438 protein-coding genes, 1 tRNA gene, 1 other RNA gene, 23 pseudogenes, 2 riboswitches and 1 other annotated feature (1 of these 466 only partly in view) are annotated in these 461,373 nt (G+C 43.5%); of the genes and pseudogenes, 343 read left to right on the top strand and 120 right to left on the bottom strand.

The annotated features are described in order from the left end of the window. The 8 genes from MHH82_RS34765 to MHH82_RS34730 all read left to right on the top strand — a co-directional run. Positions 1-350, top strand: partial view of a UDP-N-acetylglucosamine 1-carboxyvinyltransferase gene (locus MHH82_RS34765; protein ID WP_003227628.1) — the final stretch only. 940 nt of this gene lie to the left of the window's left edge; 350 of the gene's 1,290 nt are visible here — the last part of the coding sequence; the start codon falls outside the window, past its left edge; it ends in the stop codon at positions 348-350. Positions 351-380: 30 nt separating this feature from the next. Continuing rightward, positions 381-1,346 carry a class II fructose-bisphosphatase gene (glpX, locus tag MHH82_RS34760; protein ID WP_014481197.1) on the top strand — a complete coding sequence of 322 codons (966 nt, stop codon included), beginning with the start codon at positions 381-383 and terminating at the stop codon, positions 1,344-1,346. A 214-nt stretch (positions 1,347-1,560) separates the two neighbouring features. Beyond that, entirely contained in the window at positions 1,561-1,722 is a 162-nt protein-coding gene (locus MHH82_RS34755; RefSeq protein WP_003227632.1) for a hypothetical protein, read from the top strand. Positions 1,723-1,752: 30 nt separating this feature from the next. Next, a complete protein-coding gene (gene rho / locus MHH82_RS34750; RefSeq protein ID WP_003221939.1) occupies positions 1,753-3,036 on the top strand; it encodes a transcription termination factor Rho in 1,284 nt (427 codons plus the stop codon). Between the two features lie 118 nt (positions 3,037-3,154). After that, a complete protein-coding gene (gene rpmE, locus MHH82_RS34745) occupies positions 3,155-3,355 on the top strand; it encodes a 50S ribosomal protein L31 (protein ID WP_003151132.1) in 201 nt (66 codons plus the stop codon). An 88-nt stretch (positions 3,356-3,443) separates the two neighbouring features. Further along, complete coding sequence (locus tag MHH82_RS34740) at positions 3,444-4,031, top strand: thymidine kinase (protein WP_014478269.1); 588 nt, start codon at positions 3,444-3,446, stop codon at positions 4,029-4,031. A gap of 289 nt (positions 4,032-4,320) precedes the next feature. After that, positions 4,321-6,018, top strand: a complete 1,698-nt coding sequence (malS, locus tag MHH82_RS34735) for an oxaloacetate-decarboxylating malate dehydrogenase (protein ID WP_003244309.1) — start codon at positions 4,321-4,323, stop codon at positions 6,016-6,018. 81 nt (positions 6,019-6,099) lie between these two features. Continuing rightward, positions 6,100-7,059, top strand: coding sequence for an AEC family transporter (locus MHH82_RS34730; protein WP_003242497.1), 960 nt, complete (start codon positions 6,100-6,102; stop codon positions 7,057-7,059). A 34-nt stretch (positions 7,060-7,093) separates the two neighbouring features. On the opposite strand, the gene racA is transcribed toward MHH82_RS34730, so the two are convergent. Beyond that, entirely contained in the window at positions 7,094-7,648 is a 555-nt protein-coding gene (racA, locus tag MHH82_RS34725) for a chromosome-anchoring protein RacA (RefSeq protein WP_049140957.1), read from the bottom strand. Positions 7,649-7,769: 121 nt separating this feature from the next. After that, positions 7,770-8,156, bottom strand: a complete 387-nt coding sequence (gene gloA2 / locus MHH82_RS34720) for an SMU1112c/YaeR family gloxylase I-like metalloprotein (RefSeq protein ID WP_021480816.1) — start codon at positions 8,154-8,156, stop codon at positions 7,770-7,772. 125 nt (positions 8,157-8,281) lie between these two features. On the opposite strand from gloA2, the gene prfA reads away from it, so the two are divergent. From prfA to MHH82_RS34705, 3 genes are read left to right on the top strand one after another with little or no spacing between them, the layout of a single operon-like run. Beyond that, positions 8,282-9,352: a peptide chain release factor 1 gene (gene prfA / locus MHH82_RS34715; RefSeq protein WP_003227645.1), complete on the top strand. Its 1,071-nt coding sequence runs from the start codon at positions 8,282-8,284 to the stop codon at positions 9,350-9,352. 1 nt (position 9,353) lies between these two features. Further along, entirely contained in the window at positions 9,354-10,220 is an 867-nt protein-coding gene (gene prmC / locus MHH82_RS34710) for a peptide chain release factor N(5)-glutamine methyltransferase (protein ID WP_041850424.1), read from the top strand. Positions 10,221-10,279: 59 nt separating this feature from the next. Further along, positions 10,280-10,567: a DUF5316 family protein gene (locus MHH82_RS34705; RefSeq protein WP_003244050.1), complete on the top strand. Its 288-nt coding sequence runs from the start codon at positions 10,280-10,282 to the stop codon at positions 10,565-10,567. 16 nt (positions 10,568-10,583) lie between these two features. Here the strand turns inward: MHH82_RS34705 and MHH82_RS34700 are convergent, their stop codons facing one another. Continuing rightward, on the bottom strand, positions 10,584-10,946 hold the full coding sequence (locus MHH82_RS34700; RefSeq protein ID WP_014665730.1) for a UPF0715 family protein: 363 nt from the start codon (positions 10,944-10,946) through the stop codon (positions 10,584-10,586). 140 nt (positions 10,947-11,086) lie between these two features. Between MHH82_RS34700 and spoIIR the strand changes: the two genes are divergently transcribed. From spoIIR to MHH82_RS34610, 18 genes are all read left to right on the top strand, one after another. Further along, entirely contained in the window at positions 11,087-11,761 is a 675-nt protein-coding gene (gene spoIIR / locus MHH82_RS34695) for a stage II sporulation protein R (protein WP_015714872.1), read from the top strand. Between the two features lie 66 nt (positions 11,762-11,827). After that, a complete protein-coding gene (locus tag MHH82_RS34690) occupies positions 11,828-12,271 on the top strand; it encodes a GNAT family N-acetyltransferase (protein ID WP_003244265.1) in 444 nt (147 codons plus the stop codon). A gap of 156 nt (positions 12,272-12,427) precedes the next feature. After that, positions 12,428-13,468, top strand: coding sequence for an L-threonylcarbamoyladenylate synthase (locus MHH82_RS34685; RefSeq protein WP_038829829.1), 1,041 nt, complete (start codon positions 12,428-12,430; stop codon positions 13,466-13,468). A 78-nt stretch (positions 13,469-13,546) separates the two neighbouring features. Continuing rightward, positions 13,547-14,104 carry a manganese efflux pump MntP gene (locus MHH82_RS34680; RefSeq protein WP_003227661.1) on the top strand — a complete coding sequence of 186 codons (558 nt, stop codon included), beginning with the start codon at positions 13,547-13,549 and terminating at the stop codon, positions 14,102-14,104. Between the two features lie 75 nt (positions 14,105-14,179). Then, positions 14,180-14,632 (top strand): protein arginine phosphatase PrpB, encoded by a 453-nt coding sequence (gene prpB / locus MHH82_RS34675; protein ID WP_015384897.1) that lies wholly within the window; start codon positions 14,180-14,182, stop codon positions 14,630-14,632. Between the two features lie 159 nt (positions 14,633-14,791). Next, on the top strand, positions 14,792-15,241 hold the full coding sequence (gene rpiB / locus MHH82_RS34670; RefSeq protein ID WP_003221910.1) for a ribose 5-phosphate isomerase B: 450 nt from the start codon (positions 14,792-14,794) through the stop codon (positions 15,239-15,241). A gap of 12 nt (positions 15,242-15,253) precedes the next feature. Further along, entirely contained in the window at positions 15,254-15,796 is a 543-nt protein-coding gene (locus MHH82_RS34665) for a TIGR01440 family protein (RefSeq protein ID WP_003227667.1), read from the top strand. A 206-nt stretch (positions 15,797-16,002) separates the two neighbouring features. Beyond that, positions 16,003-17,250 carry a serine hydroxymethyltransferase gene (gene glyA / locus MHH82_RS34660; protein WP_041850425.1) on the top strand — a complete coding sequence of 416 codons (1,248 nt, stop codon included), beginning with the start codon at positions 16,003-16,005 and terminating at the stop codon, positions 17,248-17,250. 134 nt (positions 17,251-17,384) lie between these two features. Next, a complete protein-coding gene (gene upp / locus MHH82_RS34655) occupies positions 17,385-18,014 on the top strand; it encodes a uracil phosphoribosyltransferase (protein WP_003227670.1) in 630 nt (209 codons plus the stop codon). A 422-nt stretch (positions 18,015-18,436) separates the two neighbouring features. Beyond that, positions 18,437-18,820, top strand: a complete 384-nt coding sequence (atpI, locus tag MHH82_RS34650) for an ATP synthase subunit I (RefSeq protein WP_003243159.1) — start codon at positions 18,437-18,439, stop codon at positions 18,818-18,820. 7 nt (positions 18,821-18,827) lie between these two features. Continuing rightward, on the top strand, positions 18,828-19,562 hold the full coding sequence (atpB, locus tag MHH82_RS34645) for a F0F1 ATP synthase subunit A (RefSeq protein ID WP_003242621.1): 735 nt from the start codon (positions 18,828-18,830) through the stop codon (positions 19,560-19,562). Between the two features lie 45 nt (positions 19,563-19,607). Continuing rightward, positions 19,608-19,820, top strand: a complete 213-nt coding sequence (atpE, locus tag MHH82_RS34640) for a F0F1 ATP synthase subunit C (protein ID WP_340797441.1) — start codon at positions 19,608-19,610, stop codon at positions 19,818-19,820. Between the two features lie 162 nt (positions 19,821-19,982). Then, positions 19,983-20,495, top strand: a complete 513-nt coding sequence (atpF, locus tag MHH82_RS34635; RefSeq protein WP_003244051.1) for a F0F1 ATP synthase subunit B — start codon at positions 19,983-19,985, stop codon at positions 20,493-20,495. Further along, the gene (locus MHH82_RS34630) at positions 20,492-21,037 is read left to right on the top strand and encodes a F0F1 ATP synthase subunit delta (RefSeq protein ID WP_072175618.1); all 546 of its coding nucleotides are present in this window, start codon (positions 20,492-20,494) and stop codon (positions 21,035-21,037) included. Before atpF ends, MHH82_RS34630 begins: the two co-directional genes overlap by 4 nt. A 16-nt stretch (positions 21,038-21,053) precedes the next feature. Beyond that, positions 21,054-22,562 carry a F0F1 ATP synthase subunit alpha gene (gene atpA / locus MHH82_RS34625; protein WP_014481186.1) on the top strand — a complete coding sequence of 503 codons (1,509 nt, stop codon included), beginning with the start codon at positions 21,054-21,056 and terminating at the stop codon, positions 22,560-22,562. A 76-nt stretch (positions 22,563-22,638) separates the two neighbouring features. Beyond that, a complete protein-coding gene (gene atpG, locus MHH82_RS34620) occupies positions 22,639-23,502 on the top strand; it encodes an ATP synthase F1 subunit gamma (RefSeq protein ID WP_003244388.1) in 864 nt (287 codons plus the stop codon). A 25-nt stretch (positions 23,503-23,527) separates the two neighbouring features. Further along, on the top strand, positions 23,528-24,949 hold the full coding sequence (atpD, locus tag MHH82_RS34615; protein WP_003227686.1) for a F0F1 ATP synthase subunit beta: 1,422 nt from the start codon (positions 23,528-23,530) through the stop codon (positions 24,947-24,949). 23 nt (positions 24,950-24,972) lie between these two features. Next, positions 24,973-25,371 carry a F0F1 ATP synthase subunit epsilon gene (locus tag MHH82_RS34610; RefSeq protein ID WP_014478254.1) on the top strand — a complete coding sequence of 133 codons (399 nt, stop codon included), beginning with the start codon at positions 24,973-24,975 and terminating at the stop codon, positions 25,369-25,371. A gap of 33 nt (positions 25,372-25,404) precedes the next feature. On the opposite strand, the gene MHH82_RS34605 is transcribed toward MHH82_RS34610, so the two are convergent. Beyond that, on the bottom strand, positions 25,405-25,878 hold the full coding sequence (locus MHH82_RS34605; protein WP_003243900.1) for a hypothetical protein: 474 nt from the start codon (positions 25,876-25,878) through the stop codon (positions 25,405-25,407). Positions 25,879-26,047: 169 nt separating this feature from the next. On the opposite strand from MHH82_RS34605, the gene MHH82_RS34600 reads away from it, so the two are divergent. The 20 genes and pseudogenes from MHH82_RS34600 to MHH82_RS34505 all read left to right on the top strand — a co-directional run bounded on the left by MHH82_RS34600 (position 26,048) and on the right by MHH82_RS34505 (position 40,986). Then, positions 26,048-26,278 carry a DUF1146 family protein gene (locus MHH82_RS34600; protein ID WP_003227691.1) on the top strand — a complete coding sequence of 77 codons (231 nt, stop codon included), beginning with the start codon at positions 26,048-26,050 and terminating at the stop codon, positions 26,276-26,278. Between the two features lie 134 nt (positions 26,279-26,412). Further along, entirely contained in the window at positions 26,413-27,153 is a 741-nt protein-coding gene (locus MHH82_RS34595) for a YwmB family TATA-box binding protein (RefSeq protein ID WP_032727046.1), read from the top strand. Positions 27,154-27,186: 33 nt separating this feature from the next. Next, positions 27,187-28,497, top strand: coding sequence for a UDP-N-acetylglucosamine 1-carboxyvinyltransferase (gene murA, locus MHH82_RS34590; RefSeq protein WP_003227695.1), 1,311 nt, complete (start codon positions 27,187-27,189; stop codon positions 28,495-28,497). Between the two features lie 195 nt (positions 28,498-28,692). Then, complete coding sequence (gene spoIID, locus MHH82_RS34585; protein WP_029318715.1) at positions 28,693-29,724, top strand: stage II sporulation protein D; 1,032 nt, start codon at positions 28,693-28,695, stop codon at positions 29,722-29,724. Between the two features lie 385 nt (positions 29,725-30,109). Continuing rightward, complete coding sequence (locus tag MHH82_RS34580) at positions 30,110-30,793, top strand: vWA domain-containing protein (protein ID WP_003227700.1); 684 nt, start codon at positions 30,110-30,112, stop codon at positions 30,791-30,793. A 130-nt stretch (positions 30,794-30,923) separates the two neighbouring features. Next, a complete protein-coding gene (locus MHH82_RS34575; RefSeq protein ID WP_014478246.1) occupies positions 30,924-31,064 on the top strand; it encodes a hypothetical protein in 141 nt (46 codons plus the stop codon). A 52-nt stretch (positions 31,065-31,116) separates the two neighbouring features. Then, positions 31,117-31,795, top strand: a pseudogene (locus tag MHH82_RS34570) (vWA domain-containing protein). 94 nt (positions 31,796-31,889) lie between these two features. Further along, the gene (locus MHH82_RS34565; RefSeq protein WP_003227706.1) at positions 31,890-32,051 is read left to right on the top strand and encodes a hypothetical protein; all 162 of its coding nucleotides are present in this window, start codon (positions 31,890-31,892) and stop codon (positions 32,049-32,051) included. A gap of 232 nt (positions 32,052-32,283) precedes the next feature. Next, entirely contained in the window at positions 32,284-33,072 is a 789-nt protein-coding gene (gene fdhD / locus MHH82_RS34560) for a formate dehydrogenase accessory sulfurtransferase FdhD (protein WP_003227709.1), read from the top strand. 15 nt (positions 33,073-33,087) lie between these two features. Continuing rightward, entirely contained in the window at positions 33,088-34,113 is a 1,026-nt protein-coding gene (gene moaA, locus MHH82_RS34555; RefSeq protein ID WP_003243488.1) for a GTP 3',8-cyclase MoaA, read from the top strand. A gap of 191 nt (positions 34,114-34,304) precedes the next feature. Further along, the gene (rapB, locus tag MHH82_RS34550; protein WP_014478242.1) at positions 34,305-35,438 is read left to right on the top strand and encodes a response regulator aspartate phosphatase RapB; all 1,134 of its coding nucleotides are present in this window, start codon (positions 34,305-34,307) and stop codon (positions 35,436-35,438) included. Positions 35,439-35,593: 155 nt separating this feature from the next. Next, positions 35,594-36,073 carry a hypothetical protein gene (locus MHH82_RS34545; protein WP_003244390.1) on the top strand — a complete coding sequence of 160 codons (480 nt, stop codon included), beginning with the start codon at positions 35,594-35,596 and terminating at the stop codon, positions 36,071-36,073. 72 nt (positions 36,074-36,145) lie between these two features. Then, positions 36,146-36,334 (top strand): stress response protein CsbD, encoded by a 189-nt coding sequence (gene csbD, locus MHH82_RS34540; RefSeq protein ID WP_003227718.1) that lies wholly within the window; start codon positions 36,146-36,148, stop codon positions 36,332-36,334. Between the two features lie 212 nt (positions 36,335-36,546). Continuing rightward, positions 36,547-36,716, top strand: a pseudogene (locus MHH82_RS34535) (urea ABC transporter substrate-binding protein); the annotation flags it as partial. 278 nt (positions 36,717-36,994) lie between these two features. Continuing rightward, positions 36,995-37,155: pseudogene (locus MHH82_RS34530) on the top strand (hypothetical protein). Positions 37,156-37,346: 191 nt separating this feature from the next. Continuing rightward, the gene (ureA, locus tag MHH82_RS34525; protein ID WP_003227724.1) at positions 37,347-37,664 is read left to right on the top strand and encodes an urease subunit gamma; all 318 of its coding nucleotides are present in this window, start codon (positions 37,347-37,349) and stop codon (positions 37,662-37,664) included. Next, positions 37,661-38,035, top strand: coding sequence for an urease subunit beta (ureB, locus tag MHH82_RS34520; protein ID WP_003227726.1), 375 nt, complete (start codon positions 37,661-37,663; stop codon positions 38,033-38,035). The genes ureA and ureB overlap by 4 nt, the downstream gene beginning before the upstream one ends. Then, on the top strand, positions 38,032-39,741 hold the full coding sequence (gene ureC / locus MHH82_RS34515; RefSeq protein WP_021480801.1) for an urease subunit alpha: 1,710 nt from the start codon (positions 38,032-38,034) through the stop codon (positions 39,739-39,741). The genes ureB and ureC overlap by 4 nt, the downstream gene beginning before the upstream one ends. A gap of 134 nt (positions 39,742-39,875) precedes the next feature. After that, positions 39,876-40,277 (top strand): Rrf2 family transcriptional regulator, encoded by a 402-nt coding sequence (locus tag MHH82_RS34510; RefSeq protein WP_003227734.1) that lies wholly within the window; start codon positions 39,876-39,878, stop codon positions 40,275-40,277. A gap of 67 nt (positions 40,278-40,344) precedes the next feature. Next, the gene (locus tag MHH82_RS34505; RefSeq protein WP_032727040.1) at positions 40,345-40,986 is read left to right on the top strand and encodes an NAD(P)-dependent oxidoreductase; all 642 of its coding nucleotides are present in this window, start codon (positions 40,345-40,347) and stop codon (positions 40,984-40,986) included. Between the two features lie 34 nt (positions 40,987-41,020). Here the strand turns inward: MHH82_RS34505 and MHH82_RS34500 are convergent, their stop codons facing one another. Then, positions 41,021-41,404, bottom strand: coding sequence for a DUF5362 family protein (locus MHH82_RS34500; protein ID WP_003227738.1), 384 nt, complete (start codon positions 41,402-41,404; stop codon positions 41,021-41,023). A gap of 144 nt (positions 41,405-41,548) precedes the next feature. Here MHH82_RS34500 and mta point away from each other — a divergent pair, with 144 nt between their 5' ends. Then, positions 41,549-42,322, top strand: a complete 774-nt coding sequence (mta, locus tag MHH82_RS34495) for a transcriptional activator Mta (RefSeq protein ID WP_041850428.1) — start codon at positions 41,549-41,551, stop codon at positions 42,320-42,322. A gap of 23 nt (positions 42,323-42,345) precedes the next feature. On the opposite strand, the gene cls is transcribed toward mta, so the two are convergent. Further along, positions 42,346-43,794 carry a cardiolipin synthase gene (gene cls / locus MHH82_RS34490; protein WP_003243311.1) on the bottom strand — a complete coding sequence of 483 codons (1,449 nt, stop codon included), beginning with the start codon at positions 43,792-43,794 and terminating at the stop codon, positions 42,346-42,348. Positions 43,795-44,036: 242 nt separating this feature from the next. On the opposite strand from cls, the gene MHH82_RS34485 reads away from it, so the two are divergent. Beyond that, positions 44,037-44,471 carry a DUF5392 family protein gene (locus tag MHH82_RS34485; protein ID WP_003244359.1) on the top strand — a complete coding sequence of 145 codons (435 nt, stop codon included), beginning with the start codon at positions 44,037-44,039 and terminating at the stop codon, positions 44,469-44,471. Here MHH82_RS34485 and MHH82_RS34480 read toward each other — a convergent pair. The 3 genes from MHH82_RS34480 to MHH82_RS34470 all read right to left on the bottom strand — a co-directional run bounded on the left by MHH82_RS34480 (position 44,468) and on the right by MHH82_RS34470 (position 45,764). Continuing rightward, positions 44,468-44,599 carry a hypothetical protein gene (locus MHH82_RS34480; protein ID WP_017696029.1) on the bottom strand — a complete coding sequence of 44 codons (132 nt, stop codon included), beginning with the start codon at positions 44,597-44,599 and terminating at the stop codon, positions 44,468-44,470. The two genes, MHH82_RS34485 and MHH82_RS34480, sit on opposite strands and share 4 nt — an antisense overlap. A gap of 158 nt (positions 44,600-44,757) precedes the next feature. Beyond that, entirely contained in the window at positions 44,758-45,276 is a 519-nt protein-coding gene (locus tag MHH82_RS34475; RefSeq protein WP_015714857.1) for a DUF5362 family protein, read from the bottom strand. Then, positions 45,273-45,764 carry a GNAT family N-acetyltransferase gene (locus tag MHH82_RS34470; protein ID WP_072173812.1) on the bottom strand — a complete coding sequence of 164 codons (492 nt, stop codon included), beginning with the start codon at positions 45,762-45,764 and terminating at the stop codon, positions 45,273-45,275. The genes MHH82_RS34475 and MHH82_RS34470 overlap by 4 nt, the downstream gene beginning before the upstream one ends. A 140-nt stretch (positions 45,765-45,904) precedes the next feature. Between MHH82_RS34470 and spoIIQ the strand changes: the two genes are divergently transcribed. Continuing rightward, positions 45,905-46,777 carry a stage II sporulation protein spoIIQ gene (gene spoIIQ / locus MHH82_RS34465; protein WP_072175616.1) on the top strand — a complete coding sequence of 291 codons (873 nt, stop codon included), beginning with the start codon at positions 45,905-45,907 and terminating at the stop codon, positions 46,775-46,777. Positions 46,778-46,887: 110 nt separating this feature from the next. Then, a complete protein-coding gene (locus MHH82_RS34460; protein ID WP_003227753.1) occupies positions 46,888-47,310 on the top strand; it encodes a VanZ family protein in 423 nt (140 codons plus the stop codon). Between the two features lie 40 nt (positions 47,311-47,350). On the opposite strand, the gene bcrC is transcribed toward MHH82_RS34460, so the two are convergent. The 3 genes from bcrC to amtB all read right to left on the bottom strand — a co-directional run bounded on the left by bcrC (position 47,351) and on the right by amtB (position 49,689). Further along, entirely contained in the window at positions 47,351-47,932 is a 582-nt protein-coding gene (gene bcrC, locus MHH82_RS34455) for an undecaprenyl-diphosphate phosphatase BcrC (protein WP_015714854.1), read from the bottom strand. Between the two features lie 180 nt (positions 47,933-48,112). Beyond that, positions 48,113-48,463, bottom strand: coding sequence for a P-II family nitrogen regulator (locus MHH82_RS34450; RefSeq protein ID WP_003221829.1), 351 nt, complete (start codon positions 48,461-48,463; stop codon positions 48,113-48,115). Positions 48,464-48,474: 11 nt separating this feature from the next. Beyond that, positions 48,475-49,689, bottom strand: a complete 1,215-nt coding sequence (amtB, locus tag MHH82_RS34445) for an ammonium transporter AmtB (protein ID WP_015251031.1) — start codon at positions 49,687-49,689, stop codon at positions 48,475-48,477. A gap of 281 nt (positions 49,690-49,970) precedes the next feature. Here amtB and MHH82_RS34440 point away from each other — a divergent pair, with 281 nt between their 5' ends. From MHH82_RS34440 to MHH82_RS34420, 5 genes are all read left to right on the top strand, one after another. After that, positions 49,971-50,432, top strand: a complete 462-nt coding sequence (locus MHH82_RS34440; protein ID WP_072175615.1) for a hypothetical protein — start codon at positions 49,971-49,973, stop codon at positions 50,430-50,432. 186 nt (positions 50,433-50,618) lie between these two features. Beyond that, on the top strand, positions 50,619-51,188 hold the full coding sequence (locus MHH82_RS34435; protein ID WP_003227761.1) for a hydrolase: 570 nt from the start codon (positions 50,619-50,621) through the stop codon (positions 51,186-51,188). Continuing rightward, positions 51,188-52,546 (top strand): MFS transporter, encoded by a 1,359-nt coding sequence (locus MHH82_RS34430; protein WP_032727108.1) that lies wholly within the window; start codon positions 51,188-51,190, stop codon positions 52,544-52,546. Before MHH82_RS34435 ends, MHH82_RS34430 begins: the two co-directional genes overlap by 1 nt. A gap of 180 nt (positions 52,547-52,726) precedes the next feature. After that, positions 52,727-54,199: an allantoin permease gene (pucI, locus tag MHH82_RS34425; protein WP_014481153.1), complete on the top strand. Its 1,473-nt coding sequence runs from the start codon at positions 52,727-52,729 to the stop codon at positions 54,197-54,199. Positions 54,200-54,303: 104 nt separating this feature from the next. Continuing rightward, positions 54,304-55,710, top strand: coding sequence for a right-handed parallel beta-helix repeat-containing protein (locus MHH82_RS34420; protein ID WP_041850431.1), 1,407 nt, complete (start codon positions 54,304-54,306; stop codon positions 55,708-55,710). A gap of 81 nt (positions 55,711-55,791) precedes the next feature. Here MHH82_RS34420 and MHH82_RS34415 read toward each other — a convergent pair whose 3' ends face one another. Further along, on the bottom strand, positions 55,792-56,982 hold the full coding sequence (locus MHH82_RS34415) for an MFS transporter (RefSeq protein WP_072175614.1): 1,191 nt from the start codon (positions 56,980-56,982) through the stop codon (positions 55,792-55,794). A 21-nt stretch (positions 56,983-57,003) separates the two neighbouring features. Further along, positions 57,004-57,417 (bottom strand): MarR family winged helix-turn-helix transcriptional regulator, encoded by a 414-nt coding sequence (locus MHH82_RS34410; protein WP_003227771.1) that lies wholly within the window; start codon positions 57,415-57,417, stop codon positions 57,004-57,006. Positions 57,418-57,641: 224 nt separating this feature from the next. Here MHH82_RS34410 and MHH82_RS34405 point away from each other — a divergent pair, with 224 nt between their 5' ends. From MHH82_RS34405 to flhP, 5 genes are all read left to right on the top strand, one after another. Beyond that, positions 57,642-57,752, top strand: coding sequence for a protein usd (locus tag MHH82_RS34405; RefSeq protein ID WP_010886628.1), 111 nt, complete (start codon positions 57,642-57,644; stop codon positions 57,750-57,752). Positions 57,753-57,766: 14 nt separating this feature from the next. Next, on the top strand, positions 57,767-58,048 hold the full coding sequence (spoIIID, locus tag MHH82_RS34400) for a sporulation transcriptional regulator SpoIIID (protein ID WP_003221804.1): 282 nt from the start codon (positions 57,767-57,769) through the stop codon (positions 58,046-58,048). Positions 58,049-58,213: 165 nt separating this feature from the next. Continuing rightward, complete coding sequence (mbl, locus tag MHH82_RS34395; RefSeq protein WP_003227776.1) at positions 58,214-59,215, top strand: cell shape-determining protein Mbl; 1,002 nt, start codon at positions 58,214-58,216, stop codon at positions 59,213-59,215. 162 nt (positions 59,216-59,377) lie between these two features. After that, positions 59,378-60,190: a flagellar hook-basal body complex protein FlhO gene (gene flhO, locus MHH82_RS34390; protein ID WP_032727034.1), complete on the top strand. Its 813-nt coding sequence runs from the start codon at positions 59,378-59,380 to the stop codon at positions 60,188-60,190. 32 nt (positions 60,191-60,222) lie between these two features. Beyond that, positions 60,223-61,032: a flagellar hook-basal body complex protein FlhP gene (flhP, locus tag MHH82_RS34385; RefSeq protein WP_014478212.1), complete on the top strand. Its 810-nt coding sequence runs from the start codon at positions 60,223-60,225 to the stop codon at positions 61,030-61,032. Between the two features lie 22 nt (positions 61,033-61,054). Here the strand turns inward: flhP and rapD are convergent, their stop codons facing one another. Next, complete coding sequence (gene rapD, locus MHH82_RS34380; protein ID WP_021480787.1) at positions 61,055-62,119, bottom strand: aspartate phosphatase RapD; 1,065 nt, start codon at positions 62,117-62,119, stop codon at positions 61,055-61,057. A gap of 191 nt (positions 62,120-62,310) precedes the next feature. Here rapD and fabZ point away from each other — a divergent pair, with 191 nt between their 5' ends. Both fabZ and mscL read left to right on the top strand, forming a co-directional pair. After that, complete coding sequence (gene fabZ / locus MHH82_RS34375) at positions 62,311-62,736, top strand: 3-hydroxyacyl-ACP dehydratase FabZ (RefSeq protein ID WP_003221796.1); 426 nt, start codon at positions 62,311-62,313, stop codon at positions 62,734-62,736. 72 nt (positions 62,737-62,808) lie between these two features. After that, the gene (gene mscL, locus MHH82_RS34370; RefSeq protein ID WP_021445844.1) at positions 62,809-63,204 is read left to right on the top strand and encodes a large conductance mechanosensitive channel protein MscL; all 396 of its coding nucleotides are present in this window, start codon (positions 62,809-62,811) and stop codon (positions 63,202-63,204) included. A 46-nt stretch (positions 63,205-63,250) separates the two neighbouring features. On the opposite strand, the gene MHH82_RS34365 is transcribed toward mscL, so the two are convergent. Together MHH82_RS34365 and MHH82_RS34360 are read right to left on the bottom strand one after the other, a co-directional pair. After that, entirely contained in the window at positions 63,251-64,222 is a 972-nt protein-coding gene (locus tag MHH82_RS34365) for a histidine kinase (RefSeq protein ID WP_250540609.1), read from the bottom strand. 177 nt (positions 64,223-64,399) lie between these two features. Further along, positions 64,400-65,713, bottom strand: a pseudogene (locus MHH82_RS34360) (sensor histidine kinase); the annotation flags it as partial. Positions 65,714-66,519: 806 nt separating this feature from the next. Here MHH82_RS34360 and MHH82_RS34355 point away from each other — a divergent pair. The 3 genes from MHH82_RS34355 to MHH82_RS34345 all read left to right on the top strand — a co-directional run bounded on the left by MHH82_RS34355 (position 66,520) and on the right by MHH82_RS34345 (position 74,619). Further along, complete coding sequence (locus tag MHH82_RS34355; protein ID WP_015384861.1) at positions 66,520-67,596, top strand: response regulator; 1,077 nt, start codon at positions 66,520-66,522, stop codon at positions 67,594-67,596. Positions 67,597-67,913: 317 nt separating this feature from the next. Next, positions 67,914-73,877, top strand: coding sequence for a SpaA isopeptide-forming pilin-related protein (locus MHH82_RS34350; protein ID WP_072175612.1), 5,964 nt, complete (start codon positions 67,914-67,916; stop codon positions 73,875-73,877). A gap of 103 nt (positions 73,878-73,980) precedes the next feature. Continuing rightward, a complete protein-coding gene (locus tag MHH82_RS34345; RefSeq protein WP_032727025.1) occupies positions 73,981-74,619 on the top strand; it encodes a class A sortase in 639 nt (212 codons plus the stop codon). A 124-nt stretch (positions 74,620-74,743) separates the two neighbouring features. On the opposite strand, the gene MHH82_RS34340 is transcribed toward MHH82_RS34345, so the two are convergent. Beyond that, positions 74,744-75,154, bottom strand: a complete 411-nt coding sequence (locus tag MHH82_RS34340) for a YwpF-like family protein (RefSeq protein ID WP_003227794.1) — start codon at positions 75,152-75,154, stop codon at positions 74,744-74,746. A 174-nt stretch (positions 75,155-75,328) separates the two neighbouring features. On the opposite strand from MHH82_RS34340, the gene ywpG reads away from it, so the two are divergent. The 4 genes from ywpG (at position 75,329) to ywpJ (ending at position 77,994) form a co-directional block, all read left to right on the top strand. Then, positions 75,329-75,712 carry a DynA interaction protein YwpG gene (gene ywpG / locus MHH82_RS34335; protein WP_003227796.1) on the top strand — a complete coding sequence of 128 codons (384 nt, stop codon included), beginning with the start codon at positions 75,329-75,331 and terminating at the stop codon, positions 75,710-75,712. Positions 75,713-75,788: 76 nt separating this feature from the next. Then, a complete protein-coding gene (gene ssbB / locus MHH82_RS34330; protein WP_014478203.1) occupies positions 75,789-76,130 on the top strand; it encodes a single-stranded DNA-binding protein SsbB in 342 nt (113 codons plus the stop codon). 224 nt (positions 76,131-76,354) lie between these two features. Then, the gene (gene glcR / locus MHH82_RS34325) at positions 76,355-77,131 is read left to right on the top strand and encodes a transcriptional regulator GlcR (RefSeq protein ID WP_021480781.1); all 777 of its coding nucleotides are present in this window, start codon (positions 76,355-76,357) and stop codon (positions 77,129-77,131) included. A gap of 5 nt (positions 77,132-77,136) precedes the next feature. After that, positions 77,137-77,994 carry a phosphatase YwpJ gene (gene ywpJ, locus MHH82_RS34320; protein WP_041850436.1) on the top strand — a complete coding sequence of 286 codons (858 nt, stop codon included), beginning with the start codon at positions 77,137-77,139 and terminating at the stop codon, positions 77,992-77,994. A 125-nt stretch (positions 77,995-78,119) separates the two neighbouring features. Here ywpJ and MHH82_RS34315 read toward each other — a convergent pair whose 3' ends face one another. Together MHH82_RS34315 and MHH82_RS34310 are read right to left on the bottom strand one after the other, a co-directional pair. After that, positions 78,120-80,888, bottom strand: a complete 2,769-nt coding sequence (locus MHH82_RS34315; protein ID WP_064671494.1) for a DEAD/DEAH box helicase — start codon at positions 80,886-80,888, stop codon at positions 78,120-78,122. Continuing rightward, positions 80,875-82,485 carry an SWIM zinc finger family protein gene (locus MHH82_RS34310; RefSeq protein WP_340797438.1) on the bottom strand — a complete coding sequence of 537 codons (1,611 nt, stop codon included), beginning with the start codon at positions 82,483-82,485 and terminating at the stop codon, positions 80,875-80,877. Before MHH82_RS34310 ends, MHH82_RS34315 begins: the two co-directional genes overlap by 14 nt. Positions 82,486-82,688: 203 nt before the next feature. Between MHH82_RS34310 and MHH82_RS34305 the strand changes: the two genes are divergently transcribed. From MHH82_RS34305 to MHH82_RS34235, 15 genes and pseudogenes are all read left to right on the top strand, one after another. Next, positions 82,689-82,832: a hypothetical protein gene (locus tag MHH82_RS34305; protein WP_003242876.1), complete on the top strand. Its 144-nt coding sequence runs from the start codon at positions 82,689-82,691 to the stop codon at positions 82,830-82,832. Positions 82,833-83,065: 233 nt separating this feature from the next. Continuing rightward, positions 83,066-83,812, top strand: coding sequence for a protein-tyrosine kinase activator TkmA (tkmA, locus tag MHH82_RS34300; protein WP_003227811.1), 747 nt, complete (start codon positions 83,066-83,068; stop codon positions 83,810-83,812). Further along, on the top strand, positions 83,802-84,518 hold the full coding sequence (ptkA, locus tag MHH82_RS34295; RefSeq protein ID WP_015714839.1) for a tyrosine-protein kinase PtkA: 717 nt from the start codon (positions 83,802-83,804) through the stop codon (positions 84,516-84,518). The genes tkmA and ptkA overlap by 11 nt, the downstream gene beginning before the upstream one ends. 48 nt (positions 84,519-84,566) lie before the next feature. After that, complete coding sequence (locus tag MHH82_RS34290; protein WP_021480777.1) at positions 84,567-85,331, top strand: tyrosine-protein phosphatase; 765 nt, start codon at positions 84,567-84,569, stop codon at positions 85,329-85,331. Positions 85,332-85,525: 194 nt separating this feature from the next. Next, the gene (gene uglF / locus MHH82_RS34285) at positions 85,526-86,848 is read left to right on the top strand and encodes a UDP-glucose 6-dehydrogenase UglF (protein WP_072173792.1); all 1,323 of its coding nucleotides are present in this window, start codon (positions 85,526-85,528) and stop codon (positions 86,846-86,848) included. 200 nt (positions 86,849-87,048) lie between these two features. After that, the gene (locus MHH82_RS34280; RefSeq protein ID WP_072175609.1) at positions 87,049-87,834 is read left to right on the top strand and encodes a YwqG family protein; all 786 of its coding nucleotides are present in this window, start codon (positions 87,049-87,051) and stop codon (positions 87,832-87,834) included. Between the two features lie 50 nt (positions 87,835-87,884). Then, positions 87,885-88,010 carry a hypothetical protein gene (locus MHH82_RS34275; protein WP_128441894.1) on the top strand — a complete coding sequence of 42 codons (126 nt, stop codon included), beginning with the start codon at positions 87,885-87,887 and terminating at the stop codon, positions 88,008-88,010. A 216-nt stretch (positions 88,011-88,226) separates the two neighbouring features. Further along, positions 88,227-88,649: a YwqH-like family protein gene (locus MHH82_RS34270; protein WP_003242741.1), complete on the top strand. Its 423-nt coding sequence runs from the start codon at positions 88,227-88,229 to the stop codon at positions 88,647-88,649. Positions 88,650-88,658: 9 nt separating this feature from the next. Next, the gene (locus MHH82_RS34265) at positions 88,659-88,919 is read left to right on the top strand and encodes a YwqI/YxiC family protein (protein ID WP_003221757.1); all 261 of its coding nucleotides are present in this window, start codon (positions 88,659-88,661) and stop codon (positions 88,917-88,919) included. 18 nt (positions 88,920-88,937) lie between these two features. Further along, positions 88,938-90,914 carry a T7SS effector LXG polymorphic toxin gene (locus MHH82_RS34260; RefSeq protein WP_072175608.1) on the top strand — a complete coding sequence of 659 codons (1,977 nt, stop codon included), beginning with the start codon at positions 88,938-88,940 and terminating at the stop codon, positions 90,912-90,914. Beyond that, complete coding sequence (locus MHH82_RS34255) at positions 90,911-91,417, top strand: hypothetical protein (RefSeq protein WP_024572841.1); 507 nt, start codon at positions 90,911-90,913, stop codon at positions 91,415-91,417. Before MHH82_RS34260 ends, MHH82_RS34255 begins: the two co-directional genes overlap by 4 nt. A 108-nt stretch (positions 91,418-91,525) precedes the next feature. Then, positions 91,526-91,897, top strand: coding sequence for a hypothetical protein (locus tag MHH82_RS34250; protein ID WP_072175607.1), 372 nt, complete (start codon positions 91,526-91,528; stop codon positions 91,895-91,897). Positions 91,898-91,932: 35 nt separating this feature from the next. After that, positions 91,933-92,481 (top strand): annotated as a pseudogene (locus MHH82_RS34245) (hypothetical protein). A 76-nt stretch (positions 92,482-92,557) separates the two neighbouring features. Further along, positions 92,558-93,207: pseudogene (locus MHH82_RS34240) on the top strand (hypothetical protein). A gap of 109 nt (positions 93,208-93,316) precedes the next feature. After that, positions 93,317-94,033, top strand: a complete 717-nt coding sequence (locus MHH82_RS34235; protein ID WP_038829863.1) for an endonuclease V — start codon at positions 93,317-93,319, stop codon at positions 94,031-94,033. A gap of 86 nt (positions 94,034-94,119) precedes the next feature. Here MHH82_RS34235 and MHH82_RS34230 read toward each other — a convergent pair whose 3' ends face one another. Continuing rightward, positions 94,120-95,001 carry a LysR family transcriptional regulator gene (locus MHH82_RS34230; RefSeq protein WP_014481127.1) on the bottom strand — a complete coding sequence of 294 codons (882 nt, stop codon included), beginning with the start codon at positions 94,999-95,001 and terminating at the stop codon, positions 94,120-94,122. 122 nt (positions 95,002-95,123) lie between these two features. Here MHH82_RS34230 and MHH82_RS34225 point away from each other — a divergent pair, with 122 nt between their 5' ends. Continuing rightward, on the top strand, positions 95,124-95,669 hold the full coding sequence (locus MHH82_RS34225) for a flavodoxin family protein (RefSeq protein ID WP_064911633.1): 546 nt from the start codon (positions 95,124-95,126) through the stop codon (positions 95,667-95,669). Then, on the top strand, positions 95,666-95,887 hold the full coding sequence (locus tag MHH82_RS34220; protein ID WP_032722655.1) for a hypothetical protein: 222 nt from the start codon (positions 95,666-95,668) through the stop codon (positions 95,885-95,887). The genes MHH82_RS34225 and MHH82_RS34220 overlap by 4 nt, the downstream gene beginning before the upstream one ends. A gap of 26 nt (positions 95,888-95,913) precedes the next feature. On the opposite strand, the gene chrA is transcribed toward MHH82_RS34220, so the two are convergent. Genes chrA through chrS form a run of 3 tightly spaced genes read right to left on the bottom strand, consistent with a single transcriptional unit; the run spans position 95,914 to position 97,530 of the window. Further along, the gene (gene chrA / locus MHH82_RS34215) at positions 95,914-96,450 is read right to left on the bottom strand and encodes a chromate resistance efflux protein ChrA (protein ID WP_029726023.1); all 537 of its coding nucleotides are present in this window, start codon (positions 96,448-96,450) and stop codon (positions 95,914-95,916) included. Then, positions 96,447-97,040 carry a chromate efflux transporter subunit ChrB gene (gene chrB / locus MHH82_RS34210; RefSeq protein ID WP_072175606.1) on the bottom strand — a complete coding sequence of 198 codons (594 nt, stop codon included), beginning with the start codon at positions 97,038-97,040 and terminating at the stop codon, positions 96,447-96,449. Before chrB ends, chrA begins: the two co-directional genes overlap by 4 nt. Before the next feature lie 13 nt (positions 97,041-97,053). Further along, positions 97,054-97,530, bottom strand: coding sequence for a chromate efflux transcriptional regulator ChrS (chrS, locus tag MHH82_RS34205; protein ID WP_014478181.1), 477 nt, complete (start codon positions 97,528-97,530; stop codon positions 97,054-97,056). A 213-nt stretch (positions 97,531-97,743) separates the two neighbouring features. On the opposite strand from chrS, the gene ggt reads away from it, so the two are divergent. Next, on the top strand, positions 97,744-99,321 hold the full coding sequence (ggt, locus tag MHH82_RS34200; RefSeq protein WP_072175605.1) for a gamma-glutamyltransferase: 1,578 nt from the start codon (positions 97,744-97,746) through the stop codon (positions 99,319-99,321). 4 nt (positions 99,322-99,325) lie between these two features. Here ggt and MHH82_RS34195 read toward each other — a convergent pair whose 3' ends face one another. From MHH82_RS34195 to cotG, 3 genes are all read right to left on the bottom strand, one after another. Further along, positions 99,326-99,661 (bottom strand): DUF4181 domain-containing protein, encoded by a 336-nt coding sequence (locus tag MHH82_RS34195; protein ID WP_038829868.1) that lies wholly within the window; start codon positions 99,659-99,661, stop codon positions 99,326-99,328. 175 nt (positions 99,662-99,836) lie between these two features. Beyond that, on the bottom strand, positions 99,837-100,454 hold the full coding sequence (locus tag MHH82_RS34190) for a flavin reductase family protein (RefSeq protein WP_072175604.1): 618 nt from the start codon (positions 100,452-100,454) through the stop codon (positions 99,837-99,839). Between the two features lie 173 nt (positions 100,455-100,627). Beyond that, the gene (cotG, locus tag MHH82_RS34185; protein ID WP_080009846.1) at positions 100,628-101,215 is read right to left on the bottom strand and encodes a spore coat protein CotG; all 588 of its coding nucleotides are present in this window, start codon (positions 101,213-101,215) and stop codon (positions 100,628-100,630) included. Positions 101,216-101,356: 141 nt separating this feature from the next. On the opposite strand from cotG, the gene cotH reads away from it, so the two are divergent. The 3 genes from cotH (at position 101,357) to MHH82_RS34170 (ending at position 104,648) form a co-directional block, all read left to right on the top strand. Next, positions 101,357-102,445 (top strand): spore coat protein CotH, encoded by a 1,089-nt coding sequence (cotH, locus tag MHH82_RS34180; RefSeq protein WP_014478176.1) that lies wholly within the window; start codon positions 101,357-101,359, stop codon positions 102,443-102,445. A gap of 128 nt (positions 102,446-102,573) precedes the next feature. Continuing rightward, the gene (locus MHH82_RS34175) at positions 102,574-103,911 is read left to right on the top strand and encodes a spore coat protein CotH (RefSeq protein WP_340970427.1); all 1,338 of its coding nucleotides are present in this window, start codon (positions 102,574-102,576) and stop codon (positions 103,909-103,911) included. Positions 103,912-103,970: 59 nt separating this feature from the next. Continuing rightward, complete coding sequence (locus tag MHH82_RS34170) at positions 103,971-104,648, top strand: DUF2642 domain-containing protein (protein WP_064671505.1); 678 nt, start codon at positions 103,971-103,973, stop codon at positions 104,646-104,648. 56 nt (positions 104,649-104,704) lie between these two features. Here the strand turns inward: MHH82_RS34170 and MHH82_RS34165 are convergent, their stop codons facing one another. Together MHH82_RS34165 and alsR are read right to left on the bottom strand one after the other, a co-directional pair. Beyond that, positions 104,705-106,033, bottom strand: a complete 1,329-nt coding sequence (locus MHH82_RS34165; RefSeq protein WP_015251069.1) for an arsenic transporter — start codon at positions 106,031-106,033, stop codon at positions 104,705-104,707. Positions 106,034-106,243: 210 nt separating this feature from the next. After that, on the bottom strand, positions 106,244-107,152 hold the full coding sequence (gene alsR, locus MHH82_RS34160; RefSeq protein WP_003227859.1) for an acetoin biosynthesis transcriptional regulator AlsR: 909 nt from the start codon (positions 107,150-107,152) through the stop codon (positions 106,244-106,246). Positions 107,153-107,309: 157 nt separating this feature from the next. On the opposite strand from alsR, the gene alsS reads away from it, so the two are divergent. From alsS to MHH82_RS34145, 3 genes are all read left to right on the top strand, one after another. Beyond that, entirely contained in the window at positions 107,310-109,022 is a 1,713-nt protein-coding gene (alsS, locus tag MHH82_RS34155; RefSeq protein WP_014478171.1) for an acetolactate synthase AlsS, read from the top strand. Positions 109,023-109,083: 61 nt separating this feature from the next. Then, the gene (budA, locus tag MHH82_RS34150; protein WP_024572687.1) at positions 109,084-109,851 is read left to right on the top strand and encodes an acetolactate decarboxylase; all 768 of its coding nucleotides are present in this window, start codon (positions 109,084-109,086) and stop codon (positions 109,849-109,851) included. Between the two features lie 98 nt (positions 109,852-109,949). Beyond that, on the top strand, positions 109,950-110,477 hold the full coding sequence (locus tag MHH82_RS34145; RefSeq protein WP_015714827.1) for an NAD(P)H-dependent oxidoreductase: 528 nt from the start codon (positions 109,950-109,952) through the stop codon (positions 110,475-110,477). Positions 110,478-110,516: 39 nt separating this feature from the next. Here MHH82_RS34145 and MHH82_RS34140 read toward each other — a convergent pair whose 3' ends face one another. The 8 genes from MHH82_RS34140 to MHH82_RS34105 form a co-directional block, all read right to left on the bottom strand. Continuing rightward, positions 110,517-110,813, bottom strand: a complete 297-nt coding sequence (locus MHH82_RS34140; protein WP_003227867.1) for a DUF3892 domain-containing protein — start codon at positions 110,811-110,813, stop codon at positions 110,517-110,519. Positions 110,814-110,968: 155 nt separating this feature from the next. Then, positions 110,969-111,505, bottom strand: a complete 537-nt coding sequence (locus MHH82_RS34135; RefSeq protein WP_021480756.1) for an SH3 domain-containing protein — start codon at positions 111,503-111,505, stop codon at positions 110,969-110,971. Between the two features lie 81 nt (positions 111,506-111,586). Beyond that, positions 111,587-112,504, bottom strand: coding sequence for a ribose ABC transporter substrate-binding protein RbsB (gene rbsB, locus MHH82_RS34130; RefSeq protein WP_015251072.1), 918 nt, complete (start codon positions 112,502-112,504; stop codon positions 111,587-111,589). A gap of 12 nt (positions 112,505-112,516) precedes the next feature. Beyond that, entirely contained in the window at positions 112,517-113,485 is a 969-nt protein-coding gene (gene rbsC / locus MHH82_RS34125; RefSeq protein ID WP_003227873.1) for a ribose ABC transporter permease RbsC, read from the bottom strand. A gap of 1 nt (position 113,486) precedes the next feature. Continuing rightward, positions 113,487-114,968, bottom strand: a complete 1,482-nt coding sequence (gene rbsA / locus MHH82_RS34120) for a ribose ABC transporter ATP-binding protein RbsA (protein ID WP_072175935.1) — start codon at positions 114,966-114,968, stop codon at positions 113,487-113,489. Between the two features lie 15 nt (positions 114,969-114,983). Beyond that, a complete protein-coding gene (gene rbsD, locus MHH82_RS34115) occupies positions 114,984-115,379 on the bottom strand; it encodes a D-ribose pyranase (protein ID WP_029318753.1) in 396 nt (131 codons plus the stop codon). Then, complete coding sequence (gene rbsK / locus MHH82_RS34110; RefSeq protein ID WP_043940209.1) at positions 115,376-116,257, bottom strand: ribokinase; 882 nt, start codon at positions 116,255-116,257, stop codon at positions 115,376-115,378. The genes rbsD and rbsK overlap by 4 nt, the downstream gene beginning before the upstream one ends. Position 116,258: 1 nt before the next feature. After that, entirely contained in the window at positions 116,259-117,239 is a 981-nt protein-coding gene (locus MHH82_RS34105) for a LacI family DNA-binding transcriptional regulator (protein ID WP_015714821.1), read from the bottom strand. A 783-nt stretch (positions 117,240-118,022) separates the two neighbouring features. Here MHH82_RS34105 and pgsB point away from each other — a divergent pair. The 5 genes from pgsB (at position 118,023) to pgdS (ending at position 122,393) form a co-directional block, all read left to right on the top strand. Then, positions 118,023-119,204 carry a poly-gamma-glutamate synthase PgsB gene (gene pgsB / locus MHH82_RS34100; RefSeq protein WP_003227883.1) on the top strand — a complete coding sequence of 394 codons (1,182 nt, stop codon included), beginning with the start codon at positions 118,023-118,025 and terminating at the stop codon, positions 119,202-119,204. Positions 119,205-119,218: 14 nt separating this feature from the next. Continuing rightward, complete coding sequence (pgsC, locus tag MHH82_RS34095; RefSeq protein ID WP_003227889.1) at positions 119,219-119,668, top strand: poly-gamma-glutamate biosynthesis protein PgsC; 450 nt, start codon at positions 119,219-119,221, stop codon at positions 119,666-119,668. A gap of 18 nt (positions 119,669-119,686) precedes the next feature. Then, a complete protein-coding gene (pgsA, locus tag MHH82_RS34090; protein ID WP_003227891.1) occupies positions 119,687-120,829 on the top strand; it encodes a capsular polyglutamate synthetase PgsA in 1,143 nt (380 codons plus the stop codon). Positions 120,830-120,843: 14 nt separating this feature from the next. Next, positions 120,844-121,011 carry an extrachromosomal elements maintenance protein EdmS gene (gene edmS, locus MHH82_RS34085; protein ID WP_003227896.1) on the top strand — a complete coding sequence of 56 codons (168 nt, stop codon included), beginning with the start codon at positions 120,844-120,846 and terminating at the stop codon, positions 121,009-121,011. 140 nt (positions 121,012-121,151) lie between these two features. Next, positions 121,152-122,393 (top strand): gamma-DL-glutamyl hydrolase, encoded by a 1,242-nt coding sequence (gene pgdS / locus MHH82_RS34080; protein WP_003242751.1) that lies wholly within the window; start codon positions 121,152-121,154, stop codon positions 122,391-122,393. Between the two features lie 33 nt (positions 122,394-122,426). Here pgdS and ywtE read toward each other — a convergent pair whose 3' ends face one another. Further along, positions 122,427-123,287, bottom strand: coding sequence for a 5-amino-6-(5-phospho-D-ribitylamino)uracil phosphatase YwtE (gene ywtE / locus MHH82_RS34075; RefSeq protein ID WP_003227900.1), 861 nt, complete (start codon positions 123,285-123,287; stop codon positions 122,427-122,429). Positions 123,288-123,442: 155 nt separating this feature from the next. Further along, entirely contained in the window at positions 123,443-124,411 is a 969-nt protein-coding gene (gene tagT / locus MHH82_RS34070; RefSeq protein WP_015714819.1) for a polyisoprenyl-teichoic acid--peptidoglycan teichoic acid transferase TagT, read from the bottom strand. Between the two features lie 332 nt (positions 124,412-124,743). Here tagT and MHH82_RS34065 point away from each other — a divergent pair, with 332 nt between their 5' ends. Beyond that, positions 124,744-126,117 carry a sugar porter family MFS transporter gene (locus tag MHH82_RS34065; RefSeq protein ID WP_340797435.1) on the top strand — a complete coding sequence of 458 codons (1,374 nt, stop codon included), beginning with the start codon at positions 124,744-124,746 and terminating at the stop codon, positions 126,115-126,117. A gap of 36 nt (positions 126,118-126,153) precedes the next feature. Here MHH82_RS34065 and gerBC read toward each other — a convergent pair whose 3' ends face one another. Genes gerBC through gerBA form a run of 3 tightly spaced genes read right to left on the bottom strand, consistent with a single transcriptional unit; the run spans position 126,154 to position 129,838 of the window. Continuing rightward, positions 126,154-127,278, bottom strand: a complete 1,125-nt coding sequence (gerBC, locus tag MHH82_RS34060) for a spore germination protein GerBC (protein ID WP_041850454.1) — start codon at positions 127,276-127,278, stop codon at positions 126,154-126,156. Further along, positions 127,275-128,381 (bottom strand): spore germination protein GerBB, encoded by a 1,107-nt coding sequence (gene gerBB, locus MHH82_RS34055; RefSeq protein WP_072175936.1) that lies wholly within the window; start codon positions 128,379-128,381, stop codon positions 127,275-127,277. The genes gerBC and gerBB overlap by 4 nt, the downstream gene beginning before the upstream one ends. Before the next feature lie 5 nt (positions 128,382-128,386). Next, positions 128,387-129,838, bottom strand: a complete 1,452-nt coding sequence (gerBA, locus tag MHH82_RS34050; RefSeq protein WP_038829878.1) for a spore germination protein GerBA — start codon at positions 129,836-129,838, stop codon at positions 128,387-128,389. Between the two features lie 265 nt (positions 129,839-130,103). On the opposite strand from gerBA, the gene manA reads away from it, so the two are divergent. Together manA and lytD are read left to right on the top strand one after the other, a co-directional pair. Beyond that, positions 130,104-131,054 carry a mannose-6-phosphate isomerase, class I gene (manA, locus tag MHH82_RS34045; protein ID WP_041850456.1) on the top strand — a complete coding sequence of 317 codons (951 nt, stop codon included), beginning with the start codon at positions 130,104-130,106 and terminating at the stop codon, positions 131,052-131,054. A 129-nt stretch (positions 131,055-131,183) separates the two neighbouring features. Further along, entirely contained in the window at positions 131,184-133,826 is a 2,643-nt protein-coding gene (lytD, locus tag MHH82_RS34040) for a beta-N-acetylglucosaminidase LytD (protein ID WP_041850457.1), read from the top strand. Between the two features lie 38 nt (positions 133,827-133,864). Here lytD and MHH82_RS34035 read toward each other — a convergent pair whose 3' ends face one another. From MHH82_RS34035 to MHH82_RS34010, 6 genes are all read right to left on the bottom strand, one after another. Continuing rightward, a complete protein-coding gene (locus MHH82_RS34035) occupies positions 133,865-135,724 on the bottom strand; it encodes a CDP-glycerol glycerophosphotransferase family protein (protein ID WP_015384814.1) in 1,860 nt (619 codons plus the stop codon). Between the two features lie 18 nt (positions 135,725-135,742). After that, a complete protein-coding gene (locus MHH82_RS34030; protein ID WP_041850459.1) occupies positions 135,743-136,912 on the bottom strand; it encodes a CDP-glycerol glycerophosphotransferase family protein in 1,170 nt (389 codons plus the stop codon). A gap of 3 nt (positions 136,913-136,915) precedes the next feature. Continuing rightward, positions 136,916-137,941: a ribitol-5-phosphate dehydrogenase gene (locus MHH82_RS34025; protein ID WP_003235523.1), complete on the bottom strand. Its 1,026-nt coding sequence runs from the start codon at positions 137,939-137,941 to the stop codon at positions 136,916-136,918. Beyond that, positions 137,938-138,651, bottom strand: coding sequence for an IspD/TarI family cytidylyltransferase (locus MHH82_RS34020; RefSeq protein WP_003235520.1), 714 nt, complete (start codon positions 138,649-138,651; stop codon positions 137,938-137,940). The genes MHH82_RS34025 and MHH82_RS34020 overlap by 4 nt, the downstream gene beginning before the upstream one ends. A gap of 88 nt (positions 138,652-138,739) precedes the next feature. Continuing rightward, positions 138,740-139,891 carry a CDP-glycerol glycerophosphotransferase family protein gene (locus MHH82_RS34015; protein ID WP_072175937.1) on the bottom strand — a complete coding sequence of 384 codons (1,152 nt, stop codon included), beginning with the start codon at positions 139,889-139,891 and terminating at the stop codon, positions 138,740-138,742. Positions 139,892-139,986: 95 nt separating this feature from the next. Further along, positions 139,987-140,760 carry a WecB/TagA/CpsF family glycosyltransferase gene (locus MHH82_RS34010; protein ID WP_072175938.1) on the bottom strand — a complete coding sequence of 258 codons (774 nt, stop codon included), beginning with the start codon at positions 140,758-140,760 and terminating at the stop codon, positions 139,987-139,989. 507 nt (positions 140,761-141,267) lie between these two features. On the opposite strand from MHH82_RS34010, the gene tagD reads away from it, so the two are divergent. From tagD to tagH, 7 genes and pseudogenes are all read left to right on the top strand, one after another. Next, a complete protein-coding gene (gene tagD / locus MHH82_RS34005; RefSeq protein ID WP_029318766.1) occupies positions 141,268-141,657 on the top strand; it encodes a glycerol-3-phosphate cytidylyltransferase in 390 nt (129 codons plus the stop codon). 93 nt (positions 141,658-141,750) lie between these two features. Next, positions 141,751-142,008 carry a CDP-glycerol glycerophosphotransferase family protein gene (locus MHH82_RS34000; RefSeq protein ID WP_340970413.1) on the top strand — a complete coding sequence of 86 codons (258 nt, stop codon included), beginning with the start codon at positions 141,751-141,753 and terminating at the stop codon, positions 142,006-142,008. A 29-nt stretch (positions 142,009-142,037) separates the two neighbouring features. Further along, complete coding sequence (locus MHH82_RS33995; RefSeq protein ID WP_340970411.1) at positions 142,038-142,934, top strand: CDP-glycerol glycerophosphotransferase family protein; 897 nt, start codon at positions 142,038-142,040, stop codon at positions 142,932-142,934. Positions 142,935-142,957: 23 nt separating this feature from the next. Beyond that, a pseudogene (locus MHH82_RS33990) lies at positions 142,958-144,296 on the top strand (glycosyltransferase family 2 protein). 125 nt (positions 144,297-144,421) lie between these two features. Further along, positions 144,422-147,123 (top strand): annotated as a pseudogene (locus tag MHH82_RS33985) (bifunctional glycosyltransferase/CDP-glycerol:glycerophosphate glycerophosphotransferase). A 171-nt stretch (positions 147,124-147,294) separates the two neighbouring features. Beyond that, a pseudogene (gene tagG, locus MHH82_RS33980) lies at positions 147,295-148,122 on the top strand (teichoic acids export ABC transporter permease subunit TagG). 19 nt (positions 148,123-148,141) lie between these two features. Next, a pseudogene (tagH, locus tag MHH82_RS33975) lies at positions 148,142-149,723 on the top strand (teichoic acids export ABC transporter ATP-binding subunit TagH). Positions 149,724-149,761: 38 nt separating this feature from the next. Here the strand turns inward: tagH and galU are convergent. Next, the gene (galU, locus tag MHH82_RS33970) at positions 149,762-150,640 is read right to left on the bottom strand and encodes a UTP--glucose-1-phosphate uridylyltransferase GalU (protein WP_003227944.1); all 879 of its coding nucleotides are present in this window, start codon (positions 150,638-150,640) and stop codon (positions 149,762-149,764) included. A 340-nt stretch (positions 150,641-150,980) separates the two neighbouring features. Between galU and MHH82_RS33965 the strand changes: the two genes are divergently transcribed. The 4 genes from MHH82_RS33965 to wecB all read left to right on the top strand — a co-directional run bounded on the left by MHH82_RS33965 (position 150,981) and on the right by wecB (position 157,054). Continuing rightward, a complete protein-coding gene (locus MHH82_RS33965; RefSeq protein ID WP_069703631.1) occupies positions 150,981-152,348 on the top strand; it encodes an alpha-glucosyltransferase N-terminal domain-containing protein in 1,368 nt (455 codons plus the stop codon). 34 nt (positions 152,349-152,382) lie between these two features. Further along, complete coding sequence (locus MHH82_RS33960; protein ID WP_069703632.1) at positions 152,383-153,903, top strand: glycosyltransferase; 1,521 nt, start codon at positions 152,383-152,385, stop codon at positions 153,901-153,903. A 75-nt stretch (positions 153,904-153,978) separates the two neighbouring features. Next, a complete protein-coding gene (locus MHH82_RS33955; RefSeq protein ID WP_069703633.1) occupies positions 153,979-155,889 on the top strand; it encodes a glycosyltransferase in 1,911 nt (636 codons plus the stop codon). Between the two features lie 22 nt (positions 155,890-155,911). Next, on the top strand, positions 155,912-157,054 hold the full coding sequence (gene wecB / locus MHH82_RS33950) for a non-hydrolyzing UDP-N-acetylglucosamine 2-epimerase (protein WP_015483775.1): 1,143 nt from the start codon (positions 155,912-155,914) through the stop codon (positions 157,052-157,054). Between the two features lie 40 nt (positions 157,055-157,094). On the opposite strand, the gene tagU is transcribed toward wecB, so the two are convergent. Then, positions 157,095-158,015 (bottom strand): polyisoprenyl-teichoic acid--peptidoglycan teichoic acid transferase TagU, encoded by a 921-nt coding sequence (tagU, locus tag MHH82_RS33945; RefSeq protein WP_015251104.1) that lies wholly within the window; start codon positions 158,013-158,015, stop codon positions 157,095-157,097. A gap of 212 nt (positions 158,016-158,227) precedes the next feature. On the opposite strand from tagU, the gene MHH82_RS33940 reads away from it, so the two are divergent. From MHH82_RS33940 to MHH82_RS33880, 13 genes are all read left to right on the top strand, one after another. Continuing rightward, positions 158,228-158,551, top strand: a complete 324-nt coding sequence (locus tag MHH82_RS33940) for a hypothetical protein (protein WP_038829887.1) — start codon at positions 158,228-158,230, stop codon at positions 158,549-158,551. A 27-nt stretch (positions 158,552-158,578) separates the two neighbouring features. Next, positions 158,579-160,732, top strand: coding sequence for a SpoIID/LytB domain-containing protein (locus tag MHH82_RS33935; RefSeq protein ID WP_038829888.1), 2,154 nt, complete (start codon positions 158,579-158,581; stop codon positions 160,730-160,732). Between the two features lie 87 nt (positions 160,733-160,819). Next, positions 160,820-162,307 (top strand): N-acetylmuramoyl-L-alanine amidase, encoded by a 1,488-nt coding sequence (locus MHH82_RS33930; RefSeq protein ID WP_031315357.1) that lies wholly within the window; start codon positions 160,820-160,822, stop codon positions 162,305-162,307. Between the two features lie 219 nt (positions 162,308-162,526). Further along, positions 162,527-164,431, top strand: a complete 1,905-nt coding sequence (tarQ, locus tag MHH82_RS33925; RefSeq protein WP_038829889.1) for a (poly)ribitol-phosphate teichoic acid beta-D-glucosyltransferase TarQ — start codon at positions 162,527-162,529, stop codon at positions 164,429-164,431. 234 nt (positions 164,432-164,665) lie between these two features. Continuing rightward, a complete protein-coding gene (locus tag MHH82_RS33920) occupies positions 164,666-165,325 on the top strand; it encodes a sugar transferase (RefSeq protein WP_003242561.1) in 660 nt (219 codons plus the stop codon). 55 nt (positions 165,326-165,380) lie between these two features. After that, positions 165,381-166,832: a teichuronic acid biosynthesis protein TuaB gene (gene tuaB / locus MHH82_RS33915; RefSeq protein ID WP_072175123.1), complete on the top strand. Its 1,452-nt coding sequence runs from the start codon at positions 165,381-165,383 to the stop codon at positions 166,830-166,832. Next, positions 166,829-167,998: a teichuronic acid biosynthesis protein TuaC gene (gene tuaC, locus MHH82_RS33910; RefSeq protein WP_072175114.1), complete on the top strand. Its 1,170-nt coding sequence runs from the start codon at positions 166,829-166,831 to the stop codon at positions 167,996-167,998. The genes tuaB and tuaC overlap by 4 nt, the downstream gene beginning before the upstream one ends. A gap of 61 nt (positions 167,999-168,059) precedes the next feature. Then, entirely contained in the window at positions 168,060-169,445 is a 1,386-nt protein-coding gene (gene tuaD / locus MHH82_RS33905; RefSeq protein ID WP_072175122.1) for a UDP-glucose 6-dehydrogenase TuaD, read from the top strand. Positions 169,446-169,529: 84 nt separating this feature from the next. Next, the gene (gene tuaE / locus MHH82_RS33900; protein WP_032726971.1) at positions 169,530-170,996 is read left to right on the top strand and encodes a teichuronic acid biosynthesis protein TuaE; all 1,467 of its coding nucleotides are present in this window, start codon (positions 169,530-169,532) and stop codon (positions 170,994-170,996) included. A 28-nt stretch (positions 170,997-171,024) separates the two neighbouring features. After that, positions 171,025-171,705, top strand: a complete 681-nt coding sequence (gene tuaF / locus MHH82_RS33895) for a teichuronic acid biosynthesis protein TuaF (RefSeq protein ID WP_024573113.1) — start codon at positions 171,025-171,027, stop codon at positions 171,703-171,705. Between the two features lie 23 nt (positions 171,706-171,728). Then, complete coding sequence (tuaG, locus tag MHH82_RS33890; RefSeq protein ID WP_038829893.1) at positions 171,729-172,487, top strand: teichuronic acid biosynthesis protein TuaG; 759 nt, start codon at positions 171,729-171,731, stop codon at positions 172,485-172,487. Between the two features lie 28 nt (positions 172,488-172,515). Next, positions 172,516-173,709 (top strand): teichuronic acid biosynthesis protein TuaH, encoded by a 1,194-nt coding sequence (gene tuaH, locus MHH82_RS33885; protein ID WP_072175121.1) that lies wholly within the window; start codon positions 172,516-172,518, stop codon positions 173,707-173,709. Between the two features lie 144 nt (positions 173,710-173,853). Continuing rightward, positions 173,854-174,930, top strand: a complete 1,077-nt coding sequence (locus tag MHH82_RS33880) for an MraY family glycosyltransferase (RefSeq protein WP_003227975.1) — start codon at positions 173,854-173,856, stop codon at positions 174,928-174,930. Between the two features lie 72 nt (positions 174,931-175,002). Here MHH82_RS33880 and tagV read toward each other — a convergent pair whose 3' ends face one another. Next, the gene (tagV, locus tag MHH82_RS33875; protein ID WP_015714802.1) at positions 175,003-176,178 is read right to left on the bottom strand and encodes a polyisoprenyl-teichoic acid--peptidoglycan teichoic acid transferase TagV; all 1,176 of its coding nucleotides are present in this window, start codon (positions 176,176-176,178) and stop codon (positions 175,003-175,005) included. Next, positions 176,178-176,831 carry a YigZ family protein gene (locus MHH82_RS33870; RefSeq protein WP_003227979.1) on the bottom strand — a complete coding sequence of 218 codons (654 nt, stop codon included), beginning with the start codon at positions 176,829-176,831 and terminating at the stop codon, positions 176,178-176,180. The genes tagV and MHH82_RS33870 overlap by 1 nt, the downstream gene beginning before the upstream one ends. Positions 176,832-177,047: 216 nt before the next feature. On the opposite strand from MHH82_RS33870, the gene degS reads away from it, so the two are divergent. The 30 genes from degS (at position 177,048) to minJ (ending at position 203,176) form a co-directional block, all read left to right on the top strand. Then, positions 177,048-178,205, top strand: a complete 1,158-nt coding sequence (gene degS, locus MHH82_RS33865) for a two-component sensor histidine kinase DegS (RefSeq protein WP_003227983.1) — start codon at positions 177,048-177,050, stop codon at positions 178,203-178,205. Between the two features lie 82 nt (positions 178,206-178,287). Next, a complete protein-coding gene (degU, locus tag MHH82_RS33860; RefSeq protein ID WP_003219701.1) occupies positions 178,288-178,977 on the top strand; it encodes a two-component system response regulator DegU in 690 nt (229 codons plus the stop codon). A 97-nt stretch (positions 178,978-179,074) separates the two neighbouring features. Next, positions 179,075-179,920, top strand: a complete 846-nt coding sequence (locus tag MHH82_RS33855) for a DegV family protein (protein ID WP_003244125.1) — start codon at positions 179,075-179,077, stop codon at positions 179,918-179,920. 105 nt (positions 179,921-180,025) lie between these two features. Further along, on the top strand, positions 180,026-181,417 hold the full coding sequence (comFA, locus tag MHH82_RS33850; protein WP_014481052.1) for an ATP-dependent helicase ComFA: 1,392 nt from the start codon (positions 180,026-180,028) through the stop codon (positions 181,415-181,417). Positions 181,418-181,476: 59 nt separating this feature from the next. Beyond that, a complete protein-coding gene (gene comFB / locus MHH82_RS33845; protein ID WP_014478130.1) occupies positions 181,477-181,773 on the top strand; it encodes a late competence protein ComFB in 297 nt (98 codons plus the stop codon). Beyond that, positions 181,737-182,459: a comF operon protein ComFC gene (comFC, locus tag MHH82_RS33840; protein ID WP_033884179.1), complete on the top strand. Its 723-nt coding sequence runs from the start codon at positions 181,737-181,739 to the stop codon at positions 182,457-182,459. The genes comFB and comFC overlap by 37 nt, the downstream gene beginning before the upstream one ends. Positions 182,460-182,531: 72 nt before the next feature. Continuing rightward, entirely contained in the window at positions 182,532-182,951 is a 420-nt protein-coding gene (locus tag MHH82_RS33835; RefSeq protein ID WP_003227995.1) for a TIGR03826 family flagellar region protein, read from the top strand. A gap of 80 nt (positions 182,952-183,031) precedes the next feature. Beyond that, a complete protein-coding gene (gene flgM / locus MHH82_RS33830; RefSeq protein ID WP_072175113.1) occupies positions 183,032-183,298 on the top strand; it encodes a flagellar biosynthesis anti-sigma factor FlgM in 267 nt (88 codons plus the stop codon). Positions 183,299-183,313: 15 nt separating this feature from the next. After that, positions 183,314-183,796 (top strand): flagellar protein FlgN, encoded by a 483-nt coding sequence (gene flgN / locus MHH82_RS33825; RefSeq protein WP_014481048.1) that lies wholly within the window; start codon positions 183,314-183,316, stop codon positions 183,794-183,796. 18 nt (positions 183,797-183,814) lie between these two features. Next, positions 183,815-185,338: a flagellar hook-associated protein FlgK gene (gene flgK / locus MHH82_RS33820; protein ID WP_049140511.1), complete on the top strand. Its 1,524-nt coding sequence runs from the start codon at positions 183,815-183,817 to the stop codon at positions 185,336-185,338. 10 nt (positions 185,339-185,348) lie between these two features. Further along, positions 185,349-186,245, top strand: coding sequence for a flagellar hook-associated protein FlgL (gene flgL / locus MHH82_RS33815; protein WP_014481046.1), 897 nt, complete (start codon positions 185,349-185,351; stop codon positions 186,243-186,245). A 46-nt stretch (positions 186,246-186,291) separates the two neighbouring features. Then, the gene (locus tag MHH82_RS33810) at positions 186,292-186,867 is read left to right on the top strand and encodes a DUF6470 family protein (RefSeq protein ID WP_014481045.1); all 576 of its coding nucleotides are present in this window, start codon (positions 186,292-186,294) and stop codon (positions 186,865-186,867) included. A 20-nt stretch (positions 186,868-186,887) separates the two neighbouring features. Beyond that, complete coding sequence (fliW, locus tag MHH82_RS33805) at positions 186,888-187,319, top strand: flagellar assembly protein FliW (RefSeq protein ID WP_003228007.1); 432 nt, start codon at positions 186,888-186,890, stop codon at positions 187,317-187,319. After that, positions 187,313-187,537 (top strand): carbon storage regulator CsrA, encoded by a 225-nt coding sequence (gene csrA / locus MHH82_RS33800; protein ID WP_003219727.1) that lies wholly within the window; start codon positions 187,313-187,315, stop codon positions 187,535-187,537. Before fliW ends, csrA begins: the two co-directional genes overlap by 7 nt. Before the next feature lie 144 nt (positions 187,538-187,681). Beyond that, positions 187,682-188,536 carry a flagellin Hag gene (hag, locus tag MHH82_RS33795; RefSeq protein ID WP_015714795.1) on the top strand — a complete coding sequence of 285 codons (855 nt, stop codon included), beginning with the start codon at positions 187,682-187,684 and terminating at the stop codon, positions 188,534-188,536. Between the two features lie 232 nt (positions 188,537-188,768). Beyond that, a complete protein-coding gene (flaG, locus tag MHH82_RS33790; RefSeq protein ID WP_015714794.1) occupies positions 188,769-189,098 on the top strand; it encodes a flagellar protein FlaG in 330 nt (109 codons plus the stop codon). A 17-nt stretch (positions 189,099-189,115) separates the two neighbouring features. Further along, positions 189,116-190,612, top strand: a complete 1,497-nt coding sequence (locus tag MHH82_RS33785; protein WP_014481042.1) for a flagellar hook-associated protein 2 — start codon at positions 189,116-189,118, stop codon at positions 190,610-190,612. Positions 190,613-190,633: 21 nt separating this feature from the next. Next, positions 190,634-191,035 carry a flagellar export chaperone FliS gene (gene fliS, locus MHH82_RS33780; RefSeq protein ID WP_003243747.1) on the top strand — a complete coding sequence of 134 codons (402 nt, stop codon included), beginning with the start codon at positions 190,634-190,636 and terminating at the stop codon, positions 191,033-191,035. After that, the gene (gene fliT / locus MHH82_RS33775) at positions 191,032-191,373 is read left to right on the top strand and encodes a flagella biosynthesis regulatory protein FliT (RefSeq protein ID WP_003242603.1); all 342 of its coding nucleotides are present in this window, start codon (positions 191,032-191,034) and stop codon (positions 191,371-191,373) included. Before fliS ends, fliT begins: the two co-directional genes overlap by 4 nt. Positions 191,374-191,382: 9 nt before the next feature. Continuing rightward, entirely contained in the window at positions 191,383-191,760 is a 378-nt protein-coding gene (locus tag MHH82_RS33770) for a hypothetical protein (RefSeq protein ID WP_032726950.1), read from the top strand. A 190-nt stretch (positions 191,761-191,950) separates the two neighbouring features. Continuing rightward, entirely contained in the window at positions 191,951-192,520 is a 570-nt protein-coding gene (gene hpf / locus MHH82_RS33765) for a ribosome hibernation promotion factor (RefSeq protein ID WP_003228031.1), read from the top strand. A gap of 167 nt (positions 192,521-192,687) precedes the next feature. Beyond that, positions 192,688-195,213 (top strand): preprotein translocase subunit SecA, encoded by a 2,526-nt coding sequence (gene secA, locus MHH82_RS33760; RefSeq protein WP_003228033.1) that lies wholly within the window; start codon positions 192,688-192,690, stop codon positions 195,211-195,213. 69 nt (positions 195,214-195,282) lie between these two features. Continuing rightward, a protein-coding gene (gene prfB, locus MHH82_RS33755) for a peptide chain release factor 2 (protein WP_010886623.1) occupies positions 195,283-196,384 on the top strand; the annotation gives its coding sequence in 2 pieces (ribosomal slippage) (positions 195,283-195,354 and positions 195,356-196,384; 1,101 coding nt in all). 165 nt (positions 196,385-196,549) lie between these two features. Further along, positions 196,550-197,395 (top strand): YitT family protein, encoded by an 846-nt coding sequence (locus tag MHH82_RS33750; protein ID WP_049140380.1) that lies wholly within the window; start codon positions 196,550-196,552, stop codon positions 197,393-197,395. Positions 197,396-197,443: 48 nt separating this feature from the next. Continuing rightward, positions 197,444-197,782 carry a cytochrome c551 gene (gene cccB, locus MHH82_RS33745; protein WP_021480707.1) on the top strand — a complete coding sequence of 113 codons (339 nt, stop codon included), beginning with the start codon at positions 197,444-197,446 and terminating at the stop codon, positions 197,780-197,782. A 233-nt stretch (positions 197,783-198,015) separates the two neighbouring features. Continuing rightward, positions 198,016-198,702, top strand: coding sequence for a cell division ATP-binding protein FtsE (ftsE, locus tag MHH82_RS33740; RefSeq protein ID WP_003228039.1), 687 nt, complete (start codon positions 198,016-198,018; stop codon positions 198,700-198,702). After that, positions 198,695-199,585, top strand: a complete 891-nt coding sequence (ftsX, locus tag MHH82_RS33735) for a permease-like cell division protein FtsX (RefSeq protein ID WP_009968247.1) — start codon at positions 198,695-198,697, stop codon at positions 199,583-199,585. Before ftsE ends, ftsX begins: the two co-directional genes overlap by 8 nt. A gap of 139 nt (positions 199,586-199,724) precedes the next feature. Continuing rightward, entirely contained in the window at positions 199,725-201,167 is a 1,443-nt protein-coding gene (ctpB, locus tag MHH82_RS33730) for a carboxy-terminal processing protease CtpB (protein WP_014481034.1), read from the top strand. A 383-nt stretch (positions 201,168-201,550) separates the two neighbouring features. Next, positions 201,551-201,904, top strand: coding sequence for a swarming motility protein SwrAA (gene swrA / locus MHH82_RS33725; RefSeq protein ID WP_015251121.1), 354 nt, complete (start codon positions 201,551-201,553; stop codon positions 201,902-201,904). 78 nt (positions 201,905-201,982) lie between these two features. Beyond that, positions 201,983-203,176, top strand: a complete 1,194-nt coding sequence (minJ, locus tag MHH82_RS33720) for a cell division topological determinant MinJ (protein WP_046160900.1) — start codon at positions 201,983-201,985, stop codon at positions 203,174-203,176. Between the two features lie 47 nt (positions 203,177-203,223). Here minJ and MHH82_RS33715 read toward each other — a convergent pair whose 3' ends face one another. From MHH82_RS33715 to MHH82_RS33705, 3 genes are all read right to left on the bottom strand, one after another. Continuing rightward, positions 203,224-204,558 carry an MFS transporter gene (locus tag MHH82_RS33715; RefSeq protein WP_032726943.1) on the bottom strand — a complete coding sequence of 445 codons (1,335 nt, stop codon included), beginning with the start codon at positions 204,556-204,558 and terminating at the stop codon, positions 203,224-203,226. Between the two features lie 30 nt (positions 204,559-204,588). Beyond that, complete coding sequence (locus MHH82_RS33710) at positions 204,589-205,158, bottom strand: TetR/AcrR family transcriptional regulator (protein WP_072175112.1); 570 nt, start codon at positions 205,156-205,158, stop codon at positions 204,589-204,591. A gap of 75 nt (positions 205,159-205,233) precedes the next feature. Next, on the bottom strand, positions 205,234-207,729 hold the full coding sequence (locus MHH82_RS33705) for a PEP/pyruvate-binding domain-containing protein (RefSeq protein WP_072175111.1): 2,496 nt from the start codon (positions 207,727-207,729) through the stop codon (positions 205,234-205,236). 445 nt (positions 207,730-208,174) lie between these two features. Between MHH82_RS33705 and MHH82_RS33700 the strand changes: the two genes are divergently transcribed. From MHH82_RS33700 to MHH82_RS33685, 4 genes and pseudogenes are all read left to right on the top strand, one after another. After that, complete coding sequence (locus MHH82_RS33700; RefSeq protein WP_003228053.1) at positions 208,175-208,405, top strand: CsbA family protein; 231 nt, start codon at positions 208,175-208,177, stop codon at positions 208,403-208,405. 185 nt (positions 208,406-208,590) lie between these two features. Then, the gene (gene uvrB, locus MHH82_RS33695; RefSeq protein ID WP_003228054.1) at positions 208,591-210,576 is read left to right on the top strand and encodes an excinuclease ABC subunit UvrB; all 1,986 of its coding nucleotides are present in this window, start codon (positions 208,591-208,593) and stop codon (positions 210,574-210,576) included. A 7-nt stretch (positions 210,577-210,583) separates the two neighbouring features. Next, positions 210,584-213,457 (top strand): excinuclease ABC subunit UvrA, encoded by a 2,874-nt coding sequence (uvrA, locus tag MHH82_RS33690; protein ID WP_003228057.1) that lies wholly within the window; start codon positions 210,584-210,586, stop codon positions 213,455-213,457. Positions 213,458-213,549: 92 nt separating this feature from the next. Then, positions 213,550-214,101 (top strand): annotated as a pseudogene (locus tag MHH82_RS33685) (flagellin); the annotation flags it as partial. 198 nt (positions 214,102-214,299) lie between these two features. Here MHH82_RS33685 and MHH82_RS33680 read toward each other — a convergent pair. Then, positions 214,300-214,530: a hypothetical protein gene (locus tag MHH82_RS33680; protein ID WP_003235419.1), complete on the bottom strand. Its 231-nt coding sequence runs from the start codon at positions 214,528-214,530 to the stop codon at positions 214,300-214,302. 217 nt (positions 214,531-214,747) lie between these two features. Here MHH82_RS33680 and yvlA point away from each other — a divergent pair, with 217 nt between their 5' ends. The 4 genes from yvlA to MHH82_RS33660 are packed head-to-tail and all read left to right on the top strand — an operon-like array spanning position 214,748 to position 216,759. After that, a complete protein-coding gene (gene yvlA, locus MHH82_RS33675) occupies positions 214,748-215,074 on the top strand; it encodes a protein YvlA (protein ID WP_032726939.1) in 327 nt (108 codons plus the stop codon). A 24-nt stretch (positions 215,075-215,098) separates the two neighbouring features. After that, positions 215,099-216,196 (top strand): DUF4097 family beta strand repeat-containing protein, encoded by a 1,098-nt coding sequence (locus MHH82_RS33670; RefSeq protein WP_014478112.1) that lies wholly within the window; start codon positions 215,099-215,101, stop codon positions 216,194-216,196. A 4-nt stretch (positions 216,197-216,200) separates the two neighbouring features. After that, on the top strand, positions 216,201-216,398 hold the full coding sequence (locus MHH82_RS33665; protein ID WP_003228065.1) for a PspC domain-containing protein: 198 nt from the start codon (positions 216,201-216,203) through the stop codon (positions 216,396-216,398). A gap of 1 nt (position 216,399) precedes the next feature. After that, complete coding sequence (locus MHH82_RS33660) at positions 216,400-216,759, top strand: phage holin family protein (protein ID WP_003228066.1); 360 nt, start codon at positions 216,400-216,402, stop codon at positions 216,757-216,759. A 27-nt stretch (positions 216,760-216,786) separates the two neighbouring features. Here the strand turns inward: MHH82_RS33660 and MHH82_RS33655 are convergent, their stop codons facing one another. Both MHH82_RS33655 and pchR read right to left on the bottom strand, forming a co-directional pair. Next, positions 216,787-217,998 (bottom strand): MFS transporter, encoded by a 1,212-nt coding sequence (locus MHH82_RS33655; protein WP_003228068.1) that lies wholly within the window; start codon positions 217,996-217,998, stop codon positions 216,787-216,789. 20 nt (positions 217,999-218,018) lie between these two features. Further along, positions 218,019-218,528, bottom strand: a complete 510-nt coding sequence (gene pchR, locus MHH82_RS33650) for a pulcherriminic acid biosynthesis transcriptional regulator PchR (RefSeq protein ID WP_041850480.1) — start codon at positions 218,526-218,528, stop codon at positions 218,019-218,021. A gap of 425 nt (positions 218,529-218,953) precedes the next feature. Here pchR and pchC point away from each other — a divergent pair, with 425 nt between their 5' ends. Together pchC and cypX are read left to right on the top strand one after the other, a co-directional pair. Beyond that, positions 218,954-219,700: a cyclo(L-leucyl-L-leucyl) synthase gene (gene pchC / locus MHH82_RS33645; RefSeq protein WP_021480699.1), complete on the top strand. Its 747-nt coding sequence runs from the start codon at positions 218,954-218,956 to the stop codon at positions 219,698-219,700. A gap of 15 nt (positions 219,701-219,715) precedes the next feature. After that, entirely contained in the window at positions 219,716-220,933 is a 1,218-nt protein-coding gene (gene cypX / locus MHH82_RS33640; protein ID WP_021480698.1) for a pulcherriminic acid synthase, read from the top strand. Positions 220,934-220,971: 38 nt separating this feature from the next. Here the strand turns inward: cypX and MHH82_RS33635 are convergent, their stop codons facing one another. Beyond that, positions 220,972-221,433 (bottom strand): MarR family transcriptional regulator, encoded by a 462-nt coding sequence (locus MHH82_RS33635; RefSeq protein ID WP_072175110.1) that lies wholly within the window; start codon positions 221,431-221,433, stop codon positions 220,972-220,974. 164 nt (positions 221,434-221,597) lie between these two features. On the opposite strand from MHH82_RS33635, the gene MHH82_RS33630 reads away from it, so the two are divergent. Next, positions 221,598-225,467, top strand: coding sequence for a metallophosphoesterase (locus MHH82_RS33630; protein ID WP_072175109.1), 3,870 nt, complete (start codon positions 221,598-221,600; stop codon positions 225,465-225,467). Positions 225,468-225,486: 19 nt separating this feature from the next. On the opposite strand, the gene nagR is transcribed toward MHH82_RS33630, so the two are convergent. The 3 genes from nagR to nagA are packed head-to-tail and all read right to left on the bottom strand — an operon-like array spanning position 225,487 to position 228,151. Then, the gene (nagR, locus tag MHH82_RS33625; RefSeq protein WP_072175108.1) at positions 225,487-226,218 is read right to left on the bottom strand and encodes an N-acetylglucosamine utilization transcriptional regulator NagR; all 732 of its coding nucleotides are present in this window, start codon (positions 226,216-226,218) and stop codon (positions 225,487-225,489) included. A gap of 17 nt (positions 226,219-226,235) precedes the next feature. After that, positions 226,236-226,964 carry a glucosamine-6-phosphate deaminase gene (nagB, locus tag MHH82_RS33620; RefSeq protein ID WP_064671535.1) on the bottom strand — a complete coding sequence of 243 codons (729 nt, stop codon included), beginning with the start codon at positions 226,962-226,964 and terminating at the stop codon, positions 226,236-226,238. Further along, positions 226,961-228,151, bottom strand: a complete 1,191-nt coding sequence (gene nagA / locus MHH82_RS33615; RefSeq protein WP_072175107.1) for an N-acetylglucosamine-6-phosphate deacetylase — start codon at positions 228,149-228,151, stop codon at positions 226,961-226,963. Before nagA ends, nagB begins: the two co-directional genes overlap by 4 nt. Before the next feature lie 181 nt (positions 228,152-228,332). On the opposite strand from nagA, the gene hprK reads away from it, so the two are divergent. The 5 genes from hprK to hprF are packed head-to-tail and all read left to right on the top strand — an operon-like array spanning position 228,333 to position 232,219. Further along, positions 228,333-229,265: an HPr(Ser) kinase/phosphatase gene (hprK, locus tag MHH82_RS33610; protein ID WP_003228097.1), complete on the top strand. Its 933-nt coding sequence runs from the start codon at positions 228,333-228,335 to the stop codon at positions 229,263-229,265. Between the two features lie 13 nt (positions 229,266-229,278). Continuing rightward, positions 229,279-230,088 carry a prolipoprotein diacylglyceryl transferase gene (gene lgt / locus MHH82_RS33605; protein WP_003242661.1) on the top strand — a complete coding sequence of 270 codons (810 nt, stop codon included), beginning with the start codon at positions 229,279-229,281 and terminating at the stop codon, positions 230,086-230,088. Positions 230,089-230,111: 23 nt separating this feature from the next. Beyond that, on the top strand, positions 230,112-231,050 hold the full coding sequence (locus MHH82_RS33600; RefSeq protein WP_071577323.1) for a nucleoside recognition domain-containing protein: 939 nt from the start codon (positions 230,112-230,114) through the stop codon (positions 231,048-231,050). Continuing rightward, entirely contained in the window at positions 231,047-231,697 is a 651-nt protein-coding gene (gene ppaX / locus MHH82_RS33595) for a pyrophosphatase PpaX (protein ID WP_014481021.1), read from the top strand. Before MHH82_RS33600 ends, ppaX begins: the two co-directional genes overlap by 4 nt. 3 nt (positions 231,698-231,700) lie before the next feature. Beyond that, positions 231,701-232,219, top strand: coding sequence for a heptaprenylglyceryl phosphate O-acetyltransferase (gene hprF / locus MHH82_RS33590; RefSeq protein ID WP_003244270.1), 519 nt, complete (start codon positions 231,701-231,703; stop codon positions 232,217-232,219). Between the two features lie 19 nt (positions 232,220-232,238). On the opposite strand, the gene pelC is transcribed toward hprF, so the two are convergent. Beyond that, the gene (gene pelC / locus MHH82_RS33585) at positions 232,239-232,904 is read right to left on the bottom strand and encodes a pectate/pectin lyase PelC (RefSeq protein ID WP_003242578.1); all 666 of its coding nucleotides are present in this window, start codon (positions 232,902-232,904) and stop codon (positions 232,239-232,241) included. A 239-nt stretch (positions 232,905-233,143) separates the two neighbouring features. After that, positions 233,144-233,896, bottom strand: coding sequence for a C39 family peptidase (locus MHH82_RS33580; protein WP_015483750.1), 753 nt, complete (start codon positions 233,894-233,896; stop codon positions 233,144-233,146). Between the two features lie 250 nt (positions 233,897-234,146). On the opposite strand from MHH82_RS33580, the gene MHH82_RS33575 reads away from it, so the two are divergent. From MHH82_RS33575 to MHH82_RS33475, 21 genes are all read left to right on the top strand, one after another. Beyond that, positions 234,147-235,322 carry an ATP phosphoribosyltransferase regulatory subunit gene (locus MHH82_RS33575; RefSeq protein ID WP_014481016.1) on the top strand — a complete coding sequence of 392 codons (1,176 nt, stop codon included), beginning with the start codon at positions 234,147-234,149 and terminating at the stop codon, positions 235,320-235,322. Next, entirely contained in the window at positions 235,315-235,956 is a 642-nt protein-coding gene (gene hisG / locus MHH82_RS33570; RefSeq protein WP_015251138.1) for an ATP phosphoribosyltransferase, read from the top strand. The genes MHH82_RS33575 and hisG overlap by 8 nt, the downstream gene beginning before the upstream one ends. Further along, complete coding sequence (gene hisD / locus MHH82_RS33565; protein WP_340797428.1) at positions 235,953-237,236, top strand: histidinol dehydrogenase; 1,284 nt, start codon at positions 235,953-235,955, stop codon at positions 237,234-237,236. Before hisG ends, hisD begins: the two co-directional genes overlap by 4 nt. Beyond that, positions 237,233-237,817: an imidazoleglycerol-phosphate dehydratase HisB gene (gene hisB, locus MHH82_RS33560; RefSeq protein WP_003243389.1), complete on the top strand. Its 585-nt coding sequence runs from the start codon at positions 237,233-237,235 to the stop codon at positions 237,815-237,817. The genes hisD and hisB overlap by 4 nt, the downstream gene beginning before the upstream one ends. Next, entirely contained in the window at positions 237,818-238,456 is a 639-nt protein-coding gene (gene hisH, locus MHH82_RS33555) for an imidazole glycerol phosphate synthase subunit HisH (RefSeq protein WP_042975255.1), read from the top strand. Beyond that, positions 238,453-239,190 carry a 1-(5-phosphoribosyl)-5-[(5-phosphoribosylamino)methylideneamino]imidazole-4-carboxamide isomerase gene (gene hisA, locus MHH82_RS33550; protein WP_041850488.1) on the top strand — a complete coding sequence of 246 codons (738 nt, stop codon included), beginning with the start codon at positions 238,453-238,455 and terminating at the stop codon, positions 239,188-239,190. Before hisH ends, hisA begins: the two co-directional genes overlap by 4 nt. Then, positions 239,187-239,945 carry an imidazole glycerol phosphate synthase subunit HisF gene (gene hisF / locus MHH82_RS33545; protein WP_015714777.1) on the top strand — a complete coding sequence of 253 codons (759 nt, stop codon included), beginning with the start codon at positions 239,187-239,189 and terminating at the stop codon, positions 239,943-239,945. Before hisA ends, hisF begins: the two co-directional genes overlap by 4 nt. Further along, positions 239,942-240,571, top strand: a complete 630-nt coding sequence (gene hisIE / locus MHH82_RS33540) for a bifunctional phosphoribosyl-AMP cyclohydrolase/phosphoribosyl-ATP diphosphatase HisIE (RefSeq protein ID WP_003228125.1) — start codon at positions 239,942-239,944, stop codon at positions 240,569-240,571. Before hisF ends, hisIE begins: the two co-directional genes overlap by 4 nt. A 245-nt stretch (positions 240,572-240,816) precedes the next feature. Continuing rightward, on the top strand, positions 240,817-241,539 hold the full coding sequence (locus tag MHH82_RS33535; protein ID WP_032726929.1) for a hypothetical protein: 723 nt from the start codon (positions 240,817-240,819) through the stop codon (positions 241,537-241,539). 5 nt (positions 241,540-241,544) lie between these two features. Continuing rightward, on the top strand, positions 241,545-243,452 hold the full coding sequence (locus MHH82_RS33530) for a DUF6792 domain-containing protein (protein WP_032726928.1): 1,908 nt from the start codon (positions 241,545-241,547) through the stop codon (positions 243,450-243,452). A 14-nt stretch (positions 243,453-243,466) separates the two neighbouring features. Next, positions 243,467-243,826, top strand: coding sequence for a hypothetical protein (locus MHH82_RS33525; RefSeq protein ID WP_032726927.1), 360 nt, complete (start codon positions 243,467-243,469; stop codon positions 243,824-243,826). A 166-nt stretch (positions 243,827-243,992) separates the two neighbouring features. Continuing rightward, positions 243,993-245,762, top strand: a complete 1,770-nt coding sequence (gene bmrA / locus MHH82_RS33520; protein ID WP_032726926.1) for a multidrug resistance ABC transporter ATP-binding protein/permease BmrA — start codon at positions 243,993-243,995, stop codon at positions 245,760-245,762. Between the two features lie 125 nt (positions 245,763-245,887). Continuing rightward, positions 245,888-247,342, top strand: a complete 1,455-nt coding sequence (locus MHH82_RS33515; RefSeq protein ID WP_041850490.1) for a tetratricopeptide repeat protein — start codon at positions 245,888-245,890, stop codon at positions 247,340-247,342. Between the two features lie 380 nt (positions 247,343-247,722). Next, complete coding sequence (cwlO, locus tag MHH82_RS33510; protein WP_072175104.1) at positions 247,723-249,132, top strand: peptidoglycan DL-endopeptidase CwlO; 1,410 nt, start codon at positions 247,723-247,725, stop codon at positions 249,130-249,132. Between the two features lie 205 nt (positions 249,133-249,337). After that, a complete protein-coding gene (trxB, locus tag MHH82_RS33505; RefSeq protein WP_003228139.1) occupies positions 249,338-250,288 on the top strand; it encodes a thioredoxin-disulfide reductase in 951 nt (316 codons plus the stop codon). 318 nt (positions 250,289-250,606) lie between these two features. Further along, a complete protein-coding gene (locus tag MHH82_RS33500) occupies positions 250,607-251,083 on the top strand; it encodes an 8-oxo-dGTP diphosphatase (RefSeq protein ID WP_010886622.1) in 477 nt (158 codons plus the stop codon). A 24-nt stretch (positions 251,084-251,107) separates the two neighbouring features. Then, positions 251,108-251,995: an RNase adapter RapZ gene (gene rapZ, locus MHH82_RS33495; protein WP_003228143.1), complete on the top strand. Its 888-nt coding sequence runs from the start codon at positions 251,108-251,110 to the stop codon at positions 251,993-251,995. 1 nt (position 251,996) lies between these two features. Then, on the top strand, positions 251,997-252,950 hold the full coding sequence (gene mgfK / locus MHH82_RS33490; protein ID WP_003244450.1) for a gluconeogenesis morphogenetic factor: 954 nt from the start codon (positions 251,997-251,999) through the stop codon (positions 252,948-252,950). Between the two features lie 22 nt (positions 252,951-252,972). Continuing rightward, the gene (gene whiA / locus MHH82_RS33485; protein WP_003243775.1) at positions 252,973-253,923 is read left to right on the top strand and encodes a DNA-binding protein WhiA; all 951 of its coding nucleotides are present in this window, start codon (positions 252,973-252,975) and stop codon (positions 253,921-253,923) included. A gap of 23 nt (positions 253,924-253,946) precedes the next feature. After that, complete coding sequence (locus MHH82_RS33480) at positions 253,947-254,204, top strand: HPr family phosphocarrier protein (protein ID WP_003219835.1); 258 nt, start codon at positions 253,947-253,949, stop codon at positions 254,202-254,204. Continuing rightward, positions 254,205-254,969: an arylamine N-acetyltransferase family protein gene (locus tag MHH82_RS33475; protein WP_072175103.1), complete on the top strand. Its 765-nt coding sequence runs from the start codon at positions 254,205-254,207 to the stop codon at positions 254,967-254,969. A 35-nt stretch (positions 254,970-255,004) separates the two neighbouring features. On the opposite strand, the gene MHH82_RS33470 is transcribed toward MHH82_RS33475, so the two are convergent. Further along, on the bottom strand, positions 255,005-255,214 hold the full coding sequence (locus MHH82_RS33470; protein ID WP_021480676.1) for a hypothetical protein: 210 nt from the start codon (positions 255,212-255,214) through the stop codon (positions 255,005-255,007). A 146-nt stretch (positions 255,215-255,360) separates the two neighbouring features. On the opposite strand from MHH82_RS33470, the gene psdR reads away from it, so the two are divergent. From psdR to psdB, 4 genes are all read left to right on the top strand, one after another. After that, positions 255,361-256,074, top strand: coding sequence for a two-component system response regulator PsdR (psdR, locus tag MHH82_RS33465; protein ID WP_021480675.1), 714 nt, complete (start codon positions 255,361-255,363; stop codon positions 256,072-256,074). Further along, entirely contained in the window at positions 256,068-257,138 is a 1,071-nt protein-coding gene (gene psdS, locus MHH82_RS33460) for a two-component sensor histidine kinase PsdS (protein ID WP_072175102.1), read from the top strand. Before psdR ends, psdS begins: the two co-directional genes overlap by 7 nt. 82 nt (positions 257,139-257,220) lie before the next feature. Further along, on the top strand, positions 257,221-258,000 hold the full coding sequence (gene psdA, locus MHH82_RS33455) for a lantibiotic ABC transporter ATP-binding protein PsdA (RefSeq protein WP_003228167.1): 780 nt from the start codon (positions 257,221-257,223) through the stop codon (positions 257,998-258,000). Next, on the top strand, positions 257,975-259,915 hold the full coding sequence (gene psdB / locus MHH82_RS33450) for a lantibiotic ABC transporter permease PsdB (protein WP_024571588.1): 1,941 nt from the start codon (positions 257,975-257,977) through the stop codon (positions 259,913-259,915). Before psdA ends, psdB begins: the two co-directional genes overlap by 26 nt. A gap of 37 nt (positions 259,916-259,952) precedes the next feature. Here psdB and MHH82_RS33445 read toward each other — a convergent pair whose 3' ends face one another. Then, positions 259,953-260,930 (bottom strand): 2-hydroxyacid dehydrogenase, encoded by a 978-nt coding sequence (locus tag MHH82_RS33445; RefSeq protein ID WP_072175101.1) that lies wholly within the window; start codon positions 260,928-260,930, stop codon positions 259,953-259,955. Between the two features lie 383 nt (positions 260,931-261,313). On the opposite strand from MHH82_RS33445, the gene MHH82_RS33440 reads away from it, so the two are divergent. Both MHH82_RS33440 and MHH82_RS33435 read left to right on the top strand, forming a co-directional pair. Continuing rightward, positions 261,314-261,907 (top strand): beta-class carbonic anhydrase, encoded by a 594-nt coding sequence (locus MHH82_RS33440; RefSeq protein WP_003228173.1) that lies wholly within the window; start codon positions 261,314-261,316, stop codon positions 261,905-261,907. Between the two features lie 18 nt (positions 261,908-261,925). Further along, complete coding sequence (locus tag MHH82_RS33435; protein WP_003228175.1) at positions 261,926-263,518, top strand: SulP family inorganic anion transporter; 1,593 nt, start codon at positions 261,926-261,928, stop codon at positions 263,516-263,518. Positions 263,519-263,544: 26 nt separating this feature from the next. Here MHH82_RS33435 and MHH82_RS33430 read toward each other — a convergent pair whose 3' ends face one another. Then, complete coding sequence (locus MHH82_RS33430; RefSeq protein ID WP_072175100.1) at positions 263,545-263,865, bottom strand: MazG nucleotide pyrophosphohydrolase domain-containing protein; 321 nt, start codon at positions 263,863-263,865, stop codon at positions 263,545-263,547. A 116-nt stretch (positions 263,866-263,981) separates the two neighbouring features. Between MHH82_RS33430 and MHH82_RS33425 the strand changes: the two genes are divergently transcribed. The 10 genes from MHH82_RS33425 to pgmB all read left to right on the top strand — a co-directional run bounded on the left by MHH82_RS33425 (position 263,982) and on the right by pgmB (position 276,617). Beyond that, positions 263,982-264,557, top strand: coding sequence for an LOG family protein (locus MHH82_RS33425; protein WP_014665480.1), 576 nt, complete (start codon positions 263,982-263,984; stop codon positions 264,555-264,557). A 204-nt stretch (positions 264,558-264,761) separates the two neighbouring features. Continuing rightward, positions 264,762-265,712, top strand: a complete 951-nt coding sequence (locus MHH82_RS33420; RefSeq protein WP_032726916.1) for a LacI family DNA-binding transcriptional regulator — start codon at positions 264,762-264,764, stop codon at positions 265,710-265,712. 112 nt (positions 265,713-265,824) lie between these two features. After that, a complete protein-coding gene (mdxD, locus tag MHH82_RS33415; protein ID WP_072175099.1) occupies positions 265,825-267,594 on the top strand; it encodes a maltogenic alpha-amylase in 1,770 nt (589 codons plus the stop codon). A 95-nt stretch (positions 267,595-267,689) separates the two neighbouring features. Next, the gene (mdxE, locus tag MHH82_RS33410) at positions 267,690-268,943 is read left to right on the top strand and encodes a maltodextrin ABC transporter substrate-binding protein MdxE (protein WP_072173472.1); all 1,254 of its coding nucleotides are present in this window, start codon (positions 267,690-267,692) and stop codon (positions 268,941-268,943) included. Positions 268,944-268,982: 39 nt separating this feature from the next. Continuing rightward, the gene (gene mdxF, locus MHH82_RS33405; protein WP_163117134.1) at positions 268,983-270,290 is read left to right on the top strand and encodes a maltodextrin ABC transporter permease MdxF; all 1,308 of its coding nucleotides are present in this window, start codon (positions 268,983-268,985) and stop codon (positions 270,288-270,290) included. Continuing rightward, entirely contained in the window at positions 270,291-271,127 is an 837-nt protein-coding gene (gene mdxG, locus MHH82_RS33400) for a maltodextrin ABC transporter permease MdxG (RefSeq protein WP_021480666.1), read from the top strand. Between the two features lie 5 nt (positions 271,128-271,132). After that, positions 271,133-272,017 (top strand): DUF1189 domain-containing protein, encoded by an 885-nt coding sequence (locus MHH82_RS33395; protein WP_125121125.1) that lies wholly within the window; start codon positions 271,133-271,135, stop codon positions 272,015-272,017. Next, positions 271,995-274,268 carry a maltose phosphorylase gene (gene mdxK / locus MHH82_RS33390; protein ID WP_125121126.1) on the top strand — a complete coding sequence of 758 codons (2,274 nt, stop codon included), beginning with the start codon at positions 271,995-271,997 and terminating at the stop codon, positions 274,266-274,268. Before MHH82_RS33395 ends, mdxK begins: the two co-directional genes overlap by 23 nt. Then, a complete protein-coding gene (gene malL, locus MHH82_RS33385; protein WP_072175094.1) occupies positions 274,261-275,946 on the top strand; it encodes an oligo-1,6-glucosidase in 1,686 nt (561 codons plus the stop codon). Before mdxK ends, malL begins: the two co-directional genes overlap by 8 nt. Further along, positions 275,943-276,617, top strand: a complete 675-nt coding sequence (gene pgmB, locus MHH82_RS33380) for a beta-phosphoglucomutase (RefSeq protein WP_072175093.1) — start codon at positions 275,943-275,945, stop codon at positions 276,615-276,617. Before malL ends, pgmB begins: the two co-directional genes overlap by 4 nt. 44 nt (positions 276,618-276,661) lie before the next feature. Here the strand turns inward: pgmB and clpP are convergent, their stop codons facing one another. Then, positions 276,662-277,255 (bottom strand): ATP-dependent Clp endopeptidase proteolytic subunit ClpP, encoded by a 594-nt coding sequence (gene clpP, locus MHH82_RS33375; protein ID WP_003228214.1) that lies wholly within the window; start codon positions 277,253-277,255, stop codon positions 276,662-276,664. Between the two features lie 270 nt (positions 277,256-277,525). Here clpP and MHH82_RS33370 point away from each other — a divergent pair. Further along, a tRNA-Arg gene (locus tag MHH82_RS33370) sits at positions 277,526-277,601 on the top strand. A gap of 155 nt (positions 277,602-277,756) precedes the next feature. Then, complete coding sequence (locus MHH82_RS33365) at positions 277,757-278,269, top strand: DUF3231 family protein (RefSeq protein WP_072175092.1); 513 nt, start codon at positions 277,757-277,759, stop codon at positions 278,267-278,269. A gap of 35 nt (positions 278,270-278,304) precedes the next feature. On the opposite strand, the gene MHH82_RS33360 is transcribed toward MHH82_RS33365, so the two are convergent. The 6 genes from MHH82_RS33360 to sacB all read right to left on the bottom strand — a co-directional run bounded on the left by MHH82_RS33360 (position 278,305) and on the right by sacB (position 284,436). Next, positions 278,305-278,625 (bottom strand): QacE family quaternary ammonium compound efflux SMR transporter, encoded by a 321-nt coding sequence (locus MHH82_RS33360; RefSeq protein ID WP_021480661.1) that lies wholly within the window; start codon positions 278,623-278,625, stop codon positions 278,305-278,307. Next, entirely contained in the window at positions 278,625-278,960 is a 336-nt protein-coding gene (locus MHH82_RS33355) for an SMR family transporter (RefSeq protein WP_014480966.1), read from the bottom strand. The genes MHH82_RS33360 and MHH82_RS33355 overlap by 1 nt, the downstream gene beginning before the upstream one ends. A gap of 82 nt (positions 278,961-279,042) precedes the next feature. Next, complete coding sequence (locus MHH82_RS33350) at positions 279,043-279,627, bottom strand: TetR family transcriptional regulator (RefSeq protein ID WP_072175091.1); 585 nt, start codon at positions 279,625-279,627, stop codon at positions 279,043-279,045. Between the two features lie 94 nt (positions 279,628-279,721). Beyond that, positions 279,722-281,284, bottom strand: a complete 1,563-nt coding sequence (gene aspP, locus MHH82_RS33345) for an aspartate/proton symporter AspP (protein ID WP_072175090.1) — start codon at positions 281,282-281,284, stop codon at positions 279,722-279,724. Between the two features lie 106 nt (positions 281,285-281,390). Continuing rightward, positions 281,391-282,941 (bottom strand): 2,6-beta-fructan 6-levanbiohydrolase, encoded by a 1,551-nt coding sequence (levB, locus tag MHH82_RS33340; RefSeq protein WP_049140396.1) that lies wholly within the window; start codon positions 282,939-282,941, stop codon positions 281,391-281,393. Between the two features lie 73 nt (positions 282,942-283,014). Then, entirely contained in the window at positions 283,015-284,436 is a 1,422-nt protein-coding gene (gene sacB, locus MHH82_RS33335) for a levansucrase (protein WP_072175089.1), read from the bottom strand. A 678-nt stretch (positions 284,437-285,114) separates the two neighbouring features. Between sacB and MHH82_RS33330 the strand changes: the two genes are divergently transcribed. From MHH82_RS33330 to padC, 5 genes are all read left to right on the top strand, one after another. After that, entirely contained in the window at positions 285,115-285,666 is a 552-nt protein-coding gene (locus tag MHH82_RS33330) for a C1q-like domain-containing protein (RefSeq protein WP_029946010.1), read from the top strand. Positions 285,667-285,814: 148 nt separating this feature from the next. Continuing rightward, complete coding sequence (locus MHH82_RS33325; RefSeq protein WP_125121128.1) at positions 285,815-287,170, top strand: serine hydrolase; 1,356 nt, start codon at positions 285,815-285,817, stop codon at positions 287,168-287,170. Between the two features lie 15 nt (positions 287,171-287,185). Then, on the top strand, positions 287,186-287,869 hold the full coding sequence (gene racX, locus MHH82_RS33320; RefSeq protein WP_072175087.1) for a broad specificity amino-acid racemase RacX: 684 nt from the start codon (positions 287,186-287,188) through the stop codon (positions 287,867-287,869). 131 nt (positions 287,870-288,000) lie between these two features. Beyond that, positions 288,001-288,456, top strand: a complete 456-nt coding sequence (locus tag MHH82_RS33315; protein WP_072175086.1) for a DUF3237 domain-containing protein — start codon at positions 288,001-288,003, stop codon at positions 288,454-288,456. Between the two features lie 22 nt (positions 288,457-288,478). Then, positions 288,479-288,964 (top strand): phenolic acid decarboxylase, encoded by a 486-nt coding sequence (padC, locus tag MHH82_RS33310; RefSeq protein WP_003243190.1) that lies wholly within the window; start codon positions 288,479-288,481, stop codon positions 288,962-288,964. A 26-nt stretch (positions 288,965-288,990) separates the two neighbouring features. On the opposite strand, the gene MHH82_RS33305 is transcribed toward padC, so the two are convergent. The 3 genes from MHH82_RS33305 to slrR all read right to left on the bottom strand — a co-directional run bounded on the left by MHH82_RS33305 (position 288,991) and on the right by slrR (position 291,188). Further along, positions 288,991-289,182: a hypothetical protein gene (locus MHH82_RS33305; RefSeq protein WP_003228241.1), complete on the bottom strand. Its 192-nt coding sequence runs from the start codon at positions 289,180-289,182 to the stop codon at positions 288,991-288,993. A gap of 2 nt (positions 289,183-289,184) precedes the next feature. Continuing rightward, entirely contained in the window at positions 289,185-290,654 is a 1,470-nt protein-coding gene (pnbA, locus tag MHH82_RS33300) for a para-nitrobenzyl esterase (protein WP_032726903.1), read from the bottom strand. Between the two features lie 75 nt (positions 290,655-290,729). Then, positions 290,730-291,188, bottom strand: coding sequence for an HTH-type transcriptional regulator SlrR (slrR, locus tag MHH82_RS33295; protein ID WP_003228245.1), 459 nt, complete (start codon positions 291,186-291,188; stop codon positions 290,730-290,732). A gap of 245 nt (positions 291,189-291,433) precedes the next feature. On the opposite strand from slrR, the gene MHH82_RS33290 reads away from it, so the two are divergent. The 15 genes from MHH82_RS33290 (at position 291,434) to MHH82_RS33220 (ending at position 307,171) form a co-directional block, all read left to right on the top strand. Further along, positions 291,434-292,138, top strand: a complete 705-nt coding sequence (locus MHH82_RS33290) for a YveK family protein (protein ID WP_021480654.1) — start codon at positions 291,434-291,436, stop codon at positions 292,136-292,138. 5 nt (positions 292,139-292,143) lie between these two features. Next, a complete protein-coding gene (gene epsB / locus MHH82_RS33285) occupies positions 292,144-292,824 on the top strand; it encodes a protein tyrosine kinase EpsB (RefSeq protein ID WP_125121130.1) in 681 nt (226 codons plus the stop codon). Between the two features lie 234 nt (positions 292,825-293,058). After that, the gene (locus MHH82_RS33280) at positions 293,059-294,879 is read left to right on the top strand and encodes a polysaccharide biosynthesis protein (RefSeq protein ID WP_172861509.1); all 1,821 of its coding nucleotides are present in this window, start codon (positions 293,059-293,061) and stop codon (positions 294,877-294,879) included. Positions 294,880-294,890: 11 nt separating this feature from the next. Beyond that, on the top strand, positions 294,891-296,036 hold the full coding sequence (locus MHH82_RS33275) for a glycosyltransferase family 4 protein (protein ID WP_032677035.1): 1,146 nt from the start codon (positions 294,891-294,893) through the stop codon (positions 296,034-296,036). Further along, positions 296,033-296,869, top strand: coding sequence for a glycosyltransferase EpsE (gene epsE, locus MHH82_RS33270; protein ID WP_003228255.1), 837 nt, complete (start codon positions 296,033-296,035; stop codon positions 296,867-296,869). The genes MHH82_RS33275 and epsE overlap by 4 nt, the downstream gene beginning before the upstream one ends. Beyond that, positions 296,862-298,016: a glycosyltransferase family 1 protein gene (locus MHH82_RS33265; RefSeq protein WP_021480649.1), complete on the top strand. Its 1,155-nt coding sequence runs from the start codon at positions 296,862-296,864 to the stop codon at positions 298,014-298,016. Before epsE ends, MHH82_RS33265 begins: the two co-directional genes overlap by 8 nt. Beyond that, on the top strand, positions 298,013-299,116 hold the full coding sequence (gene epsG, locus MHH82_RS33260) for a biofilm exopolysaccharide biosynthesis protein EpsG (RefSeq protein ID WP_072175080.1): 1,104 nt from the start codon (positions 298,013-298,015) through the stop codon (positions 299,114-299,116). The genes MHH82_RS33265 and epsG overlap by 4 nt, the downstream gene beginning before the upstream one ends. A 24-nt stretch (positions 299,117-299,140) precedes the next feature. Then, a complete protein-coding gene (locus tag MHH82_RS33255) occupies positions 299,141-300,175 on the top strand; it encodes a glycosyltransferase family 2 protein (RefSeq protein ID WP_072175079.1) in 1,035 nt (344 codons plus the stop codon). Positions 300,176-300,179: 4 nt separating this feature from the next. Next, positions 300,180-301,256, top strand: a complete 1,077-nt coding sequence (locus tag MHH82_RS33250) for a polysaccharide pyruvyl transferase family protein (RefSeq protein WP_014478038.1) — start codon at positions 300,180-300,182, stop codon at positions 301,254-301,256. Continuing rightward, positions 301,253-302,287, top strand: coding sequence for a glycosyltransferase (locus MHH82_RS33245; protein ID WP_072175078.1), 1,035 nt, complete (start codon positions 301,253-301,255; stop codon positions 302,285-302,287). The genes MHH82_RS33250 and MHH82_RS33245 overlap by 4 nt, the downstream gene beginning before the upstream one ends. Then, entirely contained in the window at positions 302,284-303,801 is a 1,518-nt protein-coding gene (locus tag MHH82_RS33240) for an MATE family efflux transporter (protein ID WP_072175077.1), read from the top strand. Before MHH82_RS33245 ends, MHH82_RS33240 begins: the two co-directional genes overlap by 4 nt. Beyond that, on the top strand, positions 303,798-304,406 hold the full coding sequence (locus MHH82_RS33235; protein ID WP_015251185.1) for a sugar transferase: 609 nt from the start codon (positions 303,798-303,800) through the stop codon (positions 304,404-304,406). Before MHH82_RS33240 ends, MHH82_RS33235 begins: the two co-directional genes overlap by 4 nt. After that, positions 304,403-305,053 carry an acetyltransferase gene (locus tag MHH82_RS33230; RefSeq protein WP_070547799.1) on the top strand — a complete coding sequence of 217 codons (651 nt, stop codon included), beginning with the start codon at positions 304,403-304,405 and terminating at the stop codon, positions 305,051-305,053. Before MHH82_RS33235 ends, MHH82_RS33230 begins: the two co-directional genes overlap by 4 nt. Before the next feature lie 4 nt (positions 305,054-305,057). Then, positions 305,058-306,224 carry a DegT/DnrJ/EryC1/StrS family aminotransferase gene (locus MHH82_RS33225; RefSeq protein WP_038829416.1) on the top strand — a complete coding sequence of 389 codons (1,167 nt, stop codon included), beginning with the start codon at positions 305,058-305,060 and terminating at the stop codon, positions 306,222-306,224. Continuing rightward, positions 306,203-307,171: a polysaccharide pyruvyl transferase family protein gene (locus MHH82_RS33220; RefSeq protein ID WP_072175076.1), complete on the top strand. Its 969-nt coding sequence runs from the start codon at positions 306,203-306,205 to the stop codon at positions 307,169-307,171. The genes MHH82_RS33225 and MHH82_RS33220 overlap by 22 nt, the downstream gene beginning before the upstream one ends. Before the next feature lie 9 nt (positions 307,172-307,180). On the opposite strand, the gene yvfG is transcribed toward MHH82_RS33220, so the two are convergent. Beyond that, positions 307,181-307,399 carry a protein YvfG gene (gene yvfG, locus MHH82_RS33215; RefSeq protein WP_003219905.1) on the bottom strand — a complete coding sequence of 73 codons (219 nt, stop codon included), beginning with the start codon at positions 307,397-307,399 and terminating at the stop codon, positions 307,181-307,183. A gap of 78 nt (positions 307,400-307,477) precedes the next feature. Between yvfG and rpoN the strand changes: the two genes are divergently transcribed. Further along, entirely contained in the window at positions 307,478-308,788 is a 1,311-nt protein-coding gene (rpoN, locus tag MHH82_RS33210) for an RNA polymerase factor sigma-54 (RefSeq protein ID WP_072175118.1), read from the top strand. A 26-nt stretch (positions 308,789-308,814) separates the two neighbouring features. On the opposite strand, the gene lutP is transcribed toward rpoN, so the two are convergent. Further along, the gene (lutP, locus tag MHH82_RS33205) at positions 308,815-310,506 is read right to left on the bottom strand and encodes an L-lactate permease LutP (protein WP_072175075.1); all 1,692 of its coding nucleotides are present in this window, start codon (positions 310,504-310,506) and stop codon (positions 308,815-308,817) included. Positions 310,507-310,733: 227 nt separating this feature from the next. Here lutP and lutR point away from each other — a divergent pair, with 227 nt between their 5' ends. The 7 genes from lutR (at position 310,734) to ganB (ending at position 319,637) form a co-directional block, all read left to right on the top strand. After that, the gene (gene lutR, locus MHH82_RS33200; protein ID WP_029318374.1) at positions 310,734-311,456 is read left to right on the top strand and encodes an L-lactate utilization/bacilysin biosynthesis transcriptional regulator LutR; all 723 of its coding nucleotides are present in this window, start codon (positions 310,734-310,736) and stop codon (positions 311,454-311,456) included. A 179-nt stretch (positions 311,457-311,635) separates the two neighbouring features. Then, positions 311,636-312,634 carry a galactan degradation operon transcriptional regulator GanR gene (gene ganR, locus MHH82_RS33195; RefSeq protein ID WP_014480938.1) on the top strand — a complete coding sequence of 333 codons (999 nt, stop codon included), beginning with the start codon at positions 311,636-311,638 and terminating at the stop codon, positions 312,632-312,634. 135 nt (positions 312,635-312,769) lie between these two features. After that, positions 312,770-314,035, top strand: coding sequence for an arabinogalactan oligomer ABC transporter substrate-binding protein GanS (ganS, locus tag MHH82_RS33190; RefSeq protein ID WP_041850515.1), 1,266 nt, complete (start codon positions 312,770-312,772; stop codon positions 314,033-314,035). Between the two features lie 39 nt (positions 314,036-314,074). Then, on the top strand, positions 314,075-315,331 hold the full coding sequence (ganP, locus tag MHH82_RS33185) for an arabinogalactan oligomer ABC transporter permease GanP (RefSeq protein ID WP_029946017.1): 1,257 nt from the start codon (positions 314,075-314,077) through the stop codon (positions 315,329-315,331). Between the two features lie 3 nt (positions 315,332-315,334). Continuing rightward, complete coding sequence (gene ganQ / locus MHH82_RS33180; protein ID WP_014478026.1) at positions 315,335-316,186, top strand: arabinogalactan oligomer ABC transporter permease GanQ; 852 nt, start codon at positions 315,335-315,337, stop codon at positions 316,184-316,186. An 18-nt stretch (positions 316,187-316,204) separates the two neighbouring features. Then, positions 316,205-318,268, top strand: a complete 2,064-nt coding sequence (gene ganA, locus MHH82_RS33175; RefSeq protein WP_072175074.1) for a beta-galactosidase GanA — start codon at positions 316,205-316,207, stop codon at positions 318,266-318,268. A gap of 79 nt (positions 318,269-318,347) precedes the next feature. Further along, positions 318,348-319,637 carry an arabinogalactan endo-beta-1,4-galactanase gene (ganB, locus tag MHH82_RS33170; protein ID WP_021480636.1) on the top strand — a complete coding sequence of 430 codons (1,290 nt, stop codon included), beginning with the start codon at positions 318,348-318,350 and terminating at the stop codon, positions 319,635-319,637. A 53-nt stretch (positions 319,638-319,690) separates the two neighbouring features. Here ganB and rsbP read toward each other — a convergent pair whose 3' ends face one another. Then, positions 319,691-320,902: a phosphoserine phosphatase RsbP gene (gene rsbP, locus MHH82_RS33165; RefSeq protein ID WP_041850517.1), complete on the bottom strand. Its 1,212-nt coding sequence runs from the start codon at positions 320,900-320,902 to the stop codon at positions 319,691-319,693. 35 nt (positions 320,903-320,937) lie between these two features. Then, positions 320,938-321,747 carry a sigma factor SigB/phosphatase RsbP regulator RsbQ gene (gene rsbQ / locus MHH82_RS33160; protein WP_038829406.1) on the bottom strand — a complete coding sequence of 270 codons (810 nt, stop codon included), beginning with the start codon at positions 321,745-321,747 and terminating at the stop codon, positions 320,938-320,940. 133 nt (positions 321,748-321,880) lie between these two features. On the opposite strand from rsbQ, the gene MHH82_RS33155 reads away from it, so the two are divergent. From MHH82_RS33155 to MHH82_RS33110, 10 genes are all read left to right on the top strand, one after another. Then, entirely contained in the window at positions 321,881-322,012 is a 132-nt protein-coding gene (locus MHH82_RS33155; protein WP_269450162.1) for a hypothetical protein, read from the top strand. 19 nt (positions 322,013-322,031) lie between these two features. Then, positions 322,032-322,937 carry an ABC transporter ATP-binding protein gene (locus MHH82_RS33150; protein ID WP_072175073.1) on the top strand — a complete coding sequence of 302 codons (906 nt, stop codon included), beginning with the start codon at positions 322,032-322,034 and terminating at the stop codon, positions 322,935-322,937. Further along, the gene (locus tag MHH82_RS33145; RefSeq protein WP_038829404.1) at positions 322,938-323,675 is read left to right on the top strand and encodes an ABC transporter permease; all 738 of its coding nucleotides are present in this window, start codon (positions 322,938-322,940) and stop codon (positions 323,673-323,675) included. It abuts the gene before it with no gap. A gap of 3 nt (positions 323,676-323,678) precedes the next feature. After that, positions 323,679-324,794, top strand: a complete 1,116-nt coding sequence (gene yvfT / locus MHH82_RS33140) for a two-component system sensor histidine kinase YvfT (RefSeq protein ID WP_139026564.1) — start codon at positions 323,679-323,681, stop codon at positions 324,792-324,794. Between the two features lie 16 nt (positions 324,795-324,810). Continuing rightward, on the top strand, positions 324,811-325,413 hold the full coding sequence (yvfU, locus tag MHH82_RS33135; RefSeq protein WP_049140436.1) for a two-component system response regulator YvfU: 603 nt from the start codon (positions 324,811-324,813) through the stop codon (positions 325,411-325,413). 174 nt (positions 325,414-325,587) lie between these two features. Further along, positions 325,588-326,304, top strand: coding sequence for a lactate utilization iron-sulfur protein LutA (gene lutA / locus MHH82_RS33130; RefSeq protein WP_024573483.1), 717 nt, complete (start codon positions 325,588-325,590; stop codon positions 326,302-326,304). A gap of 26 nt (positions 326,305-326,330) precedes the next feature. Beyond that, complete coding sequence (gene lutB, locus MHH82_RS33125) at positions 326,331-327,770, top strand: lactate utilization iron-sulfur protein LutB (RefSeq protein WP_041850520.1); 1,440 nt, start codon at positions 326,331-326,333, stop codon at positions 327,768-327,770. Beyond that, positions 327,770-328,492, top strand: coding sequence for a lactate utilization protein LutC (gene lutC, locus MHH82_RS33120; protein ID WP_021480629.1), 723 nt, complete (start codon positions 327,770-327,772; stop codon positions 328,490-328,492). Before lutB ends, lutC begins: the two co-directional genes overlap by 1 nt. Positions 328,493-328,599: 107 nt before the next feature. After that, positions 328,600-329,634 (top strand): glycosyl hydrolase family 18 protein, encoded by a 1,035-nt coding sequence (locus tag MHH82_RS33115; RefSeq protein WP_038829398.1) that lies wholly within the window; start codon positions 328,600-328,602, stop codon positions 329,632-329,634. A gap of 97 nt (positions 329,635-329,731) precedes the next feature. Then, positions 329,732-329,967 (top strand) — a binding site (T-box leader). Between the two features lie 68 nt (positions 329,968-330,035). After that, positions 330,036-331,379, top strand: coding sequence for an amino acid permease (locus MHH82_RS33110; protein ID WP_003228313.1), 1,344 nt, complete (start codon positions 330,036-330,038; stop codon positions 331,377-331,379). A 41-nt stretch (positions 331,380-331,420) separates the two neighbouring features. On the opposite strand, the gene MHH82_RS33105 is transcribed toward MHH82_RS33110, so the two are convergent. Beyond that, positions 331,421-332,338, bottom strand: a complete 918-nt coding sequence (locus tag MHH82_RS33105; protein ID WP_072175072.1) for a DMT family transporter — start codon at positions 332,336-332,338, stop codon at positions 331,421-331,423. Between the two features lie 99 nt (positions 332,339-332,437). On the opposite strand from MHH82_RS33105, the gene MHH82_RS33100 reads away from it, so the two are divergent. Beyond that, positions 332,438-333,316 carry a LysR family transcriptional regulator gene (locus MHH82_RS33100; protein ID WP_049140435.1) on the top strand — a complete coding sequence of 293 codons (879 nt, stop codon included), beginning with the start codon at positions 332,438-332,440 and terminating at the stop codon, positions 333,314-333,316. A 156-nt stretch (positions 333,317-333,472) separates the two neighbouring features. Then, positions 333,473-334,483 (top strand): LLM class flavin-dependent oxidoreductase, encoded by a 1,011-nt coding sequence (locus MHH82_RS33095; RefSeq protein WP_064671577.1) that lies wholly within the window; start codon positions 333,473-333,475, stop codon positions 334,481-334,483. A 49-nt stretch (positions 334,484-334,532) separates the two neighbouring features. Here the strand turns inward: MHH82_RS33095 and araR are convergent, their stop codons facing one another. Further along, positions 334,533-335,621 (bottom strand): arabinose utilization transcriptional regulator AraR, encoded by a 1,089-nt coding sequence (gene araR / locus MHH82_RS33090; RefSeq protein ID WP_003243070.1) that lies wholly within the window; start codon positions 335,619-335,621, stop codon positions 334,533-334,535. A gap of 203 nt (positions 335,622-335,824) precedes the next feature. Between araR and araE the strand changes: the two genes are divergently transcribed. From araE to eno, 7 genes are all read left to right on the top strand, one after another. Beyond that, positions 335,825-337,219, top strand: a complete 1,395-nt coding sequence (araE, locus tag MHH82_RS33085; protein ID WP_003243899.1) for an arabinose-proton symporter AraE — start codon at positions 335,825-335,827, stop codon at positions 337,217-337,219. 297 nt (positions 337,220-337,516) lie between these two features. Then, positions 337,517-338,539, top strand: coding sequence for a gapA transcriptional regulator CggR (gene cggR / locus MHH82_RS33080; RefSeq protein ID WP_009968188.1), 1,023 nt, complete (start codon positions 337,517-337,519; stop codon positions 338,537-338,539). Between the two features lie 46 nt (positions 338,540-338,585). After that, a complete protein-coding gene (gene gap, locus MHH82_RS33075) occupies positions 338,586-339,593 on the top strand; it encodes a type I glyceraldehyde-3-phosphate dehydrogenase (protein WP_003219957.1) in 1,008 nt (335 codons plus the stop codon). A gap of 316 nt (positions 339,594-339,909) precedes the next feature. Further along, entirely contained in the window at positions 339,910-341,094 is a 1,185-nt protein-coding gene (locus tag MHH82_RS33070; RefSeq protein ID WP_003243051.1) for a phosphoglycerate kinase, read from the top strand. Positions 341,095-341,124: 30 nt separating this feature from the next. Beyond that, the gene (tpiA, locus tag MHH82_RS33065) at positions 341,125-341,886 is read left to right on the top strand and encodes a triose-phosphate isomerase (protein ID WP_003243394.1); all 762 of its coding nucleotides are present in this window, start codon (positions 341,125-341,127) and stop codon (positions 341,884-341,886) included. After that, entirely contained in the window at positions 341,879-343,414 is a 1,536-nt protein-coding gene (gpmI, locus tag MHH82_RS33060; protein ID WP_003228330.1) for a 2,3-bisphosphoglycerate-independent phosphoglycerate mutase, read from the top strand. The genes tpiA and gpmI overlap by 8 nt, the downstream gene beginning before the upstream one ends. A 29-nt stretch (positions 343,415-343,443) precedes the next feature. Further along, a complete protein-coding gene (eno, locus tag MHH82_RS33055) occupies positions 343,444-344,736 on the top strand; it encodes a phosphopyruvate hydratase (protein ID WP_003228333.1) in 1,293 nt (430 codons plus the stop codon). 42 nt (positions 344,737-344,778) lie between these two features. Here the strand turns inward: eno and MHH82_RS33050 are convergent, their stop codons facing one another. Next, positions 344,779-345,240 (bottom strand): GNAT family N-acetyltransferase, encoded by a 462-nt coding sequence (locus tag MHH82_RS33050; protein WP_032726872.1) that lies wholly within the window; start codon positions 345,238-345,240, stop codon positions 344,779-344,781. Between the two features lie 125 nt (positions 345,241-345,365). On the opposite strand from MHH82_RS33050, the gene MHH82_RS33045 reads away from it, so the two are divergent. After that, positions 345,366-347,183, top strand: a complete 1,818-nt coding sequence (locus tag MHH82_RS33045; RefSeq protein WP_072175071.1) for a zinc ribbon domain-containing protein — start codon at positions 345,366-345,368, stop codon at positions 347,181-347,183. A 35-nt stretch (positions 347,184-347,218) separates the two neighbouring features. On the opposite strand, the gene MHH82_RS33040 is transcribed toward MHH82_RS33045, so the two are convergent. Beyond that, a complete protein-coding gene (locus tag MHH82_RS33040; RefSeq protein ID WP_014478007.1) occupies positions 347,219-347,917 on the bottom strand; it encodes a zinc ribbon domain-containing protein in 699 nt (232 codons plus the stop codon). A 131-nt stretch (positions 347,918-348,048) separates the two neighbouring features. Beyond that, positions 348,049-348,663, bottom strand: coding sequence for a PH domain-containing protein (locus MHH82_RS33035; RefSeq protein WP_003228342.1), 615 nt, complete (start codon positions 348,661-348,663; stop codon positions 348,049-348,051). Positions 348,664-348,812: 149 nt separating this feature from the next. Between MHH82_RS33035 and MHH82_RS33030 the strand changes: the two genes are divergently transcribed. After that, positions 348,813-349,448: an NAAT family transporter gene (locus MHH82_RS33030; RefSeq protein WP_010886614.1), complete on the top strand. Its 636-nt coding sequence runs from the start codon at positions 348,813-348,815 to the stop codon at positions 349,446-349,448. Positions 349,449-349,465: 17 nt separating this feature from the next. Here the strand turns inward: MHH82_RS33030 and opcR are convergent, their stop codons facing one another. Further along, positions 349,466-350,023, bottom strand: coding sequence for an opuC operon transcriptional regulator OpcR (gene opcR, locus MHH82_RS33025; RefSeq protein WP_003228345.1), 558 nt, complete (start codon positions 350,021-350,023; stop codon positions 349,466-349,468). Positions 350,024-350,286: 263 nt separating this feature from the next. On the opposite strand from opcR, the gene opuCA reads away from it, so the two are divergent. Genes opuCA through opuCD form a run of 4 tightly spaced genes read left to right on the top strand, consistent with a single transcriptional unit; the run spans position 350,287 to position 353,728 of the window. Continuing rightward, a complete protein-coding gene (gene opuCA / locus MHH82_RS33020) occupies positions 350,287-351,429 on the top strand; it encodes an osmoprotectant ABC transporter ATP-binding protein OpuCA (RefSeq protein WP_003243370.1) in 1,143 nt (380 codons plus the stop codon). A 22-nt stretch (positions 351,430-351,451) separates the two neighbouring features. Then, on the top strand, positions 351,452-352,105 hold the full coding sequence (opuCB, locus tag MHH82_RS33015; RefSeq protein ID WP_003228349.1) for a glycine betaine/carnitine/choline/choline sulfate ABC transporter permease OpuCB: 654 nt from the start codon (positions 351,452-351,454) through the stop codon (positions 352,103-352,105). Between the two features lie 19 nt (positions 352,106-352,124). Further along, complete coding sequence (gene opuCC, locus MHH82_RS33010) at positions 352,125-353,036, top strand: osmoprotectant ABC transporter substrate-binding lipoprotein OpuCC (RefSeq protein WP_072175116.1); 912 nt, start codon at positions 352,125-352,127, stop codon at positions 353,034-353,036. A gap of 17 nt (positions 353,037-353,053) precedes the next feature. Next, a complete protein-coding gene (gene opuCD / locus MHH82_RS33005) occupies positions 353,054-353,728 on the top strand; it encodes a glycine betaine/carnitine/choline/choline sulfate ABC transporter permease OpuCD (protein ID WP_015714713.1) in 675 nt (224 codons plus the stop codon). A gap of 31 nt (positions 353,729-353,759) precedes the next feature. On the opposite strand, the gene MHH82_RS33000 is transcribed toward opuCD, so the two are convergent. Further along, positions 353,760-354,293: a GbsR/MarR family transcriptional regulator gene (locus tag MHH82_RS33000; protein ID WP_014478002.1), complete on the bottom strand. Its 534-nt coding sequence runs from the start codon at positions 354,291-354,293 to the stop codon at positions 353,760-353,762. Between the two features lie 283 nt (positions 354,294-354,576). On the opposite strand from MHH82_RS33000, the gene opuBA reads away from it, so the two are divergent. The 14 genes from opuBA (at position 354,577) to MHH82_RS32930 (ending at position 370,011) form a co-directional block, all read left to right on the top strand. Beyond that, on the top strand, positions 354,577-355,722 hold the full coding sequence (opuBA, locus tag MHH82_RS32995; RefSeq protein ID WP_072175070.1) for a choline ABC transporter ATP-binding protein OpuBA: 1,146 nt from the start codon (positions 354,577-354,579) through the stop codon (positions 355,720-355,722). 16 nt (positions 355,723-355,738) lie between these two features. Further along, positions 355,739-356,392, top strand: coding sequence for a choline ABC transporter permease OpuBB (gene opuBB / locus MHH82_RS32990; RefSeq protein WP_003228370.1), 654 nt, complete (start codon positions 355,739-355,741; stop codon positions 356,390-356,392). A gap of 11 nt (positions 356,393-356,403) precedes the next feature. After that, the gene (gene opuBC / locus MHH82_RS32985; protein ID WP_072175069.1) at positions 356,404-357,324 is read left to right on the top strand and encodes a choline ABC transporter substrate-binding lipoprotein OpuBC; all 921 of its coding nucleotides are present in this window, start codon (positions 356,404-356,406) and stop codon (positions 357,322-357,324) included. Positions 357,325-357,340: 16 nt separating this feature from the next. Continuing rightward, positions 357,341-358,018 carry a choline ABC transporter permease OpuBD gene (gene opuBD / locus MHH82_RS32980; RefSeq protein WP_041850528.1) on the top strand — a complete coding sequence of 226 codons (678 nt, stop codon included), beginning with the start codon at positions 357,341-357,343 and terminating at the stop codon, positions 358,016-358,018. A gap of 213 nt (positions 358,019-358,231) precedes the next feature. Further along, the gene (locus tag MHH82_RS32975; RefSeq protein WP_072175068.1) at positions 358,232-361,324 is read left to right on the top strand and encodes a lantibiotic dehydratase; all 3,093 of its coding nucleotides are present in this window, start codon (positions 358,232-358,234) and stop codon (positions 361,322-361,324) included. After that, entirely contained in the window at positions 361,315-363,159 is a 1,845-nt protein-coding gene (locus MHH82_RS32970; RefSeq protein ID WP_038829374.1) for an ABC transporter ATP-binding protein, read from the top strand. The genes MHH82_RS32975 and MHH82_RS32970 overlap by 10 nt, the downstream gene beginning before the upstream one ends. Further along, positions 363,132-364,457, top strand: coding sequence for a lanthionine synthetase C family protein (locus MHH82_RS32965; RefSeq protein ID WP_051129459.1), 1,326 nt, complete (start codon positions 363,132-363,134; stop codon positions 364,455-364,457). The genes MHH82_RS32970 and MHH82_RS32965 overlap by 28 nt, the downstream gene beginning before the upstream one ends. A 73-nt stretch (positions 364,458-364,530) precedes the next feature. Beyond that, positions 364,531-364,701: a gallidermin/nisin family lantibiotic gene (locus tag MHH82_RS32960; RefSeq protein WP_032726862.1), complete on the top strand. Its 171-nt coding sequence runs from the start codon at positions 364,531-364,533 to the stop codon at positions 364,699-364,701. 517 nt (positions 364,702-365,218) lie between these two features. Continuing rightward, entirely contained in the window at positions 365,219-365,710 is a 492-nt protein-coding gene (locus tag MHH82_RS32955; RefSeq protein WP_032727099.1) for a NisI/SpaI family lantibiotic immunity lipoprotein, read from the top strand. A gap of 13 nt (positions 365,711-365,723) precedes the next feature. Continuing rightward, positions 365,724-366,440: a lantibiotic protection ABC transporter ATP-binding protein gene (locus MHH82_RS32950; RefSeq protein ID WP_038829373.1), complete on the top strand. Its 717-nt coding sequence runs from the start codon at positions 365,724-365,726 to the stop codon at positions 366,438-366,440. Next, positions 366,437-367,192 (top strand): lantibiotic immunity ABC transporter MutE/EpiE family permease subunit, encoded by a 756-nt coding sequence (locus MHH82_RS32945; RefSeq protein ID WP_032726860.1) that lies wholly within the window; start codon positions 366,437-366,439, stop codon positions 367,190-367,192. The genes MHH82_RS32950 and MHH82_RS32945 overlap by 4 nt, the downstream gene beginning before the upstream one ends. Before the next feature lies 1 nt (position 367,193). Further along, positions 367,194-367,958 (top strand): lantibiotic immunity ABC transporter MutG family permease subunit, encoded by a 765-nt coding sequence (locus tag MHH82_RS32940; RefSeq protein ID WP_041850532.1) that lies wholly within the window; start codon positions 367,194-367,196, stop codon positions 367,956-367,958. A 17-nt stretch (positions 367,959-367,975) separates the two neighbouring features. Continuing rightward, positions 367,976-368,638 carry a response regulator transcription factor gene (locus tag MHH82_RS32935; RefSeq protein ID WP_032726858.1) on the top strand — a complete coding sequence of 221 codons (663 nt, stop codon included), beginning with the start codon at positions 367,976-367,978 and terminating at the stop codon, positions 368,636-368,638. Continuing rightward, positions 368,629-370,011, top strand: a complete 1,383-nt coding sequence (locus tag MHH82_RS32930) for a HAMP domain-containing histidine kinase (protein ID WP_032726857.1) — start codon at positions 368,629-368,631, stop codon at positions 370,009-370,011. Before MHH82_RS32935 ends, MHH82_RS32930 begins: the two co-directional genes overlap by 10 nt. A 30-nt stretch (positions 370,012-370,041) precedes the next feature. Here MHH82_RS32930 and MHH82_RS32925 read toward each other — a convergent pair whose 3' ends face one another. From MHH82_RS32925 to rghR, 4 genes are all read right to left on the bottom strand, one after another. Next, positions 370,042-371,742 carry a methyl-accepting chemotaxis protein gene (locus MHH82_RS32925; protein ID WP_072173501.1) on the bottom strand — a complete coding sequence of 567 codons (1,701 nt, stop codon included), beginning with the start codon at positions 371,740-371,742 and terminating at the stop codon, positions 370,042-370,044. Positions 371,743-371,870: 128 nt separating this feature from the next. Further along, the gene (catR, locus tag MHH82_RS32920; RefSeq protein ID WP_003242888.1) at positions 371,871-372,197 is read right to left on the bottom strand and encodes a catDE operon transcriptional regulator CatR; all 327 of its coding nucleotides are present in this window, start codon (positions 372,195-372,197) and stop codon (positions 371,871-371,873) included. A 91-nt stretch (positions 372,198-372,288) separates the two neighbouring features. Further along, positions 372,289-372,708 carry a helix-turn-helix domain-containing protein gene (locus MHH82_RS32915; RefSeq protein WP_014480905.1) on the bottom strand — a complete coding sequence of 140 codons (420 nt, stop codon included), beginning with the start codon at positions 372,706-372,708 and terminating at the stop codon, positions 372,289-372,291. 29 nt (positions 372,709-372,737) lie between these two features. Next, positions 372,738-373,145, bottom strand: coding sequence for a transcriptional repressor RghR (gene rghR / locus MHH82_RS32910; RefSeq protein ID WP_014665397.1), 408 nt, complete (start codon positions 373,143-373,145; stop codon positions 372,738-372,740). Positions 373,146-373,296: 151 nt separating this feature from the next. Between rghR and MHH82_RS32905 the strand changes: the two genes are divergently transcribed. Beyond that, positions 373,297-373,530: a helix-turn-helix domain-containing protein gene (locus MHH82_RS32905; protein ID WP_003220031.1), complete on the top strand. Its 234-nt coding sequence runs from the start codon at positions 373,297-373,299 to the stop codon at positions 373,528-373,530. A 38-nt stretch (positions 373,531-373,568) separates the two neighbouring features. Here MHH82_RS32905 and MHH82_RS32900 read toward each other — a convergent pair whose 3' ends face one another. Further along, positions 373,569-374,339, bottom strand: coding sequence for an alpha/beta fold hydrolase (locus tag MHH82_RS32900; protein ID WP_041850535.1), 771 nt, complete (start codon positions 374,337-374,339; stop codon positions 373,569-373,571). 148 nt (positions 374,340-374,487) lie between these two features. On the opposite strand from MHH82_RS32900, the gene secG reads away from it, so the two are divergent. From secG to MHH82_RS32865, 7 genes and pseudogenes are all read left to right on the top strand, one after another. Further along, positions 374,488-374,718 carry a preprotein translocase subunit SecG gene (secG, locus tag MHH82_RS32895; RefSeq protein WP_003220028.1) on the top strand — a complete coding sequence of 77 codons (231 nt, stop codon included), beginning with the start codon at positions 374,488-374,490 and terminating at the stop codon, positions 374,716-374,718. 131 nt (positions 374,719-374,849) lie between these two features. Next, positions 374,850-375,590: an alpha/beta hydrolase gene (locus MHH82_RS32890; protein ID WP_003242610.1), complete on the top strand. Its 741-nt coding sequence runs from the start codon at positions 374,850-374,852 to the stop codon at positions 375,588-375,590. 18 nt (positions 375,591-375,608) lie between these two features. Beyond that, positions 375,609-377,947, top strand: a pseudogene (gene rnr / locus MHH82_RS32885) (ribonuclease R). A gap of 144 nt (positions 377,948-378,091) precedes the next feature. Next, positions 378,092-378,562, top strand: a complete 471-nt coding sequence (smpB, locus tag MHH82_RS32880) for an SsrA-binding protein (RefSeq protein WP_003220025.1) — start codon at positions 378,092-378,094, stop codon at positions 378,560-378,562. A gap of 176 nt (positions 378,563-378,738) precedes the next feature. Further along, positions 378,739-379,101, top strand: a transfer-messenger RNA (tmRNA) gene (gene ssrA, locus MHH82_RS32875). 181 nt (positions 379,102-379,282) lie between these two features. Beyond that, entirely contained in the window at positions 379,283-379,396 is a 114-nt protein-coding gene (locus MHH82_RS32870; RefSeq protein ID WP_340970710.1) for a helix-turn-helix domain-containing protein, read from the top strand. A 220-nt stretch (positions 379,397-379,616) separates the two neighbouring features. Continuing rightward, a complete protein-coding gene (locus MHH82_RS32865) occupies positions 379,617-380,201 on the top strand; it encodes a hypothetical protein (RefSeq protein ID WP_041850536.1) in 585 nt (194 codons plus the stop codon). A 33-nt stretch (positions 380,202-380,234) separates the two neighbouring features. Here the strand turns inward: MHH82_RS32865 and MHH82_RS32860 are convergent, their stop codons facing one another. After that, entirely contained in the window at positions 380,235-380,465 is a 231-nt protein-coding gene (locus tag MHH82_RS32860; protein WP_021480611.1) for a hypothetical protein, read from the bottom strand. A 1,083-nt stretch (positions 380,466-381,548) separates the two neighbouring features. Here MHH82_RS32860 and MHH82_RS32855 point away from each other — a divergent pair. The 6 genes and pseudogenes from MHH82_RS32855 (at position 381,549) to azoRB (ending at position 386,633) form a co-directional block, all read left to right on the top strand. Next, positions 381,549-382,342 (top strand): annotated as a pseudogene (locus tag MHH82_RS32855) (SDR family NAD(P)-dependent oxidoreductase). Positions 382,343-382,451: 109 nt separating this feature from the next. Continuing rightward, positions 382,452-383,024 (top strand): annotated as a pseudogene (locus MHH82_RS32850) (TetR/AcrR family transcriptional regulator). Then, positions 383,021-383,380, top strand: coding sequence for a DMT family transporter (locus tag MHH82_RS32845; RefSeq protein WP_041850537.1), 360 nt, complete (start codon positions 383,021-383,023; stop codon positions 383,378-383,380). The pseudogene MHH82_RS32850 and the gene MHH82_RS32845 overlap by 4 nt, the downstream one beginning before the upstream one ends. Further along, entirely contained in the window at positions 383,377-383,778 is a 402-nt protein-coding gene (locus MHH82_RS32840) for a YvaD family protein (protein ID WP_021480606.1), read from the top strand. Before MHH82_RS32845 ends, MHH82_RS32840 begins: the two co-directional genes overlap by 4 nt. A 165-nt stretch (positions 383,779-383,943) precedes the next feature. Further along, complete coding sequence (locus MHH82_RS32835; protein ID WP_072175067.1) at positions 383,944-385,839, top strand: FUSC family protein; 1,896 nt, start codon at positions 383,944-383,946, stop codon at positions 385,837-385,839. Positions 385,840-385,997: 158 nt separating this feature from the next. Then, the gene (gene azoRB, locus MHH82_RS32830) at positions 385,998-386,633 is read left to right on the top strand and encodes an FMN-dependent NADH-azoreductase AzoRB (RefSeq protein WP_003243587.1); all 636 of its coding nucleotides are present in this window, start codon (positions 385,998-386,000) and stop codon (positions 386,631-386,633) included. 36 nt (positions 386,634-386,669) lie between these two features. Here azoRB and iolW read toward each other — a convergent pair whose 3' ends face one another. Continuing rightward, complete coding sequence (iolW, locus tag MHH82_RS32825) at positions 386,670-387,746, bottom strand: scyllo-inositol 2-dehydrogenase (protein WP_014480865.1); 1,077 nt, start codon at positions 387,744-387,746, stop codon at positions 386,670-386,672. Positions 387,747-387,873: 127 nt separating this feature from the next. Here iolW and csoR point away from each other — a divergent pair, with 127 nt between their 5' ends. The 7 genes from csoR to MHH82_RS32790 all read left to right on the top strand — a co-directional run bounded on the left by csoR (position 387,874) and on the right by MHH82_RS32790 (position 395,235). After that, complete coding sequence (gene csoR / locus MHH82_RS32820) at positions 387,874-388,179, top strand: copper-sensing transcriptional repressor CsoR (protein WP_003228404.1); 306 nt, start codon at positions 387,874-387,876, stop codon at positions 388,177-388,179. Positions 388,180-388,254: 75 nt separating this feature from the next. After that, positions 388,255-388,464, top strand: a complete 210-nt coding sequence (gene copZ, locus MHH82_RS32815; protein WP_003228406.1) for a copper chaperone CopZ — start codon at positions 388,255-388,257, stop codon at positions 388,462-388,464. Between the two features lie 83 nt (positions 388,465-388,547). Beyond that, entirely contained in the window at positions 388,548-390,959 is a 2,412-nt protein-coding gene (copA, locus tag MHH82_RS32810; RefSeq protein WP_041850539.1) for a copper-exporting P-type ATPase CopA, read from the top strand. Between the two features lie 160 nt (positions 390,960-391,119). Further along, positions 391,120-393,228, top strand: a complete 2,109-nt coding sequence (locus MHH82_RS32805) for a heavy metal translocating P-type ATPase (RefSeq protein ID WP_125121138.1) — start codon at positions 391,120-391,122, stop codon at positions 393,226-393,228. A gap of 119 nt (positions 393,229-393,347) precedes the next feature. Beyond that, the gene (gene bdbD, locus MHH82_RS32800; RefSeq protein WP_003228414.1) at positions 393,348-394,016 is read left to right on the top strand and encodes a disulfide bond formation protein BdbD; all 669 of its coding nucleotides are present in this window, start codon (positions 393,348-393,350) and stop codon (positions 394,014-394,016) included. A 4-nt stretch (positions 394,017-394,020) separates the two neighbouring features. Further along, positions 394,021-394,437 carry a disulfide oxidoreductase gene (locus tag MHH82_RS32795; RefSeq protein ID WP_003228417.1) on the top strand — a complete coding sequence of 139 codons (417 nt, stop codon included), beginning with the start codon at positions 394,021-394,023 and terminating at the stop codon, positions 394,435-394,437. Positions 394,438-394,623: 186 nt separating this feature from the next. Then, a complete protein-coding gene (locus tag MHH82_RS32790) occupies positions 394,624-395,235 on the top strand; it encodes a trimeric intracellular cation channel family protein (protein WP_003228419.1) in 612 nt (203 codons plus the stop codon). A gap of 108 nt (positions 395,236-395,343) precedes the next feature. Here MHH82_RS32790 and MHH82_RS32785 read toward each other — a convergent pair whose 3' ends face one another. Next, complete coding sequence (locus MHH82_RS32785) at positions 395,344-395,778, bottom strand: hypothetical protein (protein WP_014477979.1); 435 nt, start codon at positions 395,776-395,778, stop codon at positions 395,344-395,346. Positions 395,779-396,355: 577 nt separating this feature from the next. On the opposite strand from MHH82_RS32785, the gene helD reads away from it, so the two are divergent. The 4 genes and pseudogenes from helD (at position 396,356) to MHH82_RS32765 (ending at position 404,671) form a co-directional block, all read left to right on the top strand. Then, positions 396,356-398,680 carry a DNA helicase IV gene (gene helD / locus MHH82_RS32780; RefSeq protein ID WP_041850540.1) on the top strand — a complete coding sequence of 775 codons (2,325 nt, stop codon included), beginning with the start codon at positions 396,356-396,358 and terminating at the stop codon, positions 398,678-398,680. 170 nt (positions 398,681-398,850) lie between these two features. Beyond that, positions 398,851-400,667, top strand: a pseudogene (locus MHH82_RS32775) (assimilatory sulfite reductase (NADPH) flavoprotein subunit). 25 nt (positions 400,668-400,692) lie between these two features. Beyond that, positions 400,693-402,402, top strand: a pseudogene (gene cysI, locus MHH82_RS32770) (assimilatory sulfite reductase (NADPH) hemoprotein subunit). Positions 402,403-402,657: 255 nt separating this feature from the next. After that, positions 402,658-404,671: pseudogene (locus MHH82_RS32765) on the top strand (Na+/H+ antiporter). Between the two features lie 43 nt (positions 404,672-404,714). On the opposite strand, the pseudogene yvgO reads toward MHH82_RS32765, so the two are convergent. Beyond that, positions 404,715-405,199 (bottom strand): annotated as a pseudogene (yvgO, locus tag MHH82_RS32760) (stress response protein YvgO). 222 nt (positions 405,200-405,421) lie between these two features. Here yvgO and pgoN point away from each other — a divergent pair. After that, positions 405,422-406,252 (top strand): annotated as a pseudogene (gene pgoN / locus MHH82_RS32755) (glyoxal/methylglyoxal reductase). A 30-nt stretch (positions 406,253-406,282) separates the two neighbouring features. Here the strand turns inward: pgoN and modB are convergent. Both modB and modA read right to left on the bottom strand, forming a co-directional pair. Then, on the bottom strand, positions 406,283-406,975 hold the full coding sequence (gene modB, locus MHH82_RS32750; RefSeq protein ID WP_340970343.1) for a molybdate ABC transporter permease subunit: 693 nt from the start codon (positions 406,973-406,975) through the stop codon (positions 406,283-406,285). Beyond that, positions 406,947-407,730, bottom strand: a pseudogene (gene modA / locus MHH82_RS32745) (molybdate ABC transporter substrate-binding protein). Before modA ends, modB begins: the two are co-directional and overlap by 29 nt. A gap of 110 nt (positions 407,731-407,840) precedes the next feature. Here modA and MHH82_RS32740 point away from each other — a divergent pair. Further along, positions 407,841-408,768: pseudogene (locus MHH82_RS32740) on the top strand (substrate-binding domain-containing protein). Between the two features lie 27 nt (positions 408,769-408,795). Here MHH82_RS32740 and MHH82_RS32735 read toward each other — a convergent pair. Both MHH82_RS32735 and MHH82_RS32730 read right to left on the bottom strand, forming a co-directional pair. Beyond that, positions 408,796-410,647 (bottom strand): annotated as a pseudogene (locus MHH82_RS32735) (LTA synthase family protein). Positions 410,648-410,746: 99 nt separating this feature from the next. Further along, complete coding sequence (locus MHH82_RS32730) at positions 410,747-411,229, bottom strand: metal-dependent hydrolase (protein ID WP_003228444.1); 483 nt, start codon at positions 411,227-411,229, stop codon at positions 410,747-410,749. A gap of 166 nt (positions 411,230-411,395) precedes the next feature. Between MHH82_RS32730 and sspJ the strand changes: the two genes are divergently transcribed. Together sspJ and MHH82_RS32720 are read left to right on the top strand one after the other, a co-directional pair. After that, positions 411,396-411,536, top strand: coding sequence for a small acid-soluble spore protein SspJ (gene sspJ / locus MHH82_RS32725; RefSeq protein WP_003221612.1), 141 nt, complete (start codon positions 411,396-411,398; stop codon positions 411,534-411,536). A 116-nt stretch (positions 411,537-411,652) separates the two neighbouring features. Beyond that, positions 411,653-411,832: riboswitch (Lysine riboswitch) on the top strand. 103 nt (positions 411,833-411,935) lie between these two features. Then, positions 411,936-413,345 (top strand): amino acid permease, encoded by a 1,410-nt coding sequence (locus tag MHH82_RS32720; protein WP_029318410.1) that lies wholly within the window; start codon positions 411,936-411,938, stop codon positions 413,343-413,345. A 203-nt stretch (positions 413,346-413,548) separates the two neighbouring features. Here MHH82_RS32720 and MHH82_RS32715 read toward each other — a convergent pair whose 3' ends face one another. Further along, the gene (locus tag MHH82_RS32715) at positions 413,549-414,496 is read right to left on the bottom strand and encodes an iron-hydroxamate ABC transporter substrate-binding protein (protein WP_038429613.1); all 948 of its coding nucleotides are present in this window, start codon (positions 414,494-414,496) and stop codon (positions 413,549-413,551) included. Between the two features lie 205 nt (positions 414,497-414,701). Here MHH82_RS32715 and MHH82_RS32710 point away from each other — a divergent pair, with 205 nt between their 5' ends. The 6 genes from MHH82_RS32710 to MHH82_RS32685 all read left to right on the top strand — a co-directional run bounded on the left by MHH82_RS32710 (position 414,702) and on the right by MHH82_RS32685 (position 420,842). Continuing rightward, positions 414,702-415,748, top strand: a complete 1,047-nt coding sequence (locus tag MHH82_RS32710) for a FecCD family ABC transporter permease (protein WP_175291445.1) — start codon at positions 414,702-414,704, stop codon at positions 415,746-415,748. After that, entirely contained in the window at positions 415,748-416,758 is a 1,011-nt protein-coding gene (locus tag MHH82_RS32705; RefSeq protein ID WP_038829336.1) for a FecCD family ABC transporter permease, read from the top strand. The genes MHH82_RS32710 and MHH82_RS32705 overlap by 1 nt, the downstream gene beginning before the upstream one ends. 15 nt (positions 416,759-416,773) lie before the next feature. Then, on the top strand, positions 416,774-417,583 hold the full coding sequence (locus tag MHH82_RS32700; RefSeq protein ID WP_003243882.1) for an ABC transporter ATP-binding protein: 810 nt from the start codon (positions 416,774-416,776) through the stop codon (positions 417,581-417,583). Positions 417,584-417,753: 170 nt separating this feature from the next. Next, complete coding sequence (locus MHH82_RS32695) at positions 417,754-418,947, top strand: efflux RND transporter periplasmic adaptor subunit (RefSeq protein ID WP_021480587.1); 1,194 nt, start codon at positions 417,754-417,756, stop codon at positions 418,945-418,947. Further along, on the top strand, positions 418,931-419,620 hold the full coding sequence (locus tag MHH82_RS32690; protein ID WP_003228456.1) for an ABC transporter ATP-binding protein: 690 nt from the start codon (positions 418,931-418,933) through the stop codon (positions 419,618-419,620). Before MHH82_RS32695 ends, MHH82_RS32690 begins: the two co-directional genes overlap by 17 nt. Beyond that, the gene (locus tag MHH82_RS32685; RefSeq protein WP_003244568.1) at positions 419,613-420,842 is read left to right on the top strand and encodes an ABC transporter permease; all 1,230 of its coding nucleotides are present in this window, start codon (positions 419,613-419,615) and stop codon (positions 420,840-420,842) included. Before MHH82_RS32690 ends, MHH82_RS32685 begins: the two co-directional genes overlap by 8 nt. Positions 420,843-420,875: 33 nt before the next feature. On the opposite strand, the gene rsiO is transcribed toward MHH82_RS32685, so the two are convergent. The 3 genes from rsiO to MHH82_RS32670 form a co-directional block, all read right to left on the bottom strand. Further along, a complete protein-coding gene (rsiO, locus tag MHH82_RS32680) occupies positions 420,876-421,286 on the bottom strand; it encodes an acid stress-sensitive anti sigma factor RsiO (protein WP_003243579.1) in 411 nt (136 codons plus the stop codon). Positions 421,287-421,346: 60 nt separating this feature from the next. Continuing rightward, a complete protein-coding gene (oxdC, locus tag MHH82_RS32675) occupies positions 421,347-422,504 on the bottom strand; it encodes an oxalate decarboxylase (protein WP_038829335.1) in 1,158 nt (385 codons plus the stop codon). A gap of 120 nt (positions 422,505-422,624) precedes the next feature. Then, entirely contained in the window at positions 422,625-422,777 is a 153-nt protein-coding gene (locus MHH82_RS32670) for a YvrJ family protein (protein ID WP_003244090.1), read from the bottom strand. Between the two features lie 201 nt (positions 422,778-422,978). Between MHH82_RS32670 and sigO the strand changes: the two genes are divergently transcribed. The 5 genes from sigO (at position 422,979) to MHH82_RS32645 (ending at position 427,307) form a co-directional block, all read left to right on the top strand. After that, on the top strand, positions 422,979-423,509 hold the full coding sequence (gene sigO / locus MHH82_RS32665) for an RNA polymerase sigma factor SigO (RefSeq protein WP_003228469.1): 531 nt from the start codon (positions 422,979-422,981) through the stop codon (positions 423,507-423,509). 3 nt (positions 423,510-423,512) lie between these two features. Beyond that, positions 423,513-423,752, top strand: coding sequence for a sigma-O factor regulator RsoA (gene rsoA / locus MHH82_RS32660; RefSeq protein ID WP_032726841.1), 240 nt, complete (start codon positions 423,513-423,515; stop codon positions 423,750-423,752). Between the two features lie 152 nt (positions 423,753-423,904). Further along, positions 423,905-424,618: a two-component system response regulator YvrH gene (yvrH, locus tag MHH82_RS32655; protein ID WP_003243545.1), complete on the top strand. Its 714-nt coding sequence runs from the start codon at positions 423,905-423,907 to the stop codon at positions 424,616-424,618. Then, positions 424,615-426,357 carry a two-component system sensor histidine kinase YvrG gene (gene yvrG, locus MHH82_RS32650; protein ID WP_003228489.1) on the top strand — a complete coding sequence of 581 codons (1,743 nt, stop codon included), beginning with the start codon at positions 424,615-424,617 and terminating at the stop codon, positions 426,355-426,357. The genes yvrH and yvrG overlap by 4 nt, the downstream gene beginning before the upstream one ends. A gap of 71 nt (positions 426,358-426,428) precedes the next feature. Then, positions 426,429-427,307: an SMP-30/gluconolactonase/LRE family protein gene (locus tag MHH82_RS32645; protein ID WP_003228493.1), complete on the top strand. Its 879-nt coding sequence runs from the start codon at positions 426,429-426,431 to the stop codon at positions 427,305-427,307. A 38-nt stretch (positions 427,308-427,345) separates the two neighbouring features. Here the strand turns inward: MHH82_RS32645 and MHH82_RS32640 are convergent, their stop codons facing one another. Then, the gene (locus tag MHH82_RS32640; protein WP_072175784.1) at positions 427,346-428,137 is read right to left on the bottom strand and encodes an SDR family NAD(P)-dependent oxidoreductase; all 792 of its coding nucleotides are present in this window, start codon (positions 428,135-428,137) and stop codon (positions 427,346-427,348) included. 153 nt (positions 428,138-428,290) lie between these two features. Further along, a riboswitch (cobalamin riboswitch) is annotated at positions 428,291-428,429 on the top strand. 105 nt (positions 428,430-428,534) lie between these two features. Here MHH82_RS32640 and MHH82_RS32635 point away from each other — a divergent pair. From MHH82_RS32635 to liaR, 11 genes are all read left to right on the top strand, one after another. Next, positions 428,535-429,479, top strand: a complete 945-nt coding sequence (locus MHH82_RS32635) for an ABC transporter substrate-binding protein (RefSeq protein WP_072175785.1) — start codon at positions 428,535-428,537, stop codon at positions 429,477-429,479. Continuing rightward, positions 429,442-430,503, top strand: a complete 1,062-nt coding sequence (locus tag MHH82_RS32630) for a FecCD family ABC transporter permease (protein ID WP_019712959.1) — start codon at positions 429,442-429,444, stop codon at positions 430,501-430,503. The genes MHH82_RS32635 and MHH82_RS32630 overlap by 38 nt, the downstream gene beginning before the upstream one ends. After that, positions 430,503-431,831: an ABC transporter ATP-binding protein gene (locus MHH82_RS32625; RefSeq protein ID WP_072175794.1), complete on the top strand. Its 1,329-nt coding sequence runs from the start codon at positions 430,503-430,505 to the stop codon at positions 431,829-431,831. Before MHH82_RS32630 ends, MHH82_RS32625 begins: the two co-directional genes overlap by 1 nt. 22 nt (positions 431,832-431,853) lie before the next feature. Beyond that, positions 431,854-432,435, top strand: coding sequence for a cob(I)yrinic acid a,c-diamide adenosyltransferase (locus tag MHH82_RS32620; RefSeq protein ID WP_038829330.1), 582 nt, complete (start codon positions 431,854-431,856; stop codon positions 432,433-432,435). A gap of 175 nt (positions 432,436-432,610) precedes the next feature. After that, the gene (locus MHH82_RS32615) at positions 432,611-433,879 is read left to right on the top strand and encodes an MFS transporter (RefSeq protein ID WP_003228502.1); all 1,269 of its coding nucleotides are present in this window, start codon (positions 432,611-432,613) and stop codon (positions 433,877-433,879) included. Positions 433,880-434,040: 161 nt separating this feature from the next. Further along, positions 434,041-434,421 (top strand): cell envelope stress-induced membrane anchor protein LiaI, encoded by a 381-nt coding sequence (liaI, locus tag MHH82_RS32610; RefSeq protein WP_038829327.1) that lies wholly within the window; start codon positions 434,041-434,043, stop codon positions 434,419-434,421. Positions 434,422-434,447: 26 nt separating this feature from the next. Then, positions 434,448-435,125 carry a stress responsive protein LiaH gene (gene liaH, locus MHH82_RS32605; RefSeq protein ID WP_015714684.1) on the top strand — a complete coding sequence of 226 codons (678 nt, stop codon included), beginning with the start codon at positions 434,448-434,450 and terminating at the stop codon, positions 435,123-435,125. Positions 435,126-435,225: 100 nt separating this feature from the next. After that, the gene (liaG, locus tag MHH82_RS32600; protein ID WP_038829326.1) at positions 435,226-436,098 is read left to right on the top strand and encodes a LiaG family protein; all 873 of its coding nucleotides are present in this window, start codon (positions 435,226-435,228) and stop codon (positions 436,096-436,098) included. Positions 436,099-436,131: 33 nt separating this feature from the next. Then, the gene (gene liaF / locus MHH82_RS32595) at positions 436,132-436,857 is read left to right on the top strand and encodes a LiaRS two-component regulatory system accessory protein LiaF (RefSeq protein ID WP_003228510.1); all 726 of its coding nucleotides are present in this window, start codon (positions 436,132-436,134) and stop codon (positions 436,855-436,857) included. Further along, positions 436,854-437,936, top strand: a complete 1,083-nt coding sequence (liaS, locus tag MHH82_RS32590; RefSeq protein ID WP_038829325.1) for a two-component system sensor histidine kinase LiaS — start codon at positions 436,854-436,856, stop codon at positions 437,934-437,936. The genes liaF and liaS overlap by 4 nt, the downstream gene beginning before the upstream one ends. Further along, positions 437,914-438,549 carry a two-component system response regulator LiaR gene (gene liaR, locus MHH82_RS32585; protein ID WP_021480575.1) on the top strand — a complete coding sequence of 212 codons (636 nt, stop codon included), beginning with the start codon at positions 437,914-437,916 and terminating at the stop codon, positions 438,547-438,549. The genes liaS and liaR overlap by 23 nt, the downstream gene beginning before the upstream one ends. A gap of 7 nt (positions 438,550-438,556) precedes the next feature. Here liaR and gerAC read toward each other — a convergent pair whose 3' ends face one another. The 3 genes from gerAC to gerAA are packed head-to-tail and all read right to left on the bottom strand — an operon-like array spanning position 438,557 to position 442,189. Next, positions 438,557-439,678 (bottom strand): spore germination receptor protein GerAC, encoded by a 1,122-nt coding sequence (gene gerAC / locus MHH82_RS32580; protein WP_072175787.1) that lies wholly within the window; start codon positions 439,676-439,678, stop codon positions 438,557-438,559. After that, complete coding sequence (gerAB, locus tag MHH82_RS32575; protein WP_032677048.1) at positions 439,675-440,772, bottom strand: spore germination receptor protein GerAB; 1,098 nt, start codon at positions 440,770-440,772, stop codon at positions 439,675-439,677. Before gerAB ends, gerAC begins: the two co-directional genes overlap by 4 nt. Beyond that, entirely contained in the window at positions 440,741-442,189 is a 1,449-nt protein-coding gene (gerAA, locus tag MHH82_RS32570; RefSeq protein WP_032677049.1) for a spore germination receptor protein GerAA, read from the bottom strand. The genes gerAB and gerAA overlap by 32 nt, the downstream gene beginning before the upstream one ends. A 117-nt stretch (positions 442,190-442,306) precedes the next feature. Here gerAA and MHH82_RS32565 point away from each other — a divergent pair, with 117 nt between their 5' ends. Beyond that, positions 442,307-442,492 carry a YvzF family protein gene (locus tag MHH82_RS32565; protein WP_003221676.1) on the top strand — a complete coding sequence of 62 codons (186 nt, stop codon included), beginning with the start codon at positions 442,307-442,309 and terminating at the stop codon, positions 442,490-442,492. Positions 442,493-442,558: 66 nt separating this feature from the next. Further along, entirely contained in the window at positions 442,559-443,947 is a 1,389-nt protein-coding gene (fumC, locus tag MHH82_RS32560; protein WP_019712953.1) for a class II fumarate hydratase, read from the top strand. Positions 443,948-443,986: 39 nt separating this feature from the next. Here the strand turns inward: fumC and MHH82_RS32555 are convergent, their stop codons facing one another. Continuing rightward, entirely contained in the window at positions 443,987-444,862 is an 876-nt protein-coding gene (locus MHH82_RS32555; RefSeq protein WP_003243192.1) for a TetR/AcrR family transcriptional regulator, read from the bottom strand. Between the two features lie 167 nt (positions 444,863-445,029). Here MHH82_RS32555 and spxO point away from each other — a divergent pair, with 167 nt between their 5' ends. Beyond that, positions 445,030-445,194 carry an anti-adapter protein SpxO gene (spxO, locus tag MHH82_RS32550; protein ID WP_003221681.1) on the top strand — a complete coding sequence of 55 codons (165 nt, stop codon included), beginning with the start codon at positions 445,030-445,032 and terminating at the stop codon, positions 445,192-445,194. A gap of 27 nt (positions 445,195-445,221) precedes the next feature. On the opposite strand, the gene cssS is transcribed toward spxO, so the two are convergent. After that, positions 445,222-446,577: a secretion stress-responsive two-component system sensor histidine kinase CssS gene (cssS, locus tag MHH82_RS32545; protein ID WP_003228527.1), complete on the bottom strand. Its 1,356-nt coding sequence runs from the start codon at positions 446,575-446,577 to the stop codon at positions 445,222-445,224. Next, positions 446,574-447,251 (bottom strand): secretion stress-responsive two-component system response regulator CssR, encoded by a 678-nt coding sequence (cssR, locus tag MHH82_RS32540; RefSeq protein WP_003228529.1) that lies wholly within the window; start codon positions 447,249-447,251, stop codon positions 446,574-446,576. Before cssR ends, cssS begins: the two co-directional genes overlap by 4 nt. Before the next feature lie 277 nt (positions 447,252-447,528). Here cssR and htrB point away from each other — a divergent pair, with 277 nt between their 5' ends. Beyond that, positions 447,529-448,905: a serine protease Do-like protein HtrB gene (gene htrB, locus MHH82_RS32535; protein ID WP_032726833.1), complete on the top strand. Its 1,377-nt coding sequence runs from the start codon at positions 447,529-447,531 to the stop codon at positions 448,903-448,905. 42 nt (positions 448,906-448,947) lie between these two features. Here htrB and mrgA read toward each other — a convergent pair whose 3' ends face one another. Both mrgA and MHH82_RS32525 read right to left on the bottom strand, forming a co-directional pair. Further along, a complete protein-coding gene (gene mrgA, locus MHH82_RS32530) occupies positions 448,948-449,409 on the bottom strand; it encodes a metalloregulation DNA-binding stress protein MgrA (protein WP_014477938.1) in 462 nt (153 codons plus the stop codon). Positions 449,410-449,498: 89 nt separating this feature from the next. Next, complete coding sequence (locus tag MHH82_RS32525) at positions 449,499-450,341, bottom strand: oxidoreductase (protein WP_072173519.1); 843 nt, start codon at positions 450,339-450,341, stop codon at positions 449,499-449,501. A gap of 134 nt (positions 450,342-450,475) precedes the next feature. Here MHH82_RS32525 and MHH82_RS32520 point away from each other — a divergent pair, with 134 nt between their 5' ends. The 4 genes and pseudogenes from MHH82_RS32520 (at position 450,476) to MHH82_RS32505 (ending at position 454,178) form a co-directional block, all read left to right on the top strand. After that, complete coding sequence (locus tag MHH82_RS32520; RefSeq protein ID WP_072175788.1) at positions 450,476-452,272, top strand: M3 family oligoendopeptidase; 1,797 nt, start codon at positions 450,476-450,478, stop codon at positions 452,270-452,272. A 110-nt stretch (positions 452,273-452,382) separates the two neighbouring features. Continuing rightward, positions 452,383-452,820, top strand: a complete 438-nt coding sequence (locus tag MHH82_RS32515; protein ID WP_014477935.1) for a YusW family protein — start codon at positions 452,383-452,385, stop codon at positions 452,818-452,820. 217 nt (positions 452,821-453,037) lie between these two features. Further along, positions 453,038-453,865, top strand: a complete 828-nt coding sequence (locus tag MHH82_RS32510; protein WP_010886609.1) for an ABC transporter ATP-binding protein — start codon at positions 453,038-453,040, stop codon at positions 453,863-453,865. A gap of 24 nt (positions 453,866-453,889) precedes the next feature. Further along, positions 453,890-454,178: pseudogene (locus tag MHH82_RS32505) on the top strand (YusU family protein). 19 nt (positions 454,179-454,197) lie between these two features. On the opposite strand, the gene MHH82_RS32500 reads toward MHH82_RS32505, so the two are convergent. Beyond that, complete coding sequence (locus tag MHH82_RS32500; RefSeq protein ID WP_015714676.1) at positions 454,198-455,085, bottom strand: LysR family transcriptional regulator; 888 nt, start codon at positions 455,083-455,085, stop codon at positions 454,198-454,200. A gap of 133 nt (positions 455,086-455,218) precedes the next feature. Here MHH82_RS32500 and MHH82_RS32495 point away from each other — a divergent pair, with 133 nt between their 5' ends. Further along, positions 455,219-455,959, top strand: a complete 741-nt coding sequence (locus MHH82_RS32495) for an SDR family NAD(P)-dependent oxidoreductase (protein WP_072175789.1) — start codon at positions 455,219-455,221, stop codon at positions 455,957-455,959. 18 nt (positions 455,960-455,977) lie between these two features. Next, positions 455,978-456,361, top strand: coding sequence for a tautomerase family protein (locus tag MHH82_RS32490; protein ID WP_033882098.1), 384 nt, complete (start codon positions 455,978-455,980; stop codon positions 456,359-456,361). A gap of 35 nt (positions 456,362-456,396) precedes the next feature. Here MHH82_RS32490 and mdtP read toward each other — a convergent pair whose 3' ends face one another. From mdtP to MHH82_RS32470, 4 genes are all read right to left on the bottom strand, one after another. After that, a complete protein-coding gene (gene mdtP / locus MHH82_RS32485; RefSeq protein WP_072175790.1) occupies positions 456,397-458,022 on the bottom strand; it encodes a multidrug efflux MFS transporter MdtP in 1,626 nt (541 codons plus the stop codon). Next, positions 458,019-458,486, bottom strand: coding sequence for a MarR family transcriptional regulator MdtR (mdtR, locus tag MHH82_RS32480; protein WP_014480800.1), 468 nt, complete (start codon positions 458,484-458,486; stop codon positions 458,019-458,021). Before mdtR ends, mdtP begins: the two co-directional genes overlap by 4 nt. A 158-nt stretch (positions 458,487-458,644) precedes the next feature. Then, positions 458,645-458,977 (bottom strand): spore coat protein, encoded by a 333-nt coding sequence (locus tag MHH82_RS32475; protein ID WP_003222766.1) that lies wholly within the window; start codon positions 458,975-458,977, stop codon positions 458,645-458,647. A 12-nt stretch (positions 458,978-458,989) separates the two neighbouring features. Beyond that, the gene (locus MHH82_RS32470; protein WP_003228567.1) at positions 458,990-459,235 is read right to left on the bottom strand and encodes a hypothetical protein; all 246 of its coding nucleotides are present in this window, start codon (positions 459,233-459,235) and stop codon (positions 458,990-458,992) included. A gap of 93 nt (positions 459,236-459,328) precedes the next feature. Between MHH82_RS32470 and MHH82_RS32465 the strand changes: the two genes are divergently transcribed. Beyond that, positions 459,329-460,237 carry a proline dehydrogenase family protein gene (locus MHH82_RS32465; protein ID WP_041333072.1) on the top strand — a complete coding sequence of 303 codons (909 nt, stop codon included), beginning with the start codon at positions 459,329-459,331 and terminating at the stop codon, positions 460,235-460,237. A gap of 24 nt (positions 460,238-460,261) precedes the next feature. Here the strand turns inward: MHH82_RS32465 and MHH82_RS32460 are convergent, their stop codons facing one another. Continuing rightward, on the bottom strand, positions 460,262-460,408 hold the full coding sequence (locus MHH82_RS32460) for a YuzL family protein (RefSeq protein WP_003240817.1): 147 nt from the start codon (positions 460,406-460,408) through the stop codon (positions 460,262-460,264). A 174-nt stretch (positions 460,409-460,582) separates the two neighbouring features. Here MHH82_RS32460 and MHH82_RS32455 point away from each other — a divergent pair. Beyond that, the coding region (locus MHH82_RS32455; protein WP_340970324.1) for a 3-hydroxyacyl-CoA dehydrogenase family protein at positions 460,583-461,373 on the top strand (791 nt) is incomplete at its 3' end.

The raw sequence follows: 461,373 nt of genomic DNA, 5'->3' as shown, positions 1-461,373 counted from the left end.
TGACAAGGGCGAAAGGGACGAGTGTCGTCACAGACACCATCTACTCGGCAAGATTCAAGCACATTGATGAGCTGAGACGAATGGGTGCCAATATGAAAGTAGAAGGCAGATCTGCCATCATCACAGGTCCTGTCGAGCTTCAAGGCGCAAAAGTGAAGGCGAGTGATCTGCGTGCCGGAGCCTGCTTGGTGGTAGCCGGACTAATGGCTGATGGCGTCACGGAAATTACGGGACTGGAGCATATTGACCGCGGATACAGCAGCCTTGAGAAGAAGCTTGAGGGGCTTGGAGCGACAATTTGGCGTGAAAGAATGACTGACGAAGAAATAGAACAGCTTCAAAATTCATAATGGTTTCTTGTGAGAGGAGATCGTGTTGAAATGGAAAGAAGTTTATCAATGGAATTGGTACGTGTAACCGAGGCTGCGGCATTGGCATCAGCAAGATGGATGGGCCGGGGAAAAAAAGATGAGGCTGATGAAGCGGCAACAAGTGCAATGAGAGACGTTTTTGATACAGTGCCGATGAAAGGGACCGTTGTAATCGGTGAAGGGGAAATGGACGAAGCGCCGATGCTGTATATCGGGGAAAAACTCGGAAACGGGTACGGCCCTCGCGTTGATGTCGCAGTTGACCCTCTTGAAGGCACAAACATCTTAGCAAGCGGCGGCTGGAACGCGCTGACGGTTATCGCGGTGGCAGACCATGGCACGCTTCTGAATGCTCCTGACATGTATATGCAAAAAATCGCAGTCGGTCCGGAAGCGGTGGGCTGCATTGACATCGAAGCACCTGTCATTGACAACCTTAAAGCGGTGGCAAAAGCGAAAAACAAGGATGTTGAGGACGTCGTTGCCACAATTTTAAACCGTGAAAGACACGAAAAAATCATTTCCGAGCTTCGTGAGGCCGGCGCCAGAATCAAATTGATCAATGACGGCGATGTCGCAGGCGCCATCAACACGGCTTTCGACCACACGGGCGTTGATATCCTGTTCGGATCAGGCGGCGCTCCTGAGGGTGTGCTTTCCGCTGTTGCGTTAAAAGCACTCGGCGGAGAAATCATTGGTAAACTTCTTCCGCAAAGCGAAGAAGAAATCACTCGCTGTCACAAAATGGGCCTTGATTTAAGCAAAGTCCTTCGCATGGAAGACCTTGTGAAGGGTGATGACGCGATTTTTGCAGCTACAGGGGTTACTGACGGCGAGCTGTTAAAAGGAGTTCAATTCAAAGGCTCTGTCGGTACAACTGAAAGCTTAGTTATCCGTGCAAAATCAGGCACTGTTCGTTTCGTTGACGGCAGACACAGCTTGAAAAAGAAACCAAATCTTGTAATCCGTCCATAACAAACAGAAAAAGCGGGTGTGAGCCCGCTTTAACTTTTGCAGAAAAGCGTCAACTCTATCAATTCCGTGTCAAAACCTTATTTCAGTTGAATAATTTTTTGAAATAAGGTAAAAATAAAGAGTGCTGCGAATTTTTCTGCGTAATACCTTCTTTTAAGCACTAGGAAAGTTTCAATTTCTACCGCATACAGACGATATAAGTATTGATCTTCTCATGTTTTTGTCCTCGCTTCCTTCAAAACTCATTAAGACAATCCTTTTAACAAAAGCGCCGATCATGGGTGGAAGTGTTACCGATAGAAGTTCCTTTATGTTAAAAAAAGAATGTGCTTTGGCGGATGTTGTGCAAAAGCAGCAGATGACATGTTCAGAGTAAGATATTGACTATGAAAAGCGTGGTGTTTTTATGAAAGACGTATCTATTTCCTCTTTGGAAAATATGAAATTGAAAGAGCTTTATGAACTTGCAAGACATTATAAAATCTCCTATTACAGTAAACTGACAAAAAAAGAACTCATTTTCGCCATTCTGAAAGCGAATGCAGAACAGGAAGATCTGCTGTTTATGGAAGGCGTTCTTGAGATCATCCAGTCTGAAGGTTTCGGCTTCCTGAGACCGATCAACTACTCTCCAAGCTCAGAAGACATTTACATCTCAGCTTCACAAATCCGCCGTTTCGATTTGCGGAACGGAGACAAAGTATCTGGCAAGGTTCGCCCGCCAAAAGAAAATGAGCGTTACTATGGACTTTTGCACGTTGAAGCAGTAAATGGGGATGATCCCGAATCTGCAAAAGAGCGTGTGCATTTCCCGGCTCTTACGCCACTTTATCCGGATCGTCAAATGGTGCTTGAAACAAAGCCGAACTTCTTGTCTACAAGAATTATGGACATGATGGCGCCGGTTGGATTTGGGCAGCGCGGATTGATTGTTGCGCCGCCGAAAGCCGGAAAAACGATGCTGCTGAAGGAAATTGCCAACAGCATTACAGCGAACCAGCCTGAAGCAGAGCTGATCGTGCTTTTAATTGACGAAAGACCTGAGGAAGTAACCGATATCGAGCGCTCTGTAGCTGGGGATGTCGTCAGCTCAACGTTTGATGAAGTGCCGGAAAACCATATCAAAGTGGCCGAGCTTGTGCTTGAACGTGCGATGCGTCTCGTGGAACACAAAAAAGACGTCATTATCCTGATGGACAGCATCACACGGCTTGCCCGCGCCTACAACTTAGTGATTCCGCCAAGTGGAAGAACGCTTTCCGGGGGGATTGACCCAGCGGCGTTCCACCGTCCGAAACGCTTCTTTGGGGCTGCGAGAAATATCGAAGAGGGCGGCAGCTTAACCATCCTTGCTACGGCTCTGGTTGATACAGGTTCACGTATGGATGATGTCATTTATGAAGAATTCAAGGGAACAGGCAACATGGAACTCCATCTTGACCGCTCTCTTGCCGAGCGCCGCATCTTCCCTGCCATCGATATCCGCCGTTCAGGAACGCGCAAAGAAGAACTGCTTGTGCCTAAAGAGCATCTTGATCGTTTATGGTCTATCCGCAAAACGATGTCTGATTCACCTGATTTCGCAGAAAAGTTCATGAGAAAAATGAAAAAAACCAAAACAAACCAGGAATTTTTCGATATTCTCAATCAAGAATGGAAACAGGCAAATCTATCATCCGCAAGAAGGTAAATTGTATTTGCAAAAGAAGTAAATCACTGATATAATTTTCTCATATGCGTTTCGGACAATGCTCCGAAATAATAACTCTGTTTCCACACGGGATTCAGGGCGGAAGGAGATGGATACAATGAAAGCAGGAATTCATCCTAATTTCAAAAAAGCAACAGTTAAATGCGCTTGCGGAAATGAATTTGAAACAGGCTCAGTAAAAGAAGAGGTACGCGTTGAGATTTGCTCTGAATGCCACCCATTCTACACTGGCCGTCAAAAATTCGCTTCTGCTGATGGTCGTGTTGATCGCTTTAACAAAAAATACGGTCTTAAGTAATAATAGATTTCTCAACAGGCAAGCAGCAGTCTTGCCTGTTTTTTATATTGTCTAAAACACAGCTGGCAGAGAGAGGGGAGCGAAGCCTATGTACATAATGAAACAAAGCGGGTGGCTTGAGCTGATTTGCGGCAGCATGTTCTCGGGGAAATCTGAAGAGCTAATCAGAAGAGTGAAGAGAGCAACTTATGCCAAGCAGGAAGTCAGGGTATTTAAGCCTGTAATTGATAACCGATACAGCGAAGCTGCTGTTGTCTCCCATAATGGAACATCGATGACGAGCTATGCCATTTCGTCTGCTGCGGACATTTGGGATCACATCAGTGAAAGTACAGATGTGATTGCGGTTGATGAAGTGCAGTTTTTTGATCAGGAAATTGTTGAGGTTTTATCATCTCTTGCCGATAAAGGCTACCGTGTGATAGCAGCAGGCCTTGATATGGATTTTAGGGGAGAGCCGTTCGGTGTCGTCCCGAATATCATGGCGATTGCGGAAAGTGTGACAAAGCTGCAAGCCGTCTGTTCTGTTTGCGGATCACCGGCGAGCAGAACACAGCGCCTCATTGACGGCAAACCTGCTTCTTACGATGATCCGGTCATTTTGGTTGGTGCATCTGAATCATATGAAGCAAGATGCAGACATCATCACGAAGTCCCAGGTAAATCTAAAAAATAGTCCAAAACATGGGTATAAAGATAGAATGCACCGGCTAAAAACACCGGTGTTTTTTTTATATTCTGATAATATGCAATTAAAAAATTTAAATAAGTATATTAAAAAATTAAGTAATTTTCTTCCCTTGAATTTTGATTTTGACAGGCATACAATAGCTTACGTAATGTAAATAGTTTTGAGACATTGTTCGAATAATTGTCACAAAGTCGCATAAAGATCATGATCGGTCATATTTTAGATGGGTTATTACTTAACTTGGTTAACTATTTCAAGAAAGAAGGAGATTTGCTTGAATAACATAAAAAAAACGAAAGAAGGCCACTTAGAAACAACTCTTAGAGGAAAAGAAGTTTTATCTATTCCTACTTTAAATAAAGGCGTTGCTTTTTCACTAGAAGAAAGACAAGAACTCGGCTTAGAAGGGCTTCTGCCGCCAACTGTACTTTCTCTTGATCAACAAGCACAACGCGCGTACGAGCAATTCCAAGCGCAGCCTGACCGCCTTCGTCAAAATGTTTACTTAAGTGATCTTGCAAACCGTAACGAAGTTCTTTTCTATAAATTGCTGAAAAACCATCTTCGCGAAATGCTTCCTGTTGTGTACACGCCAACAGTTGGTGAAGCGATTCAGGAATACAGCCATGAATATAGAAGACCTCAAGGAATCTACTTGTCAATCGATAACATTGACGGTATTGAAAAAGCGTTTGAAAACCTTCATGCTACAGCAGGCGATATTGATCTTATCGTTGCTACTGACTCCGAAAGCATTCTCGGTATCGGTGACTGGGGTGTAGGCGGTATTAATATCGCAATCGGTAAATTGGCTGTTTACACTGCTGCAGCTGGTATTGACCCTAGCCGTGTTATCCCGGTTGTGCTTGATGTCGGTACGAACAACGAAAAACTTCTAAACGATCCTTTATATATTGGTAACAAGCATGAACGTGTTCAAGGTGAACGCTACGAAGCTTTCATTGACGCTTATGTAAAAGCTGCATTGAAATTCTTCCCTAAAGCGCTTCTTCACTGGGAAGACCTTGGCAACAAAAATGCACGCAACATCATGAAAAAATACAATCATGAAATCCTGACATTTAATGATGATATTCAAGGTACTGGCGCGATTACACTTGCAGGTGTGCTTGCCGCTATGAAGAAAACCGGCGCTTCTATTAAAGATCAGCGTGTTGTTATCTTCGGTGCTGGTTCTGCTGGTATCGGTATTGCTGACCAAATCCGTGACACAATGGTGCTAGCCGGATTATCTGAAGAAGAAGCTAACAAACGTTTCTACACACTTGATTACAGAGGCTTGCTGACTGAAGACATCGAAGGCATCCTTGATTTCCAAAAACCTTACCTTCGCAATGCGGATGAAGTGAAAGACTGGAAGCGCGATGAAAAAGGTCAAATTCCATTCGATGAAGTTGTTCGTCAAGCGAAACCAACGATCTTGATTGGTACTTCAGGGGTTTCAGGTGCATTCACAGAGGAAATTGTAAAAGAAATGGCATCTCACGTAGACCGTCCGGTTATCATGCCGATGTCTAACCCGACTCACCTTGCTGAAGCTGTTCCTGAAGATCTGTTCAAATGGACTGACGGAAAAGTGCTTATTGCAACAGGAAGCCCATTTGATAATGTAGAATACAACGGTGTTTCTTATGAAATCGGACAATCTAACAACGCATTCGCGTTCCCTGGCCTTGGACTTGGTTCAATTGTAGCTGAAGCGCGTATCATTACACCTGCTATGTTTGCTGCAACTGCTGATGCGATTGCTGAAATGGTTGATCTTGAAACACCTGGAGCAGGATTGCTTCCAAGCATTGATAAGCTTCAAGAGGTTTCTATCCAAGTTGCGATTGCCGTTGCTGAAGCAGCAATTAAAGATGGCGTGGCAAATCGTCAGCCTGAAGATGTGAAACAAGCGGTACTTGATGCAATGTGGACACCTGAATACAAAAAAGTCATCGCGAAATAATTAGCGAGTAAATTTTTCTGTCCGAGGGAAAGCTTTTTGTAAAGCTAAAGTATACGGACATAGGATTTGGAGGAGAATATTTTGAGCATCTTAGATATCTTAATCCTCCTGGCGCCGATCTTCTTTGTTATCGTGCTGGGTTGGTTTGCAGGACATTTTGGAAGTTATGATGCCAAGTCGGCAAAAGGGGTAAGTACGTTAGTAACGAAATACGCACTTCCAGCTCACTTTATCGCTGGTATTTTGACAACTTCCAGAAGTGAATTTTTATCACAAGTACCTTTAATGATTTCTTTAATTATTGGGATTGTTGGTTTCTATATCATCATTCTTTTGGTTTGCAGATTTATTTTCAAGTATGATTTAACGAACTCATCTGTATTTTCTTTGAACTCTGCACAGCCGACATTCGCATTTATGGGTATCCCGGTATTGGGAAGCTTATTCGGAGCGAATGAAGTTGCGATTCCGATCGCGGTCACAGGTATCGTGGTTAACGCGATTCTTGATCCGCTCGCGATCATTATCGCTACTGTTGGTGAGTCTTCTAAGAAAAACGAAGAGAGTGGCGACAGCTTCTGGAAGATGACAGGAAAATCAATCCTGCATGGTCTTTGTGAGCCGCTTGCAGCTGCTCCGTTAATCAGTATGATCTTAGTGCTGGTTTTCAATTTCACTCTTCCTGAGCTGGGTGTTAAAATGCTTGATCAGCTTGGAAGCACAACATCTGGTGTTGCTCTCTTTGCTGTCGGTGTTACCGTTGGTATTCGTAAAATTAAACTCAGTATGCCGGCTATCGGTATTGCGTTACTAAAAGTTGCGGTTCAGCCTGCATTAATGTTCTTGATTGCTCTTGCTATCGGACTTCCGGCTGACCAAACAACAAAAGCAATCCTTCTTGTTGCATTCCCTGGTTCTGCCGTTGCAGCCATGATTGCGACTCGTTTCGAGAAACAAGAAGAAGAAACTGCAACTGCGTTTGTGGTCAGTGCGATTCTGTCATTGATTTCACTTCCAATCATTATCGCGCTTACTGCGTAACAAAAAAAGCTCCCTTTACGGGGAGCTTTTTGCTTTAGGTTTGAAATTTGAACAGTGACAGCAGCGGTTTTTTTCTTGTTTTGTTTTTTTCAGAAGCAGCAGCGGTCTCGGGGATCGGCTGAGCGGTGAATTCTTTCATTTGTGAGGTCAGTGATTGCAGATCTGCAAGAATATCGTCGATTTCTCTGCGGTGCTGAAGCAGCTGGTAAGATACACCTTCATCGGCTTTTTGTTTCAGCTGGCGTTCCAGTTCCGACAACCTTGCCATCAATTCGCTTTCGTCCTGCCTTTGCTGTAAAAGGGTGTCCAGCTTTTGTTCAAGCTGCTCGATTCTTCGTTCTGTGTCGCTATTTGTTTTTTGGACAAGGAAGCCTGTGCGCTTTTTAGCGCTTTTCGGCAGATGAATATCCTGAATCGCCGTGCCTTCAGAGATTTGTTTTTGAACGGATTTTAGAACCTTCACGTCTTCTGCCGTGAACGAATAGTGTCCGAGCTCATTGCGTTCGGCCGGAAGATTCAGCTGCTTCACCCACCGCTGCACCGTTTTTGCGGAGACGCCGAGTTCACTTGCTACCATATTTGTATTCATGATCCCATACCTCCTTTTAAGCTAGGTATTCGACCATAGAATGAGGTTCCCTTCCCGTTAGACAAAACAAGAAAAGATTCGGCAAAGAAAGTGGGTATCTCCTTTTTTTCTTCAAAAACTGTTATTGTTCATACAGTTCTAATGGAAGCTGGTCAGGATCAAAAAAGAAGGTGAAACGTTTGCCGGTCAGCGGGTCTGTTCTGATTGGCTCTGTTTCGATTCCTTTTTCATGAAGCTCCTGAACCGCCTTATCCAAGCTGCTGACTGTAAAGGCGAGGTGGCGCAGGCCTGCGGCTTCAGGCCGGGTTTGTCGTTCGGGCGGATCGGGAAACGAGAACAGCTCAATGACATACGAGCCGTTAAGCGACAAATCAAGCTTATAGGAGCCGCGCTCTTCGCGGTACGTTTCTTGAATCACCTGAAAACCAAGCTTATGTACGTAGAAAGCTTTCGACTTTTCGTAATCTGAACATATGATTGCAATATGATGTATGGATTTCAGCAACATCATCCCTCCTCGAATTCCAGTATAGCAGAGGGGGCTTTTCCAGCTGGGATTGAAATGCTTTTGACTGGGGTTAATCACTATACTATAATGAGAATGTTACGCACAGGAAAACAGAGGTGAAGACCGTGTTAGACCGTTTAAAATCAATTGAAGAACGATACGAGAAATTAAATGAGCTTTTGAGCGATCCAGAAGTAGTCAACGATCCGAAAAAGCTGAGAGAATATTCAAAAGAGCAATCTGATATACAAGAAACAGTTGACGTATATAGACAATACAGAGATGCGTCAGAACAGCTGGCTGATGCAAAAGCGATGCTTGAAGAGAAGCTGGACGCTGAGATGCGCGACATGGTGAAGGAAGAGATTTCTGAACTTCAGAAGGAAACGGAAACACTGTCAGAACGGCTGAAAGTGCTCTTGATCCCGAAAGATCCTAATGATGACAAAAACGTTATTATGGAGATCCGCGGAGCCGCGGGAGGCGAGGAAGCCGCTTTATTCGCGGGCAACCTGTACAGAATGTATTCCCGTTATGCCGAGCTTCAGGGCTGGAAAACAGAGGTCATGGAAGCGAATGTAACCGGAACAGGCGGCTACAAAGAGATCATCTTTATGATTACGGGAAGCGGCGCGTATTCTAAACTCAAATATGAAAACGGCGCCCACCGCGTACAGCGTGTTCCGGAAACAGAATCAGGCGGACGCATCCATACATCCACTGCAACAGTAGCATGTCTTCCTGAGGCAGAAGAGGTAGAGGTTGACATCCATGAGAAGGATATCCGTGTCGATACGTTTGCTTCAAGCGGACCGGGCGGACAAAGCGTTAACACAACAATGTCTGCGGTTCGTCTGACTCACTTGCCGACAGGTGTAGTTGTATCATGCCAGGATGAAAAATCTCAAATTAAGAACAAAGAAAAAGCAATGAAGGTTCTCCGTGCCAGAATCTATGATAAATTTCAGCAGGAAGCCCAGGCTGAATATGATCAAACACGGAAATCAGCAGTCGGATCTGGTGACCGCTCTGAACGTATCCGCACATACAACTTCCCGCAAAACCGTGTGACGGATCACAGAATCGGTTTGACGATTCAAAAGCTTGATCAGATTCTTGAAGGAAAACTTGACGAAGTGGTTGAAGCGCTGATTGTTGAAGATCAGGCAAGCAAGCTTCAGCAGTCGGAAGGTTAAGATGAAGACGATATTCGAAGCCCTGAAATGGGCTTCTTCTTATTTAACCGAAGCGGGAAGAGAAGAAAATGCTGCCGAGCTCCTATTGCTTTATGATACCGGAATGGAGAGAAGCAAACTGCTCGCAAGCTTACAGGAACCGATTGGTGAAGACGAGCTGTATCGCTTTAAGCGTCACGTTGAGATGCATAAAGAGGGCGTGCCGGTTCAATACATTATAGGAAAAGAGTTTTTTTATGGACGGGAATTTATGGTGAATGATGATGTGCTGATCCCGCGGCCGGAAACTGAAGAAGTTGTCTTTCATTTGCTTGAAAAATATCGGAGTGTCTTTTCTGAAGACGGCAAGCTCGAAGTTGTTGACGTTGGTACAGGGAGCGGCGCAATAGCCGTCACGCTTGCGCTTGAAAACCAAAACTTTTCTGTGTCGGCGGTCGATATTTCGAAAGAGGCGCTGCAAGTCGCCTCTGCCAATGCAGAAAAACTCGGAGCAAATGTGCGCTTTTATCAGGGCGATCTGCTTGAGCCTTTTATTAAGGCGGGAAAAAAAGCGGATATCATTGTCTCAAACCCGCCATATATATCAGAGGAAGAAATGGCTGATCTATCGGAAATTGTCCGTTTTCATGAGCCGCTGCACGCGCTCACCGATGGCGGAGACGGGCTGAAATTTTATAAGCGGTTTATGGAAGACATTCCGCTTGTCATGAAGGATAAAGTATTTGTTGTTTTTGAAATCGGGTGGAAACAGGGAGCGGCGGTCAAAGACCTGATCCTCAAGGCGTTTAAGGGAGCGGAAGTGGAAGTGCTGAAAGATATTAATGGAAAAGACAGAACCATATGCGCTCTGATTCATAAAAATAAATAAGCAGCTTGCTGGCGAGTGAATGGATCAAGCTGTTTAACACCAGCAAAGGGGATGTAAACATGAAAAAGGCCCTGACAGCAGGAATCCTGCTCATTGCGATTGAGAGCATGATTGGCACCATTTTTCCGCAGGCTCTTTCATATGAAGCGATTTTTGGCGTTGCGTCTCTCGTTTTAGTGGGGCTCGCGATCATTACATCGGGTTTGGCTGTAAGCGGAAGCGATCAGCGGGCAAACTACCATTCAGAAACCAAAGAAGGCCGTACATCTCGCATGAAAATGGCGGCCGCTTTCTTTGTTGCGGCGATACCTTCCATTCTATGTTATTTGCTGACGATTTTGTTTTAATAAAAAAGGAAGCCTCTTAGGCTTCCTTTTTTTGCAGTAAAACAGAGTCCCATATCCAATAGATAAGAGCTGTTAATACAGCGAAAAGATAGAAGGCTGTATTTTGAAACAAAGATTGTCCCGAAGGCTGAAGCACGCCGAAAATGATCGCGTTGGCAATAAAAGCAGCGACAAGGTAATACAGCAGATACAAAGGGCTGAACCGTTTCGGCTTTTTATTCATCATGATTTGAAGCGGCAGTGCGAAGATCAAATAAGGAAACAGAAAATAAAATGCCATTGTGATGAGAGCGGCAATGATAAATGAATGAATATAAATTACTGAATAAAGAACGGACATCGTGAATGCTGATAACAGCACTGTATAATTGTATTTCATCTTAAACCTCCTAAAACACTATCGTACCATAAATAAGATTAACAGCTTGCTAGATTTTTTTCACCCTGCACGTTTACCCCCGGCTCTCCTTGTCCATAATAGGGCTAGAAACAAAGCACGGAGAGGAACGGTGGGGACCGATGAAAAAAACAGTAATCATTTGTATATATATCTTTCTTTTATTATCTGGAGCGCTCGTAGGGCTGGCAAAAGAAGAGACGGCACAAAAATCGGAAAATCAGCCGGTGGTCATACCGGATCAGGCGATTCGTTTGAGAATATTGGCAAACAGCGATAGTGATCAAGACCAGCAATTAAAACGTCATATAAGAGACGCGGTGAATAAAGAAATCACAACTTGGGTAAAGGATATTACTTCTATTGAAGAAGCGCGTCGCGTGATTCGTTCAAAGCTGCCTGAAATCAAAGCAATTGCAAAGGAAACAATGGAGAAAGAAGGAGCGAATCAGTCGATATCCGTTGATTTTGACAAAATCTCGTTTCCGACAAAGCTTTACGGCAACATGGTATATCCCGCTGGTGAGTATGAAGCGATTTTGATTACGCTTGGAAAAGGAGACGGCGCCAACTGGTGGTGTGTGCTGTTCCCGCCCCTCTGCTTTCTCGATTTTTCTAACGGGGAAGCCGTCAAAGAACAAGAAGATAAAGAAGCCTCAAAAAAGCAGACTGAAAAAGTGCTTGAGGACGTAACCGCTAAAGCGGAAAAAGCCAAAAAAGAAGAGAACGAAGAAAAAGAAGACGGCACAGAAGTGAAATTCTTTTTAGTCGAATGGATTTCCGACCTTTTTTCCTAATCATCTGGTCTAAAAATAGATTTGCCTCATAGATTGGAAGAAAGAACGCAAAAACGGGGTGAACGGATGTTTTATCAACTGCGGGTGGCAAGGGAAAAAGACGGAGATGTGCTCGAGGCATTTTTAAAACAGGCAAAAACCAGCTATGAAGGCGTGAAAGAAGGCTTCACTCAATTTCTTATGCTGGAGGACAGTGAGAAAAACATTGCCGGATGCCTCGGTATTGAAAAAATAAGCTGTGACCAGGGGCTGCTGCGATCACTTGTCATATCGGACAAGCTTCACCAAGGCCACATTGTCACGCTTTTTCAAAGCATGGAGGTGCTGTGCGAAAAGCATCAGATCAAAACCGTGTACCTAGTAGCAAATCAGCATTCCTCTGCGGACTTTCTGACGGCCATGGGTTTTGAAAGAGCTGAGAGTGTACCGGAGGAGCTGTTTTCTTCTGATCACTTCTGTGAATCGCGGCAAACAGAAGGAGCCGTTTTGATGAAAAAAGCGTCTGGATAAGTGCAGTTTATACACATACTTATCCACTTCTTTATTAGCGTTGTCCACAATTTGTGGATAACGCTTGTTTTATTACAGGACATCTTTTATACTTTCAAAAGGATTACACGCGTAAAACAATCGTTTTATTGTTGTGAATAAGGAGTTTGGTCAGAAATGAAAACGAAAAGATGGTTTGTGGATGTAACAGACGAGTTATCCACAAATGATCCACAAATTGCACAAGCAGCCGCTTTGCTCCGAGAAAATGAGGTCGTTGCCTTTCCGACAGAAACAGTATATGGCCTAGGCGCAAACGCAAAAAATACGGATGCCGTCAAAAAAATATATGAGGCGAAAGGGCGGCCGAGCGATAATCCCCTGATTGTCCACATTGCGGATATCAGCCAGCTTGAGGATTTAACGGGCCCAGCGCCGGAAAAGGCGAAAACATTGATGAAACGGTTTTGGCCGGGAGCACTTACGCTCATTCTGCCTTGCAAACCTGATGCGCTTTCACCTCGTGTAACGGCAGGTCTTGAAACGGTTGCCATTAGAATGCCGGATCATCCGCTTGCCCTTGCATTGATTCGCGAATCGGGACTGCCGATTGCAGCACCGAGCGCCAATCTATCAGGCAAGCCAAGTCCCACAAAAGCAGAGCATGTGGCTCACGACTTGGATGGCCGCATAGCCGGTATTATGGATGGAGGCCCTACCGGAATCGGGGTCGAATCAACCGTGCTTTCATGTGCGGACGACATGCCTGTTCTCTTGCGTCCTGGCGGCATTACGAAGGAACAAATTGAAGCGGTGATCGGGCCGATCCATGTGGATAAAGGGCTCAGCGACCAAAACGAGAAGCCGATTTCTCCAGGGATGAAATATACACATTATGCGCCGACAGCGCCTCTTGCCATTTGCGAAGGCAGCCCAGAGCGCATTCAGCACCTCATTCAAGAATATCAACAGGGCGGAAGACGGGTCGGTGTCCTGACGACAGAAGAAAACGCGGGCGTTTATTCCGCTGATTATGTGAAGAGCTGCGGAAGACGGGCTCAGCTTGAGACTGTTGCGGCAGGGCTGTATGATGCTTTGCGCAGCTTTGATGAGAATAAGGTGGACTTTATTATTGCGGAATCCTTTCCGGACACAGGTGTCGGTCTTGCTATTATGAACAGGCTGATGAAAGCCGCCGGAGGAAGAGTGATTCGCTGAAAGCAGTCAGATGTTCTAACCCTTTTTGGACACGCATAGGCTAAAAAAGCGGGGCGTGTCCAAGGGGGTTATTTATGTATGTCGGATTTGTTTATAGGCGAACTGATTACATTAAGCATCATGGCGTTTGCTTTAGGGATGGATGCTTTTTCTGTCGGCCTTGGAATGGGCATGGTCAAACTTAGAAAGAAGCAGATATTCTATATTGGTTTCATCATCGGCCTCTTTCACGTCATCATGCCTCTCGCAGGGATGGCGGCCGGTAACATGCTGTCAGGGCTCCTCGGCGTGTTAGCGGTTTATATCGGTGGGGCGCTGCTTTTTGTTCTTGGGGTTCAAATGCTTATGGCCTCTTTTAAACAGTCAGAAGAACGATTCATGTCACCGGCAGGGCCGGGCTTATTGCTGTTTGCCATCGGCGTCAGCCTTGACAGCTTTTCCGTCGGCTTGAGCTTGGGGATATACGGCTCGCATCCGCTCCTCACAATTACCCTGTTCGGGCTGTTCAGCATGATGTTGACATGGCTGGGCCTGCTGGTCGGAAAACAAGTGCAGTCATGGCTTGGCACATACAGCGAAGCGCTCGGGGGCATCATATTAATCGTGTTTGGATTAAAGCTGCTTTTGCCAATTTAATATACCAATAAAAGAAACGAAGTCGCCGTTTCTTTTTTCTTCATATATAATAGAGAAAAATAAGGGGTGACTGACATGGATATTATTTTTGTCTGTACTGGAAATACGTGCCGCAGCCCAATGGCTGAGGCGCTTTTTAAATCAATTGCAGAAATGGAAGGGCTGAATGTCAATGTCCGCTCGGCAGGCGTGTTTGCTTCACCTAATGGGAAAGCGACGCCTCATGCAGTCGAAGCGCTGTTTGAAAAACACATTGCCCTTAATCATGTGTCTTCTCCATTAACTGAAGAACATATGGAGTCGGCTGATTTGGTTCTGGCTATGACACATCAGCACAAGCAGATCATTGCCAGTCAATTTGGACGTTATCGTGATAAAGTGTTTACGTTAAAAGAATATGTCACAGGCAGCCATGGTGATGTCATCGATCCGTTCGGCGGCTCAATTGACATCTATAAACAAACGCGAGATGAGCTTGAAGAGCTTCTTCGGCAGCTGGCAAAACAGCTGAAAAAAGACCGCAGATAAGTTGTCAGAAAATCTGTAAACAGGTCATTTGCAAATCCTGCGTGAAGGAGTAGAATATAGTGAAAAGCACATCATATGGTGTGAATCAAAGAGCGGACAGGCTGCGCGGTCAATAATAAAGCGGGCGGGCCGCATCACACACGCTGGGAGGAAAAGCAGATGAAAGTAGCCATTGCATCGGATCATGGCGGCGTTCACATTCGAAATGAAATCAAAGAGTTAATGGACGAATTGCAAATTGAATATATTGATATGGGCTGTGACTGCGGCAGCGGCTCTGTCGATTATCCGGATTATGCTTTTCCGGTGGCCGAAAAAGTGGTTAGCGGCGAAGTTGACAGAGGCATTTTAATTTGCGGGACAGGCATCGGCATGAGCATTTCCGCTAATAAAGTAAAAGGGATTCGCTGCGCGCTGGCGCACGATACCTTCAGCGCGAAGGCGACGAGGGAGCATAATGACACAAACATCCTTGCGATGGGTGAACGGGTGATCGGACCTGGTTTGGCTCGGGAAATCGCAAAAATCTGGCTGACTACTGAGTTTACCGGGGGAAGACACCAAACGCGTATTGGAAAAATCTCAGATTATGAAGAGAAAAACCTGTAGGGGTGCTGTTTAATGAATGAGTTGAAACAAACGTGGAAGACGATGCTGTCTGAGTTTCAGGACCAAGCGGAATTGAAACAAGATCAGCTCTTCGTCCTTGGATGCAGCACGAGCGAAGTGGCCGGCAGCCGGATCGGCACATCGGGCAGTGTAGATATCGCTGAAAGCATCTACAGCGGACTTGCTGAGCTTCGGGAAAAAACGGGAATCCATCTGGCGTTTCAATGCTGCGAGCATTTAAACAGAGCGCTTGTCGTCGAAGCAGAAACGGCCAAGCTGTTCAGGCTTCCAACCGTTTCTGCCGTGCCCGTTCCAAAAGCGGGCGGAGCGATGGCGTCTTATGCGTTTAAGCAGATGAAGTCTCCTGTTCTTGTTGAAACCATTCAGGCTGACGCCGGAATTGATATAGGCGATACGTTTATCGGCATGCATCTGAAGCCGGTGGCTGTCCCTGTGCGTGTCTCTCAAAACAGCCTCGGTTCAGCTCATGTGACATTGGCGCGTACACGGCCGAAACTAATCGGCGGAGTGCGGGCGGTTTATGAGTGCGAATGAAAGGACTGCATAGCCAGTCTTTTCTTTTATTTTAAGACAGTGAAATAAATTCCGAACTTTAAATTAAATTTAAGTTATTAATATTCGTTTTTACCAATAAAAATTTAGATTTTTTAAAAATAATCTTTTACATCGGCCTTAAAAACCATGTACAATAGTGATGGTAAAAACAAAGAACAGGATACGGATAGGAGAGGATCTCGCTGATGAAACATTTACCTGCGCAAGACGAACAAGTGTTTAACGCCATTAAAAATGAGCGTGAACGCCAACAGACTAAGATCGAATTGATTGCTTCTGAGAACTTTGTAAGTGAAGCTGTTATGGAAGCACAAGGATCTGTTTTGACAAATAAATACGCAGAAGGATATCCGGGCAAACGCTACTACGGCGGATGCGAGCACGTCGATGTCGTTGAAGATATCGCTCGTGACCGCGCGAAGGAAATCTTTGGAGCGGAGCATGTAAACGTTCAGCCTCATTCAGGCGCACAAGCAAACATGGCAGTGTACTTCACGATTTTGGAGCAAGGCGATACTGTACTTGGGATGAACCTCTCCCACGGCGGCCATTTAACACACGGAAGCCCAGTCAACTTCAGCGGTGTTCAATATAACTTTGTTGAGTACGGCGTAAATAAAGAAACTCAATATATTGATTACGATGACGTGCGTGAAAAAGCCCTCGCTCATAAACCGAAGCTTATCGTAGCAGGAGCAAGTGCGTATCCTCGTACAATCGACTTTAAGAAATTCCGTGAAATTGCTGATGAAGTCGGCGCTTACTTCATGGTGGATATGGCACATATCGCAGGACTTGTTGCGGCAGGCCTTCATCCAAACCCGGTTCCTTACGCTGATTTCGTTACAACAACAACACATAAAACACTTCGCGGTCCTCGAGGCGGTATGATCCTTTGCCGTGAAGAGTTTGGCAAGAAAATTGATAAATCGATCTTCCCTGGAATTCAAGGCGGCCCGCTGATGCACGTTATTGCCGCAAAAGCTGTTTCATTCGGTGAAGTATTGCAGGACGATTTCAAAACATATGCAGAAAACGTCATTTCAAACGCGAAACGTCTGGCTGAAGCCTTAACGAAAGAGGGCATCCAGCTCGTTTCAGGCGGAACAGACAACCACCTTATCCTTGTTGATCTTCGTTCGCTCGGACTGACTGGTAAGGTTGCGGAGCATGTACTTGATGAAATCGGTATTACGTCTAACAAAAACGCGATTCCATATGATCCTGAAAAACCTTTTGTAACAAGCGGCATCCGTCTTGGTACAGCTGCTGTAACCAGCCGCGGTTTTGACGGAGACGCATTAGAAGAAGTCGGTGCTATCATTGCGCTTGCATTGAAAAACCACGAAGATGAAGGAAAACTTGAAGAAGCAAGACAGCGTGTAGCTGCTCTGACTGATAAATTTCCTTTATATAAAGAATTAGATTATTAAGATCTTAAAACCCGCTTGGGCTTATGCCCGGCGGGTTTTTTGACGATGTTCTTGAAACTCAATGTCTTTTTTTGTAGAATCAATAGAAGTGTGTAATTGTTGATGGGACAATAAAAAAGGAGCTGAAACACAGTATGGGAAAGGTTTATGTATTTGATCATCCTTTAATTCAGCACAAGCTGACATATATACGGAATGAAAATACAGGTACGAAGGATTTTAGAGAGTTAGTAGATGAAGTGGCTACACTCATGGCATTTGAAATTACCCGCGATCTTCCTCTGGAAGAAGTGGATATCAATACACCGGTTCAGGCTGCGAAATCGAAAGTCATCTCAGGGAAAAAACTCGGAGTGGTTCCTATCCTCAGAGCAGGATTGGGAATGGTTGACGGCATTTTAAAGCTGATTCCTGCGGCAAAAGTGGGACATGTCGGCCTTTACCGTGATCCAGAAACCTTAAAACCCGTGGAATACTATGTCAAGCTTCCTTCTGATGTGGAAGAGCGTGAATTCATCGTGGTTGACCCGATGCTCGCTACAGGCGGTTCCGCAGTTGAAGCCATTCACAGCCTTAAAAAACGCGGTGCGAAAAATATCCGTTTCATGTGTCTTGTAGCAGCGCCGGAGGGTGTGGAAGAATTGCAGAAGCATCATTCGGACGTTGATATTTACATTGCGGCGCTAGATGAAAAATTAAATGAAAAAGGATATATTGTTCCAGGTCTCGGAGATGCGGGTGACCGCATGTTTGGAACAAAATAAAAAATGAAATCCCCAAAAGGGGGTTTCATTTTTTTATCCAGTTTTTTGCTATTCGGTGAATCTGTATACAATTATAGGTGAAAATGTGAACATTCTGTGGAGACGTAAAGTATAAAAAGTTTTTTAACTTTAAACAGATTGACACATGTTAGGGGCTATTGTATGCTAAACGAGGGTATTATGAGAAGGTTTTCATAGCTTTCATTATAGTCCTCATCCTCAATGTAAATCCTCTCAGCAAACCCGTATTATGAGGATTTATTTAAGCGAATGAAACAGCATCCCTGCAAGGCTTGCGGATGAATGATTTTTTCGAACAGGCCCGTTTTGCCGGTCAAAAAAGGTCTTCTACTAAGGGTTAACCGCTGATTTTTGCCGTATCCAAGCTATACATTATTTTTTCATCAGGAGACAGATAATTGATGGACGATCCCAAGCTTACATTTAGCAGACAACGCAAATATTTATTGTTCATTTTGGCAGTGTATGTACTGGGTTATGGTTTAACAGCGTATAAAACCGTTTTTTTAGGCCTTATTCTGGGAACTGTTTTCAGTTTGTTTAATTTTTTACTGCTCGTCAGAAGAATGAATGCTTTTGACAGAGCTGTTGAGAAAGGAAAGTCCATACGATCTCTCGGGAGCGCAGCGCGGTGGTGCAATGCGATTCTTGCTGTGGCTGTTGCCTATAAAAATCCCGAATACTTTCATATGGCAAGTACAGTTATTGGATTAATGACAATATACCCTGTCATTATGATAGATTCCTTTATCCAGCTTAAACGTTCATCAATGGAAGAGAGGTGAAAACCCTTTGAATCATGGTTACAGAACTATAGAATTTCTAGGTCTTACTTTTAATCTGACAAACATTCTGATGATTACTGTGGCGAGTGTGATTGTTTTATTGATTGCTATATTGACGACAAGAACGCTTTCGATCCGTCCCGGAAAAGCCCAGAACTTTATGGAATGGATTGTTGATTTCGTCCGCAATATTATTGGCAGTACAATGGATTTAAAAACAGGGGCTAACTTCTTGGCACTTGGTGTCACATTGCTGATGTACATATTTGTGTCGAATATGCTGGGGCTGCCGTTCTCTATTACAATCGGACATGAGCTCTGGTGGAAGTCTCCGACAGCCGATCCTGCCATTACATTAACGCTAGCCGTGATGGTTGTTGCTTTAACCCACTACTATGGTGTGAAGATGAAAGGGCTCAAGGAATATTCCAAAGACTATTTAAGACCTGTTCCATTCATGCTCCCGATGAAAATCATCGAAGAGTTTGCGAATACGCTGACTCTAGGTTTGCGGCTGTATGGTAACATCTTCGCCGGTGAGATTCTTCTCGGCCTGCTTGCGGGATTAGCAACAAGCCATTATTCGCAAAGCGTGGCTCTCGGTCTTGTCGGTACAATCGGTGCCATTCTGCCGATGCTGGCATGGCAAGCATTCAGTTTATTTATTGGTGCTATCCAGGCATTTATCTTTACAATGCTGACGATGGTGTACATGTCTCATAAAATCAGTCATGATCATTAAAACATTATATCCAAACGGATAACATTTTAAAGGAGGAACTTTTTCATGAATTTAATAGCAGCTGCGATTGCAATTGGTTTAGGCGCACTTGGTGCAGGTATTGGTAACGGTTTGATTGTTTCACGTACGGTACAGGGGATTGCCCGTCAGCCGGAAGCAGGTAAAGAACTGAGAACTCTTATGTTCATGGGTATCGCATTAGTTGAAGCCCTTCCTATTATCGCTGTCGTTATCGCATTCTTAGCGTTCTTTGGCTAAGCATAAAAGCCTTATATGAACTAAAAATGGCGAAGATCATTCCAAGAGAACCTTCGCCATTGCTTTATGTCTGATAAGCATCCCGCCTTGCCGGCTGAAAAGAGACAAGTGCGGCTGCTGGATCAGCAAAGAAAAACCTGCAGAAGGGAGTTGCCGTAGTAGATGTCTCAATTACCACTTGAACTAGGATTGTCGTTTAACGGCGGAGATATCCTGTTCCAACTGTTAGCTATGTTAATCTTATTAGCGCTTCTGAAGAAATACGCTTTAGGGCCGCTATTAAACATAATGAAACAGCGTGAAGACCACATCGCTGGAGAAATTACGTCTGCTGAAGAAAAAAATAAAGAAGCGCAGCAGCTGATTGAAGAGCAGCGCGTTCTTTTAAAAGAAGCAAGACAGGAATCCCAAACTCTTATCGAAAACGCAAAGAAACTGGGAGAGAAGCAAAAAGAAGAGATTATTCAGGCTGCACGTGCAGAATCTGAACGTCTGAAAGAAGCAGCAAGAACTGAAATCGTGAAGGAAAAAGAACAGGCGGTTTCTGCTCTCCGTGAGCAAGTAGCGTCTCTTTCTGTCATGATTGCGTCGAAAGTGATCGAAAAAGAACTGGATGAACAAGCGCAAGAGAAATTGATCCAGGACTATCTTAAAGAGGTAGGAGAAAGCCGATGAGTGGATCAGCTGTCTCTAAACGATATGCATCAGCTCTTTTTGATATAGCCAATGAGTCCGCTCAGCTGAATCAAGTAGAAGAAGAGCTAACTGTTGTAAAACAAGTATTTCAAAATGAAAAAGCGCTTAATGATGTGTTGAACCATCCGAAGGTGCCGGCTGCGAAGAAAAAAGAGCTGATCCAAAATGCATTTGGCTCTTTGTCACAGTCCGTGCTTAATACGATTTTTCTTTTGATTGACCGCCATCGTGCCGCGATTGTGCCTGAGCTCACAGATGAGTTTATCAAACTCGCAAATGTGGCCCGTCAAACAGAAGACGCAATCGTATATTCAGTGAAACCGCTGACGGATGCGGAAATTTTACCATTATCACAAGTGTTTGCAAAAAAAGCCGGAGTCGCTTCACTGAGAATCAGAAATGAAGTGCAGACGGATTTAATAGGCGGCATTAAAGTCCGCATTGGAAACCGGATTTATGACGGCAGCGTAAGCGGGAAGCTTCAGCGCATTGAACGTCAATTAGCCGGGGAAAATCGATAGAAGGGGTGAAACCTAAGTGAGCATCAAAGCTGAAGAGATTAGCACGCTGATAAAACAGCAAATACAAAATTATCAATCTGATATTGAAGTTCAAGACGTAGGTACAGTCATCCAAGTCGGTGACGGTATTGCTCGTGTGCACGGCCTTGACAACTGTATGGCCGGTGAACTTGTCGAATTTTCAAACGGTGTTTTGGGTATGGCTCAAAACCTTGAAGAATCAAACGTAGGTATCGTCATCTTAGGACCTTTCAGTGAGATCCGTGAGGGAGACGAAGTAAAAAGAACAGGCCGCATCATGGAGGTTCCTGTTGGTGAAGAGTTAATCGGCCGTATTGTAAATCCGTTAGGCCAGCCGGTAGACGGACTTGGCCCGATCCTTACAAGCAAAACTCGTCCGATTGAGAGCCCTGCACCAGGCGTTATGGACCGTAAATCCGTTCATGAACCGCTTCAAACCGGTATCAAAGCGATCGATGCACTGATTCCAATCGGCCGCGGCCAGCGTGAACTGATCATCGGTGATCGTCAAACAGGTAAAACATCTGTTGCGATCGATGCGATCCTGAACCAAAAAGACCAAGACATGATCTGCGTATATGTTGCGATCGGCCAAAAAGAATCAACAGTCCGCGGCGTAGTAGAAACATTGCGTAAACACGGCGCGCTTGATTATACAATTGTTGTAACGGCGTCTGCGTCACAGCCGGCACCGCTTCTGTACCTGGCACCGTATGCTGGGGTTACAATGGCGGAAGAATTTATGTACAGCGGCAAGCACGTTCTTGTTGTATACGATGATCTTTCTAAACAAGCGGCTGCTTACCGTGAGCTGTCCTTGCTTCTTCGCCGTCCGCCAGGCCGTGAAGCGTTCCCTGGGGATGTATTCTATCTTCATTCCCGTCTGCTTGAGCGTGCAGCAAAGCTTAGCGACGCGAAAGGCGCAGGATCAATTACAGCTCTGCCGTTCGTAGAAACACAAGCCGGAGATATCTCTGCTTATATTCCGACGAACGTCATTTCCATCACCGACGGACAGATCTTCCTGCAATCTGATTTGTTCTTCTCAGGCGTACGTCCAGCGATCAACGCCGGATTGTCTGTATCCCGTGTCGGCGGCTCAGCGCAAATCAAAGCGATGAAAAAAGTATCAGGTACTTTGCGTCTTGACCTTGCGTCATACCGTGAACTGGAAGCATTCGCTCAATTCGGTTCTGACCTCGACCAAGCGACTCAGGCAAAACTGAACCGCGGTGCGCGTACAGTTGAAGTGCTGAAGCAGGATCTGAACAAGCCGCTTCCGGTTGAAAAGCAAGTAGCCATTCTTTATGCGCTGACAAAAGGATATCTCGATGATATTCCTGTGGCGGATATCAGACGTTTTGAAGAAGAGTACTACATGTACCTTGACCAAAACCATAAAGACCTGCTTGACGGAATTGCGAAAACAGGAAACCTTCCTGCTGATGAAGACTTCAATGCTGCAATCGAAGGCTTCAAACGCACATTTGCACCAAGCAACTAACTCGAATGCTGATGAGAGAAAAAGGTTCTCTTTTTCTCTCTTTTTACGCAGATGAAGAGAAAAGGTGGTGAAATCTTTGGCCTCATTACGCGATATTAAGTCAAGGATCACGTCAACGAAAAAAACAAGTCAGATTACAAAAGCCATGCAGATGGTATCTGCGGCTAAGCTTAATCGTGCTGAAAACAATGCAAAATCATTTGTGCCATATATGGATAAAATCCAAGAGGTTGTGTCAAACGTCGGAAGAGTTTCCGGCAACGTGAAGCACCCGATGCTTCTCAGCAGAGAAGTGAAAAAAACGGCATACCTTGTCATTACGTCTGACCGCGGTCTTGCCGGCGCTTTTAACAGTTCGGTTTTACGGAGTGCTTATCAGGCCATGCAAGAACGTCATCAGTCTAAGGATGAGTATGCGGTGATTGCCATCGGAAGAGTGGGCCGTGATTTCTTTAAGAAACGGGAGATTCCGATCATTTCCGAGTTAACAGGACTTGGGGATGAAGTAACGTTTACAGAAATTAAAGATCTTGCCCGTCAAACGATTCAAATGTTTATAGACGGTGCGTTTGATGAATTGCACCTTGTTTATAACCATTTTGTCAGCGCCATTACTCAAGAAGTAACGGAGAAAAAACTTCTGCCGTTATCTGATTTGGGCAGCGGCGGCGGAAAAAGAACGGCGTCTTATGAATTTGAACCATCTGAAGAGGAGGTTCTGGAGGTTTTGCTTCCTCAATATGCAGAAAGCTTAATCTTCGGTGCGCTTCTTGACAGTAAAGCAAGTGAGCACGCTGCAAGAATGACGGCGATGAAAAATGCGACAGACAACGCGAAGGAACTTATCGATTCACTTTCGCTTTCTTACAACCGCGCTCGCCAAGCAGCCATCACACAAGAAATTACGGAAATTGTCGGCGGAGCAGCCGCTTTAGAATAGAAAGATTTTGTCAGGAGGGATAGCGATGAAGAAAGGACGCGTTAGCCAGGTATTAGGACCGGTCGTCGACGTGCGTTTTGAAGACGGTCACTTGCCTGAAATTTATAATGCGATTAAAATTTCACAGCCAGCTGCAAGTGAAAACGAAGTAGGTATTGATTTAACGCTTGAGGTCGCTCTTCATTTAGGTGATGATACAGTCCGTACAATCGCAATGGCATCTACAGATGGTGTTCAGCGCGGTATGGAAGCTGTAGATACAGGAGCGCCAATCTCAGTACCGGTTGGTGATGTAACACTTGGACGTGTATTTAACGTTCTCGGAGAAAATATTGATTTGAATGAGCCGGTTCCTGCGGATGCGAAAAAGGATCCGATTCACAGACAGGCGCCTTCATTCGATCAGCTTTCAACAGAAGTTGAAATTCTTGAAACAGGTATTAAGGTTGTTGATTTGCTTGCTCCTTACATTAAGGGCGGTAAAATCGGATTGTTCGGTGGTGCCGGTGTAGGTAAAACCGTATTAATCCAGGAATTAATCAACAACATCGCGCAAGAGCACGGCGGTATCTCTGTATTCGCCGGCGTAGGAGAGCGTACTCGTGAAGGGAACGACCTTTTCTACGAAATGAGTGACTCTGGCGTAATCAACAAAACAGCCATGGTATTCGGACAAATGAACGAGCCGCCGGGCGCACGTATGCGTGTTGCTTTGACAGGCCTTACAATGGCTGAGCACTTCCGTGATGTACAAGGACAGGACGTACTGTTCTTTATCGATAACATTTTCCGTTTCACACAAGCGGGTTCAGAGGTTTCAGCCCTTCTTGGCCGTATGCCTTCAGCGGTTGGTTATCAGCCGACGCTTGCAACTGAGATGGGTCAGCTCCAAGAGCGTATTACGTCTACGAACGTTGGATCAGTTACATCTATCCAGGCGATCTACGTGCCTGCCGATGACTACACTGACCCGGCGCCGGCAACAACGTTCGCTCACTTGGATGCGACAACAAACCTTGAGCGTAAATTAACTGAAATGGGTATTTACCCTGCGGTTGATCCGTTGGCATCTACATCACGCGCCCTTGCTCCTGAAATTGTTGGAGAAGAGCACTATGCGGTTGCGCGTGAAGTACAGTCAACGCTTCAGCGTTACAAAGAGCTTCAGGATATCATTGCGATTCTCGGTATGGATGAATTAGGCGAGGAAGACAAACTTGTCGTTCACCGCGCACGCCGTATCCAGTTCTTCCTTTCTCAGAACTTCCACGTGGCTGAACAGTTCACTGGACAAAAAGGATCTTACGTGCCTGTAAAAGAGACGGTACAAGGCTTCAAAGAAATCTTAGCCGGTAAATATGACCATCTTCCAGAAGATGCATTCCGTCTTGTAGGCCGTATCGAAGAAGTTGTTGAGAAAGCAAAAGAAATGGGTGTAGAAGTTTAATCTGGTCCTAGGAGGGTAAAAGCATGAAGACCGTTAAAGTCAATATCGTTACTCCCGACGGCCCAGTATACGATGCGGATATCGAAATGGTGAGTGTGAGAGCCGAAAGCGGCGATCTCGGTATTTTGCCAGGCCATATTCCAACCGTGGCTCCTCTTAAAATCGGCGCTGTCCGTCTGAAAAAAGACGGGCAGACTGAAATGGTTGCCGTCAGCGGCGGTTTTGTAGAAGTCCGTCCTGATCAGGTCACCATCCTTGCCCAGGCTGCCGAGACAGCGGAAGGCATCGATAAAGAGCGCGCTGAAGCTGCACGCCAGCGGGCGCAGGAGCGTTTGAATTCTCAATCAGATGATACTGACATTCGTCGGGCTGAGCTTGCGTTACAGCGGGCTTTGAACAGATTGGATGTAGCAGGGAAATAAGAAAAAATCCTTCTCTTTATGAGAAGGATTTTTTTATGAACGCACAAGAGAATCAAACAGCGACAGCAGCGGGCGATCCTCTTTTGGACGCAGGTATAAACCATCACAGGCATTCATTGTATGCCACGATTTACGATGTCTTCTAAAGCCAAGTGTATAAGCGCCGTCTTTATAGGGATAAGGTTTTACAACCCATTCAGCATCTTCATGGCGGGCAATCACACAATCTATAAGATAAACACTAATCATTTTCTCGAATTCTTCAATAGGAAGATTCCAATCAGCAAGCAAAAGTTCTTGTATACTTTGAAAATAGAGGTTTTCAAGCTCTTCAAGGCTTTCTCTCGTATAGGTAAGAGAAATGTTAAAAAACTGACACAATTCATTCAGTTCTTCAATCTGTGACTGTCTATAATCATAATAGAATGCAATTGCTTCCCATTCCTGATCAAAAATTGGCAGGTCCTCACCATATTGCTTTTCAGGCTGAAAAAAAGAATGATTCACATTTGTCAGCTCCTTTCCAATAAAGTATACCATGTAAAAGAATCGCACTTTAAGCGGGGATTAGCCCTAGATTTGGGTGATTATTCCGTTCTGTATAAAATGTATCATCTTTATCTGTGCTTCTTATATAATAAGAAAGGGTATGAACGCAGAGAAAGGAGTGTAATAGATGAGTGTATTGGGACAGCAGGCTGCAATCGGCATTGTCGTTCACCTGATTTTTATAGCAGTGACTTGGTGGGCGTTGCAAGCAGTCAATATAGATCCGTTAATCAAAAAAGGCAAAGTCGTGCAGGCAAGACTCCTGATGATTTTGCTGACAATCGCCATTGGAACGGCCGTTGCCAATTTCTTTTTAGATTATCTCAATTATTCACAGCAGCTTCCCTATCTATTTTAATAGGTTTTGAACATTATTATCATTAAATGGTTGGGAGAAGCGGGTTGAGGCGAATAGCTCGAGTTTTGACGAAGATTTTTACGTATGGCGCCTCTTGCCTCCGGTAAAACTGGGGATAAGGGGGAGAGATGAACATGAAGAAAAAACAAGTAAGCCACGCTATTATCATTTCCGTCATGTTAAGCTTCGTCATTGCTGTTTTCCATACCATTCATGCGAGTGAATTAACGCCGTTAGCAAAAATGGCAGAGGGGATGGAACGCCAAGATGTGTCAATAGATAAGTGGACATTGCATGCAAAACAAAACATGTCACTGACCGAAAAAGAATTTTATCAAAAAGTGCAACGTTTAAAATCAGAGTATCGTCAATATGATTGGGTGATTGCACGGGAAGATAAAATGATAAAGGCAATTGGCACATATACTGACAAAAAAAATCGTACTTCTTTTAGACTGCAGCTTGTCACAACCCTCAAAAAACACAATCCAACTTCGTATTTATTATATGAGCAAATGAGTCTAGAGACACCGGATAGCTGGAATGATACATATGAACAGTTTGAACGGGAGACACTTGGGATATTCCAAGAAAAAGTAGTTATTTTTACTTGTCTAAATGGTCACTTAGATGATAATATGAATATTGTTTTGCAAAAAAAAGCAAATCAGTTATTAAATGAATTTCAAGCAAGATCAGTAGAACATGTAGTTGAGCCAAATTTCGTTTCTATTTCTGCGTTTACAGATGAGTGGGAAGAGTACATTATGACCTCGAAACATAAAATGAATTTGCAAATTGCACTTAGAAGTGCAGGAATGGGCGGAAAACATACCGTTACGGTTGGCACACCAATCGTTACGACTGAATATTAATATAGAGAATTTAGGGACGCGGAGGGGAATACCTTGGAAAAAATCATCGTCCGCGGCGGTCAGAAGTTAAACGGCACAGTCAAAGTTGAAGGCGCTAAAAATGCCGTTTTACCTGTTATCGCTGCATCTTTATTAGCAAGTGAAGAAAAAAGCGTAATTTGTGATGTACCTACGCTCTCCGATGTATATACAATTAACGAAGTGTTGCGTCATTTAGGAGCAGATGTGCATTTTGAAAATAATGAAGTGACTGTAAATGCTTCATACGCTTTGCAAACTGAAGCACCTTTTGAATATGTTCGTAAAATGCGTGCGTCTGTGCTTGTCATGGGGCCGCTTCTTGCGCGTACAGGTCATGCAAGAGTTGCACTTCCGGGCGGATGCGCAATTGGTTCCAGACCGATTGATCAGCATTTAAAAGGTTTTGAAGCAATGGGCGCAGAAATCAAAGTCGGTAATGGCTTCATTGAAGCTGAAGTAAAAGGCCGACTGCAAGGCGCAAAAATTTATCTGGACTTCCCAAGTGTAGGAGCTACAGAGAACCTGATTATGGCAGCCGCTCTAGCTGAAGGAACAACAACGCTGGAAAACGTGGCAAAAGAACCCGAAATCGTTGATTTAGCAAACTATATCAACGGCATGGGCGGAAAAATCCGCGGAGCTGGCACCGGCACCATCAAAATTGAAGGAGTCGAAAAGCTTCACGGCGTAAAACATCATATTATTCCTGACCGCATTGAAGCGGGCACATTTATGGTTGCTGCTGCAATCACTGAAGGAAACGTATTAGTAAAAGGAGCGGTTCCTGAACACCTCACCTCTTTAATTGCAAAAATGGAAGAGATGGGTGTAACAATTAAGGATGAAGGTGAAGGTCTGCGTGTCATCGGCCCGAAAGAACTTAAACCGATTGACATCAAAACAATGCCTCACCCGGGCTTCCCGACTGATATGCAGTCACAAATGATGGCGCTTCTGCTTCGTGCAAGCGGCACAAGCATGATTACAGAAACCGTTTTTGAAAACCGTTTTATGCATGCGGAAGAATTCCGCCGTATGAATGGTGATATCAAGATTGAAGGACGTTCTGTCATCATTAACGGTCCTGTACAGCTTCAGGGAGCTGAAGTTGCAGCGACTGATTTGCGTGCAGGTGCAGCGCTGATTCTTGCGGGGTTAGTGGCTGAAGGTCACACACGTGTTACTGAATTGAAGCACTTAGACCGCGGTTACGTTGATTTCCATCAGAAGCTTGCCGCTCTGGGCGCAGACATCGAACGTGTAAATGATGAGTCTGCTTCTGAGCAAGAGAATAAAGAAGTCGTTTCTGACTTAAATGCATAAACTTACTTGAAAATCAGTATGTCACTCTGGCATACTGGTTTTTTATTTTTTGTGTATTATCATCATTATGCGCAAAATAGCAAAAAAGAATACGTAAATGACAAATAAAGTTTCTGTCCAAAACGAGAGTCATATTAGCTTGTCCCTGCCCATAGACTAGACTAGAGTCGAATCCCGAGCAGGAGGCAGCTGAATATGAAACAATTCGCAATCACACTATCCGTACTATGTGCATTGATTCTCTTGGTTCCCACACTCTTGGTTATACCATTCCAGCATAATAAGGAAGCGGGGGCCAGCGTAGAATCAGAAAAGACAGCAGTCAGCACGAAACCAGCATCGAAAGGAGCAGAAACATTGAAAGCTTCACCTGTTTCTATTCCCGTCTATCGAACCGCAAATCAATCCGTAGAAGACATTCCGCTTGAAGAGTATGTGATTGGAGTCGTCGCCTCCGAAATGCCGGCAACCTTTGAATCTGAAGCACTGAAAGCCCAGGCCCTCGCCGCCAGAACATTTATTGTCAGACTGATGGTGTCAAATTCAGCGGTTGAGGCTCCTAAAGGCTCACTGGTGGATGATACACAGATGTTCCAGGTGTATAAAAACAAAGCGGAGCTGAAAAAACAGTGGGGCACAAGCTATGAGACAAAACTGAAGAAAATCACAGCTGCGGTAGCCAGTACGCAAGGCAAAATCTTAACGTACAACAACCAGCCGATTGAAGCCTCCTTTTTCTCCACAAGCAACGGCTACACAGAGAATGCAGAAGCATATTGGACAAGTGCTATCCCATATTTAAAAAGCGTCAAAAGCCCATGGGATAAAAAGTCTCCGAAATATAAGGCAACGAAAACCTTTACAGCGGCAGAATTTCAGCAAAAGCTTGGCGTCAAGCTGGATGGATCTAGCGCAGTAGGGAAGATTACCGGCGAGACACCGGGCCACCAGGTTGCAACTGCCGTCATTAACGGCAAGACGCTGAAAGGAAGAGACATACGTGAAAAGCTGGGTCTCAACTCCGCAGATTTTGAATGGAAGCGAAATGGAGACACAATTACAGTCACGACGAGAGGATTTGGCCACGGTGTGGGGATGAGCCAATACGGAGCGAATTTTATGGCGAAAGAAGGCAAAACGGTTGATGACATTGTAAAGTATTATTACCAAGGCACACAAATTTCTGAGGCAGATTCGTTTTTGAATAAATATATGGCGAAAAAGTAGAAAAAGACGCTCATTGGGCGTCTTTTTCTGTTCCTGAATATCTTTTATCTAAGAGCAGCTGAAACGGTTTAGAGGAGCTTCTGACCGTCTTTAAGGATCAGTCCTTTTTTCCTGATTTCAGGCTTTGAGATTGTGGTAAAGTCATCCACATTTGTCGACAGACTTCGACAGACTCATATAACGAAAGCCGAAAGGCGGACAATCTTCTCTTTTCATAGGGGCGTTAGGTGGAAATCACTAATAAAAACATAGGTTTCTATGCAAAAGTAAACAACAGCAATGGGGAAGCCCGCCCTATTTATTTCTCGGTTTTTGTTGATTACGATAGATTATGTTCAGCGTTGAACATCTGCACGCAGAAACAAATTGGTAAAGGGGTACGAACATGAAGAAAAGATTTTCACTGATCATGATGACAGGATTGCTATTTGGATTAACTTCACCTGCTTTTGCAGCTGAAAAGACAGAAACGGAGGCTAAAGCGCCGGCGAACGTGGCGGTCTTGCTTGATGCCAGCGGAAGTATGGCGAAAAGAATAGACGGTGTATCTAAATTTAATTCAGCCAAAAAAGAAATTTCAAAGTTTGCGAGCTCACTGCCAGAAGGAACTCAGGTGAAAATGAGCGTGTTTGGCTCTGAAGGAAATAATAAAAATTCCGGAAAAGTTCAGTCATGCGAAGCCATTCGCAACGTATACGGCTTCCAAAGCTTTAACGAGCAAAGCTTCCTCAATTCTCTCAATACAATTGGGCCTACTGGCTGGACGCCAATTGCCAAAGCGCTGAACGAGGCGAAATCTTCTTTTGACCAGCTTGATGCAAAAGGGGAAAAAGTGGTGTATCTGTTGACAGACGGTGAGGAAACGTGCGGAGGAAACCCGATTAAAACCGCAAAGGAACTGCAAAAAGACAATATCACTGTTAATGTGATCGGCTTTGATTATAAAGAGGGATACAAAGGCCAGCTGAACGCAATTGCGAAAGTAGGCGGCGGTGAATACTTCCCGGCTTATACCCAAAAAGATGTTGAGAAAATTTTCACTCAGCAATCACTAATGTTATCTAAATAAGAAAAAAGAGGCTGGTGATGGTCAGCCTCTTTTTGTATGTAACAAAAACTTCAAAACTAATTAGCTGTCTGCCTGTAGCATAGTAGCAGATTTCCGTTTTTCTGTCATAATCAAGGCGAAAAAAGAATGAATGATCACACAATCTGTTTATGCTTTCTGGGCGGAAATGGCTAAAAATGAACGGCATTTCAAGCGATTTTGGACAGATCGTGAAAGCAGCACAAAAGGCAGCATGTCCTATATCTTTTTGCATTTTCGTATTCTAGCATAAAGAAGAATCCAACATATAGTTGGAAAATATGAAAAAGAAAGGAAGTAATTATATGAAAAAATTGCTGGCTGCCGGTATGTATCATTGGATTGTTGACTGTTTCCATTGCCTCCCCGTCTTTTGCCGCTGAGAAACAGGCTGATACAAATGTAGCTGTTTTGTTTGATGGAAGCGGAAGCATGGTTCAAAAAACAGGAGGAGAGCGCAAAATAGACATTGCCAAAAAATCAGTAAAATCTTTTGCCGAACTCCTTCCGAAGGATACAAATCTTATGCTTCGCGTTTTCGGGCATGCAGGGAATAATAAACTGTCCGGTAAAGCCCTTTCGTGCAGTACGACGGAAACCATTTACGGCCTTCATCCATATGAAGGGTCTCTGTTTGACAATTCATTGAGTGAGCTCAAGCCGACTGGATGGACACCGATTGCCAAAGCACTTGCAGACACAAAAAAAGAATTTGAAGCATTTGACGCAGACGGGAAAAACGTGGTGTATTTAATCACTGACGGTGAAGAAACGTGCGGCGGAGACCCTGCGGCAGAAATCGAAAAGCTCCGTGCATCAAATGTGGATACGATTGTAAACATCATTGGCTTCAACTTTGATGTCAAGGGTAATGAAGAGATGAAACAAGCAGCTGTCGCTGGCGGTGGAGAATATATTTCAGCGAACAGTGCGGATGAGTTCGAACAGGCTTGGGAAAAAGAAGCACAAAAATTTACTGAGTAAGGAACCTAAAGATCAGGCGCTCCCCCAGGCGCCTTTTTTTATTGGTTTAAAAACAATTTGGGCGGGAATGATACCCTAAAAAGGGGTTGAACATATGAAATTATTCGGAATGATTTTTCTTATAGCCACCGTTGCATTCATATTGCTTGGTGTTCTTCTAAAACTGGCAGCCTTCTTTTTTGTCAGCATTCTCACCTTGATCGCAGCTATTGTGCTGTTTACGGTTCTGAAAAAGAATCAGCATAATCAAACATAGAGTCCTTTATATAGAGGGCTCTCAGCGTGTCGACAAACCCCGCGTTCGTTGTCAATGCACATTGGTAAAAGGAACGGCGGCTAAATGCTTAGGCGCCCTGCCTAAACACCGCCGTCATCACATCCTGTGAAAGCCCTTTATATAGAGGGCTCTTTTTGTGTCTCAGAATTCGACAAAATCCGAGGAGTGTGAAAAAATATAAAGGCAGGAACATTGCGGAGGGGAAGAGACATTGAACGATAAAGTAACTGCGGTCAGGGATGTATGGCGCTATGAACAAGGGGAAATAAGCAAAGTAGAAGACCGGATGGTGACGGAATTCCCTTTGACAGTGATACTGAATGGCAGTGAATTTGTGACGCTCGTTTGTACGCCTGAGCATATCGAAGAGCTTGTCATCGGATTTCTCGCATCAGAGGGTGTTATACGATTTCAAAAAGAAATTAAAAGGTTTACAATAGATGAAAGTCTCGGTTTTGTATATGTCGACCTCGTTCACCCTGAGACATTGGATCAAAAGGATTATACGAAACGGGTGATCGGCTCATGCTGCGGAAAGGGCCGTCATTTTTATTTTCAGCAGGATGTCAAAACAGCCAAGACGGCTGTCAGCCAAATCAAGATATCGCCTGAGGCATGTCTGGCGCTTATGAAAGACATGCAGCAAGGGAGCGGGACGTTTCAGGATACGGGAGGCGTCCATAATGCGGCGCTTTGCGACACAGAGAAGCTTCTGTTGATGCGCACCGATATCGGTCGGCACAACGCACTTGATAAACTATACGGACACTGCCTTCTAAACGGGATGTCCGTACGCGACAAACTGATTGTGTTCAGCGGCAGAATCTCATCAGAGGTCCTGTTAAAAGCGGCCAAAATCGGCGTGTCGATTGTCATTTCCAAATCGGCCCCGACGGAGCTTGCGATTCAAATGGCTGAAGAATTGAATATCACAGCGATTGGATTTGTCAGAAACGGATCATTTAATGTATATACACACCCTGAGAGAATCAGGGAGTAGGAAGGGGCTGTAGCTATGATTACAGAGTCGCGTCAGATGTTGGATAAAAGAAACAGACCGCTGAGAGACCTTCGCATTTCTGTTACAGACCGCTGCAACTTCCGATGCACGTACTGTATGCCCGCCGAATTATTCGGCCCGGATTATCCTTTTTTAAAGAAAGAGGAGCTGCTTTCATTTGAGGAGCTGGAACGGCTTGCGACATTGTTTGTCACAAGATTTGGCGTTGAAAAAATCCGCTTGACCGGCGGAGAGCCCCTCATGAGAAAGGATATGCCGGAATTAATCAAAAAACTGGCCCGCATACCGGGTATTCGTGACATCGCGATGACGACAAACGGATCACTGCTGCCTGTTTATGCTAAGAGGCTCAAGGAGGCTGGGCTGAAAAGGGTTACGATCAGCCTTGATTCTTTAGAAGACGAGCGTTTTAAGAAGATAAACGGGCGCGGTGTTTCTGTCAGCAAGGTGCTGGAAGGCATTGAAGCGGCGAAGCAAGCGGGGCTCGGTGTTAAAATCAATATGGTTGTTCAAAAGGGCGTCAATGAAAAAGATATACTGCCTATGGCCCGTTATTTTAAAGAAAAAGGGCATATCCTGAGATTCATTGAATTTATGGACGTAGGCAACACCAACCAATGGGAAAAAAAAGACGTCATGACAAAGGCGGAAATCATAGATTTGATCAATAAACACATGCCGGTTGAGCCGATAGCGCCTAATTATATAGGCGAAGTGGCTTCCAGATTCCGCTACTTGGACGGCTCCGGAGAAATCGGCGTCATATCATCTGTATCTGATGCATTCTGCGGATCTTGCAACAGAGCTCGTCTTTCTGCGAGAGGAGAGCTGTTTACCTGCTTATTCGCTTCAAGCGGATTTGACCTCAGAGCTCCGGTTCGCCAGGAATTAAGTGATGACGAACTATCAGAAATGATCGGGACAGTATGGAAAAATCGGATTGATCAGTATTCAGTCGATCGTACGCTATCAAAAGCATCTGGCAAAAAGAAAGTGGAAATGTCTTATATTGGCGGTTAATTTGAAGTCAAAAGCTTATCGGCACTGTCCGGTAAGCTTTTTTATTAGAATCCGAGTGCAAAAAATACGTATAAAAACCGAAATATATAAGGATAGGCATAAAGAAGGAATCATTGTAAGAAAATTTAATTCCAAAGCCATACATTATGATAAAATATAACCAATTAGAAAATAGAAAGGGTTGGAGGGGCATGGCCGCGTACGAGATCCCGTCATCTCAAGTAGGAGTGAAAATCAATAAGTGGTATAAGCACATTTTAGCATTTCAAGTGGCTGATGCCGTAAAGCTGAAGGAAGAAATTGATCTAGATATCGAACAGATGGAAGAGGATCAGCTGCTTCTCCTGTATTATCAGCTGATCAGCTACCGGCACCAAATTATGCTGGATTATGTAAAGCCTGACCTGCACGAGGAATCTCAGCTTCAATATCGTGAATTGATCAAAACGCTGGAAAGCAATCAGGACAGCATCTCCGGATTATCTGAGTATTATTTTCACTTGTTTAGAGGAATGTACGAATTTGAACAGAACAATTACATCTCGGCTATATCCTTTTATCGGAAAGCTGAGAAGATGCTTGCGTTTGTAGAAGATGAAATTGAAAGAGCGGAATTTCATTTTAAAGTGGCGGAAGTCTTTTATATTATGAAGCAGACGCACTTTTCCATGAACCACGCTGTACAGGCGCTGGAGACGTATAAGGCTCACGATTTTTATAGAGTCAGAAGAATTCAATGCCATTTCGTCATATCAGGAAACTACATAGACTACAGAAATTATGAAAAAGCGCTTGAGCATTTGGATGACGCGTATCGCCTTGCTTTATTGGAAGGACAGCCCCGTTTGATCGGATCAGCCCTTTATAATATCGGGAATTGCTATGATGACAAGGGGGAGCTGGATCAGGCCGCCGAATACTTTGAAAAAGCGCTTCCTGTCTTCGAGGATTATCAGCTGGAACAGCTTCCAAAAGCGCTCTTCAGCCTGACTCGCGTTCTTTTCAAAAAACAAGATAGCCAAGCCGCGATGCGGTACTATGAAAAAGGGATTGCCATTGCCCAAAAACGAAACGACTTCTTCAGTCTGGCAAAATATAAATTTCTGCAGGCATTATATGTGGAATCTGTCAATTTGGATATGATTCAAGAAGTATTTGATTATATGGAAGAAAAGGGCCTGTACGTATATATTGAAGAATTTGCTTTAGATGCTGCCTCCTATTTCAGTCATCGCGAACAATATAAAGAAGCGGTGTATTTTTATGAAAAAGCGGTCAGCATGAGAGAGATGATTCAAAGGAACGATTGTTTATATGAAGTATGAGGCAAAACCATCTGCTGGCAGATGGTTTTTTTTTATGCAAAAAAAGGGGAGCATCGGAACGTTTATTTCCGGGGAGAACAGGAAAAATCGCTACAGCACTGTTTTTTGAACAAAAGCCGTTTTGGGGTGCAGATATGCATGTGAGGGGGAATTCAATGTTTGGTTTTAATGATATGGTGAAGTTTCTGTGGTCTTTCCTCATTGTTCTGCCGCTTGTACAGATTATACATGTTTCAGGGCACAGCTTTATGGCTTTTATTTTTGGCGGAAAAGGATCGTTGGATATAGGCATGGGAAAAACGCTGCTTAAAATTGGACCCATACGGTTCAGAACGATTTATTTTATCGATTCTTTTTGCCGGTACGGAGAGTTGAAAATTGACAATCGATTCTCAAATGCACTCGTGTATGCAGGGGGCTGCTTGTTTAACCTCATCACGATTTTTGCAATCAATCTGCTGATTATACACAGTGTATTAAAGCCGAATGTGTTTTTCTATCAGTTTGTCTATTTTTCTACGTATTATGTGTTTTTTGCCCTGCTGCCGGTCCGGTATTCGGAGAAAAAGTCATCAGACGGGCTGGCAATATACAAGGTGCTCCGTTACGGAGAGCGCTACGAAATCGATAAATAACATTAGAATGTTTATTGCCTCTCAGATCGGGAAGGTAACAAGTACACACATAATTGAGAGGGGAGAATTAACATGGGTAACGATAGTGTAAAAGACAAAATGAAGGGCGGCTTTAATAAAGCCAAAGGAGAAGTGAAGGATAAAGTCGGAGATATGGCTGACAGAACGGACATGCAGGCTGAAGGCAAAAAAGATAAGGCAAAAGGCGAAATCCAAAAGGATATCGGGAAAGCCAAGGATAAATTTTCAGATAAAGATTAATCGTACGGAAGAGGCAGGAAACGAAATGTTTCTTGTCTTTTTTTGTTCGCTTTTTCTGATGTGAATAAATATAACAAAAAAAGAAGCTGATTTGGTCAAGGTAACTAAATTTTTTAAATATTCTTTGAATTAATAGGCCTCTTCTATATAATAATGACATAAGTTGTAAACTTTTATAACATCATTTGGAGAAATCAAACAAAGGGGTTTTGATGACGGAATGTACTGCACCGAAGAAAGTGTCGGAAGCCAGCGGGAGTGCGAAAAAACAGTTAATATCGACACAAGCTGGGATTCAGTGAAGGCCGGAATTCTTCACTCGTTAAGAGGAACGGTGGCGATCAGCGAAGTGACCGTCCATGATGCGGAGTTAATGGCAATAGTCGGGTTCTCGGTATCGTGGAGGGCGGCGCCTCAGACTGGCTTCCATGCCATGCTTCCGGTTGCGGAGCAAAACAACAGGCTGCCATCAGGAATGTAACGTCTGGTTATGACCAATCGATGGTTTAGCACAGCCTTAGCATGGAGGTTCACCCGGGGCAGATTGTTGCTGTATTAGGCCGACTCCGGCTAAACAGGGGGGGCTATTTATTTTAATCAAACGTTTGTTCAAAACGAAAAGGCGGCCAACAGCAGCAGCTTGCAATCACCAGAGCGCTGATGGTAAATCTGAAAAATATTTTACTTAATGAACAATTGGGAGGAATTCAGATTTTAATTGTCGAACTAGTCAGACAAGTTATTATAGAAATTTCCAGAAAAAAAGACATTTCTGTTATCTTAGTCGGGCGCAGTCTGGAAAACGCGTTAATCTGTGCTGACTATCTTTCTGTGATCGACAGGGGAACGGCTGTTACCATGGGAAGGCCTAAAGAAACGGCATGCCGCTTTGAAAGGCATCTTACCGTATGACCCCCATTCTCGAAGAAAGGGAGGTGATGTCCCGCCTGACTGTTCCGCAAATTCGTAGTAGCCGCATCTGCTTTATATGACAAAAGAAGGAGGACTACAGATGAAACTGACACCGGTTGAACAAGAAAAATTGCTCATTTTTGCAGCGGGGGAATTAGCCAAACAGCGAAAGGCGCGGGGCGTTCTGCTGAACTATCCTGAGGCTGCTGCTTATATCACCTGCTTTATTATGGAAGGCGCACGTGATGGGAAGGGAGTAGCAGAGCTGATGGAAGCCGGCCGCCATGTATTAACGGAAAAAGATGTGATGGAGGGTGTCCCTGAGATGCTTGACAGCATTCAGGTGGAGGCCACATTTCCGGATGGAGTAAAGCTTGTTACGGTACATCAGCCAATTTCTGCGGAGGTGAAGTCATGAAGCCGGGAGCATTTCAAATTGCTGAGGGAACCATTACGATTAATGAAGGCCGTGAGATACGGGAGGTAACGGTAAAAAACACCGGATCACGCTCCATTCAAGTCGGTTCGCATTTTCATTTTGCGGAGGCCAACGGGGCTTTATTATTTGACCGTGAGCTGGCGATCGGCATGCGTCTTGATGTTCCATCAGGCACGTCGGTCCGTTTTGAGCCGGGAGAGCAGAAAACGGTCTCACTAGTGGAAATCAGAGGACGCAAGACAATTAGAGGGCTGAACGGAATGGCCGACACGTTTATCGATGAACGCGGCAAAGAAAAAACGTTGGCCAACTTAAAACAAGCCGGCTGGATGGAGGGTGTAATCCGATGAAAATGTCACGGGAGGAATATGCGGAACTGTTTGGCCCGACAACGGGCGATAAAATCAGATTGGGCGACACGGATTTATGGATCGAAGTCGAAAGGGATTTCACAGTATATGGTGAAGAAATGATCTTTGGCGGCGGAAAAACAATCCGCGACGGCATGGGCCAAAATGGCAGAATCACAGGGAAGGACGGCGCTTTGGATTTAGTTATCACCAACGTCGTGCTATTGGATTACACAGGCATTGTCAAAGGGGATGTCGGTGTGAAAGACGGCCGGATTGTCGGTGTCGGAAAAAGCGGAAATCCTGATATCATGGATGGAGTCGATCCGCACATGGTCATCGGAGCGGGGACAGAGGTGATTTCCGGTGAAGGCAAAATTTTAACAGCCGGGGGAGTGGACACGCACATTCATTTTATTTGTCCTCAGCAGATGGAAGTTGCGCTTTCTTCAGGTGTGACGACCCTTTTGGGAGGCGGAACAGGACCCGCTACAGGAAGCAAAGCGACAACATGTACATCCGGCGCGTGGTATATGGCAAGGATGCTGGAAGCGGCCGAGGAGTTTCCGATCAATGTCGGCTTCTTAGGGAAAGGGAATGCATCCGATAAAGCGCCGCTGATCGAGCAGGTGGAAGCAGGCGCCATCGGCCTTAAGCTTCATGAAGACTGGGGCACGACGCCAAGCGCCATTAAAACGTGTATGGAAGTCGTGGACGAGGCTGATATTCAAGTTGCCATCCATACCGATACGATTAACGAAGCGGGCTTTTTGGAAAACACGCTCGACGCAATCGGGGACCGGGTCATTCATACTTATCACATTGAAGGTGCAGGCGGCGGCCATGCCCCGGATATTATGAAGCTCGCCTCTTACGCGAACATTCTGCCGTCATCTACAACGCCAACCATTCCTTATACCGTTAATACGATGGATGAGCATCTTGACATGATGATGGTCTGCCACCATTTAGATGCGAAAGTGCCTGAAGATGTGGCGTTCAGCCATTCCAGAATCAGGGCGGCGACGATTGCCGCGGAGGATATTCTCCATGATATCGGTGCGATCAGCATGACATCATCGGATTCCCAAGCGATGGGGCGGGTCGGTGAAGTGATCATCCGAACATGGCAGGTAGCCGATAAAATGAAAAAGCAGCGCGGCGCTCTTGCCGGCGAAAATGGAAATGACAATGTGCGCGCAAAACGGTACATTGCAAAATACACGATTAATCCGGCAATTACGCACGGGCTCAGCCATGAAGTCGGCTCGGTGGAAAAAGGGAAGCTTGCTGATCTCGTTCTGTGGGACCCGGTATTTTTCGGCGTAAAACCGGAACTGGTCTTAAAGGGCGGCATGATTGCACGTGCGCAAATGGGAGATCCGAACGCGTCCATCCCGACTCCTGAACCGGTTTTCATGCGCCAAATGTATGCGTCTTACGGAAAAGCCAATCGCTCAACCTCGATTACATTTATGTCTCAGGCAAGCATAGAGCGTGGTGTGGCGGAAAGCTTAGGGCTGGAAAAAAGGATTTCTCCAGTCAAAAATATCAGAAAGCTGAGCAAGCTGGATATGAAGCTGAATTCGGCTTTGCCGAAGATTGAGATTGATCCAAAAACCTATCAGGTCTTTGCTGACGGGGAGGAATTGTCTTGCCAGCCTGTCGATTATGTCCCACTTGGACAAAGATATTTCTTATTTTGATAAGACGCGGCCGGAGTGCATCCGGCCGTTCTATTGACTAAAAACGGTGCACAAAACCCATGTATTTAGTGTATATTAGATGTTGACAAACGAATCAAATGTAACTATTATAGTTACAACGGTGGTGAAAAAACATGATTAACAGCCGTCTTGCTGTTGCCATTCATATTTTATCCCTCATCTCGATGGATGAAAAAACATCTTCAGAAATCATTGCAGACAGTGTCAACACGAATCCAGTAGTCGTGCGAAGAATGATCAGCCTGCTGAAAAAAGCTGATATTCTCACATCACGCGCAGGGGTGCCGGGTGCAAGCCTTAAAAAAGATCCTGCTGATATTTCTCTTTTAGAAGTGTACCGGGCTGTCCAAAAGCAAGAAGAACTCTTTGCGGTTCATGAAAACCCGAATCCGAAATGTCCGGTAGGGAAAAAAATTCAGAACGCTCTGGATGAAACGTTTGAAAGTGTGCAAAGAGCGATGGAAAATGAACTGGCAAGCAAGTCATTAAAAGATGTTATGAATCATCTCTTTTAATCAAAAGGGATGACTTCTCACCACTAACATGTAACTAAAATTGTTACAAATAAGGAGGAAATGAAAAATGAAAATTGGTATTATAGGCGCAAGCGGGAAAGCGGGAAACGAGATTTTGAAAGAAGCGAAAACAAGAGGCCATGAAGTGACAGCCATCGTCAGAAACGCTTCAAAAGTGCAGGAGCAGGACGTAGCGGTTTTGGAAAAAGATGTGTTTGAACTGACTGCGGAAGACATCAAGTCTTTCGACGCGGTCGTAAACGCTTTTGGAGCAGCACCCGGCCAAGAACATCTTCATGTTGAAGCAGGAAGAGCACTCATCAACATCTTAAAGGACGCGAAGCACACAAGATTGCTTGTTGTTGGCGGAGCGGGAAGCCTGTTTGTTGATGAAGCCAAAACAACCCGTTTAATGGATACGCCGGAATTTCCGAAAGAATATTTGCCAACCGCATCAAATCAAGGCGAGAACCTGAAAGATTTGCAGCAGACAGACTCCATTTCCTGGACGTTCCTCAGTCCTGCGGCATTTTTTGATCCAGCAGGAAAACGGACTGGCTCTTACCAAAAAGGAAAAGACAATGTCATCGTAAATGCAAAAGGCGACAGCTATATCAGCTATGCAGATTATGCCATTGCCGTGTTGGACGAGCTTGAACATCCCGAACACAAAAATGAACGCTTCACAGTGGTAAGCGAAGCGGAATAATAAAAAACCCGGAGCCAGCTCCGGGTTTTTCTCATTAATAAGTGCTGTACGTATCGCTGAAAAGGCCGTCAGCAATCCCAAGCATTAAAAAGATGAAGAAGGCGATAATCGCAAGAATGGATACAGCAATGCTTACGATCAAATAAATCCCTTGCATCTTTACGAATTTCGCGTAATTCTCCAGCATTAAGTCTTCAGACTGTCCGCTATTGTGTTCAGCCATTTGGCCTGCTTCCCTAGCTGACCTCATCAAAAAGATACCGGAAATAATTTGCAGTACGCCTGGCACGGCACCGATTAGAAAAAAGAACGCGCCTGAAAGCGCGGTAATTGCGCCCATAATAATAAATAAAATGCCTGTAGCTTTTCCCCATTTCGAAATGCTGATGAGGGTTTTGTTCATTGTTTCAGGATTCATGTATACTGGCTCCCCTTTACAAAAAAATACTCACTTTTCTTTTATACACTATTTGTGAGAAGTTTTGTATATAGAAAATAACATTTTGGGGATTGACCCTAACGTTGCGTGATTGTTTACGATAAAAAAGAGGAGGTGTTATGTATGAAATATCAAGTTAAACAAGTGGCGGAGATATCAGGCGTTAGCATTCGGACGCTCCATCACTATGACAATATTGAGCTTCTGAATCCTTCAGCGCTTACTGATGCTGGGTATCGTTTGTACAGTGACGCAGACCTGGAAAGACTGCAGCAGATTTTATTTTTCAAGGAAATCGGGTTTCGTTTGGATGAAATTAAAGAGATGCTGGATCATCCGAATTTTGACCGGAAAGCGGCACTTCAGTCGCAAAAGGAGATATTGATGAAGAAAAAACAAAGAATGGATGTGATGATTCAAACAATTGACAGGACGCTTTTGTCCGTTGATGGAGGGGAAACGATGAATAAGAGGGATTTATTTGCCGGATTAAGCATGAAAGACATTGAAGAGCACCAGCAGACATACGCTGATGAAGTCAGAAAGCTGTATGGAAAGGAAATCGCAGAAGAAACAGAGAAAAGGACATCTGCATACTCGGCAGATGATTGGCGCACGATCATGGCTGAATTTGATTCGATTTACAGACGAATTGCGGCGCGAATGAAACATGGGCCCGATGATGCAGAGGTTCAGGCCGCTGTGGGGGCATTTCGCGATCATATTTGCCAATATCATTACGATTGCACACTCGACATTTTCAGAGGACTCGGGGAAGTGTATATCACTGACGAGCGATTTACCGATTCAATCAATCAATATGGAGAAGGTCTTGCCGCTTTTTTGCGGGAGGCAATCATCATTTACTGTGACCATCAGGAAAACCCCCGGCCGTAAAGGCCGGGGGTTTTTGGCGCATCTTATAAGATCGGCGACAACAGCCGCGAGACGGATTCTTTTATTCGAATCCACAACGGGCGCTGCAGATACTCCTCATAGGTGAATTTTCTGGATACTAGCAAATCTTCTTTAAAAGTTGAAACCAATTTTTTAGCAATGGTGATATCGTATATAAATGCATTAACCTCAAAATTCAGCCTGAAGCTTCGGACATCAATGTTGGCTGTGCCGACTGACGCGATTTCGTCATCCACCACAATGGTTTTCGCGTGAATAAAGCCGTTATCGTAAATATAGACAGTGGCTCCGGCTTTCAGCAGATCGCCGATATACGAAAGTGTCGCCCAGTATACAAAGGCGTGATCGGGCTTGTTCGGAATCATAATGTTAACGTCAATGCCCGAAAGGCAAGCGATCCTTAAAGCATCCAGCAGGCTTGCATCTGGGATAAAATAAGGTGTTTGTATCAAAATGGAACGCTTGGCGTTTGAAATCATTTTGATGTAGCCATTTTTAATTTGTTCCCATTCCGAATCAGGGCCGCTTGTGACAATCTGCATCCCGACGTTGCCTTTTGGGCCGTAATCAGGAAAGTGATTTGGAATATATGTCAGCGTATGGTGATGAGAAGCTTGGTTCCAGTCAAGGATGAACCGTGTTTGGATGGCGTGCACGGCCGTTCCTTGCAGCCGGATATGCGTATCCCGCCAATAACCGAATTTTGGATTAAGCCCTAGATACTCATCTCCGACGTTAAAGCCTCCGACATAACCGGTCATACCGTCTATGATCACAAGCTTTCGATGGTTCCGGTAATTCAGCCGCAGGTTAATCGGCCTGAGCTTTGACGGGAAAAAGACCTCCACATGCCCGCCAGCCTCGCGAAGCTCTTTAAAAAACTTTTTTCTCAGCGTTCTGGACCCGAGTTCATCATAAAGCACTCTGACCTGAACACCTTCTTTCGCCTTTTGGATGAGAGCGTCCCGCAATTTTTTGCCTAATTCATCGCCTTTATAAATATAATACTGTAAATGGATATGATCCTTTGCCTTTGAAATGTCACTCAGCAGCCGCTGAAATTTATCCCGTCCATCTGTAATGACGTCAACTGAATTATCCTCTGTAAACACAGCATGGTTATTCATAATCAGCATATAAATTAAATCTTTGTTATCAAAGGTTGCCCGGTTGTTAAACTGGAATTGCTTGGTTTCTAAATCTTCAAGCTGATGCTTCAGCAGCCTTTCAATTCCAATCTTTTTCCGGTCTTCCCATTGAAACAAATGCTTGCGTCTGAGATTATGGCCGAATAATAAGTATAAAATAAAGCCTAAAACGGGAATAAAGAAAAGAACAAGCAGCCACGCCCAAGATGCACTGGCATCGCGCCGTTCTTTGAAGATGACAATGATGGCCAAAAGAATATTTAAAATGAAAAAAAGTGATAAAAGGATGGAAGAAATACTCACTTTGTAACCCCGCTCATTCATATTTATCAAGAAGATTGCCATTAGTATTCCATGAATAACAGTGATCTGATTCCCATTACAAATTATAACACTCACATTTTAAAAGAATAAAGAGCGGCGATCCAGATTCTTCGTGAAAAATACGGGCAGATTTCTTTAAAACCAGCTTGCACCTGCGTTAAAATAAACACATATGATAACGTTCGTGAAGCTTGAAACATCAAATAAAGGGGGAGGATTACATGAACTTTTACAGAGTCGAACAAATGCCGGGGTTCATCAAAACAGAAATGCAAAAAATTCAAAAGGCCGTACAGCCTTTCATGAAAAAAACCGTCATTTACCGTTTTCTTGCTATTCCGCTTGCTGCATTCTCTCTCTTTAATTTAGCTGCTTTTCTATTTCATGCTTCAGCTGACAGGGAGTCCCTGATCAGCGCAGGCATATTCGCCCTTTTGGCGGCGCTCGGGCTCGCATTTTTTAAAGAGGCAGGCTATCAGCATAAACAAATCCAAAAAACGGTTCACATCTATATGCTGAACAGGATCAAAAAGAGCGAAATCCTTTCAGAAGAGCGGAAAAGCTCCTACGCACGACAAATAAAGGAAGAGCCTTTTGCGATGCGGAGTTTTGTTGAATTTTTGACTGAGGAAGACAGACGCAAAAAAATGTATTAAAGAAGAGCTGCACCCGGATTGTTGAGATTTTCCAGACGATCCGGGTGTGTTTTTTTGCATGCAGACACCCGAAATAAAAAGTGCGGTTTCGGATTGATTCCGACTTCATCCGTTTTTTTGATATTCATTTCAGGGTAACAGCGTTGCTTTGTTGATTTCTTCTACTAGAGATATCTATTGTATGCTTGCATCAGGGTTTGGTGTTTACGCCAGCCTGCTTTGAATAGTCAAATAAAATAGGCATGGTTCCGTTTATATGGAACTCATGCCCTGTACTGTCTCTTCATTATTCAAACACCGGATCATCCTCATAATAATAAGAATCCGGATCATCATACGAAGGCGTGTTCTCAAAAGCAGCAATGCCGATTACCACCAGCACGAAAATGGCTACAATGATCCCGATCAGGACAGTAACGATACTGGATGCTGCATAAAACAGCTGCATTTTTATAAATGTCCCGTAATTTTCAAGCATGCTTTCGCCAGCGCTGCCGGTTAGATTTCCTTCGGCTTCCGCGGCTGCTTTTGCTGAGCGCATCAAAAATACGCCTGAAATAATGAGCAGTACGCCCGGAATGGCGCCAATCACTGTCATCAAAACAGAAAGAGTGACAAGCGATCCCATAATGATTAACAAGATGCCAGAAATTTTGCCCCACTTGGCAATGTCGGATAGCGACTTGACAGCAGAGGCACTCAGCTGGCGGGTCTCCTGCTCAACAGGTGCAGTCTCCTGTTTAACAAGGCTATTTTCTTCATTATGATTTTCAATTTCGTTTTCATCTTTATCCAGACTAATCATGAAAGCTCTCTCCCTAAAATTTTTAAATCGTATCTTTTCCCGTCCATTTCGGCGATGCCGGGGAATAGTCCCCATTCTGCAAACCCGTGCTTTTCAAACAGCTTCAGGCTTGGTTTATTATGCCCGAAAATGAAGGCCATAAGTGAGCGGATGCCAAGATTCGGGGCAATGCGGAGCGCTTCTTGAAGCAAATATGATCCAACACCTTTGCCGCGGCATGCTTCGTCAATGTATATGCTGACTTCCGCTGTTTTATTATAGGCTGGCCTTCCATAAAATGTTTCAAAGCTGATCCAGGCAGCGACGTTTCCGTTTTCATCCTCGGCCACATAGAGCGGACGTGCCTCTGTATGTCCCGAAAACCATTCCATCCGGTCTTCAGGAGTTACCGGTTCGGTATCGGCTGTTACCATTCGAGAAGCAATCGTTGAATTATAAATCGCAACAACAGCCTCCAGATCTTTATTTTCAGCAAGGCGCAATGTCATGTTCATACGTTTTTGGCACTCCTCTCAAAAAAATACATATTTTCGTTCAGTCTGTGCAAACTACATCTAAAAAAGTTTTTTTGGATAGGTTGTATATATTTTCAGAAAAGTGTTCAGAATGTTGCTGAGGTGATGAAACAATGAGAGAGGAAGAAAAGAAAACTTCTCAAGTCAAAAAACTTCAGCAGTTTTTTCGTAAACGCTGGGTGTTCCCTGCAATTTACTTAGTCAGTGCGGCCGTCATTTTAACAGCTGTCCTTTGGTATCAATCAGTATCAAATGATGAGGTAAAGGATCAGTTGGCTGATAACGGCGGAAACTCCGCATATGACAACAACGACGATGCAGTTGAAGTAGGAAAGTCAATGGAAAATGTCGCAATGCCGGTTGTTGATTCTGAAAACGTTTCTGTTGTGAAAAAGTTCTATGAAACCGATGCCGCAAAAGAAGAGAAAGAAGCAGCACTCGTTACCTATAATAACACGTACAGCCTAAGCAAAGGAATTGACTTAGCTGAGAAAGACGGAAAAGATTTCGATGTCTCTGCTTCTCTGAGCGGTACGGTTGTTAAAGCTGAAAAAGATCCAGTGCTGGGATATGTTGTGGAAGTAGAACATGCCGACGGTTTATCGACTGTGTATCAATCTCTTTCCGAAGTAAGCGTTGAGCAAGGTGACAAAGTAAAACAAAATCAAGTGATCGGAAAATCTGGCAAGAACCTTTACAGTGAAGACAGCGGAAACCACGTGCACTTTGAAATCCGTAAAAATGGGGTCGCAATGAATCCGTTAAACTTTATGGACAAACCAGTTTCTTCTATTGAAAAAGCAGCAGCTGCTGAAGAAAAAGCTGCCACCCAAGAAACAGAAGAATCCATTCAGCAATCTTCCGAGAAAAAGGACGGATCAACTGAAAAAGGAACAGAAGAAAAATCCGGTGAGAAAAAGGATGATTCAACTGACAAATCTGGTTCCAAAGAAAGCAGCACAACAGAAGACACTGAACAGTCTTAATGAAGAAAACGTCTATCCTTGTGATGGGCGTTTTTTTCTGTTACTTTTTGCTTTGTTTTACCGTCTATGTTGTTACATGTAGGCACGTACGTTATAAAGGAGGTTATGTCATGAACCGCCTATTGCTCGCAGGCTGGATCTTTTTTATCCTGCTTTCTGTCTGTACGGAAAGCTTCAGCGGCATGGTCGTATCGCAAACGGTGGCTTTTCATTTTCAGCCGCACCCTGATCTGTCTCAATTTTTAGTTATGGATTTTACTGAGCTTACTGTACCTGAAGCGTTTATTCAAAAAATCGGACACGCGTTTTCCTTCTTTGTGCTGACATATTTGCTGTGGAAACAGCGGGGCAGCATAAGATCAGCTGCAGCCGGCTCATTTGCGTTTGCTTTTTTCACAGAAGTTCTTCAGCTCTTCTTCAGCAGGAATGGTTGTATCCGGGATGTGCTCATCGATGCTGTTGGAATTGGGTTGTTTTATGGTTTATATGTGTTGGCGAAGCGAAGAAAACAAGAGATGTATGAGAAATATTAAAGCCGGCTGTCTTGATTTCAGACGCCGGCTTTTGTCTTTCTTAGAAATTTTGATCGGTTGGTTTTTTCGTCAGTTTATTGATGATGGCTTCATAGATCCTCACGATCAAATCGACGAACGGGCGAAGCAGATCTGAAAATCTAAAGAAAAGGAACCCGATAATGATGGCGACAACGAGGCTGCCCAATACATCTACCGGATAGTGATGTCCCACCCAAATTCTCGAAAAGCCTGTCAAAAGCCCAAAAATGACAAGCGGCCAGCCGATTTTGCGGTTTCTGAAAAGCATCGCAATAGAAATCGCTAATGCACCTGTCGTATGGTCACTTGGAAATGAAGCATCCGCAGCATGCGGAATCAGTGTATGCACTGTATGCGCAACGAACGGGCGCGGTTCGAAATAAACAAGCGTAATCAAATAGTTGATCACAAGGCCTGCAATTCCTGTGATGCCTGCGTATAGCACATGTTTTCTGCTTTGTGTGTTCCCAAACAGCCAGATTGCCAATAGGATAAGGGCATAGGCGACAATGGCATATTCCGTGATGAAGACCATAATGGAATCGAGAACTGAATTGTGATGAGATAGTCCATGGATTGCTTTAAAAATTTCGTAGTTCAAATAATCACCTTTTACATTTTTATATTTAGTAGACTAATCTTACTCATGAAAAGTTTCAAATAAAAATAGAGATTGTCTGAAATAACGGCGCTTGAAGAGAATTCGAAGAGGAATCGCGGTTTCTGGGGGGATTCTGTGCACAAAAAAAGAGATCCGGAGTGTCCGAATCTCGTACCGATATTAAAGTGCTTCAGGTCCTTCTTCGCCTGTGCGGATGTTGATCGTATTGCTGATTTCATAGACAAATATTTTACCGTCACCCGGTGATCCCGTTTTCAGCACCCTTTTAGCGGTCTCTGTCACTTGATCAACAGGAACCTTGCTGACCACGATTTCTATTTTTAAACGCTCGTATACATTGCTTTCTATTTTTACCCCTCGATAGAGCTCCGTATGTGCTTTTTGAAGGCCGCAGCCGTGTACATTGGAGAAAGTCAGAGAGGTCACTCCGATTTTTCCGAGTTCCTGCTTCAGCTTTTCAAAATTTGCCGGACGCGTTACAATTTCTACCTTGAACATTTGACCGCTCATAGCGTCACTCCTCACATAGAATCTTGATATGCTTTTTCCCCGTGCATCGTTAAGTCAAGCCCAAGTGACTCTTCTTCTTCAGTTGCGCGAAGGGGAAGGAAGAGGCTTACAAATTTAATAATAACGAAAGTGACAATAAATACAAAAACATAAGTGGCGGCGATGGCGACGATTTGTTTCCAGATTAAGCTTGCATCACCGTAAAATAACCCATCTGCGCCCGCTGAGTTAACAGAGGTTGTTGCGAATAATCCTGTTGCGATTCCGCCCCATGTGCCGCCGATCCCGTGCAGGCCAAAGGCGTCAAGCGCGTCGTCGTATCCGAATTTCTTTTTAAGCGAGAATACTCCCCAGAAACAAACTGCCCCGCCGATGATGCCGATAATAATAGAAGCGAACGGTGTGACAAATCCGGCAGCCGGCGTAATGGCGACAAGCCCGGCGATTGCGCCAGATACCGCTCCGAGCATTGTCGGTTTTTTGTTAATGATCCATTCTACTAAGATCCAGCCGGCGATCCCGGCTGCAGCCGCGGTGTTTGTGTTGATGAACGCGTACATGGCTACACCATCTAAAGTCAAAGCGCTGCCGACGTTAAAGCCGAACCAGCCGAACCAAATCAAAGCTCCTCCTAAGAAGGTGTAAATGAGGTTATGCGGAGAAGACGCTGTACCGTCTTTCCGTTTGCCGAGCACAATGGCAAGAACAAGTCCTGCCACACCGGAGGAAATATGAACAACATTGCCGCCAGCAAAATCGAGCGCTCCAAGCTGGCCGATCCAGCCGCCGCCCCATACCCAGTGCGCTACGGGTGTGTAAACCAAAGAGGCCCATAAAACCGAGAATAAAAGAAAAGCGCCGAATCGCATCCGCTCTGCGAAGGCCCCGGAAATAATCGCTGTAGTCAGAACGGCGAACGTCATTTGGAACATCATAAATAACGAGTGGGGGATGGTATCGCTGTAATCTCCCGGATCAAATCCGACCCCTTTGAGGCCGGCCCACTCCAGCCCGCCGATGATTGAATTGCCTGGTGCGAAGGCAAGTGTATATCCGAACAGCACCCAAACGATGGAAACGATGGCAATGGAAGAGAAACTGTGCATGGCAGTGCTCAGCACATTTTTGCTCTTTACCATTCCTCCATAAAATAACGCTAATCCCGGGGTCATCAGCCACACGAGTAAAGCGCAAAAGAACATAAAAACTGTATCGCCCATTTGCATGTCTCATTCCTCCGTATCTTTCAGAATAAAAAGCAATTATTATATTTCTTCATTATAGAGAAAAAAGAATGATAAAACATTTTCGTGTAAGATTTCCTGACATGGTTTTTAAGGAATGTTATCGAGGGACGGAAAGAAAGGAGAACGGCATTTTTTACGATATAAGACTTTGTATCTATAAAAGAAGCTATTCATATGAGCTGAAAAGGGAATTGACATTAATTAGAATACTATATACTGTATTAAGTGTACTATATCAAATAATACACTGAGGGGGATGTATGATGAAGAAAGGCGGCAGGCTGAGGAAAGCGGTACGCAAGTCGATTCCCGCGACGTTCCGATTGTTTTTAGCCTTTAATTTTTTCGTGTACGGTCTGGCGAAAGTGGTAATTGGCCAGTTTGGCGAGGTGACGCCTGAAATCGAGGCGGCTGCCGGGAAGGGGTTTACGATCGCGTGGACATTTTTCGGTTATTCTCATGTCTATGAACTGTTTATAGGTTTTGGTGAAATCCTGGCAGCTGTTTTATTACTGATTCCGCGAACGGCTGCATTAGGGGCGGTTATTTTTATGCCCATTATTGTGAACATCGTCTTGATTAACTATTGTTTTGACATTGGCGTGCAGGATCTTAGCACGATATTAATGGTTATGTGTCTTATCCTGCTTTGGATGGACCGCCGCAAATTCATGGGCATTTTCAGGCAGGAACCGATAGACAGCAGGCAGGTGATGAAGTGATGACGCCCCTTATGATTACTGTGCTTGCCGGTTTGTTCGTATGCACAACCTGTTACTACTACATAAAAGAAAAATCATGAGAAAACGCTCCTTCTGAGAATTTCACAAGCATCATAAAAGAACTTAGGCAGTGTGAAGAGTAAAATATGCAATGTGAGAAACACTAACAGTATCAGGAGGAGACGTATGATGAATACACTCAACATTGATTTTCAAAAAACAGCATTGGTTATCATTGATTTACAAAAGGGGATTGTGCCGATTGATCAAAGCGGCCAGGTTGTCCCGAACGCGAAAAAGCTCGTAGATGAATTTCGGAAACATAACGGGTTCATCAGCTTTGTAAATGTAGCCTTTCATGATGGAGCGGACGCCCTGAAGCCGCAAACGGATGAGCCTGCGCAGGGAGGTTCAGGGGAAATGCCGGCGGACTGGGCCGAATTTGTTCCGGAAATCGGTGTGCAGGATGGCGATTATACTGTGACAAAACGGCAATGGGGTGCTTTTTTTGGCACAGATTTAGACTTGCAGCTGAGACGTCGCGGCATTGATACGATTGTATTGTGCGGCATCGCAACGAATATCGGGGTGGAAAGCACAGCACGGGAGGCATTTCAGCTTGGCTATCAGCAGATTTTTATTACAGATGCCATGTCCACATTTAGCGATGAAGAGCATGAAGCCACACTGCGCTTTATTTTCCCGAGAATCGGTAAATCGCGGACAACGGAAGAGTTTCTGGAACAAGTGAAATGATGTTATCGAAAAAAAGCCGAGCTGTTTTTTTAACAGCTGTGGCTTCGGGAACAATGCTGAATCCGCTGAACTCGTCTATGATCTCTCTTGCGCTCCATAGCATCCAGCATGAGTTTCACCTCTCGTTTACAACGGTTTCCTGGCTGATTTCCTCGTTTTACTTGGCGAGTGCCGTAGCGCAGCCCGTAACGGGAAAGCTCGGTGATTTGATTGGGCGGAAACGCTTGTTTTTATTCGGGCTTATTCTTGTTGCGGTTTCTGCCATCGGAGCGCCGTTTGCGCCGACGTTTATGACATTATTGGTCATGCGGCTGTTTCAATCGGTGGGGAGCAGTGCGATTTATCCGTCAGGTGTCGGCTTGATTCGGAATCATATTCATGAGCGCCAAGCTTCAGCCTTGGCTGTACTCTCTATTTTTGCGTCCGCCATGACGGCGCTGGGGCCGACAGTCGGCGGGTTTTTGATTGTATGGGGAGGCTGGCCGGCGATCTTTATCGTTAATTTGCCGTTTATTATCCTCAGCTTCTTATTGGGCCTGTATATGTTCCCGAAAGATCAGAAAAAAGGGGCAGGAATCAAAACCATTATTCGGCAGCTCGACATTCTTGGAATTGTTTTATTTGCCGGGGGAATCATTTTCCTTCTATCCTTTTTGCTGTCGTTCAGCACGTCGCCGCATGCGGTTGAAGGTGTGCTTGGCTTACTTCTGCTCTGTGCGTTTGTCTGGCGCGAGCTGAAAACGGATAAGCCGTTTATTGATGTCCGTCTGTTTAAAACACAGCGAAACCTGTCAGCCGTGTATGTTCAGTTTATATTATTGAATGTTTTCTTCTATTGTTTATTTTTTGGTTTGCCAAGTTACTTTCAGGATGAAATGCATCTTTCTGTTCAAACGAGCGGCCTGTTTATGCTGTTTATGTCTGGAATGAGCATCGTTGTGTCACCTCTAACCGGCAAATGGATCGACCGATCTGGTGTCGTCAAGCCGATCTTTGCGGGAGCACTTTTGATGACGGCTGGAGCCGTGCTCTTAACCATCTTTTTTATCAATGTCCAGACCATCGGTAAAGGGCTCATTCTGTCGCTCCTGGGTATAGGCTACGGACTGGGCAATGTCGCGCTTCAGGCAGCGATGCTGGAAACGAGTCCTTCCAACATGGTAGGAACGACTTCAGGCCTGTTTCAAACCTGCCGTTACCTAGGATCGATTTTGTCTTCGGTGATCCTTGGCATTCTTTTTGGTAAAGAAATCACGGCAGCCCATTTTGATATGATGGGAATCATTATGATTATAGCGGGCGGAGCAAGCCTGTTAATGGCTGTGAGATTTGCTGCATTAATGAAAACTGCATCTTAAGAAAGAGACGGGCTCTGAGGTCTGTCTCTTTTTCTTGTTTAAGCTGTTCAAATACAAACGGGAAAATTGTATATCATAGCCAGTGTTATTGTCTGACTCTTCAGTTATATTAAGTGACATCTAATGTCAAAAAACATAACGTGTGACGACATATAGACAATATGGAAAGGGGAGCCGGCTATGAAATTAAAAGAGAGTCAGCAGCAATCCAACAGGCTGAGCAATGAAGATCTGGTGCCTTTGGGACAGGAAAAACGGACGTGGAAAGCAATGAACTTTGCCTCCATTTGGATGGGATGTATACATAACATACCGACCTACGCGACCGTGGGAGGATTAATTGCGATCGGCCTTTCGCCTTGGCAGGTGCTGGCGATCATTATTACGGCATCACTTATCCTATTTGGCGCTCTTGCCTTAAACGGCCATGCGGGGACAAAATACGGGCTGCCGTTTCCCGTGATCATTCGGGCTTCTTACGGGATATACGGCGCGAATATCCCCGCGCTTCTAAGGGCGTTTACAGCTATCATGTGGCTTGGCATCCAAACCTTTGCGGGTAGCACGGCACTGAACATTTTGCTTTTGAATATGTGGCCAGGCTGGGGAGAAATTGGCGGCGAGTGGAACATTCTCGGCATTCACTTGTCCGGTTTGCTTTCCTTTGTATTCTTTTGGGCCATTCATTTACTCGTATTGCATCACGGCATGGAGTCGATTAAACGTTTTGAGGTGTGGGCAGGGCCTTTAGTATATCTGGTATTTGGCGGCATGGTATGGTGGGCCGTTGATATTGCCGGAGGATTGGGCCCGATATACTCTCAACCAGGAAAGTTTCATACGTTTTCAGAAACATTCTGGCCGTTTGCTGCCGGAGTTACTGGCATCATCGGCATCTGGGCGACGTTGATCTTAAATATACCTGATTTTACACGCTTTGCTGAAACACAAAAAGAGCAAATCAAAGGACAATTTTACGGTTTACCGGGAACGTTTGCGCTGTTCGCATTCGCAAGTATTACGGTGACCTCCGGCTCGCAGGTCGCGTTCGGAGAGCCGATTTGGGATGTTGTCGATATTTTGGCGCGATTTGATAACCCTTATGTCATCGTTTTGTCCGTGATCACGCTCTGCATCGCCACGATCTCTGTAAATGTCGCGGCGAACATCGTATCGCCCGCTTATGATATAGCGAATGCCCTGCCGAAATATATCAATTTCAAACGTGGCAGCTTTATCACAGCGTTGCTCGCTTTATTTACGGTTCCATGGAAGCTGATGGAGAGCGCGACAAGCGTGTATGCGTTTCTTGGCTTAATAGGCGGCATGCTTGGACCGGTGGCAGGCGTGATGATGGCCGACTATTTTATCATTCGCAAACGTGAGCTCTCGGTAGATGACCTGTATTCCGAAACAGGACGGTATGTGTATTGGAAGGGCTACAATTACCGTGCGTTTGCAGCCACAATGTTAGGGGCGCTGATTTCGCTGATTGGCATGTATGTTCCTGCATTGAAGAGCTTATACGATATATCTTGGTTTGTAGGTGTGCTAATCTCCTTTCTTTTCTACATTGTTCTGATGCGTGTTCACCCGCCTGCATCATTGGCAATTGAAACGGTTGAACATGCGCAGGTCAGCCAGGCTGAATAAGATCTATTTAGACGGTATATTTTCATATTTTTGAATGGTTTTCCATAAATAGAACATTTATAATGGTTTTAGAAATCTATTCTAAAACGAAATGGGAATCGAAAATGAGAAAATGGTATTTTATTCTTTTGGCGGGTGTTTTAACGTCTGTCATCCTCGCTTTCGTTTATGATAAGACAAAAGCGAATGAGGAAGGATCTGGGGATTATCTGTATGTTTCGCCAAATGGCAGTGATCAAAATGAAGGAACAAAAGAAAAGCCGTTTCGTACATTGGCACACGCATCTGAGAAGGCTGCTGCCGGCACAACTGTCATGATTCGGGAGGGCACGTATCATGAGACCCTTGAAGTAAAGCACAGCGGTACGGACGGAAAGCCTATCACATTCCGAAACTATGAAAATGAAAACGTCGTGATTAGCGGTGAATCCGTTGCGGACGCTGAATATGAAACACCGCTTATTCGTATTCACGATAAACATGACATTGCCATCAGCGGTTTAACAATTCAAGATCTTTCTGTTTCATCTGAGGAAGCAACTGCTATAGGGATTTATGTATCAGGGTCCAGCAGTCATATCGCCATTAAGGATAATCACATCCGGGGGATTAAGACAACAGCGGATGAAGGAAATGCTCACGGAATCGCAGTTTATGGGACTGGCAGCATGAAAGACATCCGAATCGAGGACAATACAGTTGAGAAACTGACGCTTGGAGCGAGTGAAGCAGTTGTGCTGAACGGTAATATCGACGGCTTCACAGTTGCAGGCAATGTGGTCCGCAACAATAATAACATCGGGATTGATCTAATTGGTTATGAGGGAACCGCGGATAAAAACGATTACGTGCGAAACGGAGTCGTAGAAAACAATACAGTTTATCAAAACTCGACTTACGGCAATCCTGCTTATGGAGATGAATACTCAGCGGGCGGGATTTATGTCGATGGAGGACACGATATCGAAATTAAGAACAACACAGTTTACGATAACGATATTGGGATTGAAGCAACGTCTGAACACAAAGGAAAGTATGCAAATGCCATTCAGATCACAGACAACAAAGTGTACAACAATGCGTACACCGGTATTTCAATCGGAGGATATGACAAAAAGCGGGGCGGCACCAGCAATTCTCTGATTGCCCGCAATATTATGTACCGGAATGACACAAAGGGACTGTACGGCGGACAGCTGCTGCTGCAGTACGATACGAAAAACAACACAATTGAAAAGAATATATTGACGGCTGGTGATTCCAGATTATTTATCGGAAACGATTTTACAGAAAATGAAGGAAATACGGTCAATCATAACGTGTACCACAAGGAAGCGGATCAAGACGGCATATGGATGTGGAAAAAGAAAGAATATGATTCATTTTCGTCGTATCGAAAAGCAACAAAAAACGATCAGCAATCCATATATGCCGATCCGATGTTTCGTGATGAAGCGTCCTATGATTTTTCGTTAGATCCTGATTCACCTGCGCGGCCTGTCATTGAATAATTGCTATAAGCGGCGTTCTCTTAGAGAGCGCCGTTTTTTATATGTAAAAAAGACTGCCGGGATTTCCCGGCAGCCTGAAATTTATTCTGCAATAGACACTTTTCCTTCAGCCTCTGCAGGTTTTTTCTGGCTCCACGTGTAGAGGAGCAGGGCAATTAAAACGAACAGCCCCGCTGTTAAATAAATGGCAGAGAAGCCGGCAGATGCTACAAACAATCCGAATACATACGATCCTACAGCAATTCCGCTGTCAAAGAAGGTAAAGAACGTTGCCGTTGCAAAACCGGAGCGGTGAGCCGGAGATTTCTGAATCGCCAATGTTTGCATGCAAGGAACGATTGATCCGTAGCCAAGACCGATAACCGCCCCTGAAAGCAGAAGCATTAAGCCGCTATGTGTGAAGGACAGCATGCAGAGTCCAACAGAGAAAATCAGGATTGATGGATAAATGACAATGCCCGGTCCGACTTGGTCGAACAATTTCCCTGTGAACGGGCGTGCAATCATCATTGTCACCGCAAAGCAAACAAAGAAATATCCGCTGATATCCGAAAGGTCAACTGATTTGGCGAATACAGACAGATATGATGTGACTGTTGAATAACAGAAAGAAATAAACAAACCGACCGTCGCAATTTTGAGTGCGCCCTTTTCAAACATATCCGAGAACGCAAAACGGAATACAGTCGTACCGCTGTCCTTACTTTGCGGCACTTTTATCAAGAACGAAACAAGTAAGCCCGCAACCATAAACAGCGCAAAGGCTGTAAAGAATACAGGAAAGCTTACCACTCTCATCAAATTCAGACCAAGGAAAGGCCCGATCGCCATAGCGAGGTTCATAGACATGGCAAAGTATCCAAGCCCTTCACCGCGCCGTTTGGCTGGAATAATATCAGCGGCAATTGCACCTGTAACAGTCGTTAAAATGCTGAACCAAATTCCTTGGAAGAACCGCAATCCGAGCAGCAGGGAAAAGTTATGAATCGGCATATACAGAAAAGATGATAGGGCGAAGAGCGCCATTGATACAATCGCCATTCTTTTCTTCCCGAAACGCTCAACGATGGCTCCGGAGAAAGGCCGTGTAATGATCGCAGACAGAAGGAACAGGCTGATTAAAAGCCCGCCTTGTGATTCTGTGCCGCCAAGCTCTTGCAGTGTATAGATCGGCAATACAGTTAAAAATGTATAAAAGAACACAAACACAAATAAATTGACAAGCAGGACCATAATAAAATCCTTGGTCCATATCGCATCCGCTTTTTTCAAATGTATGTCACTTCCTTATTTTCATTGTTGTAAAAACATGCGGAATAAATGAGAAAAAGCTTCTTTATCTTCATCCCGGAAATCTGCAAGCAGCTCTTCCTCGAATTTCAGCATTTTCACATTGATTTCTTCGTATTTTTTCTCGGCTTCTTTTGTGAGGACAACAAGTTTTTCCCGTTTGTCTTCACCTTGCCGTCTCTGAACCCAGCCGTTCTCCTCCAGGCGTTTGATCGTCCGAGTCACAGTCGGCGCTTCCACATTTAAATAGGACCAAATCTCTTTTTGAGTCATTGGTCCGATCGTACGCAAACAATATAAAACTGACCATTGAGATGAATAAAGGCCGAATGGCTCTAGCTGTTCATTGGCTTTCTTGGCAATCAGGCGGGCGCTTTGGTTGATTTGATGAATGAGGTGTCTGTTGACGTAGGACATGTCGGTCTCCTTCTAAAAAACTTACCTAAGTAACTAATTGCTTATTTCATTTTACAGGAGCGATCAATAGTTGTAAAGATGAAAATTTAGTGACGCGAAATAGTTTGCTGAATCTGAAAAAGTTCGTTTCACCCCTTGTCCTTATTGAGTTTTTAGCATATTCCCAAAAGAATGCTAATACACTGTTACAAACCTAACAAAGAGAGTGTTTGAGGTGAGGGATCGTGGGCATATTTCACAAACTTACTTTTAAAACCATACAACGAAGAAGCGGCATAATGAACGACTCTTTACAGAATACGGATCTCATTTCACACTTCTCACATCCATTTTAGGGAGGTCGAGTGGTGTGCACGATTACATCAAAGAGCGAACAATCAAGATAGGGAAGTACATCGTGGAGACAAAGAAAACCGTTCGTGTCATTGCGAAGGAATTTGGTGTTTCCAAAAGTACAGTACACAAGGATTTAACAGAGCGTCTGCCTGAAATTAACCCCGACTTGGCAAACGAAGTGAAAGAAATACTCGATTATCATAAATCCATCAGGCATTTAAGAGGAGGAGAAGCGACAAAGCTCAAATATAAAAAAGATGAAATTCTCGAAGGAGAGCCTGTTCAGCAATCGTAATCACCTGGCATTGCCTTCTTGAAATCGTTCATAAAACATCCGCAAAAATTTGTAAAGAACTTATTGTGCTTCCAACTTTTTTTCTATATTTTATGATAATATATATAATTAGGGCACAATGTGGATATTTACTGTGAAACAGATTTTCAAGGAGGATATAAATAGATGTTTGCAAGGGATATTGGTATTGACCTCGGTACTGCAAATGTACTGATCCATGTTAAAGGTAAAGGAATTGTTCTGAATGAACCTTCCGTTGTTGCACTTGATAAAAACAGCGGCAAAGTGCTGGCGGTTGGCGAAGAGGCAAGACGAATGGTTGGACGTACACCTGGGAATATTGTTGCGATTCGCCCGCTGAAAGACGGAGTTATTGCTGACTTTGAAGTAACAGAAGCAATGCTGAAACATTTTATTAACAAGCTGAATGTAAAAGGCCTGTTCTCAAAGCCGCGCATGCTCATTTGCTGCCCGACGAATATTACATCCGTTGAGCAAAAAGCAATTAAAGAAGCTGCAGAAAAAAGCGGCGGGAAACATGTGTACCTTGAAGAAGAACCTAAAGTTGCCGCTATCGGCGCGGGTATGGAAATATTCCAGCCAAGCGGTAACATGGTTGTAGACATCGGAGGCGGGACGACGGATATCGCGGTTATTTCAATGGGCGATATTGTCACCTCCTCTTCTATTAAAATGGCTGGGGACAAGTTTGACATGGAAATCTTAAATTATATCAAACGCGAGTACAAGCTGCTGATCGGCGAACGTACTGCGGAGGATATTAAGATTAAAGTCGCAACTGTTTTCCCAGACGCACGTCACGAGGAAATTTCCATTCGCGGACGGGACATGGTTTCCGGTCTTCCAAGAACAATTACAGTAAACAGTAAAGAAGTTGAAGAAGCCCTTCGTGAATCTGTCGCTGTTATTGTTCAGGCTGCGAAACAAGTGCTCGAAAGAACACCGCCTGAACTTTCTGCTGATATTATTGACCGCGGCGTTATTATTACCGGCGGAGGCGCGCTCTTAAACGGCCTTGACCAGCTGCTTGCTGAAGAGCTGAAGGTACCGGTCCTCGTTGCTGAAAATCCTATGGATTGCGTAGCCATCGGCACAGGTGTCATGCTTGATAATATGGACAAGCTTCCTAAACGCAAACTAAGCTGATTTCACAAACCTCATTCTGAAAAAGAATGAGGTTTTTTTATGAAAAAGCCTTCACGAAAAGATGTTAAATGACGATAATAGGATAAAATACTGAGTTTTTATTATAGAACGAACGTTCCTATATGACAACTGGAAAAAATGCCATTTTTAGAGGTGGGAAATTTGTTAAAAGGATTATATACAGCAACATCCGCAATGATTGCCCAGCAGCGAAGAACGGAAATGCTTTCAAATAATATTGCTAACGCAAATACATCAGGATATAAAGCTGATCAAGGCTCTATGCGCGCGTTCCCTGAGATGCTGCTCAGCAGAATAGAATCAAAATCTCCGGCCGGGACATCAAGGACGGAAATCGGTTCCGTGAATACCGGAGTATATATGCAGGAGCTCAAGCCTCTCTTTACACAGGGAAGCCTGAAGTCCACAGACCAGCCTACAGACATTGCATTGATCGAAAATCAAGTTCCGATGAATGCGGAAACCAATGAAAAAGCTGCTCTTTTTTATCCGGTTCAAACAGCGGATGGAATCCGTTATTCAAAAAGCAGCACATTTTCACTAAATGAAAACAATCAGCTGACGATCAACGGACGCCCTATTTTATCGACGGATCGCCAGCCAATCACTGTTGATAATGAGAATTTCACTGTGTCTGAAAACGGTACTGTGACAACGAACGGACGCACAGCCGGCCAGATTGATGTCAGAATGGCGGAAGATGTCCGCAATCTCAAACGGGACGGAAATGATTTGTACAGCACGGCGGACGGTAATGATCTGCCAAGCGCAGCCGGAAATAATCAGGTAGCCTATTCATTAAAACAAGGCGTCTCAGAGCTTTCAAACGTGGATGTGACAAGCGCCTATACAGAAATGACTGAAGCGTACAGATCGTTTGAGGCGAATCAGAAGGTTATTCAGGCTTACGATAAAAGTATGGATAAAGCAGCAAATGAAATTGGAAAAATTTAAGATAACGGAAGAAAAAACGGGGGACATCAACTATGCTCAGGTCAATGCTAACGGCATCAACAACCTTAAACCAGCTGCAGCAGCAGATTGACACAATCAGCAGCAACCTTTCAAACAGCAACACAACCGGCTATAAGGCAAAAGATACGAATTTTTCTGAGCTTGTCAGACAGCAATTCGATCAGGTTGATGAAAAAAACGAGGAAGTGGCAAAAGCCCGAAAAACGCCGCCCGGCTTGCGCCTTGGCGTCGGAGCGATGATGAATTCACGCCTGGTCTCTGATCAAGGAAGCATTCAGAAGACCGATCGCGATCTGGATATCGCATTTACGTCTCCATACCAGTATCTTCAGGTAAATGTAAATGGAAACCGCCAGTATACGAGGGACGGGGCGCTGTATGTAACGCCGTCCGCTGCGAATGCCAACCAGCTGCAGCTCGTCACTGGAAATGGGTATCCCGTACTTGATGAGAACGGCAATACAGTGAACATCGACAGCTCAATGAAGAATATCACCATCAATAAGAACGGCACCTTAACCGCATCTGACGGAAACGCGGTTCAGCGGTTTAATCTTGGCGTTGTCCAAGTGAATAACCCTCAAGAGCTGAAATCAGAAGGGAATAACCTTTTCTCTATTGATAATGCGGCAGCTTTTGAAGAGCTGAACGGCGCTAATAGACAAAACATCGGCATGCAGCAGGGCTCACTTGAGATGTCCAATGTCGATATTTCAGAACAAATGACAGATTTGATCACGTCCCAGCGTTCATATCAGCTGAACAGCAGAACGATCACAATGGGAGATCAAATGCTCGGTTTAATCAATTCAGTCAGATAATAAGAAAATGGGCGTTTTTCAATCAGCCGCGCATGATAAAAAAAGCGGCTTTTTCGAAATCGTCCTTTTTTTTGTAGTATTCCGTAATATCTTCTAACAGCACTTCTAAATCCACCCACGCCTCGATTTTTTCTAATTCAAGCACATATTCGAGCAGCTGCTCATAAGGGTCTTCGGCTGATGTGTAGAGGGCTTCAAGCGTTTTTAATTTTAAATAAATGGTTTGAATGTCTACCTTTTCAGATAATTCTTTTCCTTTATGAAGGACGGCTTTAGCTTCTGTGATGTTCCCTGTTTTAAAAAGCGCTCTGACAGACTCGTACACACAATGAAGATATGAGACTGGTGAATTCATTTCAAATTCTTGATTCTTTAATACTTTTCTAAAGTAAAGAAGCGCTTCCTGGTCTTTTTTCTCGGTCGCTTTTAAAAAGCCAAGGTTATAATAAGCGTGGCATAGCAGGTTTTCGTCATGTAGTTGCTGGGTTTTCTTAATGATTTCTTTGAAAAGCTGTTCAGCTTTTTCATAGCGTTCTTGATCAATATAATTCACGGCGAGCAAAAGTTTACAGGTGATTACCTTTTTGATATAGCCGAATTGGTGCAAATAGATGTGTAATGCTTTTTTGACGTATTGGATGGAAAGCGGCGGTGATTTCATCAAGTAATAGGCGCCGGCGGTTTGATAATATAAATCAGCGGCTTCAAACGTATTTTGAATGGCGGCCAGGTACTGTTCAGCTTTTTTAAAATGATGTACTGCATGTTTCGGAGCTGTTTTTACCATCTCGTATAACCCAGAGAAAAAATACAGATAATATTTCAATTCATCATCCATTTTGTCTTCCAGGCCATATAGGTCATCGAACAATGAATCGAGTCCGTTCTGGTTTTCAAAAAGCAGCTGATGGCGGGCCTGAAACAATTGATAACGCATCCAAAGTTTTGTGTTTTTTTTGATCTTCGGAAGGTGCTGGTCAATTTTCTCTTTCAGTGTGCAAACGTGATTCATTTTGCGTTTGCTCATTGCGGAATACCACTCGTCTAACATGTTTAGCATTCTTTTTTCAATAAACTTCGAAATCATTTTCCTACCTCTTTGCTATTGGTAAAATCTATAATTATCATATCATAACTTTTGACGGCTCTCATTGACAGTTGGTTACATTTTAGCGCAGTTGAAAAAGAGATTAATTCATAATATACTTTTCAAATGTACAGATTGGATCTTTGATGATTGCTATACATACTAATGCAGATGAAGGAGATGTCAAGACAATGCTTGATACTCAGCAAATTAAAGAAATTATTCCTCACCGTTATCCGTTTTTGCTTGTGGATCGGATTACGGAAGTTGAAGAGGGCAAACGGGCAAAAGGCTATAAAAATGTAACCGCTAATGAAGAGTTCTTTAACGGACATTTTCCTCAGTACCCAGTTATGCCCGGCGTATTAATCGTAGAAGCACTCGCTCAAGTCGGAGCTGTTGCGATGTTGATTAAAGAAGAAAACCGCGGCAGACTGGCTTTTTTTGCAGGCATTGATAACTGCCGCTTTAAAAAACAAGTCAAGCCTGGTGACCAGCTTCACCTTGAGGTTGAAATCATTCGTGCCCGCGGCACAATCGGGCGCGGAAAAGGCGTTGCCACAGTTGATGGCGAAGTCGTTTGCGAAGTAGAACTGACTTTTGCCCTCGGAGAATAATTGAAAAAAGGCAAATGGCCAGCGGCACATTTGTCTTTTTTTCTTTACAAATATAGAAAAGCAGGTGATTGTATGTGGAATGAATTTAAAGCCTTTGCCATGCGGGGGAATATCGTAGACCTTGCGATTGGTGTTGTGATAGGCGGCGCTTTCGGAAAGATCGTCACATCTCTAGTAAATGATATCATTATGCCTTTGGTCGGTTTGCTGCTGGGAGGGCTTGACTTTTCAGGCCTGTCGTTTACGTTTGGCGATGCTGTAGTGAAATATGGAAGTTTTATACAGACGATTGTGAACTTCTTAATTATATCGTTCTCCATTTTTATCGTCATTCGGACTTTGAATGGGTTAAGGCGCAAAAAAGAAGCAGCAGAAGAAGAGGCTGCGGAGGAAGCGGTGGATGCGCAGGAGGAGCTGCTGAAAGAAATCAGAGACCTGCTGAAGCAGCAAGCAAAGTCGCCGGAATAAAAAAGATGCCGTTAGAAACGGCGTCTTTTTTTATCTCAATTTTCGTTTAGGTTTGTTCTATGTCCTTCAGTTCTGCAGGGCTTTCTGTTGTTTCAGCGAGATGAATGAGCATTGAGACAGAGGTGCCTGCATCCGGAGTGCTGCTGATCATCAACTCGCTTCCGCAAAAATGTTTCAGCCGCTGATTGATATTTTTCAATCCGACGCTGCGATCGAAATCCGCAGATAAGAGGTCCTTTTGTTTTTCGGGAGTTATCCCGGCACCGTTATCCTCTACATTGATGTAATACTCATTTTTGCTTTGTTTTTTAGCTGTCAGTTTGATCCATCCTCCGCCTCTTTTCTTGCTGACACCGTGAAGAACGGCATTTTCCACCAAGGGCTGAATCATTAAAGGCGGAAGGATAAAGTCAATGTCTTCATCTATATCGAAAAGAACCTCAAGCCGATTACCGAATCGCGTCTTTTCTATAGAAAGATAGGAATTGATAATCGAAAGCTCATGTCTGAAGGAACTGATGGCTGATGTATTTTGAAAGTCAAAACTCATTCTTAAATAGTTAGTAAATTCCTCTGTTACCTCCCGGGCCTTTTCAATATCCAAATGAGTGAGAGAAATAATCGTGTTTAATACATTATAAAGAAAATGAGGCTTGATTTGCGATTGGAGAAATGCCATTTCCATTCTAGTGGCTTGATTTGCTGTATGTTTCATCATGATCAGGTTTTGAATACGCGCCATAAATTCAGAGTAATGATAGGGTTTTTGCAAAATGTCATTCGCTCCGGCATGAAAAGCCTTGTATTTGTCATGGCCGATAATGGCAGCTGTAATGATCAGAACCGGAAGATCAACCATGCTGAATCGTTCGCGAATTTTCATACAGACTTCGAAACCAGTCATATCCGGCATCATCAAGTCCAAAATAACCAAATCAAGCTTCGTGCAAGAGATGATTTCTAATGCTTCCTTTCCGTTCTTCACAGCAATCACATTGTAGGGCACACCTTCAAGCATATCGCTCAAAATTTTTAAACTGTCAATGTTATCATCGACAATCAGGATGGTTGGAGCGTCAATATGCTCAGAGTAATAAGGCGTGCTAAATGAGATATCTGATAGATCTCTCTCGGATTGTAATTCAGGAAGACGTTTCTTTGTTTCAGAGACAGATTCATTTTGGGCGATCGGCAAGGTGAAATGGAATGCCGAACCTTTTCCTTCTTCCGATTCGACCCAAATGTCTCCGTTATGGAGCTGAACCAGCTGTTTGACAATGCTGAGGCCAAGACCGGCACCATCGTCTTTATTCTTTTCGGCTTGCTGAAAAGACTCAAAGATGGTTTGGCGATCGGCTTCTGAAATGCCGCTTCCTGTATCCGCTACTGTCACTTTGATCATGTTGTCGTTCAGTCTTGAAGCAGAAAGTATGATTTGGCCCTCTGTTGTATATTTGATTGCATTGTCTACTAAATTGGTTAATATTTGGCGGAAGCGGTTTTCATCTGCGAGCACTAAAGGAAGATCGTCAGGGATATGGTTCATCATATTCAAGTTTTTATGTCTCGATAAAAGATTGTAGAAATTCATTTCCGAACAAACTAAAGTATAAATATCAACAGGAACCGGGTGGATTTGAAGCATGCCCTGCTTTATTTTTTCTAAATCCAGGATGTCATTTACCAGATTGGACAGCCTGTAGCCCATGCGGATGACGAGCTGCATATTTTCTTTCTCTTCTTCTATCGTTCTTTTTCCTTTGCCGGCCAGCAGGGTCTGGCATATATTAATGATGCTGTTCAGCGGTGTTTTGAATTCATGTGATGTTTTGGCGATAAATTCATCCTTTAGCCGGTCAATTCTGAGCAATTTCCACGACAGCACTTCATTTTCACGGAATGCTCCGGCAAATTGCTGCGCCATCAGCAGAACGATCGCCAGTAAAGCGATAACTGTTGGCAGTGAATAAATCGAATTAAAGGAAAAAGCCGTTTTGCCGCTATAAGCTGAAATGGTGGTTAAAATGACAAAAGCACTCATTGATATAGATGCAATAGTAAGATACAGACTTCCTTCCATTTTGCGGATCGCAGCAATCGTAAAAATATATGTAATATAAACCAGAGTCGAGACGGCTAGCACAGAATGTAAGATGTACGAGGTATGGCCGATAAAACCCACGGTTAAAAAATCTGTGACTAAGACCAGCCCGGAAGAAACAGTGGCAATGCGAATAAAACGCTTTGAAACAATCTCTCTGTAAGCAAAAAAGAGATAGAGAAAAACCGCAATGCTGACGAGCACTGTAGAGATTGCCCTCAATGAATTTAGCAGTGAAAATGAAATTGACGGAAAGAGGAGAAATATAATCCGCTCTTTTCCGATCATCAGAATAATGAACGAAAACAGAAGACACATAACAGAAAAAAACAATAAATGTTTATCTTTTTTTCTTTGCAGGAAAAAGCCCAGAAAATATAATCCGGTAATGAAAAAAGCTGTAATCATGATTGTATCATTAAGAAAGGAAATTTTATTTTCCCGCACTACTTGCTCCTGGGTGCCAAAAGTAATTGGCTTTGCGATTCCCCATCCCGGCGTTTTTCCGAAGTTCGAAAATTGTACGACAAGTTCATTGTCACCCTTGTGAAGCGTAAAAAAGCTCGTATATGGGCGGTTTTGTGCCGCAAAATCAGGTTTATTTGAAGGGTTGCCGCTTTGGCCAATGAATTGTCCATTAAAATAGATGCGATTGGCACTGTATATAAACGACGTGCTGATCCCAAAAACCTGATTGTCTTGCTTTGATCTGATGGTCAGCTTATACGTTCCGTAATCCACATTGATACCCTGCTTGGCTAGCTTCACATTGCTGGGGACATCAACGAAGAGAGGATCTTTTCCTTTTGCTGAGGCGATCTCTTTTGGTGACAGAATCTGATTTGGATACAATGTCCATTCTCCGTTCAGCTGTACATTCCCATCCTTTTGAAAATCCCACTTCTCCAGGTTCATGACCCCCTGCCTTGCCGCAGGAAGCGTTGTTCCGGAAAAATGGTCAATGGCAATGAAAACCATAAAAAATGCAGCGTAACCGAAAATAATTGAAGTAAAGATGAATTTTTCTTTCATATTATAGCTCCTTTATTCAAGCAGGCTCATTCTAAATTCCTACCTTTTTATAAATATTGTAAGTGCAAAATTTCAAAAACTACAATAGAAAGAAAAAGAATCCAGATAAAGGGGTTATTTGTCATGATATAATAGAAGTTATTTACTGATATCTCGATTTTACATATAGGGTGGGATGTTTTGTGAAAGCGTTAATTGTTGATGATGAGCACTTGGCATTGCTTCATTTTAAGAAAATGCTTGAACGAACAAACGCCTTTCAATCTATTATGGCGTATCAAGATCCAGTTGAAGCCTTAGAGCATCCTGAGACTCCTGCTGTAGATGCGGTGTTTCTTGATATTGAAATGCCGGGGGTAAACGGCATTGAGCTTGCTGAGGCGATTCAATCGATGAATGAAAACATCCAAGTCGTTTTCATCACGGCTTATAATGAGTTTGCTATCAAAGCGTTTGAGCTGAATGCCATTGATTATTTGCTGAAGCCTGTCATATACAAGCGGCTTGAGACAACTGTTGAACGAATCAAAACGAATAATATGCTCAGACAAAATGCAGAAAATACCGAGGCGCATTTTTCCATCCAATGCTTTGGGAGCTTGCAGTTTCATCAAACCTTAAAGGATGTCAAAACAAGCATTCCAGTCAAGTGGAGAACGTCGAAAGCACGTGAAATATACTTATTTTTGCTTCACAATCAAGGCCATGTGGTCAGTAAAGACATGCTAATCGATCTTTTTTGGCCTCATTACGATGTTTCAAAAGCAAGCACCCAACTTTACTCCACCATTTACCAAATACGAAAGTTATTCAGCCAGATCCCTTTCAGCCAAACTATCGAGAAGACTGATACTGGGTATATTCTTCGGCTTTCAGGCGCAAAAATCGATGTTGTCGAATGGGAAAAATCACTAAAAGGGGCGCCGCCGCTCAATACGGCTACATTACATCTGCACATGGATATTTTCATGTCCTATCAAAATCATTACCTAATGGAGCACGGTTATCTTTGGGCAGAACCGGAAAAGACGCGTCTTTCCCAGCTTTGGCTCGGAAAGGCCTATGAACTGATCGATTATCATATTCATGAAATGAACGATCATCAAGCGATGGACATTTGCCTGCAAGCCGAGAAAATTGAGCCATGCGATCATAAAATTATGCAATACAAGCTGCAGCTATTCAACAAAAACGGGAAGGTAGAAGAGGCGATAAAAGAATATCAGCGTTACAAACAAATGAAGGATCAAATTAATTAAAGAACTCCAAACCAGTATGTGTCGGTTGCCTTTCGATGCACACTGGTTTTTTTGTGCACTTAAAGGGAAGGCCCTCGCCATATGTCTCCTGGGTGAAACTTCAACTCTCTCCAATTCACTTCAATCTTACATGATTTCTGAGTTGTACAGAAATTGTATAGTTCCATTTCATACAATGTAGTTTGGTTCGGATGGCAAATCTTAGTTTTGAAACTCATTCGGCATTAGCAGTTCTTTTTGGGGGATGAGACATGATGTTATGGTCTCGCGGATCAATCGGCAAGTGAAAGATAGATAAGAAAGGGAGGAATGAAAAGTTGAGAACGAGGAGTTTTCCCTTAGGGCTGAAAAAAAGCGGGCGGATCGTTATGATCATAAGCCTTGCCATCTTTTTCTTCTTCAGCCAGATCGCCAGCTATACTCTTACAGCACAGGCTGTGGACGTAACGTCAAGTGACAGCCAATTCTTCGATTCGGTAACAGTTAAGGACGCCAAGGGCCAGATTGTTGACGGATCAAAAGGAAACAAACCGGCACTAACACCGGGGGACGAAGTGAAACTGACATATGAATGGTCATTGAAAAAAGACAAAAAAGCAGATAGCGAACAGGATATCAATGTGGAGATACCTAAAAGCTTTACATTTGATAAAGGTGCAGAAGGTGAGATCAAATCTGCTGATCAGGTCATCGGCAGCTATCAAGTGCCGGCGGGCAGCAGCACCATGACAGTAAAATTAACAACTGCATCCGCGGATTCTCCTGATGCCAAGGGGACCATTACACTACCAGCTAAGTTTACTGCAGATGTAAAAGGCGATGAACATACAGCAGCAGCCCTTTTTCAGCTAGGGGGAGGCAAAACCCAGCAGGTGATCATTCCTGTTAAGAAAGAGGAGACACCAGATGCCGAGGCGGAAGAGCCAAAAAACGACTCTTCTGATACTGCGGGTGATCAGGAAGGGAAAGATGACAAACCTGCACCTTCAGTCAGCAAGGATCAAAAAGAGGAAGAACAGCAGCCGTCAGATGACGCTAAGAGCGGCGAAGCCTCTAAGAGTGATGATTCAAAAAAAGTGTCATCCTCAAGTCAATCAGCTTTCAAAAGCTTGCAAACTGAAGAAAAACAAATCACGCAACATATTTTAACTGGCGTGACGTTGACGGACGAAAACGGAAAGCCATATGACAAGGGCAATCGCGCCAATACGAATTCTCCGGTGAAAATTTCAATTGATTGGGCCATTCCCGACAATTTAGGAAAAACAATCAATGCCGGCGATAAATATGAATTTGATTTGCCTAAAGAATTTATTATGCATAATGACATTGTGAACCTGCCTTTAAGCGCCGGAGACACCACATACGGGACATTTTCTATTGATACGAACGGACATGTGGTAATGACATTTAACGGCGAGGTAAAAGACAGTTCTAATGTCAAAGGCACATTGGTTATCAATACGCAGTTCAACGAGAAAAAAATAACGGGTTCGACAACACAAAAGATCCCATTTCCTGTGAATGCCGATACTCCTGAAACAACAGTTTATTTTAAACCCAATGTGAGTAAAACCATTGATAAATCAGGTGTGCTGGATAAAGGCATCAACCCTGGTAAAGTAACATGGACGGTCGATGTCAATAAAAAGTTGGATCAAGTCAAAAATGCCAAACTCACGGAAAGCCTTCCAGATGGCGTAATCTACCGTTCAGTTAAAGTGTATGAACTCAATGTGAACATTGATGGTTCTGTCAGCAGAGGAAATGAAGTTTCTTCCGGCTACAGTGTTGATTCAAAAGGAAATGTCACATTTGACGGGACAATTGATTCAGCATACCGCCTTGTATACGAAACCGACATTGACAATAGTGCGAAGCCGAGTGAAGGCGGAAATGTAACGCTGACGAACAAGGCGGCATTCAGCGGAGACAACCTGGAACCCATTTCTGCCGAAGCCACTGTTGCAGCCAAATATGGAAAAATGATCGCGAAATCATCGACCGGCTATGATGGAGAATCTCAAACATTCAGCTGGGCTCTTTCATACAATTACGGTGAGAAACAGATCGACCAATCCAAGGCCAGCATTAAAGATGCTTTTGGAACTGGCGATTTGCATCTTGTGAAAGATTCTTTGAAGGTTATTCCTATTACCTTTGGACAGAACGGCAGCGAGCAAGCGGGAACGCCTTTAAAGGAAGGCGAGGACTATACGCTGATCGATAATGGAAGCGGATTTGAAGTCAAATTTAATAAAACCATTACCAGCGCGTACAAAATCACATATCAAACAAAGGTCAACAGCGGAGTGATCATTGATAAATCGACAACATACACCAACAGCGTTGTGACCGGAACAGGGGATTCAAAAGAGGCTGCCGGAATAGCCATTCAGCAAAACCTCATCAAAGGATATTCAAACGTAGATTATGAGAAGAAGACGGCTGATTGGACGATTACAGTTAATAAAAATAAATACTTGATGAACAATTGGACTTTGGATGATCAATTCGAAAGCGGCGGAATGGTTCTGCTTGATGAATCGTTCAAGCTTCAAGACACAACGAACAACAAAACATTGCAGAAAGACAAAGACTACACGTTAATAAAAAAACCGGATCATAAAGGCTTTACTTTGGCATTGATCGGGGATTATGCAAAAACAGACAGTCAATTTAAGATCACTTATACGACAACGTTCAATGCCGATTATTCTAACGAAAGCGTTAAGAATACAGCTCAGTCGACATGGACTGATCAAAACGGCAATGAGCGCACGAATAAGGTATCAAGCGGTTTTACGCCGAATCATCAGACTTCAAATAATGGTTTCAAAAACGGATCATATAACGCGGTTTCAAAGGAAATCACGTGGAAAATCGGCGTCAACTATAACGGCGAGCCGACGAAAAACCCTTATATCAAAGATGCCATAACAGATCCTCAGCAATTTGTGCCGGGTTCCGTTGTCGTTAAGAGTTATACGATCAATAAAAACGGCTCGATCACAGAAGGAGACGCGCTTGATCCTTCCAAGTATGATGTCGAAGAGCCTTCTGCAAAAAATGAACGCACGCTGACGGTACACCTTAAAACAGGCGATTCTGTACCATATCTGATTGAGTTTAAGACATCACTCAAAGGACAGGTCATTGATCAGAATCAGTACACAAACAAGGCAACCTACTATAATGACGGTTATGCAGACCGCACACTGACGGGCTCTGTTTCAGTTACGAACGGAGGAAGTCTGGTTTTCAAAGGTGGTAAACAAAATGGAAGCTATATCGATTGGAACATCAATGTCAACTCCAGCCAATCAACGCTGGATGATGTAAAAGTTACTGATACGCCGGATGAAAATCAAATATTAGATGCGGATTCTTTTAAAGTGTATCAAGCAAAATATGATGAAAACGGAGTGGTCAAAGACAGCAGCGGAAATCTGACTGCGGGAGATGTCGAGCTTCAAAAAGACAAAGATTACACGTTAGACATCAAAACTGACAATACAACAGGTGAACAATCGTTTGTCCTGAAATTCATAGGCAGCTATAAACAAATTGACCGCGCCTATGTGATCAAATACCGGTCACTGATTAACATAGCCGGCACGAGCGGCCATGTTAAAAATAAGGTGTCCATTTCAGGAACAAATGTGAAGGAGCAGACTCAAGAAAACAGCAGCTCGATCTTTGTTGCCATTTCAAGCGGCGACGGTTCCGGATCCGGAGAAAAAGGAAGCCTGACGATTTTTAAGACTGGAGAGGACGATAAAGCTCTTGAAGGAGCAGAATTCCAGTTATGGTCTGAGGACTCCAAACAGCTCCTCCGCACTGGTACGACGGATGCCGGCGGGAAGCTTACATTCGGAAATATTCGCTACGGTTCCTATGTATTAAAAGAAGTCAAAGCGCCTGACGGATATACCATCAGTGATGCTTATGCAAAAGGAGTCTCTGTTAAGATAGACAGCAACTCCTCCAAGACAGGAGCGCTGCACAAAGTCATAAATCAACAGAACAAGGTGACGCTTATCAAACAAGACGAACAAAACAATCCTTTGGCGGGTGCTGTTTTCAAGCTGGAGAAAAAATCAAATGACGGCACCTATACTCTCATACGAACAGATATAAAATCTGATAAAAACGGAAAAGTAGAAATGAACGGTTTGCCGGCGGGCTACTATCGCTTGACAGAAACACAAGCTCCTGAAGGCTTTATCGTAAATACAAAAGCGATTCACTTCTCAGTCGCAAAGAATGAAAAGAATCAAGTGTCTGACGTTAATTTAGGGAAAATGACCAACTATCAAGGAAAAGTCTCACTGACGAAGGAGAATGCTGAAGGCCAGAAACTTGAAGGCGCAGTATTCAACATTGTCGATCAAGATGGAAAGGTCGTTCAAGAGAAGCTGACTTCAGATAAAGACGGTAAAATCGAGGCTTCGGGTCTTGCGCCGGGACGCTACGCCTTTGTGGAAATAAAAGCGCCAGCCGGCTATGTGCTGAATACAAAGAAAAAAGAATTTACCATCTCAGAATCTGCAGCAGGAAAGCCTGAAGCCGCAGATGCCGGAATCGCCGTTAACGATAAAGGCTCTGTTGAGCTGACGAAGGAAGATGCCGATGGCCAGAAGCTTGAAGGAGCCGTCTTTAAGATTATCGACAAGGAAGGTAATACGGTTCAAGAAGGACTGACCTCAGATAAAAATGGGAAAGTCGCAGCTTCAGGCCTTGCACCGGGACACTACGCTTTTGTTGAAACAAAAGCGCCAGCGGGCTATGTGCTGAATACAGAGAAAATTGAGTTTGAGATCTCTGATTCCTCTGAAGGAAAGCCTGAAGCTACAGATGCCGGGATCGCTACTAACCATAAAGGCTCCGTTGAGTTGACGAAGGAAAATGCTGAAGGCAAGAAGCTTGAAGGTGCAGTTTTCAACATTGTCGACGAGGAAGGAAATACGGTTCAAGAAGAGCTGACTTCCGATAAAGATGGAAAAGTAAAGGCTTCGGGCCTTGCGCCGGGACGTTACGCCTTTGTTGAAACGAAAGCGCCAGCCGGTTATGTGCTGAACACGGAGAAAATAGAGTTTACCATCTCAGAATCTGCAGCAGGAAAGCCTGAAGCCGCAGATGCCGGGATCGCCGTGAACTATCAAGGATCGGTTCAGCTGATGAAGGAAGATCAAGATGGAAATGGCTTGGCAGGCGCGGTATTCAAAATCACGGACAGCAATGGGAAAACAGTGAGAGACGATCTAGTCTCAAAAGAAGGCGGCAAAATTGAAGTTGACGGGTTAGCGCCGGGAAGCTATCAATTTATCGAAAAACAGGCGCCAGATGGATATCTTTTATCCGAAAAGCCAGTGCCATTCACCATTAAAGCAGAATATGGCGGCAAACCTGAGCAAGTGAAAGCAACAGCGGTTAATACGAAGAACCTTGTTGTCCTCACCAAAGTGGATCAGCATGATCAGCATAAAGTTCTGCAAGGTGCGGAGTTCAATTTGACAGATGCCAACGGCAAAGTGCTGAAGTCCGGTTTGGTTACCGATGACAAAGGACAAATCACGGTGCACGGCCTTAAAGCTGGCGAATATCAGTTTGTTGAAACAAAAGCGCCTAAAGATTATGAGTTGGACCAAACGCCTATATCGTTCAAGATCACAAACACAGACACGAAAACAGTCGAAATCACCGCGGAAAACATATTGGCACCAGGTGACGTAAATGTGAAAAAAGTGGATCAAGACGATAAAAATACCGTTTTGGAGGGCGCTGAATTCAAGTTATTGGACGAAAGCGGCAAGCCTGTAAAAACTGACGGGTATGGAAAAGAGCTTTCTGAACTCTGGAAAACAGATCAAAATGGGCAGTTCACTGTAAAAGGCCTTGCGCCGGGAAGCTACCAATTGATTGAAACGAAGGCTCCCGAAGGTTATAAACTTGACGAAACACCGATTGAATTCACAATTGAAAAAGGACAGTCAAAAGCTGTTGAGATCGTAGTTTCTAATCAAAAAGTGAAAACACCAGCGCCTGATAAACATGATCATCCTGATAAACCTGCACCGGGTGGAAATGGAAAAGATGATGGAGATCATCCGAATACCAATGGTACAGATGGCAGCTCGGATGGTCAGTCGAACACAGACAAAACCCTTCCAAAAACTGGAGATACAGACAGCATGCTGACAGCAATGATCGGTATCCTGCTGCTTATGGCAGGCGGAGGCTTAGCTGTTGCCTCAAGAAAGAAACAAAGAAAAGGATAAAGTTGAAGGCACCTGATCATCGAAGAATCGATCAGGTGCTTTTTTGAAAAGTGAAAGTGACACGGAGCGTTTTTAGAAGGATGCATAAGAAAGGGTTTTTCGCATGTACAAGAAAATGATCATTACGGTGTTCATCCTTTTCGGACTGCTGCTGATCTCTTCTCCTTATATCAAAGGTGGAATTATAGCTTATCTTAGCAAAAGCCAGAGTGAATCGGCCTTAACTGTGGAGCAGCTGAAAAAAAATAATGAGAGAGAAGCGGAATATGAATTTGATTCAATCGAGCCGCCTGAGTTGATGGATGCTGTAAAGGCCGGCTTTGATCACGATCAAAAAGCGGTTATCGGGCGGATAACAATTAAAAGTGTTGATCTGGAGCTTCCGATCGTAAAAGGCACAACCAATGAAAATCTTTTGATAGGGGCGGCAACAATGCGCCCGGATCAAAAAATGGGCGAGGGAAATTATCCGTTGGCGGGCCATCATTTGAAGCAAAAGAATCTCCTGTTCGGACCTCTGGAAAACATAAAAACAGGTGCACAAATTGTCATCACGGATTTTAAAAAGGATTATATCTATTCTGTAACATCTAAAGACATCATATCGGAAATGGATGCAGATGTAGTTGAGGAGACAAACAAAAAGGAGATTACGTTAATCACATGTGACAAGGCTGTCAAAACTGAAGGGCGCCTTGTTGTGAAAGGGGAATTGGTTGATTCTTTTGGCCATACAAATTAAATATGGAAAAGAAAAGCTGCCGTTTAAAACGGCAGCTTTTTTCATGCAGAACATATCTATTCTAAATGTTTATTGTGATGCTCTTCGGTTCTGTGTCTGTTTTGGGGAACATGCCCCCTCGTATTTATAACTTTTGTTTAAATGCCTCAATGAGTTTTGTTCCTGTATAGCCCTCTTTTACAAGGGACTCGAGAATGGTTTCAGTGCCCTGCTGTTTTCTTGTGACCATTTGTCCGTAGAGTAAAACCTGAATGCTTTCTTCCAGCTTGACGATATTTTTCACTGCTGCTGTCAGCTGGGCGGGGCGATTGCTTTTTTTCGTGATCGTTACAAATACTTTGGCTTCAGATTGGCTGTTTTGAAGCTGTTCAAAAAAAGACAGATGTTCTTTCTGTACAAGCGCCTCAATCAGCCAGTGATTTTCACCGTCTTCTTTATTTATAATCAGTCCGTCAATAAGGGGAAACTGTTCAATTGATTGTTCTTCCTTGTCCACTCGTTCCACATTCAGGTCAACCAGTTTAAAGGTTTTCATTTCTTCTCACCCCGATTACTTCCAAAGTTTTCTTGCCTTCCATTATAACATAAACGTTTTCGAGGAAAAAATCCTGCAATGTTGGGGCTAAAGAATTTTGTATGAGCGAAACATTTAATAATTTCTATTTTTTCATTATACTGTAACTGACTATGGATTACGGAGAGATGTGGTATGAATCAATTTCGTTTAAAAGAAATTTATATTGACGGCGTTCCTTCTGAAAGTCATTTGATTCAAAAGGAAGTAACATATATGTTAAGCCGTAAAGAAGTGTTTGAGGTTCATCTGAACAAAAAAGGAAGAATAAGTTTTTTATACGAAACACAAGATGGCATGGAGCAGTATAAAATCAAGCTGTCAATGCCGGAAAAAAAATTGAGCTTTCAGTGGTTTGCGTGGGATGGCTCTTCCTATGTGCGCATGAATACGCAAAACTGGCTGACAAAGCAAATCTTTTTCCGTTTTTTAAAAAGTACATATTTCTTCAAAGGAAAGAAGCAAAAGATGTTTTTAGCTGAAGGAAAAATGAAAACGAAAGATAAAAACAGAGGCTGAAAGCCATTTTTAAGCGTTTTTCTTTTCTTGTTGCATCATTTACAATACATACAACCGCAAGGAGAGGAGGAATCGCATGTTCAATCAGGTCATGCTTGTCGGACGTCTTACAAAAGATCCTGATCTTCGCTACACTTCCGCCGGTGCGGCAGTTGCACATGTTACGCTCGCGGTGAACCGCAGCTTCAAGAATGCTTCAGGTGAAATCGAAGCTGATTACGTCAATTGCACACTTTGGAGAAAAACAGCTGAAAACACGGCGTTGTATTGCCAAAAAGGTTCTCTCGTCGGCGTAAGCGGACGGATTCAGACAAGAAGCTATGAAAACGCGGAAGGCGTTAACGTGTATGTAACAGAAGTGTTGGCTGACACTGTTCGTTTTATGGACCCTAAACCCCGGGAAAAAGCTGCTGATTGACACCCCCTGCTCCTCCCGTTATCTATCCATTCACTATTATCCGGATCTCCGCATCATCCCCTCAAAATTGACCAGTCGACCAGACTGGTTCTTTCTTTTTGTCCACTTAGGAAAAATTGGTTCTCTCGACGCATTTTTACTTAAAATCACTTATTAATATTGAATAAAATTAAATAAAAACTTATAATTGCTTATAAATGATTGCTGAGAAAAGGAATGAGGGCGTGTACCAAGAAGAAAGATTAGTAGCGATTTTGGATTTTTTAAAACAGCATAACCGAATTACAACGGAGCAGATCTGTACGCTCCTGCAAGTGTCAAGGGATACAGCGCGACGAGATCTTGTGAAACTTGAGGAACAGAATGCCATCATCCGCACAAGAGGCGGCGCCATTTTGCCGACTGTGCATCAGAAAATTCAAAGCTATTCCGGCCGCCTGAAAACAGTGTCTAAGGAAAAAAATAAGATCGGCAGGCTTGCAGCATCGCTTATTCATGATGGTGACCGGGTGATTTTAGACGCCTCTACAACTGTTCAGGCATGTGCAAAGCATTTGAATGCGGTTGATTGTACGGTAATCACCAATTCGATTAATCTTGCGGATGTGCTGTCCGATAAAGAGGGAATTGAAATTTATCTGCTGGGAGGCAAGCTGGAAAAGGAGCACCGCTTTCTGTACGGGTCCTCTGTGATTGAAAAGCTCTCAAGCTACCATGTTGATAAAGCGCTGATTGGTGTGGTCGGTATTTCCGAACATGGCATTACAATTGCGCATGAAGAGGATGGCATGGTGAAGCGGAAAATGATACAGCAGGCAAAGCAGGTCATCGCGCTTGCAGATCATTCGAAGCTGGGCAGCACCAGTTTTTATCAGTATGCGGAGCTGAATGAAATCGACCTTTTGATTACAGACAGGCTGCCGAATCAGGCATTTTGTGACTTGCTTGACCGAAACGGCGTTGAGCTTCTCGTGACAGAGCAGGATGAAGGAAAGGACTGACAAACGTGAAATTAATTGCGATTGACTTAGATGGAACCTTACTCAACAGCAAGCATCAGGTAAGCTTGGAAAATGAAAACGCACTGCGGCAGGCGCAGCGGAACGGTATTGAGGTGGTGGTGTCAACTGGGCGCGCTCATTTTGACGTCATGTCAATCTTTGAACCGCTGGGGATCAAAACATGGGTCATCAGTGCGAACGGCGCCGTCATTCACGATCCCGAGGGTAGGCTTTATCATCACGAAACGATTGATAAGAAACGGGCGTATGACATTCTCTCATGGCTTGAGTCGGAAAACTATTATTATGAGGTATTCACAGGTTCAGCGATTTATACGCCGCAAAACGGCAGAGAACTTCTTGATGTTGAGCTGGACAGATTCAGAAGCGCAAATCCGGAAGCGGATCTTTCTGTCCTTAAGCAGGCGGCCGAGGTGCAATACAGCCAATCGGGCTTTGCTTACATTAACTCCTTTCAAGAGCTGTTTGAAGCCGATGAGCCAATCGATTTTTACAATATTCTCGGCTTTTCTTTCTTCAAAGAAAAGCTTGAGGCAGGCTGGAAAAGATATGAGCATGCCGAAGATTTGACGCTTGTCAGTTCGGCTGAGCACAACTTTGAGCTTTCTTCCCGCAAAGCTTCCAAGGGGCAGGCGCTGAAGAGGCTTGCAAAACAGCTGAATATTCCGCTCGAGGAAACTGCTGCTGTAGGTGACAGTTTAAATGACAAATCGATGCTGGAGGCTGCGGGAAAAGGTGTAGCGATGGGCAATGCCCGGGAAGACATCAAATCGATAGCCGATGCTGTCACCTTAACCAATGACGAACACGGTGTCGCACATATGATGAAACATTTGTTGTAAGTATATGTGCTGCCACAAAAGCGCACCCTGTTGATAACCGGCGTAACGGATTTTTTGGAAATTCGGCGTGACGGCTATGAACGGAAAAAAGCTGGCTCTTTTAGAGCCAGCTTTTTTAGTCATGATTATTGCGCTGTTGCGCTTAATGTAAACAGTTCTTCGAGCTCCTGTGTGGAAAGCTCGGTAATCCAGTTTTCACTTTGGATAATTTGATCGTTCAGGGTTTGCTTGGATTCAAGCATGACATCAATTTTTTCTTCGATTGTTCCCGTCGTAATCATTTTATGAACGTGGACAAAGCGCTCCTGGCCTATGCGGTATGCACGGTCAGTCGCTTGATTTTCAACCGCCGGGTTCCACCATCTGTCATAATGGATGACGTGATTGGCGGCGGTCAAATTAAGTCCGGTGCCTCCAGCTTTGAGTGAAAGAATCAGTGTCGGATATTCTTTCCTTTGAAATTTCTCAACGAGTGTATCCCGCTCTTGCTTGGAGAGACTCCCATTTAAAAATTGCACAGGTTCCCCGAACGTTTTTTCAAGCAGCCGCTTCATCATGTTCCCCATCTGAATGTATTGCGTGAAAATCAGGCAGCTTTCGTTTTGGGCGCGGATCGCTGTCATCAGTTCCAGCAATTTTTCGAGCTTGACTGATCTGCCGGCCAGCAGCTCGGTTTGCTCTTCCTTTAAATAAAGCGCGGGATGATCGCATATTTGCTTAAGCCGTCCAAGCATGCTGAGGATCAGTGCTTTTCGCTGCATGCCGGTCAGGGATGTCATATGGTCAAAAGTGTCTTTGACGAGCTGCTCATAAAGGGATGCCTGCTCGGCTGACAGCGGGATAAATTCTTTTTCTTCCAGCTTCTCAGGAAGATTAAGCGCGACCTCTTCATCCCGTTTCGTCCGGCGGAGAAGGAATGGCCGGATTAATTGCTGAAGCTGTCCGATTCTCTTTTCGTCCCGGTCTTTTTCGATCGGCAGCACATAGCGTTTATGGAAGCCGGTCAAACTGCCGAGGTAGCCTTTATTCATGAAGTCAAAAATAGACCACAGCTCCGTCAGTCGGTTTTCCATCGGCGTGCCGCTCAGCGCGATATGGTGAAGACCCTTCAGCTTCCTGATTGCGCGTGACTGCTTCGTATGCGCGTTTTTAATATTTTGCGCTTCATCAAGGCAGATCGTGTTCCATGTCACAGAAGAAAGCTCTTCAGTATCGGCATGTGACAGTCCATATGAAGTGAGCACCACGTCTGCGTTTTCATAATGCGCGGCGAAATCATCACCCTTTGGCCGGCGCGGCCCATAATGGAGCGCGACAGACAGATCAGGGGCAAAGGTTTGAAGCTCCCGCTGCCAGTTGCCAAGTACGGATGTCGGCGCAATAATCAAATGAGGCGTTTTTTGCCGGCCTATTTCCTTCACGTGAAGGAAATAGGCGATCATTTGAATCGTTTTCCCAAGCCCCATATCGTCAGCCAGACAGGCGCCAAAACCGCTTTCCCGCAGAAACAGCAGCCAGTTCATGCCGTATTTCTGATAAGGGCGGAGCGTTCCTTTGAAAGAAGGACTGACTTCGTGCTCCGGCAGGTTTTCCGCGGCAGTGAGCTTTCGAATCAGTGACCTGAGCTGTTTAGACAGATCAAACTGAATGCCGGCGAAAGCGGATGTATCAATCAGATCCGAATCCTCAAGTCCGCCATCCTGCTGATCCATTAGCTCACGCGCCAGAATATCAGACATGTGGAGTCCCTCTGATTCTGCTTTTTCCATCAGGCGTTTCATCTGTTTGATAAACTGCGGATCGATTTTAACCCATTGCCCGCGGATATTAACAAGGCGCCTGTTGCTGGCGACAAGCTCATTAAATTCAGCCTCAGTCAGTTCAATTCCATTTGTCGCAAACCGCCAGTTAAAATCAAGCAGTGCATTCATGCCGACAAATGACTCGCCGCGCGGGGAGGACGACACCTTTGCTTTCAGCATCATGTTGCTGTCTCTGACAATCTGCCACCAGGACGGCAGGAGGATTTCTACCCCCATATCGACAAGCGCCTCACTTGCTTCTGACAGGAAGATCCAGGCTTCTTCCTCCGAGATCAGCGTTGTCCCGGAATCAAACGACAGCCACGGAACCGTTCTGTGAAAGCGGTCCTGCTCACGCGCGATTTTATCGCTGTACGCCTGCCACGATTTTTTGAGGCTCTTCAGTCCGTCAAAGAATTCTACAGCACCGCTCTTTTTATCGCGTAAAAACATCTCGATCTTCCATTCGTCTCCGTCAAAGTCCGGTTCATTTAAGCGCAAGCCGACAGTAAATGGAGATTGGTCGTCAATCCAGCCAATGCCTTCCAGAAAATCCTCTTCATCAAGAAAATGGCCGCGGAATGTCGTAACCGCAGGCGATTTCTCCTTGATATGTTCCCATTTCTCCCGCAGGTCATCGTCGTACTGGATGTAATCCTGTACGGCAGCGGAAAACCATTCCGCAGTAAAGCCCTCCAGTATATTATCGCGGTCCTTCCAGCGAAAAACACCGTTTGTCCATGCGTCATAGTCAGGCATAAAATCGCCGTCCGCGATAAATTCATAGATGGTCGATGCCGCCTCGATCAGCGGCTCCGTTTCTTCTGTAAGCTGCACGGAGCTGAATGAGTTGAACGAGTTTTTGCCGAGAAGCTCTACAGTCATCCATGGAGATAGCAGGACAGCAGTCGTCCCGATGAAGCTGACATCCTCTAGAAAGGTTCCGTAAAATGAGGATTCATGCCATTGGAACAAATGCTTTTTCATATGGTTGTAGGGAAGAGGCTGCTCATTCTCATCAAAGGCTGAGAGCGTAAATGACCCATCTTCCATTTGTTCGACGTGGATGAGAATTTCTTTAAGACTCGCCATCAATCAACTTTCCTTTCTGCAGTTCTTCTTGAAGCGCACGCAGGCGCTTGTAATGCGAGCTCAGCAGCTGAATATACCGCTCCCACACCTTCTGCTTTTTCGCTTTTTTGTACAGGGTGCGCAATTTTTTCAAATACCGGGCGGCTTCCTTGTACGAGCTGCGGTTCTTCTGATCAATGAAAAAAGCCACTTCTCTATGGTAAGCCGGTATAAGCGCCTCAGGGTCGCTCGCTGCAATTTCCTTGAGCATCATTTTATCCATTTCATTGATGGAAAAGCCGACAAGGCTATGAATTTCAATCCACTCGGCATAGCGTTTTTTTTCATATAAATGATGGCTGTATTCTGTGAACGTATACGGCAGACAGCCCGCGGCAAAGCGTTCAAACAGCGCTTGATCATTGGTTTGCTTCACATAGGCATTCAACAGAAGGAACAGCTCGCCGATCACATCGCGAATCTCTTTAAACGGCTTATCCAGCTTCGTATAACCCATCGCAATTGGTTCAATTTGCTGGTACCATGTTTTAAGCCGTTTCCAGTCCTTCTTGGCAGTCATTTCACTCAGCCATTGGAATATATAAGGGAGCGCTTCCGGCGGGAATTGATCCGCTTCCGCAAAAATAACGTCATCATTCTTTTGCAGGAATTCTAAATGCAGGCGCCCGAATTGCAATTCGGGAGAAAAACGCCGTCCTGCTTCTTTTTTCAATATCTCCTGTTCGCGTGCCACCCATTTTGGCCGCGACAGCAGCGCACTCCAAATTTCACCGAAGACGCGGATGCGTTCATATTGGAAAATTTCTTCTTTCAACAGCAAAGGTCGGATAACATCCGGTGTTTTATCCAAAAACGGATCAAGCGCAAAAGACAGCGCGTACGTTTTTAATTTATCAATAGAGCTGTAGATTGTATCCATCAGCTGTTCAACGTACGGATTGAGGGAATAAAAATCTTGTTCGGGGTTCAGCTTGCCCGCTTCAATCAATGTGAACATGCGAAGCCAAACCGCAATCGCGGAATGAATCTGGTACAGGCTTTTCAGCTCCGGCTTGTTCGGCGCATGTTTTTTTAATGCGGACAGGTAGCCGTAATAGAGGCCCTGCATGTTTTGGCTGCCTTCTGACGTACGTGCCTGCCAGAGAGAAAACTCTGAATCAAAAAAAGCAAGCCAGCTTGAAAGCGATTCTTCATTAGGCAGCACCTTTTCCTGAAACTGGCGGCGGACGAGCTCTTTGCTTTCCTCAAGCTTTTCCCTCTCGAGCCAATACTCTGTAAAAGTACCCACTCGCTCGAACATTGCATATACATATAAAAACACAGCCAGCATATGGCGGCAGATTCTTCCGGACGGACATGAACAGCCGCTTTTGACTATGACAAACAAGTTCAATGTGACCCGCACAGGCACAACATCCTGCACGTAAGCCGTAACTTCCGTCGGACTCACTGCTTGTAAACGATAGACTGAATCCTGCCGATATAAAATAAGGGCTTTTTTGATCAGCTGAACATTTTCCTCATTGTAAGGAAGAAGTTCTTTTAACTGTTCAGCAGATGCCAGCACATCGTCTTTGGAAATCATATTCTGAAGCATGATTATCGCTCCTAACCGAGTCACGTAATAAAAAGATCCAATTTCTCTATTATATCGCAACACATCGGCCTTAAAAAGTTTTTCCTAAAAAAGGACATAAAAAATGGGATGTGTCGAATGATGTATTAGAGATTGCAAATTGATAACCAGCATCATATAATAATCGTGTTTTCAACTTAATGGAAGCTGAAAGGAATAAAAAGATGAGTGAAAAGAAATTGAATCAAGAAGAATTTCTGAAAATTTTGATGCATGCACATGAAATTGGTGAGCAGTCATCTGAGATGACGACGAAGGAAATGCTTGAAAATTTGATTTCTCATATTAAAAATGGATATGCAACATAAAAATCCCGCACGCCTTTAGCGGGATTTTTTTATGCGAGATGATGTGACTGCACGAATAAGAGAAAATGAGACAGCACTGTCAACACAGTAAATACAGCGCTTACATAAAAAGTACTAACATAACGCATTGTAAAAAAATGTCGAATTATGTCACGTGAAAAGCTGGAGAAATGCGGTTTCAACGTTGTATAATCGTAGATGGAAAAGGATGTTATAAGAGATTTGGAGGTATCATGGGAGAATCTACAAGCTTAAAAGAGATATTATCAACGTTAACAAAACGCATACTTTTGATTATGATTGTAACCGCGGCTGCCACTGCTGCCGGCGGACTCATTAGTTTCTTCGCACTTACACCCATCTATGAAAATTCAACTCAGATTCTGGTCAACCAATCGAAAAATGAACGAAAAGAAGTCCAATTTAACGATGTCCAAACCAATCTTCAGTTAATCAATACGTACAATGTCATCATTAAGAGCCCTGCCATTTTAGATGAAGTCATTAAAGAAATGGGCCTGTCGATGACATCCCAAGAACTGAATGACAAAATTACCGTATCCAGCGAACAGGACTCCCAAGTGGTCAACATATCAGTCAGGGATGAAAACGCGGAAACAGCGGCTCATATTGCCAATACTATAGCATCTGTTTTTCAAGACAAAATCACATCTATTATGAATGTTGACAATGTCAGCATTCTGTCAAAAGCCGAGGTCTCAGAACATCCGTCCCCTGTATCGCCAAAGCCGCTTCTAAACATTGCCATCGCGTTTGCGGCCGGATTGGCGGGAAGCATCGGACTGGCCTTCCTGCTTGAGCATTTGGATAATACGATCAAATCGGAAGAGCAGCTCGAATCCTTGCTGGACATACCTGTTTTAGGGACAGTTTCCACCATTGCGAATGAGCAGAAAACAGCAAAGACCTTACAGGGTTTCCAATCTGAAAAAACGGGGAGTGGACATTTTGGCGCTTAGAAAAAGCAGAGACTCGCGGATGCGGAGAAATGTCATTGCAATGACAGAGCCGAAATCCTTGAACTCTGAACAATATCGGACGATTCGCACGAATATAGAATTTGCTTCAGTGGACCGGCAAATGAAATCAGTCATGATTACATCGGCTTGTCCGGGGGAAGGAAAATCAACAACGGCCGCCAATCTGGCTGTCGTATTCGCCCAACAGGGAAAAAAAGTGCTCCTGATTGATGCTGATTTGCGAAAACCAACAGTACATACGGCCTTTTTTCTTGAAAATACGGTTGGCTTAACATCTGTTTTATTAAAGAAAAGCTCTATGGAGCAGGCTGTACAAGCATCGAATGAAAAACATCTTGACGTGCTGACGAGCGGCCCGATCCCGCCAAACCCGGCCGAGCTTCTCTCCTCGAAGTGGATGAAGGAGCTTGCATACGAAGCGTGTGCGGCATATGATATGGTCATTTTTGATACGCCGCCTATTCTTGCCGTAGCAGATGCACAGATTTTAGGCAACGTGGCAGACGGTTCTGTTCTGGTTATTTCAAGTGGGAAAACAGAAAAAGAACAAGCCGCAAAAGCGAAAGAGGCGCTTGAAACGTGCAAAAGCAAGCTCCTTGGGGCGATTATGAACGGCAAAAAGCTTTCGAAGCACTCTGAATACGGATATTACGGAAACAAGGACAATTTCATGCAAAATAAATAACGTGCATCGTGCCCGTTATTTATTTTTGCGAAAAAAGGGGGCTAGGACATGATCGATATTCACTGTCACATTCTTCCCGCATTGGATGACGGGGCAGGTGATTCGGCCGACAGCATAGAAATGGCAAGAGCCGCTGTTCGTCAGGGAATCCGGACGATCATTGCGACACCTCATCATAACAACGGTGTGTATAAAAACGAGCCAGCCGCAGTCAGAGAAGCAGCAAATCAGTTAAACAAACGTTTAATCAAAGAAGACATTCCTTTACATGTGCTTCCGGGACAGGAAATCAGAATCTACGGCGAGGTGGAACAAGACCTTGCCAAACAGCAGCTGCTTTCGCTGAATGATACAAAACACATCTTGATTGAGTTTCCGTTTGATCACGTTCCCCGATATGCGGAGCAGCTTTTTTATGATTTGCAGCTGAAAGGATATATTCCGGTTATCGCCCATCCTGAACGCAACAGGGAAATTCGCGAAAACCCGTCTTTGCTGTATCATCTTGTGGAAAAAGGAGCAGCATCTCAGATTACTTCAGGAAGTCTTGCGGGGACCTTCGGCAAGCAGCTGAAAGCATTTTCTCTCCGGCTGGTTGAAGCCAATTTGATCCATTTCGTAGCCTCAGATGCCCATAATGTGAAAACGAGAAATTTTCACACTCAAGAGGCTCTTTATGTTCTAGAGAAAGAATTCGGCTCGGAACTTCCTTATATGCTGACGGAAAATGCAGAGCTTCTCCTGCGGAATCAGACCATCTTCAGACAGCCTCCGCAACCGGTCAAAAGAAGAAAATTGTTTGGTCTTTTTTAACAGCCGATTCTCATTTCACCACTTTCTTTTTGAGAGCGATATAATAGTGTATTGTATGGTTGAATCACATTTCAGAAATCTGTACAGGCTGTACCCGACAGGCTATGCGGGAGATCATTCGCATTCATGATAGGATGTTCTCATACGATATTACGGAAGCTGCAAAGCAGCAATTTAACTGTTGGAGGGAAACAATGAATATAACAGTCATCGGAACAGGCTATGTCGGTCTTGTGACAGGTGTTTCTCTTTCTGAGATTGGACATCATGTAACCTGCATTGATATTGACGCTCACAAGATTGATGAAATGAGAAAGGGCATTTCCCCCATATTTGAACCAGGTCTTGAAGAGCTGATGAGAAAAAATACAGCTGATGGACGGCTGAACTTTGAAACGAGCTATGAGAAAGGCTTGGCACAGGCAGACATCATTTTTATAGCGGTCGGCACACCGCAGAAAAGCGACGGGCACGCCAATCTGGAGCAAATTACAGATGCGGCCAAACGCATCGCAAAGCATGTCAAACGAGATACAGTCGTGGTAACGAAAAGCACAGTGCCCGTTGGGACAAACGATTTGATTAATGGACTGATCACTGAACATCTAGCGGAGCCTGTCAGTATTTCGGTCGCATCCAATCCGGAATTTTTGCGTGAGGGGTCGGCGATCTATGATACCTTTCATGGTGACAGGATCGTGATCGGGACGGCCGATGAGAAAACAGCAAATACGCTGGAGGAGCTTTTCCGTCCGTTTCAAATCCCGATATACCAAACGGATATCAGAAGCGCCGAGATGATCAAATATGCCTCAAATGCTTTTCTGGCCACTAAGATCAGTTTTATAAACGAAATTTCGAATATATGTGAAAAGGTCGGCGCCGATATTGAAGCAGTCGCGTACGGGATGGGACAGGATAAGCGGATCGGGAGCCAGTTTTTGAAAGCGGGCATAGGCTACGGCGGCTCTTGTTTTCCAAAGGACACAAACGCCCTCGTGCAAATTGCCGGCAATGTCGAGCATGATTTTGAACTGCTGAAATCGGTTATCAAAGTCAACAACAATCAGCAGGCGATGCTGGTTGATAAAGCGCTGAACAGGCTCGGCGGGGTGACGGGAAAAACGATTGCCCTTTTAGGCCTGTCATTTAAACCGAATACCGACGATATGAGAGAAGCGCCGTCAATTGTTATTGCAGACCGTCTCGCTGCGCTCGACGCCCGTATTAGAGCCTACGATCCCATTGCAGTTAGCCATGCAAAGCATGTTCTCCCGCAAGCTGTTGAATATAAAGAGACGATCGAGGAAGCTGTCAAAGGTTCTGACGCCGTCATGATTTTAACCGACTGGGCTGACATTAAACAATTTCCGTTAGCGGCTTATCAGGATTTGATGGAAACGCCGCTCATATTTGACGGCAGAAACTGCTACACATTGGATGAGGCTTTGGCTTCAGGAGTGGAGTATTATTCTGTCGGACGGAAGGCGGTTGTTCCGTCAGGTGCAATTCAATAGTTGAAAAAGAAAGGCTGGTTGCGCACCAGTCTTTTTTTTCATCTATTGCGGGGTGCTGAATACATTTGCTACTATTTAACTATTGTTTGGAAAATTATACAGAAGTAGGGCTTCTTTAAACAATCGTTTGAAAAACATTAGAAGAAACGAAGAAAACCAGAAAATAAAACCTTGGAGATGCCGGAAAAGGAGAGAATCTGATGAATCATCTGCCCGAAAAAATGAGACCGTACCGCGACTTGCTGGAGAAATCAGCGAAAGAATACGTGAAACTGAATGTGAGAAAAGGGAAAACAGGACGATATGACAGCAAAATTGCCGGTGATCCCTATTTCCCCAAGCATGAAACATATCCGACTGACGAAAATGGACAGCCGATGAAGCTTCTGGCGCAGATTAATTTCTCGCAAATTCCCCAGCTTGACGGCTACCCTTCTTCAGGTATCCTGCAGTTCTACATTTCTGTTCATGATGACGTCTATGGATTGAATTTTGACGATCGATGTGAACAAAAGAATTTCAGAGTGATCTATTTTGAAAATATCGTAGAAAACGATGACGAGCTTGTTTCTGATTTTTCATTTATTGGCACAGGCGAATGTGATTTTCCGATTTTATCAGAAGCGGCAGTCGAGCCTGTGAAATCTTCGGAATGGGTGCTGCCTACAGATTTTCAATTTGAGCAGTATACGGGCATGGAAACAATGGAGTTCTTTGGTCAGTTCGGCGAGGATGAAGAAGACATTTATAATGAACTGGCTGAAAACGGATTTGGCCATAAAATCGGCGGATACGCTTCTTTTACCCAGCATGATCCACGGGAATACGCATATAAAGAACACACCATCATGCTTTTACAAATTGATTCAGACGATGATATCGATTCAATGTGGGGAGACGTAGGCATCGCCAATTTTTTCATCACACCTGACGATCTAAGGAAAAAAGACTTTTCAAACGTTCTGTACAACTGGGACTGCAGCTAATACAAGCTTTTGATCCAAAGGGTCAGAAGGGGGGGGATAATAGAAGCCAAATGACAAAATCAGACATGGCCGACCAGATGAAGAACATAAACATGAACAATAAGCTCAGCGCCGAAAGAGGCAGATCAACAGCATCTGTCTCTTTCAAGTGCCTTTTTAACTATGACTTTAGGTGATTTTATTTTATAAAACGTTTTCATTAACTGTATAACGAACAAAAACAAGATCAAATACCTACATTCCAAGAGCGTTATATGCCTAAATTAAGCCATTTACCCTATTTAAGCCGCCTTCTGGCTATTTTAAAATATAATATATGGAAATAAAGTATGGAAAAGTCTATCTTCATCAGCCCCTCCATACGACTTTTTGAGTATTAAGAGGTGATTCAGATGGGTTATGAAAGTATGCTAGCGGATATCAAAAGTTCGCTCAACGGAAAAATTTCCGACGTGGAAGACAAGATCGAAAAGCTGAAAAAAGCAAAAAAGGACATAGACACACTGCAAGAAGAGGCAATCACTGAAATCAAAGAAATTGTGAAACCGGAATTGGGCAAGCATTGGACGGGAACAAAAGCCGATGATTTCGACAAGGGAAGAGAAGAGGCGAAATCGGAAGCATCTAAGATTGTGAATGATAAATATAACGAGTATATGGCTTCGATTAACGGGAAAATTTTTGATCTTGAATGGGATAAAGCTAAATATGCATCGGAATTGTTCATAGCAAATGGTGCAGCAGATCTTCTTAAAAAGGGAGAAGAGTTCGCGGAAGAAGTCGGAAATACAATTAGTAAACTAAAATGGTGGTGATCTTTTTTTATGTCAGAAATTAAGCTGAAGTACGACACAGTCATCAAAACATTAGATTCTGTCAAAGATGCGCTTGCTGACGTATCAATCGGCGCCGCAGGATCCAACGGAAAAAACAGCCTCGATTATACGAAAAAATACCATGAGCGTGAGGAGAACATCAAAACCATGCTCGGAGATTACAAAAAAGCGGTACAGAAAAATATCGAGGATACAAAGGATAACGTAGATTCACTCAAAGAGCAGGACGAGGCGATAGCGGTAAAATAGAACAGAAAGGGCAGTGCGATGAGTAAAGTATTTGAATCAAAATCTTTAATCGAAGAAGCGAAGAGCAGAAAAAAGCAATATGAGACGCTTGAAGAGCAGCTGAATACGCTGAAAAAAGCGTTTCAGGGAGTTGCCGATTTAGGCGATAATTTTAAAGGAAATGGCGCGGACAATATTAAAGATTTTTTTCAGGGACAGGCAGAAATCGTAGACAGCTGGCTGACGCTTGTCTCTGCTCAAATTGCGTTTTTAAACGGCATTTCAGGAGATATTAAAGATCAAGAACTGAATGATTCATATGTGGAAACTTCTTTTTTGGATCATGAGCTGCCCAATGGAGACCTGAAAGCCTCAGAGATTGTCTCCGCTCATAAAGAAGAAATCGATTCTATTTTGTCAGGCATCAGCGATATTATTGATCTCGACATGTACACGCTTGACGACTATGCAGATAAGATGGGCGATGCCCAAAAAATCAGACGTGATACAATCACAGCTGTCGATAAGCTTGATGAATCCCTGACCACTGAATATCAAAATTTAGAATCTCTGGACAACGCAGTGCTCACCAAATATTCTGTTCTCATGCAGGCCACCAGCAATGGGAAGAGCGCATCCCCTATGTACTATGACAAAAAAGCCTTCCACAGCAATGAAGTCTACAAAAGCGTCATTGAAGTAGAAAATCAAGGAACAACCTATATCGATGCAAAAACCCAGCAAGCAGAAGCAAGACGGCTCCAGGAAAAAGCCGAGGAAGAAGCAAACAAACCGTGGTACGAAAAAACATGGGATGGAGTTTGCAACTTTACTGGAGAAGTCACTGGCTATTATGATTATAAAAGAGCAACCGAAGGCGTTGATCCGGTTACCGGAGAAAAACTCTCCACCGCAGAGCGTGTGACAGCAGGAGCTATGGCCGCTGCCGGATTCATACCAGTCGTCGGCTGGGCAGGCCGGGCCTTCAAAGGCGGAAAAGCCATCTACAAAACCGGAAAAGCAGCTATCGCTGCTGAACACGCATTAGACGCCTACAAAACAGGCAAATCCTTAGACATTCTCAAAATGACAGAAATGGGCGCATACGGCCTTGTTGCGTCAAACGGATTCTCAGAAGCCGTCACAGGCCGGGATATGTTCGGAAACAAAGTGTCTGAGGAGAAGCGGAAGCAAGGGGCGCTCGAAGCGGCATTGAGCTTGGTTGGAGCTGGTGCATTGGCGAAACATATTGATAAAGGCATCCCGCTTGCTAAATCGCCACAAGTAGCAAAAGTTGAAAAAGGGAGAAAGATTCTAGATCAAGTAAAAGAATTCAAAGTGCCGACGAATGTAAAAATTCGTGTCCGCAAGACTGTCACACCGGATGGGACAACTTTCCCAATTGTTCACGCTGATGTGAAAACGAAAGCTGTGAAAGATCTTGGGGTTGTGAAGATGGTGAGTAGTGGTAAAGGCACTAAGGGTCCGATGATAGAGCAGAAGAGGAAAATACCGGGACGACCGGGTCATACAACAAAAAGTGATTCAACTGAACTTGGGAAAAACTTGTTAGAATCTATGGGATTACCGCGGTCATCAAAATGGACTGGATACCAAGCCCAACATATTATTCCTGGAGAACTATATAACCATCCTATAATTAAAAAAATTGGAATGGAAACAAATCATGCATCGAACGGTATTTTCTTACCAATCCCTGCAGAGGCAATAAGTACTTTGTCTAGACATAGAGGTTATCATAGTGTTTATAATAATGTTGTAAAAAAACAGTTAAATAAAATGGACATTAATGAAAGTGTTGAAATTTTAGAACAACAAGTCTATGAATTACAGCAAAAACTAAAATTAGGGGTAGAAAAAGGAATACCTCTTTATAAATCGAAAATCAAAAATGTAGAAAAATTTTATAAAAGGGGTCAAAACAAAAAGCTCCCTATTTGGCAAAGAGGTGGGGGGGCTACAGAGGAATTATGGGAAAGGTGGTTAAATAAATGAGTAGTTACGGTAAATATAGTGATTTAGTGAAAGAGGTAATTGACTTTATTAAACACGGAGAATTATTTAAGAATAATAATCGGAATTTGTCTGATATTACACTTATAGAAGATTTTGAGATAGCGCAACAATTAGCATGGTCTCAAGATACTGATGAAGTTGAAGTAGTTTGGCAAGATGTAAAATCAAATGAAAGCGGACAGTTGTTGGGTATAATTTTAAATGATGAGCACTTAAAAACATTAGATGAAGAATTGTCGAATATTTTCAATTCTGATGATAACTATTCTGAAGATTTCATTCCTATGGATTTTTGGGATATTGCTGAAGAAGTAGAGTCAGATCTGTATAAATGTGCAATCAATCGTCTAGTAAACGGTAATAAAGACAATCTTTTTGAGAAAATGTTTCAAGTGTATAAATCAGGCGGATGGCCTTGTGGATGGAAAGGTATATATCCTGAAGGTCAATTAGTCGCTTTTATACCCCCTAAAGATGAATAATTAGTGTATTTAATTGGGGTGCACCCAGGAGATTGAACCGGAATTTATAGCATTGAACCTTATAAAAAATAAAGTTTAGGAAATTAATAGTTACTGACAGAGGTTCTCATGGTAAGAAAACATATTAAATTAGATGTTCCAAAAGCTAATATACATCCCTTAAGAATAACACAAGGTTGGAAAGTAAATTATAATCATTTTGTTGAAATAGATCCAAGAACTTTAGAACCGAATGATGATTCCTGGTTTATGTTCACAGACAGTTTGTTGCAGCTTTATCATGAACAATCCTCAATAATGCTTGATTTAGGCTGGGTTCCTGACATTTCTCCTGAAGGTAATTATCTGGTTTTACTAGTCAAAGATAATGATTGGGAAAATCCTATTAAAGAATTTTCATCAGATGACTATAAAAAAGTGATTTTATATATTGAATATCATTTAAAACAAGTAACAACTACTTGGTGGAATGAAGTTTAGATTTTCTTGATTAAAGGATGGAATGGTTACTATTTATGGAACATGGAATCAGATTTATTAATGAATATCCTGAAATTGGTGAGTTGCTTCATCGTCTATTTGTGAATAGGGAATTAGACGAATGGTACAAGAACAAATGCGCAGAGAAAATAAAAGTACCTGATGAATTTAATCAAATAAAAGGTTTGAAAAAAATTGAAGTTAGAGATTTAAACAATCCTTCGGGAGAAATCAATATCCACTTGCAAGATCTTTCTGGGGAAAATGGATTCATTTAGAACAGCAAATCAATATGAAAGTATCTAAATTGGTTCCTGTTTATGTATGAGATTATAGTTATTCCCTAAGACACGATTTAATCGATGGCGTTTATGATATTGTAGGCACCGCTGAATCTTTAGAATTCATTCAGGGAACGAACTATATTAATAAAATAATGCAAGAGAAAGGGTTTATTGAACTCAGTTATTTATATGATTACTACGATACTGTGTATGAGTGGAGTGAATTGCCGCATACAGCCTTTCAACAGGAGATTAACATTAGGAGATGCCTTGTTTACTGATGTATTAGAATTGCTATAGTTAAAAACATGCCGTGTTGTCATCGGCATGTTTTTTTATAGATAGTATAACAATATGGAGTGCAAGGAGAAGCGGGATGGAAAGAGACCATATTTCTCAACTGCAGCCATTAAAAATCTGTAATGGCTGGTCTGTAGTACTGAACAATTTATGTTCAGAAAAAAGAATGCAAGAAAAATGTGAATTACTAATACTATAAAATGAAAAACGTAAGGCCTTTATTAAGGTAAGTTATGAAAATAATCAATACCATATCAAAGTAGCTGGCTTAAAAACAGATAAGATTTATGAAGATGAGTCTTTTAATGAGATAGAACAATTATTAGAAGAGTTAGAATATCAAATCTGGAGTGTGGGAAGCGGGGTTTTAGAGGGTTTGCAGCCACTAAGCCAACAGATTCCCAATTATTTAAGGCTAAAGATACCGGCTGGTTGGACTGTTGATTATATTACATTAAAGGATACTGATCCTAAGACGCTAGAGGCAAATGACGATGCTTGGTTATTTGACTTTAATCAAGATCTCCTGCAGATTTCTCATAAGACAAAAAATTTGCTGCTTGACGTAGGGTGGTACCCAGAAGGTGATCCAGCCGGAAGCTATGGGATTGAACTGATAAAAAACGAAGATTGGGAAAATCCTTTAGAGGATATTATGTGTACTGAACTTAAAGAATTAATTAACAATTGGATTATATTTTTATGAAAGAAATGAAAAATGAATAGTAATAAAAAAGCAGATTATACTATCTGCTTTTTTCAATGATATAATTTGGTGTCATTGCTAGAATCGACATGCAGGACAATTGAGCGCGAAGAGAGGGAAACAAGTAAAATGGAAATACATCAAATACACGATTTTCATCTAAAAGATGAATCGGATTTTGTTCAAACACAACAATCCCTTAGAAATCGTATCAACCTATCCCACACGATCCATCCCAACTCCATCAACACCTGCGCAGGCGTCGATCTCGCCTATTGGGAGCAGAACGGAGAACCATACGGAGTGTGCAGTATTATCGTGATTGACGCTGATACAAAAGAAGTCATTGAAAAAGTGCATAGTATGGGGAAAATCAGCGTACCGTATGTTTCCGGTTTTCTTGCGTTTCGTGAGCTGCCTTTGATCATCGAGGCGGCGAAAAAGCTGGAGACGGAGCCGGATGTCTTCTTGTTTGATGGCAACGGATATCTGCATTACAACCATATGGGCGTTGCCACCCATGCGGCTTTTTTTCTGGGTAAGCCGACGATTGGGATAGCGAAAACCTATCTCAAAATCAAAGGCTATGATTTCGTGATGCCTGAAAATGAAGTCGGTGCATACACCGATATTCTCATTGACGGCGAGGTATATGGCCGGGCGCTGCGAACGCGGGGGGACGTGAAGCCTATTTTCTTGTCTTGCGGTAATTATATTGATTTAGACAGCAGCTATCAGATCACGATGAGCTTGATCAATCAAGAAAGCAGATTGCCAATCCCTGTCCGCCTGGCTGACCTTGAAACGCATGTTTTGCGAACGTTTTATCAGAAAAATCACATGTAACACTTGGGGCTCTAAGTCATCAAGTGTTTTTTTGTATGTGTGTGCTTTCCTGGTCTCAAAAACCTTGTCGTCCTTGTGGAGAGGTTTTATTTGAATGTTTTCCGTGTCAAATCGATAAAAGCCTTTAATGGCGCAGACATCCATTTGTCCTTATGCCATGCTAATTGAGTGAAAACGGGGCAATCGCTCTGCCAATTGAGTTCTTTCATCCGGCCTGCTGCAATATCATCTTTTACTGTCATTTCAGGCAAGATTCCAATCCCAAGTCCGGCCATCACGCATTGTTTGATGGCTTCTATGCTGACGAATTCCAATTTGTTAGGATAGACACCGGAGTCATGCAAATTGTTCTCAAAGAGCGTGCGGTACGAGCAGCCGTCCTCTGTCAGCAGAAGAGTTTCGTTTTGAAGATCCTTCAATGTTACTGGTAAATCCGCAGGAAAAGGATGGTCATTAGCAGCCACCATTTTGATCTCATCCTGAATCAAAGATTCAACGTGCAGTGCGTCTTCCATCCGGTTTACATCCAAGATGAAGGTGATATCAAGCTGGCCCTGTAAGAGCTGTTCTTTCGCTTGTTCATTGGAGATATATGGTTTGAATATGAGCTTTACTTGGGGAAAAGCCTGTTTAAATTCTTTTATGATAGGCGGCAGGCGGTATGTGCACTGGCTTTCCGTCGCCCCGATTTTTAAGGTTCCGGTTGTTTCTCTTACTTGATTTGCGGCCATTTTCGCTTCTTCTGTTAACGCAATGATCTTCTGTGCATAAGATTTGAACGTTTTTCCTGCTTCTGTCAAGATAAGCCGCTTGCCGAGCCGTTCAAATAAAGGCGTCCCAATTTCTTCTTCAAGTGATTTGATCTGAGAGGTAACGCTTGATTGTGCATAATTAAGCATTTTGGCGGTTAGGGTGAAGTTTACATGTTCTGCCGCCGTAATAAAGGTGATCAGCTGCTTCAATTCCACTTGTTCTCTTCCTTTCTAAATCGGTTTTAGCGATTGGATTAATCGAAATAATCATCTGTATTGATTGATGAATCCATTATAAGATGAAGAAAATCATTCGTAAACAAAGGAGCAGATGCATCATGAAAATTGCGGTTATTAACGGCGGAACTCGGTCTGGCGGAAATACGGATGTTCTTGCGGAGAAGGCTGTTCAAGGATTCGATACGGAGCACATTTATTTGCAGAAATATCGAATTCAGCCAATTGAAGATCTGCGTCACGCCCAAGGCGGCTTTCGTCCTGTTCAAGATGACTACGATTCTATCATTGAACGGATATTGCAGTGCCATATTCTTGTATTCGCCACCCCAATTTATTGGTTTGGCATGTCAGGGACATTAAAGCTGTTTATTGATCGCTGGTCACAGACGTTGAGAGATCCGAGATTTCCTGATTTTAAACAGCAAATGTCAGTGAAACAGGCATATGTAATAGCAGTGGGCGGAGACAATCCAAAAATAAAAGGGCTGCCGCTGATTCAGCAATTCGAACATATTTTTCATTTTATGGGAATGTCCTTTAAAGGCTATGTGCTGGGAGAAGGCAATCGTCCAGGCGATATTCTTCGTGATCATCAGGCGCTGTCCGCTGCGGGCCGCTTACTGAAAAGAAGCGATGCGATATGAAGTTTTTGCTGTCGGTCATTGCTGGCTTGCTGATTCTTGCACTCTATTTATTTTGGAAGGTCCAGCCTCCTGTTTGGATACAAGTTGAAACCAATTCGTCCGAGTTGAAGCAATCTGTGAGAATGGCAGGAACCACGCTGCAAGTCAAGCACATCATCAAGAGTGACGCAGGAGAAGAAACAGCTGTCATATCAAACGGCATTTCTGGGCCAAAATAAAAAAGCACCTGTCCAGGTGCTTTTTTCTATAAATGAGGGATCACAAGGCCCCCATATAAAAACGCCGCGATAATCAAAAATGCCGGATGCATTTTGAATTTTGTCATGGCAAGGAGCGAAATTCCCGCAATCACGATCGATTGGATCCAGCCGATCGCTTTGATGCCGTCTGCGCTGATTTGCCAGGTAAGAATGAGCATCATGACCGCGATGACAGGCTGGACGGACAGCGTCATGCCTTTGATGACAGGTGATTGGCGGAAGCGCTGGATGATGCGCAGCAGGACGATCAATGCGAGCGCCGACGGTACGACGGTTGCGATCAGGGCAATTAGGAAGCCGGGCCACCCGCCTGCGCTGTAGCCGACATACGCAGCGATTTTCGTGGCGATCGGGCCCGGCAAAGCGTTCGCAAGTGCGAGCATATTTGAGAATTGATCGTTTGAGAGCCAGCTATATCTGTTTACAACTTCTTCAAACATTAGCGGGATAGACGCAGGTCCGCCGCCATATCCCAGTAGGTTTGCGATAAAAAACGCCATAAATAAATAGATCGATATCATGAGGCTGACATTCCTTTATCTTTTGAATGTTTATTTGTGATTTTGTCTTTCAGTTTAAAATGAAACGCCCCGTACGTTAAGAAAATGATAATGACCAGGCCGGGATTAATCTGTAAAGTTTGCAGGCCGATAAAAGCGATGATAAAAAACAGGATGCCGGTAACCCAGCCGAAACCTTTAAGCGCTTTTTGGCCAAACTCGTACGCCATGATTCCGAGCATGACCGCAATTACCGGCGTGACGGCACCAATCATACCTGCAACAATTGCTGAATGGCTTAACACATTTACAGCCGCAAACAAGCCCACCATCGCAAGACATGTAGGCAGAATGTGGGCGAGGGTCGCCACAACTGCACCTAATGTGCCTTTTAGCTTAAAGCCCAGATAAGCAGCCATTTTGGTGGCAATCGGTCCGGGAAGCGCATTAGCGATTGCTAATATTTCTCCGAATTCATCATCGTCAATCCATTTATATTTATTGACCGCTTCATGGCGGATCAGCGGAATCACGGAAGGTCCGCCGCCGAACCCTAATATGCCGGTGCGAACCATTGCGGCCGTCATATCCCGATAAGGATGGTTTTTCATTCGTTTCTCTCCTTTACAGCTTCATTCCCATACGGCTTTTGTATCGTTTGATCAGCATCTGGCAATCAACACTGACGACGCCTCGCAATGGATACAGCCGTTTTGTTAAAAATTCTTCCATTTCTTGATCGTTGGCAAAGATCCCATGCATATGCAGCTTGCTCGGGCCTGTCATGTGATAAAGGCTGGTGACCGCAGGCTCTTCCTCAAGCTTAAGAGCGACCTCTTCTAAAAATTGCGGTTCTACCTCGACATTGAAAAACACGGAAACATGAATGCCGATTTTAGCGGGATTGATGACAGCGGTGAATTTTTCAATCACACCGGCTTCAATTAATTGGTTGATACGGGCCTGCACGGCGACCCGTGACAAATCGACTCTTTTGCCAAGATCCGTATAAGAAATTCTGCCTTCTTCATGCAAAATCGTGAGAATTTGTTTATCAGTCTCATCAAGTACAAGGTTGGGGATTTGATATTCATGACTCAATTGCTCCACCTGCTTTCGTAGCCTTTTAGCAATCATTTTATCATAAAAGTTACGTATCGAAATAATAATTTTTCATTTGTTTTCGAAATGAATGCGAAAATATCTTATTATTTGCGAAAAGAAGAAAGTTCGTCAGTTTTTCTGCCGGATCAGTAGATGTGAAAAATCAGGCTCCCTATACTGAAGAAAATTTCTTAAAAAAGGGGACTTGTGATGAACAAATCTGTCATCGGTACAAAGCAAATGGTCGTCAGTCCGCATTACCTCGCTTCTCAAGCCGGAAACCTTATACTGGATAAGGGAGGCAACGCGTTTGACGCCGCTGTTGCGGTGAGTGCTTGTCTTGCGGTTGTGTACCCGCATATGACCGGACTTGGCGGGGATTCCTTTTGGCTGACCTTTCACCAGGAAACAAAGGCAGTAAAAGTCTACAATGGCAGCGGCCGTTCAGGAAAAAACGTAACGAGAGATGTATATAAGGGAAAAAGCGCGATTCCGCTGCGGGGGATTGACAGTGCCATTACCGTGCCGGGAATGGTTGATAGCTGGGATGCGGTCCTGAAGGAGTACGGGCGTCTGTCTCTTGCAGATGTATTGGAGCCCGCACGCGATTATGCCCAAAATGGGTTTCCTGTATCAGCTGATCAGTGTCGTCACACAGAAAAGAATATTGAATTGCTGGCTTCCACGCCTTACACGGCTGACATCTTCACGAGAAGGGGCAAAGCACCTGTCCCGGGAGAGCGGTTTGTGCAAAAAGAGCTTGCAGACAGTCTGAATGTGATTGCTGAAAAAGGAAGAAGCGCATTTTATGAAGGAGATCTCGCTCAGCGGATTGTCTCACATTTACAAAATAACGGCAGTTACATGACAATCGATGATTTTAAAGCGCATCGGGGTGAGTGGGCAGCGCCTGTATCAAGTGATTATCGAGGATACAGTGTGTATCAGGCGCCGCCGAATTCTCAGGGATTTACCGGTTTATTAACACTGAACATTTTGGAAAACTATGATTTCACCCAAATCGAGCACGGTTCATTTGAGTATTATCATGTGCTTGTGGAGGCGTTAAAAAAGAGTTTTGTAGATCGGAATGCCTTTTTGACTGACCCTGCGTTTGCTGACATTCCGCTTGAAAGGCTTTTAGATAAAAATTATGCGAAACGATTGGCGGGAGAAATCGGCTATCTGGCAGAACCGGCAGAAAGCAGGCCGGTGGGAAGTGATACGGCATATGCGGCCGTAATCGATGCGGATGGCAACGCAGTGTCATTCATTCAAAGCCTGTACTTTGAATTTGGCTCGGCAGTCACTGCCGGTGATACAGGCATATTACTGCAAAACCGCGGATCATTTTTCTCACTGGTTGAAAATCATGTCAACACGCTTGAACCGAGAAAGCGCACCTTCCATACGTTGATGCCGGCTATGGTCTGTAAAGGCGGAAAGCCAAAAATTCTGTACGGCACACAAGGCGGCGAAGGCCAGCCGCAGACCCAGACGGCCATCATTACCCGAATGCTGGACTACGGAATGCATCCACAACAGGCAATCAGCGAACCGCGCTGGGTATGGGGCAGAACGTGGGGAGAGGAATACGAAGGTCTCAGAGTCGAGGGCAGATTTACAGACAAAACAATCCAAAAACTGAAAGACAGCGGGCATCTCGTGGAGGTTGTCGGTGACTATGATCCGCTGATGGGACACGCGGCTGCAATCAAAGTTGATGAAGAAGGCTTTCTCCAAGGCGGAGCCGATCCTCGGGGAGACGGAGCGGCTGTGGGGATTTAAATAACTATAGGGTACAAATATAAATCAAAAGCATAAACATAAGGGAGACCTCTACAATGTGGTACATATACTGTTTATCTTCAGGTCTATAATGCCACTCCATAAAAATTCGTATTGAGTCAATCACAATAAAAAATAAAAGAAGCAAATATTCAACTGGAAAAAAGGAGAGTGAAATCACAAACAAAATAAGTAAAGTGATTTCGATCCATTTGTGTGTATTGCTGACATGCTTATATCGCCAGCCGGATTTATCAATACCGTATTTTTTCTTTATAAAAAATTGAGAGGCGAGACTGATGGTAATAGCGATCAGCATTAAAATCCAAAAGTTTGTCATTCCAATTCCTCCTAATCCTACCTTTATACGAAGAAAAAGAAAAAACGTTTCATAAAAGAACACCCCGAGCTTACTCTGGGTGTTCTTTTTTTTGATATTTTTTCAGTTTTTTACAGGCGATATTTTGTAATCATAAGGTCTTTTTGACTAGTTTCTTCTATTTAAATAGTTCTTTTCAGCTGGGACGAATCAGTGTGAATTCTTCCCCCAGCTTGGCATAGTGATTTCCCGCCAATCGTGAGGCAGGCTTTAATTCATTCGTTAAAATATATCCCTTTTCTGCATCATACACCTTTTCATCTAGGTGGAAGCAGACAACTCTTCCGATGAGCAGATCTGCTGTAGTGACGCCTTGATCATTGTCAAAGGTAATATGCCGCTCTAATTTGCACTCAAAGCGAACGCGGGCTTCCTTAATGCCGGGAACTGAAACAGCTTTGCTTTCAACAGGATGAAGCGAGGTGCGTGTAAGCTCGCTTTCATCCGGCCTTAAGCTTGCAGCTGTTTCATTGATATCTTCAATGATGGCTTCATCACTGACATGAACGACAAATTCTCCGTTCTCCACTGCGTTTCGCGCTGTATCTTTTTGGCGTCCTTCCGTCCTGTTAACAGAAATACTGAGAAGCGGAGGATCTGAGCTGACGACGTTATAAAAACTGAAAGGCGCGGCATTGACCGCTCCTTCTGAAGAAAGTGTTGTCACAAATGCAATGGGGCGGGGAATAACGGTACCTGACAATAGCTTGTATGTGTCTTTGGCACTAAGCTGATCAGCTTGAAATATGTACATAGCAACAACCGCCTTTATCGTTAGGATACCTTGATTATAACGAAATGGTTTAAAGGAAACCAAATGATGCGGGTTGCATATGTTATGTCATGACATATATCTAATACAGGGCAAATAAAAAAATAGGCTTCCGTACCTCCGCCGGCAGCCTATTGAAACAATGAAAACTTAGATTATTTGTATTTCTTTTTGACTACCCAGCAATTGCCGTCTTTCCAGTATTCTTTTTTGCTGTCATAATCATCGTGTCTTTTGTAGTCGTCGCAGTGGTGGTGCGGTTTTTTGTAGTATTTCTTATGGGAACGATAAGATTTTTTGTGTGTACGGCATGACTTCTTATAGCTGCGAGATTTTTTCTTGTGAGAACAGTATGACTTTTTGTAGCTGCGAGATTTTTTGTAAGAACGGCAAGATTTTTTGTAGCTGCGAGATTTTTTGTAAGAACGGCAAGATTTTTTATAGCTGCGAGATTTTTTGTGAGAACGGTACGATTTTTTGTGGCTGCGTGATTTCTTGTGAGAGCAGTATGATTTTTTATGGCTGCGAGATTTTTTGTGAGAACAGAATGATTTTTTGTGACTGCGAGATTTTTTGTGAGAGCAGTATGATTTTTTATGGCTGCGAGATTTTTTGTGAGTGCGGTGCGACTTTTTATGACTGCGTTTTTTTCCATGAGGCTCTTGGTATAAATAATCCTTTAAACCTTCTTTTTTTGCGGATTTCACCGCTTCTTTGATGTCAGAATGGGAATAGTGGCCCAATTTGAAATCCTCCTTTTAAAAATGATGTTAAGGATGAAGATCCTTACTACCCTCATAGTACGCGCGGTTTTAAAAAGTGTATAAGTGTTCCGCTGAGATCTTATAAAAATAAAAGCCTAATATTTGTAAGGAGGATTATGGATGAAGAATCAATCCAATTTACCGCTTTATCAGCTGTTTGTTCATCCAAAAGATTTGCGTGAATTAAAAAAGGATATATGGGACGATGATCCGGTGCCAGCTGTGATGAAGGTAAATCAAAAAAGGCTGGATATTGATATCGCTTATCGGGGATCACATATCAGAGACTTCAAAAAGAAGTCATACCATATTTCCTTTTATCAGCCGAAAACATTCCGCGGCGCGCGAGAGATTCACTTAAATGCGGAGTATAAAGACCCTTCCTTGATGAGAAACAAATTGTCTCTGGATTTTTTCTCGGAGCTAGGGACACTGTCTCCAAAGGCAGAGTTTGTGTTTGTAAAGGTGAATGGGAAGAATGAAGGGGTTTATCTTGAACTTGAATCCGTAGATGAATATTATTTGGCGAAAAGGAAGCTGGCTGATGGCGCGATTTTTTACGCGGTGGATGATGATGCTAACTTTTCTCTGATGAGCGATTTGGAAAAGGAAACGAAGACGTCGCTGGAGCTTGGATATGAAAAGAAGACAGGGACTGTGGAAGATGATTTTTATTTACAGGATATGATTTTTAAAATTAATACTGTCCCTAAAGCTCAGTTTAAGTCAGAAGTGACAAAACACGTGGATGTCGATAAGTATTTGCGCTGGCTTGCCGGTATTGTATTCACCTCGAACTATGACGGGTTTGTCCACAACTACGCATTATACAGAAGCGGGGAAACCGGATTATTTGAGGTGATTCCTTGGGATTATGATGCGACCTGGGGCAGGGATATCCATGGAGAGCGGATGGCTGCCGATTATGTAAGAATTCAAGGATTTAATACACTAACCGCCCGGATATTGGATGAATCCGAGTTTCGCAAGTCCTACAAGCGCCTGTTAGAAAAAACGCTCCAATCTCTTTTTACGATAGAATATATGGAACCGAAAATCATGGCGATGTATGAGCGGATTAGGCCTTTTATCTTGATGGACCCATACAAAAAGAATGATGTTGAGCGTTTTGACCGCGAGCCGGATGTGATTTGTGAATATATTAAAAACCGTTCACAATACCTCAAAAATAATTTAAGTATTTTATGAATGTGTGAAAATAGGTATTCTGCTGAAAAAGCGACAATTAGGCTATTGAATTAGTTCAACAAATAAACGTGACACGTATATATGCAATATGTTTATCATCTATGTATAAGTGACTAGGAGGAACTTGAATGAGCAAGAGGAGAATGAAGTATCATTCAAATGATGAAATATCTTATTATAACTTTTTGCATTCAATGAAAGATAAAATTGTTACTGTATATCGTGGAGGTCCGGAATCTAAAAAAGGGAAATTAACTGCTGTAAAATCAGATTATATTGCTTTACAAGCTGAAAAAAAAATAATTTATTATCAGTTGGATCATGTGAAAAGTATTACTGAGGATACCAATAATAGCACCACAGCAATTGAGACTGAGGAAATGCCCGACGCTGACGATTTTCATAGCTTAATCGGACAATTCATGAACCAATCAGTTCAATTTAATCAAGGGGGTCCGGAATCTAAAAAAGGAAGATTGGTCTGGCTGGGAGATGATTACGCTGCGTTAAACACAAATGAGGATGGGGTAGTGTATTTTAATATCCATCACATAAAGAGTATAAGTAAACATGAGCCCGATTTGAAAATAGAAGGACAGACGCCATCAGGTGTCTTGGAAGCTGATGATTTAAGCGAGGTTTTTAAGAGTCTGACTCATAAATGGGTTTCAATTAATCGTGGAGGTCCGGAAGCCATTGAGGGTATCCTTGTAGATAATGCCGACGGCCATTATACTATAGTGAAAAATCAAGAGGTGCTTCGCATCTATTCTTATCACATAAAAAGCATCAGCTTAGGCCCAAAAGGGTCGTACAAAAAAGAGGATCAAAAGAATGAACAAAGCCAGGAAGACAATAATGATAAGGACAGCAATTCGTTCATTTCTTCAAAATCATATAGCTCATCAAAATCATCTAAACGATCACTAAAATCTTCAGATTATCAATCATCCAAATCTGGCCGTTCGTCACGTTCAAAAAGTTCATCAAAATCATCTAAACGATCACTAAAATCTTCGGATTATCAATCATCCAAATCTGGCCGTTCGTCACGTTCAAAAAGTTCATCAAAATCATCTAAACGATCACTAAAATCTTCGGATTATCAATCATCCAAATCTGGCCGTTCGTCACGTTCAAAAAGTTCATCAAAATCATCTAAACGATCTTCATCAATCAATCATCAACATACAGATTATGGCCGTTCGTCACGTTCAAAAAGTTCATCAAAATCATCTAAACGATCTCCAAGATCATCAGATTATCAATCATCAAAATCATACAGCTCATCAGGTTCAAAGAGTTCATCAAAATCATCTAAACGATCACCAAGATCTTCAGATTATCAATCATCAAGATCACCAGGTTATTCAAGTTCAATAAAAAGTTCAGGAAAACAAAAGGAAGATTATAGCTATGAAACGATTGTCAGAACGATAGACTATCACTGGAAACGTAAATTTTAATAGATAATGGAGGAGCATCAGATTAAGTGATGCCCTTTTTCAGTTAAAGGAGGAGAATCGTGAAAGGTTTGAATCAATTCCTTAACACAGATGTTGAGGTTGTCATTTCAGGAGATACAAGGTTTGTCGGCACCCTCATAGATATCGGACAGGATATTTTTGTTATTTTTGATGGCTGCAATTATCTTTATATTCCCTTGTTGCATCTTCATCAAATGAAAAAGGCGAAAATAATGACCAGTACTGAGAAGCCATTTTTGATCAATCCGGAAGATCCAATGATAGAGGCAGAAACTCAAGCTTTTTCATATAGAAATACATTAAACAAGGTCAAAGGCCAGTTTATTGAAGTTTATGTAACTGGGGGTCGATCGATCCATGGGTATGTTACAAATGTTTTAAACGATTATATTGTATTTTTCTCACCTGTATTTAAAATACTTTTTATATCTATGCATCATTTAAAATGGTTTACCCCTTATTCAACTGAACAAACACCGTACACTCTTGACAACTCACAATTGCCTGTCGTGCCTTCCAAAGTTCCTCTTGTGCGTAATTTTGAGGAGCAGATCAAAAAAAATATTGGTGAATTGGTCATATTTGATATGGGAGAGGTGCCAGAAAAAGTTGGTCTATTAAAGGATGTCTCTAATAATATCATTGAGCTTATTAACGCAAATGGAGAGCCAATCATTTGGAAGTTAAATCATCTAAAGACAATGCATCTTCCCTAGTGTATGCAAAACTGCCCTCTTGAATAGCAGAAGGCAGTTTTTCGTTTCATACTGTACTAAAGAAATAACCAACTGATCCAAAAATATAAACATGTTAACGTAAAAAGTACAGTCAGCGGAATGATGATAATGGTCGTTTTTATATATTCGCCCCATGAAATACTTTCATCATGCTGTTTTAATATATGCATCCAAATAAGCGTTGCTAAGGTTCCCATAGGTAATAATAATGAACCGATATCACTGCCGATAATATTTGCCAAGTAGATGATTTTTGTTGTTGAAGGATTCAGGGTCATTTCAGTTAAGGTAAAAGTACTGATCATTAAAGCTGGATGGTTGTTAAAGAGATTAGAAAAAACTGAAGTAGAGATACCTGATGCGAAAGTTGCGTGGGCGAGGCTTCCAGAAACGACAGGTTCAAAATAATTCACAAGTAACTCAGTGAATCCAATATTATGCAGACCATAAATTAAGACATACATAGTAAAAGCGAATATAAAAATGTGCCAAGGCGATTTATATAACAAGTCTCTTGGGGAGGTTTTGAAATAAATCCATCTCCAGCTCAACAGGATAAAAGATCCGATGACAGCGACTAGAGGAACAGAAATACCGGTATATGATGCTGCAAATAGACTCATTCTGACGAGAAAAACAAATGCAAGCACAAACAACATGATTTTTGTTTGATTTCGTTCTGGTAAAGGAGCTGATGGCGAATGAAGAGGATGGTACCTTCTATGCCGCAGAGACTGAAAATGGCTCGGTATATCTGGCAGGTTCTTGGGAAGACGTTTATAAAAGAACATAAACAGTAGACAAGTCATAAAAATGAGTCCCATCATACTAGGGACAAACATCATGGCAGTGTGAAGATATAGATCCATTCCAATGATTTTGAGAGAAATTAAATTAACAATATTACTTACGCCAATCGGTGCGCTAGAGGCTGTGGCTATTAAAACACCGCTTAATAAATATGGGGCTTTTTGATGTTTTTTTAAACCTAAATATTTTAGTACAAGCAAAAGGATTGGAGTTGTGATCAAAATGCTCCCATCATTATTCAGGAAAATGGTCATGAGAAAGCAGAGCAAATTGGTTAGCCAAAAAAGCTTGATGCCTGAACCCTTGGATTGTTGGAGCAGTTTTGCAGCCACCCAATAAAAGAAACCAAAGCTTTCTAGTGCAATGGCCATAATCATAGTGGCAAGGATTGTAACCGATGCACCCGTGACTTTTGTTCCGATTTCCCCTAAGTCTGCCAATGACACACTTCCGCACAATAAAACCATTAAAGCGCCAAATGTGGCGGGGATAGCTTCATTTAGTCCTTTTGGTCTCCAGAAAATAAAAATCATTGTTACGAAAAAAGCGAGCAATGTGAATATGCCGGTGAACTCAATAATTTACTTCACCTCTCTATCTTTCATTTTTAAAATCAAACTAATGTCCTGCGCTTACTAATGTCCTTGCCAACTATTTGTACTGTATGTATACGTATACTGATATGAAGTTGTACTAAGCGATTATATTAAATTAATAAAATTTCCATAAGAATCCCAAAAGAAAAAAGAGATTGCAAGTATCGTTCATGTACCTGCATCACTCTCTTTAGTTCTTGTCTGCTGACAATTTGAAATATGAATAAAATGCTTTATAAGCGGATTATGATTGTCTTTGCGGTAAGCGATAACCCATTCGGCATTAAGCTGTATTTGGTCCATTTTTCGATAAGTAACATCCAAATTAAATAATTTTTTGGCTGAGGAAGGAACAAATGTCATACCAATTCCGGCACTGACTAAACCAATCACCATTTGATATTCTGTGGCTTCCTGGACAATGTTGGGTCTGAAGCCCGCTTGTTCACAGAACTGAATAAAATCCATGTATAGAGTAGGCCATGCTTCTTTAGCAACAGTAATAATTGGTTCATCTCTTAAATCCTCAATCGTAATTGATTCCTTAGAAGTCAATGGGTGTTGCTTAGGCAAAGCTAAAACACAAGGGCTGCTTTGGGCGGTTTCGATATGTAAAGCTGTATGCTGTAAGGGAGGATGAAGTATACCAATATCAATGTTGCCCTTTAGTAGCTCCTCTTGCTGCCTAGACGAGGATATTTCACGCAGTTCTATTTTCACAGATGGGAATTTTTTACGATATTCCCGGACAATCGGCGGCAGAAATTCATATGTAGCTGATCCGACAAAACCGATTACGAGAAGGCCTTGCTCGCCGCGGGCCGTCCGCTGTGCCAGTTCAATTCCTTGTCCGATTTGCATCAAGGCCATGCGGCAATGATTTAAAAAGATTTCTCCTGCTGCGGTAAGCTCGACAAATCGTTTTGTCCTTTTCAGAAGCGTAACTCCGACTTCTTCCTCCAGCTGTTTGATCTGCTGGCTGAGAGGAGGCTGCGTCATGTTCAGCCGCCGGGCAGCCTTTCCGAAATGAAGCTCTTCGGCTACTGCGATAAAGTATTGAAGATGGCGAAGCTCCATTCAATATGCATTCCTTTCCATAGGTTAATAATTCGTATTACATATTAATCATAAGGCGAATCGATATTGGAGGTCAATTTCCAAAGAGTGTATAGTGAAACTTATCACAAGATATTTAAAATTTTACGTTTAAAATGCATAATAAGGAGTGAGGGTGTTGACAAAAGCAACAAAAGAACAAAAATCCCTTGTGAAAAACAGAGGGGCGGAGCTTGTTGTTGATTGCTTAGTGGAGCAAGGTGTCACACATGTATTTGGCATTCCAGGTGCAAAAATTGATGCGGTATTTGACGCTTTACAAGATAAAGGACCTGAAATTATCGTTGCTCGGCACGAACAAAACGCAGCATTCATGGCCCAAGCAGTCGGCCGTTTAACTGGAAAACCGGGAGTCGTGTTAGTCACATCAGGACCGGGTGCCTCTAACTTGGCAACAGGCCTGTTGACAGCGAACACTGAAGGAGACCCTGTCGTTGCGCTTGCTGGAAACGTGATCCGTGCAGATCGTTTAAAACGGACACATCAATCTTTGGATAATGCGGCGCTATTCCAGCCGATTACAAAATACAGTGTAGAAGTTCAAGATGTAAAAAATATACCGGAAGCTGTTACAAATGCGTTTAGGATAGCGTCAGCAGGGCAGGCTGGGGCCGCTTTTGTGAGCTTTCCGCAAGATGTTGTGAATGAAGTCACAAATACGAAAAACGTGCGTGCTGTTGCAGCACCAAAACTCGGTCCTGCAGCAGATGATGCAATCAGTGCGGCCATAGCAAAAATCCAAACAGCAAAACTTCCTGTCGTTTTGGTCGGCATGAAAGGCGGAAGACCGGAAGCAATTAAAGCGGTTCGCAAGCTTTTGAAAAAGGTTCAGCTTCCATTTGTTGAAACATATCAAGCTGCCGGTACCCTTTCTAGAGATTTAGAGGATCAGTATTTTGGCCGTATCGGTTTGTTCCGCAACCAGCCTGGCGATTTACTGCTAGAGCAGGCAGATGTTGTTCTGACGATCGGCTATGACCCAATTGAATATGATCCAAAATTCTGGAATGTCAATGGAGACCGGACAATTATCCATTTAGACGAGATTATCGCTGACATTGATCATGCTTACCAGCCTGATCTTGAATTGATCGGTGACATTCCGTCCACGATTAATCATATCGAACACGATGCTGTGAAAGTGGAATTTGCAGAGCGTGAGCAGAAAATCCTTTCTGATTTAAAACAATATATGCATGAAGGTGAGCAGGTGCCTGCAGATTGGAAATCAGACAGAGCGCACCCTCTTGAAATCGTTAAAGAGTTGCGTAATGCAGTCGATGATCATGTTACAGTAACTTGCGATATCGGTTCGCACGCCATTTGGATGTCACGTTATTTCCGCAGCTACGAGCCGTTAACATTAATGATCAGTAACGGTATGCAAACACTCGGCGTTGCGCTTCCTTGGGCAATCGGCGCTTCATTGGTGAAACCGGGAGAAAAAGTGGTTTCTGTCTCTGGTGACGGCGGTTTCTTATTCTCAGCAATGGAATTAGAGACAGCAGTTCGACTAAAAGCACCAATTGTACACATTGTATGGAACGACAGCACATATGACATGGTTGCATTCCAGCAATTGAAAAAATATAACCGTACATCTGCGGTCGATTTCGGAAATATCGATATCGTAAAATATGCGGAAAGCTTCGGAGCAACTGGCTTGCGCGTGGAATCACCAGACCAGCTGGCAGATGTTCTGCGTCAAGGCATGAACGCTGAAGGTCCTGTCATCATCGATGTCCCGGTTGACTACAGTGATAACATTAATTTAGCAAGTGACAAGCTTCCGAAAGAATTCGGGGAACTCATGAAGACGAAAGCTCTCTAGCACTCTGCGCATCACGACACTGTTTTATGAACAGCACTAAATAAAAGGAGTGAAGGGAAATATGAAACGAGAAAGCAACATTCAAGTGCTCAGCCGCGGTCAAAAAGACCAGCCTGTGAGCCAGATTTATCAAGTATCAACAATGACTTCTCTATTAGACGGAGTATATGACGGAGATTTTGAACTGTCAGAGATTCCGAAATATGGAGACTTCGGTATCGGAACCTTTAACAAGCTTGACGGAGAGCTGATTGGGTTTGACGGCGAATTTTACCGTCTTCGCTCAGACGGAACCGCGACACCGGTCCAAAAAGGAGACCGTTCACCGTTCTGTTCATTTACGTTCTTTACACCGGACATGACGCACAAAATTGATGCGAAAATGACACGCGAAGACTTTGAAAAAGAGATCAACAGCATGCTGCCAAGCAGAAACTTATTTTATGCAATTCGTATTGACGGATTGTTTAAAAAGGTGCAGACAAGAACGGTAGAACTTCAAGAAAAACCTTACGTGCCAATGGTTGAAGCGGTCAAAACACAGCCGATTTTCAACTTCGACAACGTGAGAGGGACGATCGTAGGTTTCTTGACACCAGCTTATGCAAACGGAATCGCCGTTTCAGGCTATCACCTGCACTTCATTGACGAAGGACGCAATTCAGGCGGACACGTTTTTGACTATGTGCTTGAGGATTGCACGGTTACGATTTCTCAAAAAATGAACATGAATCTCAGACTTCCGAACACAGCGGATTTCTTTAATGCGAATCTGGATAACCCTGATTTTGCGAAAGATATCGAAACAACTGAAGGAAGCCCTGAATAAAAGAAAAAAAGAAAGCCCCTTTTACAGGGCTTTCTTTTTATTTGGCTCTTTTCCTGATTTTAGATAAAATAACATCAAAACAGTAAAGGTGTGGTCTGATGAAAATATTGGTTTTGGCAGTTCATCCTCATATGGAGACCTCAGTTGTCAATAAGGCGTGGGCTGAGGAATTGAGTAAACATGACAATATCACAGTACGGGATCTTTATAAGGAATACCCGGATGAAGAAATAGATGTTGCGAAGGAACAGCAGCTGTGCGAGGAATACGATCGGATTGTCTTTCAATTCCCGCTATATTGGTACAGCTCTCCGCCGCTCTTGAAAAAATGGCAGGATCTTGTGCTGACTTACGGCTGGGCTTTTGGTTCAGAAGGAAATGCCTTGCATGGCAAGGAGCTGATGCTGGCTGTATCAACAGGGAGCGAAGCGGAAAAATATCAAGCGGGCGGAGCAAATCATTACTCGATCAGTGAGCTATTGAAACCATTTCAGGCCACGAGTAATCTGATCGGCATGAAGTATCTGCCTCCATATGTGTTCTATGGCGTGAATTATGCAGCTGCAGAGGATATTTCTCACAGTGCAAAACGGTTAGCCGAATACATCCAGCAGCCTTTTGTTTAAAATACAGCCCTGTCCAACATACGGCAGGGCTGTATTTGTTTAAAAATCCGGCAGCTCAGACAGGTTATTTTCCTTGATGCCGTCCGGTTCACTTCGCAAAATGTCACGCCCGTATTTATGGAAGACATCAACATGAGCGAGTTTTCCTGATTTTGCTTCTGACAGCGCAGTAGGGTAGTCGAGCTCTCTTCCTGTATTGGTTTTCACTGCGATAATATTGTCTTCCTCATTTCTTCTAACCGCAATAATTTCTTCTTTTCCAGATGGAACATTTTCTTGATCGACAGTTGTTTGCCGGGCTTTATACGATTCATATGCTGCTTCAAATTGATCCATATTTACACCTCCGCTTTTTAGCGTGAACAAAAATGTCGATGATCATGTAAGGTTTCGACACAGCATACGACAATATTTCCTGAGAAATATCTTGGGAATGTGACAAATCAATTCATAATAAAAGGGATTCCGCATAAATGCGGAATCCCTCTCAGTTATTTTGTCATGTGTAAATCCTTTGTTTTCATATAACCTGTCGCACCGCCGTAATCAACGAATACCCAATCAAAATCAAAACCGCCTTTATTCGTTTTACTCCAGCCTAAAAAAGAAACGCTTGTGTCTGCTGGAAGAGTCTTAATGCTCTTTCCGTCAGCGGAAGTATATACTTTTGTTTTGGTTTTGGTTTTTACCGTTGTCGCTGCTTTTACAATGTAATGAGTGGAGACAAATCCTATTTTTCCGTTTTTATACTGAACCTTTGCCCAGTCAGCATTTGAGAAGGAAATCAGCTTTAAGCTATCTCCTAGGTGCAGCGTATCGGCTTTCTGGCTTGATGCGGAAGGCTTCGTTCTGACATTTAGAGCCTCTGCTGATACCAAATAAGAATCAATCGGATAACTGTATAAATCATCAATGCTTACCGTTGTTTCTGGCTGTTGGGCATGGATCGTTCCAGCGCCGCCAGCAGCAGCCGCAGTCATTCCAGCCGCAAGTGCTAATGTTGAAAATAGTTTTGTTGGTTTGTTCATGCCGTTCCTCTCCTCACGTAAGAGAAATAATTCATTCTATATCTCTATTCACGTTATCGCAGGTTCCTAAACATCAGACAATTATTTTTGTGTTTCTAGTTTGAGAGGCGCGGATATTGTTTTTTGCACTTTTTTCCCGTGCAAAATATCATCTGCTGCTTCTGTAGCCAATTTACCGATTAATTCAGGCTGCTGAGCGACGGTGGCTGACAGCTTTCCGTTTTTAATGGAAGCGAGCGCATCTTTATTGCCGTCAAAACCGATCACCAATATGTCTTTCCCCGAGCTGTTAATTGCCTCGAGAGCACCGAGCGCCATTTCATCGTTGTGAGCAAAAACAGCTTGGATATCAGGATGTCCCTGCAGCAGGTTTTCCATGACAGTCAGGCCTTTCGTGCGGTCAAAGTCAGCTGATTGTTTTGTGACAACTTGGAGTTTTTGGTCTGCGATGTTATGGAATCCTGAGCCGCGTTCCCGTGTGGCAGATGCGCCGGGGACGCCTTCAAGCTCTGCCACCTTTGCTCCTTTTCCAAGTTTGTCGGCAATAAAAGTCGCGGCCATTTCACCGCCTTTTACATTATCGGAAGCAACGAGGGTTTCAACTTTTCCTTGTTCGGCAGATCGATCGATTGTTACGACGGGCACACCGACTGCGTTTGCAGATTCTACTGCCGTTGAGATCGCCGAAGAATCAGTCGGGTTGATTAATAATGCATCAACACCTTGCTGAATTAAATCTTCCACGTCACTCGTCTGTTTCGATGAATCATTTTGTGCATCAACAATGATGACTTTCATTCCCCGTTTTTTAGCTTCTTTTTCGATACCCTTTTTTAATGAGACAAAAAAAGGATTATTAAGTGTTGAGACGGACAAGCCAATGGTGAATTCCTTTTTGTTCCCCGAGTTTGACGGCTTTGCCCATTGGGGAGGCTCAAGCGAACAGGCGGTTAACAAAAATAATGATAACGTTAAAATGACGGATACAGCCTTTTTCATGTGAAAACCCTCCTAAGCTGACTTCTTGCGGTCTAATAATACCGCAATCAAGATAACAATCCCTTTGACAACCAGCTGATAAAATGATGAAACGCCAAGCAGATTAAGTCCGTTATTAAGTGTGCCGATGATCAGTACCCCGATTAACGTGCCGACAATGCGTCCTCGGCCGCCAGAAAGACTTGTTCCGCCTAAGACGACTGCCGCGATAGCATCAAGTTCGTACGATTCCCCCGCAGTCGGCTGGGCCGAATGCAGGCGGGAAGTCAATATGGCACCTGCAAGAGCGGATAAAAGCCCGGCTAAAGAATAGATCATCACTTTCACGCGCGTCACTTTGATGCCTGAAATGAGCGCGGCTTTTTCGTTGCCGCCGATAGCGTACGTTCGGCGTCCGAATGGTGTTTTATGAAGAAGCACCCAAAGGATGACAAAGGCAAGAACCATCGTAATCGCCGGTACAGGAATGCCTAAAAAGTAACCGCGTCCGAACATCTGAAAAGCGTAGTTTGTGCCAAGTCCGGTAATCGGATTTCCATCTGTATACACTAGCGTCAGTCCGCGAAACACAGTCATGGTCGCAAGCGTGGCGATAAAGGGCGCCATTTTTCCTTTAGTAATCAATAATCCGTTGATCATGCCTAGTACGGCACCAATGATACAGCCAAGGATGATCGCGAGAACCGGATCGACACCGGACACAATCATCCCCGCAACTAAAGCACTGGACAGGGCAAGAATAGCGCCGACAGAAAGATCAATGCCGCCTGTCAAAATGACAAAGGTCATCCCGAACGCGATTAATCCGTTAATTGCGACCTGGCGAAGCAGGTTTAAAATATTCAGCGGTTCAAGAAAGCTGGGATTTAAAATAGATACAATGATAACGAGAATAAATAAACCAAGAAACGGGCCGAGTTTTTGCATGACTCCGTCGAAGTGAATCCGTTTTTGTTCTGTTTGCAGTTGTTCCGTTTTCATATTACCGCCCTCCCGTGGCAAGTGTCATAATTCGTTCTTGTGTTGCTTCTCGCGCATGGATTTCTCCGCTGATTCTGCCTTCATGGACAACGATAATCCGATCGCTCATTCCCAGAATTTCAGGCAGCTCTGATGACACCATGATGATAGCGACGCCGCGTTCGGTCAGCTCATTCATCAGCGTATAAATCTCTCGTTTGGCGCCAACATCCACACCTCTGGTTGGCTCATCCAAGATAAGCACTTTCGGTCCGATGCCGATCCACTTGGCTATCACCACTTTTTGCTGGTTTCCTCCTGATAATTGGCGTGCGTGCGTTTCCGGTGATGCTGTTTTGATAGTGAGGCGTTTGATTAACAGATCGACAAATTCAGCCTCCCGCTTATGATCAATGAGACCCTTTGGTGAGAAGCTGGACAGATTGGGCAGGGCAATATTTTCGCGGATCGAGGTGTCGAGCAGGAGCCCTTCATCCTTGCGATTCTCTGTAATAAAGCCGAGACCTTTTTTCACGGCTTCCTGCGGGTTCTTAATAGCCGTTTTTTTCCCAGCGATCCATATCTCACCCGTGTCCAGCCTGTCAACGCCGAACAGCGCTCTCATCATTTCTGTCCGGCCGGCTCCCATCAATCCTGAAACACCGACGATTTCACCGGAACGAACATAAAAGCTGACGTCCTCAAAACTCCCTTTTACGGAAGCATTTTTTACCTCGAATACTATGTCACCGAGAGAAGGAGTGCGTTTTGGATATCGTTCAGTCAGCTCCCGTCCGACCATTTTTTTGACGACTTCATCAAAATCAGTTTCTGAGATGTTTGTTGTATCTACCGTTTTTCCGTCACGCATGATGGTAATTCTGTCGCAAATCGCAAAAATTTCTTCCATGCGATGCGAAATATAGACAATGGAGACGCCGTTCTTTTTTAACGCTGTAATGACCTCAAAGAGCTTGCTGATTTCACGTTCAGTCAACGCTGCGGTCGGTTCATCCATAATGATGACCTCGGCATTTGTCATAAGCGCTTTTGCAATTTCGATCATTTGCTGCTGTCCGACCGAACATTCGCCGGCTTCTTGATCAAGAGAAAGAGAGACGGAGAGTTTGTCAAACTGCTCCTTTGCTAGCGCTTTCATTTTTCTTGTTTGTAAGACGCCCAGCTTGGAGGATATCTCTTTACCGATAAATAGATTCTCAAGAACGGTCATTTCCGGCCAGATATTCAATTCTTGATGGATAAAGGCTATTCCATGCTGTTCCGCTTCTTTCGGATTGGAAAAATACGTTTCGTTTCCATTTATGCTGATTTGACCTTTATCTGCTTTGTGCAGGCCTGTCAAAATGTTCATAAGCGTGGACTTGCCGGCGCCGTTTTCTCCCATTAATGCGTGAACCTCGCCAGGCATGAGCTGAAAGGAAACGCCTGACAGCACCTGATTTTTTCCGAATGCTTTATGAATGTCTTTCATTTCAATCTGCATGTTTCATCCTCCTTTCTAGAAAAGCACACCCGCCTGCAGAATGCAGTTGGCATATGGTGTGAATTCTCCTGTTCTTATGACTGCCTTTGCTTCTTTTGTCAGCAGCTTAAACTCCTCGTGAGAAAGGTATTCAATCTCTTGTTCAGAGAAAAGATTTTCTAGAAATTTCGCATTCTCCTGATTGGATGCTTTTATGTCAGCTGCAGCAATGACTTTTTCGACCGCCATTTCCTCAGCCAGTACTGCCGCTGTATCTTGGAAAGCCGGAAGGCCCGGCTTCAGTGAAAGATCAATTTTCAAAACGCCGTCAGGAACCGGCAGTCCGGCATCCGCGATGACAATTTTATCAGTGTGGCCAAGGTCGGCTAAAATCTTGGCAAGATGGCTGTTCAGTATACCGTGTTTTTTCATGACAGCAGCTCCTCTACTTTATTTCTTGTCGGCATTCCGCCTTGGGCACCGAAGGAACAGACAGAAAGGGAAGCGGCACGATTGGCAAACCGCAATGCGGCTTCAATATCTTTTCCCTCAGCCAGGGCCACGGCAAAGGCTGCGTTAAACGTATCACCGGCTCCGGTTGTATCAACGGGCTCAACAGGGAAGGACGGGATGAGCACCTCCTTGCTGCCAGCCGAATAGCGGACGCCTTGTTTTCCTTCCGTAATAAAGAGCTTTGCCGGATAAAGCGCCAGAGCTTCAGAAATGGTAAGCTCAGGGAATAAAATCGAAGCCTCGTGTTCATTCGGCGTCAGATAGGTGGCGTGATCAATTGTTTCCTGCTTGAGCGGGCGGGCCGGTGCTGGGTTTAGCATGATCAGGATATCATGAGAATGGCAGTATTTGCACACCTCATCAACCGTTTCTTCTGGGATCTCCTGCTGAATCAGCACCATATCGACCTTTTCAATCTGTTCGAGCGCGTTTAACGCATACGCTGGGGTGATATCATCGTTCGCGCCTTTGACAACGACAATGCTGTTGTCGCCTTCAGCAAGCACAATATGAGCGGTTCCGCTTTCCGTATGTGTAACCGGTTCCATATAGTCAGTGCAAACGCCGTTAGCTTTGAGATTATTCAAAATAGCTGTTCCATAATGATCGTCTCCGACCTTGCCAACCATAAACACTTGCGCCCCAAGTCTGGCTGCGGCAACGGCCTGATTTGCTCCTTTGCCGCCCGGCACAGTCTGAAATGACGTGCCAAGAACCGTTTCACCGGCTTTTGGGCGTTTGTCCGAGGTGACCACTAAATCCATAGAACAGCTACCAATCACACAAATATTACGCATCTTAATCTTCCTTTCTTGTCGTCTTTCTTCCTATATAGGTGACAGGCATTTGAATTGCCGTTTCTGCCAGCGGCTGTTTTTTGATGATACCCAAAAGCAGTTTGGCAGCTTCTCTCCCCATATCATATGCGGGCTGTTTAATTGTAGAAAGTGGCGGGAACAGAAGTCCGCTTTGCGGAATGTCATCATAGCCGATAATTTGAATGTCCTCCGGCACGTTTTTTCCGCGCCGCAATGCTTCATGTAAAACGGCAGCGGCTTGAATATCATTACTCGCGATCACACCATCTGTCGCTGGATAAGCGGCAAACAGCTCCTTCGCCATCGATTGTGCATCTTTAATTGAAAATGAAGCCGTCTCAATGACCTGAAAATCAACTTCAGCCTGCTTTAAGATTTCCAAAGCACCGTTAAATCGATCTTGAGCGGTCGGCAGGTGAGCGGGTCCTCTCAAGAGCGTAATGCGCTGGCTTTTTCCGTGAATGATAGCCTGAGCGGCTAACTTTCCTCCTGTATAGCCGTCACTGGACACAGAAGGAGCCCCTTCAAGTGTTCTGTCCAGAAAAACAACTGGATAATTCATGCCGCTGTATTCCTCGAGATCCGGGTAATTTGTTGCGGCAATAATGCCTGCGACATGATTTTGCTTAAAGGTTTGAAGGTATTCAAGTTCTTTTTTCAATTCCTCGTCACTGTTGCCGAAAATAAGGCGATAGCCTTCCCGGTTCAATTCATCCTCCGCACCGCGGGCAAGCTGGGGGAAGAAAGGGTTTGTGATATCCGGGAGCAAAAGTCCGATCAGTCGGGATTCTCTTTTATATAGAGATCTGGCGACTTCGTTCGGGTAATAGTTCAGCTTCGCCATCGCCGCTATGACACGCGTTCGCGTTTCTTCGTGTACATAGCCGTTATCATTCAGGACGCGGGAAACCGTCGCAACTGAAACGCCCGCCGCTCCGGCGACATCTTTAATTGTAGCCAAAACAGCTCCTCCTTGTTTATGTAACCGTTTACATAGATAGATTATCATGAACAATCCGAAGTTAGCAATAAAAATATCAAAAGAAATCTACTTGTAAATTGTATATATAATTGAAAAATTTAAGGTTTTCACTCTTTTTTTGACAAAGTCTTCACAAATATGGATGAAGATTTCTTGAACAAATATTAAGTTTTATTAAAATTGTTTCAAAGTCATGCGTTTAGACCTGTAAATGGTGAGAAACAGAAAAGACTATCATCCCAGAAAATGTTTAATTATGTTAGAGAATTCGGACTCGTATGTTTAGCGTTTTCATGGCTGGTCCCATTAGTCATTTTGGAATGGGCCTAATATTGCCGCTTCCATGCAGAAAGGATGACATTATGACCTTGTCCTTAAGAAACAGGATAAAACTATTTTGTGTTCATAAGAACCGGAAACACGCATGATAGCAGGAGATGCTTGATAACACAGGCTGAAAAAAAGATTGATTTGAAATGCATATTAAATACAAACAGCGGGGTGTGACTATACGTCCAGAAGGATATCAGGAGAAAAATGAAAGCGCATTCTCTTTGATTTTTAAAAAAAGTGATAAGGTGTAAGTCCTGCTGTTTTCCAAAAATAGAAAACAGTTTGTAGGTATAAAATCTCTTTCAAAAGAGAAGTTTGGCTTAGTCGATTAGGGAAGATTATGTTACATAATGCCGATTGAGAATTCATAGTGATTCTATATACTGATGAATGAATTTACAACAATATAGAAGGAGATGTCGAAAAGCAATGTGGTTACTCATTATAGCCTGTGCTGTCATACTGGTCATCGGAATATTAGAAAAACGACGACATCAGAAAAACATTGATGCCCTCCCTGTTCGGGTGAATATTAACGGCATCCGCGGAAAATCGACTGTGACAAGGCTGACAACCGGAATATTAATAGAAGCCGGTTACAAGACTGTTGGAAAAACAACAGGAACAGATGCAAGAATGATTTACTGGGACACACCGGAGGAAAAGCCGATTAAACGGAAACCTCAGGGGCCGAATATCGGAGAGCAAAAAGAAGTCATGAGAGAAACAGTAGAAAGAGGGGCTAACGCGATTGTCAGTGAATGCATGGCTGTTAACCCAGATTATCAAATCATCTTTCAGGAAGAACTTCTGCAGGCCAATATCGGCGTCATTGTGAATGTTTTAGAAGACCATATGGATGTCATGGGGCCGACGCTTGATGAAATTGCAGAAGCGTTTACCGCTACAATTCCTTATAATGGCCATCTTGTCATTACAGATAGTGAATATACCGAGTTCTTTAAACAAAAAGCAAAAGAACGAAACACAAAAGTCATCATTGCTGATAACTCAAAAATTACAGATGAATATTTACGTAAATTTGAATACATGGTATTCCCTGATAACGCTTCTCTGGCGCTGGGTGTGGCTCAAGCACTCGGCATTGACGAAGAAACAGCATTTAAGGGAATGCTGAATGCGCCGCCAGATCCGGGAGCAATGAGAATTCTTCCGCTGATCAGTCCGAGCGAGCCTGGGCACTTTGTTAATGGGTTTGCCGCAAACGACGCTTCTTCTACTTTGAATATATGGAAACGTGTAAAAGAAATCGGTTACCCGACCGATGATCCGATCATCATCATGAACTGCCGCGCAGACCGTGTCGATCGGACACAGCAATTCGCAAATGACGTATTGCCTTATATTGAAGCAAGTGAACTGATCTTAATCGGTGAAACAACAGAACCGATCGTAAAAGCCTACGAAGAAGGCAAAATTCCTGCAGACAAACTGCATGATCTAGAGTATAAGTCAACAGATGAAATTATGGAATTGTTAAAGAAAAGAATGCACAACCGTGTCATATATGGCGTCGGCAATATTCATGGTGCCGCAGAGCCTTTAATTGAAAAAATCCACGAATACAAGGTAAAGCAGCTCGTAAGCTAGGGGGAAATGCAGACATGTTCGGATCAGATTTATACATCGCACTAATTTTAGGTGTACTACTCAGTTTAATTTTTGCGGAAAAAACAGGGATCGTGCCGGCAGGACTGGTTGTACCGGGATATTTAGGACTTGTGTTTAATCAGCCGGTCTTTATTTTACTTGTTTTGCTAGTGAGCTTGCTCACTTATGTCATTGTGAAATACGGTTTATCCAAATTTATGATTTTGTACGGACGCCGAAAATTCGCTGCCATGCTGATAACAGGGATCGTCCTGAAAATCGCGTTTGATTTTCTATACCCGATTGTACCATTTGAAATCGCAGAATTTAGAGGAATCGGCATCATCGTGCCAGGTTTAATTGCCAATACCATTCAGAAACAAGGTTTAACCATTACGTTCGGAAGCACGCTGCTATTGAGCGGAGCGACCTTTGCAATCATGTTTGTTTACTACTTAATTTAATGTAAGGTGTGTCAAACGATGAAAAAAGAACTGAGCTTTCATGAAAAGCTGCTAAAGCTGACAAAACAGCAAAAAAAGAAAACCAATAAGCACGTATTTATTGCCATTCCGATCGTTTTTGTCCTTATGTTCGCTTTCATGTGGGCGGGAAAAGCGGAAACGCCGAAGGTCAAAACGTATTCTGACGACGTACTCTCAGCCTCATTTGTAGGCGATATTATGATGGGACGCTATGTTGAAAAAGTAACGGAGCAAAAAGGGGCAGACAGTATTTTTCAATATGTTGAACCGATCTTTAGAGCTTCGGATTATGTAGCAGGAAACTTTGAAAACCCGGTAACCTATCAAAAGAATTATAAACAAGCAGATAAAAAGATTCATCTGCAGACGAATAAGGAATCAGTAAAAGTCTTGAAGGACATGAATTTCACAGTTCTCAACAGCGCCAACAACCACGCAATGGATTATGGCGTTCAGGGCATGAAAGATACACTTGGAGAATTTGCGAAGCAAAACCTTGATATCGTTGGAGCGGGATACAGCTTAAGTGATGCGAAAAAGAAAATTTCGTACCAGAAAGTCAACGGGGTAACGATTGCGACGCTTGGCTTTACCGATGTGTCCGGGAAAGGTTTTGCGGCTAAAAAGAATACGCCGGGCGTGCTGCCCGCAGATCCTGAAATCTTCATCCCTATGATTTCAGAAGCGAAAAAACATGCGGACATTGTTGTTGTGCAGTCACACTGGGGACAAGAGTATGACAATGATCCAAATGACCGCCAGCGCCAGCTTGCAAGAGCCATGTCTGATGCGGGAGCTGACATCATCGTCGGCCATCACCCGCACGTTTTAGAACCGATTGAAGTATATAACGGAACCGTCATTTTCTACAGCCTCGGCAACTTTGTCTTTGATCAAGGCTGGACGAGAACAAGAGACAGTGCACTGGTTCAGTATCACCTGAAGAAAAATGGAACAGGCCGCTTTGAAGTGACACCGATCGATATCCATGAAGCGACACCTGCACCTGTGAAAAAAGACAGCCTTAAACAGAAAACCATTATTCGCGAACTGACGAAAGACTCTAATTTCGCTTGGAAAGTAGAAGACGGAAAACTGACGTTTGATATTGATCATAGTGACAAACTAAAATCTAAATAAACGGAGTGATAAAGATGAAATTTGTCAAAGCCATCTGGCCATTTGTTGCCGTAGCCATCGTGTTCATGTTTATGTCAGCTTTTAAATTCAATGATCAGCTGACAGATCAGGAAAAACAGAAGATTGATATGGAAATGAATAAAATCCAACAGCAGGAAGAACCGGTAAACGCCAATAAATAATTCAAAAAAGAGAGTGTCTGATGAGACACTCTCTTTTTATTTGCCCAGCATATTCATTCTGTAAAAATATCAAAAAGTCTCTTAACATATTCAAAAAAATACCGATGTTAAAACTGCAAAAAGAGGAGGAGATAATAAAAGTGAACACACTGGCAAACTGGAAGAAGTTTTTGCTTGTGGCGGTTATCATTTGTTTTTTGGTTCCAATTATGACAAAAGCGGAGATTGCGGAAGCTGATACATCATCAGAATTGATTGTCAGCGAAGCAAAAAACCTGCTTGGATATCAGTATAAATATGGCGGGGAAACGCCGAAAGAGGGTTTCGATCCATCAGGATTGATACAATATGTGTTCAGTAAGGCTGATATTCATCTGCCGAGATCTGTAAACGACCAGTATAAAATCGGAACAGCTGTAAAGCCGGAAAACCTGAAGCCGGGTGATATTTTGTTTTTCAAGAAAGAGGGAAGCACCGGCACTGTTCCGACACATGACGCCCTTTATATCGGAGACGGCCAAATGGTTCACAGTACACAGTCAAAAGGGGTTATCATCACCAATTACAAAAAAAGCAGCTATTGGAGCGGAACTTATATCGGGGCGAGAAGAATCGCTGCCGATCCGGCAACGGCTGATGTTCCTGTCGTACAGGAGGCTGAAAAATATATAGGTGTCCCATATGTGTTTGGCGGAAGCACGCCGTCAGAGGGCTTTGATTGCTCGGGGCTTGTGCAATATGTGTTTCAACAGGCACTCGGCATTTATCTGCCGCGATCAGCCGAACAGCAGTGGGCAGTGGGCGAGAAGGTAGCCCCTCAGAACATAAAGCCTGGTGATGTCGTCTATTTCAGTAATACGTATAAAACGGGAATTTCACATGCAGGCATTTATGCGGGCGCAGGCAGGTTCATTCAGGCAAGCCGGTCAGAAAAAGTAACCATTTCCTATTTGTCAGAGGATTACTGGAAATCGAAGATGACGGGTATTCGCCGATTTGACAACCTGACAATCCCGAAAGAAAATCCGATTGTTTCCGAAGCGACGCTTTATGTCGGAGAAGTACCTTATAAACAGGGCGGAGTAACACCTGAGACAGGATTTGATACAGCTGGATTTGTCCAATATGTATACCAGAAAGCAGCTGGTATTTCCCTGCCTCGATACGCAACAAGCCAGTACAATGCCGGAACTAAGATTGAGAAGGCGGACCTGAAGCCGGGAGACATTGTGTTCTTTCAATCAACAAGCTTAAATCCCTCCATCTATATCGGAAACGGACAAGTTGTTCATGTCACATTATCAAACGGCGTGACCATCACCAATATGAACACGAGCACATATTGGAAGGATAAATACGCAGGAAGTATACGGGTGCAATAAAAGAAAAAGACTCCAATCTCTGGAGTCTTTTCTTTATGCATATTGTCCTGAAAGAAGCTGGTCTATAAAGTAGGCCACACCATTTTCGTCATTGCTTTTTGTGACAAAGGTGCTTTTTTCTTTTAATTCATCAATCGCATTTTCCATGGCGATACGGTGTCCGGCGACTTCAAACATGGATAAATCGTTTGGACTATCGCCGATCGCATAGATATCCTGTGGTTCAATTCCGTATAGGTCAGCGAGCTTTGTTAACGCGCGTCCTTTTCCTGACGAGGCCGGCAGGATTTCGATAATATGTTTTCCTGAAGAGGTTTGCGCCAGTTTTTTATGATGCTTCAGTTCTTCCTTCGCTTGTTTCAGCTTGTCCATATCAAAGGAGAAGCAAAGAAGCTTATAAATGTTTTCACTCCCGTCAAAAACCGATTCGATATGAGGGATTGGTTTAATGCCAAACTGTTTGAATTGAGTCATGGCTCCTTGCCACAATTCATCCGTCTGCTCGTTTGGGTTTGCGCTCTTTAGAATGTCAAGCTCCGCGTGCAGCTTAGCTTCGCCGTCAAAAGGAGAAAGCAGATGGTCATCTGTATATACCTCAAAATAAATGTTTTTTGAAAGTAAGTAATCAGCAATCGCTTTACCGGCTTCCTGATCCATTAATGTCCGGCTGATCAAACGGTAACCCGTGTCATGGATCGTGCCGCCATTAGCTGCAATGATAGGGATGTCCAAGTCATTCAGCAGCGCTTTTACATCAAATGTCGCTCTTCCCGTGCAAATGGTGACGAGGATGCCGGCATCAACGGCCCGCTTGATCGCCTCTCTGTTTTCCGCAGAAATGACGCTTTCTTTATTCAGTAATGTTCCGTCTAGATCAATCGCAATACATTTCATATGTAGGGTAACCTCCTTAAAAATGAAGCTGCTTCGTGTAGTATGTTCAGCTTGCCTGTGAAACATAATCCATATAAATTAAGGCTAATCGTTACTTTGATAATTTTCAATAAGGAAATATGTAAAACGGGATGGCGTAATCGCCATCCCGTTCATTATACACCTAAATCGTTTTGCAGCTCTTCTTTAACTTCCTGCAGCTTTTGCTGATTCAATTTGAAATAATAGACTCCGGCAGGTTCATAATCATAACCCGTCAGCTGAATAGACTCAACTGATTTCAATGAAGTGATGAACGGGAACAGGCCGATGGCATCTTTAAGAGATAAGTTCATTTTTAAATTTTGCCCCATCGTATCCACAATATCATCATAAGCCGGAATTGAGCTCAATGATTTTGATTTATCTATAATGGCGCTCAGCACTTCCATTTGTCTTTGCCCGCGTAAAAGGTCACTGTCCGCTTTACGTGTTCTTACGTAAGCGAGCGCTTCTTCACCATCAAGCGTATGTGTTCCTTTTTGAAGAACGACTTTACCTTTTGTATCTTTTTTGATTTGCTGAATGACTTTATCGCTTTTTACCGTTACTTTGACGCCATTTAACTCGTTTACGACGTCTTCAAAAGCCGTGAAATTGCTTTCTACGACATAATCGACGGGAATATCCAGCATTTGTTCAACTGTTTTCACAGTCAGGTCAACGCCGCCGTAGGCGTGAGCATGTGTGAATTTATCATACCCGTGGCCTGGGATATTTACATAGGCATCACGCGGAATGCTCAGCATTTTAGCTGTTTTTTCTTTCCGATTAAATGTAACCAGCACATTCGCGTCACTTCTTGCCTGATCGACGGTCTCGCCGTTTTTCTCCCTGGCATCAATTCCTAAGAGCAATACAGAAAATGAATCTTTTCCCGGATCAAATTCTTTGATCCGTTTTACGGATTGTTCTCCGCGTGCAAGGCTGACGTGAGCTTCCTTAGAAGCATTGTTCAGCTTTACAAAAGCGTAGGCGCCGACAGAGCCTGCCGCAATGACTAGAAAAGCCATTAAACCGGCAACGACTTTCACCCATTTTCTCAGTTTTCTCTTTTTCTTTCTGCGTTGTGTTCGTTCTTCCATATATCAATACCTCACGTTTCTTTAATATTTGAAGCGTACCATTCTATTTGCCATGGGGCAACTCCTCGAAAGACATTTTTCGATAAATATTCCTATATTTATAAGTTCTTGTTTTTGAAAATTGATAATGATGATGTGCTGAATCACCTTATATTGGACGCCGCAGCAGGTAAAATGTTTCAGTGACATTGAAAAAAATACAAGTAAATGATTGGAAAACCTATGATCAGCAAAATAAAAAGGTTTAATAGCCGGAAAAAGAGGCTAAAAGATTTCTAAAAAAATCCCACAGACAATGTCATTGCAGCTGATGGAGAAAGGGAGTCATTTTTATGAAAAAGCAGTCAAATATATGGCTTTATTTTTTCGGAGCTCTTGGAGGCGCGTTATATGGCTATGATACCGGAGTGATTTCCGGAGCTATTTTATTTATGAAAAAGGAGTTAGGCTTAAACGCGTTTACAGAAGGTCTTGTTGTCAGCTCCTTGCTGGTTGGGGCGATATTAGGCTCAGGAGCAGCCGGCAAGCTGACTGACCGTTTCGGAAGAAAAAAAGCAATTATGGCAGCCGCGCTGCTGTTTTGTATAGGCGGTCTTGGTGTCGCACTGGCCCCAAATAGGGGAGTCATGGTGCTGTTTCGCATCATTTTAGGACTTGCAGTCGGAACATCGACGACAATCGTGCCCCTTTATTTATCTGAACTGGCGCCAAAACATAAACGCGGGGCGCTGTCATCGCTGAATCAGCTGATGATCACGGTCGGCATCCTTCTTTCTTACATTGTCAATTACATATTTGCCGATGCCGAAGCGTGGCGCTGGATGCTTGGATTGGCTGCTGTGCCGTCATTGCTCTTGCTCATTGGCATTTTGTTTATGCCGGAGAGCCCGCGCTGGCTGTTCACGAATGGCGAAGAAAGCAAAGCAAAGAAAATTCTTGAAAAATTGCGTGGCACAAAAGATATTGATCAGGAAATACATGATATAAAAGAAGCGGAAAAGCAGGATGAAGGCGGTCTGAAGGAGCTGTTCGATCCATGGGTGCGCCCAGCGCTTATTGCAGGTTTGGGACTCGCTTTTTTGCAGCAATTTATCGGAACGAATACGATCATCTACTATGCGCCAAAGACCTTTACAAACGTCGGATTTGGAAACTCCGCTTCGATTTTAGGCACGGTCGGAATCGGCACAGTCAATGTTGTCATGACATTAGTAGCGATTAAAATCATCGACAAGATTGGAAGAAAGCCGTTATTGCTATTCGGGAATGCGGGAATGGTGATCAGCTTGATCGTTCTCGCTTTAGTAAATCTCTTTTTCGATAACACTCCGGCTGCCTCATGGACGACCGTCATTTGTTTAGGCGTGTTTATCGTTGTCTTTGCGGTCAGCTGGGGACCGGTTGTGTGGGTGATGCTTCCTGAATTGTTCCCCCTTCACGTCAGAGGAATCGGGACCGGTGTTTCGACCTTAATGTTGCACGTTGGGACACTGATTGTTTCACTAACCTATCCAATATTAATGGAAGCGATCGGAATCAGTTATTTATTCCTGATTTATGCCGCGATCGGTATCATGGCGTTCTTATTTGTTCGATTTAAAGTGACAGAGACAAAGGGAAAAAGCCTTGAAGAAATTGAGCAGGATTTACGGGACAAAAACGGACAGGGAGGAGCAGCCGGAAAACAGCAGACTGTCGGAACATAAAAAAGGGTGCGCGATCATGCGCACCCTTTTGATTGCTTACTTTCCCACCGTACCAAAGTTAATGATTTTAAAAGAAATATCGTACTTAAAATCAGCCTCAGAAAATATTTCATCCCAATGCCCTTTTACTTTATTCCAGTAGTTAGGGTGTTGAATCCTTATGTGGTCTGATAAAAAGACCGGATCGGTTTTATACTCGTGCTGCAGTTTATCCATTACCTGCTTTACGTCTCGTTCAAGCTTTTTCTCAAAAATGTTCTCCAGCCTGTGCAAATATCTTTTGCTAAAGGAGTTTTCATTCGGGTTTTGGTCTTCTGTCAGGATGCCCTTTGTTTTAACAGAAATCTGAAAGACAGGCTTTCCGTTTTCAATGACGGGCTTAATTTTCGTTTTCGACTTTTTAATTTCAAACGTAATCGGATGTCCTTTATCTGTCGTTGGCATGACACCGCCTTGGATCGTCCCCATGACCCATGTCAGTGTTTGGGTTTCATCAGCTGAAAGAAACCCAACGAGTTTATTGCTGCCTCTTTTGATAACGCCTGAACCGTCATACTTGGCTTTTCCCTTTTGGTTTTTCACGGCTTGAATAAGATAACTGTACCCGTTCTGAGAGTATATAGATGCTCTGCCGATGCGCAGCGGTATCATAATCTTACCGTTATATCCGCTGTGAGTTGTCAAATCAATCAGTTTTTCTGAGGGCATCGGCTGCTGCTGATTGGGGTTTCCTTTTGTGAAAACATCAGCTGCATTCCCTCGGGCTGCCATCAAATAGCTGCTTCGCCGCAGCTCATCATCCCGGATAAAGTGGTTGAAGACTTGGTCTACATTTTGATTCCTCATCAGTTTTTCTCCCAAAAGAATCACTTTTAAATGATCGCTATAAACAGGAGGGTCCTTGATGGATACGTCACTGACTGCTTCCAGGATCGTTTTCCCGTAGGACGTCACATTAACAAATTCGGGTTTTCCGGATGATTGGCTGTCTTCGCTTTGGGGAAGAAGGTTTTGATACGTCAGTTTGTACTGGTGATCATCTGTCTCATCAATCGCCAGCCCTCTGGCAAAGGATAGTTTCTCAATATTTTTAACATCCCAGCACCCGCAGAGAACCTGCAGCATTAGAAACATGACTGCGAGTTTTGTTGCTGTTTTCATTGCAGCTGACTCCTCCCAAGTTTTTTCTGTACCCAGCTTAAAAGCCAGACGAAGAATGGAATTGCAATCACAATTAAGAAAGCATATCCAAGAAGCGTCCCGTAATAAAACACGTCATTCAAGTCCTTGGGATACATCGTTATGAAAAACGTCGCAACCAGCATTGCAGTCAGCAGCCAAGCATTGTTTTTATTTTTTAGATGAAAGATTTCCGTTAACCCGATATGGGCGCCTTTGAAGGATCCGAGCATACAGGTAAATTGCTGAGCTGTCCAGGTCAGCTGTAAGAACAAATCAAATCGTTCAATAAAAATACCCGGAACCTCTAATGCGTGGATGAGGGAAATGGTCGGCCATGTCACCGTTTTTGCCTCAGCCACAGTCATACAGCCAATCACAATGAACAAAGAAATGCTGTAGAACACTGTAGAAGTCCCGATCCCAAAAGCAACAGCCTTTTTCGCTTGCTTTGGATCTCTCATAAATGGGACGAGATAAAAGATGATTTCAAATCCTGAGAAATATAAAAGTGTTTTTGGGAATAAAGAGAAAAAACTTTGATAGCCTCCTTCAAAAACAGGCCGGATAAAATCGAACTGGAACAAGCGAAAGCTGAACATCAGAAGCATCATAAAAATAATAAGGGTTATAGGAAAAATATAAGCGTATACTTTTGCAATTGAATAAACGCCTCCGCCCACATGATAGATGGCAACTGCAAGAAATATAAACACAACAACTGCCATTGGCGTGTTTTTCAACAAAAAGAATCCGACAACCTCTCCCAAAATCCGAGCTTGAAAGCAAACAATCCCAATGAAATATAGACAGATATATAAATTCAATAGAAAGCCGATGAATTTTCCAGCTACAATGCTGTTGAGCTTAAAAAGAGTTTTTTCGCTGTTTTTTTGAAGGAAAGGCAAAAAAAGCAGAACAATGATAATAAAAATAACGCCCTGCAGCAGTATCATAAGCCATCCGCTCGGACTGCCGGTTTCGGCAGCTGAGCGGGGAAGGGTTAGAACCCCGGCACCGATCAGTGTGCTGCTGATCATAATGAGCGTCTGCATAAATGTCAGTTTATGCTCTGATTTCCTCATAGCCATCACCTTTGTCTGATGTTATCTTCGGGATCGTTTCGTGTCGGTCTTCTTTTTAAAAACATCGTGGGAATACGGATGACTGTGTCTTTCAAATCCTGTCCAGGCTGCGCCATGATCGGGATAATGTAATCCTGTCCAAAGCTTTTCAGGCGCATGAGATGGCCGATCACAAACAGATAAACCATTATAACGCCATACATGCCAAGCGCTGTTGCACTTATCATAACCCCGATCCGAATGATCCGCAGCGGAAAGTTATAGGCGTATGAAGGAACGGTAAAGGATGCCAGTGCTGTGACAGAAACGACAATGACCATAAGCGCACTGACAATTTGTGCCTGAACAGCTGCCTGTCCGATGACGACCCCGCCGATAAGGCCAATTGTCTGTCCAATCGGCTTAGGCAGCCTTAATCCGGCTTCTCGAATCAATTCGATCGTAAAGATCATGATAAAGGCCTCTATAAAAGGCGGGAACGGTACGTTAAGCCTGCTGCCTGCAATGGAAATGGCCATTCTAGTCGGCAACAGCCCGGTGTGAAAAGAAACGAGAGAAATATACAGACCGGGCAAATAAATGGTGATCAGGATGCTGGAATAACGAAGAAGGCGTACAAGTGACATTGGGATCCAGCGCTGGCTGTAATCATCGGGCGAATGAATAAATTCGTCAACCGTAGCCGGTACAATCAAAGCAAACGGCGTACCATCCACTAATATGGATACTCGTCCTTCTAATAGAGCAGCCTCTACACGATCTGGCCGTTCTGTACTTAAAATCGTGGGGAAAATTGAAAATGGTTCGTCTTCAATCAGCTGTTCAAGCGTCCCCGATTCCGGCAAATTATCTATATTGACTGATTTCAGCCTTTTAAACACTTCTTTGACGACATAATCGGGGGCGATATCCTGAATATAAGCGACAGCGATTTTCTTTTTCGTCCTTTTTCCGAGTGTCATTTCTTTGATGACAAGATTAGGGTCACTCGTCCGTTCACGTATAAGCGCCGTGTTTGTCCGCAGCTTTTCAATAAATCCTATTTTAGGGCCGCGTTCCACGACTTCGGAGGAGGGTTCATCAAGACTGCGTGTTGCGACTGACTTTGTGTCGAAAGCTAATCCTCCGCGATAGCCATCAGCGAGCAAAATGGCTTGACCTGAAAAAACGAGTTGCTCTATTTCTTTCATTGTAGAAACAACGCTGTGGTGAAAGCCGAAAAAAAAGGCGGATAAGTCTTCAATCGAGCTTTCCTTATGGGCTAACGCCTCTTTTTGTAAAGGAGAAATGACGTATTGCGCCAGCATTTTATTCTCTGTCAGACCGTCAATATACAGTAAACACGCCTTTTGTCTGCTATCTCCGAAAGCAAATGTATAAAACATCATATCGTCGTTTTGTCCCAATGTTTTTTTCAGTGTGTTTAAATTGTTCTGGAGATCAGAGTCGATTTGCATAGTTTCTCTCCTTCGTAAACAGATTGACGGTTTTTATTAATTTGTATCAAAAAAGGAGAATTATTCTTATCGAGGAAAAGGCTGAAACAAAGCTTCTTTTCGACGTGATATAATAGATAGGAAGCGTTTTCTTTGAAGGGGTAGTGAAAAGATGATGCTTTGTACATATGTTGTCATCGGAAAAAAGACAGCTTATACGGGCGTTTGTAAGAGGGGCGCACCGGGAAAATGATGATCAGTTATTTACAGGGGAGGGGTACGGATCATGACGCAATCACCGATTTTTCTAACGCCTGTGTTTAAAGAAAAAATCTGGGGCGGAACCGCTTTACGAGATAGATTTGGATACAGTATTCCTTCAGAATCAACGGGGGAATGCTGGGCCATTTCCGCTCATCCAAAAGGACCGAGCACTGTTGCAAATGGCCCGTATAAAGGAAAGACATTAATCGAGCTTTGGGAAGAGCACCGTGAAGTATTCGGCGGCGTAGAAGGGGATCGGTTTCCGCTTCTGACAAAGCTGCTGGATGTGCGGGAAGATACGTCAATTAAAGTTCACCCTGATGATTACTATGCCGGAGAAAACGAAGAGGGAGAACTCGGCAAGACGGAATGCTGGTACATTATCGACTGTAAGGAAAACGCAGAAATCATTTACGGGCATACGGCCCGCTCAAAAACCGAACTTGTCACAATGATCAACAGCGGTGACTGGGAGGGCCTGCTGCGAAGAATCAAAATTAAACCGGGTGATTTTTATTATGTGCCGAGCGGAACGCTGCATGCATTGTGCAAGGGGGCCCTTGTTTTAGAGACTCAGCAAAATTCAGATGCCACATACCGGGTGTACGATTATGACCGGGTTGATAGCAACGGAAGTCCGAGAGAGCTTCATTTTGCCAAAGCGGTCAATGCCGCCACGGTTCCCCATGTGGACGGGTATATAGATGAATCGACAGAATCAAGAAAAGGAATAACCATTAAAACATTTGTCCAAGGGGAATATTTTTCGGTGTATAAATGGGACATCAATGGCGAAGCTGAAATGGCTCAGGATGAATCCTTTCTGATTTGCAGCGTGATAGAAGGAAGCGGTTTGCTCATGGATGAGGACAAAACATGTCCGCTCAAAAAAGGCGATCACTTTATTTTGCCGGCTCAAATGCCCGATTTTACGATAAAAGGAACTTGTACCCTTATCGTGTCTCATATTTAAACTTAATCTCACTTCGAGATTAAGTTTTTTTTATTAGAAAATGGAAGTGATTCACCTATAAATGAAGCATGCGCGTGCCGATAAATAAACTAGTTTTATATACTCATAGAATAAGAAAGAGGAGAAGGAATGAAAAAGAGACTAATCGCACCTATGCTTCTATCCGCCGCGTCCCTTGCCTTTTTTGCCATATCTGGTTCTGCCCAGGCAGCCGCGTATACCGACTACTCACTATATAAAGTAGAGCCGTCGAATACGTTCAGTACAGAAAGCCAAGCCTCACAAGCTGTCGCCAAACTGGAAAAAGATACTGGCTGGGATGCATCCTATCAGGCTTCAGGCACAACAACGACCTACCAAATTTCCGCCTCAGGCATTCATAGCGAATCAGAAGCGAAAGCAATACTGAGCGGACTCGCCAAACAGACATCGATTACAGGAACGTCAAGTCCTGTTGGAAGCAAACAGCCATATGTCACCATCTCTTCAGGTGCCATCTCCGGAGAAAAACAGGCCAACACTATCCTAGCAAAGCTGAAACAGGAGACGGGAGTGGCTGGCGCTGTAAAAGCTTACGGAGCAGCTCAGCCCTATATGAACGTCATGACATCAGACATTGCTGATGAGACAAAAGTCAAGGCGCTTATCCAGAGCCTGGCCAAGCAAACGGGGATTAAAAGCTCGTATCAGCCCATCACACACACGGTGTCTGTCACAACCATTCAGTCTGGCACAATCGTGGGAGACAGCAGAGCAGCGCAGATCAAAAACGCCTTCCAAAAGGAATCTGGGCTGCAGGCATCATTAAAGGAAACAGTGAAAGGGCAAGCCTATTATACGTTCACAACTGCTGCCATTTCAGGTGAAGCGAATGCCAAGATTCTATTGCAGCAGCTGAAACAGAGCACTGGCATCACAGGCAGCTACAAGTCCATCAATCAAAAAACAACCGTTGAGTCATACAATGTCCAATCAGCTTATTTCAAAGGGCTGAATACAGTAAAGGATGCCATCAGCCAAATCAAGAAAAACACCGGCGTATCCGGCAGTTATCAACAGGTTGGAAAAAGCACATCATATACCGTGAATATGAAGGGTATAACAAAACAGCAGCTCCAAAAAATAGACACTTTCTTTAAAAAGAAAAAATGGCATTACACGTCATCCAGCGTCAAAAAAACGACAACGTCTGCAGCTTATCAAATCACGACGGCAAAGATTTTAGGCGAGCAGCAAGCAAACAAAGCAGCAGCCTTCTTTGCTCAGAAAAAAGTAAAAGCTGCAAAAACAGCAGCTGGATCAACAGCAGAAAATCAATATCAGCTCATCTCAGAAGAAACATCAGATCAAGCAAAAGTCACAAAGGGCTTGAACATATTAAAGCAAAATCAGCTGAGTGCTTCTGCGAAATCCGTCAAAAAACAAATAGCTGACACGTTTAAAATCACAACCGAATCTCTGTTTGATCAAACGAAAGTCAATCAGGCACTCACGTTTTTCAAATCAAATCATATATCAGCAGCAAGCCAGAAAACCGGTCAGACAGCTGCGAGCAGCTACCAAATCACAACTGAAGCTATCATCAGCCAAGAAGAGATTGACCGCGTTTTAACATTTTTCAAGCAAAATAAAATCGCAGTCACAACATCAAAAACAGGCCAGACTGCATATACACAATACAAAATCGTGACAACACAGCTCAGCAGCAAAACAGCATTGAACAATGGGTTAACCTATCTTAAATCGAAAAGTGTAACCCCGAGCTATACAACGAAAAGCAATACGCTTTATAAAATCAGCGTAAATGAGCAGTTCACAGGCAATAATACAGCTGCTGCGGCATCAACGAAGCTAAAACAATTATACGGATGGACATCATCTATCGTGAAGATCAAAAACGGCCCGCAAATCATGAAAACAAATTACAATCTCTCGCTTCGTGATATGGTCCAAAAACAAATGACAGTAAGTCCGCAAACAGACGGAGCGGCTTACGTATCGCTCACGTACATTAATACAGCAACATCAACCGTTACGGCTGATGTACTAAATATCCGGTCAACGCCGGAAGTCAGCCCGACAAACGTGATCGGCCAATTTAAAAAAGGCGATAAAGTGAAAATCATCGGACAGATAAACGGCTGGGCTAAGATCAATTTGGGCTGGCGAAACGCAAGCAGTGATGAAGTAGTTCAATACGTGGATCCGAATAACTTTTCCAGAGACAGCAAATACTACTTCCAATTTCTCAAGCTGTCACAGACAGCGGGCCTCAGCGTTACTGAGGTCAATCAGAAAGTGCTTGCGGGTAAAGGCATCCTGACAGGGAGAGCAAAGGCATTTATCGATGCCGCCAATCAATATAGCATCAACGAACTGTATTTAATCTCACACGCTCTTCTGGAAACAGGAAACGGGACATCCGCTTTAGCCAATGGATTAACCTATAACGGAAAGACCGTATACAACATGTATGGAATTGGAGCATACGACAGCAATCCGAATTACTACGGAGCCAAATATGCGTACGAACAGGGCTGGTTCACACCAGAAGCGGCCATTATCGGCGGAGCTAAATTCATAGGCTCATCGTATATCCACAACACAGCTTACAATCAGGACACACTGTACAAAATGAGATGGTCAGCTACAGCGACACATCAATACGCAACAGACATCGGCTGGGCGTACAAACAAGTAAACCGCATGTACAGCCTGTATTCATTGCTGGACGGCTATACACTTTACTTTGATGTTCCGGAATATCGATAAAAAAAACACCTTTTGCGGCTGCAAAAGGTGTTTTTGATTTATCTTTTAAGAACCTTATCCTCTGATGGCTCTTCTTCCTGAGGGAAAACAATTTGATCGACGACTCGCTCACTTGCTTTTCCATCAAGATCATCGAAGAAATAATGAACAAATGAATCAATTTGCTCAAAGTTATACTTCTCTTCTTTAATGATCGAAATCATTTGCTCAGACGTTTTCGCAAGAGGGCCAGGAATAAAGTCAAAGTAATCGTAATAGAAATCACGTTTGCGAATATAATCATCTACATCATAGCTGAAGAAGATCATTGGTTTATTTAATAAAGCATACTCAAAGCAAACAGAAGAGTAATCCGTTATCAGAATATCTGTTACGAGCAATAGCTCGTTAATTTCCCTGAACGAAGAGAAATCATAAAAGAAATCGCTGTACTGATAAGGTATATTGGCATCGTTTCGTACGAATGGATGAATTTTGAATAAGAAGATATATTCATCCTTTAACTCTCGATACAGACGGTCAAAATCAAGCACTTCAAAAGGATAATGAGCTGATTGCTGACCGTTTCCGCGGAAGGTTGGAGCAAAAAGAATGACCTTTTTGTCCTTTAGAAACGGATATTCCGTGTAAAGGCGTTCTTTTACAAATGCCTTCTTCGCTTCATCAAAGAAAAAGTCTGTTCGCGGTACGCCCGTAGCAATGACGTTCTCAATATCTACCCCAAAGCCCTCTGCGTAGTGCTTCCGTATATTTTCAGAGCTGACAATAACCTTCGTGTAGTTTCTATGGTTTTTCGAATGCGGTGACGGTCCTCCTGGCAGACCGATTCGGCTGTAGCCGAATGTCTTAAAGGCGCCGACAGCATGCCACAGCTGGACAAGGTCCGCATTTTTACGGATTTTTAACGGATAAATAATCGGATAAAAATCATCTATAAAAATGATTTTGCTTGTCGCAAAATGATAAGCCATCGACATCAGTTCAGACAGGCTTTTTCTATCTCGAATGCTGCTCTTTAAGAAAAATTTGAAATCAAAATTTTCTTCACGTTTCAGCAGCTCTTCATAAACAAATTCGAAGTTTCCTGTCATATCAAGCCGGCTGTCAGAAGCAAAGACAATTTTATTAGACTTAATTGGAAGCAGGCGGAATACATCATAAGCAAAATGGAATAAGCTTGTATTCAGCTTGCGCAAAAAGCGGTTTGCCTCTTTTCCAGTATCCAGCTCCAAAAGGCTCGGATCAATTTCCTGCAGTTTGTTGCAAGACAAATTAATCGTCTTTTCGCCCTCATCATAATTAACGATTAAATTGAACTTCATCAGCTTTTTAGCAGAATGAAATTCCATTTTTGTGGCATACACATCATTAGAAAGGAAATTACTTACATTTCCGACTGTATGCACTTCCTGATGTTTTACATTTTGGTCATCTACAGCTTCAATCTCGAGAAACAGCTTATACTCGCCTTGCGGAAGAGGTTTGTCATTCATCAGCTTAGAAAAGTTAATCTGCTGTGAAAATCCTGCCCACTTATAGGCTCCAGGCACATTTGAAGTATCAATTGACAGCTTATCTACCGGAACATCCCGCAGTGAAACAGCTGTAAATAAAACACCGTTGTTCACCAATAATAAACGTTTTCGAACCTGATCCTCTTTTTGAAGCGGCAGGCCCTTGATATACATATAACCCGCAATTTTTAGAATTGACCCATTCCAAGAAAACTCAGAAATCTTTCTGACAGGGACTTGCTGGTTTTCTTCAATTCGCTTCGTTTTATCAAATAGAGAAAAAACCCTGTTATCAGCTGGATGGACAATGACAGCTGCATTTTCTTTTTGCGTTTTCTTTTTTGATCTGAAAAGTCTGTTCTTAATCTTTCTTGCCAGCTTCACTTTGTACCTCACTTTCTCCTAATCGGCACCAGATGTTAAAAATGATGAAATAAAATCGGCTACCCGCTCTGAAGATTTGCCGTCCTGATGGGTGATAAATGCCTGTGAAAAATCTTCAATACGTTTCGTATCAGCCTCGTGATCACTCTCGATATCGTGTACAAGCGATGGAACGTCTTTCGAAATCGGCCCGGGTACAAACGATTCAAACGGGTAGTAGAAATCACGTTCTTCCAAGTAGTCTTCTAAATCCGGGCAGTAAAAATACATCGGACGTTTCAGCAGGCTGTACTCGAAAATAACTGAAGAATAATCGGTTATCAGCCCATCAGAGATTGCCATCAAATCGTACAAAGAGTACGAATCAGTTAAATCCAGCACAAAATCATCCTCTTCCGTGTGCGCATGTTTGCGCATATACGGATGAAGATGGAGGATCACGACATAATCTTTATGGTTTAGCGCCGATTTTAATTGTAGCAGATCAAGCGGTATAGCGTCACCCTCTTGATGATGTCCGCTGCCTCGAAAAGTAGGAGCATACAAAAGCTTTTTTTTATGCTTCAGTTCAGGATAAACCCGATGAAACTCATCCAGTACAGTGCGAATATGTTCCTTATGATAAAAATAATCCGTTCTTGGAATGCCGAGCGGCAAAATCTGCTTTTGCTCCATTTGAAAGGCTTCGGCGAAATGCGGAACGGCAGCGGGTGCACTGACAATGGCATAATCATAGTTTGAATGCACGGGAACAATCTTCAAATAATCAGAAGAAGGGCCGAACGGCTTGTTCACAATGCTGTAGCCAAATTTTTTAAACGCGCCGCAAGCATGCCAAAGCTGGATGGCAACAGTTTCCTTTCGTTTTGGCACAACATACAAAGGAAAATAATAATCATCCAACAAAAGCACGCGGCATGTTGCAAGGTGATATAACGAGCTGAAAAGATGAAGCAAATATGCAGCTCGTCCGATCAGCCCCTTATCCATCTTGCGGAACAGCAGGGTGATGCGAAGAGTTGGATCTTGCTTCAGCTTTTCATAGACACCTTTAAAATTATCACTTAAATGATCCTCACGATAGGAAGCTATGACAATTTTGTTGTGCTGTACTGGTAATAAAGCGCTCAATAGTTTATAAGCAGTGCCGAATACTCCTTTTACAATTTGCGTAAGGAATGTTTTCACTGTTTAAATTTCCCATTCAATAACAGTTTTTCCCCAAGATGAAGTCAAATCTGCTTCAAACGCGTTTGTAATTTCCTCAATACTGCGTACCGGGAAGCGTCCGCCAACTAATGTTTCTAAATAATCAACGACTTCAGGGTATTGAGCTAAAAAGTCTACAGTACGGGCAAAATCCTCGCGTCCGCTTCGGCTACTGCCGATCAGCGTAATCCCTTTTTCAAGCACCATTCTTGTTTCAATTTCAACAGGGTATTCAGATACGCCTAAGAGCGCTACACACGCTTCAGGATGGACATGGGCAATGATTTGCTCAATTGCGCTTTCACTGCCGCGTCCGCCCACGCATTCAAAGGCATGATCGATTCTGACATCTTCAGGAATGTCGTTAATTTGATAAGCTGCATCAACAAAAGAAAAATGATCAAGCTTGTAAGGTGTTTTTCCGAAAATAAACACCTTGCTGTCTGGATATTTTTTCTTCAGTAGAAGCGTCATGATAAATCCGAGATTTCCGTCCCCCCAGACACCGAATGTGTCACGCTTCTTATGCGCCATGCGCTCAAAGCGGGAAAGCGCGTGAACTGCAATTGTAATAAGCTCAGTGAAGGCTGCGACATGCGGATTAATGCTGTCTGGAAGCTCAACAAGCCGATCAGGCGCCATGAACATATAATCCTGCATAAATCCATCATAACCGCTTGAACGGAATCTGCTGGACCGCAGGTAATTCTCCGCGATGACTTCATGCTCTTCAACCGGTGTATTTGGCACCATAACCACCCGGGTTCCGACTTTAAATGTGCCTGTCGGATCAAACATGACTTTTCCGATTCCTTCATGGATCAGAGCCATTGGCAGTTTTTTGTCCATCGCTTCTTTGCCGCGTGAGCCAGTATAATAACGCTGGTCTGCAGCACAGATGGATAAATGGGTAGGACGGACGACGACCTTATCTGAATGGACAACTTTATCTTTATATGTCACTTCAAATTGTCGGGCAGAAACTAAACGATATGTTTGATTAATCATTGTGAAATTCGCTCCTGTAAAATGGCATTAGCCACTTTTAAGTCATATGGTGTCGTTACTTTAATGTTAAAGACTTCACCGCGGACCAGCTTCACTTTTTCACCTGCTAACGAGCAGATCTTGCAAGCGTCAGTAAGGACAGCTTTTTGCTCATCGGACAGTTTATTATAAAGCTCGACCAATTTGCTGATCCGGAAGCTTTGCGGTGTTTGCCCCTGATACATGTTATCGCGGACAGGGATATCAGAAATAAATTCCTGGTCTTCTGAAGCAATAATTGTATCAATGGCTGAGATAACAGTATCAACCGCGCCGTATTGAAGAACAGCATCAATGTTTTCATCGATAATGCGATGAGTGAGAAACGGACGCACAGAATCGTGAGTGATGATCACGTCATCATCCTGAATACCGAATTCTTTTTCAATATAGCGGATGCCGCTCATAATAGATTCATTACGGTCGCTGCCGCCTTCAACGACAATCAGGCGATCATCCTGCCCGATGAATTTCTTTAAAATGTCTTTTGTATGGTTAATCCACTCTTTAGGGGAGACGATTAAAATCTTATCGAAACGGTCATTTAATAAAAACTTTTCAACCGTATGAATGATAATTGGGCGTTTATTTAACGGCAAAAACTGTTTTGGCATATTGACGTTCCCCATGCGGGAACCTTTTCCACCGGCTAGAATCTCAGCATAAATCATAAAATGACTCCTTCCTTACTACAACTCATAATGTTTTATAAAAGGTTTTCATATTATTTGCAATACCGATCTCTATTATATATAAAGATCAGCTTGATTTCTCATTTACATAGCTTAAAAGCAGCTTGCTGGCATTCCCTCTCGAGTACAGATTCCATTCACGTGAAAAGCGCTCCACTTCAGCTTGAAGCCTGTTCATATCTTTCAGCTGGTCCAAGAGCATTCCTGAATCACGGCAAGGAACTCCGGGGATTACCTCTGTATAATGACGGATTAAACCGCGGGTTCTGTTGTAAGCCTCCATATCATACGTATAAAACAAAATGGGTTTGTCCAGCAAAGCAAATTCAAAAGGGACAGAAGAATAATCTGATATTAACAGATCACTCATTTTTAAAAGGTCTGCAAGAGGGAGGTCTGATACGTCTTTTATCCACGCACTATCCCCATGCAATTGAGCATATTGCTTCATAACAGGATGAAGTTTTACTGCAAGTAAATATTCTCCTTTTAAATCATGCTGCAGCTGTTTTTCTGAAAATGGCAGCGAAAAGCTTTCAAACTGATGATCCCTAAAGGTTGGCGCATACAGGATGATTTTTTTCTCTGCCGGCAGGTGATATTTGCTTTTAAGGTCACTGCTGTTTTCCTTCACCTCATAGTAAGCATCGGTTAAAGGCACGCCAAACCGAAGAAATTTATCACCTTTTATATCGAAGAATTCCTTGAATATGTCAGCCATATGTTCAGAACCGACGACAATCCGGTCAAATGAAGCATACACTTTGCGAAAGCGTCTCACGTCAGCCCGCGAACGATTCTGTGTGTTGATATCCTTTAACCCAAATCGTTTAAACGCTCCATTCGCATGCCAAACTTGGATACACTCGATATCAGGTCTGCAGGTCAAAACGGTTGTCAAAACAAAATAGTTATCAACAATCACAGCTTTACTGCTCAGCATAGAAAAGACCGCTTTATATATATGAAGCGGGTGTTTTTCGTTAATAACTGAAACAGTAAGCTCAGGAAATTCTGTTTCCAGCGATTTGGCATGCTGGGTCAGAAGTACATGAATGGGAAATGAGTAGTGTCCCATCTGATATTCCTTTAATATTGCCCGGGCATTATCAGGAAAGGAAACAAGAAGGGTCACTTGACTTCCCGGTTTGACCCAAAACAGCAATGCGCCGATGACTTTGATGAACAAATAGTAAAAAAACGCAAACCAGGATTTCAATCTGTCATCAGCTCAAAACGGCTGCCGCGGATTGTCGGCAGGCACAGCGAAAGATTCATGCATTTCATTACATACCATAGCTCCTTTAAGGCCCATTACAGATGGCGTGATTGATCTTTGACCTGTCCCGTATATTGCGGCTTTGCTGAAGTTCGTTCATGTTTCAGCACGGCTGTAACATACTTAGGAATGCTAAGCATTCTTCTCCAGCGCGCAGGGTTTGTGATCAGCCTGTACATCCATTCAAGGTGAAAACGGATAAAAAATGAGGGCGCTCTTTTGACATTGCCGCTGAACACATCAAAGCTTCCGCCCAGCCCTACAGAAACAGCCTGAGGGAATAGATGTCGGTATTTATGGATAAAGAACTCCTGATTAGGATAACCTAAAGCAACAAATACCATGTCAGGATTTGAGGCTGCGATCGTGTCTGCCACCTCATGTTGATTCTTCACATAGCCGTCAGAATATCCGGCAATTTCAATCCCAGGATAATCACGTTCGACTCGCTCGATTGTCTGAGCAATCACATGCTTAGCTGCACCGTAAAAGAAAACCCGTTTTTTCTTTTGATCAGCCTTCTCAAGCAAAGACGTAAACAAATCATAACCGGCGATTCTGGATTGAAGCGGCTTACCAATTAGCTTGGAAACCAACACAACACCAATGCCATCCGGCAAAATAAAATCAGCAGATGAAAGAACCGCTTCATAACGCGGATTTTGCATCGCTTCAAATCCGATTTCAGGATTCGCTGTTACGATGAACGCACCTTTATTCTGGTCCAAAAATGACATTTCTAAATGTGATACAAATGAAGTCAGTTCACCGTCTACAAAATCTAATTGATTAATGGGTTTCGTTTGCATCGTATCAACCCTCCTTTTCATCTATATGTCTATAAAAAACACGTGTCATTCGTATAGTTTGATTAAAGACTCTTTGTCTGAAAACATTTTACTCTATCTTACCACAAAAATCTTTAGGAACTTTTAACATTCACATTACAATTCCTTCACGTTTTGACGATGAATTAATATGAGGAGGGCGTACAAAATAAATGACGCAGCAGAAAGAAAATCGTTTCACTTAAAAACACGACAAAAGATTCGATTTTTTCGAAAAAGAAAACTTGTTATAATGGGTATGGATAAGACATTAGACCTGTAAAAATTATACATCAATACAACGATGATACCAAAAAATGCTGGTGATTGACATTTTTAAAGAGCCTTAACTTTTATAGGAACTTATGCTATTATTGTTCAATATTAATGGTACGTAAAAAATGTGTCGAAATTATAAACAATCTGTTAAGGTTTGTGGTTTTTTTCTGGTACTCTCAGTTGAAAACAGTTGGAAGGTGATGTTATCTGATGAAGAAAGTGATAACGTACGGAACATTTGATTTATTTCATTATGGACACATGAAGCTGCTACAAAGAGCAAAAAATCTGGGTGATTACTTAATCGTGGGATTATCTACAGATGAATTTAATCTTCAAAAACAAAAAAAATCGCATCATTCCTATGAACATCGAAAATTCATTTTAGAAACAATTGATTTTGTGGATGAAGTGATTCCCGAAAAAAACTGGGAACAAAAAATTTCAGATATTCAAAAGTACGATATAGATACATTTGTGATCGGCGATGATTGGAAAGGGAAATTTGACTTCTTAAAGGAATATTGTGAGGTCATTTACCTTCCGAGAACAGAAGGCATTTCAACTACCCAAATCAAAAAAGACATGGCTAGTTTATAGAAGCACTAACTTAAAGAGGCTTGAAGTAATTCAGTTGCTTCTTTTTTTCTTGTTGGCGCAAATATAAATTTTTTACTCTTTAAGGAGTTCATTATGAAATCTTTTATTTTACAAAAATGCAGAAGTTTATTAGTCAGGGCCTATTCAGTTCTTTTTAAGATTTTTGCTCTTCTGCCAAGAAACAATAAATTAATTTTATTTGAAAGCTACTCAGGAAAGCAGTTTAGCTGCAATCCCCGAGCAATCTATGAATATTTACAGGAAAATAAAGATCAATATGATTATAAAATGATATGGAGCATTGATAAACGATATTTGTCGGCATTAGACGGCGTAGATCGATATATATAAAAAGGTTTTCTTTTAAGTGGATTTGGTACATGGCTACAGCGAAATATTGGATTACAAACAGCCGGCTCCCTTTATGGATTCCAAAACCAAAAAACACATTGTATGTACAGACGTGGCACGGCACTCCGCTAAAAAAACTTGCTAATGATATGGATGAAGTGCATATGCCCGGAACCACAACTGAAAAATATAAACAGAATTTTCTGCAGGAAGCAAGCAAATGGGATTATTTGATTTCTCCTAATGCTTATTCGACTGAAATTTTTAAACGGGCATTTCAATTTAAAAAACAAATTTTAGAAACAGGTTATCCGAGAAATGACATTCTATATTCACCAAATAAAGAATCATTAATAAATAGGGTAAAACAAGAGTTAGAAATTAGCGAAGATAAAAAAATAATTTTATATGCACCAACTTGGAGAGACAATGAGTTTAAGAAAGTTGGTCAGTATAAATTTAAGCTTCAATTTGATTTAGAGGAAATGAAGAGGAAGCTTGGGGACTCTGTGGTTATTCTTTTAAGAATGCATTATCTAGTTTCAGAACAATTTAATTTAGGGAAATATAAAGATTTTGTGAAAGATGTTTCCTTATATAAAGATATTCGAGATTTATATTTAATTAGTGATTTATTGATTACGGATTATTCTTCTGTCTTTTTTGATTATATGAATTTAAAAAAACCCATTGTATTTTTTGTGTATGATCTCCCGGCTTATCGAGACTCTATCAGAGGTTTTTACTTTAATTTTCAGCAAAAAACGCCAGGAAACTTGGTTCAAACAAGTGAAGAACTTATAGATACTGTAATAGAGTTGTTACATAATCCTTATATAGATCATAACTATGAGGATTTTTATAACGAATTTTGTAATTTAGAAGATGGCAAGGCTTCTAAAAGAGTAATTGAAACGATCCTTTAACTTCTAAATAAAGAGGTACAAACATGTTTTCTATAATTATGCCAATATATAATTCTGAGAATTATTTAAGGTACTCAATAGAGAGTGTCATTAACCAGTCAATAGGATTTAAGGAAAATATAGAACTGATATTAATAGATGATGGCAGTGTGGACAGCGGCCCTCAAATTTGTGAGTCCTTTAAAAATCTATATCCTAATAATATTAAAATCATGAAAATTGAAAACTCTGGACCTTCTCGCAAGAAATTGTGGATTATCAAATGTAAGCGAAAAATCTAAATTTATTGGTTTTCTTGATTCTGACGATGCATTGTCTCAAAATGCACTGCAAAGTGTTTATGATTTTTTTTGTGATTTCGAAGATGTAAATATCGCGGTATTACCTGTTTATTACACAGGTGAAAAAGAAGGCGAACATAAATTAAATAATAGATTTGAAAAAGGAACAAGAGTTATAAATATTCTCAACGATTATAAAGCTATTCACTTTTATATTGGCGGCACTTTTTACAGAAGACATACACTAAATCGTACCGTTCAGTTTGATGAATCTATCAAGTTTTGGGAAGACGCTATCTTTTTTAATCAGTTATTACTGAAAGAAAAAAGATACGGAGCAGTTGCAGAAGGAAAGTATTTTTATAGAAAACGGAAAGAACAGAACTCATTAGTTGATCGTTCGTGGTTTAACAAAAAAAGGTACACATATTTGTTGAATGAATGTTACATGACTTTGTTGATGGATTCAATAAAAAAATATGATATAGTTTTGCCTTATCTGCAATTTTTAATTGTATATCATATGAAACTGTTTTTATATCCGAACTATAGAGATGTTTATAAGTCTGTTTTAGATCAACAAGAACAAAAAGTTTTTGTTGATAATTTTATAAAAGTTTTAAAATTTATTGATCCGCAATTTATAAAAGAGCAAGATATGCCGATGTACTATAAAGAATTTATGTTTCACTTATTAAAAGAAAATACAGAAGCTCTTGAAAATATAAAAAAAGAAAGAGTACTGCTTAGTTCATGTACTGTTACTTCGACAAAAATAAAAGGGTTTAGGCTTGAATTAACAGGGCACTTTATTAACCAGTATTATGAGATGAAAGAAAATGACAGATTATATATAAAATATTTTAATAGATTAAAAGTATGTAAACGAAAAGAACTGAAAAAAACAATTGAAGTATGGGGATATAAATTAAGAGATTTTAGACATGCTGGTTTTGTTGTAGAAATACCGATTTGGGCCCTTGCATTTGACTTTGTCCTAAAAACACCAAATGATGCTTTAGAACTTAACCATGTAAACGTATTTAAAAGTTTTCTTACAAAGACTTTAAAAAACAGGTAAGGAATCCTTTTCATACATTTTACTAGATTAATCATGTTTTTTCAAAAATTTAGCACTCTAATTGTTTTTACTTTTATTTACCCGGATTCTTATTCATATAAACATTTTGTTAGGAGTAATCTTTTATGAACGAAAAGAGTTTTAACTATGATTTCAGTGTTATAATGCCGATTTATAATGTCGAGTTATATCTAACTGATGCAATAGAAAGCGTTATTAACCAGACTATAGGCTTCGAGAATATTCAGTTAATACTTGTGAATGATGAAAGCCCCGATAAAAGTGAAATGATTTGTAAAGAATATGCTCAAAAATATCCAAAAAATATTGTATATGTAAAGAAACAGAATGGCGGAGTGAGCAGTGCCCGAAATTATGGTTTAAAGTATGCTAAAGGCAGATATATTCAATTTTGGATCCAGATGACTTAGTTTCAGAAGAAACATTCGAAAATGTTTTAAACTTCTTTAACCAACATAAAAATGAAATTGATATTGTAGCAATCCCAATATTTTTTGAGGAAGGAAGAACTGGAGAACATAATCTAAATAATAAGTTTTCTTCAACGAGAATATTGGATGTGGAAAAAGAACCACATCATATATTAACTCATTGCTGTTCTACATTTATAAAAAATGATGCCTTGAAAAATATCAGGTTTGATGAAAATTGTAAAATAGGTGAAGATGCTAAGCTAGTTAATTTAATTATATCGCAAAAGAAAAAGTATGGTCTTGTTAAGGAGGCAAAATATCATTATAGAGTTAGAGAAGATGGATCGTCTGCCATGCAGACCGCTAAAGCAAATAAGAATTGGTTTAACCATTCACTTATCACTTTCTCCAAGAATTTAATCGATATCACCAAAAATAATGAACAGAAAATACCTTTGTTTCTTCAATACATGGTTATGCATGATTTGAAGTGGAAATTATTGATTAAGGATATTAGTGAAACACCTTTAGACGAAAATGAATACCGCGAATTTTTAACATTGATACGAGAAGTATTATCGTATATTGACGACGATGTCATTATTAATACAAAAAGTGTCAGCCATTTCTATCTATATCATGCTTTAAAAATAAAGCACGGTGAAAATTATAGTAAGTATGTATATGAAAAAGAAACTGAACAAGATTATTATTTATTCAGAGCAGATAAAATTGTTTCGAAGTTATCGAATCAAACTCTAACTATTGAGATTTTAGAAGAAAATGAGGATTCTATTCATATTGAAGGATTTTGGAGCTCTCTTTTTAATTCTAAAGGCTTTAATTTTTATGCTAAAATTGGAGAAATTAAAATAAAAGCTAAGAAAATAAAAAGAAGTCATAACGATTATATAAGTTTGGGTGAAGTAATAAAAAAATATCCTGGTTTTTCTATAGATATTCCGAAAAGCTATCTTGATGGCAATCACCATATTGAATTTTTTATAGCTAAAGGTAAAAAAAGAAAAATGGCAAAACTTCGATTCTTTAAGTATTCAGGTTTGTCAAATGATCTATTTAACGCTTATGCGGCTAAAAAGGATTATATCTTTTATTATAATTATAAAAAACTAATGTTCAAACAAAACAATTTTAAAAATAGATTTATAAAAGAATTTCGTTTCTTAAAATCCCTTAATAAATTAGGAGATAAATCAAAGAAACGAAAATCAGCTATTAAAAAGGCAATGTTGGCAAGAGTGGCACACCATGTTTTTACTATTTTTAACAGGAAGCCAGTATGGTTATTCATAGACAGACAAGATAAAGCTGATGATAATGCAGAGCACCTCTTTAAATATGCAATCAGCAAGAATGATGGGGTAAAAAAATACTTTATAATAAAAAAAGATAGCAAGGATTACAACAGGATTAAAAAATATGGAAAGGTTATACCATACAGATCTTTTAGACATAAAATTTTAACCTTATCCTCTTCCAAAGTAATATCGACACATGCAGATATATGGGTTGTAAATCCATTTTTTAATATGGAGATTTATTTTAGAGATTTATTTAATTTTGAGTTTGTCTTTTTGCGGCATGGAATAACAATGGCAGATCATTCTGAATGGTTAAATAAATACAGTAAGAATATCAAATTATTAGTCACTTCTGCCAAACCTGAATATCGGTCTATTGTGAAAGGGAATTACAACTATAAAAAAGAGAATATTTTGTTGGGTGGATTTCCGAGATACGATAATCTTAAGAAGAGTGAAGGAGAAAAGCGGCTTCTAATAATGCCGACTTGGAGAAAAGATATTGTATTACCGAAAGATCAGGCAAAAGGAGTAAGACCGTACAACCCGAAATTTAAAGATAGTGAATACTTTTCTAGGTATAATGCTTTGATTAATGATGAACGGCTAATCGAATTTGCTAAGAAAAATAATTATAAAATAACTTTTTTTCCGCACCCAGATATTCAGCAACAGATTGTAGACTTTGAAAAGCATGAGTATGTGGAGTTTGCCGACTATAACAGCGGCTATCAAATGCTATTTAATTCTTCTAATATAATGATTACTGATTTTTCATCTGTAGCGTTTGATTTTGCATATGAGAAAAAACCTGTTATCTATTATCAATACGAAAAATCATACCATTTTAAACTTGATTATTATGATTATAAAAAAATGGGGTTTGGTGATGTAATAGAAGATCATAATAGCTTAGTTGATAAAGTTATCTATTATATGAAAAACAATAGTCGTATGGAAGATAAGTATAGAAAAAGAGTAGATAACTTTTTTGCATATACTGATAAAAATAATAGGAATCGTATTTATAAAGCTATTTTGGAATTAGATAATAATAAAGTTGCTAAGTGAGTTTAATTTGCCCTATACTGACACTTTAAAGTAAAGAGAAGTTCTGCGGGACTTCTCTTTACTTTTCAAAAGTGAAAAAAACCTCAATATCTGTTACAATATTCACCGGTGCTTTCAAATTTCTTTAACCGAAAGATCCAAAAAATCATTTAAGTCTAAGGAAGATAAACAATGAATGCATTAGTAAGAATCGTAAAAGAGCAAGTGACATCGTTTCCTTTAATTTTGCGCTTAGCTTCGTATGAGACAAAGTCTCAGTATCAGATGAATTATCTTGGCGTATTATGGCAGTTTCTCAATCCTCTCATTCAAATGCTGGCGTATTGGTTTGTATTTGGTATGGGGATTCGTAACAGCAAGCCAGTCATAACAGGTATTGGAGAAGTTCCTTTTATTGTTTGGATGCTGGCTGGTTTGATCCCGTGGTTTTTTATTAGCCCGACGATTCTGGATGGATCAAACAGTGTATTTAAACGGATCAATATGGTGGCGAAAATGAATTTTCCGATCAGTTCACTGCCTTCTGTTGTGATTGCTTCAAATTTATTTAGTTATTTTGTAATGATGGGTGTTTATGTCATTGTGCTTTTAGCAAGCGGTATTTATCCTAGCTTGCATTGGATACAATATATTTACTATTTAATCTGCATGATTGTGTTTATGTTTTCATTTAGCTTGTTTAACTCTACAATCAGTGTGCTTGTCAGAGATTATCAATTTCTGCGCAGGCCGTAACCAGATTATTGTTCTTTTTACTTCCGATTTTTTGGAATATCTCAGAGCAGACTCGGGAAAAATCACCCGAATCTTCTGCCTGTGCTTAAGCTGAATCCGATTTTTTATCTGATAGAAGGATTTAGGAACAGCTTCTTAGACGGAAAATGGTTTTTCCAAGACATGAAGTACACGCTGTATTTCTGGCTGTTCACATTCCTTTTATTGTTAGTGGGTTCTATTCTGCATATGAAATTCAGAGACAAGTTTGTTGACTTTCTTTAATACGTAAGGAGATTGTACGATGAAACTAAAAGTTTCGTTTCGAAATGTTTCAAAGCAATATCATTTGTATAAAAAACAATCGGACAAGATAAAAGGATTGTTTTTTCCGGCTAAGGATAATGGTTTTTTTGCTGTGCGGAATGTCTCCTTTGACGTGTATGAGGGAGAGACAATCGGCTTTGTAGGGATAAATGGATCAGGGAAATCAACCATGTCTAACCTGCTGGCTAAAATTATTCCGCCGACCAGCGGTGAAATTGAAATGAACGGCCAGCCGTCGCTGATTGCGATTCGCCGGTTTAAATAACCAATTAACGGGCCGGGACAATGTCCGGCTCAAGTGTTTGATGATGGGGTTAACCAATAAAGAAATTGATGATATGTATGACAGCATCGTTGAATTTGCCGAGATTGGCGATTTTATTAATCAGCCGGTTAAAAACTATTCTAGCGGGATGAAATCTCGTCTCGGTTTTGCGATTTCCGTGCATATTGACCCTGACATTTTAATAATTGACGAAGCGCTTTCTGTAGGGGACCAAACGTTTTATCAGAAGTGTGTAGACAGAATAAATGAGTTTAAAAAGCAAGGAAAAACGATTTTCTTTGTCAGCCACTCAATCGGTCAGATTGAAAAGATGTGTGACCGTGTTGCTTGGATGCACTATGGCGAGCTTCGTATGTTTGATGAAACAAAAACGGTTGTCAAAGAGTATAAAGCGTTTATTGACTGGTTTAATAAGCTGTCTAAAAAAGAAAAAGAGACATATAAAAAAGAGCAGACGGAAGAGAGGAAGAAAGAAGATCCTGAAGCGTTTGCCCGTTTCCGCCAAAAGAAGAAAAAGCCGAAATCATTGGCTAATGCGGTTCAAATTGCTATTTTGTCTATCCTGACTGTATTCATGGCAGGAACGATGTTCTTTAATGCTCCGCTTCGTACAATTGCTTCGTTTGGCGCTATCCCGCAAAATGAAGTGAAGAATCATCATGGCAATGCAAAGGGCAAGTCAGAGGAACGCTTAACCGCAGTCAATAAGCAAGGGTTTATAGCAAATGAAAAAGCGGCTACTTATAAAGATCAGGGTTTGAAACAGAAGGCTGACGTTACACTGCCATTCGGTACAGAGGTGTCGGTAGCTGCAAAAGGCAAACAGGCAGCGAAAATAAAGTTTAACGGACAGTCTTATTTTGTTAAAAAGAGCGCTGTTGCAGCTAACATGAAACATGCTGAATTGCATGCCGCTGCATTTACGTCTTATGTCTCGCAAAACGCAGCTTCTTCCTATGAATACTTTCTGAAATTCCTGGGAGACAGCAGAACCAGCATTCAATCCAAGTTGAATGGATATACTGAAGGGGATACGGCTGACGGCAGAAAAACATTAGATTTTGATTATGAAAAAATCAGCTATGTGTTGGAGAATGATAAAGCAACAGAGCTTATTTTTCATAACATTTCTCCTATCACCCCGACGTCACTATCCTTAAGTGATAGCGATGTATTGTATGACAGCAGCAAGAAGCGTTTTCTTGTGAATACAGCTGATCAGGTTTTTGCAGTTGATAATGAAGAGCATACACTGACTTTGATGTTGAAATAAAAAAAGGCTATTGGATGAATGTCCAATAGCCTTTTTGTTTAGATTTCTTCTTTGTTTAGTAAACCTTCCATAAATGGAACGAGCTGATCGCGAAGCTCTTTATCCTGCATCGCAAATTCTAGAGTTGTTGTGATAAAGCCGAGCTTTTCACCAACATCATAACGCTTGCCTTCAAAGTCGTAAGCAAACACTCTTTGAATTTCATTCAGTTTTTGAATGGCGTCTGTGAGCTGAATTTCTCCGCCGGCGCCAACCTGCTGCTCTTCTAAATACATGAAGATCTCAGGCGTGAATACGTAACGGCCTAAGATGGCAAGATTAGAAGGTGCTGTGCCTTTAGGCGGTTTTTCAACGAAGTTTTTCACCTGATAACGGCGGCCTTCACTTGTCAGCGGGTCAATAATGCCGTAGCGGTGTGTTTCTTCTTCAGGCACCTGCTGAACACCGATAATAGAAGAAAGTGTTTTTTCATATTCATCCATTAATTGGCGCAACCCTGGTGTTTCAGCCTGAACAATATCGTCTCCAAGCAGTACCGCAAACGGCTCATCGCCGATAAAGTTGCGCGCGCACCAGACAGCATGTCCGAGACCTTTAGGTTCTTTTTGGCGGATATAGTGAATGTCAGCCAGGTTAGAAGCCTTTTTCACTTTTTCAAGCAGCTCAGTTTTTCCTTTTTCTTCTAGGTTTCTTTCAAGCTCAGGAGAGTAATCAAAATGATCCTCAATCGCACGCTTGCTTTTTCCTGTTACGATAATAATATCTTCAATACCGGCTTCAACAGCTTCTTCAATTATGTATTGAATGGTAGGTTTATCAACGATAGGAAGCATTTCTTTCGGCATTGCTTTCGTAGCCGGCAAGAATCTCGTTCCGAGACCTGCGGCAGGGATTATGGCTTTACGTACTTTTTTCAATTTCAAAGCACCTTCCTTAAGAACAGATTTAGGGTCACTCTTTTGAATGCTGAGTATTTAAAATGTTTGAGTTTCTTTTCTCATCAATACCCTATTTTCATTCTGTTAAACACATTTAATCATATAAGAAAAACCAATATTAAACAAGAGTCAATTCAGTGACTTTGGGGTCGAGGAAATACAAAAAAATATCATTAATTGATAGATATAACAGTTTCACCTGATCCGGTATTTCAAGAAATATAACAGCTTCTTCATCTCTAGAGCCTGCTCAGCAAAAGTGATATAATGTAGTTCTGAAAATGTGACTGTACGAATTTATTCGAAAGGTAATAAATAGATGATGACAATTAAGGTTTCTACTCCAAAATTAGCATTTGTTTGTCAAGAGCTGAATGCTGCAAAAAAGTTTAGTATCAATACGATCGATTGGAATTATCCAATGGAAATTGTCACTTTACATCATGAGCCCAATGGGCCTTCTTCTTTTAAAGATACTGCTGTTATTAATATGTACAGCTACTTTAAAGGTTCTGAACCTCAGAAAGATAAAATCAAGCATCCGATTGAACAAGAAGGTTTAACATATATTCAAGAACCAAATAAGCCAATTTATCGTTATTACAATAATGGACGTTATATCAAATATCAAAGGTTTACAGCATCAGGAGAACTTGCTGTCATTGATTACTTTAATGAAAGCAGGCAAAGGTTTAAAAGGGAAGAATATGATTTGTCTGGATATGTACACAGCTTAATGTACATGGATCTGGACACTAACAAACCGAAGCAGCATCTTTATTTAAGGGCAGATGGCACTTGTTATATGACAAAATGGTATAAGAATGATGGAACAACTGAAAAAATTGTCATTTTTGACGAAAAAGAGAATATAGTCAGTGTATTGTATTCAGAAAATGAACTTTCCCGTTATTTTCTGATCCGCTTGATAAAGGAAGCGGATTATTTATTTATGACTTCTGAAGTTGAGTTATATACTACATTAAAATCTCTTTCAGTTGAATATTCTTCCATGTATCTAGGTTTTATAGAGACGAATGAGATGTTGGAAAACCCTGAAAAGGAAATAGGCCACCTTGATGCTTTCGTGGTTCCTTCCTTGAAGAGATATCATGACATAATTAAAAATACGGGGCCTCGCACAAATATTTATTACGTTTCTGAAGAGCCGTTTACCCGCAAGCGTTTTGTGGACAAACTAATAGATCAGGTGCCATTTAATAATCAATTGAAGGATATGAATGTTGAGCTGTTAATGGCAGAATGGCAATCAAAATCCGATTTATATTTGTCAGCCAAGGTTGAATTTAAAGGCTGCATTCCTCCCCATTCTGTGGGCCGCCATAAAATGTATTGGAAGTTAAAAAATAAAAAGAGCGGCACTGAAAGCACGTTTAACGCAAAAGTAAACAGCGAGGAAGAACTAATATTTACCGTAAGCGGTACACTTCGTGTTCACTCTGTATTAGATCAGTTGTCCACCATTGAATTGTATCTCTGTTCCGAGTGGGATAATAGCTTCTTTGCATCAGGTGTGCGAATAAACTATTCAAAGGAAATTCCATTATCAGAACAAAGTATTTCAGGCTGGCAAGTTACTTTAGAAAAAGAAAATAATTATTTGCGTGTTCAGACTGCCGAGGGATTTCGGAGAAAATTAATGAAACGGCTGTTTGTGAAAAAATAGCAGACAAGGTTTTACCAGAAGAAGGAGCTTGAAGATGAGAAGGATCTTTTCACTAATATATGAAATAGACATTGAAAAAGGCGGCATTACAAGCTCTATGATGTCAAGATCTTTTACATTTGCGGAGCGCGGCCATAAAATCGATTTGGTTACACTTGATTATAAAGACAATTATGATCAGATTGAGCAAGTGCTGAAGAGCGCTGGAAGGCTGCATGCTGATGTAAATATCCTCAATATTTATGATGACTATAAAAATCAGCATAAGCATATAAAAATTGGGGAAGCGCAACAAAGTTACTATGATCAAAATTGTAATCGCTTTGAAGAACCATATGCTGCGCATCATAATGAGGAAAAATTAGAAACGGAATACTTCAAGAATGGCTTATATATAAAAAAGAAAAAATGGGATGAGTCGGATAATCTTTTATATGTAGATCATTTCAATGAAAATATGCAAATGACAAAGCGAGAATTCTTTCATGGCGGTTATGTAAATAAAACTGTGATATTCGATACAAGAAGCGGAAAAATCAATCAAATTCACTACACAGCACCCGACGGTTTCTGTTATTTAACAGAATGGTACCATTTTAAAACAGGAGCCAGTCAAGGAGTTATGCTGTTTGGCCGTGATGAAAAGGAAGCTGTATTTTTCAAAAACAAGCACCAGTTTCATACACATTGGCTTGAAACGCTATGTGAGAAAGAAAAGGACCCTATTATCATCTGTGATGGAGTCGGAAGTGCTTCAAAAGTAAATGAAATGCGTGCAGGATTGGCAAAACGATTTTACTGTGTTCACTCAAATCATTTAGATTATCCTTATACGTTAGGCAGCAAAGTTCGAAACAATCATCAATATGCGATGGAGCATATTAAGGATTATGACGGGCTGATCGTATTAACGAATGAACAAAAAGAAGATATCATGAAGGATTTTGAGTCGAACAATAATATTTTTGTTATTCCTCATGCACCAAGAAGGCTTGAAAAATTACAAACGTATGAAAAAAAGAAAAACGAGTTTGTCATGGTGGCCAGATATCATGAGGAAAAAGGGATCGATAAGGTCATAAAAGCAATGGGAATCGTAAAAAAATCCCGGCCGGATATTGTCCTGAATATATATGGCAGCGGTCCTGGCCATAAGGAATACCAGCAATTGATCGATGATCTTAAGTTAGATAATGTACATTTAAAAGGGTATGTCGCAAATCCTGCTCCATTTTATCAGCAGGCACTTGCCACATTATTAACATCAAAATTTGAGGGGTTTAGTCTCGCGATTTGTGAATCGTTTTCGTGCGCAACCCCTGTTGTCAGTTTTGATGTGAAATACAGCCCGAGGGAGCTCATAAAAGAACACGAAACGGGAATGCTTGTAGAACCTGATAATATTGACATGCTTGCTGAAAGTATCATTTATTTGTACGACAACCCTGAGAGAGCCATTCAATACGGAAAAAACGCAAAGAACTTAATGGATACTGAATATAGTGAAGCCCGATTATTTGAAAGATGGGAAGAAGTATTTGAAATGACGAAATAGTGCTTTTTTATACTGTTTTTGTTCATTATATGAGCTTTTGTGAATGAAATAGAAGCGGATAAGGATAGAGGTGTCATGGTGAAAATTACTGCAGCAGTACCCACATACAACTCAGAACATTTTATCTCCCGCTGCCTGGATAGTATGGTTCAACAAACCATGCCGAATAATGAGTACGAAATTATTTGTGTAGATGATTGTTCTCAGGATGGCACGGTTTCAATATTAAAAAAGTACAGTGAACAGTATTCTAATATAACGGTTATAGAACGAGAAAAAAACTCGGGAGGGCCGGGAGAGCCGCGAAACCAGGCGATACGTGCTGCGAACGGTGAATACATTTTTTTTATTGATTCCGATGATTATGTAGGAATCGAAGCGTTTGAGAGAATGTATCAATTTGCAAAACAGCATGATTCAGATATTGTGCTTGGGAAAATGGTCGGTGTAAACGGCAGATCGGTCCCGCAAGCTATTTTTAAGGAAACGAAACCTGAGGCGGATCTTGTAAAATCTCCGCTTGTTTACTCAATAGGACCGACAAAACTTTTTAAAGTTTCACTGCTTAGAATGCATGACATATATTTCCCCTCTAATATACAGGCTACAGAGGATCAGGTATTTGTCATGCAGGCTTATTTAGAAGCGGACAAAATTTCTGTCTTGGCCGATTATGATTATTACTATGCTGTACAGCATGACGGCGAGCATATGACGTTTGCATACGTTGCGCCTCAAAGCTACTATGGCGCAATGAAGGTAATCATAGATATGATTCGTAATAGCCGTCTTTCACATAATCGCAAAATGAAGTTTATGGCGAAGTTTTTAAATCGTCATTTTGATTTTTCCAGAACAACGGACTTTACCGTAACAATCGAGGACGAACGGGAGCAGCAAACATGGATGACAGAGCTGCATCATTTTGTTGAACAAAATATACCACGGGAAATTGATAAGCTTGTTCATTCTCATACGCGGTTAAAATTACACTTTGTACGCCATAATGACCTAAAGGGCTTGAAGCAGTTTGAAGCTGATAAAGAAAATATGGCCCAATATACGTCAGTTAAAAATGGTCATATCATAGCAAACTATCCCAGCCTTATCTCATATCATTTGGCAGAGAATGAACGGATTGTTGATGACAGAAACAAAATCAGTCATTACGTGAGCGAATTTCAAATGAAGGACAACACTTTCACATTAAGAGGCTCGGTTACCCACACGGCTTTACAACCAGAGCATCAAGCTATGCAAACTTTATACGGCATTTGGGTGCACCGTGATAGAAAAACTGAAAAAATCATTTCTCCAGTGTATTCCAAGGACGGAGAATTTGAATTTCTCACGAAGTTTACTGATTTGGCTATTCATGAAGAAGATATTGGTGTTTGGGATTTCTTTATTGAATCGGGGATAGACGGCTATAAAAAACGCGTCCGAATTGGCAGCAGCAGAGAACCGTATCCTTATTCAAAACATGCTAAATATATTGGGAATAACGGGGAATATGCTTTCAGCGCACGGCCGTACTTTACTAAAACCTATGATAATTTGTCGGTGGATATCAGAAAGCAGGAAGTTCTGAAAGTCGAATTCAGAGATAATGATTCGGACCAGCATTTAACGTTCGTATTTCCTGGAAGCCAATTGTTTTTTCCGAAGCAATCTTTATTATTGCTCGAATGCAATAACCAAGAGTTTTTAATCCCAATAAAAAATCAAATCAGTTCAGCTGATGGGACAGTGATACAGGTTGATCGGAATCTCGTTCAGCAAAAGTTTGCTCCGGCTTATTTACAAAACACCAATATTGTTTTATCCATTAATTCTTATAAAACCACATTGGTTCCGAAAAAGGATGTCAGTGTGTACTTTTGCAGTAAAAATATTGAAAAAAAGCTATGGTGCTTTAAAATAAAGAAGAAAGTAGATCTATTTATACAATCGGACCAATCGAAATTCTATCTAACAGCCCGTTAAACAAAGAAACCAGGTGACAAATATGAAAAAACTAAAAGTTATGACCGTTTTCGGGACCAGGCCTGAAGCGATCAAGATGGCACCGCTTGTGCTTGAATTGAAAAAATATCCTGAAATAGATTCCTATGTAACGGTAACTGCACAGCACAGACAGATGCTCGATCAGGTGTTAGATGCGTTTCACATCAAGCCTGACTTCGATTTGAACATTATGAAGGAGCGGCAGACACTGGCAGAGATTACGTCTAACGCACTTGTAAAATTGGATGAGTTGTTTAAAGATATTAAACCCGATATTGTGCTTGTCCATGGTGATACAACGACGACGTTTGCCGGAAGCCTAGCCGCTTTTTACCATCAAATTGCTGTCGGTCATGTGGAGGCGGGGCTTCGTACAGGGAATAAGTATTCCCCGTTTCCGGAAGAGCTCAATCGACAGATGACAGGGGCGATTGCTGATTTGCATTTTGCTCCGACAGGCCAGGCGAAAGACAATTTATTAAAAGAAAACAAAAAGGCCGACTCTATTTTTGTAACGGGCAATACAGCGATTGACGCACTCAACACAACGGTTAGGGATGCTTACTCACATCCTGTTCTCGATCAGGTGGGTGAGGATAAAATGATTCTCTTGACCGCTCACCGCCGGGAAAATTTGGGTGAGCCAATGGAAAACATGTTCAAGGCCATCCGCAGAATTGTAGGGGAATTTGAAGATGTACAAGTCGTTTACCCTGTGCACCTGAATCCTGTTGTCCGGGAAGCGGCTCAGAAGCATTTTGGTGATTCTGACAGAGTGCATCTGATTGAACCTTTAGAGGTGATTGATTTCCATAACTTTGCAGCGAAATCGCATTTTATATTGACAGATTCGGGCGGCGTGCAGGAGGAAGCCCCATCTCTCGGGAAACCGGTGCTTGTTCTGCGTGATACGACGGAACGGCCTGAAGGAGTGGAAGCGGGAACGCTGAAACTTGCAGGGACGGATGAGGAAAACATTTATCAGCTGGCAAAACAGCTGTTAACTGATCATGATGAGTACAAGAAAATGTCCCAGGCTTCTAATCCGTATGGAGATGGAGAGGCTTCCCGCCGGATTGTGGAAGAATTGCTGTTTCATTATGGGTATCGGAAAGAACAACCGGATTCATTTACAGGCAAATAAAAAAGAAGCTTTGCACATTGTGCGAAGCTTCTTTTTTGTTTTACTTTTCGAGGCTTTCCTTCAGCTCTTTTGTAATATCTGAAAGGGCGCTTTCATCAGCTTGGTAGTAGTAAATTCCATTGATTTTCGTGCCTGTACCTTTTAGTTCGTGCTGTTTAATATGTTTCCGCGCACCTTTGTAATCGGACTGGATATCCCACATGTTATCGAAGGTCAAGTTCGTTTTCACATTATCTTCAACAACTTTAAACATATCTCCGAATTTCGTGATGGAAGAAATATTAGCGCCTTTATTAATAATACCTTGGATGACTTGGCGCTGGCGGTCCTGGCGTCCGAAGTCGCCTCTCGGATCTTCTTTTCTCATCCGGGTATAAGCGAGCGCTTCTTTTCCGTTCAGTGTGATTTCTCCTTTGCCGAACGAATAACCGTCATAGCTGAAGGCGAATGTGCTGTTAACAGTAATGCCGCCAAGTGTATCAACAACGTCTCTAAAGCTTTCCATGTTCACTTTTACAAAATAATCAACCGGAACATCGAGGAAGTTCTCGACCGTGTCAACCGTCATCTGCGTGCCGCCGAAAGCGTATGAATGGTTGATTTTATCCATTGTGCCTTTTCCGATAATTTTTGTATACGTGTCACGCGGAATGCTGACCATGTCGGTTGTATTCGTTTTTGGGTTAACAGTCATATAAATGAGCGTATCGGCACGGCCCTTATCGCCGTCGCGTTCATCCACACCCATGATTAAGACGGAAAAAGGATCTTTTTTATTGATACTGACCTCTTTATCCCTCTTTTTCGATTTATCAATGCTTTCATGAATACTTGCCACGGTTGATGCTGCTTTATGCCATAAGTAGTATGCATAGCCTCCAGTTCCGAGTACAAATACGGCCACAATGGCTAAAATGACAAGTAACGCCTTTCTTTTTTTCTTTCTTTTTTCAGCTCTCATAATAAAGTCCTCGCTTTTTTGTAATCTAGTACGATTATAAGTTTCTTAATATTTGAAAACAACTAAAATTTGTCTGATTCTTTACAATAGACGGCTCCTTGTAACAAATGTTTCGGTATTTTAAGAAAATCCGCAAAAATTTTTCGTTGTTTTGAAAGAAATCTTAAAATAAGCTTAAAATTGTCGATAAAAAGTGGAGAGGTGATATAGGAATGAAAAAAATTGCTATTTTAATGTTCTCAATGCTGCTTCTTTTGTCTGCGTGCGGCACAGCTCAGAACACATCAGGAGCAGAAACAAATTCAGACAGCCAGGATGCAGCTGCAGAAGAGACAGTAACGAAGGAAGGCACTTTTGCCGGTTTGGCGGACAGCCATACAATTGCAGTCACTATTGATGATAAAGAGACGTCGATTCAGGTTGGTTCAGACCTTCAGGACAAAATGAACAGCATTTCAGAAGGGCAAAAAGTTGTTGTCAAATATATAAAAGATTCAAATGGCGCTTTAATGCTTAAGGATCTTGAGACAAAGTAATAAAAAACTCTTAGGGGGTTCCATGTTTTGAAAAAAATGAAGCTCTTGCTTCTATCGTCAGTCACTGCGGCGGCTGTAGCATGTCCGGCGTTTATGCAGACTGCGAAAGCCGCAGATAAAACCATTTCGGTTAAGCTGAGTAATTATGTAGGCAGCAAATCAAGTTTGGATGTCGATATCACAGGCGGATATGAAATTTCCGGCTCAAGAATTGCGGATACGGAGCGATATGGAGGAGCAACCCGTTTTGATGTTGCCAATAATGTCGCCTCTGCCGGATGGACAAATCCAACGACTGTGGTCATTGTAAATCGGGACGCTTTTGCCGATGCGCTCTCAGCAACCCCGCTTGCCAAAAAGTACGATGCACCGATTTTATTAACAGACGCAGATTCGCTAACACCAAAAACAGAAAGCGAAATTGCAAAATTAAATCCTGACAATATTCTCATCATTGGCGGTACAATCAGTGTTTCTAAAAATGTAGAAAATACATTAAAAAAATATGGTTCTATCGATCGGATTGGCGGAGCAACCCGTTACGAGGTTTCTAAAAACATAGCCGATCGGATGGGGAATTACAGCCAGGCAGTAGTGGCCACAGGCATGGTCTTTACGGATGCACTGTCAATCGCGCCATATGCTGCAATGAACGGTTATCCGATTTTACTTGCGGGAGACAATAACATCCGCAGTGATTACAAAATTCCAAGCAAGGTTACAATTGTCGGCGGTCCGTTGAGTGTCAGCACTGGTGTGGAAGCTGCATTAAAAAAGAAGGCAACTGTGAAACGGATTGGCGGCGTTTCACGATATGAGGTATCTGCCAATATCGTTAAAGAATTAAATATGAAAGCAACAAAGGTATTTATGTCAAACGGCCAAACATTCGCGGATGCATTAACGGGATCTGTGCTTGCAGCAAAGCAGGGAAGCCCTTTACTGCTGGTTGAATCAGGAAGCCTGCCGTCACCAGTCGCTGATGTGGTAGCGTCAAAAGGGACTCAGTCATTTGCGCTGCTTGGAGGAAGCATCTCCATCAGTGATACGCTAAAGAACAAACTGGCAGATACTTTTGCAGGAACTGGATATACAGTCAAGTTAACCGGCGGAAACCTGGTGCTTTATAAAAACAGTACTGCAATCAAGACGCTTGGAACGTCTTTTACAGCACAGCCTAAAAAGTATGCAACTACAAATTCTATCAGTCTAAATGGAACGCCATATCTCGGAAACATGAAATTTACAATAGAGTCAGGCAAATATATTCGTCCGATCAATGTGAATATCCCCTTTGAAGATTATTTAAAGGGTGTTGTGCCTCATGAAATGCCGGCCAGCTGGCAGAAAGAAGCGCTTAAAGCCCAAGCTGTCGCAGCGAGAACTTATTCCATCAATTCGGCCGGAAAAGAAGTACAAGACACCACCGCTTTTCAGGTATATGGCGGATATGACTGGAATTCGAAAACTTCAGAAGTTGTTGAAGCTACAAAAGGAAAAGTTTTGAAATACAATGGAAATTTGATTTCAGCTACGTATTCCTCAAGCAACGGCGGCTATACAGAAGCGAGCGGTGAGGTGTGGAGCAGCCAGCTTCCTTATTTAATCGCCAAAAAAGATACGTACGACCCGCAAATCAGCTGGTCTCTGTCTTTAAATAAAACCCAGCTTGATAAGAGCAGTCTGAATCTGAAAAGCCCGGGTTCATGGTGGAGCTCTAAAAATGAAACAAACTCAGCATATTTGAGCGGTTTGAAAAGCTGGTTTATTAAAAATAAATACAGCAATGCTGAGTCTATCAAAATCACGAAAATATCCAGTGTGAAATTCAGCACGGAGAAAACTGCCGGTCAGCGGCCGGAAACAGCAAGCGTCACATTCTCATATTTCGTGAAAGAAAAATCAAATGGCTATATCCTGTCAAATGGAAGCCTCAGTGAAAAAACAGCAACAATTACTGTACCTGCAACAGAGCTGAGAACGATGCTTGGCGCTTCCAATATGAAGAGTACATATGCTTCTGTCTCAAGCAATACAAACGCCTTTCTCATTAGCGGTAAAGGATACGGACACGGCATAGGCATGAGTCAGTACGGAGCCAATGCCAGAGCAGCTGCCGGACAATCTTATACAACGATTTTAAGTTTTTACTATCCGGGAACAACTCTATCAAGCTATTAAAAGATTGTTAGAGTCCAAGGAGGCGAGATGCCTCCTTTGTTCGTTATTTGATTTATGAATCATTATGAATCTTTGGAGGGACTATCTTTGCGGATCTTTCTTAAAAGCATACCTATGCTGATACTAGGAGTCGTGTTATTTGTACCAAATGCGTTTGCGGCCAACTCTGTTACAAGGCTGGATGGAGCAAGCAGATATGAGGTTGCAGTAAATGTATCAAAACAAGGCTGGAGCAGTGCGGGCACGGTTGTTATAGCAAACGGAACAGCATATGCCGATGTATTAACTGCTGCACCTTTGGCTTACAAATACAATGCCCCGATTTTATTGACGGAATCATCTAAACTGACTGCGCCGACTAAAGACAGAATCAGCCAGCTTAAACCGAGCAAGGTCATCGTCATTGGCGGAACGATCAGTGTTTCTAACAACGTTGTAAGCGACATTAAAAAATTGGGTATTTCCAATGTGGAACGGATCGGCGGAAGAAGCCGCTATGAAGTTGCCCAAAATATTTCTAAAAAGTTATCTTCAAATTCAAAAGCGGTAATCGCAAATGGCACGGCATATGCTGACAGTCTGGCGATCGGTTCTTATGCTGCCCGTAATGGTATTCCAATTTTACTGACTACTGCAAGCTCCATTCCTGCACCAACGAAAAGTGCGATGAACAGCAAAGGGACATCATCGACTATTGTGGTCGGAGGAGAAATCAGTGTCTCTAAAAATGTTTACAGCCAGCTTCCTTCACCAACAAGAATCGGCGGAAACAGCCGTTTTGAAGTGGCTGCAAACATAGCGAAAAAATATTATTCTTCATCAAAAGCTGCATTTGTCAGCAATGGCTATCAATATGCAGATGCTTTAGCGGGTTCTGTGCTGGCGGCGAAGCAAAATCGCCCAATGCTATTTACTGACGCCGGTTCATTGCCGACTGCGACAAGAACAGTCATCGGATCAAATAGCAAGAATACCTTCACAGTTCTTGGGGGAACTATTTCAGTGACAACAAATGTCGTGAACCAGCTTAAAAATGTAATTGTAGGCAAAAAGGTATTTGTGGATGCAGGACACGGTGGTTATGACAGCGGCGCGGTAGGTAATGGTTTAAAAGAGAAAGATGTTAACCTTGCCGTTGCTAAGCTTGTAAACAGCAAACTTTCCAATGGTGGAGCCATTCCGATTATGGCCAGATCTACAGATGTTTTCTTAGAGCTTTCAGAGCGGGTTGCAAAAGCAAAAAGCAATAATGCAAACCTGTTTGTGAGTATTCATGCCAATTCAGCGAGCCCAGCAGCAACCGGTACTGAAACCTACTATTATACAAAATATGAGTCAGAAAACAGCAAACGGCTTGCGACAGAAATACAAAACAGACTCTATAAAGCACTCAATACTCAAAACCGCGGCGTGAAAATCGGGAATTTCCATGTCATCAGAGAATCAACGATGCCGAGCAGTTTAGCGGAGCTGGCGTTCATTTCAAATGCGAACGACGCAAGTAAGTTAAAGAGTGCTTTGTATCAAGAAAAAGCAGCTCAAGCAATATATGAAGGAATCATTGGATATTATTAGGGGATTAAATTAGTAGACATCAATAGCGGCTTGCCGGCAGAACCCATCAGGAATTGCCGGCAAGCTTTTTTATACGATAAAATGAGAAAAATTTTAAACCACATATGCTATGTAAAAGTTTAACAAAATTTAAGGTTAGGCCTATTCTTATTGACAGATGTTTTTGATATAATTATCAGGCAAAAATATAACCGATCCATTAGGGTAGTGAGGTAATCGATGAAAATAAGCATTGTTATCCCTGTATATAATTCAGAAGATCTTATTTCCGAATGTCTTGATAGCTTAGTTAACCAAACGATGCCAAAAGAGGATTATGAGATTATATGTGTCGATGATAAATCTACGGATTCATCTTTAGACATTTTGAATCGATATAAAAAGAAATATGACAATATTGTTGTTGTTGAAAGAACCGTAAATTCAGGCGGTCCAGGTGCACCGCGGAATGATGCAATAAAAATTGCCAAAGGTGAATACATCCTGTTTGTTGATTCCGATGACTATCTAGGCAATGAAGCATTGTTAAGATGGTACAATTTCTCAAAAGAGAATGATTCAGATATTACTTTAGGTAAGTTAAAAGGGATAAACGGCCGAGGTGTTCCCAAATCAATGTTTAAGGAAACAAATCCAGATGTTGATTTGGTTGATTCCAAAATTGTTTTCACATTGGGACCCCAAAAACTGTTTAAAGCCTCACTTTTAAAAGAAAATCAAATCATCTTCCCTACTCACATAAAAGCAGCGGAAGATCAAGTCTTCACAATGAACGCTTATTTAAAAGCAAAGAAGATTTCTGTTTCAGCTGACTATGATTATTACTATCTGGTCAAAAGAGACGGTGAGCATATGAGTGTCGCTTATGTTCCCCCAGAGAACTTTTATGGAGCAATGGAAGATATTATCTCTGCTATCAAGGCTAGTGATCTAGAAGAAGCAAGAAAAACGAAACTGATGGCAGTATTTTTAAACAGGCATTTCGATTTTTCGCGGACAAAAAATGTCACAATAAAAATGAAGACAGATGAAGAAAGAGCTGAATGGTTTAAATATTTGTCCTCATTTATTCATGCAGTACCTGAAGAGGCTGACCAATTTGTGCTTCCGCATATCAAATTGCGGCTGCTGTTTATTCGGAATAATGATTTGCAGGGGTTAACCCAGTATGAGCGTGAAGAACAAGACATTAAAAAGTTCTGTGTTGTAAATAATGGGGATTTAATTGCACGTTATCCGAGCTTAGAACGCTATCCAATTTCTGAAGAGTTATTAAAAGTAAATTATAAAAATAAGCTTGAACATTATCTGCAGAATATTGAATTTAGCGATCACAGCCTCAGCATTCAAGGAACCATTAAACACAAATTGTTGGATGATGAAACGAATCAAAATCAATCTCTGACAGGAATATTTGTTCATCGCGATACAAAGGCGGAAAAATATATCGCGCCGGCTAAGTATGAAAATTCAACATTTACATTTGAGTGCAAGTTTGATGAACTGGCATCTGCAGAAGAAGATTTAGGCGTTTGGGATTTCTTTATTGAATCGTCAATAGATGGCTATAAATTAAGGGCGAGAATCGGAAACAAGCGTGCTGCGTATAAGTATTCAACAAACACGATGTATTTAGGGCATAATGCGTTGTTTGTCTTCAGTGCAAGACCATATTTCACAATGAATTACGATAATCTTTCGATTGATATAAAGAAACATGCCTATACTGAAGCAGAACTTTCATATGAAACTGAATCAAAAGATTTATCATTTATTTTTAAAGATAAGCAGATCTGTTTGCCAAATCATTCAAAAATGATTGTGAATACCGGACAGTCTGAAATCTCATTACCGGTAAAACGTATAGACTTAGAGCCTAATTGCACAAAATTGACGGTAAACGTGCAGAGTTTGCTTGAACAGCTAGCTCATGTAAAGAAAGAGCGATTAATTGAATTTGCGATAAACACTTCTCAAAATAAAATAAGTGCAAAAGTGGATAACCAAGCAATTGTCTTGGACACAAGGAATGTGGAACGAAAATCCATGTTATTCTTTAGTAAAATGGTTGAGGTTCAATACAAGCTGTTAACCTCTAAATCAAAGTTTTATTTTCAATATTAAATGCTTCACAACGAAAAGAGACAAATCAGTAAAATGATTTGTCTCTTTTTTTAAACAATATGCTTAATTTTTAAAAAAAGTGTCTAAAACAATAAAAAGTTTACGGATAAATGTCAGAAAAAATAACAAATTCACACTTCTTAACATACCATTTACATCCAATTAACATCCGTCTGCTAAACTGACTGGCATAGGTCATCATAACATCCCAAACAAATCGTGAGGTGTGTGTCAGTGAGTGCAGAGAAAAGCATGAATGTGAGTCGTGAATTCTCAGTTCAGCAAATACATTCTTTTACATTATCTGAAAAGACGGCTCGTTATTTGGCAATAAAGCGCGTAATGGATATTTGGTTTGCGCTCATTGGGTTGGCGATTGCGCTGCCAATGATTGCGGTATTTTCAATATTGATTTGTTTGGAGACGCCGGGGCCTGCCATTTATACGCAGGAACGCGTAGGGAAAGGCGGGAAACCATTTAAGCTTTATAAGCTTCGTTCCATGAAAATAGATGCCGAGAAGTCTGGGGCGGTTTGGGCACAGAAGCAAGATCCGCGGGTGACAAGGATCGGAGCTTTTATCAGAAGAACGAGAATTGACGAGCTTCCTCAGCTGTTTAATGTGCTGAAAGGCGATATGAGTATGATTGGCCCTCGTCCGGAACGGCCCGTATTTACGGAAAAATTCCAGAATGAGATTCCAGGCTTTACACAGCGTCTGGCTGTTAAACCGGGATTGAGCGGCTGGGCTCAAGTGAACGGCGGTTACGATATGACGCCGAAGGAAAAGCTGATATTTGATTTATATTACATTCGCAATCTGACTTTCACTTTAGAATTAAAAATTATGTTAAAAACTTGTAAAGTAGTTTGGACGGGTGATGGTGCAAGATAAAACGGAATGCCATTATTCACCATCAATCTGAGCTTAAAAAGAAGTAGGGAATATGATGCCAAGTATTACAAAACAAATCATGAGCGGTGCAAAGTGGACAAGTATTTCAACCATGTGTATTACAATCATACAAATTGTTCAGTTTGCCCTGCTTGGAAATATGATGACCTTAACAGAATTTGGGCTTGTCGGCATGATCACAACGGTTACAGTTTTCGCCCAGATTGTGCTCGATATGGGTTTTGGCGCAGCATTAATTCAGAGAGACGACGCGACGGAGCGCCAGCTGTCAACATTGTATTGGCTTAACATTATGACGGGCGTTTTGCTGTTTGTTCTTTTATATGTGAGCAGTCCTGTCATTGCGGGATTTTATCAAAGAGAAGAGCTGGTGTTTCTGGTTCGGATTCTGGCGATTATGTTTTTGATCGCGCCAATTGGACAGCAATATCAGTATATGCTGCAAAAGCAGCTGCAGTTTAATACGTTAAGCAAAATAGAGATTTTTTCAAATGTATTGTCATTCGGATATTTAGCGATAGCGGTTTTTATGATGGATGCGATTTTGGCGTACGTGATTTCTCAAGTCCTGCTGCAGTCCAGTAAAGGGATTTTATATTGGGCAGTATACCGAAAAAAGTGGCATCCTGCTTTTGTTTTTGATTTGAGAGGCATGAAGGATTTCTTTTCTTTTGGAGCCTTTCAGCTTTCATCCCGTCTTGTGAACAGGCTGGGAGCAAATATCGACATGATTTTGATCGGCCGGTTTATTGGTGCTGAAGCATTGGGGATTTATAACCTCGCTTATCAGATTGTCACCATTCCGGTTTTGAAGATCAATCCGATTGTCACACGGGTGGCATTCCCTGTTTTCGCAAAAAACAAATATGAAAACAGCGTGATCAGAGAAGGCTTTCTGAATATGACAAAAATGCTGGCGCTTGTTTCGTTTCCGCTGTTAATCGGGCTCGTGTCTGTGTCAGACGCCTTTATCACAGCGGTTTTCGGAGAAAAGTGGCTTGCTGCTGTTCCGATCCTAAATGTTCTGGCGATTGTCGGAATACTAAGAGTGCTTATGAATCCAAATGGATCTGTGTTGCTGGCTAAAGGAAGAGCTGACTTAGCGTTTTATTGGGATTCCGGCGTGCTGCTGCTGTACGGATTATCACTCTTTGCAGCTGTACAGACGGGAAGCCTGCTGACAGTCGCATGGGTGTATGCCATTATCAGCGTTGTTAATTTCCTGATCGGGCGCTGGCTTTTGGCATATGTCATCAAGCTTAACCTTTCAGCTTATTTCCAGTCGATTATGAAGCCATTTCTGATTACTGCGGCGATGGGCATCATCGCGTTTGGTGTAAGCCTAAGTACCGAACACTTCAGTATGCAGGCAGAAATGCGGCTGGCCATTTCAGTTGCAGCCGGGGCGCTGTGCTATCTCTTTCTTTTGGTAAAAGCGTACCCTCAAACGAAAAGCAAACTACTAAGAAAAGGACGTTTGTCATGAAGATTTTGTGGATCACAAGCGTATATCCGAGCAGTATGAAACCCGGAGAGGGTGTGTTTCATGAGACACAGGTGCAAGAGCTGCAAAAACTCGGGCTTGATATCACTGTGATATGCCCACGGCCTTTTCATTCAGCGCCTGTCCGCATGCTGAAAAAGACATATCGAAAAAAGGATGCCAGACCGGAGTATGAGATTAGAAAGGGAATACCGGTTTACCGGCCTTTCTATCGGGCAGTTCCCGGCCAGCTGAAGTGGGCGCAGCCTCATCGGAGAATCGCATCAGCCGTTTTAAAAACCATGAAACAGCGCGACCTATATCCGGATCTGATCCATGCGCATTTTGCCATGCCATCGGGCGGGGCTGCGGCAGTCGTGTCAGAGTCAGCGCAAATTCCTTATGTCCTGACCTTGCATGGCAGTGATGTGAATGTCTATCCGCATTACAGCAAAGGAGCGTTTAAAGCCTTCAAGCGTGCCGTAGGTTCTGCGTCAGTTGTTTTAGCAGTCAGCCACAAGCTTCAGGAAGAAGCCAAAAAGCTTTCGGGCTTTGACAGCTCGGTTTTGCCAATCGGCATACAGCTCAGCCGCTTTCAGGAGAATGAGGAGACGAAAGAGGAAATCAGAAAAAGACTCGGACTCCCGATCGATCAGCGTCTGGCTGTCTATGTCGGCCGGCTGGTCAGAGAGAAAGGCATTTTTGAACTGTCTGAAGCGATCGAATCGCTGCAGGACTCTCCTAAGGCAGTCTTTGTCGGGGATGGTCCCGCAAAATCGACGCTGACGCAGAAGGGGCATATCGTCACAGGCCAAGTGCCGAATCATCAGGTAAGAGACTATTTACTTGCGGCAGATCTATTTGTACTTCCTTCTTACAGTGAGGGGATGCCGACTGTTGTGATTGAGGCGCTGGCGCTAAGGGTTCCTGTTATTTGTACGGATGTTGGCGGAGTGTCGTCTTTATTCGGAAAGCACCAACATCTGCTGATTAAACCGAAATCCGCTCAAGCCTTGGCAGAAGCGATCACTCGGTACGAACATGAGCAAATATGGAAGCCGGAAGTAGCAGATGACTTGTATGAAACCGTGCAGGCTCAATTTGACGCAGGAAAAAACGCCAAGGCCTTGCATCATCAGTATCAGACGGTCACGAAAACGTCCGTTTAATCGTAAGACACTGCGACCAATATAAATAGGAAGATCATTTTACAGGAGAGGGTTGAGCGCTGTGAAAAAAATAGCTGTCATTGGAACAGGTTATGTAGGACTCGTATCAGGCACTTGCTTTGCGGAGATCGGCAATAAAGTTGTTTGCTGTGATATCGATGAATCAAAAATCAGAAGTCTGAAAAATGGGGTAATCCCAATCTATGAACCAGGGCTTGCAGACTTAGTTGAAAAAAATGTGCTGGATCAGCGCTTGACCTTTACGAACGATATCCCGTCTGCCATTCGGGCCTCAGATATTATTTATATTGCAGTCGGAACGCCTATGTCCAAAACAGGTGAAGCTGATTTAACGTACGTCAAAGCGGCGGCGAAAACAATCGGTGAGCATCTTAACGGCTACAAAGTGATCGTAAATAAAAGCACAGTCCCGGTTGGAACAGGGAAACTGGTGCAATCTATCGTTCAAAAAGCCTCAAAGGGGAGATACTCATTTGATGTTGTATCTAACCCTGAATTCCTTCGGGAAGGGTCAGCGATTCATGACACGATGAATATGGAGCGTGCCGTGATTGGTTCAACAAGTCATAAAGCCGCTGCCATCATTGAGGGACTTCATCAGCCATTCCATGCTCCTGTCATTAAAACAAACCTAGAAAGTGCAGAAATGATTAAATACGCCGCGAATGCATTTCTGGCGACAAAGATTTCCTTTATCAACGATATCGCAAACATTTGTGAGCGAGTCGGCGCAGACGTTTCAAAAGTTGCTGATGGTGTTGGTCTTGACAGCCGTATCGGCAGAAAGTTCCTTAAAGCGGGTATTGGATTCGGCGGTTCATGTTTTCCAAAGGATACAACCGCGCTGCTTCAAATCGCAAAATCGGCAGGCTATCCATTCAAGCTCATCGAAGCTGTCATTGAAACGAACGAAAAGCAGCGTGTTCATATTGTAGATAAACTTTTGACTGTTATGGGAAGCGTCAAAGGGAGAACCATTTCAGTCCTGGGATTAGCCTTCAAACCGAATACGAACGATGTGAGATCCGCTCCAGCGCTTGATATTATCCCAATGCTGCAGCAGCTGGGCGCCCATGTAAAAGCATACGATCCGATTGCTATTCCTGAAGCTTCAGCGATCCTTGGCGAACAGGTCGAGTATTACACAGATGTGTATGCTGCGATGGAAGACACTGATGCATGCCTGATTTTAACGGATTGGCCGGAAGTGAAAGAAATGGAGCTTGTAAAAGTGAAAACCCTCTTAAAACAGCCAGTCATCATCGACGGCAGAAATTTATTTTCACTTGAAGAGATGCAGGCAGCCGGATACATTTATCACTCTATCGGCCGTCCCGCTGTTCGGGGAACGGAACCTTCTGACAAGTATTTTCCGGGCTTGCCGCTTGAAGAATTGGCTAAAGACTTGGGAAGCGTCAATTTATAAAAAGAAAAAGTGTTACTTGGTTGAAGCTGCCGGCTGCTAGGCTCGGCCGCCGGCTCCTGAAACATCAGGAAAGGGGTTAAACATGTGAGTATCAAACGATCAGCGGTCCATACGCTAGCGTTACTGGCCGCTGCTATATTTGGAGTCGTCCTATTGCTGGGAGCCATCCATAAAGATATAGGTTTCATGCAGATGGCTGCTGTGCTTGCGGTGTTGGCAATTGGCCTGTTTTTACTGACGCTTGCAACCGCATTTACAACAAAAGAACGGCTCTTTATGGCTGTAATCTATATTTTGATCGCCTGCACTTTTTTAAATAATGCATTTTTCGCTATTCATCTTGGATTTTTCAGTTTGTTCCTTTACCGGCTTCTGCTCATTGCAGCGGGTTGCCTTCATATTTTCGGCATGGTTCGGAATCGAACCCATATTGAAAGATGGCATGGGCTGCAAGTAAAAGGGATTTTACTCTTTTTCGCCTTTTGGTTTATATATGGCCTTGTTTCTCTGCTGTGGGCCAAGTCGGTAACAGTTGGCCTCAAGTATTTAGCCTTATTGGCAATGGGAATTTTCTTCATTTATCTTATTGTCATGTACGTGCAAAAAATGGAGCGGCTGATGATTGTTTATGCCATTTGGCTGGTGATGACGGTATTTCTGATGATCATTGGCTTTTACAATCATATCACCCACCATCATCTTGCGAGTTCCACATTGTACAGCGGACCGGAGTATAAGCAGCATTATCCGACATCGGTCTTTTTTAATCAAAATGACTTTGCGACCTTTTTATCCATCAGCTTCTTTTTTTACATCACGATGATGAAAAACATTAAGAATGGATACATCAAGGCAATTGGCCTTGTGCTCTCGCTCTGTGCGTTGTATTTAATTTTTGCCACTGGTTCAAGAGCCAGCCTTCTGGGTATTTTTGCAGGTATTGCTGTCTACATCTTCATTGTATTGCCGCCTGTTTTAAAGAAAATGGCTATATGGCTGTCGGCGGCGGGAATTGCTCTTTTCGCAGTTCTTTTCGCCAGCAAAATCTATTCAAAGTTTTGGGAGCTGTTTCTGGCCCCGCAGACGCTGCATTCATTTCATGACAGGCTTCCATCAAATGTGGCTCGGGCAAATCTGCTGAAAAACGCTTGGCATTTTTTCCTTGATTCATACGGATTCGGAGTCGGGGCAGGAAATGTATCCTATTATCTTGAGCATTATGCTGTATATGATACTGACAATGTGGCAGAGGTGCATAACTGGCTTGTTGAAATTCTTGCTAATTTTGGCTTGTTCATCATGCTGGGATATCTGTCCGTTTATGCCTACCTCATATGGGTGCTTTACAAGTTTTATGAAAGAAAATTAGAAAATCAGTCAAAACTGATCACAGAAGGACTTATTACCGCTATGGTCAGTTTCCTGGTATCAAGTATCAGCCCAAGCTCTGTTTCAAATTTATTTTTCCATTGGGTGTTTATGGCGCTCGTCATCGCCGCCGTGAATGTGTTAAGGCGATCCAGACAAATGCCTGAGCCGATGTACAGATAAACAGACTACAAAAAGCAGGGAGACTTATATGAACGATATATTGATAAGAATAGCCCGTCGCATAAAAAAAAATATCATTTGGATCATAGCGGTGCCAATTATATTAGGTGCGGCGGGGTATATCCTGCCGTCACAGATCGCTGATCAAAAGAGCTATACAGCTGAAGATACTTTGGCTGTGGGGAGCTATGATCATCCGGTTTATAACAGCACAGAAGAGATTCCGCTTCTGCTTAAGAGCGACTCTTTTTTGAAGGAGGCGCTTCCTGATGAAAAGGATGAAGATGTAGCAGAGATCAAAGAGAAGCTTACCATCAAAACGGAATCCAAATCGTTACTGACTTTAAGCTATAGCGACGAGGATAAGGATAGAACGGAATCTGTCTTAAACGCCATATCCTCCACCTTCCTCAAAAATGATCAAAAGCTGTATGCAGAAAGAGAAGCCGTTATCCGCAGCAGCATAGACGCGCTTGAAGGCGAGTCGGTGAGCGAGGATTCCAAAGTGGATAAAGAGAGATTTTTATATGAGCTCAAAAACACACAGCTTAACCTGAAAGCGGCCAGTATTACTGATTCCGAAACCGTAAGTGAGACAGCAGGCGGGGGAATGTCTCCGAAAAAGAAAGCAGTTCTCGGCGTTATGATTGGCCTTACGATTGCCTTTATGTTCGTTGTCATTCCTGAATTTTTCAGAGAATCCTTTTAAAATCATACGATGGAGATGTGATCATGACCAATTGGAAACCTCTCGTATCTGTCATTACACCTTCCTATAATGCGCGTGACTATATTGAAGACACGGTTCATTCGGTATTAGATCAGAGCCATCCTCATTGGGAAATGATTATCGTGGATGATTGCTCAACGGATGGGACCCGCGACATTTTACAGCAGTATGAAAAAATAGACGAAAGAATTCATGTGGTGTATTTGGAAGAGAACTCCGGAGCTGCGGTTGCTCGCAACAAAGCGTTGGAACGCGCTCAAGGGCGCTACGTAGCATTTTTGGACAGTGATGACAAATGGAAAAAAGACAAACTGGAAAAGCAGCTTGAGTTTATGATGGAGCGCTCCTGTGCGTTTTCTTTCACGGGCTACAGCTTAATGGCGCAGGACGGGACCCCACTCGATAAATTTATTCATGCGCCGGAAAGCCTGACGTACGATGACGCGCTGAAAAATACAATTATCGGCTGCTTGACGGTGATGATTGACAGGGAGCAAACGGGACAGATCCAAATGCCGAATATCAGAACGAGACAGGACTTAGCCACATGGCTGTCTCTTTTAAAAAAAGGATTTACTGCCTATGGAATGAATGAATGCCTGGCTGAATATCGGCTTGTCAATAACTCAATTTCCAGCAACAAATGGAAGGCTGCGAGAAAAACGTGGTTTGTCTACAGGGAGATCGAACGGCTTCATTTTATGAAAGCAACATGGTGTTTTGTTCAATATGCAAAAAACGCGGTGAAAAAAAGATTATAGCCGCAAACAGAGAGAAAAGGTGATGAAGGTGGAAACAAAAGAAGCAATCATTCATGTCATCGTTGCCACTGCTGAATGGGGAAAAGACCAATTGAGATACAGAAGGCACCGGCTGGCAGAATTTTTAGCTGCTCAGGAGGAAACGAAGGAAGTTATTTGGGTATGTCCGGCTCCGCGTGCCCAAGGGAAAGAGTTTCAGGAAGTCCATTCTGGCATCAGGCAATTCGCTGTCAAAGACCTGCTGCAGAAAAAAATGTTTCGTTTCGGACGATATACAGATGTCTTTTACAGACATAAGCTCTCCCCATTACTCGATGAGCTTACATCTGCTTCTGCAAACGGTGAACGCTGCTGTTTATGGTACACGTTTCCGGGATTCCCGCTGCTGTCTTCGCTGTATCCTTGGGATCAGGTCATTTATGACTGCAGTGACTTATGGGCGGCGCCGATCAGCGGCCGATCAAATCTGCTGTCTGAATTCCGGCGAAAAGTCATTAAATCGGCAGAGCTGAGAATTATACAACGAGCAGATTCAATAACCTGTTCATCAGATTATCTTCACAAGGAAGTAGACAAAAAACTGACTGCAGGACGAGAAAAGGTTCATACTGTGGAAAACGGTGTGGAGTATGAGCTGTTTTCTGCACATAAACAAGCTACCGATCGCAGTATACTGCAGGGGAGAGAAGGAACGGTGTTAGGCTTTATTGGCGGGATTAAACCGAAGCTCGATTTTAAAATGATTAAAGAAGCGGCACTGCAAAAGCCTGATTGGATATTTTTATGGGTTGGCCCGGATGCCACCAATGGTGATGTTTCGTTTCAAGAGCTGCTGAGGCTTCCAAATGTCATATGGACCGGCCCGGCAGATCCGAAAGAAGTTCCGCATTTTATGGAGCTTATCGACATTGGCATCATGCCATATAAACAATCACCGTATAATCAAGCTGTGTTTCCGCTGAAACTATTTGAATTTTTAGCGGCAGGAAAACCTGTCGTCGGCTCTAATCTCCCGTCAACCTCAAAAATGCAAAAGCCGTATGTATACGAATATGTAGAAGGTGATCATCCAATTGATTTTATAGCAGCTTGTGAAAAAGTTCTCGGACAAAACGGAGACGAAACCTATAAAGAAATGCGCCGAAACATCGCCCGGACACAAGATTGGAATTGCTTATTTAGACAAATTATGAAATATACAGGGATTCAAAAACATGCGTAGTCCTATAAATTGGGATGCGCGTTTTTTGATTATACGTGTTTCTTTTTGATGAAGCTTGTTATAATAACTAAGGAGAAGGTATAATGGAAGGAACGGTTCTCTATATAAATAAAGACTTCATTTAATTCCAAAGGAGACTTCTTTATGCTTGACGAACGCATGATTCGCATTGTTGTTGCGTTTATTGTCTCGCTGCTGACAGTTTTAATCATAACCCCAATCGTAAAAAGGATTGCGATTAAAATAGGTGCAGTTGACCAGCCCAGCAATCGAAAAGTACATGACAAAATCATGCCCCGTATGGGCGGGCTGGCCATATTTATCGGGGTGGTTGCAGGCGTGCTTGCATCCGGTATTTACACAGAAACAAGGATGACGGCAATTACAGTCGGAGCATTCATCATTATTGTGTTAGGTATTCTTGACGATAAATATCAATTAAGTGCAAAAGTTAAGTTTTTGATTCAATTAGGTGTAGCCATAATGATTGTAAGCACTGGCTTAAAAATGGACTTTTTCTCAGTACCTTTTTTAACAGAACGGTTTGAGTTAGGATGGATGGCTTATCCGCTGACGGTATTATGGATTGTCGGCATCACGAACGCAATTAACCTGATTGATGGATTGGATGGCCTTGCTGCCGGTCTTTCTGTTATCGGCCTGTCAACGATCGCTGTCATGGCGCTATCCGGCGGAAAAGTGCTCATTCTGTCACTCTCATTAGTCGTTATTGCCAGCACGCTGGGGTTTTTGTTTTACAACTTCCATCCGGCAAAAATCTTTATGGGAGATACGGGATCACTGTTTTTAGGGTATAGTATTTCGATTCTTTCATTATTAGGCCTGTATAAAAGTGTCACATTGTTCAGTATCGTTATCCCGATTATTATATTAGGCGTACCGATTTTTGATACAACATTTGCTATCATCAGGAGAATATTAAACAAACAGCCGATTTCAGCGCCTGATAAGTCGCATATTCACCATAGACTGATGGCCTTTGGCCTTTCACATCGGATGTCGGTCTTAGTTATTTATTTAATTGGATTTATTTTCAGTATCAGTGCGATAGTACTTAAAAGTGCCACAATTTGGCTTTCTTTGTTTATTATCTTCATTTTAATTATTTTTATGCAAATCATAGCAGAAGTGACAGGACTCGTGAATGAAAAATTTAAGCCGTTTACAAAGTTTTATAAACGGCTGGTGAAAAGGAATTAAAAATTCCGGCTTATGTGCCGGAGTTTTTTTCTGCGCAAAAATGCCCGATCCTCTAAAAGGACCGGGCATTTTTTAATAGGATGAATCAGTTGTTGAATTCGTTGTACTGTTGTTTGAGCTTGTGCTGCTGTCATTCGAATAGCTGTTTCCGCTCGTCGTCCCGTCAGTTGTTGTGCCAGTGCTGCCAGAACTGCTTGAGCTGTCAGTCCCGTCTGTTGCATTTCCGGTACCGGAAATGCCAGTGCTTGTATCAGGAGTATAATCTAAATGCTCTTGAAGCGTTTTTCTGACTTTCTCGAGATTTGTAGCATCAGGTTCAAAGTAATATGTGTTGTTAGGCCCTAAATACAAATCAGAACCTGTAATGCTCAATGTGTCGATTTTTTTGCTGGTAAAGCCGCTGTAAATCTGCTGAAGCGCTAAACCTTCAGTAATGCGAATATTGGTTTCAACGTTTTCGCTGGCTTTTTCTGCGATTTTATCAATTTTAGCAATGTTGCTTGCACTTGACATGCGGTCAATCAGCGCGTTTAAGATTTGTTTTTGTCTGTCATTACGGCCAAAGTCTCCGCGTTTATCCTGTTTTCTCATCCGGGCATATGCTAAGGCTTCTTCGCCGTTCAAATGCATCTCGCCTTTTTTGAAGTAAATCCGTTTGCTTTCGTCTACATCACTTTTTTCATCGAAATCGAAAGGCACGTCAACATCAATACCGCCGACTTCATTAATCACATCTTTAAATCCGTCAAAATCAACTGTGACATATTTATCAATCGGGATTTGCAAGAAGTTTTCAACAGTTTCAACTGTCTCATCTTTACCGCCTTTGCTGTAAGCGGCATTGATCTTCGTCTTGCTTCCCGTTGTGTCACCAGCTAATTGCACACGTGTGTCACGCGGAATGCTCAGCATTTTCATGGTTTTATTTTTGGGATCCAGGGTAACAACAATAAGAGAGTCTGATCTCCCTTTTTGTCCTTTAGTCGCGTAATCCTCTATTCCCATAAATAAAATAGAAAACGGTTTTTTCTTCATGTCTACAACTTCGTTGCGAAGATTTGATTTATTCCCGCGGGATAGGGCATCGTACGATTCATCCGCAGCGTTAATTGTTTTATAAAGTTTATACCCGCCAAGCCCTACAACTACCAATAGTGCAAGGGCGAACAATAACATAATTCTTTTTAAAATTTTCCTGCGTTTGCTCTTTTTCTTTTTTCGCACACGCACTCTAACGCGTTCAGCCATTATTCAGTCTCCTTTATGTGATTGACGGCTTTTTCAAGATACGTCAACTCTCCCTCTTTAATATCACTCTTTCCATTTGTCAGTTCTGTCATCCATTCAGAAAAAGCGTTTGTTTCTTTTTCTTCGACGTATGTTTCGAATTCAACATTTTCTGAATAATGGATTTCCTTTAACAGAAATTGTGACTCCCTTAATTCATTTTCAATCTTGCCAAGCCATGTGTAATCTGCAGAAGTATGCATGATTCGCATAAGCTTCCGTTCTACAACACCTATATGATTTAATCCTTCAGACACTGATTTCCCATAAGCGCGAATTAATCCGCCAGCACCAAGCTTAATGCCTCCGAAGTAGCGTGTAACGACGGCGCAAGTATCCTTCAGCCTGCGTTTTTTTAAAACCTCGAGCATCGGCACTCCCGCTGTACCGCTTGGTTCCCCGTCATCATTGGCTTTTTGGATATGATCATTCTCGCCAATAACATAAGCCGAGCAATTATGAGTCGCATTCCAGTGCTGTTTCTTTATTTTCTGTATAAATTCCTGTGCCTCTTGTTCGGTAGAAACACGGCTTAAATGACAGATAAAACGCGATTTTTCTATAACAATCTCGTGTTCTCCTGCTTCTTTCACAGTAAAATAGCTGTGCAGCATGCTAGCTGACCCTCCTGCTAAGCATAAAAGACTGCCTATACAAATTCGTACAGTCTTTAGAATTTTTGTGCGTATTTTGGTATCATAAAGAGTAGATAGTATATAAAAATGTTTTTTTCTAGAATATACGCATTCTTTCATTATAATTCGACATAATTTGCAGATCAATTACATTTATAATAAAAATATATGACAACGCCGTGACGGAGGGAAATTATGAATAAAACAAAGATGGATTCCAAAGTGCTGGATTCTATTTTGATGAAGATGCTGAAAACCGTTGACGGGAGCAAGGACGAAGTTTTTCAAATCGGGGAGCAGTCACGTCAGCAGTATGAACAGCTGGTCGAAGAACTGAAACAAATTAAACAGCAGGTGTATGAAGTGATCGAGCTTGGCGATAAACTTGAAGTGCAAACCCGCCATGCGAGAAACCGTTTATCCGAGGTCAGCCGTAATTTTCATAGATTCAGTGAAGAGGAAATCCGCAATGCTTATGAAAAAGCCCATAAGCTGCAGGTAGAATTGACGATGATCCAGCAGCGTGAGAAGCAATTGCGCGAACGGCGGGACGATTTGGAGCGCAGATTGCTAGGGCTTCAGGAAATCATTGAGCGGTCAGAATCATTAGTAAGCCAAATTACAGTTGTGCTCAACTACTTGAATCAGGATTTGCGCGAAGTTGGACTGCTTCTTGCTGATGCTCAGGCAAAACAGGATTTCGGCTTAAGAATTATTGAGGCGCAGGAAGAAGAGCGAAAAAGAGTCTCAAGAGAAATCCATGACGGACCCGCTCAAATGCTGGCGAATGTTATGATGAGATCGGAATTAATCGAGCGGATTTTCCGTGACCGGGGCGCAGAGGACGGATTCCAAGAAATTAAAAATCTACGCCAAAATGTTCGGAATGCCCTTTACGAAGTGAGAAGGATTATATATGATTTAAGACCGATGGCCCTTGATGACCTAGGCCTGATTCCAACTTTAAGAAAATATCTATATACAACCGAGGAATATAACGGGAAGGTCAAAATACATTTTCAGTGCATTGGAGAAACAGAGGATCAGAGGCTAGCGCCTCAGTTTGAGGTTGCGCTCTTCAGGCTCGCACAGGAAGCTGTGTCTAATGCGCTAAAGCATTCTGAATCTGAAGAAATTACAGTCAAAGTTGAGATCACAAAGGATTTTGTGATTTTAATGATAAAAGATAACGGTAAAGGGTTCGACCTGAAGGAAGCGAAAGAGAAGAAAAACAAATCATTCGGCTTGCTGGGCATGAAAGAAAGAGTAGATTTATTGGAAGGAACGATGACAATAGATTCGAAAATAGGTCTTGGGACATTTATTATGATTAAGGTTCCGTTATCTCTTTGACTATGATTTGTAAAATAGAGCCAAAAGGCATATTGACCGAATGCTAGAGTATATAGAACAATAATACAAGGAGGCGTGGCTTGTGACTAAAGTAAACATTGTTATTATCGACGACCATCAGTTATTTCGTGAAGGTGTTAAACGGATATTGGATTTTGAACCTACCTTTGAAGTGGTAGCCGAAGGTGATGACGGAGACGAAGCGGCTCGTATTGTTGAGCACTATCATCCTGATGTTGTGATCATGGATATCAATATGCCAAACGTAAATGGTGTGGAAGCTACAAAACAGCTTGTAGAGCTGTATCCTGAATCTAAAGTAATTATTCTATCAATTCACGATGACGAAAATTATGTAACACATGCCCTGAAAACAGGTGCAAGAGGTTATCTGCTGAAAGAGATGGATGCTGATACATTAATTGAAGCGGTTAAAGTAGTGGCTGAGGGCGGATCTTACCTTCATCCGAAGGTTACTCACAACCTCGTTAACGAATTCCGCCGCCTTGCAACAAGCGGAGTTTCTGCACACCCTCAACATGAGGTTTACCCTGAAATCCGCAGACCATTACATATTTTAACTAGGCGGGAATGTGAAGTGCTGCAGATGCTTGCAGACGGAAAAAGCAACCGCGGAATTGGTGAATCATTGTTTATCAGTGAGAAAACAGTTAAAAACCATGTCAGCAATATTTTACAAAAAATGAATGTAAACGACCGGACGCAAGCCGTTGTGGTCGCCATTAAAAATGGCTGGGTAGAAATGAGATAGTATAATAGGAGACTTGCCTTTTTCTAGGCAGGTCTTTTTTTAGGCTGCCGTTTCCCTTACAATAGAGTTATAAAGCAATAAGGCAGGTATCGAAGCTATGAATATTGCAGTCGTAACAGACAGCACGGCATATATTCCGAAAGAAATGCGTGAACAACATCAGATACATATGATCCCTCTCCAGGTTGTTTTTAGGGAGGAGACTTACCGTGAAGAAATTGAGTTGGACTGGAAAAGCTTTTACGAAGAAGTGAAAAAACATAATGAGCTCCCGACGACTTCTCAGCCGCCAATCGGCGAGCTGGTTGCGTTGTATGAAGAGCTTGGCAAGTCTTATGATGCGGTTATCAGTATCCATCTTTCCAGCGGGATCAGCGGAACATTCAGCAGTGCAGCAGCGGCTGATTCGATGGTCGACAATATTGATGTGTATCCATTTGACTCAGAGATCAGCTGCTTGGCTCAAGGCTTTTATGCCCTTAAAGCTGCTGAATTAATCAAAAACGGAGCATCATCGCCGGAAGATATTATAAAAGAACTGGAAGAAATGAAAAAAACAGTTCGAGCTTATTTTATGGTAGATGACTTAGCTCATCTTCAGCGCGGCGGGCGATTAAGCAGCGCCCAAGCCTTCATTGGTAGTCTTCTAAAGGTAAAGCCTATCCTTCATTTTGACAATAAGGTAATTGTGCCTTTTGAGAAGATTCGCACACGTAAAAAAGCAATTTCGCGAATTTATGAGCTTTTAGACGAAGATGCGAGTAAAGGATTGCCTATGCGAGCTGCTGTTATCCACGCTAATCGAGAGGAAGAAGCAGCGAAAATCATTGAAGAGCTTTCTGCAAAATATCCTCATGTTGAATTTTATAACAGCTATTTTGGCGCGGTAATTGGCACTCATTTGGGTGAAGGTGCGTTAGGAATTTGCTGGTGTTTTAAATAAGGCCAAATCTCCGTTTTTAGAGCGGAGATTTTTTTATATTCTTATTTTAATTGTTGGACAGAAAATATTCATTCAGGCATACTGTCTCGAAAGGAGGCGTGCTATGTGAATGTGCCAGTTGAAAAAAACAGTTCCTTTTCTAGAGAATTGCAGCAGACGCTTCGAAGCCGTCATTTGCTCAGGACTGAGCTCTCATTTTCCGATGAGATGATTGAATGGCATATCAAGAATGGATATATCACTGCTGAAAATTCTATATCCATAAATAAACGGGGATATAGATGTAATAGGTGCGGCCAAACTGATCAGCGGTATTATTCTTTTTATCACTCATCTGGAAAGAATAAGCTGTATTGCCGTTCCTGTGTCATGATGGGAAGAGTGAGTGAGGAGGTTCCTTTATATTCATGGGAAGAGGAAAATGAACCAAACTGGCAGTCAATTAAACTGACATGGGACGGCAAGCTTTCAAGCGGACAGCAAAAAGCCGCCAATGTTTTAATTGAAGCAATATCAAAAAAAGAAGAGCTCCTCATCTGGGCGGTTTGCGGCGCTGGCAAAACAGAAATGCTGTTTCCTGGTATAGAATCAGCGTTAAATCAAGGACTGCGTGTATGTATTGCAACACCTCGCACCGATGTTGTATTAGAGCTTGCTCCAAGGCTCAAGGCTGCCTTTCAGGGTGCTGACATTTCAGCGCTTTACGGAGGAAGCGATGACAAAGGGCGGCTATCTCCGCTTATGATTTCCACTACGCATCAGCTTTTGCGATATAAAGATGCAATCGATGTTATGATCATTGATGAAGTTGACGCTTTTCCATATTCTGCTGATCAAACCCTTCAATTCGCTGTTCAAAAAGCAAGAAAGAAAAACAGCACCCTCGTTTATTTAAGTGCAACACCTCCTAAAGAATTAAAAAGAAAAGCACTGAACGGACAGTTACATTCAGTTCGCATCCCCGCAAGACACCACCGGAAACCTTTACCCGAACCGCGCTTTGTATGGTGTGGAAACTGGAAGAAGAAATTAAACCGAAATAAAATTCCGCCAGCGGTGAAAAGATGGATAGAGTTTCATGTAAAAGAAGGGAGGCCTGTTTTTTTATTCGTTCCTTCCGTTTCTATTCTGGAAAAGGCTGCTGCGTGCTTTAGAGGGGTTCATTGCCGAACCGCATCTGTGCACGCGGAAGACAAGCATAGAAAGGAGAAAGTGCAGCAATTCAGAGATGGTCAGCTCGATCTATTAATCACAACAACAATACTGGAAAGAGGCGTCACAGTCCCCAAGGTGCAAACGGGTGTACTAGGAGCGGAATCACCTATCTTTACGGAAAGTGCACTTGTTCAAATTGCAGGAAGAACTGGCCGGCATAAAGAATATGCGGACGGCGATGTCATTTTCTTTCACTTCGGCAAAACAAAGAGTATGCTCGATGCAAGAAAGCATATAAAAGAAATGAATGAATTGGCAGCAAAAGTTGAATGTACAGACTAGCCATTATTTGAAAACGTGGTACAGTATACTCATATAACCGATGATGAGGAGCTGTAAAAATGCTTGTCAATTCAAAAGAAATCGTAATGAAAGAACTGCTCGACCGATATATGGACCAGCTTCATATGGCCTGTACTTGCCAAGTATGCCAAAACGATGTATTGGCACTTTCTTTAAACAAAGTGAGTCCATCCTACGTTACTGATCTTAAAAAGATCGCATATACGAAAGCTGAGCTGGTAGATAAACAAAAAAACACAGCAATGCTTGTCATTTTGGCTGAATCTGCTGCAGTAGTTTCAGAGAGTCCAAGCGATTTATGTCACACGAAGCAGGAGGAGGCATTCATAAACTGATCTGTTTATTATGTGATTCGCAATTTTCTCAAGATGTTACATGGAGAGCCCTTTTTTTACTAAAGCCTGATGAAAAGGTTTGTTATTCTTGCAGAAGCAAATTAAAGAAAATCACAGGACATATCTGCCCCCTGTGCGGCAGACCTCAATCTGTTCATGCCGTATGCAGGGATTGCGAGGTGTGGAGAACAAGGATCAGAGACAGTTTGCTATTGCGTCAGAACCGTTCAGTTTACACATATAATGATATGATGAAAGAAACGCTCTCCCGTTTTAAATTTAGAGGAGATGCAGAAATCATAAATGCATTTAAAAGTGATTTTTCTTCAACCTTTTCTAAGGTTTACCCCGATAAGCATTTTGTTCTTGTACCTATTCCGCTGAGCAAGGAACGGGAAGAAGAGCGCGGATTTAACCAGGCACAGCTCTTGGCAGAATGTTTAGACCGGCCTTCCCACCATCCCCTCATTCGCCTGAATAATGAGAAACAGTCAAAGAAAAAGAAAACAGAACGCCTGCTGTCAGAGCGCATTTTTGATACAAAAAATAATTCAGCAGAAGGTATGAATATCATTTTAATAGACGATCTTTATACAACAGGCGCCACCTTGCACTTCGCAGCCCGCTGCTTATTAGAAAAAGGAAAAGCCGCTTCAGTGTCATCTTTTACCTTGATCAGAAGCTAAATGATTCTGTTTTTATGCCGATATAATCACTAGAAATTGACACAGGCATATTATCTAATAAGGAGAAAAAAGATGGGAGAACTGGCTAATTGTCCGAAATGCAATGCTTTATTTTTAAAAACAAAGCTGCAAACTGTATGTCAGGCGTGTATTAAGGAAGAAGAAAAATCATTTGAGACTGTCTATAAATTTTTAAGAAAACAGGAAAACCGGCAATCAACTTTGAGCCGGATAACTGAGGAAACAGGTGTGGAAGAAGAGCTGATATTGAAATTCATCAGGCAGAAGCGAATTCAGATCACTCATCTTCCTAATTTGGCATACCCTTGTGAAAGGTGCGGGACATCGATTAGAGAAGGCAAGTTCTGCAAGGCTTGCCAGTCCGATATTAAGGATCAAATGGATCATTTGAACCACGAGGATGCTCTGAAAATCGAGAAAGAAAATAGTAAAAAAGACACATACTATGCCTATAATACCAAAAACAGCTGATTCCCTAAACTAACTGAAAACGCAGTCGATAAAAGGGTTAAGATTGTTTAAAGACTGCAACGGAAAGCGAGAGGAATCCTATGAAAATCAATCAATTTGGAACACAATCCGTTAATCCATATCAAAAAAATTATGATAAGCAAGCGGTGCAAAAAACTGCTGCACAGTCTCAAGATAAAATTGAAATTTCATCACAGGCTAAAGAAATGCAACATGCATCCGACGCAGTCACTGGTTCACGACAGGAAAAAATTGCGCAGCTTAAAGCGCAAATTGAAAACGGGTCATACAAAGTAGACGCAAATCATATCGCGAAAAATATGATTAATTTTTATAAAAAGCAATAAAAAAGGAGAAAGCCCATGTCAGCGAAGGCAATTATTGAACAATTGAAGCGACTTTGCGTTCTGCATGAGCACCTGCTCACGCTGTCTGAAGAAAAGACGGAAGCGCTCAAAGCCGGCAAAACAAAAGAGCTTTCTAACATTTTGACAAAAGAGCAAAAATATATTCAAGCAATCACGCAGACAGAAGATGACCGGATCAAAACAACTTCGGCCTTTCTCGGATATAGCGAAAATAATACTATTTCCGCATGTATCGCCAAAACCTCAGGCAGTGAAAAGGAAGAGCTGGAACAATTATACGAATCTCTTTCTCAAGTTCTCGGACGTCTGAAAAAAGTAAATGAGATGAATAGGCAGCTGACAAGAGACGCGCTGCAATTCATCTCTATTTCGTACGATATGCTGGTTCCTAAGGAAAATAACTTCAATTACAGCAAATCAATTAAAGCTGAGCTGCCGAAAAGCAGCCAAATGAAACTGTTTGATTCAAAAGCTTAGCAGAAAGGAATTCAGAAAATGACATCTACCTTTATGGGGCTTGAAACTGCAAGGCGGGCGTTAAGCGCTCAGCAGGCAGCGTTAAGCACTACTGCAAATAACGTGGCAAATGCCAATACTGATGGTTATACAAGACAGCGGGTCTCATTGGAGGCAACTGACTATTTCCCTGCTGTATCTAAAAATGCAGAAAAAACAGCGGGACAAATGGGTACGGGCGTTCAAGGAAAATCAGTTGAGAGAATAAGAGATATCTTTCTTGACTACCAATACCGTCTTCAAAACAACAGTGCCGGATACTATGACACGAAGGCAAAAGCGCTGTCCCAAATGGAAGGCGTTTTAAATGAAACGGATGACAGCGGCTTGAACAGTGTGCTCAATTCGTTTTGGAATTCCCTGCAGGAATTATCGAATAATACAAATGAAGAAAGTGCACGTTCTGTTGTTGCTCGAAAAGGACAAGCTGTAGCTGAAACGTTTAATTATATTTCTGAATCACTTACAAATGTCCAATCGAATTTAAAAGCAGAGCTAAATACAACTGTGTTGGATGTCAATTCTCTGCTTTCTCAATTAAACAGTTTAAATAAGCAAATTGCACAAGTAGAGCCGGTCGGGCTTCTTCCGAATGGTTTATATGACCAGCGAGATTTGCTGATCGATAAATTATCCTCAATGGTTGATATCAAAGTCAGCTACAACAAATCAGGCGGGAATGCACTTGCATCTGCTGAAGGAACTGTATCAATTGAAATCCTTGATAAAAATAAACAGTCGCTAGGAACTGTTTTGGACGGTAAAAATTACGAGGTTTCAGAACTTGCAGCCAACTATGATAATGAAACTGGGTTAGTATCAAGTATTTCAATCGGGGATACAGCTGTGCAGGCGGAGTCCTTTAGCAGCAAGGGATCCCTTTTAGGATTTATAGAGTCTTATGGGTATATAACAGCAGATGGCCAAGAAAAGGGCGTATACCCGGAAATGCTTTCTGATCTTGACAATATGGCGCTTGAATTCGCGAAAGCTTTCAATGAAGTGCACAGAAATGGTGTGACCAAGAGCGGTGAACAAGGCGGAGACTTTTTTGATTTTACTGGCGGTGAAACTGAACCTTCCAAGGGCGCGGCGGGCAAGATCAAAGTGGCTGACAGCATAATAGATTCAAAAGGCGCAAACATTGCTTTCTCACTGACTGGTGCAGCCAACGATAACGCAAATGCTACAAAATTAGCAAATGTTTTAACAGGTAAAATAACCATTAACGGTAAAGAAACTAGTGTTTTAGATTATTATGCGGGTCTGATTGGCGAGCTAGGGATCGAAGCTCAAGAGGCTAATCGACTGGCGTCTAATACAGAAACACAGCTAAATGATGCTGACATAAACCGTCAGCAAATGAGCGCAGTTTCTTTAGACGAAGAAATGACGAATATGATTCAATTCCAACACGCATACAATGCAGCTGCAAGAATGGTGACTTTACAAGACGAATTACTTGATAAAGTGATCAACGGCATGGGTGTTGGAGGAAGGTAGGTAGAGTCACATGAGAGTAACACAAGGCATGATACAGCAAAACTCACTGAGATATATCGGTTCGAGCTACTCGAAGCTGGATAAACTCCAGTCGCAGATTTCTTCAGGGAAAAAAATCTCAAAAGCTTCCGACGATCCTGTAGTAGCAATGAAAAGCTTAAAGTATAATACGCAACTTTCTCAAGTGCAGCAGTACAAAAGCAATGCTTCTCAAGCCTTTACCTGGCTCGAAAACACAGAAACAAACATTACAGAAGGAATTGACATCTTGTCAAAGGTCAGAGAATTAGCGGTTGAAGCTCAAAATGATACAAACGGCGAGGCGGAGCGGCAAGCGATTGGCGTAGAAGTAAAGCAGTTAAAGGAACAGCTTTTAAATATTGCGAATACACAAGTGAACGGCAGATATATCTTTAATGGCACAAATTCAGATAAGCCTCCGGTTACAGATAACGGAGACGGAACTTATACAATTTCTGATACAGCTGATGTCGTAGTCAATATATCAAATAATATGTCATTGAAAGTGAATTCAGATCCAAAGTCAGCTTTTGGAGGCACTTCTGAAAGCGGGCAAAATGTATTTGAAATGCTTGATTCTTTTGAGAAAGCACTAAATTCTGGTTCGCTAGATGGCATGGACAATGTTTTAGATGATATTGATCATTTTTCTGACGGCATGAGTGCTGAACGATCTGATCTTGGAGCGAGATATAATCGTCTTGAACTGGTTAATACAAGACTGTCAGCGCAAGAAGAAACAGCTACCAAAGTGTTATCAGACAATGAAGATGTAGAACTGGAAGAGGTAATAACTGAATTTATTGCGCAGCAAAGTGTGCACAGGGCTACTCTGGCCGTTAATGCGCAAATTGTTCAGCCTACATTGATTGACTTTTTAAAGTAAGCGGCTCTTAGGAGTTCGCTTTTTTTATAGTTCAGGAGGTAGAGTGATGCAGATTCCCAGATTGATTATGCATAGTGTTCAAGGAAAAATTGGTTTAACAACGACGCCTGCCAGCTTAAAAATGGAGCAGCCTCAAGCTGATCTAGAGATCGAACAGCCGAGTGCGGAAATGGAAATATCGGTGACACCTGGAAAACTCACGATTGACCAGACACAAGCATGGGAAGAATTAGACAGAAAGCATGTTTTCAAGAGAATTGAAGAAGCCGCCCAACAAGGGCATGAGGATGTAATGAAGGGAATAGCGCGCACGGCAGAAGAAGGCGACGAGCTTATGAGAATTGAAAATAAAGGGAACCCAATCGCTTCGCAAGCAAGGAGGAACTCTGAGATGCACCAAATTCAATTAGGCGAAAATTATGCTCCTTCTCTATCTAGGGTGAAAATACAATATACTCCGTCACAGCTTGATGTTCAGATTACGCCGCGAAAGCCTGTTATTCAGGCTGAGCCGCATAAGCCAATTGTTGAATATACGCCAGGAAATGTTAAGGTTGACATGCTCCAATACCCTGATTTAAATATAGATGTAGAATACCCGAAAGAATCACCCGAAAAGTAAAAAGAAAAGGATCGTGAACAATGATCATTCATACGAAGTACCATGGCCAAATGAACATAAAAGAAGAACAAATCATTCTTTTTGAAAGCGGGATTCCAGGCTTTTTAGAAGAAAAACAATTTGTCATACTTCCGCTTTCAGAAGACTCTCCATTCGTGGCACTGCAGTCCGTCACTTCAGAAAATCTTGCGTTCATCGTTGTAAGTCCGTTTATCTTTTTTAAGAATTATGAATTTGACCTTGATGAATCAACTGCTGAACTTTTGGATATCGATAATATTCAAGACGTAGAAGTCATGACAATATTGACCATGGCAGAGCCATTCGAAAAATCTACTGCGAATTTATTGGCTCCCATTATTGTGAATCGCAAGAACATGATGGCTAAGCAAGTCGTTTTACACGACTCCTCATATACGACAAAGCATCCGATTGGAGGAGAATCATGCTAGTTTTATCGCGGAAAATAAACGAAGCGATTCAAATAGGTGCTGATATTGAAGTGAAAGTGATTGCGGTTGAGGGGGATCAAGTGAAGCTTGGAATTGACGCCCCAAAGCATATTGATATTCACAGGAAAGAAATTTACTTGACCATTCAGGAAGAAAATAACCGTGCAGCAGCGTTATCCAGCGATGTGATCTCCGCATTATCCTCACAAAAAAAGTGAGGATTTTTTTATTTTTGTATTAACAAAATCAGAGACAATCCGATATTAATGATGTAGCCGGGAGGAGGCGCAAAAGACTCCGCCAGTTACAAAATAAGGGCACAAGGACGTGCCTTAACAACATATTCAGGGAGGAACAAAACAATGAGAATTAACCACAATATCGCAGCGCTTAACACACTGAACCGTTTGTCTTCAAACAACGGTGCATCACAAAAAAACATGGAGAAACTTTCTTCAGGTCTTCGTATCAACCGTGCGGGAGATGACGCAGCAGGTCTTGCGATCTCTGAAAAAATGAGAGGACAAATCAGAGGTCTTGAAATGGCTTCTAAAAACTCTCAAGACGGAATCTCTCTTATCCAAACAGCTGAGGGTGCATTGACTGAAACTCACTCTATTCTTCAACGTGTTCGTGAGCTTGCAGTACAAGCAAACAATACTGGTACTCAAGACGGTACTGACTTAGGTGCTATACAAGAAGAGATCAAATCTCTACTTGAAGAAGTTGGTGGTATGACAGGTGGAAGTAAAGGTATCTCTGACAGAACTGAATTTAACGGTAAGAAGCTCCTTAATGGCGACTTTGCAACTGACAAATTAACATTCCAAATCGGTGCAAACGCAGGGCAGCAACTTGCAGTTAATATCGGTGATATGAGTGCAACTGGACTTGGAGTTGCTGGTATCGATGTTACTGCATTCAAAGATGATGCAACAGCATTTGATACACAACTTGGTTTAATTGATACAGCGATCAACAATGTATCTACTCAACGTTCAAAATTAGGTGCGGTACAAAACCGTCTTGAGCACACAATCAATAACTTGAGCGCTTCTGGTGAAAACCTGACTGCTGCTGAGTCTCGTATCCGTGACGTTGACATGGCTAAAGAGATGAGCGAGTTCACAAAGAACAACATTCTTTCTCAGGCTTCTCAAGCGATGCTTGCTCAAGCAAACCAACAGCCACAAAACGTACTTCAATTGTTACGTTAATTTTAAAAAAGACCTTGGCGTTGCCAGGGTCTTTTAATTTATATTTCTATCTCCGAATCATTCCTCATCCTGTCACTAACTCATGATATAATAACCGGATTCTCCACTAACTTTTTATAAATGTATTTCCAAACAAGAAATCTAAAACAGAAGATTTTTTTCCAAAAATATGTGTAATCTTATCTCCATTTAGTCGATATAAACGATAGATTGGGGCATAGGGGATGATCAATTGAACATTGAAAGGCTCACTACGTTACAACCTGTTTGGGATCGTTATGATACTCAAATACATAATCAGAAAGATAATGATAACGAGGTTCCTGTTCATCAAGTTTCAGATACCAATCTTGCTGAAATGGTGGGGGAAATGAACAAGCTTTTGGAACCTTCGCAAGTTCATCTGAAGTTCGAGCTTCATGACAAGTTAAATGAATACTATGTAAAGGTAATAGAGGACTCTACAAATGAAGTGATCCGCGAAATTCCACCAAAACGGTGGCTTGATTTTTATGCGGCTATGACTGAATTTCTTGGGTTATTTGTAGATGAAAAAAAGTAGAATAGGAGTGGTTTGAGATGGTCACAAGAATAACAGGTCTGGCGTCAGGAATGGATATAGATGATATTGTATCAAAGCTGATGCAGACAGAAAGAGCCCCGCTTGATAAGCTGAAGCAAAAAAAGCAGACTCTTGAATGGCAGCGTGACAGCTATCGTGAAGTCAATACAAAAATAAAAGAATTGCAAGATTATATGTCTAAAAATACGTTGACATATCCTAGCACGTATCAGAGCAAAACTGTGACAAGCTCTAATGAGTCTGTGTTAACTGCTACAGGAAGCGCAAGTGCACCAAACTCTTCTTCTACTGTTGAAGTGGCGAGCTTGGCAACCGCAGCAACGTATAAGGCAAACAATTATACGGGATACACTCAAGGCGATTACAATTTGGCATTTAACGTTGTTGCGCCTGGCGAAACAACGGCAAAAACAGTGAACATTAGTGTGACGAGCGCCGATACGATTGATAATGTGATTTCTAAACTTAACAGCTCAGATCTAGGAGTATCAGCTTTTAAAGATAAAATTTGGAATGGTACAGAGTACGTAGAAACAATTGCGTTTTCTTCTAAAGCAACAGGTGCAGGGGGCAGTATACAGGCAGCAGACTCTGCTACAGCTGACTTTATGTCCGGTCAGCTTGGTTTTTCTTTGGATGCTGATAATAAGCTCACTGCTTACAAAGAAGGCACAAATGCCAAAGTTACAATCAACGGCTTTGAAATGGAGAAGCTGACAAACAATTTCACGGTTAATGGTGTTACTTACTCGATTAAAAATACAACTGCAGCCACAGGTCCTGTTACCACATCTGTTTCTACTGATGTTGACGGAATTTATAACCAAATCAAAGAGTTTGTAGATAAATACAATGAAATGGTTGACAGCCTGAATGAAAAGCTGAAAGAAGAAAAATACCGAGACTATACTCCGTTGACAAGTGAACAAAAAGAAGCCATGTCCGATAAAGAGGTAGAGCTCTGGGAGGAGAAGGCGAAAAGCGGATTGCTTAGAAATGATTCTAGCATCAGCACCGGCACAAACCAAATGCGGACTGACTTTTATACTCAAGTTAATGCGGATGGGAAAACCTATCAATTGACAGAATTCGGCATAACAACCTCAAGTGCTTACCAAATGCGGGGGCATTTAGAGATTAATGAAGACAAACTGAAAGCCAAAATACAAGAAGATCCGCAAAGCGTTGCCGCTTTATTTACAAGTGGGTCGAACAGCAGCGCCTATAGTGATAAAGGGATTATGAAACGCATCGGTGACACCCTGAAAAGTACGGTGAAGAGCATTGAAGCAAAAGCCGGCAACTCGACAATGGGAACCAATGATTATTCAATCGGTAAAAATTTAAATACGATCAGCACTGATATTACCAAAATGCAGGACCGGTTAACCACAATAGAAAACCGCTATTATTCAAAATTCAGTGCAATGGATTCTGCGATTCAAAAAATGAACGAACAAGCGTCCTATTTATCACAGCTTCTTGTACAATAAATGTAATTTGGAGGATGACACATGGCGATCCAAAATCCTTATACAGCCTATCAGCAAAATTCAGTGAATACGGCTACACCCGGTGAACTGACGCTTATGCTGTATAATGGCTGTTTGAAATTTATAAGACTTGCCGCTCAGGCCATTGAGAATGATGATATGGAACGTAAAAATGAAAATCTGATTAAAGCGCAAAATATTATTCAGGAATTAAATTTTACACTTAACCGTAACATAGAGCTTTCCGCTTCTATGGGTGCGATGTACGATTATATGTATCGCAGATTGGTACAGGCAAATATCAAAAATGATACGGGCATGCTGGCTGAGGTTGAAGGTTATGTAACAGATTTTCGCGATGCTTGGAAACAAGCCATTCAAAGTGAACGGAAGGACCGGCACGGATCAGGCGGGATCGCATGAATAATATAGATCAACTATACACTGAGACGAAGAGTATGCTGTCACACATACAAAATACGCCGGAAAGCGATGAACTTTTAAAGCAAATTGAAGACTTTGTGGCTACACGGTCTGAACTGATTCAGGAGATATCTCTGCCGCTTTCAGAAGAAGAGCGAAAGCAGATGAAACTTATTTTGACATGGGATCAGCTGATTGTGAAGGAAATGGAAAGACTGAAGCAGTCAATCGCAACAGAACTTCAGCAGATGAAAAGAAAACGTGTGATGCATACGACGTATTTAAACCCTTATAACAACATTACGATTGACGGCACATATTATGACAAGCGTAAATAGGTGAGTGCCTTGAAGAGCATTGAAGATTATACGCTTTTATCAGCTTATTATCATCTTCTTTTTACCATCGAAGAGGGGTTGTGTTATTTGATAGAGGCTGAAGAGAATTTATCAAAAACAGAAGGGGATCGGATCTACCAAGATCTGATCCAAGCCTTTTTTTATTTGGATTCAACACATTCAACACTTCTCTTCATTATGGATTCGCGGTGTGCTGAAATTTGTGTGAAAGCATTTGACCAAATTTTTGCGGAGTTTGATCAATTGGTCTCTTTCTCTTTTCCCTCTCATGAGTTCTGTGAGTATTTAAAGGAACATTTTCTGATTCAGTATAGAAAATGGATGCTGTCTATTCATCAATGTATGGAACCCTTTTTAATCAATTAGGCGTGTGTGAGGTATTTGTTTCGTTCAATCAGCATATACATATACCTCCGAACCGCCAATAACAGAGCAAATACAAACAAAATTCGACAAAGTTCACTGAATTTTCACAAAAGATTTATGTTTCAGCAGGAATTGTAAAGGGTAAAAGAGAAATAGATACATATCCTTAATAAAAGGGAGGCGTTCTTTGATGAACTATAACATCAGAGGAGAAAATATTGAAGTGACACCCGCGTTAAAGGATCATGTCGAGAGGAAGATCGGCAAGCTGGAGCGCTATTTTGACCATAGCGTGGATGCTGATGTGAACGTCAACTTGAAGTTTTACAATGACAAGGAGTCTAAGGTTGAGGTTACGATTCCGATGACAGATCTGGCGCTTCGGTCCGAGGTGCATAACGAGGATATGTACAACGCAATTGATCTCGCAACAAACAAACTGGAACGTCAAATCCGTAAGCATAAAACGAAAGTAAACCGTAAATTCCGTGAGCAGGGCTCTCCAAAATATTTATTGGCAAACGGTCTTGGCTCTGATACAGATATTGCGGTTCAGGATGACATAGAAGAGGAGGAGAGCTTGGATATCGTCCGTCAGAAACGCTTTAATTTAAAGCCGATGGATAGTGAAGAAGCGATCCTGCAAATGAATATGCTCGGCCATAATTTCTTTGTTTTCACAAATGCGGAAACAAACCTTACAAATGTCGTGTACCGCAGAAATGACGGGAAATATGGCTTAATTGAACCGACTGAATAATGAAGAGAAGCCTTCCGTGATGTCCGCGGAAGGTTTTTGTTTTTCTTATTTGCAAATTCTTTGGAAATAACAAAAGGTATGATATGATAATGAGAGGTATACATGGACTAGTAAATTATTTATACATGCCTTTAAAATAGGCATGTGATGATAGAGGAGCGTTATAAATGCTTGGAATTTTAAATAAAATGTTTGATCCAACAAAACGTACGCTGAATAGATACGAAAAAATTGCTAACGATATTGATGCGATTCGCGGAGACTATGAAAATCTCTCTGACGACGCGTTGAAACATAAAACAATTGAATTTAAAGAGCGTCTTGAAAAAGGGGCGACAACAGATGATCTTCTTGTTGAAGCTTTCGCTGTTGTTCGAGAAGCTTCACGCCGCGTAACAGGTATGTTTCCGTTTAAAGTCCAGCTCATGGGGGGCGTAGCGCTTCATGACGGAAATATCGCGGAAATGAAAACAGGGGAAGGGAAAACATTAACGTCTACTCTGCCTGTTTATTTAAATGCGTTAACAGGTAAAGGCGTACACGTCGTGACTGTCAACGAATACTTGGCAAGCCGTGACGCTGAACAAATGGGGAAAATTTTCGAGTTTCTCGGTCTGACTGTCGGCTTGAATTTAAACTCAATGTCAAAAGACGAAAAACGGGAAGCTTATGCAGCTGACATTACTTACTCTACAAACAATGAGCTTGGCTTCGACTATTTGCGTGACAATATGGTTCTTTATAAAGAGCAGATGGTTCAGCGCCCGCTTCATTTTGCGGTAATAGATGAAGTTGACTCTATTTTAATTGATGAAGCGAGAACACCTCTTATCATTTCTGGACAAGCTGCCAAATCCACTAAGCTGTACGTACAGGCAAATGCTTTTGTCCGTACGTTAAAAGCGGAGAAGGATTACACGTACGATATCAAAACAAAAGCTGTACAGCTTACTGAAGAAGGAATGACGAAGGCGGAAAAAGCGTTCGGCATCGATAACCTCTTTGATGTGAAGCATGTCGCGCTCAACCACCATATCAACCAGGCCTTAAAAGCTCACGTTGCGATGCAAAAGGACGTTGACTATGTAGTGGAAGACGGACAGGTTGTTATTGTTGATTCCTTCACGGGACGTCTGATGAAAGGCCGCCGCTACAGTGAGGGGCTTCACCAAGCGATTGAAGCGAAGGAAGGGCTTGAGATTCAAAACGAAAGCATGACCTTGGCGACGATTACGTTCCAAAACTACTTCCGAATGTACGAAAAACTTGCCGGTATGACGGGTACAGCTAAGACAGAGGAAGAAGAATTCCGCAACATCTACAACATGCAGGTTGTCACGATCCCTACCAACAGGCCTGTTGTCCGTGATGACCGCCCGGATTTAATTTACCGCACGATGGAAGGAAAGTTTAAGGCAGTTGCGGAGGATGTCGCACAGCGTTATATGACGGGACAGCCTGTTTTAGTCGGTACGGTTGCCGTTGAAACATCTGAATTGATTTCTAAGCTGCTTAAAAACAAAGGAATTCCGCATCAAGTGTTAAATGCCAAAAACCATGAACGTGAAGCGCAGATCATTGAAGAGGCCGGCCAAAAAGGCGCAGTTACGATTGCGACTAACATGGCGGGGCGCGGAACGGACATTAAGCTTGGCGAAGGTGTAAAAGAGCTTGGCGGACTCGCTGTTGTCGGAACAGAACGACACGAATCACGCCGGATTGACAATCAGCTTCGAGGTCGTTCCGGACGTCAGGGAGACCCGGGGATTACTCAATTTTATCTTTCTATGGAAGATGAATTGATGCGCAGATTCGGAGCTGAGCGGACAATGGCGATGCTGGACCGCTTCGGCATGGACGACTCTACTCCAATCCAAAGCAAAATGGTATCTCGCGCGGTTGAATCGTCACAAAAACGTGTCGAAGGCAATAACTTCGATTCGCGTAAACAGCTTCTGCAATATGATGATGTTCTCCGCCAGCAGCGTGAGGTCATTTATAAGCAGCGCTTTGAAGTCATTGACTCTGAAAACCTGCGTGAAATCGTTGAAAATATGATCAAGTCTTCTCTCGAACGCGCAATTGCAGCCTATACGCCAAGAGAAGAGCTTCCTGAGGAGTGGAAGCTTGACGGTCTAGTTGATCTTATCAACACAACTTATCTTGATGAAGGTGCGCTTGAGAAGAGCGATATCTTCGGGAAAGAACCGGATGAAATGCTTGAGCTCATTATGGACCGCATCATCACAAAATATAATGAGAAGGAAGAGCAATTCGGCAAAGAGCAAATGCGCGAATTCGAAAAAGTTATCGTTCTTCGTGCCGTTGATTCTAAATGGATGGATCATATTGATGCGATGGATCAGCTCCGCCAAGGGATTCACCTTCGTGCTTACGCGCAGACGAACCCGCTTCGTGAGTATCAAATGGAAGGCTTTGCGATGTTTGAGCATATGATTGAATCAATTGAGGACGAAGTCGCAAAATTTGTGATGAAAGCTGAGATTGAAAACAATCTGGAGCGTGAAGAGGTTGTACAAGGCCAAACAACAGCTCATCAGCCGCAAGAAGGCGACGACAACAAAAAAGCAAAGAAAGCACCGGTTCGCAAAGTGGTTGATATCGGACGAAATGCCCCATGCCACTGCGGAAGCGGGAAAAAATATAAAAATTGCTGCGGCCGTACTGAATAGTTCGCCCCGGCAAGTTTACTGACCGCGGCGCCTGCAGGCGCCTGCGGATCTTTTAATGAGGTGAATGAAATGGAATTATCAGAAATCAGAGCAGAGCTCGAAAATATGGCTTCTCGTTTAGCGGACTTTAGGGGGTCTCTTTGACCTCGAATCAAAGGAGGCCCGCATTGCTGAGCTAGATGAACAAATGGCTGATCCGGAATTCTGGAATGATCAGCAAAAAGCTCAAACGGTTATAAATGAAGCAAACGGTTTAAAGGATTATGTCAATTCGTATAAAAAATTGAATGAATCCCACGAAGAATTACAAATGACTCATGATCTTTTGAAAGAAGAGCCGGACACTGATCTCCAGCTTGAGCTTGAAAAAGAACTAAAATCATTAACAAAAGAGTTCAATGAGTTTGAGCTTCAGCTTCTTCTCAGCGAGCCGTATGATAAAAATAACGCGATTTTAGAACTGCACCCTGGTGCTGGCGGTACAGAGTCACAGGACTGGGGCTCTATGCTTCTTAGAATGTATACAAGATGGGGAGAGCGCCGCGGCTTTAAAGTAGAAACACTCGATTACCTTCCAGGTGACGAGGCTGGAATCAAGTCAGTGACATTGCTCATCAAAGGACACAACGCTTACGGGTATCTCAAAGCAGAAAAAGGTGTCCATCGTCTTGTGCGGATCTCACCATTTGATTCATCAGGCCGCCGCCACACATCTTTCGTTTCATGTGAAGTCATGCCTGAATTTAACGATGAAATTGATATTGATATTCGTACGGAGGATATTAAAGTTGACACGTACCGTGCAAGCGGCGCGGGCGGACAGCACGTCAATACGACGGATTCAGCCGTTCGGATTACTCACTTGCCGACGAACGTAGTTGTGACATGCCAAACGGAGCGCTCACAAATTAAAAACCGTGAAAGAGCCATGAAAATGCTGAAGGCCAAGCTGTATCAGCGCAGAATTGAAGAGCAGCAGGCAGAGCTGGATGAAATTCGCGGTGAACAAAAAGAAATCGGCTGGGGCAGCCAAATCCGTTCTTATGTATTCCATCCGTATTCCATGGTAAAAGACCATCGGACCAATACAGAAATGGGGAACGTTCAAGCTGTAATGGATGGTGACATTGATACGTTCATTGATGCCTACCTGCGTTCTAAGCTTTCATAAGCTGAAAAACACACCTGATGCTTACGGGTGTGTTTTTTTATTCCTTATATCCTTGATTTCACTGCTGCTTTAGCATATTACCACTGTATTTGGGTGTTATTTACATCTAATCAGGGAAGGATTAAAATGCTATCGGAGAGCATTGGAAGAAACGGAGGATATATGATGGACGTACGGAATAAAGCATTGTGGATTTTGCGGGATTATGTATACATATTGTTAGGAGCAGCGATTACGGCCGTGTCCTTTAATGTATTTTTGCTTCCGAACAAGATTGCCGCCGGCGGTGTCAGCGGGATCAGTACGATTTTACAATCATATGGTTTTGAAGCAGCGTATGTACAGTGGATTATTAATATCCCTTTATTTATTGCTGGCGTCATTTTGCTCGGCGGGAAATTTGGACTAAAGACGCTTGCAGGTTCTGTGTTTTTGCCGCTAGTAGTGTTTCTGACAAGGGATATTCAGCCCGCCACTCATCATGAACTCTTGGCGGCGATTTTTGGCGGTGTCGGGATAGGTATCGGAATTGGTATTGTGTACTTAGGGAAAGGGTCGACGGGAGGTACAGCCTTGGCTGCACAGATCATTCATAAGTACTCCGGTCTGTCATTGGGGAAGTGCCTCGCCATCATTGACGGAATGATTGTTGTTACGGCTATGATCGTATTTAATATTGAGCAAGGCTTATATGCCATGCTTGGCGTCTATGTGTCCAGCAAAACCATTGATGTTGTGCAAGTCGGCTTTAATCGTTCAAAAATGGCACTCATCATTACAAAGCAGGAGCAGGCTGTCAAGGAGGCTGTCTTACAGAAGATTGACAGAGGCGTGACAAAAATTTCTGCAGTCGGCGGATATACTGACGATGACCGTCCGATTTTAATGTGCGTGGTTGGGCAAACTGAATTCACCAAATTGAAACAAATCGTCAAACAGATTGATGAGTCAGCTTTTGTGATTGTAGCAGACGCGAGCGAGGTGCTGGGCGAGGGTTTCAAACGCGCTTAAACGAGGTTATAATATGGAAGAGATCGTAAAGGAGTTGTGCTTCTCAACATGAAATCAAAGTTATCGATACTAATGATTGGATTTGCGCTTTCTGTTCTGTTGGCTGCCTGCGGATCAAACGATGCAAAAGAAGAGAAGGCAGACACCGGCAGCAAGACGGAAGCCACTGCATCTGAAGGGGAAGAATTATATCAGCAAAGCTGCGTAGGCTGCCACGGCAAGGATTTAGAAGGTGTGTCAGGACCTAATCTCCAAGAGGTCGGAGGCAAATACGATGAACACAAAATTGAAAGCATTATTAAAAACGGCCGCGGCAATATGCCAAAGGGGCTTGTAGAGGATAACGAAGCCGCTGTTATTGCCAAATGGCTGTCAGAAAAAAAGTAAGATAAAAACATCCTTGCCGAGTGCCGGCAAGGATGTTTTTATGCCTTGACAATATGAATGAAAAGAAACTGTAATAGTATTATGTCTAAATTTGACGTATAATGAAGTGTATTGAAAAAGGGAACTTTCAGATTTTTCATCTTTTTACAAATGAATGGGTCATAAATTGTCGAATGCATTCGAAGAGTATGACCGTGTGATAGATAAAATGATATAAAAGATTAGGTGATTTCATGATAGAGATGAAGGAAGTATATAAAGCCTATCCGAACGGCGTAAAAGCGCTCAATGGGATTTCTGTTACCATTCATCCCGGCGAGTTTGTGTATGTTGTTGGTCCGAGCGGAGCGGGTAAATCTACTTTTATTAAAATGATTTACAGAGAAGAAAAACCAACAAAAGGACAAATTTTAATCAATCATAAAGATCTCGCAACAATTAAAGAAAAAGAGATTCCTTTCGTGCGCCGAAAAATAGGCGTTGTCTTTCAGGATTTCAAGCTTCTTCCGAAACTTACTGTTTTTGAAAATGTGGCATTTGCCCTTGAAGTGATTGGAGAACAGCCGTCTGTCATTAAGAAACGGGTGCTTGAAGTGCTTGATCTCGTGCAGCTGAAGCATAAAGCGCGACAATTTCCTGACCAGCTTTCGGGCGGGGAGCAGCAGCGTGTATCTATTGCAAGATCAATTGTGAACAACCCTGATGTTGTCATTGCTGATGAACCGACAGGAAACCTTGATCCGGATACGTCTTGGGAAGTCATGAAGACGCTGGAGGAAATTAACAACCGCGGGACAACAGTCGTGATGGCGACACATAATAAAGAAATCGTAAACACCATGAAGAAACGTGTCATTGCAATCGAAGATGGTATCATTGTGCGTGATGAGTCAAGAGGGGAGTATGGTTCATATGATTAAAATTCTCGGGCGCCACTTGCGTGAGAGTTTTAAATCTCTCGGGAGAAACACATGGATGACATTTGCATCCATTAGTGCTGTAACCGTTACGCTGATTTTAGTCGGCGTGTTTTTAGTGATTATGCTGAATTTGAATAACATGGCCACGAATGCTGAAAAACAAGTTGAAATCAAAGTGCTGATTGATCTGACTGCAGATCAGAAGGCACAGGACAAGCTTCAGAACGATATTAAGGAACTGAAGGGCATTCAGAGTGTTACTTTTTCATCTAAAGAAAAAGAGCTTGACCAGCTGGTTGACAGTTTTGGTGACAGCGGAAAATCTCTGACAATGAAGGATCAGGAAAACCCGCTTAATGATGCGTTTGTCGTCAAAACGACAGATCCGCATGATACGCCGAACGTGGCGAAAAAGATCGAAAAAATGGATCATGTTTATAAAGTCACTTATGGAAAAGAAGAGGTCAGCCGTTTGTTTAAAGTGGTCGGCGTTTCCCGCAACATTGGAATCGCGTTAATTATCGGCCTGGTATTTACGGCGATGTTCTTAATTTCCAACACCATTAAAATTACAATTTTCGCAAGAAGAAAAGAAATTGAAATCATGAAGCTTGTCGGCGCGACAAACTGGTTTATCCGCTGGCCGTTTTTCCTTGAAGGATTGCTGCTAGGCGTATTCGGTTCTGTGATTCCGATTGCACTGGTGCTGAGCACTTACCAATACGTCATCGGATGGGTCGTTCCAAAGGTTCAAGGATCATTTGTCTCTCTTCTTCCTTATAATCCATTTGTATTCCAAGTTTCGCTAGTGCTGATTGCAATCGGCGCAGTAATTGGAGTATGGGGAAGTCTGACTTCCATCCGCAAGTTTTTGCGAGTATAAAGTGAAAAAGCCGTTCCGCTTTCGGGACGGCTTTTCATTTGCCTTCTTTTTCTTCTATGATTACATGAAATCTCCATCCTTTACATATACTATCTCTAGGTTTTGGTAAAGACAGTCTGGCATACAGGAGGAGTAAAGGATGAATCAAAAAATAATGGCTGTGATAGCAGCAGGGAGCATGCTGTTCGGAGGCGCCGGTGTATATGCGGGAATCAACCTGCTTGAGATGGATAAGCCCCAGACTGCAGCAGTTCCCGCGACGGCACAAGCTGACTCTGAACGGGATAAAGCTATGGACAAAATCGAAAAAGCGTATGAGTTAATTTCGAATGAGTACGTAGAAAAAGTAGATAGAGAAAAGCTGCTCGAGGGAGCCATCCAGGGAATGCTGTCTACGCTAAATGATCCTTATTCTGTTTACATGGATAAGCAGACAGCTAAGCAATTTTCTGATTCTCTTGATTCCTCATTTGAAGGCATCGGGGCTGAGGTTGGCATGGAAGACGGCAAAATTATTATTGTTTCCCCATTCAAGAAATCGCCAGCGGAAAAAGCCGGGTTGAAGCCTAATGATGAAATTATCAGCATCAATGGAGAATCGATGGCCGGCAAGGATTTAAACCACGCTGTGTTAAAAATAAGAGGAAAAAAAGGGTCCAGCGTTTCAATGAAGATTCAGCGGCCTGGAACGAAGAAGCAGCTGTCATTCCGGATCAAGAGAGCTGAGATTCCGCTCGAAACGGTTTTTGCATCAGAGAAAAAAGTACAGGGGCATTCTGTCGGATATATTGCCATCTCTACTTTTTCTGAGCACACCGCAGAGGATTTTGCAAAAGCGCTGAGGGAGCTTGAGAAAAAAGAAATAGAAGGACTTGTCATTGATGTACGCGGCAACCCGGGCGGGTATCTTCAAAGTGTGGAAGAAATTCTTAAGCATTTCGTTACAAAGGATCAGCCGTATATTCAGATTGCTGAACGCAATGGGGATAAAAAACGTTATTTTTCAACATTGACCCATAAAAAAGCGTACCCTGTCAATGTGATTACGGATAAAGGAAGTGCCTCTGCATCAGAAATTCTTGCCGGCGCATTAAAGGAAGCTGGCCATTATGATGTTGTAGGCGATACGTCTTTTGGAAAGGGAACGGTTCAACAGGCTGTGCCAATGGGGGACGGCAGCAACATCAAATTAACGCTTTACAAGTGGCTGACGCCAAATGGAAACTGGATTCATAAGAAAGGAATTGAACCGACCATTGCGATTAAGCAGCCTGATTATTTTTCCGCCGGGCCTTTACAGCTGAAAGAGCCGCTTAAAGTGGACATGAACAATGAAGACGTCAAGCATGCGCAGGTATTGTTAAAAGGTCTCAGCTTTGATCCGGGACGTGAGGATGGCTATTTCAGCAAAGACATGAAAAAAGCGGTTATGGCTTTTCAGGATCAAAACAAGCTGAATAAAACCGGTGTGATCGACACTCGCACTGCAGAGACATTAAACCGGCAGATAGAAAAGAAAAAATCAGATGAAAAAAATGATTTGCAGCTTCAAACAGCATTGAAATCATTATTTGTCAATTAAAGGAGATGGTATTCCATCTCCTGTTTCTTTGTGCTTAAAGAGATTATGGATCATAAGTCACATAAAAAATGAGTTTTTGACAAGAAATTAAAAAAATTTTCACAAATAAACATTTATAAAGGACTGTTATTACCCGATATCAATATATGAGAGAGACTTTCTAACGAGTTAATATGCATTTAAAATGAAACTTTTGCAAGTTGCCTAGTCTTTGTTTACTTCATACAATATAAGAAGGTTCTAAAAAGAACAGTAATCAGGTTAATGGCAGCTGAACGACAGGTATTTAAAGAGTAACGTTAGCGAGAATGCTTGTTAGCACTCCAGTACTGCTGCTTATACTGGCCCGTGCTTATCTGTATAAAGAAAATGGGGGTTCACAATTGAAGAGGGCAAGTATTGTGCGTGAAAAAAAATATTATGAATTAGTGGAACAATTAAAAGACAGAACACAAGACGTAACATTTTCAGCTACAAAAGCACTAAGTCTTCTTATGCTGTTCAGCAGATATTTGGTCAATTACACCAATGTCGAATCAGTAAATGACATTAATGAGGAATGCGCCAAACATTATTTTAACTACTTAATGAAAAATCATAAGCGATTAGGAATTAATCTGACAGATATAAAAAGGTCGATGCATCTAATCAGCGGGTTATTGGATGTGGATGTAAACCACTATTTAAAGGATTTTTCACTATCGAATGTCACGCTGTGGATGACGCAAGAGAGATAAACTCTCCTGAGGATATCCAAGCCATTTAATATTTGATAGAATATAAGTAACATGTTTGGCTTGAGGCGGTGAGAGATAGTGTCTGTTCAATGGGGAATTGAACTGTTAAAAAGCGCGGGCCTGTTCTTCTTACACCCGCTTTTCTGGTTTTTTATCATCATAACCCTGGCTTTCGGCTATGTAAGAATCAAACGGGAACGAAAAACCTTTCATACAAGAATAGCAGATATTTATGATGATCTGAAATTTACATATACAAAGGGACTGATTCCAGGTCTTCTTTTGTCAGTTATTTTAGGTGGACTCGGAATATCGATTCCTCTCGGTTTACTTGCGATTATTGCCGTTATCACTGCAGCGGCAGCGTTCACTCTTCGCGCAAACTGGATGTCTGCTGCATATATCGTCAGTGTGAGTATGCTGATAGGTTTTGGACTGCAAATATATCAGGCGGAGCCCTTTCTGGAGAGATTTCCGCAAGGATTTGCAGTTGTTTGGCCGGCTGTAGCTGTGTTTCTAGGTTTGCTGATTATCACTGAAGGAGCGGTTGCTTATCGTTCTGCGCATGTGAGAACATCACCGGCGCTTGTCGTAAGCAGCCGCGGTTTGCCGATCGGACAGCAGCTGGCAAACCGGGTTTGGCTTTTGCCGCTGTTCCTTCTCGTGCCCGGTAATGGTTTAGAATCGCACCTTAGCTGGTGGCCCGTGTTTACGGTTCCCGGCAGCTCATTCCATTTTCTATGGATTCCTTACTTTGTCGGATTTGGACAAAGGGTACAGGGATCGCTGCCTGAAACGAGTATAAGGATCACAGCGAAACGCGTTTGTATTCTCGGTCTTGCCGTCGCAGTTCTCGGTGCAGCGAGCTTACTGTGGACGCCGCTTGCGGGGGCAGCGGTCTGTACTGCTTTGTTAGGGCGCATTTTTCTGTCCATAAAGCAAAGAGTGAATGATAACGCGGCTCCGTTTTATTTCTCGAAAAGGGATCAGGGCTTAATGGTGCTTGGGATTATCCCCAATACGCCGGCTGAGGACCTGGAATTGAAAATCGGGGAAATCATAACGAAAGTCAATGGCATACCGGTTAAGAATGTTTCTGATTTCTATGAAGCGCTTCAGCATAACCGTGCATATGTGAAGCTTGAAATTATCGGTTTGAATGGAGAAATTCGTTTTGACCAGCGAGCTTCTTATGAAGGAGAACATCATGAATTGGGCATCCTCTTCGTAAAGGATGACCGTGAAGACGAAGCAGTCGCTTCTGGATCATAAAAGGCAGCCCGGCACCGCAGGAAGATGCGATGCCGGGCTGTTTTGTGTTACGCTGAGTTTTTTTCTATCCGTGCCGTTTCATCAGATTTGATGCCCAATGAAACAAAAACGCCGATGATGGATACAGCAAAGAGAATCATAAATAGGATGTGATATCCCGAAATCAGGCCAATTAAGGCTGATGAAATGATGCTTCCGAAATAACGGAAGGTCGAGAAAATACCGGATGCCACTCCTGACATTCCGGGGTCTACTGTGGCAAGGGATGACACCTGCATGCTGGTCAGACCGACTCCGGAAGCGAGCCCGCCAAGGATAAGAGAGAGCATGAGGAACAAGACAGAATGCGAGCTGCTTAACAGCAAAAATAATAGATTCGCACCAGCCATCATGGCAAATGAAAGAAAAATGATTTTTTTGGCTCCCCATTTGTGATGGAGCTGCGCGCCCACCCAGTTGCTGGCTGACATGAAGATCGAAAATACAGAAAGCGCCATCCCGCTGTTAGACGTATTAAGCCCAAATTGGTTCGTCATAAATAACGGCATAATCAATAAGACGGCATACATCATCAAATTGCTTAACAAGACTGATAGATTCGCATTTGTAAAGGTTGAGCTTTTAAACAGTGCAAAGTCAATGATAGGGTGCTTGGTACGTTTTTCTCTTCTGAAAAAAAGCGGAACAAAAAGAAGTATCAATACACTGTATACCGCATATCCCCATGGAGCCTCATTTTTCGTCAGCAGGATAATGGAAACGATGCTGCCTGCAAGCAAGAGAGAGCCGATGATATCCAGCGGCGCGTCAGATTTATTTTCTTTATATTGAGGAAACATTGTTAATGCCGTAAATAAAGCAATGGCGAGGAACGGGATGTTGACCCAAAAAATCGAATGCCAGCTGAAGCTGTCAATCAGTATAGAGCCGATAAAAGGCCCGAGTGCTGCACCAAGTCCCGCACCCAGTCCGAAAAATCCAAACACTTTCGGTAGGCGTTTTTCAGAAACAACATGCCGGATAATGGCAATGCTGTTTGGCGTAAGCAATGCCCCGCCGACAGCCTGCAATGCCCGAAAAACAATTAACAGGAGCAGACTCGGTGAAAGGGCGCAGCCTAGAGATGCGATTAGAAAAAGGCCGACTCCCCATAAGTACATTGTTTTATTGCCGTACATGTCACCGAGCTTTCCTGCAATCGGCTGTGTGACTGCCATCACGATTAAATAAACGGTAACCACCCAAGTGATGCTTGCGATGGACTCGTTATACGTATGGGAAATAGATGAGAGCGCGACCGCGATCATCGTTGAATTAATGGGAGCCAGAATGGCCCCCAATAATAGCGAGACGATCAGCGCCCATTCTTTTCTTGAGCTCATTGGGATCCTCCTTTTTATTATGCCAAGGAGTTAATCAGCAGAAATTCCTTTGACAAATAGAGCTGTGCTGTGCTCCAGCATTTTTTCCTGGGGCATTGATATGACCCGGTCTCCTAAGTGGAGACGGTGAATGAAATAACCGAAGATAATCGACATGAACACGTCGGCATTCTCCGCTTCATTTCTTGTCTGAATAACCCCTTTCTCACCCATCGTTTTGAGATAATCAACCAATAGCTGTTTCATAGATTGGGGATATTCAGTGACGTGGTTAATGACATCCTGAAACATGGCCGGTTCACGAAAGCTGATTTTAATGATATCTTTTCTATGTTCGAGCTCCTCCAAGAGACAGGTTCCGATATGAAGCAGGTCTTTGTACAAATCCCCTTCTGTTTGTTCCAAAATGCTGCCTCTGTTTGAAGAATGCTGAGAAAGCAAAGCCTCAACTAGTCCTTGTTTGTTTTTAAAGTTCCTGAAAATCGTCGCTTCACTTACATTTGCTTTTTCTGCAATTTCTTTTGTAGTTGTTGCGCGATATCCTTTTTTGACGAGCAGCTGCATGGCAGCGTCAAGGATTCTCTTGTTTGTCGGTCTCAATACGTTTCACCTCACGAGTATACTGGCAGGACAAGTATACACCCGCCCCGCTTGTATAAGAAAGAGGGGGACGCATCAGGACCGGCTGACAACTGTGATTTTGCCGCTGCTTCCGTCAACAGTGATGATGTCACCGTCTCGCAGTCTTTCGGTTGCCGTGCGTGTGCCGAGAACGGCTGGAATGCCGTATTCACGGGCAATAATCGCAGCGTGAGACAAAATGCCGCCTGTGTCTGTAATAATCGCTTTGGCGTCTTGAAACAGGCTGGTCCATAGCGGTGTGGTCATCTTGCAAACGAGTACGTCCCCAGGCGCGAATTGAGAAAATTCATTGGCGTCCCGAATGATTTTCACCGGACCTGTCGCAATGCCGCTTGATGCCGCAATGCCAAAAATATGATTCTCTGTGTTTTTTTCATCCTCTATCACAGCGCCGACAATTTCTTCAGCTGCTTTGAGCTGTTCTTTTGTCGGGGTGCCGAGGTAGGCAGGGGCTTGGGCCAGCTCATACTCATGAAAAATCTGTCTGCGTTTTTCAGCCTTTTCTTGCAGGGATACAGGGTGAAGAAGCGCTTGTTCCACTTCGTCGTCATATAAGAACCAAAGGTCCTCACGATCTTGAATGACACCGTTTTCCGCCAGCAATTCACCTATCTTCAGCAGAAAGATTCTCGCCTTGGCATCCAGCATGGCGTCAATATAAAAGTGGTGATCATCTTTTATATTTGCAGAGTTCAGTGTCCATTGATAATAGCGGTCAAATTCGGTGCGCAAACCGGGATCTTCTATGTTTTCCAAGAATTCATTGTATAATTTCTCTCGTTTTTCTTTCGTTTTCTGAAATTCATTGTCAAAATGATAGCCATTACGGACATAATTTTGAATATTGGCCAGAGCGAAATACGGATTTTCCACCCAGATTTGTTCAATCAGATCATGACTTTTAACAGATCTCCATCCGTATTCTTGCAAGAATTCATGGACGTTCTTCAGGAAGTGTCTTCCCTCATCTGTTTGTTCTAATTTCTCCTGGAGCTGTTCAGGCTTGTTGTTTTCAAAAATGGTCAGAAGGTTCGGGTTCTCCTGAACTTCCATAGAAAATAACCATAAGCAACTGTCCGTTTCCAGTGATTTGTTCATTTTTCCTGTCAGCATCTCATAAAAATGAGCGTTTTCGGACTCTCCTTGAATGTCCTGATACATCGCTTGCAGTTTGTTTGTTAAAAGGATTTGCGGGAAAACGATATTGAAGTGCTCTTCATAAGCCGTGAGATAAAAGGCCTTTAGTTTTTGAAAAGCATCCAGTGCGCTTTCTGCGGTATGCTCAGTTTGTGCGAGCTGGTCCAGTGTCCGGTAAAAAGGGAGGTATGTGTGATTGATGATGTCATACATATGCTCCGATAAAATCGGGAAAAGCTCTTTGCCGCAGTCTTCAGAAGGAGGCTGCTGTCCACCTTGGTTTTTGGAATAAATATGTCCGCGATAAAGTTTTACTTCATCAACAACTACACCAATCGGAAACTTTTGCATGCTCTTCTTCAAGCCATATTCCAATGCCGGCACGATGAAGGATGAAAATAACGGACTCACCGGACCTTCAATATTAGATTCCATGTTAAGCCAGAAATCATTCATATCAGTGTCGGTAATCATGAAGCTGCGTTTTTCTTCTGCCGCCTTTTTGTCCTGATCAATGGTTGTAATCGGGCGAGCTTGCAGAAGGTATATTTGATGATCAGCAATTCCAAATTCTATATCGACAGGATATCCGTACAGGTCTTCGGTTTTTTTTGTGATTTCAGCCAATTCAATCACTTGTTCATCTGTAAGGCAAAAACGGCTGCGCATGTCTTCACTCGTTTCTTTTTCAGCAATTCCTTCTGCCGCAGACTCCATGTAGATTTCCTTTGCACCTATTTCTTTCTGAATCTCAAACGAAGATTTATTAACAATGAACGTGTCTGGGGTAACACTTCCTGAAACAACAGCTTCACCCAACCCGTAGCTGGCGCTGATTAAAAGCTCTCTATCATCATGGGTAACAGGGTTGCGGCTGAAGATAACACCTGACATTTCTGAATCGATCAGCCCCTGAACGACTATTCCCATTAACGGCTCTGCGATTTGATTGTTCATTTTTTTCTTATAGCTGCTGACCCGCCCAGAAAAAAATGAGGCCCAGCATTCTTTCACTTTAGCCAGAAACTCTTCCTCTGTTTTGATATTTAAGTAGGTTTCATATTGACCCGCGAATGAGGCGCCTTCTAAATCTTCCGAAGCAGACGAAGAACGCACGGCTACGGATCGATATGATTCTCTAAGCTTATAAAAGGAACTAGTCAGCTCATCTTTCAGCTCATCCGAAAATGTTCCAGAAATGATCCCGCTTTCGACGTTTTCACTAGTCTCTTGAAGCTGGTTGTCCTCCATAAAACGTGCGAGCGCATTCGTTTGAATAATAAACCCGTCCGGAACAGGAAGACCGTGTTTGGTCAATTTAATCAAATTCATTCCTTTTGCTCCAGCCAGCTGGCTGGACTCTTCTGCCTGGCGAAATAAAACAGAATACATATTTGAAACCCCTCTTTTCTTCATTCATTTTGTTTTTCTCTCTAGTCTTTTTATTGCGGAGCCTGTGTTTAAAAAATGATAGTAAACACTATCATTCAATTGTAGGTTTTCAGGAAAATGCTGTCAAACGCAGAAAGTCCTAAATAAAATGAATAGTTAAGTTGGTTATATTATCCTGGAAAATGCGGCCGTACTGGTACTGTATGCCTATTTTCTTTTATTCTCGGAATCTGGCGGCGGACTTGATGATGTAATAAAAAAAGTGCCGCTGATTAGAACAGCGGCACCATGGAATAAGTTTTGACCGGCACCAAAATGCAAATATGGTGATTGATTTTGGCTGAAAAGGGGTATGGTGTAGGAGAGGGAGCGAATGCACGATTGTCCGATTCTTCATTTTTTACTATAATCAGATCAGATGAAGAATCCCTGAGGAGGGTTTTTGTTGATTACAAAAGCCGTTTTTGCATTGTTTTTCCCTTTTATGCTTGTTGTTCTATTTACTAGAGTCACCTTTAATCATTATGTGGCGATCGCTTTAACAGCTGCATTGCTGTTTGCCTCTTATTTAAAAGGCTATACAGAAACGTATTTTATTGTAGGATTGGATGTTGTGTCTCTTGTGGCTGGCGGACTGTACATGGCCAAAAAAGCTGCAGAGAAAAAAGAAGAATAAATCGGACATAATGAATATAAAGACTGAATACCTGCTTTTACGATTTAAAAGCAGGTTTTTTATACACAAAAACAGCTGGAAATAAAAAACCACCGAACTTTAGTTCGTATTTTTAGTGATTTTGCTTTCCATTGTGTTACTATATCTATAGGAAGATTTCGTTAAAGAAACGGAGGCTTATTTTTGTGAAAGATCGCTTTGAGTTAGTCTCGAAATATCAGCCCCAGGGAGATCAGCCGAAAGCCATTGAAAAGCTTGTGAAAGGAATTCAGGAGGGCAAGAAGCATCAGACTCTGCTGGGTGCGACAGGAACTGGGAAAACATTTACGGTGTCTAATTTGATTAAAGAAGTCAATAAGCCGACTCTCGTGATTGCCCATAACAAAACCCTTGCTGGACAGCTTTACAGTGAGTTCAAGGAATTTTTTCCGAACAATGCTGTCGAGTATTTTGTCAGCTACTATGATTATTATCAGCCGGAGGCGTATGTGCCTCAAACGGATACATTTATAGAGAAAGACGCTAGTATTAATGATGAAATTGATAAACTGAGACACTCCGCCACATCAGCTTTGTTTGAGCGCAGAGATGTCATTATTATTGCGAGTGTGTCTTGTATATACGGCCTCGGTTCGCCTGAGGAATACCGGGAAATGGTCGTGTCACTGCGGACTGAAATGGAAATTGAGCGCAATGAGCTGCTCAGAAAACTTGTAGACATCCAATATGCCCGCAACGATATCGACTTTCAGCGCGGTACATTTCGTGTGCGCGGGGATGTAGTGGAAATCTTTCCGGCATCCCGTGATGAGCATTGTATCAGAGTTGAATTTTTCGGTGACGAAATCGAACGGATTCGGGAAGTGGATGCGCTGACAGGAGAAATTCTCGGCGACCGAGATCATGTTGCGATTTTCCCGGCATCCCACTTCGTAACGCGGGCCGAGAAAATGGAGAAGGCGATTCAAAATATCGAGAAGGAGCTTGAGGAGCAGCTGAAGGTCATGCACGAAAACGGAAAGCTCCTTGAAGCGCAGCGTTTAGAGCAGCGGACAAGATATGATCTTGAAATGATGCGTGAAATGGGTTTCTGCTCCGGCATCGAGAACTATTCAAGACATTTGACTCTGCGGCCTCCAGGTTCAACGCCGTATACGCTTCTTGATTATTTCCCAGACGATTTTATGATCGTGGTGGATGAGTCGCATGTGACAATTCCCCAGGTGCGCGGCATGTTTAACGGAGACCAGGCGCGGAAACAGGTGCTCGTGGATCACGGCTTCCGGCTTCCATCAGCGCTTGATAACCGTCCGCTTCGTTTTGAGGAATTTGAAAAGCATATGCACAATATCGTGTATGTATCAGCAACACCAGGGCCGTACGAGATTGAACATACAGATGAAATGGTCGAACAGATCATTCGTCCGACGGGGCTTCTTGACCCGCTTATTGACGTCCGTCCAATCGAAGGTCAGATTGACGACTTGATCGGCGAAATTCAAGCAAGAATCGAGCGAAATGAACGGGTGCTTGTGACAACTTTGACGAAGAAGATGTCAGAGGATCTGACCGATTATTTAAAGGAAATCGGCATTAAAGTAAACTATCTGCATTCTGAAATCAAGACGCTTGAACGGATTGAAATTATCCGCGACCTGCGCCTTGGCAAGTACGATGTGCTTGTCGGCATCAACCTGCTGAGGGAAGGTTTGGACATTCCCGAAGTATCCCTTGTTGCGATTTTGGATGCGGATAAGGAAGGTTTCCTTCGTTCGGAGCGGTCGCTGATCCAGACCATCGGACGGGCAGCGAGAAATGCGGAAGGCCGCGTCATTATGTACGCCGATAAAATAACGAAGTCTATGGAAATTGCGATTAATGAAACAAAACGCCGCCGCGAGCAGCAGGAGCGGTTTAATGAAGAGCACGGCATTACGCCGAAAACGATAAATAAAGAAATTCGCGATGTCATTCGTGCCACAGTAGCAGCTGAGGATAAAGCGGAATACAAAACAAAAGCCGCGCCGAAGCTGTCGAAAATGACGAAGAAAGAACGCCAGAAAGTCGTTGAACAGATGGAGCATGAAATGAAGGAAGCCGCCAAGGCGCTTGACTTTGAGAGAGCCGCGGAGCTTCGCGATTTACTTTTAGAGCTAAAAGCGGAAGGATGATGAACAAATGGCTATGGATCGGATAGAGGTGAAGGGAGCCAGGGCGCATAACCTGAAAAATATAGATGTAACGATTCCGAGAGATCAGCTTGTCGTTGTCACGGGTTTGTCCGGATCAGGTAAATCCTCCCTTGCCTTTGACACGATATATGCTGAAGGACAGAGACGGTATGTCGAGTCGCTGTCTGCTTATGCCCGCCAGTTTTTAGGGCAAATGGATAAGCCTGATGTGGATGCAATTGAGGGGCTCTCTCCCGCCATCAGCATTGATCAGAAAACAACAAGCCGTAATCCGAGGTCTACTGTCGGTACGGTAACTGAGATTTATGATTATCTGCGTCTTTTATATGCGAGAGTAGGGAAGCCTCATTGTCCGGAGCACGGAATTGAGATTACATCCCAGACCATCGAGCAAATGGTGGACAGAATTCTGGAATACCCGGAACGGACGAAGCTTCAGGTGCTGGCGCCGATTGTCTCGGGCCGAAAAGGCGCTCATGTCAAAGTGCTTGAACAGATTAGAAAACAAGGCTATGTCAGAGTCAGAATTGACGGCGAGATGGCTGAGCTTTCCGACGATATCGAATTAGAAAAGAACAAGAAGCATTCCATTGAGGTAGTCATTGACCGGATTGTGGTGAAAGAAGGCGTGGCAGCCCGGCTGTCTGATTCATTGGAAACGGCGCTCCGTTTAGGTGAAGGACGGGTTATGATCGATGTCATCGGTGAGGAAGAGCTGATGTTCAGCGAGCATCATGCCTGTCCGCACTGCGGATTTTCAATTGGTGAGCTTGAGCCGCGTCTGTTTTCGTTTAACAGTCCGTTCGGGGCGTGTCCGACGTGTGACGGTCTCGGAATGAAGCTTGAAGTGGATGCCGATCTTGTCATTCCCAATCAAGATTTGTCATTGAAGGAGAATGCGGTCGCCCCTTGGACACCGATCAGCTCACAATATTATCCTCAGCTGCTTGAGGCAGTCTGCACCCACTACGGGATTGATATGGATGTGCCGGTCAAAGATTTGCCGAAGCATCAACTGGATAAAGTGCTGTACGGCAGCGGAGATGACCTGATTTATTTCCGATATGAAAATGATTTTGGACAAATCCGCGAAGGTGAAATTCAATTTGAAGGCGTATTGCGCAACATTGAAAGACGCTATAAGGAGACAGGCTCCGATTTCATACGTGAGCAAATGGAGCAGTATATGTCTCAGAAGTCTTGTCCGACGTGCAAAGGCTATCGGTTAAAGAAAGAGGCGCTTGCCGTACTGATTGACGGCCGCCACATTGGAAAAATTACCGAGCTGTCTGTCGCCGACGCACTTGCCTTCTTTAAAGACCTTACCCTTTCTGAGAAGGATATGCAGATCGCCAATTTGATTTTGCGCGAAATTGTGGAGCGCTTAAGCTTTCTGGACAAAGTCGGCCTCGATTACCTGACATTGAGCAGGGCAGCGGGTACATTGTCCGGGGGAGAGGCACAGCGCATCAGGCTGGCGACTCAAATTGGCTCGCGTTTATCCGGTGTGCTTTATATTTTAGATGAGCCGTCTATCGGTCTGCATCAGCGTGATAACGACCGCTTGATCAGCGCTCTGAAAAATATGAGAGACCTCGGGAACACGCTGATTGTTGTCGAACATGATGAGGACACGATGATGGCAGCAGATTATTTAATAGATATTGGACCGGGAGCCGGCATTCACGGCGGACAGGTGATATCTGCGGGTACGCCGGAAGAAGTGATGGAAGATCCAAACTCATTAACGGGCAGCTATTTATCAGGGAAAAAGTTTATCCCATTGCCTCCTGAAAGAAGAAAGCCGGACGGACGTTACATTGAAATTAAAGGTGCTTCAGAAAACAACCTGAAAAAAGTGAATGCCAAGTTCCCGCTTGGGACGTTTACAGCAGTTACAGGTGTTTCCGGTTCAGGAAAGAGTACACTCGTTAATGAAATTTTGCATAAGGCGCTGGCGCAAAAGCTTCATAAAGCGAAAGCGAAGCCCGGCAGCCATAAAGAGATTAAAGGTTTGGATCATTTAGACAAAGTCATTGACATTGACCAGGCGCCAATTGGAAGAACGCCGAGATCCAACCCTGCGACATACACCGGTGTATTTGATGACATTCGTGATGTATTCGCGCAGACAAATGAAGCGAAGGTCCGCGGCTATAAAAAAGGCCGTTTCAGCTTCAACGTGAAGGGCGGACGATGTGAAGCCTGCCGCGGAGACGGGATTATTAAAATTGAAATGCACTTCCTTCCTGACGTATACGTTCCATGCGAGGTGTGTCACGGCAAACGCTATAACCGTGAAACGCTTGAAGTGACGTACAAAGGAAAAAGCATCTCTGATGTGCTTGATATGACGGTTGAAGATGCTCTTTCTTTCTTTGAAAATATCCCGAAAATCAAACGCAAGCTCCAAACCCTTTATGATGTTGGTTTAGGTTATATTACGCTCGGCCAGCCGGCGACGACCTTGTCAGGCGGAGAAGCGCAGCGCGTGAAGCTCGCGTCAGAGCTGCACAAACGCTCGACCGGACGCACGCTCTACATTTTAGATGAGCCAACGACAGGTTTGCATGTCGACGATATCGCCAGGCTTCTTGTCGTGCTACAACGGTTGGTAGACAACGGAGACACTGTACTTGTTATTGAGCACAACCTTGATATCATTAAGACAGCCGATTACATTGTGGATTTGGGCCCGGAAGGCGGAGCCGGGGGCGGAACCATTGTCGCGTCAGGAACGCCTGAGGAAATCACTGAAGTGGAAGAATCATATACAGGCCGTTATTTGAAGCCTGTTATCGAACGTGACAAAACACGCATGAAATCGCTCTTGAAAGCGAAAGAAACAGCTACATCTTAAAACCCTCTGTTAAGAGGGGACAGCTTGTCAGCAAGTCCATCCTTGGGCTTAGCAGGCAAGCTTTTTCTTTACGGCATAATAGGTTTAGAAGTGAACTTACTGTTCAAGCAGGAAACACAGGTACACAACAAGCAGAAGATCTTGGTGCAATTAAAGATGAAATGGATGCGCTTATTGAGGAAGTTGATGGCATTTCAAATCGTACTGAATTCAACGGCAAAAAGTTATTAGATGGTACTGAAACTGATGGTTTCACTTTCCAAATTGGAGCAAATGCTGGCCAGCAGCTTACAGTTAACATTGACAGCATGTCATCAACTGCTTTAGGAGTAAACGCACTTAATGTAACAGATTTTGCTAATACTCCTTTTGATACTCAACTTGAAAGTATTGATACTGCAATCAACAATGTCTCAAACCAACGTGCTAAACTTGGTGCGGTACAAAACCGTCTAGAGCACACAATCAACAACCTTGGTGCTTCTTCTGAAAACTTAACAGCTGCTGAGTCTCGCATCCGTGACGTTGACATGGCGAAAGAAATGAGCGATTTCACAAAGAACAACATTCTTTCTCAAGCTTCTCAAGCGATGCTTGCTCAAGCAAACCAACAGCCGCAAAACGTGCTTCAATTGTTACGTTAATTTTGAACGGCTATCTCTTTCTGATAGTTACAGCTTGCCGACAGAGTCCATTAACTGGATGTGCCGGCAGGCTTTTTTTGTTACAATCATTTTGTGACAGCCAGGGAATCACTTGTTTTTTCAAAACAAAAAAGGCAAGATATTGTCATCTAACCTTTAACTTTGTTTCAGTTATAATGAATGATATGTTTTCCGCAATTACAAAGTCTTCTTATACAGCTGCTTACTTACACTCATTAAATCTTGAACAATATGCGTGTTGCTGCTGTCGAGCAGCACTTTTATATATTGGATATCGTGAGAGATCGGGAAGGGTCCGTGAATCTGCTCAAGCTCGGCGATCATTTCACGATTCATTCTTTTTTGTTCATGAATCAGCTTTAACACTGATTCTTGTGTTACTGTATAGTCACTGGGATCTTTCTCCATTGCTTGTCCAGCCTCCTTGGTTGCCGTAAGCTTTTTACATATTGTAATCGGTATAGCCGGAAGATTCTACTTCTAAAACTTTTTAAAATCCAATTTCCGTAAATCGGAGCATGTCTAAAGAATGAATTTGAAACCTGAAGAGATTTTAAACGTATAAATAAGTAAAACGTCCCTGATCTTTTGTCATGGACAATTCACAATAGGAGTGTGGAATGAATTGAACCGTAATCAAGCTATTATTGCATCACTTTGTTATTTCAGTGTGTTTATTGCGCCAATCATTGTGCCGATTGTCGCTTATTTTGTTGTAAATGAGAAAGAAACAAAACGCCATGCGATACGCTCTCTTATTTCTCACATAGTTCCGTTTGTCGGCTGGCTGTTCCTTTTTATTGCTTTACTTGGCGGAGCCGTTGCGATTGATGGAGACAGCTTGCTTCCTGTATTTGTAATCATCGGGGGAGCGGTTATTTATTTCTTAGTTGTCATTGGCATTATCATTTGGAATGTGATTCAGGGCATTAAGGTCCTGCGTGAAGCATAAGTAGACAATGGGGAGGAGATCGTAATGAAGCAAGAAAAGGAACGAATCCTTAAGCTTGTTGAGGAAGGAAAGCTTACAGCACAAGAAGCTTTGACACTGATTGAAAAGCTTGACAGCGACTACAAGGAAAAAGAAGAGAAAATCACAGCGCTCTCAGTTCACGTTCATGACGAGGAAGAGCCATTTACAACGGCAAAAAAAGAAAGCGGCAAGCCGTCTTTAGGAGCCAAGCTGTTTGACTGGATTGATTCTGCTGTAAAAAAGGTCAAGGAAGTTGACCTTGATTTAAACTTTGGCCATGCGTATGATGTTCAGCACATTTTTCAATTTAAAGATACTGACTTTTCCAGTGTTGAGCTACAAATTGCCAATGGCAGCGTGAATATCGTTCCTTGGGAAGATGACGATATCAGAGCGGAATGCCAGGCGAAGGTATATCGCGCTGATAGCCAGGATGCGGCGAGACACGCATTTCTTCAGCATATTGAATGTGAAATCAAAGGAAATAAGTTTTTTATCCGTACTGAGAAAAAGACGATGAAAACGAATGTCACTTTGTATATTCCTCAGAAGGAGTATGATAAGATTCGAGTGAAGCTGTTTAACGGTCCGGTCAGAGGGGAACATTTACATGTAAAAGAGTTCTCAGCGAAAACGACAAACGGCGTGCTGTCGTTCTCGCACTTAACAGCCGAAAAAGCCATAGCTGAAACGGCCAACGGGCAAATTAAGCTCGCCAGCCACAGCTGCGGAACGATAGAAGCGGAAACCATTAACGGATTGATCGATCTCAGAGGGAAAAGCGAATCCATTGACGTTCAAAGCTTTAACGGAAATATTGCGATTAACGTAACAGAATCAGACTGCCGCTCCATTTATGCAAAAACAACGACTGGAAGTGTGGAGCTTGCGATTCCGGACGATCTCGCAGTGAAGGCAGAGCTGAAAAGCAATCTTGGTTCGCTGTCCCATGAATTAATGGATGTTGAGATGCTGAAGGAAAAAAATGATACCATTCAAAAAGAAATGATGTTCACTTCAAATCAGGCACATGATCAAAACATCACCGTCTTCTCAGAATCACTAACAGGCGCCATCAAACTAAAGTACTCACAGAGGTGATCGAATGAATAAGCTTTATCGCTCAGAAAAAAATAAGAAAATCGCCGGTGTTATCGGAGGTCTCGCGGAATATTTCAATTGGGACGCATCACTCCTCAGAGTCATAACTGTCATCTTAGCCATTATGACAAGTGTCTTGCCGGTTTTGCTCATTTATATCATTTGGATTTTTATCGTCCCGTCAGAAAGGGATATGAAATGACATGGTAAAATGGGCAGTCAGCATTTTAGTCAATGCATTGTTATTAATCGTCATTGATGGATATATTGACTCCATCCATATCAGCAGCATTGGGGCAGCGATTATCGCCAGCCTCATTTTATCGATCTTAAACGTGCTGATTAAACCGCTTTTAATTATCTTTACACTGCCGGTCACCATGGTGACGCTTGGACTCTTCTTGTTTGTGATTAACGCCATCACGCTTATGATGACCGCGTCCATTATGGGTGACAGCTTTCAAATCGACGGCTTCGGCACAGCGATATGGGCATCCGTTATCCTGTCGGTCTTCCATTTGCTGATTCAAAAAGGCATTTTAGAGCCGCTTAGAAAAAAATAAAAAAAGCTGCCCGCAAAGGCAGCTTTTTTACATGTGGTGCTTTTTTTGTTTCGTGCGCTTCTGCGGCGAAAACATTGGCGGAAGAAGGCAAAAGCTCAATGCGGCAAATCCAAGGCCTAGGAGGCTAAAGGACATGGCAGACGGCATCATTGTGAGCAAGTAGGCAGATACCATCGGACCTGCTGCCATGCCTGTATATCGGATAAAGTTAAACATTCCGATTGCACTCCCTCTGTTGTGCTCAAATTCATTAGTAATCATTGTAGAGTACAAGGGAGGAATAACCCCCATCGAGATGCCAAACAGTGCCAGCGTCAGAGCCATGAGAACGAGAGAAACGGAATGTGTAACAGCAAATAAAATGATGCTGCAGGCGGCAATCACATTGCTTCCGATAAACAAGGTGTGCAGCCCGATTTTTGCCTGTATTCTTTTAAACAGAAACGTACCTGCAATCGTGCTCAGCGCCAGCGGCAAATATAACAGTCCTGCTATACCCACATCTATATGGTAATGCTCTGTCAGCAATATTGGGAGGTAGACAATTACTGCAAAATAAATGAAAAAGAGAACAAAACTTAAAGTCAAAATGACGTTCCCTGTTCGATTTGTAAATATTGATTTATAATGAGCGAACACATTGCCTTTGGCTTGCTGCATAGATTCAGTTGGAGAATCTTTAGGAAAGGTGATGCTGTTTGTCACCAGCAAAACGATCGAGATGGCCGCAAGTATCCAAAAAATCCCTTCGTATCCGGCTGCTCCGCCTATGAATCCTCCTAGAACTGGGGCAATAGCCGGTGCGACAGACAGGAGCATTTGATACGTTCCCATTGCACTCCCGCGTTCATTGCCTGTAAACAGCTGTCCGATCGTTGTGGCAGCAATAAGAGGCAGTGCTGCGGAACCGGCTGCCTGTATCATTCTGAATATCAGAAACAAAGTAAAGTCAGTAGTCACCGCACAGCCGATGCTGGCTGCTGCCGTTGCCAGAATACCGGTAATCAAGACGATCCGAGCGCCTTTAAAATCAATGATCGCTCCTAATATAATTTGCATTATTGCTGTCACAATCATAAAAACTGAGACTGACAGGTTCACCATAGCTGTGGAAACATGGAATGATTCTTTAATGATCGGAAGAATAGGTGAATAAATGTTCTGGCTTAAAGATGCAAAAAATGCACTGAAGCAAACAGTGTATAAGATCAATACTGCCTTTGATTTTGTATGAGCCAAAGTGTACACCGCCTTTTTGTTTACTTTACAGGTTTGTCCGGAGTCCCATCGGTTTGTTCTGCTTCAAGTGTTGACGTCAACTGCTCTAGAAACTTCAATACAGCCTTTTGTTCTTCTTGTGAAAATGAATCGAGGAATTGGTAAAAAGCCAGCTCCTTTTTTTTATGCAGTTTCTCATGTAAGTCGAAAATCCGTCTGCCTTTACGGGTTAATTTAAAATAAACTTCTTTTTTGTTATCTGTCAGCTGATAGCTGTTAATGAATTCTTCCTTGATCAGTTTTGTGCTGATTTTCGTTACATTCGCTTTCGATAAGTTCATTTTTCTGGCAATCCCCGCATTGTTAATGGGTTCATGCTGGCCGATGCAGTCAATGACGTGAATGCTTGTCATATTTTTGGGAATTTCAGCTACATCTTCTTCTGCGGCCTCCTTAAAAAATTGCTGAAGTAAAGTGTTCGCTTTTTGTTCATTAAGGTGCAGCAGTCTCACGTATATGTCGTATATCATCTGTTTTGTCAAATCAGACATAGGCTACCTTCTTTCTTAGGAATAATAGTTTACGATGAAACAATAAAACAAATCGTTTACTGGTGAACAATTTTATTTTATCTTTTCTTGTTTTCGTTGTCAATTGTTGGTGTTTAGACTATTTGTTGATATGTCATGCTGAATATGCGTGTAAAAAGTGTGTGGAAAATGTGATGTTTACATTTATTTTCAAATATTTGGGCACAGATCATATTGACGTTTGGAAGGAAAAGGGATAAAATGACTAATGTTTACTAGTAAACATTTATCATGATATGGGTATTGAAAATGATTATTAAAATCTTAAAAAACATTTGGAAACTTTAAGTGATGCCTGCCATTCGTCTTGTTCAGTTGTTCTAGCTATTCCATCTTGTATTTGAGGGTGATGACTTAAAGCGGGATAAGTTTTAGGGGTGAATGAGATGACCGGAATGGTAACGGAAAGAAGGTCTGTGCATTTTATTGCTGAGCCATTAACGGAAAACTGCAGAGAAATATTTGAACGGCGCAGGCATGTTTTGGTGGGGATCAGCCCATTTAACAGCAGGTTTTCAGAGGATTATATTTACAGATTAATTGGATGGGCGAAAGCTCAATTTAAAAGCGTTTCTGTTTTACTTGCGGGGCATGAGGCCGCTAATCTTCTAGAAGCGCTTGGAACTCCGAGAGGAAAGGCTGAACGAAAAGTAAGGAAAGAGGTATCACGAAACAGGAGATTTGCAGAAAGAGCTCTTGTGGCTCATGGCGGGGATCCGAAGGCGATTCATACATTTTCTGATTTTATGGATAACAAAGCCTACCAGCTGTTGAGACAAGAAGTTGAACATGCTTTTTTTGAGCAGCCTCATTTTCGACATGCTTGTTTGGACATGTCTCGTGAAGCGATAATCGGGCGTGCACGGGGCGTCAGTTTGATGATGGAAGAAGTCAGTGAGGATATGCTGAATTTGGCTGTGGAATATGTCATAGCTGAGCTGCCGTTTTTTATCGGAGCTCCGGATATTTTAGAGGTGGAAGAGACGCTCCTTGCTTATCATCGTCCGTGGAAGCTCGGTGAGAAGATCAGTAACCATGAATTTTCTATTTGTATGCGGCCGAATCAAGGGTATCTCATTGTACAGGAAATGGCGCAGATGCTTTCTGAGAAACGGATCACATGTGAAGGATGATAGGGGGAGTAAAACATGAGCCAATCGATTAAATTGTTTAGTGTGCTTTCTGATCAATTTCAAAACAATCCATATGCTTATTTTTCACAACTGCGGGAGGAAGATCCGGTTCATTATGAAGAGTCGATAGACAGTTATTTTATCAGCCGCTATCATGATGTCCGCTATATCCTTCAGCATCCGGATATTTTCACGACGAAATCACTTGTTGAGCGTGCCGAACCAGTAATGCGAGGCCCTGTACTGGCCCAAATGCATGGAAAAGAACACTCTGCCAAAAGAAGAATTGTAGTGAGAAGCTTCATCGGTGACGCACTGGATCATCTGTCTCCATTGATTAAACAAAATGCAGAAAACTTGTTAGCGCCCTATCTTGAAAGAGGGAAAATTGATCTCGTCAATGATTTTGGAAAGACGTTTGCGGTGTGCGTCACGATGGACATGCTCGGGCTGGATAAAAGAGACCATGAAAAAATCTCTGAGTGGCACAGCGGAGTTGCCGATTTTATCACGAGTATCTCTCAATCTCCTGAAGCGCGGGCACATTCGTTATGGTGCAGCGAACAGCTTTCCCAATACTTGATGCCGGTCATTGAAGAACGTCGCGTCAATCCGGGATCAGATTTAATTTCCATCCTATGTACTTCTGAATATGAAGGCATGGCGATGTCGGACAAGGATATACTCGCACTGATTCTTAATGTGCTGTTAGCCGCAACGGAACCGGCTGATAAGACGCTGGCACTGATGATCTACCATTTGCTCAACAATCCTGAGCAGATGAATGATGTTTTGGCTGACCGTTCGTTAGTTCCGAGAGCCATTGCGGAGACATTGCGTTATAAACCGCCGGTTCAGCTGATTCCGCGGCAGCTGTCCCAAGATACAGTGGTCGGCGGTATGGAAATCAAAAAAGATACGATTGTTTTTTGTATGATCGGTGCGGCTAACCGGGACCCTGAAGCATTTGAACAGCCTGACGTGTTTAATATTCATCGGGAAGATCTTGGCATCAAGAGCGCTTTTAGCGGCGCCGCCCGGCATCTCGCTTTCGGATCCGGCATTCATAACTGTGTAGGAGCAGCTTTTGCCAAAACCGAAATCGAAATTGTAGCTAATATTGTGCTGGATAAGATGCGGAATATCAGATTAGAGGAAGATTTTTGTTATGCTGAGTCCGGTCTGTATACACGCGGACCCGTCTCACTTCATATTGTATTTGACAGGGCTTAATAATATGGAAAGGTCTCTCCCGTGCGGGTGAGGCTTTTTTACATATGCTTGATCCACAAGTTAATAAACGCAGTCACTGTTTTCAACTCATCAATTGAAAATTTATTGAAGAGCTGTTTGTATTGCTCCTTTGCTTTTTGATGAAGCCGTTCATGTAACCCCGCCAGTTCTTTGCCGCTTTCAGTTAACGTATAAAAAATTTCTTTTTTGTTGCCCGGCTTTTTTGTCACTGTAATGATGTTATGTTTCAACAAAGCTTGAATTGCTTTTGAAACAGCTGCTTTTGAGATATGTAAGCGGGATGCTAAGAAGCTGTTATTCACATTTTTGCTGGTATGTAAACAGGAAACAATGTGAAGCTGGGTCAATGTCCAGTCTTTTTTGAGGTGGTCGAGATGTTGTGAGGACGGAATCTGCACCTTTTGCCAGACGCGTTTATCTCTTTTTAATGCGAATTGTTGTATAGCTTGAAATAATTCATCATGAATGCTGTTGTTCATCAATTTGCCTCTCTGATTTAATTGTTAACTGGTTAACTATCCTTAGTTTACTGGGGAATAGTGGAATTTTCAAGAGGCAGACGTTTTTTTGTTCTTTATGCACAAAAATGAACTCATAAGCTTCCCTGTTCAGACGCAAAATACATGAAAAGGGAGGTGCTTTGATGAGGAAATACACGGTTATTGCTTCTATATTACTGTCTTTTCTTTCCGTTTTGTCTGGCGGCCATCATGAATCAAAAGCTTTTCCTGTTGTACAGCAGGAACTATTTCAAACGCCTCATTACATACCCTTGCTTGAAAATCCTCCTCAAATTGATGTGAAAGCTGAAATGAGAAACAATCTAATGATTGAGGCTCAAGTTCGCGATAATTCGTATCAAGCATTTTCCGCCTTTCTTTTTTATAAACAAAGTAATGAGCTGGGCTACAAAATGGTGCCGATGGACCCGACCCCCGGAGCGGTCCGCAAGTTTTTGGCACAAATTCCGAAACGTTTGATTTGGAACAGCGAGCTTGAGTATTACATTGTGATGTCGAATGGGAAGCAGCGGGTGGAGTCGGAGATGAAGAAACTGAAGCTTGAAGGATACCAGGCTGACCTTGCCCATATTCCGGAGCTTCTGATCACAGAGCTGGCGGTTGATACGAAGAATATAGGACGTGCAGACGGTTATGAATTTATTGAGATTTTTAATACGACTGACAGAACGATTGATTTTAAAGACTACCATATCCGTTACCGCTACCCAAAAGAAGGGCCTGACTCCGATCTGATTTGGAGACCTGATGAAAGGATCTTGATACCATCCGGCGAAACGTTTGTCGTCTGGCTGAAGCCTGCCGGGCATCCAGAATTGACGTCAGAGGATTTCAATCGTTATTATCAGACACAACTTAAAGAAGGAAAAAATCTCGCGGTGATAGACGAGACAGAGGGTATGGCCAATACGAGGCCGCGGGCCGTTGTGATATCAACGAATACAGGAAAGGACATTTCGGTTGCGCATTATCGGAAACATGCGCTGCGCCGGCTGTCATCAGTGCTTTATAAGTATCCGTTGAACGGAACCGCAGAACTTCTGAACATTTCAATCGGGGAAAAGAATCCATCTCCCGGAACCGTATTACAGGCACAGGTGCCCGAGCAGAAACGAAAAATCAAGCTCGATAAAGAAAAGCCGGTCATTGAGGATTTGACTGACCGCAAGCCTGTTCGCCCTGCTGAAAGCATTGAGCTGCGGGCTGACATACGGGACCGAAGTCTAGTGAAAACAGCGGCCTTTTACTACCGGACGGATGAGAACAAACCGTTTAAGCGAATTCTTGCTGAAAAAGACCGCAACGATAATCTCTACCATTATATTGTGTATTCGCCTGAATTGATCGGGAAGGATCAGCTAGAGTATTATGTGGCGGCCGGGGACGGGATCAATGAAGCGAGAACGCCGGTCAAAATGATTGATATTAAACAAACAAGCAAGTCGCACGGTCTGCGGATGAATATTGAAAACAGAGACACGCTGTCGGGAACTCAATTTCTCAAAGCCACGACAGAAGGGCGAGCTGACCGCATTAAGCTATGGATTGACGGGAAAAAACAAGTGACAGAGCCCGCGATGGAAAAAGAAGTATATTTTGCATTCGATACGAGGAAAACGAACCTTTATTTTAAAAACGCGGTAACGATGGAAGGCAAAGTGCTGAAGGTGTTCGATGATACAACAAATAAATACCGCACCTATTCTGTTCCATTGCCAGAGACACTGCTTCGGAAAGGGAAGCAGCTGCAGCGTATTACAATACGATCGGGTTCGAAGGTGTCTCCGTTTGATACGGCTGAAAACCGTGATGACTTCTTAGTCAAAAACGCCCGATTGGTGTTATCGGATGGAACGGTGATCAGGGATCAGAGGGTGTCCCCTGAGAAGGAACTCTTTATTGGCGATAATCAGCGCTCGAATAAAAGCTGGCAATTTCAGTTCAATCTGCCTGACGGACTGTTTACATCACAGCTGCTGGAGTGGGACACATCAAAGCTTTCTGAAGGCGCTCACCATATTCAAGCAAGCGACGGCAAGGAAAATGTCAGCCTGGTTGTACGGGTAGATAATTCAGGACCTCACATTGAGCCGAATATCACCGAGGGGCAAACGTATAAAGGAAACCTTATCCTGCAGGCGGATATGTATGATAAATGGAGCAAAATTGAGGAAGCGGAAGCGTCTTTAGATGGAGAAAGCATTACACTCCCATATCATACGTCCTCTTCTGATCTTTTGCCGGGAAAACATTCTCTAAAAGTGACAGCAACGGATCTCGCGGGCAATAAAACAGTGATTGAGAGGATATTTAAAACCGAACGAGAGCATCCGGACCAGCCGGAGGTTATAGACAGCGAAGCCGACACGCATAAGGCCAAGCTTTCTGTACGGGTGAAAGATCCGACGAATGATGCCATGGATGTTGGTTTTTATAGGGGATTTCAATATACAGCGCGAAATCATGTGAAAATATTTAAGCACGCGTCACTGACTGAACCGCCGAAAAGCTTTGTGCCGGAAAGTGAGACCCCATTTACGAATAAAGAATTGGAGCGGGTATCTGCTGCTGATGGAAAAACAGTATCGACAGAAAACAAAGAGCTTTTCCCTTATCATCGCTTTGAAGTGACGGTTGATCCATCAATTGATGAGAATGATCTGGCAGAAGCAGTCTGGAAGGGCAGTTCTTTGCCGGGGAGAAAGGTGACGATGTATGCTTGGAATTATCGGACAAACGAATGGCAGCCTGTTGACAGCTTCGTCGCGAAGGATGACAAACCGTTTACGCTGAAAGCGTCTGTGATTGCCGCCGATTTTGTACGGGAGTCGAAAATGAATGTGATTGTACAGGATGAAATTCCTCCTGCGAAGGATATGTACACATTTGTCTGGATGTCTGATACACAGTATTACGCCGAAAGCTATCCGCATATTTTTGATAAACAGACCGAATGGATAAAAGATAATCAAAAGCAGCTCAATATCAAATATGTGTTCCACACGGGTGATATTGTAGATGATTCCGCCGATATCAGACAGTGGAAAAACGCTGATCGGTCAATGTCCGTTCTGGATAAGAGCGGAATACCTTACGGCGTGCTGGCCGGCAACCACGATGTCGGGCATAAGGACGGCTCCTACAGGGTGTTTGGCAAATATTTTGGCAGCGATCGTTTTGATAAAAAATTGCATTATGGCGGTTCCTATAAAAATAACCGCGGACATTATGACCTGATTTCGAGCAACGGCAATGATTATATCATGCTTTACATGGGATGGGGAATAACGGATCAGGACATTGCGTGGATGGATCAGGTGCTGAAGAAGCATCCTGACCGGATGGCCATTTTAGCTTTTCATGAGTATTTGCTGGTCAGCGGAAACAGAAGTCCGATCGGAGAGAAAATATTCAAAGAAATCGTAAAGCCGAACCCGAATGTCGTGATGGTGTTGAGCGGGCATTATCATAGTGCGATGAGAAAAACAGATGAGCTGGATGATGATGGTGATGGGAAGCCGGATCGTCTTGTGCATCAAATGCTGGCCGATTATCAGGGCGGACCAGAAGGCGGTCAAGGGTATTTGCGTTTGCTTCAATTTGACCAGGCCAATGACATGGTACACGTATCGACGTATTCTCCGTATGTAAAGGATAAGAATTACTATGATACGGATACCTATGGCAACAAGGATGAATTTTCCCTTTCGCTTGATTTGAAGCCAAGAATCAAAAAGGTGGAAACCGATTATTTTGAATGTAACGTATATACCAATGAAGAGCTCGGAAAACGGGAGCAAGTGAAGAGCGGGGATACAGCTGAATTCCGCTGGGATCATCTTGAACCGCAGTCTGTTTATTATTGGTACATTATAGTGGAAGACAGTTTTAACGGCAAAACGAAATCACCGATCTGGAAGTTCAAGACGAAAAAAGAAACATATCGTCCGGCACCAGACCAGTTTGATTTTCGCCATGTCTCCAATCCTTAAAAAGGGTTGGAGGCTTTTTTTATGAAAGACGATCCATATAGTGGACAAATGTATAACGGTCGCCTCTGTATACGGATTTTGCATGCTCAAAAGCAGTTCCGTTCTGCAGATATGTCGTTCGTTTAATTAATAGGACAGGCGCTCCCTTTTGAATACCAAGAATATTCGCTTCTTCCATGGTGGCAGCGCTTGGCTCAAGCTCCTGTTTTGCACGGGAAATCGGTATGCTGTTATACCTTTCAATATGATCATAGATCGACGACTGAAAATGCGATTCGTTCAATTCACCCGCAAGCTCAAACGGAATATGTGAGGACTCAATCGCCATTGGAATATCATTTGCCAGCCGCACCCGAGTGATTTTATGGATAGAGGAGGGGTGCCCGCAGCCTAATATAGCCGCGAGCTCCTCAGTTGAATCAATAAGCTGATAATCAATGAGCCTGCTGCCCGGTGTCATCCCGCGGCTTTTCATATCCTCGGTAAAACTTGTCAGCCCTTGAAGTGCTTGTTCCATTTTTGGCTTGCTGACAAAGGTGCCCCGCCCCTTCAGGCGATAGAGCAAGCCTTCATTAACTAAATTAGAAAGCGCCTGGCGAACTGTCATCCGGCTGATCCCGAATTGTTCGGCATATTCGCGCTCAGAAGGAAGAGGCATATCCGGCTGCAGTTCTCCGCTCTTAATTTGGGTTTTTAATTGCTCCATAATCTGATAATAAATCGGAATAGGCGATTGTTTATTGATATTCATAAGTCAGCATGTTCCTTTCAAGGTCTTAATGACGCGGCTTCACGATCAATCAAAACCGTGACATCGGAATGCAGGTGCAAAGCAGATGCGGGAAAATCTTCGCTTATGTTTCCTTCTAACAGCTTACGAACAGCTTCTGCTTTGCTTTTCCCAGAAATAAGCAGCAGAATGCGTTTGCTTGAGAGAATCGTTCGAATTCCCATTGTCAGTGCTTTTTTCGGCACGCTGTCTATGGAAGGAAAATATCTGGCATTCGCTTGGCGGGTTTGCTCATTTAATGTCACAACATGAGTTCGCGACTTGAAAGAGGTTCCCGGTTCGTTAAAGCCGATGTGTCCGTTTCGGCCGATGCCGAGAAGCTGAATGTCAGTGCCGCCGAGGGACTCGACTAGCTGTTCATACCGTCTGCATTCGGCTTCCAAATCGTCTGCATTTCCATTCGGAATAAAATGCCGGCTAGGCTTGCTGTCGATACGCTGAAATAAACGGTCATTCATATAGAAGTGATAGCTGTTCGGGTCATTGCTTGAAAGTCTGGCGTACTCATCCAAATTAACTGTAGTGACGTTTTGAAATGAGAGATTCTCAGTTTGGTGCAGGCGGATCAGCTCGCGATAAGTGCCTTCCGGTGTGCCGCCCGTCGCTAACCCGAGAACGGCATCAGGTTTTTCTTTGATTGTATCTGCCGTTATTCTGGCTGCTTTTTGGCTTAGCTCTTCATACGTTTGACATTCCATTACTTTCATATCTGGTCAGCCTCCTTGGATATAAATGCAATGTTTCCGCGGCAAATGGTGAGAATCACCTCGCAATCACTGCTGACAATCACCAAATCTGCATCTTTTCCCACAGTCACACTGCCTTTTCGGTCAAAGATGCCCAACTGTTTGGCCGCGTTTGCAGAAGTTATATTAGCTATATCCGTCCAAGAGCAATTTGTAAACTCACGCATATGCCGTGCGCCCTCGTTCATTTTGAGGATCGAACCGGCAAGGGTTCCGTCTGAAAGAAGAGCTGTTCGTCCTCTTACCGTCACACTTTGGCCGCCGAACTCATATACGCCGTCTTTCAGTCCTTTTGCCCTCATGGAATCGGTAATTAAAATGAGCTTGCTGCTGCCTTTCGCCAAAAAAGCAAGCTTAGCCGCTAAAGGATGGGAGTGGATGCCATCGGCTATTAGCTCTGTCACAAACCCATCATGGGCCAGCGCCGTTCCGATCACTCCGGGTTCTCGGTGATGAAACGGGCTCATCGCGTTGTACAGATGGGTCATATGGCTCGCCCCTGCTTTTGCGGCATCCGACAGCATTGCGGAATCGGCATCCGTGTGCCCCATGGACGCGATAATCGATTCTTCTTTCAAATGGCGGATCAGTTCAAAATGCTGATCCTCCTCCGGCGCAAGTGTAACAATTTTGATCAGTCCGCCCGCCTCCTGCTGCCACTTTTTGAAAAGCGCAACATCCGAAGGCCTAATCCACTCTTTTGGCTGCGCTCCGGCTCTTTTAGGTGAAACAAAGGGGCCCTCTAAATGAATGCCGAGCAGTTCTGCACCTAATAAAGAGGACTCTTCAGCCGCTTTCCACTCTCTTGCGTTCACCAAAGCTTGAGAAATGTTCCCATGCTCTTGGGTAATCGTTGTGGCTAAAAAGCTCGTCGTGCCTTCTTCGGGAAGTCTTGACGACATGATGTCGAGCGCAGAAAAGCTTGCATCCATCGTATCTGCGCCATAGCCGCCGTGGATATGAATGTCAATCATGCCGGGAAGCAAAACGGAATCCGCAGGTGCTTGAATTTCTTTTGAATATGACTCCTTGGGCAGTTCTGTTGAGACTGTGCTGATTTTTCCGTCATTGATTCCGACATAGCCGTTTTTGATTACTTCATTTTCTGTCACGATCGCAATGTCTTTGATAAGAAGACTCTCTGCCATAGATGATCCGCCTTTCTGGAATTTGAATACCTTTATTTTACTCTTTTTCAGACTAGTGATCTAGACCAGCTGAGGTGTTTTCCCGCCTTTTATAAAATCTGTTTTAGGTTCAAGCCTGAAAGTGATAAAATGAAAGTATTGTGAGCAAGCTCGGGGCAGCCCGGAACAGGAGGAACATATCGTGGCAAAGGTTCGCACAAAAGACGTAATGGAACAGTTCAATTTGGAATTAATCAGCGGAGAAGAAGGAATTAACCGCCCGATTACAATGAGTGACCTATCAAGACCAGGCATTGAAATTGCCGGATATTTTACATATTACCCGAGAGAGCGCGTGCAGCTTCTCGGAAAAACAGAGCTTTCTTTCTTTGAACAGCTTCCTGAAGAGGAGAAAAAACAGCGAATGGATTCTCTGTGCACTGATGTAACACCAGCTATTATTCTTTCTAGAGATATGCCCATCCCGCAGGAGCTGATTGACGCCTCCGAGAAAAATGGGGTGCCTGTCCTCAGATCGCCGCTGAAAACGACAAGACTGTCAAGCCGTTTAACCAACTTCCTTGAGAGCAGGCTGGCGCCTACCACAGCAATTCATGGCGTTCTTGTCGATATATATGGTGTCGGCGTGCTGATCACAGGAAAGAGCGGCGTCGGAAAAAGCGAAACAGCGCTGGAGCTTGTGAAAAGAGGGCATCGCCTTGTTGCCGATGATTGCGTTGAAATTCGGCAGGAGGATCAGGATACCCTTGTCGGAAACGCTCCGGAATTAATTGAGCATCTCCTTGAAATCAGGGGGCTTGGCATTATCAACGTGATGACGCTGTTTGGCGCCGGCGCGGTCAGAAGCAATAAACGAATCACGATTGTCATGAATCTTGAACTTTGGGAGCAGGGCAAGCAATACGACCGGCTCGGACTTGAGGAAGAGACCATGAAAATCATTGATACAGAAATCACAAAACTGACGATTCCCGTCCGTCCAGGCCGAAATCTTGCAGTTATCATCGAAGTGGCAGCAATGAACTTCAGATTGAAGCGGATGGGGCTGAATGCCGCTGAACAATTCACCAACAAGCTGGCGGACGTCATTGAAGACGGTGAACAAGAAGAATAGGAGTTGGCGTTAAATGAATGAAGCGATAGAACCACTCAATCCGATAGCATTTCAGCTGGGGCCGTTAGCCGTCCATTGGTACGGAATCATTATCGGTCTCGGCGCTTTGCTCGGGCTGTGGATTGCGATGAGGGAAAGTGAAAAACGGGGGCTGCAGAAAGATACGTTTATTGATCTTGTCCTGTTTGCCATTCCGATTGCGATTATTTGCGCGCGAATTTATTACGTTGCCTTTGAATGGGACTATTATGCGGCACATCCGGGAGAAATCATTAAGATTTGGAAGGGCGGCATTGCCATTCATGGCGGATTAATCGGCGCCATTTTAACGGGATATGTGTTTTCGAGAGTGAAAAACCTTTCGTTCTGGAAGCTTGCAGATATTGCCGCGCCCAGCATTTTGCTCGGCCAGGCGATCGGCCGCTGGGGGAACTTCATGAATCAGGAAGCGCACGGCGAGGCTGTCAGCAGAGCCTTTTTAGAAAACCTGCACCTGCCTGAATTTATCATCAATCAAATGTATATCAATGGGCAATATTATCATCCTACTTTTTTATATGAATCACTATGGAGCTTTGTCGGCGTCATTGTTTTACTGCTGCTGCGCAGAGCGAATTTGCGTAGAGGCGAGATGTTCTTGATCTATATCATTTGGTATTCAATCGGAAGATACTTTATTGAAGGAATGCGGACTGACAGCTTAATGCTGACTGATTCACTTCGCATCGCTCAGGTGATTTCAATCGTATTGATTGTTTTGGCTGTGGCAGCCATCATCTTCAGACGCGTCAAGGGATACTCGAAGGAGCGGTACGCGGAGTAGACGTCAACAAAGGGGGATGAGGGATGAAGAAGATCTTTCTGGCCGGTCTTGCGGCAGGTCTTCAAACAACATGGACACTCGGTAAAGTGATTTTCCCGGTAACGCTATTGGTCACTTTGCTTCAGCATACGCCTGTCATGGATTGGCTTGTACGGCTGATCACACCGGTAATGGGTCTCTTCGGGCTTTCCGGTGAAGCGGCCATTCCGCTTGTACTGGGAAATATGCTGAATCTGTATGCGGGAATTGCCGGGATTTTAACATTGGATTTATCTGTGAAAGAAGTCTTTATTTTAGCTGTTATGCTTTCATTCTGTCATAACTTGATTATTGAATCGACAGTTGCCGCAAAGGTTGGCATCAGAATTGGCGTCATATTGGCCGTGCGCATCGGTTTAGCAGCTGTGTCAGCCATCGTCATCAACCTCATTTGGCATGGCGGACAGGAAACTGCGCAGTATGGTTTTATTGCTGCGAAGAGCGCGGCGCCAGACAGCTGGCTGGCGATGCTGGCAGAAGCCTTAACGAAAGCCGGACTTGGTGTTTTGCAGCTGGCGGCAATTGTCATACCGCTGATGATCATCATCCAGTTTTTAAGAGATTTAGGCTGGCTGCATCGGTTCTCCAGGTGGCTGTCTCCGTTTACGCAGCTGCTTGGCATGAATAAAAATACGTCTATGACGATGGTGGCGGGACTGACGATTGGTCTGGCCTACGGAGCGGGTGTCATGATCAAAGCTGTCGAGGATGACGGCGTGAGCAAGCGGGATATGACATTGGCATTTATATTTCTCGTTGCCTGCCACGCGGTCGTGGAAGATACACTTGTCTTTATTCCGCTCGGCATACCAGTCTGGCCGCTTCTTTTGATTCGTGTCACCACAGCAGTTCTGCTGACAATGGCTATTGCGCACACGTGGAAAAAATGGAAACCCTCAGCGGTTGGAAAGGAAGCAATATGAGTGACAAACAAGTAACGACGATTCTGTTTGATTTAGACGGAACGCTTATTAATACGAATGAATTAATTATCGCGTCCTTTTTGCATACACTGGAGCATTATTATCCGAGCAAGTATAAACGAGAAGATGTCCTTGCATTTATCGGGCCGTCTCTTTTTGAAACGTTCTCTTCGATGGACCCTGATAAATGCGAGGATATGATCGCTATGTACAGAGCGTACAATCATGACATGCATGATTCACTCGTGACTGAATATGAAACGGTATATGAGACCCTGGATGCATTAAAAAAAGCCGGCTTTACATTAGGAATTGTGACAACAAAATTAAGAGATACTGTCAATATGGGCCTCAAGCTCACGGGAATCGGCGAATTCTTTGAAACAGTTGTCACCCTTGATGATGTGACAAATGCAAAGCCTGATCCCGAGCCTGTGCTGTTAGCGCTGAAACAGTTAGGAAGCAAGCCCGAGGAAGCCATTATGGTCGGAGATAATTACCACGATGTGCTGGCAGGCAAAAACGCCGGTACAAAAACGGCAGGAGTCGCATGGACGATTAAAGGGCCGGAAATGCTGGCGAAGCATGAGCCGGATTTTATGCTTGAGAAAATGAGTGATCTATTACAAATCGTTGGAGTGAAGTAATCTGTGAGAAAAACAGATCGTCATCCGGTCTCGGGAGCCAACTCACTGTGGCATGTCTATCAAACGGTACCTTTTTTAAAGGTCGTCAAAAATTTCATTGTCATTCAAATTGCGAGATACACGCCGTTTATAGGGATGAAAAACTGGCTGTACCGTACATTTCTGCGGATGAAGGTTGGAAAACAGACATCCTTTGCCCTCATGGTGATGCCAGATATCATGTTTCCGGAAAAGATCTCAGTCGGAACAAATACAATCATTGGGTACAATACGACCATTCTGGCCCATGAGTATTTGATTCACGAATACCGGATCGGCAAAGTTCTGATCGGAGACGAAGTGATGATTGGTGCCAACACGACCATTCTGCCCGGGGTGAAAATAGGAGATGGCGCAGTTGTGTCCGCCGGAACGCTTGTCCATAAGGATGTGCCTGACGGGGCATTTGTCGGCGGAAATCCGATGAGGATCATCTATACGAAGGAAGAAATGCAAGAAAGATTGAAAAAGTCCGCTGAATAACATCAGCGGACTTTTTTGGTTAAAATTGAGTGTTGTTGTTTTCGTAAATATGCTGAACACCAATCCATTTTTGACCGACATTAGAGTAGCGTGTATTTGTCATTCTGACCGTGCTTGTTTTGCTGTCCGTCCGGAATATCGCTTCCTTCATGTTTGTGATGGTGCACTTGTCGATGATCACATCAACGTGGAAGGTTGAACCACCAAGCTGTCTAATGAACTTCCCGCCATTGTCCGCCGTGAAATTTTTCACTGTGAAGGTACTGGCTTTATTGATTTGGAATATCTTATCTGACGCTTTTTGAGCAGAACCGCCGTCGATCGTCACTTTTCCTTCCTTCTTCACCGTTAACGCATCCTCACCAACATCTTCCCATTTCACATTCTGAATGTTAACGTTTCCATAAGTGTGCACGCCATCAGCTGCAGGTGCACCAAGCACCACATTTTTCAGGGTTGCTCCATCCTCCACACGAAAAACAGGGTCTTGGTTTTCTGACTGGCTTCCGTCACCTAATTCTTTCCCTGCCACAAACCGCTGTCCTTTCCCGTCATATGTTGTATTTTTTGGTACGATAATTGTTTCGTGCACCACTTTGTCAGCTGCAAAAACGGTTGATGGCTGAAACTGGCTGAAACCCATAACCAAACCGAACATAAATAGGATAGACACGATTTTTTTCAATGATAAATCCTCCTCGGATATCTTTCATTTTTTGCAAGAGAAGCGTCAGCGACTTGCACCGGCTTCTCTCACATAGATCGGGGCAAGGCTGAATCTGCTTTAATCATAAAAACAGATAGCCTGAAAGTAAAGACAATTCTGGATGATAAATGGAAAATGAATCGATCTTACCGATTGAAACAAAAAGCATGAATATTGTCGTATTTGCTCAGGATAGAGCATAGTGAGGCTTCAGGTGTTTACTTTTGAATAACTACGGCCTGGCTGCCCATTTGTTTCCACGCTTTTTCAAAGCTTGTTCTATCGGTTTTTCTGTTTTTATAGCCATACGGATCATTGAGATACACATATTTATCATCATATCCCGTAACGGCGACGCTGTGTTCGCTGTACGTAATCTCTATCGTTCCGTTTGGCGTTTTCCATGTCTGCATGTTGTCAACTGGCGTAAAGTTGGCTGTCGTAATAACCCAAACTGGATTGCCTTTTTCAAGCTGTTCATAAACAGCAGAAATGCTTTTTCCAGTCAGATCGGACACTTTGTCTCCCGCATAGGTTTTCGCCAGCTGATAGATCGGTCGATGGTAGACACCGAGACCAGGGCCATTCGCCATATCCCCGACAAATCCGTCATTCGGATCACCCTTTAATCCGCTGCTGTATGTCAAAGGCACTGTGGCAACCTGATTTGCCAGGGTGTTTTTTGTCACGTCGTATCCTGCGTAATTCAGCACCATCGCAAGGCTTGTTACTTCACAGCCGTTATAGAGCCGGGGTGCGTCCATTTGATTGTAAAGGATGACATCCAGCGGTTTTGCGCTTCCCTTCAGCTCCTTTTTGCTATTCGCAGCTGAGTCTGTATCGCTATCAGAAACCACTTTTTTAAGGCTGTTCAAAAAAGGAATATCTATATCTTTTGCATCTATTTTAAGTCCGAAAAAAATAACGCCTGAAAGAATCATCAGGACACATAGAGTTCGCAGTGTTTTCATCTTTATCTCCTTGTTCTCTATTTGATTTGTATTATAGCATGCCAAACATAAAGAATTTGAGATATTACGTACCTTTAATACATTGTTCATGATTTTTTCATAATGAGGAGAAGGATATTTGAACTAAAAAAATCCTTACTGAAGTTAAGCGTTGATTTTCATTCTTTCATCTGCTAACATATTATCATATTAGCGAACTAAAGGATTCGGAATTTTCCTTCATAAGATAACAGCGGAGGTGCTCGGGTTGATGTTTATGTTTGAAAAACCGCACGGCATGAGAGATACACTGCCCGGTTTATACGAAACGAAAAAAAAGGTGAGACGATCGTTAACCGATTTGATTGATAAATGGGGATATCAATTTATGGAAACGCCGACACTGGAGTTTTACGATACCGTTGGCGTCCAGTCAGCAATTGAAGAGCAACAGCTGTTTAAGCTACTTGATCAGGACGGCAAGACATTGGTGCTTCGCCCGGATATGACGGGGCCGATTGCAAGGGTGGCGGCATCGAAGCTTCTGAAACACGGTCATCCGCTAAGAGTCGGCTATGCGGCAAATGTATTCAGGGCTCAGGAGCGTGAAGGCGGACGTCCGGCTGAGTTTGAGCAGGTCGGAGTGGAGTTAATCGGTGACGGCACGACGAGCGCGGATGCGGAGGTCATTGCTTTAGTCGTCGGGGCATTGAAAAACGCTGGGCTGGCATCCTTTAAAATTGCCATCGGCCATGCCGGCATTGCGGATGCTTTGTTTGTTGAGGTGCTCGGGAACGTTGAACGAGCTGATGTGCTGCGGAGGTTCTTATATGAAAAGAACTACGTCGGCTACAGAGAGCATGTCAAGTCTCTCCCGCTTTCCTCCATTGATAAAAGCAGGCTGCTTGAGCTCCTTGAACTGCGGGGCGGTATAGAAGTATGCGGACGTGCCGAGGAAATCGTCGATTCTGCGCAAGGAAAAAGCGTGGTTGATGAGCTGAAGGCGCTGTGGGACATTCTTGAGGATTACGGATGTACGGAAAATGTCCGCCTGGATCTGAATATGGTCAGCCACATGAGCTATTACACAGGGATTTTATTTGAAGTGTACGCCGAGAATGTCGGTTTTGTCATTGGAAGCGGTGGCCGTTACAACAAGCTGCTGGGCCATTTTGATTCACCTGCACCGGCAACAGGCTTCGGGCTTCGGATCGACCGGCTGATTGAAGCCCTTCATATGAAAGAAGAACCTTGTGATATAGACGCTGTTATTTTCAGCAAAGAGCAGCGGGCGCAAGCCATCGCTTATGCGAATGAAGAACGCATGAAAGGGAACAAAGTGGTTCTTCAAGATTTATCGGGAATAGAAAATATCGACCAGATGACAAAATCTTTTGCAAACGTCACTTATTTTATCGGTGCCAGAAAGGAAGAGCAAAATGGGTAAGTTACTCACAATGGCGATGCCAAAGGGCCGGATATTTGAAGAAGCGGCAGGGTTGCTGAGGCAGGCAGGCTACAGGCTCCCTGAGGAGTTTGAAGATTCGAGAAAACTGATCATCGATGTGCCGGAGGAAAATCTTCGTTTCATATTAGCGAAGCCGATGGACGTAACCACGTATGTGGAGCATGGCGTGGCAGACGTCGGAATTGCGGGCAAGGATGTCATGCTGGAGGAGGAACGCGATGTGTATGAGGTACTTGATTTAAAAATCAGCAAATGCCACTTAGCTGTCGCCGGACTTCCGAATACAGACTGGAGCGGCGTAGCGCCAAGAATCGCGACAAAGTATCCGAATGTGGCTTCCAGTTATTTCAGAGAGCAGGGAGAACAAGTCGAGATTATTAAGCTCAACGGTTCAATTGAACTGGCTCCGCTCATTGGGCTTGCAGATCGGATAGTGGACATTGTTTCCACAGGACAGACGCTGAAGGAAAATGGGCTTGTTGAAACGGAGCACATTTGTGACATTACCTCTCGCTTTATTGTTAACCCGGTAAGCTATCGCATGAAAGACGATGTGATTGACGAAATGGCATCCCGCCTATCTCTCGTTGTGGAAGGAGAGACGGCAAAATGAAGATCAAAACCATCAGCGGAGCGGAACGGCTTTCTCTCAAGCGTTCCATCGATGCCGGAACGGAAGAGCAAAGAAAGACGGTCCGGTCCATTATTGAAGATGTTAAAGCAAACGGTGATCAGGCGGTTCGCAGCTACACGGCGAAATTTGACGGCATCGAAATAGACAGCCCGCTGGTCACAAAAGAAGAATTTGAGGAGGCATACACCTCACTGGATCCACGTCTTCTTCAGGTGATTAGGCAGGCAATCGAAAATATTAGGGAATATCACGAAAGACAGCTTGAATCCTCCTGGTTTTATCACAGAAAGGACGGCACAATGCTGGGGCAGAAAGTGACGGCGCTGGATTCCGCCGGTGTATATGTGCCGGGGGGAACGGCCGCATATCCTTCATCTGTTTTGATGAATGTGATTCCGGCGCTTGTAGCGGGCGTTGAAAGAATCGTTCTCGTCACGCCTCCGGGAAAAGACGGTCTGCTGTCTCCTGGAGTTTTGGTTGCTGCAGCCGAGCTGGGCATAAAAGACATTTACAAAATGGGCGGCGCTCAGGCGATTGCGGCTTTAGCATACGGAACAGAAACCATTGAGCCGGTGGATAAAATCACGGGTCCGGGCAACATTTATGTCGCGCTTGCCAAACGGGAAGTGTTCGGCGATGTCGATATCGATATGATTGCCGGACCTAGTGAAATCGTCGTGCTGGCTGATGAAACAGCGATTCCGAGCGAAATTGCAGCCGATCTGCTGTCACAGGCGGAACACGATAAGCTCAGCTCATGTGTGTTTGTCACAGATTCCCTGGCGCTGGCCGAGGCGGTTTCAGCCGAGGTGAGTAAGCAGCTGAAAACCTTGCCGCGAAGAGAAATAGCGGAAGCTTCAGTGAGAGATTACGGTTGTATATATGTGGCGGAAACAATGGTGGAAGCGATTGATACTGTCAATACACTCGCGCCAGAGCATTTAGAAATCATAACACAGTCTCCGGAAGCTTTGCTTGGCAGTATCAAACATGCGGGTGCAATTTTTTTAGGCAGATACAGCCCTGAGCCTGTCGGTGATTATTTTGCCGGACCGAACCATGTGCTTCCGACAAACGGAACAGCCAGATTTTCAAGTCCATTAAACGTAACTGATTTTCAAAAGAAATCGAGCATTATTTCTTACAGTCAATCAGCCTTTGAAGAACATGCTGAAAGCATCGCGGCTTTTGCCAGACTGGAAGGGTTAGAAGCCCATGCCAGATCAATTGAAGCGAGAGAACGGAGGATTTCTAAATGAGAAAAGCGGAACGCGTCAGGAAAACAAACGAAACAGATATTGAGCTGGCATTTACAATAGACGGCGGGGGACAAGCGGATATCAAAACAGATGTGCCGTTTATGACACATATGTTGGATTTATTCACGAAACACGGCCAATTCGATCTTTCCATTAACGCAAAAGGCGATGTTGATATAGATGATCACCACACGACTGAAGATATCGGCATCTGCTTAGGGCAGGCGCTGCTCGAAGCGTTGGGCGATAAAAAAGGAATCAAACGCTACGGATCGGCGTTTGTGCCGATGGATGAGGCACTTGCTCAAGTTGTGATTGATTTAAGCAACCGGCCGCACTTAGAAATGCGCGCTGACTTCCCGGCTGCTAAAGTCGGAACTTTCGATACGGAGCTTGTACATGAATTTTTGTGGAAGCTGGCGCTCGAAGCTCGAATGAACCTGCATGTCATCGTTCATTATGGCACAAACACCCACCACATGATTGAAGCCGTTTTTAAAGCACTGGGACGTGCGCTTGATGAAGCGACAACGATCGATCCGCGAGTTAAAGGAATACCGTCAACGAAAGGGATGCTGTAAATGATCGGCGTGATAGATTACGGAATGGGGAATTTATACAGTGTCTCAAAGGCGCTTGAACGTGTCGGCGTGCCGTATTTTGTTTCTGAAAAGCCGGAGGAGCTGAAAGAAGCTGATGCCTTCATTTTGCCGGGAGTCGGTTCATTTGGAGACGCGATGGACAATTTGCGCTACACGAAGCTTGATCAATTGATTCACGATATGGTCTCAGAAGGAAGGCTGCTTCTAGGGATCTGCCTCGGCATGCAGCTTTTATTTGAAGAAAGCGAAGAAAACGGCACCGCTTCAGGACTCGGGCTGTTAAAAGGAAAAGCAGTCAGACTGAAAGCAGAAGATGAAAAAGGAAACAAGCTGAAGGTTCCGCATATGGGCTGGAATCGTCTTTCTTTTCATAATGAATCTCCGCTGCTGTCTGAAACAGAACAAGGCTACGCTTACTTCGTTCATTCTTATTACATTGACGGGATGGAGGAGAACGCGCTTCTGGCAAGCGCCGATTATGGTGTGCGAGTACCTGCTGTAGTCGGAAAAAGGAACGTCTTCGGCGCCCAATTTCACCCGGAAAAAAGCAGCACGGTCGGAATGTCTATCTTAACCCAATTTACGAAAATGGCAGCAGAACAGAAGGTGAAAAAATGAGTGCTTTTACATTATATCCGGCGATTGATATGAGAAATGGCAAATGTGTCCGCCTTGTTCAAGGGGATTATAATAAGGAAACGATATATGGCGATTCACCGTACGAGATGGCTGAGTTATTTGCGAGAGAGGGTGCCGAATGGATCCATCTCGTTGATCTCGACGGGGCCAAAGAAGGGAAAAGAGTGAATGACAGCCATGTGATTGAGATTGCGCAAAAGCTGAACCTGAAAGTCGAAATCGGCGGCGGGATCCGTTCCGAAAAAGACGTCTATGAATATTTATCAGCAGGAGTCGATCGGGTGATCCTGGGAAGCTCAGCAGTTTCTAACCCTCCGTTTGTCAAAAAAATGCTGAAACAATATGGCGAGAAAATTGCAATCGGACTGGATGCGAGAAACGGTTTTGTTTCAACAGAGGGATGGCTGGAAACATCAACCCTTAAGGCAACTGAACTGGGCAAAGAGCTTGCCAATGAAGGTGCGGAAGTCTTTATTTTTACTGACATCGCGACAGACGGAATGCTGTCAGGCCCCAATGTTAAAAGCACGGTCGAGCTTGCTAAGGAAACGGGGAAATCGGTGATCGCTTCAGGCGGAGTCAGCTCCGTCACGGATCTCGAAGACCTCGCCCGCTATGAGGCGGACGGCGTCTCTGGAGCAATCATCGGAAAAGCGTTGTATACCAATCAGTTTACGCTGTGTGAGGCGCTTGAAAGGGTGAAGCGCAAATGATCACAAAACGGATTATCCCATGCCTTGATGTCAAAGAAGGACGCGTTGTCAAAGGAATTCAATTTCTCGAATTGAAGGATGCCGGTGACCCAGTTGAACTCGCCGAAGTGTACGACCGGGAAGGTGCGGATGAACTTGTTTTTCTTGATATCTCCGCCTCGCACGAAGGACGAAAGACGATGGTTGACGTTGTGGAGCAGGTTGCCGCGAAGCTTGCCATTCCGTTTACAGTCGGCGGCGGCATCAATCAGCTCAGCGATATGAAAACGATACTGCGTGCCGGAGCGGACAAAGTGTCGGTGAACACGGCAGCTGTTCTTCGCCCTGAGCTGATTGCAGAAGGAGCCGAGTTTTTCGGTTCGCAATGCATCGTTCTTGCCATTGATGCCAAGTATGACAAAGAATCTGACACATATAAGGTCTATACGCACGGCGGCAGAAAGAAAACAGATTGGGAGGTCACCGCGTGGGCAAAAGAAGGCGTCAAACGCGGGGCAGGAGAAATATTGCTGACAAGCATGGACTCTGACGGTGAGAAAAAAGGCTTCGACCACACGCTGACAAAGCTTGTTTCCGAAGCTGTCCCCGTCCCTGTTATCGCCTCGGGAGGCGCGGGAAACGCACAGCATATGCTTGAGGCTTTTACAAAAGGAAAAGCTGACGCCGCGCTGGCCGCCTCAATTTTTCATTATAAAGAAACATCGATTAAAGAAGTGAAATCATACTTGAAAGAATACGGGGTGAATGTGAGATGAAACAGGCAGATGAACTGCGTTTTAACGAGGACGGATTAATTCCTGCCATCGTGCAGGATGCGGCAAGCAAAGAAGTGCTGACACTTGCGTATATGAACAAGGAATCGTACGAAAAAACGCTGGAAACGAAGGAAACATGGTTTTACAGCCGCTCACGCCAAGCGTTATGGCATAAAGGAGAAACCTCAGGGAACACGCAAGCCGTCAAAGGTATCCGGTATGACTGCGACCAGGACGCATTGATCGTACTTGTAGAGCCATCCGGCCCGGCATGCCACACTGGCAGCTACAGCTGTTTTATGAAGGAACAAACAGAAGAACAGGCCGCAGGCCGATTCGGCATCATGAACGAACTGGAGCGTGTGATAGCGGAACGCCAAGCGGAAATGCCTGAGGGAGCTTATACTACTTACCTTTTCCGTGAAGGCGTCGATAAGATTTTGAAAAAAGTCGGTGAAGAAGCATCCGAAGTCATCATCGCCGCGAAAAATCGGGACCACGAGGAACTCAAATGGGAAGCGGCAGACCTGCTGTATCACCTGCTTGTCCTGCTCAGAGAACAAGCCTTGCCGCTGGATGATGTGCTTGACGTATTGAAAAAACGCCATTCTGAGAAAGAAGAGTAAAGAGCCGTATGATACGGCTCTTTTTGTTTTGTGAAAAAAGTAATAGGTATTTAGATTTATATGGGGTGTTATATATGATTAGTTAATAAAAGGAGATCAAAACCGAGTCTGATTTCCTATTTATCCAAATTCCGCCATGATGTAACATGAAAAAGGATGAAATAATCATCTCTTAACCAGGTCAATAGAATTATTTTTGATATAAAAATAGAATACTATTCTCACAAAACCCGTGGAGGTTCGTAATGAAAAAGATCATCTTTATTTGCTTCAGCTTATTACTTGCCCTGACAGGAGGATGCAGTATGAATGACAATGATAAAAACACCACAAATGACAATAAAACAGAAGCGGTAAAACCAAAAGACATGGATCCCAAGGATCTGCCTCAAGTACCTGCGTTTCAGGACGAGAAAACGAGAGAGTACATGGTGTCAACAAAAGAAGAGGAACCAGGATATTATTTGCTAGAATCTAAGCTGAAAGGTTTTAGGATGTTGTTTCCGGAGGATGGGGAGTATGTACCTGATCTTTCAAGTAAAGGTGAAAATGAGGAAACAATAGTATTTGATAGTTTCAATAAAAAAACTAACATTCAATATGACGGGCAATTAGATTATCATCAAGAAAAAAGTTTTGCGAATGACAAGGATACAATGCTTGACATTGTAAGTGGCAGAAATAGCTATAAAGGAAAATACGAAGAAAGAGAGCTATCTGATAAAATTGTATATTCTGCTCAAAAGAAAAGCAGTTTTGATGATGTGGATGAAAAGAATAATTTTTCTTATAGATTTTTTGGTTATGTTAAATCTAAAAAAGAGGAATATTTAGGAATAGAGTATTCTTTTCGTTTTTCTTGCTATAAGGGTAAAGAGGTTTGTTCATTAAAGAAAGAAGAAGCAGAAAAAAAAGTTCGAAAAATAATTGATTCTATTACCTTTTTAAAAGTTAAAAAGGAGAAATAGAGAAAATGGAAAATAAGAATATATTTGAAAATGAAAATGTAAAGCTGCGTTTAATTGATTTGGAGTACGATTATAAAGAAAAATTCGCTTCTAATATTGAAAGTGAAATAAAGAGAGCTAAAACAGATTTTGAAGTCGAGGTGCGTCGAATATACAAAGAAGAAACACATCGAGATCTTCCAAAAAATCTGGAAATATACACATCTAATGAACTTATTAAAAAAAATTCGAAAATAGATACATCAATAAGAGAGTCCGGATATGATGGTACAGCTATTTATATTAAGGATGATAAACAACACGTTAATCAACTTCATATTATTTCAGAGGGGAGTGCTGATAACGAAGACTGGTCATACAATTTCTTTGGTCTCTTTTTAGGGATAGATGACAGCCAGTACCAAGCGACAAAAGAGTTTGTAAGAAATGCCAAAAGAGAAACAGAGAATTCTAATGATTTAAAGACCTTTGCTATGGGGCACTCACTGGCAAATAATAATCAGGTGATGGTTCAATTAATTGACGGAGAATTTGATGAAGTTTATGGGGTTAACGGAGCTCAAATAAGCGTTGACCACCTACTAGCAACTGATTTGAATTTGAGAGATAGGTTAATGCATAAATTTCATATTAGACGCTTAAAAGATATTAATGATATCCCGCCAGAAAAGTTAAAAAAAGAAATCCAAAAATATTATGAAGACAAAGGCGTGACAGCAAACATCACCCAACGCATCTCAAAAGATGACCCGCTGTATGGAGTCAGCGGCAAGGCCGATTTCATTACATTCGGTGATGTGAAGATGGCAGATACAAATACAAGTGTAAAAGGCATCCGAAATATTATGGATGGGGTTCCTGACGAAGATGTGAGGTCAATTCAAAAATTCCTTCAAAAATATAAGGATGACTATGAAAAAGACGGCTTGAACGGTTTTATAAAGGCAGCCAGCGGGATAGACATAGACCTGATTGAAAAAGTGAAAAACACAGACGGCGCTTTAAAGAAAGTAAGTGTCCTATATGAGCATTTTGATGATGTTAAGCAAATGTATGGCCGAATAAAAGAAGAACTGCCTTCATTTTTAGGTTTTCTTCATACCTTGTTGAGAAACAGCGGACCGGTCGTAGATCAGTTAGCTGAAAATGGTTATATTGATGAAACGCAAAAGAAAGTCATCAAAAAAGAATTAACGAATATTAATGCGAGTATGCGAGGCATAGAATCACGGTACGAACATTTCATTGACCATCTAAAGCATGGCCAATTTATGCAAGCTTTAAAAGACGTTGGTGAAATAGTGGACTACGTAAAATCAATTCTGTCCTCATTGAAAACACTCGACACAGAAACAAAAGACGCACTAAAACTTATCGTCGACGGCCACAGTATCGTTCAAATGCTCAACGCCTTGTCAAAGGAAAAAGGCTTCAGCTATAAAGGCTCCGATATTTATTTTACAGGGAAGAGCGGCTCGGGAGAAACGATTCAAGTCAATCTCTCATCCGCTGTCAGAATCTATCAAAACGGTATGAAAATCGTTGAAGATATGGAAGATGCGATTTCTAAGTACCAGAAGGTTTACAGTCAGGAAATCGATGAAGACTTCATAGATAAAAAACAGGCGATCACCACGGCGATTCATCATATGGAAGAAAACCCTTCGCATTATGCCTTCGATCTTCAATTCCGGCTTGCAGCTGGTTTCAGCCACACATTCGATAAATTGGAGAAAATCTCTGTTCATGAATCATTCCACACAGGTGCGCTTCCTGCTAATGATGGAATTGTTGCTGAATTAAAAAAACAGACAACAGAAAAAAGAGATTTTATCAAAAATATCCGTGAGAGTATTGAAAAGCTGTTTGAAAAAGAAGAAATGATTTCTCAGTTATTTGATTTTCAGCCTTAGGAGGAATATGAAGAGTGACTTCCTTATTTTCAGAAAGTGAAACAGAAATTGTATCAACGACCTATATGTTTCTTACTCAAGATGAAATGAAGGGGAAAGCGGGCACCCTCAATCAACCGATCAACGACTTTCTCAGCCTGACAAAGAAATTTGAGTCTTCATTAAAAGAGGAAATCAAAGGACAAAAAGGATTGATTGTAAAAAAAATAAAAGAAGAACTTGAGTCGAAAAGCGAAAAACGAAAAGCTGCCCTTGAGATGATAAAAGAGGAACATACCGCAAAAGTTGATCGGTACAAAATGATAATTGAAGACCTGCGACAGCAGGATGTAACATTGACTTATAGAAAAAAGAAGCCTGTGAAAGATGTCTAACATAAAAAATCTCCTATTCAAACAATGAGTGGGAGATCTTTTATTTTCATCACGGCAAAAATATACTGAAAAAGTCTCTCGCCATTGATATGATTGAGAAAGAGTAAAAATCATCCTTTTGCTATGACTTTTCACCTTTCTGAACGCTGAAACAGGAGGAAAATATATGCCAACCAAGAAACAAAAATCTAAAAGTAAATTGAAACCCTTTTTTGCCTTAGTAAGACGGACCAATCCTTCTTATGGAAAGCTCGCCTTTGCGCTTGCCCTCAGTGTTGTAACCACACTGGTCAGCCTGCTCATTCCATTATTAACGAAGCAGCTTGTCGATGGTTTTTCTATGTCAAATCTGTCAGGCACGCAAATCGGGTTGATCGCGCTGGTGTTTTTCGTTCAGGCGGGTTTAAGCGCTTATGCCACCTATGCCCTTAACTATAATGGACAAAAAATCATCTCTGGGCTGCGGGATTTATTATGGAAGAAACTAATTAAGCTTCCTGTCTCTTATTTTGATACAAATGCTTCCGGAGAAACAGTCAGCCGTGTAACGAACGATACGATGGTTGTCAAAGAATTGATTACAACCCATATCAGCGGATTTATTACAGGCATCATTTCTGTCATTGGATCATTGACAATCTTGTTTATTATGAACTGGAAGCTGACACTGCTTGTGTTAGTGGTCGTTCCGCTGGCCGCTCTTATTTTGGTGCCGATTGGGCGGAAAATGTTCTCCATTTCACGGGAAACACAAGATGAAACAGCCCGTTTTACAGGCCTGCTGAATCAAATTCTCCCGGAAATCAGACTTGTCAAAGCTTCAAATGCGGAGGATGTCGAATACGGCCGCGGGAAAACAGGGATTTCCTCATTATTTAAGCTTGGCGTTCGAGAAGCTAAGGTTCAATCACTTGTCGGCCCGCTTATCTCACTCGTGTTAATGGCAGCCCTTGTCGCAGTCATCGGATATGGCGGCATGCAGGTATCTTCAGGCGAGCTCACGGCCGGAGCGCTCGTGGCTTTTATTTTATATTTGTTCCAAATTATTATGCCGATGGGCCAAATTACAACATTCTTTACACAGCTGCAAAAATCAATCGGTGCAACAGAACGAATGATTGAGATCTTGGCAGAGGAAGAGGAAGATACAGTGACGGGAAAACAAATCGAAAATGCGCATCTGCCTATCCAGCTTGATCGCGTGTCTTTTGGATATAAGCCCGATCAGCTGATCTTAAAAGAGATCAGCGCCGTCATTGAAGCAGGGAAAGTCACAGCGATCGTCGGTCCGAGCGGCGGGGGAAAAACGACGCTGTTTAAGCTGCTTGAACGCTTTTATTCTCCGACTGCAGGGACCATTCGGCTGGGGGACGAGCCGGTCGATACTTACTCGCTTGAATCGTGGAGGGAGCATATCGGGTATGTATCACAGGAAAGCCCGTTAATGTCCGGGACAATCAGAGAAAATATTTGCTACGGGTTAGAACGAGATGTGACGGATGCTGAGATCGAAAAAGCCGCGGAGATGGCATATGCGCTCAATTTTATAAAGGAGCTGCCGAATCAGTTTGATACAGAAGTAGGCGAACGCGGCATTATGCTGTCAGGCGGACAAAGGCAAAGAATCGCGATTGCGAGAGCACTTCTCCGTAACCCAAGCATTCTTATGCTCGATGAAGCTACCTCAAGTCTCGACAGCCAATCTGAAAAATCAGTTCAGCAGGCACTGGAGGTGCTGATGGAGGGCCGCACAACGATTGTTATCGCTCACCGCCTATCTACCGTTGTAGATGCGGACCAGCTTTTGTTTGTTGAAAAAGGGGAAATTACCGGTCGTGGAACACACCATGAGTTAATGGCTTCCCATGGCCTTTATCGGGATTTTGCTGAACAGCAGCTGAAAATGAATGCAGACTTAGAAAACAAAGCCGGGTAAATTTTGGTCGAATCAGCCAATAAAAAAGAGGAGGGATTTTCCCAATCCTTCCTTTTGAACTATTGAGGGGCTTACGATTTATGGTATACTACTGACGGTAATATTGTATAAAACGGAGGGTAGTTGTGGGAAAACACACTTCTGAACATAAAAATCACGCACAAATTGTCCAGCTGCTTCAAGATGGACAATATTTTTTTCATAAAGGCTTGAAAGCGTATAAAGAGCGCAATCTAAAACGGGCAAGCAAACTGATTCAGCGCGCGGTTCATTTGGAGCCGGAGGATTCAGAGATGCTTTCACAGCTTGCGGTCATTTATTCGGAAATGGGCCAGTATCAAGAGTCGAACGATCTTCTTGACTATATCATGGCAAATCTGGAGGCCGAAATGCCGGAGTGCCATTACTTTAAAGCGAATAACTTTGCCCATCTGGGGCTCTTCCAGGAAGCTTATAAAGAAGCGGCCGCTTATTCTGATGCGGACCCGGATGGTGAATTCGCCGAAGAAAACGATAGTCTGCTGGATTTGCTCGATTTAGGAGACGACGGCATTGAGGATTCGTTGTATGATCAGGATGAACTGCTGGTGAAACAGGATCGGGCAAAGTCATTGCTGGAAAGCGGCCAGCTTGCTGAAGCGGTTGCGGCGCTTGAGGAAATCACAGCTGAATATCCGGAGCTTTGGTCAGCATACAACAATCTCGCGCTTGCCTATTTCTATTCAGGAAACGTTGTAAAAGCGAAGCAAACCGCTTATGAAGTGCTTTCTCATAATGAAGGAAATCTTCACGCCTTATGCAATCTTCTCGTTTTCTACTATTATGAAAGAGAAGACGAAAAAGTGGCGGAATTGAGTGATCAGCTCTCCAATGTCTATCCGATGCTAATGGAGCAGCGTTATAAATTGGGTGCTACTTTGGCGCTTGTCGGCCGCTACGAGATCGGATATAAATGGCTCAAATCATTATATAAAACCGGCTTTGAAGGGGACGACACCTTCTTTTACTGGCTTTCCTGCTCTGCTTATTTTACGGGACATACCGACTTTGCCGAGACGATCTGGAGAAAAGTCGAGTCGCAATATCCCGGCGAAGACCGCCCGGCGCCTTGGATTGAGCGGAGGGAAGCTCTTCCTTCATCTGTGGAGCAGCGTCTCGCAGCCTATTATATCAGCAGCACAAAGGGAGAAACAGAGCATCTTGAAGCGGTGATACGCTCAAAGAGAATTACCGCTCCTTTTGAAAATCATTTTGTAAAGCTGCTTCTGAATGGAGATTCTGCTACTGCTGACGTTTCAGAGGATGCACTTTTCGCTTATCAAACGGTCAAATTATTAGAGCAAGCTGAAAAAGAAGAGATGAAAACAGAAGTCATGAGCTGCTGGGTTTTCCATGTCATCCAGCAAATTCGTGCAGCCGCTCCGTTGAAGAATGAGAAAGGCTGGGCAGCAGCCATCTGTTATATTTGGAAGGAAGCCCATGGCAAGCAAGACACGAAAAAAGACACAGCGACCCGATTCGGCATCTCTCCGGCAACTTTGACGAAATATATGAAATATATTGATGATATTCTAGAATAGTAAATTTTAAAGAGTCGATTTATTTAATCGACTCTTTTTTTGTTTGATAGATTATATTAAGAAAATAATATCGACAGTTTTTTTACACGCTTAAGAAAAATGACAAATGATGTGTGACTTGACATCTGTTTGAAACATAAATGTAATAAAATTTATCGCTAATTTGTCGAAACTTGATGGTATAATGATTCTCGTACATAAGGAATTAGTGTTTTTTACATATGATGTGAAATAAACGCTATACAACCAGAATAAGAGATGCACAGAATAATTAACCATAAACAACCATCATTCCTCGTAGAGTATGAGGAACGAAACTTGATGTTCAAAATACGATTCCAAATGAGGACAGGTTCACAGTAAAAGGGAGGATATAAAAAGTGAGAAAGAGTTTAATTACACTTGGTTTGGCTTCCGTCATCGGGACAAGCAGTTTTTTGATCCCATTTACAAGTAAAACTGCATCGGCGGAAACATTAGATGAAAAGAAACAAAAAATCGAAAGCAAGCAATCTGAGGTTGCTTCCAGCATTGAAGCGAAGGAAAAAGAATTAACCGAGCTTCAGGAAAATCAATCAAAGATTGAAAAAGAACTGAAAGACATTAATGATAAGGCGCTTGATACAAGCAACAAGATTGAAGATAAAAAAGAAGAAAATGATAAAACAAAAGAAGAAATCAAAAAACTGAAAAAAGAGATTAAAGAAACAGAAGCACGCATCGAAAAACGCAATGAGATCCTGAAAAAACGCGTTCGTTCTTTACAGGAAAGCGGCGGATCTCAAGGATACATAGATGTTCTTTTAGGATCAACAAGCTTTGGTGACTTTATCTCTCGTGCGACTGCGGTTTCATCTATTGTGGACGCAGACAAAGATTTAATCAAACAGCAAGAACAGGATAAAGCGAAGCTCGAAGATTCTGAAGCGGATTTGAATGACAAGCTGAAAGAAGTTCAAGCTGCATTGGCTAAATTAGAAACAATGCAAAAAGACCTTGATAAACAGCTTAATGAAAAAGACAAGCTTTTCGACGAAGCAAAGGCAAGCCAGAAGAAAACGGCTAAAGCGATTTCTGAATTAAAATCAGAGGCGTCTGAACTTGCAAATCAAAAAGCAAATACTGAAGCTGAACAAGCACGCATCAAAAAAGAACAAGAAGCAGCGGCTGCTTTGATCAAAAAGCAGGAAGAAGCACAAAAAGCATCTGATGAAACACAAACAGATGACAGCCAAACGGCTACAACTGAATCAGCAAAAGCAAGCTCATCTGATGATTCTTCAGACAATTCTTCTAACAGTTCATCAAACAGTTCGTCTAACGGATCATCTTCTAAGAAGAGCAGCGGCTCAAACAGCAATTCAGGCGGCACTGTTATCAGCAACTCCGGCGGAATTGAAGGCGCGATCAGCGTTGGTTCAAGCATTGTAGGACAATCTCCGTACAAGTTTGGTGGCGGACGCACTCAGTCTGATATCAACAACCGTATTTTTGACTGCTCATCATTTGTACGCTGGGCATACGCTTCTGCAGGTGTTAACCTTGGACCTGTCGGCGGAACAACTACTGATACGTTAGTTGGCAGAGGACAAGCTGTCAGCGCGTCTGAAATGAAACGCGGAGACCTTGTGTTCTTTGACACTTACAAAACAAATGGACACGTAGGAATCTACTTAGGAAACGGTACTTTCCTAAACGACAATACATCTCATGGCGTATCTGTTGACTCTATGAGCAATCCTTACTGGAAAAAAGCATTTAAAGGCGTTGTAAGACGTGTTGTTCAATAATAAATATGACAAGGGCCTTCTATAAACAGAAGGCTCTTTCTTTATTAACATATACCCTTTTCGAATACATTTAATCGTGTTGAGCAAAAAAATAGCGTATCACCATGAGATTTTATAGGATATGGGTAAGGAATACGTTTGATGGGGATTCTTATCTTATAAGAAGGAGCCCAAACTTGAAAAGATGGTTTAAGGAGTGAATAGTGTGTCAGAAGAAAAAATTTATGACGTGATTATAATCGGCGCGGGCCCTGCTGGGATGACGGCCGCTGTATACACATCAAGAGCGAATTTATCGACATTAATGATTGAAAGAGGAATTCCTGGCGGACAAATGGCCAATACGGAAGATGTAGAAAACTATCCTGGATTCGAAAGTATCCTTGGGCCTGAGCTTTCTAACAAAATGTTTGAACACGCGAAAAAGTTTGGCGCTGAATACGCTTATGGCGATATTAAAGAAGTCGTTGACGGCAAAGAGTACAAAGTAGTCAAAGCTGGTTCAAAGGAATATAAAGCACGTGCTGTCATCATTGCTGCAGGTGCGGAATATAAAAAAATCGGTGTGCCTGGCGAAAAAGAATTGGGCGGACGCGGTGTATCTTATTGTGCAGTATGTGACGGGGCTTTCTTTAAAGGCAAAGAGCTTGTTGTTGTTGGCGGCGGAGATTCCGCGGTTGAAGAAGGCGTGTATCTGACTCGTTTCGCTTCAAAAGTAACAATTGTTCACAGACGTGATAAACTCCGTGCTCAAAGTATTCTTCAAGCGAGAGCATTTGATAATGAAAAAGTTGACTTCCTATGGAACAAAACCGTGAAGGAAATTCATGAGGAAAACGGCAAAGTCGGTAACGTAACGCTTGTCGATACGGTAACCGGTGAAGAAAGTGAATTCAAAACAGACGGCGTATTCATTTACATTGGCATGCTTCCTCTGTCTAAACCGTTTGAGAATCTGGGCATTACGAATGAAGAAGGCTACATCGAAACAAACGACCGCATGGAGACAAAGGTTGAAGGAATTTTCGCTGCCGGAGACATTCGCGAAAAATCACTGCGCCAAATCGTAACCGCTACAGGAGACGGAAGCATTGCGGCACAAAGCGTACAGCATTATGTCGAAGAGCTCCAAGAAACGCTGAAAACCTTAAAATAAAAAGGGCTGTCATACGAGTTTCACATTACGTTACTGGGTTTTAATTCCGCTGTAACACATGTGTAATGCTTTTCGGTTATGATTAATAAAGTAATTGACCCCCTTTTTATAATGAATACACTTTTTTGGCACGGATTCTCCAGTTATCCGTGTCCTTTTTTTGTCCATAAATAAAAGATGAATGCCAGTTACAGCAAAATCATCTGAATTAAGGAATGAATATGCTGTAAAATAGAAGAAAAGATTGTCAATGTCTCTTCATTGTGGGAGGCATCTTGAAGCGGTATAATAAAGAGACGATGACAGGACGAAGGTTAGGTGACGTACTTGCAAAGAGTGACAAATTGTGTGCTTCAGACGGATGACAAAGTTCTTCTGCTTCAAAAGCCGAGACGCGGATGGTGGGTCGCGCCGGGAGGCAAGATGGAGAGCGGAGAATCAGTCAGAGACTCCGTCATCAGAGAGTACAGAGAAGAGACTGGTATCTATATCATAAATCCTCAATTAAAAGGCGTTTTTACCTTTATTATTAAAGACGGTGACCACATTGTCTCCGAGTGGATGATGTTTACGTTTGTCGCTGATTCTTATACAGGACAAAATGTGTCTGAATCAGAGGAGGGCAAACTGCAGTGGCACGATGTCAATGACATTCAGAACCTGCCTATGGCCCCTGGAGACGGCCATATCCTTGATTTTATGATGAAGGGACAAGGGCTGCTGCACGGCACATTTACGTATACACCGGAATTTGAGCTGCTCAGTTATCGTTTAGACCCGCAGCACATCAAATAGAAAGACAAGTCAGGGGGGAGAAAGATGAGTGCTAGTGAATCACATGATATTCAGCTTGTCATTATAACTGGAATGTCGGGAGCGGGGAAAACTGTCGCGATCCAAAGCTTTGAAGATCTCGGCTATTTCTGCGTCGATAATCTTCCGCCTTCATTGCTTCCAAAGTTTTTAGAGCTGATGAAGGAATCAAATTCGAAAATGAGCAAAGTTGCGCTCGTGATGGATTTGCGCGGCCGCGAATTTTTTGACCGGCTGATTGAAGCGCTGGATGAAATGGCCGAAAATCCGTGGATCACACCGCGAATTTTATTCCTAGACGCGAAGGATTCCATTCTCGTCACAAGATATAAAGAAACGAGACGCTCGCATCCGCTGGCAGCGACTGGCCTGCCGCTTGAAGGCATCGCGCTGGAACGAGAGCTGCTTGAGGAATTAAAAGGCCGCTCTCAAATCATTTACGATACGTCTGACATGAAGCCGCGTGATTTGCGTGAAAAAATCGTGAAGCACTTTGCGACAAACCAAGGAGAGACATTTACCGTAAATGTCATGTCATTTGGTTTTAAATACGGTATTCCAATTGATGCAGATCTCGTCTTTGATGTCAGATTTTTGCCGAATCCGTACTATATCGAAAGCATGCGGCCGCTGACTGGCAAGGATAAAGAGGTTTCCTCTTACGTCATGAAGTGGAATGAAACGCAAAAGTTCAATGAGAAATTAATTGATCTGCTGAGCTTTATGCTTCCATCTTACAAAAGAGAAGGAAAAAGCCAGGTTGTCATTGCGATCGGCTGCACAGGGGGCCAGCACCGCTCTGTGACATTAGCCGAGAATTTAGCTGATTATTTCAAAAAGGATTACTATACTCATGTTACTCACCGGGACATTGAAAAGAGAAGCCGGAAATAAGATGGGACAAAAGCCGAAAATCGCAATCTTTGGTGGCGGTACAGGTCTTTCTGTATTGCTTCGGGGCCTAAAGCATAAACCCGTTGACATCACGGCCATTGTAACAGTTGCCGATGATGGGGGAAGCTCTGGCCGTCTGCGGAATGAACTGAAAATTCCGCCTCCCGGAGACATCAGAAATGTGCTTGCCGCTTTATCCGATGTGGAGCCGCTTGTTGAAGATCTTTTTCAGCACCGCTTCAATAAAGGGAATGACTTAACAGGCCATTCTCTCGGGAATTTGATTTTGGCAGCGATGACAAATATAACCGGTGATTTTTTTCACGCTGTCACAGAAATGAGCAAGGTGCTGAATGTCAGAGGAAAGGTTTTGCCGGCTGCCAATGCCAGTGTCGTTTTGCATGCTGAGATGGAAGATGGCCGCGTGGTCTCAGGCGAGTCAACGATCCCAGAATACGGACAGCGCATTAAGCGTGTTTTTCTCACGCCTGAACAGATTGATCCGCTGCCAGAAACAATAGACGTAATCAGGGAAGCGGATTTGATTATTATCGGCCCGGGAAGCCTCTATACAAGCATTCTTCCCAATTTGCTCGTCCCAAAAATCGGGGAAGAAGTGATAAAGGCGCCCGCGAAAAAAGTATACATTTGCAACGTGATGACTCAGCCCGGCGAAACGCTCCATTACACCGCTGCTGATCATGTGAAAGCCCTCAATCAGCATATGGGCTGTGGTTTTATTGATACGATATTAGTGAACAGTGAAGACATTCCCGACGAAATAAAACGTAAGTACGAAATGGAATCGGCGCGTCCTGTTGATTTTGATATTGAAGAGCTGAAAGCGATGGGGCTTGAAGTCATCAGAGATCAAATTGTAACGTATAAAAATGACGTAATACGTCACGATACACATAAAGTGGCCTCTCTTCTTGTTGATTTACTGAAAGAATGAAGCCTTGAAATGAGGTGGCTATATGTCATTTGCATCAGAAACAAAAAAAGAATTAACGAATCTGGAAGTGAAGGACTGCTGCATTAATGCCGAGCTGTCTGCACTCATTCGGATGAATGGAGCTTTATCATTTACAAACCGCCATCTCGTACTCGATGTTCAAACTGAAAACGCGGCGATTGCCCGCCGCATCTATACATTGCTGAAAAAACAATATGATGTGTCGGTCGAGCTGCTGGTCAGAAAGAAAATGCGGCTGAAAAAGAATAACGTCTATATTGTGCGTTTTTCAGAAAATGCAAAAGCGATCTTAGAGGATTTAAAAATACTCGGGGAGAATTTTGTGTTTGAACGAAGTATTTCGAAAGAGCTGGTCAAAAAGAGATGCTGCAAGCGTTCTTATATGAGAGGAGCATTTTTGGCAGGAGGTTCGGTCAATAACCCGGAAACCTCCTCGTATCATTTAGAAATCTTCTCTCTTTATAAGGAGCATAACGATTCATTATGTGACCTGTTAAATGAGTTTCAGTTAAACAGCAAAACGCTCGAACGGAAAAAAGGCTATATTACCTATTTAAAAGAGGCTGAAAAGATTACAGAGTTTCTGAACGTAATTGGCGCTCACAATTCGCTTCTGCGATTTGAGGATGTCAGAATCGTCCGGGACATGAGAAATTCGGTCAACCGCCTCGTCAATTGTGAAACAGCCAACTTAAACAAAACGATCGGCGCATCGCTGAGACAGGTGGAAAATATTAAATACATCGATGAAAGAATCGGCCTGGAGGCGCTGCCTGAAAAACTTCGGGAAATTGCGCAGCTTCGGATTGATTATCAGGAAGTGACGCTGAAAGAGCTGGGGGAAATGGTAGCAAGCGGGAAAATCAGCAAATCAGGGATCAATCACAGGCTGAGAAAACTTGACGAAATCGCAGAACAGCTGCGGACAGGGCAAACCGTCACTTTAAAATAACCGTAAAGAAAAGGGGAGATCTTATGGTTCAACAGAAAGTGGAAGTTCGATTAAAGACAGGACTGCAAGCACGTCCTGCTGCTTTGTTTGTACAAGAAGCAAACCGGTTTACGTCAGATGTGTTTCTTGAGAAGGATGGGAAAAAAGTAAACGCCAAAAGCATCATGGGGCTGATGAGCCTTGCGGTAAGCACAGGCACTGAGGTTACCTTGATTGCCCAGGGAGAAGATGAACAAGAGGCGCTGGAGAAGCTGGCTGCTTACGTTCAAGAAGAAGTTTAGGTGATAAAAATGAGTGACTTTCTAAAAGACTGCTTTCAGAAAATTGGCTGGGAGAAAGATCATGTCAGCTTCGGCGATCTTCCCCTTTTTCTCAAAGCAATGGCATACCGTTTTCCATTCGAAAACCGTGCCGTACTTGCAAAAGAGAATTATAAGATCACAAAAGAAGAGCTATGGCGACGTCTGCTCAAAGATCAGCACGGCGGCCTATGCTACGATTTAAATGGTTTTCTTTATTTTGTCTTGCATGAGGCCGGGTTTCACGTGAAGCTCATTCGAGGAACGGTTTATGCAGGCAATCAAGAGGGATGGGCACTAGAAGGGACGCATGCTGCTGTATGGCTGTCTGCGGAAAACGGCGATTACCTCGTTGATATCGGCTTCGGCATCAACCTGGCGCTCCAGCCGATACCGCTTTCCGGAGAAACGGTACAGTCACCAGTCGGGTCATTCCGAATCAAAAGAGAAGAGACAGAAAAGGGCAGCCATGTTCTGCTGATGGACAAGGGAGAAGGCTGGCAAATCGGGTACGCCTTTACTCTTGAAGAGAGTGATCTCGGTGATTTAGATAACATGAAGGACATCATTCACTCTCATGAAAAATCTCCTTTTAACAAATCCCCGCTTGCCTCAAAGCTGACGCCGAGCGGAAGGATGGTCATGTCAGAGCGCCATTTTACGATTCATGAAAACAGCAGTGACATTCAAAAAAGTGACATTGGCCCTTCAGAATTTGAAGAGAAATTAAATACTCATTTTTTGTAACGTGAAAAGCTTGCAGGTTATCTGCAAGCTTTTTCTTATGAACAAGTGTAGATTGCTGTATCAAATGCATCTTCTGGGATATACAGTTTTCCCTTTTCGTATTTATAAGGAATTTCATTCTCTTTAAAACACTCTTTTTCATATTCAGTTAGTGTATCCCCAATTTCTATGTATTTCCCGGTATAGTTGGGCTGACATGCTGAAAGAATTGACGTAATTGCCAGAAACAGCATGATTTTCTTCATCACGACACCTGCCTATTATGAAAATTTTACCTTTATCATTCTATCATAACGAAAAGAAAAAGACCGATTTACTATTCCGCACATGCTATAATAATTTTGGAATCTTCTAGAAAAATCATCGTGATGTACATATAAGGGGGATAAACGTGTATCGGATTTTGCTTGTGGAAGATGATGAGCGGATTGCTTCTTTGCTGGGCGGTCATCTTCAAAAATACGGATATGAAGTGAAAATTGCTGAACAGCTGAATGATATAAAATTGGAATTTGCAGAAATGAAGCCTGACCTTGTGCTGCTTGATATCAACCTGCCTTTTTTTGACGGGTTTTATTGGTGCAGGCAAATCCGTACCATTTCCAATACGCCGATTATCTTTATATCGGCACGGACCGATGAGCTGAATCAGGTAATGGCGATTGAAAATGGCGGCGATGATTATATCACAAAGCCGTTCCATCTAGAGGTAGTGATGGCCAAAATCAAAAGCGTCCTGCGCCGCACATATGGTGAATACTCGCCCTCTTTGCCGCAGGAATCAAGAATAGTGGAGCTTGGCGGGCTAACGATTTATCCTGATCAAAATGAAGCGGAGTGGAACAGCGTCCGGATTTTGTTTTCCCAAAAAGAATTCCAGCTTCTCTCGATTTTTGTGAGGGAGCATAAAAAAATTGTCTCTCGTGATGAACTATTGGAGGCGTTATGGGATGACGTTGATTTTGTCGATGACAATACGTTAACGGTCAATGTCAATCGGCTGCGGAGAAAACTGGAGAATGCAGGACTGACAGATTGCATTTCCACAATCAGAGGACAAGGCTATCAATTTCAAGTCAATCGGAAGGATGAAGCGGAGTGTTAAAGACTTATCTCATCGACCGCTTAGCCATTATTCTATTTTCATTATTAGGGATAGGGTCCGCCATGCTGATTGCGTATTTAAGCATTGTAGAGAGCGGCGCAGAACCTTCCAAAGAAAATATGATGTACATATGGATTTTGCCCGGTGCTCTTTTAGCCGCAGGTTTTGCTGCTGATTATGTTCGGCAAATTTCCTTTCTCACCTATGTTAAAAAGCTTGCAGAACAAGCCTCTTCTTCGAATGACATCGGACAGTCTTTGAAAGCCCGAAAGCCAAGAACAGGAGAGCAAGCGCTTTGGACGAAGATGATCAACGCACTCGGGCAGCAATACGAAAGCAGGCTCTCACAATATATCAATCAGCAAAAACAGCATTATATCTTTACCAACCAATGGGTCCACCATATGAAAACACCGGTATCCGTCATATCCTTAATGATTCAGGAAGGAAAAAACGAAACCTCGTCCTCTTTTTCGACGTTTTTAGAGGAGCTGGAGGATGAGAATGAGAGATTTCGCCACGGTCTTGATATGATGCTGCAAACGGCTAGGCTGGAGGAATTTGCATTTGATGTAAAGCCGCAAACCTTTGATTTGGCAGAAATGGTTCGTTCACTGATCAATCAGGAAAAACGTCAGTTTATTAAACGGCGCCTTTTTCCAACATTACATGTGCCGCCAAATGCCGTTCAGATTTCCAGTGATCAAAAGTGGCTTTCCTTTGTTGTCGAGCAAATCCTTTTCAACGCCTTAAAATATTCAAAGCAAGGTGTGGGAGACTCTATTACAATCCGGATTGAAACACAGAGACATGAGACGCGATTGTCGGTTGCCGACAAAGGAATCGGCATACCGCCGCAGGATCTGCCGCGGATTTTTGACGCGTTTTTTACCGGAGAAAACGGACGAACCATGAAAGAGGCAACTGGAATGGGCCTTTATTTAGCAAAACAGGTGTGCAGCCGTCTCGGCCATAAGCTGTATGCGGAATCAAGAGAAGGGGCTGGCACTGTGATGACCATCGTGTTTTCAAGTGACACCCTCATGAATGTGACAGCATTGTAAGGTTGGGGAGCGGAATTGCAAGAAAGTTCGATGGGAGGATGCTGACTTCCTTTTTATAATAAAGAAAAAGGAGGAGCAGAACATGAATGTGTTGCAAACAACGAACCTATCGAAAACGTACTATTCAAATAAAGGAACAATATCATACCAAGCGCTCAGCGCCTTTGATCTCAGTGTGTCAAAAGGAGAATTTGTCGGGATTATGGGGCCGTCGGGAAGCGGAAAAACCACGCTTTTGAATTTGCTGGCTACCATTGATAAGCCGACCCAGGGCGAGATGATGATCAACGGCATTCAGCCGAAAACGTTAAAGGACCAAGAGCTGGCTTTGTTTCGCAGAAGAGAACTCGGCTTCGTCTTTCAGGATTTTAATCTGCTTGATACGCTGACGATTCGTGAAAATATTCTCTTGCCGCTCGCATTGGATAAGGTAAAGCTGAGAGAAATGGAAGCCCGATTGGATGAACTGGCGGATACGCTGCAAATCAAGCACATTCTCGATCATCGCACATATGAGGTGTCGGGCGGACAGCAGCAGCGGGCAGCCTGTGCCAGAGCGATTATCCACAATCCGGCGCTCATTCTTGCCGATGAACCGACAGGAAACCTCGACTCAAAATCGGCAAAGCAAGTGATGAACACACTGGCTCAGCTGAATGAGGAAAAGGAAGCGACGATTTTGTTGGTTACGCATGATGCCACAGCGGCAAGTTTCTGTAAACGGATTGTTTTTATTAAAGACGGACGTTTCTTTTCAGAGATTCACAGAGGAACAAACAGGCAGGTGTTTTATCAAAGTATATTGGATACCTTGAGTGTGTTGGGAGGCGATTTTCATGAATTTGAGAACTATCGCCCGTAAAAACATTCTTGGGAATCTGCAACGGTATGTGGCCTACTTTTTAAGCTGTGTGTTTGCCGTTTCGGTGTTTTTTGTCTTCACATCATTTATTTTTCATCCTGATGTCAATGAAGACAATATATATGGCGGAAGCCTTGTCAAAACATGCTTGAGCGCAGCTCTTGTCGTCATCATTGTGTTTTGTATATTTTTCATCACATATTCCAATTCAGCGTTTTTGCAGGCAAGAAAGAAAGAGTTTGGGCTGCTGACACTGTTTGGCACATCAAAGCAGCAGCTTCGCAAGATGATTTATTATGAGCAGTCACTTATTTCTCTTGCGGCGATTGCGGCCGGCATTGGAGCAGGCCTGTTATTTTCAAAACTGTTTTTTATGATCATGACATGGATGCTCAGCGTGAAGGTGCCGATTTCGTTTGCCATTGTGCCGAAAGCGTTTGTGATGACAATTGCCGGCTTTCTCATCCTGTTTCAGACGCTGCTCATTTTATCACTGGGACGGATTCGAAAGCTGGAAATCATTGAACTGATTAAATCGGCCAAAAAGCCGAAAAGTTTGCCGGTTTATTCGAAATGGCTCACTGTATTGTCTTTGCTATGTCTAGGCAGCGGTTATTATCTATCTGCAACAGCCAATGCAATTGACATGATGTTTCGGGTATTTCCAATTTTGATTTTAGTGTTAATTGGCACGTATTTCTTTTTTACACAAAGCAGTGTGGCGTTTTTCCGCATGCTGTACCGAAAGAAACACAGCTTCTACAAAGGCACAAATATCATTGTGCGTTCCAACATGATATTCAGGCTGAAGGATCATGCACGCATGCTGTTTTTAACCTCTGTCATTACAGCGGTCATATTAACAGCTACAGGTGTCATCTATATGTTTTATTCCGATTTACAAAGGCAGGAGGAGCAAAGCATTCCTCAGTCTGTTTCCTGGGTGGAAAAGGATGCTTCCCGCTTTCAGGTCATGAAGCCTGAGACGGCTGAGAATACATTGAAAAAAGCTCATGCTGTTATCAAGTATAAGGTGGATGCCACAGGGATTCCTGTCACTTTTCAGTCAGACTTGCCGTATGGAAATAAGAAGATGGAAGCGGAAGCTCTGCTGATTTCAGAAAAAGTCTATAATCAAGTCGCAAAGGAAAAAGGGTTCCCAGTTATTCATTTACAAGAAAATGAAGCATTTATTAATGTTTCTTTTCAAATGATGGTGAAAGACACATTTGGAGAAGGGGAAACAGCAGCATTTCATATGAAGTCAGGAAAAACCCTTTCCTACGTCATGAAAAAGCAGCAAAACAAAGGGATATTGATGTCTGTCGATGGAGTCAGCCGTTTATTGGTTGTCAGCGAAAAGAGCTTTGACAGTCTGTCACAGGATGTGCCGCTGAAGGAACAGATGAGAATGGTAGGTTATGAGCTTGAGCATTGGCAGGAGACGGTGGATGTCTCTGAAAAGCTTGAAAACATGGTGCCGAAAGAACATACATCTGATTTTCAAACACGTGCTCCTAGTTATCAAATTGTGAAGCAGGGAGTTGCATTAATGCTGTTTATTGGTCTGTTTGTCAGTGTGCTGTTTTTTATCGTGCAAGGAAGCATGCTGTATTTGCGGATGTTTACGGAAATAGAAGATACGAGAGTGCAGGTGTTAGCCTTAAAAAGAATAGGGGTTACGGACAAAGAGATTCACTCGATCCTTGGAAAGCAAATAGGATTTTTATTCTTCATCCCATTTATCGCAGGTACGATTCACGCGGGCTTTGCGTATGCAGCGTTAAGTAATATGCTGAATTCCAATTTATTTCTTGAGGCCGTAATTGTCATCTTCATTTATTTTGTATTCCAGGCTCTTTATTATATCGTCACCCGTCATATTTATAAGCGTGCTGTTCTTCAGCGTATGTAATATGAAATCCGGTCTGTTATCAGACCGGATTTTTGATTTATTGAAATTCTCTTGTGAGATTTTTCGGTGTTTGTCCTTGAATGGCTGCGATCATATTTTCGGCGGCCTGTTTGCACATGTTGAAGCGCACTTTAGCTGTTGCTGAACCGATATGAGGAAGCAGCGTGACATTATCCAGCTGCAGAAGCGGATTATCTTGGGAGACAGGCTCTTTTTCGTATACATCTAAGCCGGCTCCCCTGATCCAGCCTTCCTGAAGAGCGCGAACCAGTGCTTTTTCATCGACTGTCTTTCCCCGGGAAATATTGACGAAAATTGCTGAATCCTTCATTAACTTAAATTCACGTTCTCCTATCATGTGATAGGTTTCATCAGTCAGCGGCGTAATGAGAAGAATAAAATCAGATTGCTCCAGCAATGTATCAAGCTCTGCATATTTAACGCCGATGCTGTCTTCTGTTTCTTGTTTGCGATGTCGGTTATGATAAAGCACTTCCATATCAAAACCAAATTTGGCGCGTCTCGCTGCTTGTTCTCCAATTCTGCCCATGCCGATAATGCCTAACGTTTGATGATGAACATCAATTCCGAAAAGCGCTTCCTCTTCCACGGTTCCCCATTTTCCTGCTCTGACAAAACGGTCCAGTTCGGCAACACGTCTGGCGGAAGACAGAATCAGTGAAAAAGCCAGATCTGCAACTGTGTCATCCAGTGTATAAGGTGTATGAGTCCCGACGACTCCTCTTTCTTTCATTGCTTCTATATCGAAGTTATCGTAGCCTACTGATTGGTTGCTGACCACTTTGAGCTTAGGCGCGTGTTCCAGCAACTCACGATTGATTGACGGACCGGAAGTCCCTGACGTTAAAAGCCCTTCCGCATCTTTTAATTTTTCAAATAGCACGTCACTCGGAAGCGTATCCTCCTGCCATACTTCATAACGGCAATGTTCACCGATGAATGCTTCAATCTCTTCAGGAATCGGTTTTGTGATAAATACAAATGGTTTCAACAAGGCTCCCCCTTTATGGCTGTTGTCTATTTCATTATATCGGAAATAAATAGATGTTAAAAATATAGCTGCGTTCTTTTTATTTTCTGGTTCTTTTGAACTTAAAATGGAGATCGAACAGCTAAATCTGCTTAAAAAAGTTTTTTAATTATCAGAATTCACCCATATTTTTTGTCAGACAAATCATCAATATGCGAGCAGCAGCCAGATTATAGGATTCATTAAATATAAATTTTATTATCTTTGAAAGATATAAATGTTTATGTTTTGATTCTACAGTCCAATTATAGTGTCTTTTTTTGAAATCCTTTTCTTGGCTTATTCCTATGCTATAATTCCTTACTGTAAGCTGGGTAAGAAGGCTTGCAAAATCATATGGATGGGAGATGAATCAAATGGTTTCTTTAACATCAATTTTGGAACACAATCAGCGGTTTGTCAGAGAGAAGAAGTATGAACCGTACAAAACGACAAAGTTTCCTTCAAAAAAGCTCGTCATTGTCACCTGTATGGATACAAGGCTTACAGAACTTCTTCCGCAAGCAATGGGGCTTAGAAACGGTGATGCTAAAATTGTAAAAAACGCGGGAGCCATCGTTTCTCACCCATTTGGAAGCGTGATGCGAAGCATACTGGTCGCGATTTATGAATTGCAGGCTGAAGAGGTATGCATTGTCGGCCATCATGAATGTGGAATGTCAGGGCTAAATGCGTCCTCGATTCTTGAGAAAGCAAAGGAACGCGGGGTGGAGGATAGCTGCCTGAATTTGCTGACGAGTGCCGGACTCGATTTGAAAACGTGGCTGACCGGTTTTCACAGCGTGGAAGAAAGCGTTTCCCACAGTGTGAACATGATTAAGAATCATCCGCTGCTTCCGAAAAAGGTGCCGGTTCACGGGCTTGTCATTCACCCTGAAACAGGAAAACTTGATGTGGTCATTAACGGTTATGAAACTGAGCTAATAAACAATCACTCATAAGGGAGGTTATAACAAAATATGCGATTCTCAGGGAGATTCAAGGGATACAATTTACAGAAATTTCAGAAAGACTTAATTGCAGGTATCGTAGTAGGTGTCGTGGCAATTCCTTTAGGAATGGCGTTTGCCATTGCCTCGGGAGTCGAGCCCGAATACGGGCTGTACACTGTTGTTATAGCGGGGATTTGTATCTCTTTGTTCGGAGGATCTAAATATCAAATTGGCGGTCCGACAGGCGCCTTTGTCCCGATACTGTTCGGCATTATCATGCAGTACGGATTAGAGAATCTGCTGATTGCGGGGTTTATGGCAGGGGTAATGCTGGTGCTGTTTGGGCTGTTTAAGCTCGGAAAAATAATGAAATTTGTGCCTAAACCCGTTATCGTCGGTTTTACAGCAGGAATTGCCGTGTTAATCTTTACGGAACAAATCGCTAATTTTCTCGGATTGAGAAATGTTGAAAAACATGAGAACTTTCACCACAACATGTTTGAAATTGTGCAGCAGCTCGGCACCTTTAACGTGTATGCCATTTTGACAGCTGTGATCGGGCTCGTCATTTTGCTTGTATCCGCCAAGGTGATGCCTAAAGTGCCGGGCGCTTTGTTGGCGCTTCTTATTTCCACAGTGGTCGCGGTTGTCTTTTTCCCTGACCGCATGGCAACGATCGGGTCAACTTATGGAGAAATCCCCCGCCATTTGCCTGAATTTCAGTTTCCTGAGCTTACTCTGGATAAAATGGTTATGCTGTTTCCGGCTGCGCTTGTCATCGCGCTTCTTGGAGGACTTGAGTCGATTTTGTCCGCAATGGTCGCTGATAACATGAAGGGCTCAAAGCATGACAGCAACAAGGAGCTTGTCGGCCAGGGGATTGCGAATATGGCAGCGCCCCTGTTTGGCGGAATCCCGGCTACAGGAGCGATTGCGAGAACGGCGACCAATATAAAAAACGGAGCGGTTTCTCCAGTTTCCGGCGTCGTTCACGGCGTAGTCGTTCTCCTTGTCCTGCTTGTATTTGCGCCTTATGCGTCCCATGTGCCGCTCGCCAGTATGGCACCGATTCTCATGGTGGTCGCATGGAATATGAGTGAGCGCAAGGAAGTCGCAAACATGCTGAGACTGAAAAATGCTGATTCCTTTATTTTGGCGGCGACCTTCGCCCTTACGGTTCTGTTTGACTTAATCATCGGTGTGGCAACCGGATTGCTGCTTGCATTTGTGTTCTTTATCAGAAGAATGAGCGAAGCGACCCGCATCCACAATCAGGAATCGCATCCTGTTCTGGCGAAGAGAGAAGATCCATCTGTCAGCATGTATGCCATAGAAGGGCCGCTGTTTTTCGGATCAATTGATTCCCTTGAATCGTCATTGCTGGAGCATGTACAGAAAAAACCGAAAACCCTCATTCTGCTCATGAATAAGGTGCACTATATGGATACGTCAGCTGAAGCGGTGCTTGGGAACATTATGAATCGAATTAAACGCCACAATGGAAAGCTGATGATTGTAGGATTGCAATCGCAGCCGAAGGAGCTGCTGCATAAAACAGGCCTTTTTCACAAAATAGGAAAGCAGCATTTCTTTGATCACCATGATGAAATCACAGGTTAAAAAAAGCGGCCATCGCGGCCGCTTTTTTATGCATGCTCAAATCGTTTTGTCAGTTTTTCTTGGTGGGCCTTCATGACGTCTTCTAAAGAGACACCATACATATCAGCAAGAATGGAGATATTTCCGATGACATCTCCCATTTCTTCAATCAATTCTTGTTTTTGCTCAGCGCGTGACGATTCTTTCTCATCCGGCCGGTCTCTGCCGATTTCATACGCCCTGACAGCCCGTGCCAGTTCTCCGGCTTCCTCCATTAAAAAGCCGACGCGAATAAAAGGTCCGTATTCTGTCCAGCCTCTTTTTTCGTAAAACTCTTTCATCCATTTTTCTGCATCAGCCAGCTGCAACCTCATCACTCCTGCATTCTTTATGTATTTCATATTGATATTATCACATGAAGATGGGACAATATATAGTGTGTTTTTGAATATTTAACACGATATATAGATGCGGAGATGACAAGATGAAAACCATTTGTGTATTTGCGGGATCAAACCCTGGGGGAAATGAAGCTTATAAAAGAAAAGCGGCAGAGCTTGGCACGTACATGGCTGAGCAGGGAATCGGCCTTGTCTATGGGGGCTCCCGCGTAGGCTTGATGGGCACGATTGCTGACGCGATTATGGAAAACGGCGGAACTGCAATCGGGGTCATGCCGAGCGGTTTGTTCAGCGGGGAGGTTGTCCATCAGAATTTGACTGAGCTGATTGAAGTAAACGGGATGCATGAACGAAAGGCTAAAATGAGCGAGCTGGCGGACGGCTTTATCTCGATGCCGGGCGGCTTCGGTACATATGAAGAATTATTTGAAGTGCTGTGCTGGGCACAGATCGGCATCCACCAAAAGCCAATCGGACTGTACAATGTAAACGGATATTTTGAACCAATGATGAAAATGGTGAAATACAGCATTCAAGAAGGGTTTTCTAACGAATCGCACCTAAAACTGATTCACAGCTCGTCACGGCCGGATGAGTTAATTGAGCAAATGCAAAATTATTCTTATCCGATTTTAGAAAAAAAGTGGACAGAAATTTAAAAAAGAGACTTTCTCATGGAAGTGGAGAGAATGAGTCTGCCACCTAGCGTATGATCCATGAAATATCGAGTGTTTTTAACAAAGTGAGGTTTCCTTAAGGGAAATCTCTTTTTTATTTCTCTTTTGCCTGCATCGTATATTTAACAGTAATAGAGGACTTTATCACTAGTTTGGATAATAAGCACAGATAAGGAGGGGATGAAAATGGCAACATTGTCAGATGTGGCAAAAAAAGCAAATGTTTCAAAAATGACGGTATCACGAGTGATCAATCACCCTGAGACGGTGACAGATGAATTGAAAAAGCTTGTTCATTCTGCGATGAAAGAGCTGAATTACATCCCTAATTATGCGGCGAGAGCGCTCGTGCAAAACAGAACACAGGTTGTGAAACTATTGATACTTGAGGAAATGGATACGACAGAACCATATTACATGAACCTGCTGACAGGAATCAGCAGGGAGCTGGATCGCAATCACTATGCTCTCCAGCTTGTGACAAGAAATTCTCTTAATATTGGCCAATGTGACGGCATTATTGCCACCGGCTTGAGAAAGAACGATTTTGAAGGTGTAATAAAAGCGTTTGAGAAGCCGCTCGTCGTATTTGGGCAAAATGAAATGGGCTATGACTTTATCGATGTGAATAACGAGAAAGGCACTTTTATGGCAACCCGCCATGTTATGGGGCTGGGGGAGCGGGAAGTTGTCTTTTTTGGCATTGATTTAGATGAGCCTTTCGAACGTGCAAGAGAACAGGGGTATATACGGGCGATGAATAAAAGCTTTAAAAAATCGAATATGTTTCGGATCGACAACAGTTCTAAGAAAAGTGAAGACCTTGCAAGAGAACTGCTGAAATCCATGGACAATCAGGCCGCATTTGTCTGCGCGTCTGATCGAATCGCGCTCGGCGTCATTCGTGCGGCGCAATCCCTTGGAAAGCGAATTCCAGAAGACGTTGCGGTTACCGGGAATGACGGTGTGTTTCTTGATCGCATCTCCTCGCCGCGCTTGACTACGGTCAGACAGCCTGTTGTTGAAATGGGGGAAGCCTGTGCGAAAATGTTGCTGAAAAAAATGAATGAAGACGGTGCTGCACAAGGAAGTCTATTTTTTGAACCAGAGTTAATTGTACGAGAATCAACGCTGTAAGCGCCGTATTCTGTTATCGGTAACAGGGTGAAAAGGATTGTTCCCACAATTTCATCATGATACTTTCAAACTATGAGCCGGCTTCAATAAAACGGAAATCAAAGGGGGAAACATGATGGAATATGCAGCGATTCACCACCAGCCATTCAGCACAGATGCTTATTCTTATGATGGGCGGACTGTGCATATCAAGATTCGGACGAAAAAAGGTAATGCAGATCACATTCGATTCATTTGGGGTGATCCCTATGAGTACAACGACGGCAAATGGTCGGCAAACGAGCAGCCGATGAGAAAAATTGCTGCAACAGAAATGCATGACTATTGGTTTGCTGAAGTGGTGCCGCCATTTAGGCGTTTACAATATGCGTTTGTTGTAACAGACGATCATGAAGACATCTTTTTCGGAAGTTCGGGTGTATGCCCTTATAACGAAAAAACACTGGAAACGATTCATTATTACTTTAAATTTCCGTTTGTTCACGAGGCTGATACATTTCAAGCGCCTGAATGGGTCAAGTCAACGGTTTGGTATCAAATTTTTCCGGAGCGTTTTGCAAATGGAAGAGAAGACTTGTCACCGAAGAATGCATTGCCGTGGGGGAGCAAGGACCCGGGCGTCAATGATTTTTTTGGAGGAGATTTGCAAGGGATTGTTGACAAGCTTGATTATTTAGAGGATTTAGGGGTGAACGGCATTTATCTGACGCCGATCTTTTCCGCGCCTTCTAATCATAAATACGACACGCTGGATTACTTTTCTATTGATCCGCATTTTGGGGATCCGGAGCTTTTTCGTACATTGGTCAGCCAGCTTCATCAGCGGGGGATGAGAATTATGCTAGATGCGGTTTTTAACCATATAGGAAGCGCGTCTCCGCAATGGCAGGATGTCGTCAAAAACGGAGCTCGATCCCGCTATAAAGACTGGTTCCATATTCACTCTTTTCCCGTCATAGGCGACAATTATGACAGGTTTGCTTTTACAGCTGATATGCCGAAGCTAAACACGGCTAATCCCGAAGTGCAGAAATATTTGCTTGATATTGCTTTGTACTGGATTCGCGAATTTGACATTGACGGCTGGCGTTTGGATGTCGCAAATGAAGTGGATCACGTGTTTTGGAAGACATTTAGGCAGGCTGTATCTACTGAAAAGCCTGACGTTTATATTTTAGGTGAGATCTGGCATTCTGCCGAACCCTGGCTTAGAGGGGATGAATTTCATGCGGCGATGAATTACCCTTTTACAGAGCCTATGATTGAATATTTTGCTGACCGGACGATCCCAGCCTCACGTATGGCCTACCGTGTCAATGCACATTTGATGAATGGAATGAAGCAGGCCAATGAGGTGATGTTTAATTTACTGGATAGCCATGATACAAAGCGCCTTTTGACCAGATGCCGCAATGATGAGAAGAAAGCACGCGCGTTGCTGGCCTTTATGTTTGCCCAGACAGGCTCACCATGCATTTATTACGGAACGGAAATCGGGCTGGACGGCGAAAATGATCCATTATGCCGGAAATGTATGGTTTGGGAAAAGGAGAAGCAAAACCAAGACATGCTGCAATTTATGAAACGGTTAATTGCTTTACGCAAGCAGGAAAGCACTTTATTGACTGAAGGACATCTTGAGTGGAATCTGCTGGATGACCAAAACGATTTTATTAGCTTTTCACGGACTCTTGATGAAAAAATAGTGATTTATTTCTTTAATCAAGGGAATGTGGTTCAATATGTCAGTTTACGAGAGTTGAATATTGAAAGGAATAAGAAAATCTGTGATGCATGGACAGAGCAGCCGCTACAGCATCACGATGTCATTGCCGTTCAGCCGGGAGAATTTTTGATTTTGAGTGCTGCCGCCCCTGTATAACATTCTGTTATCGGTAACAAATCAAAAGTTGTTGTAACCGCTTTCTATAGGACAATACAATTGTTATAGTTTCGTAAATAGAAGGGGGAAAAGAGATGGTTCTTTTAAAAAAGGGGTTCGCCATATTGGCGGCATCATTCCTGGCAATCGGCCTTGCCGCCTGCTCAAGTTCAAAAAATCCAGCAAGCTCTGATGGCAAAAAGGTGCTGACTGTGTCTGTCGAAGAAACGTATAAAGAATACATTGAAAGCATAAAAACAAAGTTCGAAAAAGAGAATGATGTCACAGTAAAAATTGTTGAAAAGCAAATGTTCGAACAGTTGGAGGCGCTTCCTCTTGATGGCCCGGCGGGTAATGCGCCTGATGTTATGCTTGCTGCATATGACCGGATCGGCGGTTTGGGACAGCAAGGACATTTGCTTGACATTAAGCCATCTCATACAAAAAGCTTTGGTGATAAAGAAATGCAGCAGGTGACAGTTGACGGCAAAGTGTACGGAATGCCGCTAGTCATTGAGACACTTATTTTGTATTACAACAAAGATCTTTTAAAAACAGCGCCAAAAACATTTAAAGACCTTGAAAAGTTAACGGAAGATCCTCGATTCGCGTTTGCTTCGGAAAAAGGAAAATCAACCGGATTTTTAGCAAAATGGACTGACTTTTATATGTCGTACGGCTTATTGGCTGGATACGGCGGATATGTGTTTGGAAAAAACGGCACAGATTCCGGGGACATCGGCCTGAACAATAAAGGGGCTGTAGAAGCGGTGAAATATGCGGAGAAATGGTTTGAGACATATTGGCCGAAAGGAATGCAAGACAATTCAAGCGCAGACGACTTTATTCAGCAGATGTTTTTAGAAGGCAAAGCGGCTGCGATCATTGGCGGTCCTTGGTCAGCTGCCAACTATAAAGAGGCTAAATTGAACTACGGAGCGGCTCCCATTCCGACATTGCCCAATGGAGAAGAATATGCCCCTTTTGCGGGCGGGAAGGGCTGGGTAGCTTCAAAATATACAAAAGAGCCCGAGCTGGCTGAAAAATGGCTTGAGTATGCTGCAAATGATGCCAATGCTTACGCTTTTTATGAGGATACAAACGAAGTTCCGGCCAACACGGCTGCAAGGAAGAAAGCCGATGAGCAAAAGAATGAACTGACGTCAGCTGTGATTAAACAATATGAAACAGCAACGCCGACTCCAAATATTCCGGAAATGGCTGAAGTATGGACAGGAGCGGAAAGTTTAATTTTTGATGCAGCTTCAGGAAAAAAATCGACACAAACATCAGCGAATGATGCTGTAAACGTCATAAAGGAAAATATTAAAGAAAAGTATGTGAAATAAAACGGCGGGATAGCGTCCGGAAGAATAGAGGGCGGAAAAATGAATAAACATCACACACTTACAAAGCAAAAACGAAAGGCAGGGCTTTTATCGATCATTCCAGGACTTGGGCAGATTGCGAATCAGCAGTTGTCAAAGGGGCTCTTATTTCTTGCCATCACAGGCTTGTTTGCTTTTGAATTATGCGTTTTCGGTATACAGGCGCTAACCGGATTGATGACATTGGGAAGTGTTCCCGGTGAAGATCACTCGCTGTTTATGCTGATTGAAGGCACGCTGCAATTGATCGTGACAATGATTTTCCTCATGTTCTATATCTTTAATATTCATGATTCGCGTAAGACCGCCGCAATGAAAGCGGCGGGTTTGGAAGTCAATACAACAGCCAAGGATATGATCTGTCATGCGGGCGATAAAGGGTTTCCATATCTATTTACACTGCCGGCATATATCATGATGGTGTTTGTGATTATCTTTCCGGTTTTGGTGACTCTGTTTGTTGCATTAACAAACTATGATTTTTATCATATTCCGCCTAATCGTCTGATTGACTGGGTCGGGTTTGAAAATTTCTTGAATATTTTTTTCCTTGGCTCCTATCGTGAAACATTTGTGAATGTACTGGGCTGGACGGTTATCTGGACAATCTGTGCAACAACGCTGCAAATCATTTTAGGTATTGTGACGGCACTTTTCGTCAATCAGGATTTTATAAAAGGCAAGCGGATATTTCGAATGATTTTCTTATTTCCATGGGCTGTTCCGGCGTTTATTACAATCATGAGTTTTTCCAACATGTTTAACGACAGCATAGGAGCGGTGAATGCACAGGTGATACCATTATTCAATCACCTGCCGTTTGTCGAGCTGCCTGCGATCGCGTGGAAGACCGATCCTTTCTGGACAAAGACAGCCCTCATTATGATTCAAACGTGGCTCGGCTTTCCATATATATATGTCATGGTAACGGGAGTGCTTCAGGCGATTCCAGGTGAATTGTATGAAGCGGCAAAGATTGACGGGGCCACTTTTATTCAGCGTTTTCGGCATATTACATTCCCGATGATTTTATTTGCCACAGCACCCGTGATGATTACTCAGTATACGTTTAATTTCAATAATTTCTCGATCATCTATTTATTTAATGAGGGAGGGCCAGGCAGTGTGGGAGCCGGGGCCGGATCGACCGATATCTTAATTTCGTGGATTTATAAACTGACAACAGGCACATCACCCCAATATTCCGTTGCGGCGGCTGTGACACTGTTAATTTCTTTCATTGTCATTGGAATTTCACTGATTGCTTTCAAAAAATCAAATGCTTTTGGCAATGAGGAGGTTATGTAGGTGAACGCGAGCACTGCCAGAATGCTTAATAAAATCTGTACGTATTTATTTTTGACGCTTTTAAGTATTGTCATTATATATCCGTTGCTGATTACGGCATCATCAGCCTTCCGTGTGGGGAATTCGGCGGCTTTTCAGCTCGATTTTTCGGGTCCTTGGACATTGGATCATTTTAAGCGGCTATTTGACGAAACGCTTTATCTCAATTGGTACAGCAATACACTTGTCATCGCGCTATCGGTCATGGTTTTGCAGGTTACGATTGTGACACTTGCCGGGTACTCGTACAGCCGCTATCGGTTTGCAGGCAGAAAAAAGAGCCTGATATTCTTTTTAATCATTCAAATGGTGCCGACAATGGCGGCGCTGACTGCTTTTTATGTCTTGGCGATGCTAATAGGCGCACTCGATCAATACTGGTTTTTAACAGCGATCTATATCGGCGGCGGGATTCCGATGAACACGTGGCTGATGAAAGGTTATTTTGATACTGTGCCGAGAGAAATTGATGAAGCCGCGCGAATTGACGGAGCGGGACATCTGAGGATTTTCGCTTCAATTGTTCTGCCGCTTGTTAAGCCAATGCTCGCGGTACAAGCGCTTTGGGCGTTTATGGCACCGTTTGGCGACTATTTGCTGGCGAAATTTCTGCTTCGCTCACCGGAAAGGCTGACCATCGCTGTAGGATTACAATCCTTTATTTCTAATCCGCAGCAGCAAAAAGTAGCTCTATTTGCAGCCGGTGCCATCCTTGCCGCACTGCCGATATGCGTTCTATTCTTTTTTCTCCAAAAGAACTTTGTGTCCGGTTTGACGGCCGGCGGAACAAAGGGGTAATGCCAATGAAGAATCTGGAGAATAAAAGCTTTATCATCCGCTGCCTGAAGGCGGCTGCATCCCCATCAGGTGTTTGCCGCTATGGGAATACCTTCAGCTGGCTGCAGCTCTCTTTTCTTTTTATGTTTTTAACGGCCTGCTTAATGGCGCCGTTAGCGGTTTCGTTTGTGAAAATGGATCGCTTCAGCGTTTCATCTTTCATGCCGTCAGCGATTCAAGGAGTTAATGATCAATTTGCTGATCAATTACAGGGTTTTCAAATCAGGAACGGAAAACTAACAGGCGGGAAGAGCTCTGAGAGGATTGAAGATGGGCAGAATGTGATGGCAGTCGATATGAAGCATGAATATGAGACAAGCGGTGAAAATGGGCGATTGAAAGTAACTGGATTTGAAAACGCCATCATATTTCAACCTGATCAACTGGTGATCACCGATCAAAACGAAACGGGGTTTTCTGTTGGCTATGCGAAAATGGACGTTAAGCTCGAGAAACCAAACGTCCATGATGTAGAGGTCTTGATCGATACATTGTGGTTGGCACAGTATAAGCCGATGATCATGATGCTGGCATATACGGTAGTTTCTATGATCCAGCTTTTGTTAACGTTTGTTCTTGCCGGAGGTCTCTGGATCACAAAAATATCAAACATGGTCTCTATTGCATCATTCAAGGAAGCGGCCTCTATAGCGATTTGCGCATCAGCACTGCCGGCATTTGCGGCAGCTGCTATCGGCATGGTTCATTTTGATTTGATTACTGTATTGATGATCCATTCGTGTGGCGTTACTTTGATGATCTCTTTTGCATTTAGATATTTGACCAAAATCCGCCGTGATAATGGAAACTTACATTCGGGAGGAAATGATGATAAATCAGCGGTTATTTGAGATTGATGAATGGAAAATCAAAACAAATACATTTAATAAGGAGCATACACGGCTGCTGGAAAGCCTGACGTCTCTTGCCAATGGCTATATGGGGGTCAGAGGGAATTTTGAAGAAGGCTATTCAGGCGACAGTCACCAAGGCACATATATTGCAGGCGTGTGGTTCCCCGACAAAACGCGAGTAGGCTGGTGGAAAAACGGGTATCCAGAATATTTCGGAAAAGTGATCAATGCGATGAACTTTATAGGCATAGGCTTATATGTTGACGGTGAAAAAATCGATCTCCATCAAAATCCAATCGAATCATTTGAGGTAGAACTCAATATGAAAGAGGGGATTCTGCGGCGAAAAGCTGTTGTCCGCATTCAAGATAAAACCGTCAGAATCAGGTCAGAGCGGTTTCTTAGCCTTGCTGTAAAAGAACTCTGTGCGATTCATTATGAAGCGGAGTGCTTGACGGGAGATGCTGTCATTACGCTTGTTCCTTACCTGGATGGAAACGTGGCAAATGAAGATTCTAACTACCAAGAACAGTTTTGGCAGGAGGAAGCGAAAGGTGCTGATTCTCACAGCGGCCATTTAGCGGCAAAAACGATCGAAAATCCATTTGGAACACCGCGCTTCACGGTATTAGCCGCAATGGCAAACGAGACGGAGGGTTTTGTCCATGAAAGCTTTAAAACGACTGAAATGTATGTCGAGAATCGCTACAGTTATCAAACGAAGGCATCATTGAAAAAGTTTGTGATTGTCACGACTTCCCGTGATTTTCGGGAGGAAGAGCTTTTATCGAAAGCCAAGGAGCTTTTGGCGGATGTGGTAGAGAACGGCTATGAAGATGCAAAACGGAGGCACACTGATCGATGGAAGGAAAGATGGGCAAAAGCGGACATTGAGATTAAAGGAGATGAGGAGCTTCAACAAGGAATCCGCTACAATATCTTTCAGTTATTCTCGACATATTACGGGGGCGATGCCCGTTTGAATATCGGGCCGAAAGGATTTACTGGCGAGAAATATGGAGGTGCCGCATATTGGGATACTGAGGCGTACGCCGTTCCGATGTATTTGGCGACAGCCGAGCCGGAGGTGACGAAAAACCTGCTTTTGTATCGCTATCATCAGTTGGAGGCTGCCGAACGAAACGCGGCAAAATTGGGGATGAAGGGGGCACTTTATCCGATGGTGACGTTCACCGGTGATGAATGCCACAACGAATGGGAAATCACCTTTGAAGAAATTCACCGCAATGGCGCGATCTGTTATGCGATCTACAATTATATCAATTATACAGGCGACTGTGACTATATGGAAGAATACGGGATAGACGTACTTGTGGCAGTCAGCAGATTTTGGGCCGACCGTGTTCACTTCTCGAAACGAAAAAACAAGTATATGATCCATGGCGTCACAGGGCCGAATGAATACGAAAACAACGTTAACAACAATTGGTATACGAATGTCATTGCGGCTTGGACGTTGGAGTATACTCTACAAAGTCTCGAAAGTATCTCAGCGGAGAAACGCCGCCTTCTGGATGTGCAGGAAGAAGAATTGAAAGTCTGGAGAGAAATCATCCAGCACATGTACTATCCGTATAGTGAAGAACTGCAAATTTTCGTTCAGCATGACACGTTCTTGGATAAAGACCTGCAAGCAGTTGACGAATTAGATCCAGCGGAACGGCCTCTTTACCAGAATTGGTCATGGGACAAGATTCTCCGCTCTAATTTTATTAAGCAGGCAGATGTTCTCCAAGGCATTTATCTTTTTAATGACCGTTTTACAATGGAAGAAAAACGGCGAAACTTTGAATTTTATGAGCCGATGACTGTTCATGAATCAAGCCTATCGCCCTCTGTCCATGCGATTCTCGCAGCCGAACTCAAGCTGGAAAAGAAAGCGCTCGAATTATATAAGCGCACAGCAAGGCTTGATCTTGATAATTACAATCATGATACGGAAGAAGGCTTGCATATTACTTCAATGACGGGTAGCTGGCTGGCAATCGTTCATGGCTTTGCAGGCATGCGCACCGCGAATGAGACGCTGTCATTTGCTCCGTTTTTGCCGAAAGAATGGGACGAATATTCATTCAACATCAATTATCGAAATCGATTAATCAATGTGACGGTTGACGAAAAGCGCGTTATTTTTGAGCTTGTAAAAGGCGAGCCGCTGCACATGAACGTTTATGAGGAACCAGTTGTCCTACAGGGACGATGTGAAAGGAGAACGCCTAATGAGTGAATGGTGGAAAGAAGCTGTCGTTTATCAAATTTACCCGCGCAGTTTTTATGATGCCAATGGAGATGGATTCGGGGATTTGCAAGGTGTGATTCAAAAGCTGGATTACATCAAAAATCTAGGGGCGGATGTCATCTGGCTCTCCCCGGTATTTGATTCCCCGCAGGATGACAACGGATATGATATCAGCAATTACAAAAACATGTATGAAAAGTTTGGGACAAATGAAGATATGTTTCAGCTGATTGATGAAGCCCATAAACGCGGAATGAAAATCGTCATGGATTTGGTCGTGAACCACACATCAGATGAGCATGCTTGGTTTACTGAAAGCCGCAAGTCGAAGGACAATCCTTACCGGGATTATTATTTTTGGAAAGATCCTAAACCGGACGGCTCAGAGCCGAATAATTGGGGATCGATCTTTTCAGGCTCAGCGTGGACATACGATGAAGGAACAGGGCAGTATTATTTGCACTACTTTTCGAAAAAACAGCCTGATTTAAATTGGGAAAACGAAGCCGTTCGCCGGGAAGTTTATGATGTAATGAGATTCTGGATGGATAGAGGCGTTGACGGCTGGCGGATGGATGTGATCGGCTCTATTTCTAAATACACCGATTTTCCGGACTACGAAACGAATCACAGCCGCAGCTATATTGTCGGCCGTTATCACTCTAACGGCCCACGTCTTCATGAGTTTATTCAAGAGATGAACAGGGAAGTGCTTTCTCATTACGACTGCATGACAGTCGGAGAGGCAAACGGCTCTGATATTGAAGAGGCGAAAAAGTACACAGATGCAAGCAGGCAAGAGCTGAATATGATCTTTACATTTGAACATATGGATATTGATACAGAACAAAACTCGCCAAATGGGAAATGGCAGATCAAGCCGTTTGATTTGATTGCTTTAAAAAAGACGATGACAAGGTGGCAGACCGGGTTAATGAATGTCGGCTGGAATACCCTTTATTTTGAGAACCATGACCAGCCGAGGGTTATTTCCCGCTGGGGCAATGACGGGAAGCTGCGTAAGGAATGTGCGAAGGCATTTGCAACGGTTTTGCACGGCATGAAAGGAACGCCGTTTATTTACCAGGGAGAAGAAATCGGCATGGTCAACAGCGATATGCCGCTGGAGATGTATGATGATCTTGAAATAAAGAATGCATATCGTGAACTAGTCGTCGAAAACAAAACGATGTCAGAAAAAGAGTTTGTCAAAGCCGTGATGATAAAAGGAAGGGATCATGCGAGAACACCTATGCAGTGGGATGCCGGAAAACATGCGGGATTCACAACCGGAGACCCGTGGATACCGGTAAATTCCCGCTATCAAGATATCAATGTGAAAGAGTCCTTGAAAGATCAAGATTCGATTTTCTTTTACTATCAGAAGCTCATTCAATTACGAAAGCAATATAAGATTATGATATATGGCGATTATCAGCTTTTGCAGGAGAATGATCCGCAGGTCTTTTCTTACCTTCGAGAATATCAAGGGGAAAAGCTTCTTGTCGTTGTGAATTTATCGGAAGAAAAGGCTCTGTTCGAAGCGCCTCCAGAACTGATTCATGAGCGTTGGAAAGTGCTGATTTTTAACTATCCGCAGGAGCGGGCTGACTTAAAGAGTATTAGCCTCAAACCTTATGAAGCTGTGATGGGCATTAGTATATGAAAGCGGTCATTTTTGATTTAGACGGAGTGATAACAGATACTGCTGAATATCATTTTCTCGCTTGGAAGCACATCGCAGAACAAATCAATATCCCCTTTGACAGAGACATGAATGAAAGGCTAAAAGGAATCAGCAGAGAAGAGTCACTTGAAAGCATATTGATCTCTGGCGGTGCGGAAACAAAGTATACAAATGCGGAGAAACAAGAACTAATGCATCGGAAAAATCACGATTATCAAACGTTGATCAGCAAATTGACGCCGGAAGATCTTTTACCGGGGATTGGCAGGCTCCTATGTCAATTGAAAAACGAAAATATAAAAATCGGGTTAGCATCTTCAAGTCGCAATGCTCCTAAGATTTTAAGACGTTTGGCAATTATCGATGATTTTGATGCCATTGTTGATCCGACGACTCTTGCGAAGGGGAAGCCTGATCCTGACATCTTTTTAACAGCTGCAGCGATGCTCGATGTTTCCCCTGCTGATTGCGCGGCAATAGAAGACGCAGAAGCAGGCATTTCTGCAATCAAATCTGCAGGGATGTTTGCGGTTGGTGTCGGTCAAGGACAGCCGATGCTTGGTGCTGATCTGGTTGTGAGGCAGACGAATGATCTAACACTTGAGCTGTTACACGAGGAATGGGAGCAGTTTAGAATCAAAAGTGTTTAAATGAAAAAAACCTGCAAGAGACGCAGCTCTTGCAGGTTGTGTTATTACTTTTTGTCTTCTGTGTGAGTCAAAATTTTGTCAATCAGGCCGTATTCAAGCGCTTCTTCAGCAGACTTGAAGTTATCACGGTCTGTGTCACGTTCGATCACTTCAAGCGGCTGGCCAGTACGTTCAGCTAGGACTTTGTTTAATTTGTCGCGAAGCAAGAGAATGCGTTTCGCAGCAATTTCAATTTCTGTCGCTTGACCTTGCGCACCGCCAAGAGGCTGGTGAATCATGACTTCACTGTTTGGAAGCGCATAGCGTTTGCCTTTTTCGCCGGCTGCAAGCAGGAACGCGCCCATTGACGCAGCCATACCGATACAAATTGTAGATACCTTCGGCTTAATAAACTGCATGGTATCATAGATCGCCATACCGGCTGTAATAGAGCCGCCCGGGCTGTTGATGTAAAGAGAAATTTCTTTTTCAGGGTCTTCTGCTGCTAAGAATAAAAGCTGTGACACGATGGAGTTCGCAACGTTGTCATCAATCGCAGATCCAAGCATGATGATACGATCCTTTAATAGACGAGAATAAATGTCATACGCTCTTTCTCCGCGGTTCGTTTGTTCAATGACTGTAGGTATTAAATTCATAATGCTCCTCCTTCACCTTTTAGGTAAGTATGTAGTTACATGATACATTTTTGGTCAATAAAGGTCAAACAAAAAGCTGGCCTAATATGCAAAGTCGTCTCTTTTTCCCATTTTCCCCAAAAATACAGGGGTTCAAACCATCGTATGTCAGATTGCCAATTAAGATGCTTTGTCTATTTAAAAAACGGCCTCTCACAAATAGAGGGTTGTTATTTGAATGGAATTATCGTATAATTAGTTGTGCTGACGTTCTCATAACGCAGTCATTCTGCGCTCGTAGCTCAGTTGGATAGAGCGGTGGTTTCCGGTACCACGTCTGTCGGGGGTTCGAATCCCTCCGAGCGCGTCCAATAGAACAACAGGAAAGACAAGGGTTTGGCGATTTGCCGCTCTTGTCTTTTTTGTTTTGTTTCATAAATCTCTCACGCTGAAACATAAATTTTCCTTCTCTCGGGCACGTTATGGAATGTGTGCGATATTGAATTTGCGAGGAGGATGAACATGGGTATTTTAAGCGGAAATCCGCAGGATGAACCGATGCATTATGGTGAGGTATTCGGCTTATGGAGTTATGTGATGGCGGGCAATAAAATGGTCGGCAATTACCAAATGCTATTGAATCATGTCGGTGATGACGACCTGAAGAAGCTGCTTCGTGAGTCTATTGAGAAATGCCAAGATGAAATCAAGCAGGTCAGCACGATCCTGAAAGAAAACGGGGTGGCGCTGCCGCCGGCTTCTCCTGAACCGCCGACAGCAGATATTAACGATATTCCGCCTGGCGCACGGTTTCTCGATCCGGATGTGGCGGCCTCCGCGGCAGCACAAAATGCTGCAGGTCTTGTGACATGCAGCAAAATGATGGGGCAATCGATTCGTGAGGATATTGCCATGATGTTTGGGCAATTTCATATGTCGAAAGCGGCAACTGGCGCAAAATACTTAAGGCTGCTAAAAAACAAAGGCTGGCTCATCCCGCCGCCGCTTCATCTTCAAAAACATCACGAAGCTTAATGGCAAAGGCATATACAGCTGTATATGCCTTGATTTTATGAAGATGACGTAAGACGCAGGCCGATAACGCCGGCTAGGATAAGGCAAAGTGAAATCACCTGTGAAAGCTGAAATCGCTCCTTAAACCAAATGAGCCCGACCGCCGAAACACCAATGCTTCCAATGCCAGTCCAGACGGCATATGCGACTCCGGCAGGCAGGACCATCATCGCTTGGGAAAGACAGTAAAAGGATAAGCCGAATCCAACAGTCATCACAATGATCGGCCATTTTTTTCTTGTTCCGTCTATATATTTCATGGCAATGGCAGCTATAATTTCTTCTATGCCGGCAATCACTAATAAAAACCATGCCATTATTGTTCACCTCCCGGCTGAGATTTGCTTTCTTTCGTAAATAATTTCATTCCTAAAATGCCAGCCAGCAATAAAGCTAAAAAGAACATTTGGGCTGCTGAGAAGGATTCGCCCAGAACAATTCCAGTCAGATATGTTCCGACGGTTCCGATTCCCACAAACACAGTGTACGCGGCGGCCATCGGGATTTTTTGATAAGAGCGGATCAACAGGATAAAGCTGACCGCGATTAAGATAAAAATGATGATCCAATCCAAAAGCGAATCGGCATGTTTGAGGGAAGAGGCCCAAACAACTTCTAAAAGCCCTGCAATAAAAACAAGAACCCAATTCAAATGAAACACCTCTCTATTTTTATGAATGAACGTCAGTCATTTTTAGGGCATTAAAAAATGAGCGGTGTTACCCAGTCATTTTTTAAGCAGTACCTAAGCTCCGTTTTAAGAAAGTAAAAATTTCCTTTTTATACACTTCAACATTTTCATCTTGTTCAAATCCGATATAGAATCGTTCCGCAGTATTCTCGACCAAGTTGATAATCGTTCTGGCCGTCCATTTTGAATTGATTCCTTCCGTTACCTCATGGTTTGCAATGGCCTTGTTGATGATTTTTTCAAGCCAGGAATAATAAGGCTGATAGATCGTCTCCCATTTTTCCATGGAGTGGTCGATCGCAAGCCCGGAATAACAGAGGACAATAATATCCTTATGGCGTTCAGTAATGAGAAAAGTCTCATCAATTAATATATCTAAAACGGTCCAAAAATCCTCGTCCCCATGCAGCCTGCCTTTGATTTGATCAAGTGTATGGGTGAGAAGATTTTCTGCAATGGCCGGTATGAGGGCATTTTTAGATGAGAAATACAAATAGAATGTTCCTTGGGCAGTGCCGGCCTTTTTGACAATATCAGAAATAGATGCTTTGTCGAGGCCTTTTTCAGAAATGACTTCTATGGCAGCCTGCAGAATTTTTTCATATTTGCCCGATGATTGTTTTGGCATGAGGAACACCTCCGATAATGACTGACTATCATTCATTTTATCGCGTGTATGTATGTTTGTAAAGAATAAAGAAGCAAGAAAACCTCTTGCTTCTTTATTTATCATAATCAATGGCGGCTTTTGGGAGCCCGGTATACTTTGCCCAGTAATAAATCGCAAGTGAGCCGATCGCGACTAAAATGAGGTCGACGGGATTGCTGATAATCCCTAAACCATGTCCGAAAGAACCGATGTAGGAAAAGATCAGCATCATAATATAAAACCCGATAAGCCACCAGGCTGATTTCAGCTGCTGAGCGAGGCTGACATCTTCTTTAGGCGTATATTTGCTGAAACAGAGATAGATCAAAAACATCACGAGTTGTGAACCGAGCAGCCAGGAGACTGTTTTCCATCCTGACCAGTACACGATAAACGCTGTAAATATAAAGGAAAGCGGCCCGAGAATGCTCATTCCCTTTAAATAAAACGGCCTGTTTAAGTCCTTCGCGTTGACCCTCAGCGCAGCTGAAGAAATGGGTGCAATCGCATATGAAAGAATGAGCGCGACTGAACAGACATTGACGAGCGCGTTCCACGAAGGAAAGGGAAGTGTCCAGAAAATGGACAGGGCAAACGAAAGCCAAAGCGAAGCGCGGGGTGTCCCCGTATCTTTATTGACCTTTGAGAATATGCCAAATAATGTGCCGTTACGCGCCCAGGCGTAAACAAGGCGGGATGTCGTATTCATAAAGATATTCCCGTTTCCACCAGGAGACAGAATGGCGTCTAAAATGACAAGCGTTGCAAGCCAGCCTAACCCGAGCATGACCGCAATATCCTTAAACGGCAATGAGAACTCCCGGCCAATTGCCGGCCAGCCATGTTTCAGTGTTTCTGTCGGGATTGCACCAATAAAGGTGACCTGCAAAACAGTATAAATGATGGTTGAAACGATGATGCAAATGATTAAAGCGATCGGGATATTGCGTTTTGGATTTTGGACTTCACCTGCTACAGATACAATCGGATGCAGGCCGAGATACGCAAACATGACGCCGCCTGTCGAGATGGCAGCCTGAATACCTGTAAATCCAAACGGTGCAAATCCTTGAACGGATAAATTCTCCGGCTGAAAATGAAAGATCAGCACAATAATGATGGTAATCGGCACAATATATTTAAAAATCGATATGATGAAATTCGCCTTAGCGAAGGTTTTGACGCTCCAATAATTCAGCAGGAAAAACAAGCATAACAGGGCAAACTGCAAGATCCAGCCGGAAATGGTCGGCGAATCAGACCCTTTAATGGTCAGGCCGGGAAACCAATAGGCCACATACTGGCGCACAGCTGTCACTTCAATTGAAATCAAGCTTGTATAAGCGACAATCGTGACAAACGAAATTAAGTAGCCGACAAGGTGGCCATGTGAATAAACGGGGTATCGAATGATGCCTCCGGTACGGGGCAGAGCGGCTCCGAGCTCTGCATATACGAGCCCGATTAACAAAATAATGGCTCCTCCGAGGATCCAGGAAAAAGCGCCGGAGGGCCCTGCTTTTGAAGCGACATTACTGACAGCGAACAGCCACGCTGATCCAAAGATGGCTCCCATCCCAATCAAAATCAGATCAAACAGCGACATTGATTTTTGAAAATTTCCTTGTTTAGACATTCGCTTCCTCCTTTGAAACCAGCCTTATATTTCTTACAATGCCCAATATGTAACAGAGAATACCGCTCCTAATAAAAAAACAGGGAAGCCTGCGCTGCCCCTGTTTTTATTCATGAACCGAATCAAAGTGTTTCACTGTTATATTTTTGAAGGAGGCTGTGCCGCCGTCAGAATAAAGGGTAATTCCTTTATCTTCAGGCTTTGGGAAGACTTCATTTGAAAAAACGGTTTTCCCGTCGCCAACAAATACTTCTATCGTTGTTTTATCGACAAGTATTTTCAAATGCACCTTACGTTTGCTTACATCATAAGGAGCTTTGCTTTCGACATAGGTATTGCTTTTGTCAGGCTGATTTGTGGCTGCTCTATTGACATAAGCATAGCCGCCTTCAGCGAAAATACCGACATCAATATGGCGTTTTTGGTCTTCTGATTCTCTGAGCCTGACGCCTGCATTCTTTAGCTCTGACCAAGAAAGATCCGTATCAAGCTGGTACGTATCACCTGTTATCGACAATGTTTTTGATCCGTTCACATCCTGATCCTCTATTTCGTCAGTTGAAACAGTCAGCTGCTCCAAAGCTTCAATTGGCTGTGAGACGAGGCTGTATGTTCCATCCTGCTCCTTCAGCCGGAGTTCGCGTATGACAGAATCTGTGCCGTTAAAGCCGTTCTTCATTGTCGGGGTGTTGTTGGCATAATCCCAATTGTTCATCCAGGCAAGCGCATACCGCTTTTCTAATGGATCTGTGCTTTTGCTGTCTTCGAACGTCACACCGCCATACCAGTCGAAGCCATAGTCAAGCCATTGGGCTTCAGTCTGATCCGCTTTGAATTCTTTTCCGTCGAAGCTTCCGGTCCAGTAGGCGTACGTATTTGGTTTGCCCCACGGTTTGCCATTCGCGCTGGCACCGAGAACCCACTTATTCGTTCCGTCGCTTGCCCGCATCATGTAGAGGTCGGGACATTCCACCATTCCCGCCTGTTCTGGGAAGAATCCGCTTGTGTAATGCCAGTCCTTAAGATTATCGGATTCATAAAAGCCGATTTTTGATCCTTCAGCCATGACCATGACCCATTTGTTATCCTGGTCATCCCATATGACTTTCGGATCTCTGAAATCGTCTGTGCCCGGATTAGGCATAACGGGGTTGCCACTGTAGAATTTGAATGATTTTCCCTTATCTGTGCTGTACCACAAATATTGTTCCTGTTTTTTGTCTTTGGCTGAGGGCTGTGTCACAATCGCGACAAGCGCATTTTTCCCGAAGCCGGCTGTGTTCTCTTTATCAACCACGACGGAACCGGTCCAAATGTCACCGTCCGGGTTTGTATATTTCGGAATCGCCACGCCTTCATCGGTCCAGTGCACCAAATCCTCTGAGACGGCATGGCGCCATTCTGTGCCGTTGCCTTTTGGGTAATCCCGGTTATATAGATAGAAATAATGATACTTGCCATCAAAATAGATCGGTTTTTGAGGGTCATTTTTCCATTTATCCGGCGTCGTAAAATGATATGCCGCCCGGTAGTCCGGCTTCTGTTTTGATTTTGTTTTTTGGTCATGTTCTTCTTTTGGAAATAAGTCGATAAACAGCAATATTCCTAAAAAGGTTAGGAATACGGTTAGCCATTTGCCTGCTTTTATATAGTTCATATGGGATTCACCTTTATGTTGATAAGAAATAAAAGAAAATGCCAATAGGATATCGGCATTTTCTTTTGCGTTTTTATTTGTTAACTGTTAATTGTCCTTGTTCAAGGATGCTGTCTTTGACAACAGATGTTTTCTTGCCTTTGATGTTCAACAGGAAGCTTGGCGCAAACGTTGATTGTTTGTCTGCGTAGAATCCTCTGTTTGTCATATAGCTTGTAATCACGACATTGTTTCCTTTCGCTTGAGGTACAGCGAAGTGTGAGTAAGTAAAGGTTACATCGTTAGGATCAAGATCCATTTTTAACACAAGGCCAGTTTTGTTCAGCGGCTTGTATGGGCCAGTTAAAGAATTAGAAACATAGCCAAGCATGTAAATATCGTTAGACGTGATGCCGTCAATCGTCATTTTTGACCCGCGGGAGTCAGTGAACAGGTACCATTTGCCGTTCATTTTAAAGACGTTCGCACGTTCAATTTCATCTGTTACTGTGTTAGATGCAATCAGCGGTTTCATCACTTTTTTCAGTGTGTAATCATCGTTTAGCTCAATCATACCGAGAGCGCCGTTTGCTAACTCAGCCGTGCGTTTTTTATCGCTTTGCAGAAGTTTTTGACTTTCTTGACGGAAGAATGATGTGCTTTTGCCATAGTATGCTTTGTTAAATAAAGATTCTTCGCCTTGGTAGCCATTTTCAGTTCCAGTGTTTGCTTCAAATACTAAGTATTTGTGGCCTTTATCTTCTACGTAGTGAGGATCTCTCAGCGTATGGTTGTCGCCTGAGCTGTAGTTGCCTTCATCGATGAACTGCTGTACATTTTGATACGTTTTGCCGTCGCCGTCAAAGATTGATTTATAATCCTCTACACCGTTGATGTTCAAAGAGCTGTCTGATGCTGATACGTTTACCTGTGCAGTTGTCAGTGTTTGTTTGCCGTAATGTTTACCGGAGAAATCAGTGTAGAATAAACGGATTTTTCCGTCAGATGTAAATGTGGCTGAACCTGACCATTCTTGCGTTTGGTCTTTTAGGATAGAATCATTTGCATCGAATTTGTCGCTGTCTTTAAAGACGCGGCCAGCGTTTTTCCAGCTGTCAATAGAAGTCTCGCCGACTTTTTGATAGAACATGTAAATCGATGTGTCATCCGCATTTTTAGGATCTCCGGCTAATGCAAAGACGATGTGGTAGCCGTGATAGTTTGCGACTGTGCCGTCAGCGTTTTGTAATGGCCAGCTGTCCCAAACGTCCAGGCCTTTTGCAGAAGAGATGTTTTTGATTGTGGACGGATCGAATTCAGGCACTTGATATTTTTCATTTTTTTGCTGTTCAGGGATTTGCAGCATATCATGGCGTGTAATATGGGAAATGCCGTATGTTTCCTTATATGGCTTTTGGTTCGTTTCTTTCGCAAACGCTTGAGTTGCGCCTCCTGCCAGCAGTGCGGTAGTAAAGGTTAATACTGTTGCTTGTTTTGCAAACTTTTTGATGTTCATCGTTCATGTCTCCTTTTTTATGTACTGTGTTAGCGGTCTGCTTCTTCCAGCCCTCCTGTTTGAAGATGGCAAGTTAGTTACGCACAATAAAAAAAGACCTAAAATATGTAAGGGGCGACGCCAAAGTATACACTTTGCCCTTTACACATTTTAGGTCTTGCCTGCTTTATCAGTAACAAACCCGCGCGATTTACTTTTCGACCTCATTCTATTAGACTCTCGTTTGGATTGCAACTGGTCTATTTTCCTCTTTTGTTTGATAGAAAATCATAAAAGGATTTACGGACTACGGGCCTAAAGAACTAAAAAATCTATCTGCTTCTTTTCGTTCGCCGATTTTTTATAATTCTGTCGCATGGGCATAAAGTTGCCTTTTTAATCACAATTCAGAAAATATCATAATATCTCATTTCACTAAATAATAGTGAACGGCAGGTATATGTGATGGGTTAAAAAGGATCTCTAACTGAGGTCTTTCATATAAGATCGTCTGATGCCTTGATGAAGCATGCCTCTTGGATCAAAAGCAGTAATCTGTTTTGGGAACATGCTGCTGTGATTTCTATTTTTGAATACAGTCGGGCAGATACCGTTTCAATGTCTGTAACGATTAATATAATAATGTATTAACTAGCAAACAAATGATAGAAGCGTAAGGCTTATAAGGAGGAAAAAGTTATGCAGCCCCGGCCAACTAAATGGATTAAGAGGAACGATCGACCGGAACCTCTTTTATCACCAAGTGTCACAAATGGAAATACCCCATCAGCTCAACAAAACCAGTCCTTCGCACCAATGACGAACCAGCCTATTTCTGCTTTCAGAGCCACCAGCAATATGAATCTGTCTGTTGCTGCCAATGCAGCCAGCGGAGTTCTTTTTCAAAATGTCCAATTTGATTTGGCGAATGAATATAACCCCGGCACATCTACATTTTCCCCGAGAACAGCAGGCGTGTATTCTCTTAATGCATCAGTTGAATTTCAAGCGAATGCGAATGTTGGCTTCAACTTAGAAGTCGTATTTCTCGTGAATCAAGATGTGGTAGGCGGCGGAAATAACCAATTTCAAGCAGGGAATCTCCCCGCTGTCGTAGCCATTACGGAAATTCTTCAGTTAAACGCCGGAGATACGGTGACAGTTGCAATGAGGAGTACTGCCGCAGGAGTCATTCAAGCGACTACGAGAACCCATTTTGCAGCCGCTAGAGTTCCTTCTCCGACTTCATAAAAGAGGATTTTTTGATTCATGCAGATCTAATACCGCTATATTAAAGTTGATTTTTCCTATTTGAGGATTAATCAGCTTTTTTTATTGTTTTCAAAATATTTGAAACGTTAGTAGGTTAGTAACGTACAGAGATATGGGAGGTGGAGGAATGAAGCAGAATAAAAGAAAGAATCTTCAGACGTTATTTGAGACATTAGGCGAAAAACATCAGTTTAACGGGACGGTTCTAGCTGCGGAGGGTGGCGATATTTTATATCACCACTCTTTTGGCTATGCGGAAATGACGGAAAAACGCCCGTTGAAAACCAACTCTTTGTTTGAGTTAGCGTCTTTGTCAAAGCCTTTTACAGCATTGGGAATCATCTTGCTGGAGGAGAAGGGGATTCTTGGCTATGAAGATAAAGTGGATCGCTGGCTGCCCGGTTTTCCGTACCAGGGTGTAACGATTCGGCATTTATTGAACCATACGTCAGGGCTTCCTGATTATATGGGTTGGTTTTTTGCTAATTGGGATCCGCACAAGATTGCGGTGAATCAGGATATTGTCGATATGCTGATGAATGAGGGGCTGCCCGGTTATTTTGAGCCGAATGAAGGCTGGCTGTACAGCAATACGGGGTATGTGCTGCTGGCGGTTATCATTGAAAAAGCATCTGGCATGAGCTATGCGGATTTTATGAAAACAAGTATTTTTTTACCGGCAGGCATGAATGAAACAAGAGTGTATAACAGGAGGCTTTCGCCTGAGCGAATTGATCATTATGCATATGGATATGTGTATGATGTACACTCCGAAACATACGTCCTCCCTGATGAGCTGGAGGAAACGAACTATGTTGTGTATCTCGATGGCATACAGGGAGATGGGACGGTGAACTCTGTCACAAGCGATTTGTTTCGATTTGATCAGGCTTTATATCAGGACGATTTCATCAGCAAGGCTTCTAAGGAATCCGCGTTTTCTCCAGTGCGCCTCAACAATGGAGAAACAATTGATTATGGCTTTGGCTGGGTACTGCAAAACAGTCCTGAAAAAGGGCGGATTGTCAGCCACAGCGGAGGATGGCCCGGCTATTCGACGTTGATGATCCGATATATCGATCATCGTAAAACACTGATCTATTTGAGTAATAAGGAAGAGGATACTGAATATGAACAAGCGATTCTGAAGGCGGCGGAACATATTCTATTTGGCCAGCCATATGAGGTCCCGGAACGTCCTGCTGATAAAAAGAAAAAAGCAATTGATACGGCGATATACAGCCGCTATGTTGGCAGCTACCTGTTGCAGGATGGGACGTCTGCACAGGTGACTGCCGAGAATGAACGGCTTTATTTGGAGATCGCCGGACAGCTGAGACTGGAGTTATTTCCTTCCTCGGAAACCCGTTTCTTTCTGCGAGCATTGTCTGTTGAAGTCGAGTTTACATTAGGTGAGGATGCTGCGAAAAGCTTTATCCTCTATGAGGATGGCTCAGAGGAAGAAGCGGTCCGTACGAAGTAGAAAGGAATGAATTTGATGATCGGAATATTAGCCGGAATGGGGCCGAAATCGACCTCGCCGTTTATTGATAAGGTGATTGATTACTGTCAGAAGCTGTATGGGGCTTCAAACGATATTGACTACCCGCACATGATGATCTATTCATGCCCGACGCCTTTCTATGCAGGTCGTCCAATTGACCATGACGAGATGAAAAAAGCGATTATCGACGGAGCGGTAAAGCTCGAGAAAACAGGAGTGGATTTCATTGCGCTGCCTTGTAATACGGCGCATGTCTACTATGAAGAGATTCAGCAGGCATTGTCGGTTCCTATGTTGCATATTGTTGAGGAAACGATAAAAGAGATTCCGCATCCCGCAAAAAAAGCGGTGGTTTTAGGAACAGAGCCAACCATCCAATCCGCCATCTACCAAAAAGTTCTGAAGGGAAATGGACAAGAAGTTATTCACAAGGACCATTGGCAGCAGGCTGTGAACCAGCTTATCGCCGCAATCAAACAGCCAAATCATATGCAGCATACACAAGCATTGTGGCAGACGCTATATGAAGAAATCAGTCAGCATGCAGACATCATCATTTCAGCCTGCACGGATTTAAATGCGGTGTTAGATCATATTCAAAGTGAGATTCCGATTATAGATTCCTCTGCCTGTCTTGCCAAAAGCACTGTCAGCACATATCTTGCTTATCAAAGCTAGCTTCAAACAAGGACTGTCTTCAAACAGTCCTTGTTTTTTTATGTTCCTATTGTTTGACAGTTAACTGCAATGATGTTAAAGTGAACATGTAAATAGTTACATGATTTTTTTCTGAAGGTGAGGTGGTTCTCGTGAAGAAGCCGGTTTTAAAACCATTCGCCTCTTTAGAAATCAAGGTTGATCAGCCTATCACGATTGGTGAGACAAGCCTGGGACTGAGACGATTCATTCCGATTCGTTCGGGAACAATAACCGGGGAAGTAAAGGGACGTATTTTGCCGGGCGGTGCCGATTCACAAATGATTCGCGCTAACGGCAGAACAGATTTATCTGCCAGGTATGTGATTGAAACAGCAGATCATGAACTGATTTACATTGAAAACAATGGAATACGGCAAGTCAGCGAGCCGTTTCGAAAACAAGCGGCAGCCGGGGAAATTATTGAACCGGAGCATGTTTATTTTCGTACGGTACCGACGTTTGAAACAGGCAGTGAAGTCTATCAATGGCTCCATGACCGCTTGTTTATCGGTTCCGCAGAAAGAACCCCTGATTACGTTCTACTAGACATTTATGAAGTACAGTAAAAGACTAAGGAGAGTGTGTAAGATGGAAAACTTTATCGGAAGCCACATGATTTATACGTATGAAAACGGATGGGAATACGAGATTTATATTAAAAACGACCATACAATTGATTATAGAATTCATAGCGGAATGGTTGCCGGACGCTGGGTTCGGGATCAGGAAGTGAATATTGTCAAACTGACAGAAGGCGTATATAAAGTGTCTTGGACAGAGCCGACTGGCACGGATGTTTCATTAAACTTTATGCCAAATGAAAAACGCATGCATGGCATTATTTTCTTCCCGAAATGGGTGCATGAACATCCTGAAATTACGGTTTGCTACCAAAATGACCACATTGATTTGATGAAAGAATCCCGCGAAAAATATGAAACGTATCCAAAATACGTTGTACCTGAATTTGCGGAAATTACATTTCTGAAAAATGAAGGAGTCGACAACGAAGAAGTGATTTCGAAGGCTCCTTATGAGGGAATGACAGACGATATTCGCGCGGGAAGATTATAATAAACATAAAAACCCGGAAAAGAGAATTACTTCTCTTTTCCGGGTTTTCTTTTTGCTGAGTATGCGGGAACCATCACAATTCCCGCGAAAAACAGTATGATGCCAGTCCAGCGCATAGGCTGGTAATAGACTGTGTCCCGTAAACATACCACGGCCGACAAAATAATGATACAAGCTGCCACAACAATGGCAGCACCAATGTATCCTGTTTTCCCCATATTTATTCTCCTTTTGAAGGGAATAGCTTCTGCCTTTTTTCAGATTCGGGATCGTTTTCGATCGTAATCTCTGAGTCTAAAATCAGCGTCTCTCTCGTTTCTTCATGATACGCAGGCCAATTCACAGCTTCGGTGCTTGGGTTTCCTGTTTTAGCGAACGTGATCCACGCTGATTGTATCGTGTGAGAAAGCTGTTTCACCTCATCCGTAATCTCCGCTTTTGCCATTCGTTCCAATCCGTCCAGATTTCCAAAGACAAAAGGAAGCTCTAATGCGTGAAACGCTTTATTGTACGGCGGCTTCTTCGGGTGCCAATCGAACCTGTACATCCAGACAGGGGCGTAATGAGACTGTGCGGATGCATAGGCGACGGCAGGGCGCCAAAATAATAAATCAGTCATCATATGAATTTGGCTTTCCAGAGAACGCGGATACAAATCGGCAACTTTCTCTGCCAGCGGCTTCCCTAGTAAATACTCGAGCGCTGCATCAAGCGTTTCCTGAGAATGAACGTCTGAATCCGGGGTGAAAAATAAATATCCTTCATCACGGGTTGTTCCAATTAATAGCGGAATACCGGAAGCAGCCCCTTCTGCGATCGCTTTTTCTGGTTCTTCAGGCAGCGTTTTCGGATCAAGGGCGGGCTGGAAGAACAGCTGAAAGATATTTTCTTTTTCTGCAATCCGAAGCTGATCAGCCGCTTTTAGCAAATCTTCCGCAGAAACCGTATGCAATTTATCCAGTTGGCCCTCGTTAATCCCAAGGACCTGTAAAAAGGCTGCCGAGGTGCTCGCCGCTTGTTCTTTCGTCATCGTTCGAGAAGCGCCGCTTTCCATGATTGCTTTCTGGAACAGGCCTTTTGCCGCAGGCATAGCAAGCAGCGCGGCAATGCTCATGCCGCCGGCGGATTCTCCAAATACTGTTACGTTATCGGGATCACCGCCAAACGCTGAGATATTCTCCCGCACCCATTTCAGCGCGGCGGCTTGGTCTAAAAGCCCAAGGTTATCGGAATACGCCTCATTAAATGAAGACAAGTGCAAAAAGCCAAACGGCCCCAGCCGATAGTTCAATGTAACGACAATGACTTCTCCCTGTGCCGCAAGTTTTGATCCGTCATACAATGGCTCACTGCCCGCTCCTAGATAAAAAGCGCCTCCGTGAATCCACACCATGACAGGAAGATTTTGACTTGGAGTGTCAGGCGCAAATACATTGACATACAAGCAATCCTCGGACTGGCGGGGCAGCTCTGTATACGACAGTGACAGCAAATCAGACGGCTGCGGGCAAATAGGGCCGTACGCTGTGGCATCAAGCACATCTTCCCACACTTCAGGCGGCTCAGGTGCTTTAAAACGCCATTGTCCGACAGGCGGCTTGGCATAGGGGATGCCTTTCCACTTATGTACACCGTTTTCCGTTGTGCCTTTTACTTTGCCGTATTGAGTCGTTACTATTTGATGAGTCATTGTGTTCTCTCCCTTTTTCCCCCATTATAAACAGATTTCCCCTGAAGATGCGAACGTTAGCCCTTTAACCGATCATCATCTTCCCATTGTTTTTAAAAAGGATTTGACTTCATGGACAGTCAAGCCGATTTCTCTTGCCTCCGCCATCAGCGCTTTCCATTCTTCTATATTGGATTCCGTCAGTTTGCGGTTGCGGTAAGAGGCAGTTTCAGGCTGTTCTTTCTTCAGTCTGTTCGTAAAAGTGAACAATTCTTCTTTTTCCATCCCGGCTTGTACGGCTTGCACTAAATGTACGCGCCATTCTTCTTCACCGCCGCTGATTTTTTCATACATCATTGTTTCTGCGTCAAATAATTCTGTTAATTCAACTTCCAGTGTGGCAGAAACCTTTTTTAAAAATTGAACGGACGGATTCGTGTGAACGCCTCTTTCAATCTTGCTTAAATAGGATTTGGATACGCCTGACTCAACAGCCAGCTGATTAATAGAATAGCCTTTTCTTTTACGGTACAAACGGATAATTCTTCCAATCATAATATGAAATTCTCCTCTATTCCTGTCGTTATTTCGTTCATTATAAGGAATTTTTCGTTCTTTATAAAATTTAAAATAATAAGGGAAGTGCAGTAAATTAGAGGAAAATCATGATTTTGTTCTCTAAAGAGAACTTATTGGCTTATTTTGCAATTTTTAAATAATAACGTTTTCTTTTATAATCCAATCATTAACAGAAAGGGGCGCGGGAAGCCAGCCGCGGGAAGGCTGAAGGCTATGAATACATGAATGAGAATATGAGTTTCAAAGAATTATATGCGATTGTCAGACACAGATTCGTGCTGATTCTGCTCATCACAATCGGCGTCACCCTTATGATGGGTTTTGTGCAATTTAAGGTCATTTCACCGACCTACCAGGCGTCGACACAGGTGCTGGTTCATGAATCAGACGGTGAAGAAAACTCGAATCTCAGTGACATCCAGCGAAATCTTCAGTATAGCAGCACGTTCCAATCGATTATGAAAAGCACTGCCTTGATGGAAGAAGTTAAGGCGGAATTGCACCTATCTGAATCGGCTTCCTCGCTGAAAGGAAAAGTAATCACCAGCAGTGAAAATGAATCAGAAATTATCAACGTTGCCGTCCAGGATCACGATCCGGCGAAAGCGGCTGAGATTGCGAACACGTTAGTGAACAAGTTTGAAAAAGAAGTAGATGAAAGAATGAATGTACAAGGCGTACATATATTATCAGAGGCGAAGGCTTCTGAAAGCCCGATGATCAAGCCGGCCAGGCTGCGAAATATGGTCATGGCTTTTGGCGCTGCTGTCATGGGCGGCATTACACTGGCATTTTTTCTGCATTTTCTCGATGATACGTGCAAAAGCGCACGGCAGCTCAGCGAGAGAACCGGATTGCCATGCTTAGGCTCCGTTCCTGATGTCCACAAAGGGCGGAATCGCGGGATAAAACATTTCGGGGAGTGAAGCGAGTGATCTTTAGAAAAAAGAAAGCAAGGCGAGGTTTGGCTCAAATATCTGTTTTACACAATAAATCAGTTGTTGCGGAACAATATCGCACCATTCGGACAAACATTGAGTTCTCATCTGTCCAGACCAGCTTGCGATCTATCCTCGTCACCTCCTCTGTGCCTGGTGAAGGTAAATCGTTCAGTGCAGCGAATCTTGCGGCTGTCTTTGCGCAGCAGGAAAAGAAAGTACTGCTGGTGGATGCCGATTTAAGAAAGCCGACCATCAATCAGACGTTTCAGGTTGATAATGTAACCGGGCTGACAAATGTGCTGGTCGGTAATGCTTCACTCAGTGAGACGGTGCAAAAGACGCCGATCGATAACTTATATGTACTGACAAGCGGGCCGACCCCGCCAAACCCGGCAGAACTGCTGTCTTCAAAAGCAATGGGAGATTTAATATCTGAGATCTATGAACAATTCAGCCTCGTCATCTTTGATTCCCCTCCGCTTTTGGCTGTTGCAGATGCTCAGATTCTAGCAAATCAAACAGACGGCAGCGTGCTCGTCGTTTTAAGCGGAAAAACAAAAACCGATACCGTTCTGAAAGCAAAAGATGCACTGGAACAATCCAATGCGAAGCTGTTAGGCGCTCTTTTAAACAAAAAGAAAATGAAAAAATCGGAACACTATTCCTACTAGTTTTTGTAAAGGTGATGTCTCCTGACCTGTATCAATGGAGGCACTCGGCTCTGCTGTGGGCAGCTGAAGTTGCTGCCTTAGATGCTGGTCGTCGCTGGCGGGGCGTGAGGATGGGTTAAATGCCCACTTATCTGATATATACATAGGACGTATTGTCGGTTTAGCTGCTGCTGATTTTTTGGAGAGACGAAAACCGCCGCAGCTAAACCGATAAAAGAATTAGGGGGGAAAAGGTTGAGTTACCGGAGAAGACTGTCAATGATTATTGCGCTGGATACTTACCTCGTTTTAAATTCAGTTATTGCAGGATATCAATTTTTAAAAGATTCCTATCAATTTTATGACTCCGGAGCATTACTGCTTACCGCTGTCAGCTTGCTCCTCAGCTATCATGTGTGTGCTTTCCTGTTCAATCAGTATAAACAGGTGTGGACATACACCGGACTCGGCGAGCTGATTGTCCTGCTTAAGGGCATTACGCTTTCAGCCGCTGTGACCGGCGTCATTCAGTATGCTGTGTATCACACGATGTTCTTCCGACTGTTAACCGCGTGCTGGGTGCTTCAGCTTTTGTCTATTGGAGGGACCCGTATTTTATCCAGAGTATTAAACGAAAGCATCAGGAAAAAACGCTGCGCCTCGTCCCGCGCGCTGATTATCGGGGCGGGCTCAGGTGGGACTCTGATGGTCAGGCAGCTGCTTTCGAAAGATGAACCAGATATCATACCTGTCGCTTTTATTGATGACGACCAAACGAAGCATAAATTAGAAATTATGGGGCTGCCCGTAATCGGCGGAAAAGAAAGTATCATGCCTGCGGTGCAAAAGCTCAAAATTAATTTTATTATTATTGCCATTCCTTCACTCCGCACCCATGAGCTTCAGGTGTTATATAAAGAATGTGTGCGAACCGGAGTAAGCATTAAAATTATGCCTCATTTTGATGAAATGCTGCTTGGCACACGAACTGCCGGACAAATTAGAGATGTAAAAGCTGAGGACTTGCTCGGCAGAAAGCCGGTAACCCTCGACACTAGCGAAATTTCGAATCGCATCAAAGGAAAAACAGTTCTCGTCACGGGAGCGGGCGGATCAATCGGCTCAGAAATCTGCCGGCAGATCAGTGCGTTTCAGCCTAAGGAAATTATTCTGCTCGGCCATGGGGAAAACAGCATTCATTCAATTTATACAGAGCTGAACGGACGATTCGGCAAACACATTGTGTTCCATACGGAAATCGCTGATGTGCAGGACCGCGATAAAATGTTTACATTGATGAAAAAATACGAGCCGCATGTTGTCTATCATGCAGCTGCCCATAAGCATGTGCCTTTAATGGAACATAATCCTGAAGAGGCGGTCAAAAACAATATTATCGGAACAAAAAATGTCGCGGAAGCAGCCGATATGTCGGGAACAGAGACATTCGTGCTGATTTCATCGGACAAAGCGGTGAACCCAGCCAACGTAATGGGGGCGACAAAACGATTCGCAGAGATGATTATTATGAATCTTGGGAAAGTCAGCAGAACCAAATTTGTCGCTGTTCGCTTCGGCAATGTACTCGGGAGCCGAGGCAGCGTCATTCCGATTTTCAAAAAACAGATTGAAAAAGGCGGCCCGGTGACAGTAACACATCCGGCAATGACCCGCTATTTCATGACGATTCCCGAGGCATCAAGGCTTGTGATTCAGGCTGGGGCACTGGCGAAAGGGCGTCAGATTTTTGTTCTCGATATGGGAGAGCCCGTAAAGATTGTAGATCTTGCCAAAAACCTCATTCATTTGTCCGGCTACACGACAGAGCAGGTTCCAATCGAATTCACAGGCATTCGTCCGGGCGAAAAAATGTATGAAGAATTACTGAACAAAAATGAAGTCCATGCTGAACAAATCTTTCCGAAAATTCACATCGGTAAAGCGGTGGACGGTGATTGGCCGGTGCTGATGCGCTTTATCGAGGATTTTCATGAGCTGTCGGAAGCCGACCTGAGAGCGAGGCTGTTTGCGGCAATCAATACATCAGACAAAATGACGGCTGCCAGTGTTCATTAGGGGGAGTGAAAATGACGAAAAAGATCTTGTTTTGCGCGACTGTTGATTATCATTTTAAGGCCTTTCACCTCCCTTATTTTAAATGGTTTAAACAAAGGGGCTGGGAGGTTCATGTCGCCGCGAACGGACAAACCAAGCTGCCGTATGTAGATGAGAAATTCTCCATCCCGATTCGCAGGTCACCTTTTGACCCTCAGAACCTGGCCGTTTATAGGCAGTTGAAGAAAGTGATCGACACTTATGAATACGACATTGTCCATTGCCATACACCGGTCGGCGGCGTTCTCGCCAGACTGGCGGCGAGGCAGGCACGGCGGCACGGAACAAAGGTGCTGTATACAGCGCACGGATTTCACTTCTGCAAAGGAGCACCAATGAAAAATTGGCTTCTTTACTATCCGGTCGAGAAATGGCTTTCAGCATATACGGACTGCCTGATTACGATTAATGAAGAGGATTATAAACGGGCGAAAGGACTTCAAAGGCCGGGCGGAAGGACGCAGAAAATTCACGGCATTGGCGTCAACACCGAGCGTTTCCGGCCTGTCAGTCCGATAGAGCAGCAAAGACTCAGAGAAAAGCACGGGTTCCGTGAAGATGATTTTATATTGGTTTATCCGGCTGAGCTCAATCTGAACAAAAACCAGAAGCAGTTAATTGAAGCCGCAGCCTTGCTAAAAGAAAAAATTCCCTCGCTCCGCCTTGTGTTTGCCGGGGAAGGGGCAATGGAACAAACGTATCAAATGTTAGCTGAAAAGCTTGGTGCCTCCGCCAATGTCTGTTTTTACGGCTTTTGCAGCGACATACATGAGCTGATTCAGCTTGCGGATGTATCTGTCGCATCCAGCATTAGAGAGGGCCTCGGCATGAATGTGCTTGAGGGAATGGCGGCAGAAAAACCGGCGATCGCCACAGATAATCGCGGGCATCGGGAAATCATTCGCGACGGAGAAAACGGTTTTCTGATCAAAATCGGTGACAGTGCTGCTTTTGCCCGCCGGATTGAACAGCTTTACCATAAGCCGGAGATCTGCCGAAAGCTGGGACAGGAAGGCCGAAAAACAGCCTTGCGCTTCTCGGAGGCGCGAACGGTGGAAGAAATGGCAGATATTTATTCCGCGTACATGGATATGGATACAAAGGAGAAAAGCGTATGAACTCAGGACCGAAAGTTTCTGTCATTATGGGCATTTATAATTGCGAACGCACTTTGGCAGAAAGCATAGAATCCATTCTCAGCCAATCCTATAAAAATTGGGAGCTGATTTTGTGCGATGATGCGTCAACAGACGGCACGCTCCGTATCGCGAAGCAGTATGCCGCTCATTACAGCGACCGCATCAAACTGATTCAAAACAAAACAAATAAGCGGCTTGCCGCATCATTAAATCATTGTCTTTCGCATGCGACAGGCGATTATATCGCACGTCAGGACGGAGATGACCTTTCGTTTCCGCGCCGTCTGGAAAAGCAGGTCGCGTTTTTAGAAAAGCACCGACACTATCAGGTGGTTGGCACCGGCATGCTTGTGTTTGATGAATTTGGCGTAAGAGGCACCCGCATTCTGCCTTCTGTTCCTGAGCCGGGCATCATGGCAAAAGGGACTCCATTTTGCCACGGCACGATTATGATGAGAGCGAGTGCCTACCGCACGCTGAAAGGCTACCGGTCGGTGCGGCGGACGAGACGAATGGAAGATATTGATTTGTGGCTTCGCTTTTTTGAAGAGGGCTTCAGGGGCTATAATCTTCAGGAAGCCTTGTATAAAGTGAGGGAAGACAGCGATGCATTCAAACGGCGGTCATTTACGTATTCAATCGACAATGCCATTCTTGTCTATCAGGCGTGCAGACGCTTGAAGCTTCCTTTATCTGATTACATATATATCGCAAAACCGTTAATTCGCGCCTTTATGCCTGCAGCTGTGATGAATCGCTACCATAAAAAAAGAGTGATGAACCAAAAGGAAGGGCTTGTCAAGCATGAATAGCAGCCAAAAGCGCGTGCTCCATGTTCTCAGCGGCATGAACAGGGGCGGCGCGGAAACCATGGTAATGAATTTATATCGGAAGATGGACAAAAGCAAAGTGCAATTTGATTTTTTAACGTATCGAAATGATCCGTGCGCTTATGATGAAGAGATTTTATCTTTAGGCGGGCGGCTTTTTTATGTCCCGAGCATTGGGCAAAGCAATCCCCTTACATTTGTGAGGAATGTGAGAAACGCGATAAAAGAAAATGGGCCGTTCAGCGCCGTTCATGCGCACACGGATTTCCAAACGGGTTTTATCGCCCTTGCGGCAAGGCTCGCCGGAGTGCCGGTCAGGGTATGCCACTCCCACAATACGTCTTGGAAGACCGGCTTCAACTGGAAGGATCGATTGCAGCTGCTCGTGTTCAGGCGGCTCATTTTGGCAAATGCGACAGCGCTGTGTGCCTGCGGAGAGGATGCGGGCAGGTTTTTATTTGGACAGTCCAATATGGAGCGGGAGCGTGTTCACCTTCTTCCTAACGGGATTGACCTTGAGTTGTTCGCCCCAAATGGGCAGGCGGCTGATGAAGAAAAAGCAGCACGCGGCATTGCAGCCGACCGGCTCATCATTGGCCATGTGGCCCGGTTTCATGAAGTGAAAAACCACGCGTTCCTGTTGAAGCTTGCCGCACATCTCAAGGAAAGAGGCGTTCGCTTTCAGCTCGTTCTGGCGGGAGACGGGCCGTTGCGCGGGGAGATAGAGGAGGAGGCGCGGCAGCAGAATTTGCTATCAGACGTCCTCTTTTTAGGCACGGAAGAACGGATCCATGAACTGATGCGAACATTCGATGTATTTGTCATGCCGTCTCTGTACGAAGGCTTGCCGGTTGTGCTTGTGGAAGCGCAGGCGTCGGGGCTTCCATGCATCATTTCAGACAGCATTACAGAAAAAGTCGACGCCGGTCTCGGGCTTGTCACAAGATTAAGTCTTTCTGAGCCGATCAGCGTCTGGGCTGAAACCATTGCAAGGGCCGCCGCCGCAGGCAGGCCGAAGCGTGAGTTCATCAAAGAAACACTCGCTCAACTTGGCTACGATGCACAGCAAAATGTAGGAGCGCTGCTGAATGTATACAACATCAGCACGGAAAAGGACCATAACCGATGATTGTATATGCCGTCAATATGGGGATTGTATTTATTTGGTCTTGGTTCGCTAAAATGTGCGGCGGCCGTGACGATTCGCTTGCCACGGGGTATCGGCCGAATAAGCTTTTGATCTGGATTCCGCTCGCTTCACTTGTGCTCGTGTCAGGTCTCCGCTATCGAGTCGGCACGGATTTTCAGACGTATACGCTGCTGTACGAATTGGCGGGCGATTATCAAAATGTGTGGCAGATATTCGGTTTCGGCACAGCAAAAACAGCGACAGATCCGGGGTTTACCGCATTCCTTTGGCTGATGAATTTCATCACGGAAGATCCTCAAATCATGTATTTTACGGTGGCGGTCGTGACCTACAGCTTTATTATGAAGACACTCGCCGACTATGGCAGGCCGTTTGAGCTGAGTGTCTTTTTATTTTTGGGAACCTTTCATTACTACGCGTCTTTTAACGGCATCAGGCAATACATGGTGGCAGCTGTTTTGTTTTGGGCGATCCGTTATATCATCAGCGGGAACTGGAAGCGATATTTCCTGATTGTGCTGGTCAGCTCGCTCTTTCATTCGTCGGCGCTGATTATGATTCCAGTGTACTTTATTGTCAGAAGAAAAGCCTGGTCTCCGGCGATATTCGGCCTATCCGCTTTATTTCTCGGCATGACATTTTTATATCAAAAATTTATTTCTGTGTTTGTCGTTGTACTTGAAAACAGCTCATACAGCCATTATGAAAAATGGCTCATGACGAACACAAATGGAATGAATGTGATCAAAATCGCTGTTTTGGTTCTGCCGCTGTTCCTTGCATTTTGCTATAAAGAACGACTGCGGAGTCTGTGGCCGCAAATTGATATTGTCGTCAATTTGTGCCTGCTAGGTTTTTTGTTCGGCCTTTTGGCCACAAAGGACGTGATTTTTGCCAGATTCAATATTTATTTCGGTCTGTATCAAATGATCCTAGTCCCTTATTTCGTCAGGATATTTGATGAAAAATCGAACGCTCTTATCTATATCGCTATCGTTGTTTGTTATTTTCTTTACAGTTATTTGCTTATGCCGGTCGATTCATCGGTTCTGCCTTACAGAACGATTTTTTCCCGGTAATTTATGCAAGAGGAGCCGGTCATTATGGAAACACCTGCGGTTAGTCTGTTAGTCGCTGTTTATAACACAGAAACATATATCAGAACGTGTCTCGAATCCCTGCGGAACCAGACAGTGGACAATATAGAAATCATCATTGTTAATGACGGTTCAGCTGACGCCAGCCCGGATATCGCAGAAGAATACGCCAAAATGGACAACAGGTTCAAGGTGATTCATCAGAAGAACCAGGGTCTCGGTGCGGTTCGGAATAAAGGCATTGAGGCGGCACGCGGCGAATTTATCGCGTTTATCGATTCAGACGATTGGATTGAGCCTGATTATTGCGAGCAGATGCTCCGGGCAGCAGGCGATAAAACTGATCTGGTCATTTGCAATTACGCCGCAGAGTTTGAGGACACTGGCAAAACCATGGACTCAGACATTGCCCAAACCTATCAGGATCAGCCGAAGGAGCACTATATCAAGGCGTTATTCGAAGGGAAGGTCAGAGGGTTTTCATGGAACAAACTGTACAGAAGAAGCATGATTGAAGCCCATCGGCTGTCGTTTCCGCTCCGAGGCGAGCTGGAGCATGTCGAGGATCAGTTTTTCAGCTTCAGGGCTCACTTTTTCGCCCGCTCAGTATCCTACGTAAAAACGCCGCTCTATCATTATCGAATTCACCTTTCCTCCATTGTGCAGCGCTATCAGAAAAAATTGTTTGAATCAGGACTTGCGCTGTATGAGGCGAATGCGGCGTTTTTACAGGAGAACAACAAACTGGAGGAGTATCGCAAGGAGCTTGATACCTTTATCGTTCTTCACAGCAGCATCTGTATGCTGAATGAATGGAAAACGAGCGGCAGCCGCCGGCTGTTTGAAAAGCTTAGAAATGTTGGCGTGATATGCGCGGACCCGGTGTTTCAAGAAAGTCTTTCAAAAACGGGTACCGCTCCTTTTGACGCAAAACGGTCATGCCTGCTTCTGATGGCGAAATACAGAATAATTCCGTTCGTCGCTATGGCATCGGCTGTGTATCAGCGGGTGATCGAGTACAAAATGAGAAACAGAGGGTGAGGACATGTCGTTACAATCGTTGAAAATCAATTTTGCAGAATGGCTGCTGCTAAAGGTCAAATACCCGTCCCAATATTGGCTGGGAGCGGCAGATCAACCGGTAAAGGCCGCAGCACATCAGAAAAAAATCATACTGACCCTGCTGCCGTCCCATGACAATTTGGGAGATCACGCAATTGCTTATGCCAGCAAGGCATTTCTTGAGCGAGAATACCCGGACTTTGACATCGTCGAGGTCGATATGAAGGACATTTACAAATCAGCAAAAAACCTGATCCGCTCGCGCCATCCGGAGGATATGGTCTTTATCATCGGCGGCGGAAATATGGGGGATTTATACCGTTATGAGGAGTGGACGCGCCGCTTCATCATTAAAACATTCCATGACTATCGGGTTATCCAGCTTCCGGCAACGGCTCATTTTTCTGACACGAAAAAGGGGCGCAAAGAGCTGAAACGGGCACAGAAAATTTATAATGCGCACCCCGGCCTATTGCTCATGGCACGGGATGAAACAACGTATCAATTTATGAAACAGCATTTTCAAGAAAAAACAATTTTGAAGCAGCCGGACATGGTGCTGTATTTAGATAGAAGCAAGACCCCCGCAGAACGCGAAGGGGTTTATATGTGTTTGCGCGAGGATCAGGAAAGCGTGCTTCAGGAGGACCAGAGGAACCGGGTCAAGGCTGCGCTATTTGAGGAATTCGGCGAGATCAAATCCTTTACGACAACGATCGGCCGCCGGGTCAGCCGGGATACACGCGAACAAGAACTTGAAGCACTGTGGTCTAAGCTGCAAAGCGCAGAAGCCGTCGTCACTGACAGGCTTCATGGCATGATTTTTTGCGCGCTGACAGGAACGCCATGTGTTGTCATTCGCTCCTTTGACCATAAGGTGATGGAGGGCTATCAATGGCTTAAAGACATCCCGTTCATGAAGCTGATAGAACATCCGGAGCCAGAGCGCGTAACAGCCGCAGTCAATGAGCTTTTAACAAAAGAAACACCCCGTGCAGGCTTTCCGAGAGATGTGTATTTTAAAGGTCTGCGTGACAAAATCAGCGGTGAAGCGCAATGATCCCGCTCGTCAGCATTATTGTCCCGATGTATAATGTTGAACCATTTATAGAAGAGTGCATTGATTCTTTGCTTCGTCAAACGCTTTCTGATATTGAAATCATCCTCGTGAATGACGGAACACCGGATCGTTCAGGCGAGATTGCAGAGGACTATGCAAAACGGGATGCGAGAATCCAGGTCATTCATCAGGCAAACGGCGGGCTTAGTTCAGCGCGAAATACGGGAATAAAGGCCGCGCGGGGCACTTACATCGGCTTTGTAGACGGAGACGATTATGTATCATCCGCCATGTTCCAGAGGCTGACTGAAGAAGCGGAGCAAAATCAGCTTGACATCGTCGGATGCGGTTTTTACAAGCAGTCATCGGACAGGCGGACATATGTGCCGCCGCAGCTTGAGGCAAACCGCGTGCTGACGAAACCAGAAATGACTGAACAGCTTAAACATGCTCACGAAACGAGATTTATCTGGTATGTATGGCGTTATCTTTACCGTCGTGAGCTTTTTGAAAGGGCGAATCTGTTGTTTGATGAAGACATCCGTTTTGCTGAAGACTCTCCCTTCAATTTGTCCGCTTTTTGCGAAGCGGAGCGGGTGAAAATGCTTGATGAAGGATTGTACATTTATCGTGAAAACCCGAACAGCCTGACAGAAATTCCTTATAAGCCGGCGATGGATGAACATCTTCAAAAACAATATCAGGCTAAAATCGCATTCTACAATCACTACGGCTTAGCAGGCGCATGTAAAGAAGATTTGAATGTGTACATTTGCAGGCATCAGCTTCCGATGCTTTTGGCAAATGCCTGTGCTTCTCCGAATTCGCCGAAAGACATCAAAAAGAAGATCAGACAGATTTTATCCTATGACATGGTGCGGCAGGCTGTCAGACATACACCGTTTCAGCATGAGAAATTATTAAGAGGAGAGCGTTTGGTATTAGCACTGTGTAAATGGCGGCTCACTTTTCTCATCAAGCTGTTTTTCGAGCAGCGGGGGACAATGAAAGGCAGTGCGAAGCAGGCATGAAATTCACGATAAATTTCAGCGCTAATCTCACGGCTTTTCTCTTGTCCGTTTTCCTATCGGTTTGGATGACGCCTTTTATTGTCAAAACGCTTGGTGTGGAAGCGTTTGGCTTTGTTCACTTGACACAAAATGTGATTAATTACTTTTCGGTTATCACCGTGGCGCTCAGCTCGGTTGTTGTTCGGTTCTTTTCTGTTGCTGCCCACAGGGGAGAGCGGGAGAAAGCAAATGCGTATATCAGCAATTATTTAGCGGCCTCTGTTTTGATTTCATTGCTGCTCTTGCTGCCGCTTGCGGGTTCGGCTTTTTTTATTGACCGCGTCATGAATGTGCCGCAAGCGCTTTTGGCAGATGTGCGTTTGTCGATTTTGATCGGCAGTTTGCTGTTTATTTTAACGTTTCTGATGGCTGGTTTCGGCGCTGCACCATTTTATGCCAACCGCCTTTATATCACCAGTTCCATTCAGGCGGTGCAAATGCTTATACGTGTGCTGTCTGTGCTGCTCCTGTTTGCATGCTTTGCGCCGAAAATCTGGCAGATCCAGCTTGCAGCTTTAGCTGGTGCTGTCATTGCGTCTGTGCTGTCTTTCTATTTCTTCAAAAAGCTGATTCCGTGGTTTTCGTTTCGTATGAAGGATCTTTCATTCCGCACAAGCAAGGAGCTGTTTCAAGCGGGCGCATGGAGCTCCGTCAATCAAATCGGCGTCCTGCTTTTTTTGCAGATTGATCTGTTAACCGCCAATTTGATGCTGGGGGCGTCCGCATCCGGGAAATACGCGGCGATTATCCAGTTTCCGCTGCTTTTGCGCAGCTTGGCCGGAACGGTCGCATCCCTGTTTGCGCCTATCATGACTTCATATTATTCAAAAGGCGATATGGATGGATTGATGAATTACGCCAATAAGGCAGTAAGGCTCAATGGTCTTTTGCTTGCACTTCCTGCTGCCTTATTGGGCGGATTGGCGGGGCCTTTTTTGACAATCTGGCTCGGACCGTCCTTTTCAACGATAGCACCGCTTTTATTTATTCATGCCGGATACTTGGTTGTCAGCCTCGCCTTTATGCCGCTGTTTTATATATGGACCGCTTTTAATCAACAAAAAACACCGGCGATTGTTACCCTGCTGTTAGGTGCGGTGAATGTGGTGCTGGCGGTCACGCTGAGCGGGCCGGCTCATCTCGGTCTGTACGGCATAACGTTGGCGGGGGCCATTTCTCTTATTTTAAAAAATGCCATCTTTACGCCGCTTTACGTATCCCGCATTACAGGCTGCAAAAAGCACGTGTTCTTTAAAGGCATCATCGGGCCTCTTTCAGCCGCTGTGTTTGCCTGGGCGGTCTGTAAGGCGATTCAGTTCATTGTGAAGATTGACGGCTGGCCGTCACTGATAGCGACGGGAGTGACAGTCAGCTTTTTCTACGCTGTTTTCGCTTTTATGCTCGTTTGTACAAAAGAGGAAAGACAGCTGGTATTAAAACGGTTTCGAAAAACGAAAGGAGCTGTGAATCTTTGATCCTGAAACGACTTTTTGATCTGACGGCCGCCATTTTTTTGTTGTGCTGTACAAGTGTGATCATTCTGTTCACCATCGCCGTTGTCAGGCTGAAAATAGGATCACCTGTCTTCTTTAAGCAAGTAAGGCCAGGCCTGCACGGCAAACCGTTCACCCTATATAAGTTCCGGACAATGACGGATGAACGGGACGGTGAGGGAAATCTGCTGCCCGATGAAGTCCGGCTGACGAAAACAGGCAGGCTGATCAGAAAGCTGAGCATTGATGAGCTTCCGCAGCTCCTGAATGTCCTGAAGGGCGATCTGAGCCTTGTCGGGCCGCGGCCGCTTTTGATGGACTATCTGCCTCTTTATACAGAAAAACAGGCACGGCGCCATGAGGTGAAGCCGGGTATCACAGGCTGGGCGCAAATCAATGGCAGAAACGCGATTTCCTGGGAAAAGAAATTTGAATTAGATGTTTGGTACGTTGACAACCGGTCATTTTTTCTCGATTTGAAAATTTTATGTTTGACGGTGCGAAAGGTCCTTGTTTCAGAAGGGATTCAGCAAACCAATCATGTGACCGCGGAACGGTTTACCGGAAGCGGAGATGTGTCCTCATGAAAAACGTGGCCATTGTGGGTGACGGCGGACACGGAAAGGTGATCAGAGAGCTGATAAACGCCCGCTCAGATACGCGCTTAGCCGCGGTGCTGGATGATAAATTCAAAACGTTCGAAGGCGGAAAAGAATGGTACACAGGACCGCCGGAAGCCGTTACTGAACTACGCAGGCTCATTCCTGATGTGCTGTTTCTGATTGCTGTTGGGAATAACAGTGTCAGAAAACAGCTGGCGGAGCGACTGGGACTGAGGAAAGATGATTTTATTACATTGATTCACCCGTCAGCCATCGTCAGCAGGTCGGCTGTCATTGGGGAAGGGACAGTAATTATGGCGGGCGCGATCATTCAGGCGGATGCGCGCATCGGCGCTCATTGCATCATCAATACGGGTGCAGTGGCAGAGCACGACAATCAAATCAGCGATTACGTTCATCTTTCCCCGCGTGCCACGCTGTCAGGAGCGGTTTCCGTTCAGGAAGGCGCTCACGTCGGAACCGGTGCATCCGTCATACCGCAGATCACAATCGGGGCTTGGAGCATTGTCGGAGCCGGCTCCGCGGTGATCCGTCCCATACCGGACAGGGTAACGGCGGCCGGTGCACCGGCACGCATCATTTCTTCCATTCAAACATCAAACAAAGGATGATTCTATGCATAAAAAAATCTACTTATCTCCCCCTCATATGAGCGGCAGGGAGCAGCACTATATTTCAGAAGCCTTTCGCTCAAACTGGATTGCGCCGCTTGGGCCGCTCGTGAATTCATTTGAAGAACAGCTGGCAGAACGAGTCGGTGTAAAAGCAGCTGCTGCGGTCAGCTCAGGAACGGCGGCGATTCATCTCGCGCTGCGTTTACTTGAGGTAAAAGAAGGTGACAGCGTGTTTTGCCAGTCCTTCACATTTGTAGCAACCGCCAATCCGATTCTATATGAAAAAGCGGTGCCCGTCTTTATTGATTCTGAGCCTGATACGTGGAATATGTCGCCGACAGCCCTTGAAAGAGCATTGGAGGAAGCGAAAAGAAATGGAACACTGCCAAAAGCGGTGATTGCCGTCAATCTATATGGGCAGAGCGCGAAAATGGATGAAATCGTAAGCCTGTGTGATGCATACGGAGTTCCTGTCATTGAGGACGCAGCCGAATCTCTCGGCACAGTCTATAAAGGGAAGCAAAGCGGAACTTTCGGGCGCTTCGGCATTTTTTCATTTAACGGGAACAAAATCATTACCACATCAGGGGGAGGGATGCTCGTTTCAAATGATGAAGCAGCAATTGAAAAAGCAAGATTTCTCGCTTCGCAGGCACGAGAGCCGGCTGTTCATTACCAGCACAGTCAAATTGGACATAATTACAGGCTGAGCAATATCTTAGCCGGCGTCGGCATTGCCCAGCTTGAGGTGCTGGATGAGCGAGTGGAGAAAAGAAGGACCATTTTCACGAGATACAAAAATGCGCTCGGTCACATAGCCGGCGTCCGCTTTATGCCGGAGTACGCAGCAGGCGTATCCAATCGCTGGCTCACCACGCTCACACTTGATAACGGGCTCAGCCCATATGACGTAGTTCAATGTCTTGCTGAAGAAAACATTGAAGCCCGTCCGCTGTGGAAGCCGCTCCATACCCAGCAGCTATTCGATCCGGCTTTATTTTATTCTCATGAAGATACAGGAAGCGTATGCGAAGATTTGTTCAAGCGAGGAATCTGTCTCCCATCGGGGTCCAATATGACAGAAGATGAGCAAGACCGGGTCATTGAAGTGCTACTGCACTTATTCCAAACTGCCGAGGTGAAGAAATGGACAGCAAGCATTCGATGATCAGCCTGAAACAGAAACTGTCCGGGCTGCTCGACGTCATTCCGAAACAATCAGAGATTATATATGCTGACTATCCTCTATATGGGAATGTAGGGGATTTATTTATTATGAAAGGAACAGAAGCCTTCTTTAAAGAACACGGGATTCGGGTCAGAAAACGCTGGAATCCTGACAATTTTCCAGTCGGGCGAAAGCTGGATCCTAATCTCATCATCGTCTGCCAGGGAGGCGGAAACTTCGGGGATCTGTATCCGTATTATCAAGGCTTTAGAGAGAAAATCGTCCAAACCTATCCGAACCACAAAATTGTGATCCTGCCGCAATCGATTTATTTTCAAAACAAAGACAACCTCAAACGGACGGCAGAGATATTTTCTAAGCATGCGAACCTTCACATCATGACAAGGGAAAAAGCCTCCTATGCTACGGCACAGGCTTATTTTTCAAAAAATCACATTCAGCTTCTGCCTGATATGGCTCATCAGCTGTTTCCCGTCATTCCCACGCAGCAGCCGTCCAATCAAAAGCTGAGATTTATCCGAACAGATCATGAAGCAAACCAGGCGCTTCAGGAACACACAGAAACGGAAAGCTACGACTGGCGCACGGTGCTGTCAGCTTCAGACCGCCGGACGATTGCTTTTCTCCAAACGCTGAACGTCCTGAACAAAAAAGCAGGCAACCCTTTGCCCATTGCGTATATATGGGGAAAATACTCGGATTATATCGTCCAAAAAGCCATTCGGTTTTTCAGCCGTTACCAATCGGTGGAAACGTCAAGGCTGCACGGACACATCTTGTCCGCTCTTCTTCAAAAAGAAAACACGGTCATTGATAATTCCTATGGGAAAAACGCCAATTACTTTCATACCTGGATGGAAGGAGTGCCAGGCACCCGGCTCATCCAGCACGCCTCAAAGAAGGAAAACCTTCCTGCTCACATGTGAGCGGAAGGTTTATTTTGATTCTCCACGTTTGACTTTGTTGTATGCTTCATCTAAATGCTGAATCCGTTTCAGGACAACTGCGTTTTTGGTCAGCTGGTCCTGCACGAGCGTTGAGACGACGGAACGGTAGTAGCTGTTCATCGCGTGGATTTTATCCTCAGACTGATTCATTTCAATATGCTGTTTTAAATTCTCAATAAAATAAGGGACGGAAAAAAGTTCAGACATTTCTTTGGCAGCTCCTTTTTCATAAATGTATACGGTGTGATCTCAATCATGTACAATGAAGAAAGGGGAGTGAGCATGATGGATATGAAACTTCAGCAAGTACAAGTATTAAAGCCTCAACTGACACAGGAGCTCAGGCAGGCCATCACACTGCTTGGCTATCATTCGGCAGAACTCGCCGAGTACATTGATGAGCTCTCACTGGAAAACCCTCTTATTGAACGAAAGGAAACAGACACACCGCCACTATCTTACCATAAAACAAACAAAAACAGGATGAATGCACAGGAAGCGGGCCTTCAATTAAGTAATCCGCAAAAAACATTGCAGGATGCGTTAAAACAGCAGTCACTCGATATGAATCTGACCAACACTGAAAAAAAGATTTTTAATTATCTGATTCATTCGCTTGATTCAAACGGGTACTTGGAAGAAGATGTGGAGGAGGCAGCACGGCGCCTATCTGTATCGGCTAAGGAAACGGAGGCTGTTTTGGCAAAACTCCAGTCATTAGAACCGGCTGGAATCGGTGCGAGATCTTTGCAGGAATGCATCCTTCTTCAATTACAGCGGCTGCCGAACAGAAATGAACAAGCGGAAATGCTGGTTTCAGCTCATTTTGATGCTTTTGCGCAAAAAAAATGGAAAGCGCTTTCAGTAGAGACAGGAATTCCGCTTCATACCATTCAAGATATCTCAGATGATATCGCGGCTCTTCATCCTAGACCTGGCCTTCTGTTTGCCCGGCCAGAGCAAGATGTGTATATTGAGCCTGACATTTTTATCACCGTAAAAAACGGGCACATCGCAGCGGAACTGAATACCCGCTCGTTTCCCGAGATCGATCTGCATCCGCAGTACAGAACGCTTTTATCATCCGGCTCCTGTCAGGATACTGTCTCCTATTTATCTGCGAAATATCAGGAGTGGCGCTGGCTGAGCCGCGCGCTGAGGCAGCGAAAACAGACAATCACGAGAATTATCAATGAACTGATCACACGCCAAAAGGATTTCTTTCTGAAAGGGCGAAGCGCAATGAAGCCGCTGACTCTCAGAGAGGTGGCGGACTGTCTAAGCCTTCATGAATCAACTGTGAGCCGGGCCATTAAAGGGAAAACAATACAAACGCCTTACGGGCTGTTTGAGATGAAACTCTTTTTCTCAGCAAAAGCCGAGGCTTCAGGTGATGGAGATGCGTCGAATTATGCAGTCAAAACGCATCTTGAAGACCTGATCAATCAAGAGGACAAAACAAAACCGCTTTCAGACCAAAAGCTTGTCGATTTGCTGTATGAACAACATGGCATCCAAATCTCGAGACGCACCGTGGCAAAATATCGCGACCAAATGAATATTCCGTCATCGGCAGCGAGAAAGCGATATAAATAAAATCCTCCCTAGACGGGAGGATTTTTTTAAGGAATCATCCAGCTGAATATGTGATGCTGCAAAAAGGTGATGATACAAACGAGCAGCAGCAAAAACAGACTGTGTTTAATGGTAAAGCGGAAAAGATCTGACTCCTTTCCGGCGAGGCCTACCGCGGCGCACGCCACCGCAATCGACTGCGGCGAAATCATTTTTCCTGTGACACCGCCTGAAGAGTTGGCGGCCACAGACAGAACGGGGTCCATGCCGACTGATAATGCGGTGACTTTCTGCAGGTTGCCGAACAGCAGGTTGGCGGAAGTATCCGAGCCGGTAATGAAGACGCCGAGCCAGCCGAGAACGGGCGAAAAGAAGGTAAACATCGAACCTGTCAGCGCGAGTGTCATCCCGAGTGTCGTGCTCATTCCCGAGGAGTTGGTGACATAGGCAAAACCAACGACAGAAGCAATGGTCAAAATCGGAAGCTTCAATTCTTGGACTGTTTCTTTAAAAACGGTTCCCCACTCTTTCCACGAAATCGCCGTGATGAACTTTGACAGCACTGCGGCAATCAATATCGCGGTGCCGGCTGAACCAAGTACCTCAAGCTTGTAAACCGCCTCAATCGGCGTACCGTCAGCATTGACAATCTGATTGTTCAAAAAAGGCACACCGGGAGCAAAAGTCAATTTTTCTCCAACAGCATTCAGCCACTTCAAGAACACCGCAGAGCCTTCATAATGCCCGGTCAGTGCAGATTTGACAGATGGAATGCCCCATACGGAAATCATCGCCGTCAGCAGCAGAAATGGCGACCAAGCCTTAAAAATCTGTCCGCCGCTGTATGCAGGCGCTGCCGGATTTGTGCGCGCCGTTTCAATTGAGGCGGCCGACTCTTGTTCACCGGCAAACCGGAATGTTGTTTTCGGCTTCCACCATTTCAAAAACACAGCAAGCGCAGCCATTGAAACAAGAGCTGACAAAACATCGGGCAGCTCAGGCCCTAAAAAATTGGAACTGAGATATTGAACAACAGCAAAGGAAACACCGGATACGAGAATCGCCGGCCAGATCTCCAAGGCTTTCCTGAACCCGCTCATGATGATGATTAAATAAAGAGGAATAAATACGGATAAAAACGGCAGCTGCCGCCCAACCATTTGCGAAATCTCCATCGCCGGAATCCCTGTCGGCCCTTCTACGGCTGTAATTGGAATCCCAATCGCCCCAAAGGCAACCGGCGCCGTATTGGCGATCAAACAGATCCCCGCAGCATAAAGAGGATTAAAGCCGAGACCGACCAGCAGCGCGGCAGAAATGGCGACCGGCGCTCCGAAGCCTGCTGCCCCTTCTAAAAAAGCCCCGAATGAAAAAGCGATCAAGAGAGCTTGAAGCCGTCGGTCATCAGTAATCGAGAGAACAGAGCTGCGAATGATATCAAACTGTCCCGTTTTCACAGTGATTTTATACAAAAAAACAGACGTCACAATGATCCAGCCGATCGGCAACAATCCGTATACGGCTCCTTGTGTCGCGGACATCAGTGCTTTTTCCGCCGGCATACGATAAACCAATACAGCAATGATAAGGGCGATCCCCAATGTGGCCAAGCCTGCTGTATACCCCTTCATCCGTTTAATCGCGAGTGCCCAAAAAAAGAAAATAATCGGTACAAGTGCGGCAAGCGCTGATAATAGCAAATTTCCCCCTATAGGCGTATATGCCTGTGTCCATTGCATCCCAAACCCCTCCTTGAAACATAAACTGGCGCCATATGTAAGCGGTTTCTATAGATGATATGATCATCTGATGACTGGGTAATAAGACCAGTTACCTAGCATTATATTTTGAAAAAAATCAAAGTACAAGACTTTTTGACAAAATAGTCAAAATCTTTTGGCGGCCCACAAAACAGAGTATAATAGATCGTAAACAGCCAGACCTACAAGTTACGGGGTGAATTGCATTGAAATACAAACAGATTAAAACAAAAAAAATATATGAAGAAGTAGCAGATGCCCTATTAGATATGATCAAAAACGGCGAATTGAAGCCGGGGGATAAACTGGACTCTGTTCAGGCGCTTGCTGAGAGCTTTCAAGTCAGCCGTTCAGCGGTTCGCGAAGCACTTTCTGCGCTAAAAGCGATGGGGCTTGTCGAAATGAAACAGGGAGAAGGCACGTATCTGAAGGAATTTGAGCTCAATCAAATTTCTCAGCCGCTCTCAGCCGCCCTTCTGATGAAAAAAGAGGATGTCAAGCAGCTGCTCGAGGTCAGAAAACTGCTTGAAATCGGAGTGGCTTCACTAGCGGCTGAAAAAAGGACAGAAGCAGATCTCGAAAGAATTCAGGATGCACTAAAGGAAATGGGCAGCATTGAAGCGGACGGGGAGCTGGGAGAGAAAGCAGACTTCGCATTTCATCTTGCACTTGCGGACGCTTCTCAAAATGAACTTCTTAAACACTTGATGAATCACGTGTCATCATTGCTGCTGGAAACAATGAGGGAAACGAGGAAAATCTGGCTGTTTTCCAAGAAGACCTCCGTTCAGCGGCTGTATGAGGAGCACGAACGGATTTACAATGCTGTGGCTGCCGGGAACGGTGCAGAGGCGGAAGCCGCCATGCTGGCGCATTTGACGAATGTGGAAGATGTGCTTTCGGGATATTTCGAGGAAAATGTGCAATAACCAACTCATTTCCCGGGCAATTCCGCCGGTTTCGAATGATACGAACAACTGAGACTGAGCCGCAAATGGTTCAGTCTTTTTACATGGCAGCCAGAGGGCTTTGTGCACTTGACATTCGTGAAAAAGAAAGTAAAATATTTTACTAAAACAATACGAGCTGAATAATGGAGGCAGATACAATGGCGACAATTAAAGATATCGCGCAGGAAGCGGGATTTTCAATATCAACCGTTTCCCGCGTTTTAAATAACGATGAAAGCCTTTCTGTTCCTGATGAGACACGGGAGAAAATCTATGAAGCGGCGGAAAAGCTCAATTACCGCAAAAAAACAGTAAGGCCGCTGGTGAAACATATTGCGTTTTTATATTGGCTGACAGATAAAGAAGAATTAGAAGATGTCTATTTTAAAACGATGAGATTAGAAGTAGAGAAACTGGCGAAGGCATTCAATGTCGATATGACCACTTATAAAATAGCGGATGGAATCGAGAGTATTCCTGAACATACGGAAGGGTTTATTGCCGTTGGCACATTTTCAGATGAAGAGCTGGCTTTCCTCAGAAATCTCACTGAAAATGGCGTGTTCATCGATTCAACTCCTGATCCCGATCATTTTGACTCGGTAAGGCCCGATTTGGCACAAATGACAAGGAAGACGGTAAACATCCTGACTGAGAAGGGGCATAAGAGCATCGGTTTTATCGGCGGCACATACAAAAATCCGAATACCAATCAGGATGAAATGGACATCCGTGAACAAACCTTCAGATCCTATATGAGGGAAAAAGCCATGCTGGACGAGCGCTATATTTTTTGTCATCGCGGATTCTCTGTAGAAAACGGCTACCGCCTGATGTCAGCAGCGATCGACACATTAGGCGATCAGCTTCCGACTGCTTTTATGATTGCAGCGGACCCGATTGCAGTGGGCTGCCTGCAAGCCCTGAACGAAAAAGGAATTGCCATACCAAACAGGGTAAGCATTGTGAGTATCAACAACATCAGCTTCGCGAAGTATGTCTCGCCTCCTCTGACGACGTTTCATATTGATATACATGAATTATGTAAAAATGCTGTTCAATTACTGCTTGAACAAGTGCAGGACAAGAGAAGAACGGTAAAAACATTATATGTGGGCGCAGAATTAATCGTCAGGAAGAGTATGAATGAAGGATGACTTAGGACACTAAGTCATTTTTTTATTTAGGTAAAAAAATTTACTCTATAAGGTAAAAAGTTTGTTTACACATTTTCTCAGGCGTGCTATATTATCTTTAAAGCGCTTTCATTCCTACCGAAAGGGTGACAATCAATGAAAATGGCAAAAAAGTGTTCCTTATTCATGCTCTGCGCAGCTGTCAGTTTATCCTTGGCGGCTTGCGGCCCAAAGGAAAGCAGCAGCGCCAAATCGAGTTCAAAAGGGTCAGAGCTTGTTGTATGGGAGGATAAAGAAAAGAGCATCGGCATTAAAGACGCCGTTGCTGCGTTTGAAAAAGAGCATGATGTGAAGGTCAAAGTCGTTGAAAAACCGTATGCCAAGCAGATTGAAGATTTGCGAATGGACGGACCGGCCGGCACAGGCCCTGACGTGTTAACAATGCCAGGGGACCAAATCGGAACCGCTGTCACGGAAGGATTACTCAAGGAATTACATGTCAAAAAAGACGTTCAATCACTTTATACTGACGCTTCCATTCAGTCTCAAATGGTAGATCAAAAGCTTTATGGACTGCCAAAAGCGGTCGAAACGACTGTCCTTTTTTACAACAAAGATCTCATCTCCGAAAAGGAATTGCCCAAAACGCTGGAAGAGTGGTACGACTATTCCAAAAAGACTGCTAATGGCAGCAAATTTGGCTTTTTAGCCCTATTCGATCAAATTTATTATGCAGAAAGTGTGATGAGCGGATATGGCGGATACATTTTTGGAAAGGCCAAAGATGGGAGCTATAACCCGTCAGACATTGGAATTAATAATGAAGGAGCTGTCAAAGGTGCGGCGCTGATTCAGAAGTTTTACAAAGATGGCCTGTTCCCGGCTGGCATTATTGGAGAACAAGGGATTAACGTATTGGAATCGCTGTTCACAGAAGGAAAAGCCGCCGCAATTATCTCTGGGCCATGGAATGTAGAAGCTTTTTCGAAAGCAGGAATCAATTATGGCATTACGAAACTGCCGAAGCTGGAAAATGGGAAAAACATGAGCTCCTTTATCGGCGTCAAAAGCTACAACGTTAGTGCATTTTCAAAGAATGAAGAGCTGGCGCAAGAATTAGCCGTTTTCCTGGCAAATGAAAAAAATTCTAAAACACGATATGAAGAAACGAAAGAAGTTCCTGCTGTGAAATCCCTAGCCAATGACCCGGCTATTATGAAAAGCGAGGCGGCACGGGCTGTTACTGAACAATCCCGTTTCTCAGAGCCAACACCAAATATTCCGGAAATGAATGAAATATGGACGCCGGCTGATTCAGCATTACAGACGGTTGCAACAGGGAAGGCAGATCCGAAACAAGCATTGGATCAAGCAGCTGAAACGGCCAAAGGACAAATTAAGGCAAAGCACAGCGGAAAATAAAGAGAAAGCTAGATTTGTATTGTAAGAGAGGTGAAAACGGTGCAGCATCGTCAAGTCGCTTTGTTGCTTTCTATCATTCCGGGACTCGGGCAATTTTATAACAAGCAATGGATAAAAGGTATTGTCTTTCTTTTCTTAGGCGCATCGTTTTTTGCGGTCTTTGGAGATCTGCTCAATATGGGGTTTTGGGGAATCTTTACACTGGGAACAGAAGTGCCGCGGGATAATTCCGTTTTTCTGCTGGCGGAAGGGATTATTGCTGTCATCGTGACCTGCTTTGGCCTTGCGGTGTATTATGTAAATCTTCGCGATGCGTTCCAAAGCGGAAAACAGCGTGATGAAAATAAGCCATTAAGTTCCTTAAAGGAACAATACCAGCATATCATTTCTGAGGGCTATCCTTATGTCGTCAGCGGCCCATCTTTGTTTATTTTAATTTTCGCCGTGATCTTTCCTATCTTATTCAGCTTTGCATTAGCGTTTACAAACTATGATTTGTATCATTCTCCTCCTGCAAAATTAATTGATTGGGTCGGTTTTCAAACGTTCGCAAATATTTTCACAGTTGATATTTGGAGGTCGACTTTTTTTGATGTACTGGCTTGGACGGTGGTTTGGACACTTGCTGCATCCACACTGCAAGTCAGCTTGGGGATTTTTCTCGCGATCATTGTTAACCAGAAAGACCTTCGGTTTAAACGTTTTTTTCGGACCATTCTGATTTTGCCATGGGCCGTTCCCGGTTTTGTGACGATTTTAATTTTTGCGGGACTGTTTAATGATAGCTTCGGTGCGATGAATCACGACATCTTGGCTTTCTTTGGGATAGATCCGCTTCCGTGGATGACAGATGCCAATTGGTCGAGGCTTGCGTTGATTCTCATGCAGGGCTGGCTCGGATTTCCGTACATCTTTCTCGTCTCAACAGGCGTATTGCAATCCATCCCGGACGATCTGTATGAAGCAGCTACGATTGATGGCGCTTCTGTCTTTTCAAAGCTGAGATACATCACGCTTCCGATGGTGTTCATTGCAATGGCTCCGATTATCATTACCCAGTTTACGTTTAATTTTAATAACTTTAATATTATCTATCTATTCAATGGCGGAGGTCCGGCTGTAACCGGATCAACAGCCGGCGGGACAGATATCCTCGTTTCATGGATTTATAAATTGACAATGCAGTCAAGCCAATATTCACTTGCTGCGGCTTTAACCATTTTATTATCTGTATTTGTTATCTCCATCGCATTGTGGCAGTTCAGACAGACAAAGTCTTTTAAAGAGGAGGCATAAGGCATGCTGGCAGATATGAAGGTCAGAAAATATATCCGTCTCCTTTTCTCTTACTTGTTGCTAGCCTTTATGGCGGTCATCATTGTTTATCCTCTCCTTTGGACGGCAGGCGCAAGCTTTAATCCCGGCAACAGCTTAATCAGTACATCCATCATTCCGAAGCATCCGACATTCGACCATTACAAGGAATTATTTGCGGGCAAGGAAAGCCTTCAATATGTGCAGTGGTATGTCAACTCAATGAAGATCAGCCTGTTTACAATGGCAGGGTCTTTGCTCTGTGTGACGTTTACGGCCTATGCGTTTTCGCGCTTTCGCTTCAAAGGCAGGAAATACGCTTTAACGCTCTTTTTATTGCTGCAGATGATTCCTCAGTTTTCAGCTTTAATTGCCTTGTTTGTGCTGGCGCAAATCTTGGGAATGATCAATAGCCACTGGCTGCTAATCTTGCTTTATATCGGCGGCCTGATCCCGATGAATACGTATTTGATGAAAGGGTACATGGATTCCATTCCGATGGATTTAGACGAAAGCGCCAAGATTGACGGAGCCAGCAGCACCAGAATCTTCTTCCAGATCATTCTGCCATTATCAAAACCGATGGCGGCAGTCGTGGCCATGAACGGCTTTACCGGTCCGCTCGGAGATTTTGTGCTGTCCTCAACCATATTGAGAACGCCTGAATCATATACATTGCCCGTCGGTCTATTCAATTTAGTGAATGATGTCATGGGGGCCAGCTATACGACATTTGCGGCCGGAGCCCTGCTTATCAGCATACCGGTTGCCGTTATCTTTATCATGCTGCAAAAGAATTTTGTATCCGGATTAACCGCAGGCGGAACGAAGGGCTAAGAGAACAAGGAGGAGAATGTGATGTCAAAGCTTGAAAAAACGCACGTAACAGAAGCGAAATTTATGCTCCATGGGGGAGACTACAACCCCGATCAGTGGCTGGATCGGCCCGATATTTTAGCTGACGATATCAAACTGATGAAGCTTTCTCATACGAATACGTTTTCTGTCGGCATTTTTGCATGGAGCGCACTTGAGCCGGAGGAGGGCATATATCAATTTGAATGGCTGGATGATATTTTTGAGCGGATTCACAGTATAGGCGGCCGGGTCATATTAGCAACGCCGAGCGGAGCCCGTCCGGCCTGGCTGTCGCAAACCTATCCGGAAGTTTTGCGCGTCAATGCCTCCCGCGTCAAACAGCTGCACGGCGGAAGGCACAACCACTGCCTCACATCTAAAGTCTACCGAGAAAAAACACGGCACATCAACCGCTTATTAGCAGAACGATACGGACATCACCCGGCGCTGTTAATGTGGCACATTTCAAACGAATACGGGGGAGATTGCCACTGTGATCTATGCCAGCATGCTTTCCGGGAGTGGCTGAAATCGAAATATGACAACAGCCTCAAGACATTGAACCATGCGTGGTGGACCCCTTTTTGGAGCCATACGTTCAATGACTGGTCACAAATTGAAAGCCCTTCGCCGATCGGTGAAAATGGCTTGCATGGCCTGAATTTAGATTGGCGCCGGTTCGTCACCGATCAAACGATTTCGTTTTATAAAAATGAAATCATTCCGCTGAAAGAATTGACGCCTGATATCCCTATCACAACGAATTTTATGGCTGACACACCGGATTTGATCCCGTATCAGGGCCTCGACTACAGCAAATTTGCAAAGCATGTCGATGTCATCAGCTGGGACGCTTATCCTGTCTGGCACAATAACTGGGAAAGCACAGCTGATTTGGCGATGAAGGTCGGCTTTATCAATGATCTGTACCGAAGCTTGAAGCAGCAGCCCTTCTTATTAATGGAGTGTACGCCAAGCGCGGTCAATTGGCATAACGTCAACAAGGCAAAGCGCCCGGGCATGAATCTGCTGTCATCCATGCAAATGATTGCCCACGGCTCGGACAGCGTTCTCTATTTCCAATACCGCAAATCACGGGGGTCATCAGAAAAATTACACGGAGCGGTTGTGGATCATGACAATAGCCCGAAGAACCGCGTCTTTCAAGAAGTGGCCAAGGTAGGCGAGACATTGGAACGGCTGTCCGAAGTTGTCGGAACGAAGAGGCCGGCTCAAACCGCGATTTTATATGACTGGGAAAATCATTGGGCGCTCGAGGATGCTCAGGGGTTTGCGAAGGCGACAAAACGTTATCCGCAAACGCTTCAGCAGCATTACCGCACATTCTGGGAACACGATATCCCTGTCGACGTCATCACGAAAGAACAAGACTTTTCACCATATAAACTGCTGATCGTCCCGATGCTGTATTTAATCAGCGAGGACACCATTTCCCGTTTAAAAGCGTTTACGGCTGATGGCGGCACCTTAGTCATGACGTATATCAGCGGGGTTGTGAATGAGCATGACTTAACATACACAGGCGGATGGCATCCGGATCTTCAAGCTATATTTGGAGTTGAGCCTCTTGAAACGGACACCCTGTATCCGAAGGATCGAAACGCTGTCAGCTACCGCAGCCAAATATATGAAATGAAGGATTATGCAACCGTGATTGATGTAAAGACAGCTTCAGTGGAAGCGGTGTATCAAGAAGATTTTTATGCGCGCACGCCAGCGGTCACAAGCCATGAGTATCAGCAGGGCAAGGCGTATTTTATCGGCGCGCGTTTGGAGGATCAATTTCAGCGTGATTTCTATGAGGGTCTGATCACAGACCTGTCTCTTTCTCCAGTTTTTCCGGTTCGGCACGGAAAAGGCGTCTCCGTACAAGCGAGGCAGGATCAGGACAATGATTATATTTTTGTCATGAATTTCACGGAAGAAAAACAGCTGGTCACGTTTGATCAGAGTGTGAAGGACATAATGACAGGAGACATATTGTCAGGCGACCTGACGATGGAAAAGTATGAAGTGAGAATTGTCGTAAACACACATTAGGCTGATGCTCCGCTCGATATGGGCGGATTCTTTTTTCTATAGAGTGAAAACGCTTACTAAGTCTTGGGGGGATGAAATCATGAAAAGCAAAGTGAAAATGTTCTTTGCGGCTGCCATCGTGTGGAGTGCATGTAGTTCAACAGGATATGCCGCTGCCATTGAGAAGGAGAAGCACGTGTCAGAGCTTCGGGCAGAGGATCTTTTTGTTAAAAAAGTAGAGGGGATGAACAAGGACTTTATCAAAGGGGCAGATGTATCCAGCGTTATTGCTTTGGAAAACAGCGGTGTCACCTTTTACAATACAAGCGGAAAACGCCAGGATATCTTTACAACTTTAAAACAGGCTGGGGTCAACTATGTTCGCGTCCGCATCTGGAATCACCCGTATGATTCAAATGGCAACGGGTATGGCGGGGGAAACAATGATGTTCAAAAAGCCATCGAAATCGGAAAAAGAGCGACAGCGAACGGAATGAAGGTGCTGGCCGACTTTCACTACTCTGATTTCTGGGCCGATCCAGCGAAACAAAAGGTGCCCAAAGCCTGGGCGAATCTCAGCTTTGAAGCAAAAAAAGCAAAGCTCTATGAGTATACGAAACAAAGCCTGCAAAAGATGATCAAGGAAGGCGTTGACATCGGCATGGTTCAGGTCGGAAATGAAACAACAGGAGGATTTGCCGGTGAGACTGATTGGACGAAGATGTGCCAATTATTTAATGAAGGAAGCCGAGCGGTCAGGGAGACAAATTCAAATATTTTGGTCGCCCTGCATTTTACCAATCCTGAAACTGCTGGAAGGTATTCATTTATTGCGGAAACACTCAGCAAAAACAAAGTGGATTATGATGTGTTTGCGAGCTCCTATTATCCTTTCTGGCATGGCACATTACAAAATTTGACCTCCGTACTGAAGGCTGTTGCCAATACGTACGGCAAAAAAGTCATGGTGGCGGAGACATCGTACACCTATACCGCTGAGGATGGCGATGGGCATGGAAATACAGCACCAAAAAGCGGGCAGACGCTGCCATATCCAATTTCTGTTCAAGGCCAGGCAACTGCAGTAAGAGATGTAATGGAGGCAGTGGCGAATACGGGCAAAGCAGGACTTGGTGTTTTCTACTGGGAGCCGGCGTGGATTCCAGTCGGGCCGAAGACACAGATAGAGAAAAACAAAGTGTTATGGGAAACATACGGGTCAGGGTGGGCGTCCAGCTATGCTGCTGAATACGACCCTGAAGACGCCGGGAAGTGGTATGGGGGAAGTGCTGTAGATAATCAAGCTTTATTTGATTTTAATGGACACCCGCTGCCTTCCTTGCAGGTGTTTCAATATGCGGAGTCAGGACATATTCCAAAGAAACGCTGAAACAAAAAAATCCATGAGATGTAACAAATCATTGTTATGTCTCATGGATCATTTTATTTTACATCAACTAATATAAAACATTCGTCATCACTCTTATGATGAGCTTCCTTTTGATGCTGCAGTGATGTAAGGATTTTCTCCTTCAGGTCAGCGATTGGCGAATCAGGATGATCCTTTAGTAAATCAAATAAATAACATGAAGCCGTAGGATCCATCACGCCATCCGTATACAGAAGCAATCTTCCATCCTCCGTGTATGAAAGGCTGCTTGACTGAAACTCTAAGTCTTCAAACAACCCGATCGGAGGTGAAGTCGCGTGAAGCAGATGTTGAGTTCCGCTATCGTCCTGCCAAAGTGCCGGCGGATGCCCTGCGTTGACATAATCAATTCTTTGCCGTGCTATATCAATCTCGAGATAAATAGCAGTGCAATAATGTCTTGCTTCCTCATCATTTTGAAACAAGCTGTGAAGGTGCCGGTCCAATTCCTTCATAACTTTAACGGGGCTGAGACCTTGCGTGATCTGGCGCTGGAACAAAGGATGAAGAGACATCGTAATCAATGCAGATGAAATTCCGTGCCCCATCACATCAAGGATAATAATGCCGTAACGGTGTTCATCGATTTGATAATATCCGTAAAGATCACCTGACAATTCACTCGATGCGTTGTAATAAGAGTCAATCTGAACCTGATCGTTTACAATCGGTTCAGTCAACGAGTTTTTCTGGATCTTTCTGGCGAGTTCAAGCTCTCTTTTGGTGTTTAATTTAAATTGTTGATTTTGTTTATTGATCTCAAGAAGTTCTTCTTGTTTTGCTTTCAGCGTTTCCAAGGCAATTTCTAACTCCGCATTGGCTTTCTGTTTGGCAAGCAAAGCTTCCTGAGCCTCATTTCTGGCTATCAGCAGCTCATTTTCATATTCATTTCGCTTTCGCATTGGAATCAGAACACAATCAAAGACAGAAGCCCCGCTATCGTGTCTCGCAATAGCATTGATAAGGACGGGAATTTCTTCTCCATCTCTTGCTTTCAGGGAAATGTATATTTCTTCGATGTGATGCTCCAATTTCAAAAGCGGAAAAAAATAAAGCTGGCAGAAAAGCTGCGCGGGAATGGTCAACATCATATTCATGTGCTGGCCGATAACCTGCTCCGGTTCATAATCCAGAATCTTGATAAGGGTGCGGTTGGCAGCTATGATCGACCCCTCTTCTGACAAAGCGAGGAAACCGCATGGTGCATCATTCAATTGTTTGTCCATCTAAGAGGGTCACCTCTATCCCTTTCGTTCCTATATCACACGTGTGCTTTTAAATAATCGCCGATCAGCTGTATCGTCTCATCTGGATGGCTCATATGAGGGCAATGTCCGCGAGCCTCCATTTGTTTCAGACTGCTATAAGGCAGATGCTGATGCATATACTTACCTACTGTTGCAGGTGCGATGATATCATCTGCACATTGGAGAATAAGAGAGGGAACCGTTACCTTCGAAAGATCCTCTCGGTGATCAGAAAAAAACGCCGCTTTCGCGAATTGGCGGGCAATGACAGGATCAGTAGAACAAAAACGGCTTTCAAGCTCTTCCTTAATTTCAGGCCGATCTGGCTGATTCAGAACGGTTGCCGCAAATACAGTTGCCCAGCCGATATAATTTTTCTCCATCATCTCCAGCAAGCCAAGGAGCTGCTCCTCTTCAAATCCTCCGTAATACTCAGGCGGATCATTCAAATAGCAAGGAGAAGGCCCCACCATCACCAGATGGGAAAAAAGCTCCGGGCGGCGGATGGATGCAAGCATCCCAATCAAGGCCCCGACGGAGTGCCCCACAAACACGGTTTCCTTCAGATCTAAAGCTTCACAAACATCAAGAACATCCTGGGCATAGCCGTCAAGTGTCTGGTAACGATTCATGTCATATGCGCGCAAATCTGAATGTCCCGAACCGACGTAATCAAATAAAATCACCCGATGATCTTCTTCAAAGGCAGGTGCCACGGCATTCCACACGCTTTGATCGCATCCAAAACCAGGTGCGAACATGATAGATGCTTTGCCGCTGCCTTTCACCTTCACATGATTTCTAGACAAAATCGCTTCGTTCATGATTGGCTCCTTTCAGCCGGAAAGTAATATAAAGTTCAATATTTCTATCATAACACTCGGATGGTTTGAAGAGTGTATCTTTCTATGAATGTCACAGCAGTTTAAAAGAAAGAGGACATGGGAGATAGAAAAGATGGATGAATTGGAAGATTCAGGAGGAGGATTACCTAGACACCGGGGTGAGAAAAAAAATGACATTTGTCACTCCATCATCATGACACCCCATACTAACATCGTCTTCTCCGTCATTTTACAATCAATGTAAACGATCAGGAGGTGCTCATGTGATGAAAGAAGCAATAACAGTAAGCAACGTGACAAAACATTTCCATCGAAAAACCGCTGTAAACCACATCAGCTTCAGTATTGAAAAAGGAGAAATTGCAGCCATTCTCGGGCCAAATGGGGCAGGGAAGACGACCGTCATCTCTATGATATTAGGATTGCTGAAACCGAATGAGGGAGAAATCAAACTATTTAACCGGGTTCCCGATGATCAACAGGTTCGTGAAAAAATAGGTGTAATGCTTCAGGAAGTAAGTGTCATGCCGGGCCTTAAGGTGGATGAAATCCTTGAACTCTTCCGGAGCTATTATCCGAATCCATTGTCCATGAAAGAACTCGTTTCGTTAACAGCACTCACCAAAGAAGATTTGAAAACAAGAGCAGAAAAATTATCCGGCGGACAAAAACGCCGTTTGAGCTTTGCTTTGGCTCTTGCCGGGAACCCGGAGCTGCTTATACTTGATGAACCGACAGTCGGCATGGATACTTCATCAAGACATCGATTCTGGCAGACCATTCACGGACTGTCGGACCAAGGAAAAACAATTATTTTTTCAACTCATTATTTACAAGAAGCAGACGATGCCGCACAGCGAATCCTATTTTTTACTGAAGGACGGCTTGTTGCAGACGACTCACCAATGCAAATCCGCTCAAGAATTCAAAAACAGTCTGTTTCCTTTACGCTTCATTCAAGTGAATCATTGGAAAGGCTGTCTTGTCACCCGGAAGTCGAGAGAGTGATCCATGAGCATGAGAGAACCATCATCCAGACATCAAATACAGATAAAGTGTTGGCGCTGATCTTTCAAGAAAACATCCCAGCACGAGATATTCGAATTGAGCAAGCGACGCTCGATGAGGCATTTCGCCAGCTGGCTGACGGCAACAGGGAGGCGATGTGAGTGAACATGCTGCAAAAGCAAAGCATCGCTGAAATGAAAAGGGTGATTAGGAACAAGTACTTTGTGCTTTGGTCTCTGATCATGCCGATTGCCTTTTATTATTTCTTTACAAATGTAGTGAATACCAACGTCCCTGATCAACGTGCATGGGAAGCCCATTACCTGATGTCGATGACAGTCTTCAGCGTGATGGGTTCCTCTATCATGACGCTTGGCATCCGAATGGTACAAGAGCGGTCACAAGGCTGGACCGCCTTTATCCGCCTTACGCCTCTTCCGGATCATATCTATTTATCAGCTCAGATGATCGGCCAAAGTGTCATTCACGTTTTATCGATTACCGTCATATTTCTGTTCGGCGCAATCATCAATGATATTGCCTTGTCACCGTTTGAATGGATGATGAGCGGACTGTGGATTTTGTTTGGCGCATTGCCTTTTTTAGCATTAGGCACACTAATCGGCCTCATGAGAAAAGTAGAAACAGCGGCCGGAATCAGTAATGTGCTTTATATGCTGCTGGCTTTAGGCGGAGGGATGTGGATGCCGTTTGAGGTCATGCCTGACATGATGCAGAGCATTGGCCAGTGGCTTCCGTCTTATCATTTCGGGAGCGGAGCGTGGGAACTTGTCCGGGGTGGGAGTCCGACTTGGAAAAATATTCTGATATTAATCGCTTATATGATGCTCTTCATGCTACTATCTAAATATATAAGAAGAAAACAAGAAGCGGTGTAATACATGAAAAAGGCAATATCTATTTTCCCGAAGGAATTCGGGTTTTTCCCTTATATCTTTCTGGTGTATACGATTATGCCGTTCCTTTCTTTATTAAAAGAATCAGGTGTCAAACAGGGGATCGGATATGGCATGCTGCTCCTTTTTGTAGCGGCATATCGCCAGTTATTCTGCAGCGTTGGCAGAGCTTCGTTTACATATTGGCTTATCGTGCAAATGGCGGTTATTTTGATATATAGTGTGTTTTACAATATCACCTATATATACTTAGGTTTTTTCCCGGCAAACTTTGTTGGTTATTACAAAGAGAAAACGAATTTTAACCGTGCGTTCTGCGCTTTAATCTTTATACTGCTTTTTCCATGCCTATACCAATTTAGCGCGAATTCGGTCTCGCTTCGGGAGCTTTTTTCTGTTCTCCCGTTTCTCGTCATTATGCTCATTTCTCCATTCGGCATTCGTTCTATGTTTCGGAGGATTGAGCTTGAAAATAAGCTTGCACAAGCCAACGAACAGATAAAAGAACTCTCTAAAAGAGAGGAGCGTGTTCGAATCGCCCGTGATCTTCACGATACCCTTGGCCACACCCTGTCGCTGCTTACATTAAAAAGCCAGCTCATTCAGCGGCTGGCTGCATCTGATATAGAACGGACCAAGCTTGAGGCAAAAGAAATGGAAACCAGTTCACGCTCCGCACTCAAGCAAGTTCGAGAGCTGGTTTCTGATATGAGAACGGTCACGATAACAGAGGAGCTCGTAAACATTCAGCACATATTAAGAGCGGGGAACATTACCTTTCAATACGAAGGAGCCGACGACTTTTCAGCGATATCTCCCGTCACTCAAAATATTATCAGTATGTGTATGCGGGAAGCCGTGACTAACATTATCAAGCACAGCAAAGCAACCCATTGTGCCATCATCATTTCTCAGTTTGCTGACAAAATGAGGATCGTGATACGGGATGACGGAAAGGGAGCGGCGAAGGAGAAAATGTTTGGGAATGGCCTGCGGGGAATGGAGGAACGGCTCATGCTCATTGAAGGGGGATTAACGGTTTCAGATCAAAACGGAACGGTTGTGGCACTGACGATTCCGCTTATTAAAAAAGCAGAATGATTGGAGGACGAAAAGAATGATTCGTCTGTTTATTGCTGAGGACCAGCGAATGCTTTTAGGCGCTTTGGGATCTTTGCTTGATTTAGAAGAGGATATGACAGTCATCGGACAAGCATTAAACGGGGAAGAGGCGCTACATGCTATTTTGAAGCTGGAGCCGGATGTATGCATTATGGACATTGAAATGCCGGTTCGAAGCGGGCTGAATGTGGCAGAGGAATTAATGAAAAAAGGCTGCGTCAGCAAGGTCATTATTTTAACCACCTTTGCTCGCCCCGGATATTTTGAACGCGCCGTAAAGGCCGGTGCACATGGCTATCTGCTGAAAGACGGCGAAATTGACGATCTGGCCGATGCCATTCGAAAATGTGTAAAGGGAAAACGTGTCTTCAGCCCTGAGCTGACGTTTAATATGATGCGAGACGAAAATCCGCTAACCGTTAGAGAGCAAGAAATTCTGAGGCTTGCGGCTTTAGGCAAGACAACAAAAGACATTACGCTGGAGCTCTATTTATCTCAAGGCACAGTTCGAAACTATATCTCAGAAATCATCCAAAAGCTTCATGCGAAAAATCGGACAGAAGCCGCCAGCATCGCTGAGGAAAAGGGCTGGATTTAACCATATACTGCACTCCTGGGAGATCGGGAGTGTTTTTGATATGCCACAAATGAAAATATCCCTAGAAAACCCTTCCCTTCTATTATCAGAATAGTGTACGATATTCATATAGTTATTTTAACTCAGGTCATCAGATGACCTGATCATATATTGGGGATGAGAGAGGGGTTCATCATGAAAGTCTCACTTTTTGTCACTTGTCTTGTTGATATGTTTCAAACAAATGTCGGAAAAGCAACGGTTGAGCTGCTGGAGCGGCTTGGGTGTGAGGTTGATTTTCCGGAAGGGCAGATTTGCTGCGGGCAGCCGGCTTACAACAGCGGCTATGTAAATGACGCCAAAAAAGCAATGAAACGGATGATCGAAACGTTTCAGGATTCCGAATATGTTGTCAGTCCTTCCGGTTCCTGCACAACGATGTTCCGGGAGTATCCGCACCTGTTTCAGGATGATCCGAAATGGGCCGATAAAGCGCAAAAGCTGGCGGATAAAACGTATGAACTGACAGATTTTATTGTGAACGTACTTGGAGTAGAGGATGTCGGCGCGACCCTTCATACAAAAGCGACCTTACATACGTCGTGCCATATGACAAGGCTGCTGGGTGTTCGGGAGGAGCCGATGAAGCTGTTGAGTCATGTGAAGGGCCTGCAGTTTACAGAGCTTCCGGGCAAACATAACTGCTGCGGATTCGGAGGAACGTTCTCCGTCAAGATGGCGCAGATTTCTGAGCAGATGGTCGATGAAAAAGTCGAATGTGTGGAGGAAACGGGAGCAGAGGTGCTGATCGGTGCTGACTGCGGCTGTTTGATGAATATCGGGGGACGGCTTGGCCGAAAAGATAAGAATGTCAAAGTGATGCACATCGCCGAAGTGCTCAACAGCAGATAAAACTGGATACAGAGGGGGAAAGGATCATGGCGATGAAAATCGGTACTGACGCTTTTAAAGAGCGGGTATCACAGGGGATTGATAATGAATTTATGAGAGGCGCTGTTTCGGGTGCACAGGAGCGTCTGCGGACGCGGCGCCTAGAGGCAGCAGAAGAACTGGGAAACTGGGAGGAGTGGCGCTCATTATCAGAGGAAATCAGGCAGCATGTCCTTGAAAACCTTGATTTCTATCTTGGACAGCTTGCCGAAAATGTGGCGAAAAGAGGCGGACATGTCTATTTCGCGGAAACAGCGGATGAGGCGTCTTCTTATATTCGCGATGTCATTCAAAAGAAGAACGGGAAGAAAATTGTGAAATCTAAATCAATGGTCACAGAGGAAATCAATCTGAATGAGGTGCTGGAGAAGGAAGGCTGTGAAGTCGTAGAAACCGATCTCGGGGAGTATATTTTGCAGATTGATGATCACGATCCGCCGTCACATATCGTAGCGCCCGCCCTTCATAAAAATAAAGAGCAGATACGCGATGTGTTTAAAGAAAGACTGGACTATCAACATACAGAAAAACCGGAAGAGCTGGTGATGCATGCGCGCGCCATTCTCCGGAAAAAGTTTCTGGAAGCGGATATCGGCATTACCGGCTGTAACTTCGCCATCGCTGACACGGGTTCTGTCAGCCTTGTGACCAATGAAGGAAATGGACGGCTTGTGAGCACCTTGCCGAAAACACAAATTACCGTCATGGGAATGGAGCGGATTGTCCCGTCATTTTCTGAATTTGAAGTGCTTGTCAGCATGCTGACAAGAAGTGCTGTCGGACAGCGGCTGACAAGCTATATTACAGCTTTGACGGGTCCGAAGCTGGAAGGTGAAGTGGACGGTCCGGAAGAATTCCATCTTGTCATCGTTGACAATGGACGATCCAATATCCTTGGAACGGAATTCCAGTCTGTGCTGCAATGTATCCGCTGTGCCGCCTGTATCAATGTCTGTCCTGTGTACCGCCATGTCGGCGGACATTCATACGGCTCAATCTACTCGGGGCCGATCGGAGCGGTTTTATCGCCGTTGCTCGGCGGTTATGACGATTATAAGGAGCTGCCGTACGCATCTTCACTATGCGCTGCTTGTTCAGAAGCCTGCCCGGTCAAAATCCCGCTTCATGAGCTGCTACTCAAGCATCGTCAGAATATCGTCGAAAAAGAAGGCAGAGCGCCGATCAGTGAAAAGCTTGCAATGAAAGCATTCGGACTTGGCGCATCCTCCTTATCGCTTTACAAAATGGGCTCAAAATGGGCGCCGGCCGCCATGACGCCTTTTACAGAGGACGAAAAAATTTCGAAAGGGCCCGGCCCGCTTAAAAATTGGACCCAGATCCGCGACTTCCCGGCACCGCATAAATCGAGATTCAGAGACTGGTTTGCGGACAGAGAAACAAGTGAACGCACGAAGGAGGAGCAGTGATGACAAAGGGAACCATTCAGAATCAAGAGAGCTTTTTAAACCGAATCGCATCCAGCCTTAGCCGTGAAAGAAGAACAGGAGGCGTGGCAGTTCCTGAGTGGGCGCATCAGCCGCAATATAAAACACTTGAAGGATATTCAGCGGATGACTTAGTCAAAGTGCTCAAAAACCATTGTGTCAAAATCCATACAGAGCTGATTGAAACGGATTCAACCGGCCTTTACGATGCCCTTCGCGAGCAAGTCAGCCGCTTTTCCGGAGGCCCTGTCATCATTCCGAAAGACCCCCGCTTTGAAGAATACGGACTGAAAAGCCTGCTCACCAAGGACTGGCCGAGTGAAGGAACGCCGGTCTGGGAGTGGGATGCTGACAAAGGCGAGGAAAATATCAAAAAAGCGGAGCAAGCCAATGTAGGGATTACATTCAGCGAAATTACATTGGCTGAGTCGGGGACGGTTGTCCTCTTCTCCTCAAAAGACATCGGCCGCTCTGTCAGCCTTTTGCCGACGACTTATATTGCGATCGTGCCGAAATCAAGCATTGTACCGAGAATGACACAAGCCAGTGATATCATCCGCCAAAACATTGCGAACGGTGTCACTGTTCCTTCATGTATCAACTACATTACCGGACCGAGTAACTCAGCCGACATTGAAATGGATTTAGTTGTGGGGGTGCACGGACCAGTAAAGGCAGCATATATTCTCGTCTCTGACCGCTGAACTCAGGAAGCCCGGCAGGCATATGCCGGGCTTTTTGCTTGTAAAAACTTCAACTTCCAATTTTTTGGCCGATGAGAAGAGTATGACTTGAAATAGGAGGAAATGCGATGAAAAAATGGCTGATCATAGCGGTTTCACTGGCGATTGCGATTGTTCTGTTTATGTATACAAAAACAGAAGCGAAGGCAGCCGGAATGACACTAGGCTACACGACTGGGGATACGGCTTCATACAATTCTCTTACGAAATATCATACATACATGAATGCCATCGCAACCGATACATTTGCGTTTGAAAAAAACGGACAAATCATTGGCGATGCCCCAAGCAAGCAGCTGACATATGCGAAAAAGAAAAAAATCAAGACATGGGCTGTCATTTCAAACTATAATGATGCCATTTATGACTTTGACGGAGATTTAGCGAGTCGAGTCATGAGTAATAAAACAGCGAAAAAACAATTCACAGATCAGTTAATTACACTGGCCAAAAAGCACTCATATTACGGAATCAATATCGATTTTGAAGCAGTAAATCCAGAAGACCGCGCTGCGTACTCGAACTTCATTCAATATGTCTCACAGGCTTTGAACAAGAAACATATTAAAACAATGGTATCCGTTCCGGCCAAAAGCGCCGATGATAAAAATGATGACTGGAGCTGGCCGTATGATTATGCGAAAATCGGCAAATATGCCGACTTCGTACAAGTTATGACCTACGACGAACATGGCATTTGGGGTGAGCCAGGGTCAGTGGCAAGCACAAACTGGATCAAAAGCTCTCTGCAGTTTTCAGTCAAAAAGATCAAAGCCAATAAAGTCATTATGGGAATCCCTGCGTACGGCTATGACTGGGATGTAAAAGACGGAAGTACCAGCACAATAAGGGAATGGAATGAGCTCAAATCCCTCATCAAAAAACAAAAAGCAAAGCCGGCATTCAACAAAAAATCAGGCTCGATGACATTTTCTTATGTTGACAAAAAGAAGCATAAACATGTCGTGTGGTATGAAAACGAAAAAACTGTTCAAACGAAAAGCCATCTGGCAAAGCAATATAAAATAGCAGGTGTTTCAGTTTACGCATTAGGAAACGAGTCAGAATCCTTTTGGAAAGCCATTCGAAAAGGGACAAAATAACAGTTTCTTTTTTCTCTGAAGTTATTGACAGTTAAAAGAGAAGCACGTATATTATGTTAATATATTCAGATCATAAAATTTGAGTTTTTCAGAAAACTAAAACACATAGATTGGGAGCAGTAAAAGAAAGTGGTCAGAACAGAGAGCTGCGGGGTGGTGCGACGCAGCCTGATTCTTCTTTGAACTCGCCCGGGAGTGGTAAGACGGAACGGAATAGATTGAATATTCCCTATGTTTTAACGGCTAACCTTCGTTACAGGTCAAAAGCAGGATTCTTCATGAAGAATCAACAAGAGTGGTACCGCGGTCAGCCGAAGGCTCGTCGTCTCTTTATCTATTAGATTAGGTAGGAGACGGCGGGCTTTTTTGTTTTTGAAAACGAGAAGGAGAGGTAGAAGAGGATGAAAAACGACAATCAAACGTTAAAACGCACGATGACGTCCCGCCATATTATGATGATGGCGCTGGGCGGAGCAATCGGCGCAGGTTTATTTAAGGGGAGCAGCTCAGCGATCGATGTGGCAGGGCCATCTGTCATTATCGCATACCTGCTCGGCGGGATTATTTTGCTGTTTATTATGCAGGGGCTGGCGGAAATGGCTGTTCGAAACCGTAACGCCAGAACCTTCCGTGATCTTGTCCAGCAGGTATTGGGAAATTACGCCGCTTACTTTTTGGACTGGATCTACTGGAAAATGTGGGTGCTTAACATTGCGGCTGAAGCTGTTGTAGCTGCGATTTTCATTCAATATTGGCTGCCGGGCTGCCCGATCTGGGTGTTGGCATTAGGAATTTCTCTTATCGTCACGATTGTAAACTTGCTTTCTGTTAAAATCTTCGCCGAAACTGAATATTGGCTGGCAATGATCAAGATTACCGTTATTATTATCTTTATTATTCTGGGATTGCTGCTCTTATTTGTATCATTCGGTGATCATACAGCATCCGGATTTTCCAACCTGACAGACCACGGCGGATTTTTCCCGCACGGCGGCACAGGGCTGATCACGGCGATGCTTGTCGTCATCTACTCTTACGGCGGTACAGAAATTATCGGTGTAACGCTTGCAGAGACAAAAAATCCGGAAAAGGTTGTCCCGAAAGCTGTCCGCAGCACACTGACACGGATTGTCGCGTTTTACCTGCTGCCGTTTTTCATCATCGTCAGCCTGATTCCATGGAACCAAGTCAATTCCGTTCCGGAAAGTCCTTTCGTGATGGTCTTTAAAATGGTAGGCATTCCGGGCGCGGATCATATCATGAATGCAGTCATCCTGCTGGCGATCATTTCTTCTATGAATTCAGGTTTATACGGATCATCACGCATTTTGTATACACAGGCAAGTGACGGAAGGCTTCCAAAGGTCTTCTCGAAGCTTTCATCGAAAAACGTACCGATGTTTGCGATTCTGATGTGCACTTCTTCTCTCTATATTGGCGTATTGATTTCTCTGTTCGCAGGAAGCCAAACATTTAATTATTTAATGGGATCATTGGGATATACCGTTTTATTCATTTGGCTGATCATCGGATTCGCTCATTTAAAATCGAGAAAACAGCAAACGGAAACACCGGCCTATTATGTAAAATGGTTCCCGTACACGACATGGTTTGCGATTGTGGCATTACTCGCCATTCTGATCGGGGTCATCATGACAACATCAATTGTCATTACCGGCATTACTGCGGCGATCTACCTTTTGATTACAGTTGCATATTTGGTCAAAGGACGCAAGCATCAGTAAATAAGAAACCCTCTTGCCGCATCCGGCAAGAGGGTTTCTTATTATTGTGCAGCTTTCTCGTTTATACCAATCGCCGCAGTTTTCTGCGCTTTTGATTTTGTATTCACGAGACAGATGCTCGTGACAATCAGCAGCAGCCCTGCGAAGAGGCTAAGGGTGAGCGGTTCATGCAGGAAAATGGAGCTGGCCACGATTGATATGAGCGGAATCAAAAAAGTATAAGATGCGACCTTGCTTGCTTCGCCTGAACCGACAAGCGTAAAAAAGACAAGCCAGCCGAGCGCGATAACGAATACGGAGATGAACAGCAGGCTCGTGATAAACGGAGCTGTCCATTGGATCGCCGAAAAGCTTTCTGTCCAAAAGCCGGATATAAGCAGAAACACGCTTCCGATCGTCAGCTGCAGAGCGACCATCCAGATGGAATCGACGCGGCTGCCTGTTTTTTTCATATATACCGTCCCGAGCGCCCAGCTGACTGCGGAGCCGAGAGCCAGCAGAACCCCAATGACAGAAATATGCCCGCCAAAGCCCGCAGCACTAATGACGGCTACTCCCGCAAAACCGAGGATGAGGCCAATCACTTTCATTACAAACATGGATTCGCCGAGCCACAGCCAAGAAAATACACCCATCAGAACAGGCTGGAAGAAGACGATTGCAGAAAACAGGCCGGCCGGAAGATAATTCAGCCCGATCGTTTGCAGGCCGTAGAATAACGTAATATTTAAAAGAGCAGAAACAAGATAAATCGGCCACGTTTCTTTTAAGCGTAATTTATGAATACGCGGCAGTGCGACAATGACTAATAAAAGCCCGCCGATCAGCGTTCGGATGCCCGCGAACAATAATGGCGGAGAATAGGCGAGCGCGGCTTTGGACAGCGGCCAATTGACGCCCCACATGATGACGAGAAATGCGAGCAGGAGAGCTGTCCGCGTTTTTGAGAGCTGCTTCATTGTTCATTCACTCCTTGTAGAACTTTTCCATCATATGATACGGTAGAACATAAGATAAATAAAATGAATCTTTTTTATAAGGAGCATAAGTAAATTGTTATGACCATTACACAATTAAAGGTTTTTGTGAAAATAGCTGAAACGGGAAGCTTTACAAAAGCGGGTCAGGCGCTGAACATGACACAGCCGGCTGTCAGCCATGCGATTTCTGCGATCGAAGCTGAGCTTGATGTAAAGCTGATCATTCGTGACCGCCGCAATGGCCTGATGCTGACGGATACGGGAAAACAGATCTTAGTACACATTAGAGAAGTCTTAAAAGGCATTGAAAAAGTTGAGCAGGTAGCAGCAGCGGAAAAAGGGTTTGAACTGGGAACGATCCATATCGGCACATTCTCAACTGCCTCGGCTTATTTTATGCCGAAGCTGATCAGTGAATTTAAACAAAAATATCCGAAACTTGAGCTCGTGCTGCACGAGGGAACTGTAAATGAAGTCAAGGAGTGGCTTCATACGCGGATGATAGATGTCGGCATTCTTCTGTACCCAACAGAGGAGATGGAGTACATTCATTTGAAAAAAGACAAAATGGCTGTCGTGCTCAGGGACGATCACCCGCTTGCCAGTCATTCGGCCATTACGCTGAAAGATCTTGACCATGAACCGATGATCGTCTGTGACGGCGGCTATGAATCACCATTTGTCGATATGTTCAGGCAGGCGGGCGCTACGCTGCACCCAGCTTTCACAGTCTATAACATCAACACCTCGATCAGTATGATCAGAGAAGGCCTGGGCCTGGCCATTTTATCAGAAATGTCCATGTCGGGGATGCCGCTGCCGGAGCATGTGGTGACCCGGGAATTGGACCCACAGGTATACCGTGATGTGCAGCTTGCTGTTCCGTCGCTAAAGGAGGCTTCTCTGGCGGCTAAGCTCTTTATTGAGATGGCTAAGGAGCTGTTTGGAGCAGAATAATGTTCCAAACCGTTCGTTTTACATTGTTCGAATTTCATCGAATCAAATTCTTTTATTCCTGAATGCAGTTGTGTTATGGTGTGATAGAAGTTCTTTCAATCATGACCTGACAGCTTTGGGCTGTTTACTGATAACACATTTGCAAAGGAGAACAATATGTCTAACAACCAACGCAAAGATACCTTGCTTTCTGTCTTGAATTTATCTCCGGTTGTTCAGGGAGGAACGATTGCAGAATCATTCCGAAACAGCATGGACTTGGCGCGCCGGGCAGAGGAATGGGGCTATCACCGTTACTGGCTTGCTGAACATCATAATATAGAAGGTGTTGCAAGCTCCGCCACCGCAGTTTTGATTGGCCATATTGCCGGAGGCACGAAGAAAATCCGCGTCGGTTCCGGCGGCATTATGCTCCCGAACCACTCTTCATTAGTCATTGCTGAACAATTCGGCACACTGGAAACACTGTATCCCGGGCGGATTGATCTGGGGCTTGGACGTGCGCCGGGAACAGACCAGTTGACAGCCAGAGCGCTCCGCAGAAACATCAACAGCGGGGAGGATTTTCCAGAACAATTAGAGGAACTGCGCAATTACTTTAAACCGAAGGGAAATGTGCGCAATCAAGTCCGCGCTATTCCGGGAGAGGGCATAGATGTGCCGATTTGGCTGCTGGGCTCAAGCGGCTTCAGCGCCCGTCTGGCTGGTGAACTAGGTCTTCCGTTTGCCTTTGCCGCTCATTTCTCACCGGCGAATACGGTTCCTGCTTTGGAGCTGTACCGCAATTCCTTCACGCCGTCAGACGTGCTCGACGAACCGTATGCGATGGTCGGTGTCACCATTATCGCGGCAGATACAAACGAGAAAGCGCAGCACCTTGCGACTTCGCATTATCAAAGGTTTCTTGATCTTGTCCGCGGTACGCCGAACCAGCTTAAACCGCCTGTTGAGGATATGGATCAAATCTGGAGCCCGTATGAAAAAGCGATGGTCAATGAGCAGCTGAGCTCCACGATTGTCGGAGGTCCGGAAGAAGTGAAGGCGAAGCTTGAAGATTTCGTCAAAACGACACAAGCTGACGAAATTATGGTTAACTCAGAAACCTTTGAACACGCAGACAGAATGCGTTCGTTTGAAATCATCGCTGACGTTTGGAAAAACAGATAACAGCTATAAAAAAAAGCAATGTAGCGGGGAGACCCATACATTGCTTTTTTTATTCATTCAGTTTTCGTGCGGACTGGCGAATGATCAACTCAGGCTCAAATATGACATCCTCTTGCTTCGGCTTTTTATGCTCTAAGCAGTCAATGACATATTTGGCGGCTGCTTTTCCAAGCACTGATTTCGGATGTTTGACAGAGGTTAGTTTCACTTCTGAGATTTGGGCGAAATGTGAATCATCGTACCCGACAATAGACATATCCTCCGGCACTTTAAGATCCATCTCCCTCAGCATATCAATCACCTTTAGCGCAATTTCATCGTTATAACAAAGAATGGCTGTCGGCATGTGCTTGCTGTTTTTCTCCAGTGTGGCTTTTACTTTCTCCAGAAGTTTTGATTCTTTTTCTTCCGTTGTAAATGTCACGATCATATCCGGAGAAGGAAATAACTCACGCTCCCGGTGCGCCTGTATAAATCCGTTCATCCGTTTCACGCCTTGTGTGTCATCAGCTTTAAAAATACCCATCATATGCGTGTGGCCGAGAGAAAGCAAATGCTCCGCCGCCATCATCCCGCCTTTCACATCATCCAAGGTAAAACTTGGCGCGGCAAGCTCGGCATATGACGCGTTAATCATCGCAAAAGGAATGCCGTTTTTCTCCAAGTTCAGATAATAGCCGATGTTTGGGGTTTGAAGGGCGCTTTTTGTCGGTTCTACGATGAGTCCGTCAATATGCTGGGACAGCAGGTTTTCTAAGCCTCTTCTTTCGTTGTCCGGGTTGTTGTTTGTGCTTGTCAAAAGCATAGAATACCCCTGTTCGCTTAAATAGGACTCGATTCCTCTGATGATGCTCGGGAAAATATAGTCTGATATGTAGGTTGTCAAAACACCGATCGTTTTATTGGAATGCAGCGCTGACTTAGCAGAGCGTGAAGCGACAAAGGTGCCTCCGCCTTGCACGCTGTACAGCAGACCTTGTGATACGAGGTCTCCGATCGCTTTGCGGATGGTATGCCGGCTGACGCCGAATTGCTGCATTAATTCGTTTTCGGTTGGGATTTTTTGATCGGGCAGTATTTTGCCTTGATTAATCCATGAACTGATTTCTTCTTTTACTTGCGCGTATTTTGGTAACATATCCATTCCTCCAAAATGTATACGGACAAATTTCAGTATATCACAGCGTTCTTTGTAAGAAAACATTGACAGAAAATGCAAACAAGATTATTCTATATTTGTACGTACTAATTAAATGTAATTTTCGTTAAATTTTAATATAAGTACGTACAATTGAAAAGTATAATGTAAACGCTTTACTCAACATTCGGGAGGGCAGGGAAATGAAGAATACTCCAACTCAATTAGAACCAAATGTTCCTGTAACAAGAAGCCATTCAATGGGATTTGTCATTTTGATCTCATGTGCGGCGGGGCTTGGCGGCTTATTGTATGGCTATGACACGGCAGTGATTTCTGGCGCCATCGGTTTTCTGAAAGATTTATACAGCCTGAGTCCGTTTATGGAGGGACTTGTCATTTCAAGCATTATGATTGGAGGAGTTGTGGGCGTCGGGATATCCGGATTTTTAAGTGACAGATTCGGCCGGAGAAAAATTTTAATGACAGCCGCTTTGTTATTTGCGATATCAGCAATCGTTTCAGCGCTTTCTCAAGACGTGTCCACCTTAATCATTGCAAGGATTATCGGGGGGCTGGGAATCGGGATGGGCTCATCGCTCTCTGTTACGTATATTACAGAAGCGGCACCGCCCGCCATACGCGGAAGTTTATCTTCCTTATATCAGCTCTTTACGATACTGGGTATTTCCGCAACATACTTTATTAATCTAGCTGTGCAGCGGTCCGGAACATACGAATGGGGCGTGCACACCGGCTGGAGATGGATGCTTGCTTATGGAATGGTGCCGTCCGTCATCTTTTTCCTTGTCCTTCTCGTCGTCCCGGAAAGTCCGAGATGGCTGGCGAAAGCGGGCAAAACAAATGAAGCTTTAAAGATCCTGACACGTATTAATGGAGAAACTGTTGCAAAAGAAGAATTAAAGAACATTGAGAACTCTTTAAAAATAGAACAAATGGGGTCGCTCTCCCAGCTGTTTAAGCCGGGTCTCAGAAAGGCGCTTGTCATTGGAATCCTGCTGGCGCTGTTTAACCAAGTCATCGGCATGAACGCGATTACTTACTACGGGCCGGAAATCTTTAAAATGATGGGATTCGGGCAAAACGCCGGATTTGTGACGACTTGTATCGTCGGGGTTGTAGAAGTCATCTTTACCGTTATTGCGGTGTTGCTGATTGATAAAGTCGGACGAAAAAAACTGATGTCCATCGGTTCTGCTTTTATGGCAATTTTTATGATTTTAATCGGGACGTCGTTTTACTTTGAGTTAACAAGCGGGATCATGATGATCGTCCTTATATTAGGTTTTGTCGCTGCTTTCTGTGTCTCGGTCGGACCGATCACATGGATTATGATTTCTGAAATCTTCCCGAACCATCTGCGTGCGCGGGCCGCGGGCATTGCGACCATCTTTTTATGGGGAGCAAACTGGGCGATCGGACAGTTTGTGCCAATGATGATCGATTCTTTCGGGCTCGCCTATACATTTTGGATCTTTGCGGTGATTAACATCCTTTGTTTCCTGTTTGTCGTTACGATCTGTCCGGAAACGAAGAACAAATCGCTCGAGGAAATTGAAAAGCTTTGGATAAAATGAAAACGCTTTAATGAAACAGCCCTTTCTGCGGGAAGGGCTGTTTATATTGGGATGCACCATTTGGCGCTTTCTGTATAAGATAAAGATATATAGGATAAAATATTGCTGGATAAAACGATGCGGCATGAAAACTCTGCGAATATTGTCGATGAATTGGCTCTTAACAGTTGAATAAACAATTCCACCCTGTTAAAATAATTAAAGAAAGCAGAAATGATTTTTTTTGGCTATGACGGGACGTTTTTTGTCATAGCGGGACATATAATGTCCAGCAAAAAAGGAAGGAACGTTTGAGTCATGAACCAGTTAATACAAGCTCAAAAAAAATTATTGCCTGATCTTCTGCTCGTTATGCAAAAGAGGTTTGAAATCTTGCAGTATATCAGGCTGACAGAACCCATCGGGCGAAGAAGCCTGTCTGCCAGTCTCGGAATCAGCGAGCGTGTGCTGAGGGGCGAGGTTCAGTTTTTAAAGGAACAGAACCTGGTCGATATTAAGACAAACGGCATGACATTGACAGAAGAGGGCTATGAACTGCTTTCTGTTTTGGAAGATACGATGAAAGATGTTTTAGGTTTGACTCTTTTGGAAAAGACATTAAAAGAACGTTTAAATCTGAAGGATGCCATTATCGTATCCGGAGACAGCGATCAATCCCCATGGGTCAAAAAAGAAATGGGAAGAGCGGCTGTCGCATGTATGAAAAAAAGATTTTCAGGCAAAAATATCGTCGCTGTAACTGGCGGTACGACAATTGAAGCTGTCGCCGAAATGATGACGCCGGATTCTAAAAACCGCGAGCTTTTGTTTGTGCCTGCAAGAGGCGGTTTAGGCGAAGACGTGAAAAACCAGGCGAACACCATATGCGCGCATATGGCGGAGAAGGCTTCAGGCACTTACCGGCTTTTGTTTGTTCCGGGACAGCTGTCACAAGGCGCCTATTCATCTATTATTGAAGAGCCTTCTGTCAAAGAGGTGCTGAACACCATTAAATCAGCGAGTATGCTGGTTCACGGAATCGGCGAAGCTAAAACTATGGCTCAGCGCAGAAACACGCCTTTAGAAGACTTAAAGAAAATAGATGATAACGACGCGGTGACAGAAGCGTTCGGCTACTATTTTAACGCGGACGGCGAAGTGGTCCACAAAGTGCATTCTGTCGGAATGCAGCTGGATGACATAGACGCCATCCCCGATATTATTGCGGTAGCGGGCGGATCATCAAAAGCCGAAGCGATCGAGGCTTACTTTAAAAAGCCACGCAACACGGTTCTCGTCACAGACGAAGGAGCCGCAAAGAAGTTATTAAGGGATGAATAATCCCTCAATATAAATATCTCTCACTTATTTAAAGGAGGAAACAATCATGGCAGTAAAAGTCGGTATTAACGGTTTTGGTCGTATTGGACGTAACGTATTCCGCGCAGCATTAAACAATCCTGAAGTTGAGGTAGTAGCGGTTAACGATTTAACAGATGCTAACATGCTGGCTCACCTTTTACAATATGATTCTGTACACGGAAAATTAGACGCTGAAGTTTCAGTTGACGGTAACAACCTTGTTGTTAACGGCAAAACAATTGAAGTTTCTGCAGAACGCGATCCTGCTAAACTTAGCTGGGGCAAACAAGGCGTTGAAATCGTAGTTGAATCTACTGGTTTCTTCACAAAACGCGCAGACGCTGCGAAACACTTAGAAGCTGGCGCGAAAAAAGTAATCATCTCTGCTCCTGCTAACGAAGAAGATATCACAATCGTTATGGGTGTTAACGAAGATAAATACGATGCGGCTAACCACGATGTTATCTCTAACGCATCTTGCACAACAAACTGCCTTGCGCCGTTTGCAAAAGTACTTAACGATAAATTCGGCATCAAACGCGGTATGATGACAACTGTTCACTCTTACACAAACGATCAGCAAATCCTTGATCTTCCGCACAAAGACTACCGTCGTGCGCGTGCAGCAGCTGAAAACATCATCCCAACATCAACTGGTGCTGCTAAAGCAGTTTCTCTAGTTCTTCCTGAACTAAAAGGCAAACTGAACGGTGGAGCAATGCGTGTTCCAACTCCAAACGTTTCTCTAGTTGACTTGGTTGCTGAACTGAACCAAGAAGTAACAGCTGAAGAAGTAAACGCAGCTCTTAAAGAAGCGGCTGAAGGCGACCTTAAAGGAATCCTTGGCTACAGCGAAGAGCCATTAGTTTCTGGCGACTACAACGGAAACAAAAACTCTTCTACAATCGATGCTCTTTCTACAATGGTTATGGAAGGCAGCATGGTAAAAGTAATCTCTTGGTACGATAACGAAAGCGGCTACTCTAACCGCGTTGTTGACCTTGCAGCTTACATCGCAAAAAAAGGTCTTTAATTTATAGCTGAAAAAGGACCTGACTTGGTTCTTTCGAATAGAAGCGCTATAATGAAAGCGGACAAGGGAAGGGGACGGACTCCCTTTCCCTTTTTCCATGAAGACCGGCTTTCAGAAAACGCTCTGTGATAGAGAAACGACCGCGTTTTAAGCAGCTTTGCCGGTGCTTTCGCCTAAGGCCGCTGCCCTGGCTTTTAGACGAACTGCCCTGTGCCGAAAAAGACTGCGATCTGCCCTAGCGGAGTTATCGCTTGAACAGACGGTTTCACGTTTTTCGTGCTGTATGCAAACCATTTTGAAGGAGGATCTCCTAGGCATGAATAAAAAAACTCTCAAAGACATCGACGTAAAAGGCAAAGTTGTATTCTGCCGCGTTGACTTTAACGTTCCAATGAAAGACGGGGAAGTAACAGACGATACACGTATCCGTGCTGCGCTTCCAACAATCAAACACCTTGCAGACCAAGGCGCAAAAGTCCTTCTTGCGAGCCACTTAGGCCGCCCGAAAGGCGAAGTGGTTGAGGAGCTTCGTTTAACTCCTGTCGCTGCACGTCTCGGCGAACTGCTTGGCAAAGAAGTGAAAAAAGCGGATGAAGCATACGGCGATGCTGTAAAAGCACAAATTTCCGAGATGAAGGACGGAGACGTTCTTGTATTGGAAAACGTACGTTTCTATCCTGGTGAAGAGAAAAATGACCCTGAGCTTGCAAAAGCATTTGCTGAGCTTGCAGATGTATATGTAAATGACGCATTCGGTGCTGCCCACCGTGCTCACGCATCTACAGCTGGAATTGCCGAGCATCTGCCAGCAGTTGCAGGTTTCTTAATGGAAAAAGAGCTTGATGTACTTGGAAAAGCGGTTTCCAATCCTGACCGCCCATTCACAGCGATCATCGGCGGAGCGAAAGTAAAAGACAAAATCGGTGTAATCGAAAGTCTTCTTGATAAAGTAGACAACCTGATCATCGGCGGAGGTCTTGCTTATACTTTCGTAAAAGCGCTTGGCTATGAAGTCGGTAAATCTCTTCTTGAAGAGGATAAAATCGAGCTTGCGAAATCATTTATGGACCGCGCTAAAGAAAAAGGCGTTAACTTCTACATGCCTGAAGATGTACTCGTTGCAGATGATTTCTCTAACGATGCAAACGTGAAAATTGTGCCGATCTCTGAAATCCCTAGTGATTTAGAAGCAATCGACATTGGTACGAAAACACGCGAAACGTATGCTGACGTCATCAAAAACAGCAAACTTGTCGTGTGGAACGGACCAATGGGTGTATTCGAAATCGACTTGTTCGCTCAAGGAACAAAAGCGGTTGCGGAAGCATTGGCAGAGGCGAAAGATACATACTCTGTCATCGGCGGAGGAGACTCTGCGGCAGCGGTTGAAAAATTCGGCCTTGCTGACAAAATGAGCCACATCTCAACAGGCGGCGGCGCATCCCTTGAGTTTATGGAAGGCAAAGAGCTTCCAGGGGTAGCTGCACTGAACGATAAATAATCTCAAAACTGCTATAAGGAAGTGGAACAGATGAGAAAACCAATTATCGCCGGTAACTGGAAAATGAACAAAACACTCGGCGAAGCTGTCAGCTTCGTTGAAGAAGTGAAATCTTCCATTCCAGCAGCAGACAAAGCTGAAGCTGTTGTTTGCGCGCCAGCGCTTTTCTTAGAAAAGCTTGCTTCTGCTGTTAAAGGCACTGACCTAAAAGTCGGCGCTCAAAACATGCACTTCGAAGAAAGCGGCGCGTTCACAGGCGAAATCAGCCCGGTTGCTCTGAAAGACCTTGGCGTTGACTACTGCGTCATCGGCCACTCTGAGCGCCGTGAAATGTTCGCTGAAACTGATGAAACAGTTAACAAAAAAGCACACGCAGCTTTCAAACACGGCATTGTGCCGATCATCTGTGTAGGTGAAACGCTTGAAGAGCGTGAAGCCGGCAAAACAAATGATCTTGTTGCTGACCAAGTGAAAAAAGGCCTTGCTGGTCTTTCTGAAGAACAAGTTGCTGCTTCTGTTATTGCGTATGAGCCAATCTGGGCAATCGGAACAGGCAAATCTTCTACAGCGAAAGATGCGAATGACGTGTGTGCGCATATCCGTAAAACCGTCGCTGAAAGCTTCAGCCAAGAAGCTGCAGACAAGCTTCGCATCCAATATGGCGGAAGCGTAAAGCCTGCAAACATTAAAGAATATATGGCAGAGTCCGATATTGACGGTGCTTTGGTCGGCGGCGCGAGCCTTGAGCCACAGTCATTCGTTCAATTATTGGAGGAAGGTCAATATGAGTAAAAAACCAGCTGCACTCATCATTCTTGATGGGTTCGGATTACGTAACGAAACAGTAGGGAACGCAGTCGCTTTAGCGAAAAAACCGAATTTTGACCGCTATTGGAACCAGTATCCTCATCAAACATTGACTGCTTCAGGCGAGGCTGTAGGTCTTCCTGAAGGGCAAATGGGGAACTCCGAAGTAGGTCACTTAAATATCGGTGCGGGACGTATTGTGTACCAAAGCTTAACACGCGTAAATGTTGCCATTCGCGAAGGAGAGTTCGAACGCAATCAAACATTCCTTGACGCGATCAGCAACGCGAAAGAAAACAACAAAGCCTTGCACCTGTTCGGTCTTTTATCTGACGGAGGCGTGCACAGCCATATCAACCATTTATTCGCACTGTTAAAGCTTGCGAAAAAAGAAGGGCTGACAAAGGTTTATATCCATGGCTTCCTTGACGGCCGTGATGTAGGTCCGCAGACAGCGAAAACGTACATCAACCAGTTGAACGATCAAATCAAGGAAATCGGTGTGGGTGAAATCGCCAGCATTTCCGGACGTTACTACTCTATGGACCGCGACAAACGCTGGGACCGTGTAGAAAAAGCGTACCGCGCAATGGCGTACGGCGAAGGCCCATCTTACCGCAGCGCCCTGGATGTTGTTGATGATTCATATGCAAATGGTATCTACGATGAATTCGTGATTCCATCTGTCATTACAAAAGAAAACGGTGAGCCTGTTGCGAAAATCCAAGACGGCGATTCTGTGATTTTCTATAATTTCAGACCGGACCGCGCCATCCAGATTTCCAACACGTTCACAAACAAAGACTTCCGTGACTTCGACCGCGGCGAGAATTATCCAAAGAACCTGTATTTCGTCTGCCTGACTCACTTCAGTGAAACAGTTGACGGCTATGTAGCGTTTAAACCGATAAATCTTGATAACACAGTCGGAGAAGTATTATCTCAGCACGGATTAAAACAGCTTCGAATTGCAGAAACTGAAAAGTATCCGCACGTCACGTTCTTTATGAGCGGCGGCCGTGAAGCTGAATTCCCGGGTGAAGAGCGTATTCTCATCAACTCGCCTAAAGTTGCAACGTATGACTTGAAGCCTGAGATGAGTGCTTATGAAGTGAAAGACGCGCTTGTCAAAGAAATTGAAGCTGACAAGCATGACGCGATCATTCTTAACTTCGCAAACCCTGATATGGTCGGCCACTCCGGAATGGTTGAACCAACAATTAAAGCAATTGAAGCAGTGGACGAATGCTTGGGCGAAGTCGTTGACGCGATTCTTGCTAAAGGCGGACATGCCATCATTACCGCTGATCACGGTAATGCTGACATTCTGATTACAGAATCAGGCGAACCGCACACTGCGCATACAACAAACCCAGTCCCTGTGATTGTAACGAAAGAAGGCATTACGCTGCGTGAAGGCGGAATCCTAGGCGACCTTGCACCAACGTTATTAGACCTTCTTGGTGTTGAAAAACCGAAAGAAATGACAGGAACATCTTTAATTCAAAAATAATTTGAAAATCAAAAGGAGAGACAAAACTCATGCCATACATTGTTGATGTTTATGCACGCGAAGTATTAGACTCCCGCGGCAACCCAACAGTTGAAGTTGAAGTATATACAGAAACAGGAGCTTTCGGCCGCGCATTAGTGCCAAGCGGAGCTTCTACAGGTGAATACGAAGCGGTTGAGCTTCGTGACGGCGACAAAGACCGTTACCTTGGAAAAGGCGTGTTAACAGCTGTTAACAACGTAAACGAAATCATTGCTCCAGAGCTTCTTGGCTTTGATGTAACTGAACAAAACGCAATCGATCAGCTTTTAATCGAGCTTGACGGTACTGAAAACAAAGGCAAACTTGGTGCGAACGCAATCCTTGGCGTATCTATGGCTTGTGCGCGTGCTGCTGCTGATTTCTTACAGATTCCTCTTTACCAATACCTTGGAGGATTCAACTCAAAAACGCTTCCTGTACCGATGATGAACATCGTAAATGGCGGAGAGCATGCTGATAACAACGTGGATATTCAAGAATTCATGATCATGCCTGTAGGTGCTCCTAACTTCCGTGAAGCACTTCGCATGGGCGCTCAAATCTTCCACAGCCTGAAATCAGTATTAAGCGCAAAAGGCTTAAACACTGCTGTAGGTGACGAAGGCGGATTCGCTCCAAACCTTGGTTCTAACGAAGAAGCACTTCAAACAATCGTTGAAGCAATCGAAAAAGCCGGCTTCAAACCTGGCGAAGAAGTTAAACTTGCTATGGATGCTGCATCTTCTGAGTTCTACAACAAAGAAGACGGCAAATACCATCTGTCTGGCGAAGGCGTTGTGAAAACATCTGCTGAAATGGTTGACTGGTATGAAGAGCTTGTTTCTAAATACCCAATCATCTCTATCGAAGACGGACTTGATGAAAACGACTGGGAAGGCCACAAGCTTCTTACTGAGCGTCTTGGCAAAAAAGTTCAGCTTGTTGGTGACGACCTCTTCGTTACAAACACGAAAAAACTTTCTGAAGGTATTAAAAACGGCGTAGGCAACTCTATCCTGATCAAAGTAAACCAAATCGGTACATTGACTGAAACATTCGATGCGATCGAAATGGCGAAACGCGCAGGCTACACAGCTGTTATCTCTCACCGTTCTGGTGAAACTGAAGACAGCACAATCGCTGACATCGCTGTGGCAACAAACGCAGGACAAATCAAAACAGGTGCTCCGTCTCGTACGGACCGTGTTGCGAAATACAACCAGCTTCTTCGCATCGAAGATCAGTTGGCTGAAACTGCTCAATACCACGGTATCAACTCTTTCTACAACTTAAACAAGTAATAAAAAGACCGCCGGGATTTTCTCGGCGGCTTTTTTATGCTTTCAGAGATCCAAATAAAGCCTCACCATATCGCGGCATTGAATCCCGTTTTCAAAAATGTCCTCATCATAATGTCTGAGAAAGAAATCGTGGTCGATCGCCTGAATGCGGAATCCGCATTTTTGATAGAGGGAAAGCTGATGAATGCTCGAATTCCCCGTGCCGATTTCAATCGTGTCCGCCCCCAGCTCCTTCGCTTTTTCGATGGCGTCAAGTACAAGCTGTTTGCCAAAGCCCTTCTTCTGAAGAGATTCTTTTACCGCAATATTTACAATTTCAACTGTTTGCGGCCTTGTTTTTAGCAATACATAAACACCTGCAAGCTCATCACCGGCCCAAGCTGTGTAACATTCTCCCCTCTCAAGATATTCATCTACAATGTCTTTCGATGGATCGGCGAGCAGCAATAGATCATATAATTCGTCATTTTTTTCTTCTCCTAATTCAATCCTGAGCTTTTGCATATTCGTACCACCTTTTTAGTCTGATAGACATTTAATTTTTTCATTCGTTCCCAATTTCATTCTGTTTTATTATAAAATATGAAAAGCAGTAAATGTTATCAAATTAGTAGAATAGGAGGAAAGTCATGTTTTTTTGTAAGAATTGCGGCTCCCAGAATAATGAAGGAGCCAAGTTTTGTAAACAATGCGGCACCCCGATCGGAGGGGGTAGCAAACAGGCAAATCAAGAAACAGCTAGCACTGCAGAAACAAGGCAGGCTCCGCGAAAACCGATCCCTAAGAAAACCATCATTTTATGGAGCAGCATTGCCGCGGCGTGCGTTATATTATTCGCCGCATATAAAACCGGAGCGTATTTTACTTCAAAGGATAGGTTAGTAGACAAGTTTGAACAGGCCGTAAATGATGGGGATCAGGACCAAATCGCGACTCTGCTTACACCGGTAAATGACAATCTTAAACTCACTAAAAATAATGTAAAACCGTTTCTTACATATTTGAAGGATCATCCAGACAAAAAAGATGAACTTTTTGCATCGCTGCGTGATGAAACAGCCCAGAAGGATATCGTATATGCAGAAAAAGACGGAAAAAGCCTGCTGGTATTTGACCATTATGACTTAAAGGTAGCACCTGTTTATTTTGAAGTGAGCAGCAATTATAAAAATACCGATCTATATGTCAATAAAGAGGAAGCCGGATCTGTAAAGAAAGCAGATCAAGCACAAACCCTCGGTCCGTACATTCCCGGCGAATATACAGTCTCAGCCAAACTGAAAAACGATGTCGTCGATCTTGTGAAAAAGGAAGACATTCAGGCGGTTGGCGATAGCAGCTTTCGTGTTGATCTCTCATTGGAAGCAGACGATGTGACATTCAGCTTAGCGGATGACATCAAGAGCGGGAAGGGAGATTTGCTGATTAACGGTAAATCAATTCATAAAGATCCGTTCAAATCCGTAACATATGGTCCGCTGCTGACAGATGGATCAATGACAGCTTCAGTCGAGGCAGAATTTCCGTGGGGAAAAACAAAAACTGCCGGCATTCCGATCGATGATAAAGAAATGGAGTTAACGTTAATTCCTGATCAAGATACACAGGAACAGATTATGAACACAATTGTCAAAACAACAAAACAATACTCCAAAGCTCTATCTGATGGGAATACAGCCCAGATGACAGAGGCAAGTGCCAATTGGAAGGCGGAGACGAAGGACACCGTCGATTCTATGAAAAGCGCGGATTCATACTTAAAAGATAGATACTTGGAAACTGATTTTGACCTGGACACATTTGCCCTCTCTCAGAAAAACGACGGAACGTGGCAGGTTTCGGTAACAGGAAAAGAACTTCACCAGTCTTCTTCGTATAACGACTATACAAAATCTGAAATGACTGACGACAGTCCGAGTTATGAATATCTTCTTTCATATGATAAAAAACAGAAAAAGTGGATTTTCGAAGATGCAGAATCAACATTCGAATCTGCAGGCACAAATATAAAGAAAATCAAAAATGATAAACCAGAGACATACACTTCCGCCTGGGCTGGCTCGAAAAACAAAGGCAGTGAAAGCTCTGCAAGCGGCGATGTTACAGATGAACAAGTGACATTATTTATGGGCAGTTATCTGCAAAGTCAGGCAGATGCCGTGAATCAAAATAATTTCTCACTGATGGAAGACAGCCTTGAAAAAGGCAGTTCCCTTTATTCCGACCAGCAGCATCTCGTGTCGAAATTAAATAAAGAGGGGACAACAGAAGACTTTAATAACTATGAAGTGAAAAGCTGGAGCCAAAATGGGTCGGCTATCACGATTAAGACGTATGAAGAATTCTATATCACAAAATCAGGCGGCAGTCCAAAGCTCAGAACATATAACTGGACTTATACCGGCGTAGTGAAGAACGGAAGAATTTACTTAACGTCTATTCAATAAAACAACCCCATCACCAGCAGGTGATGGGGTTGTTTTTAAAAGAGCATATAACGGAAAATTTCTTTGACATAGTGTTCGATAATAAGCTGAAATGTAACGCAGATGATCAGATAAATCACAATCGTTGAGTAAATGACATCAATTTTCCCTTTATATGAATGCTGGTAACTGCTCAGCATCGCAGGAGGAATGGCGAAGAATGCACCGATTAAACCAACGGCTAATATGGTAAAGCAAATGTCTGTATGTAATAAAAAGAAGAAAAGGGCAAGAATCAAAATAGCCGTAAAAGGAATAAGAAATGCTCCGAATCTTGAGAATGAATCCTTGAAAGACACTTGGTTTCCCGCGATTTTCAGGGCGAAAAAGATGCATGCATGCAGGCCAAATAGAAATAAAATAAAATAAATGGTTGGCTCTAAGAAGATTGCTGTAAAGCTTACGCTTCCGGGACCGTCTGAAAAAAGAATATAAAACATCAAAGGGGTCAGCAAACTGAAAAGAACCAGCGTAATCACCGCGCTGATCAACTGCTCTCCGCCTGTTGCTTTACATTCCTGATAAGGGCGTTTCAGGACGGATAAGACAAATGAACCGAACTGTTTTGCTGCTTGCTTTGCAGCGGCTCCAGTTTGAGCTGCATGCTGGTGGCCTGATTGACCGGGGAGCGGTGATCCGCATTTCTCACAAAAATTTCCGCCATCTGTTTGATGGCCGCATTGAGGACAATACATAAAATAACTCCTTTACATGTAATATAGGGAAAATAGACTAATAGTTTTATTATAAAAGAAAAAAGTTGTAAAGTAATCAATATTCATACAAAAAAAGACACGTGCCCGATAGCAGCTGTGTCTTTTTATATCTAGTTATTCATATATTTCTCAAATACATCCCCAAAATCCTTGATATGATACTGTGAGCGAACGGATGTCAGCCAAGTGAATCCGAATTCGGTCAGCTCTTTGTATTGCGTTTCAATATTAACGTGCTCAGGGCGGGTATGGTGAAGAATCGTCACTGCTTTATCTAAGCTTTGCTCCGCTTGATTGATTAAAATGTCATTTTCATAGGTTGTTTCAGCGATGCGAAGCAGTGCTTTATAAAGGTCTTTTAACTTTTCAATCTGGTCTTTGTGGACATCAATGTCGAATTGTTCTCCGCCCAGCTTAAACTTTATTTCAACATCCAAATCGACTTTTCCGGCAGTTTCAAGAAAAACGTCAGAGATTTTATATTGCGAATAAGGATAGCGTTTCAACGTTCGTTTCGAGGAAGTGGCGCGTTCGCCGTCTACATGGATCAGGGCCAGGTTCGTAAAGCAATACTCGTCTGCTTTTGTTTTAATCAAGAAATAAATTTTCTCATTATCTTCATGCATGACATAATCATCTGCGTCTGTTTTGTCATAGTCCTGAGGTTCGATAATTTTTCCGATATCAGATAAGCCCAAGGCATCTGCCGCAATTTTTTTGAACATCTGTATACGTCCTTCCTATTCAATTTGTCACTTCATTGTAGCATGGCGCGTTTCTGACAGGCTATAAAGGTTTACCGGGAAATCGCCTCCGGGTAAAAGGGTGGAGAATAATTCTATTTCCTGTGCAGAGACTATCAACAAGGAGGTATATGATGTTCTCATTCATTGTTCACGTCTTCATTTCTTTATTCGCAGTATCGAATCCGATCGGAAACGTACCGATATTTCTGACGCTGACAGAAGGCTATACTGCAGCGGAAAGAAAAGCAATTGCCCGGAAGGCAGCTATTTTATCCTTTTTTATTCTCGCGGCTTTTTTGGTTTTCGGCCATCTTATCTTTAAACTGTTTGATATCAACATTCACGCGCTCCGAGTGGCGGGCGGCATATTCATTTTCGGCATTGCCTATAATCTATTGAATGCGAAAGAATCACACGTGCAATCTCTTCACCATGATGAACATAAGGAAAGCAAGGAAAAAGCGGATATATCAGTCACACCTTTATCCATTCCGATTATTGCTGGGCCCGGAACGATTGCAACAGTGATGAGCCTTTCCGCCGGTCATAGCGGCATTGGTCATTATGCGGCTGTCATGATCGGCATAGCCGCCGTTATTGCCCTGACCTTTCTCTTTTTCCACTATTCTGCTTTTATCAGCAGCAAACTCGGAAAAACCGAGATGAATGTGATTACCAGACTGATGGGATTAATCTTAGCCGTGGTTGCGGTCGGGATGATTGGTGCCGGGCTGAAAGGCATGTTTCCGGTCTTAACCTCATGATGCAAAAAGCAGCTCTCTTATTTTAGAGAGCTGCTTTCTTTTGTTTTCGGCACATACCGAAAGACTTCCTCACTCTCAAAAAATTCAATCAACCTGCTTAGCCAATCATAGTAATGAAGCCATTCTTTTAATTCATTCAGCAGCTGATTGACTTTCTCTTCCGCTTCCGGGGTAAGCCCGTCCCTTTGTAAAAGATCACTCAGCTCCCGGTTTAATTTTTTATACAGCACTTTGTTTTTGCTCACGACCTTTGTCCAATTCGCCGCGAATAAAGAAATGAAGGTTTGATAATAATCCTGCTCGACGTCATAAAGGTCTTTTCGTACGCCTTTTTCAAACACCTTTTCGGCGATATTGGCATCGATCATTTCCCGGACAACCTGGCTCATCCGTGTTTTGCTCATGCCCGTTGCCTCAGATAGCTCGCTTAAGGTCATTGGTTTTCGATTCATATAAATAATTCCGAGCACACGTCCGACAGTTGAAGGCATTCCAAACGTATGCATATTTTCGGCAATCTTCTCAATGAGATGCTCTTCAGCATGTTCAATGATGTCGAGAGCGGTTTTTTTCACAGCTGATCATCCCTTCAAATGGCAATTGATGGTGTCAATATATCATATTTCTTCCTGGTGTTGAAAATAGCTGAATGCTGAGGAAGTGGGAGGTATCCGGCGTAATTGTAAGAACACCCTTTCCGTCTCGGTGATAACAATAAATAATCTATAAATAACATATAATTTCAACACATTGTAAACTTTTTATTTTACAAAGTTCAAACTATAATAAGGATTATACTTTTCAGAAAATTTAAAGGAAACCTGCGGAGGTGCACGGATTGCTGAAATTGGAACAAGTGTCAAAAGTATATAAAGGCGGCAAAAAAGCTGTGAACAGCATTGATTTAGATATTGCCAAAGGTGAATTTATCTGTTTTATCGGCCCGAGCGGCTGCGGAAAAACGACAACGATGAAGATGATCAACAGACTGATAGAACCATCGTCTGGAAGGATCTTTATCGACGGAGAAAATATTATGGAACAGGACCCGGTTGAGCTGAGGAGAAAAATCGGCTATGTGATACAGCAGATTGGTTTGTTCCCCCATATGACCATCCAGCAGAACATCTCACTCGTACCAAAGCTGCTGAAATGGCCTGAGGAAAAACGGAAAGAACGGGCGCGCGAGCTGTTAAAGCTTGTGGATATGGGCCCAGAGTATTTAGACCGTTATCCGCATGAGCTCAGCGGCGGACAGCAGCAGAGAATCGGCGTGCTGCGCGCCCTGGCAGCGGAACCCCCTCTCATTTTAATGGATGAACCGTTCGGAGCGCTTGATCCGATTACGCGTGATTCCCTTCAGGAAGAATTCAAAAAACTGCAGAGAACCTTAAACAAAACGATTGTGTTTGTAACCCACGATATGGATGAAGCGATTAAGCTTGCTGACAGGATTGTGATATTAAAAGCGGGAGAAATCGTTCAAGTCGGCACACCTGATGAGATTCTTCGAAACCCGGCAAATGAGTTTGTTGAAGAATTTATCGGGAAAGAGCGCCTGATTCAGTCAAGACCGGATATCGAGCGGGTAGAGCAAATGATGAACAGAACGCCGGTGACGGTATCTGCGGACAAAACGCTTTCTCAGGCGATTCAGCTGATGAGAGAAAAACGTGTTGACTCGCTGCTCGTTGTGGACCGGCAAAACGTGCTGAAGGGCTATGTTGATGTGGAAATGATTGATCAAAACCGCAAAAAAGCGAGCATCGTTGGCGATGTATACCGTTCAGATATATATACCGTTCAAAAAGGGGCGCTTCTTCGCGATACAGTCCGAAAAATTTTGAAGCAGGGGATCAAGTATGTTCCGGTGGTCGATGAACAGAACCATTTAGCAGGGATTGTGACAAGAGCGAGCCTCGTTGATATCGTATACGATTCCATTTGGGGCGACGAGGAAAACCAGCTCATGACGATCTGATCAGGGGAGGAGCTCTTTTAAGATGAATCAAATGATGACTTTTTTGCAAACGAACGGCGGAGAGCTGCTGTATAAAACAGGAGAGCATTTATATATTTCACTCATAGCCGTTGTATTGGGCATTATCGTTGCAGTACCGCTCGGCGTTGCTCTTACCAGAATGAAAAAAGGCGCAGGTGCGGTAATCGGTTTCGTAAACATTGTGCAAACCCTGCCGAGTCTGGCGATTTTAGCCTTTTTTATTCCGCTTCTCGGCGTAGGAAAAGTGCCTGCGATTGTCGCTTTATTTTTCTATTCGGTGCTGCCGATCCTGCGCAATACGTATACCGGCATTAAAGGTGTAAATAAAAACCTCCTGGAATCGGGGAAAGGGATTGGCATGACCGGCTGGGAGCAGATTCGGCTCGTTGAAATCCCGCTGGCGATTCCCATCATCATGGCGGGGATCCGCACATCAACGATCTATCTAATTGGCTGGGCGACACTTGCGTCGTTTATCGGGGGAGGCGGCCTCGGGGACTATATTTTTATCGGACTGAACCTATACCAGCCTGAATATATCATTGGCGGTGCCGTGCCTGTCACAATTCTGGCAATTATTATTGATTATGTGCTGGCTGTGACAGAACGAAAGGTGACGCCGAAAGGCTTGCAAGGGATGAAGGAAGTTTCGTAAGGAGTTGGCACTGTTGAAAATGACAAAAATCAAATGGCTTGGCGCGTTTGCTCTCGTCTTTGTCATGCTGCTAGGCGGCTGCTCTCTGCCGGGTCTAGGCGGCGCTTCTGACGATACGATCAAAATCGGGGCGCAGAGCATGACAGAATCAGAAATTTTAGCGAATATGATCGCGCAGCTTATTGAACATGATACAGATTTGAATACTGCTTTAGTGAAAAACCTCGGCTCAAACTATGTTCAGCACCAAGCGATGCTGGGCGGTGACATTGATATTTCAGCCACGCGCTATTCCGGAACAGATTTAACAAGCACCCTCGGCAAGGAAGCGGAGAAAGATCCGAAAAAAGCGCTGAACATTGTGCAGAACGAGTTTCAAAAACGCTTTTCCTATAAATGGTTTGATTCCTACGGCTTTGATAACACATATGCCTTCACCGTAACAAAAAAGTTTGCGGAAAAGGAGCATATTAACACCGTGTCCGACCTGAAAAAAAATGCCTCCCAATATAAATTAGGCGTCGACAATGCTTGGCTGAAACGAAAAGGCGACGGGTATAAAGGCTTTGTCAGCACATATGGCTTTGAGTTCGGCACAACTTATCCGATGCAGATCGGGCTTGTCTATGACGCAGTCAAAAATGGGAAAATGGACGCCGTTTTGGCTTATTCAACGGATGGACGGATTAAAGCATATGATCTGAAAATCTTAAAAGATGATAAGCGTTTCTTTCCACCGTATGACTGTTCACCGGTGATTCCGGAAAAGGTGCTTAAGGAGCATCCGGAACTTGAAGGTGTGATCAATAAGCTGATTGGGCAAATCGACACGGAAACGATGCAGGAACTTAATTATGAGGTGGATGGCAAGCTGAAGGAGCCGTCTGTCGTAGCAAAGGAATTTTTAGAGAAACATCATTATTTTGACTAAGAAAAGAGGTGGATCATATGGAAGTACTACAGCAGCTTGGCACATACTATTCGCAAAACGGCGGTTACGTGATGCAGGAATTTTACCGCCATTTTCTGATGTCGGTGTACGGCGTTTTATTTGCTGCCATTGTTGGAATTCCGCTTGGCATCCTGATAGCCAGATACAGAAGATTAAGCGGATGGGTTTTTGCGGTCACGAACGTCATTCAGACCATCCCGGCTCTCGCCATGCTCGCCGTGCTGATGCTTGTCATGGGGCTGGGCGCTAATACGGTGATATTGTCATTATTTCTGTATTCTCTTCTGCCAATTATCAGAAATACGTATACTGGGATTATCAGTATTGAGCACGCCTATCTTGAATCCGGAAAAGCAATGGGGATGACAAAATTTCAAGTGCTGCGGATGGTCGAGCTTCCGCTTGCGCTTTCTGTCATAATGGCCGGCCTGCGCACCGCGCTTGTCATTGCCATCGGCATTACGGCCATCGGGACATTTGTCGGTGCTGGCGGTCTCGGGGACATCATCGTCAGAGGATCAAACGCCACAAACGGAACCGCGATTATATTAGCGGGAGCGATCCCCACAGCTCTGATGGCGGTGATTGCCGATTTGGTCATGGGCTGGCTTGAACGAGCATTAAGCCCGATTAAAAAGAGAAAGAAGAAAAATCTGGCAGGTGCCGCATAAGAAAAAACGCCTTGTAATGACAGGGCGTTTTTTACGGCTTCGGCACATATTTAAAAATTTCTTCGCTCTCAAAAAACTCAATCAAACGGCTGAGCCAATTATAATAATCAAGCCATTCCTTTAATTCTTTCAGCAGTTCATTCACTTTTTCTTCCGCTTCAGGAGTAAGCTCTTCATCCAACACGCTAAGCAGCTCCCGATTGAGTTTTTTATGCATCATTTTGTTTTTGCTGACGACTTTGCTCCAGGTGGCTGAAAACAGCGTGATAAATGTTTGATAGTAGTCCTGCTCAACCTCATATAAATCTTTTCGCACGCCTTTTTCGAACACCTTCTCGGCAATGTTGGCATCAAGCATTTCCCGCACTACCTGGCTCATGCGTGTTTTGCTCATGCCGGTGGCCTCAGATAATTCCGTAAGCGTCATCGGTTTTCGATTCATATAAATAATGCCCAGCACTCGTCCGACGGTAGAGGGCATTCCAAATGCATGCATGTTTTCCGCGATTCTTTCTATAAAATGGTCCTCGGCCTGTTCAATGATCGTTAACGGATCTTTCTCCAACGGTTTCATCCTTTCAGCTAACAATTCCGATGTCAATATACCACATTTTTGATACGGCGAAAATGCTGTCAAAAGAGAATTTGGCAGGAAATTGGAGCAATAAGGAGATCAACACACGTCAATGCGGGTAAATCAGCGTTTACACATACTTTATAAATAATATGAACAAATTGTAAACTTTTTATTTTATAAACTTTATTCTATAATGGGAAGCATTCAATTGTCTGAAAAATTAAATTTAAACTGAACAAATTGAATAAACTTAATTTTGGAGGTGCGATGTTTGCTGACATTAGAAAATGTCTCGAAAACATACAAGGGCGGCAAAAAAGCCGTGAACAACGTAAATCTTAAGATTGCAAAAGGCGAATTTATCTGCTTTATCGGGCCGAGCGGCTGCGGAAAAACGACAACAATGAAAATGATTAACCGATTAATTGAGCCTTCCGCCGGAAAGATTTTCATTGACGGCGAAAACATCATGGATCAGGATCCTGTAGAGCTCAGGCGCAAAATTGGCTATGTGATTCAGCAGATCGGCCTGTTTCCCCATATGACCATTCAGCAGAATATCTCACTCGTCCCAAAACTGCTGAAATGGCCGGAGCAGCAGCGGAAAGAACGGGCGCGTGAGCTTTTAAAATTGGTCGATATGGGGCCTGAATATGTAGACCGTTACCCTCATGAATTAAGCGGGGGGCAGCAGCAGCGAATTGGTGTATTACGGGCACTTGCCGCGGAGCCGCCGCTTATCTTAATGGATGAACCGTTTGGGGCACTCGACCCGATTACGAGGGATTCCCTCCAGGAAGAATTTAAAAAACTGCAAAAAACCTTACATAAAACCATCGTATTTGTTACCCACGATATGGATGAAGCGATTAAGCTGGCAGACCGGATTGTGATTTTAAAAGCGGGAGAAATCGTTCAAGTTGGAACGCCCGATGACATTTTAAGAAATCCGGCAGACGAATTTGTTGAGGAATTTATCGGCAAGGAGCGGCTGATTCAGTCATCCAGGCCGGATGTTGAACGGGTTGACCAGATTATGAACACACAGCCTGTAACGATCACCGCGGATAAAACGCTTTCTGAGGCCATTCAGCTGATGAGGCAGGAACGGGTCGATTCATTGCTGGTCGTCGATGACAAGCACGTTCTGCAAGGCTATGTCGATGTTGAAATCATTGATCAATGCCGGAAAAAGGCCAATCTCATAGGTGAGGTTTTACATGATGATATATACACAGTACTGGGCGGCACACTGCTGCGCGACACGGTCCGCAAAATTTTAAAACGGGGTGTCAAATATGTTCCCGTTGTGGATGAAGACCGACGCCTGATCGGAATTGTGACGAGGGCAAGTCTGGTCGACATCGTGTATGACTCCCTCTGGGGAGAAGAAAAGCAGCTCGCAGCGTTGTCATAGGGAGGGGCGATAAGTCATGCATCATATTGTTCAATTTTTGCAAACCAATGGGGGCGAGCTTCTTTATAAAACATACGAGCATATTACGATATCGCTCATTGCTGTGATCTTAGGTGTGCTGGTTGCCGTCCCCCTCGGGGTTGTGCTTACCAGAATGAAAAAAGGAGCCGGCACCATTATCGGCATTGTCAATATCATTCAGACGCTGCCGAGTCTGGCCATCCTCGCTTTTTTTATCCCGCTCCTTGGTGTAGGAAAGGTTCCGGCCATTGTGGCTTTGTTTTTCTATTCCGTATTGCCGATTCTTCGCAACACGTATACCGGCATTCGCGGCGTCAACAAAAATCTGCTCGAGTCTGGCAAAGGCATCGGAATGACGCCGGCTGAACAAGTCCGCTTGGTGGAGCTGCCGCTTGCCGCGCCAGTGATCATGGCGGGAATCAGAACATCGACGATTTACTTAATCGGCTGGGCCACGCTTGCTTCCTTTATCGGAGGCGGCGGATTGGGTGATTACATTTTTATCGGACTGAATTTATATCAGCCGGAATATATCATCGGGGGCGCGGTACCTGTCACGATATTGGCAATTGTGATTGATTATGTGCTGGCAGTTGCTGAACGAAAACTGACACCTGCCGGCATGCAGAGATTGAAGGAATTGTCATAAGGAGGCGGCTCATGAAAAGAAAATATCTCAAATTAATGATAGGTTTAGCACTTGTGGCAACGCTGACGCTGAGCGGATGTTCGCTTCCTGGTCTCAGCGCTGCTGCAGACCAGACCATTAAAATCGGCGCGCAAAGCATGAGCGAATCAGAAATCATCGCCAGCATGCTTGGCCAGTTGATCGAACACCATACAGATCTCAAAACAGCAACGATTAAAAATCTTGGCTCCAACGCGGTGCAGCAGCCGGCTTTAATGAACGGGGAAATCGACATTGCCGCCACAAGATATACGGGAGACGCGCTGACAGGCACGCTGAGAATGGAACCTGAAAAAGATCCGGACAAAGCGCTGGCGCTTACTCAGCGGGAGTTTAAAAAAAGATATGATTTAAAGTGGTATGACTCCTACGGGTTTGATAATACATATGCCTTTACAGTCAGCAAGGAGCTGGCCGACCAATACCATTTAGAGACCGTATCAGACGTTAAAAAATGGGCGCCGCAATTAAAGCTGGGCGTTGATAACTATTGGATGAAGCTCAAAGGAAACGGCTATCAGGATTTTACGAAAACCTACGGCATGACATTCGGCGGCACGTATCCGATGCAGATCGGCCTTGTGTACGACGCGGTGAAAAGCGGAAAAATGGACATTGTGCTTGCGTATTCAACCGATGGAAGAATCAAGTCCTATGGTCTCAAAATGCTAAAGGATGATAAACAATTTTTCCCGCCGTACGACTGTTCTCCGGTTGTTCCGGAAAAGGTGCTCAAAGAACATCCTGAGCTTGAAGGCATCATCAAGAAAATGCTCGGAAAAATCGACACAGCCACGATGCAGGAGCTTAACTATGAAGTCGACGGCAATCTCAAAGAACCGTCTGTCGTTGCCAAGGAATATTTAGAAAAACATCACTACTTCGAATCGTGAAAGGGGGAAGAGGTCAATGAACGTGCTTGAACAGTTAATGACGTATTACGCGCAGAATGGCAGTTACGTCATGGATGAATTCGGCCGCCACTTTCTCATGTCGGCTTACGGCGTTTTATTTGCCGCTGTCGTCGGGGTTCCGGCCGGAATCCTCATCGCGCATTTTCGCCGTTTGTCAGCCTGGGTGTTTGCAGTAACAAACGTTATTCAAACAATCCCGGCGCTCGCTATGCTGGCCGTCTTAATGCTTGTTATGGGGCTCGGCGCAAATACCGTGATTCTATCATTATTTCTGTATTCCCTGCTGCCGATTATTCGAAACACGTACACAGGCATTATCAGTATTGAGCATGCCTACTTAGAATCGGGAAAAGCAATGGGCATGACGAAATTCCAAGTGCTCAGAATGGTTGAGCTCCCGCTCGCACTTTCTGTCATTATGGCGGGCCTTCGCACAGCTCTCGTCATTGCCATTGGAATTACTGCGATCGGCACATTTGTCGGTGCCGGAGGCCTTGGGGACATGATCGTCCGCGGCTCAAACGCGACAAACGGAACTGCGATTATTCTAGCCGGAGCGATACCAACTGCGGTGATGGCGGTAGGGGCGGATTTGCTCATGGCCTGGATTGAAAGATTGTTGAACCCAGTTAAACAAAAAAACAGAAAAAAGTTAATTCGTGTATCGAGTTAAGCAAAAAGGATTCTTTTCTAAAAGGGAAAAGAGTCCTTTTTTTATGGGATTTATTGGGTGAATCTTGATTTTTTTTTGATTTTTCAAATGTATAGTTTAAATAGAATATTATGAAAATTTTAGAATGGAATGAATAAAATGGAGGACTTTACGAAGGGATGTTGAATTGTTGTTGTTATCGAAGTGGATAAATATGGGAGGTTGAAGACTAAGATGAAATCCTTATATACACCTACAGATTATTATATGATTCGGGTTCCTTTGGTACATCAGGCCTTGAAAAATGAGAACTCTGAGGATACAGATCAGTTATTGCATGACCTTTGTAATGATTCATTATTTCGTGAACAAATACTGGTATCTAGCAGGACACTATATGACACAATGAATATTTTCCTTCAAACGCCCGATAAATTAAAAGGAAAAAAAAAGCGGAACTTCCAGCAAGCTATTTTGAAGTATGCAACAAGAAGAGCAACTAGAACAACGCCTTTTGGCCTTTTTTCTTCAGTGGGTATAGGGGCATTTTCCGATAAAAATCAATTATCTTTTAATCAGCATTCATTTTACAAAAAAGCACGTGTTGATTTTGAGTGGCTCTATCAATTGATGAGAAAACTAGAAAACGAATACATCGACCGGCTTTCGTTTACATTAAACCCCGCTTGTTACATCAAAGGTGATCGGGCTTACTTGTTGTATAGCACAGATGGAAAATCTGAAGAGGTTAGTGTTCGTGCAACATCGGTTTTCCATCTAATCAATGAACTTTGTGGTGAATGTGTTGCTTATCATGATATTATTCGTAGTTTGACAGAGAACTATGAAAATACCCCAATAAGCAAAATTAATCAGTACGTAGAAGATCTTATTGACAAAGAGTTCCTGATATCAAATTTACGGCCACCAATGACTGTTTCAGATCAATTTCAGTATTTAATTGCTCAAGCGGAAAGCAGCCGAATTCCAAATGAGCTTCTTCAGGCTTGCAGGAAAATACAATATCAAATAGATGAATATAACCGGATCACTATCGGAGAGGGAGAGGACCAGTATTTAAATCTGATTGAAACAATGAACGAACTCATAAAGACTTCATCTCCTCTGCAGGTGGATACGGGTTTAGGTGACTCCTCCATTCAACTAGATAATGAAACATCTCTTGCGATAAGTGAATTGGCTAGTATGTTTACTTATATGGCTGCTCCCTCCGCAGAAAGACTAGACCACTTAGAAAAGTACAAAAATGTGTTTTTGGAGCGTTATGGGTATGAAAGAGAAGTTCCTCTTTTAGAAATGCTTTGTTCCAACGCTGGCATTGGTGCCCCTGCTACTTACACGAATCCTGTTAATGAATTCTTCGAAGAAATATCATTTGAGGATCAATTTTCACCTGAAATGAAACAATTTTTTATGAAAAAATACTTTGAATCAGTTAGAAAGAAAGCTCCCATTCAATTACATGACGAAACATTCCATAGAATCTGCAATTATGAAATTGCAGATGAAGAAATTCCAGTATCATTTGAACTCAATTTCTTTGTTAAATTGCGCAATGGCAGAGTCATGCTTTATTTAGGGCCAAATGTCGGATCTACACGCGCAGGGAAAACATTTGGAAGGTTTACTCACTTATCTGATTCAATCAATGCCGTTGTAAAAAAAATACATAATAAGGAAAAAGAGTTAACGGGCAAAAATAAGAAAATTTGTGAGCTGAGTATTGTGCCTAATCAGGTCAGGTCTGGAAATGTAACAAGAAATGTAAGTTATCGGGAAAAAGAAATGAACCTTTTTACAAACAGTGTCTTGCATCACAATGATTCTGTTAAAGCTGAAGATGTTCTAATTGGAATCGATAAAAAACATATCTTTTATGCCAAACATAAATGTACTGGCGAAATTCTGTCTTTTGAATCAAATCATATGTTTAATCCTTTATTAATGCCAAATGTCTTACGATTTTTATTGGAAATTTCAAGAGATGGCAAAAGGAAGTGGAATGATTTCCCGTGGATGGGCATCTATAGTGATTTTAAGTATATTCCTGAAATCAAATATAAAGAAATAATCTTATCATGTGAACAATGGCTGATACACAAAAGTGATTTAAGCATTCATTCGAATTCATCGATAGACGAGGTGAAATCTGCATTTTTTGAATTTCATCGTACTTATGATCTTCCGCAAAGATTTTATATCGTTAACGCAGACAATCGATTATTAATTGATATAGAAGATGATCGTACTTTAGATGTTTTTTTCTGGGAACTTAAAAAAACGAATCATAACCATCCGTTACAACTTGTGGCTGCTGAGCTTGATGCAAATGCTTTAAAGGATAGAAACCAAAATGTCTATTCGGGGGAAATCGTTGTTCCGCTGATCAGGAAAAAACCAGAAAAACCATTGAAATTACCGGTCCTTAACTCAGTAGAGGAAAATGGATCCGAAAGAATTAAAATGCCATTTGAAGATTGGCTGTTTATTAAACTTTATTGTAAACAAACTAGAGAAGAAGAGCTAATTGCTTTTGAAATAGCGGATATTTATAACCAGATTTCTGATCAATATCCAGTTAGACATTTCTTTATGAGGTATCGAGATCCGAAGCCTCATATAAGACTTAGATTGAATGGAAAAGCAGAGGTGCTGTACAGTTTATTTCCACAATTATTGAATTGGCTGAAAAGCTTAAGAGAAAAAGGACTGGTTACTGAGTTTGTTATCACCCAATATGAGAGGGAAATAGAACGATATGGCGGGCTAGACCTAATGGATGCTGCAGAACAGGTTTTCTGTGAAGATAGCAAAGTTGTTGAAACGATGATCAGAATGCATCGCATGAAGGATATTGCGATAAGCAAGGAAATCGCAGGTATGGTTTCTGTCATACAGTTTTTAGAACAGTTCGAGCTTACGTTCGAAGAGCAGTTAACGTTTTTAGAAAAAAATTGCCTGCAGAATGAGTATCGTACTGAATTTAAGAAGGATAGAGAAATGTATATTGAAATATGCAACTCTGATAGAGAATGGGATAATCTCAGAAAAACAAGTGATGGCAGAATATTATATGAAATATTGAAAACTAGAAAAATAGCTGCAGCTAATTATGCATGCTTAATAAACAAGGCATTTGATAACAAAGAAGCAGTATATTCACGCATAGGTAGTGTAATTCACCTACATTGCAATCGTTTATTCGGCACTGATAGAGAAATGGAAACTAAAATACTTACACTTTGCAGACACTCTTTATATGCCCAGAGATATCAAAAGAAGAATGGTAGTTTAGCATGGAAGTAAAGGAACAACTAAAGCTAAAAGAGCTGCTGTTTATCATGAAACAAATGCCTAAGACTATCAAATTAATTTTCACCTTAGAAAGATCACTGTTTTTAAAGTTAATTTTATTCAGTATTATTACCGGTATTCTGCCAATTGTTTCACTCTATATTTCCCAAGAATTGATTAATTCCCTTGTGACTATACGCAAAGATGTTTCAGTTGTTATCTCCATTTTCTTAACATATCTTGGCGTATCATTTTGTTCGGAGCTGATCTCTCAGGTTTCTGAATATTATAATGGCAAATTCCAATTAAATATTGGTTATAAACTAAACTATAAAGTCATGAAAAAGAGCAGTAATCTAGCATTGAAGGATTTCGAAAATCCTGAAATATATGACAAATTAGAAAGGGTAACTAAGGAAATCAGCTATAAACCTTACCAAATCATTCAAGCCATCATTACAATGACCACATCATTTGTGACTCTGCTCTCATCAATTGCATTTTTGATGTCATGGAACCCTAAAGTTTCGCTGCTCTTGTTGGTTATTCCAGTGATTTCTCTATTCTATTTTTTGAAGATTGGACAGCAAGAATTTTTTATACATTGGAAACGAGCAGGACAGGAAAGGAAATCGTGGTATATCAGTTATATACTCACACACGATTTTTCTTTTAAAGAATTAAAATTGTATAACCTTAAAGATTATTTATTAAACAAATACTGGGATATTAAAAAATCCTTTATTGATCAAGATACAAAAATATTGAGAAAGAAAACTTATTTGAACCTAATATATGAGATTGCAGTGCAATTAGTTGGAGCTGTCATTATATTTATTGCTATTATGTCTGCTTTTGCGGGAAAAATAATGGTCGGTAATGTGATGAGTTATATCAGATCTGTTTCGCTGGTGCAAAGTCACTCACAGTCTATCATGACTAGCATTTATTCCATCTATAACAGCAATCTCTATATGAATCAATTGTATGAATTTCTGGAATTAAGAGAAGAGAAAAATCAAGGTCATAAGAAGCAAATTGTTGAGCCTATTCATTCTGTTATCTTTCAGAATGTCAGCTTTATCTATCCTAATCAAGAAGAACAGACACTGAATCATATTAATGTTTCATTGAATAAAGGAGAACGAATAGCCATTGTTGGGCCAAACGGGTCAGGGAAAAGTACATTCATTAAGCTCCTTACCGGATTATATGAAGTTCAGCAAGGTGACATTTTGGTTAATGGAGTAAATATTAAAGAATTGGATATGGACAGTTATATGGAACAAATTGCGGCACTCTTTCAAGACTTCATGAAATATGAAATGACCTTAAAGGAAAATATAGGATTTGGACAAATTGATAAACTACATCAGACAAATAAAATGCATGAGGTCCTCGATATTGTAAAAGCTGATTTTTTAAAAGGTCATTCATCCTATCAATTCGATACACAGCTTGGATTATGGTTTGATGAAGGAAGGCAATTATCCGGCGGACAATGGCAAAAGATTGCTTTGGCTAGGGCTTATTTTAGGGAAGCTTCTTTGTATATTTTGGATGAGCCAAGTTCTGCGCTGGATCCAATTGCAGAAAAAGAAACCTTCGATACTTTTTTCAGTTTGTCAAAAGATAAAATAGGAATATTTATTTCCCATCGATTGGTTGCTGCTAAACTTGCAGATCGGATCATTGTTATGGATAAAGGGGAAATAGTAGGAATAGGAACACATGAAGAGTTATTAAAAACATGTCCACTGTATAAAAAGATGGATGAATCCGAGAACTATATGAATCCGCTAGAGGAGGACGGTACTAAATGGGAAGAGGCGCTGTATCAGGGATAGAAGTTGAACTGGTGAAGGAAATCGCTCGACAAGTTTCTAATTACGATAAAGTACTTGAAATAGTGAATAAAAAAGATAACTTCCTCAGTATTGGTGAAGTTCCTCTTATACCTTGGAAGCCGACCGCATTGAGTCATGGTATACCAGGCATATGTATGCTGTATGGCGAATTGCACGCTCATTTTCCTGAGGAAGGATGGGACGACTTAGGACACAAATATTTATCGATTTTAGTAAATGAAATAAAAGAAAAAGGGCTGCATACTCCATCTATGTTTTCCGGAGCAGCTGGCATTGGACTTGCAGCTGTCTGTTTATCGCAACATTTCACCTATTACAAAGGTTTCATTTCCCGTATTAACGAATATTTGGCTGAAGTAGTACCTCAATTGTTAACTGAATTTTCTCAGCGGGAAGTGTATATGAGTGACTACGATGTAATAGAAGGTGTCAGTGGAATTGCAAGTTATCTTCTGCTATTTCAAGAAGATAAGGCAATGAAGGATTTGTTAATTGATATTTTAAAGTATCTGGTTAGATTAACTGAAGACATTACCATGAATGGAGAAAAAGTTCCTGGATGGCATATTCCATCTGAACATCAGTTTACAGATATCGAAAAAAAAGCTTATCCAAATGGAAACTTTAATATGGGATTAGCACATGGGATACCTGGTCCTATTTGCATTCTATCTTCAGCACTCATGCAGGGAATTAAAGTAAAGGGTCAAGAACGTGCAATTGAAAAAATGGTAGATTTCTTACTGGGATTTTCTGAAAAAGATCAAGGCAACTTGTTTTGGAAAGGAAATATAAGCTTTGAGGAGTATCAATACGGATCTCCACCTAACGCTCTAAATTTTAGTAGAGATGCTTGGTGCTATGGGAGACCTGGAGTATGTCTTGCGATTGTTAAAGCGGGAAAAGCACTTCAAAATACTAGATTTTTAAATATAGGTGTACAGAATTTAAGGTGCACAGCATCTGATATACAGGGGATTTTTTCTCCTACGATATGCCATGGCTATAGTGGAATAAGCCAGATTTTGCTTGCAGTGAATCAACTCACTGGACAAGAATTTTTTAACGAAGAGCTTCAAAAGATCAAACAAAAAATTATGAGCTACTATGACAAGGATTATATCTTTGGGTTCCACAATTATGAATCAATTGAAGGGAATGAAGCAGTACCTTTGCAGTACGTCGGTCTATTGGATGGAGCTGTAGGTGTAGGATTAGGGCTATTAAACATGGAATTAGGCTCAAAAACAGATTGGACAAAAGCATTACTTATTTAATAAAAAAAGGAAAAAATGATAAAATCTTGATATTCTTCTGTTACTATATAGGTATTGAAAGGAGGTGACCAATATGTCAAAGTTCGATGATTTCGATTTGGATGTAGTAAAAGTCTCTAAACAAGACTCTAAAATCACTCCTCAATGGAAAAGTGAATCACTTTGTACACCTGGGTGTGTAACTGGTGTATTGCAAACTTGCTTCCTTCAAACAATAACTTGTAACTGCAAAATCTCTAAATAAGTAAAACCATTGAATCACTTTGCTCTGACTCCTTGCATTCCTGAGCGTTATACATACTATTTTCATAGAGTTAGGGCCTAAAAATGATGTAAAAAGTAACGGGTGTGAATGAGTTTAAATTTCACACCCGTTTTTCATGTGGAAAAAAGTAACAAGGGGGATGATGGATAAGTCGATTTAAACAACACTCTAATACATACCCAAGTCAGTCTTTTTATCATGTACAGACAATTTAAGGAAATTCCTCAGAAATTCATATTTTAATGGATAGATCAATATGAGATAGATCTATCTGGAGTAAACAGTGTGACCTGATCACGCTTTTTTATTTAGACAAGTTTATCGTGTTGCCAGAAGCCCAAATGCTTTAAGTTTCCAGTTAGAAAAAGTATTTTGATTAAATTTTGATAAAAGTATTCTAGAATGATCAACATCCCACATAGATACCGCGCAGAGGAAGAATTCATTTTATCTTTAACATCTATTGGGGAAAATTCATAAGATTGAGGTGATGTACGTGTTTTTGAAAAGATGTGTAAACATTTCAGGCTGTTTTATTGTTTTATTTATGTTATCTGCTTGTCAAGCATTAACGAAGTTTAAAGATAAAACTGTTGAAGAAACAAAAAAAACAGTGCATTTTACTGAGGATAACAACGAAACATCTGAAACAATGGAGAGCTTGATTGATAAGGGAAAGCTCGATCAAGTGGTCTATAACGAAAAACTTTATCAGATGAAAGATAAAGTTGATGAAGACAAAAAAGGAAAAGTAATAGGGGCAATAGGTCAAACCTTCTTTGTAGATAGTGAGGGAAAGAGATGGTCTGAAGAAGAACTGAAAGAACCGTATATCTCTAATGATCCGGATGAAACCAGAGAGAAAAAACCTCTACGCTATGGGAAGGTTTACAGTGCGAACGAGGATACTGATGCCAAAGATGAAATCATTGTGGAGTTTAATCGCGAGTATTATCGAGCGGTTTTGATTAAGAATGAAAAGGGATAAGGGAGAGTGTGACATGAGTACAGTCCTATTAGAAACCAAAAGTCTTACAAAAAAGTTTGGCAAAGAAACAGCTGTTTCAGATGTTTCATTAACTGTTCAAAAAAACAGCATTTACGGTCTGCTTGGACCAAATGGAGCTGGAAAATCGACGACACTTAAAATTTTAACAGGAATTTTACGGAAAACTTCTGGTGAGGTTTTCTTCGACGGACATAAATGGAAACGTTCTGATTTGCAAAATATCGGATCTTTAATAGAAGCTCCACCCCTTTACGATAATTTAACAGCATTTGAAAATGTAAAAGTACATGCAACGTTGCTGGGCCTATCTGAGGATCGCATAAACAGCGTGCTAAAGACAGTAGATATGCAGCATGCTGGAAAGAAAAGAGCAGGGCAGTTTTCGATGGGGATGAGGCAGCGGCTGGGAATTGCTATTGCTTTATTAAATCACCCTAAATTATTAATTCTTGATGAGCCTACGAATGGGCTAGATCCAATCGGCATTCAGGAGCTCAGAGATCTTATTCGCTCTTTTCCTCAGGAAGGAATAACCGTGATTTTATCTAGTCATATACTTTCAGAAGTCGAGCAAATAGCAGATCATATTGGGATTATCATCGGCGGTCATCTTGGGTACCAGGGGGAAATAAACAAGACTGATGATTTAGAGCATTTGTTTATGGAAGTTGTAAAGGCAAGCCGTGAAAAAGAGGGTGTAAAAAGATGATGAATTATATGAAGGCCGAAAACCTGAAGTTTAAAAGGACCTTTTCTAGAAAAATGATTATCTTAGTGCCGCTGCTTAATATAGGTTTTTCTTTTTTGATGAACATTCAATTTTTTGTTCCCGGTACTTTTAACTGGTGGTCTATTATATTTATGCCGGTGATGATAGCTTTATTTTGTTCTTTATCTCATCAAAAAGAAAAAAAGGCCTCTAATTATAATGGTACGTATTCATTGCCTATTGATTTAGGAAGATTATGGTACTCTAAGATTGTAATTATTATGATTTATTCGCTATTATCTCAAATTGTATTTTTAGTGTTTATGTTACTAATGGGGTTTGTTATAGCTGATTTTGCTATTGTTACGCTTTCTACAATTGCCGCAAGTTTATTGCTTTGGGTAACAAGCCTTTGGCAAATTCCACTTTGTTTATTTGTGGCAAAAAAGTGGGGGCTTACAATAGCGGTAATGTTAAATCTTATAGGAACCCTTGTTCTAGGTATAATGCCGGCATCTCGTTCCTTTTGGTGGTTTATTCCTTGGAGCTGGCCAATTCGAATGATGTGTCCCACAATAGGTATTCATCCTAACGGTCTGTTGCTTGAAAAAAATGATCCTTTGTTGAGTTGGATGGTCGTCCCTCCTGCTATATTGATTTCTATTCTATTATTTTTAATAATAGCGTTTTTGACTAGCCGTTCGTTTGCCCCTTCAATCGATTACAGAACAAAAAAGCAGGGGGCGATATAAGGTGAGATTACTTTTGAGGTGTTTAAAAGCTGATTTCCAGAAAAGCAAACACACCTCCTTTATGTGGCTCCATTTAATTATTCCTATAGCTTTTTCAACTGTATTGATTCTGTATTTTTATGAGAGAGATCAGAGTCAATTTCACTTGTATAAGTCTTTTATGGAAGCTATTGCAGTTGCATTGCCGCTGCTTATAGGGGTGTTATGCGGAATGACTGCATCCTTAGAAGAACAGGCAGGGAAATTTCAAGTGTTACTAGGGAGTACGTCTCCAAAAGTCATTGCTTATGCCAGCAAAATGTTAATGCTGCTTTTCATGGAACTTTGCTCTATTGGTATAGCGCTTTTCATTTATATAATAGGATTAAAATTTATTTTACATGTGCCGGATTTGTCTTACGATATTTTTATAACAGGTGGTGCCTGGCTAGTTGCGGGTAGTGTAGCCCTATATTGTATTTACTTTTTTATCAGCTGTATGTTTGGAATGGGTGCTTCTGTCCTGATAGGCGGAGCTGGCCTGCTTATGACCGCTCTAATGAATACTGGATTAGGAGATGCTATATGGAAATATAACCCTTGGGCTTGGGGTATTAGATTGTCAGGTTTAAATGGGGTACTCCACTTTAAAGAAAAAGGGGATAATCCTTTATTAATGCATGAAATAAATTCAGGGGTATTGGTTATGATTTTTGGTATAATATGTATAATCATTGCCAGTCTAATATGGTTTAGTAAATGGGAAGGCAGAAAAACGTTTGAATAGTATGAGGGGGACAGGAAATGGCCAAAATCCTTGCTGTCGATGATGAAAAAGATATTCTTGTACTGATACAAAATATTTTGCGCCGTGACCAGCATCAAGTTGACATTTTAGATCGTGTTAAAGGACAGCCGCCTGACGTATTTCAAGGATATGATTTAATTTTGCTGGATGTTATGATGCCAGATATTGATGGTTTTGAGCTATGTAAACAGATACGTCCTTTGGTTGATTGTCCAATTTTATTCCTCACGGCTAAAACAGAAGAGGAAGCGATAGTAAAAGGTCTTATTACCGGCGGAGATGATTATATTACAAAGCCATTTGGTGTTAGAGAGCTTAGTGCTAGAGTTAATGCTCACTTAAGAAGGGAACGGAGAGATAAACATCAATCGAAAAGAGTCATCTCGGGTTTTTTATTTCATTTTGATAGTAAAGAAGTATTTATCAATAACCACAAACTTAACCTAACAAAAAATGAATATAAAATCTGTGAATTTTTAGCTCAACATAAAGGGAGAACTTTTTCAAGAGAACAAATTTACGAGGAGATATATGGATTAGAGGGGAATGCTTTGTATTCAACAATTACTGAATTTATCAGAACGATTCGAAAAAAATGTAAAGAGCATAATACAGACCCTATCAAAACGGTATGGGGTGTTGGGTACAAATGGGAATAGGTTTTAAGGGCCAGAAAACACTTCTTAGAGAACTGATAAAGTATATGGTCACGTTATGTATAAGTTTAGTTGTACTGGCTCTGCTATATTTATTTATAAATACAATCGCAATGAATACGGGTTTCTCACATCCCGCGAATTATAATGAACGGGAAGCAGAAAAACTTGCGCCAAAGCTGGAAAATACAGATAAAGTCACTGCTGATATGATTCCAGATACAATGTCATATGCCATCCTTGATAAAGAAACAAAACAAAAAACAGCTGGAACCATTAAAGAAAAAGATCTGCAACTGGTTAAAAAGAAGATTGAAAAAAAACCGTATGTCAATTATAAACAGAAAGGATATTTGGTTATAGATAGAAATGAAGAGTATTGTATTTTGCAATATTCATTACGGGCAGATTTTAGCTCACCTTTATTAAGAAAATACCTTCCTAATTATGAATTAACGAGTATTTGTATTTTGATAGTCTTACTCATTGTAGTCATTTCTATTATAACAACTTACTTTGCTAATAGATTAAGAAAACATTTTGAGACACTGAACGTAATTACTCGATATATAAAAGAGCAAAATTTGCAGTTTACTCCCGAATTTACACATATTAAGGAATTTGATGATGTAATTGATTCCTTAATTGAAATGAGAGATGCTCTTCGGTCATCACTCGAAGCTCAGTGGCGATTAGAAAAAAATAAGAAAGAGCAAATTGGTGCTTTAGCACATGATATCAAGATCCCGATTACCATTATTAAGGGAAATGCTGAATTACTCAGCTTGTCTATTCAAAACGAAGAACAAGCTGAATATACAAAATATATTCTTGGAGCAGGAAATCAAATTGAACAATATATTTCTCAGCTGATTCATCTCTCGAGAACGGAGGATTCCTTAACTATTCATTTGGAGAAAGCTTTTGTAGATAAGCTGACAGAAACTCTACAGAAAGATATATCCGCCTATAAAGGAAATAAAAAAATAAATATTTCATTTAAAAAAGAAAATCTCAAGAAAGAGGCGGAAATAGACTGGCAACTGTTACATAGGGCATTATTGAATATTTTAACAAATGCAGTTGATTATACACCGGAGGATGGTACTGTCTCGGTGCATGCTGAATGCGATTCTGATACTTTTTATTTTTTTGTAAAAGACACAGGAAATGGATTTTCGGAAATCGGGCTAAAAAAAGCAACAGAACTTTTTTACATGGATGACAAGGCCCGTCAGTCTAAAGGTCATTATGGAATGGGGTTGACCTTCGCAAAAAATGCTGTGAATCTTCATAATGGAGAACTTACTCTTGGAAACACTATAGAGGGTGGCGGAGAAGTGCGAGTGAAAATACCCTTATATAGAAATCATTAAACCCACGCCCTATCTGGACGTGGGTTATTTTTAAATCGTAAACTGCCCCATCTTCTCATTAAGCTCCTTCGCCAGCTGCTCAAGCTCTTCAGCATTTTGAAGCACTTGATCCATCGAATGGGCGGATTGCTCGGTTATTGAAAATGTTTCTTCAATGCCGGCGGCCGACTCTTCGGATACAGAAGCGATATTTTCAATCGATTGATTGATAGTAATCGATTGGTTTGTTAACTGCTTCAGGCCATCCGTTACTTCCTTAATGCTGTCTGCAACATGAGTGACGGATTGCTTGATATGCCGCATAGCCTGTCCGGTGTCTGTCAGGTTTTCCGTTCCTTTTTCGACTTCTGTAAAGCTGCTTTCCAAGTACGTAATGACAGTGTGGATCTCCTGCTGTGTCCCGCCTACAATCCGGGTAATATCCTGCACGGAATCAGAAACGCCGTCAGCCAGCTTTCTGACCTCCTCTGCCACAACGGCGAAGCCTTTGCCGCTTTCTCCTGCGCGGGCAGCTTCAATCGCGGCGTTAAGGGACAGCAAATTCGTCTGCTCGGCAATCCCGTTGATGACCTGAACGAGCTTGTTGATATCCTGAGAATGCTGTTCAAGTGATCTCACTTTATGCACGGCTTCTTCAACAATATGATGGATGGTTTTCATTTGCTGTAATGACGTAGCCATATTTTCGTTTCCGCTTACCGCGAGTTCGAGAACGTTTTGCGACGTATCGCTGATGGTGATGCCGTGATTATAGGCTTTATCAATGCTTTCAGTGAACTCATTCATCGATTCGGCAATCGTCACGGCGTCTTGGGCCTGCTGTTCAGAGCCCTCAGCCATTTCGTTCATCGTCTCGGTAATATGTTTGCTGCCGGAACTTGTTTCATTCGTTGCGGTTGCAAGCACCTGTGAAGAAGAAAGAACCCGGCTTGATATGTCTTTAGAATATCCGACAATATCTCTCAGATTCCCTACCATTTTTTGCAGCGCTTCATTCAGATCACCCAGCTCGTCTTTTGAGTTGAGCGGCTCCATATCGTTCGACAGATCGCCTTCGGCAATATGATTGGCAGATTCCTTCATGCGAATGATAGGCTTTACAATGTTTCGCGTGATATAAAGCCAGATGAAAATGCTGATGAGGATCGATGCTGCCACAAGCAAAGCAGTGTAAATGAGCCCTTTATGATAGACGGCCTTCGTTTCTTTTACCGCTGTGTTGCTGCCTTCTTGATTTAAGTCAACAAGCTGAGTGATTGTTTTTTTCATATCCTCAAAGCTGGCCTCAGTCTGAACCAATAAACCTCTTGCTTTGTCCATGTCATTCGTGCGGCCGCTTTCGATAATTTGCGCATGAATATCCATATAGGTATTCACTTCAGTTTGAAGCTGCTCGAACAGTTTCTGCTCTTTATCAGTGGAGATCGTTTTTTCGTAGTTATCGAGCTTTTGGTTAATGTCTTCCATGATTTGATTCATTTCTTGATCAAGTGTATCCATTTTGCTTTTGTCTGTATAAATCAGAAAGTCCTTTTCTTTAGAAGACAGGTGCTCGGTTACATAATTAATTGAAGTGATTCCTTTGATGCCGTCAATCCATTTTGTGTTGATTTCATCTGTTTTTTGAATGATATGCTGCATATTAAGAACGCCTATTCCGCCTACAAGTAAATTGATCAGGATCAGTGTCAAAAATACCAGGCTGAATTTGCGGGAAATCGTCAGTCGCATATAGTGGTCTCCTTTAAAAACGTAATGTGTGGATGTACTATATATCGGCTGAGAAATCGTTTTTTCACCTGGGAAAAAAATAAAAAACGGTTCTTTTCTCGTCTATGAGATCAGAACCGTTTTAGCAATTAGTCAAGAAAGGAAGGGTCAATCCATTCAGTCGCCCATTTAGAAATCTCACCTAAAATGGGTGCTAGTGCCTTTCCTTTATCAGTCAATGAATATTCGATGCGAACCGGAGTTTCAGGGATGACATCCCGCTTCACTACTCCTTCAAGCTCAAGTTCTTTCAGCCGTTCTGACAGAACTCTGCCGCTTAGATTTGGAAGTGCTGCTTCAATTTCGCTAAATCGCTGCGATCCGTTCAAGAGCTGAAATACGATTAAAGCGACCCAGCGTTTACTTAAGATGTCGACTGCTTTTTCAAATCTAGGACACATTTCTGATTGGTTCATACTTTTCACCTCGTCTGTCACTATTATAACGCAAATAACGAGGGAGGGTATGCAAGCGTGATTGATAAAATATAGAAAGAGAAACAGGGGATTATGAGGAAGAGGCCCGTTTTTTTGCTTCTGAAGACAAAAAATCGAAGTATTTGCTGAGATTTTCAATATCCTGCTTTGAGAGATGTTCCCATTTTTGACTATTGAAAATCGGGAGGTGCTCCGCTCCGCGAGTGACAGCCGTCTGGTAAATTTCATAAACGGATTGATAGCTTTCAGATGCTTCGCGGATTTCTTCAGGAAAGGCCTGAATATGGCCTGCGGCGGCCATTAGGTTTTCGTACGGCACTTTCAGGACGGCTGCCAGTTTTTTAATCGTGGCGGGTTTTGGCGTCCCGCGTTTGCCGTTTTCAATTTTTGAAATGGTGGCAGAGCTGATGCCTGAGTACACCGCAAGCTGATTCACTGTCAGTTTGCGGGCGCGGCGCAGCTCCCGTAATTGCTGTCCGAACGGTGACATGGTCTATCGCCTCACATTTCTATCAAGAGTCAGTCATCAGCAGACCGTTTTTTGGCTTCGTCTGAAATAAACGAAAAATAATGATCGAGCATGAGCAAATCTTCTTTATTGAGATATTGCCATTTTTCGTTCTCAAGAAGCGCAAGGTTTTTCAGGTCATAGGCCTCCGCTTTTTCGAGCAGCTTGCACTTCGTTTCATAAGGAGCCTTGGCTTCATGCACTTCTTCGATGTAACCAGCCTTGTACATAAGCCCCTCATAAGGAATTTTTAAGGCCTCTGCCAGTTTTTTGATGGTGGCAGGTTTGGGAACGCCCCGTTTTCCGTTTTCGATTCTGGAGATGCCGGCCGCGCTTACGCCTGAATAAGTCGCCAGCTGGTTGACTGTTAACTTTCTCTCTTCACGCAATGCCCGTAATTGTTCGCCAAAGCTTTCCATATATCTCACCCCGTCCCTCACTGTTACTCATATTTTAGTATGTTTATTGACTAAAGGGAATAGGTAGACTGGAAATGTATTGACAAAAGTTAACATAAGCCGTAATGTAAAAGTATAGAAAAAAGTTTTTCAGGAATGGAAGGTGAGGAAAGTGCCAGTAGAAAAGATACAGATTAGACGTGATTATGTCTTGCAGTATATGGTTAATAACGATTATTCCCTTAATCAGCTTGCGCTGGAAATCGGAGTCTCACCCGCCACACTGAGCCGCGTGCTGAATGGAGAAAGACGGCCGGGGCAGCTTGTGATCGGTAAAATGCTTCACTATTTTAATTTGAAATTTGAGGATCTTTTTTACTATGATTTTATTGACAAAAGTCAATAAAGTACAAAAAACGCTAGGAAGCCAAGCGTTTTCTATTCCTATGAATGATGTGTCAGCACAAACCCTGTCACCAGCTCATTGCACGTTTTCCATTGTTTTGTCGGCAATTGATGTCCCTGATATTCCAATCTGAAAAATTCGGCATGTCTGCACGATCTTCGGTAATAGCCTGCGTTTGTAAAGGTCCAGTCCCGCAGGCCTCCATACATAAACAGCATTGGCATGTCTAGGCGGGGTAGCTGTTTAATGCAGTTGTAGCCAAGCGAATCCAGATAATACTGATGCCAATGGGCCTGGTCTGCTTTTTTCATATGGTCTGTTAATATGCTGCGAAGCTGTCTGTCTTTTGTGTGGCTGCCAGCGAGGATTTTCATGAGCAAACCGGGGTTTTTTTCAAGCAGATACATTCCCAGTTTGTGCAGCTTCTGGCCGATTACGTTATGAACAGCTGGGTAGGCGCCGGACAGAATAAGGTGTGACACTTTGTCCGGGTGGATGAAGCCGATATGCTGCGCGATTAAGCCTCCGGCAGAATACCCGAATAACACAGCTTTATCAATGTGCAAAGCGTCCATGAATTGCGCGATCTCGTTTGCGTAATAGGAAATAGACGCTGGCTGATCGATGTGATCACTATCACCGTGGCCGCTTAAATCGGGAAAAATCACCCTGAAATGCTTGGATAGAAGGCGCTGATAATAAAAAACCTTGCGTCCCATGCCCGGCGGGTGGATAAAAATGATAGGGATTCCCTGTCCATATTCTTCATAAAAAAGATGTTTCCTGCTGTCTATGCTGATAAGCGGCATCGCTTTTCTCCTTTGACCTTTTCATATGAATAGGGTAACCAAGATAAAACGTCTTATCCGGCCTTTTGGCGTCTGATACAGCGTGACATGCCAACCCTTTTCATGTAAAATAGAAGTAATGTAGCCAGTGAGTCTGGAGGTGTATGGGATGCACGCAGTTTTGATTACCTTGTTGGTTATCGTCAGCATTGCACTTATTATTGTCGTTTTGCTTCAATCCAGTAAAAGCGCCGGATTATCTGGTGCGATTTCAGGCGGAGCGGAGCAGCTCTTCGGGAAACAAAAAGCAAGAGGTCTTGATTTAATTTTGCACCGCATTACGGTAGTGCTGGCAGTCTTGTTTTTCGTGTTAACGATTGCGCTTGCTTATATCCTATAGGGCAATGTTTGTATAAGGTCTGATGTGAAGTCAGGCCTTTTTCACGTTTCTGGCTGATATTCAAAACGTTTTTTTCTGATTAAACTGTGGAAAACTATAATGATCGTGCAGATAGAAAGGGAGACATGAGCATGAAAGTTGTGACACCAAAACCATTTACATTTAAAGGCGGAGACAAAGCGGTGCTTTTGCTGCATGGCTTTACAGGAAATACAGCGGATGTAAGGATGCTGGGACGATATTTGAATGAACGCGGCTATACGTGCCACGCGCCTCAATATGAAGGACATGGCGTCCCGCCTGAAGAACTTGTACATACGGGGCCCGAAGACTGGTGGAAAAACGTAATGGATGGCTATGAATACTTAAAATCTGAAGGCTATGAGAGCATTGCTGCCTGCGGACTGTCGCTTGGCGGGGTTTTTTCGCTGAAATTGGGTTACACTGTACCCATAAAGGGAATTGTCCCAATGTGCGCACCGATGCATATTAAGAGTGAAGAGGTCATGTATCAGGGCGTTCTTTCATACGCTCGCAATTACAAAAAGTTTGAGGGGAAAAGCCCGGAGCAAATTGAAGAGGAAATGAAGGAATTCGAAAAAACGCCGATGAATACCCTCAAGGCGCTGCAAGACTTAATTGCTGATGTGCGGAATAATGTCGATATGATTTATTCACCGACATTTGTGGTGCAGGCCCGTCATGACCACATGATTAATACCGAAAGCGCCAATATTATTTACAACGAAGTGGAAACTGATGATAAACAGCTGAAATGGTACGAGGAATCAGGGCATGTCATTACACTCGACAAAGAACGTGACCTCGTCCATCAGGATGTGTATGAATTTTTAGAGAAGCTCGATTGGTAATCAACAGGAGGTCGGATAATGGAAAAAGAAGCATTTATGGAAAAGCTTCTCTCGTTTATGAAGGAAGAGGCGTACAAACCTCTGACCGTTCAGGAACTTGAGGAGATGTTAAATATTACGGAAGCCGAGGAGTTTAAAGAGCTCGTCAAAGCGTTAGTCGCCTTGGAAGAAAAAGGGCTTATCGTACGGACGAGAAGCGACCGTTACGGCATTCCGGAGAAGATGAATTTAATAAAAGGAAAGATTTCAGCGCATGCGAAAGGATTCGCCTTTTTGCTGCCTGAGGATACGTCGTTAAGTGATGTGTTTATTCCGCCTAATGAGCTGAATACGGCAATGAACGGCGATATCGTCATGGTTCGTCTGAATTCACAGTCAAGCGGCTCCAGGCAGGAAGGAACCGTCATACGGATTTTAGAAAGAGCGATTCAGCGGGTTGTCGGCACGTATACAGAAACGAGAAACTTCGGCTTTGTCATTCCGGATGACAAAAAAATCACGAGTGACATCTTCATTCCGAAAAATGGGAAAAACGGAGCTGCGGAAGGGCATAAGGTTGTTGTCAAGCTGACGAGCTATCCTGAAGGCCGCATGAACGCTGAGGGTGAGATTGAAACCATTCTCGGCCACAAAAACGACCCGGGCATTGATATTTTATCGGTCATTCATAAGCATGGCCTGCCGGGTGAATTTCCAGCTGAAGTGATGGAACAGGCATCAAGTACGCCTGACACTATCGATGAAAAAGATCTGAAAGACCGCCGTGATCTCCGTGACCAGGTGATTGTCACCATTGATGGTGCGGATGCGAAGGATTTGGATGATGCAGTTACCGTGACGAAGCTTGATGATGGAAGCTACAAGCTTGGCGTTCACATAGCTGATGTCAGCCATTACGTAACCGAAAACTCACCGATTGACAAAGAAGCGCTTGAAAGAGGGACAAGTGTGTATCTGGTTGACCGTGTCATCCCGATGATTCCGCACAGATTGTCAAACGGCATCTGCTCCTTAAATCCAAAGGTTGACCGCCTGACGCTTTCTTGTGAAATGACAATTAACAGTCAGGGACAGGTGACAGAGCACGAGATCTTCCAAAGTGTCATCAAAACAACGGAAAGAATGACATATTCAGATGTGAATAAAATTCTTGTTGACGATGATGAAGAGCTGAAGCAAAAATACGAGCCTCTTGTTCCGATGTTCAAAGACATGGAGCGCCTGGCTCAAATTCTTCGCGATAAGCGGATGGACCGCGGCGCCGTTGACTTTGATTTCAAAGAAGCAAAGGTGCTTGTTGATGACGAAGGAGCGGTTAAAGACGTTGTGATCAGAGAACGCTCTGTCGCCGAGAAGCTGATTGAAGAATTTATGCTTGTAGCAAACGAAACAGTGGCAGAGCATTTCCATTGGATGAACGTCCCGTTTATATACCGGATTCACGAAGAGCCGAATGCTGAAAAGCTGCAAAAGTTTTTAGAATTTGTGACGACATTTGGCTATGTGGTGAAAGGAACGGCGGGGAATATTCATCCGCGCGCGCGCAAAGCATTCTGGACGCTGTGCGTGACAGACCAGAGGAAACGGTTATATCTACTGTTATGCTCCGTTCGATGAAACAGGCGAAATACGACCCGCAAAGCTTGGGGCACTTCGGTCTGTCAACGGAATTCTATACGCATTTCACATCGCCGATCCGCCGTTATCCGGACTTAATCGTTCACCGCCTGATCCGAACGTATTTGATCAACGGCAAAGTCGATGAAGCGACTCAGGAAAAGTGGGCTGAACGCCTGCCGGATATCGCCGAACATACATCATCAATGGAGCGCCGTGCAGTTGACGCCGAGCGTGAGACGGATGATCTGAAAAAAGCGGAATACATGCTTGATAAAATCGGTGAAGAGTTTGACGGCATGATCAGCTCTGTGACAAACTTCGGAATGTTCGTCGAGTACGCCGAATACAATTGAAGGACTCGTCCACGTCAGCTTTATGACAGATGACTACTACCGCTTTGACGAACAGCATTTCGCAATGATCGGCGAGCGGACAGGCAACGTCTTCCGCATCGGGGATGAAATCACAGTCAAGGTTGTCGATGTCAATAAAGATGAGCGCAATATCGACTTTGAAATTGTCGGCATGAAGGGCACTCCGCGGCGTCCGAGAGAATTGGACAGCGGCCGGAGCAGAAAACGCGGAAAGCCTGCCAGAAAACGTGTTCAAAGCACCAATACACCTGTTTCTCCAGCTCCGTCTGAGGAAAAAGGGGAGTGGTTCACTAAGCCGAAGAAAAAAAGAAAAAACGCGGCTTCCAGAATGCTCCGAAACAGAAACGGAAAAAGAAGAAATAGCGACTCAACCAGCAAATAGGGCCGCAGTGCTCTATTTGCTTTCTTTCGGAAACAGCTTTTCATTGTAGCAGTACGTCACATTTGGTAAAATAGAGCGTATCGCAAAAGGTGGACAGTTTTTCCTTAGAGAGAGGAGGTTCTGGCATGCCAAAAGGGTCAGGAAAAGTATTATCTCAAAATAAGAAAGCCAATCACGATTATTTTATAGAAGAAACCTATGAAACAGGCATCGTTCTGCAAGGAACCGAAATCAAATCGATTCGCGCCGGCCGCGTAAACCTTAAGGATTCCTTTGCCAAAATCGAACGGGGAGAAGTGTTTCTCCACAATATGCACGTCAGCCCATATGAGCAGGGAAACCGCTATAACCACGATCCGCTTCGGACAAGAAAGCTGTTAATGCACCGCAAGGAGATTAATAAGCTGATCGGGTTAACAAAGGAAAAAGGCTATTCTCTCGTTCCGCTGAAGCTGTATTTAAAAAACGGCTTTGCCAAAGTGCTTCTCGGCCTTGGAAAAGGGAAGAAGAACTATGACAAACGGGAAGATCTGAAGCGCAAGGACGCGAAGCGGGAAATCGAAAGAGCGTTCAGAGACAGTCAAAAAGGCTTCTAAAGGCATAGTGCTTGATTCGAAAATCAGGCCTGTGCTATACTGTGTTCACGATCAGATCACGTCGCTATTCATTTGAAGGATTTGACAATTGAAAAGAGCCGTGATCATGTTATAATAAGACTATAGCCAGTTTGAGTGAGAGCTTGATATTTTCTCCCGTATTTCCCTTATACCAAGGGGACGTTACGGATTCGACAGGGATGGATCGAGCTTGAGCTGCGAGCCGAGAGGCGATCTCGTAAACACGCACTTAAATATAACTGGCAAAACTAACAGTTTTAACCAAAACGTAGCATTAGGCGCCTAATAAGCGCGGCGAGCTCTTCCTGACATTGCCTATGTGTCTGTGAAGAGCACATCCAAGTAGGCTACGCTTGCGTTCCTGTCTGAGAACGTAAGAAGAGATGAACAGACTAGCTCTCGGAAGGCCCGCCCGCAGGCAAGAAGATGAGTGAAACCATAAATATGCAGGCTACGCTCGTAGACGCTTAAGTAATCGATGTTTCTGGACGTGGGTTCGACTCCCACCGTCTCCATACATACTTTGAAACCGCAGTGCTATCAAGGCTTTTAAAGCTTTTGAGGCACTGCGGTAACATTTTGGTAACACTTTTAAAATTTTTCGTTTTTCATAAAGCCAATAACCTCACGTTGTGCAGACGGATAAAGGTGACTATACGTGTTTAATGTTTCGGCGGTCGTGAGGAGGTTGAAGGCTTCCTGAAAACTGAGGTCCTCAGCACTTCTGAAGTTGCCGAGATTTTAGGGGTAAATAAGCGGCGCATGAGTAAATTGATAAGTGACAAACGCATTGAAGCTGTAAAAAAAAGATAGGGAATACAAGTTTGTCTTTACTGCAAGATGCGGAGGCGTTGAAAGAATAGCTTGAAACAAATAAAAAATATCGTCCGCATAATAATTGAGCCCCCTCGTATGAGCAGGGCTTTTTTAATGTGTAAAAAGTTTAAATGTCACAGTTTTGTAATGTAAATTAAATTCCAAATATGATAATATTTAGCATGTAACAAATTAGTAGAAAGGAATGATTAAAGGAATGAGTAAGCTAAAAAGTAGCATAATTGTCATTTTGTCGTCTTTTGCCCTTTTAGTCACTGTCCTCTTAAGCACTCCTGCCAACACCGTAGAAGCAAAATCAATTATGAACAATTTAACATCGAAAGAGAAGGTAAGCGAGGCATTAAAGCATGCAAAGGAAGCTGATTTTGAGAAAGCAGAGAAATTTGTCAAAGAAGCTTTAAAACTCAACGATGATTTTACATACAGCGTAGATAAAGAAAAAGCTAAACAAATTGGTTATACTGGTGATGAAATCTTTAACCTTTCATTATTTTATGCTAGCATTCCAACTGAACAGGTTAAATGGTTAGAGCAAAACAAAGGACAAGAAGTCAAAGTTGGAGATGCCTCCACTGCAATTGTTCCAGCACTCCCGTGGGTAGTATATATTGGATTGCAAGAGCTTATTGCTCTTCTTACTGCAATTGGTCTGGCTGGGATAGCTCAACAATTCTTGAAAGAAGTTTATAACGCTGGGATGAATAAAGCTTGCAGAAAATTTGCTAGCAAAAACAAATATATTAAGAGTTTCTGTAAGGCAAATGGTTATCCAACTGAATAAAAACAAGCCTCCTGTAAAGGGAGGCTTGTTATTTTACCTAAGTAAAAGCCACAATGCTGAAACAACTGCAACCATAAAATAATCACCATCAGTTAGCTTAGTACCGTTTTTAATAAACACGTTTGCGACCCAATTCGCTTTAGTTCCTTCCGATGTGCTTAGCGCTAATTTTTTACCAATATTGTAATAAGCGACTTTAAATAAATAATAAGCAAAAGAACAGAAGATATAGAGCAATATGAATTTACCTATAAATAGCAACATGTATCAATCACTCTCCTTCATATATCCATTATTTTACCAAATGTAAAATTTATTTTGAAGAGAATTTAGCCTATTCATAAAGAAGTCCTCATCGAGTAGGACTTTCTAAACAATCCATTTTTCGGATAAGGTTTTCGTGGTATCACGTATTTCCTGTTCACTTTTTACGGTCTTTCTTTTTTTCTGTAAAGCCGCATATTAACAAAAAACTGATATAACTTGCGTTCAAAATTTGTCATGCTCATTTGTGTTTTCTGTATCACCCACACCCCATATCAACAGGCGGATCAAAGTTAATTTCATATATATTCACCTCTATCTTTAAAGCACATATGCACATAATTCAATTATATCTAGTGAGACTTTTTGGCGGAAACCATTTTAAAGGAATGTTTGTCTTTGCTTTTAAAATGTTAGAATTACAATCTGGAATCAAGTTCCTCCATTTTTAGAGAGGAATGGAAAAGGCCCTTTCCTAGTGAAGGCCCTTTTTATTTGCAGGCAGAAAGTTCTACAAGGGCAGTTCCATTTTTTAAAGTAGATTTAGATAATGAGTATATTGATAAACAAAGAATTATTTTTAAAATAAATCAAATCAAAGTGTTAGCTATCATGTAAAAATTACCCTTAGGTTGAATGATAAGGTGATTATGGACCAGAACAGGGAAAATGAGGAGGGAGGGGAACGATCGGTAAATGGACCTACCGCATCGTAGCAGAATTCAAGGCATTGAGTATGTGTGTAGGTCCATGACATTTGCGGTAACATTTTGATAACAAAAATATAAAATTATAGTTTTTAAACTGATTTTTTATCATACGTAAAGGCTTATATATCAACGGTTTGTAACTATTTTAAAACATAACCATACCATGGTAATAGACTCCCGCTGTCTCCATACATAATGAGCATAAAGCAGAACCTCTTAAGAGGTTCTGCTTTTTTTTTCTCCAAACCACAGGCACCAAAAAGTGCGTACTTCCATTTCAATCCCAGCTGTTTCATACTGATTGCAGAGCAGATGTTTCACCAATCAGATTTCTGTCAATAAATAAGAGAAATCAAAAACGGAGGGATGAATAATGAAGCTGAATTTACAAGGAAAAACCGCACTGGTGACCGGTTCGACATCAGGGATCGGAAAAGCTATTGCCTCTTCGTTAGCTGAAGAAGGTGCGGCAGTGATCATTAACGGACGCCGGGAAGAGAAAGTGAATCAGACGATAGATGAACTGAAAACACAACATGCTGAAGCGGTTCTTTATCCGGCCGCATTTGATTTGGGAACTGAAGAAGGCGCAATGAGCTGTTTCAGGCATATCCAGAGGTTGATATTTTGGTCAACAATTTAGGGATTTTTGAACCGGCGGAGTACTTTGATATTCCCGACGATGAATGGTTTCGTTTTTTTGAAGTGAATATTATGAGCGGTGTAAGGCTGACACGCAGGTATTTGCATAACATGATAGAGAAAAAAGAAGGGCGTGTGATTTTCATTGCCAGTGAAGCGGCGATTATGCCGTCACAGGAAATGGCCCATTACAGTGCGACAAAAACGATGCGGCTGTCCATTTCCCGCAGTTTGGCGGAGCTGGCAACCGGCACGAATGTCACAGTCAACACCGTCATGCCGGGCTCTACCTTAACAGAGGGTGTGGAAACCATGCTGAACTCGCTGTATCCTGGTGAAAACCTGACTGTTCAAGAAGCTGAGGCACGTTTTATGAAAGAAAACCGGCCGACATCTATTATTCAAAGACTGATCCGTCCGGAAGAAATCGCCCATTTCGTTACATTTTTAAGCGACCCGCTTTCCTCTGCGATCAATGGCGCGGCACTTCGGGCGGACGGCGGTTTGGTCCGCAGTGTCTTTTAAACCTCTCCCAACAGGAGAGGTTTTTTATATATTGTTGATTTCCATAAATTTCTGCCGTATAATATTGGTACCGAAATAGTTTTCTTGGTACCGAAAGCGGGGGATTAATATGGATAAAAGAATTCTGGCGGAAACTTTCCGGCTGATCAAGCAAAAGGATTTTCATTTACGATGAATGATTTGTGTTGCAGCGCTGGGAACGAGCAAACGGACGCTCTATGCATATTATTCATCTAAAGATCAGCTTGTTGAGGCGGTTGTCGAACAATTTTTAGCCGAAATGAAGCAAATGGAAAGAGACATCTATGAAAATGAAAGTTTAAATGTGCTTGAAAAGGTGAAAAAAATGCTGATCAGCCTTCCGCAGGGAATGGAACTGCTGAACATGGGATTATTAAATGAACTAAAGAAATACCATTACGATGCGTGGCTTACATTAGACACGTTTATTAAGGCAGAATGGGCCATTGTCCTAGAATTATTAAACGAGTGCAAACAGCAAAAGAGAATCAGAAACATCAATCCGGACCTGTTTATTCACATGTATATAGGGAGCATCAACCAAGTGTATGACCCTGAATATCCACTGAAACATCAGTTCACGACAGGAGAGGTACTTGAATCAATTGTAGATGTTTTGTTTAACGGTATAACAGCTGATGAGGAGGCTGATGCCACGTGAATTGGGTGTTTCTATGCTTGGCGATTTTGTTTGAGGTTGTGGGAACGGTCAGCATGAAGCTATCGTCTGGTTTTACAAAGCTTATTCCCAGTTTGCTGTTGATTTTCTTTTATGGAGGGAGTCTTTTCTTTCTGACGCTTACGCTTAAATCCATTGATGTATCAGTTGCTTATGCTGTATGGTCAGGGATGGGAATTGTCCTGATTACAGTCGTTGGTTTTTTGTTTTTTCAAGAACATGTTAGTGTCATCAAAGTCATTTCAATTGGATTGATTATTGCCGGTGTTGTGTCTTTAAACCTGATTGAGCATGCTGCGGTGTCTGAGCCGGTACATAAAAGCGGGCAGTACAAATGAGATATATGAAGCTGTTTTTTCTCGTGACTGATATCGGTTTTATCTTGTACTGGTTGTCAGCCGGGTTTTCGCTCATACCGGAAAGCTGGGCTTTTAAACATCATGACCATCCGTTTATGATCGCTTGGAACTGGTCTTTTTTTCCGCTGGATATCCTGATTTCTGTCACAGGGTTGTACAGCTTGTACCTACAGCGGGTGAATCGTGCTGACTGGAAAATGATGGCGCTGATTTCTCTTGTGCTGACCTGTTGTTCAGGTCTGCAGGCGATATCATTCTGGACATTCAGCAGGGACTTTGATCTTGTATGGTGGCTGTTTAATGGGTATCTATTGATTTATCCTTTATTTTTTATTCACCTGCTCTTGAAGGAAGGCAGAAGGACAAAACAGTCCTGACAGGTGCCGCTTTTATGATAATAAACTGATGTAATGAAGCAGAGACGGTATAAGTCTCTGTTTTTTTATCGGGCGCACCAATTGAGAAGCTAACCGCGTTTTTGGGCATACTAAAGCAAAGAAACGGGAAAAGTTCTACACATTCATTGAAAAGGATTTTGTCAAATGAACAAAACTGCTGCGAACAATCAAAGAATCATGCCTATCGTGAAGGATGCCTTTCGCATTCATGCAAATCCATTTCCTTGGAAAAAGGCTATCGGATCAGGTTTCGCTTCAGGGTTTCCTGTGCTGGTCGGTGCATTGGCAGGTCACACGGATTACGGATTAATTGCAAGTATCGGAGGCTTTGTTTATTTATATGCGGGCGGTGAATCGTACAAAAAGCGCGCCTTGAAGCTGCTCTTGGTTTCTATTGGGATCGCCCTCTCATTTGGTTTAGGGACGCTTTTGTCCGGGATGCTTTGGATGATGGCGGCTGTTTTGGGGCTGATCGGTGCAGCGGCGATGTTTATTTTTAGCGCGCTCGGCATTCAAGGCCCTGCGCCAATGTTTTTTGTCCTTGCCTTTTTAGTCAGTTCCGGGCTGCCGGCCGATCCTTCACAAGCGCTGGTCAGAGCGGGATTGACGTTTCTCGGCGGCATTTTCGCCATGGGTATCGCTTTAATCGGCTGGTTATCGAACAAACATGGACCGGAGGGAGCGGTGCTGCAAAAAACATATCATCAGCTGGCTGCATGTCTTTCAGCCGTCGGAACGCCAGGTTTTCATAACGCACAGCATCAGACGGTGCTCATGCTTAGAACAGCCCGCCAAACAGTTCTTGGGAAAGGGAATAAACGGAAAAAATCGCGGCATGATGAACGATTTTTCCGCCTCCTTGAAAAAGCTGACGACATATTCCTTGCCATTATTCATTTTTCAGCTGAAACGCCGGACAGAGAGACCGCGCAGATTGAAAAGGCACTTCGCCAAACCGGAGATATGCTTGCGCATGCACGGGTTTCCGGTACGTTTCAGATTAATGAGAACGAATCTGAGCCTAGGCGGAAGCTGTTTGAAGAAATCAATGAGGTTTTGCATATCGCTTCAGGACGTTTTGATAAGCAGCTTGACGGGGAACCGAGCCGCCTGCCATCCTCTTTTTACTTTTTGAGAAATGCCTTTGACTGGAAGTCTCCGGTTTTGATTAGAGCGTTAAAGTACGGAATTGTTCTGTTTGCCGCCGATATGTTTGCCCTCGCATTCGGCTTTGCACGCTCCTATTGGATTCCGCTTTCGGCAGCAGCAGTCATGCTTGGCACTACTGTTGTTTTTACGCTTCACAGGGCTATTCAGCGTTCGGCCGGAACGGTGATCGGGGTAATGCTGGCTGGCGCAATCCTGTTTTTTAAGCCGGGCGGTGTTTATATTGCGTTATGTATTGCAGCGCTGCAATGTCTTCTTGAGATGCTGATCGTCCGCAATTATGCGCTGGCTGTTCCCTTTTTAACCGCAAATGCGCTTGTTATCACAGAAAGTATGCATGGCGGCGCGGGAGCCGGTTATTTTATGATAGCGAGGCTGACGGACGTAGCTGTCGGCAGCGTGATCGGGCTATTGGGAACAATGCTTTTGTGGCGGCGGTTTTCAACGAAGCGGCTGCCTGAACTGATGAGGAACGTCATCCGGTTGGAAGGGCAGTTTATGGAGAAACTGTTAACCGGGCAGAAAGCCGACGAACACAAGTTAAGGGTGAGCCTTGTTAAGCTTCGGGATGCGTATGACAAGGCGCTTGGCGAGTTTCCTCATGCGAATGCTGATGCGCTCTGGCCTGCCATTTCCGGTGCTCAGCACTTAGGGTACTATTTGCTCTCGGCCCAAGCTCACCGCCGTCCGCCTGCTCCGTTTTCTGATGAAGAGATCAACCAGCTGCGGGCGTTTTTTGAACAGGCTCAGCAATCCTTTATCATGAAAAGGATACCTGCGGATATTCAAGTGCCGCATGTTCCTCATTATCCTCGAATCAGTAAAGAATTGTCCGCGCTGTATTCAGGCTTGAGAACAACTTTTGAAAAGTAAGCTGTTTGGAAAGTTAAATAATCTTTAATTCGAGATGTTTTACTTGAAAGTAAATTTCTTTGTCTCTATAATAAAGTCTAAGAGAGACAGAATAATCATTATGCATCTGTATGATAATAATTGGTGTGTGATTTTTAAAAACGAAAGGGCTGGTAAAAATGGCAAAAGTATTATATATCACTGCTCATCCGCATGACGAAGCAACTTCGTACAGTATGGCAACAGGTAAAGCATTTATCGAATCTTACAAAGAAGCAAATCCAAATGATGAAGTTGTACATATCGATTTGTACAAAGAAAACATCCCGCACATTGACGCAGATGTATTCAGCGGATGGGGAAAGCTTCAGTCAGGTACAGGCTTTGAAGAGCTTTCTGAAAGCGAAAAAGCGAAAGTAGGCCGTTTGGGAGAGCTTAGCGATCAATTTGCATCAGCTGATAAGTACGTATTTGTTACACCTTTATGGAACTTCTCATTCCCGCCAGTGATGAAAGCGTATCTCGATTCTGTTGCCGTTGCAGGAAAGTCATTCAAATACACAGAACAAGGTCCTGTCGGCTTGTTGACTGATAAAAAAGCAATTCATATCCAAGCTCGCGGCGGCTACTATTCAGAAGGCCCTGCGGCTGAGATGGAAATGGGGCACCGCTACATCGGCATCATGATGAACTTCTTCGGCGTACCATCATTCGATGGCATTTTCGTAGAGGGACATAATGCGGAGCCTGATAAAGCACAGCAAATCAAAGAAGACGCGATTGCGCGTGCGAAAGAAGCAGGAAAAACATTCTAATGAAAAAGCCTCCCCTTATTTGGGGAGGCTTTTGTTTTAGTGCTCCAGCATAATGGTTCGTTTCTCTTTACTGCTTTTCATCGCGGCTTCAATGATGCGGATGACATTAATACCTTCCTCAGCAGTGACTGGCAGCGCAGCACCTTCCCGTATGCTTTCCGCTATTTTGCGGTAATAAGTAAGGTAGGAGCCATTTACTGATGGGATCGTTTCTGTTTTTTTGCCGGAGCCACGAATGGTTGTAAGCTGTCCGTAAAACTCCGGATCATCTGCACCCCAGCTGTCATCCTCTGGTTTTCTTCCCGCTCTGAGTGCGTCTTCCTGTCCGTCAATTCCGTATTTGATAAAGCTGGAATCTTTTCCATGGATTTGATAACGAGGTCCGTTTGCCGGAACGATTGATCCTCCGTATAGAATGGCTTGAAGCTTGCCATAATCCAGGGTTAAATGAAAATAGTCAACCGTTTCGGCATTTTCCCGCTGGGCCATCACGTTTGCAGTCACGGCTTTAGGCATCCCAAACAAATGCAGGGTTTGGTCTATGATGTGGGAGCCGAGATCATACAGCGTACCAGTGGCAATGCCTTCTTTTTCCCGCCACCGCGCTTGAACTTCAGGTCTGTAGCGGTCATAGGAAACTTGATATGTATTGATATCTTCAAGAGATCCCTCAGAGATCAGCTTTTTAATCGTTAAAAAGTCGTTATCCCAGCGTCGGTTATGATATACGCTTAATAATACGCCTTTTTCATCGGCAGCCCTTTTTAATGTTTCCCCCTCTTCGGCTGTTGCTGTCATTGGTTTTTCCATCACAACATGTTTTCCGGCCTGTATGCATGCCATAGCATGCTCGTAATGAAGGCCGCTCGGGGTGGTGACAATGACAAGCTCAATGGCAGGGTCATTTGTGATTTCCTCAAGCTCATGTACAACCTCAGCATCTGGAAAGTCCCGTTTCACTTCTTCTGTCCGAGATGTCATGATTTTGCTGATTTGATATTCATCCAGAACATCCAGCAGCGGCCCGTGAAAAACAGAACCGGACAATCCGTATCCTAATATTCCAACCTTGATCGTATCCACTTTTCTTCTCCCCTTTAAAAGCGTTATCAACAGAAGTATATACCCTCCTGATCAAATGGTAAAACCTAACTGATTCATTTTTTGCGTCGGCATGCTTAGACAACCGTTTGGACAATCAGTATAATGGGAATTAATATCATTAAACAGAGGTGTACGCATGGAAAAGCATAACGAACATAAAACATTAAACCATAAAAGCTCGAAAGAAAAAGATCAGATTACAAACCGGCTTAAGCGGATTGAGGGTCAAGTCCGAGGCATTCAAAACATGGTGGAAAACGACAGATATTGTGTAGATATTCTTGTGCAAATTTCAGCTGTTCAGGCGGCAATGAAAAATGTGGCGCTTCATTTGCTTGAGGATCATGCCCATCATTGTGTAGCAGATGCCATCAAAAGCGGCGACGGGGAACAGGCCATTTCTGAGCTTTTGGACGTATTTAAAAAGTTCACAAAATCATAAAGCGTTTTTTTATTGTAATACCCTACGGGGGTATGGTAGGATGTAAATAGAAAGAATAAACAGGAGGAATTGATTATGGAACAAAAAACATTGCAAGTTGAAGGAATGTCTTGTCAGCACTGCGTCAAAGCAGTAGAAACAAGCGTAGGAGAACTGGACGGCGTCAGTGCCGTTCATGTCAATCTGGAAGCGGGTAAAGTCGATGTTTCGTTTGATGCTGACAAAGTATCAGTCAAAGATATTGCGGATGCGATAGAAGATCAGGGCTATGACGTAGCTGAGTGATTCAAGGTATCGCGCCTTTAGGGAGGCGCGATATTTCTTTCATTTTTATATACCCCCCAGGTGTATATAAAGGAGTGAGTATGTTGAGTGAACAAAAGGAAATCGCGATGCAGGTCTCTGGTATGACCTGTGCGGCATGTGCTGCCAGAATTGAAAAAGGCCTGAAGCGGATGCCCGGTGTCACGGATGCCAATGTTAATTTGGCAACGGAAACATCAAATGTAATCTACGATCCTGCTGAAACAGGGACTGCAGCGATTCAAGAAAAAATAGAAAAGCTGGGCTATCACGTTGTTACAGAAAAAGCTGAATTCGATATTGAGGGCATGACCTGTGCGGCTTGCGCCAATCGGATTGAAAAACGGCTTAACAAAATAGAAGGCGTCGCAAATGCACCAGTAAACTTCGCATTAGAAACAGTTACGGTCGAATACAATCCAAAAGAAGCGTCTGTCGGCGATTTGAAAGAAGCGGTAGATAAGCTTGGATATAAGCTAAAGTTGAAGGGTGAACAGGACAGTGAGGCTGCTGCTGCTAAAAAGAAAGAAGAACGGAAGCAAACAGCGAGACTGATTTTTTCAGCTGTCCTGTCGTTTCCATTGCTTTGGGCGATGGTGAGCCATTTTACATTTACATCATTCATTTGGGTACCCGATATATTTCTCAATCCGTGGATGCAATTTGCGCTGGCGACACCAGTCCAATTTCTGATCGGCTGGCCGTTTTATGTGGGTGCGTATAAGGCGCTCAGAAATAAAAGCGCCAATATGGATGTATTGGTCGCCCTCGGTACGACGGCTGCTTACGCTTATAGCCTTTATCTTACTTTTCAAAGCCTTGGCTCTCACGGGCATACAGATGGCCTTTACTATGAAACAAGCGCGATTTTGCTGACGCTGATTTTATTAGGCAAGTTGTTTGAAACAAAAGCAAAAGGCCGTTCCTCGGATGCGATTAAAAAGCTGATGAAGCTTCAAGCGAAAACAGCGACTGTTGTAAGAGACGGACAGGAGCAAATCATCCCGATCGACGAAGTGCTTGTTAATGACATTGTTTACGTCAAACCTGGCGAACGAATTCCTGTCGACGGAGAAGTGGTTGAAGGCCGTTCAGCGGTTGACGAATCGATGATTACAGGAGAAAGTCTTCCTGTTGACAAAAATCCGGGTGACAGCGTGACAGGTTCAACCGTTAACGCAAACGGTTTCCTGAAAATTAAAGCTGTCAACGTCGGAAAGGATACTGCGCTTTCTCATATCATCAAAATTGTTGAGGAAGCACAAGGGTCAAAAGCGCCGATCCAGCGTCTCGCTGACCAGATTTCAGGCATTTTTGTACCCATTGTATTGGGGATTGCCGTTCTCACTTTTCTCATTTGGTACCTTTGGGCGGCTCCTGGCGATTTTGCTGAAGCGATCAGCAAGTTCATTGCGGTTCTTGTCATTGCCTGTCCTTGCGCCCTCGGTCTTGCCACTCCGACAAGCATAATGGCTGGATCTGGACGCGCTGCTGAATTCGGGATTTTATTTAAAGGCGGCGAGCATTTAGAAAAAACACATCGTCTCGATACAATTGTTCTTGATAAAACCGGAACCGTGACAAACGGGAAGCCGCGTCTGACAGATGCCATTCCATTCGGCCGTTTTGAAGAAAAAGATTTGCTTCAATTTGCAGCGGCAGCCGAAACGGGATCAGAGCATCCGCTTGGCGAAGCGATTATTGCTGGCGTGAAAGATAAAGGGCTTGAGATACCGAAGCTAACCCGTTTTGAAGCAAAAGTCGGCGCAGGCATTTTGGCTGAAGCCGGAGGAAAAAGCATTCTCGTCGGCACAAGAAAATTAATGGAGAGCGAACAGGTTGAGCATGGGGCTCTTCTCGCCAAAATGGAAGAGCTAGAGGCAGAAGGAAAAACAGTTATGCTTGTATCCATTGATGGAGAAGCAGCTGGGCTAGTAGCGGTTGCAGATACGATTAAGGACACGTCACGGAAGGCTGTTGCCCGTCTGAAAGAGTTGGGCCTTGATGTCATCATGATGACAGGAGACAATCGCAGAACCGCAGAAGCTATCGCGAAGGAAGCGGGAATTACGAATATCATTGCGGAAGTCCTTCCAGAACAAAAGGCAGCAGAAATTGCCCGCCTACAAAAAGAGGGCCGCCAGACGGCAATGGTAGGCGACGGAATTAACGATGCGCCGGCGCTTGCCACAGCTGACATCGGCATGGCGATTGGAACTGGCACGGACATTGCCATGGAAACAGCAGACATTACACTGATTCGCGGCGATCTGAACAGTATTGCCGACGCAATCCGCATGAGCAGATTGACAATGAAAAACATTAAACAAAATTTATTCTGGGCGCTTGGCTATAACAGCCTCGGCATCCCAATCGCAGCACTTGGATTTTTAGCACCGTGGATAGCAGGAGCAGCAATGGCATTCAGCTCCGTTTCCGTTGTTCTGAATGCTCTTCGTCTGCAAAAAGTAAAATGAAAAACCGGCTATATGCCGGTTTTTGTTTTTCATTGACACTTTCTTGGAAAACAACATATAATAGGTGTAACTTATATATGAGTATATGCTCATATATATTAAAATGAATGCAATACTCATTGATACGCTTTGAAAAGGGAACCCTAAATCGGAAGGTAAGGTGAGACTAGTGAAACAGGAATACGTTCTGGACGGTTTGGATTGCAGCAATTGTGCCCAAAAAATCGAAAATGGAGTCAAAGGCATAAAAGGCATTGACGGATGCGCGGTAAATTTTGCGGCAAGCACCTTAACTGTCTCAGCCGATGGGAAAGAAGAGCAATGGGTCACGAATAAAGTAGAGAAAAAAGTGAAATCAATTGATCCGCATGTAACGGTTCGCCAAAAGCATATAAAGAAATCAGCTGATGATGGCTATCGTAATCGAATGGTCAATATGCTGATCAGAATGGCGGCGGCTGTCATTCTCGGCGCAGCGGCATATTTGGTTCATTCGGGAACCATTGAACTTTTCCTTTTCCTCGCTGCTTATTTGATCATCGGCGGTGACATTATGATCCGCGCAGTCAAAAACATCATCCGCGGTCAGGTGTTTGATGAGCATTTCTTAATGGCTCTTGCTACAATCGGCGCCTTTCTGATTCAGCAATACCCTGAGGGCGTCGCCGTTATGCTGTTTTATCAAATCGGTGAGCTTTTTCAAGGTGCCGCGGTCAGCCGTTCCAGAAAATCAATTAGTGCGTTAATGGACATACGGCCTGATTACGCTAATCTCAAAACAAAGAACGGCATCGAACAGGTTTCCCCGGAGGATGTTCAGACAGGAGACATCATTGTGGTTAATCCGGGAGAAAGCATACCCCTGGACGGTAAGGTCGTGCAAGGGTCAGCGATGGTTGATACATCTGCTTTAACAGGTGAGTCCGTTCCGAGAAAAGCTGCGGAAGGACAAGATGTAATGTCAGGCTTTATCAATCAAAACGGCGTTCTGCATATTGAAGTCACAAAGGGCTATCAGGAATCAGCAGTATCAAAAATATTAGACTTGGTTCAGAATGCGAGCAGCCGTAAAGCCCGGACAGAAAACTTTATCACGAAGTTTGCCAAGTATTATACACCTGCTGTTGTGATCATCGCGGTATTGCTGGCCTTTGTTCCGCCGCTTGTTCTTTCTGGCGCCGCGCTTTCCGATTGGGTGTACCGCGCGCTTATCTTTTTAGTGATTTCTTGTCCTTGTGCGCTTGTTGTCTCCATTCCGCTCGGTTTCTTCGGCGGAATCGGAGCGTCCTCAAAGGCCGGAGTGCTTGTAAAGGGAAGCAATTATTTAGAAGCTTTGAATCAAGTCAAATACGCGGTGTTTGATAAAACGGGAACACTAACAAAAGGCAGCTTTGAAGTGACAGAAATCAAACCCGCGGAAGGTTTTACAAAGGATAGATTACTTGAAGCGGCGGCATACGCTGAGCTTCATTCACAGCATCCAATTGCTGAATCTGTGCGTAAAGCTTACGGGAAAATGCTTTCTTCCGATGAGATTGAGTCATACGAAGAAATCTCCGGTCACGGCATTTTTGCAAAGGTAAATGGAACTGAGATCCTTGCTGGGAATAAAAAGCTCATGGAAAGAGAACAAATTGAGGATGTCCCGGATGAAAATGCTGGAACAATCGTACACGTTGCTGTTGATCACCGCTATGCCGGAGCAATCATCATAGCGGATGAGATAAAGGAAGACGCAGCACAGGCGGTTGCTGATCTGAAGTCGCTTGGGATCAAACAGACAGCTATGCTGACGGGTGATTCGAAACAAACGGGAGAAGCCGTCGGAAAACAGCTTGGGATTGGTGAGGTATATGCAGAGCTGCTGCCGCAAGATAAAGTCGCGCAGGTCGAAGCATTAGAAGCTAAGCTTTTGCCTAATGAAAAACTCATTTTTGTCGGTGACGGTATCAATGATACGCCGGTGCTTGCCCGCGCAGATATAGGGATCGCGATGGGAGGCCTTGGCTCAGATGCCGCGGTAGAAGCCGCAGACATCGTGCTAATGACAGATCAGCCGTCAAAAATTGCGGAAGCGATTCGGATTGCGAAACGGACACGGCGTATCGTGTGGCAAAACATCGGATTTGCTTTAGGTGTGAAAGCGATCTTTCTTATTCTTGGTGCATTTGGAATTGCGACCATGTGGGAAGCGGTTTTCTCAGATGTCGGCGTTACACTGCTTGCTGTGGCGAACGCCATGCGCGTCATGCGTCTCAAAAACAAATAAATTGTCGGAGAGAATTCATTTTTTCGGGGTTTTCTTATCAGCGCTTGTCTTGTTAAAATAAAGAAGTGGGTCAATTGCGATCCGCTTCTTTTTTAATTTTAAAACGATGAGGTGTCGGAGTGAAAAAGAAACAGCAGTCTTCTGCGAAATTCGCGGTCATCCTTACGGTTGTGGTTGTTGTATTGCTAGCAGCCATTGTCATCATTAATAACAAAACGGAACAAGGCAATGATGCGGTTTCCGGACAGCCGTCTATCAAAGGGCAGCCTGTGCTTGGCAAGGACGATGCACCGGTAACTGTAGTAGAATTCGGAGATTACAAATGTCCGTCTTGCAAGGTGTTTAACAGTGACATCTTTCCAAAAATACAAAAAGACTTTATTGATAAGGGCGATGTGAAATTTTCTTTCGTGAACGTCATGTTCCATGGAAAAGGTTCAAGGTTAGCGGCTCTTGCATCTGAAGAAGTATGGAAGGAAGACCCTGACTCTTTCTGGGATTTCCATGAAAAGCTGTTCGAAAAACAGCCGGATACGGAACAGGAATGGGTAACCCCAGGCCTCCTTGGTGATCTTGCAAAAAGCACCACAAAGATAAAACCTGAGACGCTCAAGGAAAATCTTGATAAGGAAACATTCGCTTCTCAAGTGGAAAAGGATTCTGACCTTAATCAAAAAATGAACATACAGGCAACACCGACGATTTACGTCAATGATAAAGTGATCAAAAATTTTGCGGATTATGATGAAATCAAAGAGACAATAGAAAAAGAGCTGAAAGGGAAGTAACGATATGAAAAATAGAATCGTATTTTTATATGCTTCCTGGGTTGTGGCTCTTATCGCTATGCTGGGCAGCCTGTATTTCAGTGAAATCAGAAAGTTTATTCCATGTGAACTGTGCTGGTACCAGCGTATCCTCATGTATCCGCTCGTCCTGATTTTAGGCATCGCCACCTTTCAAGGGGACACACGAGTGAAAAAATATGTGCTCCCGATGGCGATTATAGGGGCATTCATTTCGATCATGCATTACTTAGAGCAAAAAGTGCCCGGCTTTAGCGGCATTAAGCCATGTGTTAGCGGCGTGCCGTGCTCGGGCCAATATATTAACTGGTTTGGTTTTATTACGATTCCATTCCTGGCCCTGATTGCTTTTATCCTGATTATCATTTTTATGTGCCTGCTGAAAGGCGAAAAATCTGAATAACAAAAAAAGCGCCCGCGTATGCCGGACGCTTTTTTAATTTCGCAAACTCATGTCCATCAGCAATAGCCGTATTCCCTCTAAATTTATCTTTTTTTCTCATAAAAATGTTATTGATTTTACGCTGGAGCGATTATAAAATCTAGAGGTCGTCAGAAAATTTAACAAACATAAAAGGGAGTCATCAGAATGGCTTGGGAGCTGCTCAGTGTGATTGGCATCATTGCGTTTGCAGTCAGCGGCGCAATTGTTGCGATGGAAGAGGAATATGATATTTTAGGAGTTTATATATTAGGGATTGTCACCGCTTTTGGAGGAGGAGCGATCCGCAATTTGCTGATCGGTGTTCCGGTGTCAGCGCTATGGGAGCAGGGAGCGTACTTTCAAATCGCGCTTTTATCTATTACAATTGTGTTTCTGTTTCCGAAGCTGCTGCTGAAGCATTGGAATAAGTGGGGCAATTTATCAGATGCGATCGGCCTCGCTGCCTTTGCTATCCAAGGCGCACTGTATGCTGTCAAAATGGGCCATCCGCTTAGTGCCGTGATCGTGGCTGCGGTGCTGACGGGAAGCGGGGGCGGAATCATCCGCGACCTTCTTGCCGGGCGCAAACCGCTTGTGCTGAAGGCAGAAATTTATGCAGTCTGGGCGGCTCTCGGCGGTTTAATCGTCGGCTTGGGCTGGCTGGGAAACTCGTTCGGCTTGTACGTTCTGTTTTTCGTGCTCGTTGTTTGCCGGGTTTGTTCCTATATGTTTAATTGGAAGCTGCCAAACCGTTCTTTTCGCTTAGATAGTCAGTAAAATAAAAGAAACCTCTCCGTCATGGAGAGGTTTCTTTTATGGTAGCCTGCCGGGATCAAATAAAAAGTCCTTTTCGAATGCTGACGCGCAGAGCAAAGCTATTGAAAATTAATAGGTAGCCCAAAAGGTATAGCTGATGGTTTTTTTAGTTCCTGTGTTAGTGAATTTGAATCTGTATTTTGTTTTGTAGCTTTTAGAAGCTTGTTTGTAACTTAAATTTGTAGAGCCTTTTTTCGTTGCATAAAAAGTTTTAACATTTTTCCAGCCTTTATTTGTCTTTTGTTGCAGAGTTGCTGTAATTTTCCCGCTGCCTGATCCGTTTGCTGTCATGTTGGCCCAAGTTCCTCGTCCCGGATAATAAATCTGAAATGTTGGCGAGTAAGTATAGTTTTTAAATGAGCCCGAATGGTAATGAGTACTCCATATTTGACCTTTTTTAACCCAATCTTTAGCTTCCGCTTTGTTGTTTACTAGGTCAATTGCCGTAAAACTTGTTACGGCTACGACGAATGCCAGCAACATCATAGATAGCTTTTTCTTCACTGAGTATTTCCTCCTAACTAATTCTGGTTCTTTCTTCATGTTCTTATCATAAACCGAGAGAAATAATGTAACATCGTCCTATTCTCCCAAATGAAAAACTTCAATTTGTTGAAATATGTCGAAATTGGATGAAAAATGACTATTTTACTGCGACTATAGATACGATAGCGAGGATGTAGTTGTTTTATGGAAGATGACAATAACAGCCAGTTTAGTCATTCTTCACGTTAGATGAACAGACAAACACGGTAAAGCTCTGCGGTGTTTTTAAAATGAAAAAGAAATATTATATCGAAGATTGAATGGAATAAGGAATCGATACTGATGAAAGAGAAGATTCGCAACCTAAGAAAAGCACCTCCAACAGTGATCAATGTGAAATCATAAGAGAAAAAACCAATTTCGAGTTGAAATCGGTTTTTTCTGCATATAAATAACCCAAACCTTGATTGGTATTGGGTGAATGTGCTAAGATAAATTGTATTTGCCAGTTTCGTCATACATTCGATATATGTATCCAATTATATTTTACAGTATTTCATCTATGTTTGTCAACTATTTTCTGGAGGTGCCGTTCATGAATCAGCAGGATAAGGAATGGAAGGAAGAGCAGTCGAGAATAGATGAGGTGCTGCAGGAGCTCGAAAAAAAAGAGCGGTTTCTGGAAACGTCTGCGGGCGGGTTGAAGCATGATATCATCGGATTAAGAAAAAGCTTTTGGGAGGATGTTAAGGTTAATTTTGATGATGCCCATGAAGCGATTGAAACGATGGCAAGCATTAAGCAGCAGGCAGAGCTGCTGTCTGATCGGGAACACAATCATCGGCGCATGGATCAGCAGCTCAAACGAATTCATCAATTAAAAAAATCGCCTTATTTCGGCCGAATTGATTTTATTGAAAACGGCGAGGAGCAGGCAGAGCGAATTTATATCGGTTTAGCTTCCTGTTTGGATGAGAAGGAGGAACACTTTCTGATTTATGACTGGAGGGCGCCGATATCAAGTTTGTACTACAATTATTCCCCAGGTAAAGCGGAGTACGAGGTGCCCGGTGAAACGATAGAAGGGGAAATGGTGCTGAAACGCCAGTTTATGATCAAAAACGGCACTCTCAAGGCGATGTTTAATACCGATATGACGATTGGTGATGAAATGCTGCAAGAGGTATTAAGCCATCACTCCGATACCCAAATGAAAAACATCGTGTCTACGATTCAGAAAGAACAAAATCAGATTATCCGTAATGAAAAAAGCAAGATCCTGATCGTGCAGGGAGCGGCTGGCAGCGGGAAAACATCGGCTGCGCTTCAGCGTGTCGCTTATTTGTTATACAGGCACCGTGGCGTCATTGATGCCGGACAAATCGTTTTGTTTTCTCCCAACTTCTTATTTAACAGCTATGTCTCCTCTGTTTTGCCGGAGTTAGGAGAAGAGAATATGGAGCAGGCGACGTTTCAGGAATATATCGAGCATCGTCTTGGCCGCAAGTTCAAATGTGAAAGCCCCTTTGATCAGCTCGAATATTGCCTGACCGAAACAAAGGGAGGCGATTTTCCAACAAGGCTTGCGGGAATCACATGGAAGGCGGGTTTATCCTTTCAGCAATTCATTAATGAATACGTCACACGGCTTTCCTCTGAAGGGATGATTTTTAAAAATATTATATTCCGCGGACAAAAGCTGATCACAAAGGAGCAAATTCAATCCTATTTTTACTCATTGGATCAAAATCACTCCATTCCGAATCGGATGGAGCAAACCGCGAAGTGGCTGCTGAGTGAGCTTAACAAGCTTGAGAAAAAGGAACGGCGAAAGGATTGGGTCGTTCATGAAGCTGAGCTGCTTGACAAAGAGGACTACTTGGACGTGTACAAAAAACTGCAGGAAAGGAAACGGTTCAGCGAGAGTACGTTTAACGATTATCAAAGAGAGCAGCAGCTGCTTGCCGCCATCATTGTGAAAAAAGCTTTCAAACCGCTCAAGCAGGCAGTCAGGCTCCTTGCATTTCTTGATGTTTCACAGCTGTATTTGCAATTGTTTTCTGGCTGGGGAGGGAAATTTCAGCATGAGAAGATGGCCGTGATAGGTGAGCTGACCCGTTCGGCATTTACGGATAATAAATTGCTCTATGAGGACGCGGCACCGTTTCTTTATATGCAGGATCTGATTGAGGGCAGAAAGAAAAATACGAAGATCAAACATCTATTTATTGACGAAGCCCAGGACTATTCACCGTTTCAGATGGCTTACATGAGAAGCATTTTTCCGGCTGCCAGCATGACAGTGCTCGGTGATATCAATCAGTCCATCTACGCGCATACCATACACGGGGATCAGCGTATGGATGCGTGCTTTGAGGATGATCCTGCTGAGTATGTTCGTTTAAAGAGAACATACAGATCAACAAGGCAGATTGTCGAGTTTACCAAAGCGATGCTTCAAGATGGAGCGGATATTGAGCCGTTTAATAGAAGCGGGGAAATGCCGCTCGTTGTCAAAACTGAAGGACATGAGAGCCTTTGCCAAAAGCTCGCGCAAGAAATTGGCCGGCTCAAGAAAAAAGGGCACGAAACAATAGCCGTCATCTGCAAGACTGCGCAGCAATGCATACAGGCGCACGCCCACATGAGTGAATATACAGATGTTCGCCTGATTCATAAAGAAAATCAACCATTCCAAAAGGGTGTTTGCGTGATTCCGGTGTATTTAGCGAAGGGAATTGAATTTGACGCAGTGCTTGTCTATGATGCATCTGAAGAACACTATCATACAGAGCACGACCGCAGGCTTTTATATACTGCGTGCACCCGTGCGATGCACATGCTGGCGGTATTTTATACAGGTGAAGCCAGTCCGTTTGTAACCGCTGTGCCGCCTCACTTATATCAGATTGCTGAATGAAGAGAAGGGAGTCCTTCTCTTTTTTCTATTTACATGAAGCATAGCCGTTTTATCATTAGGATTCTTAATAGTTATCATCATGTAAATATATTTTACTTAAGCCTAGTATTCCGGTAAAGTTCAATTAGATGCAATTTTCGATCAGTTTATAACTTTGTGAGGTGGATACGTTGCAACTTCAGGTAATGAACAGTCCGTTTAATCAGGAGCAGGCAGAGCTCCTTAACCGCCTTCTGCCGACCTTGACCGAATCCCAGAAAATCTGGCTGAGCGGATATTTATCCGCTCAATCTGTTTCCGCCCAAGAAGCTGCGGGTGCGCCGGCGGCAGCTGTGTCTGCGGAAGCACCAGCACCGGCCGTTTCAAAAGAAGTGACCGTTCTTTATGGTTCACAGACGGGAAACGCACAGGGGCTTGCAGAAAATGCCGGCAAGCAGCTTGAACAGAGCGGTTTTCAAGTGACCGTCTCATCCATGAGCGATTTTAAGCCGAATCAGCTGAAGAAGGTAACCAATCTTTTAATCGTCGTCAGTACGCATGGAGAAGGCGAGCCGCCTGATAACGCGCTGTCGTTTCACGAATTTCTGCACGGAAGACGGGCGCCTAAGCTTGAAGACCTGCGCTTTTCCGTTTTGGCGCTTGGTGACAGTTCGTACGAGTTTTTCTGCCAGACAGGGAAAGAATTTGATCAGCGCTTAGAAGAACTCGGCGGAAAACGGATTTCTCCGCGCGTTGATTGCGATCTTGACTATGATGAACCGGCAGCCGAATGGCTTGAGGGTGTATTGAAGGGATTAAATGAAGCTGGGGTCGGAAGCGCCGCGCCTGCGCCGGCGGCTGCGTCACAAACCGGTGAGTCTTCGTATTCCAGAACAAACCCGTTTCGGGCTGAAGTGTTAGAAAATTTAAATTTAAACGGCAGAGGATCAAATAAAGAAACACGCCATGTGGAGCTGTCTCTTGAAGGATCTGGCCTGACTTACGAGCCTGGTGACAGCCTCGGCGTCTATCCGGAAAACGATCCGGAACTTGTCGAGTGCTCCTAAAGGAAATGAATTGGGACCCGGAAGAAATTGTGACGCTTAATAAGCAAGGTGATGTCCGTCCGCTGAAAGAAGCGCTGATTTATCACTATGAGATTACCGTTCTCACAAAACCGCTTCTTGAACAGGCGACCCAGCTGACAGGGAACGATGAGCTTAGAGAGCTTTTAGCCCCGGGAAATGAGGAGAATGTAAAAGCCTATATTGAAGGGCGCGATTTGCTTGATCTCGTCCGTGACTATGGCCCATTTAGTGTATCTGCGCAGGAGTTTGTCTCTATTTTGCGAAAAATGCCTGCCCGCCTTTATTCGATTGCAAGCAGTTTATCCGCAAATCCGGATGAAGTGCATTTAACAATCGGCGCAGTCCGCTACGATGCGCACGGCCGTGAACGAAAAGGCGTCTGCTCGATTTTGTGCGCGGAACGTCTGCGGCCGGGTGACACACTGCCGGTTTATGTACAGCACAATCAAAACTTTAAGCTTCCGAAAGACCCTGAAACACCGATTATCATGGTGGGCCCTGGGACAGGCGTCGCACCTTTCCGTTCCTTTATGCAGGAGCGTGAGGAGACGGGAGCGGAAGGAAAGGCATGGATGTTCTTTGGCGATCAGCACTTTGTCACGGATTTCCTTTACCAGACAGAGTGGCAGAATTGGCTCAAAGACGGTGTGCTGACAAAAATGGATGTGGCGTTCTCACGTGATACGGAAGAAAAAGTATATGTGCGGCACCGCATGCTCGAACACAGCGCAGAATTGTTTGAATGGCTTCAAGAAGGAGCGGCTGTTTACATTTGCGGAGATGAAAAGCATATGGCGCATGACGTCCATCACACATTACTTGAAATTATCGAAAAAGAAGGCAATATGAGCCGCGAAGAAGCGGAGGCTTATCTTGCCGATATGCGGCAGCAAAAACGCTATCAGCGTGATGTATATTGATTTGACTTGAAAGGAGTTTTTCAACATGGTGACCAAAATTCTAAAAGCACCGGACGGCTCTCCAAGTGATGTTGAACGCATTAAAAAAGAAAGTGATTATTTGCGCGGCACGCTGAAAGAAGTGATGCTCGATCGAATCAGTGCCGGAATTCCGGATGATGATAACCGCCTGATGAAACACCACGGCAGTTATTTGCAGGATGATCGGGACCTCCGAAATGAACGCCAAAAGCAGAAACTTGAGCCCGCATATCAGTTTATCGCGCGCGTGCGTATGCCAGGGGGCGTCTCGACGCCTGAACAATGGCTTGTCATGGATGACCTGTCCCAGAAATACGGGAACGGCACATTAAAATTGACGACACGTGAAACGTTCCAAATGCACGGGATTCTGAAATGGAACATGAAGAAAACCATTCAGACGATCCACTCAGCACTTTTGGATACGATCGCGACCTGCGGAGACGTAAACCGTAACGTCATGTGCGCATCAAATCCTTATCAATCTGAAATCCACTCAGAGGTATACGAGTGGTCTAAAAAATTAAGTGATGATCTACTGCCGCGGACGAGAGCCTATCATGAAATTTGGCTTGATGAGGAAAAAGTTGCCGGCACGCCGGAGGAAGAAGTCGAGCCAATGTACGGACCGCTCTATCTGCCGCGGAAGTTTAAAATCGGTATTGCCGTTCCGCCGTCTAATGATATTGACGTCTTTTCACAAGATCTGGGATTCATTGCGATTGTCGAGGATGGCAAGCTGATCGGTTTTAACGTGGCAATCGGCGGCGGTATGGGAATGACGCATGGCGATACTGCGACATATCCGCAATTAGCCAAGGTGATCGGATTCTGCCGGCCTGAGCAAATGTATGACGTTGCTGAAAAAACGATTACGATTCAGCGTGATTACGGCAACCGTTCTGTCCGTAAAAATGCGCGGTTCAAATACACAGTTGACCGCCTCGGTTTAGAAAACGTAAAAGAAGAATTGGAAAACCGTCTCGGCTGGAGCCTGGAAGAAGCGAAGCCGTATCATTTCGATCATAACGGCGACCGTTACGGCTGGGTGGAAGGCATTGAGGATAAATGGCATTTTACGCTGTTTGTCGAAGGCGGCCGTATAACGGATTACGATGATTATAAGCTGATGACGGGCTTGCGGGAAATCGCCAAAGTTCATACAGGCGAGTTCCGGCTGACGGCCAATCAGAACTTAATGATTGCGAACGTTTCAAGCGATAAAAAAGAAGAAATCAGTGCTTTAATTGAACAGTACGGACTAACTGACGGCAAGCACTATTCAGCGCTTCGCCGCACTCGATGGCATGCGTCGCTCTTCCGACCTGCGGATTGGCAATGGCTGAAGCAGAACGTTATTTGCCGACCCTGTTAGATAAGGTTGAAGAGATTATTGACGAAAATGGCCTTCGTGATCAGGAAATCACCATTCGCATGACAGGATGCCCGAACGCGCGCACGTCATGCGCTCGGTGAGATCGGATTTATCGGAAAGGCGCCGGGCAAATATAATATGTATCTTGGCGCGTTTGACGGAAGCCGTTTAAGCAAAATGTATCGTGAAAACATCGGTGAAGCAGACATTTTAAGCGAGTCGCGCGTCCTTCTTTCCCGCTATGCGAAAGAACGCGAGGAAGGCGAGCATTTCGGTGACTTTGTCATCCGTGCGGGCATTATTAAAGCAACAACTGACGGTACGAATTTTCATGATTGAGAAAACTAAGAAGAGAGACAGGGAATAGCTTCCTGTCTCTTTTTTCTGTAATTTGCTCTGCTGCAAAAAAGTTCACTGTGAGCATATCATGAGAAAAAATACCCTAAAAAGGGTACTATAAAAGAAGACAAGTGTGGAGGGAACTCCTGCGAAACCACATAGCGGATGCAAGGCCAGACTAGCTTAGCGGCTTTTAGACAAACAGATTTTTTGGCTCATCATGCCGACACACAACAGACGAAGGAGGTCATGCATTTGGACATATTTTTAGTTGTGCTCGTATTATTAACGATTATTGCGATTTCTAATATCGTGAACCGGTTTATTCCGTTTATTCCGGTGCCGCTGATTCAAGTGGCTCTTGGGATTCTTGCCGCCTCATTTCCACAGGGTCTTCATTTTGAATTAAATACCGAATTGTTTTTTGTTCTGTTTATCGCGCCTCTGCTATTTAATGATGGAAAGAGGACACCGCGGGCAGAGCTTTGGAATTTAAGGGCTCCGATTTTATTGCTTGCACTCGGCCTTGTATTTGCGACTGTGATTGTAGGCGGCTACACGATTCACTGGATGATTCCTGCTATTCCGCTGGCGGCGGCCTTTGGACTTGCGGCCATTCTTTCACCGACTGATGTCGTCGCTGTCAGCGCATTATCAGGAAGAGTGAAAATGCCAAAAGGGATTCTTCGCCTGCTGGAAGGTGAGGGGCTGATGAATGATGCATCAGGTCTGGTGGCCTTTAAGTTTGCGATTGCGCGGCAGTGACTGGTGCATTTTCATTAGCACAAGCGGCTGTCAGCTTTGTCTTTATTTCTCTCGGAGGCTTGCTGTGCGGAGTTGTCATTTCATTTTTGATTATTCGTTTTCGCCTATTTCTGCGCCGCCTTGGCATGCAGGATGTCACGATGCATATGCTGATTCAAATTCTGACGCCGTTTGTGATTTATTTGGCGGCTGAAGAAATCGGCGTTTCCGGCATTTTAGCTGTTGTGGCTGGCGGTATTACCCATGCGGTTGAACAGGATCGTCTGGAATCAACGATGATCAAGCTGCAAATTGTCTCCTCAAGTACGTGGAACATTATTTTATTTATTTTGAACGGCCTGGTCTTCGTTATTCTCGGCACGCAAATCCCTGATGTTATTTCTGTTATCTTTAACGACACTGCCATCAGCAACATGAAGGTGATCGGCTATATCCTAGTCATCACATTTACGTTAATGCTCCTGAGATTCCTGTGGGTGCTGTTCTTCTGGAACGGCAAATGGTTCTTTAATAAAGATCAGAACATCTATAAACCGGGTCTTCGTTCGACGCTGTTAATTTCGATTTCCGGTGTGCGTGGAGCAGTAACGCTTGCAGGTTCTTTTTCCATTCCGTATTTCCTGGAGGACGGCACGCCGTTTCCGGAAAGAAATCTGATTCTCTTTTTAGCGACCGGCGTCATTTTATGCACGCTTGTCATTGCTACCGTTGTCTTGCCGATTCTGACTGAAAAAGAAGAAGAGGACGAGGAACGAAACAAGAAGCCGCTGACGGCGAGACGCAAATTGATCAAAACAGCCCTTCAAACGATTAAAGAGGACATGAATGAGACAAACAAAACGGCCTCTCTTGCGGTGATAGCTGAATACAATGAGAAAATGAAAAATCTTCGTTTTCAGCAATATACATCGTCTAATCGCATCAAAAAGCACGAGCGTAAAGTCCGTGCCCAAGGGGTTAAGGCAGAGCAAGAGGCGCTGATGAAAATGCTGGAGCGGGGAGACATCCCGGAAGAAACAGCAAATGTCTTTTCGCAAGAACGATTTAACGAGTTGGAAATTTTGTATGCGAACCCGTTTAAAGTCGGATTATCAAAAACAAGGCTCAAGAGGCTGATGTATTGGATTTTCTTCGGTGAACATAAAAAGCCGGAGATGTCGATTTTAAATGAAGCGGGATTGATACGGGCAACAAGAGTGAAAACGGCAAAAGCGCGATAGAATATCTGGAAAAACACAAGACGGAAGAGCATAAAGAAGTGTTTTTATCTGTCATTACATTCTATAAACAGTTAATTTTCAGGCTGGAGCACAGCCATCATGAGCTGAAATCAAGCGCCCATTTTGAAAATCAGAAGCTGGAAGTGAAGCTGAAGGCTGTACAGGCGATCAGAAATGAAATTCAAACACTTTTCGAGGAAAGAGAAATTTCCCGGGACATCTCCCATGAGCTTCGCCAATACATTAATGATGTCGAAGCCGCCATGCTTGAAGGCGGCGAATAAATGCAGCAAAAAAGCTGGCGTTAGAGCGCCAGCTTTTTTTATATTAAGGGCGATGAAATGCGACAGTCCGCCATCCCGGTCGAACCAGCCTCTGAAGGCCCAGTTGATCCAGCCGCCATCGCCTTTGTTTGTAAAGGTTCCGTCTTCAAATACCCAAATGCCATACGTAATGCCGTCGTAAACGGCTGAGCCGTAAAATTGCACACCGTTCAAATGATCTTCATATTCCTGGCTTAAATTAAAGACCATGACGTTATATTTTTGGCCGGACGCGTAGAAGGAAGACTCCATGAGGTTTTTCACAAAGCCATCCCTATTCTGTGCGGATTTGATGGCATCAGCGATCTGGTTGGCAATTCCAAGTACATCCAGGTTGACGTTTAAACCTACATCAGCGGCAGTTGTTCCAGCAGTAGTTGTCTGCGACATCTTCGGAGCAGGATTTTCTTCAGCGGAAGCAAAGGACAAAGGGGCAATTGTCAAAGCGGCACCAAGAGCAAGTGTCATTGGGATACGAATACGTTTCAAGTTGTTTCCTCCTTTGTTTTCATTTGGTTACACTACACGCATACCCTGCTCAATGTATTTGTAATCTCAATATTGTTAAAATAGGAAAAAAATAGTGTTTGAATTTGCATGTGCTGTGAAAAAAGAAGCAAAAAGAGGGTCTTAAGCGTATTATTGGTATCGGCTGAGAGGAATGTGAGATAATATAGACGCTTACATTTCAGTGAAAGGGTGGATGTTCAAGTGCCAACAAGTTTAAAAGATACTGTAAAGTTACATAACGGAGTTGAAATGCCTTGGTTCGGTCTGGGTGTTTTTAAAGTAGAAAATGGTAATGAAGCGACTGAATCAGTGAAAGCGGCAATTAAAAATGGCTATCGCAGTATTGATACAGCAAAGCAATCTACAAAAATGAAGAAGGCGTTGGCATCGGGATTAAAGAATCCGGTGTGGCAAGAGAAGAGCTCTTCATCACATCAAAAGTGTGGAATGAAGATCAAGGCTACGAAACAACGCTTGTCGCCTTTGAAAAAAGCCTGGAAAGATTGACTTGATTACTTAGATTTATATTTAATCCATTGGCCTGGCAAAGATAAATATAAAGATACATGGCGCGCGCTTGAAAAGCTGTACAAAGATGGCAAAATTCGCGCGATCGGCGTCAGCAACTTCCAAGTTCATCATTTAGAAGAGCTGTTGAAAGATGCTGAAATCAAACCGATGGTGAACCAAGTTGAATTTCACCCTCGTTTGACGCAAAAAGAATTAAGAGATTACTGCAAAGCGCAAGGCATTCAGCTGGAAGCGTGGTCTCCGCTCATGCAGGGACAGCTTTTGGATAACGAAGTGCTGACACAGATTGCTGAAAAACACAATAAATCTGTGGCTCAAGTGATTTTGCGCTGGGATCTGCAAGATGAAGTTGTAACCATTCCAAAATCCATTAAAGAACACCGTATCATCGAAAACGCTGATATTTTTGATTTCGAATTGTCTCAAGAAGACATGGACAAAATTGACGCATTAAATAAAGATGAGCGTGTCGGCCCAAATCCTGATGAGCTTCTGTTTTAATCAAAAAACTCCCCGTTATGGGGAGTTTTTTTAGTGCGTTTTTTTCTGTTGAATGAAAAACAGCATCAAAAAGGAAATGACAACAATACAGACGACCCACGCCCAAGCAAGGGTATTGTTGCCGGAATCCAATGCGACATATATCGCCGTCGGCAGTGTTTGCGTAACACCGGGGATGTTTCCTGCAAACATGAGTGTTGCGCCAAATTCTCCGAGCGCCCGTGCAAGGCTGAGGATGCTTCCGGTCAGTAACGAAGGATAGGCAAGCGGGACGGAGATATGGATAAACACTTTCCATCTGCTAGCGCCGTCTACCATTGCCGCACCTTGTATATCGGGATCAATGTCAGCAAATCCGGTTTTGGCTGATTGATACATAAGCGGAAAGGCTACAACAGCCGAGGCGATCACAGCGGCCCACCAGGTGAAAATAACAGGTCGCTGGAAAATCCACTCGATGGCTTGTCCGATGAAGCTGTGCTTTCCGAAAATGACGATCAAAATAAAACCGACAACAGTAGGCGGAAGAACGAGCGGAAGCATAAAACATGTTTCGAGTGCCGTTTTTCCGAAAAATGATGCCCGTGACATCCATGCTCCAGCAAGTGTTCCGAGAATAATGACAACAATTCCGGCAACTGCCGCCACCTGAAAGGAAAGCACAACGGGTGTGAAAAATTCTGAAGTGCTTATGCTACTCGGCAGTAAAGCCATATTTCTCAAATACTTTCATTGCTTCATCAGATTGCAGGTATTCGTAAAATTCCTTCGCTTCCTTACGGTTTTTTGTATCTTTTACGATTCCTAACGGATAGACAATTGGGCTGTGTGTATCTGCTTTTGCCTCGTCAATAATGTTGACCTTTTTCGAGACCAGGGCATCTGTTTTATAAACAATACCTGCGTCTACATTGCCGGTTTCAACATAAGAAAGAACTTGGCGAACGTCTTTTCCATACACAATTTTATCCTTCACTTTGTCCCATAAAGACAGCTTTGTCAGTGATTCTTTCCCATAAGCTCCTGCCGGTACGGATTCCGGAGTGCCAAGGGCGATTTTTTCTGATTCAGCCAGATTGCTGAAGCTTGTCACAGGTGAATCTCCGTTTTTCGGTACGACCAGCACAATTTCATTACCGACTAAATCAGTGCTGTCTTTTTTTGCGATATCTCCATCATCCACCAGCTTTTTAAATTTATCCTCAGCGGCTGAGAAGAACAGATCTGCTCCTGCTCCTTGAGAAATCTGTTTTTGCAAGGCGCCGGATGAGCCATAGTTATCTTGGATGGTAATATTTTGATGCTCTTTTTCATAATTTTTTTGGATTTCCTCAAGTGCATCCTGCGCGCTGGCGGCAACCTGAGATGGTTAACGTTACTTTTTTCTCGCTGTCCGTTGAAGACTGGTTTGAAGAACAGCCTGCCGCAAGGAGAAAAGCAGTTAAGGTCGCGATGAAAATAGAATACTTCTTAAACATGATTGCACCCCTTATCATTAGATATAACTAATTATAACTGATTATGTTTGGTTTATGTGGGTTTTTTTACATTCGGCGAAAAGGTATAATAAAATAGGAGAGTGATGATGATGAATGAAACCTCTTCCTATACGATAGAAGAAGTTGCAGGTCTGCTGAAGGTATCAAAGCTGACCGTTTATGATTTGATTAAAAAAGGCGTCTTGCCGCCTGCTTATCGTGTCGGAAGGCAGATGCGTGTGGATGAAGAAGATTTAAAGCAATATAAAACGAATATGAGAATGTCTCAGCCCATCGCCGCAACAGAAGCGCCGAAACAGGTGCAGGAGGCTGAGCCGGACGGCAGACCGAATGTCATGATCAGCGGACAGGACATTTCGATGGATCTTCTCAGCAAGCATTTGGAGAATGCCATTCAGGAGACGCCGCTCCGTAAATACAAAGGAAGCTTAAACAGCCTGATTGATATGTATCAAGGCAAGTGTGACATTGTCAGCCTCCATTTGTACGATGCTGAAACGGGCCAGTATAACGCTCCTTATGTAAAACGGATTTTGACAGGTGAACCGTTTTGTCTCATCAATGTCGTTCTCCGCAAAGCAGGACTGTATGTGAAAAAAGGGAATCCGAAAAACATTCAAGGCTGGGAAGACTTGAAAAGAGCCGATATCCGGATCATCAACAGGGAAAAGGGTTCTGGCGCAAGGGTGCTCCTTGATGAACAGCTTGGCTTGCTTGGTGTGAATCCAGCTGATGTAGTGGGATATAGCGATATCGTGACTGATCATTACGCCGCCGCTTCACAAGTTTCAAGCGGACAGGCTGACGCGGGAATCGGGCGCAAGACGCGGCACATATGGGTCGTGTTGATTTTATCCCGCTCATCGACGAACAATATGATATCGTTGTTTTGAAAAAACATGAGTACCGCTGAAAGCCGTGAAGGAGATTTTGAATTCTGAGGACTACAAGGCGAATTTGTCTCATTTAAACGGCTATGAAACGAAGCTGACTGGCAAGGTGATGTTGGAAACGTAAAAAATCCCTCTTGATAGAGGGATTTTTTTATTCGGAAAACCTGAGCAGGTCACCATTTAAAATTTTATCAGAGAGAGAAAGTTCTTCGTTTGCTTTCTCCTTGTAATGGAGGCACGCATCCTGATCTTCCAGCACTTTACCTGTTTTTTGGCTATAGCACGTGTTCTTTGTGTATATATAATCGTTCGTAATAAAGGCGCCGTTTCGCAGAACGGCGAATGGGGTGCGGTCGCTGGACAGTAAATCATTGCCGAATTGGATATCGCCTTTTGTCTCAACGCCGAGCAAATGCATCAGCGTCGGCCTGACGTCGACCTGTCCCCCGGCATCAGGGATGGTTTCCGGCTTTTGATCGGTGATTCCCGGGATATGTATGATAAACGGCACCCGCTGGAGCTGAACGTTGTCATACGGTGTGATTTCGTCTTTCCCTAAAAACTCAGCCATTGCCTCGTTATGGGCTTCAGAAATGCCGTAATGATCTCCCATAAATACGATCATCGAATTTTCGTATAAGCCTTCGTCCTTCAGTTTTTTGATAAAATGCTTCAATGCCTCATCCTCATAGCGAACCGTGGTCACATAGCGGTTTAACAGATCACTGCTTGAATCGAATTCATCTATCAGCTGATCCTTTTCATCAATCTCAAACGGAAAATGATTCGTTAACGTGATAAAACTGCTGTAGAACGGTCGCGGCAGGCTTTTCAGCTTTTCGGCGGACTGCTCTAAAAATTCTTTGTCTTTTAAACCCCAGCTTGTCGATGTCCCGGGAGTGACATGAAAATCATCAACATCAAAAAAGCGGTCAATGCCAAATGTATCGTACATGACATCTCTGTTCCAAAATGTTTTATGGTTAGCATGAAAGACGGCTGAATAATAATCGTCTCGCTTCAGCGATTTATACATCGTATGAAATTGATGGTCGCTTTTCGTGAAAAAGACGGCGCCGCTAAGGGAAGGATACAGTGAGTTAGCGACGATAAATTCTGAATCTGATGTTTTGCCTTGTTCTGTTTGCTGATAGAAATGATCAAAGGAATAGCTTTTTTTAATGAGATCATTCATAAATGGGGTAATTTCTTTTCCATTTACTTTTTCATTCAGAACAAAGCTTTGGGTCGATTCAAGTGTTACAAAGATGACATTGCGCCCCTTTGCAAGACCGAATTTGCTATGATCAGGCTTGCTGTAATCAGCCTCTGTGTAGTTTTTAATGGCAGTTATACTGTCTTCATCGGCAAAAGCTTTCGCGCTGATATTAACAGTCTGAGAAATTGTATCGTAAATATGGAACTGAAACAGGCCGATGCTTTTGACTAGCATTTCCCGGTCAAAAGAATGTGCCAAAAGCTTCGGTTGCTGTACTTCTGCAAGTGCCAGTGTGCATAAAAGCATGCCGCAGGAAGCCGCATAGTACCGTTTGATCGTGCGGGGAGCGGCTTTTGTCTGTGGGTGTTTGGTTTTTCTGGCGAACAGCGAGAAAAACCAAATCCACAAACAGGGCGATAAACAGAGGATGGAACAATTCTTTTACACTGCCGCCCATATCGCTCATGTTGCTGGCCTGAAATAAAACCGGAATGGTAATAAAATCGATATAAAAGCCGTAAAAAATCGTATTAGAGATCAAGATAACAGTCAGAACCAAATTGGCAATCAGCAAAAAAGCCCGCCGCTTGTTTCCTTTCAGAAGCAGGCCGATCCCGAATAAAGGAAGAATAAAGCTGAGCGGGTTGACCAGCAGCATTAGCTCCTCCAACAGAGTATCGATTTGCAAATCAAAGCCGAGTTTATATATCACATACGTTTTGATCCACATAAATAAGATCGAAAAACATAAAAACCGCTGATTGTGAAAAAAGGTTCCTTTCATCAATATGACTCCTCACGTTTTCTTGATCATCTGCATTAAATGCTTCTTAAGTAAAACCTACTAAAAACAGCCGGTTCAGACAAGTCTCAGCACTCATGTTTAAAACATGCGCCCATGAAACAGCATATAAAAGTAGTAACATGAAGCAAGGGTCAGGCCGGCTAGCACGAGCTGCTCAGAAAAACTGCCTGTCTTCATATATAATGGAAGCCGAACGCGGATCGTTGAAGGGAATAATAATTTGATTCCGTTCACCGTCCAAGCGTCAAGAATCAAGTGGCTCGCCATTCCGATCATCAGGCCGGCTGATATGTTTTTATCTGGAATGTATGTAGAAGTGATAAAAAACATGATGAGCATAAACAGCAAGCTGTGTGTAAATGTACGATGGCCAAAAACGGAGCTGACCACTTTCGATAAAATAGGAAATTTTCTCCCGATTTTGCTTTGTGTGTGGCAGATATCGGGTATTAATGCTCCAACCGCGCCTGATGCAGCCATAAGCACTGGATCAAATCCATAATAATAAGCCGCTGCCGTACAAGAAGCGATGCCTCCCATGATGTGTGTTTTTCCTGTCATTTGCCGCTTCTCCTTTTATCTTTTGCAAAAAATCTCTGAATTACAAATATATCAAGAGAATGTATGTTTGATCAACAGGACTTTGGACGATAAAAAATATCCCGCATAATTTTTCAGGAAAGAGGTATCTTAAACATGTACCTATTTTTTAAAAGAGGTGATACGAATGGGTTTCTTTAATAAAGATAAAGGAAAACGTTCCGAAAAAGAAAAAAACGTAATCCAAGGAGCTCTTGAAGATGCTGGTTCAGCTCTAAAAGATGATCCGCTTCAAGAAGCTGTGCAAAAAAAGAAAAATAATCGATAACCACATGCGGATAGAGCTTGGCTCTATCCGTATTTTCCATCTGTTCCCTTTGACAGATCATCCTTTCTTTGATAACCTTCTGGGAGTAACTGAATAATTAAATCCTCACTCTTTCTCAGTGAGGTAGAGGTTGCGCGGATGATAAGTCACACATGCCAGGCTGACAGGAGCTGTTAAACATGTGTAAAAGGCATCAGCGCCGAAGTGTGGAGAAAGCCGATCCTTCTCTATGCTGGGACTGTATCTGAATAAGTGCAGGACTGCCGCGTGCTTTTTCGCGGAGGGCTATCCGGAGATCAAGGGTGTGTGTTTCTTTAAGCATGGACTTTTGTTCAGGCTTTTTTTGCGTTTATATGATCTCGGGGTCTGGTCCGTACAAAGAATCATGGAGGTACTGGAATGGAACAGACAAAAAAATGGGGTTTTTGGTTATTAACGGCGTTTGTCGTTGGAAATATGGTTGGATCAGGAATTTTCTCCTTGCCGAGCTCGCTTGCTTCAATTGCGAGTCCGTTTGGAGCTACGTCCGCCTGGCTTTTGACAGGTGCCGGCGTGCTGATGATTGCACTTGTGTTCGGACACTTGTCCATTCGCAAGCCTGAACTGACAGCGGGACCGCAAAGTTATGCAAGAGCGCTGTTTTCTGACCCGAAAAAAGGCAACGCTGCCGGTTTCACAATGGTGTGGGGCTACTGGGTGGCGAGCTGGATCAGTAACGTGGCGATCATCACAAGTCTCGCCGGTTACTTGACTTCGTTCTTCCCGATCTTGGTTGATAAACGTGAGATGTTTTCGATCGGCGGGCAAGAGGTGACACTCGGCCAATTACTGACGTTTGCCGTATGTACGATCTTGTTATGGGGAACGCACGCGATTCTTGTTGCCAGCATTAACGGCGCAAGTAAATTAAACTTTGTCACAACGCTTTCTAAAGTATTAGGTTTTGTCTTCTTTATCGTTGCCGGTTTATTTGTGTTTCAAACGACATTATTCGGTCATTTTTATTTCCCGGTTCAAGGAGAAAACGGCACAAGCATTGGAATTGGCGGCCAGGTTCATAACGCCGCGATTTCTACACTGTGGGCGTTTGTCGGAATTGAATCCGCGGTGATCCTGTCCGGCCGTGCGCGCTCTCAGCGTGATGTGAAACGTGCGACAATTACCGGCTTGCTGATTGCCTTGAGCATATATATTATTGTGACTTTAATTACGATGGGTGTTCTGCCGCATGATAAGCTTGTCGGCTCTGAAAAACCATTTGTTGATGTACTCTATGCGATTGTTGGAAACGCGGGAAGCGTGATTATGGCGCTTTTGGCTATCCTTTGTTTATTTGGAACGATGCTCGGCTGGATTTTGCTTGGCTCTGAGGTGCCATACCAAGCAGCTAAAGCAGGAGATTTCCCGGCATTTTTTGCAAAAACGAATAAAAAGGGAAGTCCGGTCATTGCACTCATTATTACAAACGTCATGTCACAGGTCTTCATTTTCTCGGTTATTTCCCGGACAATAAGTGACGCATTTACATTTTTAACGACAGCGGCTACACTCGCATATTTAATTCCGTATCTGGTATCTGCAATCTACAGCTTGAAGGTAGTCATCAAAGGTGAAACGTATGACCAGCTGAAAGGCTCCCGTGTAAGAGACGGATTGATCGCAATACTGGCGTGTGCATACTCCGTGTTTGTTATCGTAACAGGCACAGCAGATTTAACGACATTTATCCTCGGCATCGGTTTATTCTTTGTCGGCTTAATCGTTTATCCATTTGTGAGTAAAAAGTTCCAGAAAGAAAAACATGCATAATGAAAAGACACCTGATTTGCTCAGGTGTCTTTTTTTATAAAAAACGAATTTCTACTGATCGTTAACATAGTTGACAGGAAAACTGGATTCAAAAAATTAAGGGGCAATCCAATATGCAACTTCCTGTGATTTGGCAAGAAAATATCCGATCAAATTGAACGATCCTTATAAATGAGACAGCCGCGGGCAGGCGGCTCTTTTGTTTATTTAGTCAAGCTTTCGGTAATAAACTTCAGTTGTCCTTCTAATGAAATCGGGTCAGAGAAATAGAAACCGATCGGATCCATCTTGTAGACATGGCCATTTTTAACGGCATTCAGGTTCTTCCAAATGGAGCTTTCAAAAACGCCGCCATCATCACCGCCTGATTGCCATGGCCCCGCGAAAATGTAATCCCCGGCGAAGTCAGGGAGCTTCTCTAATGAAATACTTGTATAACCTGGCCCCTGGTCAATGGCTTTTTCTTTTGTCAGCTTTGTAGCCTGCAGGCCGAGGTCTTTGTAAATGATGCTTCCGCCTCTTCCAAAGTCTTTACCGAATACGTAAATGTCTTTTCCGTTCGTTTGCATAATGGAAATGGTTTTGTCACCGACCGCTTTTTTGATTTTTGTTTTAGCGGCCGCAACTTTTTTATCCCACTTGGCCAGCCATTTTTCAGCTTTATCTTCAGTTCCCGTCATTTTTGCAAATTCTTTCAGCTGTTCGATGTTGTCGAGCTTATCGTATTTTACTGCGACAGTCGGCGCAATTTTTTCAAGCTTTTTAATATCAGCGCCCTGTGTTGTCCAGACGATAATCAGGTCAGGGTTCAAATCAATGACCTTTTCAACCGAAGTGCCGTCTCCGATGTTTTCAACGCCGTCGGTTTTTCCTTTGTAGTAAGGGTTTTTAAATACATTCTCAGGCGCACCGACAACGTTGATGCCGAGTGTTTTGAAGTAGCCGTAATAGCCGTCTGCCATGACAACCACCCGTTTAGGATGCTTCGGGATTTTTACATTTCCGTTTTCAGCCTTGTATGTAAAGGTTTCTGCGCCTTTTGAATCAGAGGCAGAACCTTTGCTTTCTGAGTTATTCCCGCAGGCTGCCAGCGCTGCAATCAATAACAGGGCAAAAAACGCGGCTCCGAGTTTCTTGTATATATGGGTCATATCTCATACCTTCTTTCTAAAAGATAGATGAAAAAGAGAATCATTATCATCTGTGATTATACCACTGCAAGTGCCGGTTGACACGATATTTTTGCAAATGCATTTTCATTTTTGTTCAAAACACTCTATTAAATCAGCTGAAAAAAGTGATATACTGAAACAGCAATTGATAATCATTATCAGTAACAGAAAGGAAGTACGGCAGTTGAGTCAACATAAAAATATACGGACTGCATCAGAAGAAATCCAATGGACGTCAAGGACATATGGCGCGGTCATCGTCCTTATTGCAGGTCTATGCCTGCTTTGCCTTGGCGCATTTTTATCCATATCCCTCGGTGCAGCGGATATTCATTTGCGCACTGTATGGGACGCCATTTTTCATTATCAGCCGACAAAGACATCTCACCAAATTATACATGATCTTCGACTGCCGAGAACGGCGGCTGCCGCGCTTGTAGGCGCATTGTTGGCAGTGTCGGGAGCAATCATGCAGGGGATGACGAGAAACCCTTTGGCAGAGCCTTCGATTATGGGTGTGACTTCAGGCTCTGCGTTTGCGGTTTCGATTGCGTTTGTCTTTTTTCCCGGGCTTTCTGCAATGGGGCTTGTGCTATGGTCCTTTGCGGGAGCGGGGCTGGGGGCATCGACGGTAATGGGCATAGGCATGTTTTCAAGGGGCGGACTTACGCCTGTAAAGCTTGCTCTGGCGGGTACGGCAGTTACTTATTTCTTTACCGGCATTTCAACTGCCATTGCAATCCGCTTTGATGTCGCTCAGGATATCAGCTTTTGGTACGCAGGCGGGGTAGCGGGTGTGAAATGGTCGGGGGTCCAGCTTTTGCTTATTGCAGGGGCTGTCGGTTTAACGCTCGCGTTTTTCATCGCCCGGTCTGTGACAGTGTTAAGTCTCGGTGACGATCTGGCAAAAGGGCTTGGACAATATACATCAGCGGTGAAACTGGTTGGCATGCTTATTGTAGTAATTCTGACCGGAGCTGCGGTTTCCATTGCCGGCACCATTGCATTTATCGGGCTGATCATTCCGCATATTACCCGTTTTTTGGTCGGTGTGGATTATCGGTGGATCATTCCTTGCTCGGCGGTGCTCGGTGCTGTTTTGCTTGTTTTTGCTGACATAGCGGCCAGACTCGTAAATGCGCCCTTTGAGACGCCTGTCGGCGCGCTGACTTCTCTGATCGGCGTTCCCTTTTTCTTTTATTTGGCACGTCGTGAAAGGAGAGGGCTGTAATGAAAACAAAAACAAAAAAACCGCTCGTTGTAATGGCTGTGACCTTTTTGCTCATCGTGCTGGTCTTTTTTATCAGTCTCAATTTGGGCGTTATCAAAATTGCACCGCTTAAAACGCTTCAGGTCTTTTTCGGCCAAGGAACGGCGCGTGATGAACTGGTCTTATTTGAGTTCAGGCTGCCCCGGATCATCCTTTCTTTGCTTGTTGGAGCAGGGATCTCCGTAGCTGGAGCCATTTTGCAAAGCGTGTCTCAAAATGAACTTGCCGAGCCTGGTATTCTCGGAATTAACGCCGGCGGTTCACTTGCTGTAGTGCTTTTTATATACTTTTTTCAAGGGTCAGCTTCAGATCTCAGCTTTTTCGGAACATTTATGCTGCCGTTCAGTGCTTTGGCAGGAGCAATCCTCGCTGCGTTTCTCATTTATATTCTGGCATGGAAAAAAGGCGTGACACCGATTCGGCTGATTTTAGTCGGCATAGGGGTGAATGCCGGATTCAATGCCCTGTTGCTGATTTTTCAGCTTAAGATGGACCCTCATGATTTTATGCAAGCCGCGGTTTGGATATCCGGCTCAATATGGGGGGCGAACTGGAATATGATCTGGGCGATTCTCCCTTGGATTGTGATCTTGCTTCTGTTTACTTTATATAAGGCACGCTATTTGAACATTATGCAGCTCGGAGACCAATTGGCGACCGGGCTGGGCACCGCTGTTGAAAAGGAAAGACGGATTCTTCTTCTGGCAGCGGTCACTCTTGCCGCTTCATGCGTGGCAGCTGCGGGGGGCATTGCGTTTCTCGGATTGATCGCGCCGCATGTGGCTAGAAGGCTGACCGGTCCACGTCACCAGACGCTGATACCGGTCTCCGCCTTCATCGGCTCATTCCTGTTTTTGCTTGCTGATACGCTGGCGAGAAATGTATTGGCACCATCAGAAATTCCGGTCGGACTTGTCATTTCCGTGCTAGGTGCGCCTTACTTTATTTATTTATTGATGAAAGCGAATTAGAGGAGGGGGCCGAATATGAATTCATTATCAACGGAACAGCTTGGAATCGGTTATGGCGACAGGGTGATTGTAGAGGATTTAAATATATCGATTCCTAAAGGGAAAATTACCACCTTAATTGGCCCGAACGGCTGCGGGAAATCAACGATTTTAAAAACAATGTCCAGAATTATGCGTTCACATGCAGGTGCCGTCTATTTAAACGGCAAAGCGATTCATAAAATGTCTACAAAGGACATTGCGAAAGATATGGCGATTCTTCCACAGACACCTGAAGCGCCGAGCGGCCTAACAGTGCACGAATTGGTGTCGTACGGCAGGTTTCCGCATCAATCAGGATTCGGCAGATTAAATGACGAAGACCGCCGGATTATCAAATGGGCGCTTGAAGAAACAGGCATGGCTGAATATGCTGAACGGCCGATTGAGGCATTGTCAGGCGGACAGCGTCAACGCGTGTGGATTGCCATGGCGCTTGCGCAAGGTACGGAACTGCTTCTTCTGGATGAACCTACAACGTATCTTGATCTTGCACATCAGCTTGAAATTCTGCAGCTGCTTGACAGACTCAACAAAGAGCAAGGGCGGACGATTTTAATGGTCATTCATGATCTTAACCATGCAGCTCGTTTTTCTCATTATATGATCGCGCTCAAAAAAGGCACGGTCATCAAGGAAGGAACTGCACTGGAGGTCATGACACCGGACATTTTGAAGCAGGTATTTCAGATTGATGCCGAAATCGTGACTGATCCCCGTACAAATAAACCTGTATGCTTGACCTATGACTTGATTAAAAATGAAAAAGAGCTAGTTACTGTATGAAAAAATCCCGGTTCGAAGCCGGGATTTTTTTTATTCGGCTTTGAAAATACAATTTTTCTATTTGATTCCGTCATTTCAATAAAAGGATTGCAAGTCTTTTTGAATTAATAGATAATATTGGTTAGAATGTTTCGAAAATATTACATAGTTTACAGAAAGAGGAGATCGTTGTGTCCAAGAAGAAAAAATGGCTTATTGGCGGTGCGATATGTGCCGGTGTGCTTGTATTGGCTGGGATCGGCGCTGGCGGTTTTTACTTTTTTACCCACATGAACCAAGTTGCCGTATCATCGGAGCCCTATGCTGAATCGGTCGCGGTATACATGGGAGGAGATTCAGAATCAGGCCAAACGTTTTCTGGAAAGGTTGAACCTGAGAAACAGCAGAAAGTATACATAGATTCAGAAAAAGGCAGCATTAAAAAAACATACGTCAAAGAAGGCGATCAGGTTAAAAAGGGCGATAAGCTTTTTGAGTATGAGGGCGAGGATCATTCTGATGAAGTGGAGCAAGCCAATTTGCAAATTGAAATGACAAATCTGCAAATCAACCGTTTGCAAAAATCAATAACGGAAACGGAAAAGAAGCTGAAAGTTGCAGGAAAAGAAGAGAAAACCCAGCTTCAAGATGAACTTGATCAGGCCAATTTCGATTTGAAAACAAGCCAGCTCGAACTGAAGCAGCATCAAAAAGAACTGGCTGGCCTGACGAAAAACAAAGGTTCCAATGTCATTACAAGCAAGCATGACGGAATCGTTCAAAGCGTCAATCAGGATATCGCTGACGGTGCAACAGGTGACCAGGCAGCAGGCCCGTATATCCAGATTGTTTCGACGGGCAAATATCTGGTCAAAAGCCAAATCAATGAGCTGTTAATGGACACGATCAAAAAAGGCAGCAAAGTCAGGGTCACGCTGAAAACAGGCGGTGAGGGCGAGTGGAAAGGAAAGGTCACCTCGATCGGCAAGCTTCCAGCGGGAGCAGGCGAGGGTGAAGAATCAGAAAGCTTTGCTGATGAAGAAATGAACCCCCAGTCCTCTAACTATCCTTTCACCATTTTATTAGACAGCCATAAAGGTCTTGAAGTCGGCTATCATGTCAACATCGAAGTGATGAGTGATAATGCTGATGCGGATACGATCAAGCTGCCGTCCGACATGGTCATTCAGGATGACGGCGAACCGTATGTGTGGAAAGCTGATGAGAATCACAAAGCGGTTAAGCAGCCTGTTGAAATCGGAGAGACTGATGAAAATGACATGGTGGAAATTAAGAGCGGCCTGACGCCGGAAGATTATGTGATCTATCCTGATCCCGCGGTCAAGGAAGGAAAGCAGGTTACAGTCAATGCTGACACTGAATAATATTTCGAAGTCATACAAGCTGGGAAAAGAAGAAGTTCCAATCTTGAAACATATCAATCTGACTGTTCAGGCGGGGGAGTTTTTAGCTATTATGGGGCCTTCAGGTTCTGGAAAATCAACGTTAATGAATATTATCGGCTGTTTGGACAGGCCAACCTCAGGAACCTATATGCTTGACCAGATCGATATATTGAAAGGGAAAGACGGGGCTTTAGCCGAAATTCGCAATGAATCAATCGGGTTTGTGTTTCAAACTTTCCATTTGCTGCCGCGTCTCACCGCGCTGCAAAATGTCGAGCTGCCGATGATCTACAATAAAGTGAAGAAAAAAGAGAGAAGGCAACGGGCATATGAAGCGCTGGAAAAGGTCGGATTAAAAGACAGGGTCTCCTACAAACCGCCTAAGCTGTCCGGCGGCCAAAAGCAGCGGGTGGCGATAGCGAGGGCCCTTGTCAATCAGCCGAGGTTTATTTTAGCTGATGAACCGACCGGGGCGCTTGATACCAAATCAAGTGAACAAATTTTGTCACTGTTTTCCGAACTGCATCGGGAAGGCAAAACCATTATTATGATAACCCACGACCCGGACGTTGCCAAAAAAGCTGACAGAACCGTTTTTATCAGAGACGGAGAGCTGGTATTAGATGAGAGAGGGGATATCAGCCATGCTTGAACATATTCGCATCTCCTTTCAATCCATTTTTTCTCATAAATTAAGATCGATTCTGACAATGCTCGGCGTGATTATCGGCATAGCGGCAATCATCGCGATTGTTTCAATGCTGAAGGGCCAAAGTGAGCAATTAAAGCAAAGTATGATCGGCATGGGAAACAACGCCATCAATGTTGTCTACCAGCCGTCTGGCGGAGAAGAGGAGAGCGGCGGCCCTCAGGTGTCGTATGCGTCCGCGCCGCCTGTAGCGGAAGAAACAGTAAAGGCGATCAAATCAGATCCGATGGTCAAAGGATTATCCTTATATTACTTGTCAGAAGGCGCGAGCGTTTTTCATTTAACAAACGTTTCGTATCCCCAAGTGTATGGAGTGGACGATGATTACTTCGACATGTTTCCAATCCGAATAACCGAAGGGAGAAAGCTGACGGAAAATGATTTAAACAGCACACACCAAGTGGTGATGATCAATGAAGCTGTCAGAGATGAACTGTTTCCGGACGGAGAAGCTCTGCATAAAAGCATTGAGATGAATGGTGTGCCGTTTAAGGTCGTCGGTGTTTTTAAAGAAAAAAATCAACAGGAAAGCATGTTTGAAGGCGACTACGCGAACCCGGTTTTGTACGTGCCGAAAAAAGTGTGGCCGCTTATTGAAGGGTTTGATGCGCCAACGCAGATTGCCGTGCAGGCTGATTCTTCTGAGCATATCCAAGAAGCGGGTGTAATGGCTGCAGATCTTTTAAATCAGGGACTGTCAGAAGCTGAGCTGGAAAAAGCAGAGTACAGTGTAATGGATCTTCAGGAGATCGCGCAGGAAGTGGAGTCCTTTAATCAGTCATTTGCATTGCTGCTTGGCGGAATCGCCAGTATTTCACTTTTGGTGGGCGGTATCGGCGTCATGAACATTATGCTCGTTTCCGTAACGGAGCGCACGAGGGAAATCGGAATTAAGAAAGCGCTCGGTGCTAAGCGGCGTGTGATTTTATTTCAATTTTTAACCGAGGCTGTTGTGCTGACAAGCATTGGCGGAATACTCGGTGTGCTGGCGGGCTTCGGCATCGCCAAGCTGCTGACGGTCATTTTTCCGATGCCTTTTATCGTCTCCATTCCAGCTGTTGTCGGAGCACTCATCTTTTCAATGGCAGTCGGCATTATCTTCGGCTTGCTTCCGTCTATCAAGGCTTCGAAGCTTCAGCCTGTAGACGCGCTTCGCTATGAATAAAAAGAACGCATCCAATTGGAATGCGTTCTTTTTTTAGCTGGGAAGAGCCGAGTTGCATTTGTCTAAAATCAAAAAAACGGCTGCGACAATCATTTCTTCTGTGGTGGACAGCCAAATGTCGCTGATCAATTGGTCTGTTGTATGAGCAGTCATCCACAAAAACAGCAGCTGTACGATGCCGGCAAGGAGAATGAATAGACGTTTTCCTGTCTTGAAAAATGTAAAGCTATGTATCATCAGCCTTTCAAATGGTTCAAAGCATAATCCGAGAACAAGGAATACCACGGCAAAAAGCAGGACATGAGCTGCTGAGCGGTAGCTCGTTCCCGCTAAAGAAAACAATATATAGATGACAGCAAAATAGGTCAACACCACTGCTGCTGCGGCCAGCAAGTACTTTATGGAGAGCCGCAATAAGCGTTTTGAAGGGTTTTGATGTTTCACTGGTTCAGCTCCTTATGAAGGCTTGCAGAGAACGAGTGCTCTCTGCAAGCCGCAAGTCTTTTATTTACTGCATTTCTTTTTCACTACTGGGTGCTTTTCTTTTGAAAGCACATCAGTAAAGTCTTTGCCCAAGTCAAGGTGCGCTTGAACAAATGTTTCAGGAAGCATGGCAAGCCATTGGTTTAAAGATACATCAGCATAATGGTCGTCTTTGAAGATTTCTAAAAAGACAAGCGGTTCATCCCCGATGTTTTCAACGTAATGACCCATTGCAAATGGTACATACCCGACATCACCGGCTTGGTAATTAAACGTTCTGGCATGGCCGTCAGATGCAAAAACGGTCATTCTAGCTTTACCGGAGATGTAGTATTGCCATTCGTGGGTATTCGGATGCCAGTGCAGTTCTCTCATGGCGCCGGGTTCTACTGTTACGAGCGCTGATGCGATGGTTTTAGACACTTTGAAGTTTGTCGAATCTGCAATGTATACTTTTCCTCCCTCAGATTCGATCGGCTCTTGTTCAAGAAGGCGGTAAGTAAATGGATAAGGCACTTCGCCATTTGGCCCTTCCACAATATCATCTTTTAAACTGCCAGGAAGTTGGTTTTCAAATATATATTTTTCTTTGCCAGGTAAATTGGCAATCTCTTCTTTTGTCACGCCGAAGTTCGCAGCAATAACTTCTTTTGGAGTGTGGGCAAGCCAATCTGTCAGCTGGAACGTGCTGTTTTCAGAGAATGATCCATCGTCAAATACGAGCAGGAACTCAGCTCCCTCCTCCAGCGCTTGGATGGAGTGCGGCAGGCCTGACGGGAAGTACCAAAGGTCTCCTTCACCTACATCGTCAATAAAGCTGCGCCCTTTTTCATCTACAATTGTGACTCTTGCACTTCCGTAAATCATATAAGCCCATTCAGCTTCTTTATGCCAGTGAAGCTCGCGAATGGCACCTGGCTTCAACCGCATATTTACGGATGCAAGGTTTTCTGAAATCGGCAATTCACGTACTGTCACTTCACGGGCATATCCGCCTTTTTCTAATCGGTTATGAGTATCAGAGAACGAAAACTTCATATTGCTGACGGTGCCATGATCAGTTTCAGGCGGAATGAGCATATCAGGGTTTTGCCGGTCTCTTTCAATATTGCGCGGGATTTTTACCGTTGCTCCTTTGTCTCCTCTAATTGGCTGCGGAATGTCATTTTGTTTTTTCATGAAATGTTTCCTCCTTACATTTAAATGTGATAGCAGAAAGAGAAGGTGAAAGGCCTTTCGTTTTCCCTTCTGTTTTGTTAAGTGAAAAAAACCAGTGAAAAGTCAACTTCGATTGAAAAATTATTTTTTTGCATGATCTTTCAGTTCTGTCATTAGTTCTATTAGTTGATCAAACTTCTTTTCGAATCGGGTCAGCAGATACATTGCAATCAGCGCGGGAAACCCCAAATTGCCGATTTGTTTTACGACTTCCTCTATAAAAACCTGATCCATAGGAAAATACCTCCCTTCTTTTTCTGCAGTCATGTATGTAAGTGAAGGAAATCCGATAAAACGTAAACTGCTGCAAAGTATTTTGCAAAACACTAGTCGGAAAGTAGTAGTTTACTTTTTTTTGCTTTCCTTCATTTAATTTAGTAGGGAGGCGGTTTGATGGACTATCAAAGTCTTTTACGGTCAAAATGTAAGGAGATAATGAAGCATCCCATCGTGAAGCATTTTTTGAGCAATCCTCAGCATTACCGTTTGTTCAAAAACGTAATGGAAAGCCCTAACGAAAAAGATGCAAAATCATTGGACGAGCTATTTAAGCAGTTTTATAAAGAAATCCGCATCGTCAAGTATATGAATTCAATGATTCGCATCTTTTCTATTGATTTTGATAAGCGGGTTCGCAAAAATCAAAAACGGTATCCGCTGACGGTTGATCATCCGGAGGCAGGAGATCGGCTTCCTTCCGAAACAGGAAGCGATGCATTTGAAGAATTTTTAGACAGACAGGATGATTTGAGCCAGCATGTTCAGGATTATCAGCTCTACCAAGCGATTCAGAATCTGACTGACAAACAAAAAAGTGTGCTGACGAAAGTGTATCTTCACGGTGCCACGATGCAGGAGATTGCAGATTCATTAGGGGAGTCCCGACAAAACATCTCCAACATTCATAAAAAGGGGCTGGAGAATATTAGAAAGCAGCTAGCGGCGCAAAAAAAGGGGGAAAAGTAAGCTGTGAACGGCCAGTTTGAACAAAAAAAGAAACAAAAAGACGAGACTTATGACATTGAGGACCTGATTGCATGCTTTTCACCGATGATCAGAAAAAAGCTCAGCAATACGTCCTATCAAGAAAGAGAAGATTTAGAGCAAGAGCTGAAGATCAAAATGTTTGAAAAGGCTGATATGCTTTTATGTCAGGATGTACCGGGGTTTTGGGAGTTTATTTTGTACATGGTAGATGAGAACTCATAATATTTTCATATGAAAAAACATCAAAAGGGAGCGCTTGTTTGCTCCTTTTTTGCTGTTTTGATTTGCCAAGCTCCAATGTATTCAAAAATGTACCATAAATAAACGATATAATGATAAGATGAAAAAAAACAGTGACAGAAAGGAACATAAAAGTGGAAAATGCGTCAATTTTAATCGTAGACGATGAGAAAGCGATTGTGGACATGATCAAACGCGTTCTCGAAAAAGAAGGTTATCGAAATATACTGGATGCGGCAAGCGCAGAAGAAGCGATTCCCGTTGTGAAGGCCAATAAGGTTGACTTGATTGTGCTGGATGTCATGATGGGCGGAATGTCCGGTTTTGAAGCCTGCACATTGATCAGAGAGTATTCAGACGCTCCGATTTTTTTCCTGACGGCAAGATCATCCGACGCGGACAAATTATCGGGCTTTGCGGTTGGAGCTGATGACTATATCACAAAACCATTTAATCCGCTGGAATTAGCGGCGCGGATCAGAGCGCATCTCAAGCGTACATATCAATCGAAAGAAACGAGTTCAAATCAAACCTACACATATGATTACTTTACTTTTTCTCCGCAAAATGCCGAGCTGATCGTAGGCGGGGAAGCCGTTGCCTGTTCAGCCCAGCTTCTGCAGCTTTTGCAGTATTTTTGTGAACACCCTAACGTGGTGCTTTCCAAAGATCAAATATATGAAAAAGTATGGGGCTATCCTTCCTACGGTGACAACAACACCGTCATGGTACATATTCGCAAGCTTAGGGAGAAGATTGAGCGCGATCCGAGCAATCCGGAGTATATTGTAACCGTTCGAGGTCTCGGCTATCGTTTTATCCCAAATCCTGAAGGCAAGCGGTCATGAGGTTAAGATGGAAGTTTTTGTTTCACTTTTTCGGCCAGATGCTGATTGTGATCCTGCTGCTTACGGTTATGCTTGTTGCGTCGTTTTTCTATTTAGACGCTCGTTTTAGCGATGCGGAATCCAATTCAGGGCTGACGAAGGCAACGACCGACACACTTGAGGCATATCTCGATGTAAACGAAGACGGGACATGGGAAGTGGATAATTTCCTGAAGAAATCTGTTGATAAACAGCACGGCTGGATGCAAATCATTGATTCGGAAGGAAACACTGATTATTCCTACGGCGTGCCAAAAGACGTGCCGGGCACCTATACCAAGAAAGAGCTTTTGTCTATTTATAAAACCAAAAAGCTTCATAACTATAAACTGAATTATTGGGCCATCAATATTGAAGATAAGTCGTATCTTCTATTGTCCGGCTGGAAATCAAAAAGTGAACAGCTCCTGACTTCCGTTGAAAAGCGCGAACAAAAGATAGACTCGCTAGCGCACTATAAGTCCAGTACCGTCGACTATATTAAGCGGAAAAAAGGCGCCATTTACCTGTTAGACAGCAATGGAAAGATTCTCGACAGCATCAACAGCACAAAAAGCGAAAGAAAAACGATGAACCAGCTGGAGCTGCTTAAATACAGCTCTAAACCTTGGAACTATAAGCGGGAAATTTCCGTTAAGATCCTCAATAAAGACAGATGGATGGTCGCTACGGTGCCGAACCCTGTCTATGTAACCGATCAGGAGTTTAACAAATCGTTCCTGAAGGTTGTATTAAAAGCGATGTTTCTCGTGATGGCCGTTTTGTTCATGTATATCATTTGGATGACCGTTTGGTATATGTTCCGATTCGGGCTGCCGATTTTTCATACGATTAGATGGCTGGTCAATCTGTCAAAAGGGAAGCTTGAGGAGCCCAGAAACCGGGAAGGCCGTCCTGTCAGCAAAAATAAAAAGGGAAAAATCAAACAGCCGTACCGCTTCTTCGGTGAGATATTTGAATCAATGGATCAGCTGACTGAAACGCTGAGAAGGGATAAAAGAAACAGAGAAAAAATCCAGGCGACAAGGGAAGAATGGATTGCCGGTTTGTCACATGACTTAAAAACACCGCTCAGCAGCATTTACGGCTACAGCATGATGCTCGAGTCGAAGCAGTATGACTGGTCGCCGGAAGAAGTGAAAGAAATGGGGCAGGTTGTCAGAGAAAAATCTGAATACATGTCCAAGCTGATTGAAGACTTAAATTTAACGTATCGCCTGAAAAATGATGCTCTTCCTATTGAGAGAAATCTCACTAGCCTTATCCCGTTTTTTAAAAATGTCATTGAGGATTTTAAGAAAAATCCGTTTTCTGAAGGCTATGATATCTCGTTTGTATCCAAAGAAGAGCATATTGAATTTGCCCTTGATGAAGCGTGGTTCAGGCGCATATTAGAAAACCTCCTTGGGAATGCCGTGAAGCACAACGACAAAGGAACAGAGATTCAAGTCATTCTGGAGCAAACAAAAAATCATATATCTTTAAAGGTGAAGGACAATGGGAAAGGAATGGATGAAGAAACGATTACCCATTTGTTTAACCGTTACTACAGAGGGACGAACACAAAAGATTCAACTGCCGGAACGGGTCTCGGGCTCGCGATTGCCAAGGAGCTTGTCCATCTCCATAACGGAACGATCCATGTGAACAGCAGAATGAACATTGGAACGGTCATTACCATCCTTTTTAAAAAACAATAAACATCAAGTGGTTTGGACACCTCTTTGCCGGGAATAACAATATATAGACTGAAGCTAAAGAGGTGTAACACATGGATGCAGTATTGGAAGCAGACACTCGGGCAGTGATTGGAGAAGGCCCGTTATGGGATGAAGAAAACGGCCGCTTATATTGGGTTGATATCCTGGGGAGCGAGCTCCATATCTTTGACCCTGAAGAAAAAATCAACCGATCAATCAAATTCAAATCCTTTGTGACGGCGCTTGCGAAATATTCAAAGGATGAACTGATTATGACCATGAAGGACGGGTTTTACCTGTATCATCTTCGGGATGACAGCTTGGAAAAAATTAAACAGCCGAAGGACATGCATGAGAGCCTGAGATTTAATGATGCTAAATGTGACCCGTACGGAAGGCTTTGGGCGGGGACGACGAGCATGGAAGGCGAGCAAAAACAGGCGTCGCTGTACCGTTTGAATCTAGACGGCAGTCTTGTCAAAATCAAGGATCAAGTCTCCACCTCAAACGGTTTGGATTGGGACCGCGAGCGGAATTTGATGTATTACATCGACACGCCGACGCAGGAGATTGTGCGTTACAGCTATGATCCTCAAAGCGGAGATGTTTCGAATCCAGAACCTGTCTATCGTTTTGATCAGTCAGACGGATTACCGGACGGCATGACAATTGACCAAAATGGCATGCTGTGGGTGGCGCTGTTTGGCGGCAGCCGCGTTGTTCACATTGACCCGTTTCAGAAAAAAGAAATCAATTCAATCAGCGTGCCGGCTAAATATGTCACGTGCTGCGCGTTCGGCGGCAGAGACTTAAAAACCCTTTACATTACAACGGCAACAGAACAAATGACAGAAAAAGAGAGATACGAGCAGCCTCACGCTGGAGGGTTGTTTTCAGCACAACTGGAAACAGGCGGATATCAGCCGGTACCATTTGCTGGAGACGTATAAAAAAAACGCATCCGAAACACGGATGCGTTTTTTTTATACTACAGAGAACGGATAATGCCGCCTTCCACACGCTGTGCCGTGCCGTTAATGGCGGATGCGGCGTCAGACGCGAGGAATACGATTGTGTTAGCGACTTCTTCTGCTGTCGCGTATCGCTGAATAAGTGAGGTTGGCTCATTGACCTTGAAATAGTCTTTGATAAATGAATCTGTATCCTGGCCGGCTGCTTGTGCGGCACCTTCCATATAGGATGCCACGCCCTCTGTCCAAGTAGGTCCCGGGAGCACTGAGTTAACCGTCACATTTGTGCCTTTTGTCATTTCAGCCATTCCTCTTGAAAGGCTGATCAGCGCCGTTTTTGTCATTGAGTATGGAATCATCGTTGGCAGCGGTTTGACGCCTGCTTCACTTGCAATATTTAAAATGCGGCCGCTGTTTTTGGCAAGCATTTTTGGAAGGAAGTGACGGCTTGTCCGAACGGCGCTCATCACGTTCACTTCGAAATATTGATTCCACTCTTCATCTGTCACATCGGCGAAGTCTTTTACCTCGAAGAAACCAAGGTTGTTGACAAGGATATCGATATCACCGATTTCATTTACTTTTTCGATAAAAGCCGCTGCTTCATCTGTTTTTGACAAATCGGCAGCAGCACCGTGCACTGTTCCATAGCCAGAAAGCTCTTCAATGGTGCGATCGACAGTCTCCTGTTTGCGTCCGTTGACAATGACTGCCGCACCCTCTTGCAGAAAGCTTTTTGCGGCGGCTTTCCCGATACCGGACGTCGAGCCGGTGATTAAGACGAGTTTGTCATTTAGCTGTAAATCCATAAGAATCATTCCTTTTGATTGATGATGGTATTAAGTATACAAGATCAAATTTAGTGTTTACGAGGATTTTGCTCCCATACACAATACGGGGAAAAGTCATTCAGGACACATATACAAGCCTGTCAGTCATATAGTATAATTACTCCGAAAAAAGGATACGAATGTCAAATAGGTGCCGGTCCGTGAACAACAGCCGGCTTAAAAGGGAAACCGGTAAAAGCCGGTGCGGTCCCGCCACTGTAATTGGCCAAGCGCCAAGAGCCAGGATACCTGCCTGTTTGATCAGCACGAATTCTGCGAGGACAGATGATGTGTAAACAATAGGCTTTTTTGTGTTGTTTACAGCATCTTTACCGTCGTAGAGATGCTTTTTTAGTTCGTTTAGGAGGAAAAGATTATGAAAAAACGAGACGGGATATGGACTGCGCTCCTGTTGGCTGTTGTTATGCTGGCAGGCTGCGGCAATCCTGCGGATCAGAAGGATTCAAAGGCAAAACAAAAAACAGAAGCGTTTCCTGTCACCATTGATGATGCGTCAAATCAAGATGTAACCATCAAAAAAGAGCCAAAAAAGATTGTTTCATTAATGCCGAGCAACACAGAAATTACATACGCACTCGGCCTTGGTGACAAAGTGGTCGGTGTCACCACAAACGATACCTATCCAAAGGAAGTCAAAAAGGTTGAGAAAGTCGGAGATATGAATGTAAACGTTGAAAAAGTCATTTCTCTAAAACCAGATCTCGTTCTGGCCCATGAGTCTTCCATGTCAGCATCAGCAGATGCCATCAAACAGCTGAAGGACGCGGGCATTACAGTGCTGACTGTCAATGATGCACAATCATTCTCCGAGGTGTACAAATCAATCGAAATGATCGGAGAAGCTGGCGGGGCGGAGAAAAAAGCCGATCAGCTCGTGAAAAGCATGAAATCAGATCTAAAGGATATTCAAGAAAAAGCGAAAACCATTTCAAAAGACGAGGAGAAAAGCGTATTTATCGAGGTTTCTCCTGATCCTGACATTTATACAACCGGAAAAGATACGTTTATGAATGAAATGCTGAATGTCATCCATGCTAAAAACGCAGCTGCGGATCAGACAGGATGGGTGCAAATGACAGATGAGGCGATCGTAAAACTCAATCCTGATGCAATTGTTACAACGGACGGTGTGAAAGCGAAAGCTGTGGAAAAACGCGATGGCTGGAGCGAAATCAATGCTGTGAAACATCATCGTGTATATGATGTGGACCCTGATCTTGTGACACGTTCCGGTCCCCGTCTGATCGAAGGGGTCGAAGAACTTGCGGAAAGCATTTACCCGGATACGTTTAAGGAATAATCGTTATGCCGCATATATCATTGGTTTCTCATTTTTAGCCGTGAGCATCATCTTAGGAATTTCTTGCGGCAGCCTGCATATTCCTATTCCCGCTGTTTTTCGTGTCTTTTGGCATCAAGGCTTCGGCGGCTCTATCGGTTCTGATGATCCGATGTACACTAATATTATGATGAATATCAGACTGCCGAGAGTTGTGCTGGCCGCCCTTGTGGGGGCGGCTCTTTCTATTGCAGGGGCCGCTTTTCAAGGATTGTTGAAAAATCCACTTGCTGATCCCTATACGCTAGGTGTGTCATCCGGTGCTTCAGTCGGAGCTGTTGTGACTCTGTTCTTAGGTCTGCACCTTCCTGTCATCGGAGGGTTTACACTCCCGGTTGTGAGTGTAGCCGCGGCACTTGCCACGATGGCGGCGGTCCTTTTCTTCAGCCGCCTCGTTCATGCTTCGATGTCTGTTTCCACCCTCATTTTGACCGGTGTCATCACCAACTCTTTTTTAGGCGCATTTATTTCTCTTATCATCGCCTTGACAGGAGACAACCTGCTTCCGATTGTGCATTGGCTGCTTGGCAGCGTCTCAATGAGGGGCTGGAGCTATGTTATTTTGTTTCTCCCGTTTTTTCTTTTGGGAACCATTTTATTGATTATAAACGGAAGGGAACTGAACGTGATGACATATGGAGAAGATAAAGCAAAGCTTCTTGGAGTCAGCGTTCAGCAGAGGAAGATGATGATATTAATAGCAGGATCTCTTTTGACGGGAAGCGCTGTGGCAGTATCGGGCACGATCGGCTTTGTCGGCCTTGTGATTCCGCATATCACAAGGCTATTGTGGGGAACGGACCATCGGCATTTACTGCCGCTGTCCGCCTTGCTAGGGGCAGGGTTTCTCGTTTTAGCCGATCTGCTTTCCAGAACCATCATTGAGCCGATTGAACTGCCGATCGGGATCATTACGTCCTTGGCGGGAGCGCCTGTGTTCGCTCTTATTTTAATTCGGCAGCACCGCGGGAGGAGAAGCTTATGATGAAGGCAGAAGGGCTGTCGGGAGGATACGGCGACAGCCGCCTAATCAACAATGTCAGCTTAACAGTGGAGAAGGGAGAATTTCTCGGAATTCTTGGCCCTAATGGAAGCGGAAAAACCACGCTTTTGCACTTGCTGACAGGTACGCTGCCGGCCAAGGAAGGCAGCGTTTATCTGGCCGGAAAACTGCTGGCGGACTATAAACCGAAGGAACTGGCGCAAATCATGGCCGTCCTGCCGCAAAAAACGGATCAAGCCTTCACCTTTACCGTCGAAGAAACTGTAGCCTTTGGCAGATATCCATTCCAAACGGGACTGTTCAGACAGCAGACTGAAAAGGATAAAGCCATTGTACAGGAAGCAATGGAGCAAACAGGAGTGGCCAATTTTGCGCAAAGGCCGATTCGCGAACTAAGCGGAGGGGAACAGCAGCGGGTGTATTTGGCACAAGCTTTGGCGCAGCAGCCGCGTATTTTATTTTTGGACGAGCCGACTAATTTTCTCGATCTGGCTTATCAAAAAGACCTGCTTGATCTGATCAAATGCCTGACGAGAGAAAGCGGATTGGCAGCTGTCAGCGTTTTTCATGATCTGAACACCGCAAGCCTGTACTGTGATGAGCTCATGTTTATGAAAAACGGTGCCGCTGGTCCTAAGCAAAAACCGGAATATGCTGTCACAGAACAAAGCATAAAGGCGGTGTACGATACAGATGTCACCGCCTTGGTACATCAAAGCTCACCTAAACCGTTGATTGTGATTCAGCCTGAAAAAGATAGCGCGAAGCGGCAGTCTATCCTATTTGAAGCATTGCTCCAAGCGGGGCGTGATAACATTCTTCTGCAAACGGAAATCCCGCTTCGAACATTGTCCTCGACGCCTATCGGTGCAGGGTTTTCGTGGAGCAGGACGCTGATCCATAAACGGCTGCCAGATCAGCCAGATCCGCTAGAAGGACTTACGGCCTGTCTTTCAGAAAGCGGTTTTCAACTGCAGGAGACGTGTGCGATGGCTTCTTCAGAAAGACTTGACCGTTTCGTGTATCGAACGTATGAAGACAGAGAGTTATCCGTTTTCATATGCGTTCAGACCGGCTTTTCGATTTGGATTTTGATAAACGGCTATGCGGCAGATCAATTCTTCATCAAAGCTCTTATGGCTGCCGAAGCAGAACGGACGAAAGTGCTGGGAGACGGAAGAGGCACAGGTGATATTCTCATCGCCGCGACTCAAACTCAGCAATCCCAAAACATAGAACAGCGGCTGAACCAATTGATAAAGAAAGGGACAGCTGAATGTGTAAAAGAGGCTGCTGAGTTGTTTGAATAAGTCTGTAAAGGAGATTCAGGGTATGAAACTATATACAAAAACAGGCGATAAGGGACAAACGGGCTTAGTCGGGGGCAGAACGTACAAGGACAGCCTACGCGTCGAAAGCTACGGCACGATTGACGAGCTTAACAGCTTTATCGGGCTTGCTTTGGCAGAGCTTTCCGGGCAGCCCGGCTTTGAAGATCTGACAGCCGAGCTGCTGACCATCCAGCATGAGCTGTTTGACTGCGGAGGCGATCTGGCAATCGTCACAGAAAGAAAAGACTACAAACTAACGGAAGAATCTGTTTCCTTTTTAGAAACGCGCATTGATGCCTATACAGCAGAAGCGCCGGAACTGAAGAAATTTATTCTTCCAGGCGGATCAAAGGGTGCTTCGCTTCTCCATATCGCCCGCACCATTACAAGGCGGGCAGAACGAAGAGTGGTGGCGCTGATGAAATCGGAGGAGATTCATGAAACAGTGCTGCGTTATCTCAATCGTCTGTCCGATTATTTCTTTGCCACCGCACGGGTTGTGAATGCAAGAAGCGGTATTGGCGATGTAGAATATGAAAGAAGTGCCATTGTGTTTCGGGACCGAGACAGCAGTGAATCATAAAAAGTGAAAACGAAAGCCGGCGTGTTCAAATACATGCTGGCTTTTTTGTTTTTCACTCTGTCAATTTCCCATTTTACGACAAAAAATGAACCTTATGAATTATTGACTGAAAAATGGAAAAATGAGATATTGTAATAAATAGATGTAAAAAATAGGCAGTGGGGGGCTCTGATGGATGGTGAATTTAATTGAAAGTGATAGCATCTGGAAGAGAAATTTCAATTATCTGTTTTTCTCAAGAATAGTCAAGATATCCGGCGATATGTTCGCATTTAATTCAATATTATGGTTTTTAATTTATGACGGCAAAGGTGCGATCGGCACTGCTTTATTGATTGCTGTCACGTTTTTGCCGGAAGCCGTTCTGGCGCCTGTGACGGGGCCTTTTATGAAACAGACCACGCTGAAATTTTGGATGTACTTTTCAGATCTGACAAGGGCGGCGATTGTTTTGATCATCCCTCTATGTCATTTTGCGGGCTTCTCTCCGCTGTGGTTTGTCATGACGCTTATGATTGTGCATTCAGCTACTGGAGCTGCCTACAATCCCGCCTCTATCGCTTTGATTCCTCAAATCGTCAATGAACAGGGCATTCAAAAAGCAAACGCTGTGCTGCAATCCTCCGCTCAAATTGTCCGACTTGGGGCTGTCACATTATGCGGCGCTTTTCTTACGTTTATCAGTCCTTCTTATACCATGCTTATCGCACTTGTGCTCTATTTGGTGTCAGGTTTTCTCGTTCTTTTTATTAAGTACACTGCGGTTGAATCTCAATCAGAGTCTGCGGTTGTTACACAGAGAGGAACATATATCGGAAGACTGAAACGCGGCTTTAGGCTCGTCAGAAAACACCAGATTTTATATCCGCTCGCCATTTACTGTATCTTTATGAATTTCGCGGCTGCCCCATGGGAAGCGCTCTCTGCCGTATACGTTGCGGAAGATTTAAACGGCCAGCCAATCGTATACTCGCTTTTAAAGGCTACCACCGCCGCGGGCGCGTTTTTATTAGGGTTTGTGCTGGCGAAAGTCAAGGTAAACAGGTACGGCTTGTTATTCGTCACTGCCGGCATTATTGAAGGATTTGCTTTCTTTATTACCGGGATGAATACCTTTTTGCCGCTCGTCTTTTTCGCTGCTTTTACCTTTGGCGCCGCAGTCAGTGCTGTTAATGTTCCTGAGTACACGATTATCCAGACGTCTGTGGACAGTGAGGATCAGCCGCAGGTTTACGCCGTTATACATATGATCTCAAATATTTCGATCCCTGCTGGAGCTGTCATTTGCGGGTATGCCGCTAATGCTTTCGGCTCAGGAACAGTGATTGCTGCCGGCGGGATTGTCGAAATTATTGCGGGTATCGGAATCTTGCTGTTTACAAAACTGGCCAAAGCAGAAAGGTCCGACCTGATTAAAGAAAGGGAAGCAAGTGTTCATCTGTAAAGGGTTTTGAAACGCCATGCCTCGTGCATGGCGTTTTTTTGTGCCAATGGGTCCGGTGCGAGATACGACTCCGGTCTTATATAAAAATCAATCTCTGATTCGTTTTGCATATCTTCCAACTTGTATAAGATGAAGACAAGGAAAACGAAAGGAGGATCTGCATGAAGATCAACAAGAAAACAATAGGCGGATTCTTATTAATTGTATTTGGGATCTCTGTCTTTTTTGGAGGAGGAAGCTTCGGCTTTATCATCCCTCTCGCCATCGGGGGCTTAATGACATACGCAGGAGTCAAAAGGTTTGCCGCGGGAAAAACCATCACGGGAATCATCGTGGGCGGTATCGGGGCCATTATGCTCATCTGCTCACTTCCGTTTGTCGTCGGAATCGCATTGGCGGCCGCTATGGTGTATTACGGCTGGAAGCTGATGAAAAACGGATCAGCTGATAACGGTGTATCATCTTTTGATCCTGAACCGGCTTCTGCTGCCTACCAATCTCACTTTGATGACGAATGGGAAGAATTTTTGAAGAAAAAATAATATCAATATATTAGGAGGAATTAGGTATGGTATTAAAAAGAATCAGAGATATGTTTGTTGCGTCAGTTCATGAAGGACTTGATAAAATGGAGAATCCAAAGGTGATGCTGAATCAATATGTACGCGATATGGAAAGCGACATCGCAAAAGCAAAGCAAACAATTGTGAAACAGCACACGATTGCCTATCAATTTAAGAAAAAATATGAAGAAGCCGCTGAAGTGGCTGGCAAACGGAAAAATCAGGCACAGCTCGCATTTGACGCAGGTGAAGAAGAACTGGCGAAAAAGGCGCTGACTGAAATGAAGTATTTAGAAGGGAAGGCGGCTGAGCATAAAGCTTCCTATGAACAGGCAAACAGTCAGCTGGCTGATCTGAAAGAGCAGCTGGCTGCACTTGAAACAAAGCTTCAGGACGTAAAGGATAAAAAACAGGCGCTGATTGCGCGGGCAAATGCGGCGAAAGCTAAAGAGCATATGAATACGACATTTGACAAAATTGACAGTGAAAGCGCGTATCGTGAATTTTTGCGTATTGAAAATCGTATTGAAGAAATGGAAATCCGCGCGAATTATTCAAAGTCAGCGGAAGCCGGTGCAGAACTTACACGTAAAGAATTCGCAGACGATGTGGAAGCGGAGATTGAAAAAATGCGGACACTTTCACTGCAAAAATCAGACCAGACACAAGCGGCAAATGAATAAGCGGAACGGGGAAGGATTTGCGGTCAAGTCCTTCCCTTCCGCACGTATCAATTCGCAAGCTTTTCCTTTATAATAGAATGAATGAGAAGGATGAAACCGAATGAAAAAAATGCTTGGCAAACTGTTGATCACTGCCGGTATTCTGGTTTTTTTCGCTGTTGTCGTAAAAGATGTGTTTGCTGCAGGCTTAGGTTTCATAAATGGCACAGAAGCCGATTCAGCCAGCGCATCGCCGCGGGACATTGACAGCATGGTCATTGAGTCGGATAGCAAGGATGTCCGGATTATAGCGGAAGAACGAAATGACATATCGGCAGGCATTTCAGGAGACTCAGGAAAGTTATTTGTTACTGAAAACAAAAGAAAACTGGAGCTGACCGTAAAGGAAAAAGAATTTCAATTTTTGAATGGGTTTAACCGTTCAACTCTTATCGTCAGGCTTCCGTATGATTATAAAGGTGATCTGGCAGTACGAACCTCAAGCGGCGACGTGTCTGTGGCCGGGAATGACCATCTTGCGCTTTCCGGGCTGAACGCAGTATCTGCGAGCGGAAATACGAGCGTGACGGACATCCGCCTTCAAGACCTGAAAGTGAAGGCATCATCGGGGGATGTTTCCATTTCAAATACCGTCTCTAAAACAGCCGGCATTGATTTAGCTTCAGGGGACGCAAATCTGGTTCATGTATCAGGCTCTCTTGATGTGAAAATGACTTCAGGAGATTTTAATGCTGTATTGAAAAAGGTAACCGGTCCCGTATCTGTCACGCTGACAAGCGGTGATGCTAATGTAAGCCTTCCACAAAACGGCAGCTTTGCAGTCAATGCTTTATCAGTAAGCGGTGACGTCAGTTCGCCGTATTCATTTGCTGATAAAGCACATAAAGAACAGCATCACATCACAGGCACGCAAGGAAGCGGCCAGCATCCAATCGACATCAAAACGGACAGCGGGGATCTAGCGATACGGTAGCACTAGGCAGAAGAAAGGAGGCGGACACCAGGAATGACAAAAAAACAGCTTCTCGGATTGATCATTGCTTTATTCGGCATCAGTATGTTTTTGCAAATTATCGGAATAGGCGATCTGCTGTTTTGGCCGCTCTTTTTTCTGATTGCCGGCTATTTCCTTAAAAAATATTCCCGTGATTGGCTTGGCTCCGTCATGTATATCTTTGCCGCGTTTCTATTTTTGAAAAACCTCTTCAGCATCACCTTTAATTTATTCGGCTATGCGTTTGCCGCATTTCTGATTTACGCCGGCTACAGGCTTGTCAAAGGGAAGCCGATATTCGAACCGAATGAGAAACAGGTCAACCTCAATAAAAAAGAACATCATGATCCGCCAAAAGATGTAAAACATCCCGACATGCGCAGCTTTTTTATCGGTGAGCTGCAAATGATGAAGCAGCCGTTTGACCTGAATGATTTAAATGTCTCTGGTTTTATCGGTGATATCAAAATCGATTTATCTAAAGCGATGATTCCCGAGGGAGAAAGTACAATCGTCATTAGCGGAGTCATTGGTAACGTTGATATTTATGTACCATCGGACCTTGAAGTGGCTGTCAGCTCAGCTGTTTTTATAGGTGACATCAATCTGATCGGCTCGAAGAAAAGCGGATTAAGCACGAAGGTATATGCCGCGTCAACCGATTTCAGCGAGTCAAAGCGCCGTGTCAAAGTGTCCGTTTCCTTATTTATCGGTGATGTGGATGTGAAGTACGTATGAGAAAAAAACTGCTTGCCAGCCTCCAATGGCGCGCCATCCGCATGACAACGGGAATCAGCCTGCTCCTTTTTGTTTGCCTGATTTCCTTTATGATGTTTTACTATCGGCTCGATCCGCTTGTTTTGCTGTCATCAAGCTGGTTCGGAATTCCGTTTATCCTGATTTTGCTTCTAATCAGCGTGACCGTCGGTTTCGCTTCAGGATATATGTACGGCAACCGGTTGAAGACAAGGATTGATACATTAATTGAATCCATTTTAACCTTTGAAAACGGCAATTTCGCTTATCGGATACCGCCGCTCGGTGATGATGAAATCGGCCTGGCCGCTGATCAGCTGAACGAAATGGCGAAGCGCGTGGAGCTTCAAGTCGCATCCCTGCAGAAACTTTCCAATGAACGTGCGGAATGGCAGGCTCAAATGAAGAAGTCGGTTATCTCAGAAGAACGCCAGCGATTGGCTAGAGATCTTCATGATGCGGTCAGCCAGCAGCTCTTTGCCATATCGATGATGACATCAGCCGTGCTGGAACATGTCAAGGATGCTGATGACAAAACAGTCAAGCGGATCAGGATGGTCGAGCATATGGCAGGCGAAGCCCAAAATGAGATGAGGGCGCTGCTGCTCCATTTACGGCCTGTTACCCTTGAAGGAAAAGGGCTGAAGGAGGGCCTTACGGAGCTTTTGGACGAGTTCCGAAAAAAGCAGCCGATTGATATTGAGTGGGATATACAGGACACAGCAATACCCAAGGGTGTTGAAGACCACTTGTTCAGAATCGTGCAGGAGGCCCTTTCAAACGTATTTAGACATTCAAAAGCGTCAAAAGTAACCGTGATTCTGGGCATAAAGAACAGCCAGCTCCGTCTGAAGGTGATTGATAATGGAAAAGGCTTTAAAATGGACCAGGTGAAAGCATCCTCATACGGCTTGAATTCTATGAAGGAACGTGCAAGTGAAATCGGCGGGGTCGCCGAAGTGATTTCAGTAGAAGGAAAAGGCACCCAAATTGAAGTGAAGGTCCCGATTTTCCCGGAAGAAAAAGGAGAGAACGAACGTGATTCGAGTATTATTGATTGATGATCATGAAATGGTCAGAATGGGGCTCGCGGCTTTTTTGGAGGCGCAGCCCGATATTGAAGTCATCGGCGAAGCATCGGACGGCAGCGAAGGTGTTCGGCTTGCTGCGGAACTGTCGCCGGATGTCATTTTAATGGACCTTGTCATGGAGGGCATGGATGGCATTGAAGCTACAAAGCAAATTTGCCGGGAGCTTTCCGACCCGAAAATTATTGTGCTCACTAGCTTCATTGATGATGACAAAGTGTACCCGGTTATTGAAGCTGGCGCGCTCAGCTATCTGTTGAAAACCTCAAAAGCGGCAGAAATCGCCGATGCCATCCGCGCCGCAAGCAAGGGAGAGCCGAAGCTGGAGTCAAAAGTGGCGGGAAAAGTATTATCCAGGCTGCGCCACTCAGGTGAAAACGCGCTCCCGCATGAATCGCTGACGAAACGGGAGCTCGAAATACTCTGCCTGATCGCAGAAGGAAAGACAAACAAAGAAATAGGCGAGGAACTGTTTATTACGATTAAAACAGTCAAAACACATATTACCAATATTTTATCAAAGCTGGATGTCAGTGACCGGACGCAGGCGGCGGTGTACGCGCATCGAAATCATCTCGTCAAATAGGCGGCTCCTATTTGTTTGCGCCTTTCGTTCCGAAGTCTCTGACAATCACATTGACCCGGTAGTCTATTTCCGCATTGCTGAAATAATCATCATCCCATTTTCTTGCGATCTTTTTCCACTTTTGAGGATAATGAATTCTGACTTGGTTTCCCAATCCGGTCACATCCGCTTTGATCTCTTTCTGCAGCTTCTCTGTAATAAATGTCGTTACTGTTTTGTGTATTCGTTTTTCGACTGCCTTTTCAATGCTTTTAATATATGAATCCTTAAACGAATCTTCACTGGGATTCCAGTCCTCAGATAGACGACCTTCAATAGTGCGGGTGACGGTGAATTTGAACTTTCCGTCCTTATAGGCCGTCTTGATCTTCCGATTGCTCGAATATACTTCATAAGAAAAGAGATGGCCATCGCGCTTCAAGTCAATGACGCCTCCCTCGACAGTGCCTGAAAATAAGTTAATATTTTGAACCTCAATCGGGGTGAGATCCCGGTGCCATAATTTATTTTTGATGATAGAGGCTCCGTTTATCGCGAGCTTGCCGTTTTCCTTACCGACATGAGGGATGAGGAATGAATCGTCAGAGGTTAAGTGTTCTGAGATCTCCCCCAATGTAACTGGCTCCATCATTCTGATCGTCACCTTATTTTTCTCTGTCAGATCATATATCACGTTGGATGCGGGTTCGCCTTCATCATTCATGTTAAATATATCCTTAGTTCGGCCGTTGGTGATAAAGACATAGGAACTCCTCCTTGTTCCGTTGTCTCTGACAAACTGGTTAATGATCGCGTCCATTCCAATTTGATCCGCAATCACGCTTTTGGAAAGCAGAATGAGACGCAAATGCTGTGAAAACGTAGGATTATGCTTTAATGCAGAGGTTCTCATCATTTGATGGACAGTTTCACCCTTTGTGATAGAAAGCTGTGTCGGATCAGATGAAGAGCCCTCCTTGGCACTGATTTTTTTCGGCACGAGAATTTGCTGTGTCAGCTCTAAGTTTTCATCGTCAGGCTTGTCTAGCCCTACTCCGATCACTAAGCTTAATTCCTCGATATTCTCACTGTCCCAGCATCCGGACAGCAATAGGGTGCATATAAACATACATAAAATCCGGATTTTCATTTTGCTGTAATCCTCCTCTTGAGAGCTACAATGAAAAAGAGAATGAAGGGAAGCAGAAACAGGGAGACAAAAATATAGCCAAGATAATCGCTATACACCATGACTTGATTGGCGTCATCCGGCCAGAGAGAAAAATAAAAGACCGTTATGCCGATAATCACCATGCTTGTTTTAGTCGATAATCCGAATGTCTTCTTTAGCCCGTTAGCGGCAAAGTATCCGTAAATGACAAATGTGGTGAAAAACTGGATGATCCAGACCACCAGTAAAAACGATTCAAACCGTTCAATAAATATGCCTTTAAGCTCAAAGGACTGAAAGAGAGAAATAGTCGGCCAAATCAGCGTTTTTACCTCGGGAGCGGTCAAAGCTCCGACAACGATAATATACGTAAGGATATATAAGATAATCGGAATCAGAAATCCTAGAGACGCATATCTGAACGTGTATTTCTTTTTCTTCATATGTTCAGGAAGAAACAGCATCACTTCCATTCCTAAAAAAGAGATGGAAACGACGGTAAGGGAGTTTGCAATGGGTCCAAGGCCTTCGCCTAAAACAGGACGCAAATTATTAATATCAAAAATTTTAAAACTGATCCCAAACACAACCAGCAAAATAATAATGGTTACCGTTAAATAAAAGGGAAACAGCCGCGACACATCACTTAAACCCCCGACGATTAAATAAATACCGCAGCAAATAAACGTTAAAATAATGACTTGAATTGGGGTTCTCTCCAGCAGGAAAAACTTCACCATTTCAGCCATTGCCCGTGTCTCGAAGCTGGCTACGCCGAGGAAATAGCCGCAGATCAAAAGGCCGATGATGCTGCCGATCCATTTCCCAAGCCCTTCCTTCAAATATTCAAAGAGTGAAGGGTATTGATGTTTTTTCTGAATGAGCGTGTTTAAATAAATGAAGAAAATAAAAATGAAACTTTCTAATATCAGCGTGATCCAGCCGTCAGGCGTATTAGCCTTAGTGGTCAGCGCTCGCGGCAATGTTAAAAGTCCGGCCCCAAGCATTGTATTTGCAACAATAGAAATACCTTGAAAGGTATTAAGTTTCAGTGGAGTCTGTTTTTGGCTCATTTGGATTATTCGCCCCTTTTGGTTTGTTTTTAATTGGGAGACGGATAATGGAGTCATCCGTATTTTTCAGGCTAAAGAATCCGTTTGGCGAAAAATACGGAGACCCAAAGCTCGTTTGTCTCGTTAAGTGCGTATAAACGACAAGCATAAATAAAATAATGCCGTACAGCCCTAAAATAGCGGCGGAAAACATCGAAATAAAACGCAGCACCCGGAAAGACAGACCCATTCCGTATTGAGGAACGGTAAAGGATGCCAGGGCAATGACACTGACGACAATGACCATAATCGAACTGACGAGATTCGCTTCTACAGCAGCCTGTCCGATGACTACGCCCCCAACGAGGCCGATCGTCTGTCCGAGCGGATTGGGGAGTCGCAGTCCGGCTTCCCTTAGCAGCTCGATGGTGACTTCCATCAGCAGGGCTTCAAATATCGGAGGGAACGGCACGTTTTCCCTGTTCGCCGAAATTGTAACGGCGAGCGCGGTCGGCAGCAGCCCCTGATGGAAGGAAACAAGTGCTATATAAATCGATGACAAAAACAAGGTGATAAAGATAGAAGCAAAGCGCAGCGACCGGATAAGAGATGCTGAAATCCAGCGTTCATAGTAGTCATCCGGGGATTGCATCAGGATGCCGAGAGAAACCGGCACCAGCAGCACAAATGGTGAACTGTCGACCAAAATTGCCACACGGCCGTTAAACAGGGCTGAAGATACTTTGTCAGGTCTTTCCGTATTTTGTATCTGCGGAAATGGTGAATATTTATTATCTTCAATGAGCTCCTCGAGCGTTCCGCTGTCCTGGATATCTTCCAGCTGGATATTTTTAAGCCGCGCCTTCACTTCTTTTATGACGGACTTTTTCGCTTTGCCCTCAATGTACATAATGGCTGCGGGCTTCAGCTTGTTTTCGCCGATCATGATTTTTTTGGTGATCAATTTCGGATGAGAGGTTCTTTGTCTGATCAGAGCGAGATTTGTATCAATATCCTCTACAAACGCAACTTTTGGGCCGCGTACCACTTTTTCAGTTGTCGGCTCTGTCAGGCTTCTTGTTTTTTTCTTTCCTGTGGTCAGAATATAGGCTTTATCCAATCCGTTGATAAACACAGCACAATTGCCGTTGAGAATCGATTCAATCGTTTTTTTTGCGGTTTCAACAGGTCTTGCGTCAAGCTGGTCAAGGCGTTTTTTGACCTGGTCAAGCGTTAAGGTCTCCTCATCTTTAATTAAAGTTTTAATGGCTTCTGACACCTTATTCTCATCAGTCAGTTCACTGAAATAGAGATAGTAAAAAACCAGTCCGTTCGCAAGCATTTTTTTGTTTTTCACCAGATCATCGTTTTCTTTTAATTTTGGCAGCACCAATGCTAAATTATCGTGTATATATTCCTTAAACTCTGTTTGTTCCAATGAGGTCACCTCTTATCCAAAACCTTAGTAGAGGTTATCTTTTCCTGTTAAAAAAATGATATACTGTGTTAGAGTATTTCATGGAGTAAGTTTTTTTATGAAAGCGGAGGATACGAAGTGGCACAGGTAAGGCTAGCTGGAAAACAAGAAGAAATTGAACAGCTCATTAGATCATTTGAAAAGCATTATGATGTCTCTTATACATCAAAGGAGTACGGAAGGACGAATCCAAAATACAAATATTCAAAGGATTCCCGCGTATATCTTGAATTAAAATTAAAATCTGCCAAGATCGAAAAATAAAAAGGATTTTTTGTGTCATTGGCGAATTATGATCTATTGAAGCAACCGTTATGGAGGGATACATAAATGGAATACAGAATTGAACGAGACACCATGGGAGAAGTAAAAGTTCCTGCTGATAAATTTTGGGGCGCCCAAACACAGCGAAGCAAGGAGAACTTTAAGATCGGTTCTGAAAAAATGCCGATGCGTGTTGTGAAGGCGTTTGCAATATTAAAACGAAGCACAGCTCTAGCTAATAAACGCCTCGGCAATCTGGATGCTGAAAAAGCAGAAGCGATTGCAGCGGTTTGTGATGATGTGCTCAAAGGCAAGTACGATGACAACTTCCCGCTTGTCGTATGGCAGACCGGAAGCGGCACACAAAGCAATATGAACATGAACGAAGTGGTAGCCAACCGTGCGACTGCTTTATTAAATGAGAAGAACTCTGATCAAACGATTCATCCAAATGATGACGTGAACCGAAGCCAAAGCTCAAACGACACATTCCCGACGGCGATGCATGTTGCCGCTGTTTTGGCTGTTTACGAGCAGCTTGTGCCGGCGCTTGATCAGCTTCGCAATACACTGGATGAAAAAGCAAAAGCATACAATGATATTGTCAAAATCGGACGCACGCATCTTCAGGATGCTACGCCACTGACCCTCGGACAGGAAATCAGCGGATGGGTTCACATGCTGGACCGTTCGAAGGAAATGATTTTGGAAGCGACAGATAAAATGCGTGCGCTTGCAATTGGTGGAACGGCTGTCGGAACGGGTATCAACGCCCACCCAGAGTTTGGAGAGCTTGTCTCAGAAGAGATCACTAAGCTGACCGGCCAAACGTTTAGCAGTTCACCGAATAAATTTCACGCGCTGACAAGCCATGACGAAATCACTTATGCGCATGGCGCATTAAAAGCGCTTGCGGCTGACTTAATGAAAATCGCGAACGATGTCAGATGGCTCGCAAGCGGACCTCGCTGCGGCATCGGGGAGATCGTCATTCCTGAAAATGAGCCGGGAAGCTCCATTATGCCTGGTAAAGTCAACCCGACACAAAGCGAAGCGTTAACAATGATCGCAGCGCAAATCATGGGGAACGATGCGACAATCGGCTTTGCTGCGAGTCAGGGAAACTTTGAACTGAACGTGTTTAAGCCTGTTATTATTTACAACTTCCTGCAATCTGTGCAGCTGCTCAGTGACGGCATGAATTCATTCCATGATAAATGTGCTGTCGGTATTGAGCCTAATAAAGAAACCATTCAGGAAAACCTGTCAAATTCATTAATGCTTGTTACGGCGCTGAACCCGCATATCGGTTATGAAAACGCGGCGAAAATCGCCAAGCTTGCACATAAAGAGGGATTGACGCTCAAAGAAGCAGCTTTGAAGCTTGAATTGCTGACAGAGGAGCAATTTAACGAAATGGTTAAGCCGGAAGACATGGTAAAACCAAAGGCGTAATAGTAAGAAAGAACGGCTGCTTTTTAAGCAGCCGTTCTTCTAAATATGTTGCTGTTTTAATAAATATTTAAGCTGTTCCGCATCTTTGGCGAGAGCTTCAGACTCCGTCAGATTATGAATCATTCCTTTTATGATCGCCAGCTTCGGTGTTTTTTTCTTCATTTCTGCTTCAAGTATGTCCAAGCTCTCCGATAATTCAAGAGAGGAGTTTGTGTTTAAGCTGTTAATTTTGTCACGTAGGCTTTTCACAATCGATTCAGTCAGCGGGTCAGGCCGTCCGTGCGTAAGAGGCCCGAATAAAGAGCTCGCCTCTTCCAATGTGATGAAAGGCTTATCGTTTCGTTCAGACATGCCTTTTACCATATCATCAATTCGATTCATAATGATATCAGCTAATTGAGACGGCTTCACAGTGTACCCGAGCAAAATCATGCATTCCAGGTAAATCTGGCTGATGCCCTCTATTAAAAAACAAAGCTCAGCAGTGTACGGTTCCGCTTTTTTTCCATAGATGTTCAGCAGGCTGTCGATATGAAATTGAAGTGAGGACTGGCGGATTTTTTTTGCGCATTGCTCCACTTCTTCTGTGTAAGGCAGAGAACCCTCCTTCAACTGCATGCTGATAAAATCTTTGTGTTCAAGAATGTTTTCATAGAGGACGGTCAGCTGTTTACGGTAAGCCGTTCTGGGGCTGTCGCCCTTCGTTTTAATATTTAAAATTCGGGTAAACGTTTTATCATAATAGTAGTTCAGCATAGAGAGAAGAAGCGCTTCTTTCGAAGGAAAATAAATATAAAAAGCGCCTTTAGATATTTTGCACTCTTTTGCGATTTCCTGGACTGATGTTGAGTTGTATCCTTTTTGGGCAAATAGTTTTAAGGCTGTTTCAATAATCAGTTTTTCTTTTTCCTTCAATGGTTCCACCCTTTCGGAGCCCGGAGGCCTGCTAGGATATGACCATGTAGTCACACCGTCTGTTATAAAATTAACCTTATTGTAACTTGTTTTTTTATCATGTATTATTTATATTATAAATTGAGATGACCGAATGGTCAAAGCTCAAGCGAAAGGGTGAATCTAGAATGAGAGAATTGGACGAAATGATCAGCCGCTTGCGAAACAGAGGAATCAAAGTGGAGAAAGTCAAATATCCGAAGCAGACCTTGTCAGAGAAAAAATGGGTTCATCAATGCAAACAGCCGCTCAAAACAAATTACAGAGATTTTAACGGCTATTCTTTCACATAAAAAAATAGACTGCAAAACATCTACAGTCTATTTTGGCACTGCTATGCGGTACGTTACACCCGTTTTGTCATTTTCAATTGAGATAGATGCCTTATGAAGAGTTAAAATTCGTTTTACGATGCTTAGACCAATGCCGAATTCGCCTTTCTTCCCTTTATTAAAAGGCTCATAGAGGCTGGAGAGCATCTCATCTTCAATATGCGGACCGTCATTTTTAATGGTGATCACGATATTTCGATCATCTTGTTTCATGCTGATTTCTATTTTTGTCTCAGCATAGCGGATTTGATTTTCCAGAATGTTTTCGAGGAGTTTGTTCCATTGCTCCGGATCGCCCGGCATCAAAATATCCTCTTCTACATCAATTTCCCACGATAGTTCTTTCCGCGCCCACTTCAATCGTTCGATGACTTCTTCTGTCACTTCCACAATACTGAACATGTCGTGCTGCACTTTTTGCTTCGCTAAATAATCCAGCTTCGTTAAATATAATAAATCCTTTATTTTTTTCTCCAGCTTAAGGGCTTCGCATTCAATAACATCTACAGTGTTTTCAAGGTCTCCTTTAGGAAAAATCCCGTCTTTAATTGATTGTGTATAGCCTCTGATGACCATGACCGGCGTTTTTAAATCATGAGAGATATTTTGCAATAGAGTTCTTTCTGTTTCATCCTTTTGCACAAGCTTTTGGCGCATCTCTTCGATGGTATGGCCCAATTTGCCGATTTCATCTTTCCGATCCACTTTTACTGGGTCATCCCAATCCTGTTCAGAAATCCGTTTGACGTGTTTTTCAAATGATACAAGAGGCCTTGATAAATACTTTGCAAGCCAAATAGCCGGAATCCAGCTTAATAAAATGACGACAGCTATAATAAACAGAAGCTGTTTGAACAAGGTATAGGCCAAATCGTCCCGATAAGAATCAAGCGCGTAAGAGAGCATCATCGCTGATTGTCCATTGACGGAAAGTCCCTTTTTAATGACAAAAAACACTTTCTCTCCATTGACGTCGGCGCTGTAACGTTTCTTTTTAGCTTCCTGCTTATCAGCCAGCTTGTACACCTTGTGGATAAATGAAGATGACAGAATGCTTAAATCCTTGTCTGAAGAAGCCTCTTCATTTTCAGGAAGGAGCACGTGCTGTACGGAGCGGACAGTTGTCGGCGCCGTCGCTTCCTCGCTGTAATAGCGCCTTTCAATCGAACCTGGCAGGCGGTACTCTGTCAGCACATGCTGCTCATTTTCAATCGTCGTATACGTTTCATTAGTGAAAAAATCTCGCAGCGTGTTTGAAAATAACACAAGCAGTAAAATCGATATCGCTAACAGGATGCCGGATATGACAACCCATATCTGAAACGCGAGCGGCTTGTTTTTCATGATGACATCATCCTGTAGCCGAAACCGTAAATCGTCTCCACCTTCAATTCAGGCATCTTTCTGCGCAGTCTCCGGACGAGATCATCAACGACCCGATCTGTTCCGAAGTAGTCATGTCCCCACACTTTTAGGAGGATATCCTCACGAGAGTATGGATGCCCTTTATGATGGATAAATAATAGCAGCAGATCAAATTCCTTTGACGTCAAATTGATGATATTCCCGTTTTCGTCATAAACCTCGCGGGCGTCTTCAGCAACCCGATACGAGGAGACGGCAATTTCATTTTTTTGGACAGGAGGAGCTTCCTTATATACGAGCTGCAGCAGCTTTTGCACACGGATAATCAGCTCCCGCGGCAGAAACGGCTTGGAAATGTAGTCATTGCTGCCAAGCTCTAAGCCAAGCACTCTGTCAATATCCGCATCTCGGGCGGAAATAAAAATGACCGGCACGTCAGGATCTTTCGCCTTGATTTCTTTTATTAATGTATAGCCGTCGGTATCCGGCAGCATGATATCGAGAATCCATAGGTGGGGAGACGGTGTCATTTTCTTTCTGGCGTCTTCACCTTTCGTAAAAGATGTAATGTTCCAGCCCTCATTCTCTAAATACTTCGTCAGCAGTTCATTCAGGTTATCCTCATCTTCAACTAGATAAATGGTGTATGACAAGGCTCTTCACATCCTTTCAACGTCATTATAAACTAGTTTTAACATACGGCAGGCAATTTTCATAATTTCACATATTCTTTTCATTTTTATCCCACAATGTTTGTTTATGATATGTATAAGGGAAGAAAGGAAGAGAAAAAGAGCGAGGAAGATGTAGGATGATCAAACATATTCTATTTTGGTGCTTTGCTTTTCTCCTCATTATTGGGACAATTGAACTTGTACATGCGATGAATATGTAACGATAAATGAATAACCGTTAAAGGAGTGTAAAAACATGGATTATCGACGTGATGGCCAAAACGATCAACATCAAACTGAACCTTCACATACAGAACAGCAGAATACAGAAAACCAGAAGCTGATTGGACATTCTGAACAAGAATTGCTTGACGCGCCTGTGTCGTATGAAGCGGGACGGCAGGAAACGGCTTCTGCTTTAGAAATGGAAAAGCAAGAAACGGCTGTGAAAAAAGAAAAGAAACGGAGAGCCGCATGGCTGAGCCCGATTTTAGGCGGTATTATCGGCGGGGGCCTCATGCTTGGCATCGCGCCTTATCTGCCGTCAGACCAAAATCAGGCGACCGAGACCGCTTCCGCAAATAAACAAGTGCAGTCTGATAATTTTACAACGGCGCCGATAACGAACGCATCAAACATCGCTGATATGGTAGAGGATTTAGAGCCTACGATTGTCGGAATCTCAAATATCCAAACCTCTCAAAATAACACATTCGGCACGGGAGGAGGCTCCAGCTCAGAAAGTGAAAGCGGAACCGGGTCAGGTGTTATTTTCAAAAAAGACAGCGATAAAGCGTATATCATTACAAACAACCATGTCGTTGAAGGCGCGAACAAGCTGACTGTTACGCTATACAACGGAGAAACGGAAACTGCCAAGCTTGTCGGCAGCGATACCATTACTGATTTGGCAGTTTTGGAAATCAGCAGCAAGAACGTCAAAAAAGTGGCGAGCTTTGGTGATTCTTCACAGCTGCGCACTGGCGAAAAGGTAATCGCTATCGGTAACCCGCTCGGACAGCAGTTTTCCGGTACGGTGACACAAGGCATCATTAGCGGACTGAACCGGACAATTGATGTGGATACAACACAAGGGACGGTGGAAATGAACGTGCTGCAAACCGATGCAGCGATCAATCCGGGGAACAGCGGAGGCCCATTAATCAATGCAAGCGGCCAGGTCATCGGCATCAACAGCTTGAAGGTGAGCGAAAGCGGCGTGGAATCACTTGGATTTGCGATCCCAAGCAATGATGTCGAGCCGATTGTTGACCAGCTGCTGCAAAACGGGAAGGTGGACCGTCCGTTTTTAGGCGTGCAGATGATTGACATGTCACAAGTTCCTGAAACCTATCAGGAAAATACGCTCGGCCTGTTTGGAGATCAATTGGGCAAAGGTGTTTATGTAAAAGAAGTTCAAGCAAATTCGCCGGCAGAAAAAGCAGGTATTAAATCTGAGGATGTCATTGTCAAACTAAACGGTAAAGACGTGGAAAGCAGTGCGGATATCCGTCAGATCCTTTACAAAGACTTAAAAGTCGGAGATAAAACAACAATCCAAGTGCTGCGAAAGGGAAAAACGAAAACGTTGAACGCGACACTGACCAAGCAGACAGAAAGCAGTTCAAGCTAAGAAAAAAACAAAAAGCTGAACCCAAATAGGGTTCAGCTTTTTTTATCCTAAGTAAGAGGAAAGCATCCACACTTGTTTTTCAACTTCTTCAATTAATCCGACAAACAAGTCCGCTGTCGCATTGTCTTGATTTTCTTCAGCCAGGCCGATCACGAATTTAGATTCGCTGCTGATTTGTTTGTAGTCGTTTACCAATGCTTGTACCATTTCTGAAGCTGATGTTTCGTTTCCGCCGTCTGTGATAGATGCATGCTCAGTGTATTCTTTCACTGTGGCAACAGGCTGTCCGCCAATCGCCAGCAGGCGCTCAGCGATGGTATCGACTGTTTCAGCCGCATGGTCATAAAGTTCTTCAAATTTCTCGTGCAATGTAAAGAAATGAGGCCCTTTCACATACCAATGGAAACGGTGGAGCTTAGAGTATAAAAGAAACCAGTTTGATAATTGTGTGTTCATTGAATTCTCAACTAATGTTTGATTTGTTTTTGCATTTTCAGTTTTCATAAGATAACGTCCTCCTTGTGATCTGTTGACTTAATTATATCATATACTAAATAAAAATCAATACTAAATTATAATAATTATAATTTAGATCAGCTGAATAGCTTTTTCTTCAGGATAGACTCCCACGCAGACCAAGGAAAAAGCGATCGGAACAGCAGGGTGAGCTTGATGCCCTTTCCGATCGGGTATCGCAATTTCTTGATATGCTGTTTTGTTGCCAATTGATAAATGAGGTCGGCAACCTCTTGGGGATCTCCGCTTTCTTCTCCGTTTTTTTCAACGTAGGAAAGGATCTTTTTATAGTATTGATGATAGGCTGAATCGTCAGCAGGCACCGACATAAAATTTGATAATGACGTTGACCAGATCGATGTCTTGTATGAGCCCGGCTCGATCAAAGCGGTTTCGATACCGAACGGAAGCAGCTCGATACGCAGGCTTTCAGAAAAACCTTCCAATGCATGCTTGGAAGAAACATATGGCGACAGCGCTGGGAATCCGGTCAGTCCGCTGATGCTGCTCACGTTTATAATCTTTGCGCCGCCATGCTTTCTTATGTAAGGGAGAACGGTTTTTGTCACATGGATCACACCGAAGACATTCGTTTCAAATTGTTCTCTGAAATGTTCCATCGGCACATCCTCGATAAATCCTCCATAAGCCGTTCCGGCGTTGTTAACGAGTAAGTCGATCGGGGCGTAAGCACTAATGGCTTTTCCGAATGAGACTATAGATTGTTCATCGGTGACATCGAGAGCTGTAATGTGAATAGAATCAGACACATTGTGTGCTGCAGCCAATTCTCGAAGCTGTTCCGCTTTTTCAGGCTGTCTTGATGTGGCTATCACGAAAAATGATCGGGCAAGCTTTACAGCTGCCAGCAGACCGAAGCCGCTGGACGCTCCTGTTACGATGGCTATTTTTTTATTCATCCTATACCTCCTATTAAACGGCTACAGCTATTGTACTATCCTGAACAGGAGATGACGCCTGTAAAAAGAAATTTTTATACAACAATTCAGAATTGTTCTATAATAGAACGAAAGAAGGAAAGGGGTTTTGTGATATGGCGCTGCAAGGGGTAGGCCAAAGATGGGATCTTGATTCATTTTTTAAGGGCGGGAGCCAATCGGAAGAATTCAAAGGTTATATTGAGAAGCTGTCACAAAGTCTGCGTGCATTTCAAGACAGGACTGATGCGTTTCAGGTGCCTGAATCGCCTGAAGAGGCTGAAGGGCTGACCGCGTTGCTTGATTTATTCGAACAGACATCCGTCAAGCTTCAGCAGGCCGGCGCGTTTGTTGCCTGTCTTCAGGCCCAGAATATCAATGATCAAAAGGCTATAGAGCATCAGGCACTCATGAACCGGCTTTCCGCAGATTTTCAATCGTCGCTCGTTACATTAGATCATAAACTTGTGGACATTGATCAAGAAGTGTGGAATAGGTTGTTAACAAAACCGGGATTGCGCGATGTTTCTTACATATTAAATGAAAGAAGACAGAGGGTTGCCGAAAAGCTTAGCCCCGGTAAAGAAAAACTGATCGGGAACCTTGCGGTGGACGGATATCACGCTTGGAGTGACTTATACAATATGATTGTCGGGAAAATGACGATCCCGTATGAGGAAAACGGTGAAAACAAGCAATTGTCTGTCGGTCAGGCGGAGAATATGATGGACCATCAAGACCGTACTGTCAGAAAAACAGTATATGAACGTTTCCGCCAAGCTTGGGAGAGTAAGCAAGATATTTTCAGCAGCACGCTGAATCATTTGGCGGGATTCCGGCTTGAAACCTATAAAGCGCGCGGTTGGGAGAATGTCCTGAAGGAACCGCTGCAAATTAACAGGATGAAAAAAGAAACACTTGATACGATGTGGCAGGTCATCACTGAAAACAAGAAGCCGTTCGTTCAGTTTTTGAACCGGAAAGCATCCATGCTCGGCCTTGAAAAACTCAGCTGGTACGATGTCGAGGCACCGATCGGTTCTGACGGAAAGGTCTATTCGTATGATGAAGCCGCAAATATCATTACCAGCCAGTTTTCAACGTTTGGCAAAAAACTGTCCTCATTCACTGAAAAAGCGTTTCGGGACGGCTGGATTGAGGCGGAAGACAGGAGCGGAAAAAGAGTCGGCGGCTTTTGCACCAGTTTTCCGGACAGCGGGGAATCCCGGATTTTCATGACATTTTCGGGAAGCGCCTCAAATGTCTCTACCCTTGCGCATGAACTCGGGCACGCGTTCCATCAGGAAGCAATGCTCAACGTCAGGCCGTTAAACCGTTCCTACGCCATGAACGTTGCAGAAACAGCTTCAACGTTTGCAGAGATGATAGTGGCGGACGCGACTGTCCAGCAGGCCGAGACGAGGGAAGAAAAGCTTGTTCTTCTGGAGGATAAAGTGCAAAGAAGCGTTGCGTTCTTCATGAACATTCACGCAAGATTTCTATTCGAAACGAGATTCTACGAGGAACGAAAGCGGGGAGTGGTACCGGCCAGCCGCTTGAATGAGCTGATGGAAGAGGCGCAAAGAGAGGCATACTGCAATGCGTTAGAAGAATATCATCCGCTTTTTTGGGCATCAAAGCTTCATTTTCACATCACGAGGGTGCCGTTTTACAATTTCCCTTATACATTCGGCTACCTGTTTTCTCTTGGCATTTACGCGCTGGCGCTTGAAGAAAAAAATGCATTCGAAGAGAAGTATATGGCGCTATTGCGCGATACGGCTTCTATGACAGTGGAGGATTTGGCGATGAAGCATTTGGGCGCTGACATCACAAAGCGCGATTTCTGGGAGAATGCCATCAAGCTGGCTGTGCGTGACGCCGAAACCTTTTTACAAATGACCGAATCTTAAAGAACCAAGCCGTGGCGTTAAATGCCCCGGCTTTTTCAATTCTTCTCTGAATGAGGATTTCATTCTCTGGATATACCTAAAATAAATGGAATCCTACAGGGGGGAAACATATGCATTTGATCAGAGCAGCCGGGGCTGTATGTCTCGCAGTGGTTCTGATTGCGGGCTGCCGTTTCAATGAAGACCAGCAGCAGGCAGAAGGAGAAAATACAGCCGTCACCCAGCTGAAGTCCGTTCCCTACAGTAATTTTTCGCTTCGTGTGAGCTACGGGGATGGTGAGCATAACCGTTATGAAGGAATCTATACAAAGAACGGGACTCAGGAAAAAGCGGAAATACAGGATAAGCTCTCCGGTGTCAATCAGGAGGGAGAAGAAGCATTGGATGAGATGAAAATGATTTTGAGCGAGCTTTCCGTGACAGACCAAATGGCTGAAACAGAAGTGATACACAGTGTGCTGGCAGCATTTAATCTGGACAGTCATTATGATCATATCGATTTAAAATTGAAGCTGAAGGACGGCTCCATCAGAGAAATCAAGAAGTAATCTTGTGATAAAAAACCCATAAACGTCAATTATGTCCATAAAACTAATTGAAAATGATTTTCAAAGTCAGTGTTTTCTGCTACAATGAGGGATATATGACCATATCAAATGGCTGAATATCGGAATCACTTGCATTGATGACAATTGACTTAAAAGCATGTATATAGAAAACGTGCAATACATAGTGCTGCTAAAAAGCCAGCAAAAAGGAGCGGTTATGGGTATGAGTGCAATTTCTACAGAAACGCTGAGCTTAGGATACGGGGATGCCGTTATTATTGATGAGTTGAATTTAACAATTCCCAAAGGTGAAATTACCGTATTTATTGGCAGCAATGGCTGCGGAAAATCGACACTTTTACGTTCATTAGCGCGCCTGATGAAGCCGAGAGGCGGTTCAGTGCTGCTGGAAGGAAGAGCGATTGCCAAGCTTCCGACGAAGGAAGTCGCAAAAGAGCTCGCAATCCTGCCCCAAGGTCCTTCGGCTCCTGAGGGGCTGACGGTGCATCAGCTGGTGAAGCAAGGAAGATATCCTTACCAAAACTGGCTGAAGCAGTGGTCAAAAGAGGATGAGGAAGCAGTTGAAAGAGCGCTTAAAGCAACAAAGCTTGAGGACATGGCTGACCGTGCCGTTGATTCTTTGTCAGGCGGACAGCGCCAGCGGGCTTGGATCGCGATGACGCTTGCCCAGGAAACGGATATCATCCTTCTTGACGAGCCGACGACGTATTTAGACATGACGCATCAAATTGAAATTCTTGATTTGCTGTTTGAGCTGAATGAAAAGGAAGACCGGACGATTGTTATGGTTCTCCATGACTTAAACTTGGCGTGCCGCTATGCACATCATCTTGTGGCCATAAAAGACAAACGGATTTATGCAGAAGGCCGTCCGGAAGAGGTCATCACTTGTGATCTTGTGCAAAATGTGTTTTCTATGAACTGTCAGGTTACACAGGACCCGCTCTTCGGAACGCCTCTTTGCATTCCTCATGGCAGGGGCAGATGCATTGTCCAGGAAGCGGCTTTCACATCACATGGATAAATAACGCAGCGAAGGAGCTTTCAATTGAGAAAGCTCCTTGCTGTTTTTTTTGAAAGGAAGATGGAAAATGGAACAAAAACTTCAGGAGCAGCTGGATGGATTGCTGGAGAAGTATACTGAGCTTCTGCTTGGTGAGACAAACGATGAGCTAAAAGAAGAAGTGAAGCAATGGATTTTGTACACGCATATAGCCAAGAGCATGCCTCCGCTCGCTAAGCATTGGAATGCGACATACCCCGACGCAAAGCAGGGCATTAAAGAGATCATTCAGCATATTAAGGAATTAAATGAAGCGCATCGAAACAAACAATAGCCAAAAAGCAGTCTGTACATTATAGCAGACTGCTTTTTTGTGATTCAGCCGTTTTATCTGGCGTAAAGGAATCCATAAAGGTTCTCAGCGCGCTGCTGATAAACGAATCTTTTCGAACAATAAACTCTGTTTTCATCTGGCTGAGCGCTTCAGGCAGCGGGTACAATCGAATTGATCCTTCTGCTTCATGTTTCTGCACAACCGTTCTTGGCAGCAACGAGATGCCAAGACCTGCTGTAACCCCGCCGATAATTGCTTCAAGCGTCCCAAATTCCATAATGACCGGCTGTGTGACACCGACGGAACGCAGCCATTTTTCAAGTGTTTCTCGATACGAACAGCCTGTGCTGTAAACGAGAATCGGCTTTGTGATGGCTTCCTCAACATCGGGCACGGAGGCAGCCGAAACAACTACTGGTTCTTCCTCAAACGCAGGATAGGATTCGAGCTCAGGATGATGGCATTCGCATCCGATAAACGCGCCATCCAATTCATAACGAAGAACTTTATCAAGGAGAAATTGCGTATGTCCTGTTGTTAAAGATAGCTGGACGTTTGGATGTTCTTCATAATAAGATGCCAGAAGCTTTGGAAGCCTTACCGCGGCGGTTGTCTGAGTGGAGCCGATCATAAGCGGCCCGCTTGGTTCTGCGGAGGATGAGAGCGCTTTAGACGCTTCATCAAGCAGGCCGATAATTTTATTTGCGTAGTCCAGCAGCAATTTTCCGCTTGCAGAAAGTGTCATGCCCCGATTATGGCGCAAAAACAGTGTGGTACCCAGCTCAGCTTCCAATTGCTGAATTCTGGCCGTGACATTCGATTGTACATAGCCAAGCTGCAGGGCTGCTTTCGTAATGGTTCCTTCACGAGCTACCATTTGAAACACACGTAAATCTCCGCTTTCCATTTTGAACTCCTCCGTTCGTTTGCTATCAATCTAAGTGATATCTAGTATCTTTAACAATCATTATACGTAACATCAAAGCTGGATTACAATGGAATCAGAAATATACTTTAGTCAACAGCAAGGAGTGGCGGCAATGAATGTCTTGAACAAAATAGCTCTCGTAACGGGGGGCGGCACAGGAATCGGAAAAGCAGCCAGTATGGAATTGGCAAAGCGCGGGGCGATTGTGGCGGTGAATTATTCACGCTCGCAATCAGAAGCGGAGGAAACAGTGGAAAAGATTCGAAAAGCTGGCGGGCAAGCCTTCGCCATCCAAGCAGATGTATCCAAAAACAGCGACGTGCAGGATATGGTTCAAACAATCGTGAAAACATACGGCCCGATTGATGTTTTAGTCAACAATGCCAGCATTACACGGCATATTCCAATGGATGATCTTGAGGCTGCGACAGAAGACGTCTGGGATGAGCTGTACGCAGTCAATGTGAAAGGGATGTTTTTCTGTGCGAGGGCAGTGGCTCCGTTCATGAAGAAAAGCAAGGCTGGAACGATCGTAAACGTCGGCAGCATCGCGGGGTTAACCGGTGCGGGCTCATCTATGCCTTACGCAGTATCAAAATCGGCGGTGCACGGTTTAACGAAGTCATTGGCTCACGCCTTAGCGCCTGAAATCAGAGTGAGCGGTGTAGCACCAGGAGCTGTGGCAACGAGATGGTGGGCTGGCCGGGAAGAAAAAATGAAAAGCATGATTGGCTCTTTGCCGCTGCAGTGTATTGCTGAACCAGAGGAGGTTGCCAAATTAATTTGTTCATTAGTTGAACAGGAATCACTCACAGGCCAAATTATCACAATTGACAGCGGACAGACGCTGTAAAGAAAGGGATGCAGGGAGATGCCATTTGTACAGATTCATTTACGGTCGGGAAGAAGCGAAGCGTGGCTTCAAAAACTGAGCAGGACTATCCACAAATCGATGATTGAAGAAATCAATGTGCCGGAAGATGACTATTTTCAAGTCATCAGACAATATGAAAAAAGCGAATTTTTTTATGATCCATTTTATCTCCAAGTCGAGCGAACTGATGAACTGATATACATTCATTTTACACTGAAACAGTCAAGAACAACCGAACAGAAAAAAGCACTATACCGCTCAATCGCGAGCCGGATTCATTCCGAGCTTGGTGTCAGAAAAGAAGATGTGTTTATCATGCTGGCCGGAAATCAGGCTGAGGATTGGTCTTTCGGAAATGGAAGAGCCCAGATGATTGAATAAAAAACCCCGCGGATTGATACCCGCGGGGTGCTCTATTAATGGGAAGGTGATTCAACGGCTTTTGCCGCTTTCTCTTTTTCTTGTTGGTTTTCCGTTTTCTTATTTGATAGCTTGATAGGTTTTAAGAACAAGGTGAATACGGCACCGACTGCGATAAAGATCAGGCCCGTATAAAACACGCTGTGGAGCGAATCCATCAACGATGTTTTTAAAATCGGCACAATATGGGATGAGAAAGCCGCAGGGATTTGTTTGACCGCGTCCGGACTGAACAGTGATTGCAGCAGCCCTTGCGGATTTGTATCAATCATACCCTTTAGCTGGGCGGCAAACGAGCTTGCCTGTGCCGGAAGAGAGTCTAAATATGGAACCAATTTATCTGTTAATAGATTTCCTGATCTCGCATTCATTACGGCTCCCAGCATGGTAATGCCGAATGTTCCGCCGATAGAACGGAAGAATTGGCTGGATGAAGTGACAACTCCAAGCTCCTCCTTCGAAAAGCTTTCCTGTAAAGCCAATGTCAGAATCGGCATAACAAGACCCATTCCCAGACCAATAATCGCCATAAAAGATGTAGCGACAAGCTTGCTCGTGTCGAGATCCAATGTCGTTAACAGCAGGAATCCGCCGGCCATAACCAGCATGCCTGCAATGATTTGCGGTTTAATCCCGATTTTATAAACAAGCTGTCCGCCGATGATACTTGTGATAATCATAGAAATCATCATCGGTGTCATAATTGTACCCGATTCAGACGCACTTACACCGACAATTCCTTGCATAAAGAAAGGAACAAACGTAATGGCGCCAAACATACCGATACTCATAAAGAAGCCGATCAAGTTTAGAAATGTAAATGTTCTGTTTTTAAATAAATACATTGGCAGGATTGGCTCTTTTGCTTTTGATTCTACGATGATAAAGCTGACAATGCCGATCAGTGCGAGAGCGAACAACCCAAGAATCTGCCATGAATCCCATGCATAATCTTTTCCGCCAAAGCTTAAGGCGAGCAGGAGGCTGACCACACCCACAATCATTGTGAAAATACCAGCGATATCGAAGTTGATCGGCCCAGTCTGCTGGCGTCCCTGTAATCCCCTGGCAATAAAAATAACCGCAATAATTCCGACTGGCAGGTTAATATAGAAAACCCATTTCCAGTTTAACGAGTCTACAATCCAGCCGCCGATTTGCGGCCCAATCACTGAAGCCAGCCCGTAAATTGCGCCAAAGACACCTTGGAATTTAGCACGCTGTTTTCCTGTGAACAAGTCACCGATGACAATCATCGCCATCGGCATCATGATGCCTCCGCCGATTCCCTGCAGTCCACGGAAGATAATCAATTCCGTCATGTTGTTGGCCATTCCGCACAAAGCAGAAGCTGCCATGAAAATAATTAAACCTGATACATAGACAATGCGGCGTCCCAATAAATCAGCCAGTTTACCGGCAATTGGAACAATGGTTGTTGATGTTAACAAATATGCCGTTGTCAGCCAGGTCATCATGCTCAAACCGCCCAGATCACCGACAATTTTCGGCATGGCCGTTCCGACAATAGTACCGTCAAGGGCTGAAAAAAACATGGCAATAATTAAGCCTGTTATTAATAACGTTCGTTTTGATTGTTTGCCTTCTTTACTCATTTTCATCCGTTTCCTCTTTTCATGTTTTGCTTTTCATCCGTTTCTGCTGCTTGTGCGAGCTTTGCTGTAATATGCGCCGCCTGCAGCATTTCCTCCTCCGTCAAAAAGGAAAGGTAGCGCGCCATAATGGCCTTTCTGCCTGCCAAAACCTCCTCGAACTTTCTGTCTCCTTCGTCAGTAAGACTGAGATCAATCACTCGCCTGTCTTTTGTGTTGTGTGTTCTGGCGATAAGATTTTTTTGTTCAAGGCGATCTGCCATCAGCGTCACCGCGCTTGGCTTCACCTCCATACGCTCGGCAATTTCAGAAATTTTGAGGCTGCCGTGTTTCTTTAGGCTGGCCAGCACAAACAGCTGCGCTGGGGTGACACCTTGTTTCTCCATGCTTTCTAGCATTTCAGGCTGTATCTTTTGAAAGAGCGCCTGAAGCGATAATTGAATATCGGACATTAACTGATCCGCACTCTTCATATTCATTTCCCCTCTGTTACATACACTGTATATATATTTTAATGACAAAATAGTTAATGCTTATTAAATATAAATAAGCGTAAATGAAAAGTCAACTGATTTTACACAAAAAAAGGATAGATGCCCGAAAGAACATCGTATCCTTTTTACTAATGTTGTTATTGCTGATAAGGAGACTGCTGCTGAATGGTCTGCTGGAATTTTTGATAGGACTGCTGCAGCTTTTGTGCATCCTCCGCTTCAACAGAATACCATCCATATTGGAACATGAGATCATATAGTTTTCTTTGCGCTTTTTGTGACTCATCAAAAATGGATTGAATATCCTGATAAAGAGACTCGTGGCTGAATTCGTGCAAAGCAGTGCAATAAGCTGTTGTCATGTATTTTTCGGTTGTCAGCAATTCGTTGACGAAATCTCTGTCATTCATTTCCGATGTTGTCGGTACAGGTGTCTGCGGGTTGCTGATTTTTTGATTTTGCTGATTCATTCTGGCGCCTCCTTATTGGATGTAGCCGGACTGCTGCTGGCCTGGCTGCAGGTGCTTTAATATTCTTTGATAGTGATCATGATGCATGTGTCCGACGCGGTCGAGTTCTTGCTTTAACGTTTGATCCTGGCACTGCTGCGCCATGAAATGCGCTTTTTTCATCGCGAGCAAATTCCAGTTCAGCATGTCATTGAGATACAAATGATCCTTTGTAGAAATAACGGAAGGCGGCATTTGAGATTGCTGCTGATTATCCATTGTGATCCTCCTTTGGTTTCTGTTCATTTTATAGTTTCCTTCAGACTGGGAGTTATATACAGGGTTTTGAAGATGACGGCGGGAGGGAGTCGGATGTTGAGACATGTGTTTTTATTCTTATCTCAAAATAAAACACTTACCAAGTTCGCAAAAGCATACGGAACGCGGCTTGGAGCACGAAGGTTTGTCGCAGGGGATACGATTGAATCGGCGGTTAAGACCGTCAAAAGGCTAAACAGATCCGGTTTGTGTGCAACAATTGATTATTTAGGCGAGTATGCAGCTTCGGAAAAAGAAGCAAACCAAGTCGCAGAGGAATGCAAGAAAGCCATTCAAGCCATTGCCGAACATCAATTGGACTCAGAGCTTTCACTTAAGCTGACCTCAATCGGGCTCGATCTTTCAGAAGAACTTGCTCTTACTCATTTGCGCGCCATTCTTTCCGTTGCGAAGCAATATGATGTTGCTGTTACCATTGATATGGAAGACTATTCCCATTATGAACAGACACTTTCTATTTACAGGCAATGCAAACAGGAATTTGAGAAGCTCGGCACGGTCATTCAGGCGTATCTGTACCGGGCGGCAGAAGATATCAGAAAGATGCGGGACTTAAAGCCGAATCTCAGACTTGTAAAAGGCGCTTATAAAGAATCTGCGGCCGTAGCGTTTCCCGACAAAAGAGGAACGGACCTTCATTTTCAGAGCTTAATAAAGCTGCAGTTGTTAAGCGGGAACTACACGGCTGTCGCCACACATGACGATGACATCATTGCATTTACGAAACAGCTCGTCGCCGAACATCAAATCCCCGCGTCGCAATTTGAGTTTCAAATGCTATACGGCATCAGGCAGGAGCGTCAGAAGGAACTCGCCAAGGAAGGCTACAGAATGCGTGTGTATGTCCCATATGGAACGGACTGGTTCAGCTACTTTATGAGAAGAATTGCCGAACGGCCTGCCAATGCAGCGTTTGTGTTAAAAGGAATTTTGAAAAAGTGAAAGCAGCCGCGGGAAGCAGCTGCATTATGATTGTTCCATGTTATGTTTTTTATACTGCTGATTTTGACTTGTCCGTTTTCCGCCGCCGTAATGCTGAGTCGGACCGGCATCTCCCTTTACGCTCGCCGCGCTGACTGCCGCTGAAGACGGATTTTTTTTCTCTCGTACCATTCCCTTCACCTCCGGGCTTAAGTTGCCCGACTTTTATAGGCTTCATACAAAAAAATAACAAATTAGCTATTGAAGTCGAACCGGAAATCTTTTAAGATGAAAGAAGAAACGGGTTTCATTTTTTTTGGTAAAAAAATGAATGACTATTCATTCAATGTTCAAGGGGGATATCTCATGCACAAACACATTCGGAAGGCAGCCGTTTTAGGATCGGGGGTAATGGGTTCCGGGATTGCGGCGCATTTGGCTAACATCGGAATTCCTGTCCTGCTGCTAGATATTGTGCCGAACGATTTGACAAAGGAAGAGGAAAAAAGGGGGCTGACGAAGGACAGTCCGGAGGTGCGCAGCAGGCTGAGCCGGCAGGCGATGAAAAAACTGCTGAAACAAAAGCCCGCTCCCCTCACATCAGCGAAAAATACCTCCTATATTACACCTGGCAATCTGGAGGATGATGCAGAAAAACTGAAAGAAGCAGATTGGATTATTGAGGTCGTTGTCGAAAACCTTGAAGTCAAAAAGAAAATTTTCGCTCTTGTGGATGAACATCGAAAGACTGGAAGCATCGTCTCAAGCAACACATCCGGCATATCAGTGCAGGAAATGGCTGAAGGCCGGTCGGATGATTTTAAAGCCCATTTTCTCGGAACGCATTTTTTTAATCCCGCACGCTATTTAAAGCTGCTGGAGATCATTCCGATTAAGGAAACGGATCCTGATATTTTAAAGTTTATGACAGCTTTCGGAGAAAATGTCCTCGGGAAAGGCGTTGTTACAGCAAAGGACACACCGAACTTTATCGCAAACCGAATCGGGACTTACGGCCTTCTCGTGACAGTCCAAGAAATGCTGAAAGGCGGTTATCAGGTCGGGGAGGTTGATTCGATCACAGGACCGCTGATCGGCAGGCCGAAAAGCGCCACCTTTAGAACGCTTGATGTGGTCGGCCTCGATACATTCGCCCA

This window comes from Bacillus sp. FSL K6-6540 (genome assembly GCF_038007545.1).
The sequence above is the reverse complement of the archived record's forward strand: the minus strand, read 5'-3'. Positions and strand labels throughout refer to the sequence as shown.

Coding starts and splice junctions, on each gene's coding strand:
- wecB (WP_015483775.1), top strand. CDS start 155,912: ATGAAAAAACTAAAAGTTATGACCGTTTTCGGGACCAGGCCTGAAGCG.
- opuCB (WP_003228349.1), top strand. CDS start 351,452: ATGAATCAAATGATGACTTTTTTGCAAACGAACGGCGGAGAGCTGCTG.
- prmC (WP_041850424.1), top strand. CDS start 9,354: ATGAAGACGATATTCGAAGCCCTGAAATGGGCTTCTTCTTATTTAACC.
- MHH82_RS33350 (WP_072175091.1), bottom strand. CDS start 279,627: ATGCCAAAACAATCATCGGGCAAATATGAAAAAATTCTGCAGGCTGCC.
- gpmI (WP_003228330.1), top strand. CDS start 341,879: ATGAGTAAAAAACCAGCTGCACTCATCATTCTTGATGGGTTCGGATTA.
- opuBD (WP_041850528.1), top strand. CDS start 357,341: ATGAACGTGCTTGAACAGTTAATGACGTATTACGCGCAGAATGGCAGT.
- tuaF (WP_024573113.1), top strand. CDS start 171,025: ATGAACGATATATTGATAAGAATAGCCCGTCGCATAAAAAAAAATATC.
- pucI (WP_014481153.1), top strand. CDS start 52,727: ATGAAATTAAAAGAGAGTCAGCAGCAATCCAACAGGCTGAGCAATGAA.
- lutP (WP_072175075.1), bottom strand. CDS start 310,506: ATGCAATGGACACAGGCATATACGCCTATAGGGGGAAATTTGCTATTA.
- MHH82_RS34505 (WP_032727040.1), top strand. CDS start 40,345: ATGAAAATTGGTATTATAGGCGCAAGCGGGAAAGCGGGAAACGAGATT.
- MHH82_RS33290 (WP_021480654.1), top strand. CDS start 291,434: ATGAATGAGAATATGAGTTTCAAAGAATTATATGCGATTGTCAGACAC.
- budA (WP_024572687.1), top strand. CDS start 109,084: ATGAAACGAGAAAGCAACATTCAAGTGCTCAGCCGCGGTCAAAAAGAC.
- MHH82_RS33955 (WP_069703633.1), top strand. CDS start 153,979: ATGGTGAAAATTACTGCAGCAGTACCCACATACAACTCAGAACATTTT.
- MHH82_RS32515 (WP_014477935.1), top strand. CDS start 452,383: ATGCATTTGATCAGAGCAGCCGGGGCTGTATGTCTCGCAGTGGTTCTG.
- MHH82_RS34610 (WP_014478254.1), top strand. CDS start 24,973: ATGAAGACCGTTAAAGTCAATATCGTTACTCCCGACGGCCCAGTATAC.
- MHH82_RS34420 (WP_041850431.1), top strand. CDS start 54,304: ATGAGAAAATGGTATTTTATTCTTTTGGCGGGTGTTTTAACGTCTGTC.
- malL (WP_072175094.1), top strand. CDS start 274,261: ATGAGTGAATGGTGGAAAGAAGCTGTCGTTTATCAAATTTACCCGCGC.
- yvrG (WP_003228489.1), top strand. CDS start 424,615: ATGAGGTTAAGATGGAAGTTTTTGTTTCACTTTTTCGGCCAGATGCTG.
- MHH82_RS33670 (WP_014478112.1), top strand. CDS start 215,099: ATGAAGCAAGAAAAGGAACGAATCCTTAAGCTTGTTGAGGAAGGAAAG.
- ywpG (WP_003227796.1), top strand. CDS start 75,329: ATGAATCAATTTCGTTTAAAAGAAATTTATATTGACGGCGTTCCTTCT.
- gerBA (WP_038829878.1), bottom strand. CDS start 129,838: ATGCAAATCGACTCTGATCTCCAGAACAATTTAAACACACTGAAAAAA.
- MHH82_RS32625 (WP_072175794.1), top strand. CDS start 430,503: ATGAAGGCAGAAGGGCTGTCGGGAGGATACGGCGACAGCCGCCTAATC.
- pgsB (WP_003227883.1), top strand. CDS start 118,023: ATGTGGTTACTCATTATAGCCTGTGCTGTCATACTGGTCATCGGAATA.
- tagD (WP_029318766.1), top strand. CDS start 141,268: ATGAAGAAAGTGATAACGTACGGAACATTTGATTTATTTCATTATGGA.
- flgK (WP_049140511.1), top strand. CDS start 183,815: ATGACATCTACCTTTATGGGGCTTGAAACTGCAAGGCGGGCGTTAAGC.
- rpiB (WP_003221910.1), top strand. CDS start 14,792: ATGAAAGTAGCCATTGCATCGGATCATGGCGGCGTTCACATTCGAAAT.
- flgN (WP_014481048.1), top strand. CDS start 183,314: ATGTCAGCGAAGGCAATTATTGAACAATTGAAGCGACTTTGCGTTCTG.
- MHH82_RS33425 (WP_014665480.1), top strand. CDS start 263,982: ATGAAAACCATTTGTGTATTTGCGGGATCAAACCCTGGGGGAAATGAA.
- hisB (WP_003243389.1), top strand. CDS start 237,233: ATGAGAAAAGCGGAACGCGTCAGGAAAACAAACGAAACAGATATTGAG.
- MHH82_RS33940 (WP_038829887.1), top strand. CDS start 158,228: ATGAAAAAAATTGCTATTTTAATGTTCTCAATGCTGCTTCTTTTGTCT.
- degS (WP_003227983.1), top strand. CDS start 177,048: ATGAATAAAACAAAGATGGATTCCAAAGTGCTGGATTCTATTTTGATG.
- opuCC (WP_072175116.1), top strand. CDS start 352,125: ATGACAAAAATCAAATGGCTTGGCGCGTTTGCTCTCGTCTTTGTCATG.
- csrA (WP_003219727.1), top strand. CDS start 187,313: ATGCTAGTTTTATCGCGGAAAATAAACGAAGCGATTCAAATAGGTGCT.
- MHH82_RS34250 (WP_072175607.1), top strand. CDS start 91,526: ATGGTAAGAAAACATATTAAATTAGATGTTCCAAAAGCTAATATACAT.
- MHH82_RS34510 (WP_003227734.1), top strand. CDS start 39,876: ATGATTAACAGCCGTCTTGCTGTTGCCATTCATATTTTATCCCTCATC.
- MHH82_RS32865 (WP_041850536.1), top strand. CDS start 379,617: ATGAGTAAGCTAAAAAGTAGCATAATTGTCATTTTGTCGTCTTTTGCC.
- MHH82_RS34265 (WP_003221757.1), top strand. CDS start 88,659: ATGTCAGAAATTAAGCTGAAGTACGACACAGTCATCAAAACATTAGAT.
- MHH82_RS33480 (WP_003219835.1), top strand. CDS start 253,947: ATGGTTCAACAGAAAGTGGAAGTTCGATTAAAGACAGGACTGCAAGCA.
- MHH82_RS34685 (WP_038829829.1), top strand. CDS start 12,428: ATGAAAACGAAAAGATGGTTTGTGGATGTAACAGACGAGTTATCCACA.
- mdxD (WP_072175099.1), top strand. CDS start 265,825: ATGATGGAATATGCAGCGATTCACCACCAGCCATTCAGCACAGATGCT.
- MHH82_RS33965 (WP_069703631.1), top strand. CDS start 150,981: ATGATGACAATTAAGGTTTCTACTCCAAAATTAGCATTTGTTTGTCAA.
- MHH82_RS34690 (WP_003244265.1), top strand. CDS start 11,828: ATGTTTTATCAACTGCGGGTGGCAAGGGAAAAAGACGGAGATGTGCTC.
- rbsA (WP_072175935.1), bottom strand. CDS start 114,968: ATGCAGATTGAAATGAAAGACATTCATAAAGCATTCGGAAAAAATCAG.
- ctpB (WP_014481034.1), top strand. CDS start 199,725: ATGAATCAAAAAATAATGGCTGTGATAGCAGCAGGGAGCATGCTGTTC.
- MHH82_RS34020 (WP_003235520.1), bottom strand. CDS start 138,651: ATGATTTATGCTGAGATTCTAGCCGGTGGAAAAGGTTCCCGCATGGGG.
- MHH82_RS32960 (WP_032726862.1), top strand. CDS start 364,531: ATGTCAAAGTTCGATGATTTCGATTTGGATGTAGTAAAAGTCTCTAAA.
- mrgA (WP_014477938.1), bottom strand. CDS start 449,409: ATGAAAACTGAAAATGCAAAAACAAATCAAACATTAGTTGAGAATTCA.
- yvfT (WP_139026564.1), top strand. CDS start 323,679: ATGAAAAAGGCAATATCTATTTTCCCGAAGGAATTCGGGTTTTTCCCT.
- MHH82_RS34705 (WP_003244050.1), top strand. CDS start 10,280: ATGAAAAAGGCCCTGACAGCAGGAATCCTGCTCATTGCGATTGAGAGC.
- MHH82_RS32705 (WP_038829336.1), top strand. CDS start 415,748: ATGAAAACAAAAACAAAAAAACCGCTCGTTGTAATGGCTGTGACCTTT.
- MHH82_RS33245 (WP_072175078.1), top strand. CDS start 301,253: ATGATCCCGCTCGTCAGCATTATTGTCCCGATGTATAATGTTGAACCA.
- rbsK (WP_043940209.1), bottom strand. CDS start 116,257: ATGCGTAATATTTGTGTGATTGGTAGCTGTTCTATGGATTTAGTGGTC.
- MHH82_RS33440 (WP_003228173.1), top strand. CDS start 261,314: ATGAATCAAATGGTTTCTTTAACATCAATTTTGGAACACAATCAGCGG.
- hag (WP_015714795.1), top strand. CDS start 187,682: ATGAGAATTAACCACAATATCGCAGCGCTTAACACACTGAACCGTTTG.
- MHH82_RS33155 (WP_269450162.1), top strand. CDS start 321,881: ATGGATGAATTGGAAGATTCAGGAGGAGGATTACCTAGACACCGGGGT.
- uglF (WP_072173792.1), top strand. CDS start 85,526: ATGAATATAACAGTCATCGGAACAGGCTATGTCGGTCTTGTGACAGGT.
- smpB (WP_003220025.1), top strand. CDS start 378,092: ATGCCAAAAGGGTCAGGAAAAGTATTATCTCAAAATAAGAAAGCCAAT.
- mta (WP_041850428.1), top strand. CDS start 41,549: ATGAAATATCAAGTTAAACAAGTGGCGGAGATATCAGGCGTTAGCATT.
- slrR (WP_003228245.1), bottom strand. CDS start 291,188: ATGATTGGAAGAATTATCCGTTTGTACCGTAAAAGAAAAGGCTATTCT.
- MHH82_RS34485 (WP_003244359.1), top strand. CDS start 44,037: ATGAACTTTTACAGAGTCGAACAAATGCCGGGGTTCATCAAAACAGAA.
- MHH82_RS34580 (WP_003227700.1), top strand. CDS start 30,110: ATGAAGAAAAGATTTTCACTGATCATGATGACAGGATTGCTATTTGGA.
- MHH82_RS33240 (WP_072175077.1), top strand. CDS start 302,284: ATGAAATTCACGATAAATTTCAGCGCTAATCTCACGGCTTTTCTCTTG.
- MHH82_RS34065 (WP_340797435.1), top strand. CDS start 124,744: ATGAAAAAGCAGTCAAATATATGGCTTTATTTTTTCGGAGCTCTTGGA.
- nagB (WP_064671535.1), bottom strand. CDS start 226,964: ATGAAAGTAATGGAATGTCAAACGTATGAAGAGCTAAGCCAAAAAGCA.
- cggR (WP_009968188.1), top strand. CDS start 337,517: ATGAACCAGTTAATACAAGCTCAAAAAAAATTATTGCCTGATCTTCTG.
- MHH82_RS34025 (WP_003235523.1), bottom strand. CDS start 137,941: ATGATTAATCAAACATATCGTTTAGTTTCTGCCCGACAATTTGAAGTG.
- MHH82_RS34365 (WP_250540609.1), bottom strand. CDS start 64,222: ATGCTTGAAGGTGTGCCCTACAATGTGATTGCTGTGAAGAACGGAAAG.
- MHH82_RS33325 (WP_125121128.1), top strand. CDS start 285,815: ATGAAGCAGAATAAAAGAAAGAATCTTCAGACGTTATTTGAGACATTA.
- MHH82_RS32945 (WP_032726860.1), top strand. CDS start 366,437: ATGATGAATTATATGAAGGCCGAAAACCTGAAGTTTAAAAGGACCTTT.
- MHH82_RS34450 (WP_003221829.1), bottom strand. CDS start 48,463: ATGAGCGGTCAAATGTTCAAGGTAGAAATTGTAACGCGTCCGGCAAAT.
- MHH82_RS34195 (WP_038829868.1), bottom strand. CDS start 99,661: ATGACAAACTTTTGGATTTTAATGCTGATCGCTATTACCATCAGTCTC.
- alsR (WP_003227859.1), bottom strand. CDS start 107,152: ATGGAGCTTCGCCATCTTCAATACTTTATCGCAGTAGCCGAAGAGCTT.
- rapZ (WP_003228143.1), top strand. CDS start 251,108: ATGAGTGCTAGTGAATCACATGATATTCAGCTTGTCATTATAACTGGA.
- MHH82_RS33330 (WP_029946010.1), top strand. CDS start 285,115: ATGCAGCCCCGGCCAACTAAATGGATTAAGAGGAACGATCGACCGGAA.
- MHH82_RS32690 (WP_003228456.1), top strand. CDS start 418,931: ATGCTGACACTGAATAATATTTCGAAGTCATACAAGCTGGGAAAAGAA.
- comFC (WP_033884179.1), top strand. CDS start 181,737: ATGTCACACGAAGCAGGAGGAGGCATTCATAAACTGATCTGTTTATTA.
- MHH82_RS33035 (WP_003228342.1), bottom strand. CDS start 348,663: ATGTTCAAAAAAATTGCGGCAGATGCCTTGGGCTTATCTGATATCGGA.
- MHH82_RS34410 (WP_003227771.1), bottom strand. CDS start 57,417: ATGTCCTACGTCAACAGACACCTCATTCATCAAATCAACCAAAGCGCC.
- gerAC (WP_072175787.1), bottom strand. CDS start 439,678: ATGAAAATCCGGATTTTATGTATGTTTATATGCACCCTATTGCTGTCC.
- araR (WP_003243070.1), bottom strand. CDS start 335,621: ATGTTACCAAAATACGCGCAAGTAAAAGAAGAAATCAGTTCATGGATT.
- hisIE (WP_003228125.1), top strand. CDS start 239,942: ATGAAACAGGCAGATGAACTGCGTTTTAACGAGGACGGATTAATTCCT.
- MHH82_RS33110 (WP_003228313.1), top strand. CDS start 330,036: ATGAAAAACGACAATCAAACGTTAAAACGCACGATGACGTCCCGCCAT.
- yvfG (WP_003219905.1), bottom strand. CDS start 307,399: ATGTCTGAACTTTTTTCCGTCCCTTATTTTATTGAGAATTTAAAACAG.
- liaG (WP_038829326.1), top strand. CDS start 435,226: ATGAAAAAAATGCTTGGCAAACTGTTGATCACTGCCGGTATTCTGGTT.
- prpB (WP_015384897.1), top strand. CDS start 14,180: ATGGATATTATTTTTGTCTGTACTGGAAATACGTGCCGCAGCCCAATG.
- MHH82_RS34700 (WP_014665730.1), bottom strand. CDS start 10,946: ATGAAATACAATTATACAGTGCTGTTATCAGCATTCACGATGTCCGTT.
- liaF (WP_003228510.1), top strand. CDS start 436,132: ATGACAAAAAAACAGCTTCTCGGATTGATCATTGCTTTATTCGGCATC.
- MHH82_RS34340 (WP_003227794.1), bottom strand. CDS start 75,154: ATGAAAACCTTTAAACTGGTTGACCTGAATGTGGAACGAGTGGACAAG.
- MHH82_RS34740 (WP_014478269.1), top strand. CDS start 3,444: ATGTACATAATGAAACAAAGCGGGTGGCTTGAGCTGATTTGCGGCAGC.
- ppaX (WP_014481021.1), top strand. CDS start 231,047: ATGAGTGACAAACAAGTAACGACGATTCTGTTTGATTTAGACGGAACG.
- MHH82_RS32900 (WP_041850535.1), bottom strand. CDS start 374,339: ATGCCGCTTATCAGCATAGACAGCAGGAAACATCTTTTTTATGAAGAA.
- MHH82_RS34595 (WP_032727046.1), top strand. CDS start 26,413: ATGAAGAAAAAACAAGTAAGCCACGCTATTATCATTTCCGTCATGTTA.
- fliS (WP_003243747.1), top strand. CDS start 190,634: ATGGCGATCCAAAATCCTTATACAGCCTATCAGCAAAATTCAGTGAAT.
- manA (WP_041850456.1), top strand. CDS start 130,104: ATGACGCAATCACCGATTTTTCTAACGCCTGTGTTTAAAGAAAAAATC.
- yvfU (WP_049140436.1), top strand. CDS start 324,811: ATGATTCGTCTGTTTATTGCTGAGGACCAGCGAATGCTTTTAGGCGCT.
- MHH82_RS32720 (WP_029318410.1), top strand. CDS start 411,936: ATGGAACAGACAAAAAAATGGGGTTTTTGGTTATTAACGGCGTTTGTC.
- MHH82_RS32635 (WP_072175785.1), top strand. CDS start 428,535: ATGAAAAAACGAGACGGGATATGGACTGCGCTCCTGTTGGCTGTTGTT.
- aspP (WP_072175090.1), bottom strand. CDS start 281,284: ATGTCTAAACAAGGAAATTTTCAAAAATCAATGTCGCTGTTTGATCTG.
- MHH82_RS33810 (WP_014481045.1), top strand. CDS start 186,292: ATGCAGATTCCCAGATTGATTATGCATAGTGTTCAAGGAAAAATTGGT.
- liaH (WP_015714684.1), top strand. CDS start 434,448: ATGGTATTAAAAAGAATCAGAGATATGTTTGTTGCGTCAGTTCATGAA.
- ureC (WP_021480801.1), top strand. CDS start 38,032: ATGAAAATGTCACGGGAGGAATATGCGGAACTGTTTGGCCCGACAACG.
- MHH82_RS33785 (WP_014481042.1), top strand. CDS start 189,116: ATGGTCACAAGAATAACAGGTCTGGCGTCAGGAATGGATATAGATGAT.
- MHH82_RS32965 (WP_051129459.1), top strand. CDS start 363,132: ATGGGAAGAGGCGCTGTATCAGGGATAGAAGTTGAACTGGTGAAGGAA.
- MHH82_RS33105 (WP_072175072.1), bottom strand. CDS start 332,338: ATGAAGCAGCTCTCAAAAACGCGGACAGCTCTCCTGCTCGCATTTCTC.
- MHH82_RS32840 (WP_021480606.1), top strand. CDS start 383,377: ATGAGATATATGAAGCTGTTTTTTCTCGTGACTGATATCGGTTTTATC.
- MHH82_RS33575 (WP_014481016.1), top strand. CDS start 234,147: ATGTTTATGTTTGAAAAACCGCACGGCATGAGAGATACACTGCCCGGT.
- MHH82_RS34435 (WP_003227761.1), top strand. CDS start 50,619: ATGATGAATACACTCAACATTGATTTTCAAAAAACAGCATTGGTTATC.
- MHH82_RS34345 (WP_032727025.1), top strand. CDS start 73,981: ATGTACAAGAAAATGATCATTACGGTGTTCATCCTTTTCGGACTGCTG.
- MHH82_RS32615 (WP_003228502.1), top strand. CDS start 432,611: ATGGTGAATTTAATTGAAAGTGATAGCATCTGGAAGAGAAATTTCAAT.
- MHH82_RS32950 (WP_038829373.1), top strand. CDS start 365,724: ATGAGTACAGTCCTATTAGAAACCAAAAGTCTTACAAAAAAGTTTGGC.
- MHH82_RS33435 (WP_003228175.1), top strand. CDS start 261,926: ATGCGATTCTCAGGGAGATTCAAGGGATACAATTTACAGAAATTTCAG.
- MHH82_RS33100 (WP_049140435.1), top strand. CDS start 332,438: ATGACCATTACACAATTAAAGGTTTTTGTGAAAATAGCTGAAACGGGA.
- rpmE (WP_003151132.1), top strand. CDS start 3,155: ATGAAAGCAGGAATTCATCCTAATTTCAAAAAAGCAACAGTTAAATGC.
- liaS (WP_038829325.1), top strand. CDS start 436,854: ATGAGAAAAAAACTGCTTGCCAGCCTCCAATGGCGCGCCATCCGCATG.
- MHH82_RS34575 (WP_014478246.1), top strand. CDS start 30,924: ATGATCACACAATCTGTTTATGCTTTCTGGGCGGAAATGGCTAAAAAT.
- rghR (WP_014665397.1), bottom strand. CDS start 373,145: ATGGAAAGCTTTGGCGAACAATTACGGGCATTGCGTGAAGAGAGAAAG.
- ggt (WP_072175605.1), top strand. CDS start 97,744: ATGAACAAATCTGTCATCGGTACAAAGCAAATGGTCGTCAGTCCGCAT.
- MHH82_RS32970 (WP_038829374.1), top strand. CDS start 361,315: ATGGAAGTAAAGGAACAACTAAAGCTAAAAGAGCTGCTGTTTATCATG.
- comFB (WP_014478130.1), top strand. CDS start 181,477: ATGCTTGTCAATTCAAAAGAAATCGTAATGAAAGAACTGCTCGACCGA.
- ganR (WP_014480938.1), top strand. CDS start 311,636: ATGGCGACAATTAAAGATATCGCGCAGGAAGCGGGATTTTCAATATCA.
- MHH82_RS34275 (WP_128441894.1), top strand. CDS start 87,885: ATGACAAAATCAGACATGGCCGACCAGATGAAGAACATAAACATGAAC.
- MHH82_RS34470 (WP_072173812.1), bottom strand. CDS start 45,764: ATGACATTGCGCCTTGCTGAAAATAAAGATCTGGAGGCTGTTGTTGCG.
- atpF (WP_003244051.1), top strand. CDS start 19,983: ATGTCTCAATTACCACTTGAACTAGGATTGTCGTTTAACGGCGGAGAT.
- mdtR (WP_014480800.1), bottom strand. CDS start 458,486: ATGAAGAGTGCGGATCAGTTAATGTCCGATATTCAATTATCGCTTCAG.
- csbD (WP_003227718.1), top strand. CDS start 36,146: ATGGGTAACGATAGTGTAAAAGACAAAATGAAGGGCGGCTTTAATAAA.
- cypX (WP_021480698.1), top strand. CDS start 219,716: ATGAGCCAATCGATTAAATTGTTTAGTGTGCTTTCTGATCAATTTCAA.
- MHH82_RS34440 (WP_072175615.1), top strand. CDS start 49,971: ATGATGAAGAAAGGCGGCAGGCTGAGGAAAGCGGTACGCAAGTCGATT.
- MHH82_RS33715 (WP_032726943.1), bottom strand. CDS start 204,558: ATGAGCTCAAGAAAAGAATGGGCGCTGATCGTCTCGCTATTATTGGGG.
- clpP (WP_003228214.1), bottom strand. CDS start 277,255: ATGAATTTAATACCTACAGTCATTGAACAAACGAACCGCGGAGAAAGA.
- MHH82_RS33470 (WP_021480676.1), bottom strand. CDS start 255,214: ATGAAGAAAATCATGCTGTTTCTGGCAATTACGTCAATTCTTTCAGCA.
- ftsX (WP_009968247.1), top strand. CDS start 198,695: ATGATTAAAATTCTCGGGCGCCACTTGCGTGAGAGTTTTAAATCTCTC.
- chrA (WP_029726023.1), bottom strand. CDS start 96,450: ATGATATCGATCTATTTATTTATGGCGTTTTTTATCGCAAACCTACTG.
- MHH82_RS32730 (WP_003228444.1), bottom strand. CDS start 411,229: ATGACAGGAAAAACACACATCATGGGAGGCATCGCTTCTTGTACGGCA.
- spxO (WP_003221681.1), top strand. CDS start 445,030: ATGAGAGAATTGGACGAAATGATCAGCCGCTTGCGAAACAGAGGAATC.
- whiA (WP_003243775.1), top strand. CDS start 252,973: ATGTCATTTGCATCAGAAACAAAAAAAGAATTAACGAATCTGGAAGTG.
- atpI (WP_003243159.1), top strand. CDS start 18,437: ATGGACGATCCCAAGCTTACATTTAGCAGACAACGCAAATATTTATTG.
- MHH82_RS32890 (WP_003242610.1), top strand. CDS start 374,850: ATGAAAGTTGTGACACCAAAACCATTTACATTTAAAGGCGGAGACAAA.
- MHH82_RS32495 (WP_072175789.1), top strand. CDS start 455,219: ATGAATGTCTTGAACAAAATAGCTCTCGTAACGGGGGGCGGCACAGGA.
- sigO (WP_003228469.1), top strand. CDS start 422,979: ATGAAGCATCCCATCGTGAAGCATTTTTTGAGCAATCCTCAGCATTAC.
- hisD (WP_340797428.1), top strand. CDS start 235,953: ATGAAGATCAAAACCATCAGCGGAGCGGAACGGCTTTCTCTCAAGCGT.
- MHH82_RS34000 (WP_340970413.1), top strand. CDS start 141,751: ATGAAATCTTTTATTTTACAAAAATGCAGAAGTTTATTAGTCAGGGCC.
- glpX (WP_014481197.1), top strand. CDS start 381: ATGGAAAGAAGTTTATCAATGGAATTGGTACGTGTAACCGAGGCTGCG.
- MHH82_RS32475 (WP_003222766.1), bottom strand. CDS start 458,977: ATGAATCAGCAAAATCAAAAAATCAGCAACCCGCAGACACCTGTACCG.
- azoRB (WP_003243587.1), top strand. CDS start 385,998: ATGGCAAAAGTATTATATATCACTGCTCATCCGCATGACGAAGCAACT.
- MHH82_RS33665 (WP_003228065.1), top strand. CDS start 216,201: ATGAATAAGCTTTATCGCTCAGAAAAAAATAAGAAAATCGCCGGTGTT.
- ganS (WP_041850515.1), top strand. CDS start 312,770: ATGAAAATGGCAAAAAAGTGTTCCTTATTCATGCTCTGCGCAGCTGTC.
- spoIIR (WP_015714872.1), top strand. CDS start 11,087: ATGAAAAAAACAGTAATCATTTGTATATATATCTTTCTTTTATTATCT.
- mscL (WP_021445844.1), top strand. CDS start 62,809: ATGTGGAATGAATTTAAAGCCTTTGCCATGCGGGGGAATATCGTAGAC.
- mdxE (WP_072173472.1), top strand. CDS start 267,690: ATGGTTCTTTTAAAAAAGGGGTTCGCCATATTGGCGGCATCATTCCTG.
- MHH82_RS33835 (WP_003227995.1), top strand. CDS start 182,532: ATGGGAGAACTGGCTAATTGTCCGAAATGCAATGCTTTATTTTTAAAA.
- epsG (WP_072175080.1), top strand. CDS start 298,013: ATGATTGTATATGCCGTCAATATGGGGATTGTATTTATTTGGTCTTGG.
- MHH82_RS33040 (WP_014478007.1), bottom strand. CDS start 347,917: ATGTATTGTCCTCAATGCGGCCATCAAACAGATGGCGGAAATTTTTGT.
- gerAB (WP_032677048.1), bottom strand. CDS start 440,772: ATGAGCCAAAAACAGACTCCACTGAAACTTAATACCTTTCAAGGTATT.
- flgM (WP_072175113.1), top strand. CDS start 183,032: ATGAAAATCAATCAATTTGGAACACAATCCGTTAATCCATATCAAAAA.
- racA (WP_049140957.1), bottom strand. CDS start 7,648: ATGAATACAAATATGGTAGCAAGTGAACTCGGCGTCTCCGCAAAAACG.
- ganQ (WP_014478026.1), top strand. CDS start 315,335: ATGCTGGCAGATATGAAGGTCAGAAAATATATCCGTCTCCTTTTCTCT.
- MHH82_RS33420 (WP_032726916.1), top strand. CDS start 264,762: ATGGCAACATTGTCAGATGTGGCAAAAAAAGCAAATGTTTCAAAAATG.
- MHH82_RS33870 (WP_003227979.1), bottom strand. CDS start 176,831: ATGCTGCACAGCTATTTTACTGTGAAAGAAGCAGGAGAACACGAGATT.
- oxdC (WP_038829335.1), bottom strand. CDS start 422,504: ATGAAAAAACAAAATGACATTCCGCAGCCAATTAGAGGAGACAAAGGA.
- secG (WP_003220028.1), top strand. CDS start 374,488: ATGCACGCAGTTTTGATTACCTTGTTGGTTATCGTCAGCATTGCACTT.
- psdA (WP_003228167.1), top strand. CDS start 257,221: ATGAATGTGTTGCAAACAACGAACCTATCGAAAACGTACTATTCAAAT.
- mbl (WP_003227776.1), top strand. CDS start 58,214: ATGTTTGCAAGGGATATTGGTATTGACCTCGGTACTGCAAATGTACTG.
- rsbP (WP_041850517.1), bottom strand. CDS start 320,902: ATGGACAAACAATTGAATGATGCACCATGCGGTTTCCTCGCTTTGTCA.
- MHH82_RS34010 (WP_072175938.1), bottom strand. CDS start 140,760: ATGCAAACGAAACCCATTAATCAATTAGATTTTGTAGACGGTGAACTG.
- hisH (WP_042975255.1), top strand. CDS start 237,818: ATGATCGGCGTGATAGATTACGGAATGGGGAATTTATACAGTGTCTCA.
- bmrA (WP_032726926.1), top strand. CDS start 243,993: ATGCCAACCAAGAAACAAAAATCTAAAAGTAAATTGAAACCCTTTTTT.
- gerBB (WP_072175936.1), bottom strand. CDS start 128,381: ATGAGGAAATCAGAGCATAAACTGACATTTATGCAGACGCTCATTATG.
- MHH82_RS34280 (WP_072175609.1), top strand. CDS start 87,049: ATGAATCATCTGCCCGAAAAAATGAGACCGTACCGCGACTTGCTGGAG.
- gap (WP_003219957.1), top strand. CDS start 338,586: ATGGCAGTAAAAGTCGGTATTAACGGTTTTGGTCGTATTGGACGTAAC.
- MHH82_RS34310 (WP_340797438.1), bottom strand. CDS start 82,485: ATGCTTCAGAATATGATTTCCAAAGACGATGTGCTGGCATCTGCTGAA.
- nagA (WP_072175107.1), bottom strand. CDS start 228,151: ATGGCAGAGAGTCTTCTTATCAAAGACATTGCGATCGTGACAGAAAAT.
- edmS (WP_003227896.1), top strand. CDS start 120,844: ATGAAATTTGTCAAAGCCATCTGGCCATTTGTTGCCGTAGCCATCGTG.
- MHH82_RS34145 (WP_015714827.1), top strand. CDS start 109,950: ATGAAAATATTGGTTTTGGCAGTTCATCCTCATATGGAGACCTCAGTT.
- liaI (WP_038829327.1), top strand. CDS start 434,041: ATGAAGATCAACAAGAAAACAATAGGCGGATTCTTATTAATTGTATTT.
- atpD (WP_003227686.1), top strand. CDS start 23,528: ATGAAGAAAGGACGCGTTAGCCAGGTATTAGGACCGGTCGTCGACGTG.
- MHH82_RS33045 (WP_072175071.1), top strand. CDS start 345,366: ATGTTTTTTTGTAAGAATTGCGGCTCCCAGAATAATGAAGGAGCCAAG.
- pchC (WP_021480699.1), top strand. CDS start 218,954: ATGACCGGAATGGTAACGGAAAGAAGGTCTGTGCATTTTATTGCTGAG.
- MHH82_RS34665 (WP_003227667.1), top strand. CDS start 15,254: ATGAATGAGTTGAAACAAACGTGGAAGACGATGCTGTCTGAGTTTCAG.
- ywtE (WP_003227900.1), bottom strand. CDS start 123,287: ATGAAATGTATTGCGATTGATCTAGACGGAACATTACTGAATAAAGAA.
- padC (WP_003243190.1), top strand. CDS start 288,479: ATGGAAAACTTTATCGGAAGCCACATGATTTATACGTATGAAAACGGA.
- rsbQ (WP_038829406.1), bottom strand. CDS start 321,747: ATGAACGAAGCGATTTTGTCTAGAAATCATGTGAAGGTGAAAGGCAGC.
- MHH82_RS34755 (WP_003227632.1), top strand. CDS start 1,561: ATGTTTTTGTCCTCGCTTCCTTCAAAACTCATTAAGACAATCCTTTTA.
- sacB (WP_072175089.1), bottom strand. CDS start 284,436: ATGAACATCAAAAAGTTTGCAAAACAAGCAACAGTATTAACCTTTACT.
- MHH82_RS32915 (WP_014480905.1), bottom strand. CDS start 372,708: ATGTCACCGTTCGGACAGCAATTACGGGAGCTGCGCCGCGCCCGCAAA.
- hpf (WP_003228031.1), top strand. CDS start 191,951: ATGAACTATAACATCAGAGGAGAAAATATTGAAGTGACACCCGCGTTA.
- secA (WP_003228033.1), top strand. CDS start 192,688: ATGCTTGGAATTTTAAATAAAATGTTTGATCCAACAAAACGTACGCTG.
- MHH82_RS32620 (WP_038829330.1), top strand. CDS start 431,854: ATGAAACTATATACAAAAACAGGCGATAAGGGACAAACGGGCTTAGTC.
- MHH82_RS33635 (WP_072175110.1), bottom strand. CDS start 221,433: ATGAACAACAGCATTCATGATGAATTATTTCAAGCTATACAACAATTC.
- MHH82_RS34430 (WP_032727108.1), top strand. CDS start 51,188: ATGTTATCGAAAAAAAGCCGAGCTGTTTTTTTAACAGCTGTGGCTTCG.
- MHH82_RS34135 (WP_021480756.1), bottom strand. CDS start 111,505: ATGAACAAACCAACAAAACTATTTTCAACATTAGCACTTGCGGCTGGA.
- MHH82_RS33630 (WP_072175109.1), top strand. CDS start 221,598: ATGAGGAAATACACGGTTATTGCTTCTATATTACTGTCTTTTCTTTCC.
- lytD (WP_041850457.1), top strand. CDS start 131,184: ATGAAAAAGAGACTAATCGCACCTATGCTTCTATCCGCCGCGTCCCTT.
- MHH82_RS33535 (WP_032726929.1), top strand. CDS start 240,817: ATGAAAAAGATCATCTTTATTTGCTTCAGCTTATTACTTGCCCTGACA.
- MHH82_RS32645 (WP_003228493.1), top strand. CDS start 426,429: ATGGATGCAGTATTGGAAGCAGACACTCGGGCAGTGATTGGAGAAGGC.
- opuBC (WP_072175069.1), top strand. CDS start 356,404: ATGAAAAGAAAATATCTCAAATTAATGATAGGTTTAGCACTTGTGGCA.
- MHH82_RS33580 (WP_015483750.1), bottom strand. CDS start 233,896: ATGAAAACACTGCGAACTCTATGTGTCCTGATGATTCTTTCAGGCGTT.
- MHH82_RS34600 (WP_003227691.1), top strand. CDS start 26,048: ATGAGTGTATTGGGACAGCAGGCTGCAATCGGCATTGTCGTTCACCTG.
- tuaB (WP_072175123.1), top strand. CDS start 165,381: ATGCCAAGTATTACAAAACAAATCATGAGCGGTGCAAAGTGGACAAGT.
- lutB (WP_041850520.1), top strand. CDS start 326,331: ATGGCGATGAAAATCGGTACTGACGCTTTTAAAGAGCGGGTATCACAG.
- MHH82_RS34140 (WP_003227867.1), bottom strand. CDS start 110,813: ATGGATCAATTTGAAGCAGCATATGAATCGTATAAAGCCCGGCAAACA.
- mgfK (WP_003244450.1), top strand. CDS start 251,997: ATGGGACAAAAGCCGAAAATCGCAATCTTTGGTGGCGGTACAGGTCTT.
- uvrA (WP_003228057.1), top strand. CDS start 210,584: ATGGCTATGGATCGGATAGAGGTGAAGGGAGCCAGGGCGCATAACCTG.
- levB (WP_049140396.1), bottom strand. CDS start 282,941: ATGAACTATATAAAAGCAGGCAAATGGCTAACCGTATTCCTAACCTTT.
- hisA (WP_041850488.1), top strand. CDS start 238,453: ATGAGTGCTTTTACATTATATCCGGCGATTGATATGAGAAATGGCAAA.
- MHH82_RS34630 (WP_072175618.1), top strand. CDS start 20,492: ATGAGTGGATCAGCTGTCTCTAAACGATATGCATCAGCTCTTTTTGAT.
- MHH82_RS33600 (WP_071577323.1), top strand. CDS start 230,112: ATGAAGAAGATCTTTCTGGCCGGTCTTGCGGCAGGTCTTCAAACAACA.
- catR (WP_003242888.1), bottom strand. CDS start 372,197: ATGAACCAATCAGAAATGTGTCCTAGATTTGAAAAAGCAGTCGACATC.
- tuaG (WP_038829893.1), top strand. CDS start 171,729: ATGACCAATTGGAAACCTCTCGTATCTGTCATTACACCTTCCTATAAT.
- MHH82_RS34220 (WP_032722655.1), top strand. CDS start 95,666: ATGAAGTTTTTGCTGTCGGTCATTGCTGGCTTGCTGATTCTTGCACTC.
- MHH82_RS32685 (WP_003244568.1), top strand. CDS start 419,613: ATGCTTGAACATATTCGCATCTCCTTTCAATCCATTTTTTCTCATAAA.
- gerBC (WP_041850454.1), bottom strand. CDS start 127,278: ATGAAAACAGCAACAAAACTCGCAGTCATGTTTCTAATGCTGCAGGTT.
- copZ (WP_003228406.1), top strand. CDS start 388,255: ATGGAACAAAAAACATTGCAAGTTGAAGGAATGTCTTGTCAGCACTGC.
- helD (WP_041850540.1), top strand. CDS start 396,356: ATGAATCAGCAGGATAAGGAATGGAAGGAAGAGCAGTCGAGAATAGAT.
- lutC (WP_021480629.1), top strand. CDS start 327,770: ATGACAAAGGGAACCATTCAGAATCAAGAGAGCTTTTTAAACCGAATC.
- MHH82_RS33995 (WP_340970411.1), top strand. CDS start 142,038: ATGGCTACAGCGAAATATTGGATTACAAACAGCCGGCTCCCTTTATGG.
- araE (WP_003243899.1), top strand. CDS start 335,825: ATGAAGAATACTCCAACTCAATTAGAACCAAATGTTCCTGTAACAAGA.
- MHH82_RS32975 (WP_072175068.1), top strand. CDS start 358,232: ATGAAATCCTTATATACACCTACAGATTATTATATGATTCGGGTTCCT.
- cotH (WP_014478176.1), top strand. CDS start 101,357: ATGAAGAATCAATCCAATTTACCGCTTTATCAGCTGTTTGTTCATCCA.
- MHH82_RS32525 (WP_072173519.1), bottom strand. CDS start 450,341: ATGAATAAAAAAATAGCCATCGTAACAGGAGCGTCCAGCGGCTTCGGT.
- MHH82_RS34475 (WP_015714857.1), bottom strand. CDS start 45,276: ATGATTAGTCTGGATAAAGATGAAAACGAAATTGAAAATCATAATGAA.
- racX (WP_072175087.1), top strand. CDS start 287,186: ATGATCGGAATATTAGCCGGAATGGGGCCGAAATCGACCTCGCCGTTT.
- MHH82_RS32640 (WP_072175784.1), bottom strand. CDS start 428,137: ATGGATTTACAGCTAAATGACAAACTCGTCTTAATCACCGGCTCGACG.
- ureA (WP_003227724.1), top strand. CDS start 37,347: ATGAAACTGACACCGGTTGAACAAGAAAAATTGCTCATTTTTGCAGCG.
- MHH82_RS32465 (WP_041333072.1), top strand. CDS start 459,329: ATGTTGAGACATGTGTTTTTATTCTTATCTCAAAATAAAACACTTACC.
- MHH82_RS33530 (WP_032726928.1), top strand. CDS start 241,545: ATGGAAAATAAGAATATATTTGAAAATGAAAATGTAAAGCTGCGTTTA.
- MHH82_RS32935 (WP_032726858.1), top strand. CDS start 367,976: ATGGCCAAAATCCTTGCTGTCGATGATGAAAAAGATATTCTTGTACTG.
- MHH82_RS34255 (WP_024572841.1), top strand. CDS start 90,911: ATGAGTAGTTACGGTAAATATAGTGATTTAGTGAAAGAGGTAATTGAC.
- tagV (WP_015714802.1), bottom strand. CDS start 176,178: ATGGCTGAACGCGTTAGAGTGCGTGTGCGAAAAAAGAAAAAGAGCAAA.
- hisF (WP_015714777.1), top strand. CDS start 239,187: ATGATCACAAAACGGATTATCCCATGCCTTGATGTCAAAGAAGGACGC.
- moaA (WP_003243488.1), top strand. CDS start 33,088: ATGATTACAGAGTCGCGTCAGATGTTGGATAAAAGAAACAGACCGCTG.
- MHH82_RS34680 (WP_003227661.1), top strand. CDS start 13,547: ATGTCGGATTTGTTTATAGGCGAACTGATTACATTAAGCATCATGGCG.
- pchR (WP_041850480.1), bottom strand. CDS start 218,528: ATGTCTGATTTGACAAAACAGATGATATACGACATATACGTGAGACTG.
- epsE (WP_003228255.1), top strand. CDS start 296,033: ATGAACTCAGGACCGAAAGTTTCTGTCATTATGGGCATTTATAATTGC.
- MHH82_RS33050 (WP_032726872.1), bottom strand. CDS start 345,240: ATGCAAAAGCTCAGGATTGAATTAGGAGAAGAAAAAAATGACGAATTA.
- rapD (WP_021480787.1), bottom strand. CDS start 62,119: ATGATTTCGAAGTTTATTGAAAAAAGAATGCTAAACATGTTAGACGAG.
- upp (WP_003227670.1), top strand. CDS start 17,385: ATGGGAAAGGTTTATGTATTTGATCATCCTTTAATTCAGCACAAGCTG.
- MHH82_RS33265 (WP_021480649.1), top strand. CDS start 296,862: ATGAATAGCAGCCAAAAGCGCGTGCTCCATGTTCTCAGCGGCATGAAC.
- MHH82_RS34545 (WP_003244390.1), top strand. CDS start 35,594: ATGTTTGGTTTTAATGATATGGTGAAGTTTCTGTGGTCTTTCCTCATT.
- tagU (WP_015251104.1), bottom strand. CDS start 158,015: ATGAGAGCTGAAAAAAGAAAGAAAAAAAGAAAGGCGTTACTTGTCATT.
- MHH82_RS33365 (WP_072175092.1), top strand. CDS start 277,757: ATGGGTATTTTAAGCGGAAATCCGCAGGATGAACCGATGCATTATGGT.
- opuCD (WP_015714713.1), top strand. CDS start 353,054: ATGGAAGTACTACAGCAGCTTGGCACATACTATTCGCAAAACGGCGGT.
- MHH82_RS32520 (WP_072175788.1), top strand. CDS start 450,476: ATGGCGCTGCAAGGGGTAGGCCAAAGATGGGATCTTGATTCATTTTTT.
- MHH82_RS34260 (WP_072175608.1), top strand. CDS start 88,938: ATGAGTAAAGTATTTGAATCAAAATCTTTAATCGAAGAAGCGAAGAGC.
- opuBB (WP_003228370.1), top strand. CDS start 355,739: ATGCATCATATTGTTCAATTTTTGCAAACCAATGGGGGCGAGCTTCTT.
- MHH82_RS33070 (WP_003243051.1), top strand. CDS start 339,910: ATGAATAAAAAAACTCTCAAAGACATCGACGTAAAAGGCAAAGTTGTA.
- nagR (WP_072175108.1), bottom strand. CDS start 226,218: ATGAATATCAATAAACAATCGCCTATTCCGATTTATTATCAGATTATG.
- rapB (WP_014478242.1), top strand. CDS start 34,305: ATGGCCGCGTACGAGATCCCGTCATCTCAAGTAGGAGTGAAAATCAAT.
- MHH82_RS33115 (WP_038829398.1), top strand. CDS start 328,600: ATGAAAAAATGGCTGATCATAGCGGTTTCACTGGCGATTGCGATTGTT.
- MHH82_RS34235 (WP_038829863.1), top strand. CDS start 93,317: ATGGAAATACATCAAATACACGATTTTCATCTAAAAGATGAATCGGAT.
- eno (WP_003228333.1), top strand. CDS start 343,444: ATGCCATACATTGTTGATGTTTATGCACGCGAAGTATTAGACTCCCGC.
- sspJ (WP_003221612.1), top strand. CDS start 411,396: ATGGGTTTCTTTAATAAAGATAAAGGAAAACGTTCCGAAAAAGAAAAA.
- rbsC (WP_003227873.1), bottom strand. CDS start 113,485: ATGAAAACGGAACAACTGCAAACAGAACAAAAACGGATTCACTTCGAC.
- MHH82_RS32490 (WP_033882098.1), top strand. CDS start 455,978: ATGCCATTTGTACAGATTCATTTACGGTCGGGAAGAAGCGAAGCGTGG.
- MHH82_RS33360 (WP_021480661.1), bottom strand. CDS start 278,625: ATGGCATGGTTTTTATTAGTGATTGCCGGCATAGAAGAAATTATAGCT.
- fliW (WP_003228007.1), top strand. CDS start 186,888: ATGATCATTCATACGAAGTACCATGGCCAAATGAACATAAAAGAAGAA.
- tagT (WP_015714819.1), bottom strand. CDS start 124,411: ATGGAAGAACGAACACAACGCAGAAAGAAAAAGAGAAAACTGAGAAAA.
- tpiA (WP_003243394.1), top strand. CDS start 341,125: ATGAGAAAACCAATTATCGCCGGTAACTGGAAAATGAACAAAACACTC.
- MHH82_RS33030 (WP_010886614.1), top strand. CDS start 348,813: ATGATGTTCTCATTCATTGTTCACGTCTTCATTTCTTTATTCGCAGTA.
- rbsD (WP_029318753.1), bottom strand. CDS start 115,379: ATGAAAAAACACGGTATACTGAACAGCCATCTTGCCAAGATTTTAGCC.
- MHH82_RS33750 (WP_049140380.1), top strand. CDS start 196,550: ATGGACGTACGGAATAAAGCATTGTGGATTTTGCGGGATTATGTATAC.
- mdxK (WP_125121126.1), top strand. CDS start 271,995: ATGATAAATCAGCGGTTATTTGAGATTGATGAATGGAAAATCAAAACA.
- glyA (WP_041850425.1), top strand. CDS start 16,003: ATGAAACATTTACCTGCGCAAGACGAACAAGTGTTTAACGCCATTAAA.
- amtB (WP_015251031.1), bottom strand. CDS start 49,689: ATGCAAATGGGCGATACAGTTTTTATGTTCTTTTGCGCTTTACTCGTG.
- MHH82_RS33960 (WP_069703632.1), top strand. CDS start 152,383: ATGAGAAGGATCTTTTCACTAATATATGAAATAGACATTGAAAAAGGC.
- pgmB (WP_072175093.1), top strand. CDS start 275,943: ATGAAAGCGGTCATTTTTGATTTAGACGGAGTGATAACAGATACTGCT.
- MHH82_RS32715 (WP_038429613.1), bottom strand. CDS start 414,496: ATGACCCATATATACAAGAAACTCGGAGCCGCGTTTTTTGCCCTGTTA.
- MHH82_RS33230 (WP_070547799.1), top strand. CDS start 304,403: ATGAAAAACGTGGCCATTGTGGGTGACGGCGGACACGGAAAGGTGATC.
- fliT (WP_003242603.1), top strand. CDS start 191,032: ATGAATAATATAGATCAACTATACACTGAGACGAAGAGTATGCTGTCA.
- pgsC (WP_003227889.1), top strand. CDS start 119,219: ATGTTCGGATCAGATTTATACATCGCACTAATTTTAGGTGTACTACTC.
- MHH82_RS32510 (WP_010886609.1), top strand. CDS start 453,038: ATGGGTATGAGTGCAATTTCTACAGAAACGCTGAGCTTAGGATACGGG.
- mdtP (WP_072175790.1), bottom strand. CDS start 458,022: ATGAAAATGAGTAAAGAAGGCAAACAATCAAAACGAACGTTATTAATA.
- MHH82_RS33250 (WP_014478038.1), top strand. CDS start 300,180: ATGTCGTTACAATCGTTGAAAATCAATTTTGCAGAATGGCTGCTGCTA.
- fumC (WP_019712953.1), top strand. CDS start 442,559: ATGGAATACAGAATTGAACGAGACACCATGGGAGAAGTAAAAGTTCCT.
- MHH82_RS34480 (WP_017696029.1), bottom strand. CDS start 44,599: ATGAATATCAAAAAAACGGATGAAGTCGGAATCAATCCGAAACCGCAC.
- MHH82_RS34225 (WP_064911633.1), top strand. CDS start 95,124: ATGAAAATTGCGGTTATTAACGGCGGAACTCGGTCTGGCGGAAATACG.
- MHH82_RS32470 (WP_003228567.1), bottom strand. CDS start 459,235: ATGGATAATCAGCAGCAATCTCAAATGCCGCCTTCCGTTATTTCTACA.
- rpoN (WP_072175118.1), top strand. CDS start 307,478: ATGGATATGAAACTTCAGCAAGTACAAGTATTAAAGCCTCAACTGACA.
- atpE (WP_340797441.1), top strand. CDS start 19,608: ATGAATTTAATAGCAGCTGCGATTGCAATTGGTTTAGGCGCACTTGGT.
- gloA2 (WP_021480816.1), bottom strand. CDS start 8,156: ATGTTGCTGAAATCCATACATCATATTGCAATCATATGTTCAGATTAC.
- MHH82_RS34460 (WP_003227753.1), top strand. CDS start 46,888: ATGAACCGCCTATTGCTCGCAGGCTGGATCTTTTTTATCCTGCTTTCT.
- MHH82_RS33220 (WP_072175076.1), top strand. CDS start 306,203: ATGGACAGCAAGCATTCGATGATCAGCCTGAAACAGAAACTGTCCGGG.
- MHH82_RS32925 (WP_072173501.1), bottom strand. CDS start 371,742: ATGCGACTGACGATTTCCCGCAAATTCAGCCTGGTATTTTTGACACTG.
- MHH82_RS33225 (WP_038829416.1), top strand. CDS start 305,058: ATGCATAAAAAAATCTACTTATCTCCCCCTCATATGAGCGGCAGGGAG.
- MHH82_RS32795 (WP_003228417.1), top strand. CDS start 394,021: ATGAAAAATAGAATCGTATTTTTATATGCTTCCTGGGTTGTGGCTCTT.
- MHH82_RS33095 (WP_064671577.1), top strand. CDS start 333,473: ATGTCTAACAACCAACGCAAAGATACCTTGCTTTCTGTCTTGAATTTA.
- MHH82_RS34190 (WP_072175604.1), bottom strand. CDS start 100,454: ATGTACATATTTCAAGCTGATCAGCTTAGTGCCAAAGACACATACAAG.
- MHH82_RS34565 (WP_003227706.1), top strand. CDS start 31,890: ATGAAATTATTCGGAATGATTTTTCTTATAGCCACCGTTGCATTCATA.
- flgL (WP_014481046.1), top strand. CDS start 185,349: ATGAGAGTAACACAAGGCATGATACAGCAAAACTCACTGAGATATATC.
- pnbA (WP_032726903.1), bottom strand. CDS start 290,654: ATGACTCATCAAATAGTAACGACTCAATACGGCAAAGTAAAAGGCACA.
- MHH82_RS33680 (WP_003235419.1), bottom strand. CDS start 214,530: ATGGAGAAAGATCCCAGTGACTATACAGTAACACAAGAATCAGTGTTA.
- MHH82_RS32670 (WP_003244090.1), bottom strand. CDS start 422,777: ATGGATCAGGTTTTTATAGAGGAAGTCGTAAAACAAATCGGCAATTTG.
- spoIIQ (WP_072175616.1), top strand. CDS start 45,905: ATGAGAGAGGAAGAAAAGAAAACTTCTCAAGTCAAAAAACTTCAGCAG.
- rbsB (WP_015251072.1), bottom strand. CDS start 112,504: ATGAAAAAGGCTGTATCCGTCATTTTAACGTTATCATTATTTTTGTTA.
- spoIID (WP_029318715.1), top strand. CDS start 28,693: ATGAAACAATTCGCAATCACACTATCCGTACTATGTGCATTGATTCTC.
- MHH82_RS32835 (WP_072175067.1), top strand. CDS start 383,944: ATGAACAAAACTGCTGCGAACAATCAAAGAATCATGCCTATCGTGAAG.
- MHH82_RS33305 (WP_003228241.1), bottom strand. CDS start 289,182: ATGGGGAAAACAGGATACATTGGTGCTGCCATTGTTGTGGCAGCTTGT.
- ganB (WP_021480636.1), top strand. CDS start 318,348: ATGAAAAGCAAAGTGAAAATGTTCTTTGCGGCTGCCATCGTGTGGAGT.
- MHH82_RS32460 (WP_003240817.1), bottom strand. CDS start 460,408: ATGGTACGAGAGAAAAAAAATCCGTCTTCAGCGGCAGTCAGCGCGGCG.
- tkmA (WP_003227811.1), top strand. CDS start 83,066: ATGGGAGAATCTACAAGCTTAAAAGAGATATTATCAACGTTAACAAAA.
- cssS (WP_003228527.1), bottom strand. CDS start 446,577: ATGAAAAACAAGCCGCTCGCGTTTCAGATATGGGTTGTCATATCCGGC.
- tuaC (WP_072175114.1), top strand. CDS start 166,829: ATGAAGATTTTGTGGATCACAAGCGTATATCCGAGCAGTATGAAACCC.
- psdB (WP_024571588.1), top strand. CDS start 257,975: ATGAATTTGAGAACTATCGCCCGTAAAAACATTCTTGGGAATCTGCAA.
- MHH82_RS32500 (WP_015714676.1), bottom strand. CDS start 455,085: ATGGAAAGCGGAGATTTACGTGTGTTTCAAATGGTAGCTCGTGAAGGA.
- MHH82_RS32700 (WP_003243882.1), top strand. CDS start 416,774: ATGAATTCATTATCAACGGAACAGCTTGGAATCGGTTATGGCGACAGG.
- chrB (WP_072175606.1), bottom strand. CDS start 97,040: ATGAAAAACCATCCTTATCGGGATATGACGGCCGCAATGGTTCGCACC.
- tarQ (WP_038829889.1), top strand. CDS start 162,527: ATGAAAATAAGCATTGTTATCCCTGTATATAATTCAGAAGATCTTATT.
- flhP (WP_014478212.1), top strand. CDS start 60,223: ATGCTCAGGTCAATGCTAACGGCATCAACAACCTTAAACCAGCTGCAG.
- hisG (WP_015251138.1), top strand. CDS start 235,315: ATGGGTAAGTTACTCACAATGGCGATGCCAAAGGGCCGGATATTTGAA.
- MHH82_RS34500 (WP_003227738.1), bottom strand. CDS start 41,404: ATGAATCCTGAAACAATGAACAAAACCCTCATCAGCATTTCGAAATGG.
- MHH82_RS32860 (WP_021480611.1), bottom strand. CDS start 380,465: ATGTTGCTATTTATAGGTAAATTCATATTGCTCTATATCTTCTGTTCT.
- MHH82_RS34315 (WP_064671494.1), bottom strand. CDS start 80,888: ATGGCGAGTCTTAAAGAAATTCTCATCCACGTCGAACAAATGGAAGAT.
- cccB (WP_021480707.1), top strand. CDS start 197,444: ATGAAATCAAAGTTATCGATACTAATGATTGGATTTGCGCTTTCTGTT.
- ssbB (WP_014478203.1), top strand. CDS start 75,789: ATGTTCAATCAGGTCATGCTTGTCGGACGTCTTACAAAAGATCCTGAT.
- lutA (WP_024573483.1), top strand. CDS start 325,588: ATGAAAGTCTCACTTTTTGTCACTTGTCTTGTTGATATGTTTCAAACA.
- pgsA (WP_003227891.1), top strand. CDS start 119,687: ATGAAAAAAGAACTGAGCTTTCATGAAAAGCTGCTAAAGCTGACAAAA.
- csoR (WP_003228404.1), top strand. CDS start 387,874: ATGGAAAAGCATAACGAACATAAAACATTAAACCATAAAAGCTCGAAA.
- fabZ (WP_003221796.1), top strand. CDS start 62,311: ATGCTTGATACTCAGCAAATTAAAGAAATTATTCCTCACCGTTATCCG.
- htrB (WP_032726833.1), top strand. CDS start 447,529: ATGGATTATCGACGTGATGGCCAAAACGATCAACATCAAACTGAACCT.
- MHH82_RS33660 (WP_003228066.1), top strand. CDS start 216,400: ATGGTAAAATGGGCAGTCAGCATTTTAGTCAATGCATTGTTATTAATC.
- lgt (WP_003242661.1), top strand. CDS start 229,279: ATGAATGAAGCGATAGAACCACTCAATCCGATAGCATTTCAGCTGGGG.
- MHH82_RS32790 (WP_003228419.1), top strand. CDS start 394,624: ATGGCTTGGGAGCTGCTCAGTGTGATTGGCATCATTGCGTTTGCAGTC.
- MHH82_RS34175 (WP_340970427.1), top strand. CDS start 102,574: ATGAGCAAGAGGAGAATGAAGTATCATTCAAATGATGAAATATCTTAT.
- ureB (WP_003227726.1), top strand. CDS start 37,661: ATGAAGCCGGGAGCATTTCAAATTGCTGAGGGAACCATTACGATTAAT.
- MHH82_RS33880 (WP_003227975.1), top strand. CDS start 173,854: ATGCTTGACGAACGCATGATTCGCATTGTTGTTGCGTTTATTGTCTCG.
- MHH82_RS34290 (WP_021480777.1), top strand. CDS start 84,567: ATGATCGATATTCACTGTCACATTCTTCCCGCATTGGATGACGGGGCA.
- MHH82_RS34305 (WP_003242876.1), top strand. CDS start 82,689: ATGAGTGAAAAGAAATTGAATCAAGAAGAATTTCTGAAAATTTTGATG.
- MHH82_RS34270 (WP_003242741.1), top strand. CDS start 88,227: ATGGGTTATGAAAGTATGCTAGCGGATATCAAAAGTTCGCTCAACGGA.
- rho (WP_003221939.1), top strand. CDS start 1,753: ATGAAAGACGTATCTATTTCCTCTTTGGAAAATATGAAATTGAAAGAG.
- MHH82_RS33855 (WP_003244125.1), top strand. CDS start 179,075: ATGAATATTGCAGTCGTAACAGACAGCACGGCATATATTCCGAAAGAA.
- MHH82_RS32930 (WP_032726857.1), top strand. CDS start 368,629: ATGGGAATAGGTTTTAAGGGCCAGAAAACACTTCTTAGAGAACTGATA.
- MHH82_RS33395 (WP_125121125.1), top strand. CDS start 271,133: ATGAAGAATCTGGAGAATAAAAGCTTTATCATCCGCTGCCTGAAGGCG.
- MHH82_RS33705 (WP_072175111.1), bottom strand. CDS start 207,729: ATGTATTCTGTTTTATTTCGCCAGGCAGAAGAGTCCAGCCAGCTGGCT.
- MHH82_RS33255 (WP_072175079.1), top strand. CDS start 299,141: ATGGAAACACCTGCGGTTAGTCTGTTAGTCGCTGTTTATAACACAGAA.
- mdxF (WP_163117134.1), top strand. CDS start 268,983: ATGAATAAACATCACACACTTACAAAGCAAAAACGAAAGGCAGGGCTT.
- ftsE (WP_003228039.1), top strand. CDS start 198,016: ATGATAGAGATGAAGGAAGTATATAAAGCCTATCCGAACGGCGTAAAA.
- MHH82_RS33275 (WP_032677035.1), top strand. CDS start 294,891: ATGACGAAAAAGATCTTGTTTTGCGCGACTGTTGATTATCATTTTAAG.